Genomic DNA, 461,373 nt, shown 5'->3' with positions numbered 1-461,373 from the left:
CGGCCCTCGCGGGTGCGTTGCTTGTTGACTGTGGCGGCTGCAATCCGCTCGGCGGAGCGCTCGTCCTGTCCGCGATCGACTTCGCTGTCATGCACGTGCTGATACTGCTTCTGATCGTCCGGATCCCAATGATTGTTCCTGGCCATATACCCCTCCTCAAAAAGTGCCCGCCCATCAGCTCATCCCCATGTGGGACGGCTTCAGGGCCGTGCCGGTATGCCGATTATAGATGAGCGGAAGGTGGTGGGGCGGTATTGGAGCCTGGAGGAGGTCTTGTAACAAAAAAGCCGAGCGCTCGTGATATTCTGCTCTTGTCTCATCGCCAAATAAGACAATAAGGAATCGAATATGCATAAGCTATTTCGGCTTTCGGATAATAATACCACAGTCTCTACGGAAGTGGTAGCAGGCATTACCACCTTCTTCGCCATGGCCTACATCATCGTGGTGAATCCCTCGGTGCTTTCCACGGCGGGCATGCCTTGGGGTGCCGTCTTTCTCGCCACCCTGATCGCTGCTGTCATCGGCACTTTGATCATGGGTCTGGTGGCCAACGTGCCCTATGGCGTGGCGCCAGGTGTCGGGTTGGATGCCTTCTTCACCTTCACCGTGGTCAAGGGGCTGGGCTTCACTTGGCAACAGACCATGTGCATGGTCTTCCTGTGCGGCCTGATCAACATCCTGGTCACGGCCACCAAGCTGCGCAAGATGATCATCCAGGCCATTCCGCCCCTGCTTCAGCATGCCATCGGCGGAGGCATCGGCGTCTTCATCGCCTATGTGGGTCTGCTCAATGTGGGCATTATCAAGTTCGCGCCCGACAAGACTTCGGCAGCAGGCGCCAACCCTGGACTGACCACCTTCAACACCCCCGGGGTCATCCTCTTCGTCATCGGATTGTTGCTGACCGTCTTCCTCCTGATCTTCAAGTTCAAGGGTCACCTGGCCTTCGTCAACAAGGGCGCCTTCGTCATCTCTATCATCGCGGTCACGCTCCTGGGCATCCCCATGGGGGTCACCAGTATGGCCAAGTCGGTCGATCTGGGCCAGGCCTGGTCACAGCTGCCGCAGACCTTCCTGGCCATTTTCAGCCAGGAAGGGTTTCCGGCTCTCTTCTCCGACCCGGCCAAGCTGCCAGTGGTTCTGGTGACCATTTTCGCCTTCTCCCTGTCTGACACCTTCGACACCATTGGTACCTTTGTGGGCACCGGTCGGCGCTCAGGCATCTTCTCAGCCGAGGATGAACAGGCTCTGGAAAGCGGCCGAGGTTTCAGCTCCAAGATGGATAGGGCCCTGTTCGCCGATGCCACAGCCACCTCCATCGGCGCCCTCTTCGGCACCTCCAACACCACTACTTATGTGGAGTCCGCAGCGGGCATCGCAGCCGGTGGCCGGACCGGACTGACCTCGGTGGTCATCGCCGCCTGCTTCGCGCTCAGCGCCGTCTTTGCCCCCCTAATTTCGGCTGTGCCTTCGGCGGCCACTGCGCCCGTCCTGGTTATTGTGGGCTGCATGATGATGAGTTCCTTCGCCGAGATCGAGTGGGGCGAGCTGTCGGAGGCCATTCCGGCCTTCTTCACGGCCATCTTCATGGGCTTCGCCTACTCCATCTCCTACGGCGTGGCTGCCGGCTTCATCACCTACTGCCTGACCATGGTCTGCAAGCGCAGGGGCAAGGAGGTCCACCCCATCATCTGGGCGGTCTCAGCCCTCTTCATTCTGGACTTCGTGCTCCAGGCTGTCCTCTAGCGCACGGTTTCGGATTCCGGGTCCGAGTGTGCTGCGGAATGTGGTCCTAGCGGCCTGCAGACCAGGGGAGGCAGGGAGAGAAGGCTAACCAAGACACGCAGCAAGGCCCGCCGCTTGCAAGGTGGATGGGCCTTGTTTCGTCGCGGTCCGATGGAGTGCGGGGTCAAGCCCCATGGCTTCGGATCTGCTCCCTTGGCTCATTGTTGCGTCGGACCGTCGTCTCTCCGTTTCGGTTTCCACAGGCTTGCCATTCTCAGTCAGGGCGTCTTGATGGACCAAGGGGAGAAAATGGTCTGGTTCGGATGGGGCTTGGGGCCCCGTTCGTCCTCCCGGAGGTATTCATGAAGCGCTGGTCTATGGCTGCCACGGCTGGTGGGGGACTGTCCAGCGCTCTCCGGTCTTCTGCATCCTGGCGAAAGGGCAAACCATCTGCGTCGCATGGCTGCGCTGGCTCTGCGATGACCAACAATGGTGAATCATGTCCGCCCTGCATGAAAGAAAATCCCCGGCAGGCTGGGGAATGTCTGCCGGGGATTTTCAGGTTCGGGCATATGAAAAACGGATCAGTACCAGTTGGTCGCCTGGGATTGGGCCCATGCGCCGCAGGGGTTCCCGTAGCGACCCTGGATGTAGCCCAGTCCCCAAACGATCTGGGTGTGGGCATCGGTCTGCCAGTTAGGGCCGGCCGAGGCCATCTTGCTGCCAGGCAACGCCTGGGGTATGCCATAGGCGCCCGACGGGTTGGAGGCGTTGGTCCGCCAGCCGGACTCCTTATTCCATAGCTGTACCAGGCAGGTGAACTGGTCTTCGCCCCATCCGCGGGAGGTAACCAGACCATGGGCGATGCTTTGGGCATCGCCCACAGGGACAGTGGTCGTGGTCGAGCCTGACTGTGCCGGGGCGCCGCCGCCGGTGCCCACCAGGATCACCTTGTCGACGGGGACCGTCTTGACGAAGGATGCAAAAATATTGCTGGTCAGGTGCTTATTGCCGGCTGCGGTGACCAGGCTGGTGGTCTCCATGACGCCGTTCTGTCCCTCTGTCTTGACCTTGGTGGTGCCTGCCGGAAGGGAGTTGGTCTTCTCTTCAATGGTGTTGAAGGGGATGGGCGACTCTTCCGTCTTGACCTGGGCGTCGGCCCGGTCGATGCGGATGACGGTCTTCTCTGTGACGGGAGTGGTCAGAGAGGGGCTGATCTGGTCCCCAGGCTGCAGGGTGATGTCCCCGGCCTCCAGCACGGATTTGACATCGGTGAAGCCTGCGCCCAGGACCACCTTGTTCTTCCCATTAATCTGCACATTCACATAGGAGGTGTTCGCATTGGCGCCGCCCGCACCGTTGCGGATGGCCTGCCTGGTGCTGCCACGGGACACAGTGTCCACATCTTGGGTAGCAGAATAGGACGTTACGCCCGACTTGGCTGTGTTCTCAGTGGATGTGTAGAAGTCACGCGATACAAAGCCCGCGCCAACGACCATGCCGAGAATAGTGACACCGGCAGCCAACCGCAGCCACTGACGCCTAGTCAGAGCCTTGACCGCACTCATCCGTCCTCTACGGTGGTTCGCCATTACTCTCCTCTGTTGGACCGACGGATCCTCAGTGATCAGTCGACGTAACGCTTCCTGTCGACCGCATGCTTCCGGCAGCGCCGAAAGGGTCACTGGACAAACACAGCACTATTTTAGTGCAAATCTACCTTGGAGCCAACTCGACTGACTCAGGCCTGTGCCGGGGTTGACAAATCGGCCTTGCGGGCCTGGTCAATCAGGTCGTCCAGGTCCGAAGACCTGAGAGCACCAGCCTGCTTGAAGATGATCTGCCCCTGTTTGGTGATCATCAGCGTGGGCACCGCCTGGATGTCGGCGGCCGCGGCCAGATCCTGGTTCTGGTCGATGTCCACCTTGCCGAAGACGATGTCGGTGTTGGCCCGCGAAGCCTTCTCGAAAATGGGGCCAAAGGCCTTGCAAGGTCCGCACCAGGTGGCCCAGAAGTCAATCAGCACCAGGTCGTTGTCCTTGATGGTCTGCTCGAAGTTTTCCGAAGTAATAGTCGTGGTGGCCATAATAACGCTCCTTGAAGTCGTTTGACTGTCGCGCGGGAAGCTCCCGTGCTTAGCAACCGCTTTCAATCATCAGCATTCCATCAAGGCTGGAGAAAGCACCCGAATATGCTCTGGGTGGAGATGTCCGTCGGGGTCCCGTGGGCGGTCAAGCCTGGTACGGATAATGGAACCATGCCAGTGCTGAACGACGAGATTCCCGATGATGACGACTTCGATGCCGATCGCGACCGTGGCGCCTTCTCGCACATCACTCCAGAGGACTTCAACCGGGGTTTTTCGGGTTCGAATCCTCCCGGATGGCTGGACCGTGATGCCATCGACCGTGCGCGGCAATGCTTGCCCATGCCCTATGTGGAGGCAGTGCCGGTACGCGTGGATGAAATGGGCGCCGTCACTCAAGTGGGCACTCTTCTGCGCGTGGATGATCAGGGCAACATTGAACGCACCCTGGTCACCGGACGAATCCTATACCACGAGACCATCAGGGAGGCTCTGGCCAGAAACATCGCCAAGGATCTGGGCCAGCTGGCCCTGCCCATGCTGCCTGCCAGCCCACAGCCTTTCACCGTGGCTGAGTTCTTCCCCACGCCGGGGGTCTCGGAGTACTACGATCCGCGTCAGCATGCCATCGCTCTGTGCTACCTGGTGCCGGTGGCCGGGGACTGCAAGCCCCAGGATGAGACCCTGGATGTGGAGTGGATCGATCCCAAGGGGGATATGCTGGAGTCCTTCACGAGCCAGATGGCCGGCGGGCACGGCAAGATTCTGATGAGCGCCCTGACCTGGGCCGGTGCACTATGAGTATTATGAGCCGGGAATCCGTGGAGGCGGACATGAGCATTGCCAATACCGTATATCGCCAAGGACAGGGACTGCCCCTGGTGCTGGTCCATGCCTTTCCTGTGGACCACCGCATGTGGGATCGGTGCGCGGCCTCGCTGATCGCCCAGGCGGATCGTGCGGGTATGGACCCCTTCCCTGTCTATGCCCCGGATATGCCTGGAGCAGGAGATTGCCCCCTGCCTGGGCCGGCGTCATATGGTCCGGCAGACTCTGACGGCGCCCTGCCTGGTGCCTTGGATGCCATGGCTCGAGCTTTTGCGGACATGGTCGCCGCCACGGGTGCGCAGAAGGCCATCTGGGTCGGACTTTCCATGGGCGGCTACCTGGTCGAGGCCGTAGCCAGGCTTTACCCTCAGATGGTGGCCGGTCTGGCCCTGTGCGACACCACTATGATGGCTGATCGTCCGGCCTCCCGGGCCAATCGGCTGCACATCGCCCGAACCTGCGAGATGGAGGGGACACTTGATCCGGTCATGCACTTCGCCCGGCCCCAGGAGGGCGATTCCACGGTCAAATGTTCGCCCGCCTTCGTGCAGACCATGACCGAATGGATACAGTCCCAGGATCCCCGGGGCATCGCCTGGCGGGAGCGGATGGCTGCGGGCCGCCCGGACCAGAGCGATCTGGTCGGCCGCATCAGAGTTCCCGTGGCCCTGGTCAGCGGCCGCTGCGACCCCTCCAGCCCTCCACGCGCCATGGAGCCTCTGGCTCAGACCATGCGTCAGGCCGGAACGGACGTTGCTTTCACCGCCATTGATGACTGCGGCCACTTCAGCGCTGTTGAGCATCCGGATCAGGTGGCTGCTGCCCTGCTGGACCTGGTTCGTCGCGTGGGGAGGCTCTCATGAGTGATTCTGAAACGGTCTTCTCCCCGCTGGCCCTCACCGAGCCCCTGCCCTTCCTGCCCCTGGCACAGGGGGATGTGGACTACGACACGGCATCGCGGCCGCAGCCCGGTCTGCTTGACCATCTGCTGGACCAGGACGGCACGGGGGTCATCCTGGTGCGGGGCGAGAAGGTTGCTGTGCCCAGGGGCAAGGGGGCGCTGGCTGGCCGCACTGGAGCCAGCATCCGTCTGGCCACCCTGCCCGCTGCATACTTGCGGGGTCCTCTAGCAGGCTCGACAGACCAGTTCGAGCCGCCCTGCTACTACCTGGGGAAGGCCGACCAGCAGGCCTGGCTGGCCCTGGATCTGGATCTTGCCTGTGCCGGTCGGGCCGTCCAGGACCCTCTTCGCGACCTGGCCCAGGCCGCGGATCAGCGCTTGGACTGGCTTGGCCTGCGCGAGTATGCCCCTCATGGACGTCCGCGTCAGGTGGGCCTGGCAACCTGCGCAGTGGCCCTGTCCGTATGGCATGGACGCCAAGTCTTCTGTCCCCACTGCGGCGCACCGGTTCGTCCCTGTCAGGCTGGATGGGCTCAGATCTGCCAGGGGGATGCGTCAGGGGACCAACACACGCTCTTTCCCTGCATTGAGCCTGCAGTGATCATGGCCGTGGTGGATGGCCGCGATCGGCTTCTGCTCCAGCACAACCGGAAGTGGGCTCCCGGCTTTTGCTCGGTCACTGCTGGATTCGTCGAGGCTGGGGAGAATCTGGAGCACGCAGTCCGGCGGGAGACCCTGGAAGAGGTGGGCCTGAACCTGGGGGAGATGCGGTACCTGGGCTCCCAGCCTTGGCCCTTCCCAGCCTCCCTGATGGTGGCCTTCAGGGCCAGATCCCTGAATACGGACATCCGGGTGGACGGTCAGGAGACCGATGAGGCCGACTGGTTCACACGGGAGGAATTCAGCGCTGCTCTGGCCTCGGGCCGGTTGCGTATACCTCAGGCGGCCAGTGTGGCCAGGCACATGATTGAGCAGTGGTACGGCAGTGAGATCTGACTCATCCGAGCGACGTTGCGCCCCAGGACTTGGTCTCGTCGTAAGATACTCCAAGGAACTGTCAGCAGCGAAAGGTGTGTTATGGCCATGGAGAGGCAAGAAGAGCCTCGTATCTCGGATGTCAACCAGGCCGAAACTGTGACCATGCCGCTGGCGACCGGGGAGGGGTCCGACCCTGTAGACCTGTTCGCCGACGAAGAAGCAGATCGGGCTTTCGGCGCAGGTGCTGCCCACAGGTCTCCTTCGAGTGGCCATCGAGGACGCAACATCCTGGCCCTGCTTCTTCTGACTGTGCTGATTCTGGTGGGTTGCTGGTTCGGCGTCCGTGCCTTTTTCCGCGATCGGGTGGCCCCCGGCGTCACCCTGGGTGGACAGGTCATGATGGGTCGGACCAAGGACCAGGTCAGGCAGATCGTCGATCGGCAGGTTCGTGACTCCCAGGTGGAACTCAAGGGCGAAGGCACCTCAGCCCGGGCAGGGCTGAAGGACCTGGGCGTAAGCGTGGATTCGGATGCCACGGTCACCAAGATTATGAATGCCAAGGGCTCTGCAGGCCTCTCCCGGCTGAATCCCTTCCATGGCGAGGCGGTGCCGCTGGTGGCCGAGCGGGATCAGCTGGTCATGGACAGGTATCTGACCGAACGTTTCATTCCCCGCCAGGATCGCTCCATTCCCTCCACCATCGTCTTTGACCAAGGCGCCCACGCCTTCCGGCCCCAAGAGGGTCGCGGGGGTAAGGCGCCTGAGCTGGGCCGCGTGCAGGATGCCGTCTCATCTTTGATAGACAAGCCCGGCAGGCGTCTGGCCGTAGGCGTGGTCTATAAGGATGTGACCATGCCCATCAGTCTGGACACCGCCAATCAGGTGGCCTCCCAGGCCAACCAACGACTGGCCAAGGACCTGGTCATCAAGGGTGCTGATGATGACCTCATGACCGTCCCGGCCGCCACGGTGGCCACCTGGGTCAAGCCGGTCACCGATCTGGACAGGGGGACCATGGAGCTTGGCTTCGATCGGCAGGCCATCAAGCAGTATCTGGACCAGGAGCTGGCCCGGCAGCTCGACCGTGATATGGTCACCGCCGTCAACGTCAAGAACACCAAGGGCGATGTGGTCGCCGAGACCACCAAGGGAGTGGACGGTGTCCGGGTTACGGATGTGTCCGCCACGGCAGACTTGGTCGTCAAGGCCCTGGAAGAGGGCGACACGAACCCAGTGCAGGCGAGCGCCGAGATCACGCCTCACAAGGAGCAGACCCGGGTGGCCCGCTACGACGTACCCGACGGCGACATCTGGATTCAGGTCAACCTCAGCGACCAGACCGCTACTGCCTACCACGGCACCACCCAGGTCAAGACCTTCCCCATATGCTCAGGCAAGCCCCATGACGGGAAATGGTCCGACACCGGCACCTTCTTCATCAATGTGCGCTACGCGGTCCAGACCATGCGCGGGGAGGGTTACGTCACCCCCAATGTCAAATGGGTCTCCTACTACAACGGCAGCGAGGGCTTCCACACGGCTAGCTGGAACTCTGCCGGCATTGCCAAGGGCGACCCTGCCCAATATGGATCCCACGGCTGCATCAACATGTATGAGCAGGACGCCAAGTGGATCTTTGACAACGCCCCCATCGGGACCATGGTCAAGGTGGAGGGTCAGGTTCCGTCGGGTCCGGCCCGCTAGGAGCACCTGCCGCGGCAGGCGGCCGAGTAGGCTGGAACCATGAGCGATGAACACAGTGATGGAACTTCCCGTCTGGATGTGCCCGACCATCTGCGGTATTCCCAGGATCACGTCTGGATCGACCCCAGCCAGTCCCCGGCGCCCATGGGTGTGACCGAGTATGCGGCGGATCAGCTGGGAGACCTGGTTTTTCTGGACCTGCCCGAGACCGGCACCCACGTCGATGCCGGTGATGAAGTCATCGAGCTGGAGTCCTCCAAGGCTGTTGAGCCGGTGGTCTGCCCGGTGGCGGGCACCATCGCCTACGTCAACAGGGCAGCCTCGGACGATCCGGAGGTCATCAACTCCGACCCCTATGGGGAAGGCTGGATAGCCAAGATCGATCTGGAGGACGATGAGCCCGATCTGATGAGCGCCGAGGAGTACGGTCAGCTGCTGAAGAGCCTGAACTGACGGTCCGGTGATGACCAGGCGATCCGGCCGCAATGAAGGGCCTCTGCGGGTCCGATCGGTCAGCACTACCTTCGATTCGGCCGCGCCCGGTGAGGGCATCGAGAGCAGACCAGCCCCGGTGCGTCTGCTGCGTCGCCTGATTACTGGCGCTTTCGACCTCTGGGTGGGGCTGTCCATCAATATGACCGGCCGCCTGGGCTGGTCGCCCGACGTTCAGCCCTATGTGGGCTACGGCACCGAATCATATTCCCGGCTGATCTGCCGCACCATTCTGACTGACGGCCGCAGACGCGGGGATCCGGCCATTCGGGGCATCCGTGGCCTGCTGACCGTACCTGCGCCCAGGACCAGGGTCAGTCTGGCCATCGACAGCACTGCCATCGGGAGGGTCCAGGTGGGTGACTCCTCGGTCTACGATGCTGTCGATCCCGCCCGCAGCCTGAGCGCGGATGCGGTCTTCTCGGACCGATCGGGCTATCTGGATCTGGTGGCCGAGCATGGTCTGGTCCCAGGCGTGCACCGTGTCTCCTACCAGGTACGGGGCCGCCGGCCCATCGATGCGCCGCTCTACATCGTGCCCGGTCAGACTCCTGTCGGCGTCATATCTGACGTGGACGACACCATCATGATCAGCCAGGTGCCCAATCATTGGAAGGCTGCCTGGAACCTGCTCCTTTCGAATCCGCACCGCCGGTCCTCGGTGCCGGGCATGGCCGTGCTCTACAACCGCATCCGCGATCTGGACCCCCGGATGCCTTTTTTCTACCTGTCGGCCTCGCCCTGGAATGTGGAGGGATCCATACGCGGATTCATCCGCGATCATGGTTTTCCTGCCGGGCCTCTGCTGCTACGGGATCTGGATCCCAGGCCCAAGACCTTCGTGCCCTCCATCGTGCAGCACAAGATGGAGTTCATCCGCCAGCTCATGGCCGACTTTCCCAAGATGTGCTTCGTGCTCATGGGCGACGACGGCCAGAGCGATCCCTCCACCTTCGCTCAGGTGGTACGGCAGTATCCGGGCCGGGTCCTGGCCATCGGCATCCGTCAGTTGAGCCCCCAGGAGACCGGGCTGGGAACCTTGGTCAAGCGCACTGCCACACAGCCGGTGCCCGTGACGGAGGTGCCTGTCTTCTACGGGACCACGGGCGCCAATCTTATGCGGACCCTGCTGCCTTATCTGCGTCGCCGCGCCCGAATATAATCGCCCCATGAGTTTTTCGGCCGTCAACCCCGCCCCTCCTCGTGCGGAACGCCGTCCTGCTGATCGATGCTTTCATGGGGATCGCTTCGAGGATCCTTACGAGTGGATGCGCAACCGGGAGGATCCTGCCACCAAGGCCTACGTGCGCGACCAGAATCGCTACTGCCAGGAACGGCTTGCCGGCCAGGAGGGTTTGCGGGCCACCCTGCTTAAGGAGTTCACCGACCGGGTACAGCAGACCGACATGTCGGTACCCACTCGGATGCATGGTTATTGGTACTTCTCCCGGACGCTCAAGGGCCAGGAGTATGGGGTGCAGTGCCGCCTGCCGGTGCGCGACCAGCATGACTGGGACCCTCCTGCCGTCCAGGCCGATGCAGTACCTGGATCCATGCCTGGCGAGGAGGTCATCTTCGACGCCAATGCAGAGGCCAAGGGGCATGACTTTTTCTCTCTAGGATGTCTGGACCTGAGCGCCGACGGCCGTTGGATGCTCTATGGACTGGACACCAGGGGCAATGAGCGCTACGACCTGCGCATTCGTGATCTATGCCAAGGCCGAGACCTGCCTGATCGAATCGACCAGGTCTCCTCAGGGGCAGTGCTGACCCCCGACGGCCACTGGGTCTTCTACACCGGCCTGGACAAGGCCTGGCGTCCGGACACGGTTTGGCGGCATAAGGTGGGCACTTCGGCCGATCAGGATGTCATGGTCTATCAGGAGGATGATGAGCGCTTCTGGGTGGGGCTGGGCCTGAGTTACGACGAATCCGCCGTGCTGATTGCCACCGGGTCCAAGATCACCAGCGAGGTGCTCATGCTGGACCTGAAGGATCCGCAGGGCGAATTTGTGCCCCTGATCCCCCGCAAGGAGGGAATCGAGTACGACATCAGCCTGGCCCGGTTCGAAAATGCCGGTCCCGCGGGGGAGGACCTGCCGGTGGCTGTGGTCTATCACAATGTGAACAGCCCCAACTTTGAGGTGGATCTTATCGATCTGCGCAGCCATCGTCCGCCATTTCGGCTGGGAGAAGGGGTGCGGCTGGCCCAGGGCAGCCCCTATGGCTGCGAGCGCTCCGGAGACCTAGCCTCCCTGCCGCCAGAGAAGCCCTATCGGGATCCAGGCAATCCGGCCATCCTCCAAGGCGCTCGCGGGCTAGGCATCGAGGGGCTGGGCATCCACCGCAGCTTCGTGGTCCTGACCTACCGGGCCGACAGCATGCCCCACATTGCCGTTATCGCCAAGGACCAGGCGCTGGAGGATCTGCGGGCGGGCCGACCCTGGCGCTTCCGCGAGGTTCTGCCCGACCAGGCCAGGGACGGCATCGACCGTCTCTACAGCATAGGCCCCACGGACAATCCCTCCTACAAGGCTCCTGGGCTGCGCTACATCCGGGGCAGCTATGGGACCCCCGCCGAGCTGCGGGAGCTGGATCCGGTCCGGGGCGTGGATCGGTTGCTCAAGCGGGCCAGGGTGCTGGGCGACTTCCGGCCGGAGCGCTACGCCGAGCGTCGAATTCTGGTCCGTGTCAGGGATGGGGCCCTGGTGCCGGTCTCCTTGGTCTGGCGGCGAGGCATGCATCCGGCGCTGGATGCCTGCGGGAGGACTGGTCTTGATGACACGGTCATTCAGGCCCCCGACCATCCTGAACGCCGTCCCTGGCCGGACCAGGATCAGGACAAGCCTGCTCCCATGTTCATCACCGGGTATGGAGCCTACGAGATCAGCCAGGACCCTGGTTTCTCCACAGGCAGGCTCAGCCTGCTTGACAGAGGCGTGCTCTACGCCGTCCCCCATGTGCGTGGGGGCGGGGAGATGGGCCGCGCTTGGTACGAGCAAGGCCGTCGGCTGCACAAGGTCAATACCTTCCTGGACTTCATCGACGTGACCGCCGCACTGCAGGCTCAGGGCTGGGCGGATCCCCGTCATACCGTGGCCAACGGCGGTTCGGCTGGCGGGCTGTTGATGGGGGCCGTGGCCAATATGGCTCCCCAGCTCTATGCCGGCATCGAGGCGGATGTGCCCTTCGTGGACGCGCTGACCAGCATCCTGGACCCGAATCTGCCGCTGACCGTGACTGAATGGGACGAGTGGGGAGACCCTCTGCATGATCAGCAGGTCTACCGGTATATGCGCTCCTACTCGCCCTATGAGAACGTTCCTGACGCCGATAGCAGGCTCCGGCTCTTCAACAGCGACCACTTCCCTGCCATCCTGGCGACCACATCCATGAACGACACCCGTGTGCTCTACGTGGAGCCGCTCAAGTGGGTTGCCAGGTTGCAGGAGCCGCAGGTAGGTGCCGATGCTCTGATTAGGATCGAGGTCCAGGCAGGCCACGGGGGCATCAGCGGACGCTACCGGCAGTGGGAGGAACTGGCCTTCGAGAACGCCTGGTGCCTGTCCATCATGGTCCCCGAAAGCCGCTGATTCTAGTCTGTCCGGGATTCGGTCGGGGTCGTGAAAGGGGCTTGGCTGGCTCGTTATGCTCGCAGTATGACAAATAGCAAGCAGAAAACATATAACATTGCAGTCATTGCCGGTGACGGCATCGGCAAAGAGATCGTTCCCCAAGCTCAGGCCGTCTTGGAAAAGGTTACCCGGGGCAAGGTTGACATACGCTACGAGGACTTCGATCTGGGCGCTGAGCGATACCTGCGCGATGGAGCCATTCTGCCCGATGAGGATCTGGACCGGCTCAAGCGGCAGGATGCCATCCTCCTGGGGGCCATCGGCGACCCCCGCATCAAGGCCGGCATCCTGGAACGGGGGCTGCTGCTCAAAATGCGTTTCGAACTGGACCAGTATGTCAATCTTCGGCCTTCCAAGCTCTACAAGGGCGTGGTGTCGCCCCTGGCCAATCCGGGCAACATCGACTTCGTGGTCGTGCGGGAGGGCACCGAGGGGCTCTACGCCGGGGCCGGCGGCTCCATTCGCCGGGGCACTCCCCAGGAGGTGGCCACCGAGGTCTCCATCAACACTGCTTACGGGGCGGAACGGGTCATCCGCTACGCCTTTCAGCTGGCCATGAAGCGTCGCCGCCGCCTGACCCTGGTCCACAAGAAGAACGTACTGACCAATGCGGGAGGCATGTGGCAGCGGCTGGTCGACCAGGTGGGCCAGGAGTACCCCGATGTGGAGCGAGAATACCTGCACATCGATGCCTCCACCATATTCATGGTGACCGAGCCCAGTCGCTTCGACGTGATCGTGACCGACAACCTCTTCGGCGACATCCTTACAGACGAGGCGGGAGCTGTGGTAGGAGGCGTGGGTTACTCGGCCTCCGGCTGCATCAATGCCTCGGGCGCCTACCCATCCATGTTCGAGCCCATCCACGGGTCCGCTCCTGACATCGCCGGCAAGGGGATTGCCAACCCTACGGCGGCCATTCTTTCGGCGGGAATGCTCCTGAATCATCTGGGCTTCGAGGACGAGGCGGCCAGCATTGAGCGGGCCGTGGAGGACGACATCGAGCGCTCCGGCTCCGCCCAGAGGAGCACCGAGCAGATCGGTAGGGATATTCTGGCCCGTCTATGATCGGGCTGGTTGGCGGCTAGACTGGGGGGCATGACTATGGATGACGCCCCCCAGCCGGACAACCGGCAGTCCAGTGATACGCCGACAGGGAATCCTGGCTTCGGCCCCTCTCCATCCCCGCAGGTACCGCCCGAACACCGGGGGCCTGCCGGTGGGGATGCCCCTGTCGGAGCAGCGCAGCCGGACCAGTCCGGTTCAGACGCAGTCGAGGGGCAGCGACAGGCTCCGGGCTATACCGCCGGCCATAATGCTGGCAGCGGGAATCAGAATCCCTATCAGACCGGTCGGTATCCCTCCGGACAGAACCCCTATGGCGGGTATCCGACGGGGCAGAGAGACAGTGCCGGATACCCGTTTGCCCCTCAGAATTGCGGCCAATATCCTGGGGCCTACCAGGCAGGGCCCTACCGGCCTAATCAGTATCCGACCGCCGGTTATCCAGCTGGTCAGCAATATCCTGCTGGGCAGTATTCCGGTGGCTGGTATCCTGGCGGGCAGTATCTTGGCGGTCAGAATCCACAAAGGCCCTATCAGCCCGGACCGGGCTATCCCGGCCAGTACCCAGCTGGCCAATACCCCCAGGGTGGGCATCCGGGCAATCAGTATCTTGGCAGGCAGTATCCGCCGCAGACCTCCATGCCCTGGCCCTACCCGGGCATGCCCCAAAGCGGTTACCCCGGTGTTATGTCCAACGGCAGGGGCCCCTATCCCATATCGCCCACCCCGCACAGCAAGCTGGCAGCCGGTCTGCTCAGCATCTTCCTGGGCTGCTTCGGCGTGGGCAACTTTTACCTGGGCAGGACCGGCCGGGGCGTGGCCCAGCTCATGCTCACCCTGATCGGCTTCCTCTTCTTCTTCATTGGACCGACCATCGCCATAATCTGGGGACTTATCGAAGGCATCCTGATTCTGACATCCTCGGCCGGCTCCTTCTGGCATCGTGACGCTCGCGGATGGGAGCTGACGGATTGAATCCGGCTCGTCTGCGTGGTGTCGGCAAGCAGACGGGCGGCAAACTGGCGGCCGTAACCCTGACCTTGGGCCGGGGATCCGACTCTCGTCCGTTCATCGCCTCATGCAGGATTGACGGCGATTTCTTCACGGAGCCAGCCCCGGCAGCCTCTCAAGAATCCGAGAAGGATCATGGGCCGGTATCCATGCTGGAATCCACAATATGCGACCTCCCGTTGCCCTTGGACCATGGTCTGGCTCTGGAAAGGCTGGACAGGGTCATGGCAGAAGGGGATGGCCAACGAGTAGTCGGCGTGTCGCCATGGACCTTGGTGATTGCGTTGGAGCGCGCCCTGCCGGATGGATTAGTCATTCGGGGGCAAGGCGAGTCCGATCAACTGCCGTCACCGCCGGATCGGACCTCCTCCCTGCAGTCGCAGCCGGATGAGGCGGAATGCCGCCATCGTTGGTCTGGCTTGAAGCTGGACCTGATAAGGGACCGTCCACGTCAGCCGGCCATGCAGATGGCCATGGACCAGGCTCTCAATGATGCCGTGGCCCAGGGCCGGTTGCCGCCTACCCTGCGCATCTGGAATTGGTCTGCGTCGGCGGTCATCCTGGGGCGCTTCCAGTCCCTGAGCCGGGAGGTTCGCGTCGAGCGGGCGCATAGTTTGGGCTTTACCGTGGTCCGTCGCTGCACAGGCGGTGGCACCATGGTCATTCAGCCTGACCGGGCCATCACCTATTCGCTCTATCTGCCCTCGGACTTCGTCAAAGGGGTCGATCTGATCGACTCCTACCGGATCTGCGACTATTGGCTGGTTCGTGGTCTGCGCATGCAAGGGATCCAGGCCGGCTGGCAGGGTATGAACGACATCGCCTCCTCAAGGGGCAAGATGGGGGGCGCCGCCCAGCGCAGGCTGCCAGCAGGTTCCCGCGGACCGGGCGGGCTGCTCCACCACACCACGCTTTCTTATTCGGCGGATGCCGATCTGATGGCCCAGGTGCTCAAGGTGGACCCGGAAAAATTCCATGACAAGGCCGTGACTTCGGTCAGAAGCCGGGTGGACCCCATCGACAGGCAGACCAGTCTGTCCCGTCAATCCCTGATCAATGCCCTTCTGAACACCCTGCCCTACCTGGTGGCGGATCTGCGCATATCCAGTCCAGCGCCTGAGGTCGAGCAACGGGCCCGCACTCTGCTCCGGCAGCGCTATGGCCGTCAGGAGTGGACCGCCCAGATCGCGTGATCGGAGGGGGTTGATGTGTGAGTATAATCGTGCTCAGTCGCGTCGAATCCGGCGTGAGGTCATCAACCAGTCGGTGCAGACCCGCCAAATATGGCGAAAAGGAGTGCGGAGTATGGCGGTTCACAAGCCCAACGAGATTCCCGATGACGGGAACGCCCTCAGGCAGACCGCCCTATTCAAACAAGTTCCCAGGCAGGATGCCGACCAGCTTTTGGACACCATGCACGAGTCCACTTACGCCAAGGGGTCCACGATCTTTCGACAGGGCGACACAGACCACCGCATGTATCTGCTGGAGGAGGGCCGGGTCAAGCTGGTCCGGCAGTCGCCCGACCGCCGCATCCAGCTGCTCAGCATCCACGGGCGCGGGGAGATCCTGGGCGAGATTCCCGTCTTTGACCCTTCAGGCGGGCCTCGTACCGCATCGGCCGTGGTCATGGTCAACAAGACCAAGGTGGCTGCCCTGGACCATGACGCCCTCTTTGACTGGCTCAACCAGCATCCCAAGGTGGCTGTGGACATGCTTCAGGTGCTGGCCCACCGCCTGCGGACCGACAACGAGCGCATCTCCGACCTGGTCTTCCTGGACGTGCCGGCCCGCCTGGCCAAGACCCTGCTGGATCTGGCCACACGCTTCGGCGAACCCTTCGAGCAGGGGTTGATGGTTCCTTATGACCTGACTCAGGAGGAGCTGGCCCAGCTGGTAGGTGCCTCGCGCGAGACCGTCAACAAGGCCCTGATGGACTTCTCCAACCGGGGATGGATTTCTCGCAAGGGCCGCACCATCATCATTTTCCAGCCCGGGCCGCTGATTCGACGCTCACGCATGTGAACGCCACTGTTAGGTAGAGCCGACGGCCTAGGATGGAGACCATGCCCGAACAAAAGAAATCCATGTCGGTCAGGCGCTTCTTCACGCTACTGCTGGCTTACCTCATCTTCTGCGTCGCAGGTGGCGTGGTAGTCTCTGGTTTCCTGTTTCCCGCTGTCTTCGGCATCAACGCCGCCTCCAGGAATCTGATGCCTGCCCTGAAGACGGACAACATCGACTTCAACGTGAACGATTTGCCCCAGCAGTCCAGGCTCTACGCCTCCGACGGGCATACGGTCATCGCCACCTTCTATGCGCAGAACAGGATCGTGGTGCCCATCAAGGACGTCTCTGACTACATGCAGAAGGCCGTGGTGGCCCGCGAGGACCGTCGTTTCTTCGAGCATGCCGGCGTGGACACCCAGGGCGTGCTCAGGGCTTTCATCCAGACTTACATCAAACAGGGCGACACCCAGGGCGGATCCTCCCTAACCCAGCAGTATGTCAAGAATGTGCTCATGAGCCAGGCCGAGGAAAACAACGACCCCATCGCCGAGTACCACGCTCAGGAAGAGACCATAGCCCGCAAGATGCGGGAGATGCTGATTGCGGTCCAGATGGAGAAGAAATACTCCAAGGCCGAGATTCTTCAAGGATATTTGAATATAGCTCAGTTCGGCACCAACGTTTACGGGGTCGAGTCGGCGGCCAGGCGCTACTTCAGCAAGTCGGCCAAGGACCTGGATCCGGGTGAAGCCGCCACCATCGCCGCCGTGACCAAGAATCCCGCCCGCTTCGACCCTACCGTCAATGTCAAGGTCTCTCAGGAGCAGCGGGACATCGTCCTGGACCTGATGCGCCAGGAGAACTACATCACCCAGCGCCAGTATGACGAGAACAAGGCCAAGCCTCTGGACCAGATGCTTCACGTGCAGTCGGTCGATGCCGGCTGCCAGGCGGCTGGAGACGCAGCCTTCTTCTGCGATTACGTGACCAAGCAGATCCTCAACTCCAAGGAGTTCGGCAAGAGCCAGGATGAGCGCAACAAGCTCCTGAAGGAGGGCGGCCTGGACATCTACACCACCATGGACGTCAACGCCAACGCCGCAGCCATGAAGGCGGCCCGGGACACCATCCCCGTGGATGATCGAAGCGGCTTCGAGGTCACGATAGCCTCCATTCGTCCGGGCACCGGCGAGGTCCTGGGCTTCGGCATCAACCGGATTTATGATGCCACCCAGAACTCGGGCGGCGGCACACGCACGGCCATCAACTACGCCGTTGATCAGGTCGACGGCGGCGGCTGGGGTTTCCCTGTGGGATCCACCTGGAAGCCCATCAACCTGGTGTCCTGGATGAAGGCCGGCAAGTCCATCAACCAGTCCCTGCGCACCTCCACCAGCTATCCGCAGACCTCCTTCGCCTGCAAGATGGCGGACGGCACCCCCTACGGGTTCGGCACCGGCAGCTGGCATGTGGAGAACTCTGGCGGCGGCACCACATCGCCGGAGACACCCCTGCAGGGTCTGGTACGCTCGCACAACACCACCCAGGCCTCCATGGCCCAGCAGATCGGTCTGTGCACCATAGCCGACACGGCCAAGGACATGGGCTACCACAATTCGCCCAAAGATCAGATGGACATCCACTCGGACAACACCTTCCAGCCGCCTATGGTCATCGGTGCGGTCCAGGCCTCCCCGCTGACCATGGCCAACGTCTACGCCACCATCGCCGCCAAGGGAGTGGCCTGCAGCCCCATAGCCATGACCAAGGTGATCGACAAGAACGGTAAGTCCGTCAAGGTGCCCAAGGCAAACTGCCACCAGGCCATCGATCCGGGCATCGCCGAGACCGCCGCCTATGCACTCAACCAGGGCGTTGTCCAGCCCGGGGGCGAGGCGTCCACGACCCAGCTGGACGGGGGACGCAAGACTTTCGCCAAGACCGGCACCCACGAGGACAAGTACATGCTGACCGGCGGATTCGTGCCCCAGGTGGCCGCCTTCGTCACCGTGGGCAATGCGGAGGGCCAGGTCTCCTTCACCAACAGGACCATCAACGGGCGGTCCATGCACACCTGGTACGGCATGTATATCGCCACCCCGGCCTGGAAGGACTTCATGAACACCTACCTGGCCGCAGCCAATATCCAGCCGGACAACTCCTATGGCAATCCCGATCCTCGATTCACCGGCGGGGTCCAGCAGCCTCAACCATCTCAGCAGTCCCAGCAACGGTCCTCGGGCAGACAGCGGCAGACCTACCGTCACAGCCAAGGAGGACAGCAAGGCAACCAGGGGACCAGTCAGGACCAGTCGCAGACGGTGGATTCGCCGGAGGACTAGGGCCTGTGCCTACAATGGAGACCATGAGGGATTCGTCAACGGGCGGACCACGAGGAGTGTGGCCGCCCGCCGAGAGAGGCAGGAACTGATGGTCCAGGAATATCCAGAGCTGGATGACAAGGCCCCTCGGGCCGACAGCCGGGTCAAGGAGGATCAGGCGATGCCGGGGCCGGTGAGCGGCTCTGGCAGGCTGGATGTCTCCAAACCGATCCGGCCCTTTGAGCCGGGTGCCGCCGATGGAAAGAAAAAGGCAGGCAAGGCTGCCAAGCCAATCAAATCATCCAAGAAGGGCAAGAAAGACAAAAGAGTAAGAAAGGCCGGGAAATCAAAATCAGGCAGAAGGCAGGAGAAGGACCTGCCTGCGCTCTTCCGGCCCATGGAACTGCGCGACCAGCACATCCGCAACAGGATCTGGATGCCGCCAATGGACACCTATTCGGCCCTGCGGCACGACGGGGTTCCCACCAACTTCCACTACCAGCACTATGTGTCCCGGGCCCTGGGCGGCTTCGGAGCCGTCATTGGGGAGGCCACGGCCGTGGACCCCCAGGGGCGGATCTCGCCTTGCGATGTCGGACTGTGGAACGACGAGCAGACCAGGGCCTGGCAGGGCATTGTCCGGGATGTCAAGGCCGCTGGAGCAGTGCCCATCGTCCAGCTCAACCACTCGGGTCGCAAGGGTTCCTCCGGGTGCTCCTCCATGGGCTACATCAACGCCACCGTGCCGGTAGCCGAGGGTGGCTGGCAGCCTGTGGGCCCCAGCCCCATCGCCTTTGGGAGGATGGCGGTCCCGGTCCAGCTCTCGCGGGCTCAGATAGCCTCCATCGTGGCCGACTTCCGCTCCGCTGCTGTGCGAGCCGTTCAGGCCGGCTTCCTGGGAGTGGAGTTGCATGCCGCCCACGGCTACCTGCTCTCCCAATTCCTCGACCCCCTGATCAACCGACGCAGTGACGAGTACGGGGGCGACCTGTCCAACAGAATGCGCCTGCTGATCCAAGTGACCGATGCTGTGCGCGAGGTCATTCCCTCGGGCATGCCCCTGCTGGTGCGCATGTCCGCCACCGACTGGGCCACTGGGGGATGGGGTCTGGACGAGACCATACGCACTGCCAAAGTGCTCAAACTGCATGGGGTGGACCTGATTGACGTTTCCACCGGGGGTCTGGTGCCAGGCGTGAAGATTCCGGCCGCTCCCAACTACCAGGTGCCCTTCTCCTACCAGGTGCGCAGCCAGGTGCTGATTCCCACCACGGCGGTGGGGCTGATCACCAAGCCCCGGCAGGCTGATCGGATTGTGCGCAAGGGCCTGGCCGATGCGGTCGAGATCGGTCGAGCCAGCCTGCGCGACCCCTACTGGCCGCTCAGGGCTGCCTACAAGCTGGGGCTGTCTGCCGAGCAGACCCCCTACCCTGAGCCTTACCGGCGCGGGGCCTATGGCATCGCACGCTGAGAGCGGCCATGGGAGTTGTTCGTGGCGGAGCAGGGACCATTGTGGTCATGCCCACCTATCAGGAGGCTGACAACATTGGGGTTACCCTTCCTCAGCTCTTGGACTGCTGCCCCGAGGTCGATGTCCTGGTCGTCGACGACAACTCCCCGGACGGCACCGGCGCCTTGGCCGAGGATATGGCCAAGCGCAATCCTCGCGTGCACGTCATCCATCGGCATGCCCGCCGCGGGTTGGGCCCAGCCTACGTGCAGGGGTTCCGTTGGTCGTTGGATCAGGGCTATGACCTGATTTGCGAGATGGACATGGACGGTTCCCATCGGCCCCAGGATCTGTCGAGTATGTTGGCTGTGGCGCAAGGTCATGCACATCCGGGCCTGGTCATCGGCTCGCGCCGGGTGCGCGGAGGTCGCACTCGACATTGGCCCTGGTATCGGGATCTGATCTCGCGTGCGGGATCCTGGTATGCCCGCACCGCCCTGGGTTCCTCGGTAAGGGACATGACCGCCGGCCTGCGGGTCTACCGAGCGGACGTGTTGAAGCGGATCGATCTGGAAAGGGTTCGCTCCAGTGGATACGTCTTCCAGGTGGATATGCTGCGTCGAGTCCAGGCCGTGGGCGTTAGCGTCGTCGAAGTGCCTATAGTCTTCGTGGAGCGGGTTCGCGGCAGCTCGAAGATGGATGCCGGGATCGTGCTGGAGGCCATGGCCCAGGTGACCCTGTGGGGACTTGAACGGTTGACCCGCCGAAAATGACATTGGCTCGCATTTGTGTTCGTTTTCATAAGCGACCTTGCAGGGCTTGTTGAAGTCTTCGAGTATGAATTACGCCTTGAAGAAGGGATTCCTGCAAGAGCTCAGGCGGGCCTCAGATGTGTCTAAGAGTGGTCCAAGCGTCGAAGGAATGTCGATTTTACGACCCTGCTTTGTGGCGGCGACCATAGTCCGATAGCCGGCTTGCCAATTTGGGCGAATGTGTGCGATAATGTTCGAATGATATCGTCACAACGCCAACACTTGATATTGAACCGGTTGCGTACTCGTGGCGCAGTCCGTATCACCGCCCTCTCCAAGGAGCTGGGCGTCTCCGCCATGACCATCCGCCGTGACATTGCCGACCTGGCGGACAAGGGCCTGCTCAAGAGGGTCCACGGAGGGGCCGTCACCACCAGCTCGCTTCTGGCTGAGCCGCTCTTCTCGGTCAAGTCGCAGATGGACATGGGTCTCAAGGACACCATCGCCCGTCGCGCCATCGACTATGTCTCCCCGGGCGACGTCATCGCCATCGGGGGCGGAACCACGGCCTATGTCTTTGCCCAGCACCTGCTGGAGAGTCGTCAGTGCGCGGGCGTGACCCTGCTGACCAATTCCATCCCCGTGGCCGAACTGGTACAGGCCATGGAGAGCAAAGATGTGGAGGTCATAGTCACCGGTGGCGTCATCACCCGGTCCAACTCCCTGGTAGGTCCCATCGCGGACAAGGTCATCGCCTCTCTGCGGGTCAACACGGTCTTCCTCGGGACCCACTCGGTCTCCATACCACGCGGCTTCCTGATGCCCAACTCCCTGGAGGCGGCCACGGATATGGCCCTGATGGACATCGCCGACCGGACCATCATCCTGACCGACCACACCAAGTGGAGCTGCACCTCCCTGTCCCTGTTCGCCTCCTTCGACCAGGTGGACACCGTCATTACCGACGACCAGCTGGACCAGGAGTCGGCCGAGGCCACCCGGTCCCTGGTCAAGCGGCTGGTTCTGGTGCCGGTCAACCCTGAGGAAGGCCAGGCTCAAGACGGGCCCTCCGACGGGTCTGAAGCCCAGGTTCAATGAACGATCAGTCACTCAGGGTGCGCAGGTTGTCATAGCGGGTTGCCATGGATTGTCAATCATCACGGACGATGAAGGAGCAGCATGAAGTCAGAGCAGTATGTCCCCCAACGGTATGTTCCCGGCGACTATGCCAGGGAGCACATCCGCATCACCCCCACCAGGCTGGCCGACGGACGCCGGTTCTTCTACCTGGACGATGACCCCGAGTACGTCTCCGGCAGCAGGACCAGGCGTCTGGACGATCCTCGTCCGCTGACCGACCGGTTCGCCCCGCACCAGGATCAGGAGGGCAGGACGGTGCCCTTCCAGCCGCCGCAGATGCGCCGGGACCCTCTGACCGGAGACTGGATCCCCATGGCCACAGCCCGGATGAACCGGCCCATCACCGCTGGCCCCCAGGCCACCGCCAAGGGCAACCCCCTGGCTGCCAGAAAGCCGGGAGACCCCTACCAGGATGGGGAGATCCCCGATGTGGACTACAACGTGGCGGTCTTCGAGAACCGTTTCCCCTCCATGATGCAGGTGCCCAATACTCGGGCGGCCGACCAGGCCTCCCTGGTGGACGGCAACCCACTCTGGCCGGTGCGCGAGGCCAACGGACGCTGCGAGGTAGTTTGCTTCGACCCTGACGAACACGCGCTCCCTGCCGATCTGCCGGTCTCCCGTCTGCGGACGGTGGTGGAGGCCTGGGCCTTCCGCACTGCGGAAATCTCGACCATGGAGGGCATCGAACAGATCTTCCCATTCGAGAACCACGGCCAGGAGATCGGCGTCTCCCTAGCTCACCCCCACGGACAGATTTACTGCTATCCCTTCATTGCCCCACGGCTGGAGCAGGAGCTAAGGCAGTGCGCCGACTACAAGGAGCGCACCGGCGGCAACCTTCTGGCGGACATTCTCAAGGCTGAGCTGGACTCTGGCCGACGTGTCGTCTTCCGCAACGCCACTTGGGTGGCCTATGTGCCCGCCGCTGCCCGCTGGCCCTTGGAAGTCCACGTGGCCCCCGTCCGCGATGGAATCCTGAGTCTGGACCAGCTCAACGACCAGGAGCGCTGGGACCTGGCCGTCATGTATTCCACACTGCTCAAGCGGGGCAACGCCTTCTTCGACAAGGGCGACGGCAGGGGGATGGATCTGCCCTACATCGCCGCCTGGCACCAAGCCCCGCTGCACGATCCGCGGCGTGAGGACTACCGGCTCAACCTGCAGTTCTTCTCCTTCCGCCGTGCCGTGGACAAAATCAAGTATCTTGCCGGGTCCGAGTCAGGCATGGCTGCCTGGGTGTCGGACACCACCCCCGAGCGAATCGCCGACCGTTTCCGCCAGCTGGGGCCCCTGGATCTGGAGAATGGAGAGAATCAATGACGACGACAGTGGAATTCATACACGCCTGGACCCAGGGCGCTGACGGCCAAGGGGCCACCAAGGCCCGTGGGCTCTTCCAAAAGGTCTATGGCGAGAATCCCCAGGGCGTCTGGAGCGCCCCTGGCCGAGTCAATCTGATCGGCGAGCACACGGATTACAACGCCGGGCTCTGTCTGCCCATCGCCCTGCCCACCCGCACCTATGTGGCCGTCAGCCCCAGGACAGACAGCCGGGTCCGCCTGGCCTCCACCATGGATCCGGAGCATCCGGTCCAGGCTGACATGGATGGGCTTCAGGCCCGGGGAGTGAGCGGCTGGGCGGCCTATCCGGTAGGCGTGGCCTGGGCCCTGCAGCGGGATGGCTTCCCCCAGGTTCAAGGGTTCGATCTGGCCCTGGCATCCTGCGTGCCGGTGGGGTCCGGGTTGAGCTCTTCGGCGGCCATGACCTGTGCAGTAGCCCTGGCCTTGGATGACCTCTTCGGTCTGGGGCTGGGCGGCGACGAGGCTGGCCGGGTCAGGCTGGTCCAGGCCGCCATCACGGCTGAGAACGATATGGCCGGCGCTTCCACCGGGGGCATGGATCAGAGCGCCTCCATGCGGTGTCGATCCGGCTGCGCCCTGCGGCTGGACTGCCGGCCGGAGCTGGATGCCATGAGCAATGTGCGCCAGGTCCTCTTCGACCTGCAGGATGCGGGCCTGGAGCTGCTGGTCGTCGACACCAGGGCCCAGCACCAGCTCAACGATGGCCAATACGAACAGCGGCGGGCCAGCTGCGAACAGGCTGCGCGTCTGCTGGGGGTGCCCAACCTGCGCCAGGTGGCAGACCAGGTCAATGGGGCCGCTGATCCCCCATCCGCCCTGCATGCCCTGCTGGAGCAGCTGCCGGATGAGACCATGCGTCGGCGGGTCCGTCACGTGGTCAGCGAGATAGGACGGGTGGACCGCTTCATCGAGGCCTTCGGCAGGGGCGATCACGTCCTGGCCGGCCGCCTGCTCAACGCCTCCCATGACTCCCTTCGGGACGACTACGAGGTCACCTGCCCGGAGCTGGATGAGGCCGTGGACGCAGCACGCCAGGGCGGGGCCTACGGGGCTCGCATGACCGGCGGCGGATTCGGCGGATCCATCATCGCCCTGGCTGACGCCGGCAAGGGCTCCGATCTTGCCCGTGACATCGCCGAACGATTCGCCTCCAAAGGATTTAAGGCCCCCAGAGCCTTGATCGCCCTGCCCTCCTCGGCAGCTGCGCGCGAATCCTGAATCCGGACTGCAGGCCTCTACGACCCCCGCTTCTCCCGGCGCTCCTCTAAGCTGGGGGAGCGGGGTCCCGGTTTTCAAGGGGTCCGGTCAAGGGCGAGGTGGATGAGGAGGACGGTCATGGACAAGGCGATCATCACGGTGGTGGGCAAGGATGCCATCGGCATCATCGGCAAGGTCTGCACAGACCTCTCCCAGCAGGGGATCAATGTGCTGGATATTTCGCAGACCATTCTGGATGGCTTCTTCACCATGATGATGATCGTGGACTGCACTGCATGCCGGAATGATTTCGACGCGCTGAGCCAGCGGATGGAATCTCTCGGAGAGGAGATCGGAGTCTCCATCCGCTGTCAGCGCGAGGAGATCTTCACCAGGATGCACCGGGTCTGAGGAGGCAGCCATGATCACACGCGACGAGGTCCTGGAGACCAACGACATGATCGACCGGGAGCGTCTGGACGTGCGCACCATCACCATGGGCATCAGCCTGCTGGATTGTGTGAGCGGGGATGTGGACATGCTCTGCCGGAACATCCATCGCAAGATCGTCTCCCTGGCCGGAGATCTGGTGTCCACTGGGGACTCCATCGCCCGAGAATACGGCATTCCCATCGTCAATAAGCGCATCACCGTCACTCCCATATCTCTGGTGGCCGCCGGCGCCTGCCACTCCGTGGAGGACTATGTAGCCGTGGCTAAGACCCTGGACCGCTCGTCCCAGGAGGTCGGCGTCAACCTGATCGGCGGCTACTCGGCCCTGGTCGGCAAGGGCATGACTCCGGCCGAGCGGCTGCTGATCAAGTCCCTGCCCAGGGCCCTGAGCCAGACGGAACGGGTCTGTGCCAGCGTCAACGTGGGCTCCACCAGAACGGGCATCGACATGGATGCCGTAGCCCTGATGGGCCGGGTCATCAAGGCCACTGCCGAGAGCACCGCCGACTCGGACAGCTCCGGCTGCACCAAGCTGGTGGTCTTCTGCAACGCTCCGGACGACAACCCCTTCATGGCCGGAGGCTTCCACGGGGTCAGCCAGGGGTCGGCCGTCATCAACGTGGGGGTCTCCGGTCCCGGCGTGGTCAAGACCGCCCTGGAGTCAGCCAGGGGTGCGGACTTCGGGCAGCTCTGCGAAACCATCAAACGTACGGCTTTCAAGATCACCCGGGTGGGCCAGCTGGTGGCCCAGGAGGCCAGCCGCCGACTGGACGTGCCCTTCGGGATCATCGACCTGTCCCTGGCACCCACCCCTGCCGTCGGAGACTCAGTGGGAGAGGTTCTGCGGATCATGGGCCTGGAGCAGGTGGGCGTCCCGGGGACTACTGCTGCCCTGGCCATCCTCAATGATCAGGTCAAGAAGGGCGGCATCATGGCATCCAGCTCGGTGGGCGGGCTGTCAGGGGCCTTCATACCTGTGTCCGAGGATGCCGCCATGATCCAGGCCGCCGAAGAGGGGAGCCTGACCCTGGAGAAGCTTGAGGCCATGACCTGTGTCTGCTCTGTGGGGCTGGACATGATCCCCATCCCCGGGGATACATCTTCTGAGTCCATTGCCGGCCTTATCGCCGACGAGGCGGCCATCGGCATGATCAATCAGAAGACCACTGCCGTCAGGGTCATTCCTGTCGTCGGCAAGCAGGTGGGCGACCGGGCCGAATTCGGCGGGCTCATGGGCGGCGGCCCGGTCCTGCCCGTCAATACCGGCTCCTGTGCTGACTTCGTTAATCGGGGCGGACACATCCCGGCGCCTGTTCACAGTTTCAAGAATTGAGCGCGCTCGCGGGGTTCAGCGGCCGCCTTGGAATCCCAGCTGCCGCCAGGCCTCGTAGATGGCTATGGAGGCGCAGTTGGTCAGGTTCAGGCTGCGCAGGCTTGGCCGCATGGGCAGCCTGACCTGTTCGGCCACGTGAGGGCCGGTCATGATGTCCATGGGGTCGGGGATGTCGCCGGGTTCCGGGCCGAATAGGAGGATGTCGTCCGGCCGGTAGCTGACTTGGGTGTAGAGCTTGTCGGCGTGGGCGGTGAAGGCGATGATCCGGCTGTCGGGCATGGAGCGGACCAGGTCGTCGAAGTCCGGGTGCAGTACCACGTGGGCCATGTCATGGTAGTCCAGGCCGGCCCGGCGCAGCTTGGTGTCTTTGAGGTTGAAGCCGAGGGGCTCTATCAGGTGCAGGATGGTGCCGGTCACGGCGCACAGGCGGATGGCTGAGCCGGTGTTTCCGGGGATTCGCGGCGAATAGTAGCACAGGTGGGGCGTGGAGGTTTTCACCCGGTTGGCCTGATCGGCTTTCATCATGGCGTCCACCACTGAGATGGGGTTGCCGTGGGCGTCGGTGACCAGCTCATCGGGACCATAATTCGATTTGCGGTATCCGTACTCGTACATGCTTTCGATGGCCTTCGACGGGTTTCTGGACTGCTCCTGCCTGTTCATGAGGCCAACCTACCGTCGCCAACCGACAGGCCAGGCAGGGCTGGTCGGCACCGTCGGGCAGAATACGGCGGTTGAATGAGGCAGAATCGGATGGCGAAGGGCGGTGCAACCATGGAGAACGCGGAAACGACTTTGGCGGAGACTGAACCCATCCGCCTGCGGCTGTTCGACTGGTGGAGCCGATACGCCCGCGACCTGCCTTGGCGCTTTGGGCGGACCACGCCCTGGGGGGTCCTGGTCTCCGAGGTCATGAGCCAGCAGACCCAGATGAGCCGGGTGGTGCCCTACTGGACTGCTTGGATGAAAATCTGGCCGGATGCGGCCTCCCTGGCTGCTGCACCCAAGGCCGCGATCATCACAGCTTGGGGCCGGCTGGGCTACCCGCGCCGAGCCCTGCGCCTGCAGGAGTGCGCGCAGCAGGTGGCCGGCCAGTATGCAGACCGCCTGCCTCGTGATTACGACCAGCTGGTGGCCCTGCCGGGCATCGGCGACTACACAGCCAGCGCTGTCATGAGCTTTGCCTACGGCGAGAGGATCGCCGTCATCGACACCAACATCCGCAGGGTGCTCTCTAGGGTCTTTTTGGGGCGCGAATCCACTGGTGGCGCTGCCAGCCGAGAGGAGCGCCAGCTGGCCTGGCAGGTCCTGCCTGAGGATGTCGATGCCGGGGACAGCGGCGCCCAGGAAGATAGTGGTCGTTTGGGACTGGCTGATCCGAAGGTCAGGTCGGCAGCCTGGCGGGAGCCGTCCTCGGCCCGATGGAACCAGGCCGTCATGGAGCTGGGCGCCACAGTCTGCATTGCCCGCAAGCCTGCCTGTGGCATCTGCCCTTTGGCTGGTCACTGCCGCTTTCTCAAGGCCGGACTGCCCGGTCTGGGCGCAGGCAGAACCAGGCCCCGGCAGCGCTTCGCTGGTACCGACCGGCAGGTCCGCGGTGCGATCCTCCGGGCCCTACGGCAGGCTTCGGGCGCGCCCGTCTCAAGGAAGGACCTGGAACCCCTGTGCGAGGACGAAATCCGACTTGATCGGTGCATCGCCTCCCTGGACGAGGACGGTCTTCTGGAGATCGGCCAGGACGGCCGCCTGAGTCTGCCGCAGTGAAGGCCGCCCCGACGATTAGACTGGAGAAGTATGGCCAAGCGAAGCACGAGCGAGAAGAAGCGGCGGATGTACCGTCGCCGGAGGATTGCGGCCGCCCTGTTGGCGGTGCTCTTTCTATTGGTCTGCGCTGGCCTGGTTTGGGGTGTGGGGGCCGGTATCAGAGCCCTGCGGGGAGGTGATGGGGGCCAGGGAGCCTCGACCAGCGCTCAGCAGGGCGTAAAGACCAAATCCAAGGACAAGCAGGATAAGGATCAGAAGAAGGATGCCGGCAAGAAGCGTTTCTCCGGAGCTCCTGACTGCGACAGGGGTGATCTGGCTCTGGAGCTGGCTGCGCCCAATCCCAGCACTCGAGTTGGCGGATCTATCGACTTTGCAGTGACCATCCGTCACAAGGGAACAGGTTCATGCTTGGTTGACGGCTCCAACGGCGGCCGGGTGCTGGTCATCACCAGCGGCGAGGATACCGTTTGGCGTTCCGATGCCTGCCCGGTGGGGGCGCGCACCCTGCTTATGGCCACCGGCGACAAGGACGTGCAGACCATAACCTGGCATGCCGACAGGAGCCAGGACAGCTGCCAGCCCGACCAGAAGCTGCCCAGGGTCAAGGCCGGCTCCTACCAGGCCAAGCTGGTGCTCAAGGCTGATTCGCACGTGGTTTCCCAGCCAGTGCCGGTCATGGTCCAATAGCAGCTTTTCCAAGACGACACGCCGATTGCGTCTGGAGTCTTTGTCTGCTATAGTTTTGTCTTTGCATGAGGTGTGTCATATAGCGGGCATGCATCATCGAGGAGATGCCCGCGAATAGGCATATGGCGGCCATTCGGCATCTCCCTGGGGTAACAGGAATGATCGAGTACGGCGAGCGATAAGGAACGTCCATTTTGGCTGCCAATAAAGCTGTAAGTAGTACCACCGCCACGCAGGCACGCGCTGACGAACACGACATCAAACTGCACAAGGCCACCGATCGTGTCAATTTCGGATCCATCCGCGAACCCATCGAGGTGCCCTACCTCTTGGGCGTGCAGACCGATAGCTTCGATTGGCTGGTCGGCAATGACCGCTGGAAGAAGCGGGTCGAAGAGGATCAGGTCAACGGGACCCATACCGTGGCCCCTGTCTCCGGCCTGGATGAGGTCTTCCAGGAGATCTCTCCCATTGAGAACTTTGCCCAGACCATGAGCCTGACCTTCTCGGATCCCTACTTCGAGGAGCCCCGGCACACGGTCCAGGAGTGCAAGGAGAAGGACTACACCTACTCCGCTCCTCTGTACGTGAACGCCGAGTTCGAGAACGGGGACACTGGCGAGATCAAGTCGCAGACCGTCTTCATGGGCGACTTCCCGCTGCAGACACCACACGGCACCTTCATCATCGGCGGCTCGGAGCGCGTCATCGTCTCCCAGCTGGTCCGCTCTCCTGGCGTCTACTTCGACCGCACCCAGGACCGCAACTCCGACAAGGAGATCTTCGGGGCCAAGATCATCCCCAGCCGGGGCGCCTGGCTGGAGTTTGAGATCGACAAGCGCGATGTGCTGGGCGTGCGCGTGGACCGCAAGCGCAAGCAGTCCGCCATCGTCTTCCTTATGGCCATCGGCATGACCAAGCCGCAGATCCGCAAGGCCTTCAAGGGCTATCCGCTGGTCCTGGATGCCCTGGAGAAGGAGACCATCGAGACCCAGGACGAGGCCCTGACCGACCTCTACCGTAAGATCCGGCCCGCGGACACCGCCTCGCCCGAGGCCGGCCGCAACCTGCTGGACTCCTTCTACTTCAACACCAAGCGCTACGACTTGGCCCGGGTCGGCCGCTACAAGATCAACCGCAAGCTTGGGCTTGAGGCCGACTTCAACGACCGCAGCCTGCATCCTGAGGACATCATCGCCACCCTGAAGTACCTGGTGACCCTGCATGCCGGCGGACAGACCTTCCCTGGCCGCCGCGACGGCCAGGACATCGAGCTGCGGGTGGACGTGGACGATATCGACCACTTCGGCAACCGCCGCATCCGTCAGGTGGGCGAGCTGATCCAGAACCAGCTGCGTACCGGTCTGAGCCGTATGGAACGCGTGGTCCGTGAGAGGATGACCACCCAGGACGCGGAGGCCATCACCCCGCAGTCCCTGATCAACATCCGCCCGGTCAACGCCACCATCAAGGAGTTCTTCGGAACCTCCCAGCTCAGCCAGTTCATGGATCAGAACAACCCTCTGGCCGGCGTGACCAACAAGCGTCGTCTCTCGGCCCTGGGCCCCGGCGGCCTGTCCCGCGACCGCGCCTCCATGGAGGTGCGCGATGTGCACCCCTCCCACTACGGACGCATGTGCCCCATCGAGTCTCCTGAAGGCCCCAACATCGGCCTGATCGGCTCCCTGGCCACCTTCGCCCGGGTCAACCCCTTCGGCTTCATCGAGACCCCCTACCGCAAGGTCATTGATGGCCAGGTGACCGACGACGTGGTCTACATGACCGCCGACCAGGAGTCCGAGCACACCATCGCCCAGGCCAACCAGGAGATCGACGAGAACGGACACTTCGTCGAGGACGAGGCTCTGGTGCGTGACGCCGAGGCCGAGGCCAAGGATGTGCCCGTCTCCCAGGTGGACCTGATGGACGTCTCCCCCCGGCAGATGGTTTCGGTGGGCGCCTCCCTGATCCCCTTCCTGGAGCACGACGAGGGCCACAGGGCACTGATGGGCACCAACATGCAGCGTCAGGCCGTCCCCCTGGTCAAGTCCGAGCGTCCCCTGGTGGGCACCGGCTCCGAGTGGCGCTCCGCCATCGACTCGGGCGATGTCATCCTGGCCGAGAAGCCGGGCGTGGTCACCTACGTCTCCGCCGACATCATCCGTGTCATGAATGACGACGGCACCCAGTCCTCCTACAAGTTGGCCAAGTTCCAGCGGTCCAACCAGACCACCTGCTACAACCAGGTCCCCCTGATCAAGGACGGGGAGCGTGTCGAGGCCGGCACGGTCCTGGCTGACGGCCCCGCCACCGAGAAGGGCGAGATGGCTCTGGGCAAGAACGTCCTGGTGGCTTTCATGCCTTGGAACGGCTACAACTACGAGGACGCCGTCATCATCTCCCAGCGGCTGGTCCAGGATGACACTCTGAGCTCCATCCACATCGAGGAGTACGAGACCGACGCCCGCGAGACCAAGCTGGGCGCCGAGGAGATCACACGGGACCTGCCCAACGTGGGCGAGGATGCGGTGGCCAACCTGGACGAGCGCGGCATCATCCGCATCGGCGCCGAGGTCGAGGCCGGGGACATCCTGGTCGGCAAGGTCACTCCCAAGGGCGAGACCGAGCTCACTCCCGAGGAGCGGCTTCTGCGGGCCATCTTCGGCGAGAAGAGCCGCGAGGTGCGCGACACCAGCCTGCGGGTGCCCCACGGCGAGACCGGCACGGTCATCGAAGTCAAGGAGGTCACCCGCGAGGATGCCGAGGAGGACGGCGACGAGCTGCCCAACGGCGTCAACCGGATGATCCGGGTCTACATCGCCCAGCACCGCAAGATCACCCAAGGCGACAAGCTCTCGGGCCGTCACGGCAACAAGGGCGTCATCTCGAGGATTCTGCCCGAGGAGGATATGCCCTTCATGGCCGATGGCACCCCCATCGACATCATGCTCAACCCGCTGGGCGTCCCCTCCCGTATGAACCTGGGTCAGGTCCTGGAGCTCCACCTGGGGTGGATCGCGCACTCCGGCTGGGACATCAGCCTGGATCCCGACCTGGAGGCCGAGTGGAAGAAACACATTCCCGCAGGGGCCGAGAAGGCCGACCCTGGCACCACCGTGGCCACCCCGGTCTTCGACGGCGTGCGTCAGGATGCCCTGAACGGTCTGCTCAAGACCACCCTGCCCAACCGTGACGGCGAGCGCCTGGTGGGCGACGACGGCAAGGCCGTGCTCTACGACGGCCGCACCGGCGAGCCCTTCACCAAGCCGATCTCCGTGGGCTACATGTACATGCTCAAGCTCCACCACCTGGTGGACGACAAGATCCACGCCCGGTCCACAGGCCCCTACTCCATGATCACCCAGCAGCCCCTGGGCGGCAAGGCCCAGTTCGGCGGCCAGCGCTTCGGTGAGATGGAGGTCTGGGCCCTGGAGGCCTACGGCGCCGCCTACACCCTGCACGAGATGATGACCACCAAGTCCGACGACGTGGATGGCCGTGTCCGGGCCTACGGAGCCATCGTGCGCGGGGAGAACCTGCCGGCGGCCGGTATCCCCGAATCCTTCAAGGTGCTGCTCAAGGAGATGCAATCGCTCTCCTTGAACGTTGAGGTGCTCAACGCGGAAGGCAACGTGATCGAGATGAAGGACGAGGACGACGACCCCAGCGCCGCCTCCGACGACTTGGGCTTCAATATCGGAGCCCGTCCGGACGCCGCCGCCAAGGCCGACCAGTCCGCTCCCGAACCGGAGTACCGCTGAATCACCAGTCACAGGGATGCCCGCCTGACGGGCATCCCTCCAAGAGGCAAACTTCAGAGCAGTTACAAGATCAGAGACAGGACACAGAGTGCTGGACGTCAATGCATTTGACAAACTGAGAATCGGACTGGCCACCGCCGACGACATCCGCGGTTGGAGCTATGGCGAGGTCAAGAAGCCCGAGACCATCAATTACCGTACCTTGAAGCCCGAGAAGGACGGCCTGTTCGGCGAGCAGATCTTCGGACCCACCCGCGACTGGGAGTGCGCCTGCGGCAAGTACAAGCGCGTGCGTTTCAAGGGCATCGTCTGCGAGCGTTGCGGCGTGGAGGTCACCCGTTCCCGCGTCCGTCGTGAGCGTATGGGCCATATCGAGTTGGCTGCCCCCGTCACCCACATTTGGTTCTTCAAGGGCGTGCCCTCCCGGCTGGGCTACCTGTTGGACATCGCGCCCAAGGACCTGGAGAAGGTCATCTACTTCGCGGCCTACATGGTCACCAAGGTGGACGAGGAGCAGCGCCACAAGGACCTGCCCGACCTGCAGGACGAGTTCGACAACGAGATCAACCAGCTGGAGAAGAAGCGCGACCTGGAGATCGACAAGCGTGCTAAGAAGCTGGAGGAGGATCTGGCCGAGCTGGAGAAGTCCGACGAGGTCAAAGGCTCTATGAAGGCACGTCTGCGCAACGGTGCCGAGCGGGACATGACCGCCATCCGCAAGCGTTACGACGACCAGATTCAGAGGATCACCGCCGTCTTCGACCGTTTCAAGACCCTGAAGCCCGGCGATATGGAAGGCGACGTGGACCTGTGGCGGGAGATGCAGGACCGCTACGGTGACTACTTCGAGGGCTGCATGGGCGCCGAGGCCATCAAGAAGCGCCTGCAGGACTTCGACCTGGAGGGTGCTGCCAAGCAACTCCGCCATGAGATCGACACCGGCTCCGGCCAGCGCAAGGCTCGTGCCCTCAAGCGGCTCAAGGTGGTCTCTGCCTTCCTGAACACCGGCAACAAGCCCGAGGCCATGGTCCTGGACGTCGTCCCGGTCATTCCGCCCGACCTGCGCCCCATGGTGCAGCTGGACGGCGGCCGCTTCGCCACCTCCGACCTGAACGACCTCTACCGGCGCGTCATCAACCGCAACAACAGGCTCAAGCGCCTGATCGAGTTGGGCGCCCCCGAGATCATGCTCAACAACGAGAAGCGTATGCTTCAGGAGGCTGTCGACTCCCTCTTCGACAACGGCCGCCGTGGCCGTCCCGTCACCGGAGCTTCCAACCGTCCCCTGAAGTCCCTGGCAGACATGCTCAAGGGCAAGCAGGGCCGCTTCCGTCAGAACCTGCTGGGCAAGCGTGTGGACTACTCCGGCCGTTCCGTGATTGTGGTCGGCCCCTCTCTGCGCATGCACCAGTGCGGCCTGCCCAAGCCCATGGCCCTGGAGCTCTTCAAGCCTTTCGTCATCAAGCGGCTGGTGGACCTCAACTACGCGCAGAACATGAAGAGCGCCAAGCGTCTGGTGGACCGCGGAGACCCAGAGGTCTGGGGCGTGCTGGAAGAGGTCATCTCCGAGCATCCCGTCCTGCTCAACCGTGCGCCTACGCTGCACCGTCTGGGCATCCAGGCCTTCGAGCCCATCCTGGTCGAGGGCAAAGCCATCCACCTGCCCCCGCTGGCTTGCGCGGCCTTCAACGCCGACTTCGACGGCGACCAGATGGCAGTTCACCTGCCCCTGTCGGCCGAGGCCCAGGCGGAGGCCCGCTCTCTGATGCTGGCTTCTGACAACATCCTCAAGCCCGCCGACGGCCACACGGTCACCATGCCTTCCCAGGACATGATTCTGGGTCTGTACTACCTGACCACCGTCGTGGACGGCGCCAAGGGCCAGGGCCGGATCTTCTCCAGCCTGGCTGAGGCTCGGATGGCTCTGGACCTGGGCGAGATCGACATGCAGGCCAAGATCCTGCTGCGTGTGCCCGCCGACTTCGTCATGCCCAAGGACTGGGAACCCGGCGACCTCAAGGTCGTCGACCCCGAGCCCGGCAGCCCCGACGTGGTCAAGGAGGAGGTCTTCAAGGACGGCTCCAGGCTCTTCGCCACCAACTACGGGCGAGTTCTGTTCAACCGGACGTTGCCTGTGGACTACCCCTTCATCAACGAGCAGGTGCCCAAGGGCAAGCTGTCCGGCATCGTGGACGACATCGCCACCCGGTATTCGACCGCACAGGTTGCGGCGACCCTTGATGCCCTGAAGGATCTGGGCTTCACAAGGGCGCAGTGGTCCGGCGTGACCATGGCCTTCTCCGACATCGTGGTGCCGCCTGAGCGCAGCGAGATCGTCAACGAGTACCAGGGGCAGGCTGCCAAGGTCAACTCCCAGTACGATATGGGCCTGCTGACCGACGAGGAGCGCCGTCAGGAGCTGATCAACCTGTGGACCGAGTGCACCGACAAGGTGGCTGACGCCATGCAGGAGCACTTCACTCCGGACAACAACGTGAACATCATGGTTCAGTCCGGGGCGCGAGGCAACTGGATGCAGATCCGCCAGATCGCCGGCATGCGAGGCCTGGTGGCCAACCCCAAGGGCGAGATCATTCCTCGACCTGTCAAGTCCAACTACCACGACGGCCTGTCGGTGCTGGAGTACTTCATCTCCCAGCACGGCGCCCGCAAGGGGCTGGCCGACACCGCATTGCGCACCGCCGAATCGGGCTACCTGACCCGTCGTCTGGTCGATGTTTCGCAGGATGTGATCGTGCGCGAAGAGGACTGCGGCACCATGCGCGGTCTGACCATGAAAGTGGCCGAGCGCGACGAGCAGGGCAACCTGGTCCTGGTCAAGGCGGCCGACGGTGGTCCTTACTCCCGCCTCCTGGCGGCCGATGTCATCGACCCCAAGGACGGCAAGACCGTGCTTTACAAGCGCGGCGACGCCATGTCCATGGATGTCCTGCGCGACATGGTCGCCCACGGCGTTGAGGAGGTCAAGGCCCGCTCGGTCCTGACCTGCGAGTCCACCCGCGGGGTGTGCGCCAAGTGCTACGGCTGGTCCCTGGCCACCAACAAGCTGGTGGATGTGGGCGAGGCCGTGGGCATCGTGGCCGCCCAGTCCATCGGCGAGCCCGGCACCCAGCTGACGCTGCGTTCCTTCCACTCGGGCGGTGTGGCTTCGGCCTCCGACATCACCCAGGGTCTTCCCCGTGTCACCGAGCTCTTCGAGGCCCGTACCCCCAAGGGTGAGGCGCCCATCGCGGAGTTCCCTGGAACCGTCAAGGTGGAGGATACCGACCGCGGCCGTCAGGTGACACTGACCCCTGACGACACCTCTGTGGAGGCGCTGACCTATCCGGTCACCCGCCGCGCGCCCATGATGGTCAAGGACGGACAGCATGTCGAGGCCGGCACCCAGTTGATCGAGGGGTCCGTGGATCCCAAGAAGATCCTGCGCATCCTCGGCCCGCGCGCCGCCCAGGTGAACATCGTCAACGAAGTGCACACGGTCTATCGCTCCCAGGGCGTGGATATCCACGACAAGCACATCGAGGTCATCGTCCACCAGATGCTCCGTCGCGTCACGGTCATCGACTCGGGCGACACCGACCTGCTGCCTGGCGAGCTGGTCGACCAGGCCAAGTTCAAGGCCGCCAACATGAAGGCCGTCAAGGCCGGTGGCAAGCCGGCTGCGGGGCGCCCCGAGCTCATGGGCATCACCAAGGCCTCCCTGGCCACCGACTCCTGGCTGTCGGCTGCCTCCTTCCAGGAGACGACCCGCGTGCTTACTGAGGCGGCCCTGAATCAGAAGGTCGACGATCTGAAGGGTCTCAAGGAGAACGTGATCATCGGCAAGCTGATCCCTGCCGGCACTGGCCTGGCCAGGTACCGCAACGCCACCGTGGAGCCCGACAAGGCCATCCGCGACACCATCTACCCCAACTTCGGCCTGGGTGGCAGCGATGTGGATTTGAGCGACGCCGACCTGAACGATGTGGACTTCTCCAACATCGACTTCGGGGACCTGAAACTGGGCGACGACTTCAACCCGGACGATTTCCTCAACGACCAGGGCGGCCAGAGCCATCTGGACACCCCCAACGGCAACGTATCAGCCAAGGACAGCACAGACGAGTCCCTGAAGCAGTCCGGCGCTGATCAGACCGTCTCGCAGAAGGGCTCCGCCACGGGTGGCCAGGGAGCTGCGGCCACTTTCTCCTCCGCGGATCAGGATTCAGGCCAGTGATTCATTGAGCTGATCGATCCGGTCAAAACGCAGGATCGCATAAGGGCCTCGTCCGGCGACAAGTCGGCCGAGGCCCTTTTCTTCGTTATGGTCCCGCCTTGTCATGGCTCCGCTGCGGCGGCTTCTGTGACAAACAGGAAGGGCATGCTGCTTGCCATCTTGTCGAGGTTGGGCAGGGGGGACCAGCAGCAGTGGGGATTCAGAAGAGGTGGCGCAGGGACAGCCGCGTCCTCCAGCGCCTGAAACGGGGCAGGCCCTGCAGGATGGATCGGCGAACCTGATCTACGAGACGCCAGTATTCGGCTGCTTCCTGGTCAGATGCCGGAAGATTGCCGAAGCTGGTCCTGTCGGCCAGATTGCAGAGCCAGTTCAGCTTGTCCATGTTGGTATTCCGCTGTCCTGTGGTCTTCTGCCGGCCCGGCAGGCCCTGCTTGATGGCTCTGGTCTGTTCCCTTCTGGTCCCTTGCGGTCTGAGGCCTGACTGCCAAGCCAGGTTGCTGATCTGTTTCCACCCCTGCTCGATGCGCCTTTGGGGCGAGCCCTTCGTTCTTGCCCGGTTCAAAAGCCAGGCCTTGAACGCCAGGATGATCAGGATCAATAGGACGGTAACCCAGACTGGCGAGGAATAGGCTAGAGCCTTCCCGGCCAGGGGGCCGAATCGTGTCCAGAAAGAGGGGCCGGACATCTGGTCGGCATCCTGTCCTCCGATGCGGGTCCTGCCCTTGGCGCGCTGGTCGTCCCGGAGAGGATCGGCCAGTGGGGGCGGCGGCTGTCTGACCAGGGTCTTGGGGTTGGGAGGGGTCAAATTCAGGTTCTTGTCCGGTGTCTTCGTCTCCTGCGGTGTGGGGTAGAAGGACACCCAGCCCAGGCTCGCCAGGTTGATCTCGACCCAGGCCTCGGCGTCCTCCCCTTTGAAATCCACGGTTGTGCCGCCGCCGGGGTCCTGGTGGGTGCGGGTCTTGCTGATGCCTCCCTGTCTGTCCTTGGGGATGAAACCCAGGACAACCCGGGAGGGGAGACCCATCTGCCTGGCCAGAAGTGCCATGGTGGAGGCGTACTGTTCGCTGTCGCCTACCATGGCCTGCGCCTGAAGGAGCTGGTTGATCCGATAGTCGCCGTGGCCGGCGGGGGACGGATAGTCGCCCTCCAGGCCATGGGAGAACCAGCCGTCCTGATGGAGCCTGGTCTCGATGGCCAGGGCCCTGGCGCCTGGCTTGTCCTGGAAGGATGTCATCAGGGCCGCTGCCTTGGGCAGGGAATCCGGCGGGTCCGAGACTTGGGGGACCTGAGCCGCTCCTGCCTGGCTGTTCCTGATGGCTTCCTGTCTTGGTCTGACGCTCAGGTTCCCCTCGACCGTATAGGTGGTGTTGGCGCTTAGGGGTGTGGCCGAAAGGGCGGAATCGGTTCCCCTGTTGTAATAAAGGTCCTCCCGGCTCAGATTCCTTCCGGGGCTGATGGATGAGGCACGGCCGGCCGTGGGCAGCCAGGAGCGTCCGAACCCCTGGTGGATGGTGAAGGAGGCCTTAAAGGACGGGCCCTGGGCCAGTTTGTCGTCAGCTTCCCCACCATCCCGGCCGGGGGAAATGAGGTTGCCGATGCGCCGGTAATCGGAGGACTGTCCGGGCATGGCGCTGTCGGAAAGATTCCAGACCTTGCCATCGAACCGGTCCATGACGGCCATGCGGATCGGTGTGCCGGCCGGCAGATTGTGCACGGTCACCAGGGTGTCATCCTTGTGATCCTTGATGTAGGACCGGTAGTCGCTCAGGGGGCTGGTGAACTGGTAGGGGTCGATCGGAGGCTGGTAACGGTCACGGAGCACCAGACGGTCAAGCGGGACCAGGAGCGTCCCGCCCATGGCGATGCTCAAGGCCGGGACAAGGGTCAGGACCTTGGCCAGGAGTCTGCCGGACCGGATCAGTTGCAGGCGCCAGGAAGTCCAGAAAAGGAGCAGGGCCCACAGGCAGCATCCCATAAGCCCTGGATGCCATCCATGGCTGGTTCCCAGGAGTGCCGATACCGACAAGGTGACCAGTATCGGCAGGGCGGCAAGGATCGGGGTGGGGTCTACGGTGCCGTCAGGCCGCCTGGGCCGGTCATAGGGATGCGCTTGCGCCAGGAAGGCCGCCAGGAATGAGGTCCACAGGAGCAGGGTCCACAGGGCCATGAAGCCTCCTGCCTCCCAGCCCAGCGGAGGGTCGATGGCGACCAGGGTCTTGAAGGAGCCGAAGGTGTCCGTCCACCCTTGGACCAGGGTTCTGGGGGTGGGTATCAGATGGAGGAAGGTGGTTTCATTCAGGGTCACGACGGGTCCCAGGATGAATTGGGCTGCAATCAGCAATACGGCTTGAAGAATATAAGGGCGGAGGGCATGGCGGGAACGGATCATAGCGGTGAGGGCCCCGGCCAGGCCGGCCAGGAATCCCACCATGAGCCATCCCGCAAGGTCCCCGTACACAGGAAGCAGCTGGACGGCGGCAAGGAGGTTGACTGGGACCAATGACAGGGTGGAGAGAAATCCAAGGGTATGGCTCCTGGGATCTTCCCGTGGCATCGATCGGCTACCATGCAGCATGCGGACCGGCGAGGGGATTGGCCCGGCCTGCCAGGTTCCGGGGATCTTCATACGAGGGTCTCCGTAATCAGGGGGAGGTCCTCAAGGGTTCCCAGGCGGGCCAGGGTCATGGCCCCCTGCTCATGGATGGCGCGCGCTTCCTCTCTTGCGGCGATCAGGACCATGGTTCGAATGGATTCGGGCAACCCGACGGTCATGGTCTGGGTTGCCTGTCGGTCGGTCCGGGAGCCCGAGACCAGGAGGATCAGAGAGGTGTCGGGGACATGGGTCTCGATCATGCCGAGCCAGGGGGCCGAGGACTGACCTGGTTTTTCTCCCGCTGGTGCCTCTACTGGGAAAATGGAGCTGCAATCATCCAAGAAGGTGCGGGGGGAGTCGGTGCGGAGGAAGCTGGTTTCCCAAGCGGAATGATTCTGCCGGAGTCTGTTGGGCCGGAAGCCGGCAGGGGCATCAACCCGGTTTCGGGTTTGATCGGCAGGGACCATGGCCGCCAGGCGGCGGTTATCCAGCAGGCATCGTTCCCCCAGCGAAGCGAAGATGCTGACGGCTAGTTCGAATTCTTCAGCACTGGCGTATGAGGATGGATCGGTATCCATCCAGAGAGCGGTGGCTGTACGGAGGGTGGGCTCGTATTGGCGGACCATCAGGGAACCGGTCTTGGCTGTGGAGAGCCAGTGGACACGCTTGATGTCATCCCCGGGCTGGTAAGGGCGCAGGGCGTGGAATTCCAGGTCGTCATCCACGATTCCGGAGGCCGCGCGCCCATCGAGATCCCGTTGGAGCCCGGCTGTGATCGGTGCCAGGTCAATGGTTCGAGGGTGGACATACAGCTGGTTTCCATCAGTCAGGATCCGCTTCCTGAGGATGGCGCCATAGGGGTCGCCGGCCTCCATGGTCACCGGTCCCACATGGACGGCGCCGCGGTGCGATGCCTGAAGTCTCAGGTTCAGGTGTTCGGATTGGCCGGCTGCAAGGGCCGGAAAGGCCAGATACGCGGGCTCGCTCCCGATCATGATGCTGATTCTGCACCTGTGTGCAGTGCGCGGACCCGGGTTGGATAGTGTTACGGAAAGCTCCGACTCCTGACCCACGACAAGGCGGATCTGGTCCAGGTTGAGATCAGCCCGGCAGCCAAGGTTTCCCATGCTCATGATCAGGCCGGTGGATATCATGATCAGGCTGGCCAGAAGGAAGACCAGAAGCTCGGCCCAGCCGACCAAGGTCAGACCGACACCGGCGATCACCATGATCGTGATTATCCCCCAACCCAGCGGTGTCACCATGGAAAGGGCCTGGTGCAACGGGGTGTTGCTTGAAAGTGTCCGAAGTGTCTCCGAGGTGTGCATGGATGTCTTGGCTGATCTCCATGTGGTCATGGTCTCAGTGCTCCGCCGAGGGGATGGGGACTGTGGCCAGGGCTTCAGCCAGGGCCTGGTGCTCATCGACCCCGGAGAGCCTGGCCTCGGTTTCCAGAACCAGGCGATGGGCCAGGACCGGATCGACAAGCTCCTTGACATCGTCGGGAATGACGTAATCGCGGCTATGGGAGCAGGCCCAGATCCGGGCGCAGCGGATCAGGGCCAAGCCTCCACGGATGGAGGAGCCCACCTTGATGGCCTTGCTGTGTCGTGTGGCCTCGATGATTCGGATGATGTACTCCATGATTGAGGAATCACAGTAGACCTTGGATGCGCTTCGGGCCATGTCGGCAATCCCGTCCGCACCGATCACCGGGGTGACCAGGCCGGCCCTGTCCTTGATGTCGGCCTCCTGAAGGATGCGCATGCTGGCCTCATGACCAGGAGCGCCCATGGAGGTCCTGATCATGAAGCGATCCATCTGAGCCTCCGGCAGGCTGTAGGTGCCCAACTGCTCGATAGGGTTCTGGGTCGCCAGCACCATGAAGGGGTGGGGAACCTGGTAGGTGGCGCCGTCTACCGTGACCTTCTCTTCTTCCATGACCTCCAGGAGGGCGGACTGGGTCTTGGGCGATGCCCGGTTGACCTCGTCGGCCAGAACCATGGAGGCGAAGACCGGACCAGGTCTGAACGAGAAGCTTCCCTCGGCCTGGTCGTAGAAGGTGACACCCACGACATCCGAAGGAAGAAGGTCGGGGGTGAACTGGATCCGCTTGAACCCCACGTCGATGGATCTGGCCAGCGCTCGCGCCAGCTGGGTCTTGCCGGTGCCCGGATTGTCCTCAAGAAGGATATGGCCGCCCGCGATTAGGGCCGTGACGCACAGCTCCACCGTCTCGGCCTTGCCGACGACTGCCTTGCCGATGTTCTCGGTGATGGCGTGGAAGGCGCGGGCAAAGTCGTTGGAGTTCATTGCCGGGCTGCCTGTTGTGGAGGTCGGTCCGGTGTGGTGCCTGGTTCCACGGCCGATGGCAAGGGGCGGGTCCGTATGGGTCTCGTCGGATGCGGACGGTTCCGTCTTTCTTAAGGATTCGGCTGCCATGGTTGGTTCTGAGGTCATGCGCCTGGCGGGAACCGTTCCTGTTTGAGGATCGCTGTTGTCAGTGGGCTGTCGCCCACCAGCCTGGTCACGCTTGCGCCCAAGACCACCCAGCATGGCCTCGCGCTGCCGTTGCAGTATGCGTATGCGGCTGGATCTGCCAGACTCGTCTTCAAAAGTCATGTCATTTTCATTCAGAACCAGCGGCTTGTCGGCCGCCAGGGGTCTGGCACGGTAAGTGCCCAGTCTGGTCCTGTCTTCGAGGTCGGCGGCTTGGCCGGTCCTTCGGGCTCCAGCCGTCTGATCGGCGGGTGGATTCGGATCGGGTAGGGTTGGCGGCACTTGACCCGATTCGGATTGGTGGTTGCTCATGACGGTGGCATCATTCAGAGGCCTGCCTTTATCCTGGGTGGCATCATCTTGGAATTGGTCATTCATGTCTGTCAATCCTTGTTTCCATGGGGGCTGATTGGTTCCACCTGACTGGAATCCCGGGCTGTTCCGCAGTTTCCGGCGGTCTGTGCCCAGTTTTTCGAGTGGATGGCGTTCGGCGGTTCTCCAAGGTGCGCTTCGTGGATGACTGTCCTCCTGCAAGTGTCAGTTCCTTGGCGACTGTCGGTGAAAGTCCCTCGCTGCCTGCGCCGCTGATGCGGCTGACGGCTTTGAATCTCATGGTTGCTCCCGGTTGGGCAACCGAGGCAGGCAGGGTGACCTGCTTCCTTGCTGTCTGGGGGGTGCATCCCAGTGTCCATGAGGCGGTCGAGGGTTCGACTCCTTCAAGCGTGACCAGGATGTCCTTGCAGGGCCTGCCATGGCTGGCGCCCGGAGTCAATGCCAGATCGACCTTGGTGGGATCGTTGGCGGGGTCGTCTTGTTCGACCTTATCAAAGGAAGGCGGATCGGGGTGCGACCATGTGGATCCGGAGGCGGATTCGGCCGTTCCGGCTCCGGCCATGTTGGAGGGTACGACAGTGACGGAGCAGGCCAGCCCTGCGTCCTGGTGATCGACGGAGAAGATCGCGCTGGTGGAGGTTGGTGGGCGATTCCGCATGGATCCGCAACCGGGTCCGTTGGTTTGGACCGTGTAACGGTCGACGGGCGAGCCATGATTTTCGGGCTGGTCCCACTTTACCGTCAAGGTTTCCTTGACGCTGCCGTCCATCGACAGGTTGCGTACGCCTCCAGGTATCACATCCGGCCTGGCGGCGAGGGGGGAGGAGGCAGAGGACCATCCGGCCTCGTTGTGGGCCCGGACCGTGAAGCTATAGTCCCGACCATTGGTAAGACCCGTAACTGTGCAGGTGGTGGCCCTTGAACATGATTGCCGCCCTGCGTCAGCATTCGACTGGTAGGAGACCTGGTACTCGTCAATGGGACTCCCATTGGCGCTCCCCGGCTCCCAAGCCAGGGAGACCGTCCCGTCTCCTGCGCGTGGGGATCCGACCAGGACCCGAGGGGGCTGTGGCTTGTCGATGATGCTGACTGTTATGGTTGCGCTGACCCGCCGGTCCTTGTCTCTGGTGCCGTCTTCCACGGTTGCCAGGACAGTGTTGGTCGATGCGCCGATATCCTTGCCGACCTTGATGGTCACCTGGCCGTTCTCGCCGGGGGATGCGGACAGTTTCGATGCATCGTCGGTCACCACGCCAACCACCCGCAGAGGGCTGTCGGGGAAGGGATTCATGGCTCCCTCAAGGACATCGACATCAAGACTCTGACCCGCCTTGGCTCTGATGGCGCGCGAGGGCACCGACGCCAGGGGACGGGTGGTCCTGACGATCCTGAAGGTCAGGCCTGTCTTGACGTTGCCATCCGCATAGGCGATGGTGATGGGCAGGATGGCCCTGGCTCCTGGCGCGGCGGTCTTGTCGGCGCTGACAGAGAGCTGGCCCTTGCGGGTGAGTGCGGCCTTGACTGGCCCCTCGGCTCCGCTGGTCGCATAGACGTATGAGCTGACACGGCTTCCCGCCGGGACCTGGGTCAAGGCCCTCAGGGAGATGGTCTGTGCAGGCTCTCCGGCCACGAGATCGATCGGTGGGGCCGAAAGGCGTGGCGGTTCTTCATGCCCTCCCTCGACGGTGATGGGAAGGGTCAGGACGGCCGAATTGACAATGGTTTTCCCATCGGGGACCCCGTCCTGTGCGGTGAAAGTCAGGGAGGCAGGTCCTGAATAGTCCTTGTTGGCGGCGAACCTGAGCGTAGTCGGATTCACATAGGGCTCGGACCCATCGGATTTGGTCGCTGAAACCGAGTCTGCCGAGGCGATCCGGGCTGTTTTGCCGGCTCCTACACGTACCTGATCGGCGATGTCGATGGTGATGCTCTGCCCGGCCCGGACCCGAAGGGCGGGTGCCTTGGGTCGGAGAGTCGGAGGGAAGACGCCGTATGCCGGCACCTTGACGAAGGCAGTGGACGTGATCTTGTACCGGGTGTTGGTGACCGTGTAGGGGACCGCCCTGGCCTGGTCCGTCAGATCGATGCTGAGCGTGGTCGATCCCGGGCCGCCCTTGATCCGGGCGTGATTGCTGGCGCTGGGATGCACCGCCAGTTTCAGATCGTCCATGGTTCCCGAGGGGTTGGCCATGGAGTCGACAAGGTTGACATCGACCGAACGTTTGTCGATCGTATCGGCAGGGGCCACATCGTAGTCCTGGAGGGTCGGCGGCTGTATCGGCGCCTTGGGGTCCGTGGTGACGGTCAGGGTGGCCTGATCACTGATGCCGGCCTGGTTTTTGGCCCGATAGACCACGTATGAGGTACCGGCCTGGGTCGGAGCGGTCAGGCGGATCATGTCGCCGACGACCTTGGCGTCGTGGACCCCGGTGGTTTCAAGGTCGGGGTCCAGGGCCAGCGTGGTGTCATCCCCCGAGATGTCGTTGGACAGGACAGGTACGTCCACTGCCGTACCCGGCCTCAGATTCACCTGGTCGTCACGGCCGAAAACGCCCCCTGCGGCAGTGCTCTGGAAGACGCCGACGCGGATATGTCCCTGGGCCCGTTGTCCGACCCAGTCTTCGACAGCATAGGTGAAGTCGTCCGTGCCTTTTGAGTCGGCATAAGCCTCGTAGATCAGGTAGTCGGCTCCTACATGGGTGATCCTTCCCAATTTGGGCGCCTGGTTTCCCAATCCCGACAGGGTGTCGCAGTCGCCGTCCGGATCGATGCCGGTCAGGGATATGGGGATGCGGACCTTGGCTCCTGCAGCTGCCTGGGCCTCGATGTCATCTGGGGTGGGTGCCGGCTTGTCCCGCTGGTTGTCGGCATGGACCTTGAAGGTAATGGTCCCGGAGGCCGTGTTGCCCAAGTTGTCCCTGACCGTGTAGGTGACTGGGTAGGTGCCCGTCTCGTATCCGGCTTGGTAACGCACCGTGTCGCCGGAGACGAAGATCAATCCCCTGAAGGTCGCCTGGTCTCTGCCCAGGTCTGGCTCCAGGCCGACCGTAGTGCCATCGGGGTAGGTTACGTGGTCCATGACCCTGACAGTGACCAGACCCCCTTGCCGTACCTGAGCGCTGATGTTGCCCGCTTTTGGGGTGGAAGCGCTCCGGTCCAGTGGTGGCGGTTGCAGGGTGATGGTCCCACGGGCATCGCCGGCTGCGTTGGTGACGGTATAGAAAATCCTGACCGGTCTGGTGGGGATCTGACGCGCCGTCAGATAGACCCGCTTGTGGTTGACGATCCCAGCCTTGATTCCCATGGCTGGATCCGTCGACACCGAAGTCAGAGAGAGAACCCCGCCCATGGGGTCCAGGTCGTTGTCCATGGGTTCGACGATCGCGGTCTGCCCGGCCCCTAGCAGAGCTACGTCGTTGACGGCGACAGGCTTTGCCGCGTCAGCCCTGAACTGGGCCACCTCCAATCGGACCAGCCCCTGGGTGGCATGATCACCCTGGGCCACCGTGTAGGGAATGTAGTAGGTGTCCGGTGTCGGGGAGCTGAAAGCGAAAGACATGTCCTCTGTATTGGCCTCCACCTTGGTCCCCCCGGGCTGACCCACCTTGGTCAGTTGCAGCGGCTGGGCCGAGTTGCCATGTACGGCCTTCTTCAGGTCTATCCTGATCGTCCGTCCGGGCTGGGTCTGTCTGACGACCGGGTCGACCAGGGGGTTCAGCGTGTTGGCTGGCCGGATGGAGAAGTAGACCAGACCCTCCCCGCTGAGTCTGCCGTCCGAGACGGTCACCTTGACGCTGATTCGGCCGGATGTTGCGGATCCGGCGGCCAGGGTCAGCCTGCCATCGGTCCGGGTGGAGACCGAAACCTGATCCGAGTTGGCGGGGCTGGCCGATACCAGGGTCATGGGATCCCCATCAGGGTCCACAATACCGGCCAGGGCATTGACTTCGATGGTGGCTCCCTGCTCCACCTCGTACTCGGCCGGGGTGTCGACCTGCTGAGGGGGCTTGTCCCCGCCTTCCATGTCGCTCGGGGCGATCGTCAGGTCGATGCCCGCCGATGAGACCTGCCCGTGGCCGTCGGTGATGGAGTAGTTTATCCTGACGGTGCCTGGATGGGCCCGGGACGCGTCGACCTGGAGGAAGCGGCCATCGTACACAGGAGACAGGGTGATCTCACCGCTGGATGTTCTTGCGTCGCTGATCTGTAGGACCGAGCAGTCCGTCTGGTGGTCGTTGCGCAGAGGGTCAAGGATGGCCTGGGACCCAGCCCTGATGCCGAACTGGTCGTCTTCGGCGGTGATGGTCCCGGAACGGGCGTCGCAGGTTGGGGCGAACCGTTGCTGATTGTTGGCTGAGTCCTCTTTCTGGTCCGAGGGCCGGGTCTCCCTGACATCTATGGTCTGCCACTGGATTTTTATCATCTTCGTGGATTTGCGGGGATTCCAGACATTCCCGGCCTGGACGTCATTGAGGATGACCTGGCGGTGGTTGGCCCGGAAGACCAGGTCGTCGGTCGGTGAGATGGATTGGAGGGTTACCAGACGGTTGTCCAGGCCGGACCTTTGACCCCGGTTACGACCCGCCGGCATTTCACCCTTGGTGCCGCACAGCCGGATGAAGTTCCTGGCAGGCGAGGACCATGCAGCCCAGAGACAACCCCCCGACGAGACCGGCCGTGCGGGTTGTCCGCTTCCGCCGGTGGCGATCAGGGTGGGATCCGCGCCTGGTGCGTTCAGATTGACCAGATGCACGCCCTGGTCATCGCTGACCCCCACCCAGGTAGACTGCTGGCTCCGGTCGATCGGGGTCTCCTGCAGTCTTGGATCGCCTGAACAGTGCAGGCGGGCGGACCCCCTGGACCAGTACAGCGTCCTGTCCGAAAGGACCACCGGCTGGTCGCCGACCACGGTCATCCCATCGGCCCTGACCGGTCTGCCGCCGGTTATGGAATCCAGGGCATGGTGGGTTCTTCCATCGGGCTTGTCCACCACCAGAACCGCACCGTCGGACGGTCTGAAGGCATAGACGGATCCCTGTGGGGTGACGGCCACGGCCCCGCCCCGGCCCAGGGTCAGGATGGGTTGTCTATGGTCGGGATCGATGGACTTCAGAGCATCGGTGCTGCCCACCCACAGCTTGCCGGTGGACTTCTGAAAAAGCGCCACGGTTGTCCCGTTGACCATCTGCTCGACTTGGGCACCCAGCCTGGTCCGGTCGCCGATGCTGGCGGTCGAGGCCCTGATGGCCGACATGGCCCCATCCTGCCCCAGGATGGTGGCGTACCCGCTCTGGGCCAGATCGAACCTGTGCGTATTGGTTGACAGGGCCACATCGGCCTCGTCAATCCCCGGCTTGAACCGGGCCACCTTGCCCTGATCCTGGGAGGCGACCCAGACGCTGCCGTCATCAACCTGTACCTGTCGCCGGTTGACCGTGTTCAGCAGAACGGCCCCGACAGCAACAAGCATCAAGGCCAGAAGAACCATGATCGGCATGGTCCAGGGGGTGCATGCCCTGGATAGTAGGGAGCGGACGCGTCGCCTGGCCCGGCGCTGCCACGAGGGACCGCTCCCGTTACTCATCATTGCCCCCTGCCTTGTGGTGAAGTTTCCGATATGCATTCATGGTGCCATCCCGAGCTTTTCCGTCTTGGCGGAGCAGACTGGATTGTCGTCGCCGCCTATTCGGGCCTCTCGGTAATTCGAGTCTAACTTCCTGCCGTGTGAAAATAGGCCAAGAGAACAATGTGGTCAACTGTGCCCGTCCGAGAATCCAGCAGGGGTCCGGTCATCCCTGCTGCTGAGCGGCGCAAATAGTCGTAGGCTCCTGGGATATCCGTCTGTCGGCCCGTACCAGGCTGACAGAGATGCAGGTCTGGGGCCCTTGGGCAGGGTCAATCATGGCCCTTGGATCCTTGGTCTGGACGCTCGCCCCACGGTTGCCTCCTCCCTGCCCGTCCAGTAAATGCCAAGTATAAATGTCTCCTGGCCTGGGATCGGGATTGCTCCAAGTGAAGATGACCGCAGATTTCTGATAGGTGCCCTTGCCGTCGGTGACCGAAGGCACTGGCGCTTTTTCGTCATCGTGCTCCTCCGGATCGGTGCTCTCCTGGGTTGCAGCCGAGCCGTCCCGCCCAGGTGCAGATATCGCCGAACCTGTCTCGAGGCTGTCGTGGCCGGCAATGACGACCAGTCCCACTGCCAGGGCGATGACCGCCAGGACCAAGAGTGCGATACCCGTCAAAAGGCCTGTACGGAATCGTTTGCTCAAGGATGACCGGCTCGGCCTCGATTTGCCGGTACCGTTTCGGCCAGGCAGCGACAGTATCGATTCCTGTCCGGCTCGAAGGCCCCGTCCGCCCGTCTGGATCCCTTCGCTCCGCTGCTCGGGTCGCCGGCCGCTGCTCGGGTCGCCGGCCGAACCGGCATGGCCATTCTCCGGGAATGGTGCGATGCCCTTTCCGACAAAGGGGGTCATGTGGCCGTATGCATCCTGCTGAACGATTTGCATGGCCCGTCCGAAGTCCAGCGCCGAAAAGTAGCGGTCATCCCGGTCGTAAGCCATGGCCCTGTCTAAAATATGTTCGAATTCCGGTGCCGCTTCGCCATTGCGCAGGGTCGGCAGGTCCCTGTGCATGATGGCCTGTGCCAGCTGGTCCTCGTTTGCCACCGAGTAGCCGTATTCGAACGGTGACAGGCCGGTCAGCATTCCGAAAAGTGAGGCCCCGAGGGAATAAATGTCGCTGGCCTCAGACCCGCCTGAATGGCCGGCAAGGACCTCGGGCGCGGACCAAGGTATCGAGAGGCCTTCGGCCCGGTCGGTTCCATAGGTGGAAGCCGAGATGCCGAAGTCCGCAAGAACGGGCAGACCCTGGTCGGTGATCAGGAAATTGCCCGGCTTGACGTCGCGATGGACGATTCCCTTGGCATGGGCGCTGTAGAGTGCGCTTGCCATTCTCACACCGAGGTCAAGCGTCTGTTCCTCATCAAGTCCTCCTGAGCGCATGATGGTTCGGCAGTTGCCTCCGGGGGCATATTCAAGGATGAGGCACTCCCGTCCTTCTTGGCTGACCATAGCCTGGTGGATGGTGAGGATGTAGGGATGTGTAGAGAGCTTGGCCAGGTAGTCGGCCTCATTGAGAAAGCTGTCGTGAGCAGTGCGGCGGTACATGCTTTCTTTGACAGCCACAAGGCGGGCTGGGAATTCCTGCTCATATAGATAGACCGATGAGGTGCCGCCTTCACCCAAAAAGCTGACATACCGGTAACCCGTCAGATTCGGGATGCTGCTCGGTTGGACTTCGGCAGGCTGGTTCGTCATAGGACAACAATATAATAGCCGCACTTAACTAGGCCTGCTGGGGTCCCTGTTGGAATGCATACGTGTTGCGTGGTATTATCAAGCTGGCTGCAGAAAAGTTATCGCTTTTCGTAGCCCATGATCGTTGTTGTCCGCGATGGAGAGGATGTAGTTATGGCAAACGTATCAGTCAGTTATGGTGATCTTGACACTGCTGTCAGTGATTTGAGGAATGGCCACGATACGCTGGTGTCCGAATTGAACACATTGAAGAGCAAAATTGATGCCCTTGTCAGTGGCGGGTTCGTCACTGATCGTGCTTCTGGTGCTTTCCAGCAGTCTTACGAGGAGTTTACCAAAGGTGCGACTCAGACGGTTGACGGACTGAATGGCATGGAAGACTTCTTGAACAAGACCAAGCAGTCGATGACTGATTTGGACACTCAGTTGGCTAGCTCCTTGCAGTGAATGGAACGGCATCGGGAATGAGGATGCGCTTTGTTTTGAAGCACTTCGGTGATCGAGTGCAAAGGGTAGTTGTTATTGAGCTTGGTTTTGCAGAAGTGTTGTAACAGCGCGCTGACAGGTGCAGGTTTCGCGGATTAGCTGAGTGCAGTCTCCTGAGCTCGGCAGGGAGGATGCTTCTCTTCGCGGTTCCCGCATCTTGTCTATGTGTCGAGCATTGCCTATATGCAATCGGGGCATAACTGTCAGAGTTTGATTCGTTATGCCCTTCTCGGTATTTTCGATGCTGCATGTCTTCAGAGTTCTGGGCATATGTCGTGGCGGCCAGAAGGGTTTAGCTGTTTATGCTCCGTTATGGCGGTCCTTCCTGCGGTACCTGATGCCTTGCCCTGTCCAGCGGCTATAGGGCTTTGAGCATATTTGGATTGTGGATAATCAGACTGAGATATCTGGGGAGAGAAGTGGTTGCTGAGAATACGGTAGTCGGGGGACGATATCATATCCTGACGCAGATAGGCAAGGGCGGAATGTCCACCGTCTATCTCGCGCTCGATACTTCGCTGAATAAACAGTGGGCCGTCAAAGAGATCAAGCAAGTGACGGATCCCGTCAAACGCGACATGCTCATCAAGAGCATCACCGTTGAAGCTAACATGATCAAACGCTTTGACCATCCCTCCATTCCCCGGATTGTCGATTTGATTGACGACCATGGCACTCTTTACGTCGTCATGGATTACGTTGAAGGGCGTACGCTTGCCGATATTCTTAAGAACGAGGGTCCCCAGCCTGAGGATACGGTCGTAGATTGGGGGATACAGCTTTGCGATGCCCTTGATTATCTTCATCGTCGCCATCCTCCGGTCGTGTATAGGGATATGAAGCCCTCAAACGTGATGGTTACTCCGGATGGAGCTATCAAGCTGATAGACTTCGGCATCGCCATAGAGATGGGCGCAGACGAGAATCGTGGTTCGCTCATCGGCGACGACAGGCAGTTGGGCACTCCCGGCTATGGTGCTCCGGAGCAGTTCTCCGAAAAAGGACGTATCGATCAGAGGACCGATATCTATGCCTTGGGTGCCACGCTCTATAATCTCTTGACAGGCGAACATCCTCGTCCAGGGTCGTTCAAACCCATTCGTGAGCTTGTATCCACCCTGTCTCCGGGGTTGGAAAGCGTTGTGGCCACGGCGACACAGAGCAATCCTGACGACCGTTTCCAGAATTGCGCTGAAATGGCCTTTGCGCTTCGGCATTATAAGGAAGTCGACGAGGTTCATCGTCAGGCTTTGTCCAGGAAGTGGCGCGTTTTCCTCGGCACGGCAATTGCCTCAGTGGTTTGCCTCGCCCTGTCCGCCTGTTCCCTGGGAATGGCATATCGGACGCGCAACGGAGATTTTCGGTATTGGATGGAGCAGGCCACTCAGACCACGGTAGATGCCAGGGCTGAAAGCGATTATGTTCGGGCAGCTTCCATCAAGCCCGACTCAATAGAACCTTATCTGAGCCTCATCAGCATGTATACCGCCGATGGAAGTTTTGACAGCAAAGAGGAGCACGTCTACAACGCAACGATTACCGAACATGCCGACGCCCTTCGCAGGCATGCCGACGACTGGTCCCGTCTCTGCTTCGAAACCGGGAAGTTGTATTGGTACTACTACGACGCTCCTGAAAATGACAAGTCGGTGCCGACCACGGCCGCATCGAATCAGGAGTCGGCCAGAATGGACAGGATCCGGGCTGCGTCGCCGTGGATGCACGACGCTGCTGGAAACAAGAAATTCAAGAGCGCCGGTCTTGCGGATATATACGCTGGCATGGCGGATTTCAACACACAGATCGTTCCTCTTATCAATGAAGGGTCGGATGCAGGCAGATACAAGCCCTACGCAAAGCGGTTGCAGCAGCTGATGGATGCTTCTCATGGGGAAAGCAATGATGTCATTCGTCTCGAGGTGTCCAACATGACCTTGGATGCCCTGCGCATATTCCCCAGGAAATTCAGAGCGGATGGTGTGACCAAGGAAGCGATGGATTCCCTGGCCGACAAGGCCATTTCCTTGGCTGGTACGGTCACGCCCACAACCACTGTACTCGATGAGAAAAAGCAGGAGGCTAATGAGTCGGCACGGGTTGTCCACTCGGAGATCGACAACGCCTTTGTAGACATCAAAGGAGATAAACGGTGAGCGCCCAGACCTGGAGAATGCTGGCCCTTGTATTTCTGGCGATCGCCTTTGTCCTGGCCATTGTTGCGATCGTGCTGTTCAGGATACTGCACATACGTCAGGTGCGGGATGTGCTTACCGGCCGCAGTGAGGCTGAGGAGATTGAGCGGATGCGCTCAGCCAGAGCCGGAACATGGGGAATGGCCGACTTCCAGAAGTTCGGTGCTGCCGGCCGCAAGGAATCTGACGAATCCAACTGGCGAAAACCGGCATCTCCCTCAACTCAATCCGTTGAATTCAAGGTGCACTCCGTGGATACCCCGTCTGAACCGGTTTCGCAGGCGAGCGGCGCCAAGGACTGGGATGACGAGGGGGCGACTTCATTGATGGGCGACGGGCTTGTCCAATCCGGCGATGCTGATGATGAAGCCAAGACCACGCTTGCAGGAAGGTCCTAAACAATGGAAAAACACAGTGGACGGAGTGGACTGCTTTGCAGCATCATTTGCTTGATCGGCTTGCCGGCACTGGCTTTCTGCCTTTGTTTGCTGGCACAGATGTTCGTTCCCTTACAAGCCATGGCCGCCCCCGCTGAAGGTGGTGGGAGCCATGTAGATGTGTCCATGCACTATCAGCAGACAAAACCTGATGATGATATAACCGACGGTAAAACGTGGGTGGCATATGGCGCCAGAACCATCACCATGACCATTCGGCAGGTTCCTGCAGACCAGGGCGAACTCACTGTTACGGATGCCAGGATAACCAGCAGCTCAACCGATTCGGCATGTCCTGTCTTGAAAAAAGAAGCGGATGCCTACACGCTCACGTATCAAGACCCGGCTGGGGAGCAGAGTGGTCAAGAGTATGACTTGAGCAAATGCCAGTTAGCAGTCAACTACTCTCTGAAACCAACAGGCGACAACGGGAATGCTTCGGTCTCCAAGATGACCTTCAAAAAGTCGCTGGACGAAATAGAAATGACCACTCTCGACGCCCGAGGAGAATCCGTACCTTTCGCAAGTACTGTGCATTGGTTGATTGTGGATTCCACTCCGGACAGGAGTGTTCGGCTATGGGTGGAAGGGCAGCCTGAGGGTGACCCACTACGTGGCAACTTCAGAAAGGCTGATTCCGTATCGCTCTCATCAAAGGATCCCTGGATAGATCGTGTAGTCAATATCGCCTATGCCAACCATAAACGGGACCATCCTGATGCCCCCTTCAGCCTGATGACGCTGGATCAGGAACCCAGGCAGAACCAGGCCGATGATCCCAGGCATGAAGAGCCGTTTAAGCTCGCCTGCCCTACAGGCACTTATAGTGCGGATAGCCGACGGATAACGAAAGGCCCGAAGGATCATCAGGGATCATGGAATGTGCTCACTCCCTCGTGCAGGCTGGTCAATATTAAAGACTTGAGTTCATACAACTCGAATGCCAGATATACAGCAAAAGTGCAGGACGAGATAGCAAAGTATCTGCGTCCGGAGGATCCCGCGCAGAATGCTGAGTGCCTCTCATTCGTCTATGATACGCAAATTCCGATGCTGACTTCCGTATCATATATTCAGCCCGGTCATGACAGTAACTCTGATGATCGGGATTACGCGTTTCCCGGTGACGGGGTCATGGCCTTCAAGGATCGCACTGTCAGACTGAGGGTCAAGGATAAGCTTCCCCTTAGACCAGCGGTGGACAAAGAGGGCAACCCGCAGGACAGACAGCTGGACAGGACTGATCAAGCATCTGATTCCAATGCCTCCGGCGCGGATACTCTCATCCTGACTGGAAGTCGATATTCGGACACCAGCAAGCAGCATGGGGCTCAACTTGTGGAGTGTCCCTCGGGCGGCACAACCCCAACCAGCAAAGGCTGCGACTATACAGTGAGCACTGGGACTGACCCTACTTCCCCCAGCTCCCGGTTTTTTGACGTGAATTTCAGCTCAACCGGCTATTACGATTTGACTTCCATCACGGCAAAAGTGGTCGATAAGGCAGGGAATGAAGACCAGGCTTTTGCTTTGAAAGGAGCCACTGAAGACGGCAAAGCCCCAGACACGAGCCATATGATCGGCAAGCTACTGATAGACCTGAGCTATCAGGACTCCGGCGATCAACTGAGAATTGCAGTAACCAGCCATCATGACCATGCCTCCCAGGCGCCGGATGCGGTTCCCCCTGCCCCATCAGGCAGCGACCTGTATTATTACAACTCCGATGTGGATCTGACGCTACAAGTCAAAAGTGCGCTTCTGAAGGATTATCTGCTGCTGATTGCCAATCAGCCGGGACAGAGCCAACAAAAAATCAAGTTGCTGAAATACAATCTGGCGCCTCCTGCAGGCACCAACGACACAGAAACGACCTGTACCATTGACCCGACCAGTTTGAAGAGCAGCAGCGCCCAATGGAGGTGGAGCCTTCCATGTGGTGGAGGAATCGATCACCTATCGGACGGATCGAATCCCGCCAACGGTGCATATACCTTCAAGCTCAACGATAGTTTTCTGCCGAGCTTCCTAGGGGCTACCGTCAAGTTCGGCATCGATACGAACCCGCCTGTGGTCAGTGAATTCGAAGGACCTACCGGTGGCCATGATCTGAAGCTGGTCAAATTCAATGGCCAGACCATTGTTACCAGCCCCTCGGGGAACAGTGTGAGGGTTCGGGTCCAGGATCTTCTCCCCAAGGAGCAGCGGGGGAACGAGCGAATCGACACTGCTGCCCAGCAGGGTACGTCCGGGATCTCCGACGGAGGCGACAAAAATAACCGCTTCGGCAGTGTCGTGGTCGAAATGCCCGCTCCGAAGGATCTGAACCGCAAGCTCATAAACAACGGCACAGCCAACAAGCTGCAGACTCTGCCGATCAACAATGATGGTCGGTTTATCATACGCTTCGATGACGAGGGGCTGTACGATCTGTCTGAAGTCAAACTTACCGTCCGTGACCGGGCGGACTATCCCAAGGCCAGCAATGATGGGGCTGGAAGCGCGACGGGGAATGGTCTTACAACCAATCTTGCAGACCTGGTCAAACAGCATGAGCAAACCAACAGTTTTGGCGAGCCTTATGATGCCTTGGTGATCGATAATCCAAGGGGAAAGAGGGAAGCCCGGATATCCCTGAGTCAGGCGGAGGGGAACCCGCCCTCGACAAAGCCTGGATATTACTTCAGAGGGGATGCCATTGTCGATTTCTCAGTGACCGATAGATGGTTCCCCCTTTATCAGAAATTGGATGAAACCACGCACAAGCACTTCTTGAATCCAACAGTGGCGCCATCTTCACCGACTGATTTCCCAACGGTCCCGTTCGGGCAAAAAGCCTGGGAGCGTGTCAAGTCGGAGTCGGACACCTGGGTATATCGCGGATATCAAGTTCCCCGCTCGGTTGCCAACTCTGATCTCCCTCATGAGGGGACATACAAACTGGATGTCTCCTATGCGGGTCTGCAGTCCGACAGCCAATATTTCGCCTCTGCGCATTCTGAGTTCGTCATCGACTATACAGGGCCCAAGCTGGGTGGTCTGCATCTGTCGACGACCGCTCCTCAGCATTGGCAGTGGATCTTCCCCACTTCCCCCTTGCATGTCTCCCTGGACGGCGTCAATGATGCCGTGTCAGGGATTGATGCCCAGACATTGGCCTTCGCTGATTTCAGGGGCCCTGACCCCACACCGATGCTCGGTTATGACCCATGGCTGGCACCACAAGGCGCGGATACGCCTGAATCGACTTTGCGGTTCGAATCGGATGATGTGGTGGGCTTCGACATGAACGCCGACAGCCAGCGCCTGAGGTTCGACGGCACGTCGATTGCCGTCAAGGACAAGGCCGGGAATCCTTCATCGACGCATGCTCTGGACGCCTACGGCGATAAGCAGAGCGGCATCGTCAATGACGCCAGAGGACTTACCGGGGCGGCTTTGGATTTTGCTTCGCCCAAGCTATCCCTGAAGTATGACAACAACGATGTCAGGAACGGGAAATACTACAAGGCCAAGAGGGTGGCGACCGTGACCATCGACGAGTCGAATTTCGACTTCGTAGCCGGGCACGATGGCAAGCGCGTCATCGTCACCTCCGCGGTGGATGGTCGAAAGTCGCAACTCAGGGCCGAGGATTTCTCCAACCCCAGTGGTGACAAGCACACCTACGTGGCGAACCTCAGTTGTGAAACCGACGGCGACTGGGTGATGGATGCGGCCTTTACCGATCCGGGAGATCATCAGGGCAATCCGGTACATGACGAATTCGTCATCGATACGACCAGACCCGTCCTTTCCCTTGCCTTTGACAACAATGACAGCAAGAACGGCATGTATTACAAGGCTCCGAGGGTGGCGACCGTCAAACTGGTCGAGCGCAACATGAGCGACAAAGAATCGACGGTAACGACCACAGCCAAGAACGATGCCAACCAGGATGTTCCCGCGCCTTCGGGCGACGGTTGGTCGCAGATCGGTGATGCCGGCAAGTACACGTTTGTCCAGCATGTCCCCTTCTTAGGGGAGCAGCACTATACCCTGGAGGCTAGAGCGACCGATTTGGCAGGGAACGTCGCCGATGCGGCCAAGGAACCAGAGTTCGTCGTCGACATGACCAAGCCTGATCTCCATATCGACAAAGTGGAGGACAAGACTGCGTACGCCGGCACCGTTGCTCCTCGGATCATGGCCGTCGATGCCAACATGGATCAGGGGAAGACGACCTACGAGCTTGCAGGAGACCGACGGGGCAGGATCAAGTCGATCGACCTCGATGCCCAAGAGGGCGGGGACGATAATTCACTCACCGTCGATATCCCCGATTTCAAGCGCAAGGCTGAGAACGATGACGTGTACACCCTGACCGCCAAGAGCGAGGACATGGCGGGGAATTCGGCCACCGTCACCAAAACATTCTCAGTCAACAGATTCGGTTCCACATACCTGTTCTCTGCGGGGACGGCGTCGATCAGAGGCGCCTATCTGAAAAAGGCGGTGCCGGTCACTGTCACCGAGCTGAACGTCAGCGGCATTGACCAGAGGAATTCGAGAATCGACTTGGCAAAGGACGGGCGCATAGGCACTGTACCCGAATCCGGCTACCAGGTCATCAAGTCTACTGACAAGGGCTGGAGCAAGCAGACATATGAGATACCGGCAAATGTGTTTAAGGGTGACGGGTATTATCGCCTGATGTTCACATCGACCGACAAAGCAGGTAATTTGTCGGAGAACTCGATGCAGCACAAGGATGCCAAGCGGAAGGGCGATGCATCCGTGAACTTCGCCCTGGATTCGCAGGCTCCTACCGTCTCCGCGCTCGGCATCGACTCCAACCGTGTATATTACGGGCAACGACGTGACGTCGGAATCGATGCCAAGGACAACATGAAGATCCGCTTGGCGAAAGTCTATGTCGATGGCGTAAAGCGCGGCGAATGGCCTGAGAATGACCTCCTGAAGGGCATGCAGTACATCGACTTGCCGGCCGATGCGCATAACCATACGGTGATTGTCAGGACGGAGGATGCGGCCGGCAACGTGTCGACAGCCACATACCATGGTGTTATTGTGGCCTCGAACTTGTGGCAATACATACGCGAGAACGGTTTGCTTTTCGTCCTGGTCGTCTGTACGGGGATCCTTTTTGTCCTGATGATTCTGGTGGCTGCCGTCCTGATTGTTCGTCGGCGCTCGGAACTCGCCTACAGGCGCAATCCCTTCGGCAAATCAGGACGGTAGATCATGCAGGGATTGGTCAATATTCATGATTCCAAGTCGGATACCCGTTTTACGGCTTACCTGGACGTCCCCGGGGAGTCGACCTTGGCGGATGTCGTCCCCTCGCTGGCCGGCATCGCCAAAGAGACGGGCGGCAGCGTCACGGGTGTCAATGTCGACGGCCGCCAGGTGGATCCTCGTCAGACGCTCAACAGAATCGGTCTGCATGAAGGGTCATGGATCTCCCTCCTGTGTGAGGGCGCGCGGATCGTCAACCCTCTCGCATGTTCGATCGACGACCCTGCGGCGGTGCAGTTGCGTTTTCTGAGTGGAGTCAACGCCGGTGCCATATATGACGTTCTTCCAGGAATCCTGAAGATGAGTTCCCTAATGGATCCGGAACAGGTATCGGTCAGTGCGGATTTCCTTCTTGACGTGCATCCTGATGGCGGTCTGATGGTCATACCCAATGTGAGGGAAGGCGCTCGGACCAAGACAGGCCTCTTCTTCCATAGGACGAAGAGGGAGCTCCACTCCGATATATGGATGGAAGGCCATGAGCTGGTGGAACCGACCAAGCTCGAATATGGCCAGGAGCTGGTGCTCCCCGAGTTCATCGTCAGTGTGACCAAAGGTCATGACGATTCCGTCCCGGTCAATGTGGAGGACAGCCCCGGGCATTGGCTGTATACCCGCCCGCCGAAGATTCGGAACGAAGTAAAGACCAGGCGATTCACTTTGCCGGCTGCCCCCACCCGTCCGGAAAAGGCTCCGATTCCGATCATATCGACTCTCTTGCCTTTGGCCATGTCAGTGGGCATGGCCGTCATCCTGAAGAATTATTCCTACCTCGCCTTCGGCATCATGTCTCCGGTGATGATGGTGGCCTCGTACTTCTCCGGCAACAGCAGCATGAAGAAGAGGTACAAGGCACAGGTCAAGCGGTATGAGAAGAGCCGGGATCTGATAACGAAGAAGGCCAATCAAGCGCTGAGGCAGGAGATTCATGATGTCCGGACGGAGTATCCCGATCCCGCCGCTTTGCTCGATATAGGCACCAGGCATACTGCCCAGCTATGGAACAGAAGGGCCTCGGATGATTCCTGGCTTGGACTGCGCATAGGCACAGGAACCGTGAAATCGCACATATCCCTGGAGACGCCGGACAATCTCGAATTCGAACGAGTCAAGACCTGGGACCTTCATCAGTTCCCTGTCGTGGTGAGCCTGCCGGAAGCCGGATGTCTGGGTTGCACCGGCGAGCAATCGGTCATATTCCCAACGGTGCAGTGGATGGTCGCTCAGATGGCGGCCCTCCATTCGGCCCGTGACCTGTCGGTATACTTGCTTTCCCCCGGATCTCGGAAGCAGAGCGAAAAAAATCGGTCTTCCTACGTTCAGGCGCAGATTGATTGGAGCTTTGCTCAATGGCTTCCCCAGTTGGTTCCCCAAGAGGGGCAGAATACGGTTCGCACCCTGGCAACGGGTGCGGAAGACATAGCCATGAGGATTTCGGAACTTGTCGCCATGCTGGACGACCGCAAGGAAATGATGCATTCCCAGTCCATGCAGAAGTGGGCCGGTCCCTCCGTGGTTGTGGTCATGGAGCATGCCCATGTGCTCAGATCCATGCCAGGCACCATCAGACTGCTCAAGGAGGGCCCGCAGGTCGGCATGTACATGCTCTGCGTGGAGATCGACGAGCGGCTCCTGCCTGAGGAATGCCAGACTGTGGTGACCGGCGAGGCCGGCGAGCTGAAGGTCCGCAGCAATGTTGCCGATGACCTCAATGAGGTCATGCCGGACCTGGTCTCGAGGCAATGGCTGGACTCCCTGGCCTTGGCCCTGGCGCCTGTGGAGGACGGCAGCCCAGATGAGAGCCAGTCCGCCATTCCTTCACAAAGCAAACTCCTGGACCTGCTGAAGCTGACGCCGACCTCAGAAGAGATCGAAGCCCGGTGGGCTCTGCAACCCCGCTCGACCTACTGCGTGATCGGCGAATCGGTCGACGGCCCCTTCGGCCTTGACATCGCCAAAGACGGGCCCCATGGGTTGATTGCCGGCACAACCGGCTCGGGCAAGTCAGAGTTGCTCCAGTCACTAGTGGCTTCGCTGGCCGTGGCGAATAGGCCGGAATCGCTGAACTTCGTGCTTGTCGATTACAAGGGAGGCGCAGCGTTCAAGGATTGCGTCAAGCTTCCCCATACGGTCGGAATGGTCACGGACCTTGACAACCACCTGGTTACCAGGGCCTTGGTCTCGCTCGGCGCGGAACTGAACTACCGCGAGCATCTTCTGGCCCTCGCCGGTGCCAAGGACCTTGACGATTACATGGATTTGCGTGAGCTCCACCCTGATCTGACGGAGATTCCCCGTCTGCTGATCGTCATCGACGAGTTCGCCTCCCTGGCCAGGGAGCTTCCCGACTTTGTCACCGGACTCGTGAATATTGCGCAAAGGGGCAGGTCACTGGGCATCCACCTTCTCCTGGCGACTCAGCGGCCCGGAGGTGTGGTCTCTCCGGAGATCAGGGCGAACACCAACCTTCGTATAGCCCTGCGCATGACGGACGACAGCGAAAGCCAGGATGTGATCGACGCCAAGGATGCGTCGCTGATCAGCAAGTCCACACCGGGCAGGGCCGTTGTAAGGCTCGGGTCGAATTCCTTGGTCCCCTTCCAGTCCGCCAGGGTAGGAGGCAGGTATATCGACCCGAATGACAAGACTGAGAAAAAAACAGAGAAGCCTTTCGTCCGTGTGCTCTCCTTCCCTCAGATCGGCCGGCCTGCTCCTGCGCGTCCCAAGTCGAAAGAGGACAAGGGCGATGTAAGCGTGACCGACCTTATGAAGTTGGTCGGGAGCATCTGCGAGGTTGCCAAGGATGAGGGCATTCCCGAGCAGCGGCAGCCCTGGCTGCCTGCCTTGACCGATGAGATTGGTCTGGATGATCTGCCCGACAGCGAAGATGGCGATGCCCAGTCCAGCCTTCAAGTCCCCTTTGCCATGGGGGATTACCCCAAACTGCAGAAGCAGAACACGGTTTTCCTCGATATGTCGACTTTCGGCAACCTCTTTGTCATCGGCACGTCGCGCAGCGGCAAGACCACGGCCCTTCGGACCATAGCCTTCTCTGCCTGCGAAAGGTATGCACCCACGAAGGTCCAGGTCTATTGCATCGATGGCGGCAATGGCGGCCTCGCCCCTCTCACGGCCTTCCCCAATGTTGGGGTTGTGGCCCTGCGCAGCGAAACGCAGAAGATCGAACGGCTCCTGAACAAGATCGAAAGGGTGCTCAAGGCCAGGTCGGCCACGCTCTCCAAGGGCGGATACAGCAATATCGACGAGTTCAATCGGGGGCTTGACCAGGATCATGAGGACCAGACCCTGCCACATATGCTGGTCATGCTGGATTCCTGGGACGGGTACAGCTCCACCTTCGAATCCTATGACGGCGGTTCCCTGATCAGTCGCATGCAGAATCTGATGCGGGAGGGGCCGTCGGTCGGCGTGCATTTCATCCTTACCGGCGACCGCTCCCTCCTGTCAGGTCGAATGACCCTGCTGGCAGACAGCAAGATCATGCTGCGGCTGGTCGACAAGACCGACTATTCGGAAATCGGGATCCCCGCCAAGGAAGTACCTGACAAGATGGCGGACGGTCGAGGTTACCAATCCGTTGACGATGCTGAGATTCAGATTGCGCAGATTCGCCGGGGTGTGGTGGGCCAACAGGAATCCGAGGCCATCCGCGCCGCCGGTGTCGCTCTGGCTTCCGGCAGGGACGCCGGCCTCTCGCGGTCCCGTCTGCCCTTCAACGTCGAACAGCTGCCCGATGAGGTATCCTTCGACCAGCTATACGCCTTGGTCGAGGAATCCAAGCCTCTGGCCAGTGGCCTGCTGCCTCTGGGCATTGGCGGTGAGGACAACGATCTCATTGCCTACGATCCGGGCGCAACGCCGATCCTTCCGATTTTCGGCGGCATGCAGAGCGGCAAGACGACGTTGCTGGTCTGGCTGTCCAACATGGCGCTGTCTGCTGGATACCATCTGGTCATCGCGGCCCCCAAGGACAATGCCCTGAGGCGTTTCGACGGGGTGCCCGGGGTTGTGCGCTTGTTCACGACCCCTGCGGACCTGACGCAGGAGAATCTTGAACCATACGCCCGCAATGACGACGAGAAGGCCGTGGAAAGCAGAACCGAAACGGGGTTCAAAGGCAATCTCCTGGTGTTTGACGACTGTCAGCTGCTCAAGGAGATTCCCGCCAGCGGGTGGATGCAGAACCTGGTTGGATCATTATCGAACAGTGACGCCTCATGCATCTTTGCTGGAGATATCGTCGATTTCCCCCAGGGCTTCGGGAACTGGGGGGCTTCAATGAAGAAGATCAAACAGGGCGTGCTGATCAGGCCTGAAGAGATGCTGTATGCCGATTTGATTGGAGCCAGATTAAAGCGCTCGCAGTTCAGCTCTGACATGCCTCGAGGCAGGGGTTTCGCACGATTCGGAACAACCACAGTGTCTGTGCAGTTTCCCGAGCCCGGAAGTGAACTGACTTTCCCCTTCCAGCCCCATATGAAGGGCGATGATATATCGTGAGCCATAGAAAACAGGAAACAGGGCTGGCTAAAACCGCACAGCCTGCCAGAATTATACCGGAGATCCCTAATCTGCCGCCCATTATGCAACCAGAAGCTGTCGGCAAATGGGATTTACATGATGGATCCCTAACGCCAAGGCAGGTTCATGAAGGTCCTGCAGGTGCAGATGGCTCATCATATGACCTGGTATTCTCGGACGGCCGCCGTGTGCCCTGTGCCCGGCGCTGCGTGGTTGGCAGAATGCCGAAACAGCCTGGTGAGAATTATGATGCATATTTGGTGGTGGATGATCCGTCCCAGCAGACATCGAGAAGGCATTTCGAGTTTGGAGTGACCTCCATCGGTCAGGTATGGGCCATGGATTTGGGATCGGCCAACGGGACCTTCGTTCTGTCAAACGGCACCTATATTCAACTGCCTGAGAAGAAACGAACTGTTCTGGCTGACAATGATGTGATCAGGTTCGGAGGGCTGAGCGCCAAGGTGGAAAGGAGAACTGACCGTGGCTGACAGAGTTGTTGTTTCCTATGATGAGTTGAAAAAATTCAAGCAGGGTCTGGAAAAAGTCAAACAGATTCTTGACGATTTTTCGGGTGTGGAGATAGACGAAGTTGCCTTGGGCAGTATGGTGGTCGTCGACGCGTATGACTCGTATGTGCGCCGCCTTAAAAATGCCAGTGGCAAGTACTCCAAGAAAGCCGGAGACTTTGCTTCGATGCTTGGAAACCTTATTGATCAATTTCAAAAACTTGATAATCAATTGGGTCAGCAGATTGAGCAGGGTGACGGGCCCCAGTTCGGAGGAAGATAGTCATGGAAGAGGCCGGGATACAGTTCAGCATGGACATACCAGCCGATTGGAAGGTCATGGATCTCTCCCGCAGGGGAAGGCAGGATTACGCCAAGGAGCAGTCCATGAGAATCATCGAGCAAGTTCCTGCCTTGCATATTTACCGCAAAAAGCTTGAAGATGCCCTTTTCAAGGAGCTGACATCATCCTGGGCTATGGGTGTTCGGTATGGAGCCTCCTTGGCGGCGCCCACCACGGATGGTCTGCTGAGCGCCTCTGTTACGGTGTCCGTTCTGCCCCCGCCTCCCGACCAGGAAGACGTGTCAGTTTTTGATGCCATTGCCGCCACGGTCCGTCAGAATGACGAAGAGTCGTCAGGAGAGAGCGAATCCGACATTTCCCAGGTCTCGATTCCTAAGGCGGGTATGGCCTTGCGGGTGCTGGGGCATCGTGTTTTTCGTCCTCAGGAAGCTGCCCAGGGGGTCAAATACTCGATTTTCCAGACGTATGTGCCCTTTGGCGGCCGTATAGTGCTGGTGACGGGGCAGACTTTCTGCACGGATGTGGAAGCCCAGCTTTTTGAGTTGTTTGATCTGATTACCGGTACGTTGTCGTTATGGATTGATGGAGGTGGTCAGCGATGAGTTTGCATGTTGACTGGAGCGTGATCGGGTATGCGGCTGATCCTGTGCCGGGCGATCCCGATGGCGTTGGGGTTTGCGCGGCGAGGTTGAGAGACAAAAAGGAGTCGGTCGACTCCTTGGTTGCTGTCTTGAACAGGATTGTGCCCGACAAGGGCGGGTCGGTGTTTGTCGGGGATGCTGCAGACCAGTATGCAAAGAAGCTGTCTCACTTTCCTGAGGATATGAAAAACCTGTCCCAGGGATTAGCTAGTGCCTACGACACTCTCAATTCCTGGAAGTCGAGCATGGATCAATGCCAGTGGGAGGCTCATAGGGCGTATGACGATGCCAGGCAGGCGCTTGAGAATATGCATGCGGCTGAGGTTAAGCTCGATGACGCTTCTGCCAGTGCGCGCAGTGCGCAATCCGCTGAATTGCAGATGCGTCTTAGGCAGAAGGTGGGCCAGGATGTCTCCAAGGCGGATGAAAAGGAAACCGTAAGTCGTGTCCAGCGGGCTGAGAAGAGTGTGGCTGATTTTCGCACTCAGGTGAATTCTGCTCAGGATTCGTATCAGGCTGCCATGACGCGTCTGGATTCGATCAGCGATGTGTACAGTGAAAAAGCAAGGGTAACCGGGTCCTCGCTGCGGGGTTATCTGGAGGAGTTGCCTTCGGCCTCGTGGTGGGAGAGGGTGTATTACAGCAGCGCCTGGAGCGTCATAGGCAAGGTGGCCGAGATAGGCAGCATGATATTCGGCATTGCCTCTCTTATTCTGGGCGGTGAAGGCATTATCGGCATAATCATCTTTGCTTTCGCTGCGATCGGTTTCATCAACGATGTAATGGCTGCTTTGGAGGGCGACGAGTCATGGGGGGAGGCTATTCTTTCTTTTATTTCTCTTGGTTTGGCAAGGTTTGGCTTAAAAGGTGTGGGCAAGAGTCTTTCGACAGGACTGGAATTATTCCAAAGCGGAGGAAAGGACATGTCGGTTCTTTCAAAGCTGAGGCTTTTGGGTGACCCGACGCAGCAAGGCGGTTATCTGGTTTCCCACTTTTCAACGATGATGGGCCGGCCGAACGGCATCCTGCCGGTTTCGAAGTGGGTAGCGGGAGCCAAATCCTTGGCGGCGACTTCATCCAAGCGCATGAGCACGCCCCTGCTGTGGATGAAGGGATTCGGGCGCGGAGTGTGGTCATCTGCAAAAGCTGCCGCTACAAGGGCCTCTGACGCAATGCTGTATACGTATGTGAAGTTCGACATCGAGGGGCCGAAATTCGTAGCCCGCGATGCGGGGGAAGCGGCTGCCAAGGTCAAGGATTTTGTCATCAAGAATAATGGGGTGCAAGGCGCGCTTGCCGCCGTGCGAAAAAACCCTCTGTACGAGACCGTTACCCGCGGAATCCGTTCCGTGGTCCAAGACGATGTCGATGCCTTGAAGCGTCAGGTCCATAACTCTGAGCAGAAGAGTGGTGGCTGGGAGACGACTGTGTCTGAGGGGCTTGGTTATTTGAATCCTCTTTTGCCGGTAGCCGGTCCTTTGGGGACTGTGTTGTCGAGTCTGTAGAGCGAAGGATGGGTGGTGGTGATGTCTGAGTCGAGCGGCGGGCGTGCCGGTGCCAGCGGGGTGTCGGATGGTGCTGATGATCGGGTTGATGCGTTTGTCCTGTCGTCGGTCATGTCGCGTGTGGTCGGGAGCGTGCCGCATGCGCGGCCTGGGGCCCGTGAGTTCTCCCTGGGCGGGGTGCTGTGGAAGACGGTGCTGTACGGGATGGCCTATGTGGCCGGGGTCGCCTGCGGCTGGCTCGTCCTAACCGACGACAGCCAGGATTGGGTGCGCATGCGGATAGTTCAGTCTTGTTTGCTTGCTCTTTTTTCCATATTCGCTGTGTGTACCCTGTTGGGGCGGTATGAGGATGGGAAGGGGCGTCCGGGGCCTTGGTTCGTGGTCTTGTCTTTCCCGTGCGCTCCGGGGCTCGGCGTGGGTTTCGGTGCTGCCGGCCGTACTTCTGGTGGTGTGTTCCGGTGGGTGTTGGTGTCGGTGGCTGTGTTGGTGGCTGTCGGGGTGTTGGTGTTTCCGTTGCTGATGCGGCTGGTGCGCAATGGGTTCCTGTCGTGGGCGGCGATGGTGGTGTTGTGTGTGGTGCCGTCCTGGATGCTGGCCAGGGTGACGGGGTCGGCTGGCGCTTCCTTGTTCTGGTGCTGTGTGGTGGGCGTGGTCGGCGCCTTGTGGTTCGTGTTGGACATGTGGGCGATCGAGAAGTGCGCGGACACGCATCGTGACGCGGCTTTCGAATGGCTGGCGGCCTGGGCGCTGGTGTTCGATCTGATCGTGCTGATCGCCTCCCTCCTGGGAGCCTCCAATAATGACGATGACGCCAGCCGGTGACGCCGGGGCTGTGCTTCCTGGTGCCGCTGGCGTCGAGTCTGTAGAGCGAAGGATGGGTGGTGGTGATGTCTGAGTCAAGTGGCGGGCGTGCCGGTGCCGGGGGGGTGTCGGATGGCGCTGATGATCGGGTTGATGCGTTTGTTCTGTCGTCGGTCATGTCGTGTGTGGTCGGGAGCGTGCCGCATGCGCGTCCTGGGGCCCGTGAGTTCTCCCTGGGCGGGGTGCTGTGGAAGACGGCGCTGTACGGGATGGCCTATATGGCCGGGTTCGCCTGCGGCTGGTTCCTCCTGTTTGACCAGGACCAGGATTGGGTGCGTGCCTGGATAGCCGATTCTTGTTTGCTTGCTGTGCTTTCCGGACTTGCTGTGTGGATCCTGTTGGGGCGGTATGAGGATGGGAGGGGGCGTCCGGGGCCTTGGTTCGTGGTCTTGTCGCTTCCGTTCGCTCCGGGGTTTGGCGTCATATCGGGTTCTGGCGCCCGCTATTCTGGTGGTGTGTTCCGGTGGGTGTTGGTGTCGGTGGCTGTGTTGGTGGCTGTCGGGGTGTTGGTGTTTCCGTTGCTGATGCGGCTGGTGCGCAATGGGTTCCTGTCGTGGGCGGCGATGGTGGTGTTGTGTGTGGTGCCGTCCTGGATGCTGGCCAGGGTGACGGGGTCGGCTGGCGCTTCCTTGTTCTGGTGCTGTGTGGTGGGCGTGGTCGGCGCCTTGTGGTTCGTGTTGGACATGTGGGCGATCGAGAAGTGCGCGGACACGCATCGTGACGCGGCTTTCGAATGGCTGGCGGCCTGGGCGCTGGTGTGTGATCTGATCGTGCTGATCGCCTCCCTCCTGGGAGCCTCCAATAATGACGATGACGCCAGCCGGTGACGCCGGAAGGCGCCATGGGCGTGCTGCCGTTATTGCCGGTCCGATCATGTTGGATGCCCCAAGAGGTCTGGATCCGTCCGCTCCTTCGTGGTCGAAGACGATGTCGATGCCTTGAAGCGTCAGGTTTATAATCAGGATAAAGGTAGTGCCGGATGGAAGACGTCGGTGTCTGAGGGCCTTGGTTGTTTGAAGCCGGTATCGCCGATAGTTGGATTTTTGAGTCCCGTGTTTGCACAGGTGCAGGGCGAAGGTAGGTGATGAAGATGGCTGTGTCTAGCGTTGAGCGGACGGGTGCTGACATGGGGTCGGATGGTGCTGATGATCGGGTTGATGCGTTTGTCCTGTCGTCGGTCATGTCGCGTGTGGTCGGGAGCGTGCCGCATGCGCGGCCTGGGGCCCGTGAGTTGTCCTTGGGCGGGGTGCTGTGGAAGACGGTGCTGTACGGGATGGCCTATGTGGCCGGGGTCGCCTGCGGCTGGCTCGTCCTAACCGACGACAGCCAGGATTGGGTGCGTGCCTGGATAGCCGATTCTTGTTTGCTTGCTGTGCTTTCCGGACTTGCTGTGTGGATCCTGTTGGGGCGGTATGAGGATGGGAAGGGGCGTCCGGGGCCTTGGTTCGTGGTCTTGTCGCTTCCGTTCGCTCCGGGGTTCGGCGTCATATCCGGTGCTGCCGGCCGTACTTCTGGTGGTGTGTTCCGGTGGGTGTTGGTGTCGGTGGCTGTGTTGGTGGCTGTCGGGGTGTTGGTGTTTCCGTTGCTGATGCGGCTGGTGCGCAATGGGTTCCTGTCGTGGGCGGCGATGGTGGTGTTGTGTGTGGTGCCGTCCTGGATGCTGGCCAGGGTGACGGGGTCGGCTGGCGCTTCCTTGTTCTGGTGCTGTGTGGTGGGCGTGGTCGGCGCCTTGTGGTTCGTGTTGGACATGTGGGCGATCGAGAAGTGCGCGGACACGCATCGTGACGCGGCTTTCGAATGGCTGGCGGCCTGGGCGCTGGTGTGTGATCTGATCGTGCTGATCGCCTCCCTCCTGGGAGCCTCCAATAATGACGATGACGCCAGCCGGTGACGCCGGAAGGCGCCATGGGCATGCTGCCGTTGACATCAATATCGGATGTTCCGTTCTGACGGACCGTCGGGACGTGTTTATGAAGAAAGGAAAGGTGATGGTTATGACCAGTGCCTTGTTCTCGAAGAGGCCGCGTCGTGTGGATGTGATGAAAGGGTACGAGCCCATGTACGACGCGACCATGCAGGAGTGCCTGCAGCGGCCTTTCTACCTGTACGCGAGGGGAAAGGGGCGTTCCTGCCGCAAGGAGGTATGGATTTTCGCTGCGTTCATCTGGGTCATGTCCACCTGTCTGACCGGCCTGTTCTCCTCAGGCCCCTTGGCCGTCATACCGGGGCTGTTCTCCCTGGCGGTGTTGGCGCCCATGTATGCCCTGACGGTGCGGCGTCTGCATGACCTGGCCCTGTCGGGGTGGCTGGCGCTGGTCCCTTACGCGCTGACGGTGGTGGCCGTGGGTCTGATTGCCGGTCCGATGGTGTCGGATGCCCAAAAAGAGCTGGACCTGTCCGCCCCTTCGCCCCCGGTGATCATCATCCTCCTTCTGGCTGCGGTCGTCCAGCTGGCCATCATGTGCGTCCCCTCGCGTCGTCGCCATCCTCATGTCGATAACGGGAGCCTCAGCGCGAGTCAGACTGGCACGGCACAGTATCCAGAAGACCGGAACAGACAATGACTCCTCTTCGGCAACAAGGAAGCGCAAACCCCGACGATGCGGGAGGGAAGAAGGCCGATATGAACGGTGCTGATGCAGGGCAAGAATCGACGATGGGCGGCTCGCCGACGCTGAACGAGAAACCGCCGGCAGAGCTGCCTGCCCCTCTTGCCCGCCTGGCCGGTATGCTCGGCCAGAGGGGCGTGCCCGTTTTCATTGATGCCGACGGCGAGTCGGTTCTGGCCACCCTGCTCGAGGGCGAGGTGCTGTATACCCTGACGGCTGGTCTGGACTCCATCAGTTTCAGGAGTCTGTGGAGCCGCGGATTCAGCTCGGCCCGGTACCGCGATGCCGCCGATGTCTGCAATGAATGGAACAGCGTTGCGGCATGGACCAAGGCCTACGCCAGCGAACCCTCGGTGGAAGAAGACAGAGCCGTGCGGGTTTTCAGTGTCGGCCAGCTTATGTGGGATGAACGTGACGATGTCTTCGGGGCGAGGCTGAATGATTCGCTGAATACCGTGCAGACCTTCTATGCCTGGTTGGGCGAGCAATACCCGGATCCAATACGTATCCCCAGCGGGCCATATGGAAAGAGAGGCTGAATAGTGACGCAGCGTGATGCAGGACCGGCTACCGTCGTCGACGATGACCGGATCAAGCGGTGGATGGATCAGCAGAATTTCCATGTCGAGTATTATGAACATGCCTGGTTTGGAATGTGGGCCAATATCATGCTCACCTTCGCTATGGATGGCGAGCATCATGAGTATCTGGTGGTTCGCGGGACTGAACAGGGCAGTCATCCGAATGGCCAGCGCGAGTTGCTTGAGGATTGCTGCAATGCCTGGAACCGGGACTATGAGGGGCCGGCTGCCTATCTGCAGAGTTCCGAGGAAGGCCTGGTCTTCCGCACGGTGTTCGTGGTGAACTGCCAGGGCGGCATGGATGATGACCAGTTCGATCGCCTGATGAAGTATGCCATGGCGGGTTCGGACGGTTTCCTTGGTTTCGCCCAGGGGCAGCTGTCGAAGATAAGGATGAGCTAGGGTGAAGTGCAGGGTCAGGCGTGACCGTGCTTCCGGAGCTCGCACGCTGGCGGTAAAACCGACCCGGGGTGAAATACCTGACCTGGCGCTGGCCCAGGTTCTGCTTTCGGGAAGGTATGCGGATTACCTGCTCCCTTTCACCTATGAGGGGGATCTGCGAGATGCCAGGTTCTACTATGATTTGACCGGAGCCACATCCCTGGGTCGTGTTCTGCGGCATGGTATGACCGCGGACCGGTATGCCGGGGTCTTGCAGGCCATAGGGGATGTGGCCCGGGTGTGCGCGGAGGAGCGCGCGGTCCTGCAGACGGTGCTCTGGCATCAGGATTACCTCTACTTTGCCGGTGATGACACGGTTCCGCGAATGATGCAGGTTCCCATCGTCAATGGCCCTTGCTTCGATGCCAGTCCCCTTTCCCTGCTTTTCAGACTCAGCAAGGTCGACACTGGCGCTTTCGGGCACCCGGAGTGGTCGCGGTCGGTTGAGGCGTTCACGCGAACAAGCAAGGAGTTCAGCGCGGATGCCTACCATGCCATGCTGGCATCGATCCTTCCGGCAGGCAGGCCCCGGACCCTGCCGGGAGGCGATGGCGCCAGCGCCGCATCCTCGGGCTTTGAAGCCCGGAGCCAGAACGATGCCGGGACGGGCTCATCCGGCATGGATCCGACCGGGGATCATGCGGGTGAATCCCATGGCGAGGAAGATGAATACTACTCGGAAACGATTCTCAAGCTGCCGGAGGAGGGAGCTGCCGCGGGGGCTCCCTCTGGGGATCGGGTTCTGGAACCCGATGGCAATCCGGGAATTCGACTTTCGGATGAAGGCAATGACGGGGACACCGTTCTGGACATGTCCCCTCATCCCGACCAGGACATACGCAGGGCGGGCGAGGCCTCCGGCCTTTCCGGCGATGAGGGGCCGGCCAGCCCCAAAATGAGCAGGAGGCCCCGCTTCCGTGTCACCAGGATCCGGGATGGATACCAGGTGGATTGCAACCAGGATACGGCCACCATAGGGAGATCGGCCCGGGCTGACATCCATATGGGCGGCAATACGAACGTCAGCAGGATACATGCCCAAATCAGCCGTCTGCCTGGTGGCGGGTTCGAGATAACAGACCGGCATTCCTCCAATGGGACCAGGGTGTCCGGCCGTCTGCTCGCGCCTGGTGAAACTGCGCCTGTCGGCCCTTCGGGCGCCTTCTCTCTTGCTGATTCCGACTTCGTGATCGAAGAGCTTGACCACGACGGGGCGACGGGGCCGTGGAGCGGTTCTTCTTTCTCTGGCCTAGGAGATAATGATGTCTGAGTCGAGCGGCGGGCGCGTCATGCGGCTGCGGGGGAGCGTGCCTTTTCGCGTGCTGGCGTGGAATGTGGGCGTTTGTCCCCTGGTTGATTGACTCAGAGGCATGTTTATGACGGATGGGGCGGTGGCGACCGTCAACCTCACGGACCAGCCTAGGGCCTACCCTGAGGGCATGGACGAACACAGACCGGTGGATGCGGATCAGATCCCAGCAGCGGTTCAGGAATTGGCTGCAGACAGGCTCAAAGGGCCCGATGGGAAGAGCACGTCGGTCTTGGTCGTCGATGGTCCGCCCCGCAGTGGGAAGACCGCCGTGGCTACTCGGGCCCTCCTGGCAGGCATGGAGGTCTTCGGCGATCGGGACGCCTTTATGGCGGTCTCAGGTCGCGTTGCTGCGGACATGGTCAGCCGCAGGGTCATACTGGAACGGGGAAGTACGGGCAGGACGCGGCCCGTGGGCACCCTTCAGGCCCTGGCCTTCCAGGTGCTGAGCCAAGCCGTCTCTTTTTCCGACGCCCGAAGATCCCTGCTTCCCCGGCTCCTCAACGGGGCCGAACAGGATGCTCTTCTCCGCCAAGTCATGGCCGATCACATCGAACACGTCCGGGCGGGCGACGATTGCGCGGTATGCAGGCTGCTGGAGCGTTACTTCCAAAGCGAGTCTGGCTGGTCCTCGGTTCTGGTTACCCAGTCGGACGGCCAGGCTGAAGGGGTCAGCAACCGGTTCATCGCCCAGCTGCGCGATATGTTCGCCCGGATGACCGAGCTGGGAGTCACCTCCGGCGACAGGGGTCAGCTCCTTTCCGCCCTAAACGCCCAATCCATCGACCTTGACCGAAAAGAGCGTCTTGGCTTGCAATGGCGATTGGCCTTCGCTCTGAACGACGAATACCTGAAATGCATTGACAGGACATACCCCGACGAATTCCGTCTGGATCCGTCGCAGCTGATGGTCAGGGCAGCCGAGGAGGCTGGCAGGGTCGCCGGACTGGCCCTGCCACGGTTCCTGGTCGTGGACGATTGGCAGGATGTCACCCTGGCGGGGATGGGATTCCTCCAGACCCTGAACCGGTCCGGATGCCGTTTGCTCCTTGTCGGTAACTGCGACCAGTCGGTCCAGTCCTTCCGCGGCTCCTATCCGGAATTCCTCGCTGCCCGGCTGACCTGCCTCAGCGTGCAGACCCATGGGGATGCGGTCCCTATGCTGGCTGATGACTTCGCCTGTCTCAATGCGAGGCGGATGGTCCTGAAACCGCGTCGTATCGTGGCCCCCCGCATGGACGGCCGGAAGGACGGTCAAGCGGGTGGATCCGGCCCGGATCGGTCATTGGCAGCCTCCATCCGCCAGCCGGGCGACGATTCCGCAGTAGACGCGGATACGTATCAGAATCCATCCATGCATTCGTCCGATAAGGAGAAACATGACGGCCCTGGCTCCTATGCGGATCTGGTGGCTGCCCGTATCTCCCTAGGCATTGCCAGCCTAGAAGAGGACGACAGGGCCCTTCCTGACAGGCCGGGCAAATTGCCCGCCTGGCCAGGCGCCGGGCCTGTGGCGCCCTTGACGCACGCCAACCCCCTCCTTGGCGATGGTTCGGTAACAGCCAGGCTCTTCCACACCCCGGCCCAGGAAGAGGACGACCTGGTCTGGCAGATCAAGCATGAGTTCCTGACTCAGGGCAGGGACTGGAACGAGATGGCCGTCATTGCCCACGACAACGCGACGATTCGCGCCCTGGGCCGCAAACTCAGAGTCCAGGGGGTCCCGGTCCGATACTCGTCGGTCACCAGGCCGCTCAGCGAGGAGCCGACCATCCAGGGGCTCTTCGCTTTGGTCGAGCTGGCCCGGGTCGTGCAGGACCCGTCCACTCTGCCGGCAGAAGAGAACGGCCCCGCCGCAGTCGCCTCCTGGGTCAGGCGGCATCTGCGCACGCTGATGGTCAGCCCCCTGATCAGCGCCCAAGTGGGGGAGGGCCGACGTGAACGCCCCGTACGCATGGAGCACCTGGAATCACTGATGGATTCCCTGGCTGTCCTGTCGAGGATCCGAACCTCCGAAGAAGCCCCCTCCATCCCGGACTTGGCTGAGAATGCGGAAGCAACGGATGCCGCCGAACAAACCCTGTCGGTCCTGCCCGATCTGGTTGCGACCTGGAGGGATTGGTCCCGGGCCATCCAGGACCAGGAGGCCGATGTGGCCCATCAGAGAGGCATCAGGGTCGACGACTCGCTGATTTCCGGGGCCGGGACTGCGTCGGCCTCTACGGCCGGACTGAGTGTGGATGCCCTCCAGACCATGCTCCTGCTGAATCAGCAGGATTCCTCGCCGGTGATCCTGACCGCCATGGCTGCCATCGCGGGCGGCCGCCGGGAGGATCCGGATGTACACGCCCTCCGCCATGCCCTGAAGGTGGCCAGGGTCGCAGCCGGCAGGATCGCCGCCCTGCCTGATCCCCAACCTCAATACGTGCTCTGGGAGGCCTGGCGCAGTCTGGGTCTGGCCGATGACTGGCAGCGGCGCGCCCTGGTGGCCACCCAGGAGGGCGAGGAGATCAACGACCGTCTGGATGCCCTGATGCGTCTGTTCCAGTATGCGTCTGGTTCCCAGCGGTTCCGCACCGTGCAAACCTTTATGGACCAGGTGCGCAGCATGCAGATCGAGGCGGACTCCCTGGCTCATATCGGCCCCATCGAGCACGCGGTCACCCTGACCACCCCTGCCGGCGCCGCCGCCCTGGCCAGGGTCTGGCCCCTGGTTTGGCTCCCGGCCGTTCAGGATGGGGTCTGGCCCAACCTGACCCCCCGTGACACCATGTTCGGGGCCGAGGATCTGGCCGACCTGGTCCTCCACAACTGCATCGGGGACCCCGACCGGTCCTCTTTCAGCCATGATCCCAGGCTCCAGTCGATCCTCTACGCCGAGAAAAAGGGGTTCCTGGAAGCGGTGACCCGGGCAGGGGAACAAGTGCGGGTCAGCGCCGTCTGGAACGATGACATGGTACCCTCGGACTTTCTCTACGGGTATCTTCCCGAGTGCTATGAGCGGACCTCCGACATGGCCCAGGCGGATTTTACCCAGGTGGGGGCCGGCGCCGACGAGAGCCGTGAATACGGTGGATTGGAGGTCTCGCCCAGGGGCCTGACCGCCGCCGCCCGCTCCCTTCTGGCCAGGCAGGCCCTCCGGGAGGGTGGCGTCGACCAGGCCAGGGTCGATGACGCCGTCGATACCCTGCGCCTGCTCTCAAAGTCGGGTCTGCGGGAGGCCGACCCTAGAAACTGGCCCTTCCTGTATGCAGGTTTTGGAGCAGCGGAACATGCGGATCAGTCCGGACCAGACCAGTCCGAAACAGGGCCATCCCCTTCGAGGGAGGTCGGGATTCCGGGGCCGACCATAGGGAAGTCTCCTGACCAAAAGCCGGAGGCTTCGAATCGGGTCGGGCCCCAGGCGGTCTCACTCTCTCCATCCGCCGTAGACAGGATCTGGCAGTGCCCGCTGGAATGGGTCCTGAATTACCGATACTCCGGTCCCCAGCCAAGTAGGGTGGCCACTGATTTCGGTTCCCTGATACACCAGGTCGCCCAAGAGGGCACCAATCGCGGGCTGGACAAGCCGGACCAGGGAAGGCTGGGTCGGGATGCCCGATCCCTGGCGGACCGCCAGGCCAGGGCATCAGCCGAATTGCTGGATATATACCATGAGTTCGCCCGCAATCCTCCTGACGGCCGGGACCCCAAGAGGCTCTATGACATCCACAGCCGGGAGCGCCAGGTCGAGGGGATCATCGACAATCTGGCCTCCTACTTCGTCCACGGGTCGGCCGAAGGGTACGGGTGCGGCGGGAGCAAACCGATTCCTGCGGGGAGCCTGGAGGGCGTCCAGAGCGAGCGTTCCTTCAATGCGATCATCACCATGGACGGCCTCTGCCAGGTCTGGGGTGCCACCTTCCCCGATAGGCCATTGGGCCCGGAGCAGCTCTTCAACCTCCTCTCCGGTCTGGTCGGTGGATTCCCCGATGCGCTCACCCCGGGAACGGCCGTCAGACTGACCGGCAGGATAGACAGGCTGGAATCCCGGTGCATAGATGGTCGGCACTATCTGCGGCTGGTGGATTACAAGACCGGACGCATTCACAAAGGCATTCAGCTTTTCAACGACCTTCAGCTGGTCTGTTACCAGCTCGGACTGGCCTTCCAGAGCTCCGAGGAAGGGGGCCAGGCGAGTGCCGAGGCCGGCTGGTCCCTGCCCGGCGCCCCCGATCCCGGCCAGTTAGGCGGCCTTCCTGTCAGCCAGTCCATTCTCTTCGATGTGGCAAAGCCTCCCAAGGACCCCGACAAGGGAACCAGACCCGAAGAGGCCCGCTATCAGCCGCCCATCTTCCGCAACGGAGCTTTCACCCCCGACTATCAGGCCAGGACAGGAGTGCCGGATCCCTCCAGGTTGGCGGACCTGGATGACCTGCCCGCCGAACCCCCTCAGGGGGTTGACCGGGAGATCTGGGAGATGGTCCGCAACCATACCGGCGGGGCTCAGATCGTCTGGGACCTGACCATGGTGGCCAGGGTCTTCTTCGCCGCCGGGGTCAGGCTTTCGGCCAGCCTCCCCGATGCCCTCTTCGACCCCTCCCGCTGTCACAACCGTGGCAGGGACGGGGTCTGCCCGGCATGGGAGCGGCTGGCCCCCAACCTTCTGGAGGATCAGGAATGAGACAGACAGCAGAGCAGTCGGCCATTGTTAATGCCGGGGTTGGCGAGGACCTCCTGGTCGTGGCAGGGGCGGGATCGGGCAAGACCATGACCATGACCCGGCGCATCATCGCACTGATCGGGAAGGGGGTCCCCCCGGAACAGATCCTGGGGCTGACCTTCACCCGGAAGGCGGCCTCCGAGCTTCTCTCCAGGGTCTCCGCCGCCGTCATCAGGAGCCGTCCCGGCTCGCAATCCGGGCGGGTGGACCCTGAGAGGAACTTCCTCAAGCCTTCGGTCTTCACCTACGACGCCTTCTTCCAGTCCATCGTCCGTCAGTATGGACTCCTGGTCGGCATGGACCAGGACACCCAGCCCCTGAGCGCACCGGGGGCCTTCCAGCTGGCTGCCGGGGTCGTGGCCGACCACATCGACCTGGTCTTCCCCGACCGTCGGGAGGTCATGGATCAGGCCGAGAGCGGTCTGGACGTGGATGACCCCCTGTCCGGGTTTTCGGCGGCCACCATCGGCGGGCCGGACCAGGCGGCACGGTTGGCCCGGATCAGGGCGGGGGATCAGGATGACGTGGGGTCCGGCACCTTCGAGACCACAGTCAACCAGGTTCTGGGCATCACCCGTGCGCTGACCTCCTCCATGATCAGCAGGGACTGCCCGGACTTCGACCGGGCGCTGGCCCGGGTGCGGGCCTGGGATCGGGCTTTCATCGACCGGACGGAGGCTCTGATCGATGGCCGTCCCATACCGGATGCCGAGCCCTCTGACAAGTCCATGGAACGCCCTAAAAGGGCGAAGAAGGACAGCGATGCGGACTATGCCCTCAAGCTGGGGAAGATGAGGGAGAGGCGTCTTGACTTCCGGCTCTACCAGGCCAACCGTCTGCTCCGCACGGCCCGGACCCGGGAGAAGCTCCTGACCCTGGCCGACTACTACCAGAAGGCCAAGCGCCAGGCCAACATGGCCGAGTTCGGGGATTTCACCCTGGCCGCCTTCCAGCTGGTTGACCGCTTCCCCTCCATCGGCGCCCACTACCGACGCAGGTTCACCCACGTGTTCCTGGACGAATACCAGGACACCTCCACCACCCAGGCCCTCCTCCTGGCTGCCATCTTCCATCCTGAAGACCGGGCAGGGGAGCCGGACGAAGCACACCCGGTCAGCCAGGACCGTCCAGGCGGGTGGGATCAGCCCGGTGACCAGGCCCATCCCGATGATTATGCACCCATCGATGGTGGCGACGACCGAAATCAGGCTCGCTCGCATCCATCCAGGTCGGCCGTGACCGCCGTAGGGGATCCCTTCCAGTCCATATACGCTTGGCGCGGAGCCAGCCCCGGCGCCTTCCGGACCTTCCAGTCCCAGTTCGGGATGCTGTCCGAGAGGCCCTCGGTCCAGGGCGGCCGGATGGGCGGGCTGGCCACCTTCGGCAGACCCGAGGACCAGGAGCCTCTGACTCTCTCCCGCACCTTCAGGAATTCCAAGGTGGTCCTGCGGGCGGCCAACCTTCTGACGGCCCCGCTCAGGCAGGAGACGAATCGGTTCTCCAGTGCCCGGATGGCCGAGGTCGATGTGGCCCGCCTGAAGGCCAGGGAAGATGCCGACCAGGGGACCATCGGCCTGCTCGGGTACAGCACCATCGGCCAGGAGATCGATGCGGTGGTCAGGTTCGCCCTCCATGCCCGTTCCCGATACGGCAAGCCGGGCGCCGATGGCCGGGGCGAAGACCCTGATGCCCCCCACGTGGCCGTCCTCTTTCGTTCCAAGTCCAGAATGCCCCAGTACCGCCAGGCCTTGGAAGCGGCTGGGCTGACCTGTCAGATGGTGGGATATTCGGCCCTCTTCGATCTTCCCGAGATCATGGACCTCCTGGCCCTCCTGAGGGTGATCTGCGACCATACCGACAGCAGATCCCTGATGCGTCTCCTGGCTTCCGCTCGGTTCGGCATGAATTCGGCGGATCTGAGCGCCCTGGCCTCCTTGGCTGAGGCCATCAATGCGGACAGTCAGTACCGGGCCCTCCTCCAGGCAGGGTTGGTCCCCGAGACCGAAGAGGGGGAGGCCAGAAGCGATCTGGTCCGTGAGCACCGGGACCAGGTGCCCAACTCACTCTTCCTGATCGACCTCCTCCTGCGCGACGACCTGGCAGACCTCCTGCGGACCTCCAGGCTCAGTCCCCGTGGCCGCAATCTGGCAACCCATGCCGCCGAGGTCATACAGGAGGTACAGTCCCAGTCATCCGCCCCGCTCAGGCAGGTCGTCATCGCCGCCATCCATGCCCTGGACCTGGACATCGACCTGGTCCTTTCCAGGGCCATGGACCAGCCTGACCAGCCCCTGCAACCCAGCCAGGCCAAGACCGGCATCGAGTCCCTCCTGGACCAGGTGGACACCTATGTCTCCGAGCTTCCTGCCGGTCTGGGGCCCAGCCTGCCCGGGTTCGTGGCCTGGGTGGATGCCATGGTCCAGAGCCCCGACCTGCCTGATACCGGGATCGACAACCATGCCGATGTGGCCCTGATGACCATCCACCAGGCCAAAGGCCTGGAGTGGGATGCCGTGGCCGTAGTGGGGCTGGCCCAGAGGGCCTTCCCCAGCAATCAGGGAGACAACCTGAGGATCGAGAAGCGCAAGGGCGGGACATCGGATGTGGGGCGGGACGGTGTGCCGTTCAATTACCTGAACACGGCTCGCACCTGGCTGGAGAATCCCCAGGCAGTACCCGTTCCGGTCAGGGCGGATGCCATGATCCTGCCCAGGTTCCCCCATGACGCCCGGCTCGGGTCCGATCCTGGGGACGACCTTGGCGGTCTGGATCTGCCCGCCTTGGAGGACGAGGCAATAGGCGGGATAAGGGCCACCGGTGTGGACGAGGATGGGGAGCCCTGCGACTTCATGGGAAGCAGGGGATACTTGCCGCAGAAAGAGGAATACGGAAACCGCTACCACAACGACGAGCGAAGGCTGGCCTATGTGGCCGTGACCAGGGCCCGGCACGACCTCCTCATGACCTTCAGCGAGAAGGCCAACGACACCAATCCCGCCCTCAACACCCCCCAGGTCGATGCCGATGCCAAAGCCTCGAACTTCTGGCTGGAACTGGTCGATGGTCTGCGCGGCGATCCGGAAGCCATCAGGCTGGAGCCCATCGCCAGGGACCAGGAGTCCGACGAGGGGGCTGTCTGCCCGCCGACCCCTCCCGTGGGCCTTCTGCTCGGCCGCGATGCCGGTGCCTACCGGGATGTCCTGGTTCAGGCGCCCCTGGATCAAGTGGACCAACTGGCAGGCAGACAGGAGCAATCCGACCGGTCCTTCTGGCCGATCGGCCTGGGATCCCGGGTCGGCAGGGCCCTTCGCCGCAGCGCCGATTGGGTTGGCCCCGACGCCGATCCAACCGGGACCAGACATGGAGAGGACAGTCTTTACTCCGCTGCGGTCCGGGTGCTGCAGGTGGGCACCGGCCGCCTGGGGGTCGCCGGGGACCGTCTGGTTACAGACCTGGATGTCCTGCGCCGGGCGGGCCGGGGAATCATCAGCCATGGCGCCCAAAGCGTCACATCCATCCAGGCGAGGTCCGGAGTGATGGATGCCGCCAGGGAGCGGGACTATTGGGAGGGGCTGGTCAGGCCCGTTCCTCGTGTGGCCTCGCCCTTGGCTCAGGCCGGCACCCTCTTCCATGACTGGGCGCAGCGGTTCATTCTGCCGGACCTCCGGGACTCCTCGGGTCTTCTTGATGTGGCGGACCAGGCCGGGGGAGGATCTCCCGATGAATCGTCGGTCCCATCCAGTCCGGACGGCCGCCTTGTAGGGTCGGTCGGCCCCTTGGGCCCGGAGGCCCTGGCTGAACGTCGCCGGATGATAGCGGCCCTGGAGTCGGAAGGGAACGGGATGGACCAGGATGAAAAGACGGCCCATCGCCTCAGGACCTGGGAGCGCCGTCTGGCCGAATCCGATTGGGCCCAGCGGATCCCGGCCTGGGTGGAGCGTCCCATTGTGGCCGTCCTGGGCGGCACCATCGTCAAAGGCAAGCTTGATGCCGTCTTCCGCGGGGGATTGGACCAGAACGACGGTTCCAAGCTCTACACCATCGTGGACTGGAAGACCGGCGCCAGGCCCAGGACCGCAGAGGAGACCGGAGAGAAACTGGCCCAGCTCGACCTCTATCGGGTTCTCCTGTCGCGCTTGGAGGGAATCGGCCTGTCGACCATCGACGCCTGCCTTTACTATGTAAGTGAGGCCCAGCCATCCCGGCGGCTCATCAGGGCGAGGCCCAGGACACAGGAGGAGATCCTCCAGGGGCTGCGTCGGGGTGCTCCGCAGGAGTCGGATGACGACTGAACCGGCAGAGCGGGCCCAGCAGACGGAATGACAGGAACGGGACACAGACCGACATGCCATGCATGGGTCGGTATGGTCCCTGGCAGACCCCGCTCCCTTAGGTGGCGATGGGCGCCCTTGAACAGGTATACGGTGACCGGAGAAGCCGGGGCGGTCTGGTTCGCCCCTGCCTCGAGTCATCATTAGACGGAGCAACACGAGATGACACAGTTCGACCTGGTCGACAGAGGCCAGTCCAACCGGCAGATTCCCTCGATACGACCCATGATCTGGGGCGATATGCCCGATCTGGTCAAGGAGTTCGACAGGACATGGAAAGTGAAGGAGGACAAGGAGGGCAGGATCTCACAACTGAGTGCCGAGCACTTCGTCCTGGACTATCTGACCCAGACCACGCGGGCCCGCATCGCCTGCGTGGGCGGGCGGTTCATGGGAGTCACCCTGCTCCGGGAGGGACGTGGGCCGCTCAGCTTCCCCAAGGCCCAGGCCTGCCTGGATTCCGTCGATGCCACCCTGCATTCGACTCCTCTGGGCAGGAAGACCTTGGCCAGTGCGCGGCACTGGCAGGCCACCGAGGTGTGCCTGGAAGAGGAGACCGGACTGGCCACTCCGCCCCAGGCCGAGCTGAAGCTCTTCCTGGTCAGCGACAAGGCACGTGGTCATGGCATCGGGCGGTTGCTCTGGCAGGACACCCTGAACCATCTCGACCGGGAAGGGATCGCTGATTTCTACCTCCATACCGACTCATCCTGCGATGTGGGCTACTACGACCATCAGGGCATGACCCGCCTGGCCGAGCTCAGGGGCGAGGACTATGCGGCCTTTTCCCAGCAGGCCGGTGTCGATTCGCGGATTGGTTGCCAGGGGGGCGATGCGACTTTCTTCGAAGGGATCGACGACATTTTCGTCTACGGCGGCAGGGTTCGTGAACAGCTGGAGAGGAGCAGGCGGTCATGAAGGAATCCCGTTCGCCCTTCCTCCGGCTCTTCGCCTACCCTGATGCGGCGGGCTTCTGCCTGGCGGCGGTCCTGGCCCGCCTCCCCCTGGGGATGATGGGTCTGGGTATCGTACTGGCTCTGAACAACATCTATGACAACTGGACCTCTGCCGGCCTGATGAGCGCGGTCTACACCCTCAGCGCCGCCCTGGTCACTCCGGTCTATGCCCGACTCTTCGACCGGTTCGGCCAGCGCCGGGTCGGTCTGGTCGCCCTCCTGGTCCAGACTCTGGCCATCCTGGGATTCGCCTTCGCGGCCATGTGGAAGGTCCCTCTGGGCGTCCTCTTCGTTCTTGCGGCCCTGATGGGGCTGACCCAGTTCGCCTTCGGGGCCCTGGTCCGCACACGCTGGGCCTGGGTTCTGCGCGACGACAGGACCAATCTGCTCAACACGGCCTATGCCTTGGAGTCAGGCCTGGACGAATGCGTCTTCATTCTGGGGCCCATCCTCTCCGCCTATCTGGCCACCTCGGTCAGCCCTGTATCCCAGCTCTTTCTGCCTGCTGCAGCCCTGCTCGTCGGCGGATTGGCCTTCTTCTCCATGCGATCCACCGAGCCTCCCGCCATCGTCAAAGCGGTATCCGCCACCACCAGGGCCGCCGACCACTCACCGGTCGATGATGGCGGCAGCGTCCGACCCGAGGATTCGAACGGAAGGCGAGGGTCCCTGTCGGCTCTGGCATACCCCGGCATCCTCCTGCTCTTCGTGATCTTCATCGTCTTCAACATGAGCTTCTCAGCCGTGGACGTGTCGGTGACTGCCCTGACCAAGGCCATGGGCAGGGAAGGGGCTGTCGGCATCCAGCTGGCCCTCTTCGCCTTGGGATCCCTCTGTGGCGCTATGATCTTCGGATCGGTCAAGCTCAAAGGGTCGCGGTGGCGGTATCTGGCGGTTTTCCTGGCTCTTCTGACCGTCGGCTATGTGGTCTTCAGGCTGGTCATGGACAACCTGGTCCTTCTGGGTGTGGCCGAGGTCTTCTCGGGCCTGTGCGTCTCTCCCATCTTCGCCACAGGCAATCTGATCGTCCGGGAGAGCGTAGACCCCCATGCTCTGACCGAAGGCCTTTCCTGGCTCTCCACTGGCGGATCCGTCGGAACCTCCCTGGGCTCGACCCTGGCTGGCATTGCCCTGGACAGGTTCGGCCCCCATGGCGGCATGACCATCCCGGCCATCGTTACCTGTTGCGCCATACCCTTGGCGCTTCTGGGATGGGCCAAGAGCCGCAGGTCCGTGGATCCGGCGAACGGGCGTAGATGAATTAGGCCAGCTGGTTCCAGCCCCGTCCCTGACTCGAACATGGATGCCTTTCGCGAAGCTCCCCTTTCCGGCGGGTGGAAGGGGATGTGTCTGTCACCCTAGAATGAAGATGAAGACACAAGTCAGGATGAACCACGGAGGTGGGTATGATCAGGGTTGCAGTCATAGGGGCCGCGGGTCGCATGGGGTCCAGCGTTGTCCGGGCCCTGAGCGAGGCGGACGACATGACCCTCTCGGTTGCTGTCGATAATCATGATGGTCTGGAGGGGATCACCCCTGACAACACCGATGTGGCCGTTGAATTCACTGTGCCCCAGGCTTCTGTCGGCAACGTCGTGGCCTTGATCGGGCGTGGGATTGATCTGGTGGTAGGTACGACCGGCTGGACCGATGACCGGCTGGAGCTTGTTCGACAGTCTCTCAGAGAAGCCCCTCGGAAGGACCAGGCGGTCCTTATCGCACCCAACTTTGCCATTTCTGCGGTTCTGGCCGATTATTTCGCAGCCAAGGCTGCAAAATATTTCACCTCGGCAGAAGTGGTCGAACTTCACCATCCTGACAAGGTGGATGCCCCATCCGGGACCGCCATCCATACCGCCCAAGCCATCGGCCAGGCCAGACGACAGGCGGGAATGGAACCTATGCCGGACGGCACCAAGGGCGTGTCCGATTCCCGAGGCCAGGTCATCGACGGGGTGCACGTCCATGCGGTCCGTCTCCAGGGGTTGAACGCCCATGAAGAGGTCCTTCTCGGCAACACCGGTGAGCAGCTGACCATCCGCGCAGACAGTTTCGACCGTTCCTCCTTCATGCCTGGCGTGCTTCTGGCCGTCCGGGCCATCGCTGCCGGCGGCCAGCGAGGTCTTATCGTCGGGCTGGACCATTTTCTCGACCTCTGATGATCTCCATGACCAGTCTCAAGCCGTGGGCTGGGTTTTCAGCCGTCCCATTCCGTGGATACTTCGGAAAGCATGGTCCACGTCTGGGCGGATCCCAGCCCCGGGAGCCTGATTCTCACCGCATCGATGCCCTTGTGGGGGCCGCACTCAAGGCTCAGCCGTATCCCGTCGTCGCCCAATTCCGTCCTGGACATATGACCGGTAAGCGGCAGCCATGACCCGCCTATCCGCGCTTCGGCGGCGAAGCCGGCCGGGCTCCGTATTCCGGTTGAGGCATCGTCAAGGGTCCACAATGAAACCCTGGAGACATCAATAGACCTTGGCGTGTCGAAACGAAGGCTGACCGGTGTGTCCGACGGCCAGCCGGTCAGCAGCTTCGGCACGAAGGATCCGGTATGGATGCCATCGGTCAGCTTCAGACCGTCATCGGAATACCCATCCTCCGGTCCGGGATTCCTGACCGACCGGTATGCAAAGCCCAGCTGGCCGCCCTGCCGATTGAAAACCTCTATCTCCGATATCATGGTCCAGGCATTCGTGCCAAGGCGTATATCCAGGTACCTTGCCGTGGCAGGGAGGCCCGCAGCATCCAAATATCCATCCTGATTGGTGCACATGACTTCAAGACCTGACTGACAGGTGGCGCCGGCCTGGATGGGCAGGCCATCGTCATAGGCGGGCGCATGCCGTCCCGTGACCACGGGCGGGGAAAAAGCCCAGCCGCGGCTGATCGAAGCCGCATCTCCAGCGGCCTGATCCACCAGCACCGGACTGTCGGAGAACCCGACGTGACCATTCAACGGCCAGTTGACGGCGGCATCCGATCCGCCCTGCGTGTGCACGCGGACCTTGGCGACTTCCCTGGGTGCGCCCAGGTCCAGTATGATGCCCACCGTACCCGGGTCCGAGTTCCACCCCACGTTCAATCCTGAACTCCATCCTCCACGGGAGATGCGGCCGTCATGGAGCTCCTGTGCATTCTTGTCGGGGTATGGGCCGGTCTGCGGGGCAGGCGACTCGACGGTCGTGAAGGCGTTGGCCAAACCGTTGACTGTAGTGGCTTCCTGGGAGGCGTCCGCCAGGACGGCCTGGACCCTGGGCTTTGATACGGCGGAATCGGGGCTGGATTGCAGCACCAGGCGCATCTGTGCAGGAGCAGTTGGTGCCTTCGATTGGTCTAGCCGCATTATGAACCCCTGGTATCCGTCGGCCAGAGCATCGGGCGCCGTCCGATAGGCCCACCCGAGTTGATTCCATGGTCCGCCTGTGGTCCTGGTCTCCAGGGTGGCCTTGCCTGTCCAGTGGCGTTCCCCCTCCAGCATCTCGATGCGAATCGCGCCCAGAGTGCTTGGAATGATTTGCGAAGTTTGCAGAACAAGCCCTTGAGCTGTCTCCCCGACCTTGCCGGGCTCGGCCTGCATATGCAGGTTCCGGTCAGGTGAGGGGACATCACGTCCAGCGAGGTAGTCGGCAAGATGGTCATACACTGCGCGCTGGGGCGGGTTTCGGCTGGTGACTATTCCGCAGGAGCCGAATCCTTCCCCTAGGAAGGCGGCTGAGGCCCCTTCCCGGTATCCTGTAGAGATGCCGTAGGCCAGGTACTGATCAGCCATTGCCTGCTCGCTCCTTAGACGAGCACACCCCCTGAATTCCAGCTCGATGCCGAGTCCGTGCGTTCGTGCCGCCAAGGCTGCGGCTTCGAGTCGGGATGCGTTGACGTCGCCACCGTCAAGCGATGAGCGAAAGGCGTAGGAGGGTTGCATGATGGCCAGATCGAAACCATCCTCCTTCCAATGATTCCATCCCGCCGCTTTAAAATACGGAATGAACAGGCATCGCAGACCTGCATCGTGGATCCCGTCGGTGTCGCTGGTGATCAGATGGTTTTCGAAGGGGGTTATGTCCTCCCTCATTCTGTACAGTCCCCAGAGCTTCAGATGGTCGGCCTGCTTGCGTCTGAATCGATTGCTGACCTCCGTGGCGAACCAGCGGGTCACGGCACGGCGGTCATCGCCATTTGAGAGGTTTCGGTCTTGGCCTGCAACCATGCCGAACGATGTGATTGCAGGGTTCATCCAAGGCATCATGATGATGACCGAACGTTGTCGAACGGGGCTTCCCGGTTCCTGGGCCGCGGCCGAGGCATTCTCCAGCGCGTCGATCGGACCGCCGTCCATGAACCATTGATCCAATATGTTCACCCAGTCGTCCAGCTTGGTGCCTCCATAGTCCGTCTGTATGCCGTTGATGGAAAATCGAAGAAGGGCCACTGCGTCGAAGAGGGAATCGCCCGACACCGCCCTGCCCATGGTGTCCTGGCGGTTGAAGAGCGGCCGGACAGAGTCGGGATTCAAGCTGGACTCCGCATATACCAGGGCTGCATGGTGGAACCCGACCTGGGCGGGATCGGGATACCCGGGAAATGTCTGAGCCTGCCCCCTGGCAGGGGTGAGCCCCAATACGGCGAGGGCAGCCAGGATGGTCATCCATGCCAGAACCACTCTGATGATGTGATGCTCCGTCTGTTCCATCTTTCCTCCGGTTTTGGCTGATAGAGGTCGGTCGATCATCTGGGCATTCATGGTAGTGGCGTTTACGGCATTGCTAGGGTTACGCTTGGTCTGGCATCGGGGCTGCCCTGACGGGATGGAGGAGGGTGTCGTGAAGGCAATGCGTCCCTATCTGCAAGTAGCGTTGAAGTATGTCTGAGCTTCACACCCATCTGTTGCCTGATGCCCCTTTCGGACGGGTTGTTCCGGCCATGGTCACGCCTATGACCCAGGAGGGGTCCGTGGATTTCGAGACTGCCGGCAATCTGGCGCGCAGGCTGGTCGCCGATGGGGCGGATGGGATTCTGGTGAACGGCACCACCGGCGAGTCCCCTGTGACTCACATGCAGGAAAAAGTCGATCTGGTAAAAGAGATCAAGGAGTCGGTGGATGTCCCGGTCATCTCGGGTGCCGGTTCCAATGATACGGCCCATACGGTGCGTATGGTCGAGAAAATCCAAGAGGCCGGGGCGGATGCCCTGCTGGTGGTGATGCCCTACTATTCCAGGCCCTCTCAGGATGGTGTGGTGGCCCACTTCAGGTCGGTCAGCCAATCCGCCGAGCGCCCGCTCATCCTGTACGATGTGCCCGGCCGTACCGGTCTGCATGTGGAGTTGGAAACCTACCGTCGTCTGAGCGAGCTCAAACATGTGGCGGCCGTCAAGGATGCCACGGGTGATCTGGCCGCGGTGCCACGGAAGCGGCAGGAGACGGGGCTGACCTGGTATTCGGGCGACGATGGGCTTTACCTTCCGTTCCTGGCTCTGGGGGCAGCAGGAATCATATCGGTCATGGCCCACGTTGCCAGCGCCCCGATGCAGGCGCTGGCAACCAGGTTCGACTCGGGCGATCTGGAAGGCGCCCAGCATCTGGCCACCGCTTTGGCACCGCTGGTTCAGGCCCTGAACGGCGACGGCCAGCAGGCGGTCATGGCCAAGGCTGCGCTGAAGGTCGCCGGTGTCATTGACGAGACTACGATGAGGCTGCCCAACCTGGGGCCCGGCAATGCCCAACTGGCCAAGGCCAGGAAGGGCATGAAGGCTGCGGGGTTGATCTGAACGGAAGCGAAAACCAAAGCGTCGCCCCTGCACTGAGCAGGGGTACAGATAATGGAAACACAAGTGAAAATGGCAAGAAAAACACAAGAAGAGAAGTCGACGAGTAAGGGCGGGAAGAGGCAATCCGCCGTCAGGGGCCGCAATCGTGCATCCGGTTCCGGCAAGAAAGGGACCGGAAAGGCGCGTGGTGAATCACGCGGACGCCGCAACGGCTCCATCGCACGTGGAAAAGGCACCCAGACCGAACAGCATCTGGTTGCGCCTCCTAAATACCGCAAGGGCTCTATGCGCATCGTCCCTCTGGGTGGCCTGGGCGAGATCGGCCGCAACATGAATGTGATCGAGTACAACGGCCACATCCTGCTGATCGACTGCGGCGTGCTCTTCCCCGAGGAGGAGCAGCCGGGCGTGGATTTGATTCTGCCTGACTTCAGCTACATCAAGGACAAGCTGGACCAGGTGGATGCCCTGGTGCTGACCCATGGGCATGAGGACCATATTGGTGGTGTGCCCTACCTGCTCAAGTTGCGTCCGGACATCCCCCTGATTGGTTCCAAACTGACCCTGGGATTCGTCGACGCCAAGTGCGAGGAGCACCATCTCAAGCCCACCGAGGTTGAGGTCAAGGGCCGCGACAAGCTCAAGGTAGGCCCCTTCAACCTGGAGTTTGTGGCGGTCACCCACTCCATTCCCGATGCCCTGGCCGTCTCCGTGTGCACTCCGGCAGGCCATATCATCGACACCGGCGACATGAAGATCGACCCGCTGCCACTGGACCATCGCCTGACCGACCTACGCGAGTTCGCCAAGCTTGGCGAGTCCGGCGTGGACCTGCTCATGGTGGATTCCACCAATGCCGAAGTCCCCGGCTTCGTCAAGCCCGAAATCTCCATCGCCCCCGCCCTGGACAAGGCTTTCGCCGAGGCCCAGCGCAAGATCATCGTGGCCTCCTTCTCTAGCCATGTCCACCGGGTGCAGCAGGTGGTCGATGCCGCCCACAAGTTCGGCCGCAAGGTGGTCTTCGCCGGCCGGTCCATGGTCCGCAACATGTCCATTGCCTCCGACCTGGGCTACCTGCACCTGCCTGAGGACACCGTGGTCGATCTCAAGGATGCCCACAGCATCCCCGACGAGAAGATCGTCTACATGTGCACCGGATCCCAGGGCGAGCCCATGGCGGCTCTGGGCCGCATCGCCGACGGGACCCACCGCGATATCACCATCAACGAGTTCGACACGGTCATCCTGGCCAGCTCGCTGATCCCCGGCAATGAGCACGAGGTCTACAAGGTCATCAACAAACTGGTGCGCCTGGGCGCCAAGGTGGTCAACCGCGACAACGCAGCCATCCACGTTTCCGGCCACTCCGACGAGGGCGAGCTCTTGCACTTCTACAACATCGTGCAGCCCAAGTGCGCCATGCCCATCCACGGCGAGAACCGGCATTTGGTGGCCAATGGCCTGATTGCCGTAAAGACCGGCGTGGATCCGCAGAACGTGGTCCTGGCCGAGGACGGCGACGTGGTGGACCTCTACCATGGCCAGGCCGCCGTGGTTGGATCCGTGCCCTGCGGATACGTCTATGTGGACGGCGATTCAGTGGGCCAGCTGACCGACGACGAGCTGGAGCAACGCCGGATTCTGGGCACCGAGGGCTTCGTCTCCGCTTTTGCCGTGGTCGACACCGAGACCAGCAAGGTCGTCTCCGGCCCCAAGCTCTATCTGAACGCTGTGGCCGAGGACGAGAGCGAATTCAAGTCCATCAACGCCCAGATAGTCGATCAGCTTGAGGATGCTATGGCCAAGGGGACCACAGGCACCTACCAGCTGCAGCAGATGATGCGCCGCACTCTGGGCGGATGGATCTCCCGCAAGCTGCACCGCAGGCCCATGATCGTGCCCGTAGTGGCAGACATCGCCACCGACGTGCAACCGCAGGATTGATCGCCACTGCCTGCATGCTGATTCCAAAGGCTCCGGCCGCCCAGATGGACGGCCGGAGCCTTTGGCGTTATCAGTAGGCAGAAGTGCTTACATGCTCACGATGATCTTGACGTGGTTTTCCGCGTCCTCACGCAGCGGACGGAAGCCCTTGTCCACGATGTCTTCGACTCTGATCCGGTCGGTGATGAAGGTGGACAGGTCGATGTTCCGGTCATGGATCAGCTTGATGGCGTCGGCATGATCGTTGGCGTATCCCATGGATCCCGACATCAGCTTCTCGCCGAAGCCCATCTCCATGGTCACGTTCAAGTTGATGGGCTTGACGTGAATGGCCACGACGACCAGGCTGCCTTGGGCCTTGAGCGCCGACAGAAGCTGGTGGACCACCGGTTCCGCGCCGGCTGCGTCGAAGGCCACATCGGCGCCACGGCCGTCAGTCTCGGCATTGACCCGCTCCAGCAGATCCTCCTTGCTGGGGTCGATGACCAGGTCAGCGGCACCGGACTGCAGGGCCTTGTCCTTGCGGGCCTGGGAGAGCTCGGACATGATGACCTTGAGTCCCTTGGCTTTGAGCACGGTTCCAAGCAGCAGCCCGACTGGCCCCGCCCCGCCGACCAGGGCGGTCTGCCCGGGCTCGGTGTGGATCAGACGCACGGCGTGGTAGGCCACTGAGAAGGGTTCGATCAGGGCTGCCTGATCCAGGGGCAGATCGCCCACAGGGAAGACACGCTCGGCGGCCACCACCATGTGTTCGCTCATGCCGCCGCCCCAGCCGTTGATGCCGATGAAGCCCAGCTTGGAGCAGTCGTTGTAGTTGCCGGCCTTGCAGGCCGGGCATTCTCCGCAGGCCATTTCGGCCTCGACTACCACGGAGTCGCCCACCTTCATGTCGGTGTGCACGTCATCGGCGATTGCCTCGATTGTGCCCGAGATTTCATGGCCAAAGACCACCGGCAGGGTCTCCCCGGAAAGAGGGTGCGGGGTGTTTTTGGAGTTGCCGCCGTTTTGTTCGCCGTCGTAGTAGAGGTGAAGGTCGGAACCGCAGATGCCGGTGAAGGCGGGATGGATCTTGATGGTTCCCGGTTTGAGCTCAGGCTCGGGCACGTCCTCCAGACGTACATCTTCCTTGCCGTAGTACATAAGTGCTTTCATGGCGTAAACCCTTTCTGACGTGCATGCCGGTACGGTATGGACGGAGTTGACAACCCAGCTTCCCGTCCTCGCGAATGGGTGGCGCCCCTTCTTTGGGGACCATCCCATCTATATACTAACGCGTATATGCAGCTGGCATAAGAGGGCTTTCGGCCAGGACCTCACCGTCCTGGCCGAAGTCGAAGTCGCCCAGCCAGTGTCCGAACCTGCTGGGCCCCTTGCCGCACCAGACCACACAGGCGCTGCGGTCAGCCTGTCCGCTCAGCAGGCGGTTGGCGGTTCCGGTCACCCTGTCGTTGCCCAGGCGGTAATCCAGGAACTTGCCGTCCCCGTAGTGGCTGGTCACCCGCTGACGCTGCTCCTGGTTAAGCACCCGCCAGGGGTCGGCGGCGCAGAAGACCCTGGCGGGCAGGTCCTGCTCCGCCGCCTGGATCAGTGCCAGACCTCCGCCCAAGCTATGTCCGGTAAAGAGGACCCCGCGCAAGGCTCCCGCCTTGCGTCGGGCCAGGTCAAGTGCCTGCTGAGCCAGGATGCCTGCCTGCTGCGTCTGTCCTGGTTCCCCGTTCAGCGGCGGCAGGAAGCAGGTCAGCGCGGCATGGATGTCGTGCCGGGGGTCGTCGCGCAGATTGGTGCCTGCATAGACCACGGCCATATGGGCATAGTCCGGACCGCCATCCAGGTCCTGGGCGGCGATCATGCCCTCGAAGCCGTTCTCGGGGCAGTAGCGGGAGCGCAGCACCCAGTAGATGCCCAGAGCTGGATCCTCGAACCAGTGCAGGCCCGGCCGGGTCTTGATGTCCCCTCTGCCGATCCCATAAGAGTATTGGCAGAGCATGTTGAGCTGCTGCGTGGTGAATCCGGTCCGGACCTGCATGGCGCCCCCTCTCTGCCCGGCTGGTAAGCCATCGGCCTTGATCAACCGCCTGGATGCGCGGTTATTCCCGTCCGGACTGCGCCGTAAGGAAAGAGGTGAATCGTCCTTCTGGCCCGTCGGCGGGTGTCCGCATTAGACTTGGAATGCCATATCCGTACAGGACCTATGCTGATGCCGGTGGGGGCACCGGCATCCATGCGTGAAAGGAAATTATGCCCGGAGCCAATCTGACTCGTGTGGAAGCCGAAGAACGAGCCCTCGTCGTATCCAATGTCAGCTATAAGGTCAATCTGGACCTGACCAAGGGGCCTGCCACTTTCCCCTCCACGGCCTTGATCGATTTTGATGCCCGGCCTGGGGAGTCCACCTTTGTTGATCTGATAGCCGACCAGGTCAGCCTGATCGAGCTGAACGGCCGGCGTCTGGATCCGGCCCTGGCCTTCCGGGACGACCGGATAGAGCTCGACGACCTGCTGGGGCATAACCAGCTTCGGGTGGAGGCCCTATGCCGTTATTCGCGCACTGGGGAGGGGCTGCACCGCAGTGTGGACCCTTCGGATGGCAACGTCTACCTCTACTCCCAGTTCGAGGTGCCCGACGCGCGCAGAGTCTATGCCGTCTTCGACCAGCCGGACATCAAAGCCGTCTTCGACTTCACTGTGGATGCTCCGGCATCCTGGACGGTTCTTTCCAATATGCCTCCCGCCTCCCACCAGGACCTGGACAGCCGAACCGCCGAAGGGACCCTGGAGGGCGGCCGCGCCGAGGACGTGACCCGCTGGACCTTCCAGACGACCCCGGTTATGAGTTCCTACCTGACCGCCTTCGCCGCCGGGCCCTACGCACGATGGACCAGCGAGTATCGGAACGAGGACGGACGGACTATCCCCATGGGCCTGTACTGCCGGCAGGCGCTGAAGGACTCCCTGGCCGGTGATGCCGAATACCTCTTCGACATCACCAAGAAAGGCTTCGCCTTCTATGCCAAGACCTGGGACCTGCCCTTCCCCTGGGCCAAGTACGACCAGATCTTCGTGCCCGAATACAATGCGGGCGCCATGGAGAACATCGGCCTGGTCACTTTCCGCGACTCCTACGTCTTCGAGTCCAAGGCCACTGGGGCGCAGATCAACCGCCGCGTGGAGACTGTCCTGCACGAACTGGCCCACATGTGGTTCGGCGACCTGGTGACCATGAAGTGGTGGAATGATCTGTGGCTGAATGAATCCTTCGCGGAGTTCATGTCGACTCTGGCCACTGCCGAGGCCACCGAGTGGACCGACGACTGGGCCACCTTCTGCTCCGGCGAAAAGAGTTGGGCTCTGACCGAGGATCAGCTGCCCACCACCCATCCGGTGGTGGCCCCCATCCGCGACCTGCACGACACCGAGGTCAACTTCGACGGCATCACCTACGCCAAGGGCGGTTCCGTGTTGAAGCAGCTGGTCGCCTATGTGGGCCGTGAGCGCTTCTTCCAGGGCATTCACAACTATCTGACGGCTCATGCCCATGGCAACGCCACACTAAAGGATCTGCTGACCGAGCTGGAGAAGACCAGCGGCCGCGACCTGGGCAGCTGGTCCCGGCTCTGGCTCGAAGAGGCTGGCATCACCACCCTGACCAGCCAGGTGCAGACCGATGAGCAGGGGGCCATCACCGCCATGAGGATTGATCAGACTGCTCCCGAGGAGCATCCGGTCCTGCGTCCGCACCGACTGGCCCTGGGCTTCTACGACGAAGACAAGTCCGGCAAGGTGGTGCGCACGGACCAGTTCGAGCTGGACCTGGACGGCCAAGGAGCTGAGGTGCCCCAGGTCGTCGGCAGGAAGCGTCCGGCATTGGTCATGATCAACGACGACGATCTTACCTACGCCAAGCTGCGTCTGGACCGGGACTCCCTGGAGTATGCTGCGCAGAACCTGTACCGGATCGAGGACCGTCTGGCCCGGGCCGTTGTCTGGCTCAGCCTATGGGACATGACCCGGGACGCGCAATTCCCTGCCGAACGCTTCATCAGCCTGAGCCTGAAGGCCTTGGCCACTGAGCACCAATCCACCACCTTCCGCTACGCGCTGTCCCAGATCTCCACGGCCGCCCACCATTTCACCGCATCCCGTCGTCGCCAACCCATGCTGCAGCTGGTGGCAGGAACGCTCTGGGACCTTGCCGTGAAGGCCCAGCCCGGTTCGGACGAGCAGTTCCAATTGGTCCGCGCTTACCTGGGCTACGGGGACGATACTGACTTCGAGGAACACGCCCGTGGGCTGCTGAGCGGCGACCTGAAGCTGGAGGGGCTGACCGTCGACAACAACACCCGTTGGCTGATCATCCACGCCCTGTCCGCCCACGATCTGCTGGCTGACGGGGAGATCGACCGGGAGCTGGCCGCGCGAGACACTACTGAAAATCGTGAGTTCGCCATGGGCTCCCGGGCTGCCCGTCCGACGGTCGAGGCCAAGGCCTGGGCCTGGGATCAGGCCCTGCATAACGAGGATCTGACCAACTCACAGATTGAGGCCCTGGCAGACGGCTTCTCCGGCTCGGGGGACCAGGAGCTCTTTGCGCCTTACGTGGACCGCTTCTTCGCTGCCGTGGACCAGGTCTGGGCCCAGAAAACCTTCCATATCGCGGAGACCCTGCTCAACCCGCTGTCGGCAGGCGGGCTCTACCCGTCCAAGGCCGACCCGGCCGCCTTGGTTAAGGCGGGCGATGCCTGGCTGGCCGACCATGCCGAGGCTCCCAAGGCCCTGCGGGGAATGATCATCCAGAATACGGAGTCATCCAGGCGCATCCTCAAGGTTCGCGAATACAACGAGCGGCTGCGCTAGCACCCTACCCGCCCCGCCCCGAGTGGCGACGGGTCAGGGGCGGGTCCATAATGAACCTGTCGCCTGCATGCAGGATGGTACGTGAGGATCGGCGGGGCCTTCAGCGGCCTGGCAGCCGGGTTCGGAGGAGAGCAATGCCCAGATTATTCGGTACCGATGGTGTACGTGGTTTGGCCAATAAAGACCTAACTGCACAGCTGGCCCTGGATCTAGGCGATGCCGCGGTCCGGGTCCTGGGTCGTGGCGCGGATCGGTCCGCTGGCCGTCGACGTGCGCTGATCGGCCGCGACACACGGGTCTCCGGCGATTTTCTGGCCTCGGCCCTGGCCGCCGGCATGTCATCGGGCGGCTTCGACGTGATCGACGTGGGCATCATTCCCACTCCAGGCATCGCCTACCTGACCAGCGTGCTCAACGTAGAGATGGGGGCGGTCATCTCCGCCTCCCACAACCCCATGCCCGACAACGGTATCAAGTTCTTCGCCCGGGGCGGGTTCAAGCTCCAGGATTCCAAGGAGGACGACATTGAATCGGTCCTGGGCCAGGACTGGGAGCGTCCAGTGGGCGAGGGCGTGGGCCGCGTCTCCCATGACACGGTCACCGCCACCAACATGTACATCGACCACCTGGTGGAGGCTGTGGCCCCTGTCGCCCCCGACAAGACCCAGCCCAAGCCTTTGGACGGTCTGCGGATCGTGGCCGACTGCGCCAACGGGGCGACTTCGGTGGTAGCTCCCGAGGCTCTGCGCCGGGCTGGGGCGGATGTGGTGGTCATCAACGCCTCTCCCGATGGCTACAACATCAACAAGCATGCCGGGTCCACCCATCCCGAGCAGCTGCGGGCCATGGTCAAGGCCTCGGACGCGGTCATGGGCGTGGCTTTTGACGGGGATGCCGACCGTTGCCTGGCCGTGGACGAAGAGGGACACATGGTCAACGGTGACCAGATCATGGGCATTCTGGCCCGCGCTAAGCAGCGTGAGGGCAAGCTGGCCAACGACACCCTGGTGGTCACCGTCATGAGCAACCTGGGACTCAAGCTGGCACTGAAGCAGATGGGCATCGTCACCGTTCAGACGGCCGTGGGCGACCGTTACGTTCTTGAAGAGATGCTGCGCGGCGGCTACACCCTGGGCGGCGAGCAGTCCGGGCATGTCATCAACAGGGAGTTTGCTACCACAGGCGACGGGACCCTGACAGCCCTGACCTTGGCCAAGGAGGTTGTGCGTTCGGGCAAGAGTCTCAAGGAGCTGGCCGCCGACTTCCCACAGCTGCCCCAGCGGCTGATCAACGTGTCCGGGGTGGACAAGAACGCAGCCCGCACCAATGCCAAGGTCCAGGACGCGGTCGAGGCGGAGGAGCGGATGCTGGGGAGCGCTGGCCGGGTCCTGCTGCGGCCTTCGGGAACCGAGCCCCTGGTCAGGGTCATGGTAGAGGCGGCCACCCAGGAGCAGGCCGACCAGGTCTGCCAGCGGCTGGCGGGAGTCGTGGCCGACGAGCTGGCCATCTGATTCGACGACCCAGGAAAGGCGGAATCGTTCATGTTCGGCAGGAAAACGGCCTTCGATGCCGATCTCAATCACCGGGTGGAGTCCATGCTGGGCGAGGCTGGCAGGGAAGAGCTCCTGCCCATCGTGCAGATGGGCGAGCCAGTCCTGCGTCAGCAGGCCCGGCCCTACAAGGGTCAGCTGGCAGCCAAGACGCTGAACAGGCTGCTCAAGGCCATGCGTGCCACCATGCTTGAGGCTCCGGGCGTGGGTCTGGCAGCACCCCAGGTGGGCTTGGGCCTGGCCATCGCAGTCATCGAAGATCATGTCCATGACGATGAGGACGACCCCCGCCAGATTGACGAACTGCCCTTCAGGGTCATTGTCAACCCTTCCTATGAGCCTATCGGGCAGGAGACGGCCGCCTTCTACGAGGGATGCCTGTCCCTGGAAGGATTCCAGGCGGTTCGGCGGCGCTGGCTGGACATCACGGCCAGCTGGGAGGACCGTTCAGGGCGTAAGCACCGCCAGCGCATGCACGGCTGGCCGGCCCGCATCTTCCAGCACGAGACCGACCATCTGTCCGGCGAAGTCTATATCGACAAGGCTGAGATTCGCAGCCTGTCTTCCGATGAGAACCTGAGCGAGTACTGGGCCTACGACCCGGTTCCCACCGATGCGGCACGGGAGTTGGGATTCACCCTCTGAGCCGTTTTGACTCTCTGATCCAGGGCCATGCCCTCAGTCAGCTCCGGCCCGTCCCCTTTCAGGGGCGCCACTGGGTGCATGATCAGCGCCTCGGAGGCATGGCGGCCAGACTCTGCAGCCAGGGGCAGGATCGCTCTGCCATCTACGTTTGGGTCCAGCCAGGAGTCCAGAGTCGCATCAGTGATCAGCAGGGGCATCCGATCGTGCACCCGGGATGCCTCTGGCGTGGCTTGTGTCGTCAGGATGGTGGCCGTCAGCAGCCAGGGTTGGCCTGGCTGAGCCCTCCACCAAGAGTAAAGGCCGGCGATGCTCAGGGTATGGCCGTCGGGAGCCTGAAAGTAGTAGGGTCGGTGGTCGGATGTCCACTCGTAGTAGCCGCTGGCCGGAATGATGGCCCTGTGGCTCCTGGCAGAGTCCGAGTAGGTCCGTTTGGTCAGGGCGCTCTCCACCCGGGCATTGTGGGTAGGGTAGGCCATTTGGCTGCTGTCCGACCAGGAGGGGACTAGATTCCAGCGGGCCGGATGCAGGTGCCGCTGTCCACGCCGGTCCTGGGCCACCAGGGCGATGACCGACCCGGGGCTGATGTTCCAGGAGGGCCTGGGCAGCCCCGGAGCCTGCCGGGCACCATAGATTTCGGCCAGTTTGGAGTAGTCCAGGTCAGCTGCGAATCGTCCGCACATGGACCCCATTCTATGGATGTTCTGAGCCCCAGTCGAGGAAACGCCGCTGGCCTTTCCCCGGACTGGCTTGAATGGCCATTGCCGTCTCCTCCCTGCTATTATGAGAATGGTCTGTGGCAGCGGTGCATGCATTGAGGACCGCCGTAGCCGCAGCAGAGTATCCAACGATGTATTTTTGCCCTGCCTGGCATGAAACCGGCGGCGGCATTGTGATTAGGAGATGGTTTATGCCTCAGAAGATCAAAGCGTCGATTGCCTATGGAATCGGCAAGGGGTTTGCCCAGCCCGAAGAGATCATCATTGACGATCCCATCGGCGCGGAGGTCCTGGTGGATGTGCAGGCCTCCGGCCTATGCCATTCGGATCTGCATCTGGTAGAGGATGATGACAAGTTCTTCCCCTTCCCGGCTGTGATCGGCCACGAGATCGCCGGCATCGTCGAGGCCGTGGGCCCCGAAGTGTCCGGCATCAAGGTGGGTGATCATGTGGTGGCCTCCCTGGAGCAGGTCTGCGGCCATTGCGCCAACTGCCTCAAGGGTCAGCCCCAGTCCTGCACTCAGCAGCAGGAGTGCGTGCGCGGCGAAGGCGAGAAGCCCCGTCTGTCCTTCCCTGACGGCCGGCCCATCACCCAGGCCTTCGGCACCGGCGGTTTCGCCGAGAAGGCCCTGATTCACGAGAACCAGCTGGCTGTGGTCAACAACCAGGTCAAGTGGGATGAGGCCGCCTGCATCGGCTGCGCCACCATCACCGGAGCCGGCGCGGCCATCAACACCGCCCATGTGCGTCCCGGCGACACCGTGGCCGTCATCGGCACCGGCGGCATCGGCCTGAACATCATCTCAGGAGCCCGAATCTGCGGGGCCAAGCGGATCATCGCCATCGACCTGCTGGACAACAAGCTGGAATTCGCCCGCAAGTTCGGCGCGACCGATGTCATCAACTCCAAGAACGAGGATCCTGTGGCCAAGGTGCGCGAGCTGACTGACGGCGGCGTGGATCAGGCCTTTGAGGCCATCGGCCTGCCCGTCACCATGAAGCAGGCTTGGGACATGCTGGGCGTGGGCGGCACCGCTTATCCGATCGGCCTGACCAAGCCGGATGCCACGGTCTCCCTGGAGATCAACCCGGCCGACCTGCTGGTCCACCAGCGCGGTTTCAAGGGCGTGTGGATGGGATCCACCAACATCAAGCATGACATCCCCATGTATGCGGACTTTGCTGTGGATGGACGGCTGAACATGCATGACATCGTCAGCCAGGACATCAAGCTGAGCCAGATCAATGAGGCCTACAAGCAGCTGGTCAACGGCGAAGTCATCCGTTCGGTCATCACCGAATTCGACTGATCCCCTTGAAATGAACGGCATGACGGCTGAGGTTGTGCCGGATGGGGATTCTAACTACAGGGGGGGGCTCCAGATGCGCAAGGCATCCGGAGCCCCCCCCCCCTGTAGTTCTTGACTATCCGAGAACCGGCTCAGGACAGGAGCCTGCCGATGTTCTCGGCCACAGCGGCAAGGTTGTCGGCGGCCTTGCCTATGGCCTCCTCAAGGCTGACCGCCCCGGGGCTGATGCTGAAGATGGCATCGATGCCCACCTTGTACAGTTCTTCGGTTCCTGCGCCCACATTCCCCGCCAGGGCGATGACCTTGCAGCCGGGGGAGGACTCCTTGACGGCCTGGGCTGTGCCCATGGGAGTCTTGCCGAACCCAGTCTGAAAGTCAATGCCGCCCTCGCCGGTGAAGCAGAGGTCGGCGCCTCGGGCCAGCTCCTTAAGGTGCGTAGTCTCTACAACGATATTGACACCTGAGCCCATGACGGCCGGAGTGAAGGCCAAAAAGCCTGCGCCCAGGCCTCCGGCGGCGCCCGCGCCCGGCTTGGCCTCCACCTCCCGATGCAGGTCTTTGCGAATGACGGCTGCATAGTGGGCCAGGGCCGCATCCAAGACGGCCACCATGGTCGGGTCTGCGCCCTTTTGCGGTCCGAAGACGGCCGAGGCTCCTTCGGGGCCGGTCAGGGGGTTGGTCACATCCGAGGCCAGACGAATGCGGGTGCGGGTCAGACGGGGATCCAGTCCGGAGATGTCAATCCGGTCCAGCCGGGCCAGTGCTGCTCCTCCTTGGGGCAATTCATCTCCTTCAGCATCCAGCAGCCTGGCGCCCAGGGCCTGGGCCATGCCGGCGCCGCCGTCGTTGGTGGCCGAGCCGCCAAGGCCGACGATGATCTCCTGTGCGCCCTGGTCCAGGGCCTTGCCGATCAGCTCGCCCGTGCCATAGGTGGTGGTCACCAATGGGTTGCAGGTCTGTTGATTGACGAACTGGATGCCGCTGGCTGCAGCCATCTCGATGGCCGCTGTACGGCCATCGCCCAAAATGCCGTAGCTAGCGGTGACGGGCAGGCCCAGAGGCCCGGTGGCCCGGGTCTGGATCATGCGGCCTCCGGTGGCATCGACCAGGGACTGGACCGTGCCCTCGCCGCCATCGGCCATGGGCACAAGGACCATTTCGGCCTTCAGGGGGCTCTTTCGCAATCCGCGTTCTATAGCGTCTGCGGCCTCCTTGGCGGTCAGGCTGCCCTTGAAGGAGTCGGGTGCAATGATGATTTTCATGGTTGTGACCTTTCCTGACTCGCGGATTCAGAAGACCAGATAGACCAGCATGGCCACCAGGGTCATGGCCAGGCCGACCAGGAGCTCAAAAGGGACCACCTTCATCCGCTCGCCCAGGGTCATGTTGATGGACTTGGCGGTGACGTGGAAGTAGTTTCCATGAGGCAGCTGGTCGATGACGGTGGCGCCTGCCTGCATGGTGACGGCAGCGGCAACCCCCGAGGTGCCGAAGGCCAGGATGGACTTGCCGAAGGAGCTGCTGCCCAGGATGACGCCCGTCGAGGTGGATGCGGTGGCGGCTGCCATAAGGATGCCGGCGATGGGGGCCAGCATGGATCCGGGCACGCCCATGGCGTGGATGAGGTTGACGATCTGCTTGGGCAGGTCGGAGCTGGTGATCAGCCCGCCCAAGGCTCCGGCTCCGATCAGGATGAGGACCACATCCACCATGCGCTGCAGGCCAGCGCTGGTGTATTTGAGGATTTGGCCGCCCTGCCCCATGGCCAGCAGCCCCAGAATGGATGCCAGGGGGAGGATGTACATGGCATCCACTTGGAACCGCTCCAGCAGACCGATATGCAGGATAGAGCCCACGGGGTTGAGCAGGAGCAGGATCACTGCGGTGATCGGAGCCACCAGGGAGCATCCCAGAGAGGGCAGATCCTTGTCCTTGTTGGCTGCAGCCGTGTCCTCGCCAAGGTCGTCCATGGTGACGATCCGTCCACGATGCTGCATCATGGTGGCCAGCAGGACGGCCATGGCCAGTCCGCATAACGCCGGCACGAAGCTGCCGATCATGACTGCCGAGGGCTGCACGTGGAATCCCGAGGCCACTGCGATGGTGTTGGGATTGGGAGAGATGATGTTGCCGGCCTTGCCGCCGCCGGAAAGGGCGATCAACAGAGCCAACTTGGATATCCTGAGCCGGCTGCCCACTTCGATGGCGATGGGCGCCACGATCAGGACGGCCACGGGGATGAAGACTCCTACGGCGCAGATGATCATGGTGGCCAGTGCCAGTGAGAGGATGGCCATGCGCTCGCCCAGGCCATTCACGATGGCTCGCGCTATCCGGTCGGCAGCGCCGGACTCCATCATGACCCCTGCCAGCACTCCGGCTGCCAGGACCCGGATAATCGTGCCCATGACGCTCTGGGAGCCGGACACGACGATGTGGACGGTCTGTCCCAGGGAGGCGCCCCCGATCAGGCAGCCTATGATGGCCCCAAGCATGAGTGCATATGTGGTATTGAGCTTTTTGAGAATGAGGATGATGGCCAGGGCCAGGCCCGCCAGAGCGGCCCACCATGACAGGGTAATGTCCATATCAGCTCCTTTGTTCCGCGTCTTGTGCCAGGGACCATGTCCTGCATCATCGTAGATGCCGGACATGCAACGATCTCATGGTTTTACTCATTATCAGTGTGGCTCTGTCATGCTCCTTTTGCCATGGCACCCATACTCGAAAAGCGATGGATGGCCCTGGCAAAAATGGTTCATGTACCATGTTGCCGGGAGGAGAACAATGACTATAGACCCTGCGACGGCGCAGCAGATCGTCGACAAACTCAAGGATGTAATCGAGTACAACATCAATTTCTTCGACACTGGAGGTACCATGGTCGCCAGCACTGATGCCTCGCGCATCGGCAGCTTCCATGGCGCGGCCCGTCAGGCGGTCGTGGACCGTCAAACCGTCGCTGTGGATCGCAGGCATCCTTATCGGGGAGCTCGTGACGGGGTCAATGTTCCGGTAGTGCTCAACGACGTGGTGGTGGCGGTCATCGGCATTACCGGCCCTGTGGACAGGGTGGGTGCCCTGGGCGGGATCATCGAGCGCATGACCGAGCTCATGCTTTGCGTCAACATGGAGCAGATCGCGCGATTCAACCGGCGGATCATGACCAGCAACCTGGTCAACCTGCTCACCATGGAACACAAGGATGACGAATTAATGAACGCTTTGGCCTTGACTCTCGACCTGGACCTGTCCGGCCCCCGGCGGGCTCTGATCGGCCGGGCACCTGGTATCCGTCTGGAAAGGCTCAACCAGGATCGGCTCTACGAAAGGCTTTGCAAGACATGCCTGTCCTTTGACGTTCCCCTCTTTGCCGTCGGCCCCAGGGACTTTCGCATCTATGCTCCGCAGATGGAGGATGCCAAGCTTGATGATTTCGTGGCTGCTCTGCGGCAGGCCCTTGGACGGGCGGTCGGCTCCAGGGTGGTGCTGGGCGCGGGGACGGTCCAAGCGGATCCTGACCAATACTGGCATAGCTACCAGCAGGCCTGCATCGCCGCGCGCTGGGCCGGGTTCACCGGCGATGACCAGCTATATCGTTACGAGCAGATGGATGCAGGGATGCTGATCACCTCGCTGCCCGCTGAACAGTGTCAGGCCTTTGTGGATCAGGTCTTTGCGGGCCTGGCGCCGGATCGCCTCGACCGGTTCGACAAGGTCTTTAGCGCCTACGCCCGGCACAACGGCAGCATTACTCATGCCGCCCAGGAGCTTTTCATCCATAAGAACACCATGCAGAACCGGCTGGATGCCCTGGCGAGAGAGACTGGCTACAACCCGCGCCGCCTGAGTGACTATCCCATCCTGGCTGCAGCCTTCGAGCTCCGAAAATACCTGGCCTATCAGGATATCCCCAACGACAGCGCCGAACCGGTTCAACAGCCTGAGGGGACAGACTAGACCGAACTAGGCCTGGTCAGATTCAGCGTACTGCTCCTCTGCCGCCCTGTCATCGGAGGAAAGCTGCTTCAGCTCGGCACGGACCTTCTGGAGCTTGGCGAAGGCCGCATTACGGTCCTGGGTGTTTCGTGCCCGTCCATGGTCTCCGGCCAGTTTTGCCTCCTGGGCCTTGAGCAGGTTGATGCGCTCGCGGACGGCGAGTCGGCGATCCAGATCCATGCCCTCTGTCTGATCCAGAGCAACCTGTGCGCACAGGCTGTCCCAGACCTGGTCCATATCCTTGCCGACCAGGGTAAGAGTGGTCTGATCAGCAGGGCGAGGGCTGCCCAGGTAGAGCGTATGCCTGGTTTCATGACCTGCTCGGGCAGGGAGGGCCCGGCGGACGGCGGGTGTGCAGATGAGGCCCCGCTCATCATGGTGGATGGCGATGAAGACCATGCCCGAGGAGCGCATGGCGGCGATATGCTCCAGCACATCCTCCGGCACACCTGGTGTCTTCAAACCTACGGCCAAGACCAGCACCTCATGGCAGTGCGCGCCATCCGCTGCAGGAATGGAGTCTGGTCGCAGCAGGGCCAGCATGACGATCCTGTCGACGCTGGTGGAGAAGCGCTGGCGCAGCCTTGAGGAGACAGGAGGTCGTGTGGTGAAAGCACGCAGGGGGAGTTCGCCCTTGGCTGCTGGAATGGCACTGGTGGGCGGCAGGCCCAGGGAGAGCGCGGAGACGCCGTCATAAATTGCGATTGTCATCCTTGGCCTTTCTGTCGCTGTTTATGTCATTCTACCGGCAGAAGCGAGTCCTGGGGTGTGAGTGTCCGCTTGAAGGCAATGTGCAAACTTGGGAAACCGGACGCTAGGAACTCAACCCGAGCTTTTGCACCCTGTCGGCCCAGCGCGGCCGCGTGCCCGGTCCATCCGATCGCTGGCTATTATTGGAGAAGAAAGGTGGGCATCGATGGCGCAAGGCCCCCGGTGTCTGCACCGCCATTTACAGAGGAGTGATTCATGGACGAGAAGACCCTGGTAGAGAAGCTGAGCAACCTGGAGACCATCGACCAGCTGGTGGATCTGGCCAAGCAGATCGGCAAGCCCCTGACCTACAACGACGCGGACCAGCTCTTCGGCAGAATCAACCAGTGCAAGAATGATGTCGCGGAGCTGGACGGCGACACCATCGCCAAGCTGGCCAAGCAGGTCTTCGGCATCTGAGGCATCCGAGCCCATAGGGGGCGGGCCTGAATTCGGTCCGCCCCCTTTTCATGCCCGGTTTCGGGCTTCCTGCTCGATTTGGGCCAGACTCTTTCCCCTGGTTTCGGGCACCATTGCCCATGCGAATGCCAGGGCGCACACATTGATCAGGGCGAAAAGCAGGTAGGTGCCGGTACCGCCAAGCCGGGCCAGCAGCGTGGGGAAAACCAGAGAAAGTCCAAAGTTGGTCAGATTCATGGCTACGTTGGCGTAGCCCATGCCCCTGCTCTTCACTTGCTGGGGGAAGATTTCGGACAGGAGCAGCCAGGTGACCGGCGCCACCAGACCCTGGACGAAGACCACATAGATCATCATCATGCCGATCATGATCCAAGCGGCCGTTCGCGATCCGTTGCCGGGGGCATCGACGAATCGGTAGCAGATTCCTATGGCGGCCAGGAAGACGATGGTGCCTGCGAGTCCTGCAGCCAGAATGACGCGGCGGTCGAACCGGTCAATCAGCCCCAGCCCTCCGATGGTGGCCGCTATGGCGGAGACCAGGATGACGGGCACAGTGGCGACCATGGACAGGGAGGGGTCGAAGCCAAGGGTATCGGTGAAGATGGTCGGCGCGTAGTAGTTGACGATATTCAGCCCTGTCAGCTGGTTGATCATGGCCACGCCGATGCCCACGATCAGCACCCGCCGGAGCCAGGGGGCCTTGAAGCTGGCGGTCGTCGCACTCTTGGGCTGTGAAAGCTCCTGCATGGTCTCCCGGGCCTCTTTTTCGTCGCGTGTAGCCTCAAGGAAGGCCGCCGCCTGGTCCTCCTCTCCTCGGCGGATCAGATGGGCCGGGCTGTCATGAAGGAAGCATGCCAGCAAAGCCAGCAGGGCGGCCGGTGGCACTACTGCCCAGAGCATGGTCCGCCAGCCGGCGCCCATCTGGTTCATGATGGCGTTGACGCTGACCGCCAGCAGCTGCCAGACCACAATCATGACCGAGTTGACCGAAACCACTCGTCCGCGTTCAACCGTGCCGACCATATCGGCCAGGTAGATGGGCACAATGGTCGAGGTCATGCCGATGCCGGCCCCGATGACCAATCTCCCCAGCTCCAGCAGGGGCAGGCTGGGGGCCAAGGCGCTCAGCAGAGCTCCGGGGATGGCCAGCAGGGCACCGGCCAGGATGATGTGTCTGGGGCCGAAGCGGTCGTTGAGCCTGCCTGCCAGGTAGGATCCCAGCGCCGCCCCTATCAACAAAGCGGAGGTGACCATGCCTTGCTCGTCGGCCGTCAGGTGTCCGTCCGGCCCCGAGCCTAGGTTCATGCCGACCAGCGCCCCGGAGATGACGGTCAGGGTGTAGCCGTAGAGACCTCCGGCCAGCACGCCTAGCGAGGCCATCAGCTGCAGGTTGCGTCGGCGTCCTTGGAGCGTGGTTGCGGATGTCTTCGTTTCCCTCGGAGCCATGGGTACCCCTTTCGCCAGCTCAACCGGGCAGAATCAGAGTCATCATAGGCACCTGGGGGAGCGGCCCGTGCGTCTGGCCTGTCATTGTGGACAGTGCAATCATCCGGAAAACCAGATGCCGGACTCGCTGTCTAGGCCCTGGTTGCCGAAGACATGAACATCTGAGGATATTGTCCATGACTTGCTCCTGTCATGAGCGGCGAAACAGCCCGGTCCCACCTATGATAAACTCGTATGCGCGCCAAGAACGTCGTGGGTGCTTACGGCCATGGTTCTATACAGCCATGGCGATGAAAGGAAGCATTGTATGCGCAAGCTGATTCTCGATCTGGACACTGGTGTCGACGACACTCTAGCCATTTCCTACGCCCTGGGCAGCCCCGAAGTTGAGCTGATCGGCATAACGGGCACCTATGGCAACGTTCTGCTGGAGCAGGGCATCCGGAATGATCTGGCCATCACCGACCTGCTGGGACACCCCGAGGTCAAGGTCTATCCGGGTCTGCCCCACGCCTCCAAAGCCGACTCCTTCAAGGTGCTGCCTGTCTCCGTCTTCATTCACGGCGAGAACGGCATCGGCGACGCGGTCATCCCGGACTCGCACCGCAAGGCGGAGACGCAGTCGGCTGTAGACTTTATCATCGATTCAGTCAACACCTATGGCAAGGACCTGGTCTACGTGCCCACAGGCCCCATGACCAACATCGCCGCCGCCCTGGCGAAGGAGCCCGATATAGCCCAGCGCATCGGCTCCATTGTGCTTATGGGCGGTGCTCTGACCGTGCCGGGGAATGTGGATGCCTGGCAGGAGGCCAACATCTCCCAGGATCCGGACGCGGCAGATGCGCTCTTCCGCTCCGGCGCGCCCGTGACCATGGTCGGTCTGGACGTGACCCTGCAGACTCTGCTCACCTACAAGGAGACCGCCCGCTGGCGGCAACTGGGCACTGCGGCAGGCACCTTCCTGGCGGATATGACCGACTTCTATATCAAGGCCTATGAGACCACCTCGCCCCACCTGGGAGGCTGTGGCCTGCACGATCCGCTGGCCGTGGGCGTGGCCGTGGATCCGACCCTGGTCACCACCCTGCCTATGAATATGAAGGTCGAGACCGAAGGGGCCACGCGCGGGCGCACCATCGGGGACGAGCAGCGGCTCAATGATCCGCACAAGACCATGCGTGTGGCCGTCGGCGTAGATGTGCCCCGCTTCCTGAACGAGTTCATGACCCGCATCACCAGTCTGGCCTCCCAGACCGAGTGATGTCCGCCATCCCCGGCAAGTTCACGCAAGAGAAAGAGTATTGAAGACATCATGTCCGAAGAACAATCCACCGAGGATTCGACAGCCGTACGATCATTGATCCTGCTGCTGATCACCTTTGTCCTGGGCACCTTGTGCCTGCAGGGCTTCAACCTGGTATTCCAGCAAGTCGGCAAGGATGCGGGCGCACCTGATCAGGCCTCGCTGATCACGGCCCTGCCCAGCATCGTCCTGGGCATCGTCTGCTTCATCTACGGTTCCTTGGGCGACTTCGTCTCCCTGCGCAAGCTGGTCACCTTTGGCTTGTGCATATTGTTCGTGGGGTCCGTGTACGGGTATGTGGCCAACACGATTATGGCCCCCAACATCTGGAATGTGATTGCGGCCCGGCTGCTGCAGACCGCCGGGGAGCAGGTGGCTGGCTCGGCCTACCTGGTCGTGGCGACCAAATATCTCAAGCCCTCGCTGAAGGTGATCTTCTTTGGCATCTTCACGGCAGGCTACCAGGTGTCTGCAGCCATCGGCATCTTCGCTGCTGGTCTGCTCAGCTCACTGGCCTGGCAGTACCTGTTCCTTATTCCTGCGGTCACGATCTTCTTCCTGCCCGTTCTGCTCAAGAGCCTGCCCACCGGCGGTGGCAATGGCGAGAAGGTGGACTGGCTGGGCTTTGTCATTTTCGGCCTGGCAACGGCCTTGTTGACTCTTTTCTTCTCATATGCCGCCTGGTGGCTGCTGGTGGCCTCCGCGGTCTGCTACCTTATCTTCGGGCTGTATATCAGCCGGGCCCGCAGCCCTTTCATCACCCCGGCCTTCTTCCGCAACAAGCGCTGGTTGATGGGCATCGCCCTGATCCTGATCTTCTACTTCATGAACTACTGCATGTCGCCCATCTTCAACGCCATCGGGCGTGACATCTACCGGGTGCCGACCTCCACGGTCTCCTTGCACGTGGTCTGGGCATTCCTGGTAGCCGCCGTGCTCGGCACCACCTCGGGTGCCATCGTGGACAAAATCGGTCGCAAAACAGCGATCATCATCGCTGCCTGCTTGATGATGCTAGGCTTCGCCGGATCAGCGCTCGTGGTCAATTCCGGCCTTCTGGCCCTGACTCTGACTGCCTGCGTCTACTACGCCGGCGTCGGCCTCATGTATTCGCCTATTGTCTCCACCGTGCTTGACACCCTGCCACAGGAGCAGTCAGGCCGCGGCGTGGGCATGAACGACCTGGTCATGAATGTCACCGGCTCCATCGGCATCGCCATCATCGGCGGCCTGATGGGCAAGACCAGCCTGGAAGGCTTCAGCATCATGGGTGCCACCGGCCTGGCGGCCAACTACAGCAACCTGCTCCTGATCGGCGCTGCCGTAGCATTGCTTGGCCTGATCGTGTACTTGATCTGCAACAAGTTCATCTACGCCAAGCCTGACGACCAGCACTAGGTTCCCGAGAAAAGCATCGACCGCCTGACCGCGATAAGAGGAATCGCCTTTCGCCCGGTCAGGCGGTCGACCCATATATATAGTGGGTATGTGGTGGGCAGTGCGCAACGGGAATTGCCGATGCCACCCTCAGCCTTGCTTTGAAGCCCTGTCAGTTCTGCATGGGGAAGGGCCTGCGATTCAGCCGCGGATCAGGGCCAGGGTCAGCATGTCAGGGGTGGGGCACTCATTGCCAGCCTGAATCCTCACCCTGACAGACCGGTTGGGCAGGGCATTCAAGCCTTGCCCATTCAGGGGGTACCGGTCGAGGACCGTGCCATGCTCGTGGCTCCTGACTGGTTGCCCCAGCTCCAAGCCTTCCGCTCGCAGAGAATAACGAGCTGTGCTGTTCTGGCTGCGCATGGCCACCTCCAGCATCCTTGCTTTCCCAGTGGCATCATGGAGCCGGTAGGAGAAGCAGCCGCCAGTCAGTGCGCGACGGGTGTTCGCTCCTTCGATCAGCTCCTGCCGGTCATTCCGACCCTGATATTCATGGTCGATCTCGGACTGCTGGGATCCGCAGTTCACTTGATCGCAAATCTGACGCTCATGGGCCTGTTCCTGAACATCAATGTTTTTCAAGGTGCGATAAACGCGGTCTTTATCCCAATCCTGTGCCCAAGGCAGATAAACCGAGTACCTGGAGGCCTCTATAGAGGTGAAAGGGACCAGCAACAGGCGCGAGTCGGTCCACTCGGGGTCCCCTTCCGCCTCCCGGGCTGGTGCGTGCGGTCTGGCGACGGCCACCTCGATGGCGCCGTCGTCCTGGGGGTGGGGCAGAAGGAAGTCCTTGGGCTCTCCCAGGAGCAGGGGCAGGTCGCCAAGCGGGCGCAGAGGACCGGCGGCGATATGACCGGCTCGGGAGTCGTCTGCCTTCAGGCCCTCCAGATCAGCGTCATCGCTGCGGGCAGCCATGACCTTGACACCGCGCAGCAGGCTGATCCAGTCCGAACCGTCAGGCAGGGGCTCGGCAGTCACCCGGACCCGGTGGGCCACCTCCAAAGTTGCTTGTCCAGTCCAGGTCAGGCGCAAATGGTCGAAGCATGGGCTGTTGTTTGAAGCGGACCTCGTTGGCTCGACGGTCAGCTGGGCCTGCTGTCCTTGCATGACCCGGTACCTGGCATCCTCAAGCCACCAGGGATGACGTAGGTAAAGGTCCACGGTCTGTTGCTCCTCCGGCGGACCTTCCAGGTCCAGACGGCCCAGGTTGGCTGTTCCGGGGCCGGGAGCATAGGATAGTCCGACGCGCAGTCCGCGGGCGGACCAGTCCAGGACGGCAGGAATGAAGAGGTTGACCACCAGGGACTCGGATTTGCTGCCGGGCTCATTTCCTGGTTGGCGTTCGAAGATCATGCTGTTGTAGCGTGCGTGATTCTCCAGGCCTGTGCCAACGCAGCACCAGAAGGAGCGCTGGGCGCTGGAATAGACCCGGTAATGCCGTGGACGCATAGGGGTGAAATAGACGAAGCCGTGCTCGTGGATGCCTACTGTGGAGACCAGATGATTGACCAGCACCCGCTCGTAGAAATCCAGGTATCGGGCCTGCCCTGTGCACTTATAGAGGCTCAGGGCCAGCTTGGCCATGTTGCAGCTGTTGCAGGTCTCCAGGCCTTCCCGGGAGGTGACCATGGCGGAGAAGTCGTCCGGCGGGTTGAAATGCTCCGAGACGGAGTGGGCACCGATGGAGACCGTGCGCCGGTCCACCACCCCATGCCAGAAGGTGTCTACGGCCCTGCGATAGGTTTTCTCGCCGGTGATCTCAAACAGACGCTCGTAGCCCAGGACCTTGGGGATCTGCGTGTTGGCATGCAGGCCTGTAAGCCGATCCTTGCCGTCGGCCAGTGGTTCGAAGAAGGCCTGGTCGGTCAGGCGGCGGGCCTGGCGCAGATAGCGTTCTCTCCCGGTCAGCTGGTATAGACGGGCAAAGACATCGTTCAATCCTCCGTATTCACAAGACAGCATGGTTTGGAAATCCTGCTCGGCAATGGCGTCCGCCAGATTGCACCACCAGTCAGCCAGCTGCAGAACAATTTCGTGGGCCATGGCGGAGGCATCTGCTGCTTGGCTGTTGTTCTCAGGGATTTGGAAGGCCTGCCAGCAATCCAATAGACCCGCCATGAGCTTGTGGAGGTTGTAGAGGGGAACCCATGCGCCTTGCAGATCGAATGACTGTGCCTGGATATGGCCTTTTCGCAGGCTTCGGAAGAGCTCGGCGCTGTGGGGCATGCCGCCTAGGAAGCCGTCGCCGGAGGCTCGTTGGCATTCACGCAGGACAGTCAACATATAGGTTGCCCTTGCCAGGAAGCGGTGATCGAGCAGAGTCTGCCAGTATGCCGCCAGGCCGGACAGGTAGTGGCCGCCCATATGGCCATCCAGACCCATGGATTCCCAGTTAGGGTAAGGGCTGTCCTGGTGGGGCAGGCCGGCCTCGCGCCGGTATGGGGCCAGCAGACGGTCAGGATCCAGGCTGAGCAGGTAGTCCGCACCGGCCTGCTGGGCATCAGCGTAGGTACTGCCCGGGGCCAGGCAGATCTGGGACGGGGCAAAGGTGAAGCACTCATGCTCCTGCCCATGTTTCCGTCGGAGCTGGTTTGTGGGTGATGCGGATCGTACGTGTGTATCGGTCATGACCCCTCCTTGCGGCAAATATCTAGTGGCCGTGCACGACGACCAGCGAAGCAGGGGCCGACTATGCTGCTGGAGACAATTATAGCGCTTAGCGGGTTGCGGCAGCCATCAGATCCGACGACCAGAGCGGTTGTCTATCTTGCGTGGTTCTTCTTTCATCAATCCATTCAGGTTGAAGCATTGGTCGAGTTAGAGCAGTACACCCGAACCAGGGGATGTGTCTTGTTCGTCGCAGACCGATCTGCACGGATCAATCAGTCTAGAGGCTCCTGACCCGCGTTCGCTTTCTCCGTCATTCTCTGTCCCTGCAGATCGGTACTTGGAAGGCATCGCCCTCCGCGGCTGAATTGATGGGCTGATGGGCCATTCCTGGCCTGTCGCCGGTTTGTGCGTCTTTGGCGAGTGAGGCAAAGATTCGGACGAATGCAATGCATAAAACAGCAAATGCGAGTTGCTTGAATATCGAAAAAAACAGCCAGAGACAGACTCCGCCGTTGGCTTTGCCTGGTTGACCAGAGCCTGGACGCATCTATCGAGGTTGATGCAGACTCAGGGATCGATGCAGATGGGATAAGATGACACTCTTGCTTTAGGTTGTAATTGGTCGATGGCAGTCAGTGACTGCGCCTACTAGGAGTGCCTTTTGTTCGTGTTGGAGCTTTGTGTTTGGGTTTTGTGGTCTGTTTTTGCCGAAAGCGGGTTGCTGATATCTTTTGGCTTTTAGACTTGGCGATTGTGGATGCTTGCCGTGACAGCGACCGTCAAGGCCGATCGCGACTCCGCCCCCGGCTTTCTCCGCACTAGAGTCGGGCTGGGCTGGGGTTTTGTTGTGGTTTGTGGGGTTGTTGGGTGTGGTGGCGGCTCCGTCGTGTTGGGGGTGGCGGGGCCGCCTGTTGGCCTGGGTCCTGTTGGGGGTGTGGCCCGGGCTGCTTACTCGTGTGAAGTGTTTGTTTGGGTTTGTTGTCGTCGGTTTTTGGCGGCTGCGGCGGCTCCTGCGGCGAGCAGTCCTGTGGCGAGCAGGAGGAGCATGCCGTTTCCTCCGGTCAGGGGCAGGCTGGCGATGGACAGGTACCGGTAGGTGTTGCTTGTGTCGGTTTGCTGCTGTCTGCCGTCCTGGGTCCAGTCGATGGCTGTGGGGACGGGGCCTGGCGTGTAGGCGGGCGTGGTGGCGTTCCAGGTGCCGTCGGGGTTGGGCGTCAGGTTTTTGCCGGCGGCAAGGCAGGCGCCTTGCTGCCGGGTTTGGTCGAAGCAGATGCTGGTGGCTTGTGGTTTTCCGGGGAAGCCGACTGGTCCTGGCCGGCTGTCCGGCCAGGCGTTGGAGGGTTCGCGCCCCAGCAGGCTGGAGTTGTTGCTTCCCCAGGTGTAGAGGCTGCCGTCGGATCCGATGGCTGCGGAATAGGCATTGCCTAGGCTGGTTTGTTTCCAGGTGAACCCGTCTGGCGCGCCTTGGGGCTTGCCGACTTGGGTCGGCGTGTGCTTATCGACCTGGGTGCCGTCGCCCAGCTGGCCGTAGTTGTTGTATCCCCAGGTGTAGAGGTTGCCGTCGGATCCGATGGCTGCTGAATGCTGGTCGCCTAGGCTGGTTTGTTTCCAGGTGAACCCGTCTGGCGCGCCTTGGGGCTTGCCGACCAGGACTGGCGTGCTGCGGCTGTTGGTTGTGCCGTCGCCCAGCTGGCCGTAAGTATTGCTTCCCCAGGTGTAGAGGTTGCCGTCGGATCCGATGGCCGCAGAATGGCTGCTGCCCAGGTTGACTTGTTTCCAGGTGAACCCGTCGGGCGCGCCCGCGGGCTTGCCGACCAGGGTCGGTGTGTACCGGCTAGCGATAGTTTCCCGCCCCAGCTGGCCGCTGTTGTTCCTTCCCCATGTGTAGAGGTTGCCGTCCGAGCCGATGCCTGCGGAATGGCTGCTGCCGAGGCTGGTCTGGCTGAAGCGGATGCCGCGCGGCGTGGGCGGGGTCAGGGTTAGCTTGGTGCCGCCGGCCTCGGGTCCTTGGGCGGGGCTGATGGTCCAGTGCTGCGTGTCAGTCCTGGTCCACCGGGCGGTCAGGGTGATGCTGTGGGTGACGGGCTGGGTGAAGTCGTAGGCCACATTGTCTTGGAACCAGCCGTCGAACAGGCAGCCGTCGGCTTTCGGGTCCGGCTGGGGGCGTTCCGCCTGCCCGTCCTGGGTGACGGCCTGGCTGGGGGGCATGCCCGTGGGGGCGGGGCAGGCGCTGTCCTTGGAGGTGAAGCCGACCTGGTGTTCGGGGGCGATGAACGTGTATTGCAGGTGCGCGTCCGGCTGCGGCCCGTTCCTGTTCCAGACGACGGTCACGTCCACGGCTCCCGGGTCATGCTTGGGCGTGGACGCCTGCCAGGTGCCGTCAGGGTTGGCCGTGATCCCCGTGGTCCTGGCCTGGCCGAACCGGACATCAGTGGGCGTGGCGGCGCCAGGGAAGTCGAGTGTGACCGGCGTGTTCCGGTTGGTGGTGGTGCCGTCGCCCAGCTGACCAGTGTTATTGTGCCCCCAAGCATATAAGTTGCTGTCTGATCCCAAAGCTGCGGAATGAGTTTCGCCTAAGCTGATTTGTTTCCAAATGAATCCGTCGGGTGCGTCTGCGGGCTTCCGAATTAGGGTTGGCGTGTTTCGGTTGGTGGTTGTGCCGTCGCCCAGCTGGCCGTTGCTGTTGCCTCCCCAGGTGTAGAGCTGACCATCTGAGCCGATGGCCGCGGAATGAGCGCCGCCTAGGCTGATTTGTTTCCAGGTGAACCCTTCTGACGTGCCTTTGGGCTTGCTGACCAGGGTTGGCGTGTTTCGGTTGGTGGTGGTGCCGTCGCCTAGCTGACCAGTGCTGTTGCCTCCCCAGGTGTAGAGGCTGCCGTCCGAGCTGATTCCTGCGGAAAAATTGTTGTTTAGGCTGATTTGTTTCCAAGTGAATCCGTTGATTTTGGCTGGCTTGTTCCGATCGGTAGTGGTGCCGTCGCCCAGTTGCCCGGAGTCGTTTCTTCCCCAAGTGTAGAGGTTACCGTCGGATCCGATGGCCGCAGAGTGAAACCAGCCGAGGCTGGCTTGTTTCCAAGTGAATCCGGCTGGCGCGCCTTGGGGTTTACCGACTATGCCTGGCCGGTGGGCGGACACGACGTTCGTGCCCCTGCCCAGCTGGCCGTTGCTGTTTCTTCCCCAAGTGTAGAGGTTGCCGTCGGAACCGATAGCTGCCGAATGCCACGCGCCTAAGCTGACCTGTTTCCAGGTGAATCCGGCTGGCGCGCCCTGGGGTTTGCCGACCTTGATCGGCGTAGGTCGGTCGGTGGTGGTGCCATCTCCAAGCGTGCCATTGCTGTTATCTCCCCATGTGTAGAGGTTGCCGTCCGAGCCGAATGCTGCGGAATAATAGCTGCCTAGGATGATTTGTTTCCAAGTGAATCCATTCGGCGTTCCTGCAGGTTTGTCGACCAGGATTGGCCTTTTCTGGTTGTTGGTGGTGCCGTCGCCCAGCTGGCCGCTGCTGTTGTTTCCCCAAGCGTAGAGGCTGCCATCGGATCTGATGGCAGCGGAGTGAAAGTCGTTCAGGCTGATTTGGCTGAAGCGGATGCCTCTTGGCTTGGGTGGGGTGAGGGTGGTCTTGGCGCCTCCGGCTGCGGGTCCTTGGGTGGGGCTGATGGTCCACCGCTGGCTGTCTGTGCTGGTCCATCGGGCGGTGAGGGTGATGTTGCGGGTGACGGGCTGGCTGAAGTCGTAAGCGATGTCGCCTTGGAACCAGCCGTCGAACAGGTACCCGCCCCTGGACGGGTCGGGACTGGGCCGGCTGGCCTGGCCTCCCTCGAGGATGGTCTGCTGGCCGACGCTGCTGCCGCCGGCTGGGTCGAAGCTGACCGTCCAGGTTTGGGAGGATTGGGCCTGCGGCTGGCTGCCGGCTGTGCTGCCGGGAGCGTCGGCCAGGGGCGAGGATGACGGCAGGGGGGAGGAGGTGGCCAGCGGGGATGATGACGGGACCTGCGGGGCTGCAGTCAGCGTGCTGCTGGTCGGCTGGCCGCCCGCGCCGGGGGCTGTGGAGTCTTCCAGCCCGGCGTTTCCCAAGGTGGCGGGCGCGGCCAAGTCGACTTCGCTTCCGGCGGTGGCATCGGCTGCGGCCAGACCTCCGGCCAGGAAGCTGGCAGGCAGGATGACGGCAAGCAGGATGCCAATAGCTCTGGCCGACATGTTCGAATGCTGGCGCATGATATGCACAAACCCCTATCTATGCATACGCGGCCACGCTTCCCGGTGCCCCCGCTTTACGCAAAACCGCAAGCCGCACATGTATTTCCCTACAACCAGAAACAACACTATCACGCCTAGCCTCACCGCCTTCAAGCGAAGCATCCCGCTCCCAGCAGCAGGGGCTTCCGTCATACGGCTGTCCCCTCAACCTCGGAACGTCAACAGGGCAACTTTTAGGGATTCTCGCGCACTTGTCCGGTCGGAGGAATAGATAGTTCCTGAGTGTTTCTGGGTCTTTGATAATGCAGCCCACCTGGGTCGCGGGCTTGCATGTGCGATTTTTATATAGGCTGCCCAACTCGTGGGAGCAGGCAAAACGCACTACTGGCAAGTTGCGGCGCGTTGCTCGGTCGGATGAAACGGAAGCACCCGGATGATAAGAGTTTGGACGTTAACCATGGAGCCATCCGCCAGGTCATCCGCGTTAAGGCCAAGATTCGGCCGAGGCTTTGATTGCGGCACACCTTTCGGATAGGCCGACCAAATGTCGGCTCGGGACCAGTGCAGAGAAACGGTGCCGCGTGGAAGAACCGGTGCGGCTGGACATTCAGGCCTGCCGCCGCACCTGTGCATCCCCAGGGGTGACGGCTTCTCTATACGCAGGTGGGGCCTCCCGGACCGCGCCGCCTGGGGGGGGGGCAAACGATCAGCCAGGAAAAACACTAGACTGCACGAACCCCAGCAAGCATCCCCCGAACAACCTTACCGCCAATAACAGCGGCTTCATGGCGAACTTTCAGAGAATCGGTTTTAGTGTGGGGCTTCATTGCGGCTGAAAAGAGTTCGACGTAGATGCTCGGTTCCAGCGGCCTGCATTCCTCATGCCTATGCCGGTTCGTCGAACAGTGCATGCATGAGGTACCGAAGAGATTCCGCTTGTGCGAAAAATACCAGTCGTTAATTATTGCATCGGTCGGTTACAAGTGTGGCTGATGACATTGATCAGCATGTGATTCCCTCTTACCTTCAAGTGAGAAAGACTGGCCTTGGGCAGGATGACTGACTAAAGTTTTAGTGCCCTCAGGGCAACTGGTCCATATGCCCGCTGTAGTCGTGGTTGACTGCATTGGTATCCCAAGGGTAGGGCAGAGCGGTCTGCGGATATATGTCCGCAAGCAGGTCGTAGCCGATCGGGTCGTATTCGTGCAGCTCATTCCTGGCGTTGAGCGGGCCTCGGACCCCGTCCCAGGTGTCGTCGGCGCTCTCGGCCATGACGTTGAACCACATGGATGTAAAGGTGGCGAAGTACTCTTCGATGTTGCCGATGAGGTAGGTTCGCGGCCAGAGACCAGCCTCCATAGCATGGCTGTAGGCGGCTTGGATTCGATGGGCCAGACTCTGATCTTCCAGACGGTTGATGCCCAGCGGTGGATGGCGCGGCCGAATTCATGGGCCAGTATGGACTCGTCGGGGTAGCGGGTCTGATGCATGCCCACAGTGATGCGCTCGATATTGGCGGCGGAGATGGAGGTGACCGGGTCGCCGATCATACCTCCGTACCCTTTCACAGGGCGATCCATGATCCGGGCGCTGCCGTGATGTTCAGGTATATCATAGACATCCTCATGAGGTCCGTAGATGGCGACCCTGGCCCCAAGGGAGATCATGGTCCGGGCTATCCGCGGCGATTCGGACATCATGGTGTCGATCAGGTCGGCCGCCAACAGCCGGGTGTGGTGCCTGACGTCGTCAGATGACTCAATGGGGATTCCGCAGCGGCAGTTGGTGAACTGCGTGTACTGGCAGTGCCAGTTGCTGACCCTGTTGATTGACGATGGCCGCGTCCGCTCGTACGGACAGGCATCCCAGAACAGTGCGATCCAAGGGTTCTCTGGTAATCAACGTGGACCGTTTCCTGATGGGCTCATAGACATTGAGCAGATTCCACTCCACATCGGTCCTCTCCATCAGCGGCAGAGGATGGTCGTCCATGAGCAGACGGAAATGCCGGGGATCTGAGGCTTCCTCCACCTCCTGGTTCCAGTAGAGTTCGATGCGTCGAGGATCGATCATCTGGCTGAAAATCATCCGAGGCGGGTTGGTGCGAGGCATGGGGATCTCCCTTCGTTGCAAAATCACCTTGCTGTTTTCGTCCTATGAGCGCTGCCCGCGAAATCGGTCTGGCAAAGACCACTGCGTCAATAAAACCCACCTATTGTCCTTATGGTCGACCCGGCTGTAGCGCTCAATGGGAGTTGAAGTGCCTTTGATGAAAGGTTCTTCGATGGCGGGTGGGGCTGATGCCGCTGCTGCGCTTGAATACCTTCATGAAATATTTGTCGTCTTTGTACCCGACGATGGCCCCGATGCCTTACACTGTGTCGTCGGTCTCTACCAGCAGGGACTTGGCCGCCTCCATGCGGAAGCGTTCGGTCTCCTGGGAAATGGTGATGACGAACTTCTGCCGGTATTTGCACGATAGGTAGCTTTTGTTGTAGTTGAAATAGTCGGCGATTTGGCTCAGGCTGATGGGCCCCAGAGCGTGAATGCGGATCCTGTCGCGCACCGGCTGTAGTTCATGAATGTTCATGGACAGGGTGTGCAGAAGCTGCTTGGCCTGCATGGTCACCTCGTAAAGCACGCAGGCCAGGATAGCGTTCAGATAGTGTTGATCGCCGTGCATCTGGTAGACGTCCAGCAGCTGGTTGAAGATGACGGTGACCCGGTCCATGAGCAGGTTCTCGATGCAGGCAGGCAGAAGAATGCTCGAAGCCTCGTCCGTCTCGGGGTTCTCGACGGTGCCCCTGACTGGGGTCAAGCCGGGCAGATTGAAATGTATCCAATCGAATCCCAGGCTGTCGGTGATGGCGCGGAATCTCCGATGCTTCTGGTTAGGAGGCACGATCAGGAAGGTGCCCGGACCCAGAATGTAGCGCGTATCATCAATCTGCAAGGGCAAAATGCCCTGGATGTTGCAGATGCTTTCGAAGGTCCTGTTGACGCGTCTGCTATGTCGCCAGCCGGGGTCACTGATGAAGGTGCCGGCAGACGCCAGCTCGGGCTGCTGCTGGTTTTCCTAGTCATAGAACAATGTCATGAAAATCGACCTCTCGTCAGAAACAATAGGTAAAAATGCCCCACGTGTTATAAAGTCTAGGCCACCGGCTATGGGATTCGCTATCACTGCCATTGAAGGCATCATAGGCAGCGGAGCCTAGGCATATGAGAAAGAGACGGATAATCGTGGCAGACCGGACCATACCAGCGCAGGGGTCGGTGACCCAGGCGCCTGTAAAGAATCTATACCTCAAAATTATCCACCTTTTCTATAAACTCACCACCATTCCGGGAGTGATGCAACCATGTAGCATACGGAGAGCACCTTGGAAGAGGTCAGGGACGACAAGGACCTCTTCGGACACCCTCGTCCATCGGTACCCTGGCCCTGGGCAATTTCTGCAACTCAGCCGCCTGGGGCGCCTTCTACGCCCTGATGATCTACTACCTCTATGCCCCTTTTCCAAGGGGCTGGGGTTCTCCCAGGGTGATGCAGCTCTGATGATCGCTGCCACGGGGGCGGCAAAGGGATTGCTCAATATTGTGGCAGCTGGCTCTCCGACAGGGGTCTGGGGATGCGCAAGGCGCTGATGCTGGGTAACTTCCTTTAAGGCCACGGCCTTCTTCATCCTGGCCATGCCTCCGACCAGTCAGGTCTTTGGGCAGACCATGCCTGCATCGCCTTGGTGCTGCTGTCTATGCCCATCATGGGGATGTCCAACGCCTCCCTGACCGGGCAGCTCTACCGCAAAAAGGATGCCCGCAGGCGTGCGCAGCCTTCACCATCCACCAGTTCGCCAATACGGTGGCCGGAATCCTCACCCCGGTCGTGGTGGGTCAGATCGGTCTGAGCAGCTATCATATTGGTTTCGCAACGGCCATCTTCCTCACCCAGTACCGGTTCTTTGGACCCTTGGTAGAGGCGCCCATCAAGCCTCTGCCCGCTCGGGAGCGCCAGCGGATGTTCAAGGGCATGGCTGTCGGGCTGGCGGTGCTTGCCATGATCATTGACGTCCTGGTGCTGACCCGGCATTTCAGCCTGAATGCCATCATCAACGTCGTCACCGCCTTCGCCTTCGTGGTACCCCTGTGCTTCTTGGTCAACTTGTTCAGTAAAAAGGATCTGACCGCCCGTGACCATACCCATCTTCGGGCTTTCCTTTGGTTCTTCTTCGCCCAGATCGTCATGGCCCTGGGCGCCACCCTGCTGACCAGCGCCATTGCCATCTTCCTCGACAAGAAAGTCGACCGGGTGATCTTTGGCATAACCATTGCCCCAGGCTCACTCCAGGTCATCTATTTGGTCATGGATCTGATAACCAGTCCCATCCTTATCATCCTGTGCACCAAGACCAGCGCCGGAGCAATCCAGACCACCCATAGGTATGGTATGGGGCTGTTGTGACCATACCATCCCTGATTCCGGGCGGAAGCAGATCCTCCGGCTACTCCCTCTGGTGGGTGCTTGTCTGCTACGCCTTCATGGCGCTGTCCGCCCAGCTTGTCGGCCCGATCGGCAGTTCCCTGGTTTCCTGGCTCTGCCCGGACTCCTATGAGACCCAGCTGCAGACCGCTTGGAACCAGACCGCAGCCATCGGCAATGCCATCGCCATACTCTTTTTCAAATTGTTCCAGACGACCGACCAGCAGGTCTACCTTTTTCCCATCGTGGCAGTGGCCCTGGTGACCGTTGCGCTGGTCCTGATCATTTCATTTTCAGCCGTCGCATAGAGAGGCAGATGGCCGCATGAGCCGGGAATTCAAAATTCAATATGAGCGTGCCTATCGATATAAGTCAAGCCAGCGTTGACGACCCCTTCTGGTCTGCCGAGCAGGAGCTGGTCAGAACTGCAGTCCTGCCTTACCGATGGAGGGCTCTCAACGACCAGGTTCCGGGCGCTTCGCCTAGCTACTGCATGCACACCTTTCGCGCTGCTGCCTCCGTGAACAAGAGGCTGAAAGGGCAGCATGGGAGCCGAGCCATCCGGCGGCCTCGCCAACCAGGGGTCCCACTCTCTGCCGGAGGACCCGGATCATCCCGATCCGGATAAGTTCTATGGTTGCGTTTTCCAGGATACTGACTTCTCCAAATGGGTGGAAGCCGTGGGGTACCCCCTGGCGCATCATCCGGATGCGCCTGCTGCTCGCCCAACTTGGCCCGCCTGGTCGAATCGGTGCGGGATTACGCCTACACCCTTGCCGAGGATGGGTCCTCGCTCTTTGTGCACCTCTACATCGGTGGTAGTATCCAGGCGGACCTGGGGGAGGGGTCGATCGCTTTGCGGGTGCATTCGGCACTGCCTTGGAAGGGTCGAATCCGCCTAAAGGCTGAGGCTTCCGGTAATGGCCGGACCACCCTGGCTTTCCGTCTGCTTTCCTGGGCTGGCGGCGATGCAGCCACCGATGCGGTGACGGTCCACACAGGCCAAGGTTCCTCGGATGATATCAGCCGACGTGTGGAACAGGGGCACCTCTACCTTTCCGGTCCCTGGAAGAAGGGTGATCGGATCGACACTGACTTCGACATGCCAGTACGTGCTGTTGCCGCCTATCCTCTGGTCAGCCTGGATGCGGACAAGGTGGCGGTGACCAGGGGACCCATAATCGACAGACGGGGCTGATACTGCTCCGCTCTACCGTCAATGGCAACCGTTCCATTGCATGCTGACCGCGGCCACCCTGATTCCCTATTTCGCCTGGTCCAACCGTGGCGAAATAGGGAATGAGGGTTTTCTTTGACGTGGACTGAAGGCCGCTATCCTTCAAGCATGTTGCGGTTTCTGAGAGCGACGCAGAGCGGCCAGGATCAGCAGGACCTCCAGGGCGCCAACGATCAGCAGCAGGATCAAGGCATGCTGGGAGCCGTTGATGGTTCCCAGCCTTCGGTTTGCGACTGCGGCCTGGCCTGCTGCGACGATGGTGGCTGCCAGGCTACTGCCGATGGCTGCGGCGAACTGCTGGACGGTGCTGAAGATGGCGTTGCCGTCGGCCTGCTGCTCCCGACTCAGCCGGTGCAGGCCGTTGGTCATGATGTTGCCGAAGCTCAGCCCGATGCCCAGCATGAAGAGAATATAGAGTATCAGGATGGCCAGGGCTGTCAGCCGACGGGCCGTCAAGGCGAATCCGAGGAGGCCGATCAGGGCGACACAGCTGCCGCTGATGATGGGAATGCGCGGGCCTAGCTGATCGTAAAGCCTGCCGGAGAGCGGGGCCAGAACGGCTCCGATCGCCGCACCTGGCAGCACCACCAGTCCGGCCTGCAGCGAGGTGCATCCATCAACCAGCTGCAGGTAGTTGGGCAGGATGAATGAGAGAGCCAGGGCACTGATCTCGAAGAGGATGTAGGCGCCGACATGCAGGGAGAAGCGGCTGTCGGCGAACAGGCGCACGTCAATGATCGGTTGGGCCTGATGCCGAGCGCGGACGGTGAACCCTGCCAGGGCGATAAGCCCCAGGGCCAGCGCACCGCCGAACCTCCAGGAGAGCCATCCTGCCGAGGCGTTGCTGATGCCGAAGATCAAACCTGCAAAGCCCAGAACCATCAGGAATATGTCAAGCGGGCCCAGCCCGGCTGCTTCCCTGTCTGCCGACACGGGAACCGAGGGTATACAGGCCAGGCCGGTCACCAGCGAGATGACCAGTACGGGGATCAGGATGATGAAGGCGAAACGCCACCCGATGGTGGTCGCCACCAAACCGCCGAAGGTGGGGCCGACAGCTGGTCCGATAGCTGTAATCAGAGTGCCTACGCCCATCATAGTGCCGATGCGCTTTGTCGGGACTTCCTGGAGGATGATGTTGAACATCAGTGGCAGGGCGATACTGGTACCCAATCCTTGTATGGCCCTTCCCAGCAGCAGGAGCGGGAAGACTGGAGCCAGCGCGTCGATGACCAGTCCGGTCAGGAAGAGCAGATTAGCGCACAGAAAGAGGGTTCGGCTGCGGAATCGGCGCTTGAGAGCTGCTGAGAGCGGGGTGATGGAGGCGACGACCAGCAGGTAGAGGGTGGTCATCCATTGCACGCTGGAGGTTCCGATGCCGAAATGGCTCATGAGGGCAGGGAAGGTGATGTTCATGGCAGTTTCCACGATCACGCCGCAGAAGGACATGATGCCAGTGGCTATGATAGCGCCGATTACCTTGCGGGGGATTGCTGTACTTTGCTCTTGGCTTGTTTGGGTCGCGCTCATGAGCGAGATTCCTTCCTGGTCTGGGTGGAATCATCGGAATTCAAGGCGATGAAATAGGCCAGCACACGATCGAAGGCAGCCAGATCACACTGGTCGAACTGGCGCTCCATGGCCTTTTGCTGGTTGTCTATATATGCCCGCACAGCTTTCTGCAGGCCCCGAGCCTTTGCGGTCGGAACAATGATGCGTTGACGGCTGTCCCTGGGATCCCGTTTGGCGGCGACCAGTCCGCTGGCCTCCATGCGCTGCAGGATTTTTGTCGTTGTAGACGGGCGGATGTCGAATTCCATCTCGATGTCCCGTTGGGTGTGGTTCTGGGACTCGCCCAGGAAGTCGATGATGGACATCTGGGTGCCTGTGAGCCCGTATCGGGCCGCGTAGGCATCCATGGATCGTGACATGAGGTTGGCTGCCCGTTTGATTCGCTTGCCGTAGTCTTTGCTCAAAGACCCTCCCTCGGATAGATCGTTAGCTACCTAATGAATAATCTCCCAGGTATGGACAAGCGTTCATGCCAGGTTGCTAAAGGCAGCAATGAGGTCTTTGGATTCTTCTGCAGGCATTGCAGAAGACTGTCGCATCGTTGCAGCAAGCAGCGTGGCACCTGTGATCTGGTCTTTACTTGGACCAAGGCAATGATGCCGTGTCAGATGGTCCGGGGGGGGGGGCGTTAATGTTACCTGACTTGTTCCTGTCGCTGGCTGATGTCGATGACCGATCCGCGCTGGATCAACTTCGCTGGAATAAGCATCTTGGTTTTTGCGGGAACGTATTCTCCCCTCGCGCCCGATCGTTTCGAAGTCCATGCGCATGGTAGTCAGACTCAATCTGGGGACTGTTCCCACTTGAGAATCGTCGACACCGATCACGCTGACATCCTCAGGCACTCTTTTGCCGGAATCCTTGAGGCCTTCAATGGCTCCATAAGCCATCTGGTCGTTGGCTGCATAGATGGCTGTGCAATCGGTTTCATGCGCCAAGGCTCGCCTTGTTTCATATCCGCTGTCTGCTTCCCGGTCGCCTATGTAGGTTGGCGGTACCGGGATGCTACGAGCCTGAAGGACGTATCTCCAGCCCTTGGCCCGGCTTTCCGCAGCCCGTGAAGCCAAGAGGCCTGAGATGTGGTAAACGGTACGGTGGCCTTTCCTAAGCAAATATTCGACAGCCGAAGTAGAGCATCCAAATGTTTGCGACACCACATATAGTTGATATTGTCAATAATGGATTAATCCATAGTATTTGATGATATTGTTGGAGTAACTGGCCGGCGCGCCTATGGTGTGGCCATAAAGCGTGCATGAGCCGGGCCTGGAGTCGGAACAGCAGTGTGTATCAGCAAAACCGCGGCTCTCTTGAGAGGACCAGGAGCGAAAACACAACGCCGTTCCTGCGCCTGTGCCGGAACGGGTCCTGAGGGGCCGCGGTGCAGGGGCAGTGCCCGATTGAAGGAAGGCCTCAGCACCAAGGTGCGAGGCCGGAAACCTAAAAGGCCCTGGGGGGGTTGACTGCAATGCGATTCGAATCCGTGAAACATCCTGACCCAAGCGGTGGTGCCAGTGTGACTGGTGCCGTTCACGCGGCACGGAACAAGGCAATGTTCCCAATGCTGCGTGATGCCTTGGGGGTGACTCAGAAATGGGTCGCGGATCGTTGAGGTGTGCGGACTCTGGCTATGTCCCGCTGGAGGATGCCGACAGTTCACAGGCGCAACCGTATCCGGAGGCCTGGGAGATGCTTGAGTGCCTGTGGAACCAGGTGGATTGACGCCCACAGGCTCACGTTCGCGATCCCCTTTGTGGTGCTTGCATTGTGCACACAGCTTTCCCAGTGGCGGAGGAGCGGCCTGCGCGTGCCGCCTGTCAACCGATCATAGAGGATGCCCATCTTTTTCCAAGGTGGCGCATGAAGCGTCTTTGCTCCATCCACTTATAATGGATGCCAATTGATGGATAATAACAAGTGATAATCAGTGAAAAGTAAATGAATTAAATCCTGCGCGACTTTATCGCGGCACTATGGCTCGCTTTATGAAGATGTAAATGGCTTGAGGACAAGGGAGAGGGAGGAAGTATATGTTCCGCGCCGAAGAACAACAAAGCCGGAATCGTATCGACAGGATGCCAAGGAAGGAAGCTGCGAGTAATAGCGATCGGATGGCAGCCGGATATCTTTCGAGAATGTCCCACCTCCTCAAGGGCCTGCTGCTTGTCGTGCTCCGCCTGGCCGTGCTGTGCGCCTCGGTGATCGGCATCGGGACAACGGGGGTGCCAGCCGTGGCTGCTGGTGCGGAGACCCGGATCGACACCAAGCCAAAGGTCTTCCAATTCATGGCTTATAACGATAAGGTCGATTCGTACCAGGATGAGCTCCGCCTTGATCTGGTTCTACGGGTGCCCCACAAGGAGTTCGATCCGAACTGCGTGGCACTAGGCCAGACGACGCCGGCCGCATCCAGGGGTTGTTCCCTGTCCTTCCTGTACCAATACTCCGGATCGGACCAACCAAGGAGGTTCAGACGTTCCCGATACATCAATACCATGGGGCGGAAAGGTGCAAACAGCTACGATGGAGCCCTCGCATGGGCGAGGAACCAGGATGAGGCCTTTACCGTTCACGAAATAATCAATTCAGGTGTTTATGACTACTTGGCCATCTCCATTGAAGGCGACCTTGACTACACGGATACCAAATCCTCGATCGACGCCTACAAGACGGGTGGTTCGAAGCAGGAACTCGCCGTGTACGCCGTCATCGACCATGACCGTCAGGGGAGGAACATCCTATGCGGCGACGCTGTATGGAATTATGGAGATGATATGTGCGGCACCTTCAATCCGGATTCCTTGGACAGCGCACGATCGGTCAATATCATGGATGCCATTGGGGAGCGCGGTACCAGACTCTATATGCAGAATTGCAGAACGTCCGGAGGGGCCAAATACTGCAGTGGTCCGGCTTCTTTCGTCGGCTGGGATGGGCACCCGCTCCTGTGGAGCGGGCGTCAGGCGAACTGGGGGTTGGTGACCGATTTCGGGTTCCCCGCGGGCAATAACAATCCGGCCGTGCCGGAAGGGGTGGCACCGGCCAAATCGTTCTTCGTGTATTGGTATAACGTGGGGGGACCAGGGTCCTCCAAGAACCCTGGGTGCACGGAGAACACCTCCTTTAAGTATCAATGGGTGGGGTTGAAGAACAACACGTGGGTGCCGGTCAAGGCGCTCACGCCCAAAGCGGTGGAAGTCCAAGGGCAGCCGGCGGGCTACAGCTCACCCGGGTCCGCCTCCGGCTCCGAGCAAGGGGCCGCATATAATGACAAACCCAGGGCAGCCGGTTCGTCGCGGGCCAAGACCAACAACCTGTTCGCCGTCAATGATGCCGGTGAGCCCATGCCGGCGCAGCGCCCGGACGGGTCCATCGACTTCAAACTCGCCAAGTCCATGCAGGGATTGGATGGATACTTCAAGTTACTCACTTGGCCCATAACCAAGGATGCGAACGGCCAGATCTGCAAGACCACCACACAGGTGGAGAAGGACACCTACAATCCCGAGGCCGGCATCGAGAACCTGGATGCCAAGGAAGTTGAGCACCGGATGCAGACGGCCTGGACCATCGATACCGCCTTCTACCGGTACAGTGTCAACCCTCCACAGGCGCCTACCATCAATTCCATCGATGGAACCGGTCTGGGGTCCGGAGGAGCCGTCTGGGCCGATAGTCTCACCCCGACCATATCCGGCACCTGTCAGCCGGCCGTTGACCCCCAAACGCCGAACAGGGTGACCCTGTTCGGCGAGAATCCAGCGAAACCCATCAGCGCGAACAATCCAGACGAATCCGACAATCGCGGGTTCGCCATAGGCACCGTCGCTTGCGTTCCCAATGACGCCAGGAATCCAGACAAGGGCGGCACCTGGAGTATCCGCGATGACAATACGGCCTATCCAAGCAAGGGCGTCAACACCAACATGGGCCGTCGGCGGTATCATGCCTGGATAACCGAGCACTCGACCGGCTACAACCTCACCTCCGGCTTTTCCAACCTGGCAACAGCACGATTCGCCGCTCAGAACGAGGCGGCTCCGGTGGTGCAGGCCATAACGGTACCCCATACCCGCAAGGGCGTTCTGCCAGGGGGATCGGCGGTGAGGGTCGAGGGCACAGCCAGGCCGACCTATCTTGCGGGGAACGATACGAACCTGTCGGATTCGAGGCTGGAGGTCTTCATGGTCCAATCCTCATCCGGTGCCGAGACCTCCCTAGGAACCTCAGGCGAACATGATTTCAGCACGAGCACCCCTTCAGGGGGTTCATCCCCGGTAGGTCACATCGTCATTGAGCCCGTCACGGAAGGACATGTGTGGCACTGGAAAATCGACATCAATCCATTGGTGTTCCTAAATGCCTTTGACGGTAGCCCTGGCAGCGAGCAGTATACATTCGGTGCCCGTTTGGTCAATCCCGCAGGAAAGCCTTCGGACGATGCCCGCAAGGATCAGATGGTGGATATGACCCCGACCGATCCGGGGATCATCGGCGCCGACTGGCAAACGGTCAGTGGCAGGGCGGTGATGAAGGGAACCGAAACAGTCGACGCGAATGCCAAGGTGACCGTGACCTGGCCGTCCAACCAGGCCGGCAGGACCAGCGATACCGTCATGTCAGGAGCGGACGGTGCCTGGGCGGTACTGCTCCCCAGTGGGATCGAGCCTGGGGAGGTGAGCGTAACGGTTGTGGATTCGAATGGCAATCAATCTGAACCGTATAAACAGTACCTGGATGTTGCGCCTCCATTGGATGGCCTCCCTCTCGCGGGTGCTCCAAAACATACGACGCTGCTTCTGGTGTTCTCCCTTGTACTGCTCGTCGCCTTGACCTGTGCATGGCTGCGGCGCAGGCGCGAATTCACTCCGCCTGCATCCTGAATCGGTGGGGGTATCGGACCTTGTATGCGAGCGGGAACTGTCTGTTCAGGCAGGTTCGGATGCGGCATCAGCGTGTCCCTTTCCTTGGCTGGTTGTCGTAGAGTGGTTGACATGGACGAAGGCGACAATGTGACGGTGAAAACCCAAGAGGGACGTCGGCTTTCCGGCAGAGCCTATGGCCCCCGTGACGGCGACCCGGTACTTTTCATAGCCGGGGCCGGCATGGGCAAGTCCATGCTCTTCGGTGAGGAGGTACTTCCGCAGCATGGCATCCGCGTCTTGACGATGGACAGACCCGGCATGGGCGCTTCGGACCCGGAACCGAACCGCACGATGACAGGAACTGCCGAGGATTACCGAATATTCACCCAAGCCTTGCTCGGCACGGGGGCCGCATCCGTCCCGGTGGTGGCGAATTCACAGGGCGGTATGTTCGGTCTCGCGCTGGCGGCACTAGGTTTCGCCGCAGCATTGGTGCTGGTCTCTCCCGCTGATGAAGTGCAATACCCGGCCGTTCATGACAAGCTGTCTCCGCAGGCCACGCAGCTTTCCGACCTGGCCGTATCATCTCCCGACTCCGCACGAAAGATACTTCAGGATTTCTCCGCGAAGTCCATGGAGGATATGGTAATCGGCGGTTCCACGGCGAAGGATGCCGAATTGTACACCAGCGAACCATTCCTGACCCGGTACCGTAGGGCACTATCCGAAGGGTTTGCACACGAGGGTGTCGGCTATGTGCAGGACACCATGCTGGCCATGAGGCCTTGGAACATCGATATGACCCAGGTGCAATGCCCTGTGAGCATCCTGTTCGGTGAAGACGACAAGGTGCACTCGCCCGACCATGGCTTGGTGCTGCAGAGCAGAATCGAGACCGCCACGCGCAGTCTTTTCCCCGGCGAGGGTGGCTCGCTCCTTTGGACAAGGGCCGGGGATGTCCTGGATATCGTGCATGCGCTAGCGGAATGATAGTGAAGCTTCAGCAGGCGATCAGGTATCGCCCGGCTGTGCTGTTGACGGTAGCGGGACGAATGCGGAAGCGACGGGTTGAGGTTTATGAAAGTGGCAGGAGGCACGTCATGGTGCTGAGGAACCAGAGATGGGGACCCCGTTGCCTTGCCTGAAGTCAGGTTTCAGGATTGGCATGCCGTTCTGCACGTTTGGGTGTCAATAAGAGTGGTTTGCTCTCTGAAAGACCGATTTGAGAGGACCGGCAGCGAATACCCCGCCATGTGTCCAAGCATGGCAAGGCGGGATTCCGTATGATCTGGAAAGCGTCTGTAATTGAGACCAGGAACAAGCATTGAGACGGCTGCTTGGGGTCCTCCGACACTATGCCATGTTTCAGCAGTTATGTTGGGGATATTGTCTGCCGCCCTCTTTCACGACTGTTCCATCAGATGCTGCTTGGATCAATGTTGCCTCCTCAGCACCACTGCCTGTATGCACCTTTTCAAACTTTTGATGCTCTTCGATGCCGTCGCAGGTTACCTGGAAAATCCCTATTTTCGTCTTGCTTGCATGTACCCGATATGGCAAGATACCGCATGAATAGATGCTGATATATGCCTCTATGAAGCTGCTCATAAGAAGCCGTATTGGAAGCATGGGACCGCCGACCCACATGTTCTTATGTCTGAGTCGTCAGGTTGCCCCGGATGCTAGGAGGGGTTCATCGGCCTGTATTTATTCGGTTTTGTGATCGTGGCGGCCGGCAAGGAAACCGGCAGGCAGGGCGGTTGAGATTCCCTTCCGCATGAATAGGGGGTAAAGCACCGCCCCCGGTGCTCTGCTTCATCGAGAAGGGAGCAAAGGGGGCGGGCCGGTGACTGATGGGTCAGCGGTACTGCATGCCGCCATCGACGATCAGGGTCTGCCCGGTCACGTAGTTGGCCTTGTCGCTGGCCAGGAACGAAACGGCGCCGGCCACATCCGCAGGGGTCTCCAAACGGCCTAGGTCGATGCTGTCCTTCATGTCCTGAAGGTTCTGTCCCTTGGGTTTACCGTTGAGCTTGCCCATCTCCTCATCGATGTAGCCCCACATGGGGGTGTCCACCACGCCGGGGGCGTAGGCGTTCACGGTGATTCCCCTGGGCGAGAGCTCCTGGGCTGCCGTCTGGGTGAGGCCCCTGATGGCGAACTTCGTAGCCGAGTAGGCGGCCAGGATCGGGAAGCCTTCGAAACCTGCGATTGACGATGCGGAGATAATGTGGCCGTGCTCCTTGCCCAGCTCTTGGAACTTGGCCGCGGCGGCCTGGATGCCGTAGACCACGCTGAAGATGTTGACCTTCGAAATCTGCTCCAGCTGGTCGGGGGTGATGTCGGTGAAGGGGACTATCTGGCAGATGCCCGCGTTGTTGACAATCACATCGAAGGAACCCAACCTGGATGCGGCCTCATCGACCAGGTCGAACACCTGGTCCCTGTCTGACACATCGGTATGGTGGAAGAAGGACCGACGGCCGATCTTCTCCACTTCGGCCACGGTCTGTTCGGCCGATTCCCTCTGGCCCTCAAGATCGGCCACGACGATGTCGAAGCCGTCCTGGGCCAGCTGGAGGGCTATGCCCCTCCCGATTCCCCTGGCCGAACCGGTGACGACAGCTACCTTGTTATCGCTCATCTGTCTTTTCCTAACCTCGTTGGTTCCTATCTATAGGGCCGGTCGCAACTTCGGGCCAGGCCACCGTTGCCAGTCTATACGGCGGAGGTGGAGAAGCGGGGGACTGGGAGGAGCGGGCTGTGGTGTGGAGCCTTGTCGTTCTTGCGGAAACCGGCGACCAGTCCCAGCGCACCCGTCTTCAGAGCCAGGATCCCTGATCCACCGGACAAGGAAGGTTCTTCCGGCCATTGAGCAGGTTGATTTTCGCCTGTTCGATGTGGCCAGCATCGGCCTTGTCCCCCGACTTGTCGGGGGACATCCACCAAGTGGAAGCATAACCGTTCGTTGAAAGTTGTCAGGCTGTTAATAGAGTTCAGATCGTTCAGCTTCTGATCCTGTGTGATGGTCCTGGCCATCCAGTCACCTGCGTCGGTGGCCATCGTGTCCGCCCATTCGCGGGATGGCCTTCTTCGTCTGTCCTCGTCTTGCTCTTCATCGTGCGCCATGCTCTTGCAGTTGTGCGCCCCTGCCGCTTCTTCGCTTTGCCCCTGTCTAGTACAGGCCGGAGGCCATATCACACCTTCTGGCCTGAAATGAGCTTTTCTGCACGGGGGTTGACGGCGAAGCTCCTGTCGATGGTGTTGGAATCTCCGGCCCCGTGGATGATTTTCTCCAGACCCTTGACCTCGAAGGTGTTGATGGTCTTGCCGGTGTCAAGATCCTGGCGGGTGATTGTCACCCGGTCGGGTTCATTGATGTGGTGATACCAGACGTCCTGGTTTTGTCGGAGAAAGAGGCCCAGAAACACGACCTGGACCAATTGTCCTTTTGGTAATGGGTCCTGTTCAGTTTGACGGTCTTCCCTGAGTTGGCATCGGTCCTCAAAAGGCCGCCGTCCCCATACCACCAGTAGAATTGGTCGCCGTGCAGTGAGTGGGAATCATAATATGAGTATCCTATCTGGCTTTCATGGAACTGCACCGGTCTGGCCTCCTCGTCGACGAGGGGCAGGACACGACGATTTCCTGTTTTTGCATCCCACTCTTCTATGGTCGCATGGGAATAGTTCTCGCCTTCGGTATCTTCGGCAGTGAGGAAGCGGCGGAGATCATAATCCAGTTCATTGTGCTTCTGTCACTGATGCTCGGAACAGGGTGGTCCATCAGGAAGCGATGCTTTTCGGCCTTCTGACTGTCGGAAAAGGAATGCCCTCGTTGTATCTTTCGCCATTCTTGATGAAGCCCCATTATGGACTCCGATATGGGTTAAGTTGTCTTGCAACACACCAAGCATATCCTGTGTGCCGACTTTGGAGCTGGAAACGATTTTTGGTTTTACCTCTCCGGCAGTCAGTAGTCGTTGTCTTTGTCGGCGAAGAAAAAGCCTTTTTGGCGTTCAAGGCACCTTGCCGTATTCCATACCCTTGGTTTTGACCAGTCTGTAGGATCCGTCGGCATAGATGAAGGCCATGTAGGTGTTTTCCGGAATGGTGGCGCTGGCCCGTTGCGGGACCAGATAGGCAGCTGCGTACACCTTGGAGATGTCTATCTGGTCGAGTGCAACGGTTTTCCTCGAAGCAGCCAAGCGGGAACAACTCGCGCCGGAAGCGATCAGGACAAGCGATAGCAGAATGTGAACCGAAGCCGCTTTCCATGTTGAAAGATGGTGGTTCGGGTTATAAGGTGCCGGCTGGCGGCACTCAAGATGTGGCAAGACGGTAGGTTATCGGCCCCTCGAACGTGGGCCGTGTCCCCTCTTGCAAGGCGCTCCTGTCGGGAATCCTGTCTGGAGCCCGTGCGCCGCAATCGGTCGACCTGTAGGTTTCAACCCTATGGCCATGGCCCCGATGGGGATTTCCGGCTGGTTTCGGCCCGGATGTCGCGGGTCGGGCATCCGGGTCTGAGCCTTTAGACAGTTTCCAGCTTCTGCGCCACCAGCGAGAAGGTCAGGGGGATCCTGGGAAGGCCCTCAGGCATGACCCAACCCTGGCGCCCTTTGTCGTACTCCAGCATGGGGAGGGCCTTCCAGTCGCTGATGTCATGCTCTCCCAGGGCTCTGATGGTCAGGCCTGCGTCGATGAGGACCCCGGTCATCTCCTGGAAGTCATGTGCCCAGTTGTGGTTGGTCGTGTGTGTGATTCTGGGGCCCGGGGTGTCGGCTTTCCCAACGATGCCTCCTGTCCTTTCTTCCTCGCCGTCATCCTGTCTCATCGTGTAGGTCTGGTCGGTCTCGTAGGTGTTTTCGGTCCCGCTGAACCAACCCTGCACGATGGTCAGGCCGTCATCGTCCAGGGCGAAAAGGAGGGGGTGGGTGTCCCTGATCATGAAGATGCCTCCCGGTGCCAGGAGGGAGGCGATGGATTGCGCCCACTCCCGGAGGTCGGGCAGCCAGGTGATGGTGCCGACCGATGTGACGATCAGATCGAAGAAGCCCTTCTTGTCAGGCATGGCCTCGGAGGCGAAACGGGCATCACCTTCGACGTAGGTGATGGGGGCGTGGGCGCGGGCGGCCAGCTGACGGGCGTGGTTGAGGGCGGCGGGGGAGAAGTCCAGCCCGTGGACATCTCTGGCCCCCAACCTCCACCAGGTCAGGGTGTCATCGCCTAAGTGGCACTGGAGATGGAGGAGGCGGCGGCCCTGCATCGTGTGGTCGGGCAGGTGGTCCCTGAGCACGGCCATGTCCTTCATGACCACCGGGGTCAGGGCGGTAGGATCGTCGGCGAAGGCATCCAGGTCGCCGTACCCTCCATGCGCGTGGACCTCGGCCCGGTCGTTCCAGTTCTCCAGGTTGTCGCTGACATCGCTGGAAGAGGCATGTATTCTGTCGGTCATGTTTCGTTCTTTCCTATGATTCGGTGGATGGATGTTCCCTTGAAGATGGCATCGTTCTGATGACGATGCCGCAGCGGCACTTCTGCACACGGCTTGATGGAACATGTCGATGGCATAACAAGAAGGCCCCGTTCGGGCTCTGTCGCCCGCAATACGGAGCCGGGCCGAAGCCGGGTGCTCACTGCTTTATGAACATTATCAGTACAAAGCTTACGCTTCACAGGGGACGCCACACCAGTGGGGACGGCTGTTTTATGGTTGGCCCTAAGTAACGTCGGCGGGATGGGAGGCCTGCAAGCAACCGGTTCCGCAGGCACATTCTTTATATTCCATTAGCCAATACCACACGAACCATCTGGATTACAACCATGCCCGCCAGTTGTATTTCCTTTTAGTCTGTCTCTTCAGTTTGAGCCGCCGCCTTGCGGTGCTGCTAGCGCAGCAGGTGCAGGTGCAGGCGCGGGTGCTGCGGGAGCATGCGCGGAGCCGCCTCCTCTGCCGCCACGGCTGTATGAGGGCTGGCGGGAGGGCGAGTAGCCTTGCGCCCCCGACTAGTAGAGGGGGCCGGACGCTGCTGGGCGGGAGCCGGACGCCGGGCCGGCTGCCGGGCGGCCGGAGCCGCCTGGGCTGGCGGGGCGGCTTGGCTTTTCTGTTGGATGGACGTGTTCACCTGGTCCATGGCCGATTGCAGGGCTGCGGCCGCGTCCTGATAGTCCCTGGCCTTGTCGTCTTTGATGCTGCCGGCCTGGCTGATGGCCTGCTGCAGGCTGTCGCGGACGGCGTTGTCCGCCACCTTCCCGTCAGAGTCGCTTAAAAGCTTTGAAGCCTCGTCCTTCTTCGCGTTCAAGGCCGTCTTCGCGTCCTCCAGGCTTTTCGCATCCCGGGAGGCCAGCACCGCCTTGCCGGCCTTCGTATAGTCGCGGTCGATGCCCTTCAAGCGGTTGCTGGCCCGTCCGGCCTTGTCGGCGGCGCTGACCTTCGGATGTGTCTGGGCCTCTTGCTCGTAGGGCTCCAGACGCTTGGGCGAGATCGCTAGAGCCAGGACCGACTGTGTTGCAGCATTCATATGCTTATGCTGCTATATGAGCAATAAGTTCTTCGTCCCTATATCGTAAGATACGGGGACGTCGTATTTTCGGCATAGGATTTAGTTCCTATAGGCCCTTTTGCTAATTGGACTGATCGTCAGAGCAGCTTTCGATTGCTGCCGTCGAGAATCAGAATGTCATCCATTGTGCTGGCAACGTTACGGCCGATTACTTGGGCCGTCTGTCCGTTGGAGAGTGCATGTTGGATGTTGGGAATGTCTCCCCATATCCTGCGGAGCTCGTGAATGCCGTCGGACAACTCGGCAGTTGGCATTTCATGTTCGACGAGGACATCGCCGACCTGATGGTAGAAACCGCCGAGGTTGAACATTGGCCGCATCTCATTATGGAACTGTCTAGGGCTGAATGTTCCTCCGGTCAGGAAATTGTCCAGACAGTCAGGGAAATGCGGGTATTGGTTCGGATTCATGGTTCGCACTTCGTCTGGGAGCTGGTCCAACCGTTCAGCGAAATGGTCAAGTTCTTCAGCGCTGATCGATCAGGCCGCCCCAATAGAGAGGAAAGCCCATGAGTTCAACTGTTGCTCGATTGGTTCCTTGATGGGGTTCTGTGGCGCTAGCGGTTTGTCGACAAGGACATGGTCATTGTCGCGACCACAGCCACGGCGGTGGCACCTATCCTGCGTTCGATCCTGGTGAGAGTAAACATTATCAATCTCCTGTGGTTGATGTGTGCGCCTATGGCAATTCCATGGTAGCAAAAGAGCGGGGTCGGGGTCTTTTCTGATTTGTTTAGGGAACATGTGTCAATTTGCTGAGATTTGTAAATATTGTCCTTTTCGTGGGAATTTCCCCTGCAGATCGAAGTTTTTTGGTTTTACCCCTCATCAAAACTACATAGACCGTCACGCCGGAGTGAACAGGACGGTATTCCGGCTTTCATGTTATCGAGGAGACCCCTATGAGCGCCAGCAAACCGATTGACAACAAAGCCCATGCCGAAGAACTCGACCGCATGGCCGACCGGGGTGAACTGCACCCCGTGCCAGGAACGAAGGTCCATCGCGGCTACGACGGGAACCCCTGACCGAAGGCGATCTGCTCGACATCTTCCAAGGCCGGCCACGAGCGGTATTTAAGCAGCCCGCGGCCAAGACCTGGAAACCCATTTCCCGAATCTAAGAAGCCAAGCAGCCTGACAGACCTAATTAGAAAAGAACCCAATGAAGAGCCCGTTAAGGTGATTTCATTGGGTTCTTTCCTGATTGGGCTCATATGTACTGCAGGGGAGAGGTTGACTGCCCAGAGATGCCAATATTCATTCTAAACAAAGAAGTACAAGGCTACAGCAATCAAGGCACCCAGAAGAAACCCTAGTGACGGAAGGATCAGGGTCGATGACGTTACTTTTTTGTTTCCCCTGGTCATGGCCCCCAGGAGAACCCCGAATGATCCAAAACCCATCAGGAAGCCTGTGAGTATCGATAAGGCTGGATCATGCTTACCTAAAATAAGGTATAACACTTGGATGGCCGCACCTAAAATAAGCTGTCCAAAACAGACTCTTGCTAAACCTTGTGTATTCCAATGTCTTGCGTGTGCCTGGCTTGTCTGGTCTTGATACATAGGAAATCCTTTACCTAGAAAAGTGCCTACCGAGATAAACGTATATCCGGTAGGCACCCAGCATCATTTGTGTCGTGAATAACTTGTTAGCAGAATGCTCCGCCAATACCGATTACAGCTCCAGTGACACAGCCTCCGATGGTCGCTGCTATACCTGCAGGAGTTGGTGCTGTAACGCCTGCCACGCCCCAGATAATGCTATTGACAACTCCCAAACCTGCCATGGCTGCGGAACAGCCGCTGATACGGCGCGATTGCAATCCGGGATTTGCAGAAGATACACCCGGGTCGACCGCCTCCGCCTTCTCGCGTACTTCTTGCCCAGTGACGCTTCCCTTGTGCATGCCGTTGGTATAAACATCAATCACGTCAGTGGTTTTGTCGTAGGAGAAACGAACAGTTGTGCCGTCAGACAGCTTGTAAGTATCCCAGGCAACAGCATAGTTGTCCTTACCTTGATGGGAAGTGATGGTTGTTTCTTGTGTCGAGATCTCGGCGGCGTTAGCTGAGATTCCCGGCACTAGGCAAAATGCAATGGCAGCAAGCAGTGCCAGCATAGGAGCAAATGTCTTCTTAAGTAGGCTATTCAATTTCATAACTATCCCTCGTTTCTTAATCGGCAGCGATTAACATGAAACAGCGACTAGTTGCACATCCTTAAGGATATTGACATTATAGCTGTGCTTGACAAAGTCATGCAAGTCTGCCGGTGGGAAAATATTGCGAAGACTTCCACTAAGTGCCGTGATGCTGCGGTACTGGCCGGCGTCCATAAACGAGGCATGTCCGGGAGCTGCCGCCTCATTCCCCGCCGAGCTGGATCAGCTCGACCATGGTGCCTCCGGCGACTGCCGCGTGTTCTTTTGTCGCGAATGACTCGCGACAAAAGAACACTTGCCTCGCATTTAGGCGGTTACAAAAGGTGGATAATTGGTTATTGCCAAATGAGCAGTGACTGCCAGTTGTCGGGGAATCCCATTTCGTTGATGGGAATATTGGGGGTGTCGGTTCATGGGGTTTATGAAATCATTGCGCCACTGTGTGACCCCAAGTTGTTTGAGCAGGTAGTGCTCCATGGTCAGGAACGCTGCCGGTCCACTTGATTGGCGGAAAGGATCCCAGTCGTTGCCCCACCAAGAGGGATCCTTGGGGTGGGAAACGGGACGGGTGGGCATGAGCTTTTGGTTTTTGGAATTCCATAGTCGTTCATGATGCGCTGTCATATTGCGGGCTATGCGGATGGATTCAACCCAATCTCCCAGCAGTTTTTCGTTGCCGTGAGCAGTCTGGTGGGTGGTGATGCCCAAATGCGCTGCCAACTGAACTCTTACTGCAGGATCAGAGCCCTTGTAGAGGGTCTCCTTGAACGCTCCGTAAGTCATGCAATCCACCACATCCAGACTGGAGGTAATGGTTCGGAATACATCTCATTGAAGTGTCTGAGATGGGGGAGCGATGACCTCTGGAAGTCTTTCGTGAAGGAGGCTACTGCGGATTGATGCTCCGATGCCGATAAAGCCGGGAGTCCTGCGGGACAGGTGTGCCCGAAAGGTCCGGCACCCTTCGCCAGCTCCGAGGCTATGTAGCTTTTAATGAACACCTCGATGGTGACGATGCCATCAAAGACGATGTTCCTGAGCTGCTGATCGAAGGTGTAACGGTCCCAAATAACATTCCATGAGGTGTTGGCCTGGAAAGGCAGAGTTCTCTTGCCGGGAGTGTCCGTATCAGGGCGAGGAAGGGGTACCAATATCCCCTGGGGCGGCACTAGCCAACCAGGTTGATTTTTTTTTTGGCTAGATCATATGCGGCAATACCACAGAGGCCGTTCTGAACAAGCGTAGTGGCCAGATCGCTTGAACTCTGATAGGGATGCGCAGGATAGGAGGTGTTTGTAGATATACCGGTTGCCATGCGCCCTCCAGGACAACCTACTCGAAGTCATCATCAGCAAATGGGCGGACGGCGACCTCCACGCCTTCCACGCCATGCCGCTCACCAGCCGATGGTAGCACATCCAGTACATAGACATACAAAGACAACAAAAGACGGAGGAGACCCCTATGAGCGCCAGCAAACCGATTGACAACAAAGCCCATGCCGAAGAACTCGACCGCATGGCCGACCGGGGTGAACTGCACCCCGTGCCAGGAACGAAGGTCCATCGCGGCTACGACGGGAACCCCTGACCGAAGGCGATCTGCTCGACATCTTCCAAGGCCGGCCACGAGCGGAACTTAAGCAGCCCGCGGCCAAGACCTGGCAGGTTCGCATCACCAAAACTTTGGACAGCTGGGCCGCAGCCAAGGCCACGGGCAGTAACGTGTCCGCCCTGGTGCGGCAAGCCACGGCCGAATACCTGGAAACCCATTTCCCGAATCTAAGAAGCCAAGCGGCCTGAACAAGCTCACAGACAAAACCAAATGGGGGTCCCTTAACGGAGTCTCATTTCATATCGGTGCTCCTGCGATGCACCGCAATATGAGAGGATTGCCGTTTCCGGTGATATGCCGGAGGTGCTTGGATAGCTTCGTCCTATCCGTTACTTCACCGGCCACCTGCGCAAACGGGTGGCCGGCGCTTTTTACTTACTGCTGCAGGCCCATGGTTTCGGTCATCGTGGCTTCGCCTCGATGGCTGGCCGCCGCCGACCCCATCTCCGCAATAGAGGACATGAAACAGCTCGCCTTCCACCCCCCCACCGGCGGGCAAGCGTCGACCTCCTCTACAGCCGCTTGTAATGTCTCTTCAGCGGCACCCGCGCCATCGTCCACGACCGGGTCGCCCGCGCCATCGACCTCCTCGAAGCCATGGTCGACCGAGCGGGGGAGACCCCCAACATGCTCGCCGCCACCGCTTACATCCAATGGGTCGACGGCCACCACAGCAGAGCGAAGTAAACCGCCATATCGGCCCTGGACCTCGACGGACAATGCGCCCTCGCCGCCATCGTCGCGGCCGCCATCTGGCAAGGCATCCGTGCCGGCAGGGCATGACCGCCGGCCGCAGGACCCTCACACGGGCCTGTGGCACCGGCCACGGTGCGTTTCTCCCGCCCCTCACCGAGGATGGGCACTCGAAGCCGCTTGTCCTCGGGCGGACGGCACAAGGACGGCCTGCCGGCCGACCCGGCCACCCGCCCGCGCCAGGCCCGGTCGGCATCCCCTCCGGCCTTGACGGAGGCGGCCACAGGGCGGGAAACGGAGCGGGCCCAAGGGCCCGCACTCACATTTTCTTTTCTGGCCGGACGGCTATCGCCTCTGATCATGGCGGCACGTCCCAGGCCTCAACCCCGGAGCGTCGCACACCACGACGCACACGGGGTTGACCCCTGGGACTCTACGGCCGCCAACGCCTCCGCTTAACCATCCGGACAAAAAAGAAAAACGTGAAAGGACACACCATGGACACCACAATCGACGAGAAGCCAACCAGGCCACCAACCTCCTCCACGACCACTAGGCATGGGCTCCCAAGTGGGGCGACCCTCACCGACCAGCCGGAGGCGGACTTGCAGTGTGGCGGCACAAAACAAGCATCGAGGGCGGAAGGCAAGGCCGGACCCCATGCACCAAGTCACCATCCCCATGACATCGAGGCACAAAGAGACAAGAAAAACGTTGGAAACATGCCGTTTCCACTTGCTGAACTATTCTTATTATGGTACTTATAATATAAGTAGCTAAGGCAGGTTACCGGTCATCACCCCTACGGCGACTACACGGCACTGGGCCTGGCCGGCTTGGTCGGGGTGAGCCTCGTTGAAACGCGCCGTACAGTTGCTGTTGGCCTCGTTCAAGGCCTTCTGGCGCATGGCCGACGCCGCCGGGCAGCATGGTCTCGCCCATCTGCGCGAACGCGGCGTAGATGCTGTTCAGATCCCCGCTGGAGCCGAACGTGCCGTCATTATTGTCCCGGTAGCCCCAAGTCATCACATGCGTGGCGAGATGGCCGCCGCCGGCATCGGAACTGCCGCCCCGCCGCCGGCGAACGCCATAGGCGCCCCGGCCAACAACGTGGCATCAGCCACAGCCATGGCATCAGTTCGTCCGGCCCGTGCCCGACGCCAAACGCCGTAGCCGACCCGCCCAGGCCTTTGCTTCTCTCTGGCGGCTTCATTTATGTTTCTTCGGATATGTGAAAGGGACGGCTTTTATGGTTGGCTCCAAGTAACGCCGGCGGAATGGGAGGCCTTCTCCATGTATCCGGTTCCGCCGGTAAAGCCTCAGTCAATCAGCCAATGCCACAAGCTTGGCCTTTCTGGCACACAGGCTTACCGCCATTCGTGACAGTGCCATTGTTGAGTCTGTCCCTCCAGTTTGAGCCGCCGCCTTGCGGTGCTGCTGGCGCGGGTGCTGCGGGGGCTGCTGGCGCGGAGCTGCCGCCATGGTTGTATGAGGGCTGGCGTGAGGGCGAGTAGCCTTGCCGCCCCCGACTAGTAGAGGGGGCCGGACGCTGCTGGGCGGGCGCCGGACGCCGGGCCGGCTGCCGGGCGGCCGGAGCCTGCGGCGCCTGGACTGGCGGGGCGGCCTGGCCGGCTTGGCTTTTCTGTTGGATGGACGTGTTCACTTGGTCCATGGCCGACTGCAAGGCTGCGGCCGCGTCCTGGTAGGCTTCCGCCTTGTCGTCTTTGATGCTGCCGGCTTGGCTGATGGCCTGCTGCAGGCTGTCGCGGACGGCGTTGTCCGCCACTTTCCCGTCGGAGTCGCTTAAAAGCTTTGAAGCCTCGTCCTTCTTCGCATTCAAGGCCGTCTTCGCGTCCTCCAGGCTTTTCGCATCCCGGGAGGCCAGCACCGCCTTCGCGGCCTTGTCCAGGCTGCGGTAGACGTCCTCGGTCCTTTTCGCCTTGCCGGCCATGGCCTGCAGGTCGCCTGCGGACATGGACGCCTGGCATTGGACGGCTTGCGGTTCGATATCCTCTGCGCTGCTCAGGGACTGTTGCATGTCGTCCACCGTTTTCGGGTCCTTCACCTGGTCCTTCCGGATACCGGCCGTTTTACGATACCTGTTCAAGGTGGCCTGGGCCGACTTGACGCTGGACTGCATGGTCTCGACTGATTGCGCGCAGTCTGCCAAGGCGGATTCATGCTGATGGGACTCGTACACCTTCCAACCGACCAAACCGGCCGCGACCAGCACGGCCACCACGCCGGCTGACACCACAGGCGCCAACCACTTCGGGCGGGGTTTTTGTTTCCTGTCTGGCGGATTCTGGGACTCGAACATTGCAGGGTCATTCACTTCCTCGACACCGGATTCCTGATCCTGGTTAGTCTTGCTCATAAGTCCCTTTCTTCCGTAGCTCATTTGGAATGTCACACACTTGGCCCACAAGGCGGGAAGGGGCAAAGCTGTGGATTACTGTTCGTCGCTCTGGATCAGCAGGCCAAAAAGGTGGGATGGCTTCATTGTCCTGTGCAGCTCCTCGGTCGACTGATACGTGTACCCGTGCCTTTCATGCCCGGACTTGACATTCCGCACCGTAAACCCGAGCTCCCTGGTTTTCCGACCCGCATGGTCTCTATGCGTTCCTCCTTGACCAGAGGGAACTGATAGTATCCCTCCAACGTTTTCCAGTCTACGCATATCCCCGTCGATCCCCAGCCTGCGTCCATTTTCCTCTACCTGAACCTGTCGACGGTTGTAGAGAAGGTTTATGCTGATCAGCAAGCCGGCACTTCAATATAGTGGCGGCAGAACGAGATCTATTCGTTTGTCGAATCATGGTCAATATAACAGCGATTCGACGAAGGACGCATTATTCTTCCATTAGTCAGGCGAGAACTGACGGAATATCGAATACAACGATGTGAAAGCAGCGGAGGAATCGATCCGGGGGGGGTTGGTGCAGGGCGGGTCGGAAGCGTGTTCTGCTCAGCGTGCTGATCTGGCGAATTATCTCGTACTGCGATCTTTGATGTTTTCGTTGAGGGTGAAGGGCAAGTCGGAATGTGCTGTTCCTTGTCTTGTCCATGCAACCAACCATCTGGTCTCCACTTCGGCAGCATTGATAAACGATCTGGTGATGAGGACCATAAACAGCACGGGCGCGTTTTAAAGTCCACAGAATCCGCGCGGATCCAAGGAACCTCGCTCTTTCCTTATGCCTGAGCCACCAGAGTGCTCCGAATCGGGGTCGACGACTTCACCTTTCATTTGCCGTGTGTCATGCGTGCGCCTTGATCGAAGCAGCGCCCTGGGGAAGGTCTTAGACGGACTGGACCATACCTTCCATAAGATCGCCGTTAAACATTGTCGGCATATCGTGTCAAAACACCGGATCCAGTTAGTCGGGAATCTCTTATACGCCCACCTGCCCGTATCGAAGGCGTCGCTGACCGGCCAAATAGAACACCTCAAGAAAGAACGGGACAATCCGGATTGGACAATACCGAAGTTCGAACAGCTCCAAGATGCGTGAAGCTAGGTGGCGACCTGTCTCCGGGCCGCCCGGCCGCGTACGAACGTATGCTGCAGTACACCTTCAAGAGGCAATCCGCACCCTTGAAAATGCTTGCCAATATGCGTATGGGACTTGACCGAACAGCTCTTGTGCGCAGTTGATGCCTGCCGGAGCCAGGCTCAGCAGGCGTGGCAGGATGCATGCTCGGATAAGGTACCGTCCAGTGAGTTTGGGATGCATCATCTGAATTGCCAGATATGGATTATCCCAATGCGGCAGTTCATGCTGATGGCAAGTGATCTTCACAGGCGTGGCAGAATGGCATCATACTATGGGCAAGACTGCAGGCTAAGTTCTGTTGCTACTAGCAAACCCCCTCCCTAAGCTGCAGCTTAGGGAGGGGGCACAATCCGATAAGGAGATCATCATGGCAAACGCCGCCGCTCAGGAACCCGATGCCGCGCAGGATCAGAGATGCGACCCCTACATAGTTAAGGCGGCATGCTGGCTTGAAGACCACCATGCCGATAAGAATACGGAGATGTTAACGCTGGCCTGCTGGGCCAAGGACCACGCAGACGGCTCGCACTGGGCAGCCGTGGCCCAGGACGGAAGCATAGTGGGTGAAGCCGATCCGGTCAGAGACCACTCCGGCAATATCGTCGGCTACTGCACGACTCCAGAGACCTCAGAACGCTACCACCTGGGCCTTAATACGGCCGCCGACCTGGCCATTGGCGAGATACAGAGGGCTGTGGGCATGAATGTCGCCTGGGCGCACAGCGACGACCTGAGCGGCCCAGCCGGACCGATCGAGATGGATCGGTTCGAACGGTACATGGACAGGTGGAAGCAAAGCCTAGAACAACAACCGACCCCGCATGAGTGCGGTAGAGCCAGGCGCGAAATGCAGGGGCTCGCTGCGCCGGTAGAGCTTCCGCCCCACACCCTGTCAACCTGGTTCAGGTCGATCATCGGACTGCTGCGTAAGTTTAGGGGCAAACTGCGCCCCTGAAAACGCTTGTCTACATCTACTCTATATAGGTCGATTCTTGTTCTGTCCGGATCCCAACCATGATACGAGGATGGTGCCGTCACCAGCGAACGGTGACTGGTCGTCGACCTGCGCCATGCCCGGAGTAACAGGTCGGAGTTGACCGGCCCAGGCCTTTGCTTCTCCCGGCAGCTTCGTTTATGTTTCTTCGGATATGTGAAGGGGGCGGCCATTATGGTTGTCCACAAATAACGTCGGCAGGATCGGGGCCGTCCAAAGCAACCAGTCCCGCGGGCAAATTCTTAATCAATCAGCCAATACCACAAGCACCTCCTGCGTGACATTGACTGGGAGTATGGGTATTCATCCAAGCATTGACATCCGGAGGAATCCCTCCGCCTTGCGGCGCTGCTGGCGCAGCAGGTGCAGGCGCGGGCGCTGCGGGAGCAGGCGCGGAGCCGCCTCCTCTGCCGCCACGGCTGTATGAGGGCCGACGGGAAGGTGCGTAGTGCCGCACCCGGCTGTTGGAGGAGGACGAACGCTGCTGGGCGGGCGCCGAACGCCGGGCCGGCTGCCGGGCGGCCGAAGCCGGCGCCGCCTGGGCCTGCTGCTGGCCGGCTTGGTTTTTCTGCTGGATGGACGCGTTCACCTGGTCCATGGCCGACTGCAAGGCATCCGCCGCGTCCTGGTAGGTTTCCGCCTTGTCGCCTTTGATGCTGCCGGCCTGGCTGATGGCCTGCTGCAGGCTGTCGCGGACGGCGTTGTCCGCCACTTTCCCGTCGGAGTCGCTTAAAAGCTTTGAAGCCTCGTCCTTCTTCGCGTTCAAGGCCGTCTTCGCGTCCTCAAGGCTTTTCGCATCACGGGAGGCCAGCACGGCTTTCGCGGCCTTGTCCAGGCTGCGGTAGACGTCGTCGCTCCTTTTCGCCTTGCCGGCCATGGCCTGCAGGTCGCCTGTGGGCATGGACGCTTTGCATGTGAAGGCCTGGACTTGGGTGTGCTTGGCCTTCCCGACGGCCTTGGCCAGGTCCTTCACGGTCTTCGTGTCCTTGACCTGGTCCTCTTTCACGGCGAAGGCCTGAAGATAGCTGGAGGAGGCCGCCTCGGCCTGCTGCTCCGAACCCTTCACGGCGCGCACCTGCCGGGAGCACTGCGCCAGGGCCTGGTCGTGGCTCCTGTTCGAGGACGCCTTCCAAACGGCCAGGCCGGCCACGGCCAGCACGGCCACGACCACCAGGATGACCACCGGCACCAGCCATTTGGGGCGGGGCCTGCCTGCCGGGCCCGAACCGCCTCCAGGCTCCTGGCCGTCCACCGGCCCTATAACCGGAGGCAGGCCATCACCACCCGGCTGCGGATCTTCCTCCTGCGGAGGCCGGCCGCCGGATCCGCCGGCATCAGCCAGGGTCCTAGTCTCCCCGTCATCGGGTGCGTGCTCCTCGTCCATGATTCCTCTTTCTTCTGTTGTCTATTTTCGAGTATTGCACGCTTCTTGCCCAAAGTAGGGGGGGGGTTGGATTCATGGATGCTTTCTGGCATATTTCGTATTCCCCTTGCTTCTTGCGGAGTCGGTCTGCTTCAATCGGGGGAAAACAGGGGATGCGCCTAGAGCCTTGCATGCAGTTCGGCATGGAGGCGCGCCGCTCCGGTCCGTGCCTGTATTAGCACTTCTCCGGGGCTCCCTCGTTAAAGAGAGGATGATTTTGAGCATTGCCGGTTTGGCTGTCATGTGCGGCGGCCACGAAATCGGCTTTGGTTTGTGAACTGCCATTTCGGCAGGTCACAAACAGCAGAGGAATCAATCCGGGGGGGGGGGTTGATGCAGGGCGGGTCGGAAGCGTGTTCTGCTCAGCGTGCTGATCTGGCGAATTATCTCGTACTGCGGTCTTTGATGCTTCGTTGGCGGTGAAGGGCAAGTCGGAATGTGCTGTTCCTGGTATTGTCCATGTGGCCAACTACCCCGGCACCGCTTCGGCAGCTCTTCCGGATGACTCGATGATGAAGACCATAAGCAGAATGGGCGCACTCCAAGGTTCGCAGAATCAAGTCGGAACCACGGAACCCAAGTATTTCCTCATACCCGAACCGACACAGTGCCCCGGATGCGATTCGAACGTTTCCGTTTTGATGGTCAGTTTCGGGTTCTCCGTATCTTCCGGCGGTCTGTTGCGTATTGGCTTGTTGATTAGGAGTTTCGTAGAGTACTAAGCAATTTCCTGCGTCTATTCATGTTTCTGATTACCACTAGTGATGGTCCATCCGGGGGAGAGGGACTACGGAGTGCTCGTGTTCCTTGAGTTTTCCAGTAGGTGCACTCCCCGGATCGTTGACTCTTCGAAATCTCGCGGTTCTCTCGTTCATGTCTTATCGCGTAGCAGTGGTGAGCGAGAGGTGAGCAATGACTAGGACGCATAGTGCGTGAGGGGAGCGTCTTTCCGAAGAGGAACGGAGATGGCCTGGTTGTGGCCTGGCTGGCCAGGTATCCGAACCCGATTGACCATACGAATAGGGTCGGCAGGCAGTTTGGCCCGGAGTACCGTACGGAAGCGCATGCCTGGCTGGAACGTGAGCAGTACCTGGCCGTCCTGCACAATTAAGGGGATACGCGCTTGGCAGCATCTCAGGGAGAGGAACAGCAAACCAACGGAGGACAGGAGGATCCTGTTCGAGGATTACCTGCGGGAGTGGTTGCATCACCGGGAGCCGAGCGGGAATTCCGGTCTGCGTGGTTCGACGATGAGGAACCTGAGGGCGGACATCTCCCATTCCTGCCGTATTTCAAGGGCAGGCCGGTCGTGGGGAGCATGGCAGCCGACGTGCGCGCCTGGTATGAGGCCGACCTTCCGGAGGGTCCCTGGGCGTTCTACGGGGTGTGCCAGGTGTTGCATTCGGTCCTGCAGGAGGCCTTGGAACCGACCTACGGTTCCGCCCTGCTGGACGGTAATCCTATGCTGAAGCGATATCTGCTATCCTCCGCTGACGGGAGCCGGTTCCTGTGTGCCGATGGCCGAATGCAGGCAGGTATACGTGAATCAGTAGGCGTCGACGCGAGATTCGTTTGGATGCTTGAAACGGAGAATGGCAAGACGTTCAGTCTGGTTAATCAGGTAGACAAGGTTGCCTTGGATGTGGCTGGCCAGGAGACTGATGCGGGAGCAGCCATCACTGTGGCGGAGTCGACCGGGAACGGCAACCAGGCTTGGTATTTCCGTTCCACAACACCGGCCGGGGCACAGAACACGACTGTCCAGATACCCCTAGGAGGTCCTGTGACCCTACTGGACACAGTAGTCCCCTATTACCCTTGGGGGAGGGGAAACCCGTCTCGGTGGTCTGGCGGACCGCAACGGCGGATGTCAATAAAGAAGGAACCTACCAGGCCCAAGGGGTTGCGACTGATTTCTTCGGAAATGCTTTTCCTTGCAGTGCATCAGTTTTCGTCGGTGCACTGACAGTGACAGACCCTGCTTCGGCCACCGTGCTCTTCGGCTCAGATGCTGGTGCCGCCCGCAAAACAATGGAAGCCACCCCTGTTTATGCCCATGCCAAGGCGTCGCCGGCCATAAAGGTCGACCCTCAAACAGTGACTTGGGATTACTCGGATCTCAAAGGGAAGCTGGACCGGGCCAAAGAGGGGTCAGCAGTGGGCATTAATGGTACTCTCGCAACAGGGCAGGGCCATTTGCCCCTGTCTTTCACTCTATATCTGGAAACGGCCAGGCCTCAAAACATGGCTGATGTCAATTGCAACCTAACCGTTACCGACCAGGATGTCGAATACGGAAAAGAAGACCAGCGGAGGAAGCTCACAGACGGCAATACGAAGGAAGAGGCCTGGGCTACATGGGATTCTGCTGGTAATTACCGTCATAGTCCTAGAGCTAACTTTGACTTTGGGCAGGTCCGTCACTTGGATCGGGCGACAATCACCTACCAAGATCATCCGCCCGTGTCGGCCAAAGCCGAGTATACGGATAATGACATTACTTGGAAACCTCTTGGGCAGATTGCAACTGATCCCCAGCCTGGACAGACCGTGACTTTTCGAGCGGAGAACATGGTTGAGGCAAGCAAGGCCCGTATCGTTAATACTGTTGATAATGCTTGGATGGATGCTGCGGAAATCGAGGCCTGGGCCTGACCCTGGGTCGGCCAATCAGGAATCTGGCCTGGGGCGCTGGTACCCACTTCAACGTCAATGCTGAGGAAGGGGATACGGCTGGCAAGGCAGTTGACGGCCATGTCGCCAACGGCTGGTCCACTTGGTCGGCACCAACGAACATTGATACGACGGCCATATTCACCTTCGACCGAGTTCGCACCATCACTCATGTTGCTACGACCTTCTATCGCGATGGGCGCGTTTCGTGGTCCAAGGAGCAAACCCTGGAGTATCGGGATAAATCTGGTGTCTGGCACCGTCTAGGAACCAGGACGGGGTGGTACCTTCCACAATCCGGCAGTGACTCCTCAACTGATGCTGATACCTCCTACAGCGGATTTTGTCCTGACCAGTCCTGTTGAGGCCAAAGCGGTGCGTCTGGTTAACATTCTCCAGGACAGCCGGGCCTACATCAATGTAGCAGAGATAGAGGTGTATGGCACGGAAAGTGCATGGACATTCAATCCTGAACCCGGGAACGCTAATCACCTAGCTGATTTGCGTCTGGACGGTCAGACAATCGGCGTTTACTCTTCCGATCAAAGTGATTATGTGGTCGATTTGCCACTCGGTGTGCAACGCAACCCCGTTCTGCAGGCTTTCAGTCGAGACAACGCAGCAAGCGTGGTCCAACAATCCGATACTCAATTGCTGGCAGGTGGCCGGAGTCTGATCACCGTCACCCCCGCTGATGGATCCCGAGCCAGAACCTATTCCGTGCTATATCGTTCTTTTGATTTGCGAGAATTGAAGATTACTCGGCCGGTAAAACTGGACTATGACATCGGTGAGCGATTCGATCCGCGCGGATTGCAGGTTGGTGCTGTTTATGTCGCCCAGGATACAGGGAACAAGCAGGTCAAACCTCTCTTATTGAATGACCCTGAACTCTCTATAACCGGATTTGACTCTTCAATGGCTGGCAGGAAAATCGTTACAGTCGCTTATCGGGGGGTGAACGCCAACTTCGAGGTCTCTGTGAGGGATACCGGGAAGAAAGTGATCAATGAAGACAGCAGCGGCTCGAAGAAACAACATCTGCAGCCGGATGGATGCTTTTATTCTACTTTGGCGCATTCCCGAACCGCAGAAGTTTTGATATCCTTGTGGGTCCTGCTATTGACGGTGGCCGTAGTTGCCGTTTATATGGCCAGGCGATATTGGTCGGATCAAAGGTGACAAGAGGGTAATGGTGCTGCATCCGCACCTGTTCATTGAGGTGCGGATGCAGCACCATGCCTTTCGAGAAACGAGATGTCGAGTTTCTCATACCCTCGCTTGGTGCTCCCCCCCCCCCCCATTATCGATCATTGGCTTGTAATGAATAGAATATCGACCACAATCTTTTGAGATATATGTTGGAGTGCTCCACTTGCTATCGGGTCATCTGACCAGTAAAGAGACGGGGCGTCGATGTTGTCCATTTATTTAATGGAATAACACGTTATCGGGTTTCATTGGCTAGACAATTGATGAAGACGGTATTGATCAATCATAGGGGTTCGCAACCGCAATTTTTTTCTATTATCTAACAATTCTAATGCGTTCAAACCTTTTATTGTCTCCTAGCCTTGCAGTAGATGCATCATTCATCGGATCGTGCTGGTTGATGCACAATAACGACGACAAAGGAGAGAGCAATGAAGCCGGTGTCCGCTACGAATGTCCAGCTCACCATACCGACCTATGAAGCAGGTAAGCCGGATCCTAATCCGCAATTTATAGAAGGCCGTGTTTATCAGGGCTCGACGGGTAAGGTCTATCCTTATCCGGTGATTGAATCCATCAGCGACGATAAAAGGGACAAGGTCTATGATGCGGTAAATCTGGAAAATGAATTTCTCAAAGTCACCATATTGCCTGAATTGGGTGGACGCATCCAATATGCCACTGATAAGACCAACAACTATGACTTCGTCTACAGGAATGATGTGATCAAGCCCGCCTTGGTCGGACTTTTGGGTCCGTGGATTTCCGGTGGGATTGAATTCAACTGGCCTCAACACCATCGACCGACGACATTCATGCCAGTCGATTACCGACTGGTAAAGCTGGATCATGATGGCGGGGGAGTGCAATGCCATGATGTGGATAGAATCCATGGCACGGAAGTGGTTACCACCATTGCCCTGTACCCAGGGAAATCCTACATTGAGATATCCGCCGACTTGTACAATGGCACGCCCCTGCCCCAGAGTTTCCTGTGGTGGGCGAACCCTGCCGTGCCAGTGAATGAACACACCAAGACCGTGATGCCGCCTGATGTTGTCGCTGTAATGGATCACGGGAAGCGTGATGTCAGCCGTTACCCGATAGCCACCGGGACGTACTATAAGCACGACTATTCCCAGGGTGTGGATATCAGCCGTTACAAGAACATTCCTGTACCCACCAGTTATATGGCGGCACATTCCGATTTCGATTTTGTCGGCGGCTATGATTTCAAGGCGGAAGCAGGAATCCTTCATGTAGCTGATCACCATATCAGCCCTGGTAAGAAGCAATGGACTTGGGGCTCTGGCGATTTTGGTCATGCTTGGGACCGGAATCTTACTGATGCCAACGGTCCGTATGTGGAACTCATGACTGGTGTCTACACTGATAACCAGCCTGACTTCACTTGGCTCAAACCATATGAAACCAAGCGTTTCACCCAGTATTTCATGCCCTACCAGTCCCTGGGTCTGGTTAAGAACGCAACCATCGATGCGGCGGTGAATTTGGAGTTCGGACCCGCCGACCCGATTGAGGCCAAGCGGGAATCGGAAGGGGTCGATGGTGCCGGCCTTCAGGAGGGGCAAGGACGTTTTAAGGTTTCGGCCACGTCAAGACACGAAGGGGTCATCGTCAAAGTGATGTGTGATGACGGTCAAGTGTTGGCGGAAAGGACAGCTGAGATAGGCCCTGACCGTATATGTGAAGGCCAGTTCGATACCGGAGGTAAGAGGCCCTGGGAAATTACTATCACCGCTACGGATGAACAGGGCAGGGACTTGGTTGCTTACCGACCGCTCCGCCCGAAGATACCGGTCATCCCCTCACCGGCAAAAGCTCCGAGTGTGCCTTCTGCCGTGGCCACCAACGAGGAGCTTCTGCTTACGGGTCAGCATTTAGAACAGTACCGGCATGCGACCAGTCGACCGGATCCGTATTATCTTGAAGGACTTAAACGCGATCCGGATGATGCCAGAATCAATGTGGCGTATGGAGAACTCCTACTCAGAAGAGGAGCCTTTGAAGAGGCGCGTCAACACTTCAAGCGGGCGATCAAGCGACTTACGGAGCTTAATCCCAATCCCTATGATGGCCAAGCCTTCACGGATCTGGGCCTTGCCGAGTTCTTCCTGGGTAAAGAGCAGAAGGCTTACAATGCTTGGTACAAGGCGACTTGGGATGAGACCCAGGCCGGCCAAGGCTATTACTACCTGGCTATGGAGTGTGCAAGAACAGCACAGTGGGCGCAAGGTCTGGTCTTCGTTGATCGCAGTCTGGAATATAATGCCCTCAGTTCCAAGGCCCTGGCCCTGAAATCCTTCCTTCTGCGTCGTCAGGGGAGGAAACAGGATGCGCTCGAAAGTCTTGGCGAGAATCTGACGCACAACGCCTTTGATTTCGTGTCTGGTTTCGAACGGTATTTGCTGGGAGACAGCGATCAGGTGTTTTCCTTGATGGGGAATCGGACCCATAACTATTTGAATCTGGCTCGTACCTATATGTCGTTCGGGGCTTATGAGGAGGCCTGCGCGGTGTTGCTGAAAGCGGATGAGCGAGATGCCTTGGTGAATTACTATCTGTCATACTGTGAGCATCGTTTGGGCAGACTTGAGCAGTCTGCACGGCATATTCGAACAGCCGAAAAGGTGCAAGGACGTTATTGTTTCCCCAACGCGCTTGAAGACATACTTGTCTTGCGAGACGCTATTGGTCTGGGAGCCAGCTCGAAGGCACCTTATTATCTTGGCTGTCTCTACTATGACAAGTTGCAGACCAAGGATGCGGTCTCCATGTGGAAGCTGTCCTGTGCAGCTGATCCGTCTTTCCCCACGGTTCATAGGAATCTTGGTCTCGCCTATTACAACAAGCTTGGTCTGAGGCATGATGCCCTTGAACAGATGGAGGAGGCCTTCCATCTTGATGCGTCGGATGCACGGGTCTTTTTGGAGTTGGATCAGCTGCACCAAGCTATGGGCTGGACCTATCCACAGCGTCGTGAGCTGTTCGAAAGGCATATGCCCTTGGTTGAATCCCGTGATGATTTATACGTCGAATATATGAAGATTCTCAATCTGACGGGATCCTATGGACAAGCCTTCAAGCTTATGTCAAAGCGACATTTCCACCCTTGGGAGGGTGGCGAAGGAAAGGTCACCACTCAGTACCGTCTATCGCTGATTCTCATGGCCTTGCAGGCGATGAAGGCGAAAAATTGGCAGTTGGCACACGAGAAACTCATAATGGCGCAGCATTACCCGGAAAACCTGGGTGAGGGGAAGTTGGAAGGTCAGAAGGACAACGATATCCATTATTTACTGGGCCTGGTCAGTCAGCACCTAAGTCAAGCTGAAGAGGCGACCACTGAATTCAGAAAGGCATCCATAGGGCCTAATGAGGTCAAAGGGGCTCTGTACTACAATGACCAGCCATCTGAAATGATCCTGTTCCAAGGGCTTGCCCACCAGGCATTGGGCGAGACTGACCAAGCGAATGCGCGCTTCTACAGATTGTTGGATTATAGTGAACAACACCTGGATGAAAGCGACAATGTCGATTTCTTTGCCGTTTCCCTCCCTGATTTCCGTGTCTTCGGAAGGGACTACAACCTTATGAACCACGTGCATTGCCAGTACCTCATTGCTCTGGCTAATCTGGGTGTGGGAAACAAAAAAAAGTCCGCCCATTGGTTCAGACGGGTTCTCGCTGATGATCCTACTCATATGCAGGCCACTGTATTCATGCAAGCTATAACGAAGGACTAGTCGGCCGCACAGCCTGTAAGCAAATGAAGACAGTAAAGGCGAGAGCAATTTTCTAATATAATGCAGCAGTTTTCTTATACATCCCTCTGTGCTTGTTTATAGACTAGAAGTACGTTACTTAGTTGTATAAAAGAGTATTGAAAAGAGGACACAAGGATGTGTATACGTAAAAACTGCTGTATTTGTTTTTAGCAAAATATCAATATTCTATATCAGGATTACTTCTGTTGTCAGCAGTATTGAGCAGTTGAACGACAAGTAACCAGAAACCTGAGCTTTGTGCTCTCTGCAAACAGTTGAAAGTGATGCCTCTCAACCAAATGAGTGCAAGGGAAAAGGAAGATCGTCATCGTTGACGTCGGGTTGGCTGATTCTGCCAAATCATGCATTTCAAAGGAGAAGAATGACATATTCCATTTCGGCGGCGAGTTCGGTGAATTCTCCGAAAGAGCGACAACCCGTCTCAAGTAATAAACATCGGCGTGATTGGCGCGGATGGAAGTTCATGGGACCTTTTGCGCTGGCTTTCATGCTGGTTTTCGTCATCCCGATTATCTACGCCATCTATATTTCTTTTTTTGAAAGGCGGATGGTGGGAGGAACCGTCTTTATCGGACTGAGCAACTACAAGCGACTGTTCGCTGATGGCCATTTCTGGGGTTCGGTTGGACGTGTCAGTGCGTTCACCCTGATTCAGGCTCCACTCTGCCTGTTTTTGGCTGCGCTTCTGGCTCTGGCTATTGACTCTATGAGGTTGCATGGCACGAAGTTCTTCCGTATATCCACTTTCCTGCCATACGCGGTTCCGGCTGTGGTGTCCACGTTGATATGGGGATTCATGTATGGAGCGAAATACGGCCTGGTTGGTTCATTTAATGCATGGACAGGCTTGCACATGGACTTACTGGCTCCCAATATTCTACTTGTCTCGATCGGTAACATCGTGACATGGGAATATACGGGTTATAACATGCTGATTTTCTATTCCTCCTTATCCACCATCCCGCATTCCCTATATGAGGCTGCGGCAATCGACGGAGCAAGTGAGTGGCAGATCATACGGCGGATCAAGATGCCGGAATTGCGTGGAAGCCTGGCCATTACTGTGATTTTCAGTATTATTGGTTCTTTCCAGCTTTTCAATGAACCGTCAATCATGCAGAACATGGTGCCGGGAAACACCATTACCAGCTACTACACGCCGAACATGTACGCCTACAGCCTGAGTTTCGCGGGTAACCAGTCGAATTACGCCGCGGCCCTAGCCATAGTCATGGCGGTCATCACTATGACAATTGCCTACGTTGTGCAGCTGAACAGTCTGAAGGAGCAAATGAAATGACTGCTGATTTTTTGGATGAATCGCCTTCAGCAATTCGAGCTCGCGAACGGCAACGGGCGAGACGTTTGGCCAGGGATGAACGGGCGGAGCGTAAGCGGGCAGCGAAGGTTGGCTTCTCCAACCCGGCCAATCCTCGTCGTTCGCTGCCGTTGACACTGGCTACCGGTGTCTTTGCCGTTTATTGTCTTTTTCCTTTTGCGTACTTGATTATCAATGCAACCAAGACGCAATCTGATTTCACGTCAACCTTCGGGCTTTGGTTTGGCCGTACTTTTGCACTTTGGGACAACGTCACCACTGTCTTTACATACGAGGATGGCATTTTCGGGCGGTGGCTCCTGAATACTCTCCTCTATGTGGTGGTCGGTGCAGGTGGAGCAACCATCCTGGCCATTATGGGTGGGTATGCCTTGGCAAAGTTTGTTTTCCCTGGTCGCAAGGCTGTTTTTGCAGTAGTTCTTGGTTCCATCAGTGTTCCCGGTATCGCCTTGGCGGTCCCGCAGTTTCTTCTGTTCGCCAAAATGGGTTTGACCAATACGCCCTGGGCCATGATTCTGCCCAGCCTCATTAGTCCATTTGGCCTTTATCTTATGTGGATTTTCTCCGAACAAGCAGTTCCGACGGAGCTCCTGGAATCGGCTAGGGTAGATGGTGCGGGCGAGTTCAGGACATTTTTGACTATCAGTCTGCCGCTGTTGGCTCCCGGAATCGTGACCACAGCCTTGTTCGCCATCGTAGCGACCTGGAACAACTACTTTCTGCCATTGATCATGTTGAAGGATTCCGATTGGTATCCCCTGACCATTGGACTTAATCAGTGGAAAAACCAGGCCAATACAGCCGGTGGACATGCAATACAGAATCTGGTCATCACCGGATCTCTGGTTACCGTGATCCCCCTGATGATCGCTTTCCTGATTCTTCAACGGTACTGGCAATCTGGATTGGCTGCAGGGGCGGTCAAGGAATAGACAGACGCCGACAATGGCAATTCGGCAATGATGAAGCATATATATGAAATGGAGAAGAAAATGACCGAACAGCATCGACAGTTCAAATGGCCTCAACCAGTCAAAGGCGACAGACCCCGGATCTGGTTCGACGGTGAATATAACCCTGATCAATGGCCCGAGGATGTCTGGAAAGAAGATATGGCCTATATGGTCAAGGCCGACGTCAATATTGACCAAAAGTAACCAAGAAGAAAGAGTCACACAATGAAACATGCAATGGGGCTGAAGCGTTTGGTGGCCTGTGTTGGTGTGGTGTCCATGTTCCTCGGTATCTCTGCCTGCGGCGGCAAGCAGGGTGGCGCGAACGAGAACGTGGAACTGAGCGTATGGGCCTGGGAACCCACACTGAAGGCGGCTACCAAGGAATTCGAGAAGAAGTACCCGAACATCAAGATCAAACTGCAGAATGCCGGGACCGCAAAGGAACAGTACACAGCGCTTGACAATGCCTTCCAAGCTGGCAAGGGGGCTCCTGACGTGGCGCAAATCGAACTGTACGCCTTGAGCCAGTATGCTATCAATGATCGTCTGACCGAACTGAGTGACCGGACGCAGGGCTATTCCAAGTTCTATAATCCGGGCACTTGGGATTCGGTCCTGGTCAACAAGAAGCCTTATGGGTTGCCTTTCGGTTCCGGTGCCATGGCTTTCTTCTACAACAAGGATGTATTCGATAGGGCCGGTGTCGACGCGACTCGGATCAAGACCTGGGACCAGTACTACGAGGCCGCCAAGAAGATTCGGTCGGTCGGTTCCTACATAGCCGCCGATTCCGGCGATTCCGGTTTCTTCGATGCGATGATTTGGCAAGCGAATGGGCACCCCTATAAGCTCTCGGCCGATGGGAAGGATTTATCCATCGATTTGGACAACGATAAAGGTACTCAGGATTTCATCAAGTGGTGGCAGAAGATGATTGACGAGGACCTGGTCGACACCAAGACCGTCATCTGGACTGAGGATTGGAACAAAAGCCTGAACAACGGCAAGCTCGCCTCTGCTCTGATAGGGTGCTGGATCCCGACCACCTTGGTCAATGTGGCCCCCGACCAAGCAGGCAAGTGGCGAGTTACCACCATGCCCACCCAGGATGGTTCCCCGGTCAATTCCAATCATGGTGGTTCGTCCTTGGCTATCATGTCTTCCAGTAAGAAGACCGAAGCCGCGTACAAGTACATCGAGTTCATCTCCCGGAATCAGGCCAGCATTGATGCACGCGTGGCTGGGGGTTCCTTCCCTGACGATGTGAAAACCACTAAGTCGCAAAGGTTCAAAGATGCGACCACCGTCAAAAACGCCAAGGGGGAGGACATCGAGTACTTCGGCGGTCAGAAGTATAACGAAGTTCTGGCGAAGGCCGCCAGTGACGTAATTCCAGGTCACGATACACTGCCGTTTGAGGTCTATGCCCGAACCGTTTTCGCCGATGATGTCGGTTCTGCATACACCGATAAGAAAATCAACTTGAAGCAAGGTGTGGCTGCTTGGCAGAAGCACCTGAAAGAATACGGAAAGCAACAAGGCTTCAACGTCAAGTGATCAGTTGACATCGGCCAATGCCGTTGTCCTATATTGATAAGATACAGGGCAACGGCATTCTTGATGCTGTCTATGCTGATACATGTCGTGTCTATGTCTCGTTGCTTATTGTTCGGCTCAACTCAGAGACTTGGTGTCAGATAGTGATGACAGGGTGCGGTGCGGCTGATACTCAGAACTGTGTATCCGAGCAATCATCGCGTTATTGGCAATAAGGACTTCGGCGAAAAGAGAAGAGTAAATCGTGGCGAAACCCGCTGAGCATGGTATTGATGCAAGTGCTTCGGATTTTCTGATTCACACCCCATCGGCCATCGCCCGTGCGACATTTTTCTATCCTTTACGGATGGGCGATTTTTCCTATGAACCCGGCTACAGGCTGGAGCGGCGATCTTTCGACAGCTTTCTGATCATTTATGTTGATAGTGGCAGGTTGTCCTTTGACCTGCCCGAGGGTTCTTTTGTGGCTGAAGAGGACAGGTTTGTGCTGATTAATTGTTATGAGCGCCATGCCTATAGTACCGATGTCAGGACCAGAGCACGATGGCTTCACTTCGATGGTGTCATGGCCAGGCCCTACTACGATTACATCGTCAGGAAGTTGGGCAATGTTTTCATGCTCTCCTCTGAGACCTATGCCTTGGAGCGGATGAGGACCATCAACGCATTATTGACTGCTGAGAATGGATACTCTGAAGCGAGAATGTCCAAATACATCACCGATCTTCTCACCGAGTTTGCAGATGAACAGCCCCGATCGTTCAAGCGCAAACAGACAGAAGTGGTGGAGGACACGATTGCATATGTGTCCACTCATCTATATGAGCCGCTTACCGTTTCCGAATTGGCCGAACGAGTCTTCCTCAGCGAGTACCATTTCATCCGACTCTTCAAGCAGGAAACCGGTATCACGCCTCACGCCTACTTAGTGGATTCCAGGATTCATGCGGTGCAGTATCTGCTGGTGAACACTTTGCTGCCTATTCGCCAAATCTGTCAGCGGTGTGGGTTCACCTCCGAATCATCACTGTGTGCTGCATTCAAGAAAAGCACGGGTATGACTCCGATGAAATATCGCAGGCTGAAACAAGGATGACAAATGTTATCCGAGCAGAGAACAGGATATATACGCGTCCTGTACTTGTACATATGCAGGCGAGGGGCGGGGCAATAAAAGCAGAGGTCAATATAGTCTATTTATCGATGTCGTGGGCTCCGGAAACTGGCGTTTTAGTCTTTCCACTTATCAATTATTGGTTACGTATAAGGTAATAAACTTCATCGATCGAGTTTGTCTGAATGATGCCAGTGAACAGCGTATATATACCATGCGGCGTAATAGTCATCGTAGATGGAGGCATATTTTGCTTCATGTTGCCAGAGTTATCAAAGTGCCCCGGATGCGATCCGAACGTTACTTTTTGCAAGTCAGTATTACATTCTTCTCCTTTTCAGATAGTGTGCTGCGATACGGCTTTATTATTAGAAAATCGGTACATAACTGATATCTGTTGCCTTTTCTGTTCATGCCAGTTGCTTGCCTTTGATAAGGGTTTATCTAGAGGAGGGAAACCATGGGATGCGCGCGTTCCCAGGGTTTTCTCGATAGGTACGCTTTTAGGTACGCACCCATTTCATTGACTCTTTTGCAATCTCGCGGTTCTCTCTTTCATATCTTGTTCCGTTGAAGCGATGAGTTGAGCATGAGGGGTGAGAAGTGACGCGTACTCGTGGCGTGGGGGGGGGGGGGCATCCTCCCAAAGAAAAGCAGGAACGGGCAGGTGATCGCCTGGCTTGCCAGGTATCCGAATCCACTTGACCACGACAGGAGGGTCAGTAGGCAGTTTGGCCCGGAATACCGTACGGAGGCGTTTGCCTGGCTGGAACGTGAGCATTACTTGGTCGTCCTTCATAACAAGGGAATACGGTCCTGGCAGCATCCGGGTGACAGGAACGCCAAGTCGAAGGCAGAAGATAAAGAAGTCCTGTTCGAGGATTACCTGCAGGAGTGGATGAAGCACAGGAAGCGGAACGGTAATTCCGACCTGCGTGGGTCGACGATGAGGAACCTGAAGGCTGACATCTCCCATTTCCTGCCGTTCTTCAAGGGCAGGCCGGTCGCGGGGATCACTGCCGCTGATGTGCGCTCCTGGTATGAGGCCGACCATCCGGAGGGTCCCTGGGCGTTCTATGGGGCATGCCAGGTGCTGCACTCGGTCCTGCAGGAGGCCTCGAACCCGGCCTATGGTCCTCCGCTGCTGGACAGTAACCCGTTTGTCCTTCCGATCAGGGAACCCGCGCCGTCCAAACGACGTGAGCAGGAACCGGTCACCCGGGAACAGGCCGGCAGGCTGGCCCGGGCCATGCCTGCGCGCACCAGGTTGAGCATCTGGCTGGGGCTCCTGGTGGGCGGATTGAGGATAGGGGAGGTGTGCGCCCTGCAGATCCGGGACATCGACCTGGACCACAGGCTCCTGCACGTGCGGCATTCGGTCTGCAGGGGGCCGGACGACGTCGGCCCCTGCAGGCTTGGCCCGACGAAGACCCTCTCCAGCATGCGGACCGTGCCCATCCCCGCAGGACTCATCCAGACCATCCGCGACCACATCGACCGATACTGCGTCGACGAGCCGGAGGCCATGCTCTTCCCTGCTGTCAGGTCACCCGGCGGGGTCATGTCGCCGACCACGCTCAGCCAGCAGTTCCGGAAGGCCCGCCTTCACGCGGGCAGGCCGGACATCACCTTCCACTCGCTGCGCGCCACGCATGCGACCATGCTCATGATCGAGGGCGGCACCCTGCGGGAGGCCATGGACGAGCTTGGTCACACGTCCGAGAAGATCGCCGTCAGGCATTACCAGCGCATCGTTCCAAAACACAGAATCCAAGTGGTCGAGAATCTCTCATACGCTTATCTGCCCGTATCGGCCACATCCCTGACCAGTCAGATAGAACAACTCAGGGATCAGCGGGACAGGCTGGACCGGCGAATACTGGAGCTTGAACAGATCCAAATAAGGCAACGTGAGGAGGCAATCGAAACAAGGGGCCGCCTGCCCCGCACCCTGGCGACCTGAATCAGGTCGATCATGTGCTGCCGCACGTCTTCAGGGGCAAACCACGCCCCTGAAGACGCTTGCCTCAGTAATGGGACTAAATCTGCTATGGCTATGTGTTTGGGAGACGTCTGCCGGAGCCGGGGATAAAATGTACAGTCTGGTGTGTGTGCGGGAAGACTGCCGGAGTTTGAAAGATGAAACCTATATCCCCCCCCCCTAATATTAAAGGCAATGAAAACAACAGAAGCCTCAGGACTATTGGCGATTAGTGCCGGTCTGTAGGTTGGTGGACGAGTACTTCGTCTCCAGATCTCTCACCCTGCTTTCTTTGGCCCCGTTGCGGATGGCGGCCAGGTCCTCCCGGATCTGCTTGTCCAGGCTTGTGAGGCGTTTCCGATCCGGATCGTACAGGTCGGGGCGGGACTCCTGGTCGATGACCGCCTCGAGGCGCTTATGCAGGGCGACGCACAACCGCTCCCGGCGGTCCGATGGGGCTGGGATGTACCCAGAGTGGTTGTCGGGTATCTGGCTGACGTCATCGGGGATATAGGGCATATGGGCATGATGGTGCTTTTTACTGGCGCGCCGCATCCAATCCGGATCTTTCCATATGAGAGGCGCCCATCATGTGAAAGTTTGCACAAGATGAGCGCCCAATGGGGTTATGCGCGCATGAGTTTCAGGGCAATGCTGGTGCCCTGGTTCTGCATGTATGCCAGACGGATCAGCACCTCGGCCATGGGTTCGATATACCGGGAGCAGGTGATGTCTCCGACGTATTGGGCATCGAATCCGATGGAGCGGAGCAGGTCGACTACTGCGTTGGCGCTGGTTTCCTCGCCGGCGACGGGGACGAACATCTGACCCTTTTCGAAGGATCTCAGGTCATGGTTAGGGGCCAGTACAGCATTGAGCGCCTTGACGACCTTCGCCTTCGGCAGGGCCTTGGTAACCTGTTCGCCGGCGGAATCCTTGAAGCCGACGGTGAGGTTCGCGAAGTCGGGGGTGAGGGGGTTGGTCATGTCGATGACCGTCTTGCCGGTCAGGGCATCGACCCAGTTGTCCTGTAGGGACAGGGCAGCCTTCAGGGGGATGGCAAGGAAGACGAAGTCCGCTTGTCGAATGGCGGTGGCGCCGTTCTCCTTGCTGGTGGAGGTGTTAATTGACGTGACTGCGTGCCCTGCGTTACGGAGGGCCTTGCAGATACCGGTGCCGACGGCGCCAGATCCGAGAACTACCATGTTTGACATTATGTTTCCTATCTTTGTGGTTTTCGGTTTGCATTATTTATCATTTCTCGGTCTGATACCGGTGACAAGGGTCAAAGCACGAAGTGAACTATCGTAGATTACGATAGTTATTTGTCCGAGCAGAAGGAAGACAAGTGGAGTTTCGGCAGTTGGAGATTTTCCTTACGGCCGCCCGGGAAGAGAATTTCAGCAGGGCTGCCGAGGCGCTTTTCCTGCCGCAATCGGTGGTCAGCGAGCAGATCGGCAGGCTAGAACGCGAGTTGGGAGTGAAGCTTTTCGACAGGTCCCACCGGGCAGTGCGCCTTACTACCGAGGGAAGGACCACGGTCGATCTTGCCTCCACCGTCATGCGTGACGTGGGTAAGTTGCGCCGTGAGGTGGGTTCCGGGCGGGAAACCAAGGGCCTTGTCACCATATCGCTGGCCATCGGCAAGGGCATGACGGAACGTATCACCAAGGTCGCCAACGCCCTCCGTGCTGAAAAAGTGCAGCTGGAGATAATGGAAGCTAAGCCCGCTCAAAGGGTCTCCCTGGTGAAAAGCAGCCAAGTGAATGCGGCGATCCTGCGCGGTCGGAGGGCCGGGGCCATGGATGATTCCAAGCTAATCTGTGAGGATTACCTGGTGGCGGCCGTGAACAGGGCGCATGAGTCATTCGGCTCTTCCAGAATATCCCTAGAATCGCTGCGCCATACTCCCATGGCCCTGATTGCCCGCCAAAGGAACCCCATGTTGGTGGATTTGGTGGCGCAGGCATTCCAAGTTGATCCGAAACTCATCCCGCGTGCCTTCGCCTTCAGTACGGTCGAGGCCGCCTTTGCACAGATCTCCATCTGCGACAAGCCTGCCTGGGTGCCGATCTACGAGGACTATGAGTCACAGCATGAATATCAGGGTATCTGGTCGGCGCCGATCGACCCGCCCCTGACGGTTCCTGTCTACCTGATTCCAGGTTCATTCCCCAGCGCGGCTCAGACCAACGCTATTCGTCTCCTGCTGAAGTTCTGCCGGCATTTCATGAAGAGGGATGCTTAATCTTGAGTTTGGTACAGAAGTATCATTGATTACATATGGGAGTCTTCAGGTGCTCTTGATAAGTAAGCAGGCATGCGATCTCGTCACCGCTCTTGGGATGGATGACAAAAAGCGAGGGGCCGGACGGAGGCTTCACCTCCCGTTCTGGTCCCTCGCTTCGCATGGTTCAGAACTTGCTGATCGTATTCAGGGCTGGCCGTAGACGCTCCTGTATCGGTCGTTGAGCTTGGTGATGTCGTCGTGGTCGGTGAGATGGGCGTGCCGTTTGTGGACAGGAGGGCGATCCGGCCATGGCCTCACGGGCTCCCAAAGAGCTCGATAACATGGCGAAGCGTCTCGCCGACAAGAAGGTCTGCCCAAGTCGGCCAGGCGCACAGCGTGGCCACAGATACGATGTCCCTCCCCAAGTGGGGAGGGATTTTCATTTACCCTTCCCACCAGTCGAACACCAGATAACCAGACATCAACCCATCAACCTACCAGAGCAACAGTCACATCAGAGTATCCAATCCACCATCAGAAACACCACCAAACAACAGCTAATTACACGATGCGCTTCTTGGCATTGAATGGCATTAAGCTGGGGGCAGTGTGTTGAGAGATCATTCCGAAGGCTTTAGGTTTGATCAGGTGTGGGCGGCAAAAAGAAAATGTACGGTGAATGACCGTTGTTGGAAAAGGAGAAAAGCGTGGCTTTTGATTTCAAGAAGGAATACAAAGGACTGTATCGACCATCGTCGACTCCTTCGATTATAGAAGTCCCGACGATGAACTTCCTCGCTGTCAGGGGCAAGGGCGATCCCAATTAGAAGGACGGCGAATACGGTAAGGCGGTTGAGTTGCTCTATGGCGAGGCATACACCCTTAAGATGAGCTACAAAGGGCCGCATAGGATTGACGGTTTCTTTGAGTATGTCGTACCTCCTCTGGAGGGGCTTTGGTGGCAGGACGGTGCGCAGAGGGTCGATTACGCGCACAAGGAGGATTTCGGGTGGATCTCCCCTAACGGGCTGCCAGACTTCATTCAACGCTCCGATGTTGAGTGGGCCATCGGTGAGGCAACCCGAAAGAAGAAGCTGGATTACTCTCCAGTGGAGTTCCTCACCTATGACGAAGGCCTGTGCGTCCAGTGCATGCATGTCGGCGGTTATGACGATGAGCCCGCAACGATCCAAGCCATGGATGCCTTCGCACAGGAGCAGGGGTATGCGGACAGTATCACCGCGGATAGGTACCACCACGAGATCTACCTGTCCGATCCTTCCAAATGCGACCCGGCTAAGCTGAAAACCGTGATCAGACATCCTGTGATCAGGCAGTAGATTCGGTCTCGGTCGGGAGGAAGAGGAAGGCGTCGCCAACTGTGGATTGGCGTTGACCTTCCGGCGCCTCTCCAGCAACCTTCTGGTCCACCCATCCTACTCCTGGCTTACCCCCGCTTGGTGGCTTCCAGCCCGGGTTGATGCCGACAAGGTGCCCCCCGTCTCCTCTGGGCTCGATCAGCGCATGAAGATATTGGTTTCGTGGGGGCTTCGTCGATCAGGATTGCCAGGCCGAGTTCGGTAATCCGATTGGTCGCCTTTCAGGGTTGGGCTGGTGCCGGTAGGTGATGTCGGGGTTGTGGGACGATGCTGGCGCAGGGTAGGAGCTGCATTCGAACATTTGTGCTAATCTGATTCCTGCAGTGAAGAACATGTTGAGATCAATCGGAATGACAGGGGTTGCTTCAGTGAACAGGATCAATTTAATAGCTCTTGGGGTCAAGAGCATTTCTAAGTCGATGGAATTCTATAAGTCCATTGGGTTTACCTAATATGCCAATGAAAAGGAACCACCGGTTGTCTTTTTCGATAACCAGGGAACCAAGTTGGAACTGTACCCATTGGATGAGCTGGCGAAGGATGTAGACGAGAATACCCCCCGGCGACGGACAGGTCGGGGTTCCTGGGGTTCACGCTGGCCATCAATATGAAGTCTAAGGAAGAGGTTGACGACTTCCTTTCGTTGGCGGAAAAGAACAACGGGAAAATCGTGAAGAAGGCCCAGCCAGTTGCATGGGGAGGCTATAGCGGTTACTTCCAGGACCTGGATGGATATTACTGGGAGGTCGCTTACTCTGAGGCTTGGAAATTCGATGAGCAGAACATGTTGATCATCGAGTGAGATTAGGTTGATGGTCCTCCCAGTTACTAATGGCCGCATGCCTCATCCCGTCCCAGTGCCGTTCCTGGCCGGCCCGTCGTGGTTGAAAGGCCTTCCGGCTTGTCTCAATCGCGTCAGGCTGAGCCAGGAACCATTGCATGAAGTCCGGCATGAGGGTGCTGTGCTCCGATACAACTAAAGATGCTGCTTTCTGCTACTCCGGGATTAAGCAGACAACCCTGGCCTGGCTCTTCGACATTCCAGCTGCCGGAATGTCCTAAATGCTCACCCGGCGCGATTGTTCATCTTCGAAGACGAAATCTTCTTTGCCGATGTGTGGGCACCCCGGTATTGGTACAGCGGCCCATGGATGTCGGGTCGTTGGGAAACCGAAGACGCGGAATTTAGATGATGAAGGCACGGAATCGGACGGTAAACCCGGTATTTTCTTATGCCTGAGTCGTCAGAGTGCCCCGGATGCGATTCGAACGCACGACACCTTCTTTAGGAGAGAAGTGCTCTATCCCCTGAGCTACCGGGGCAACGGAAACTACTGTACCACGAAGTGCGACTCGGGCAGGTCGCTGCTGTGCAGGCTAGGACCGTGCGTCTCCTGGAGAAGTTAGCCTCCTATCCATGCCCGCCGTACTGTCATGGTTTACAATTGCTCAACGGTCGAGCTGGCTGTGTATTCCTTGGAAGGGAGCCGAGCTGGCGATGATTAGCTGGAGGAAACCATGGCGCAATTCAGACGGTCCTTCCTGGTGAAGCATGTCTTTGGGTGGACGGCTAGGCTGCTGGCGCTGGTCAGCTTGCTGGCCTTAGTGGCGCGTGCTTGCCCGGCATGGCTGTCATCGATCCCATATCTGCCGGATCTGGCAGCGCTGACGCCCTGGTTCGTTCTTTTGGGTCTGCTGGCCCTGGTCCTGGCTCTGATGGCTTCACGATGGTTCACGGCTTTGGTGCTTATAGCCGCCTTGGCCCTGAATGTCTATTGGCAGTACCCCTTCTATCAGGAAGGGTTCGAACTCAACGGGCAAGCTGATCGGCTCATAGCCCTTGAGCATCCCGACAGGTACGATGATGTGGCCCGGGTCATGACCCTGAACGTCTACAAGGGTCAGGCCGAAGCCGATCAGGTAGTCAAGACCGTCAGCGACAACCGGGTCGAAGTGCTGGCTTTGCAAGAGGTCAGCAAGGATTTTGTGTACCGGCTGCACAAGGCCGGCATCGACCGATATCTGCCGCACGAGCAGCTTTCCACATCTTCGAAGGAATATGCCAACGGTCTTTGGACGGCCGCGCCAATGCAGTCGCCATCAAAGGATGACGTGGGATCTCGTTCCTCCATGATGCCGGCGGCCAGCATCGACTTCGGCAGAGGCAAGACCAGCGTCAGGTTCGTCTCAGTCCATACCACCTCGCCGCAGCCGGGCAGCTGGAATGCCTGGCGACGCAGCGTATCCGACCTGGGAACTCTGCGAAAGCATGACCACACCCGGTATGTGCTGATGGGAGATTTCAATGCCACATATGACCATGCCGTTTTCCGAGACATGCTGGGGGAGCGGTTCAGCGATGGGGCACGTCAGGCCGGACATGGCATGAGCATGACCTGGCCGGCCGACAAGGCCCCCCTGCCCAGGTTGGCGGCCATCGATCATGTTGTAGTGGACCGTGACATCAGGGCCAGCCGGCTGCAGGCCATACCCATCGCAGGTTCGGATCACGCGGCTCTGCTGGCCACTCTGATGGTGGAGTAGCGGGCTTTTCAGCCTTCCATGTTGGACTGGGTGCCAGCCTGTGCCCCAGCGCTGGCCTGTTCCTGTTGGGCGGCATCGAGCCTGGCCCTCACCTGGCCCAGCAGTTCCTGGGCGCGCTTGGCCAGTGCCTCGCCGATCTCCCACTGACGCATGGAGGCATCCAGATCCAGGCCGCCGGCTTCCAGCGCTTGAACCGCCTGAATCAGCTGATCCCGGGCCTGCTCATAGGGCAATTTAGCGATGGTTTCGCGTTCCTTCTGGCTCAGGGCCGAGGCCAATACCGGCTGTTCCTTCGCTTTCCCCTGGGTCTGTTCTTCGTCGGTATCGCTCATGCCTGCTCCTCTTCTTGTCTGATTCTTATCCGATGCGTTATCCCAATTCCTGATGACGCAGATGCTTATCGCGGTTGATTATATGCGGCTGATTACGTCAAATCGGTCACTGCCCGTCGATGACCCTGGTCTCGATGCGTCCCTCTTTGACAGTCAGAGTCAGATCCTGATCGGCCTGAACCTGCTGGGGACTGATGACCACCTTCCCGTCCAGGGCCTGCACGACTGCATATCCGCGGTCCAGGGTGGACTGGGGAGAGAGGGCGGTCAGTGAAGATTGCAGCTTCTCGACGGTCAGGGAGGCATCATCAACGATCCGTCGCAGGGCTATGTCCAGTCGGACCAGAGACTCGTCGACCAGCCGTTGGGGCTTGTCCAGCATGGTCTGTGGCCTGGTCAGGCTGGGACGGTTGGCATATCCCTCAATCAAACGCGTCTCGCCTTCGACCATATTTTCGATACGTGCGTTTATGCGCATCCGGGCCTCCTGGATGATGCCCTCTTGCTCGACTAGGTCGGGCACCACCCGCTTGGCTGCGTCGGTTGGAGTAGAGGCGCGCAGATCTGCCGCCAGGTCGATCAGGGTCCAGTCATCCTCGTGGCCAATGGCCGAGACGATGGGGGTGGCGCAGGCTGCCGTGGCTCGGACCACGGACTCGTCCGAGAAGCCCAGCAGATCCTCGAAACTGCCGCCGCCTCTGGCTACAATAATCACATCCACAGCCGGATCAGCATCCAGCTTCTGGATGGCTTCGACCACCTCGGGGGGGCACTGAGGGCCCTGGACGTGGGCGTGCACCACTGAGAATTCGATAGTGGGCCAGCGCAGACGGGCGTTGGTGATCACATCCCCCTCGGCCCTGGCCTTGGGTGCGCAAATCAGGCCGATGCGCCGGGGGAATTCTGGCAGGGGAACCTTGTTCTCCGCATCGAAGAGGCCCTCGCCCTTGAGCTTGCGCCTGAGCTGGTCGATCTGCTCTTTCAGGTCGCCGGTGCCTACACGTTTGATCCGGTCGGCCATAAAGCTCAAACGGGTTTGTTTAATCCACAGGTCAGGCCGCCCGTGGACTACCACCCGGTCGCCTTGGCGGAATTCCCGGGCCTGGGCGGCGAAGGCGCGGAATCCCATGACGTTGATGGAAATGTCCTCGAAGTTGTCGCGCAGGGTCAGGTATGCCGAACCTGTCCGGCGGGTGTTGATCTCCACGATCTGACCCTCCACCCAGGCTCCGGGCCAGCGGGCCACCGCGTCGTGGTACTTCTGGCTGAGCACACTGACCGGCCACGGGTCTTCCTCGGTGGTATCGCGCGCCAGGCGGGGCAGCTGATCAAGAGGTTTGGGGGCCAGCCCTGACGAGGATGTGCCAGCCGCCGCACCCATTGACCCCTGCATGTTCGCATCCATGTATGCTCGCATCTGATGCCTCCTGACCATCGGTTTCGCCAGCCTGACCAACTCATCTGACATGCCTGTACAGGTGGTATTCGGGTTGGTCAGTGAAGGAAACGTTCTCTCAGGGTCTCTCAATACGGGGACAATTCCATATGCTCTGGAGGCTCTCTAGAGGCCCTCTGCCGGTTGCTCCTGAGCTGATTTCGCCGAGGGCACAGTGGCATTTCTTTCACTCGCTAGCAGGCTGGAACTGAGGCGAAAGCATGGAAGGCGAGGGTTGCAACCAATGCTTTGATGCACCTGCCCTAGTCTGCGGCTTACCTGCAGCAGAGGCGGTTTCCTGGCGGCTGTGTCAAAGGAGACAGCACTGATTCCTGATATCGCAGAAGTTATTTACGTTCTGGCGGTAGCATAAATAGAGTAAGCCGGATATGGTGCGGTTCCTGCTTCTTGAACCCATCATGCGGCGGTCTCACGGATTGAGGTTGTTTCATGTCTGATGGCGTCGACATAGCAGGTCGATATAAGGGCACAGGGCCGCGGGATCTCCTGCGTGTGGGCTTGGACATCGGCTCTACTACAGTCAAAGCCGTGGTTCTGGGCACAGGCGACGGGCTGGATCAGGCGCTTTTCAATGACTATCGCCGTCATCATGCCAATGTGCGGCAGTGCGTGGCAGAACTGGTCACCGACATCAAGCTTTCCCTGTCGCGGGTTGGTTTGGCCGGCAATCCCATCAGTCTGGTGATCACCGGCTCGGGCGGGTTGGAGCTGGCCAGCCAGCTTCAGGCTGAATTCGCCCAGGAGGTAATTGCCGAGACCGAGGCCATCAACGCCACCTATCCAGAAGGGGATGTGATCATCGAGCTGGGCGGCGAAGATGCCAAAATCACCTATCTAAAGCCTACTCCGGAACAACGAATGAACGGGTCCTGCGCAGGCGGGACCGGTGCTTTCATCGATCAGATGGCCACCCTGCTCAACACCGATGCTTCAGGGCTGAACGATATGGCCTCCAAATACAAGACTATTTATCCTATCGCCTCGCGCTGTGGGGTCTTCGCCAAGTCCGACCTCCAGCCCTTGATCAACGACGGAGCCGCTAAGGAGGATCTGGCTGCATCCATTTTCAACGCCGTTGCCACACAGACCATTTCCGGTCTGGCCTGTGGACGTCCCATCCGCGGCAACGTAATCTTTTTGGGCGGGCCCCTCTTCTTTATGAGCGAGCTCAGGGAAGCCTTTAAGCGGATTCTCCAGGACAGGGTCAGCCGCTATATCATTCCCGAGAATGCACACCTCTATGTGGCCTATGGCGCTGCCATCATGGCTGGTCGCCACGACCAGGATGACCAGGACAGCGCGGCGCAGGTCAAGACTGACTACTCGCCTGAGTCCGACGTGAACGACCCCTTCGGCCCGGCTTGGGGACTGGACCAGGCGGAGGTCGACAGGGCACGGTCCGGAAAGGCTTCGAGCCTGGACAAGATGGCTCTGCATGATGCCATGCAGGATGGCCGCACCACCACCGTGGTGGACGGTGAAAATAAGGTTCCGGCGACCGAAACCGCCAAGGATGCCAGCCAAAATCAAGACATGCACTTTGAACTGACTTCGCTGGATGGTGTCCTTTCGGCATTGAAGGGCTTGGAGAACATGCCCTCGACGGCCAGAACGATCCGGCCGCTCTTCCTGAATGAAGACGAGCGCATGGAGTTCAACGACCGGCATGGGTCCCAGGTCATCCCTACTGGAGATCTGTCTGGGGCCAAGGGGCCGCATTTCCTGGGCATCGACGCGGGCAGCACGACCATCAAGGCCGTGCTGATCAATGACGACAAGACTATCGTCTGGTCCACTTATGGGGTGCATAAGGACAGCCCGCTGATCGCTGCCGCCAACATCGTCAAGGAGGTCAGGAAGTCCCTGCCGGAGGACGCTTACATCGCCCGCGCCTGCGCTACTGGCTATGGTGAGGGTCTGGTCAAGGCCGGTCTGCATGTTGACGAGGGTGTGGTCGAAACAATGGCCCACTACCGGGCAGCCGAGGAGATCAGCCCCGGCGTTACCTCGGTCATCGACATCGGCGGACAGGATATGAAGTACATTGCCGTCAACGATGGGGTCATTGATTCGATTTGCGTCAATGAGGCCTGCTCGGCAGGCTGCGGATCCTTCCTGCAGACCTTCGCCCAATCCATGGGCATCAGCATCCAAGACTTCACCAAGCAGGCGCTGGCCTCCGAGGCCCCGACCGATCTGGGCTCCCGTTGCACGGTATTCATGAACTCCTCGGTCAAGCAGGCTCAGAAGGAGGGCGCATCCCCGGAGGATATCGCTGCCGGTCTTTGCTACTCGGTGGTCAGGAATGCCCTCTACAAGGTCATCAAGCTGCGTGACGCCAACGCTCTGGGGCCGGTGGTCGTTGTCCAGGGAGGGACCTTCCTCAATGATGCCGTTCTGCGGGCCTTTGAGCTCCTGACCGGCCGCAAGGTGACCAGGCCCAACATTGCTGGGCTCATGGGAGCCTATGGTGCTGCACTCACGGCCCGTATGCACTGCCCGCAGAATGAAGAGATCGAGGATCTGACTGTGGCCAGCTCCATCCTGGCAGGGGACGACTTGGATAACCTCTCCATGACCACCACCCACGATGTCTGCAAGCTCTGCCAGAACCACTGCAAGCTGACCATCACCGAATTCAAAGATGGCGGCCGCTATGTGACTGGGAACCGCTGCGAACGTGGCGGAGACAAGAACCGCAAGCGCTCCGACAGGCCTAACCTCTACGACTTCAAATACAAGCGGGCCTTCGCCTACCGCCGTCTGACCCCGGACAAGGCCACCAGGGGCGATATCGGCATTCCACGTGTGCTCAACATGTACGAGGACTACCCCTTCTGGTTCACCCTGCTGACCTCATTGGGCTTCCGGGTCATGATCTCGGGGCGTTCCAACCATGAGCTCTTCGAGAGCGGGATGGAGTCCATCGCTTCCGAGAACATCTGCTACCCGGCCAAGCTGGTCCACGGGCATGTCCACTCCCTGGTGGACAAGGGCATCAAGACCATCTTCTATCCCTGCGTCACCTACGAGCAGGAGCTGGTTCCCGATACGGACAACCATTACAACTGCCCCATCGTGGCCAACTACCCGGTGGTGATCGAGGCCAACATGGCCGAGCTCAAGGAGAACGGTGTCCGCTTCATGCGGCCCTATTTCAACCTGTCCAACAAGGAGAAGATGGTCGAGCGGATCGTCAAGGTCTTCGACTGGGCCAAGGTGAGCGAGGAGGAGGCCCGGACCGCCGTTCAGGAGGCTTACAGGGAGGATGCCCGGTTCAAGGAGGACATCCGCCAGGAGGGGCTTCGCGCTCTGGCTTACATGCAGGAGTACGGGGTCAAAGGCGTGGTGCTGTCCGGACGCCCCTATCATGTGGATCCCGAGGTCAACCACGGCATTCCCGAAACCATCTGCTCCTTGGGCATGGCCGTGCTTTCCGAGGACTCCATCTGCGAGCTGGACGTACATGACCTGCCTAAGCTGAGTGACTACATCATTCCAGCGGCAGGTGAGCGGGCGCTGGCCTCCAACAACCCCACGGCCGCCAAGTTCCGCAAGACCGTACCAAGCTTCGGTGACGATCATCAGAAGATGCCCTTGAGGGTGACCGACCAGTGGGCCTACCATTCCAGGCTTTACTCGGCAGCCAAGTTCGTCTCCGAGTATCCCGACCTGCAGCTGGTCCAGCTGGTCAGCTTTGGATGCGGTGTGGATGCCATCACCACCGACCAGGTCCAGGAGATTCTAGCCGACAAGGGCGATGTCTACACGCAGTTAAAGATCGACGAGGTCTCCAACCTGGGTGCAGCCAAGATCCGTCTGCGCTCGCTGAAGGCCGCCATGGACGAACGTCACCAGCGGGGTCTGGCCCAGGAGGACAGCGAAGACCAGGAGGAAGCCCCCGTTATGGAGCAGGCGCATGTGAAGGCCGGAGCCAAGGAAGTTGATTCGTTGCCTGACCTTGTTCAGGCGGAGGATCCATCTGATTCCCATGATTCTCAGGAATCTCAAGAGTCTGCCAGCCATATTGCAGTAATGGATGCAGGTGCGTCTGACAAGCAGAAATCCGATGGGTTCCGGTCCACCAACGCGCAGAAAATCAACCTATCTCAGCGCAAGGCCGACATTGTGGCTCTGGCCCGGTTCGTGGCCCTGCACGATAAGAGCGATCAGGGTCTGATAGGCCTTCATCCCATGGGCGTCAGGCCCATCCGGGAGGCCATGGCTTCGCAGCAGAAGAAGCAAGAAGCCGACAACCAAGGCAAGGATGTCCAGGCTAGCGGAGCCGCCGCCAAACCGACCCTGTCCAAGTACGCCACAGAGCATCGCTTCACCAAGGAGATGGGGCACAAATTCACAGTGGTGGCACCGCAGATGTCCCCTGTGCACTTCTCTCTCCTGGAGGCAGTCTTCTCCAGCGCCGACTACCACTTCGAGCTTCTGAAGCATGCCACGGCCGAAGACATCAACACCGGTGTCAAATACGTCAACAACGATGCCTGCTTCCCGGCCATCATCGTGGTGGGGCAGCTGGTCAACGCCTTCCTTTCCGGCAGGTTCGACCCGCACAAGTGCGCGGTCATCGTCACACAGACCGGCGGCATGTGCAGGGCCACCAACTACTATGGCCTTCTGCGCAAGGCCCTGGCTGATGCGGGCTACGGCTATGTGCCGATTATCACGCTGAGCGTGCAGGGCTTCAAGGCCAATCCCGGCCTTCAGGTAACCCCGGCGTTGCTGCATCGTGCTGTCAAGGCCTTCTATCTGGGCGATGCCATGATCGAGTGCCTGCTCAGGGTCCGTCCCTACGAGCAGGAGCCAGGATCAGCCAACAGGCTCTACAAGCTTTGGGACACGATCTGCAAAGAGACCATCGAAAACCACGGGTATTCCAAGACTGCCAAGAAAGTCTACGGTCATGGATATCTGCCTTACCGCACGCTGATGAAGAGGATGATCCGGGCTTTCGACAAACTGCCGCTGCGCGATATTCCCCGCAAGCCTCGTGTGGGGGTAGTAGGCGAAATCCTGGTCAAGTACCATCCAGATGCCAACAACCATGTGGTCGACCTGATTGAGAGCCAGGGCTGCGAGGCCGTGCTCCCCGGTGTCTGTGACTTCATGGTCAACGGCATTTCAAACGCCGAATGGAACGAGGAGATGCTGGGCACAGGCGGCCGGGTGGGTGTCAAGAAGATCGTCCTGAAGGCGGCGGATGCCTACCGCGCCCCCATGATCGCCGGGTTCAAGGCCTCCCATGGGAAGTTCGACATTCCCGCCCATATCAGTGAGCTGAGGGAAAAGGCCGCATCAGTCACCTCCCTGGGCGTTCAGGCTGGAGAGGGTTGGCTCCTGACCGGAGAGATCATTGAACTGATCCAGTCCGGCGCCCCCAACATCGTTTGTGCGCAACCCTTCGCCTGCCTGCCCAACCACGTGACAGGACGTGGCATGTTCGGCAAGATCCGTAGGACCTACCCTGAGGCCAACATCGTCTCGATCGACTACGATCCCGGCGCATCGGAGGCCAACCAGCTCAACAGGATCAAGCTGATGATCGCCGCTGCCAAGAAGCCGGGCGACCAGCAAACACTCAGCCGGGACCACAAGGATGCCGTGGAATCACAGCCTGCGGGATCGACCGGCCTGGATGCTGGGCAGGCAGCACCCGTCCAGGACGAAGAGAAGGTTCTGGAGAGTCTGTAGATGCCAGGTTGAGGCCGGCGTCTGGAGCTAACGCAGCGGCCTCGGAACTGCTGAACCACGAAGATCAAGGAAAGAGGGGCTTACCATGACCAGCCGCGAGGAGATCAAGGCTCTGCTGGACACCGACCAGATCTACATTGCCGATACGCCTGAAATGAAGCAGGTCCAGGACGCCCAGCAGGATTTGGTCTTCGAGTTCAATGCCTGCCGTCCCAGCCAGGCGGAGAAAAAACAGGACCTTTGCAAAAAGATGTTCGGCTCCTTTGGCCAAGGCAGCTGGATTGAGGGACCAGTGCGGGCCAACTGGGCCTGCAACACCTACTGGGGGAGCAGATGCTACGCCAACTTCAACCTGGTTCTGGTTGACGATGGACGCATTGACATAGGCGACCACACCATGTTCGGACCCAATGTCACCATCGTCACCACCGGGCACACCATTCGCCCCGATATACGTGCCTATGGAACGCCCCAGTTCTCGGCCCCGGTCAGCATAGGCAGGAATGTGTGGATCGGCGCAGGCGCCATCATCATGCCAGGAGTGTCCATCGGAGGCAACACGGTCATCGGGGCAGGGTCCCTGGTCACCAAGGACATCCCCGCCGACGTGGTTGCCTACGGCCACCCCTGCAAGGTCGTCCGTCCCATCAACGACCACGATTATGAATACTTCTGGAGGGATCGCCGATATCAGGCTCCTTATGATGCCAAACCCTTCAGGATGGAGGAAGAGGGCTGACTTCTCGGATGTCCCTTCCGGCTGTTCCGGCATTGTCCGGGAAGACTGCCGCCGCTGAGCAGCCTGCGCTGTTCAGCGGTACCCATCCCAGAGCGGCAAGGGGAAAAGCAAGTCTTTGAACAGGTTCCATTCCTGGACATAGTCGATTTTCGGCTCCCGCAGCAATCGTATTTGTATGCCGTCCATGACTTCCACGCTCATCCTGACGCTGTTTTGCATGTCTCTGGACCAATCCATGCCGTCGGGGAGCGCCCAGGGGAAACGGGAATAATGCTCCCACACTTCTTCTGGCCTGCGAAGAAAATAGTCATGCAAAGGATGGTTGGCGGAGATGGCCTCGGTTTCCAGGACCGTATATAGCTGAGTAAGTTCAGGCTGGCTCGCGTTGTGAGCAACCAGATAGTCAAAATAGGCCGGAAGATGTGGATGATCGGGGTCGGACCCGGGCAGGCCTGTCTGTACGAATTCCTCCGGGGTGCCATTGACGTCATAAAGGTCCGTGATCAGGAGAGATAGCAGGCCTTCCTTGCTGCCGACATAATGGAGAACGCCCGGCTGTGACATCCCCACCATGTCAGCGACATCTTTGAGCGATATGCCGTTGTATCCGTGTTGGCTGATGAGGTGGGCGGCGGCCTGTGTGATTTCCGCACGTCTCGCCTCAGGTGATTTTCTGGTTCGGCTCGCCATGTCCTGGTCTTATGGCTCCTTTCCGCAGTTCTTGAGTGTTCTGCTGCTGGTTGTTTGATACTTATGGTACATGGGGCTCGGATTCGTAACAGTGATCAGGGTATGGCGCTACCGGGTTACGGCTCAGACAGGTAAACGAAAAAGAAGTCAACAGGCACTCGAAGATGTGCATTCAGTCGCTGACTTGACATTTATATCGAGTAACTGTTAGATATATAATTATCTAATGCTTGGTAGATACGGTTGTCTGCCTGCATTGGACGTGTCAGAGAAGACTAACAATAGAGAGGTCGACACTATGAGCGACTCAGCAGCCCCGGGGTTGGGGGATTCTGAACTTCTGCAGGCGCATAAGGCAGCTTTGGCCGCTGCCGACAAGAACCCCATGCTCTCGCCCGAGACAGGTAAGCCGGTACCCAAAAAGACCCTGTTTCGGTTTGGGGCGAGCTTCCTGGCTTTCGGCATTCTGTGGATGTCAGGCCTGGGAATCGTCAGCATCGTCTTGCTTCCCGAGCATCTCAAGCAGGTTCCAGGCATCGCTCCCGAGGCGCTGATGGGCGTAGTCAATGCTTGTACTGCCGTGGCTTCGCTGGTATCCAACCTGCTCTTTGGGAACTTCTCTGATCGCAGCCGTTCCCGGTACGGGCGTCGAACACCGTGGGTCCTGGGCGGCGCAGTCCTGGGTGGTGTGACCCTGTTCCTGACGGGCATGACCACCAACCCGGTTCTGCTCACTATCGTGTATTGCCTTTGCATGTTCGGTCTGAACTGCATGATCGCCCCTATGGTGGCCATCCTGTCCGATCGTGTGCCATCCGGTGTGCGCGGAACCCTGTCCGCCTTCTATGGAGCAGGCTCTACCATCGGTTCGCCCATTGGCTCTCTGATCGGCGCGGCCTTGGTGACCCGTATGTTCACTGGCTTCGTTCTAGCCGGCGTGCTCATGTTCCTGGGTGGTGTCGTGGCGATTCTGATCATGCCCAGGGAAGGTTCGGCTGCTTATCTGCCCAAGGATGAGGGCACTCTCATGGACGTGCTCAAGTCTTTCCAGCCTCCGCGCTTCCATGGAGCCCACGACTTCTATAAGGCCTTCGTTGGAAGGCTCTGCATGCTGCTGAGCTATCAGATGATCTCCGCCTATCAGCTCTATATCGTCGAAAAGTATGTGGGTCAAACCGTAACCCAGGCAGCCGCAACCATTTCGGTTATGTCCGTCATCACCATGGTGGTATCTCTGCTGGGTTCTTTGGTCTCCGGCCCGATTTCGGATTTGATCGGACGGCGCAAGGTGCCGGTGGTCATCGCCTCCGTTCTCTTTGCTATTGGCATCGCTATGCCCTGGATCAGCCCCACGGTCATGGGCATGTACCTGTACGCCGGCATCGCCGGGTTCGGGTATGGAGTCTATTCCTCCGTCGACCAGGCGCTCAATGTCGACGTTCTGCCCAGCAAGGAGGAGGCCGGCAAGGATCTGGGCATCCTCAACCTGGCCACCACACTGGGGCAGATGGCCGGTCCTTTGGTCATGTCCTTCATCACGCTGAACTGGGGCTATGCGGCGGCCTTCCCAACGGCCATCGCCTTCGCCTTGCTGGGATGCGTCTTTATCCTGATGATCAGAAACGTCAAGTGACACCGGCCTGTGTGGACATACAGGAAAACCATACAAAGGAGCAGAAGATAAATGAACAGAAATGCAGAACCAATCTGGGTGGCAACCACTCGCGAGCAAGCCATGCAGGAACATCCCTTGGCGCTTTCTGCCTTGGAGTCATCGGCCGATCTGGAGTGGACCGGCGACAGGCTGCAGGCCCTCAGAGGGTTTGGCGGCTGCTTCAATGAGCTGGGGTGGCTGCCCTTGCAGGAGCTGGGGGAGGAGGAACGTGAGAGGATCATCCGTGAGCTCTTCAGCCCGGACGAGCTGAATCTGACCTTCAACAGGACACCGGTGGGTGCCAACGACTTCGCTGCGAATTGGTACAGCTACGACGAGACCGACGGCGACTATGACCTGAAGCATTTCAGTGTCGACCACGACGAGCAGACCCTGATTCCATACATCCGACAGGCGCAGAAGTATCAACCGAACATGGGCCTCTTCGCCAGTCCCTGGAGTCCGCCCACCTGGATGAAACGGCCCAAGGTCTACAATTTCGGGCGAATCGACATGAGCGAGCGCAATCTATCCGCATATGCCCGCTATCTTCTGCGATACGTGCGCGAGTATGATTCCCGTGGCATTCATGTCGACCAGCTGCATGTGCAGAACGAGGTCTTCGCGGATCAGAAGTTCCCCTCCTGCCTTTGGTCCAGCGAGGATATGCGCATCTTCATCCGCGACTATCTGGGCCCCCTCTTCGCCAAAGAGGCGCCGGACACGGCCATCTTCCTGGGGACCCTCAATGGTCCCGAGGATATGAAATTCGGCCCCCAAGGCATGATCCTGGAAAACTACAACCGTTACGTGGACAACATTCTCTTTGACGATGACTGCCGCAAGTACATTGCCGGCATCGGCTACCAGTGGGCTGGCCAGCATGTCATCGAGCGCACCCACAATTCATGGCCCGAGATCGAGCTGGAACAGACCGAGTCCGAATGCGGCATGGGCGGCAACTCCTGGGAGTACGCCGAATACGTCTTCTCGCTGGTCAATCGGTATCTTCGGGCTGGAGCCACCTGCTACACCTACTGGAACATGGTCCTGGGCCAGGGCATATCCACCTGGGGCTGGCGGCAGAATTCTCTCTTCTCCATCGACACCACCACCGGCCAGATCAGCCGGAATCCCGAGTACTACGTCATGCGTCATTACTCGCACTATGTGCGCCCAGGCGCTCGCCAGCTGGATACACGCGGCCATTTCAGTTCCATGGCCACAGCCTTCGAAAATCCTGATGGATCGGTCGTTGTCGTGGCTCAGAACGCCCTGGATCGCGCCATGCCCTTCTCCTTCTCCGGGCCGGGAGGGGATAGCGAAGGGAACCAGGGTTTCCAGGCGACCCTGGAGCCGCGGTCCTTTAACACCTTCGTTCTATGAATCGAGTCTCGTAGATTAAGATTGGAGTCCATCATGTCAGACAATGCGGTCCGCGCCAAGGACCACTCAGCTTCGCCAGGCAGCACGCGCCTTCCAGACAGGCTCATCTTCGGCTGCGCCTACTACGATGAATACATGCCATATGAGCGGGTGGACAAGGACATGTCCATGATGAAGTCCGCCGGCATTACCACCATCCGTATCGCTGAATCCACCTGGAGCACCTTGGAGCCCCAGCCTGGCGCATTCGACTTCAGCCATGTGGACCGGGTTCTGGATGCTGCGGAACGCTTCGGCATCCAGGTCATCGTGGGCACGCCCACCTATGCCGTCCCCGCCTGGCTGGTAGCCATGCACCCGGATGTTCTGGCGGACACCCCTGATGGTCCCAATCGGTATGGCGCTCGCCAGATCATGGACATCGTCAACCCTTCCTACCGGTACTATGGCGAGCGCGTCATACGCAGGCTTATAAGCCATGTGGCTGACAACCACCAGGTGATCGGCTACCAGGTCGACAACGAAACCAAGTACTACGATTGCGTATCGCCCGACATGCAGCGGCTCTTCGTCAAGGATTTGCGACAGCGTTTTGATGACGATCTGGACCGTCTCAATGCGGCCTTTGGACTGGACTACTGGTCCAACAGGATCGACTCCTGGGAGGACTTTCCCGATCTGACTGGGACCATCAACGCATCCCTTGGTTCCGCATTCGACCGCTTCCGTCGAAGCCAGGTCAGCCGCTACTTGGCCTGGCAGGCTGGCATTGTGCGCGAATACGCCCGCGAGGACCAGTTCGTCACCCACAACTTCGATTTCGATTGGGGTCCGGGCTGGTCATACGGCGTTCAGCCGGCTGTCGATCATTTCGAAGCGGCCGGATGCTTGGACATGGCCGGTGTGGACATCTACCATCCCACTGAGGATGACCTGACCGGCAAGGAGATCGCCTTCGGCGGGGACATGACCCGCAGCCTGAAGCGTGGCGCCAACTACCTGGTTCTGGAAACTGAAGCCCAGGGACAGAACGGCTGGCTGCCCTACCCGGGGCAGCTGCGACTGCAGGCATACAGCCATCTGGCCTCGGGTGCTGACGGGGTCATGTACTGGCACTGGCATTCCATCCACAACTCCTTCGAGACCTACTGGAAGGGTCTGCTTTCGCAGGATATGGAGCCCAACCCCACCTATGAGGAGGCTGGCCAATTCGGCAGGCAGATAGCGCAGAAGGGTGTGGGGGAGCGTCTGATCAACCTTCAAAAGCGCAACAAGGTCGCCATCATGGTGGGCAACGACTCCCTGACCGCTTTGGACTGGTTCTCCCTGGAGACTGGCTTCCCCCGTCAACAGGGGCAGATCTCCTACAATGATGTGGTCAGACGGGTCTACGACGCCCTCTTCGAGCTCAACATCGAGTGCGATTTCATCAGCGACAAGGCTGACCGGTCCCAGCTGGAGTCTTACGCCATGGTCCTGGTTCCTGCCCTCTACAGCAGCAATGAGGAAACGCTGAGGACCCTTGCCGATTACGTTTATCGGGGAGGTCATCTGGTGGCCACGCTGCGTTCCTTCGTGGCGGACGAGAACCTCAAGGTTTGGCACGACAAGGCTCCGCACCTGCTGACCGACGTGTTCGGCATCGACTACAACCAGTTCACCCGTCCCGGCAAGGGGCTGACCCTGGATCTGCGTGGGGCCGACCAGGACGGGCCGGCCTGCCAGGGGCTGATCGAACTGTTGAACCCGCGCCCCGGCACCCAGGTCCTGGCCTCCTATGACCACCCGGTCTGGAAGCGGTATGCGGCTGTGACCCGTCATGAATACGGCCACGGCAGCGCGGAGTGGCTCGGCACTTTGCCCTCGGCCCAGGGCATGCGGCTCCTGCTTTCGGATGCGGCAGATGCGGCTGGCCTGAACAGTCCTGCCCGGGACCTGGCTGGCCTGGTCACGGTGCGTGAGGGCACCAACGCCCTGGGAGAGCAGATCACCTACCTGCTCAATTATTCATCCAAGGAGATCGGACTGGACGCACCTTACGGAGGGCATCTGCTGGTGGCTGACGGGCAGGCAGATCCTCAGGCTCATATCGACCAGGGTCAGCCCATGACCATCGGACCCTGGGACCTGGCAATCATCGTTCGATAGGCCGGCTTCAGACTGACCGAACGCAAATACATGAGTGGATTAGTGTTCAGTAAGAAAGGAAGGTGCCCAGATGGCATCAAGGAAGTTGGCAGAGGGCCTGCCCTACCGCAATCCCGGCCTGGGCGTGGATGAGCGAGTGGCCGACCTGCTGGGCCGGATGACCCGGGAGGAGAAGGTGGGCCAGATGATGCAGCTGGATGCCCGCCAAGGGGTGGACGAGGAGGTGATGGATCAGCACGCCGGGTCTCTGCTGCATGTCTCTCCGAAGAACATGATCATGGCTGACAAGGCCGTCCATCGCACTCGTCTGGGCATCCCCCTGCTGATTGGCGACGACTGCATCCACGGCCACTCCTTCTTCCGTGGAGCAACCATCTTTCCCGAGCAGTTGGGCATGGCAGCCTCCTTTGACCCTGAACTGGTCCAGCGGATGGGGCGGGCCACAGCCCAGGAGGTCGCTACAACAGGCGTCCACTGGACCTTCTCTCCAGTGCTTTGCATTGCCAGGGACACCCGTTGGGGACGGGTGGATGAGACCTTCGGCGAGGACCCCTTCTTGATCGGCGAAATGGCCTCGGCCATGGTGCACGGCTACCAGGGCGGTTCAGCCATGACCGGGACCCTGCCCAAGGATGCCGTGCTGGCCACGGCCAAGCACTTCGCCGGTTACTCCGAGACCCAAGGCGGGCGCGACGCCTCCGAGGCCGACCTCTCGCACCGCAAGCTGCTCTCCTGGTTCCTGCCGCCCTTCGAGCGCTTGGCCAAGGAGGGTGTGGCCACCTTCATGCTGGGCTACGAGTCCATTGACGGGGTTCCGGTCACCATCAACAACTGGCTGCTCAACGACGTGCTGCGTGGGGAGTGGGGCTACCAGGGCACCCTGATCACGGACTGGGACAACGTGGGCCGGATGGTCTGGGAACAGAAGGTGCAGCCCGACTACACCAGCGCTGCCGCGGCTGCTGTCAAGGCTGGCAACGATCTGGTTATGACCACGCCCGGCTTCTACCAGGGAGCCTTGGATGCACTGGATGCCGGGCTGTTGCGCGAGGAGGACCTTGATCGGGCGGTCAAGCGCATCCTGGCCCTGAAATTCCGCATGGGGCTCTTCGAGGATCCGCGTCTGCCCAGCCCCGGGGCCCAGGAGGCGGTCATCAACTCACCGGAGCACCAGGAACTCAACCTCCAGGTGGCCCAGGAGTCGGCAGTTCTTTTGAAGAACGACGGCATCCTGCCCCTGTTCGGTGGGGTGGGTGCCGATGGCCGCCCTGGTGATGATTCAGCGCATAGCATCGCCTTGGTGGGTCCGTTGATCGACGACGCCCAGAACCAGCTTGGGGACTGGGCCGGCGGCTCGGGTCAGTGCGATTGGATCAAGGACCAGCCGCGGGAGATGATCTCGACCGTGGCCGACGGTCTGCGCAAGGAGCTGCCTGAAAACTGGCAGCTCAACTGTGAGCAGGGCGTCGACGTGCTCCGTCTGGTCGACGACCCGGCGGGCGAGCTTTTCCCCGACGGCCAGCCCAGGCCCAAGGTGGCTGCTCCGGCCAGGATCGATCAGGGCCGCTTCGACAGGGCCATTGAATTGGCTGGGCAAAGCGACTTGGTGGTGGCTGTGGTCGGCGACGTGGTCCAGCTGGTGGGCGAGGGCCGTTCGACTGCCACCCTGGAGCTCTACGGTCCTCAGCGCGATCTGCTGGATGCCCTGGCGCAGACGGGCAAGCCCATGGTCATCGTGCTCATGTCTTCCAAGCCGCTGATCCTGCCCCCGTCTGCACAGTCGGCCAGAGCTCTGATCTGGCAGCCCGACCCGGGCATGCAGGGCGGTCGTGCTTTGGCCAGGATTCTCACCGGCAAGGTTGAGCCCACAGGCAGACTGCCCATCACCTTTCCCAGACATGCCGGTCAGCTGCCGGTCTACTACAACCAGATCCGCGGCCAGCATGGTGACCGCTACGCCGACCTGACCCAGGAACCGGCCTTCGCTTTCGGCCAGGGGATGGGCTACACCACCTTCGCCTACGGAAAGCCCCAGGTTGATGGACCCGATGCCGTCGGCCCCAAGGACACGGTCAGGGTGAATGTAGACCTGACCAACACCGGTCAGCGATCAGGCACCGAGGTGGTCCAGGTCTACATCAGCGACCTGGTGACCTCCGTCAGCTGGGCTGACCGCGAGCTCAAAGCCTTCCAAAGGATTCAACTGGATCCAGGGCAGACCCGGAAGGTGGTTTTCGATCTACCGGTGTCCGAGTGGACCCTGGTCGATGCCGACTGCCGCCGCAGGGTCGAGCCTGGCAAGTTCGAGGTGTTGGTGGGATCCTCCTCGTGCAGGGAAGATCTGCAGGCCGTGACGGTGACCGTGGTGGGCTGAGCCTGCGATCGACTGGGTTGGAGGCAGTCGGATGGTCGACTGTCATCCGGTTGCGGCGGGACCCTTGGGGTGTTGGTTGCCCAGGGCCCTCGCCCGCCCTACCATTGCAGTATGAGCAAAAGCGTAGGCGCTGGGTATGCGCACCTGTTGACGGTCCCCAATCCGCGGCATGTGTCCAGCCTGGTCGACTACTTTACACGAGGTTCCAAACCGCAGGCCCAGTGGCGGTTCGGCATTGAGATCGAGCATTTGCCAGTGCGCAACGACGGGTCCGATGCCCCGGTTTCCTATGAGGGGGAGCGGGGCGTCGAAGCTTTGCTGTCGGCCTTGGAACCCCGCTACGACGGCCATAAGGAATACCGTGAGGATGGTCATCTGGTCGGCCTGAGCAGGCCGGGCTGCGTGGTCTCCCTGGAGCCCGGGAGCCAGGTGGAGTGCTCCTTGGGCGTAGTGCGGGACAGCCGAGAATTCGAGGACCTTTATCGACGTTTCCGTGCCGAGGTCGACCCTATTGCCGAGCGGCTGGGGTTTCGTCTGGTTGAGTACGGGTATCGTCCTGCTGGCTCCTACGCGGATGTGGGCGTCAATCCCAAGGAACGCTATGCGGTCATGAACACCTATCTGGGTCGCATCGGCCAGTGCGGGCCCATGATGATGCGCAGCACCGCCTCCACACAGATCAGCATCGACTATCAGGACGAGGACGACGCCATCGCCAAGATCCGTTTGGGCACGGCTATCGGCCCCGTTTTGGCCTACTTCTTCCGCAACACCCCTATCTTCGAGGGCGGGCCCAACCGCATGCCTCTGCGACGTCAGCGGATCTGGGACTGGCTTGACCCCCAGCGCACAGGTCTGATCCCGGGGCTGTTCGATGACGGCTTCGGCTGGGAGGACTATGCCGTAGACCTGCTGTCCACCCCGCTGATGGTGGCCGATGTCTCCCACACCCCGGAGGTGGAGGGGCCGCAAGGGCATCAGGTCTTCATCGCCTGGCATGAAAACGCCGGGGAGATCTATCCTGACCGTCTGCTCAACGACGCCGAGATAGCGCACATCCTGACCACCCACTTCAATGACGTTCGCCTAAAGAACTACATCGAGCTCAGGCACTGGGATTCCCTGCCCATGAAACGCGCCAGCCGACTTGTGGAAGTCGTCGGCGGCATTTTCTATGATCCGGCACGCTTTGCTCGGCTTGTCCGGTTCTTGGACGGGGTGGCCGAGGAGGATGTGCTTCAAGCCAAGGCCGAACTTCAGGTCCGTGACGGACAGGCCAGCCCCTATGGCCGCTCCCTGGATTTCTGGCGGCAGGCCCTGGGTGCCGAGGACACCCTGGAAGGCCTGCCGGGCGATCCCAGACATCCTGATCTCTTCCAGCTTTGACGGCTGTATCGTTATGCGAAAGGATGGGGCCGGTTTCCTGAGGATGGTATATTCTGGTCACCAATGGGCTTTGATCCGTCATCAGCGGGGAGTCCTCGGAAGAACGGGAACGCCCTGCGGCGTTCCTCAGTAGAACCGGCGGGTGGGCCCGCACAGCCCAGACAAGCGGTTCGGCAGGGGTCATTGGCCGGGCAAGCGAGGTGGTACCGCGGTGGGCCTACGGGCCCCTCGTCCTCGGTATGGCGACATGAACGACCAGCGAGGAGCGTGAACGGTGAAACAGGCCACTGATACCTCAGATAAGACAAGTCGGGACGGGGAAGTTTATCCCAAGGCGGTGGTGGACCCTGCTCTCGACAAGGTGAAGCCCAATCCCTCCTTCCCTCGGATGGAGGAGTCGGTCCTGGACTATTGGGACCATGACGATACTTTCAATAAGTCGGTGGAGCGTCGCCCTTCCGGCGATCATGCCGACAATGAGTTCGTCTTCTTCGACGGCCCGCCCTTCGCCAACGGCTTGCCTCACTATGGACACCTGCTGACCGGCTATGTCAAGGATGTCATTCCTCGCTACCAGACCATGAAAGGCCACAAGGTCAACCGTGTCTTCGGCTGGGACACCCATGGTCTGCCCGCCGAGTTGGAAGCCCAGCGCGAGCTTGGTATCGACAGCGTGGATCAGATTGAGCAGATGGGCATCGAGAAGTTCAATGACGCCTGCCGCGCATCGGTGCTCAAGTACACCAGCGAGTGGAAGGATTACGTCCATCGTCAGGCCCGCTGGGTGGACTTCGATCACGGATACAAGACCCTGGATGTTTCCTACATGGAGTCGGTCATGTGGGCCTTCAAGACCCTCTACGAGAAGGGCCTGGCTTATAAGGGGCACCGGGTGCTGCCATACTGCTGGAAGGATCAGACGCCGCTGTCCAACCACGAGCTGCGCATGGATGCCGATGTCTACCAGGACCGGCAGGACACCACCGTCTCCGTGGCCGTCAAGCTCAGGGACGAGGACGCCTATGCGGTCTTCTGGACTACTACTCCCTGGACCGTCCCTACCAACCTGGCCATCGTGGTCGGCGCTGGCATCGAGTACTCGGAAGTCAGCCCGGTGTCTGGGCCATTCGCCGGCAAGCGCTTCTACATCGCCACGGCCCGCTTGGGCGATTACGCCAAGCAGCTGGGGGAGGACTACCAGGTGGTCCGCACCCTCAAGGGGTCCCAGATGGAGGGCTGGCGGTACTGGCCGGTCTTTCCCTACTTTGCCGGAGAGCAGGCCGAATCAGAGGGTGGCACCCCCGGCCCCAATGCCTATACCATCTACATGGCTGACTACGTCGACACTGTGGAGGGCACCGGCCTGGTCCACCAGGCTCCCTATGGCGAGGATGATATGAACACCCTGAACGCCAAGGGCATCCGCAGCGTGGACGTCCTCGATGCCGGGGCCGTTTTCACCGAGCAGTGCCCCGACTACCAAGGCATGCAGGCCTTCGATGCCAACATGCCTATTATTCGCAACCTGCGCGCAGGGGACGGTCCCCTGGCCCGGATCCCCGCCGAGCACCGGGCCATCCTCTTCCAGGAGAAGAGCTACGTCCACTCCTACCCCCACTGCTGGCGTTGCGGCACTCCGCTGATCTACAAGCCGGTCTCCAGCTGGTTCGTCTCCGTAACCAAGATCAAGGACCGCCTTCTGGAACTCAACCAGCAGATCAACTGGATCCCCGAGAATGTCAAGGACGGCCAGTTCGGCAAGTGGCTGGCCAATGCCCGTGACTGGTCCATCTCCCGCAATAGGTTCTGGGGCTCGCCCATCCCGGTCTGGGTTTCTGACGATCCCAAGTACCCTCGGGTGGATGTTTACGGGTCACTGGAGGAGCTCAAGCAGGACTTCGGCCGCTACCCGACCGACGAAAAGGGGCAGATCAACATGCACCGGCCCTGGATCGATCAGCTGACCAGGCCCAACCCTGACGATCCGACCGGCAAGTCCACCATGCACAGGATCACTGATGTGCTGGACTGCTGGTTCGAGTCAGGCTCCATGCCCTTCGCCCAATTCCACTACCCCTTCGAAAACAAGCAGTATTTCGAGGACCGGGATCCCTGTGATTTTGTGGTCGAGTACATCGGTCAGACCCGCGGCTGGTTCTACACCATGCACATCATGTCCACGGCCCTCTTCGATAAGCCGGCCTTCAAGAACGTGATCTGCCATGGCATCGTCCTGGGCTCCGACGGCCAGAAGATGAGCAAGCACCTGCGCAACTATCCGGATGTGAATGAGGTTTTCGACAAGTACGGATCCGATGCCATGCGCTGGTTCCTGATGAGCTCGTCCATCCTGCGCGGCGGCAACCTGGTCGTCACCGCCGAGGGCATCCGTGACACGGTCCGTCAGGTTATGCTGCCGGTCTGGAGCTCCTACTACTTCTACACGCTCTATGCCAACGCGGCCAATATGGGAGCCGGCTACCAGGCCCAGGCGCTGACACCGGACCGGGTGGCGAGTCTGCCGGAGATGGACCGCTTCCTGCTGGCGCGGACCCGCCGGCTGATCCGGTCGGTGCAGAAGGCCCTGGACGACTTCGCCGTCTCGGATGCCTGCGATGCGGTGACCGACTTCATCGATGTACTGACCAACTGGTACATTCGCAACAATCGCGACCGTTTCTGGAGTGAGGACCACCAGGCCTTCGACACCCTTTATACGGTCTTGGAGGCCTTCGCCCGCGTTCTGGCCCCTCTGGCGCCCATGGAAGCCGAGCAGATCTGGCGTGGTCTGACCGGTGGGGAGTCGGTCCATCTGGCCGACTGGCCCTTCCTGGCCGATGAGTCCACCGGACAAGAGACCGAACTGGGGCAGGTCCTGCGTGATGATCCTGCCCTGGTAGCTGCCATGGAGAAGGTTCGCGAGGTGGTTTCGGCCACCCTGGCCCTGCGCAAGGCCGAGCAGATCCGCGTCCGCCAGCCGCTGTCCCGGTTGACCGTGGTGGTTCGCGACCCCGATGCGGCCCGTTCTTACGTGGACGTGCTCAAGTCGGAGCTGAACATCAAGAATGTGGAATTCTGCACCCTGGACCAGGCCGGCCAGCACGGCCTGCGAATCATCCACGATCTCAAGGTCAACGCCCGTGCGGCTGGGCCTCGGCTGGGCAAGCAGGTTCAGTTCGTCATCAAGGCTTCCAAGCAGGGCGACTGGTCCGAGCAGGACGGGCACGTGGTCGTCGCTACCCCCGACGGATCGGTGGCCCTGAAGCCAGGCGAATACGAGCTGGACAACCGGATCGAGCAGGAGGATGGCTCCCAGGCCGACAGATCGGCCTCTGCAGCCCTGCCCACCGGTGGCTTCGTCATTCTCGACACCCAGCTGGACGACGACCTCCTGGCCGAGGGCTATGCCCGAGATCTGATCCGCCAGGTTCAGGATGCCCGGAAGACTGCCGGTTTGGACATTGCTGATCGAATCCGGCTGACCCTGACCTTGCCCGGGGAGGATGCTCCCAAGGCCCAGCAGTTCAGCGACCTGATCGCTCGCGAGACCCTGGCCACCAATCTGACCGTCAATGTTGGCGATCTGGACCAGCCGCAGGTCGACCTGGTCAAGGCCTGATCCTAGTTGCACAAAGGGGTTCCATCCTGCATCAGATGGAAACCCTTTGTGATGCGTCCTGCCGGGCGTGATACCCGGCTGCCGATCAGCCCTTGACCTTGTCGCTGACCTGGTCCAGAGTCTGCATATCCTGGTCGCTCAGTTCCAGATGGGCGGCGGCCAGAAGGGCCGGCAACTGTTCCGGGGTGCGTGCAGAAGCGATGGGGGCTGCGATTCCAGGCCTGTGGTTGAGCCAGGCCAGGGCTACGGTGGCCAGTTCGACATCGTGGGCCTTGGCGATGCCGTCCATGGCGGCGACCACATCCAGCCCCTCCTGGGTGAAGAAGTCCTTGACCATGCCCTCGCGCTGCTTGCCCTTGAGGTCGTCCATGGTACGGTACTTGCCCGTCAAGAAGCCCGAAGCCAGCGAGAAGTAGGGGAAGACCGCCAGATTCTCGTCCCTGGCGACCTGCATGAGGCCATCCTCATAGGTCCTGCGGTAGACCAGATTGTACTGGGGCTCCAAGGCCACCGGCAGGGTCAGGCCCTCCTGGCGCGCTATCCTGAACCATTCGCGGATCCGGTCAGGTGTGTAGTTGGACAGGCCGATGGTCCGGACCTTGCCCTCCTTGACCAGCTTGTCGAAGGCTGCCGCGGTCTCCTCCAAGGGGGTGGAGCTGTCGTCGAAGTGGGCGTAGTAGAGGTCGATCACATCCAGGCCCAGCCTGAGCAGGGAGGCATCGGCAGCGGCCTCGATGTTCTTGGCTGAAAGACCAGAGTACTGGGGGTGTTGGCTGACCTTGGTGGCCACCAGGACCTTGTTGCGGTTGCCGTTCTTGGCCAGCCAGCGGCCCAGGACGATCTCGGATTCGCCGCCGGAGTGGCCGGTGGCCCAGGCCGAGTAGACGTCAGCTGTGTCGATCAGGTTGCCTCCGGCTTCTGTGTAGGCGTCCAGGACCTGATCAGACTCTGATTCGTCACTGGTCCATCCGAAGGTGTTGCCGCCCAGAACCAGGGGGAAGATTTCGGTGTCGATGCCGCGTAGTTTTGCCATATTCATCCTTTCGGGTTGAAGCCTTGTCAGGCCGAGTCTATTACCGTTCCAGGCGCCAGAACGGATTATTCAGATGTGTGCCTCATGTATAGTGATGGAGGGGAGGCCGGAATGGTGCGGTTTTCAGGTCCGGCATCCAAGGGTTTTAAGCTCGAAGGAGAACACTCATGCATTTAGACATTGCCATTGCGGTCGCCGTGTTGGTCCTGGCGCTGATCATCTTCCTCTCGGGAATCTTCGTGGTGCCCCAGCAGCAGGCGGACATCATTGAGCGCTTTGGCAAGTACCACCGGGTGGCGCAGGCGGGCATCCACGCCAAAATTCCCCTGGTGGACCGGATAGCCGCCAAGACCAACCTGCGCGTCAACCAGCTGAACGTCAAGCTGGAGACCAAGACCAAGGATAATGTCTTCGTCACCGTGGAAGTCTCCGCACAGTTCCGGGTGGAGGCGGCCAATGTGGTTACGGCCTACTATGAGCTGGTCGATCCGGCAGGCCAGCTGCGCTCCTACATGGAGGATGCCCTCAGGTCGGCCATTCCCTCCCTGAGCCTGGATGATGCCTTCGCGCGCAAGGACGACATCGCCTCCGATGTGCAGCAGACCGTGGGCCAGGAGATGCAGCGCTTCGGATTTTCGGTCATCAAGACCTTGGTCACCGCCATCGACCCCTCCGCCCAGGTCAAACAGGCCATGGACTCCATCAACGCGGCCCAGCGCGAAAAGGAGGCTACCCGTGAACGTGCCGAGGCCCGCCGTATCGAGATTGAGACGCAGGCCAAGGCGGATGCCGAGAAGACCAGGATGCAGGGCGAGGGCCAAGCCAACTACCGGCGGGAGATCGCCAATGGCATTGTGGATCAGATCAACAGTCTGCGGGCCGTGGGCATGGATATCGATGCCGTCAACAACGTGGTGCTCTTCAACCAGTATCTTGATGTGATGCGCTCGTTGGCCGAGTCTGACAATGCCAAGACCCTGGTCCTTCCGGCGGCGACCCCCGGCGGGTACAACGAGCTCTTCAACCAGATGACCGCAGCGCTGATGACCGCCCAGAGCAGCCAGGGGAGTGAGGATCCCCGCCACGGCCGCAAGAGCGCAGACACAGAGGGCGGGACTGAGACGCCGGTTCTGTAAGGTCTTGTCCCAAAGAAGCAATCCCCGCATGCCAAATCATGCGGGGTCGGGGTTCAGCTTTCCAGGAAGTCGGCTATGGCCTCGGCGGCTCGATAGCCCTTGTCGTACATGGCGTTTAGACCCTTGAGCGACTTGCTCAGCGTGGTCAGCCCACACAGGCTGTCCGGGGCCAGGATGAGCGCCTGGCCCTCCTTTTCGGCTTGCTTGGCCAGCGCCACCTCGTCGTTGTAGGTGCGGTAGCGCTCCATTAGGCGCTCGCCGGCCGCCGGATAGGTCCTCGACAGGATTCGGGCCGGCAGGACATCCTTCTTCTGCTCACGCAGAATGTCCCTCTGGCGTGTCAGGACAAGGACGATGCGTTCATAGCCCTCGTCCATAGCCTTGCGGATCGGGACCGGGTCAGCGATGCCGCCGTCCAGATAGGGCACGCCATCGATCATGTATGGCTTATTGGCCACCGGCACGCTGGATGAGGCCTTGAGTATGTCATAGTTGTCCTGGGCCAGGTCGGACTTGTCAAAGTAGGCCGTGGATCCGTCAGTGGCCTTGCAGGCCACTACGGTGAACAGGGCCGGGTTGGCCTTCAAAGCTTGGTAATCCAGCGGGTATTCTCCGTCATGGGCCGACAGTTTGCCATAGACGTAGTCCAAGTCGACAAAGGCGTGCCTGGTCAGGAAGTTGCTCACGCTTGCGTACTCCTTACGCGAGGAGTAGACGGTGTAGAAGCGGTAGCAGCGTCTGAGCTGGCCCGACAGGAAGGAGGCCAGATTGGCGCTGCCGGCCGAGATCCCATAGCAGTGGTCGAAGGCGATGCCCTGCTCCATGCAGCGGTCGAAGACGCCGGCGCCGAAGATGGACCGGTAACCACCGCCTACGTCAATGACGGCTGTTCTTTTGCGTGCCATGGGCACCTCGATTCCTGACAGGTATCCTCCCTTGATGACAGCTTATGCGTGAACGTTGGACAAGCCGTTCAGGGGCGGCAGGAGGCCAGTAGCCGCTTGGACAGATCCAGCATGGCTGGCGAGGGATCAGAGTTGGCGATCTCTACTCTGCCGGGGCCGGGGTCCGGGTTGAGGGCATCGGCTTGGGCCAGCAGATCCTTGAGGTGGCGGGCCGTTCCCGGGTTGCCGTCAATCAGTGCCAGGCCTGGCGGGCAGATGCGGGCGATGGACTTGCGGAAGAAGACGAAGTGGGTGCAGCCCAGGACCAGGGCATCCAGGTTCTGCAGATCGTAGGGGTCCAAGTAACGGTGCAGAGTGGCATCGACCAGGGTCTGGTCATTTAGCCTGTCAGACTCCACAATGGTCACCAGGTCTGGGCAGGGCTGGGTAAGGATGGTGTGCCTGCCGGAGAACCGTGCCATCAGGCGCGAGAACTTGGCCTCTTTCAAGGTCAGCGGGGTGGCAGTGACCAGAACCCGCTGAGGTCGGCCTCCACCGCGCGTACAAGCCAGTTTCAAGGCCGGCTCCATGCCGATGACAGGGACCGGATAGCGCTGGCGCATCTGATCAACGCAGACGCTGGTGGCGGTGTTGCAGGCGATGACCATGGCCTTGACGCTCTGGTCCATGAACCGGTCGCCGATGACCTGGCAGCGCTCGGCAATCCGGTCCGGCTCCTTGGTGCCGTAGGGGGCGTAGGCGGAATCTCCGAAGTAGAGCAGACTTTCTTGGGGCAGAAGGTTCTGAATGGCTGCGGTGACGCTCAGACCGCCGAGCCCGGAGTCGAAGATCCCGATCGGTGCATCTGATGCCATGTGATCTGCTCCTTTCGCAGCCGAAAAACCAGCCTAGCCTGTCGCCGAAGGGCCGTACCCTACAAGCATGAGTATTCCCCGGACTGTTTACAAAATGCAAGCCACCGGCAACGATTTCGTGGTCTACGCCGATCCCCGGGGGGATCTGGAACCTACGGCCGACCAGGTGCGATGGCTGTGTGACCGGCATTTCGGGGTCGGAGCCGACGGGGTGATTCGGCTGACCCACCCGGCCGATGTCAGCGACTTGGACCAGGCGCAGGTGGATGCTTGTGACAGTTTCGGCTGTCAGTGGTTCATGGACTACCGCAACGCGGACGGATCACTGGCGCAGATGTGCGGCAACGGGACGCGGGCTATCACCCTCTTCGCTCAGAAGCAGGGGCTGACGCCAACCATGGAGGGGTCCTCCTTCCTGCTGGGGACCCGAGCCGGGGTCAAGCGGATTGTCTCGTGCAGTCCGATGAAGTGCGATGGCGAGCATGTGTTCATGGTCAAGGTCGGGGCCTGGCGGATGGGGCCGGTGGGGCAACAGCTGATTGACGTCGGCGCCCTAGGAGGCTCGGCTCCTGGCACCATGGTGGATATGGGCAATCCCCACGCAGTCGTTCTGACGGCAGTCGCTGCCGAGTTGGAGGCCAGCGGGTTGCCGGGGACCGTGGCCGACCTGCTGGCCAGGACCGATCTGCCTGATCCGGGCGATCTGGACCTGTCGGCGCCGCCGCGAGTCAGGCCCGGGCTTGCCGAGGGGCAGAATGTGGAATTCCTGCGTCTGGATGCCCTGGATGCCGACAATGGCAGCGGTCGGGCCACCATGAGGGTTTATGAGCGAGGCGTGGGCGAGACCCTGTCCTGCGGGACGGGCCTATGCGCCAGCGGCGTGCTGCTGCGAGCCCTGACTGGAGTCGATCATTGGACCATCCATGTGGGCGGGGGCTGTCTGAAGGTGGATGTGGATCCGCAGGATGTGTGGCTGACCGGACCGGCCAGAATGGTCGCCCGTCTGACCCTGGAGCACGTGCCAGGCTGCTGATCAGCCGAAGAGGGCAGAGCCTTCCACAGCCAAGACGATGGTTGCCAAGGCAACCAGCCAGATCAGATCGACCATCAGATCGAAGTGCCGCTGGTAGTAGATCTGCAGCCATCCCGACCTCTTGCGCGGAAGACCCTGCTGGGTCACCGTGGCGTGGCTGAAAGCCATGAATTGCAGGCTGGTGGCGAAGGTCATGACCAGGCACCAAGGGCATAGGGCGTGGATGACGAAGAGCGACTGGGTGAACAGCCAGAGCGCATAGGCCAGAGCGGCGAGCGAGGCCAGCCAGGTCCCTGCTGCCAGCAGCGCGGGCATCTTGATCCGGCAAAGGCCCACAACGGCCAGCGTCAGAAAGACGGATTCAGCGATCAGTCCAAGGAAGGCATTGGGAACCGGCAGGGTGCCCAGACGAAACAGCTCGGCCTGGGGTGAGTGGGCCACGGCTGAGCAGGAGACCACTGAGTTGATGTCACAGCTGAGCTGGCCCTGGGGGTGACGTGCCAGCTGCAGGGTTTCCGCTGACAGAACCAGGCTGGCGTAGAGGGTTGCAAGTGAGGCCAGAGCGGCAATCAGATAGCTGGAAGGGGCTGAAGAGGTCGATTCACTCATGGGGTCCATCACCTCAATGGCTGGGGAGGTTCTCTGGGACAGGAACGCGTTCACGAGTTTAGGATGGAGGCATGACGCATGAGGATACTGCCACGGTTTCCGGGTGGGATCTGCACTGCCACACCGTGTTCTCGGACGGCACCGTGACGCCCAGGGGGATGGTCGAGCAGGCGCAGCAGCTGGGTCTGGAAGGTTTGGCCATCACCGACCATGACACCAATGCGGGCTGGGATCAGGCCCGTCAGGCTGCCCAAAACTTGGGGATGCCACTGTTGCCGGGCACTGAAATCACCGCGCAGGATGGTCGTGTCTCGGTTCACATGCTGGCCTACCTCTATGATCCGGAGGATCCGGTCATCGCCAGGCTCTTTGCCAAGACCAGGGAGGCCAGGCTGGCTAGAACCAGGACCATGGTCGAGCAGATTTCCCGAGATTATCCGATCACCTGGCAAAATGTCCTGGATCAGGTCAAGGAGGGATCGAAAACAACGGTGGGCCGTCCGCATATTGCCGACGCTCTGGTAAAGGCCGGTGTCTATGCCGACCGTAGCCAGGCTTTCGCCGGGGTCTGCTCCTCCAGAAGCGCCTACTACCTCCCCACGCCCTCGCCGACCACCCACCAGGTGCTGGCAGCCGTTAACCATGCGGGGGGCGTTTTGGTCATTGCTCACCCGGGTGCGGTCAGCCGCAATCCCGTCCTGCTTTCCGACCAGCAGATCGCCGCGCTGGCCAGAAAGGGCCTGGGAGGCTTGGAGGTCTGGCACCGGGACAATCCGCCCGAGCAGCGTCGACGGCTGTTGGCTCTGGCTCAGCGCTGGGGGTTGCTGGTGACCGGCGGATCGGACTGGCACGGCCAAGGCAAACCCAATCACATGGGGGAGAACAGCACCAGCGACGAGGTGGTGGCCCGAATCGTGGACAGGGCCCGGGGGAGCCATCCGGTGGCCTGGAAGGGTTAACGGATACGAATCGGGGGCGGTCGGACCACAAGGATCCTGCCGCCCCCGTCAGGCGATCACAGCCTCAGTCGGAGGAGCCTCCCAGAACGCCGAAGCCCACAGGATGGGTGGTGTCGGAACCAACCACTGCGTAGCCTAGCGACTCCTTGGGAACGATGATGTGCCGACCCTTGTCGTCCACCAAATCGATTGGTCCGCCCTCGTTCAGTGCCTGGGCGATGTGGGCAGCCACCTCGTCCGCCTTGGCGTTGGTGCTGAAGCTGACCGTGCGGGCCACATTTTTGATGCCGAATTCGATATCCATCGTTACCTCCAAGGTTTTTCTCCGTCGCCCAGACCTGCCGGTCCACGGATCTTCCGGTCTCATTATTCGCTGACCCTGGTGATTACGCTCTAAGCGTCCCCGTGGGGCTCCTCCTGGGGAGAGCTCGTCTCTGGCGGCGATGCCGATGCTTGTCCGTCTGTGGTGAGTGTGGGGATCTGCTCGGGCAGAGGTTTTCTGGGAAGGACGATGGTCTCTGTCTGATCGTTTGCAAGAGCCTGAGTTGACGAAGCATCATGCGGCTGGGAAACGGCGTCTCCTGAATCAGCGGCGTTCGAGGGCTGGTCATCTCCGCACGAGTGGCTTATTGCAGCCTGCGAATCCGCTTCGCCATCTGCATCCCCGTCGCTGGGGGCTGGGTTGCCGATGCCGCGGAAGTGATCGCTCAGGCCTGAGTCTTCGTCTTGGGCAGCAGGAGCAACAGCTGGCTGCTTGCGTTGATCGTCACTGCCAAGGTCTGTGCTCTGGTCCTGCCCAATGGGCTTATTCCTGGCATCGGAGTGCCCCATGGCGGTCTGGGCCACAGCCAGATCAGCCATTTCCGCCCTGTTGATGGCGATGGTGGCTGAGCTTTCATCGGACGCTTCTGTCGGGGCGGGGTCCGGTTCTGGTGTCGGATTCTCCTGCAGCTCGGCTACAGAGGGGGCTTCAGCATTATCGTCGCCCAGCAGGGTGCCTACGGTGATGGTGGAGGGTGCACCGGCAGGTGACGGACTTGGCGTCTGCTCCTGGCGACGGGTGCGCTGGACCTGCTCATGATCGCCCAGCTGCTGGGCCAGGCGCTCAACCTGGGCTTTGAATTGGATGATCCGTTCGTTGTCCGCATGATCCAGGGCGGTGATGAAGTCGCCCACCTGCTCCATCTGCAGCCAGAGGTTGGCTCGGAGCATGATCAGGTCGTCCAGCCGAGCCCCCATCATCCTGCCGTAGGCTGCAATGACTGCATTGCGGCGGGATCCGTCCAGCTTGGCGAAGATCCAGGCCAGATCACGGGCAGGATCGTTGACCTGCATATCCTGCCAGCCGTAGAGTCCGCTCAGCCCGGAGCCTGCATAGAGCAGGTCTCCATCGGAGAAGCCTCCGTGCACGGTGCAGGTTTCAAAGGACCAGAGTCCGTCGGTCGCCACGATGGAGGCCCAGGAATCGGTGATTTCCTTGGGCACGTGGCCATCCATGCGCAGCCGCTTGATCCATCCCCGCAGTTGGGCTGCGATTTGAGCGGTGGAGAAGACCGGATATCCGTGGGTTTTCAGAAAATCAGGACGCACCCGGTGGATGGCGCCGATGGCGGTGCCTGCGGCGGTGCATTCGTTCAAGGTCAGCAGATGAAGGGGACGGATTCGGCCTGGGCAGTGGGTCATGACGGCAACAGCGGTGGTGCCGGTCGGACTATCGGCCCTCTCCCCGGGCTGGTAGGCCAATATGCGCTCGACCCGGAAGCCCATGGCCGCTATCTCTTTGGCATCGGCCAGGGCCTGAGCCGCCTTGACCCGAGCGGCCAGCCGACGTTTGCCGGCCTCCGAGCTGGTGGCCCAGACGTCGTAGACGTTGCCGGTTGCATCTTGGACCACGGCGCAGTCCACGCCCTGTGTACGGTCCAGGCTGCTGAGCTGGTCGCAGTCCCGCGCACCGGTCATGGGCACCTCGGGCATGGTGGCCGATGCCAGGGCGGCCAGGGTCAGCTTCGTTCGTTCACTCACACCCTCAAGGATAATACAAGGACTGTTGTGGATACGGTTGCCCACTAGTCCACATGGGCACGCCGCCGCCGGTTCCGGTACCGGCCTTTGACACAATGGGGGTGTGCATGAGGATGAGGAACGATTGCTGGAGGGTCTGGATCCAGCCCAGCGGCAGGCGGCTAGCGTGCTTGACGGGCCTGTGAGGATTGTCGCGGGGGCCGGGGCTGGCAAGACCAGGACCATCACCCGGCGGATGGCATATGCCTGTGCCAGCGGCAGCTGGGAGCCCTCCAGAACCTTGGCAGTTACCTTTTCGGCCCGTGCCGCAGCCGAGATGCGTGATCGTCTGACCAAGCTTGGCGTGTCGGCCTCCCTGCAGGCGGCGACCTTCCATTCGGCGGCCCTGCAGCAGCTCAGACGGGTCTGGCCCCAGGTCAGCGGGACCTACCCTCCCGATCTGATTGAGGATGTGGGTCCTCTGGTGTCCTCCTCCTACCAGAGGGTCTGCGGGCAGGAGGCCGACCCGGGCCAGGTCAGGGACCTGACGGCGGAGATCAATTGGGCCAAGGTGGGGCTGATTGCCCCTCAGGACTACGTTCGTGTCTGCGCGGCCAGTCACCGTCTGCCGCCGGCCGGTCTGGAGGCCGATCGAATGGCCGACCTGTACACGGTCTTCGAGAGCTCCAAGGCCGCCCATAATCAGATGGACTTCAATGATATCCTCCTGCTGGTCTGCCACATATTGGAGGAAGACGGCCAGGCTGCTGCAGATATTCGAGACCGAATCGGCTGGCTGACCGTGGACGAATACCAGGATGTCTCGCCCCTGCAGCACCGGCTGCTCAAGCTCTGGCTCAACGGCAGGCAGAACCTCTGTGTGGTGGGGGACCCAGCCCAGACCATCTACTCCTTTGCTGGAGCCACTTCCTACTATCTGTTGAACTTCCCCCAGGAATTCCCCGGCATTAAGGCAGATTTGGATCTGTCCACCGATTACCGGTCCACGGGTAGGGTAGTCCATTACGCCAACGGCATTCTGGCGCGCTCGCCGGTGCGTGACGACTATCTGAAGCTGGCTTCGGCCCGTCAGGCGGGCAGCAGGGTCGCGATGACACGTTATGAGGACGATGGCGATGAGGCTGGAGCCGTGGCCTCCCGTATATCCTCCATGATCCGGAAGGGGGCGCGGCCCGGCCAGTTTGCAATCCTGACCCGGATCAATGCCCAGCAGACCCTGATCTGCCGTGCCCTGCACGAACGCGGAATCGGCTATCGGGTGCGTACCGAGTCGGGCTGGCAGAACCAGTCGGTCGATCTGAGCAGGCAGGAAGTACTGGAACAGCTTGAGGGCGGCATGGGCCAGGGGAGGGTCACGGTCTCCACTATTCACGCTGCCAAGGGATTGGAGTTCGCTCATGTCTTCATTGTTGGCTGCGCCGAGGGGCTGATTCCCTTTGGCTCACCGCCGGAAGGAGATGCCCTGGAGGAGGAGCGCCGCCTCATGTACGTAGGGGTGACCCGAGCAGAGGACACCCTGCATCTTTCCTACGCGGAGCACAAGGATGGCAGCGCCTTCGTCCGACGTACCCCCAGCCGGTTCATTCACCGCTGAGGACCAACGTCTCGTCCATCGGAACGTAGGGGGTGTTCAGTCCTGGCTGCTGTCAGGATCGCTCCTGTCTGAGTCATCCTGGTCCGGGTTGCTGTCGTGGGTGCTCTTCTGGTCGCCCGGAGCCTCGTGGCACGAATGTTCCTGGTCATTTGCAGCGTGGGAATCAGAAGCTCCGGAGTCTGCGGAGGCGGTCGAATCGGCAGAGGAATCCTTTTCCTCGGCATTCAATAGTTTGTCCAGCTCGGCATCCCAGTCCACCGAGGGAGCGGAAGTGGCGGCCTTCTGCTCGGATTGCCCGTCTGCGGATGTAGATGCTCCGCCCTGGCCGCCTTCGACCTTAACAGGCAGCGAAGGCAGCAGATCAGGATGGGACCAGCGACTGTCACGGCCTTGGATTCCCTCCTCTGCGGTGATGCGCTCCCAAAGGTCGGCGGCCTCACGTAGCTGCTTGGGATGAAGATGCAGGCCCAGCAGGGACTCAAAGGTCTGTTCTGCCGGCCCTCCCACGGCACGCTCGCGTCGTGTCATCTCCCGCAGCTGCTCCAGGTGGGGCAGGTGGGCCATGCCGGCGTTCCAGACCACGCAATCCACCCAGCCATCCACCAGGGCCAGCAGGTCGCCCAGGCTGTGCAGGGCCTCTTTCTGTTCAGGGGTATCCTCAATGCCGACATTGCTGAGGTTGATGGCGCCAGCGATCGATTCGGGGTTGATTTGCTCAGCGTCGCGCAGCTGATCCTCCACAGCGTCCAGGTCGATAGAGACTCCCCGGGCATACTTGCCGATCAGGGCCTCGAAGCGCGGCATCAGCCAAGGGACGGCAGCGTAGAGCCGGGCGTGGGCGGCTTCCTTGAGGGCCATGTAGCGGGTGACCTCGTCCAGATCCAGCTGCAGGGATTTGGCGTAGGCCTTGATGTTCTGAGGTATGAGGGCTCCGGCGGGGTTCTTTAGCAACGGTATGCCCTGGTCGAATCCTCCGCGTACCTCCTTGGCCAGCTCGCCGGCGGCCTGACCCAGCTGCATGGCGAATGAGGTGTTCCCCAGCAGCCTCATCAGCGTGGTCGGATCCTTGAGGTTGTCAGGCAAGGGGATGGGCACAGGTCCGGCGAACATCCCCGAAATCTCACCCTGGTCGAAACCTTGGAAGCGCTGGCTTATGACGGAGGTCAAGGCCTCGCTGACCGCCTGGGCCACTGGCGAGGCGAACTGAACCCAAGCGTCTATGCTGCCCTCGATCCATCCTGCACGGGTCAAGGCTTCGGTTTGGCCTGGGGCGGGGTCAAAGGCGCAGACGGTGTCCAGCCAGAGGTTGGCTTCGCTCATGACTCGGGCCACCCGGTCGCTGTCCTCGGCTGTGACAGCGGTGTCGGACTGGTCGGCCCTGGTGCGCCCCAGGGCGATGTTCTTGGCCAGCGCAACGTTGATGGGCCCCTGGTCAGCCTGGGCCTGCATGTCAGCCGGAGTGTTCAGTCCTCCAGCCGTGAAAGCCTGAATCAGGGCCTGGACTTCGGCGGGTTTGGGCAGCTGTTCGGCTCCCTGGGCAGCCATCTGGGAGCGGATGGACTCAGGCAGCTGAGAGAACTGACTCCAAGCCAGCTCGCCCTGCACCGGGCCGAAGCACTCAATGAGCCATTGGTGGATTGCATTCTCGTCCATTGCTTTGTTTCCAGTCCTCGCCAAGGCAGGTCGCCCGCCGCTTAGGTTGACGTCTGCCGGGATTATCGTCTTCATCAACCATAATATTGGAGCTATGACACTTCCGCACGGGAAATCGGATCACTGCGCCACAGGCGCACCCGAAAGGCAAATCGGGACACTTGGCGGACCCACCCGCAAAATGCTGGTCGGCGGTCTTTTGGTCATTCTGGCCCTCTTGGTGCTTTTCCTCCCTTCGCCCTACACCATCGAGACGCCCGGCCCCACCCAGGATGTGCTGGGAAGTTCAAAAGGATCACCAGTCATCAAGGTGAAGGGTGGTCAGGTCCATCGTGACAAGGGCAGGCTGCTGATGACCACGGTCAATGCCCGCGGAATCCCCGGCTACCCGGCCTCAAATCTGGATGCCCTGGTGGGCTGGGCCGACCCTCACGCCACGGTGCTTCCCCAAGAGGCCGTGGTGCCTCCCGGACAGAGCGTAGAGGAGTACAAGCGCCAGGAGCAGGGCGATATGCACGGCTCCCAGAAGGCTGCCTCGGCCCAGGCTCTGGCCTTCCTCAAGACTCGTGGATATGACGTATCAGGTCTGCAGTTCAGCATGAGGGTGGCCGACATAGGCGGCCCTTCGGCCGGACTCATGTATACCCTGGGGGCCATCGACAAGATCACCCCCGAGCAGGAGACCGGTGGCCTGACCATTGCCGGGACCGGCACCATGGATGAGAAAGGGCGAGTCGGGGCCATCGGCGGCATTCAGCTGAAGATGCTGGGGGCCAGACGGGACGGCGCCGCCTGGTTCCTGGCCCCAGCCGCCAACTGCTCACAGGTGGCAGGCCATGTGCCCGAAGGACTGCGCGACGTGCGGGTGTCCACCCTGGATGAGGCCTACAAGGCCCTGGTGGCCATCGGCCATGGCCAGGGGGAGGTGCTGCCCCGTTGCACGGCCGTCAAGGGCAGGTAAGACAAGGCCGGTCCAATTGGTGAATTCCGGCAGTCTTGTTATGCTGAAGCCGTGGCTGAGACTACAACCTATACAGCGGAAGAGTTCGGTTTTCATCCCGGCGATATCGTCCAGGAATGGATGTGGGACGACGATGTCGACGACGGGATCCGGACTAGGATCGAGGATCTGACCGGCGAAGAGCTGGTGGACGAGGACTATGACGCAGCCGTGGATGGGGTCATCATCTGGTGGCGGGACGGTGATGCCGAGGACGATCTGGCGGATACCATCATGGATGCCTCGGCCATGGTCAACAAGGGCGCACCTTTCTGGGTGCTGACTCCCAAACCCGGCAGACCTGGAGCTTCGGCGCCAGGGGTCGTCTCCAATGCGGCCAAGACTGCGGGCATGAACGCCCTGATGCCCACCACCGTCAGCAAGGATTGGAACGCCACCCAGCTGCGGGCTTTCGGCAAGGGCAAGTAAGACTCCTGGCTGTAACGGCGCCTGCGTCGGCTCGACATATCGCATAAGCGCCAATGAACGAGGTGGCGGGCATCAGGATCCAACATGCCCACCACCTCCTTGTCGTTCATGAGGAATTCCCGGAGGAATCCGTCTGGACAACGGCCCTTACTGCTCGCCATCCTCAGCAACGGCAGGAGCCACCGTCGTGGCCTTGTTCTGATATTCGGCCAGCAGCGTGCGCGAGCGGATATCGCAGAGGTTGGCCACCAAGGCGATTATCAGGATGACCAGGCCCACCAGGAAGATCCAATGCAGGCCGTCGAAGACGATGGTGCGGGCCGGTCCCAGCAGGCGAGAGGGGATGCTCCCTGCTGTGGCCGGGTTGATCATGCTGTTCATCATGTCTTCGGTCAGCCCCTTATGCTGGGGCACCTCGCGGGCGATGACCGTGTTCATGACGATGCCGAAGATAGAGACCATCAGGGTCTGCCCTAGGGAACGGGCCAGTGTGTTGAAGCTGGTCGAGGCGCCCACATCACCTGCTGGCACCACGCTCTGTGCGGTGATGGTCGAGGTGGTGATGGTCAGGCCGAAGCCGAAGCCGACCACGGCGGAAATGACCAGAAAGACCCAGTAGGCGGTGGCCTGTGGGACGGCTATGTAACAGACGCAGGCTGTCAGGATGAAGGCCAGGCCGATATTGGTGGCCCGGTGCGGCGGGTGGTGCATGGTCAGAGGTCCGGCCAGGTAGGCGCCCAGGAGCCAAAGAATGGAAGAGGGGGTGACCACAAAACCGCCCAGGGAGGGGTTCATTCCCAGAACAGACTGCATCCAGATGGGCATGTAGGTGTCGAAGCCCATGAGGAATCCGGCCACCAGGAGCATGCAGATGTTCTGGATGACGAAGGTCCTGATCCGAAAGAGTCGCAGGGGCAGGATGGGATCTTCCTGGCGGCCCTCGACATGAAGAAGCAGGGCAAAGGTGACCACGGTGGCCGCAATCAGAACCAAGGTGATCCGCGCATCGCCCGCCGATCCCAGGCTCTGCAGGCCGAGCATCAGGCAGATCAGGCAGATGCTGAGCAGCCCGATGCCGATGTAGTCGACGCGGGTTTTACGCGCCTGGATATGTTCGCTCAGGAAGAGCTGGATCATGATGATGACCAGCAGGCCGATGGGCACGTTGATGGCGAAGACCCAGTGCCAGCTTATCTGCTGGACGATGAAGCCTCCCAGCAGGGGGGCGATGATGGAGGCGATGCCCCAGGCCGAACCGTTCAGACCGATCATGCCCGCCCGCTTGTCCAGGGGATAGATGTCGGCCAGAACCGTGTATGTCAGCGGCTGGATGGCGCCTGCCCCCAAGCCCTGCAGAAAACGCGCGCTGATCAGCTGGGGCATGGATTGGGAAAGGGCGCACAGGGTGGACCCGATCACGAAGACCAGCAGGCCGATGGTCAGCAGCGGCTTGCGGCCGAAGCGGTCCGAAAGCTTGCCGTAGATGGGTGTGGTGACCGCCGTCATGAGCAGATAGATGGAGTAGACCCAGTTCATGATGGACAGCCCATGCAGGTCCCCGATGATGGTGGGCATGGCGGTGGAGACGATGGTCCCCTCGATGGCCGTCATGAAGGTGGCAATAAAGACCGCCACTGTCACCAAGGTGCGGTTGGTCTTTCTGCCACTGCCTGTATCGACTGTCTGTGACAATCCGAACCCCCTCTTATGCGGTATATACGGTGTGTTTCTCTTCTTTTGCGGGCAAGGCCCGAATTCCTAGAGGATTATAGCCGCACCTTGCGGCCTTGTCACCGTGTATTCTGCTAAGGTAGTGTGCTGGTCCCGTGGCTCAGTTGGTTAGAGCGCCACCTTTACACGGTGGATGTCCCCGGTTCGAGTCCGGGCGGGACCACAGGGGTTTAGGGGTGTGTGCCCGAAGTTGCGTCTTAGCGCTCACGTAGAATCGATGCACGAAGATCGTTGGCAAGAAAGGTCAGGAGGTCGATGCCTGATGTCAGCTAAGCCTGATGCCCGTGGAACCGAGGCGACCATCGCGCGCTCGGGCAAGCGCAAGTGGGGATATGACACCAAGCAGGTTGATGCTTTCTTGGAGCGGGCTCACTCACTCTATGAGAGCCAGGACCCCGATCTTACCCAGGAGGAGATAGCCAACGCCTCCTTTGACCTGTGCAAGAACGGTTATATCATCACCCAGGTGGATGCTGCCCTCTCACGGCTGGAAAGGGTGATTTCCGACAGGCAGACCAGTCTGGAGATAGCCCGGGTGGGCGTGGATGGCTGGACGACTAGAATGGTCAGTTTGCAATCAGAGCTGACCGCTCATGCCGGCAGACCCTCGGGCAGCGTCTTCAAGCGCGGGGATCCCGGCATGCCCTCATACGACTGCAAGCAGGTGGAGCGGCTGATCGAGCAGGTCCTCAACAAGACTTCTGATCAGCTCAACCTGCATGAGGGACGGAAGACCGACTCAGGCAAGTCGAAGAACACCGACATCACGGCTGACCGCGTCTCCAACGTCATCTTCACCCAGCGGCGGGGGCCCAAGGGCTATGACGAGCGCCAGGTGGACTTCTTCCTGGCCAAGGCCGTCGAGCTTCTGGAGCAGCTGGAGTCCTTTGCCAGGGTCAGCGAGAGGGCCAAGAGAGCAAGCGCTAATGCAACGGCTCCAGCTGCTGTTTCTGGGCACTCGCAGCTTGCCGGGCAGAACCCTTCAGTTTCGGGCGTTCAGCCGCTGATCGGACAGAGTCAGGCACCAGCCTGGAGCATTCCCGATGATTCCGCTGTCGCGAGCGACAAGGGCAGCCAGGATGATTTCGCTCAACTGCACCAGGCGGAGCGGGCTATCTTTGAGGCGCCGGCCGCCAGCACGCAGACAACGCCTACAGCACCGCCGGCGCAACCCAACAGTTCGCTGAGTGCTCTGGCTTCGACCGTCAACCAGCGACTGACTCAGGAAGGCGCTGGAGCAGCCTCAGCAGCATCGGCGGCAGCTGTTCCTGCCTCTTCCACAGCCAGGTCGGCCTCCTCAGCAGGAGTGAGTGGCGGAGCACCTGTTGGCTCTGCCAATCCCACCCCTGCCGATCCTTTTGTCTCCGGTCAACAGGAATCGGTCATGCCCGCCTCCGTGCCGCCTGCGGCTGCACAGCCGGCCTCTGCGCCAACCAGCCACACTCCTGCGGCTCCCACATCAGCGTCAGCAGCACCCGCGTCGGCTGCGCAATCCGCGCCATTCAACTCGGTGGCCGCTTCTTCGCCTTCCCCCGCACCACAGACTCCTGAGCCTGCGGTATTCCAGCCGACCTCTTCGGCACCCGCGGCCTCCACTCCGCATACTTCGGCAGGGAACGCTTTCGTCCCCTCCACAAGGCCGGAATCGCCAGTGTCTCCCTCAACGGCAGGTGCTGACACTGACGGCTCATCTATGCCGGGATCCGCCTCAATCATTTCCTCGCCCTTCGTCGATGGTCCTCTGGGCGCAGGCGGGCCCTTGGGCAGCTATGGGGAACCCTCGCCAGCAGCGCCTGAGGCCCATGAGCGGTCCTGGGCTGAAACAGCCGGAAGCAGCACGGATACGCCCGACTGGGCCAAGCCCCGGTATTCGCAAAACACGCAGGGCAATAAGCAGGACAAGGATCCGGATTCCTACCTGGCCTCCCTGCTCAACCAGGATCTGCCCAAGATGGATTTGGACATTCCTGATATTGCTTTCCCGGCCTTCGGTGACGAGGGGGAGCAGGATAAAGGCGGTCGATGAGTCATTTGGAAACAATGAATGCAGGCAGTGAAGGCAGGCAGGCTGGTTTGTCGGTCGAGCATGAGCGCATCTTGTCGGATTGGTCGCCCAGGGACGATGCCGGCCAGTCTCGCAGTCTGGTCATCCTGGGATCCACAGGATCCATTGGCACTCAGGCTTTGGATCTGATCAGTCGTCATAGGGACCGGTTCCAAGTGACCGGATTGGCCGCTGGCGGCGCGCATGTCGAACTGCTGGCCCGCCAAGCTCGCGATTTTGGCGTGACCCGTCTTGCTCTGGCCGACAAGGCCCAGGTTCCGGCTCTGCAGCAGGCTCTCGAGGCTCTGGAGTTGACTGGCATCCAGGTAGAGGCAGGCATGGATGCGGTTCAGGCTCTGGCCGGTTCCGGCAGTGACTTGGTCCTCAATGGCATTACCGGTTCAGTTGGTCTGCGTCCGTCTATTGCAGCCCTGCAGGCCGGATCCCAGCTGGCTCTGGCCAACAAGGAGTCCGTTGTGGCCGGAGGCCATCTGCTCTTTGACGCCGAGATAAGGCCGGGCCAGATCAACCCTGTCGACTCCGAGCATTCGGCCATCTGGCAGTCTCTGCGTTCGGGGCAGCATGGAGAGGTGGCCCGTCTGGTGGTCACTGCCTCAGGGGGTCCCTTCCGGGGTTGGAGCAGCCAAGCCATGCGCGAGGTCACCCCTGAACAGGCCCTGAACCATCCGACCTGGTCCATGGGTCCGGTGGTCACCATCAACTCCTCCACCATGGTCAACAAGGGTCTAGAGGTCATCGAAGCCAGTCGGCTCTTCCGGATCGAGCCCGAGCGGATCACCGTGGTGGTCCACCCCCAGTCTGTGGTCCACTCGATGGTCCAATTCCAGGACGGGGCCACCATAAGCCAGGCTTCGCCACCTGATATGCGTCTGCCAATCGCCCTAGGCCTGTCGGCGCCCGTCCGTCTTGACCATGTGGCTGTGGCCTGCGACTGGTCCAAGGCCAGCACTTGGACTTTCGAGCCCTTGGATGACCAGGCTTTCCCGGCGGTCAATCTGGCCAGGCGGGCTCTAGGGAGCTGCGAGCCCATGACTGCGGTCTTTAATGCCGCCAACGAGCAGGCGGTCCGGGCCTTCCTGGATCATCAGCTGCCTTACCTGGGCATCGTCGAAACCATCCGTTCAGTCATGGATGCCATGGAAACGCATCTTCCGGGAACATTCACATCCGTGGAGGTAATGGAGCAAGTCGAGCATGAGGCACGCCAAAGGGCCGATGCTTTGATAGACATGACAGCGTGAGTAGCATTCCCAAGACCGAACAGCCAGCACCCTCCCAAGGGTTCCGCAAGACAGGCGAGCAGGCCATCAGCCAGACTCCGCTCCACCCTCGTCGCCGCTCCCGTCGGATCATGGTGGGGCCTGTGCCGGTCGGCGGAGGCGCTCCCATTTCGGTGCAGTCCATGACCAACACGGTCACCGCTGACATCAATGCGACCTTGCAGCAGATCGCCGAGCTGGCCGCAGCTGGATGCGATATCGTACGGGTGGCTGTGCCCAGCCAGGATGATGCCGACGCGCTTCCCATCATTGCGAAGAAGTCACCTATACCGGTCATCGCCGACATTCACTTCCAGAGCAAGTATGTCTTTCAGGCCATCGATGCGGGTTGTGCAGCTGTCAGGGTCAACCCGGGCAATATCCGAAAGTTCGACCAGGTCGGCCCAGAAATCTGCAAGGCCGCCACGGATGCGGGCGTTTCCCTGCGTATCGGGGTAAACGCCGGCAGCCTGGACAAGGACATCTACGCCCGCTACGGCGGCCCCACCCCCGAGGCCTTGGTCGCTTCGGCCTTGAAAGAGGCCCACATGTTCGAGGATGTGGGCTTCCGCGACTTCAAGATCTCCGTCAAGCACCACGATCCTGTGACAACGGTCCAGACCTACCGGCTCCTGGCCTCCAAGGGCGACTGGCCCCTGCACCTGGGCGTGACCGAGGCCGGCCCCTCCTGGCAGGGGACCATCAAGTCCTGCCTGGCCTTTGGCGCGCTCCTGGCCGAGGGCATCGGCGACACCATCCGTGTCTCCCTGTCCGCACCGCCTGTGGAAGAGGTCAAGGTGGGCTGCAAGATTCTGGAATACCTGGGTCTACGCCAGCGCCACTTCGACATCATCTCCTGCCCCTCCTGCGGCAGGGCCCAGGTGGATGTGATCGAGCTGGCCAAGGAAGTCACCGAGGGTCTCAAGGACATCACCGCTCCCATCAGGGTGGCTGTCATGGGCTGCATCGTCAACGGGCCAGGCGAGGCCAGGGAGGCCGACCTTGGGGTGGCTTCAGGCAACGGCAAGGGCCAGATCATCATCAAGGGCAAGGTGGTTCAGACCGTCCCTGAGGACCAAATCGTCCCCACGCTGCTGGAGCGGGCCAAGGAAATCGCCGCCCGGATGGATGCAAAGGCGGCGGTCCAGGGTGAAACCCTGCCGGAGGCAAGGCCCATGGTGGTTCCGGTCACCGGCCGTGCCAGCTGAGCGCATAGGCACCATCCTCGCCACCGGTTACAATGGCCGTCGTGTCCCAAGAGGTTGAGCGTTCCCTCCCCGCAAGTCGGTGGAGCAGGGTCAGGCGGCTGATGACCAGCCTGCCTGTCTTCGTGATTCTCATGGGTCTGCTGGCTTCTGTCTCACACCTGACCGCCGTTCCCTGGAAATACGAACCAGTGGATCAGAATTTCCCCACACTGACTCCGGACACCGCGGTCACTTTTGACTGGCCTGCCGGGGTTGCAAGGGATACCGTGGGGCAGTACCAGGTCGAATCCCGTCACCAGGAACTGAGCATGGAAAGGCCCGCCACTGGTGAGCGCCAACGTATTCGGATTCTGATTCGTGCTCCTCAGGGGGCTTCCGGCCATCGGCCGGCTGTAGTCTTCATGCATGGCGCCGGTTATGGCACATGCGACAACTCCTTCGGGGACGTGGCCCGGTCCATGGCCTCTGCTGGCTTCGTCACTGCCGTGCTGGACAAGCCGGTCTGGTCAACCACGGATGCTGACCGGGACTATCCCGCTTCGGCCAGGGCCTACGAGCGGGTTGCCAATTTGCTGCGCGACCGGGATGATGTGGATGCATCCAAGGTGGGCATCTATGCCACCAGCGAGAGCACTTGGATCGCCGCCATGCTGCTGACCATGGACCACCGCATAGCCTTCCAGATCCTGCTGAGCCCAATGGTCTATTCCCCGCGGCACGCCATGGGTTTCTTCGTGGCCCAGGACTTCGCTATTGCCGGGGCCAACCAGGGCTACCAGTCGGTGGTCCGTCGGCTCTTCAGCACCGATGCCTCCCTCTTGGGACTGAACAATCTGGATATCGACCCTACTGACCGCTACACCTATGCCATTCCCACCCTGCTGGCCTATGGGGCCAAGGATGTCATGACCGCCCAGGTGGAGGGCGTGCAGCGCGTGCTCTCCAAAGCTCATGCCTCCGGCAATGAGAACGTCACTGTGCGTTCCTATCCGGTCTCCAACCATGTGCTGCGGCTGGGGGATGAGGCCCGGACCGGCACGCCCCTGGCCGACCACTACCAGCAGGACATGATCGACTGGGCGGTGGGCCAGGCCCATGGCCTGCATCAGACCAGCCCCAGCGTGGGCGGGGCCACCATCCATCAGTCCATCGCCGTGCCCACTGATCTGAGGGGGCGGCGCTCGCTGACTATTTATATGCTGGTCCTGCACCTGCTGACCCTGGTGCTATTGCTGGCGGCCCTGGCCATGGCCCTGGCGGCCGGTCTGATGAAACTGTTCCGTCTGCGCCGACGCAAGGACCCGGTCCTGGGCTTCAGCCATGGCTTCGGCGGCACCTTGGCAACCATCACCGGCACCACTATGGCCACCCTGGTCCTTTTCGGAGCCGGTCTGGGCCAGGTCATCATGGCGGTGGTACGTCTGGGCTGGGGCGGCGTGCCCGACCAGGCTGGGGTCAGCTACTGGAGCTGGCCGGTCATCCAGGTGGTCTGCGCCTTGGTCATCTGGGCCTGGTCACGCACCTTCGCCCGCATGGTCGAAGTAGCCTCCCTGAGGGGACTGGATCGGCTGCCCGACCAGGTCCGCACAAGCAAGGCCGGCGGCCCCAGTCTTCGCCAGCAGATGCGGAACATGGACCCCAGGCCTGTACTGGCCTCCACCCGCTTTGGCGTTGCCCTCTTCATCGTCACCACCCTGGCCATGTTCGGGGTCCTGCTGATCTTCGCCTTCTGGGGCCTGTTCATCTACCAATGAAAGGACGGGACCGTCGTGGCCATCTATCGTGACGAGGGCCTGGTCCTCAGAACGGTCAAATTGGGCGAGGCCGACCGAATTGTCACCATTCTGACCAGGGGACACGGCAAAGTCAGGGCCGTAGCCAAAGGGGTTCGACGGACGAAGTCCCGCTTCGGCGCCCGGCTGGAGCCATTCATGCGTGACGACCTGCTTATCTCCCGTGGTCGCAACTTGGACATCGTCTCCCAGGCGGCCTGCACAGCTCCCTATGCGGATGCCATATGCGCCGACTATGACCTCTACACCAACGGGGGCGTCATGCTTGAGACCGCCGACAAGCTGGTGGTGGGCGAGCATGAGCCGGCTCCGGAGCAATACCGTCTGCTGGTCTCCGCCCTGGCCAGTCTGGCAGGTCACCGGCATGGCCCCCGTGACATCGGCGCCTCATACCTGCTGCGCTCCCTGGCGCTGGCTGGCTGGCGGCCCCGGCTGGATTCCTGCATCGTCTGCGGGCGGACCGACCAGCTGACCCACTTTTCGGTGCCCGGAGGCGGGGTGGTCTGCAGTCGGGACAGGCCTACTGACGCTGTGGCGGTAGATCCAGCCACCCTGGCACGCTTCCGGGCGTTGAGCAGCGGGGACTGGCCCAAGCTGGACGGCAAGGGTTCTATCCCCCTCTGCGATGGTCTTGTCGAGAAATGGGGCGAATATTACCTGGAGCGGCCCATCAGATCTCTGCGGCTATTAGATTCGTGAAGCATGAGCTTTGACCCCGTCGACTACACCTCCCTGAATGTGCCTGCAGCCCCCTTCTCCGATCCCGCGCGTATCCCGCAGTTTCCCAAGGGTTCAGTCCCTCGTCATCTGGGTGTGATCATGGACGGCAATGGCCGCTGGGCCAAGCAGAGGGGCATGGAGCGCACCCAGGGTCACCGGGCTGCCGAGCCGGTGGTCTTCGACACCATAGCCGGGGCCATTGAGGCTGGGGTCCGCTACCTGAGCCTGTACACCTTCTCCACGGAGAACTGGAAACGCTCGCCGGCTGAGGTCCGTTTTCTGATGGGCTTCTCCAGGGATATCATCCATCGGCGAGTGGCCCAGATGGACGACTGGGGAGTGCGCGTGCGCTGGGCGGGTCGTAGGCCCCGGCTCTGGAAGTCGGTCATTGACGAGCTGGAGGCGGCCATGGAGCGCACCCGCCACAACACCAGGATTGATGTGATCTTCTGCATCAACTACGGGGGCAGGGCTGAGCTTGCCGATGCAGCCACTGACATCGCCCGGGAGGTGGCGGCCGGGCAAATCAAGGGCTCCAAGGTGACTGAAAAGATGATCGCCCAGCACCTCTACAACCCCGACATACCGGACTGCGACCTGGTTCTGCGCACCTCAGGGGAGCAACGCACCTCCAACTTCCTGCCCTGGCAGGCGGCATACGCGGAGCTGGAATTCGTGTCCGAGCTCTTCCCTGACTGCGGGCGCGAGGTGCTCTGGCGGGCCATCGACGATTACATCCATAGGGACAGGCGCTTCGGCGGCGTGGAAAATGGCTGAGGAAACAGCCACTCCCATTATGCGAAGGCAGCCATAGTCGTCCGAATTTACATGTCTGAGCACTCTCGCAATGCCCTTGAAAGGTAGTATGTGTCTTATCACAGCGGAGCAACCCATGGCCGCTGTGGAAATCAGGGCAGCAAACTGAGCAAAGGAGCGACAGGCGTGGACGACAAGCAACGCATCATGCAGATCATCGAAGACAAGTCACAGGAGTTCATCGAGGCTGCCGACCATATTTGGGGTACCCCCGAGACAAGGTTTGCCGTGAAAGAGTCGGTCCAGCAGCACTACAAGGTGCTGCAGCAGGAGGGCTTTGGCATCGAGAAGGGCGTTGGCCATATGGATTATGCCTACGTGGCGACCTGGGGCTCGGGCCGTCCTGTGATCGGCATCACTGGCGAATACGATGCCCTGGGAGGCCTCAGCCAGGTGGCTGATCTGGGTGAACACAAGCCCTTGGTCGAAGGCGGCAACGGGCAAGGCTGCGGCCACAACATTCTGGGTATGGCAGCCGTCGCGGCAGGCGTGGGCATCAAGACCTTCATGGAGGAAAAAGGCCTCAAGGGGACCATCAAGGTCTTCGGCTGCCCTGCTGAGGAGTCGGGCTATGGCAAGGCCTTCATGGCCAGGGACGGGGTTTTCGACGGGCTGGATCTGGCCCTGTCCTGGCATCCCTCGGACGTGACCCAGGCCTGGGGCTCCTCCAGCCTGGCAGTTCTGCAGGCCTACTTCGACTTCACCGGCGTGCCAGCGCACGCGGCTGCGGCCCCTGAGCTGGGCCGGAGCGCCTTGGATGCTGCGGAGCTGATGAACGTGGGGGTGCAATTCCTGCGTGAACACATGATCGATGAGGCCCGTGTGCACTACGCCTTTATCGACGCAGGCGGCGAGTCGGCCAATGTGGTGCAGTCCCACGCCCGTCTTTACTACTTCGTACGTGCCCCCAGGATGGATCAGGCTCAGGATCTGTTCAAGCGTGTGGTGAAGATCGCCCAGGGTGCGGCCCTGATGACCGAGACCCAGGTCAAGGAGGAGTTCGACGCGGCTTGCTACAACTTCATTCCCAACCATCCGCTGACCGAGGCCATAGACAGGAACTTGGACGTCGTCGGCCCCCTGCCCCTGGACCAGCAGGAGTTGGACTACGAACGCCGTTACACCGACACGGTTTCCGAGGCCGGCAAGCAGAGGGTGCTCAGCCGCACCAAGGCAGCCTTCCCGGATCTTCCGGAGGAGGAGGTCCGGAAGATGGCCGAGTCCACCATGGCCCTGAAGAAGTATCCGCTGGCCTTCACCGATACGGCATCGGGGTCCACCGACGTTGGCGATGTCAGTTGGCAGACGCCCACCGCCCAGTTCAGCGGCGGGTTCGAGCCCCAGGGAACCTCACCACACTCCTGGCAATGGGCGGCCAACGGCAAGTCCTCGGTGGCCCACAAGGGTCTGCTTGCGGCGGGCAAGACCCTGGCTTTGACCGCTTATGATGCGTTTACCAACCCGGCCCTGGTAAAGGCCGCCAAGGAGGACTTCAGCAAGACATTCGCCGGCCAGGAGTACAAGGTTGTCATCCCTGACGATGTGATGCCTCACTGACTTGCTATTCGGCTGCCGCCGGGCCCTGTGATCTTTGTGGATCGAATCGCCCAGCGGCGGTTGGCTTCGACTGAAGGATGACAGACCAATGGCAATCAAGCTATCTTCAAAAACGGCGAGCGGAACGCTGATCTTCTCTCTGATGGCCGGTTACTCGATCGTGTACATGGACAAGAACATGATCTCGACCGCCATCATCCCAATCTCTGAGCAGTTCCACCTTGACTCGGGGCAGACAGGCATCATCATGTCGGCCTTCTTCCTGGGCTATTCGCTCATGCAGATACCCAGCGGATGGCTGGCCGACCGGCTTGGGGCCAAGCGGGTGCTGATGGCCTCCATGATCATCATCGGTCTGTTCAGCTACCTATTTGGCCTGGCCAATGGTCTGGTCTTCTTCATCATCGTCCGGTTCTTCGCTGGCATGGGCCACGGCGGCTACCCGCCCTCCTGTTCCAAGTCGATTGCGGAGAACTTTCCCCAGGAACGGCGCACCTTCGTACAGTCGCTGATTCTGTCGACCTCGGGTATCGGCGGCATCATGGCTTTCATCTTGGGCGCCAACCTGGTCGCCATCAACTGGCATCTGGCATACGGCGTGCTGGGCACTCTCTATCTGATGGCCTTTGCCTGCATTCTGATCTTCGTGCCCTCCAAGCCCCGCCAGCCCGAGGTTGACCAGAAGTCCGGAGCCAAGGGGGCAGGGTTCCTCGAGATCCTGAAGAATCGGAACGTACTGGTCCTCTTCGCGGCCATGCTTCTGCTCAACATCCTCCTGTACGGCAATATCTCTTGGATGCCCACCTTCATAAGAAACACCTTCGGTCTCTCGATTGGTCAGGCGGGCATCCTGCTGGCGGTCAATGCGGTCTTCACGACCGTCGCCACCATCTATGCCGGTCGGTTGCTCTCGAAGCTCTTCCTAGGCAGGGAGAAGGTGGCCATCCTGGGCGCGGGGGTAATCAGTGCCGTCCTGGTCGTCTGCTTTGTCTTCTCGCGCAACATTTGGCTCTCCCTCCTGCTGCTGATTCTGGTCTCCTGCGTCTCCGTGGTCGCCTTCACCGGCATCTTCACCTGGCCGCACAAGATCATGGACCCGCACATTATCGGCTCCGCCATCGGCATCATCAATACCGGCGGCACCTTGGGCGGATTCCTGGCTCCCATGATCATCGGCTACCTGGTCAAGGCCGCCGGCGGCTCCTTCGTTGGAGCCTTCCTCTTCATGGGTGCGGCGGCCATCGCCTCCGGGCTGATGGCTCTGCTGGTCAAGGTCGGCGAGTAAAGCCCAGGCCGGATCGGTCTGATCAATGCCTTCCGGTTTCGAAGATCAGCCGTCTGTGACCATGGCAAGGAGTCACGGTCAAAGGACCGGCACTCCTTCAAGGATCTCCGATTTTTTGGTGCTGATTATGGATGCTTGAAAGTGTTGCCTGCAAGACGAAGGGCCCGCCTCCTGAGCGATTTCAGGCGGCGGGCCCTTCCCGTGACGACTAGGGGAGCAGGATCAGCGATCCGGCTGCTCCCAGATGGTGCCCAGTCTGGCGATCGAGAGGGAGTCGATCCGGGCCTTTCCCTCGCCGGATTCGGCGATCAGGCGGATGCCCCGCAGTCCTTCGGCGGGGAAGGAGTAGGATGACATGATCTCCAGCCCGTCGTTGACGACGACCTCGATCGAGCCCCTGTCCACGATGATGCGCAGCTTGAGCTTGCCCGAGGACTTGTCGACGGGAGCAGTGCGATAGCCCCGGTCCCCGTAGGTGTTGCAGTGGCGGTCGAGCACCACGCGGCTCAGCTGGTCGTCATAGCAGACAAGCGTATGATCGCCGGATTGTGTCCTGTGGATCTCCAGACCGATGCGTTCGGCTTGGGACTTGTTCAGATCGATCTCCATATTGATGTCAGCGGTCTGCGCGTCGTCCACCAGGTCCTGGCTGCCGTTGACCTCCAGCTCGATGGGACCGAAGTCCTGCTGGTCCCGGTCCAGGTTGGAGAACTCGCGTACTGGCAGGCAACGCAGATGATCACCGGCCAGGGTGACCTCGCGGGGTACGGTGAACTGGCCGCACCAGCCATCCTCCTGCATGGGGATGGGCTCGGTGAAGGGGCTCATCCAGCCGAAGACCAATCGGCGGCCGTCAGGGGCTTGGAAGGTCTGCGGCGCATAAAAGTTATGGCCGTCATCCCAAAGGTGGAATTCAGTCTCTTGATGGAAGTCGCCGCCGGGCTGCCAGCTGCCGATCACGTAGCCTGCGTTGTTGTGGTTGCGGGCTTCGAACCCATGGGGCTTCAGGCCCATGGCCGAGTAGCAGATCACCCACTTGTCCTTCAGGGGGAACATGTCGGGGCATTCCAGCATGAAGACCTCGGGGTCGGGGTGCTGATATATCACCTGGTCGAAGGTCCAGTGCTCCATGTCATTTGAGGTATACATCCAGATCTCGCCCCGATGGGCGGGGGTGCTGACTCCGAAAACCATGTACCAGAGCTCGCCCATCTTCCACACCTTGGGATCGCGGAAGTGCAGGATCTTGTCGTCGGGGCAGGGGATGACAAGCCCCTTCTTTTCGAAGTGGATGCCGTCGGAGGAGACAGCCATGCACTGCTCCTGGAGGTTGCCGTCATCATCGTTGACTCCATTGCGCCAGCGGTGACCGGTGTAGTAGACGGTCAGACGGCCGTCGTCGCCCACCACGGCCGATCCGGAGAAGACTCCGTCCTTCTCGACTTCGAGTGTGGGCGCCATTGCCAGGGGCTCGCGCCGCCAGGTGACCAGGTCGGCGCTGGACACATGCCCCCAGTGCATGTTTCCCCACACGCTCCCATAGGGGTTGAGCTGGAAGTAGGCATGATAGCGCCCCTTGTAGTAGCTCAGGCCGTTTGGGTCGTTGATCCATCCGGCCTTGGAGGCGATGTGGCACTGGGGATACCAGCGGTCGTTTCGGGTGGCGAAGAGCCGATCGATGCTCTTCTGGGCCTTGTCCAGCTGAGCGCTCATATCGGTGTTTTCCTTGGTTGCTGACTGGTTCATCCTTGAATCCTTTCGGGTTGGAGGGGTGCTGATTATGGTTGACGTGGGGATCAGCCTTGGGTCACGGCGGACTTCTGCGAATCCCTGATGAAGGGATCGCCGTCAACCTGCTGATCGTCGCGCTTGAGCACGAAGATGCCGTAAATCAGGGCGACCAGCACCACCAATGAAATGGTGTAGAAAGTGACCCGATCGCCGGCGCGATCGTGGAGCATGCCCAGCGGGATGGACAGGACTACCTGGCCGACCTGGGAGGCAATCTGGAAGCCCACCATGTAAAGGGTGGCGGACAGCTTGGGGTTGAAGTGCAGTGTGAAGTAGCGGAAGGCCGGCAGGCTGAAGAGCGGGACTTCGATGGAGTGGAAGAGCTTGACGATGGAGACCATGACCGGGTCGTGGAAGAAGCCGCACAGGCCAATTCTGGCGAACATGACCGTAGCGCCCAGCAGCAGGGAGTTGCGGACGCCGATCTTGCGCATGATGACGGGGACGACGCCCATCATGGCCGATTCCAGGAAGACCTGGAAGGAGTTGAGGATGCCGTAGACCTGGTTGCCCAACTGCGGCGTGGCAAAGAGGTTGGCGTAGTAAGTGGGAAACATCTGCTGGTCGAAGACTGTGTAGAAGGTGTTGGTGAAGATCATGAAGACGATCAGCAGCCAGAGGGCCGGCATGCCCAGTACGTGGAGCATGTCTCTCAGTGAAGGCTGGGATTTCTCGCCGTCAGGGGTCGATTCGCGGTGGATCTCTTCGCGCTGCTCGTCAGGGATCCAGAAGGCGTAGACCAGCAGCATGCACAGGCCGAAGACGGAACCCAGCCAGAAGTTGATCATGGGGTTGATATTGAAGACGAAGCCGGCGATCAGCGCCACGATGGCGTAGCCGAAGGAGCCCCAGGCACGGGACTGCCCGTATTCGAAGCCGAACTTGCGGGAGTAACGTTCGGTGATGGCTTCGATCAGTGAACAGCCGGACATGAAGCCAGCAGAGAGGACAATGGCGCCCAGCATGGCGCCCAGCATCATGTTGCTGCGCATAAGCGGCGCATAGATGAATTGGACGAAGGGCCCGACCAGGGCGGCAATGGCGGCGATGAATACGGCCAGACGGCGTTTGACGCCCAGCTCGTCCTGAATGACCCCGTAGACGAACATGATGATCAGGGTGGCCACGGAATTGATGGAGTATATGTTGCCAACCTGGGTGTTGGTCATGCCAAGTCCCGTCACCAGCCACCGCTGGTAGAAAGACCACCAGATGCCCCAGGCGCAGAAGAAGAAGAATATTCCGGTAGAGGATTCCAAATATGATGGATTCCTCCACGCCGATAATTTGGCGGCCATGCTGCCCCTCTTTCCTTGTCGTGCACCGCTTCCCCGCAGTGCCTCCCAGTCCGATGCACTTCCTGTGTGCAGAGCGGACCTGGTAGGTATAGTAAGCCGTCAATCGATTTACGTCAAACGATTGACTATTGTTGTGCCTTCCCATCGGACACGATGGGCAACTGGCAGGGGATGTTGACTGATTGGCGACTGGCGCCAAGCCAGCCAGAATCCGGCCTTGGCTCACCATCTTGCGACAGGGAAGGGGGAGGTGTGACTCTGGCTTTAGAGATTGGCCGGGACCGGGTCCGAGCCGGTGTCGAGGCGGGTGGAGCCCTTGCGAATAAGGGCGCAATGAATGCGCACTCCGCCAGCCTGATCAAGCGGCGGCAGGACGGCACGGGTTTTGGGCAGGGGCAGGGCAACGCGACGGGGATTGATTTGCACCAGCAGCCGTCGCACTGCCCAGAAGCCCATCTCGTAGTGAGGCAGTTCAACTGTAGTCAAGGGGGGTGCCGTGGTTTCAGCGACGACCTGGTGGTTGTCCACGCCCACCAGATTGAGGTCCCTGCCGATGACCAGATGGCGGGTTGCGGCGGCCTGGTAGAGGTAGAACGAACGTGAATCATTGAAGCAGAAGACCCCATCGGGGTGCTGTTCGTCCACCAGGTCGTCCGCCTGATCCATGGCATCCTGGTTGAATCCGACCAGTCGGATCAAGGTCTGGCTTGTAGGCAGGCCGGCTTCCTTGAGAGCTGTGTGATATCCGCGCATTCTGTCTTCTTGCGCCGGCAAATCCTGTGTGGTGCCCAGGTAGGCTACCCGATGGCAGCCTGATTCGATCAGGTGGCGGGTGGCATCGTAGCCAATCAGAAACTCGTCAGGGGCTATGCTCGGACAGCGGCTGGCCCGCTCCGTCGCGTTGACCACCACGGCGGGGCAGGAGCGCAGAGACTGTGGCAGGTCAACATCCTGGTCGTACATCTTGGCGAAGAGGAATCCGTCCACCCCATAGCGCTTCAGGGCCTGGATCTGCTCGGCTTCCCGGATGCCCCCATCGGTGGAGACAGTGAGAAGCACATAGCCACGCTCAGCGGCCGCATCCTGCGCACCCTGAATGATGGCGCCAGCGTAGGGCGTGGTGGCCACCTCTTCGCTGATGAAGCCCAGCATGCCGGTCTTGCTGGTGCGCAGCGACCGGGCCATGGGATTGGGCCGATAGCCTAAGGTCTTGGCTGTACTGCGCACCCTCCGTGCAGTCTCCGACTTGACTCTGCCCTCGTCATGGCCGTTGAGCACCAGAGAGACTGTGGAGACGGATACGCCTGTGCGTTCGGCGATCTGCTTCATCGTGATCATGGGCACACCTTAACTTGCTCAGGCGATTTCAGCCCGGCTGATCTTGAGTGGCAGGGTTTCAGCGGTTTTCCCCGCCTAGAATCCGGTTGACTCGCTCCACTTTCTCGTGAATCTGATCCCGCTTGCCGGGACGGATGTCCAGCCTGAGGCTGACGCCGGTCCGATACCCCTGTTCGGCCAGGACCCGTGCAGCTTCTTCTACGACCTCCATGACCCGATGCAGATCCCCCTCGACGACGGTGCTCATGGCATTGGTCTGGTTAGGCAGTCCCGAATCCCTGATGACCTTGATGACCTGGGCCACGTAGGTGGACAGCTCTTCACCCTGACCTGAGGGTGCGATCGTGACCTCGGCTACGGTATTCATGTAGGATGAATCGTTTATGTCGGGCATATCGGGAACCTTCCCACATCGATTGGTGTGTTCGTAGGCAGGATGCCCGGTGTCCCCTGCGGCCACCTGCGCGGCCTCCCGCACCTGTCTCGATGGTAGGCCTCTACGCTGACAGGTCACCAGCCGAAGGTATGCTGGAGGCCGGTCATCAGGTCGTATGCCCCCAGGAGGGGTTCCCAAGCAGAAGGTGTGATCAGTGGCAGTATCGAAACTGGATGAGGTCATCTCCCTGGCCAAGCGCCGGGGATTCGTCTTTCCCGCAGGGGAGATCTACGGCGGCACTCGCTCGGCCTGGGATTACGGACCCCTGGGCGTGGCCCTCAAGGACAACATCAAGCGTGAGTGGTGGCGGACCATGGTGGTCACCCGCGACGACGTGGTTGGCGTGGACACTTCGGTCATCCTGCCCACGGCGGTCTGGGAGGCCTCGGGCCACGTGTCCGTCTTCAATGACCCCCTGATCGAGTGCCTGAACTGCCACAAGCGGCACCGGGCCGACACCCTGGAGGAGGCCTACGTCGAGAAGCACGGCCACGATCCGGAAAATGGCCTCAAGGACATTCCCTGCCCGGACTGCGGCACCAAGGGACAGTGGACCGAGCCGCGCGATTTCAACATGATGCTGCAGACCCACCTGGGACCCGTCCAGGACGAGAAGAGCCTGCATTATCTGCGTCCCGAGACCGCCCAGGGCATTTTTGTGGACTTCAAGTCCGTCATGGCCTCCTCCCGCTCTAAGCCCCCCTTCGGCATCGCCAACATGGGCAAGAGCTTCCGCAACGAGATAACGCCCGGCAATTTCATCTTCCGTACCCGGGAGTTTGAGCAGATGGAGATGGAGTTCTTCGTTCACCCCGGCACCGACGAACAATGGCATCAGTACTGGATCGACGCCAGAACCCGCTGGTACGTGGATCTGGGCGTCAAGCCCGAGAACCTGCGCCACTACGAACACCCCAAAGAAAAGCTGGCCCACTATTCCAAGCGGACTGTGGATATTGAGTACCGGTTCGGCTTCCAGGGCTCCGAGTGGGGTGAGCTGGAGGGCGTGGCCAACCGCACCGACTACGACCTCAAGGCCCATGCCGAGCACTCGGGCGAGGATCTGAGCTACTACGACCAGGCCAGCGGGGAACGCTACATCCCCTACGTGATCGAGCCTGCGGCCGGTCTGACGCGCTCGCTGATGGCCTTCCTGGTGGATGCCTATGACGTGGACGAGGCTCCTAACACCAAGGGCGGGGTCGACCGGCGCACCGTGCTGCGTCTGGACCCGAGGCTGGCCCCGGTCAAGGCTGCCGTCCTGCCCCTGTCCAAGAAGCCCGATCTGCAGCGGATTGCCCATGACCTGGCCGCCGACCTGCGCCAGAACGAGTGGATGGTGGACTACGACGAGTCCGGCGCCATCGGACGCCGCTACCGTCGCCAAGACGAAATCGGCACCCCCCTGTGCATCACCGTGGACTTCGACACCCTGGACGACAAGGCGGTCACCATACGCAACCGCGACTCCATGCAGCAGGACCGCGTGGCCCTGGACCAAGTAGAGGACTATGTGCGCCGGGTCGTCGGCGAGCAGCGGGTGCGTTACCCCATGGGACCGTCCGGCTTGACCGGCGCGCGCGCCGCTGACGGCTACACGGACCTGTCCAGCGAGCCGGGAATGGATGAGAGCGAACCCATCAAGGTGGCCGAGGCCGGTGGCCGGTACTGAGGCTGATCGCCCGACCCCGAAGGTTGCTTCGGTGCAGCTGGGCCCGATAACCGTGCCTGTGCCGGTCATGCTTTCGCCCATGGCGGGCGTGACCAACTGGCCCTTCCGTCTGCTCTGCCGCGAGTACGGACCTGACGGACTGTATGTGGGGGAGATGGTGACGGCCCGGGCCTTGGTGGCGCGCAATCCCAAGGCATTCAGGCTCTGTCGCTTCGCCCCTCAGGAAAAGGTGCGCTCCCTGCAGCTGTACGGGGTAGACCCGCAGATTATGGAGCAGGCCACCCGGATGGTGGTCGATGCAGGGTGGGCCGATCATATCGACATGAACTTCGGCTGTCCGGTCCCCAAGGTCACCAGGCATGGCGGCGGGTCCGCCCTGCCCTGGAAGACTGACCTCTTTGCTGAACTGGTCCATCGTGTTGTCGCTGTCTGTTCGCCTGCCGGAATCCCCGTCACTGCAAAAATCCGGGTGGGCATCGATCACCAGCACGAGACCTTCATGGAGGCGGCCCACATCGCCCAGGAGGAAGGCTGCGCCGCCGTCACCCTGCACGCCAGAACTACAGCTGAATACTATGGCGGCCATGCCGACTGGGACCGGATCGCCGAGCTTGTCCAGGCCATAGACATCCCTGTCTTCGGCAACGGCGACATCTGGACCGCCGAGGATGCCCTGGACATGTTCGCTCAGACCGGCTGTGCAGGCGTGGCCATTGGCCGGGGCTGTCAGGGCCGTCCATGGCTCTTTGCCGACATAGCGGCAGCCTTGGCTGGCTCTCCGGAGCGGCAGGAGCCCACTTTGGGCCAGGTTGGGGCTATCGTGGCCCGCCATGCCCGACTCCTGGTCGAGTTCTACGACGGCGACGAGCGTATGGCGGTCCATGATATGCGCAAACACGTGGCTTGGTATTTGAAGGGCTTCGCCGTGGGCGGCCAGGTGCGCCGCGACTTCATGGCCTGCGAGAGCCTGGAGGATATGGACCGCTGCATCGCTGACCTGGACCAGGACATGCCCTATCCGCAGGCCGTGGCCGGCAAGCCTCGGGGTCGGGTTCGCTATGCCAAGAAGGTCCGCCTGCCCTATGGCTGGCTGGATTCTCGGACCACCACTCATCAGGAGCGCGAAACGCTCTTCGGCAACGACCCTATGGATGCCTCCTACTGAAGCTGGAAATATTCCCGTCACCAACCATGCGCATCCGGGTCTAGAATCAGGGTTTAGAATACGGACAGAACGGCGTGGAGGTTCTTTCGGAAGGCTGGGGCGGTTGGCTCTGACCTCCCGGACCCTAGGCCCACGGCCGTCAGGGAGGGTCGGAACGCCTGTGGGCAAATGCGTGTTGGCGTATATGACCTGCGCTAGAGTTGAGCGTAACGTGAGTGACGGGAGCATACTGTGAGCGAGATTGCCCAGAATGACAATTTCAATGACAAGACCAACATCAAGGTCGTTGGTGTTGGTGGAGCCGGTGGCAATGCTGTCAATCGCATGATTGCCGAAGGTCTGCAGAATGTCGAGTTTGTGGCCATCAATACCGATGCCAAGGATCTCCTGCGCTCAGAAGCCGATGTGAAGATCTCACTTTCTGATGCCAACAGCCGCGGCCTGGGAGCCGGAGCTGATCCGGAGAAGGGCGCCAAGGCTGCCCAGGACCATCAGTCCGACATTGAAGAGGTCCTCAAGGGCGCCGACATGGTCTTCGTCACTGCAGGGGAGGGCGGCGGCACAGGCACCGGTGCCAGCCCCCTGGTTGCGCGTGCAGCCCGTCAGCAAGGCGCGCTCACCATCGCCGTGGTCACCCGTCCCTTCACCTTTGAGGGGCCCAGGCGCTCTGCTTCCGCCGAATCGGGCATCGAGAACCTGCGCAAGGAGGTCGATGCCCTCATCGTTATCCCTAATGACCGGCTTCTGGACCTCTCGGATCGCACGGTCTCGGTCATGGATGCCTTCAAGACAGCCGACACGGCCCTGTTGGCCGGCGTTCAGGGCATCACCGACCTGATCACCATGAACTCCTACATTCACGTGGACTTCTCCGATGTCACCGCCATCTTGAAGGACGCCGGCACAGCCCTCTTCGGCATCGGCGCAGCCAGGGGCGAGGATCGAGCCACCCAGGCCGCCGAGATCGCCATCTCCTCTCCGCTCTTGGAGGAGAGCATCGAAGGTGCCCATGGGGCCCTGATCAACGTGGCCGGCCCCACCGACCTGAGCATGCAGGAGGCATCTGCAGCCGCCCAGCTGGTCCAGGATGCCATCCATCCCGAGGCGCAGATCATCTGGGGCCTGGCCCTGGACGACGCTTACGGGGACGAGGTGCGGGTCACGGTCATCGCAGCCGGATTCGATCCCACCCCAAAGAAAGATGAGACTCCGGCCCCTGCAGTGGACACGACCACCGCACCTGCGGCGGCCACTCCGGTCCAGGAGCCCCAGCAGCCACTGACGACCCCGTCTGTCCAGACGGAGTCCGATGAGACCTCCGAACACGATGTGGTGCCCCCTGCCTCCGGCGATGACGGCACCTCCGACCCGGGATATCTGGATATCCCTGACTTTCTGCGGTAATCAGGCGAAGGAGCAGGTATGGCAGGATTGATGAAGAACGCAATGTCCTTTTTCGGCATGTCGGATGTCGTGGATGACGATGACGACGATCTGGCCGACGATGACGAGGCCCGCGATGGCTTCGACACTGATCACTCTGTGACTCCTATGGCTCCGCAATCCACGTCCAGCAGCCAGGAAGCCGAATCCACGCCTTTCCAGAGCCGGATCAACCGCATCACCACCATCCATCCCAAGTCCTATGAGGATGCCCAGATGGTCGGCAGGGCCCTGCGGGATGGGGTGCCGGTGGTCCTCAACCTGACTGGCGTGTCCGAGTCGGTGGCCTACAGGATCGTCGATTTCTCAGCCGGCGTGGTCTTCGGGGTGCGTGGATCCATTGAGCGGGTCACCCCCAGGGTCTTCCTGCTCAGTCCTGCACAGGTCAACATCAAGGTGGAGGAGCCCGAATCAGGCTCTTCGGCCAAGGGGCTTTTCGCCCAGTGACCGACCCTCTGGCGGCCGTGTCCGCAGGAGCCTAAAGACGCATGCTTGTTCCTTTTATCCGATATCTGGTAGACATCTGCATTGAAACCTACCTGCTCATCCTATTCGTGCGGATGATTCTGGACTGGGTCATGGTTCTGTCGCCTCGCTGGTATCCCCGCGGCTTCCTGGCCTCGCTCATTCGGGTCATCTATGCCTTGACTGAGCCGCCCCTGCGCTGGCTGCGCCGGTACATTCCGCCCCTGCCCATGGGCAGGATCCAGCTCGACGTCTCCTTCATGGTGCTCTATGCCGCCCTGATTATCATCCAGGTGCTGCTGGGATAAAGGCAAGACCGCGGATACGGCAGACTCCGTGCTAGCATGCAGTAAGAGAACACAATCGGGCTGGTTGGCCTGAAGCGAGGTGGAGAAACATATGGCTCTATTGACGCCTAATGACATAAGGGAGCATACCTTCCAGACAGTGCGGTTCAAGGAAGGCTACGACGTCGACGAGGTTGACGACTTCCTGGATCAGGTCACCGACACGGTTGAAGCCTTGGGCAAGCAGGCCATGCAAGGCAACACCGCTTCCACCCAGTCCCTGGGTACCGACGTGGCCTCGCTGAACTCCAAGATCTCTGACCTGACGGCTCAGGTGGAATCCCTGCAGACAGAAAACCGGGATCTGAAGCAGGCCCAGGGTAATGCCGCCCAGCAGCCTGCCGTGGATGCCCAGACCAAGCGTCTCCTGGCCGAGTCCCAGAGTCAGGTCAAGACACTGGCCTCCCAGAACGACCAGCTCAAACGTCAGGTCGAGCAGCTCAACTCGCAGATCGACCAGCTGACTGCCCAGGCCGCCGCGGGCAACAACACCCAGGCGCTGACCAATCAGCTGACCGCCATGCAAAAGGAGCGCGACCAGGCCCGCCAGCAGGTCCAGGCTCTGACCAGCCAGCTCAATGCCTCCCAGCAGAGCATGGCCACGGTTCGCCAGCAGGTCGCCCAGGCCCAGAAGGCCTCTCAGGAACAGCAGCAACGCACCGAGCAGCTGAACAAGCAGCTGGAGGAGTCCCGCAAGCGCGAGGAGCAGCTGCGCCAGCAGGTCTCCAAGTCTGAGCCCCCCACCGAAACGGGCAGCTTGCAGCGGATTGCTGGTGCTGGCGCCGAGGCCAGCAGCGAGCCCGAGAGGGCCACTGCCATGCTCACCTTGGCCATGCAGCTGCACGACCAGTATGTAGACAAGGGCAAAGCCAACGCCTCTCAGCTGGTGGCTGAGGGCCATGCCCAGCATGACGACATCGTCAAGAAGGCGGAGGACTACTCCAAGAGGACCCGCGCCGAGGTGGACGAGTACTCCAAGCGAGTGCACTCCGAGGCTGATGGCTATTCGCAGCGTGTACGCTCCCAGGCTGACGAGTACTCGGTCAAGACCCGTTCCGATGCTGACGCTTATTCCAAGCGCCAGCACACCCAGGCCGACGAGTACGAAACCCAAGTGCAGACCCGGGCGCAGGAATATGACAAGAACACCCGCGACGGAGCGGACCGCTATGCAGCCGATGTCAAGAACAAGCTCATGGATCAGTCCAAGGTTCTTGAGGAGAACATCCAGGGGCTCAAGCAGTTCGAGGCGGGTTACCGCAGCAAGCTGACCGAGTTCCTCAACCAGCTGATCAACCAGATCTCGGACACCAGCAATTACCAGTCCATGGAGAAGAAGTCCGAATAGGCCCACTGATTCCATCCGGTAATGACCAAGAACACATACAAGAGACGGCTGCGCGGGCGCGTGGCCGTCTTCGTTGCTCTGGCGGCAGTGGCCATAGCCCTGGACCAGGTGACCAAGGCCCTGGCCGTGGCCCGGCTGGGCAACGGGATCAGAGTGGCTCTGCCTGGACCGTTGCGTGGGCTGCGTCTGGTGCGCAACCCCGGGGCTTCGCTTGGATTGGGGTCCGGGAGCACCTGGGTCATATCCCTTATTGCTCTGGCGGCCTGTCTGCTTATCATTGTTCTGGCTCTGCGCACCACCTCCATGGTCTGGACCCTGGTCCTCTCCCTGGCCTTTTCCGGGGCAGCAGGCAATTTGATCGACAGGGCGGCCTATGCTTCCGGTTTTCTTGACGGTGCCGTGGTCGACTTTCTGGACTACGGCTGGTCGGTGGGCAATGTGGCCGACGTGTATCTGACCCTGGCAGGCATGGCCGTAGTGGTGCTCATTATCTGCAATGTGCGGTTCAGCGACAGGGACAAGACGCCGGAACATGGGGGAGCGGCCAAGTGACCCGGCTTCTTCCCGCGCCTGATGCCTTGGTGGGTCGGCGCCTGGACATGGCCCTGTCCAAGATGCTGGGCCTGTCCAGAGCCAAGGCCAGCGATCTGGTGGCCCAGGGCCATGTGCGGATCATGGGCCGTCGGGTAAACAAGGCCACCACCCTCATGAGCGGTGATCTTATAGAGCTGGACGAGCCCGAGCCGGCCAAACAGGTTGAGCCGGTGGCCGAAGATATGCCCGTGGTCTACGAGGACGAGGACGTGGTCGTCGTCAACAAGCCGGTGGGGGTGGCAGCCCATCCCTCCATAGGCTGGACCGGCCCAACCGTTCTGGGCAGCCTCCTGCAGCGGGGCACCCACATCACCTCCATGGGGGCCCAGGGGCGTCAGGGCATCGTCTCCCGCCTGGACGCGGGCACCAGCGGCCTCATGCTGGTCTGCAAGTCCGACCTGGCCTACAAGGAGATGCGCCGGCAGTTCGCCCGGCATGAGGTGGTCAAGATCTACCACGCCCTGGTCCAGGGCAACCTGACCGAAAACAAGGCCACCATTGAGGCCCCCATCGGACGGGCACGCGTCTCGGACTTCCGATTCACGGTCACGCCTGCCGGCAAGGAGGCCATCACCCACTGGGATGTGTTGGAGCGCTTCGGCTCGGCCACCTTGGTCAGCGTCAATCTGGAGACTGGGCGCACCCATCAGATACGCGTGCACTTCTCCTCCATAGGCCACCCCCTGGTGGGCGACCACATGTATGGGGCCAACCCCGACCTGGCGGACAGGCTGGGCCTGAAGCGGCAGTGGCTGCATGCCGTGCGCCTGGAATTCCGCCATCCGCGCACCAAAATCTGGACCAAGGTGGTCTCCTCTTACCCGGCCGATCTGCGCCGCTCCCTGCAGATCGAGCGTCAGAGCGCCACTGGTATACGCAACTAGCGGACTCCGGCGATTCGGCCAGGATCCTGGGTAAGTTGGAGATATGTCCTCAACCCGGTCAGACTTTGTTCACCTTCACACCCACACCCACTATTCCACCTTGGACGGGGCCAGCAGGATCCCCGACCTGGTTGCCGAGGTGGGACGGCTGGGACAGCCGGCCGTAGCCATCACCGACCACGGCAATATGCACGGGGCCTACGAGCTCTGGCGGACGGCCGTGGATGCCGACATCAAGCCCATCATCGGCATCGAGGCCTACGTGACCCCTGAGACTGCCCGCCAGGACAAGAGCCGGGTCCACTGGGGAACCGACGAACAGCGTTCTGACGATGTCTCCGGCGGCGGCTTCATCACCCACATGACCCTCTGGGCCAGCGACGACATAGGCCTGGTCAACCTGATCAAGGCCTCCTCGGTGGCCAACCTGGAGGGCCTGGTGGGCAAGTGGCCCCGCATGGACAAGGATCTGCTGTCCACTTATCACCAGGGGGTCATCGCCACCACCGGCTGCCCATCCGGCATTGTCCAGACCAGACTGAGGCTGGGACAGTTCGACGAGGCCCTGAGGGCCGCTGGCGAGTTCCAGGACATCTTCGGCAAGGACAATTACTACGTGGAGCTGATGGACCACGGTCTGGAGATCGAACATCGGGTGACCAAGGATCTGCTGGAGATCGCGCGTCGTCTGGATGCACCCCTGGTGGCTACCAATGATTCGCACTATGTGCGCAAGGAGGATGCCTCGGCACAGGATGCCTTGCTCTGCATCAACTCGGGGTCCCGGCTGACCGACCCCGGCCGCTTCAAGTTCGATGGCAGCGGCTACTACATCCGCTCGGCCCAGGAGATGCGCGAGATCTTCAAGGAGTTCCCCGAAGCCTGCGACAACACCTTGGAGATTGCGGAACGCTGCAACGTCATGTTCGATGACCACGAGGACGGGGCCTTCATGCCCCGCTTCGACTGCCCGGAAGGCTGGGACGAGACCTCCCTCTTCCTGAAGAAGGTGGACGAGGGGCTGAAGAACCGCTACCCGGACGGGGTGCCCGAGGAGGTCTCCCACCAGGCTGACTACGAGTGCGGGGTCATCTGCCAGATGCAGTTCACAGGATACTTCCTGGTGGTGGCCGATTACATCAACTGGGCCAAGAACCACGGAATCATGGTGGGGCCGGGCCGTGGATCGGCGGCAGGATCCATGGTGGCCTATGCCATGGGCATCACCGAGCTGGACCCGCTCAAGCATGGGCTGATCTTTGAGCGCTTCCTCAACCCCGAGCGCGTCTCCCTGCCTGATATCGACGTGGACTTCGACCCCGAGGGGCGCATGAAGGTCCTAGACTATGTGGGCCGCAAGTACGGCTCCGACAAGGTGGCCCAGTGCGTGACCTACGGCACCATCAAGACCAAGCAGGCCTTGAAGGACTCAGCCAGGATCATGGACTACGAGTACTCCGTGGGCGACCAGGTCACCAAGGCCCTGCCGCCTACGGTCAACGGCAAGGACATGAGCCTCAAGGAGATCTTCGATCCCCAGTCCAAGCGCTACCCGGAGGCCAAGGAGTTCCGCGATTTGTACGAGTCCAACCCGGATGTCAAGCGGATCACCGAGGAGGCCAAGGGCATCGAGGGCATCATCCGCCAGACCGGCGTGCACGCCTGCGCCACCATCATGGCCTCCAATCCCATCACCAATACCTCACCGCTGATGGAGCGTACCGACGGCACGGTGACCACCACCTTCGAGTACCACACCTGCGAGACCCTGGGGCTGGTCAAGATGGACTTCCTGGGGCTGTCCAACCTGACGGTCATCAGGGATACGGTCACCAACATCGAGCGCAACGGCAAGGAGCCCATTAGCATCGAGAAGGTCCCCTTGGACGACAAGGAGACCTACCAACTGCTGTCCCGGGGGGATACCCTGGGCGTCTTCCAGCTCGATGGCGACGGCATGCGCTCCCTGCTGCGGATGCTTAAGCCCGACAACTTCAACGACATCTCCGCCCTGATCGCCCTCTATCGGCCGGGGCCCATGGATATGAACTCGCACATCAACTATGCCAAGCGCAAGAACGGGCTGCAGAAGATCGAGCCCATCCACCCCGAGGTGGCCAAGCCCCTGGCGGGCGTGCTGGACGAAACCTACGGCCTGATCGTCTACCAGGAGCAGGTCCAGTCCGCAGCCCGAATTCTGGCCGGCTACTCCCTGGGCCGAGCCGATGTGCTGCGAAGGGCCATGGGCAAGAAGAAGCCCGACGTCCTGGCCAAGGAGCAGGTGCCCTTCTTCGAGGGCATGAAGGCGCACGGCTACTCCCAGGAGGCCGCCCAGGCGGTCTGGGATGTCCTGGTGCCCTTCTCCGGCTACGCATTCAACAAGGCGCACTCGGCCGCCTACGCCCTGATCGCATACTGGACCGCCTACCTGAAGACCCACTATCCGGTGGAATTCATGGCCGCCCTGCTGCAGAACGAGCGGACCAACAAGGACAAGACCGCCCTCTACCTCGGCGAGGCCAGAAGGATGGGCATCCGCATTCTGCCGCCTGACATCAACGAGTCCGTGGCCGAGTATTCCGCTGTCGGCGACGTGGTTCGCTTCGGTCTGGGGGCCATCCGCAATGTGGGCGACAAGGCGGTTGCGGACATCGTCAAGGAGCGCCAGGGACCTCGGGGCAAGTATGTCAATTTCATGGACTTCGTCAAGCGGGTGCCCATGGAGGTGCTCAACAAGCGAACCGTGGAATCCCTGATCAAAGGCGGTGCCTTCGATGGCATCGACCCCAACCGAAGGGCTCTTTTCCAGATCCACGACGAGGCCGTCGACCAGGTCATGCCCATCAAACGCAAGCAGGCCGAGGGCCAGTTCGACCTCTTCGCCGATGCCGATGACGGCGCGCCCCAGCAGGACGCATTGGGCGACGCCCAGGTGACTGTGCCCGACATCGACGAGTGGGACAAGTCAACCAAGCTCAACTTCGAGCGGCAGATGCTGGGTCTGTATGTGTCTGACCACCCGCTGAGCGGCATGACCTCGATTCTGGCCGGCATGCGCGACATGTCCATCGCCCAGCTGCTCAACCGGTCCAAGGGCATGGACGGCAAGGCGGTGACCCTGGCTGGGCTGGTCACTGCCGTGGACCGCAGGGTCTCCAAGAAGGGCAACCCTTGGGCCATCGTAACCATCGAAGACCTGGAGAGCTCCATTCAGTGCATGTTCTTCGGCAAGGTCTATGACGCCCACTCCGACGACCTGGCCCTGGACTCGGTCATCCGGGTGAAAGGGGTGGTCGAGCTGCGTGACGAGGTCACCAACATCCGAGTCAACGATATGGAGGTGCCTGTCCTGGAGTCGGCGGACGAGCGGCCATTGACCATCACCCTGCCCAGGCAGGCCCTGGATCGGGGGCACATGGAGCGGTTGGCCCGGATACTCAAGTCCCACCCCGGCTACTGCCTGGTCCGCCTGGCCGTCACCGACGACCGGGGCAACGTCCGTCTGCTGACCTTTGGCGACGGATTCCGCACCAGGCACGACACCTCCATGATGGCCGAGATCAAGTCGGTGTTCGGACCCTCCTGCCTGCCGTCGGCCTAGGACGGGCCCGGAACCGTCTCACCATTCGGGACGGTAGTGATTCGCTGGCGTCGGCGACATAAAAGTTCACTACCATCAAAGTATGTCAAAGCTCATGATGAGAACCATGGATCTGCGCGGGAAAACCATGTCCCGCGCCCAACTCCTCGCCGCCATGCCCCGTGCCGATATGGGCACCCGGGAGGCCAGCGCCCAGGTGCAGCCCATACTGGACCAGGTGCGCGAGCATGGGGCCGCTGCCCTGCGCGACCTGGAGGAGAGGTTCGACCATGTGCGTCCTCATGATCTGAGGGTCCCGGCATGGGCCATGCAGGAGGCCTTGGAGGGGCTGGATCCTAAGGTCAGGGCGGCAATCGAGGAGTCCGTTACGCGCATCCGCAAGGTCTGCGCCACCCAGGTGCCCAAGCCCATGGCCACCGACCTGGCACCCGGCGCCCGAGTCAGCGAGCGGTGGATCCCGATCCAACGCGTAGGTCTTTACGTGCCGGGAGGCAAGGCCCTGTATCCTTCCTCGGTCATCATGAACGCAGTGCCCGCCCAGGTGGCTGGCGTCGAGTCCCTGGCCGTGGCCACTCCGCCCGCCTCTGACGACCCCCGTGGCCTGCCAGCGGCCATCATCCTGGCCACCTGCGCCATCCTGGGGGTGGATGAGGTCTATGCCGTGGGCGGTGCCCAGGCCATAGCCATGTTCGCTTACGGGGCCAAGGGGTCGGAACCTCAGGACGGGGAGATTCTCTGCGACCCGGTCGATAAGATCACCGGTCCGGGCAACATCTTTGTTGCGACGGCCAAGCAGATGGTCTCCGGCATGGTGGGAATCGACGCCGTGGCAGGACCCACGGAAATCGCTATTCTTGCCGACGAGCAGGCCAACCCCGACTGGGTGGCGGCAGACCTGATGGGCCAGGCCGAGCATGACGAGCTGGCCGGCTCGGTGCTGATCACCGACAGCCAGGACCTGGCCCAGGGCGTTCAGAAGGCCTTGGATCGAAGGGTGCCTAGGACCGAGCATGCCGACCGGGTGCGCACCTCCTTGGGCGGCAACCAGTCGGGAATCATCCTGACCGACGGAATCGACCAGTCCATCGACGTGGCCAATGCCTATGCCGCCGAGCATCTGGAGGTTCAGACGGCCGATCCTGATGCCGTCATCGACCGGATTCGGAATGCCGGCGCCATCTTCCGCGGCCCTTACGCTCCTGTGCCCCTGGGCGACTACATGTCCGGATCCAACCACGTCCTGCCCACAGGCGGAACCGCCAGGTTCGACGTGGCCCTGGGCGTCCACACCTTCATGAAGCCTGTAGAAGTCATCGAATATGACCAGGAAGGGCTTAAGCCCATCGCCGCCAAGATCAATGATTTCGCCGTATCCGAGGACCTTCCCGCCCATGGCGAGTGCGTCCTGAGCCGGTTCCTGGACGACCCCTACGACAAGGCCGACCTGGAAGCCAACGAAGAGAAGGCCGGTCTGCGGTGAGTGCCATACCTGCCGATCTTCCCCTGCGTAGGGACTTGGTGGGGGAGGAGCCCTACGGCGCCCCCCAGCTGGATGTCCCGGTCTGTCTGAACGTCAACGAGAACCCCTACCCCCTTGACCAGGAGGTGGTCAATGCCATCTGCCGGCGTGTGCGCCAGATGGCCTCCGGTCTCAACCGTTATCCGGACAGGGAGCATGAGGAACTGCGGCGGGCTCTGGCTGCCTACCTGAAGGAGGAGTCAGGGACCTCGCTCCGACCCGAGCAGATCTGGGCGGCCAACGGGTCCAATGAGATCATGCTCCAGCTCTTCCAGGCCTTCGGTGGACCGGGCAGGATCGCCTTGGGCTGCGATCCGACCTACTCCATGTATCCCGAGTACGCCAGAGACACCTTCACAGACTGGGAGCTGGCTCATCGGCAGCCTGATTTCAGCCTGGATATTGAAACGACCATCGAGCGCATCAAGACGCTAGGCCCCGCCATGGTCCTGGTCACCAGCCCCAACAATCCCACGGGGACGCCTCTGCCCATGGATCAGCTGACCAGGCTCCTGGAGGCTTGCTCCAAGGTCCCTGTAGCGGGCGCGGATCCGTCCGCCCGGCCTATCGTGATCGTGGATGAGGCTTACATCGAGTTCCGAGACCCGGGCACGCCTTCGGCCGTCAGTCTGATCGGGCAATACGACCACCTGGCAGTCAGCCGGACCATGTCCAAGGCCTTCGCCTTCGCCGGCGCCAGGGTGGGTTACCTGGCAGCATCCCAGGGAATAGTCGACGCGGTCCGCATCGTTCGTATGCCCTACCACTTGAGCGCCCTGACCCAAGCTGCGGCCCTGGCTGCCCTGGAGCACACCGATCTCCAGCTTGCTCGGGTGGATCGGCTCCGCCAGAACCGTCGGGAAGCCGCTGAGTGGCTGGCCGGACAGATTTTCCATGGCCGGCCCCTGACCGTTGTCCCCTCGGCCTCCAACTTTATCCTCTTCGGCACCTTCCCCGACCGCGATGCCGTCTTCGAAGCCATGAAGAATGAAGGCGTGCTGATCCGGGCCGTGGGTCCTCAGGGCTTCCTGAGGGTCTGCATGGGCACGGATGCAGAGATGGAGCGATTCCGCCAAACCCTGGTTCATGTCCTCAAGCGGTTCTAGGAGGATCAGACCAGCGGCACGGCTATGCTGGTGGTCTAGACGCTGTGCAGGGGCCATAGTACGGACTGGATGCGCGGCAAGAAAGCGGAGGAGCAGCAATGGCAGGCAGAACAGCCACCATCACCCGCCAGACCAGTGAATCCAAGGTGAGCCTGAGTCTGGACCTGGATGGCACCGGAGTGACCGACATCGACACCTCAGTTCCCTTCTATGACCATATGATGACGGCCCTGGGCAGGCATTCCCTGATCGACCTGACCATCAAGGCCAGCGGGGACACACGGATCGACGTCCACCACACCGTCGAGGACGTGGCCATCGTCTTTGGCGAAGCCCTGGCCCAGGCCTTGGGGGACAAGCGGGGCATCAGGCGCTTCGCCGACGCCACCGTTCCCCTGGACGAGGCCCTGGCCCGAGCCGTGGTCGATATTTCCGGCAGGCCCTATGCGGTCTGCACCGGAGAACCCGAAGGGTTCGAGTACGCCATGATCGGCGGGCACTTCACCGGCTCCCTTGTAAGGCACGTCATGGAGTCCATTGCCCTGCATGCCGGCATCTGCCTGCACCTGACCGTCTTGTCGGGCAGGGATCCGCACCACATTGCCGAGGCTGAGTTCAAGGCCCTGGCCAGGGCTCTGCGCTTTGCTGTGGAGCCTGATCCCAAAGTGAAGGGCATCCCCAGCACCAAGGGGTCGCTATGAGCGCCGATGAACACGACAACAAGGATCAGGATCTGCCGGATTCCGGCAATCATCTGAGCGAGGAGGAGGTCGAGCGGGCCCTGGCCAGCTTTGAGGCCGAATTCAATGAGGGTCAGAACCAAGCGGATCAGCCAGCTGAACACTTTGATTCGAGCGTGGATGACCAGGCTGGGCTGGATTCCAAGCCCGCTGACCAATCGTCGGTGAAACCCGACGGGGCTGATGGTGTTGCGGCTGACTTCGATCAGGAGCTTGAAGGCCTGATCGGCAACCGGGCCAAGGCCGCCGTCATGGTGACCCGTCTGGCTTCGGCAGAGCTTCTGGCGGCCTTCTGCCAGATTTCCGATATTTCGGCCTGGTGCATCCAGGCCCGTGAGGGTGCCGTGGCCGTCCTGAGAAACCTGGATGGGGACGGACCCGAGGCAGCCATCCGCGATTTGACCACGGTCGTATCCGGGCTCAGCGCCATCCTGGCGGTCAACCGTGCCGACAAGCTCGAAGTGACCCTCTGGATCAGCGGGCAGTCGGGGCAGACGCTTGCGCCGCCCATCCTCTTTGCCGCTACAGCCGACTTCGTGGAGGACCTGATGATCGGGACCACTACAGTGGACAGGCTGCGCCAGGATGGGGCCGCCGTCTTCGACTCGGGGGAGTACAACCGCGAGAAGGCCATGGGCATCATCGCCTCGCACACCAGATTCGGGGCGGGCGGATCGACTCGCCAGGGCCGCGTCGAATAATCAAGTCGGGTAGAGGTTCAGACAAGAGGCTTGGCTAGGAGGAACATGACCAGGATACAGGTGCTTGACTATGGGTTCGGCAATGTCAGATCCATGGTGCATGCCCTCTCCCAGCTTGGGGTCGATGCGCAGATCAGCGCCGACCCGGACCTGGCCATGAAGGCCGACGGTATGGTCATTCCCGGAGTGGGGGCCTATGGGGCCTGCATGGCGGGGTTGCGTGCCGTCGGCGGCGACCGGATCATCCTGGATCGCCTGGCCCAGGGGCTGCCGGTCCTGGGGGTCTGTATAGGCCTCCAGATCATGTTCCAGTTCGGGGACGAGGACGGCCACAGCGAGCCTGGTCTGGGCCTGATCCCCGGTCGGGTGACCAAGCTGGATGCCGATGTGGTGCCCCATATGGGCTGGGACCATGTCCAGGCGCCTCAGGGAACGCGGCTTTTGGCAGGGGTCCAGGACCAGCGCTTCTACTTTGTCCACTCCTATGCGGCCATGGCAGTGCAGGGCGGTGACCTGACCGGCTGGGCACAGCCCGATCTGTCCCTGCGGGCAGCAGCATTGAATGAGCATAACGACAGCCAGCCAGAGTCCGACAAGACCACACAGGGCGCATCTTTTGGCGAACCGCTGGTTACCTGGGCCACCTACGGACGCAGCAGGTTCGTGGCCGCCTATGAATGCGGCCCCTTGAGCGCCACCCAGTTTCATCCTGAAAAGTCTGGCCAGGCCGGGGCACGTTTGCTGACCAATTGGGTGCGGACCCTTCCCGGGGCTTCCGATCTCCCCTCCGAGAAAGGTGAGTGAGATGCTGACGCTTCTACCTGCTGTCGATGTCCGCGACGGAAAGGCGGTCCGCCTCAAGCAAGGGGTCTCCGGTTCCGAGAAGGTCTACGGGGAGCCTGCCGATGCAGCCAAGGCCTGGGTAGACCAGGGGGCCGAATGGCTCCATCTGGTCGATCTGGATGCGGCATTCGGCACGGGCGACAACCGCGACAAGCTGGCCGCCTTGGTCAACGAGCTGGGGGATTGCGTCAAAGTGGAGCTCAGCGGCGGCATCCGCGACGACGCCAGCTTGGAGGCCGCCCTGGATGCAGGCGCCACCCGGGTCAACATCGGCACGGCGGCCCTGGAGGACCCGGAGTGGACCAGCCAGGTTCTGGCTCGCTACGGACGGAGGGTCTGCGTGGGTCTGGACGTGCGCGGACACACCCTGGCCGCCCGGGGCTGGACCAGACAGGGCGGGGACCTTTTCAAAGCCATGGAACGATTGGACCGGGACGGGTGCACCCGGTACGTGGTCACCGACGTGACCCGCGACGGGATGATGACCGGCCCCAACCTGGATCTGCTGGGTCATGTGGCTGGTCGGACCCCGGCCAAGGTGACCGCTTCTGGGGGCATATCCAGTCTGGGTGACCTGAGCCATATCCTGGACTTGGCCGATCAGGGCGTGGACAGCGCCATCCTGGGCAAGTCCCTCTATGAGGGGGCTTTCACCCTGGAGCAGGCAGTGGATCTGGTCTCGGGGCATTGTTAACGCTATAAGCAAATCTGCGAAATATAGGAAAGGGAGCATAGGCGCTATGGATAAGCAAGAGGAGTTCGCGCTGCGCACTGTCGAGGAGCGCGATGTCCGGTTCATTCGTCTCTGGTTCACGGACGTTTTGGGAACGCTGAAGTCGGTGGCCATTGCGCCCACCGAGCTGGAGGTGGCCTTCGAGGAGGGGCTGGGCTTCGACGGCTCGGCCATCGAGGGCATGACCAGGGTCTCCGAGGACGATATGATCGTCAAGCCCGACCCGTCCACCTTCCAGATACTTCCCTGGAGGGGAGGGCCGCAGGGCACGGCGCGGATCTTCTGCGACGTGCTCACCCCGGACGGCGAGCCCAGCAGCGGGGATCCCCGGCATGTGCTCAAGCGGGCCCTGGCCAGGGCCAAGGAGAAGGGCTTCATCTTCTACACCCATCCGGAGATCGAATTCTACCTGTTTGAGAACCAGGACGACTGGTCCCAGACCCCGACACCTATCGACGAGGGTGGCTACTTCGACCATGTGCCCCGCAGCCCGGGGATGGACTTTCGCCGGGCCTGCGTCAACATGCTGGAGCAGATGGGCATCTCGGTGGAGTACTCCCACCATGAGGCCGGACCGGGGCAGAACGAGATCGACCTGCGCTATGCCGATGCCCTGACCACCTCCGACAACATCATGACCTTCCGGACCGTTGTCAAGGAGATTTCCTTGGAGCGGGGGATTTACGCCAGCTTCATGCCCAAGCCTTTCACTGACCAGCCGGGATCGGGCATGCATACCCATCTGAGCCTGTTCGAGGGGGACACCAACGCCTTCTACGAGGTGGGTCAGGAGTTCAACATGTCCCAGACGGCCCGGCAGTTCGCAGCCGGCATTCTGGCCCATGCGGCCGAGATCTGCGCGGTGACCGACCAGTACGTCAACTCCTACAAGCGGCTCTGGGGCGGGGCCGAGGCGCCCAGCTACGTCTGCTGGGGGCACAACAACCGGTCCGCCCTCCTGCGCATACCCCAGTACAAGCCCGGCAAGGGCAACTCGGCCAGGATGGAGTTCCGCGGGCTGGATCCGGGGGCCAACCCCTACCTGGCCTACTCGGTGCTGCTGGCTGCCGGCCTGGACGGGATCGAGCAGAAGATGACCCTTGGCGAGCCCACCAGCGATGACGTCTGGGAGCTGACCGACGCCGAGCGGCAGGCCATGGGCATCGAGCCCCTGCCTGACAGCCTGGACGCGGCGCTCAGGGTCATGGAGAAGTCGGACTTCGTGGCGCAGGTGCTGGGTGAGCAGACCTTCGAGTACTTCCTGCGCAACAAGCACCGGGAGTGGGCCGGATACAGCCGGCAGGTCACCCCCTATGAGCTGGCCTACTACCTGCCCAAGCTTTGAAACCGGGGCTTACTGGTCCGATCGGCCGAACCAGCTGTCGTAGATGATGACGAAGTTGCGATTGCCATAGCTTGAGCAGCTGTTGCCTTCGCTGTCACCTGCCCGAAGCGCTGCCTCGTTGGGCTGGTAAGGCGTATAGATGTAGAGCAGGGCAGTGGCATCGTTCTCGATGTAGACCTTGCCGCTGCCACAGGAGGCATCGGGGCTGAAGCGCACATCGTTCAGGGCCTTGGTCCGGTAAGTGTATTGGTCGCGGTGGGCCTGATAGTAGCGGAATCGGTGGGCGGCCCCGTAGACCTGGTTGAAAAATCCCGCATAGCGGGCGTCGCAGTCTGCATCGTCAGGGCAGGAAAGGCCCATGGCCGACTGGAGCTGGACCTGAGTGGGGGGCTGGTCGGCGGCCACCAGATGTTGCTCCTTTTGCAGCATGGTCAGGAGGACTTTCTGGCTGATGCCACAGGAACGGGCGGCCCCGTCGATGATTTGAGCCGCGCTCTGCCCCTTGCCGCCCTTGTAGGCGTCGCATAGACCGTCACTGGGGCGGTCGGGAGCGTCCATCTGCAGACTGCGCAGGCAGGTGGATCCGTTGCAGGATCCCCCCTTCTGGTCCAGGAAGGCCTGAACATCGTCGGCGTTCATGTCCACCGTGTCATGAAAGCGGTGATCGGTGATGATCCTGCCTGGATTGAAGACGTACTCCTGGGAGAGCTGCTCCTGGTGGCGGATGACGCGGCCGACCATCAGCCGGTAGGAGACGAAGCGGGCGGCCAGGATGCACAGGGCGGCCACCAGGACTATGGCCATCAGGGCTGCCCCCAGGGTCTGCGCGCGGCGGAGGGTCATCCGTCCGCGTTTGGTGCCGCCCCTGCGTCTTCGTCCCGATGGCCTTGTGCTCATGGTTTTCCTTCCAGCGCCTTCCTGATCCGTTGCAGGCTGACAGGGATGGCCGTCCCCAGCTCCTGGGCCCAGATGGAGACAAAGTACTCCTCCATCATCCAACGTCCCCTTCGCGCACGGTCCATGGCCTGGTCTCGTCCGGGACCGGCGGGCAGAGCCTTGGCCGCCTTGGCCGCCTGGTCCACCAGATCCTGGGCGGTCTGCGCCTGCCATGCCCATCGTACGTCACGATCCTTGTCCCTGCGGGCCTTGTCCAGCCGCATCAGGTCGGCCTTCAGATATGTGCGCAGACGAGGAAGGGCATAGGGCGGATCGGCCCCGATGAAGCCCTTGGCTACCAGTCCGCCGGCATGCTGGCGTATCCACTGCAGGACCGAGAGCAGGGGAAGATCGGCCGGACCAGACACGGCCTTCTCCACTTGGGCCGAAGTCTCCAGAATGGCGACAACATCCTTAGCCACCTGATAGACAGTGTCCTCGTAGACCTGGCTGACGCCGGCTACAGCCTCCTGTAGGGTTTGGTCGTCGGTGACGACTTCGGTGTGGGGGATCAGGCGCTTGACAGCGGCCATCTGCAGGTCCTCGGCCAGGGTGGAGGTGTTCGGGTAGGGGGCCGAGGCCAACATGAGGGCCTCCCGGCTCAGCCAGCGCGAGGAGATTCTCTGGGCAGGCAGGTGGAGCTTGTCCAGGGCGGCCTGCCATATCAGTTCCTCGCGCGGTTTAGTGGTGGCACCGGACTGGTGGAGCAGGTTGGCGCTTTTGACTACCTGGCCCTGTCGGGCGGCCTTGCTGGCCTGGGAGTCCACTCGGGACCGGGCCGACTGTCGGGCCTGTCCGGCCAGGTCGCGCTGCAGGTCGGTCAGGGACTTGGACCGGCCCAGGACCTTGGAATGGCCGTGGCGCCGATCCTCCTCCACCTGGAATGTGGGCCGCAGGTAGTCAGGCAGCCGTTCCAGCCTGGCTTGGGTGAAGACCTCCGGGTGCAGCTGGGCTCCGATTGTGTCTATGGCTGCGGCGGTGAAGGCCTGCTCGAAGTCCGGCCAGCCCCCGGCGGGAATGGCTCTAGTGACGTTTTCATTGTCGTTCGCAGACTGGTCCGCTGACCCGTAGGTGGCCTGCTCTGCCGTTGCAGGATCGGCGCCGGGCAGCAAGGGATAGTGGCCGTCGATCCAGGCACGGATGGTTCGGGCGGCGTCAGGGGCGGGGACGAACTGGACCCGCAGGGCCTTGGGCAGGGACTTGATGGTGGCTGTGATCAGGTCGTCCAGGAGGCCGAGCACGGTCCAGCTGAACTGCCCGGGCGTCAGCTGGTTCAGACAGTGTAAGGGAATGTGGACTGTGATGCCGTCGTCGGCTTCTCCCGGTTGGTAGCGGTAGGTCAGAGGCAGGTCCATGGGCCGGCCGTCGGTGCCCAGGGTGTGCCAGTGGTCGGGGTAGTCCCCGGGTCGGTAGGAGGCGGACTGATCGTTCAGGCGCTCCACCTTATCTGGGTCGAAGTCCAGGAGGTGGGGGTCCGCATCGTGGTGCTTCCGCCACCAGGCGCCCAGTGCGGCAAGGGAGGTGGCCTCCTGGGGAATGCGCTTCTGATAGAAGTCGTAGAGGTCCTCCTCGGTAACGGTGCCGGTCACCCGGCGAGTCCGACTGGTTCTTTCGCCGGCCTCGCTGAGCACCTGCCGGTTGGCCTTGATGAAGTCGTCATGAGAGAAGCGCTCGCGCACGTCGCCCTGGACCAGACCCTGGCTTATCAACATGTCCCGGGCCTGGCCGGGGTTGATACGGGCCCATTGGATGGTCCTATCGCGAATGATGGGCAGACCGTAGAGCAGGACCTTGGATGTTGCCACCGCAGCACCACGGGAGGCCGACCAATGGGGCTCGGCGTAGGTGGTCCTGGTCAGGGACTTGGCCAGGGGCTCTGCCCAGGCCGGATCAATGGCCGCGCAGCAGCGCGCCCAGAGCCGGGAGGTCTCCACCAGCTCGGCGGCCATGATCCAGGGCGGATTGTCCTTGGCCAGGGCGGAGCCAGGGAAGATAGCAAAATGCGTGCCGCGTGCTCCCTGATAGTCGTTCTTGGACTGCCGGCGCGCTCGCTTCATGGCCTTGGCCCGGGCCGCACCACGCAGACCGGCGAAATCGGAGGCCTTGGGTTCGTGAATCACCTGCATGCCCATGCTGGAGAGCAGGCCGGCCAGCATGGACCGGTGGATCCCTTGATCATCCCAGGAACAGACCAGGGCATGGGCCGCCTGCTGCCCAATAGGCAGGGCCAGCAGAGCCTGATCCGGTCCCTTGACGGGGACGGGGGAGCCTACCTTCATGTGCAGTCCCCGACACATCTGGGCCAGCTGCCGGTAAAGGTCATGCCACTGCCGCATGCGCAGGAAAGCCATGTACTCCTGCTTGCAGGCCTTGCGCAGGGCCCCGTTGGATGGTTCCTTGCCCTGCGGGAAGAAACGGTTCCAGATATTCAGGGCCGTCAGGAAGTCGCTGGAGGAGTCCTCATAGCGGGCATGGATCCGGTCGGCCTCCTCGCGCTTCTCTTCAGGGCGCTCGCGAGGGTCCTGCAGGGAAAGGAATGCTACGACGACCAGAACGGCGGCCAGGGTGTCCGGGGCGGCATCTTGGCCGGCCTGCAGGATCATTCTGCCCAGACGGATGTCAATGGGGATCCTGGCCAGCCGTCGTCCCAGATTGGTCAGCCGGATGAGGCCTTGCTGGCGGGAGATGGCCTGCAGCTCGGTCAGCTCCCGCAGACCGTCGCTGACCGCACGGGTGTCGGGTGGATCGATGAAACCGAAGTCGGTGACGTCCTCGGCCGTATGGGCCACGCCCACCGAGAGCATATGCAGGATGACCGAACCCAGGGAGGTGCGCAGGATCTCCGGGTCAGTGAACTTGGGACGGGTGTCATAGTCGTCCTTGGCATACAGGCGGATGGCGATGCCGTCGGCCACGCGTCCGCAACGGCCTGCACGTTGATCGGCTGAGGCCTGGGAGATGGGCTCGATGGGCAGCCGCTGGACCTTGGCCGACTTGGAATAGCGGCTGATTCTAGCCAATCCCGGGTCCACCACGTATCGGATGCCCGGCACTGTCAGGGAGGTTTCGGCCACGTTGGTGGCGATGACGATGCGCTGATGGCCGTGGCGTTCAAATACCCGGTGCTGCTCCTTGGCGGACAGGCGGGCGAAGAGGGGAATGATTTCCAAAGCGTCCGGGCGGCGCATGTCGGAGGTCCGCGGGCCGAAGTGCCGTCGCAGGGCGGTCTCATACTCGCGGATGTCACGTTCGCCGGCGGCGAAGACCAGGATGTCTCTGGGACCGTCCACGTGGGTGGAGTGGATGACTAGCTCGGCGCAGGCCCGGGCCACCGCCTTGGGGATGTCCGGCTCCTCCCTGTCCTGTCCCTCCCCATCGGAGTCGAACCCGGGTACATGCCGCATCAGGGACGGCGCCGATCCTGCAGGCTCGTAGAGGGTCTGGACCGGGTATGTGCGGCCGGAGACCTCCAGCACAGGCACCTGGGTGTGTAGGGCCTTGGCGAAGTGGTCCCGGAACTTGACCGAATCGATGGTGGCCGAGGTGATAATTAGCTTCAGATCAGGCCGTTTAGGCAGCAGGGCGGTCAGATACCCCAGCAGAAAGTCGATATTCAGGCTGCGCTCATGGGCCTCGTCGATGATGATGGTGTCGTAGGCCCGTAGCTGAGGATCCCCCTGGATCTGCGCCAGGAGTATGCCGTCGGTGACCACTCGCAGACGGGTGCTTCGGCTGGACTTATCGGTGAAGCGTACCTGGTAGCCGATCTGGTCGCCCAGGCTAGTGCCCGTCTCCGAGGCGATTCGCTCGGCCACGGTTCTGGCGGCGATCCTCCTGGGCTGGGTGTGCACAATCTGGCGGCCGTGGTCGCCGCGCCCCATCTCCAAGAGGATCTTAGGGATCTGAGTGGTCTTGCCTGAGCCGGTCTGGCCCGAGACGATGACCACCTGGGAGGACTGTACGGCATGGACGATGTCCTCCTTGGCTGCGCTGATGGGCAGCTCGGCGGGATACTCGAACCTCATGCCCGGTCCACCTTGATGATCCGGTAGCCCTTGGCCGAGGCGTACTTCTCCGCCCTCCAGCCGGGACCCAGGGCGTCAGCCAGCCAGGGGATCAGGGAGTCGGCTCCCAGGTTGCGCTGGACCACCAGGTAGGCCTGGCCTTGGGGCTTCAGCCTGGGCAGGTAGGTCATCAGCAGCTCGTGCAGGGCCGCCTTGCCCACTCGGATGGGCGGATTGGACCATATAAGGTCGAAGCGCAGATCGTCCAGCACCTGCTCCGGGGCCAGGGTGCGCACCCTGTCAAGGCCCTGGGATCGGGCGTTGCGGGCAGTCAGATCCAGGGCCCTCAGGTTGGTATCCACGGCGTAGACGTTGGCCTTGGGCGACTGGATGGCCATGCTCAAGGCGATGGGCCCCCAGCCGCAGCCCAGGTCCAGAAAGTCGCCCCCGGCAGGGGGCTGGGGGACGCGTTTGAGCAGGACTGAGGTGCCTAGGTCAAGTCTGCCCGATGAGAAGACCCCGTGGGAGACCTCCATCTGGCAGGTGCGGCCGGCCAGCTCCACCTGGATGGTTCGCCGCTGGTCGGGGGAGGCCGGACGGGCTACGAAGTACTGCTCGCTTCCTGCTGTCCCGGTCCTGGAGGATTGCCCCCGGCTGCTGCCATGGTCTCTCTGCGTCATGTCCATCCTGTCCGTCTTTGAAGTCTGCATGTCCCTCGGGCACCCGCTGATGTCTGCTAAGAAGATGATAATAAAGACTGTGCCATGATTCCGCCTATACCGGATTCGTTTACTCGTCAATAGATCAGTGCAGAGGTGCCTTTGACTCACGAAAAACCGACCCAAGAGCACGACTCAGCGGTCTTTGATGCCCACCAGGACCCGCTCTCACACAAGTCCGAGGTGCTTACCGGCAGCGAAAGGCAGGTCGGACAGTACCAGGATCAGGAGTGGGAGGAGCGAAGTCGGCGCAACGCCTTCCGCCATGTAGAGGGGCTGGGCGAGCTCCAGGACGTGACCGAGGTGGAATACCGCAAGGTCCGCTTGGAACGGGTGGTCCTGGTCGGCGTCTGGTCGGGTGCGCGGACCACAGTCGGTCAGGCCGAGGAGTCCCTGCGTGAGCTGGCCGCCCTGGCGCGGACTGCCGGGGCCGAGGTGCTGGACGGATTGCTCCAGCAGCGGTTCAAGCCGGATCCGGCCACCTACCTAGGTTCGGGCAAGGCGCGGGAGCTGGCAGACATCGTGGCCCGGCTGGGAGCCGACACCATCATCACCGATGACGACCTGCATCCCTCCCAGCGACGAGCGCTTGAGGATGTCACCAAGGTCAAGGTGGTCGACAGGACGGCCCTGATTCTGGACATCTTTGCCCAGCATGCCACCAGCCGAGAGGGCAAGGCCCAGGTGGAGCTGGCCCAATTGGAATACATGCTGCCTAGGCTGCGCGGCTGGGGTGGTTCTTTGTCCCGTCAGGCCGGAGGTCAAGCTGCCGGGCAGGCCGGCGGCATAGGCTCCCGCGGCCCTGGCGAAACCAAGATCGAGACCGACCGGAGAGTCATTAGGCGTCGGATTGCCCGGTTGAAGCGCCAGATTGCCCAGATGGCTCCTTCGCGCCAGGTCAAGCGTGGTTCCCGGCGGCGCTACCAGTTGCCGGCTGTGGCCGTGGTGGGGTATACCAACGCTGGCAAGTCTTCGTTGACCAACCGACTGACCGGGTCCGAGGAGCTGGTGGAGAACGCCCTCTTCGCCACCCTGGATACGGCCGTCAGGCGCACCAAGGCGGCAGATGGCCGGCTCTACGTCTATGTGGACACGGTCGGGTTCGTCCGCCGCCTGCCCACCCAGCTGGTCGAGGCCTTCAAATCCACCCTGGAGGAGGTAGGGCAGTCCGACCTGATTCTCCATGTGGTGGACGGCTCCCACCCCGACCCCTTTGCCCAAATCAGGGCTGTGGACGCCGTGCTGGCAGACATCCCCGGCGCCGAGTCCATTCCCCGACTGCTGGTCTTCAACAAAGTGGATCTGATAGATCAGGACGCCCGGCAGCGGCTTGCCAACCTCGAACCCAAGTCCTTTCTGGTCTCAGCCAAGCAGGGCCAGGGTCTTGAGTCTCTGCGCAAGCGGGTTGAGGAGCTGCTGCCTGCTCCCGCTGTGCATGTCCAGGCCGTCCTGCCCTACACCAGCGGCTCCCTGCTGGAACAGGTGCGGCAGTTGGGACGGGTGGATTCATTGGAATACCGGGCCGACGGGGTTGCGCTGAGCGTTGATGTGGACGACCGGCTGGCGGCCGCCGTGCTTGAACAAGCCATTGACCAGAAGCCCTCGCAAGTTCCGGCGGATGACACGCCATCGGCCGGGCTGAACTCTTAAGGGCAGATGCACGCCAGGTCACCTATGCTGGGTAGACTACGTATGTTGTCAGCGGCAAACCCGTTTCCCGGGTTCCGATAAGAGAGGTCCATAAAACAATGGCGGAATCATCAATCAAGCCAACCAAGCTAGCGATCGTAGGAGCCGGAGCCGTGGGGTCGACCTTGGCCTTCTCGGCAGCCCAGCGAGGCGTGGCTCGAGAGATCGTTCTCGAGGATATCAACGCCCAGCGGGTTGAGGCTGAGGTCCGCGACATGCAGCACGGATCCAGCTTCTATCCCACGGTCACCATTGACGGCTCGGACGATCCGCAGATCTGCGCCGACGCCGACATGGTGGTCATCACTGCCGGAGCCAGGCAGAAGCCTGGGCAGTCTCGGCTTGACCTGGCCGGTGCCACCATCAACATGATGAAGTCCATCATCCCTCAGATGGTCGAGGTGGCTCCTAACGCCATCTTCCTGCTGATCACCAACCCCGTCGACATCGTCACCAGGGTCTCCCTGGAGCTGTCCGGGCTGCCTGTCAACCAGATGTTCGGTTCGGGCACTAACCTGGACTCCGCCCGCCTGCGCTACCTGATCGGCCAGCAGACCGGGGTTAACGTAAAGAACGTCCATGCCTACATCGCTGGCGAGCATGGCGACTCCGAGGTTCCGCTCTGGAGCTCGGCCACCATCGGCGGGGTTCCCATGTGCGACTGGATGGAGTTGCCAGGCCATGAGCCTCTGGACGCGGCCAAGCGCGAGGAGATCCACCAGGAGGTGAAGAACGCCGCCTACCAGATTATCGAGGGCAAGGGGGCGACCAACTTCGCCATCGCCATGTCCGGCGTGGACATCATCGAGTCCATTCTGAACGGCACTGACCGGATCCTGCCGGTCAGCTCCCTGCTGGAGGATTTCCACGGGATCTCTGACGTGTGCATGTCGGTGCCCAGCGTGCTCAACCGAGACGGGGTCAACACCCACATCAACACCCCACTGAGCGACGGCGAGCTGGCCGCTCTGAAGCGTTCCGCCGAGACCCTCAAGGAGACGGCAAGCAAGTTCGGCTTCTGAGTATTTCACGGAAACTCTTGTCTTGTGACCCCTGGTGGCATACTTTGGTGTCTGATGAATCGGGGTATGCATGAGCGCTCATGAAGGTGTTGTCCAGGGCGGCGGGTCCGCCCATCGTCGAGAGTTGCTGACGACCTTGGCGCTGACGGGATCGGTCTTCGTGGCTGAAGTCGTCGGCGCCTTGGTCACCCGCAGCCTGGCCTTGCTGGTCGACGCCGGGCACATGATGACCGACATGGCCGTGCTGATCGCCTCCACCGTCACTGCAGTGTTGATGGAGCGCCGCCCCACAAACCGGCGGACCTGGGGATGGTCCCGTCTGGAGGTCATCACAGCGGCTGGCGGTGCTCTGGTCCTTTTGGCTGTGGGCATCTACGCCATTGTGGAGGCTGTCTTGCGGCTCTGGTCGCCTGGGCGGGACCAAGTCCATCAGCAGGGGCTGCTGCTCTTTTTCGGTATTTTGGGCCTGGCTGCCAATGTGGGGTCCATCCTGGTCCTGGCTTCCGGGCACAAGGACAACCTGAACATGCGTGCCGCCTTTCTCGAAGTGGTCAACGATGCATTGGGCTCGGTGGCGGTTCTGATATCAGCTGTGGTCATGATGGCCACCGGTTGGGCTGGATTCGATGCCGTAGCGGGAGGCCTAATCGCTCTGCTGATGATTCCCCGCGCAATCAAGCTCCTGGCCAGCAGCGTCTCTGTCCTTCTTGAGGAAACCCCGCCGGAGCTCGACATGGCCAAGGTCAGAAAGCACCTGGAGGACGTGCCTGGCGTGCTTGAGGTTCATGACCTGCATGCCAACAGCGTTTCCACCGGTCTGCCGCAGCTGACGGCGCATGTGATTGTGCGTCAGGGCACCTCGGCAGTCGAAAACGAACGTATTCTAACCAGCATGCAACGCTGCCTGCGCGACCATTTCCCGGTCTCGGTCGAGCATACGACCTTTCAGATAGAACCGCAGGGCCACCGGGACGACAGCGGCGAGCATTTGGACATGTAACCTTCAGACCTTGCGCAGAACGGTGACCACCTTGCCCATGATGACGGCGTGGGTGCCGTCAATGGGGGAGTAGCCCGGGTTGTGGGGAATCAGCCAAACGTGGCCCTCCTCGCGTCGGAAGGTCTTTACCGTGGCCCCATCGTCCAGCAGGGCCGCGACGATATCTCCGTTCTCGGCCTCCTGCTGGCGGCGGACGACCACGAAGTCCCCGTCGCAGATGGCGGCGTCAACCATGGAATCCCCATGGACCTCAAGCATGAAGAGCTCGCCGGATCCGGTCAGACGTTGGGGCAGACGCATGACATCGTCCACATGCTGCTCGGCCAGAATGGGCTGGCCGGCGGCGATTCTGCCGACCAGGGGCACGTCGCGCGACTGCATGATGGCCTCGTCGGTCTGTGTGTCGGGGAAAGGCACGATCCTGGCAGTTCCTGCTGTCGGCTCAGGGCGGTCCTGGACCAGCTCTATAGCGCGTCCCTTGTTGGCAGTCAGGCGAATGTAGCCCAGATCCTGCAGGACCTGAAGCTGGTGCTTGACGGAAGAAGTGCTACGCAATCCTGCGTCTTTGCCGATTTCCCTGTAGGAGGGCAGGAAACCACGCTCTGACAGGTGCCGCTTGATAGCTTCCAGCACCCTGGCCTGGCGATCGGTCAGCTTGGGCCGGGGTCCCTGGTTCGCGTTTTCGGTGCTGGCGGAAGTTTCAGCGGTTTCCTGAGAGCAGGCGCTGTTAGCAGCAGCGGACTGGTTGAGGGAGCTCGTAGCCGTGGACCCGGTAAAGGGGATTGTACTCACGATGGGCTCCTTTCCTTGGAAACTGAACTCAGTCTATCCTGCCTGAAGTGAAAAATCAAACAAATGTTCGAATCGGCCTTGCCAAAAAGCCGTCGCGGTGTCAGAATGAGAACATCTGTTCGATAGAACAAATGTTCGAAAGAGGTGTGCCGTGGTTGTTCGTGCCTGTGCCGGTTCCCGCATATCTATGCCGTTGAACCTGCCCTCGGCCTGCCGGACGTATGCCAGTCCCCTGTTCTCGTCCGTCATGCTTCGCCTTCGCCGAGCTGCCAAAGCCTGTGTGTCCGAGCAGGGTTTTGTGAGTGCCAACGTGCGAAGATTCGCGGTTTTTCTTGCAGTCGCGGCTCTGACCCTGGCTGGGTTTGGATGGACGGCTCGACCGGCCAGCTCCGCTCCAGGGCCGCAGGAGGTCATCACAAGAACAGTTCGTCCGGGAGATAGTGTCTGGTCCTATGCGGCCTCCATCACCCCGCAAGGTGAGGATGTCACTAAGAACGTTGACCGTATCATGCAGATCAACAAGATGTCCTCGCCCAACCTGCGCGTTGGTGACCGAATTCTGATTCCCAGCGACGATTGAGGCAGGCATTTCTGATCCAGAGAATTAACAACGAGGCTTCAATGACTTGCTGCATGGATGAAGGTAGTGGCTGAATTCAAGGAGTATGTCCAGGAATATAAGCTGATAGGCCTGGTACACGTGGGTCTTGAGGTTCTTTGGCGCTATGATATTACATATGCATTGTCCTTTCTGCCAGAATCCCGATACCAAGGTTGTGGATACGCGAATCAGCGACGACGGCCATGCCATCAGACGCCGTCGTGAGTGCCCGCAATGCTCGCGTCGGTTCACCACGGTGGAGACCTCGATTCTCCTGGTCATGAAACGCTCGGGCAATGCCGAGCCCTTTAACCGCGACAAGGTCATCTCTGGCGTGAGGAAGGCCTGCCAGGGCAGGCCCATCGATGAGAATGACCTGAAGCTCCTGGGCCAGCAGGTCGAAGAGGATCTACGCTCACGCGGCCTGGCTCAGGTGGATTCGGAAGAGGTCGGCAGAGCCATCCTGAAGCCTCTCAGGGAATTGGACGAGGTGGCCTATCTGCGCTTCGCCTCGGTCTATCGCAACTTCGGCAACCTGGAGGACTTCCAGCAGGCCATCGATACCCTGCGCGCCGAAGACCGGTCAGCTGCAGAGCAGTCTGGGAATGCACAGTCCTGAAATCAGCTATGCTGGCCCATTCCATTCTGACTGCAGGAAGCCATACTGCCACAGGCCTGCAGCATCCGTCACTGTGTGACGGGGCTGGCCTGTGACCGGAGGTGAACGGGGCGCCAGGCACGATATGGACATGGCACCACGGAACTCATCCCAGGTCCAGCAACCTCTGATCCTCGGATGTCTGGGCGATGACCAGCTCCTGGGTCGGGCGTGTCATAGCCACGTAAAGGTCGGCTGCCGCGCTCAGCCTGGAGGGGGCTTCATCCTGAATGGCTCCAGGCTCAACCAGAACCACGGCGTCGAATTCCAGACCCTTGGTGTGGCCGGTGGCCGTGACCGTGATCTGACGCTCCTGAGCCTCATCAATACGCAGCCGTGAGCTGACCTCGGCTTCCAGGGCGCTGGGAACGATGATGGCCAGGCGTCCGGTACCGTCTTTGCCCAGATGACGTTCCGCCAATTGGCCTACCAAGTCAGGCAGCTGGTCCAGCAGGCTGGCCTGATCGTCAGCCCGCAGACGGCTGACCGATCCTTCCACCTCGCGCACGGCTTTGAGCGTGGAAACCTCAAGACCTTCGGAGGCAGCGAAGGAGGAGGCCAGGTTGGATACCTGACGAGGGTTGCGATAGTCGATGGTCAGCTGCCGCAGGTCCCATCCGTCCGGGCCGAAGAGCGTGTCCATAGTTGAGGCCCAGGACCTGGTGCCGCCCAGTGCCGCCGTCTGGGCCACATCCCCAACGATGGTGAAGGACCGGGATGGGCAACGTCGGACCAGCATCCTCCAGTCCATGGCCGTCAGCTCTTGGGCCTCGTCGACCACAATGTGCCCGTAGACCCATTCACGGTCGGCGGCCGCCTGAGTGGCTGCCTGGTTTTCGTCCTCGCCATTGATGGAATCCAGCAGCATCTGCGAGGTCACGATGCCTGTGCCGATGCCGTTCTGGGCCAAGGTGTCGCTGGCAAACCGGTTTTCCTCGTCGCGGCGGGCCTTTTCAGCCTGGTCACGATCCGCCTGGCGGGGGTCGGGGCCCAGAAGCTCCATGGCCTCATCTAGGACGGGGATGTCGGATACGGTCAGTTCGGCGCCGTTTTGGCGGGTCAGCAGGTCAATCTGCTCTGGAGTCAACCATGGTGCGAACCGGCGGAGACGGTCCGGCCTGGACCAGAGATCGTTGACCAGCCAGCGGGGGTTCATAGGTAGCCAGGCCAGATTGAGGGTTCGCCGCACCTGGTCGTTCAGCCGGAGCAGGGAGGTGACCCGGGCAAGTTCCTCGGCTCCGGGCTGATAGTCCACTCCCTCGGCGTAACGGGCGGTCATGGCGTTCAGGGCCGAGCGCACGAAGGTGTTCCTGGCCTTGTTGTGGGGCTGGTGGCTGCGTCGGGCATCGACCAAAGCCCGTTCCAGGTCGACCGCCAGCATGGGGACTGCCACCCCATCCACCTTGACTGTGGGCAGGAAGGCAGGTACTCGCTCCCGGGATGCGACGGCGTTGGCTACGGCCTCGGCCATGCGGATGTCCCCCTTGAGCCGGGCCACGTGCGGGTCCTCCTGGCGTTCAGTGCTGATGCCGGGGATGAGGTCGCCCATGGTTCGGCTGAGTACTCCGGTCTCGCCCAGGGAGGGCAGGACCTGGTCGATGTAGCGCAGAAAGGCGTTGCTGGGCCCGATGATCAGCACGCCCGAACTCTCCAGTCTGCGCCGGTGGGTGTAGAGCAGGTAGGCCGCCCGGTGCAGGGCCACGGCGGTCTTGCCGGTGCCTGGTCCTCCCTGGACCACCAACGGGCGCGTCATGGGGGAGCGGATGATCCGGTCCTGTTCTGCCTGGATGGTGGCCACGATGTCGGTCATCTGCCCGGTGCGGCGGCTGGACAGGGATGCCATGAGCGCACCTTCGCCAGCAAGAGTGCCGCCTTGGGCCGCCTTGTCTACCTCGGGGGCTGACAGGTCCAGAACCTCATCCTCGATGCCGGTGACCTGGCGGAAGTTGAGGGTGATGTGCCGACGCATGACGATGTCGCCGTGATCCGCCGGGGTCGCTTCGTAGAAGGGGCGTGCGGCCTCTGCCCGCCAGTCGGTCAGGATGGGCTCGTGGTTGCCGTCCAGCAGGCCCAGCCGTCCAATGTATCGCCGGCCGCCCTGGACAGTATCCAATCGGCCGAAGACCAAGCGGTCCTCAACGGCCCGCAGTTGGGTGAGCCGATCCTCGTACATGTTGGCGAAGGAATCCCGCTCGGTTCGCTGGGTAGGGGATCCGTGGGAGCCGGCGGCCCGGACCGCGTCCAGTCTGGTTCTGGCCTGTGCCCGCAGCTCGTCCAGACGGCTGTAGGCCCTGTCCACCGCCGTCTGCTCTTCATGCAGCTGTGAGGAATAGCTCGACATGTGCGTCCATTCTGTCCAATGTTCAAAAATCGGATGATCCAATATACCGCTCGAACTCTACTTTCCCGGCCCGGCGGACCCTTGGCCGCGCCCTCTTTGCCAAGTGGCGAAACGCCGGGGCGGACCCTTCGGCGGGGCGAATGATTGGGTTTGGGCATGGATTGGTGTCAAGGTGGTGAGCAATGGGGGTAAGTGGGGTAAAGTGGGGAGCATTGCGTAGGGGACGCTACCCGATGGGGTCGTCCCACGGTTACCAGACTGGCATTGGAGGTGGGGCATGGCCAATATGCACGACGCTGATGCCGCTTCGCCTCCCCTGCCGCCCATGCTTTTGGGCACCTACACACCCAAGATGGATTCCAAGGGCCGCCTGGCTTTACCTGCCAAGTTCCGCGCCCAGCTGGGTCAGGGCCTGGTCATGGCCCGCGGCCAGGAACGCTGCGTCAGTCTGCTGCCCACTGAGGAATTTCGGAGGATGGCCGTGCGCATTCAGCACACCTCCATGGGCGACAAGTCGGCCAGGGACTACCTGCGCGTATTTCTGTCCGGCGCCGTCGACCAGGTTCCCGACAAGCAGGGCCGCATCCTGGTCCCGCCTATGCTGCGCTCTTATGCACGGTTGACCGGCCCGGTCGCGGTCATCGGCGTTGGTACCCGTGCCGAGATCTGGGACCAGGATTCCTGGACTGCCTACTTGGAGAGCAAGGAGCAGGGCTACGCCGACATTGCCGACGATGTTCTTCCGGCGGTGGATTGCTGATGGAGGCCCTCATGGAAGATCGCAATCCTCCCGACCAGGAGGCCGTGGACAGGGGCATGGTCCATCGTCCCGTCCTGCTGGAGCGCTGCCTTGAGCTGGCCCGACCCGCCTTGGAGCACAAAGGGGCCGTGGCTGTAGATTGCACGCTGGGTCTGGCAGGGCATGCCACCGCCTTCCTTAAGGCTTGTCCTGAGGCCCGTCTTATCGGCATCGACAGGGATCGTCAGGCCCTGGAACTGGCCACTGGCCGGATGCGAGACGCGGGTCTGGCCGACCGCTTCACGCCGGTGTATGCCCCCTTTGACCAGCTGGACCAGCAGCTGGATGCCCTGGGCCTGGGCCAGGTGGACCTGGTCTTTATGGATCTGGGGCTGTCCTCCCTGCAGATCGACCAGCGCGATAGGGGCTTCACCTACCGGCAGGACGCTCCGCTGGACATGCGCATGGACACCAGCCAGGAGCTTACTGCCGCACAGGTCCTGGCCGAATACGACCAGGAACACTTGGCAGCCATCTTCTCCGCGTACGGAGAGGAGCGCTATGCAGGACGCATCGCTCGGGCCATCGTCGAGGCCAGGCAGGAGCAGCCGCTGACCACCTCGGCCCAGCTGGACCGTCTGGTCGACAGGGCAGTGCCGCGCGGTCACCGCCCCCCGGGCAATCCGGCCAAGAGGGTCTTCCAAGCCCTGCGCATCGAGGTCAACGGGGAGCTGGATCGTCTGAGGCGCACCCTGCCCCAGGCCATTCTTCGCTTGGCCCAGGGGGGTCGTTTGGTCGTGGAGTCTTACCATTCCCTGGAGGACCGCATGGTCAAGCGCTTCATGGCGCCAGGGCTGCACGTGGACCTGCCGGCGGGCATGCCGGTGGTGCCTGATCAGGCCCGCCCATATCTGTCGGATCTGACTCATGGGGCCATCAAGGCTGACGCGGCCGAGCGGGAACGCAATCCCAGGTCTGCCTCAGTGCGCCTGCGTGCCGTGGAGATGATTGGAGCCATCCCCGAGGAGCGTCGTCGTCGACTTCAATCCGAGGCCCGCGGCGAGGGCTCGGATGGTCGCCATCGCTGCGTGGGTCACGGTTCGGAATCGAGGCGCCGGTCATGACCATGCCAGCACGTTCAGTCCGTTCCAAGGCCTCTCCGGACAAGGGCCATCCTCGTATCCAGGAGATGCCCACCAGGCCTGAGCTCAGTCTGATCAAGGGCTCAGGCAAGCCGGGCAAGGACCGCCATCCCGAACGAGGTCCAGTGGCTGAAGGGGCTAGGCGTCTGATTGGCTGGACGCGCACCCGCGGCAATCCCCTGCTGCGGATCATGACCTCCGTGGTTTTTCTGGCTGCCTGTATGTTCGGCTCCCTGATGCTGCGCACCCAGATGGTCCAGGACTCCTTCGAGGCTACCCGAATCCAGCGTGAGATCAGCAATCTCAACCAGGACGTCCAGGATGACCAGAACAAGCTGGACCAGCTCCAGGCCTCCCTGCCGGACAAAGCCCAGCAGTTGGGCATGCAGCCCCAGCAGGGTCTGAACTCCATCGATCTGCAGGGCTATAAGCCTCCTCAGGATGCCCAGGGCAAGGCGGGGCATCAATGAGCGGCAAGGGAACCAAGCGCTCCTGGCGCCTGTCTTTCTGCAAACGTTCCTTGTCTGTGGGCCTGATTCTGATTTTGGTGGCCGCTCTGGCCCTGGGCAAGCTGGCCTACATACAGCTCTTCGACGGAAGGTCCATGGCCCAGGCTGCTGCGGCGGGTCGCACCGTGCCGCACACTATCAAGGCCCAGCGTGGCCGCATCCTGGATGTCAATGGCCGGGTGCTGGCCCAGAGCCTGGAGCGGTACAACATCATCGGCGACCCCGAGGCGGCCGCCTCCTTCATACCCATCAACTGCACCAAGCGCACAGGCAACGACTGCCACAGCATCAAGGGCCACCCGGTGGGCGCCGACGGTGCTGCTGGCGTGGCACGCCTACTGGCACCGGCCCTGGGGATGAACGCCATGGAGCTGGGTGGCAAGCTCAGCGTCCCTGGACGGTACGTGTTGCTGGCCAAGCGTGTGACCCCCGAGGTCAAGCGTTCCATTGACAAGTTGGGGCTGCAGGGGATCATTACGGCCGAACTGAGCAGCGAACGCACCTACCCGCACGCGGATCTGATGGGCGCCCTGATCGGGGGCATCGATGACAGCGGCAAGGGCGTGGCCGGAATCGAGCAGATGGAGAATTGGCGGCTGACCGGCACCGATGGCTATACGGTCTATCAGCAGGGGATGCTGGGCCAGGAGATTCCCGGAACCGTGACCCGTCAGCGCAATCCTGTCAACGGCAAGGACGTGAGATTGACCATTGACCAGGATGTGCTCTGGTACGTCCGCCAGGCCCTTAAGTCAGGCTGCCAGAACTATCATGCGGACTGGGCCCTGGCAGTGGTTCAGGACACCCACACCAACGAGATCCTGGCACTGGCCGACACCGACGACTACCAGGCGGGCAGCGACCAGGCCAAGGTCAACTCCTCCAGGGCTGTGGCGGAGACCTTCGAGCCCGGATCGGTCGGCAAGACCATCTCGGCGGCGGGCATGCTCCAGGAGCAGGCGCACTCCATGACCGACCGCTTTACCGTGCCCGACCACATCACCATCGACAACCAGCAGTACAAGGATTCCTTCAATCATGGGGAAGAGCATTGGACGTTGGCCGGCATTCTGCAGAATTCCTCCAACGTGGGCATGGTCATGGCCGGCCAGAAGTACCCGGACCAGAAGCGCTACGACTATCTGACTCGCTTCGGCATCGGCCATGTATCAGCCCTGGGGCTGCCGGGTGAGTCCAAGGGACTGCTGACCACGCCTCAGACCTGGGACCGCCGCACCCGCAACACGGTCCTGTTCGGCCAGGGCTATGCCACCAACGCCGTCCAGCTGACCAATGCCATCGCCACCCTGGCCAACAAGGGGGTCCGTTCCGACCAGACCATCATCCGCGGTCAGGGGGGCGTCAAAGCCAATCAGGTCAGGGTCGTGGACGAGAAAGTGGCCGCTGAGGTCATGAACGCGATGGAGTCAGTGTCAGAGAAATACGATAAGACGGTCAAGGTGGAAGGCTACAGGATAGCCGCCAAGACCGGCACCGCCGAGGTGGCCGACAGCTCCGGCAGACTGAGCGGCATCGTCAGCGATTGGGTGGGCATACTGCCCGCTGACGATCCCCGCTTTGTGATCACCGTGGTGCTGAAGAACCCCCACAGCAGTGCCGGGATTTTCGGCGGCGTCACCGCAGGTCCCATCTTCGCCCAGATCGGTGAATTCCTTATGCAGAAATACCAGGTCCCCACGTCCCAGCCCAGAACCGATGCTATCCCGGTAACATGGTGATACCGGCAGGCATCATGGCGTTCCCGGACGAAGGAGAGATTGCAGCATGAGTGCGCTGAGTGAATCAATCTCCCGACGGTTGACCCTGGGTCAGCTCAAGGGGCGCTACGGGCTGACCCTGGTCCCCGACTTCGCTGAGCCAGTTACAGTGACCTCACTGGTGGACGACCTGCCCTCAGTGCGGCCCGGCAGTCTGTACGTGCCTGCAGATCAGCAGGTGGACCAGGGCATGATCGAGGAGGCCGAGCGCCGAGGGGCATACGCAGCCCTGCTGCCGACTTCGGCCCGCCAAGAGTTGGGACGAGCCCATATACCCCTGCTCTTCGGCACCATGCACCCCTGGCAGATGGGCCAGCTGCTGGCCAATGCCGCCGGTGATCCTTCGGGAGCCCTGGCTGTCTTCGCCCTTGTCGGTTCCCAGGTGCAGGACCAGGTGGATCTCCTGGCCGATTTTCTGCATGTGCTGGGCAATCCCGTGGGCATTCTCAGCGCCAAGGGCTCATACTCACTGGACCGACGACTGGATCTGGAATACCCCCTGAGCATGTTTGATGTGCAGCGCAGTCTGTCTATCGCCCTGGAGGATGGGGCGGCCGCCGTGGTCATCTCAGTGGAGGAGCAGACCCTGGCCAGGGATGCCTTGCAGGCGGTGGATCTGGATGTGGTGGCCCTGGGCGCCCAGGAGGGCTCCACCCGCGATATGCGGCATGTGCGGCTGATCTCCAGGGCCCGCCGATACGGGTTCAACCTGGGCGGGCACACCATCGTGGCCCGACGCAACGAGGAATCAGACGGGCTGGCCCGCCAGTCTCTGCCCGCCGATGCACAGAGTGACGACCTGTCCCTGTGCATCGCCATGACCATGGCCGCCGGCGTCAAACGCAACAACATCAGGAGCGCACTGCGCGTCTCCCGCGAAATGTCCTGAGAGGTGAGGATGAGTCAGTCTGTAGGGGCCGGGTCCATGCCCATGACCCTGGAAGAGGTCGTCGAATATGTGCACGGTCGGTTGGTCGAGGCCGGTCCTGGTCGCGAATCCGACCGGCGGTCCGTACGCATGCGGGTGGTGACCGACTCCCGGCAGGCGGGGGCCGATGGACTCTTCGTGGCCATTAAGGGTGAGCACGCGGACGGTCATGATTATGTTCCCGGTCTGGGGGCCAAGGGCTGCCGCGCGGCTCTGATCGATCACCTGGTTCCGGGCGCTGACCTGCCTCAGATTCTCGTGGACGATACAGTCGCTGCCTTGGGACTGCTGGCGCGGGCCAATACGGACCTTCGGCGCAAGGCCCCAGGCCCCTTCACGGTCATCGGCATCACCGGCTCTGTCGGCAAGACCACGACCAAGGATCTGCTGGCCTCCCTGCTGACCCAGCTGGGCCCTGTGGTGGCCCCGGTCGGATCCTTCAACAATGAGATCGGCCTGCCTCTTACCGCCTTGGAGGTCGGTCCGGACACCCGCTACCTGGTGGCGGAGATGGGCGCCAGCCACGTGGGCGAGATAGCGAATCTGACCCGGATGGTTCCCCCGGATGTGGCCCTGGTCCTCAAGGTGGGAGTGGCCCACCTGGGCGAATTCGGCTCCGTGGAGCGTATCGCCCAGGCCAAGAGCGAGATTGTGCAAGGCCTGGTGCCGGGTGGGACCGCCGTGCTCAATGCAGACGATTCCCGGGTGGCTGCCATGGCTGATCTGGCCCCTGGGCCTGTGCTGCGGTTTGGTATGGCCGATCAAGGCGGCGGCCGGGACCGCGACCTGGACGGCTCGGCTCGTTATCTGGACAGTGACGGCCTGGACAGGCCGGCCTTCGAGCTGTGTCTGCGTGGCCAGCAGCCGGTTCGCCTGCGCCTGGGCATACCGGGACGGCACAACGTCATGAACGCCCTGGCTGCTGCCACGGCAGCCCACGCCCTGGGTCTGGACGCAGGACGCATCGCCGATGAGCTGGGCCGACAGCGCCGGATCAGTCCGCATCGGATGGCTCTATCGTCGGTCCGGCTGCCGGATGCCTCCTTCACCCTGATCGATGATTCCTTCAACGCCAATCCCGACTCTGTGCGGGCCGGTCTGGACGCCCTGGCCGCCTGGAGGGGATCCGATGGCCCGATCTATCGGATAGCCGTCCTAGGGGTCATGCTTGAGCTGGGAGCTCAAGGTGAACAGCTGCACCAGGAGATCGGTGCCTACTGCCGTCGTCAGGGCATTGATGCATTGGTCGCGGTGGGTTGCCGTGACCGGCAGATGGACAGTCTGGCCCAGGCCCTGGTCCGTGGTGCCGGCGGCCCATCCGATCCGAGCGAGGATCAGCCTGAGTCCATGCGGGTGCTCTTTGCCCAGGACGCTGACCAGGCCGACCAGATGGTCCGCCGCCTTTGCGCTAAGCATTGGGGCCAGCAGAATCTGGTTCTGCTCAAGGGCTCGCACATGTCCGGCCTGTCCGATTTGGCCGACCGGTGGCAGGGCTGAGCCATGAGTTCGCTGGCTTCCCCGCAGCGGGGTCTAATATTCAAGGACAGAATCCAAGAGTTGGAGTACACACTGTGATTGCCCTCATCATCGGAATCCTGGTCGCTTTGGTGGTGACGCTGGCGGGGACCCCCCTGCTGATACGCCTGGTCCACCGTCTGCACTACGGCCAGTACATCCGCCAGGACGGGCCCAAGTCCCACCTGGTCAAGCGTGGCACCCCGACCATGGGCGGGTTGGTCATCAACCTGGCTATTCTGCTGGGCTGGGCGGCCTCGGCGCTCTACCGCTACCTGTCGCGGGGGGAATCAGTGTCCCTGTCGGCCATGCTGGTTCTGTTCGCCATGCTGTCCATGGGTTTCCTGGGCTTCATAGACGACTTCGCCAAGGTGCGTAAAAAGCAGAACCTGGGCCTGTCGGTCAGAGCCAAGTTCATCGGCCAGTTCATTCTGGCCACCATATATGCGGTGCTGGCCCTGAAGCTGCCCACCAAGAACGGCTATCCCAGCGCTCAGGCTGGCATATCCTTCGTGGAGCAGCCCATCATCGACTTCCGAATGGCAGGCAGCGTCCTGTCTGTGGTGCTGTTCATCATCTGGGTTAATCTGCTGATGACGGCCTGGAGCAATGCCGTCAACCTGACTGACGGCTTGGATGGGCTGGCTTCGGGCTCCTCCATGATCGCCTTCGTGGGCTATACGGTCATCGCCTTCTGGGAGAGCTACCACTTGAAGGGCGGCGGCCATCCCGGCCATGCCTACGCGGTCTCCGACCCCCTGGATCTGGCCATCATCGCCTGCTGCGCCGCTGTGGCCTGTTTCGGCTTCCTCTGGTACAACACCAATCCAGCCTCCATCTTCATGGGCGATACCGGATCCCTGGCTCTGGGCGGGCTCTTCGCAGCCCTGTCCATCGCCACACACACCGAGCTCCTGGCGGTCATCCTGGGCGGGCTCTTCGTAGGAGAGGCAGCCTCCGATGTCATCCAGGTGGGCTACTTCAAGCTCACACATAAGCGTGTCTTCAAGATGGCGCCCATCCATCACCACTTCGAGCTGATGGGTTGGCAGGAATCCAAGGTGGTTGTCCGATTCTGGATGGTGGACCTGATTTTCGTCCTGCTGGCCCTGGTCTGCTTCTATGCAGACTGGGTGGTCCGCTCTGGGCTGCCCATCTGAGTGTGTCCATTCACGGTACCGGACTTCGGCAGCCGGTATCATGTGCCAAGCAGATGCCGGAGCTAGCGGAATGAGGTGTTCATGGATATGGACTTGAGCCAGAAGCGCGTACTGGTCGCTGGGCTGGGCATTTCCGGACGGAGCGTGGCCGCAGCCCTGCGAGGCCGGACGGCCGGGGTGACCACTGTAGACCAGCGTGCCCCACAGGCCGATCTTCATGACTTCGACCAGGTGGACTGGAGCCAGGTTGACCTGGTCATGGCTTCGCCAGTCTTCAATCCGCGTACTCCATTTATCCTTGAGGCCCAGCGTCGGGGCATTCCCGTGGTCAGCGAGGTGGAGATGGCTTGGATGCTACGGGTGCCCTCAGCCCGGACCGGCCGGCCAGCTCCCTGGATCGGGATCACCGGGACCAACGGCAAGACCTCGACCACTAGGCTGGTCGCCTCCATGATGCAGGCCAGCGGGTTTACGGCCCCTGCGGTGGGCAACATCGGCAAGGCCGTCTCCACAGCCGTCCTGGATCCTGATAATGACATACTCTGCGTGGAGCTGAGCTCCTTCCAGCTGCACTTCACCTTCTCGCCAGCCCTGGAGTGCGCGGCCATCACCAATCTGGCCGACGACCATCTGGACTGGCACGGGGGCTTCGAGGCCTATGCGGCAGACAAGGCGCGCATCTACCGGGGCGTGCGTAAGGCCCTGGTCTACAACGCTGATGACTCCCGGGTCTCTGACCTGGCCAGACAGGCGCGGCCAGCCCCCGGCTGCAGGCGGGTGGGCTTCACCCTGGGTCAGCCCGAGTCTGGGCAGCTGGGCGTGGAGGGCGGCTGGGTCGTGGACCGCAGCGGGTTGACCGGCCAGGACCTTGAGGAGGGCGTCAGGCTGGTCCGGATGGCCGATCTGAGGGACCTGTGCGAGCCTGACGGCACGGTCTACCCCCATCTGCTTGCTGATGCCCTCTGCGCCCTGGCTCTGGGCCTGGGGGCTGGGGCCCGTGTTGACGCGGCCATTGAGGCCATGTGTGCTTTCACGCCCGGCGACCACAGGATCAGCACCGTGGCCACCCTGGGTCAGGGTGCGCAGGCCATCCGCTTTGTAGACGATTCCAAGGCCACCAACGCCCACGCTGCGCAGGCTTCCCTGGCCAGCTACCATGACGGCCAGGTGGTCTGGCTGGCCGGCGGACTGGCCAAAGGCGCTCGCTTCGACGATCTGGTCCGGTCCCGCAAATCCAAGCTGGCCGCAGCCGTGATCATCGGCCAGGATCAGCAGCCCATGGTCCAGGCCATCAAGGACCAGGCGCCTGATCTTCCGATTACCTTGATCGACCCAGGTGCAGGCGACCAGGTCATGGCCCGGGCCGTTCGTGCGGCCGGATCCTATGCACAGCCCGGCCAGGTGGTTCTGCTAGCCCCCGCCTGCGCCTCCATGGATCAATTCGCCTCTTATGCCGACAGGGGCGACCAGTTCGCCCAGCAGGCAACACAATGGGTCCACGAGCATGAAGCGCGGTACTGATCCGCGCATGACTCCCTCCCGGGAGTCTGGCGGCAAGGGGGACTACCGGGGCTGGCGGGCTATACTCAATCCGCTCTGGTGCTACTACGGCTTTCTGGCCACGGTCGTCGCTACCACGGTCTTTGGCCTGATGATGGTCTTCTCCTCCTCGGCCGTGGATCTGGTGGCCCAGGGGAGCTCACCCTGGAGCCAGGTCATTCGCCAGAGCATATACGCAGTGTTCGGGCTCTTGCTGGCCTTTCTGGCTGTGAGGATCAGCATCGACCACTACAGGAGCTGGAGCACTTGGTTCCTGATCGCCAGCCAGAGCGTTCAGCTACTGACTCGTACGCCGCTGGGGCGTTCTGCCAACGGCAATGAGGGGTGGATCTCGGTGGGGGGCGTCTCCATGCAGCCGGCCGAGCTGCTCAAGCTGGCCCTGTGTCTGTGGTTGCCTCAGGCGCTGATTGAAGCCCAGCGGCAGGTCGGCGAGGATTCTGACTTGAAGAGCCTGGCCAAGGCCTATGCCAAGCCGGCCGCCGGTTTTATCGTCAGTTTCCTGCTGATCATGCTGGGCAAGGACCTGGGAACGGCCATGATCATCGTGATCATCGGTTTTGTGGCCTTCCTGGTCTCGGGCTTCCCCCTGCGTTGGCTGCTCAGCATGGCAGTTCTGGGGATGGCTGCAGTCATCGGTTTTTCGGTCTACGGCAACAGCAATCGTACCCAGCGGATCATGGCCGCCTATGGCAAGTGTTCGGCCGATGACATTCAGGGTGTCTGCTACCAGTCCATTCACGGGCTCTATGCCATGGCCTCGGGGGGGTTGACTGGGGTTGGGCTGGGCAACTCCAGGGAAAAGTGGAACTATCTGCCCGAGGCGCACAATGACTTCATCTTCGCCGTTATCGGCGAAGAGCTGGGCTTTGTAGGGGCGGCCATGCTTATTCTGGTCTTTGTTGTCATGGGCTGGTGCATGCTGAGAATCGCCCTGACCACCAGGGACCGGTATGCGGGCATGGTGCTGATCTGCCTGGATGTGTGGCTGGTGGGCCAAGCCCTGGTCAACATCTGCGTGGTCCTGGGCCTGCTGCCGGTCATCGGGCTACCCCTGCCCTTCGTATCGGCTGGAGGGACTGCCTTGATCTCCTGCCTGGCCTCGGCCGGGGTGGCTCTGAAGATGATTCGGACCCAGCCGGATGTGATGGCAGCCACGGACGGGTCCTGAGATGCGGAATCGACATGGCGGAGAGGAAGCGGATGCGCGGATGACGACGGCGAAGAGGACTGAGAAAGGGATGCCTGGGTACGACCAGGGGCGTCCTGGGAAAGACGCTGGTCCCCATCTGGTGTTGGCCGGCGGGGGGACGGCAGGGCATGTCAACCCCCTGCTCAGTGTGGCTGCAGCCATTCGGGAGCGCTGTCCCCAGGCAGCTGTCAGCGTGATCGGCACTGCTGTCGGGCTGGAGCACGACTTGGTGCCGGCCGCTGGACTTCCCCTGGATCTGATTGAGAAGGTTCCCTTCCCTCGTCGTCCTGGCAAGGCTGTCCTGGACTTCCCCCTGCGTTGGCGACGTGAGGTGCATCGGGTCCGAGGGTATTTACAGGATCGGTCGGCCGACCTGGTAGTCGGCTTTGGCGGCTATGCCTCGGCGCCGGCCTATAGGGCCGCACGAAACCTGGGTCTGCCCATCGTCGTCCATGAGCAGAACGCCCGGGCGGGCATGGCCAACAAGCTGGGTGCCCGCTGGGCCGATTTCGTGGGTACGGCCTATGAGGATACAGGCATCCGGGCCCGGTCCGGTGTGCCAGTGCGACGCGTGGGTCTGCCCCTGCGGCCGGCCATCGCCCGACTGGCCAAGCAGATGGAGGCTGACCCCGCACGAGCCCGTCGCGAGTCTGCACAGTCCTTAGGATTGGATCCCGACAGGCCCATCCTGTTGGTCACCGGGGGATCCTTGGGCGCGCTCAGCCTGAACAAGGCGGTGGCTGACGCGGCTAGGCAGCTGCTGGATCGAACCCAGGTCATCCATCTGACGGGCCGTGGCAAGGCCGATCAGGTCAGGGAGCAGGTGGCGGCTGACCTGGGCGATGCGGCTATCAACGATCTGGACCCGGCTCATCAGGGCCAGGGGGACTACCATATGGCCGAATATCTGGAGCGGATCGATCTTGCCTTCGCCTGCGCTGACCTCGTGGTCTGCAGGGCTGGTGCCGGCTCTGTCAGCGAGCTGGCCGCCCTGGGTGTGCCCGCCGTCTACGTGCCCCTGCCCATCGGCAACGGTGAGCAGCGGTTCAACGCGCAGCCGGTCGTCCATGCCGGGGGAGGGCTCATGGTGGATGATGCGGCCCTGGATGCTAAATGGGTGGCTGACCACGTCCCTGCCCTTATGGCCGACGGGGATAGGCTGGCTGATATGCGCCGACGGGCCTGGGGGTACGGGATTCGCGATGCCGCCCAGGTTATGGCCGAGCAGGTCCTGACCATGGCCGACCAAGGCCTTGCCCGCAAGGACTCCGGGAAGGTCTAGTCGGGCATAATGGAGGCAGGCGACGGGCGACCGTCCTGAATGGTCCTGAACTGTTGGAGGAGATGCAACTACTGTGCCCAAGCATGAATTGAATACAGTGCCCGGTCGGCAGGATGGCGGTGACCGGTCCCTGCCGGTCCTGGACCCCTGCCTGCCTGCCCTGGTCCAGGCCGGAGTGCGCGACCCCAAGGATCTGGGGCACACGCACTTCATCGGCATCGGCGGGGCCGGGATGAGCGTGCTGGCTGAGATGCTTCACCAGGAGGGGGTGCAGGTCTCCGGCTCTGACCGTGCTGAGGGGGACAAGACCCGTCGTCTGCGTCAGCTGGGGATCCGGGTCGCTATCGGTCAGGACGCCTGTAATGTAGCCGGGGCTCGCACGGTGGTCTGGTCCAGTGCCATCAAGCCTGACAATCCCGAGATTCTGGCAGCACGGGATACAGGCGCTCGGCTGGTTCACCGCAGCGATATTCTGGCCCTGCTCATGGCCTCCAGGATTTCGGTCACTGTGGCCGGCGCGCACGGCAAGACCACCACCAGCGCTCTCTTGGCCCATCTGCTGACCAAGGGCGGCCAAGGGGCTCTGGCTGATCCCAGCTATGCCATAGGGGGTAGCCTCCAGAGCGACCAGGGGCCCATGGACGGCGGGCATGTGGGAGCCGGACGGGTCCTGGTGGCCGAGGCGGACGAGTCCGACGGCAGCTTTGGCAAGTACACTCCCGACATCGCCATCATCACCAATGTCGAGCCCGACCATCTGGACCACTATGGCACGGCTGATGCCTTCCGCCAGGCCTTTGTGGAACATGCCCGTCAGGCCCGACGATTCCTGGTGGTCTGCGGGGACGACCAGGGCGCTCTGGAGGTGCTGCGGAGGCTGCACGGGGACTGCCAGGCCAAGATCATCGTTTATGCTTCGGATTCCCAGCTGAGTGCGGAATCCCTGCCCGGGATCCTTGGCCTGGTCCGCATCGAGTCCGAGTCCGAGAGCAGCGGCAGCGGTCGTGAGCATTGCCGTCTGGCTCTTCCCGCGCAGGTGCTCCAGGCGGCAGGGTTGGAGGCCAGCAAACCCCTCGATTTGCAGGTGGACCTGGCCATCCCCGGCATCCACAACGCCCGCAATGCCGCCGCGGCCATCATCGCCGCCATCCTGCTGGGGATGGATCCTGATGCGGCCGCCGCTTCTGCCGCCGACTTCCGTGGGGCCGCTCGACGCTTCGAGGTTCGCGGATGCCGACATGGGGTCACTGTAGTGGACGATTACGCCCATCATCCCACGGAGATCGCCGCTCTGCTGACAGCTGCCAGACGACGCTATCCGGGCCGGACCATCAGGGTGCTCTTCCAGCCCCACCTTTATTCGCGCACTGCCATCTTCGCCGAACGTTTCGCGGCTGCTTTGTCCCTGGCGGACGATGTGACCGTCACCAACATCTTTCCCGCGCGTGAGCTGGCCAGCGATTTTCCGGGTGTGGATGCCGGAACCATCCCCGCCGCGGCCCGTAAGGCATCGGACCGGGAGTCTCAGGATTCCGCAAACAAGTCGGCTGGAGCTGTCTTCCGGACCTGCCCGGACATGCGTCAGGCGGCTCTGGATCTGGCCGAGCGGGCGGAGCCGGGTGACGTGATCCTGACTGTGGGCGCCGGCGATGTCACCGGCATGGGGCCGGTCATTCTCGACAGGCTGGCTGAACGGGATGAGCAGTGAAGACCGGCAAGGGTCGCCGCGCCGCCAGCGGAGCCTCGTCCAAGACCAGGGCCGTCCGGGCTGCCAAAGCTGCACGGACGGCCCGGTCTGGACATGCCAAGCCTTCGGGAGAGGAAGAGCGGACCGGCAGAACCGCTAGATCAGGCGAATCGAATGTTTCCGATAATGCAGCAATGGCAGGCCGCCGGTCCAAGACTGAAAAAACCGGCAGCGAGGGCAGGCGTTTCAAAAGGTCGAAACGACTCAAGAGTCGTCCGGATCGTGCCAAGAATCCAGGCGGATCCCGAACTCGTAGCGCCAGGTCGGCCTCCTCGTCCTCCCGTTCTCTGGTAAAAGGGAACAAGGCCTCAGCCTCCAAGTCTGTGGCATCCAAGTCTGTGTCGTCCAAATCTGTGTCCTCACGCTCGGCTAGTTCGGCCGGCGGATTCGTCGATGCCCGGGCCATACCGCCGGATCGGCCCGTTTCTGGCAGGATTGGCACCGATCAGGAGGAGCAGGGGCTGGGGATCTTCGTTCGGCCTAAGGTGCTGGACTTTCAGGCCCGTGTGCGAGAGAAGAAGAAGGTCAGCCGCAGGCTGGTCCTGATCCGGACAGGTGTCGTCCTCCTGGTCATGGCTCTGATCGCAGGACTGGCATGGCTGCTCTTTCTCTCGCCGGTCTTTCGCCTGCAGACCGACAGGATCGATGTCAGCGGCGGCAATGCCTGGGTGTCCAACGATCGAGTGGCCTCAATCGTGGCCCATCAGGGGGATCGCTCGCTGCTGCTGATTTCCACCAATGGCGTCGAGCAGGACATCAGCGGCATGGCCGGGGTGACCGATGCCAGGGTCCGCAAGAGTTTTCCACACGGTCTGCAGGTGACCTTCGATGCCCAGGAGCCGACTGCGGTCTTCAAGGATGCACAGGGCGAGCTGACGGCCGTTGACAGACAGGGGAGGGTGCTCAATACTGTGCCCAAGCCGGTGGAGGGGGTGCCGGTCATCCAGGTGTCCACCGTCAAGCGCGCACAGCAGGATCAGGCGGTCAGGCAGACCCTGCGGATTCTGTCGACCATGCCCGAGTCCATGCGTCATTCGGTGACTAAGGTGACTGCGGAAACCCAGGACTCTATCACCACCGAGCTGGACCAGGGCAAGCATGTCATCGTCTGGGGTGACGGCTCCGACCTGAAGCTCAAACAGGCCGTGGTCGACAAGATCATCAACGATCCGTCCAAAATCGGCGACAAACATCAGCTGGATGTGTCGGCGCCCCTGCGGCCCATCGTCAAATAGCCGCTGAAGAGGTCGCCGTCTTCATCAGTTTGTCGGTGTCCAGCAGGATGGTCACAGGGCCGTCGTTGACCGAATCCACTCGCATGTGGGCACCGAAGCGTCCGACGACAATAGGGACACCGGTCGCGGCCAGGGCCCGGTTCAGGTCCTGCCAGACGCTTTGGGCGTGTTGGGGCTCTCCGGCCGCCATGAAGCTGGGACGGTTGCCGCGATGCAGATCCGCATAGAGGGTGAACTGGGAGATGGAGAGGATGGAGCCGCCGCAGTCCAGGACCGACCTGTTCATTCGGCCCTCCTCGTCGGAGAAGATGCGCATCCGGGTCAGCTTGCGGACGGCATAGTCCACCTGGTCAATCCCGTCTTCATCCTGGATGGCCACCAGAAGCAAGAGGCCCGTGCCAATGCTCTGGGGTTTGAAATCGGGATCCGGCTGCCCCTGTTCGTCGACAACATCGACTCGGGCGCGGCTGACCCGCTGTATGACGATTCTCATGCTTCCAGTCTAAAGACTTTAGGCGTTGTTGTAGTGACGCAGGGAAAAGCTGGACCGGTACCTGGTTGGGGTCAGGCCGGAGAACCGTTTGAAGACCCGCATGAAGTACTTGGGGTCGTCATACCCGCAGGCCTCGGCTATCTGTCTGACGCCCATGGAGGTCGACAGGAGCAGCTCCTGCGCCCGTTCGATGCGCACCCGCCTGATCTGTCCAGTGATGCCCATGCCGAACCGTCGCTTGTATATGGTCGACAGGTAGGAGGGCGAGTAGTTGAAGTTCTCTGCCACGCTGGCCACACTGATCCGGTCGCAGGCGTTGATGCGGATCCAATCCTGGATCTTCTGGAGGGTGCTGTCCTCGTCGTCCGCTTTTTGAGGGTCCTTTGGTGCAGGCCTTCCCATGGAGATCTCAATGAGCAGACAGGTCATGAAATAGCTGCAGTAGGGGCTGGGATCCGGGTAGGTGCGCTGATAGATGTCGAGCAGCTGGTTGAACATGACGGTCACCCGGTTGTTGTCTGCCAGACGAAAATCCAGGGGCAGCACCACGCGTGCCGCGCCCTGGTCCTTTCCGTCACTCTGTTCGTCGGGCAGACCCTGGGCCCGTTGCCAGTCGGGCAAGGTGAAGTGGGCCCAGTAGAAGGTCAGCGGCTCCTGTCCCAGCCGTCGACTGCCCTCATGTGGGATGCTGGGAGGGATCAGCAGCAGGCCGCCTGCCTTCAGATCATGATGCCGCCCGGCTACGGTCAGCGGGAGGACGCCCTCTTCAACCAGAATCAGCTCAAAGCTGTCAACGGTGCGGCGCTCGTGGATCCATCCGGGGGTGCCGATGAAGCGTCCGGCGGATTTGAAGACCGCCGCATCGTTGGGGAAACTTGTGATGATTGCCTGATCCGTGCTGACCGTCCTTCCTGTCGCTGAAACCTTGGCCTTAGAACGCGGTCAGTGGCTGGCCACTTCGACGTAGGCATGATAGGGCTGGTTTTCGTCAATGATCCAGAGGGGGACAAATTCCAGGCCGCTGTCCCGGTGACGGAAGACCAGCTTCTCGCCCTGGCGCTCGAAGGCGGACCCGGGATCCTTCCGATTGATGTCCAGACTCTGCATATCGGTGCTGGGACTCAAGGCGGCAAGCACGTAAGGGCCCCAGGCCACGGCGGCCAGGGAGGGTCTGTCAGGGGTGCCGATCAGCCGGATAGTCGGGTCGAACGCCAGCGTAACGGTGGCCCCTGACCAGGAATCCAGCCCGCAAGCGCTCGCCTCCAAGATCGCTACAGCCGGGTCGGTGCCCATGAGAGCCTGGGATGCCGGGGCTCCGTCGATGTCGATGTGGACTCTGCCACGGGTCCAGGCTGGAACGCGCAGAGCCAGGCGCGGTCTGTCCAGGGCTTCTATGGTGATGGTCACCTTCTCGGGGTGGCGGTCGTCCACCTTCATGCTCAGCGCCATCTTCTGGTCGATGTCGTTCAGGCTGCAGGGCAGATACTGCTCGATCCACAGGGTCGTTTCATCCGTGTAGAAGGCTCCATCGGCGTAGTAGAAGTGCGATTCCAGGCCAGTGCCGTGACAGCAGCTGTTCTCCTCGTCGAACTCCTTGCGGCCGCCCGGCTGGGTGGGGAAGAAGTAGAGGCTGCCGCCTTGGGGCACATGGTCGGTGCCGGCAGCGATGTGGTTGAGTGTGGTCAGCTCAGTGTAGTCCGCATAGGTCTGGTCGGGATCGAAGGAGAACAGGAGCGCCGACAGTTTGAGCAGATTGTAGGAGGCACAGGATTCGGCTGTGTTGTCCTTGAGCAGGGCACCGATCACATCGGGCTGCTGGAACATCTCCCCCTGACCGGTGCCGCCCATGGCGTAGATGTGATGGCCCATGACCGACTTGAGAAAGAATTCGGCTTGATGCAGGTAGTAGGGCAGGCCGGTATGGCGGAAGAGCTCCACCGAGCCGATGACCTGGGGGATGTGTTGGTTGCCATGCAGTCCGCCTAAGGCATCCACTTTCTGACGCATGGGGACCATGAGGCGGTCGTTGTCGAAGAGGCGGGCGGCCTCCAGGTGCTCACGGCGTCCGGTGATGGCATACAGATGGGCCAGGGATTCGTTCATGCCGCCGAACTCACCGGCGATGTACATGCTCCACATGTTCTGCAACTGCTCATGGGGAAGCCGGTGGACGCGGTCATAGACCCAGTCGCCCAGATCCGAGGCCACTCGCAGAGCCGTTTCATTGCCCGCGAAGTGGTAGGCGTCGATCAGGCCCGCCAGAATCTTGTGCAAAGTGTAGTAGGGCGCCCAGATAGTGGGGTAGGGCGCGTACTGTTCCAGCTTGTCGAACTGGCTCTCGTCGTAGGCAGACAGGAAGCCCGGCTTGGTGGTCCCGCCCTTTGCGAAGGCGGCCTGGACCTCGGCCAGCCCGTCGACCAGATAGGTCAGCTTGGCCTGGATGTCCTTGTCGCCGGTAGCGGCATACCCCAAAGCGTATGCGGACAGGACATGCCCTGTGGTGTGGCCGCGCAGGTTGGAGTCCGGAGCGTCCCAGCCGATCATGGGCTTGGCTCCCTTGGTGTCCAGGTGGGAGGCTCGGCGGAACTCAACCAGGAGCTGATCGTCGTCCAGGGTCTTCAGAAAGGCTATCCGTCGGCGCTGGTTGTCTGCCAGCATTCCATCGCCGGTCAGCCGAACCCGGCTGATAGGCACGCGGCGGACCTTAGGGCTGGAATCCACTGGCTGTTCGGGGTCTTCGTCAATCACCTGAACCTTGCATTGCACACGGATGCCGCTGCCGTCGATGGATCCTTGGAAGTCGTGTTCACCGGTCTGCCCGTCCCGCTGCTGAACGCCTTCGTCCCAGTTGACCCGCTGGGAGACTTTCTGTCCGTCCTTGGTCAGTACGGCCGTGAACATGGGCAGATAGTAGGTAGCGCCCTTGCGAGCCTTGATCTCGATGGGGTAGACCTTGCGCACTTCGATCCTGTTGGGCATCTGCAGCACGGTCACATCAAAGCTGCGCTGGGCCTTGGCCTCGCCCTTGGTGACGGTCGCGGTCAGGGTCACGTTACGGTCGCCTCGACCGTATTCGGGCTGATTGACCTTGCCCTGAGGATTCACCCATCGATCGTCGCTGCTGGCCCATTCGATGGTGGCTTCCTCCACCCCTTTGGTCGGCAGCGTCAGGTCAAAGTCCACGGTGCCTGTGTTGCCGATATATATCCGACGGGCTGTCTCGTCGACGCAGTCCTGATCAGTGTGCATGGGTGATGTCATGATGAATTACCTACTCCCTCCGCTGACGGGCGGATTCTGGCCGGTCATGCTCTCCATCGGGTCGTCTCCGATCCGTCGGCGCCGCTCTGCCCTGATGCCTTTGCGCGCCTTACCTCATCAGTTTATGGACGGCTGCCCTATCGAGAAGGTGGGGGATATCGTCGAATGGGTGGACAATCTTGTGTCTTTGGTTTGGAGTCGTTCTGCTTAGCGTCTCTTTCTTCGTAATCCTTTGCCATGGCGCGGTTTCCGAGCAAGCTACAACTTGTCGGGGGGCCTTGTCGAGTAGCGTTCAGACAGCATTACCAAGAAATATCCACCTTTTTCCCTTCGGTTTGCACCTAGGCCAGAAAGGCTGAGGATTTACCGTTCCAAGTGGAACAGCTTGTGGTTCCACGCAGAGCAAAAGGGTGCCGGACAACGAGGGTCGGCACCATTGAGAAGCGAGGAGAAGCGTATGGCTACACCAGCGGAAAACGGTGACGAGCAACCGGATATTGTGGTCGATGAATCCGGTCTCAAGGTTGACCGACAACAGGAGGAGGAGCTGAACCGGCTGAGGGCGGACCGCTCCTTTTTCGGCTATCCCAAGGGCATCGGCGCCCTGGCAGCCGGCAATTTCTTCAATTCGATCTGTTGGGCCTCCTACGGGGCCGTGACGATCTACTACCTCTATAAGCCTTGGACCCAAGGTCTGGGATTCAGCCAGGGGGAGGCAGCCCAGCTTATCGCTATCGTGGCGGCCATCAATTCCATGTTCGGCATTGTGGGCAGCTGGCTGGCGGACCGGGTGTTCGGGGCGCGCAAGGCCCTGGTCATCGGCAACATCGTCAAGGGGCTGTCCTGCGGGCTCTTGGCTATTCCGGCTTTCTCCGTCAGCCAAGGTCGAGCTATGGCCATCGTGGGCATGATCCTCATGAACCTGCCCATTATGGGAGCTTCGAACGCCTCGCTGACCGGCATGCTGTTCCACCGCAAGGACAACCGTCGTGATGGTGCTTTTGCTATTCACGCCATCGCCAACAACATCGCTGGGTTCATTACCCCGATCATCTCCGCGCAGCTGGGACTGATCAACTACCATTATGGATTCGCGATAGGAGCGGTAGCTGCGCTGATCTACGCCGCCATCATCGGTGTGCCGGGCAATCGTTTCTTTGGATCCTTGGGTTCCAAGCCTACGCGTCCGCTCAACAGCCAGGAGCGTAAGCGCTATGGCTTTGGCGCCCTGGGTGTGCTAGTGGCGATCGGCCTGGTCATCGCCGTCCTGCTGATCACCCACAAGGTCAGCGTTAATGCGCTGGCCAGCACAGTAAGCTCCTGCACCTTTGTAGTGGCTATAGCTTTCTTTGCCGTCATCTGGCGGTCCAAGAGGATTGTCGGAGTGGAGCGTCGGCGGCTCAAGGCCTTCGTGCCCATCGTGATCATGCAGATTGTTGCCGGAGTGGATTACGCCATTCAGGGCACCACCCTGCTCATGTTCCTGGACCAGCGGATCAACAGAAAGTTCAGCGGCATTGAAATCGCTCCGGGATCCTTCAACACTCTCGTGGGCATCATCGCCATGCTGGCCGGCATCTTCTTCAGCTGGTTCTGGCTGACCGACACGGGCAAGCGGTGGAAGTCAACCAACCGTCTCTGGTTCGGATTCGCCTTCTTCGGCATTTCCAACCTGCTGCTGATCGTCCCCACTGTGGTGCTCAATCCTCATACGGCAAAGTATTCCGTGCTCTGGCTGCTGCTCTACTATGTGGTCTCCAACTTCGGCGGCTTCCCCTATGGCGTTGCGGCCAACTCGACCGTGGCGGCCATCGCGCCCAAGTCCTACGAGACTCAGATGCAGACCGCTTTCAGCTTGTCGGCTGCCATCGGCACAGCTATTATGCTGCTGATTTATGGGAAGCTGACCACCCTGGACCAGCAGCTGCCGCTGATGCTGATCATCGGCATCGCTGAACTTGTCGTGGCCGTGGCGGTCATGCTCTTCCGCGGCAAGATAGACGCTACCGTCATGTCGGATTGAGCAACTTGATCCCTGCCGGAGGATGGGTCTTCTGCCGGGGATCGTCCCAACAGGCTTCGACCCCCTAGCTATGGCGTACAGGACTGTCAAGGCAGCCCCAATGCCGGCCCAGACAGCGTAGGCCGTGCTGGAAGGGATGCTGAGAATCAATCCCACAATAAAAGCAATGTAAGGAACGATTTCGGTAAAGCCCTGAGATTTTCCCAGGGCGGTGGCCCAGACCGATTCACGGATGCCGGCGAGTATGAGTACGATCCACGAGGAGATGGTTCCCTTCGGCATGTCTTGTCGCTGTCCGGGTGTTTGACCATCGTCCGGGAACCTGAATCTAATCCTGAGTGATGGTGGCCCAAGCAGGGGAGTGGCCGATGGACTCATGTAAGAGGAATCAGGGTTGATTCAGGGTCGAATAAGGGGTTTGCCGGATACTGTCTTCCGCGTCGATCGACTATACATGTAATAGAGGGATTTGGCAGGTGAATGAATCATGACTTGGGCCTTGCGTGATCTGAAAGCCAATAATGGCATCTGGGCTGGTGTCTTTATCGTTCTTGTGGTCGCCCAAATCCTGCTCTGTGCCATGAGCGTGAGCATGGGCGTCAACAGCTATTACCAAGGCCTATCGGTCAAGACCAGGGATCCTGCCAAGAGTCTGGCTTCGGCCCTGAGTTTGGTCTTCTTCACGGTCATTGTGCTCGGCTGCCTGGTGATCAAGCACACCCTGCAAGCATCAATTCGCCAACGTCGCCAGGGGCTGGCCCTTCTCTCGCTGCTGGGAGCTACGCCTAAGCAGATCCTGGTGCTCACGCTACTGCAGGTAATGATTTTGGCCCTGCTGGCCTCTCTTGTTGCTGCGGCTCTTTCGCCTGTACTGGCTGGAAGGATCCTCGATTGGTATTCCGCCGGGATGCGAAGGCCAGTGCATTTCGCTTTTACCTGGCACGGTTTTCCCAGGTCTGCTTTGACCGGTCTTGCTGTGGGCTTTGCCACGGCCATATTGGCGACCAGCCTGACTTTGCGAGATTTGGCGAAGATGACACCCGTCCGGGTGGTGCGCCGTGCCGAGGAGAGCGAATCAGTCGAACGGCTCCGACATGGACGCGGTCTTGTGCCGCTTTTCCTTGGGTTGGCCTTGCTGCTATTGCCGTTGCCTGTTTTTGCCTATCTTTCGAGCAGCGGCCCTAGGTCATTGGATCCTAAGCAGGTCTCGGCGGTCCTTAATGCTGTTGGAAGTGGACCGCTGTTCGCCATTCTCTTGCTGCTGATCGCCCTGGCTCGCGCGGGCGAGCCGGTTATTGGCAGGGTCACTCAACTCTGGACCGCTCTGGTGCCGTCATCGTCTGCCGTCTGGCGAATAGCGCGTTCGCAGGCGGAGGCCAGAAGTCGAGACACGACATTTGGCTCTACGGTCATAGCGTTGACCGCCTGCATGTTTCTGGTCGGCGGTCTGTTGACTGCCGGAGGCACCAGTACCGTCGCTATGAACAAAGTACCGGGAATAGAGAACGTCACATCAGGCGGAACCCTGGAGTTGCTCTATGGCTTCTGGGCAGCGCTGCTGATCGCCCTAGTCGGCGTGATCGCGGGGTTCGCCATTGCTGCCCGAGATCGTGACCTGGATCTGGCGCTCCTGTCAATCGCTGGTGCAAACCCGCAGCAGCTGACTGCTATATCCATATTGGACGGCACCATCGTGACGACTACAGGCATTATCATCGCAGCTGTCGGTACCGGACTGGTCGGACTGAGTACGGCCCTGGTCTATTGCCCGCTTGTCCACAGTCTGTCCATAGTTTTTCCTTGGCGGTTCTTCCTTATATGCGGGTTGCCGATTATCGTCGTCGGCTCGCTGGCGACCATGCTGACGGCTCGGCCTGCATTGAGGCGCTCGCCCATAGCAATTCTGCAAGGCGCCATAGGCGAATGATCGACAGTGAGCTTTAATTGCTGAGCCCGATCTGTAATTGAGCGGTTTCGCCAAGCATTGATTCCGGCCATGGCTGTGTGTGACCAATTGATCAAGGGGACAGTTCCTTGTCGTATTGACAACTGGTCAATACGGCAAATACATGCTGGATGCTCAGAGACGGGTATCCCATTATGACAGGTCAATCTCTAGGTAATTTAGTGCACGATCATCTATGAAGTGGATAAAAGTGCAAGCAAACTAGCGCCTTGATCGCAGTGATCGAGTATATCGGAACCAGTCTCAATCGCCGAGATACTCGATTGCATCATAGTGTTCGGTCATGGCTGCCAGTGGTCATCAAGGTAAGAATCATTCAGTTCTTGACACGTTTGTACACCAGGGGCCAGTCTGCGACGACATGAAGCTCCTCGTATTTAGACCAGCGACCTTCCAACCGTTGGTTTCGATATTTGCGCTTAGGCAGTGCTGAATTGCAGCCAGCCAAGTCGTCGAGCTCTTGATCGAGCCTGCTTAAGTCGAAATGCTTCCTCTTGATTCTCTTGACATCGCGCAGGAATTTTTGCGTATATCCAAACTCATTCATGATGGATGATGTCTTTCATGTTCTTTGCATCACCCGCGTGAGTGATCGGTAAAGCCTCAGCTTCCTCCATTCTCTGTCAAATTTTGAAAGTCGAGAGCGAAACGGAAGTCCTTCTTCGCACAGCGACTGAGAGTGGAACACATTAATCGCCGTGTCGAGATCTAGGCCCGGATCTTCGAAAAGCTGCGATGCCCGACGCTTCATATCCTTACCAGTGCAAATTTGAATTCTTGCTGTCTCTTTTATTGCTTTCTTCTACTCTAATTGCTCTATTAGTCGTCTTTAGCTCTAAAGATATATCAATTGTGTTCCGACCGGAGTTGTTTTGGAGTCATTCTGAATCTGTGAGCAAAGAAACGAGAATGAGCTGATGTTCATGAATAAGGTTGTTGAAAATGTGATTCACTAAGCAATCAAGAAAGATGATTTTTTGAAGCGTAAAACGGTATAGAAAGGGCCAGCCAAGTTGCCTCGGCTGGCCCTTGTTTTGGTGGAGCTGCGGGGAATTGAACCCCGGTCCGGTGACCGCACCCTCAGTCTTCTACGTGCGTAGTCTGCTGGCCTTTGTGGCTATCTGTCTGCCCCCACCTATGTCGCAGACAACTGGTGGCGGGCATAGCCGCAGAAAAAGTCCCCGAACCGCCCTGTGGCGCAGCAGTTCAGGCAAGTCTTCTTAATGACGCTCAGCATCCCCCCGAAGGCGAAAGGGAGTGAACGGAGCAGCTGCTCACTGGTTAATCCTGGCGCGAAGCTCAGGCAGCGAGAGCGAACTCAGTGCGGTTAGATTTAGCACTTGTTGTTTGCGGGAGGACATTAACGAGCGGACCCCCGCGTTCTCGGCACGCTTCCCTGCGACGAACAGGTCACCGTCGAAACCGATCAGCCCCAATCTTGAATTATCAAGCCCCGCTGGTGCCATTACGGACCAGCCTCGTCAGTATACAACAGATGGACGTTGCGGATATTCCGCTTCTCTCTCGGCATTGACCGCGATCCTGGTCAAGCCACAGAGCCCAGTCGACTGGTGGCATAGTCGCTGAAGGCATGCACCTCATCCACATCTTCGTAGAAGGCCTCCCGCTTGGTGTCGTTGAAGAGGAAGATGTTGAAACGGGGCATGTCATCCCCGGCAAAGGGGATGAAGCGCAGGCCATCGCCAGGGTGCACGCCGGCCGAGGTGATCAGACTGCAGACCAGACCGGATGTGGTCACCATCTTCAGGGTTTCTACGTCTGAGACCTCAACCAGATGACTGACTGGTTCAGACAGGTGAATCAGCCGTTCGGCAGCCTGGGCATGGACGAAATCGCGGTTGAGGGTCGTGAAAGGAACGTCCCCGGGAAGCATGGACAGATCCTCGGGGTGCAGACTGGTCATTCCTGCCGTGCCCAGCCGTTCGACCATGGACTGGGTGCAGACCATGCCGAAGGGGAAGGATGTCAGCTTGGTCGTTTCAACGCCATCCACACTCAAAGACTCGTCGACACTGGCCACCGCCCCGTAGTCCACACGGTGGGCCTCTATCTGACTCAGCAACTTTTGAGACCCTATGGTTTCTACGGTCGCGTTCTTGTCTGGTTCGCATTGCTCTTGCCGCCCTTGCCCGGAGCTCAGCAGCGATGAGATGATGGGCGGCAGGCCGATGATGCGCCGTCGGATCCCATTCCTCGCAGCCAGGGCCTCGGGCAGGGTGTTGATCAGGTCCAGGGCCTGGCCGACGTGGTCCACCACTGTTCTTCCGGATTGGGTGAGCTGTGTGCCGTCGCCAGCACCGAAGCGCTTCCTCTGGACCAGCTTGGTTCCCAGACGCATTTCCAGCCTTCTGATGGCCTGCGAGACCGCAGGCTGTGAGATGCCTGCCTCCAATGCGACATCGGTGAAACTGCCGTACCGGGCCAGCATGGTAAGCAGCTCGAGGTCGCGGACATTATCCATATAGGTCATGAGCCGCTTCCCTTGATTGGTGCTCGGACTATTGCTTATCCGTCAACTTTGGCGAAAAACTATTCACAACCACACTATCATCGTCACTTGGACTTGAGAAGATCGACACTTGAAAATATAGCCAGGGCCCGACTCATGACTGGGGTCCGGCCGCCACAATATCGGTTATCAATCGTGCCGGCCGGACCCCAACCTCAATGTCGCAATATGCGAAGGAGCTGGTTTCGCTCAGGCATCGTAGTGCCACTGGGCCTTGGCCACGGCGGCGTCCACATCTTCAATCGGCTCCCGGTTCAGACCCTCTTGGACGGCCTGTGCAGCCACAGCAGCGGCGACCCGATGCGAGATCTCTTTGAGATCGGCCACCGGCGGCAACACGGCGGTGCCAGGCTCGTCCACGTCAATCATGTCGGAGATGGCGTAGGCTGCAGCCAACAGCATTCCCTTGCTGACCAGCCGAGCCTTGGCGACGATGGCTCCGAAACAGATGCCAGGATACATAAGTGCGTTGTTGCCTTGTCCGATGGAATAGGTGACCCCCTGGTAGTCAACCGGCTTTGAGGGAGTGCCGGTGATGACGAAGCCACGGCCGCGGGTCCAGGCAATCACATCCGCAGCCTTGGCCTCTGCCAGTTCCGTGGGGTTGGAGATGGGACAGATCAGCGGCCGCTCCACGTGCCTGGCCATGGCCTCAACAACATCCCGGTCGAAGGCTCCGGGCCTGGTTGAGGTGCCGATGAGCACCGTGGGTTGGAAGGCGTCGACAACCTGTGCCAGCGAGGTCTTGTCAGTGACTGATGCGAACTCATCCGGCTTGCGGGCATATCGTGTTTGCCCCTCAGTCAGATCATCCTGATCCTGCTCAATCAAACCCTGACGGTCGAAGAGCAGGACCCTGCTCCGCGCGGTCTCGGGATCCATGCCCTGGCGGATGGTCAGGTCATCCACGATCTGATCAGCTATGCCCACGCCGGCGGTCCCTGCACCGAAGACCATGATCCTGGTGTCCTTGGGGTCGGTTCCGGCGATTTTTCTGGCGGCAATCAGTGCGGCCAGGACGGTCACGCCAGTGCCCTGGATGTCGTCGTTCAGAGTCAGGATCCGGTCCTGATAGCGTTTGAGGACGGGCGCCGCCTCGGGCCTGCCGAAGTCCTCCCAGTGAATCAGGGCCTGCGGGTAGCGTTGCAGGACCTGCTGAACGAAGTCATCGATAAAGTCGTCGTAGCGCTGTCCTCTGACCCTGGCGAAGTGGTTGCCCACATAATCAGGATTGTCCAGGAGGGCCTGACGGTTGGTGCCGACATCCACCATGACCGGAAGAACCCGGGATGGGTCAATGTTGGCGGCGGCGGTGTAGACCGCCAGCTTGCCCGTCAGAATCTCAGCGCCCTGGGCGCCCCAGTCGCCTATGCCAAGAATGCCTTCCGCGTCGGTGCAGACCACCAGGTCGACAGGTCGGTCGCCTGCATATTGGTCCAGGGCGTCGCCGATCCCCTCGGGATGATCAATGGAAATGTAAGCCACGTCGCTGCCCGAATAGAACTCGTCATAGCGTTGGATGGATTGTGCCACGGTGGGGGCGTAGACGATGGGCATGTACTCAGTCAGGTGCTTATCCATGCTCCTGTAGAAGAGCCGGCGGTCGGTGCGGCAGACGCTCATCAGATAGAGCCGCTTGTCCAAGTCGGTGGGTTGGGCCAGGAAGCGGCCGTAAACGATGCGCTCGCGCTGTTCGTCATCTTGCACGGCAGCAGGCAGCAGGCCGTCCAGCTTTAGCTCGCGCCGTTGTTCATAGTCGAATCCTAGTCCCCGGTTGGCATAGGAATCGTTGATGGTGTCGAATCCTGTCATGGTCTCACTTGTCCTTCACGATTGGGGCCGGCCGCGTTGCCAGACCTCTGCAAACAGCCTAGAAAAACCTCTTGCCGACCGCCAAATAAGCATCGTCTATATGCTGTCAAGGGCCTATTTACCCTTGTTTGACGGGTCTGGGGGCCCTAGACAGCCGCCAGCTATGGCCCACCCTCATATATGCGGCGCTTATTTGTAGCCTCTGTCGCCTGCCGCATAGCATAAGTCCACATGAGCATGCCGACGAGGAGGCCGGCGGTTTCCGGACAGATATACGCCGGATCATGAGCGAAGGAGCAATGATGGGTGAAACAGTAAGAACGGGTGAGGGCAGGGGAGACCTCCAGGCAGGGGCTAGCCAGCCTTTCAATACGGGCCAACTGGTCAAGGCTCTCATCTGCGTGGCGGTAGGGCTGGTCATCTTCCTCATACCGCCTCCCGAGGGACTGACTCCCCAGGGCATGCATATGCTAGGAGTCTTTGTGGGCACCATCCTAGGGCTGATTCTGCAGCCTCTGCCCACATCAGCGGTGGCTATCATTGGCATGACCGTGGGGATGCTGACTGGGGCCCTGGACCCCAAGAAGGCAGCTTTCAACGGACTAGGCAGTGCCTCCATCTGGCTGATAGTGGCGGCCTTCTTCATTGCCCAGGGATTTGTCTCCACCGGACTGGGCCGGAGGATCGCTTTGGTCTTTCTTTCCCGATTGGGCAAGTCCAGTCTGGGCATAGCCTACGGGCTCTCGGCCGCCGACCTGGTCCTGGCTCCGGCCACTCCTTCAAACACGGCTCGTCTGGGCGGCATTCTTTTCCCGATCATCACCTCCATCAGCGACGTGCAGGATTCAAAACCGGACACGGACGAGTCCCGGCGACGCATCGGCGCTTACTTGGCGATCACGGCCAACAATGTCAACGCCATTACATCGGCCATGTTCCTGACGGCTATGGCGGCAGGCCCTGTCGTAGGACAGCTGGCCCAGAAATTCCATGTGGACATCGGGTGGGGCACCTGGGCCCTGGCCGGTATCGTGCCCGGCCTGATCTGCCTGATCATCATCCCCGCCTTGATCTATCGCATCTTTCCGCCCACCCTGCGGAACGTTCCTCAGGCTCAGGAGGATGCCAAGGATGAACTCAAGGGACTTGGCCCGCTGAGCATGCACGAGTGGATCATGGCTGTGACCTTCCTGGTCATGCTGGTCCTCTGGGCGACCGGCTCGGTGATCCATATCAATTCCACCACCGTGGCCTTCCTGGGCGTGGCCGTGCTGCTGTGCACCAAGATCATCACCTGGCAGGACATGGTCGCCAACAAGTCCGCCTGGTCCACGCTGATTTTCTTCGGTGTTCTGGTAGGCATGGCTGAACCCCTGAATACCCTGGGCGTCACCACCTGGGCAGGGGAGATCATCGCCGGGCTGGTCAAGGGCATGCCTTGGGTATTGGTCTTGGTTATTTTGACGGTCTTCTACTTCTTCATCCACTACATGTTCGCTTCTGAGCTGGCCCAGGTGGCGGCCATCTACACGCTCTTCGTCAGCGTGGCCGTGGCTGCCGGGGTACCCGCCATGCCTGCAGCGCTGATGCTGGGATGCGCCAGCGGTCTAATCGGTGCCATGACCCATTACGCCTCCGGACCGGCGGCCTTGATTTACGGTGCCGGATACGTCAAGACCTCTGAGTTCCTGCGTATTGGCCTGATCTGCGGATTGGTGACTGTGGCTATCTTCCTGACCGTGGGCCTGGGCTGGTGGCGGCTCATCGGCATCTGGTAAATCGTGATTCCGCAGATATAAATCTGGTCCCGTCCAGTCGACAGTTCGACAGGGCGGGACCAAATCATGCTCCGAGAGAGGGGTAGGGGATCATTGACCCTGCTGACCCAGATAGTCGGGGATATGTTCGGGATATTCGGGCCAGGCGCCCTGCTGGGTGCAGACAAAGGCTGCAGTGTTGACGGCAGCCCGGTGAGCCTGAGTCAGGGAGGCCCCCAACAGGCGGTTGATGGCGAAGGTGCCGGAGAAGGCGTCGCCGGCCCCGACCGTGTCAGCCACAGTGATTTCAGGCGTGGGCAGGTGGGAGGACTGGCCGTCCGCCAGATAGATCGTGCTGTAATCGCTGCCGGCGGTCAGCACGATGGTGTCCAGGTGCCACTGATCCATGAACCAGTGGCAGAGTTCATCATCGGTGGCTCCGGGCACGTGGAACATGTCACGCAGGGTGACCAGTTCTTCGTCGTTGAGTTTGAAGACAGTGGCCATGTCCAGCAGCTCCTGAATCAGATCCTTGCTGTAGAAGGTGCCGCGCAGGTTGATGTCGAAGAAGCGCATGGCATGGCTCTTGGTGTGGCGCAGCACCTGCAAACAGGTTTCGCGAGACTGTCTGCTGCGCATGCTCAGCGTGCCGTAGCAGACGGCGTCGGCCTTGCTGGCCAGACCGGCCAGGTCATCCGTGTATTCCAGATGGTCCCAGGCCACATCGGGCTTGAAGACGTACTGGGGGATGCCCTCAGTCAGCTGGACCTCAACAGTGCTGGTGGGATGGTCGTTGTGTTGCAAGACGGCATCGACGCCGGCCTTCTGGACCGCATCCTCGAGCTCCCGGCCCAGGTCGTCGCGTCCCACGGCGCTGATGGCGTAACCTTCCGCCCCGTTCTTTGCGGCGTGATAGCTGAAGTTGACCGGTGCGCCACCGGCCCGCTTGCCTGTTGGCAGGACGTCCCAAAGGATTTCGCCGATGCTGAGGACCACGGGTTTACTGGTCATGGTGTTCCCTTCCTGGTGACGGGTGATGCGCCCGCCTTGTGCTTGTTGATTTCACAGCTGTACGGCCCATACTGGCCGGGTGCTCCAAAAATTGGCTGGCAGCTACAGCCGCAGCGCCGGTCAGCGTAGCATCGGCTGGAAGGCGGGAGAGCAGGATCTGCGTGTGCTCTCGCAGGCCAGGCAGGGAGCGCTGGGACACTATGGATCGGACACGTTCCAACAGGCGTGTACCGGCTCCGGCCACCATGTCTCCAATGACGATCTGGGCGGGGTTGTAGGCGTTGACGATGGTTACGCAGCCATACCCAACATAGCCGGCTATCTGATCCACCAGGGTCTGGGCGGCCTGCTGGCCCGTGCGGGCTTTGTCGAACAGGCCAGCGCAGGCCTTGGCGTGGGTCATGGCCTCGACCCCAGGGAAGTGATCCCGCATATCCGGCTGGCACATGCGGCGGTGGATGGCTACCGCCGAGCAGTAGCATTCCAGGCAGCCGCGATTGCCGCACTCGCAGGGCAGTCCGTTCAGATCGATGCTGACGTGGCCGATCTCGGTGGCCGCTCCCTGGCTTCCGTCCACCAGGGCGCCCCTGTCGATGACTCCAAGCCCAACGCCTTCGCCCACCAGAAAGTAGGCCATGCTGGATGCGCTCACCCGTGGGTCGAACAGGCTCTGAGCCAGTGCGCCGGCGCGGGCGTCCTGCTCGATGAAGGTGGGTACACGGAAGGCTTGGCCGAATTCGTGGATAAAGTCCACGCAACGCCAGCCAGGCATGCTGGTGACCAAGGCGATGCGGCCGGTCTCGCGCAGATAGGGGCCCGGTATGGCCATGCCTACGGCGACGATGGCGGGGTTGGTCTCCAGTCGTCTTCCCACCCGGGTTCTGACCTCGGCTACGGCGCCGGGGATGTCATCGGGGTCGACGGGAGGCAGATCCTCCGAGTCCAGCAGACGGCCGCTGATGTCGAACAGTCCGATCGTGACCAGGCTGCGGGCGAACTTGACTCCGATGACCTGATAGCGGTCGGCGTTCAGGGTCAGGCCGATGGATCGACGGCCGCCCTCTGAGTCCATGCTGCCGGTCTCGCTGATCAGGCCCAGGTCAATCAGACGGCCTGCCAGCTTGCCCACGGCTGCCGGCGTCAGATTGAGGTCTCGGGCCATCTGGGCTCGCGAACTGGTACCGTGCTGGTGCAGATATTGGACTATGCGTGACTGGTTGAGCTCGGAGAGGGCCTGTGGCGTGCTGGCGTATGGGCTGCCGCGCATGTCAACCTCCTCCTTGAGCAGTACGGTCACGCGATCTTCGCGCACTTTATGAACGACGTTTATATATTAACACTGTTTATTATCCCTGTGCAAACTGTTCCGAACAGTTCACGCTATCCAGACAGGGGCAACTGCATGGTTGGCTGTGTCGTCATCAACCAGGAAGTTGGCCAGCCTCTGTCTCTGCACCAATGCGATGGATTGCAGATTCTTGCTTTTGCTGCTGTCATTGTGTGCTACCGATGGCCGCTCGCCCTGGGTGCCGGCATCATTCCCTGTCCCCGGCGTATGGGTAGATTGAGGAGGTGGCCATGATGGCCATAGCCGGGGCATGCCGGTGATGCAGTCGTCGGCGGCATCAGCCTATTTCGGGAAAGGCATGGAGCATGAGTCTTGATAATGGCATCGACACCGTTGCCGATCCTTCGCGAGAGCGTCCGTTGGCCCTGATTCCCCAGCCGCTCCATGTGCAAAGGGGCCGGGGCCAGTTGCTGTTGCCGGTGGCGGGCAGAATTGTATGCGGTTCAGCAGTTGACCAGGAGCTGGGTTCCGTCCTGAGCGACCAATTGACAGATACCATCAGGCGGGCTGCAGGAATGGTCTGGGACCATTCGCGGGGACAGGCTTGGACTGGGGCGATCAGTCTGGATCTGGACCAGAGGCTTGGCCCCCAGGAGTATCTTCTGCGCATCGCCGATCCTGGGGAGCGCCGTCCAATTGTGAATATCCGCGGCGGTGACTGTCAGGGGCTGCGCTGGGGGGTGCAGACCCTCCGGCAGATCATCATGCAATGCGGTCCTGTGCTTCCGGCCCTGCACATCCAGGACCGGCCCGCCTATCCAACGCGCATCTACAGCCTGGATGTGACCCGCGGTCGGGTGCCCACCATGGACTGGCTGCGGCACTGGGCGGATATATTGGCCTTGTATAAGTTCAATCAGCTGCAGCTCTACATCGAGCACACCATGGCTTTCCCGGGCATGAGCGAGGCCTGGAGGGGCACAAGCCCCCTGGAGCCCGGGCAGATCACCGATTTCGACGGTTACTGCGCCCGTCTGGGCATCGAGTTGGTGCCTTCGATCTCCACCTTCGGCCACCATTACGCTAACCTCCGCACTCGCGGATTCAGGGATCTAGGCGAGTTTCCTGAGCAGGCGGACCGGCCCTACTCTTTCATAGAGCGCCAGGAGCACCACACCATCAATGTCAACCACCCGCAGGCCCTGGCATTCTCGACCGGACTGATTGACGCCTACGCGCCGCTTATGCGCACACGTAATTTCAATATCGGCGGTGACGAGACCTTCGATCTGGGCAAGGGGCGTTCGCGGCAGGATGGTTCCAGCAAGGATCCTGCTGATATGTACGCCGATTATCTGATCAGCCTGTGCGATCACCTGCATGCACGGGGCCGCCATCCCATGTTCTGGGGCGATGTCGCTGTGTCCATGCCCAGAGTCTTGGACAGGCTGCCCAAGGACTGCACGTTGCTCAATTGGCTCTACGACCCGCAGGTAGGGCCGGAAAAGGTTGCCCTTGTGGCCTCTACAGGGGCCCGGCAGGTAGTCTGCTCGGCCGTTCACGCCTGGAATCTTCTCCTGCCGGGAATCGACGATGCATGGAACAACATCAGCCGTCTGAGCCGATACGGGATCCAGTACGGTGCCGTTGGGGCCATGGTTACCGACTGGGGCGATTACGGGCACATCAACGATCCGCGCATGAGCCTGCCTGGCATGGCCTACGCCGCCCAGTGCTTCTGGAACCCGAACGACGATGATAGAGTCCGGGTGGACAGGGATCTGGGCTTGCTGATCTATGGGGATGCGACAGGGGACTATCTGCCGGCACTGATCCAGGCAGGCTCCAGTGAGGTCTTCGGTTGGGAGGACATGGTTCGTTACTGGGAGCTGGATGACGGCCATGGCGGATTGAACCAGGATGTGGCCCACTTCCTTGCCGGTGCATTGCCCGTCTTGCCCGGACTTGATTCGTCCGCCGATGCCGACGAAGCTCGCCGGGGTCTGCTCATGGCTTTGCGCAGTCGTCTCGGGCAGGTGGATCAGCTTGACGATCGGCTGGTCGACGCGGCTGCGCGCATGGGCAGCGCCGCCGCCGGATGCGGGGCCGACGCGGGCAGGACCTTGCAGGCCCAGCTGATGGCTGTCCATGGCCAACGCCTCTTCAACGCACTGGGTCGCAGTCTGGCTGTCCGCCATGATGTTCTGCCTGGAGCTCCGGATGCCAGAGCCGACCGGGACCTGGCGGATGCTTTGGAGATCTGGTTCGAGTCTTACGCCACGCTCTGGCGTCAGGTAAGCCGTGAATCGGAGCTGGGGCGGATCGCCCATGTAGTCTGGGGCTTTGCCGATATTCTGCGACGGGGGACGAACCACTGATCGGATCGGTTGCGGAATCATATCGAAAGGCGGCAAGAAGACGAGATTACCATCAACGAGTACCGCACCGCTCTGCGGCATTTTAAGCTTTCCTGGCATGGAGTCTCAGGATTGCATAAATGCCGAGCCAGGCGAATTACCCAGCCCCGCTTGACTGTCATTGCCTCGGATGATTGCTTATGCCAACGCTTGAAGCCGACAGGACAAGCCATCATGCCAAAAGGAGTTCGGCTTTCGTTGTTGGGTGCTAGTCGGGCACTGGGCCCTATACAGTGAAAGAGCTTCTTGAAATCAACTGAGTGAGACTGAGGGTGGCGATAACGCCTCTATATAATTCAACGAATTGACAAAATCGATCCATCACTCTATGCTTGATGCTCAGGCGGCAGGGACTGGCTTCCTCCCCTGTGAACGCTGTCAAAGGCAAATGCAATACGCAAAGGAGCATTTCGGATGGGTCTGTGGGACGTTGACAAGATCGAATACGTGGGTCGCCAGGGCATCAAGGAAGGCCTAGGCTTCCGCTACTACGACAAGAACAAGGTGGTGGCCGGCAAGCCCATGAAGGACTGGCTGCGCTTCGCCGTGGCCTGGTGGCACACCTTCAACCAGGGCCTGGTGGATCCCTTCGGCGATCCCACCGCGCAGAGGCCCTACTACCGCTACACCGATCCTATGGATCAGGCGCTGGCCAAGGTGGACTACGCCTTTGAGCTTTTCACCAAGCTGGGGGTCGAATTCTTCTGCTTCCACGACCGTGACCTGGCTCCCGAAGGCGACACTCTGCGAGAAACCGACGCCAACCTGGACAAGGTGATCGACCGCATCGAGGCCGCCATGAAGGACACGGGCGTCAAGCTGCTCTGGAACACCTCGTCGCTCTTCACCAATCCCCGTTTCGAGGCCGGTGCCGGCACATCGCCCTTCGCTGACATCTACGCATACTCGGCGGGTCAGCTCAAGCACAGCCTGGAGATCGGCAAGCGTCTGGGCGCCGAGAACTACGTTTTCTGGGGTGGCCGTGAAGGGTATGAATCCCTCTGGAACACCGAAATGAAGCGTGAGCAGGACCACATGGCCAAACTCTTCCACATGTGCGTGGACTACGCCAAGGAGATCGGCTTCGATGCACAGTTCCTGATCGAACCCAAGCCCAAGGAGCCCACACTCCACCAGTATGACTACGATGCAGCCACCACCATCAACTTCCTGCGCACCTACGACCTTCAGGACAACTTCAAGCTCAACATTGAAGGCAACCACGCCAACCTGGCCATGCATACCTATCAGCATGAGGTCCGCGTGGCCCGCGAGGCCGGATTCCTGGGATCCCTGGATGCCAACCAGGGCGACAAGCTGATCGGCTGGGACATGGACGAGTTCCCCTCGGACCTCTACGATGCCACCGCCGTCATGTGGGAGGTGCTGGCCAACGGGAGCATCGGGCCCCACGGAGGCCTGAACTTCGACGCCAAGCCGCGCCGTTCCTCCTTCCTGCCCGAGGACCTCTTCAGGACCCACATCGTGGGCATGGACACCTATGCCGCCGGTCTGCTGGTCGCGGCAAAGATGCATGAGGACGGTTACATCGAGCAGCTGCAGCAGGAGCGCTACTCCTCCTTCGATTCCGGCATCGGCGCCACGGTTGAGGACGGCACGGCCACGCTGGCCTCCCTGGAGGAGTACAGCCTTGACAAGCCGCAGGCCGAACTGATCGCCGCCGACAAGTCCGACCATCTTGAAGTGGTCAAGGCCACCATCAACAACTACATTGTGGAGGCTCTGGCTCAGGCTTGAGCCTTAGCCAAGCATCACTCAACCCTGTACGACGGAATTCGCCCGTCGTGCAGGGTTTTCTTATGCGCTTTCGGCTATCCGGGATTGTTGTGTGTCATGGTGAGGAGACACTCGCATATGTCTGCGAAAAAATTAAGCGGGGATTTTCTGATCTGAGCAATGCCTGAGGCCTGAGGAATAGCCATTCCTGGAGTATTGGCATCTCTGTTCCTCTAAGCGACTTTTCTGTGTTTCCGAGGATTTTCGTGGCTCTTGTGTGGTAAGGGGCTATAATGGAACTAAATCGCTTTAGTAGATCATCGAAGAACTACTGCGAACAACATGGAGGTTGTCGATGTCGAATGAGGCAGAGGGCAGGCCGGAAAGTAATCGCGAAAGTGATGAACCGGGACCTATTTTGGCCGGTTATTACCGCGCCTGGCGCGATAACTGTGGAAGGCGGAAAGGGGACTCAGTTTCGCTTGGCGATGTGCCCGCAGACCTGGATCTTGTGTCCATCATCACCAATGGAGAAGTCGATGATGATTTCTGGGTTGCTCTGCCGTTCTACATTGAAAAACTCCACGCGCAGGGCACAAAGGTGGTTCGAACCTTGTTTTTGGACTGCCTTTATCGGGACGCCTATGAGGATTGCGGCAAAGTCCACGCTTTCACTCGGCTTAGCGAAGAAAGGAGCGGACCAGAACGCCGTGCCGACGAGATAATTGCCAACTACCTAAAGCCCTTTGACTACGACGGCCTGGTGATCGATGTTGATCATGAACCTGAGTCCGATCAAATGGCTGTCGCAGCCGCGGTGTTTCACGCTTTGGCGAGAAAGTGGGGACCGAGTTCGGCATCCTCGCGCCTCATGATTTTCGATCAGGATATTCTTCTGCCTCAGACCAGTCTGATTGCTCAGGTCTATCAAGATTGCTCCTATTATTTCGCTGACACCTATGGCATGGATGTTCGTCGTATTCAGGGTCTTTTCGAGCAGGTCCGCGACTTTGTACCTGCTTCAAAATTCGTCACTGGTTTTTCATTCTATGAAGAAGGAGGCCCTCGATGGGGTGATGTCACGTATCCGATTGAAGGAAGCAGGGTCAAAGACCTCCTATCCTGGCATCCGACTGGTTCGAACCGCACAGGAGGACTTTTCGCCTACGCAATAGATCGCGATGGGGTTGCTCAAGGTGACGATCGGTTGAGGCGAACCGATTATGAAATCATGCACTATGTAAAAGAAAAATTGGAGAACAAAGGAGTCTCTCATGAATAAGCTGGGAAAAATATCAGTCATGTTGCTGGCCGCGGCTACCAGCGTCGGGATTTTATCGTCGTGTGGCTCTTCCGAATCGGATAAGAAAACAGTCAAGTTTGCCTACCAGGCCACCGGAGACACCAGTGCTATAAGCAAGTGGATGAAAGACGTCAAAGCCCAGTTTGAGTCTGAGAACAAAGGCGCCACTTTGAAGCTGGAGCCTATCAAATCGAACGGGGATGACTATGGCAGCAAGCTGGCCTTGATGAGCAAATCCGAAAAAACCGCTCCAGACCTCATGATCCTTGACACGGAAATGATCCGTCCCTATGTAGCGGCTGGTTACCTTAAGCCCATTGATGACCAACTGAAAGGGTGGAAGGATTGGTCGCAGTATTTTGACAGTTCGAAGAACGCCGGCAAAGCCGATGATGGAAAAATCTATGCAGTTCCTCTGGGCACTGACACCAGGGGCATCTGGTATAACAAAGACATTCTCAAGAAGGCCGGCCTGAGCGACAACTGGCAGCCTAAGTCCTGGGATGATGTGATCGATGCAGCGACAAAGATCAAGAAAACGCAGCCTGATGTAATACCGATGAACCTCTATGCCGGCCGTCCTCTGGGAGAGGTCTCCGTCATGCAAGGCTTCGATATGCTTCTTTACGGCACCAAGGGTGGCACACTGTACAACACCAAGACTCAAAAGTGGGTCACTGGTTCCAAGCAATTCAAAGACTCCCTCCAGTTCATCAAGGATATTTACAGCAAGGGTCTGGCACCCTCGCCCCAGCAGGCTCTGGATCCTCAGCTTGGTGACAAGGTCGGGCAACAGTGGATGCCTCAGTCGAAACTTGGCATGTCAATCGAGGGCAACTGGCTGGCTTCATCGTGGATGCCAGGCGGCGACAGCGAATGGACTGACTGGCAGAAGCATATCGGCTGGTGTGGTTTCCCAACTCAGAACGGGCAGAAGCCTGGCCTGATTTCAATGTCTGGCGGCTGGGGCCTGGCGCTGTCCAGCCATACGCAGAATCCTGATCTTGCTTTCAAAGCGCTCAAAGTTTTCCAAAACGAGAAGCACGCTGCAGCGTACGACACAATCTCCGGATCAATCGCAGTGCGCAAGGATGTAGAGCAAGACAAGAAATACCTGGGATCCAATCCCACTATCAAGTTCTTCACGGATTTGGCCAAGTACAGTCAGTACAGGCCTGCAAATTCCCAGTACAAAGAGGTTTCCGACCAGGTCGCCATAGCCACGGAAAGCGTATTGACCGGCCAGAAGTCAGTCAAGGATGCAGCAGCTGAATACGATTCAGCGATAGCCAAAACTGTAGGTGCCGATCATACAGAAGCCGCGAAGTAACCGAATTCCATTCGCTGGTTTTCTTTCGTGACTGAGAGAAGAAAATGAATAGCAGCACAAGAAAGAAATTGATAAACGCTGAGCACTACACCCCAATTTTACCAGCAGCGGCGATGATGGTGCTTTTCCTGCTTGGCCCAATCATATGGTCCTTGTATGCCTCGCTGACCGACTATTCAATGGTTGGTTCAACGGCTGTCAACCCACACTTTGTCGGTCTGAAGAACTATGTGGCGCTCTTCACGGATCCTGTTTTTCCCAAGTCCCTCTGGCTGACCATTCTTTTGATCCTGGCCTCGGCGCTAATTGGGCAGAACATACTGGGCATGGTATTGGCTCTGCTCAGTCAAAAAGCGCCCAGAAGACTGACAAAGGTCGTGGACTCAATAGTGGTTCTGGCCTGGGTCATTCCGGACATTGTCGGATGCTACTGCGCCTACGCGCTCTTTGCTGGCGGAGGCACTCTTGACGCTCTGGGCAAGGCGGTGGGTGCCGATTGGTCGGCTCTCCTCTACTACCATCCAATGACCATCGTCATCATTGTGAACGTCTGGCGCGGCACTGCCTTTTCAATGCTCATCTATCAAGCCGCTCTGAACGACATCTCCAAGGATGTAATCGAAGCTGCCGAGATAGACGGCGCGAACGCCTGGCAGTCTTTCTTCAGAATCAAGCTGCCTATTATGAGGCACTCGATTCTTACCAATTTGATGTTGATCACCCTGCAGACACTCTCCGTCTTCAGCATCATCATTGTCTTGACTGGCGGGGGGCCTGGCACGAATTCGAGCACCCTTCCCGTTCTTGCCTACTTGGAGGCTTTCAACTTCTCGAAGTTGGGATATGGAACAGCCATCTCGGTGATATTGGTCGTCGTGGGTGCCCTCTTCTCGGTGCTCTATATCAAGCTGCTAAGGACAAATGATGAAGACTGAAGCTACTCTTGATCCACGGATGAACGCGCCGCACAGGTACGACTGGATGAAGCTGGTCGCTGCGATACTGACAGCCTTGATAGGCTTTCTTTTTGCTGCGCCCATGCTCTGGCTGCTGGTCGCCTCCTTCAACGCGCATGCAACCCTGTCTTCCTTCAACTTGGGTTTTTCCCTCCAGAACTTTGCGAAGGTATTCAACATGCAGACCTTCGGGTTGCCTATCGTCAACTCGCTGATCATCAGCATTGGCACATCGGTCCTAGTGGTGACTTTTTCGGTCCTGGCAGCCTATCCTCTCTCCAGATTCCGTTCAAAGACCACCAACCGGACCGTTAACGCCATCCTCTTCGCCAGTTGTTTGCCAATTACAGCCATGATGGTCCCTGTTTACGGGATATTCGTCCAGCTTCACTTGATCGATTCACTGACCGGGACTGTCCTTTTCATGACTGCCTGCGGATTGCCGCAGGGCATCTTCATGATGAAGAATTTCATGGATTCAGTGCCGGTTACCTTGGAGGAAGCCGCTTGGGTGGATGGAGCCACGAGGATGCAGGCCCTGTTCCATGTGGTCGTGCCTCTGATGGTTCCATCGCTTCTGGTCATCTTTATATCGGAATTCGCTGGGAACTGGGGGAACTTCTTCGTTCCCTTCATGCTTCTGATGTCTCCGGATAAAGAACCGGCAGCCGTCAGCATTTACACCTTCTTCGGGCAGCATGGTACGGTTGCCTACGGCCAGCTGGCAGCTTTCTCGCTGCTGTATTCAATACCCATTCTGATTATTTACGAAGTTACGAATAGATACATTGGCAACCAAACCCTGCTTGCCGGTGCAGTCAAGGAATAGAAGAAGCGTCGATGCCGCGGAGAGGAGGGAATCGACGTTTTATTTGCTTCAGTTAAAGAAAAACAAGTTTGAAAAGAGATCAACCATGAAAATCCGGAGAATGATAACGGCATCAATGGCCATTCTGGCCTTGGCAGGAACGTCCGCAATAGGAGCCACTGCCGCCTGGGCCGAATCTGATGCTCAAGGGAAGACCCATGAGATGACTGTTACCTATTTCAGGGCCTGGAGAGATACGCATTCGGATCCGACTGTCAACTTCAACTCGATGTCGGATCTGCCCAAGCAGGTGGACATAGCTATCGCCTTTCCCAACCCGGAGACCACTCAGGCCTTCTGGGACACTCTTCCTGGGCAGATTGAGTCACTGCACAAGCAGGGCACAAAAGTGATCAGGAGTCTGGATATCAGCCTCTTCTATAAGGATGATTTCAACGACCCTCATGACCATCAGTCTCTTTCGCCCATGGAAAGCAATGCAAAGGGGTACGCCAAACGCGCCAGGGAGCTCAAGAGGTCCTATCTTTACTTCCCTGGACTTGACGGCTTTGTTGTCAACGCAGAGGCGAGCATGACTCCCACCGACGTTCAACGAGCCAAGGGGGTTCTCAGGGCCATGTCGAGCTACTACGGGCCCAAGTCACCTGAGCCGAGTTCCATCTTTGCTTATAACACCAACAAGCCTGGGACCAACAGCCTCTATAGGGGAGTGTCCGACGTGGTCTCTTACGTATTCGCCGATGCCTACGGGCGTTCGGTCGGAGCCCTCCAGCGGGACTGGGAGACCTACAAGGGCACGATCAAGAGCAGGCAGTACATTCCGGGTTTCTCCTTCTATGAAGAGCGGGGCGGATGGTGGTATGACACCGAAGAGCCGATGTCAACCAGCAGGGCCATGCAGTACGCTCTTTGGGAGCCTGATGACGGGGCCGATGGCACACAAAAAGGCGGCGTTTTTGAGTATGCCGTCGATAGAGATGGAGTGCGTCGAGGCGACGACAAGCTTCAACCTACGACCTTCGAATGGACCAAGGCCCTTTCAGCGGCCATGAACAAGCAGTGACGGTCATCTGAAGATCGAGGGTCCTTCTGCCTTCCGACACCTGGACCCTCTTTTATTGCTGCTAATTCGCGAACAGTGAACAAGAGCCCATTTCCAGAAGCCGCGAAATAAGGCTGAAAGTGTCCTCGGAGGTTGCAAGTCTTCATGGGCCAGTGGGTTTGCTCAAAGCATGTGCTGGTCCCAAAACGTTGTGATACCGCCCTTCGTCAGGAATTCATCCTAATGGAATGCGGGCTTGTGCCGACTTTTCGAACTGGTGAACAGAAACACGCTATTTATTGGGGGCCAGATCTTTGGGCACTGGATAGGGTACAATCGAACTAAACCGCTTTAGTAGAGATGCGAAGCGGACCTGCGAGGAGGTTGTGAGGATGCAGCTGAAGATAGAACGCGTGCTTGACAAGTGCGATCGTGTCATGCGTCAACGCGTGCTACCGAAGATTGAGCGGCCTATGGGCCAGGTTCAAGTTCGTTCTTTCGTCATTTCCGGGGAACCGATAACGTCATCGGAGTTCTTTGAGAAAGTGCAAAGCAAGAGTGTAGACTTTCGGACTCTCTCCCTGGGGGATACCTGGGGCACGACCTGGGGGACCACATGGATGGAGGTGACCGGTCATGTCGATGCCGACTGGGCGGCCAGGGCCCCGATCGAGCTGGTGGTCGATCTGGGCTGGCATCCGGATGCGCCCGGCGGCCATTTTGAAGCCCTGGCCTATAGGAGTGATGGGTCGATTATCAAGGCCGTCAACCCCCGCAACCGCTGGATTCCGCTCGACGGCACTGATCTGGACGGGAATCCGACACGTGACGAGGCTTCGGTCATCAACCCGGATGGAACCTTTACCATTTATCTGGAAGCGGCCTGCAATCCGCTTCTGCTTGGCACCCCAGCATTCGTGGAGACGCAGCTGGGCGAGGGAACCACAGGTCGTGCCGATGAGCCTAATGCCCTCAAGCAGATGGATGTCTGTCATTTTGACCATGAGGCATGGAACTACTACATGGATCTTGAGGTCGCAGCCCAGCTGATTCGCGAGTGTGACCAGAGCCAGCCGCGGTACTGGCGTCTGGGCAAGGCCCTGCAGCGTTCGCTGAATATCTACGATGAACGTGACCTGGCCACGCTCGGGCCGGCTCGACAGGCCCTGGCCGGTGTGCTGGCAGTGCCGGCGACCTCCAGCGCCTTGGATCATGCGGCAGTGGGTCATTCTCATATTGACTCCGCCTGGCTCTGGCCCAAGCGGGAGACCAGGCGCAAGGTTGCGCGGACTGTTTCGAACATGCTTGCACTAATGGAGCGCGATCCTCAATTCATCTATGCCATGAGCTCGCCCCAGCAGTATGCATGGCTGGAGGAGGATCATCCCGATCTCTTCGCTCGCGTCAAGCAACGCATCCAAGAAGGCAGGTTCATCCCTGTTGGAGGGATGTGGGTGGAGTCTGACGGCATGCTGCCTTCAGGGGAGTCGTTGACCCGCCAGTTCACCTATGGCAAGCGGTACTACCGCGAGCATCTGGGGGTAGACACGACTGTGGTCTGGGAGCCGGATAGCTTCGGCTATACGGGCCAGTTCCCGCAGATTGCCCGCCGTGCAGGAATGACTTCCTTCCTTTCGCAGAAGATTTCCTGGAATGATACGACCAAATTCCCACACCACACCTTTGACTGGCAGGGCATCGATGGCACGGCCATCTTCACGCATTTCCCTCCCATGGATACCTATGCCTCCAGCATGACGGCCCGGGAGCTCAATCACTCCGAAGAGAATTACCAGGACAAGGACATCTCGACCAGGGCCCTGGTCCTGTTCGGCTATGGCGATGGCGGCGGCGGCACTACCAGGGAGATGCTGGGGCGTTATGACCGTCTGCATGACGTTGAGGGGTCGGCCAAGGTGCGGTATCAGGCTCCTGCAGACTTCTTCCGCCAGTCAGAGGAGGAGATCCGCAAGGAGGCTGGTTCCGAGATGCCTGTCTGGAAGGGCGAGCTCTACCTGGAGCTGCACCGCAAGACCTTGACCTCCCAGCAGGATATGAAGCGGGGCTGCCGGCAGGAGGAGGCCATGCTGCGCACGGTCGAATACCTGTGCGCCTACGCCGGCTTGGTCGATGACTCATACACCTACCCCCGTCAGGAGCTGGACGAAATCTGGCGCACGCTTCTGCTCAACCAGTTCCATGACATTCTTCCGGGTTCCGCCATCTCTTGGGTACACAGGCTGGCCAGGGAAGACTACCGCAGGGACATCGCCCGTCTGGAACAGATCGGTGATGAGGCAGCCCGCGTCATAGCCTCCGTGCAGCCGCAGGCTCCTATGGTGTCCGATGCCAAGCTGGTACCCATGGATGGCAATGGTCAGGCGGCTTGGGAGGCAGTCGGGCCAGTCCATGCTCAGGAGGGTTCCGAGAGCATCAGACCTGTCCAGGTCAGTCAAGAGAGCAATGAATTCGTTATCGACAATGGTCTTATCCGTGCCGTTGTCGCTTCAGACGGCGAAGTCCATTCCATTCTTGACAGGACCTCCGGCAGGGACCTGGTCCCGCAAGGCTCCTCGGTGGGCGGATACGAGCTCTTCAAGGACGAGCCCTACATGTGGGATGCCTGGGATCTGGAGCGCGATGCCCTGCTGACTGCTTCTCCAGTCGATGACCCAGTCACCATGGAGGCCTTGGATTCCGGTGTTCGGGTATCGCGTCGGCATGGCGAGACCACAATCGTGACCACGATCGGGCTGACCCCGGGCGGCAGGCAGCTGAACTTCACTGCTGACGTGGACTGGCGCCAGGATGAGCAGCTGCTCAAGGTGGACATTCCCGTCGCAGTTCAGGCCAGGTATGCGCAATTCGAGTGCCAGTATGGCTTCATCGACAGGCCCATTCAGAAGAACAACGCTGCTGAAGAGGCCCAGTTCGAGAGCTGCACGCACCGATTCGTCAGGATAAGCGATGACGACCTTGCCGTCGGTGTGGTCAACGCCTCGACATACGGCGGCGACACCACACCGATCCACTATGACGGGAAGGCCGGCAAGGAGGCGGGTACCCTGGTCAGACTGACCCTCCTGTCCGCTCCGGTCTTTCCCGATCCGCATACCGACAGGGGCAAGCACAGCTTTGCCTGGTCCATCGTCCCTGGGGACACTCAGGCTGACATCCTGCAAGCAGCCTATGCCCTCAACGCTCCGGTCTTCCATCATGGACTGCCTGGCGTTGAACCACTGGCTGGCGTTGAGGATATTCAGGGCACTACCGTCATCGACTGGGTCAAGACGGCTGATGACGACAGCGGCGATGTGATCGTCAGGGTCTACAATCCGGATTCTTCCCCCTCCAAGGCCAGGCTGCACACAGGGTCTGTCCTGCAAGGCGCGACCGTGAAGGAAACCAACTCCTTGGAGGACGGACCCGTGCCCGAGGGCGTGCGGCCAGGCCTGTGCTCCGAACAGGGTGCGCAAGCTGATGGGGCCTTGCTGGATCTGGTTCCCTTCCAGTTCACCACCTTGAGACTCTCCAGGCGCTGAATCGCCTGACCAAGGGTGTCTGTCCGGCTGGTTCGTTCGTTGATTTGGACCGGTCGGAAGCTCCACAAAGAAGTGAGTAATAAAAAGAAAGGAAGCTCCGATGAGAGCACTGAAGAAGGTAGCAGTATTGATCTGCGCGACTGCCATGGCGGGTTCTTTGGCGGCATGCGGAGGAAGCAACAGCAGTTCAGGCGGGTCGAAAGACGGCAAGCCGTCAGGCGAGATTTCCTTCCAGACCTGGAACCTGAAAAACGACAAGTACACTCCGTACTTCAAAAACCTGATTTCTGCCTACGAGAAGTCGCATCCCGGCACCACCATCAAATGGATCGATCAGCCCTCGGACAATTATGAGCAGAAGCTGTCCGCTGATGCAGCAGCCAACTCCCTGCCCGACATCATCGATGCAGGTCCCTCACTGATGTATGGCCTGGCCAAGGCCGGGGCCCTGATGAACATCAGCAAGGAAGCTCCCAAGGCTGAAAACAACTATTACAAGAATGCCTGGAATGCAGTGACCTTCAAGGGCAAGGACATCGAGGAGGGAGCCTACGGCTTCCCCTGGTATGTCAACGATGGACCGACCTATTACAACACTGATCTCATGCAGAAGTGCGGACTGGACCCCAGCAAGCTGCCCGTGACCTGGGACGACTACTTCTCCCAGGCGGACACCATGGTCAATAGCGGCTGCGGGGCCTACATGTCCACCATGCTGGGCGGCTCCGTCGATGACTATGCATCGGCCGGCATCCCCATCATGAACAAGGACCACACCAAGTACATCTTCAATTCCCCCGAGGCCGTCAAGCATCTGCAGCGCTTCGTCGACCTGTACAACAAGAAGGGAATCCCGCCGGAGGCTCTGAGCGCACAGTGGTCTCAGCAGGGCGAGTTCTTCCAGAAGGGTTCCATCGTGGCCATGGGCGGCAGCGCCTACTCGGCGGCGGATTTCAAGCAGAACTCTCCTGACCTGTACAAGCATCTGGCTGTGGGCACCAAGATCAGCGATCAGGGCAAGTCCGCCAGCCTGGCCTATGAGATGCTGGCCGTCAATGCCCAGACCAAGAACAAAACGCTCGCTCTGGACTTCGTACAGTATGTGACCAATGCCAAGAACCAGCTGGCATTCGCCAAGAAGTCCAACACCTTCCCCTCGAGCAAGGGCGGTCTTGACGATCCTTACTATGCCAACATCGATACCAGCGATGTTCAAGGCAAGGCCCTGAAGATCACTCTGAACTCCGTGAAGAACGGGTATTCAAGCCGTCCTGCCGAGTTCACCGATGCCAATGGCCACGACTACCTGCAACAGCAGGCCGCTCTGGCCCTGCAGGGCAAGCAGACCGCGAAAGAGTCCTTGGACAAGGCCGTTAAGTACGCCAACGAGAAGCTGCAGTAACTATGAGCCGCGCTGACTCTTCCGCCATCCGGCCGAAGGCTTCTGCCCTCGGCCGTCGCGGCGGACCCCAGGCCGGGGGCAAAGACGGTAAAGGGACTCACTGGACCACGACCTTGGCCCCTTACTTGTTTGTCTTCCCGGCCTTCGCCATCGTCTTCATCTTCGTCATCGTCGCTGCGCTGAATACCTGCCGACTGGCCTTCACCGATTCCACCCTGCTGCGACCGGGCAAGTTCGTAGGCATCCAGAACTTTGTAAAGATCGTGCATGACGACTATTTCTGGATCGCGCTGCTCAACTCCACCCTTTATGTGGTGTGCGTGGTCCCCTTTATGGTGATCCTTCCCCTGATACTGGCCAACCTGGTCAAGGGGAACTCCAGGATCATGGGGTTCTTCAGGACCTCCTTCTACACTCCCGTGGTCATGTCGGCTGTGGTGGTGGGAATGATCTGGACCAACCTGCTGGATCCCAAGGGGCTGGTCAACTCGGTTCTGGAGTCCTTGCACATCATTCGCAGCCCGATCCCATTCCTCAGTGATCGCTGGCTGATACTGTTCACATCCATGTTCGTTACCATCTGGCTGGGCCTGGGATACTACATGGTCATCTACCTGACCGCCCTGGCCAACATCGACGCCTCTCTCTACGAGGCCGCCTCGCTGGATGGGGCAGGACCGGTGAGGCAATTTCTCTATGTCACCATCCCAGGAGTGAGATCCACCATCGTGCTGATCATGATGCTGTCCACTATCGCGGCCTTCCGCGTGTTCAACGAGATTTACGTGCTCACCAACGGCACGGCTGGTCCCGGCGGCGAGGACATCACCATGTCCATGCTCATCCAGAAAGAGGGCACGGGCATTCAGGCCAGAACGGGCTATGCCAGCGCTCTGTCGCTGATTGTGCTGGTTGTGGTCGGAGCCATGCTGATTTTGCAGCAGATTATCCAGAAGCGGGGGGAGGACTCATGAAAAACGGCCACTCCAAAGTCACTGTTGGCAAGGTTATTCAGTACCTTGTGCTCATACTGGTCTTCATCCTGCTGGTGGGGCCTTTCGTCTGGGAGCTCTCGCTCTCCTTCAAGGGCAAGGGCGACAATGTCTATGCGGTTCCGCCCTATATCATTCCGAAGACGCCCACCTGGGATAATTACATATCCGTCTTCAGACAGGTCCCGGTCTTCCGGTACATGCTGAACACGGTAATCGTCGCCATCCTTTCTATCGGTGGCAACGTCGTCTTCTCGACCATGGCCGGATATGCGCTGGGCCGGCTCAAGTGGCGCGGGCGCAACCTGCTCTTCACGATTTTCATGGGCACCATGGTCATCCCCGTCGAGGGTGTGGTCATCTCCCAGTTCCTCATCGTCAGAAGCGTCGGTCTGCAGAACACCCTGTTGGCTGTCGCCCTGCCAGGCATGGTGGGCGCCGTCAACATTCTGCTTATGACCAATGCCTTCAAGGGCATCCCGGACGAGCTTGAGGAGGCGGCCGAGGTGGATGGCGCCAATCTTTGGCAGCGGTTCTACCGGATCTGCGTGCCTCAAGTCAAAGGCACCATGACCGTCGTCGGCATTTTCGCCTTCGTGGGCGCTTGGAATGATTTCCTCTGGCCCCTGATCGTCATCTCCGACGAGTCCAACTACACGCTCACACTGGGCATGAACCGGCTTAAGGGCATGTTCGTTTCGGATCCGAGATTGATAGCAGCGGGGGCCCTGGTCTCCCTGATACCGATCCTGGTCTTCTTCGCCTGCTTCCAACGCTACTTCTTCCGTGGTCTGGAACAGGGTGGCATCAAGGAATAGCATCATTATGAAATTTGGAGTCAATTACACCCCTTCCCACAACTGGTTCTATTTCTGGTTGCATCCGGATTGGGATACCGTCGCCAAAGACCTCGATGACATTGCTTCCATTGGGCTGGACCATATCCGCATCTTCCCGCTGTGGACGATCCTCCAGCCCAACAGAACCTGGATCAACGATGTCGCTTTGGACGACCTGAGGCATATGGCCGCCATGGCGGATGAGCGAGGACTGGATGTCTACTCGGATGTGATCCAAGGGCACATGTCCAGTTTTGACTTCGTGCCCTCCTGGCTGGTCTCATGGCATGAAACCAATATGTTCACGGATTCGGACGCAGTTCAGGCGCAGGCCCAGCTGGTCACTTCGGTCTATGAGGCTCTGGCGGACCTGCCGCATTTCCGTGGTCTGACCCTCGGAAACGAATGCAACCAGTTCACCGACCGTGTCCATCCGCGCCGAATGCCCTCTACTTTCAAGGAGGCTGAGGACTGGCTGCTGCAGCTGCTGACCCCACTGAAGGAGAGAGCAGCCCAGGAAGGCCGCGTGCTCCTGCATTCCGAAAACGATGCGACCTGGTATCAGGATGGTCACGCCTTTCTCCCTCGATATGCGTCCAACATCGGAGACATGACCTGTATTCATTCCTGGGTTTTCAACGGAGCCGCCCAGGAGCGCGGTCCCCTGGCCGAGGAGAGCACGCGTCATGCCGAGTACCTGGTGGAACTGTCGAAGGCCTTTGCCAATCAGCCCCATCGGCAAGTTTGGCTGCAGGAGATAGGTGCCCCGCTCAATGTAATGGGTGCAGAGCAGGCTGCTGACTTTTGCAGGTCTTCAGTGGAGCATGCTCTCGATTGCAGCGACATGTTCGGCATCACTTGGTGGTGCTCGCATGACGTCGATCAGCAATTCGGCGATTTTCCTCTCTTTGAGCATCATCTGGGTCTGTTCGATCAAGAGAAGCACCTCAAGCCCATAGGCCAGGCCTTCGCCCAGGCGGTGAAGGACTACTCCGGCAAGGAGGATTCTCGGCCCAGGTCCACGGCTCTGGTCGTAGATGTGGACGAACACGATGATCCCTTGCTCAGATCTGCTTGCGCGCCTGGCGGGTCCATCTTCGACAAGTGGATGGAACTCAGCCGTCAAGGAGCAAGGCCGGCGCTGGTCACCTCCCTGCATGCGGCTGATAACAGCTGGCTGGATGACAGGGGCATCAGTGAGTGCATCGCCGTCAAATCTGTCGGCGGAAGCTCCTACAGCGCCGTATCCGACTCCTCCCTCCTGCGGAAAAAGTCCTGACTGCTGCATACCCGGCTTCCGGATTCGGCTCCAGCTTTTGTCCGAGGCTAAAATGTGAGCGATAACAAGCTCTCCGGCCTCAGACGAGGTTGTCGGCCATGTTTTGTGCTGATGAGGGTCTAAGTTAGGGTTGGAGGCCGATATTCGTGTGCGCCTGAAGCGTGTGCAGGCAGTCTGGTTTGCTGAGTCGGCCGAGCCGGATCACGGGTGTCGACGAGGATGGTTGATATGAGGTGGCGCATGGACGGCGAGTCCGATGGCGGAGAAACAGAAGCCAGAACGGGCTCGCCCGTTCATAGGGAGATGGACGATGCCAGGGTCAACCTCAAGGACATAGCCAACGAACTAGGGATATCCCAGACCGCGGTCTCATTCGCCATCAACGACAAGCCCGGAGTCTCCATCCAGACCAAGCGCAGAGTTCGCGAAGCGGCTGCCAGAATGGGTTGGAAACCCGCATATGCCGCCCAGGCCCTGGGCAGTTCCAAGACCATGACAGTGGGCTTCGCTCCGGCCAGGTCCATGGATGCCTTCCAGACCGAAGGCTTCATGCTGCATTTCATGGCCGGTATCCATGCCTCCCTGAGCCGGTCGGGCTACGGCCTGCTCTTCCGCCCCTGCGCCACGCTGGATGAGGAGCTGGACACCTACAGGGACTGGGCCAGACGCAAGCGGGTCGATGGGGTGGTGCTGGTGGACCTTCTCTCTGATGATCCCAGGCCCCGGCTCCTGCATAATCTGGATTTGCCGGCTGTATTGGCCGGGGGGCCGGACTCGGACAACTACCTGCCTTCGCTGTCCATCGACGATTCCAGGACCATGACGACGATCATGGACCATCTGAGTTCGCGCGGGCATATCCGGATCGCTTACTTGTCGGGGGATGCAAACCTCGACTACAGCCGGGCCCGTGTCTCTTCTTTCCGGGAGTTTGTCCGTCGGAAGAACCTGGGGGAGCCGAAGGTGGAGTTCACGGACTTCACGCCTGATAGGGCAGCCGCCCTCACTCTTCGTCTCTCGTCAGGGGACAGTCCGTATACGGCTTTTATCTATGAGAACGAGATCATGGCTGCTGCCAGTCTGCGCGTAATGCTGGAAAACAGGATGATGTCCGCTACAGCGCCAGGGTCTGACAATAATATTGCGACTTCTGATTCGGCTTATACGAGTCTGCCAGCCATGGTCAGCTTCGAGGACAGCTTTATCTGTCAGAGCACTTATCCCTCCATCACGTCGGTCCATCGTGATGCCGGGCTCTATGGCACCAAGGTGGCCAACCTGCTTCTGAAGATCTTCCGGGGGGAGCAGGTGGGGGGCAACCGCCGAATTCTGACCCCCAAGCTGGTCATTCGCGAGAGCACGGCGCGTCGGATGCGATGAAACCCGCGACAACCGCCGGGAATTGCGTGCCATGGCACCGGTATCATGGTCGCATGTGAGCGTAAACAGTCATACCTGTGGAACGTCTGCTGCCAAGGCCACCAAGGAGGATGGAATCGTCATGTTCATACCACGCTATTACGAGGATCCAGCCACGCTGCATGTGGGGACCGAGCCGAATCGTGCCTATTGCATGCCAGCCGGCGCCCCCATGGACACGCGTGGTGACCTGCGCAGGCGCTCCGACCGCTACCTGGACCTGGATGGGGACTGGAATTTTCGCTATTATGCCAGCCTCGACCAGCTGGACGCCGAGGTGCAGTCCGCCACCGAGGCCAAGGATCCGGTCTTCTTCGAAGCCGACTACAGCCCTTCCAGGGATGCAGGCCGAGGGGTGTACAAGCCCATCCATGTGCCAGGAGTCTGGCAGACCCAGGGCTATGACAACCCCCAATACACCAACCTGCGTTATCCCTTCCCCTTCGATCCGCCCAGGGTGCCTGCCGACAATCCCTGTGGCATCTACTTGCGCGCCTTCGACTACGAGCCCGATCCCACAGCGCCCCGGGCCCTGCTCAATTTCGAAGGGGTGGATTCCTGCTTCTACCTCTGGGTCAATGGGGATCTGATCGGCTACAGCCAGGTCTCGCACGCCACCAGCGAGTTCGATGTGACCGACCACCTGCGGCAGGGCCGCAACCAGCTGGCCGTTCTGGTGCTCAAGTGGTGCGATGGCAGCTATCTGGAGGACCAGGACAAGTTCCGCATGAGCGGCATCTTCCGCGATGTCTACATCCTGCGTCGGCCCAAGGCACGTCTGCGCGACTGGTTCGTCCACACCGACCTGGACGAGGGGATGGGTCATGCCAGTGTGACCCTGGATCTTGATCCGACTGGCGTAACGGACCGGGACGATGCCGCCCTTGACGTCCAGGCTCTGCTGACCGACCCCGATGGGGTGGAGGTGGCCAGGGCCGAGCTGACAGGTTGCAAGGAGCCTGCGCAATTTGTCCTGAAAGTTAGCCATCCTCGCCTCTGGAATGCCGAGGACCCTGAACTTTACCGGCTTACCTTGTCGACCAGATCCAGTTCTACTGGGGAGCATCCCGACGAGGTCATCACCGAGTACATCGGCCTGCGAACCATCAGCGTGGACGGCCAGGTGGTCAAGGTCAACGGCAGGCCTGTCAAGATCCACGGAGTCAACCGGCATGACGGGGATCCGCGTACCGGCTTCGCCATCGACCAGCAGCAGATCATGCGTGACCTGACCCTGATGAAGGCGCACAACGTCAACGCCATTCGCACCTCCCATTACCCCAACAGTCCCCAGTATTACGCTCTCTACGACCAGCTGGGCTTCTATCTGATCGCCGAGGCCGACCTGGAGGCTCATGGCATCGAGGCCCTCTACCACGGTCCGGACTGGAAGGAGCCAGATTACTGGAATGGTCGTATAGCCGACGAGCCGCGTTTCACCAAGGCCATTGTCGACCGGGTCCAGCGCAGTCTGGAGCGGGACAAGAACCACCCCTCCATCCTGATTTGGTCCATGGGCAACGAAAGCGGATACGGCTGCGGCATCGAGGCGGCTCTGGCCTGGACCAAATCTCGGGATCCCTCCCGTCTGACCCACTACGAGTCGGCCATCCATGGCTCGCCCCGTAAGGACCTGGACTACAGCAATCTGGACATCACCTCGCGGATGTATCCCAGCATCAAGCAAATCGAGGATTACTTCACACCGGAGGGTCCTCACGGCATCAGCAGCCACGGGGATGACGGGGACGGGGGCCGTCGGCCTTACTTCCTCTGCGAATACTGTCATGCCATGGGGCTGGGCCCAGGGGATCTGGAGGACTACTTCCGAGTCTTCCAGGCTCATCCGGGACTTCTGGGCGGTTGCATCTGGGAGTGGGCCGACCACGCCATCGACCAGGGCAGGGACCGCAGGGGCCGTCGGATCTATGCCTACGGGGGAGACCACGGCGAGTACCCCCATGATGCCAACTTCTGCATGGACGGCCTGGTCTACCCCGACCGGCGGCCCCACACCGGCCTTAGGGAATTCAAGAACGTCTTCCGACCGGCCCGTCTGGTCGGCTACGATCCCCAGACCCGGCTACTCACCCTGCATAATTATTTGGACTTCACCTACCTGGACGAATACCTGAGCCTGAAGTGGATCCTCCTGTGTGATGGAGAGCCGGTGACTTCCGGGATGCCCGAACTGGATCGGGGGACCGGCCTGCATATCGCCCCCCATGCCGAGGGCACCGTGGGTCTGCCCGCCATGGATCCCCCTGAGAAGGGCCGTCTTACCCTGCTTGTGGAGTACACCCTGGCCAAGGCCGATCCAGTGCTTCCCCAAGGGCATCCGCTGGGCTTTGATCAGCTTGAAGCTGCGGACATGGGGTTGCCTGAACGCCCTAACGGCGTGGCCAGGCTCATCAGTGCCGACCCCGGCAGCGGATCCCGGGGCGCCCACCGGCCAGTGGTCAGGCGGACTGATGCCCGTTTCAATGTGGAGGGGGCCGACTGGCGCTACGTCTTCAACCGCCGTACCGGCATGGTGGAATCCATGAGCATCGACAACCGTTCCCTGTTGACCGCCCCTATTGAGGTCAACCTCTGGCGGGCGCCCACCGACAACGATGCCACCATCAAGGAGGAATGGCGCAAGGCCGAATACGACCGGGCTAGTACCCGAGCCCTATCCTGCCAGCTGCAGACCGACCAGGGCAGGGGATTGACCACGATCAGAGCCGAGCTGTCCCTGGTGGCGCCCTTCATTCAGTCCATGGGCAGCATTCTCGCCACCTGGACCCTGAGCGATCAGGGTGGGCTGGATCTGAAGATGGAGCTGCATCGGGATCCCGAGTTCCCCTATCTGCCCAGGTTCGGCCTGCGACTCTTCCTGCCCAAGAGCCTGCAGCGGGTCACCTACTGCGGCTATGGGCCCTACGAGAGCTACCGGGACATGCACCGTGCCAGCCACTATGGCGTTTTCCATGACACCGCGTCAGGCATGGTCGAGCACTACCTGCGTCCTCAGGAGAACGGCTCCCATTATGGCTGCGACTACGTCCTGGTGGAGGATGATCGCTCCCTGCTGCAGTCGGCGGGGGATGGGCCCATCAGTTTCAACTGCTCTCCTTACACGCAGGAGGAGCTGACTGTCAAGGGGCACGACCATGAGTTGGAGGAATGCGGCTCGACCGTGCTCTGCCTGGACTATGCCACAAGCGGCATAGGTTCCAACAGCTGCGGACCCGAGCTGGATCCCGCCTACCGCCTGGATGAAACCGATCTGGTCTTCGGACTGCATCTGCGGGTCCGTTCCAAGTGACCCAGGCTGGCGGGGCCTTTCATCCCCGCCTATGCAGGTACTGCTGGTAAACCTGCTCGCAGGGTGCGCCCGTCAGTGTGGTCTCGATGTCCACAGGCCAGGATGGAGGTTCCTCTTCTCCTGTCAGAGTCCAGGCTGCCTGGCGGGCCGCACCGATGGCCACGTACTCGTCCGGCCGGGGCAGCTGCACATCCATGCCTAGGATTCCCGGGGCATAGGCTCTGACCGCTGGGGACTTGGCACCGCCGCCGACCAAAAGGATCCTGGCGACCGTGGTGCCCAGCCGTTTCAGCAGCTCCAGGCAGTCACGCTGGGAGCAGAGCAGGCCCTCTACGAATGCTCTAGCTAGGTTGGTGCGGGTTGTGTTGGCCAGGGTCAGTCCCTCCAGCCTGGCGTGGGCATCAGGGCGGTTCGGGGTGCGTTCGCCGTCGAAGTAGGGGATCAGGGTGATGCCCTCGGCTCCCGGCAAGGACTTCTTCGCCAGCTCCGCCAGACCGTCATAATCAGTTCCCAAGGCGGCTGAGCCTGCATCCAGGATGCGTGATGCGTTGATGGTGCAGGCCAGGGGCAGCCAGTGGCCGGTGGCATCAGCGAATCCGGTTACCGAGGCGCTCATGTCGTAGGCGGGGACTGGGCTGACCGCAGCAGCGACCCCCGAGGTTCCCAGGGAGATGGATACGTCGCCCACCTGCATGGCCAGGCCCAGCGCAGTCATGGCGTTGTCTCCGCCGCCTGGCGCGATGATGCAGCCTCCGGGCACATCCCTGCCGGCGATGCGGGGGTCGGCCTTGGCTCCGACCTGGTGGGGGCCAAGAACCTTAGGTAGGATCACATGCTCGGCCATGCCGTCGGGTAGGGCCATGGCCAGCAGGTCACGCCGGTAGCGGTCGGCAGCGGGGTCATAGTAGCCGGTGCCGGAAGCATCAGAGCGATCAGTGAAGAGGTCCTCCAGCCCGGGTTCAGTCTCGGGGTCGGCAACAGGGCCGTGGCCGGCGATGACCCAGCTCAGCCAGTCGTGGGGGAGGCAGATAGCCGAGATAGCCTTTGCATTATCCGGCTCCACCCGGCTGATCCAGGCTACTTTGGTGATGGTCAACGAGGCTACGGGGGAGGAACCCACAGCCCGCACCCAGGCTTGTTTGCCCCGCATGACCAGGTCCTGGTCTGAATCCGGGTTCTTGTTTGGCCCATTGTTTTCCGCCCGAGCGCTTTCAGCCTCGCCGGTCTTGGATTTGGCTAGCCGGATGATGAGATCGTCGGCATCAGGAGCCGAACGCGTATCGTTCCAGAGCAGGGCATCCCTGATTACCTGCCCCTGGCGGTCCAGCAGCACCATGCCGTGCTGCTGGCCGCCCACGCTGATGGCCGAGACATCGTCCAGACCTCCCGCCTGGGCCGCAGCCTCCTGAAAGGCCTTCCACCAGGCCATGGGATCAACGCATGTGCCTGCCGGATGGGGAGCCTTGCCAAAGCGGACTAGCCGACCGGTCTGAGCCTCGGTGACCCTCACCTTGCAGGACTGGGTCGATGTGTCCACTCCTGCCACCAGGATCTCATTCATGTCAGCCTCCTCGCCTGATCAATATCATTAATTCATCATACTAATGCGTCTTCATGAAAAGCTAAATTCAGGATGATCAGCGGCTTGCGCCTCTTTGAATGCTTCAAATAGTCAAATCAATAAACTTTGTGCTAGTATGTGTGCCGGAAGAGATTCGGCTTGCCGAGGGGGACAAGTCGGAGGCACCCCTTCAACGAAGAAAGGAACCACAATGAACAATTGGAAACGAGCGGTTTGTGCGCTGGCCGGGATTGTCATGCTCGCGTCCGCAGGCGCCTGCGGAGGCTCCAGAGGCGCGACTGCGGGGGGGGGGGGGCATAAAAGCCAAAAACCCCTCGGATGTGACTGTCGGGATCTCGATGCCGGAACAACAGCTGGAACGCTGGCGTCTCGACGGCGATAACCTCAAAAAACAGCTTGAGAGCAAGGGCTACAAGGTCCTCCTGCAATTTGCTGACAATAAGACGGATCTGCAGGCTTCCCAGATTCAGAATATGGCCAATCAGGGAGCTGATTTCGTTGTCATCGCTTCCATTGACGGCACGGCGGTAGGGCCGGCCGCGGAGGCAGCCAAATCAAACGGCGCTACGGTGATTGCCTACGATCGACTGATCATGAACACCGATGCTTGTGACTACTACTCAACCTTCAACATCACTGAGGTGGGCAAACTCCAAGGACAGTACATTGTTAAGAAGCTCGGTCTGGACAGCGGCACAAAAAGGCCGTTCAATATCGAGCTGATGACGGGCTCGCCTACCGACAACAACGCCAAATACTACTTCCAGGGATCCTGGTCGGTCCTCGAGCCCTATTTTAAAAACAGGTCATTGGTGTCCCCGTCTGGTCGAGTTCCCAAGAATATGGAGGATTGGCAGAGCATCGGCATACAGAATTGGGATCGCCAAAACGCGCAGAGCGAGATGGAAAACCGTATCAATTCCTATTACAACAGCGGAAGACATCTTGATGCCGTTCTCGCCCCCAATGATGCAATTGCCATGGGCACTGTAAACGCTGTAGACGCAGCCGGCTGGAACTACTATCCGATCATTACCGGCCAGGATGCCGAAAAGGCCAATGTGGCCAATATCGTTGCCGGAAAACAGACAATGACAGTCTATAAGGACACCCGTGAGCTGGCTGATTCCACTGCTGCTCTGATCGAGAAACTGGTCAAGGGGCAGAAGCCCAAGACCAACGACACATTCAACAACAACAATAAGGATGTGCCTTCGGTTCTGCTGAAGCCGGTCTCTGTTGACAAGGACAACGTCAAGAAGGAACTGGTTGACAGTGGGTACATCTCTGCTGCCGACGCAGGACTGTGACGAAACGTTATAGGGCATTCGCCGAAGTTCAATGAGTGCGGATGCCCTTCAATTCAGAAGGCACCAATGACATCATCACAAAACATGATTTTGGAAATGCGGGACATTGTGAAGTCCTTCGGTCCGGTCACGGCATTGGACCATGTCAATATCAAGGTCCAACAGGGTCAGATCTTCTCCATCTGCGGTGAGAATGGGGCTGGTAAATCCACCCTCATGAACGTTCTGTCGGGAGTCTACCCGTATGGGTCATATTCGGGGAGCATAATCTACCAGGGCAAACCCTGCAGGTTCTCCAGCATACGAGATTCGGAGCGCGAGGGAATCGTCATCATCCACCAGGAGCTGGCACTCGAGCCCTACATGACGATTGCTCAGAATATCTTTCTGGGCAACCCCATCACCAAGGGAATCTTCATCCAGGATGATCAGCAACGCCGGAAGGCCAAGGATGTCATGTCCCTGGTCGGTTTGGACGAGGATCCAGATACCCTGGTCTCCAACCTGGGCGTTGGCAAGCAACAACTGGTGGAGATCGCCAAAGCGCTCAGCAAGAACGTTCATTTGCTTATTTTGGACGAACCCACAGCCGCGCTCAACGATGAGGATTCTTTCCATCTGCTGGATTTGATCGACCGGCTTCGCAGGGAACGTGGCATAACGGCCATCATCATCTCGCACAAACTCAACGAAATTGCGGCGTCAGCGGATGTCGTCCAGGTGATCAGGGACGGGAGAACCATCAGCGATTGCCGGGTTGATAAGAAGCACCCGCTGGACATGGATGCCTTGATCCGCGATATGGTCGGCAGACCAATGACCAATCGTTATCCGGTGCACGAACCGCAGATCGGCAAGGAGATGTTCCGTGTGGAGCATTGGAGAGTCCACCATCCACAAGATTCCAGCCGTTTGGTGGCCAAGGAAGTCAGCTTCAACCTGCGCGCAGGCGAAATAGTGGGCATGGCTGGGCTGATTGGGGCCGGAAGGACCGAAACCGCTATGAGCATCTTCGGTCACCAGTACGGTGTCGGGGCTAGCGGCGACATATACATGGAAGGTAAGAGAATTTCCCTGCCCGATGTGCGCTCGGCCATTGACGCGGGTCTGGCTTACGCCACCGAAGACAGGAAAGAGTATGGCCTGAACCTGATCGCGTCCATACGAGAGAACACCTCGATGGCTAACCTCGGACACCTGTCTCACCACGGTGTCTTGGATCTCGACCGTGAAAAACGGATTGCTGAGCAGTATCGGCGGGATTTCAGGACGAAGACTCCGAGCATAGAGATGCCGGCGAGCAGCCTGTCCGGAGGCAATCAGCAGAAGGTGGTGCTTTCCAAGTGGGTATCCACTGAGCCCAAAGTGCTCATGCTGGACGAGCCGACCCGCGGCATCGACGTGGGTGCCAAATACGAGATATACGAGATCATAGACCGGCTGGCAGATGCCGGTTCGGCCATTCTGGTCATATCCTCCGAGTTGCCTGAGCTCCTGGGTATTTGTGACCGAATCTACACGATGAGTCAAGGGATCATCACGGCATGTCTGGACGCCCATGCCACCGACCAGGAGGAGCTGATGCGGTACATGACGTCTGAGATCCCTTGCAGTGAGGAAGCGGTGTTCGCATGAGCATCAAGGAAGGGAAAACAACAATGAAGCAGTCGGTCGCTGATGCGCCCAATGACAGCGGGACTCCACAGGTGGCCACGCTTAAGGCCACCTTGCTGGGCAATGCACGACAATATGGAATCTATCTGGCTCTGGTAGTGGTCATCGTTATCTTCGAAGTGCTGACTGGGGGGCGTCTGCTCTTCCCCAACAATTTCGTTGCGCTTTTCCAGCAGAATGCCTATGTGCTCATTCTGGCCATCGGCATGCTTATGGTGATCATCGGTACGCATATCGATCTGTCTGTGGGCTCCGTGGTGGCTTTCATCGGCGGCATGGGCGCTTTCATGATGAAGAACTGGGGTTTGAACTGGTTTCTGGCTATTGCGCTCATGCTGGCGCTCGGGCTCATTGTGGGTATCTGGCAGGGCTTCTGGGTGGCCTACGTTGGCGTACCAGCCTTTGTCACGACCCTTGGTGGAATGCTGGTTTTCCGCGGTCTTGCAACTGTGATCGCCGGTGAGTCCATTCCCCTTCGCTCTCGTGAGTTCCGTGCCATCTCCAAGGATTTTCTGCCCAACATCTTCGGGTTCTGGTTTGGTTTGGATGTGCTGACCTTGGTCGTTGGGGCAGTGGTCATAGTCTTGGTCATCGTAATGCAGATTCGTCGCCGGTCACATGCAATCCGGGTCGGTCTGCAGGCTGAGCCAAAGAGCTGGGTGATCATCAAGTGTGTGCTGGCCACCGCAGTCATTGGGTTTGTAACCTATCTGCTGGCTTCATCCGGAAACCAGACTCAGGGCGGCATACCCATCGTGCTGGTCATCATCGCTGTGCTGGTGGGCATTTACTGGTTCGTTCTCAATCGAATGGTGCTGGGACGCGATATATATGCGGTCGGCGGCAATAGAAAGGCTGCCGTGCTTTCGGGCATCGATACACACAAGGTCGATTTCAAAATATTCCTCAACATGGGGCTGCTCGCCGCCATCGCCGCCATCATCACTCTGTCCCGACTGGCTTCGGCTACGGCCCAGACCGGTATGGAGTTTGAAATGGACGCCATCGCCGCCTGCTTCATAGGTGGTGCGGCTGTGGCTGGTGGCGTAGGTACCATCCCCGGTGCCATGGTAGGCGCACTGATCATGGGTGTGCTCAACCAGGGACTGTCGATCATGGGCGCGGATGCCGCCATTGTGAAGATCATCAAGGGTCTGGTTGTGATTATTGCCGTAGCATACGATTTGATCAGCAAACGCCATAAGAAGTAATTGCTGACCTGTTTGCGCCCCGCCTTCTGCAGAGGGCGGGGCCTTGCTTAAAGCTCGCCATTGATATTCCTCCCCGGCTTTTGCGTGCTCATCCGCGGGGGGGGTCCGGTTAACTTTGCGGATTTTGACAGGTTCATGTGTGATACTGAAAGGTGGTTTCTGACATGTAGGGCGGTTTTGCCGCCCGGATTTGGAAGGATGATTTCCGTGACTGCCCTGCGCTCCATCAATCAGGATGATCTGAGGAACCACAACCTCTCGGTCATCGTTGACACCATTCTGCGGTCGCCTACCTCGCTCAGCAGGGCGGATCTGGCCAAGGCCACGGGGCTGACCAAGGCCACCATGTCGCTCCTGGCTGGGCTGCTGCTCAGGAATCGGGTAGTACACGAGGAAGAACCTGAGACTTCGCAGAGCAGCCATGGCCGACCAAGCACCCCGCTGTCTATCGCACACGGACACTGGGCCGGCCTGGGCCTACAGATCAACACTGATGGCTACGGATGTCTGGCCATGGATCTGGATGGCACCCTGATCGATTCGGCCTGGGTCAAAGATGATATGCATGAGGCGGAACCCGATCGGGTCTTCTCTGACCTAGAGAAGCTGGCCAAGCCCATCGAACGCAAGCTGTCCCGTCGGCACTACCGTACAGTGGGTTCGGGTCTCGCCCTGCCTGGTCTGGTCGGCGGCGACACCACCCTGCTCATGGCCCGCAACCTGGGATGGGAACGTCTGGATCTGCAGGACTTTCCTCTGGTCCGTCGTCTGGCTCCCAGAGTGGGCAACGAGGCGCGTCTGGCAGCCCTTGCCCAGATTCCCGGCTACGCGGCCCAGCGTCCTGCGGGCGGACATGAGGGGCCGCTTTCGCCCACCGACTCCTTTATTTACATTTCCACTGACATCGGCATCGGCGGGGCTGTGGTGCGTCGCGGGGCCGTCGAGACCGGAGACCATGGGTTCGCCGGTGAATTGGGGCATGCCTCGGTGGATCTGAACGGCCCCACCTGCCGTTGCGGCCGCCGTGGGTGCTTGGAGACCTATGCCGGGCGCAGAGCTCTGGTCGAGGCGGCTGACATCGCCACGGGAGCTGATGCGGTCACGCCCCAGGCCATGGAGGAACTCTACCTGCGCTGGCAGCAGGGCGATGCCAAGGCCGTCGATGCCATCGACCGTGGGCTCGATGCCATGATCTCGGTCATCGCCTCAGCCATCAATATTGTCGACGTGGATACGGTCATCCTAGGGGGATTCTGGTCACACTTCGGAGGGAACTTGGCCCAGCGTTTGCAGGATCGGCTCAATCAGCTGACCCTGGGCCGGGATGCCGTGGACATTCGGGTGCTCATCCCCACCCAGGCGGACTATCCGGCCCTCAAGGGAGCAGCCTTGGTAGGCCTGCGCCGCTTCATCGACGATCCGCTGGATTTCTTCGAGGATTGATGCGTCAAGGACTGAGCTGTCCAAGGGTGCAATGGCCGGCCTGAGACTAGTCGGAATTTGCGGGCAGCTCCCTGCCGCCAACCCTGAAGAGGGTGCGGGCGTCTCCGCCCTGCAGGCGTTCCAGATAGGTTCGAGCTCGAGCCATGCGTTCGACAGTGGTCTGGGTCAGCGGGGCTGGGAGTCGATCGGGGTCGAACCAGCCGACCGACAGGCTCTCTTCGTCACCCACAAAGGGGTCGGTGTTGCCGCTGGGGTCAGGCTGACAGATGAACAGATGATCCATGTACATGGTCCGGTCGCCGTTGGCATAGGTGATCACCTCTTGGGAGGATGTGACTGCCGCCAGGTCGGTGACGATCACATCCACCCCGGTCTCCTCCTTGACTTCGCGGACCACGGTGTCAGCTGGCTCTTCGCCCGGTTCGTTGATTCCGTAGACCAGGGCCCACTGGCCGGTGTCAGAGCGTCGACCCAGAAGGAGCCGGCCATGGTCATCGCTGACGAAGGCCGTCACACCGTTCAGCCAGAGCAGGTCATGACCTATGGACCGGCGCAGTTTGAGCACGAAGTCAGGGGTGGGCATACATCAGTCCCGGTCCGGGCCGGCAAGAGCAGCCCGCTGCTTCATCCAGGCTTCCACCTCTTCGACGGTCTTGGGGATGCTTGCAGACAGCCACTGGGGTCCCTGCTCGGTCATGAGCACGTCGTCCTCCACACGCACCCCGATGCCCCGGAACTCCGGGGGCACCAGCAGGTCGTTCTCCTTGAAGTAGAGTCCGGGTTCGATGGTGAAGATCATCCCGGGGGTGATGGAGGCGCCCTGATATGACTCGTATCGGGCTTCGGCGCAGTCATGCACGTCCAGACCCAGGTGATGGGCACAGCCGCAGGCGTGCCAGCGGCGGTGCTGCTGGCCCTGAGGGGAGAGGGACTCTTCCACGCTGACTTTGAGAATGCCCCACTCGTGCAGGGTCTGGGCCAGGACCCGCATGACAGCATGGTGGATGTCCGAGTAGGTGGCTCCGGGCCTGGCGGCTTCAAAGCCGGCCTGCTGGGCCTTGAGCACGGTCTGGTATATACGTTTCTGCAGGGGGCTGAAGGTGCCGCCTACGGGGAAAGTGCGAGTGATGTCGGCTGTGTAGAGGCTGTTGACCTCCACGCCCGCATCGATCAGGAGCAGGTCGCCCTTCTGGACCGTCCCGTCGTTGCGCATCCAGTGCAGGATGGGGGCATGCCTGCCCGAGGCGATGATGGACCCGTAGCCCACGTCATTGCCTTTCTCGCGGGCGTTGGCGTTGAAGACGCCCTCCAGCATCCGTTCGGAGCGGGGACGGCCCACCACCTGGGGCAAGTGGGTAAGAATTCGGTCGAACCCATCCTTGGTGGCGGCGATGGCCTTGCGCATCTCGCCCACCTCATAGTCGTCCTTGATCATGCGGGCCTCGGAGGTGAACTCTTCGAGCTTGTCGTCGGCTTCCTCATTGCGGTCCGGGCCGCCGATGCCATTGGCCTTGCGGGCTGCCTCCACCTGGTTCAGGACCTCCTGGTCGGCGGTGCGGATCACACGCAGCCTGACCGCTCCCTGGTCCGGCCCCAGATCCTTGGCAATGGCATCAGGGAAAGCGGCGATGTCCCTGGTGGGGATGCCGGTCATGATGGCCAGCTCCCGCAGTCCGGCTCGAGGACCCACCCAGTACTCCCCGTACTGAGAGGAACGGTAGTAGTCGCGGGTGGACTGATCGGCCCGGGGATGGACGAAGAGCTCAGGGGTGTGGGTCAGGCCTTTGGCGGCCTCCGGACTGTCGGGGTCCACTGGGTCCAGGACCAGGATGGCTCCTGGCTCATAGTCCTCGCCCAGGCCCGTGTAGTAGGCGAAGGTGGTGTCTGGGCGGAAGGCGTAGTCGTTATCGTTGTTTCGAGTCTTGTAGGTTCCGGCAGGGATGACCAGTCGTTCGCCGGGGAAACGCCGGCCCAGCTCACGCAGGCGGCGTCCGGTGTATTTGCTGGATTCCAGCGGCTCTATCTGAGGCTCCTGGGCCTGCCAGCCAGTGGTCATGAACTCTTGGAAGGCGGGGGAGTTGGGGCGCAGGGTGCGGTTGTTCACTCGGTCTTCCATGTTCTGCTCATCCAGGTCCACATTCTTGGGATCGGTGTCTCCTTGTAGATGCTCCTGCGCGGATGCGGTCACGTCCAGCCTCCTTGAAATTCCGGTTCTGACTATGTTGGTTCCATGGTAGTGCGTTCGACCGATGTGACAGTCGGCTGTTCCGGCCCTCAATCGGGGTCGGTCGCGCATAGAATAGGCGGGAAGCATCCACAGCCAGCAGGAGGCGCAGGCAGAATATGTCATTCGAACACCCCAACAGCAAGGGTCAGAATATTCGGGATGTCGAGCGGGCCATCATGGCGCGTCCCGCCGAGCATGACAGCCCCAACCTGGACTTGGACAGGATGGGGATGATGCTGGACCTGCTGGGCCACCCGGAGCACAGCTTCCGGGTCATCCACGTCACCGGGACCAACGGCAAGGGGTCCACGGCGCGGATGGCCGAGGCTCTGGTGCGGGCTTACGGTCTGCGCACCGGGCTCTATACATCGCCGCACTTGGAGCGGATCAATGAACGAATCGCCATCGACGGCCAGGAGCTCTCAGATGAGGACTTCGTAGACCTCTACCAGCAGATCGAGGATTTCATCGCCATGGTGGACGACCGCTTTGCCCAGCAGGGTAGGGCTCCCATGAGCTTCTTCGAGGTCCTGACCGCCATGGCTGTCTGGGCCTTCGCCGACGCCCCTGTGGACGTGGCCATCGTCGAGGTGGGGATGGGCGGCCGCTGGGATGCCACCAACGTCCTCGATGGCGATGCCGCCATTATCGGGCCGGTGGACATGGACCATATGCAGTGGCTTGGGGATACGGTCGAGCAGATAGCAGGCGAGAAGGCCGGGATCATCAAGCCCAAGTCCACGGTCATCGTCGGCGCCCAGCCTCATGAGGAGGCCGTCATGCCCATTATCGAGCAGGCCGTGCGCGAGCAGGGCGCCCCTGCTCTGCTGAGGGACGGCAACGAGCTGGAGGTGGTATCCCGTATGCCCGCAGTGGGCGGCCAGGTGGCCACGCTGCGTACGCCGCAGGGACTCTACAAGGATGTGCCCATTGACAAGTTCGGTGAGCATCAGGCCCACAACGCGCTGGCAGCCCTGGCTGCGGCTGAGACGGTCGTCCCCGTCAACGGGGCCCTGGACCAGGATCTGGTGGCCGAGGCCTTGAGCCAGGTGCGCATCCCCGGACGGATCGAGCAGGTACGCACCTCGCCCACCATCATCATCGATGGTGGGCACAACTTGAACGCGGCCCAGTCCCTGCGCTCGGCCATCGAGGAGAACTACGACTTCAAGCAGCTGGTGGGTGTGATTTCCATGATGGCTGACAAGCAGGTGGAGGACTATCTGGGCCTGCTGGAGCCCGTGTTGGACAGCGTCGTGGTCACCGAGAACTCCTGGAAGGGCCGAGTCATGCCGGCCGAAGATTTGGAACGAATCGCTGTGCGGGTCTTCGGCCCCGACAGGGTGGTCCGGCGCGACCGGATGCCTGATGCCATCCAGGCGGCTGTCGACATGGTTGACAGCGAGGATCAGACCGGGGTGGGCTATGGCCGCGGTGTACTGATTTGCGGCAGCTTCGTCACCGCCGGCGATGCCCGCACCCTGCTGGCCGAGCGTCCCAATCCCGATCTGGCCAAACCTAAGGCGGAGCGCGCCTGATGTATCTCAAGGAGCTGACCCTCAAGGGCTTCAAGTCCTTCGCCTCGGCCACCACCCTGCGCTTCGAGCCGGGCATCACCGCTGTGGTGGGCCCCAACGGATCAGGCAAATCCAACATCGTCGACGCCCTGGCCTGGGTCATGGGCGAGCAGGGGGCCAAGAGCCTCCGCGGCGGATCCATGGAGGATGTCATCTTCGCCGGCACCTCCTCCAGGCCGCCACTGGGCCGGGCTCAGGTCACCCTAACCATCGATAACACTGATCGGACCTTGGACATCGACTACACCGAGGTGACCATCAGCCGAACCATCTACCGCAATGGCGGGTCCGAATACGCCATCAACGGATCCGACTGCCGCCTGCTGGACATCCAGGAACTGCTCAGCGACACCGGGCTGGGCCAGCAGATGCATGTGATTGTCGGCCAGGGGCGGCTGGATGCCATTCTGCGAGCTGATCCGGCAGGTCACCGTGCCTTCATCGAGGAGGCGGCCGGCATCCTCAAACACCGCAAGCGCAAGGAACGGGCCCTGCACAAACTGGCCAACACCGAAGCCAACCTGTCCCGTCTGGATGACCTGATCGGCGAGATTCATCGGCAGCTGGGGCCGCTTGGCCGCCAGGCCAAGGTCTCCCGCCGGGCCGACATGATCCAGGTCAGCCTGCGGGACGCCCAGGCGCGCATCCATGCCGACGACGCCTTGACCTCGCAAAAAAAGCTGGAGGATCTGCGCTCGCAGATGGCCCGGACCAGGGAACGGCTGGCTCGCGGGCAGGATGATCTGACCAGGGTCAAGCTCCGCATTGAACAGCTGGAGGGGCTGGACCGACGGTCCAGTCCGGCCTTGGAGGCAGTCAACCAGCAATGGAACGACCTGACCAAGCTGGGTGAGCGAGCCGGTTCCTTGGCATCATTGGCCAGGGAGCGCAGCCGTTCATTGGAGGCCAGTATGGTGGCCGATCAGGGGCAGGACCCCGGGTTGCTCAGGCGGAGGGCCGACGAGCTCAAGGGCCAGGCCGATCAGACGGAGGGCCAGGTTGGAGCCGACCGGATCGCCCTGGATGGCTGTGTCCAAGCCCGTGCGGATCTGGAGCGGCGGCTGGCCGCTCACCGGCAGACCATGACCGAGCTACGGCAGGCGGCCAGAAAGCAGCAGGCTCGGCTGGGCGACCTGGCGCAGCTGGTGGCCAAGGAGGACTCGGCCCTCGAACTATCCAGACAGCGCGAGCATGATCTGACCCGTCAGCAGGATCAGGCCAGAGAGGGCCTGGAGCGGGCCAGGAACAGGGTGCGGGACCTGGATAACCAGGAGGAAAGTCCCGACCAGGACGGCAGACAAGCCTTGGACCAGGCAGGTAAGGTCAGGGACCAGGCCCGCAGCAGGCTCAACGACCTTCAGGAGCACGAGCGACGAATCCAGTCCGATGCCATATCGGCCCAGGCCAAGGCCGATGCCCTGGCGGACACACTGGACCATCGCGGCGCTGGCGAGGCCCTGTCCCAGGCGGGGGATACGGCCCTGCTGGGTGTGCTGACCGACTTCGTCCGAGTGGAGGAGGGCTGGGAGGAGCCCCTGGCCCAGGCCTTGCACGACTACGCCTCGGCCTTGGTGGCCAAGGATGGTCAGACGGTCGACCAGACCCTGGAACGAGCCCGCCGAGACCGTCTTGGACGCGCAGCGCTGATCTCAGCATCAGGCCCGCTCAAGGGGGCAGACATGAAGCCCGGAGACGGCCCCTGGAGGTCGGCTGCCGACCTGGTGGCCCTGCGGAAGCATCCTGCCGATCCTGAATGGGCCCAAGGGGTGCTGGCTGCCGTCCGCAGCCTGCTGGCCTCTACAGCTGCCGTCAATGACGCTGATCAGGCCCGCCGCGCCTTGGAAGACGGATGGCAGCAGGCGTTGACCCGCCTGGGCGACCTCTATGACCGGGCAGGTGCTGTAGGCGGATCCGCTCCGGCAACTAGTGACTTGGCGCTGACTGCGCGCAGGGATAAGGCCCTGGCACAGATAGAGGCCCTCCAGGAGGAATCCCAGGCACTGCAGCCGCAGATGGAAGCGGCCCGTGCCGCCCTTGAGCAGGCTGAGCAGAAGCTGCAGGAGGCGCGCAACAAGTGCACCGAGGCCCGGGTCAAGGCTGAGCAGGCAACCCGGGAGCTGGCGGCAGCTCGCAAGGAGTCGGATCGAGCCCAGGCCGGGGTCAAGGATCTGGATGACCGGCTGGCTCAGGTGCGCGAACAGGTGCGCACGCACGAACTCAAACTGGCGGACCTCAAGGCAGGCCTGGCCCGTGCCCAGGAGGACAAAGAATCTGATTCTGATGACCCGGAGGGCATGGAAGACCGACAGCATGAATTGGAGACGGCTCTGGACCAGGCCCGCACTGCCGAGATGGAGGCCAAGCTGTCCTGGACCGAGAGCGACCGGCGGCATGCCTCCCTATTGCGGCAGATCGATCTGCTGCAAGATCAGGCCGATCAGGCTGAACGCCGCCGTCAGCGAATAGGAGAGGAGAACCGTCGTCGCAAGGCCGGCATGGCCTCCCTGGGGCTGATCGCGCTCAGGGCCGACCTGCTGGCCCAGCTGATCAAGGGGAGGATGGAGCGCGCGGCCCGCCGTCGGGATCAGCTCAAGGCCAAGGCTTCGGCTCACGACAAGGAGCTGACCGATCTGCGGGCCGACAGGGACGCTCTGGAACCCAAGGTGGCCAGTCTTCGGCAGGATGAGCACGGTCTGGATCTGGAGCGGGAGCGCCTGGCCGGCGAGGACGGCCGCCTACGTCAGCGCATTCAGGATGATCTGGGCATGGAGCCGGGGGAGTTGATCCGCGAATACGGCCCTGACCGTCTGGTTCCCGTCCTGGATGACGAGGGCAATCCGGTGCCTCTGGACCAGGATGCGGCGGAGAAAGAAGGTGATTCACCAGCCTTCAAAACAGTGCCCTACCAACGCGGGGAGCAGGAGAAGCGGCTGGCCAAGGCCAAGCGGGACCTGGCTGCCCTGGGGAAAGTCAACCCGCTGGCCACCGAGGAATACGAGGCTTTGGAGTCCCGTAACCGCTACCTGCACGAGCAGCGTCAGGATGTGATAGGCTCCCGGGATGATCTGATGGCCCTGGTCAAGGATCTGGATTCGACCATGGTCACGGTCTTCAAGGAGGCCTTCGACGACACTGCCAAGGCCTTTGAACGCATCTTCGCCACCCTCTTTCCAGGCGGGCGCGGGCGGTTGCGGCTGGAGGATCCGGATGACCTGCTGACCACAGGCGTTCTGGTCGAGGCCAGCCCGGCCGGCAAGAAGGTCCGTCGGCTCTCTCTGCTCTCGGGCGGGGAGCGGTCGCTGACAGCCTTGGCCCTGCTCCTGGCCATCTTCACAGCCCGGCCAAGCCCCTTCTATGTCATGGACGAGGTCGAGGCCGCCCTGGATGACGTGAACCTGACCAGGTTGCTCAAGGCCTTCGAACAGTTGCGTGAGCATGCCCAGCTGATCATCATCACCCACCAGCAGCGGACCATGGGCATCGCCGATGCCCTCTACGGGGTCACCATGCGGGGGGACGGGGTGACGGCCGTCATCTCCCAGCGGCTGAAGGATCCGAATCGTTCCGGTCGTGAAGAGCCCGAGCCCGATAAAGGGTGACCTGCGCCAAAACTGCCTGGGAGTCCACGATGGGCAGCTGCGGCATGGGGTAGGCCTCGTTGAGCACCGAGAGCTCGGTGCAGCCCAGCAGAACCGTGTCGCAGTGGTAGTCGTTCAGGAAGGTATCGAGGACGCCCAGATAGCGGTCCCGGTCCAGACGGCCTTCCTTGACGTCGTTGTAGATAAGCGCGCTCACCCGGTTCTGCAGGGCCTGGTCTGGGTCCACCAGCTTGTAGCCAGCGCTGTCGGCCGGGCCCTGGTAGATGGCGGCATGGCGGGACCCCTCGGTGCCCATGTACCCCATGCGAGGATGAGATTTCGCGGGATAGTGCCGATCGGCCCAGTCGATGGTGGCCTGGGGCATGCTCAAAATGGGCACCGGGGTCAGGGCCTGGAGCCGGGGCAGAATCTGATGGGCGGTGTTGCAGGCCATGACCATGAAGGAGGCGCCCATGGCTGTGGCCTGGCGCACGTCCTCGGCCAGATAGGGGAAGGGATCATCCTTGCTGCGGCCCAGGATGAACTCGGTGCGGTCGGGCACGGTGGCGTGGTTGAAGACCACGTAGTCCAGAAAATCCTGGTCCCGGTGCGCACCGGTCATCCGGTCCAGCACCCGTACGAAGCTCTCGGTGGCCAGCGTGCCCATGCCGCCTAGGACGACGAAGAAGTTCCTCATGCCAGTGTCCTCTTGTCACGGAAGTAGCGCCGGTAACGACGCCGATAGATGGAAAACATGTGTCGAATCAGCAGCCAGCGCTTGAAATTGCGGTCTTTGCTGTACTCCAAGGTGGTGCCCCAATCCCCGCGGCGAATCATGGTCATGGCCTGTCGCTTGTCCTCAGAATCGGTGCAGTATTTGCGGAAGATATCCTTGGGGATCTCCATCCAGAGGCGATGCCCCCGGCCAAAGACGGTGCGTCCGTCGAATGGGGTGTCCAGAACCAGGTCGTCCACAAAGTAGCGGGCCAGGTTGAATCCGTTCAGGGTGACCACGTAGCTGCTGCGGCCTTGGCGCAGATTGATCTCGAAGAGCTTGTAGACGCCGTCGCGCGGGTCGTACTTCATGTCGAAGTTGGCCACCCCGCTGTACTTGATGTCCTCAAGGAAGGCCTTGATGCGGTCGAAGATGTCCTGATTGTAGTCGGGGATGATGGCCGCGTAGTTGCCTATGGCCTCAGGCGCGGGATCCTCCAGCAGGGGATGGCCCAGGAACATCATGCGCACCCGGTGGTGGCGGTCCACGTAGGCATTAAGCACCCTCATGTTGTCATCGCCCCCCGGCACGAAGTCCTGGATGACCATCCGCGAGGTGTACCCGGCCTGGTAGGACCTGCGGATCATGGTGTCCAGCTCCTCAGGATTGCTGAAGATGAAGGCCTTCTTCCTGCCGGGGAAGTCGATGCCCAGCCACTCGTCGCTGTCCGCGGGCTTCATGGCCACCGGGTAGTCGAAGGGCAGGTTGCGGTGGCGGCCGGCCTTCACATCATCGGCATCCACTGAAACAGTCTTCGGGTGGGGCAGGTCATAGCGGTCGCAGAGTTCGTAGAAGGAGGATTTGAGCGAGAGGGACCGGTTCAGTTCCTTGTCGATGGCGTTGAAGACGAACCGTGCGCGCAGGGGATCGCCGAACTTGTCCAACAGGTTGGCGTAGGTGTCCCCGCAGGGCAACAGGAGCAGGGTGGCCCCTGGGTGGTCCCGGTGATAAGCGTCGGCCCACTCGTTCAAGGTGGACACGAAGACCTCGGGATTGGTGAAGTCGTGTACCAGATGCAGGTCCAGGATCCTGCTGTACTTGGTGGGGGAGAGCTGGTAGTGGCCGAATGCGGTGGAGACCAAGCCGTAGGCCTCGTGGAAGGCTCGCGCCATACCGTAGGTGTTGATGTCGGTGCCCAGTATGACCGGTTGGAATTCTTTCATGTTTCTGAAACCACCTACCATGTGCTCGTGCGCCCCACCCTGCCGCGGGGCATTCGGCTTTCCATCTTAGGAACCTGTCGGGATCGTCAGACCTTGGCTGCGCCGGTGGCTCCTAGGTCGTAGCTTTTTGTGCCCAGAAGACGTGCCACCACGTGGTCGTCACCCTCGTAGGGCACGTGGCGGCCCTTGCTCTTGAACCAGCGTTCCTCGCCCTTGCCGGTGACCAGAATGATCCGCAGACCATCTCCGGGCAGGCCCGGCTGACCAAGACCCTGTTCGATGGCCTGGGTCCTGTCCAGCACCATGCTGGTCTCCAGATTGGCGTTGGTGACGAAACTCAGCATCTCCTGGTCCACGTGTTCCGAGCTTTCTTCGTTTTCGTCGTCAGAGGTCAGGATGAGCCGATCGACACGGTCCTGGGCTGCCTGGACGATGCCCTTTCGGCGGTCGATCCCCCTGCCGCCTGTCGCTCCGCAGACCAGAGTGATCTGAGGGTCACGCTCGCCATAGCGCTCATCCACAAAGTCCAGAAGGGCCTTCATGGAGGCGTAGTTATGGGCGTAATCGACATAGACGATCCGGTTGTCGGCTTGGAAGCATTCCATTCTGCCGGCGATGCGGACCTTCTCCATGGCCTGGACGGCATCGGCATCGGGTTCCAGCCCCAGCCGGTTCAGCATGGCAAAAGCAGCTATGGCGTTCAAGGCGTTGAAATCACCGGCTATGGACAGGCTGATCGGGATCATGGAACCACTGGAGGGGCCGATCAGATAGTCGTTGCCCTTACCCGGGGCCTTGCGAGCAACGAAGTCGGCCTCTTGTCTGCCGAAACCGAAGGTGGTCACTGGAATGCCGGCGGTGTTCGCATCCTGGCGGATCAGGTCGGCTCTCTGGATGTCGGCTCCCATGACCAGCTGCCTGCTGTTGTAGGCTATGCGGCGCTTGCAGTAGAGATAGTCCTCGAACGTGGGGTGCTCCATGGGGCTGATGTGGTCGGGAGAGATGTTCAGGAAAGCCCCCAGGTCGAAGGTCAGCCCATAGACACGATGCACCTTGTAGGCCTGGGAGGAGACCTCCATGACCAGGTAGCGCATGCCGTCATCCACCGCCTGGCGCATCATGCGGAAGAGGTCCAGCGACTCGGGCGTGGTCAGCTGGGATTCTGCATAATGGCGGCCGTCCAGGCAGTTGTCAACTGAAGAGAACAGGGCCGCCCTGCCCCCGGAGAGTTCGCTCAGCATGGCGTGCAGGTAGTAGGCGGTGGTGGTTTTGCCCTTGGTGCCGGTGATCCCCACCAGGGTCAACTGGTTCTGAGGGTAGCCGTAGAAAGCGGCCGAGAGCAGGCTCATGGACTTGCGCACGTCATTGACGATGATTCCCGGGGCGTTGGTGTGGGCGGACAGGTCCTGCTGGGCCACATAGGCTGCCGGGCCTTCGGGGCCGCAGGAATCCATGTATTCGGGCAGGAAATGCCCCTTGCAGAAGAGCAGGCTGCCGGGCCCGGCCTGGCGGGTGTCGTAGGTGACGTCGGTGAAGGGCTTGAGCAAATGGTGATCCGCTGGCTGATCCAAGGCCCATCGGTCACCCTGAATCACCTCGCGCAGCTGATCGCGTTTGCGCAGCAGTTCCAGGGCCGAAGCCATAGTCAGCGCCATGCCGTCTTCCTCCTCGTCTGATTGGTTCTTTGAGCCCGACTGCAATCCGGTCGAGGCCAAGTCTAAGTCTATAGTCTCAGCCAGGCAGCGGTAGGTGGGTCCTGCGACCCCTTGACCGAAAATATACATATGCTTCAGGTTCCATACCGGAACTGACTGGGCCAACCATTCCCCAGTGATGAAAGGTCAGAGCCAGGTGTCTGCGACCGGGCGGCGGCCCTGGGAGATCAGGTGCTGGTTGAACCGTTCCCGCCACTTGGCCTGCGCCTGCCGCTGCCAGTCCATAAGGGAGTCCATGGTGATTCGGGCCACCTGGGGGAAAAGGGCGGTCATGGGTTTGATCAGGTCCACGGCCGCCACCGTATCCGCCATGGCATTGTGGAAGTTTCCTTGGGGGATGACGCCGTAGTACTCGCTGGTCAGCCCCAGAGTGCGGCGGCCCGGCCGATGGGAGATCTCCCTGTCCAGGACCAGAGGGTCCACCACCAGCAGATCGCCCTCGCTTATGGGCTTGACCGAACCCGCGCACCAGCGGGCGATGTCCCCGTCCAGCATCTGCACGTCGAAGGGGGCGTTGTAGGCCAGCAGAGGGATGCGTTTGTCCTGGGCGCGGGCAATGAATCCCGCCATCTGCTCGGTGGCCAGCTCAGGCTCCATGCCCTCGGCGGCCAGCTGCTGATCAGTGAACCCGTTGACCCGACTGGCCCCCTTGCTGATATGCCGGTGCGGATTGACTATCCAAGTGGCTACTGCATCCCCTGAGTAGCCCTTGGTTGGGTCGCGCAGAACCAGGCTGGCCGAAACAATGCCATCCTTGCCCGGTCTGGTGCCCGTGGTCTCGGTGTCGAACCCCAGAAGCCAGGAGTCCCCCAGGCGAGTCGACCCCTCTTGCTGCGGGGCGGACTGAAGCGCCTGCTCCATGCTTGGGTACTCGGTGTTTTCCATAAGCGTGATTTCTCCTCAGTCATTATGGTAACCGAGGACCGACCGGGTCGGAACCGCAACGGGCGAGGGGGGATGGCACAATAGGGGGTGTGGCAGATACCAGCGAGCTCGAAAGCAGAAAACGTCAATTCGAGGCTCTGGCCATGCCTGCGGTGGATGTGCTTTACCGACAGGCCATGCGCCTGACCAACAACCCCGACGACGCCCAGGATCTGGTCCAGGACACTTTCGAGCGCGGCTTCAAGGCCTTTGACCGCTTCCAGCCCGGCAGCAACTTCGAAGCCTGGATGACCACCATCGAGCGTAACGCCTACTTCAACCAGTATCACAAGGCCAAGCGGCGCCCCCAGAGGGCCAACGACTCTACCGGCGAGTACAACGACTGGGACATCTATTCGGCCTCGGAGCATGGGTCCGAGGGGCTCAAATCCGCCGAGCAGGAATACATGGAGACCTTCGCCCCTGAGGAGATCATGGCCGCCTTGGACCGGCTCAGTCCGGAACGCCGGCGGGTCTTCATCGACGCTGCCATCGACGGCAAGAGCTACCAGCAGGTGGCCGACGAGGAGGGCATCAAGATCGGCACGGTCATGAGCCGGCTGAACCGGGCGCGCTCGCAGCTGCGTCAGGAGCTGGAGCGGTATGCCCAGGAGCGTGGTTACCAGCAGGGGCGTGGGGCTGCGGGCAAGCCCTCAGCGGAACAACATGGCGCTGGTGCTGCCAGGCCTAGTATAAAAAAAGAGATCAGCAGCAAGGGGCACTGAGGGCCCCCGAAGATCGGATACCAGGAAGCGGGCAGGAGCATGGACGGACGCGTGGAGATGAGTCACTACGCCTACGATGACGGCGGCACCGTCAGAGTGTCCCACGCCAGCCTGCGCATCTACCAGGATGCCTCCTGCGTGGATCCCAGCGACAGCTTCGACCCGGAATCATGCTGCGACGATCGGGAGCGCATGGTCATCGAGGAGTTGCGCCGGTATCTGCGCCCCGAATGCGCACCGGACTGTCTGCTGGATCGGCTCAAGCAGATGTTCGATCAGATGGATGAACTGGAGCAGGGGACACCGGATCGCAATATAGACAAGTAGATCCAGCCGGCTTCTTGGCAGAACTCGGTTCTGCCGGCCATTCAGGCTATTGCAGAAATCATGGTCATGTGTATGCAGCCATGGTTTTTACGTATATATGCAAAACCCCGGCACCGTTGGTGCCGGGGCAGACGATCAGGTGTTCGGCCTCTTGCCGTGGTTGGCGGCCTTCTTGCGGCGATCCCTGCGCTTGCGTCCGCGCATGCCCATGATTGGACTCCTTTGCTACTGATGAACCTATAAGCCTTGCCGATTATCGCACACCGGGCTGACCTTTGTCGACCGGCCCGACAGCTCAGACCTCTTGTGCCCGGTATCCCACCTGGGTGGTGTAGACGGCGGCAGGCTGAAGAATCACCAGATTCCGGCCTGTCCGAAAAGCGTTGGCGTAGGCGGTCATGGGCTCCACGGCAACGCCGGCCGGACGCATGCCAGCGTCGAAGCCGGTCCCGGTGCATACCTGCCATGAGGTGATGGTCTCATCGCCCCAGAGCTGAATGCGGATGCCGTCCGGCCGGGTGAACCAAGCCGAGCAGGTGCCGTCATCGTCCCGCTCCACATCGGTCCAGGCATCGTCGAAGTCCGCATCCTCGCCCAGCACAGAACCCTGGCGCAGATCGGTTCGTCCCTGGACGGGTTCGGTGCCGGTGGGCAGCAGCCTGTCCGGATCGACCACCACGTGAGTGCGGCAGGGGATGGACAGGGTGCAGGGGGCGTTGTCCTTCTGGACCTGGTCCCCGACGCCCCGCTTGCCATTGGCCAGCCAGGGGTGGATGCCGAAGGCCCAGGGTGCAGCCTCGTCGCCTAGGTTCAGGGCCCGGGTGGTCATGGTCAGCCCCTGGTCGTCCAAGGCGTAGGTGACGCTGACCACCACGTCGAAGGGGTATCCGGCCATGTCGGGCACCCGCCAGGAGAGGCTGACGGAGTCCTCGGACAGAACCTGCAGGTGCCAGTAGGCCCGGTAGCCGTATCCGTGAATAGCGGTGTTCCGGTCATGCTCGTCAATGGGCAAGGTGTAGGTGTGGCCTTGGAATTCGTAGGTGCCGTCCTCAATCCGGTTAGGGAAGGGGACCAGCACGTTCCCGTTGCTGCAGGGTACGGTTCCATCCGAGTCAAAGGAGGCCAGCAGGTCCTTTCCCCGGTATTTCAGAACCCGCAGTATGGCACCCAGCTCCGTCACCACCGCTTCGTAGTCCCCGTGACGGATGCTGTACTGCTGTCCTGTCCGGGGCAGGGCCCCGCCCATCATTTCGTTCGTATGCATGCTCCCACTTCCATAGTGCCGTTGATGCTTGGTACGCCACCATCCTAGCGCCTCAGTGGTCTTGGCTTCTTGGTGAAAGAGTGGCGTATGGACTACCGGGGGCTGTCCAGGCTTTCTACCATGGACCTGCAGCGTCCGGAACCGTCCGGATTGACATCGATAAGGAGCGGCAGTGGCAGGATTTCGGACCACCGTGTGCGGACAGCCGACCCTGCAGGGGCATGGGCGGGTCATCCTTGCTAATCCGCGCGGATTCTGCGCGGGGGTGGACCGAGCCATCCAGACTGTGCAGACCATCCTGGATGCAGACAACCCCCGCCAGGATCAGGGTTTGCCTCCGGTATACGTGCGCCGGCAGATAGTCCATAACCGGCATGTGGTCGAAGACCTGTCACGGCGGGGGGCCGTGTTTGTGGATGAGCTGGACCAGATTCCCGACCAGGCCGTTCGTGCCGGAGTGCCCGTGGTCTTCTCGGCCCATGGAATCGCCCCCTCGGTCGTCAAGGAGGCCCGGCGGCGGGGGATGCGCGTGGTCGATGCCTCATGCCCTCTGGTCAGCAAGGTCCACCGGGAGGTCCAGCGCTTCGTTCGCGACGGCTACTCGATCATCTACATAGGCCACCGTGGGCACGACGAGGCTGTGGGAGTCATGGGGGAGGCCCCGGACCGGGTTCACCTGGTCGAGCATGAGGCTGATATTAAGGCCTTGGATTTTAGGCCCGACACCCCGCTGGTCATGCTGACCCAGACCACCCTGAGCCTTGATGAGACCGCCGACCTGGCTGCAGCCCTGCGTCGACGCTTCCCCTGGATGGAGGAGCCGCCGGGTTCCGACATCTGCTATGCCACTCAGAACAGGCAGCAGGCTGTCAAGCTGGTGGCCGGTCAGGCGGACTGCATGGTTGTGGTGGGCTCGGCCAATTCCTCCAATTCGGTGCGTCTGGTCGAGGTGGCCCGTCAGGCTCTGGAGACGCGGTTTCCTGGTCAAGGTGGGCAGAGGGCCCACCGGGTCGACGATGCCGACGAACTGGACCCGACTTGGCTGCAGGACATGGATTCGGTCGGGCTCACTTCGGGTGCTTCGGTTCCCGAAGACCTGGTCCAGGGGGTGCTGGAGACTCTGGCTTCCCGAGGGTTTTCCCAGGTGACCCGAGCCCGGGCGGTCGACGAGCATATGCGCTTCGTCCTGCCTGCCGCCTTGCGCTCCGCCCGGGCAACCAGGAAAGTTCCACAGCCGCAGGGCCAGGCCCAGCGCTCAAAACTCTCAGTCGGCGGCTAGAGGTGCGGTTTTGGCTTTGAGGACACGTATCAGATCCCTCGGGTCCAGCCCCAGGCTGATGCCGCGCTTGCCGCCGGAGACCATGATGGTGTCAAACTCTAGAGCGCCCTGGTCCAGCACTGTCAGGTGCTGGGTGCGTTGCCCGAAGGGCGAAATGCCGCCCAGGACATATCCGCTCTCTCGCTCGGCCTGGGCTTTGTCGGCCATGCGGGCCTTCTTGGCGCCCACGGCTGCTGCCAGGTGTTTGAGGTTCAGATGGCCAGTAACTGGAACAATGCCGATAACCCGTTCCTTGCCCGTGTCGGCCATCAGGGTCTTGTAAACTGTGCGCGGGTCCAGGCCCAGCTTTTTGGCGGCCTCGATGCCGTACCCCTGGTCCATGTGGTCGGCGCTGTGATGGTACTCATGGATGGTGAAGGGGACTCCCAGACGCTCCAGCTGGGCCATGGCCGGGGTCGCGGCATCCGAGTCCGGCCGCTTCTTCTTGCTCATGACTCCATGTTAAGGTACTGACCGTTTAGGTAGGCTGAGGGGGTGTTTTTGGCGCCCTTGCGCGGAAAGGATAGTCCATGACCGCTGTCAATGCCTGGCTGCTTGATGCGGTGACTGGTGGCTGGGGGCTGGCTGTGCTGTTCCTGGCCGCCTTCCTGGATGCGCTGATCATTCCCATACCCACGGAACTCATGGTTCTGGCTACGGCTTCAGCCTTTCGAGCCTCGGGACGACCCCTGCCCGTCCTTGTCTTTCTGGTATGCGCCCTGGCCTTTGCGGGCGGCGATGCTTGCGCTTATGAGCTGGGGCGGCTGGTCCCGCTGAACCGTCTGGCCGTCTTCCGCGGTGCCGCAGGCAAGGCTGTGGCTTCATGGGCACACCGGGCCCTGCTCCAGGGAGGAGGCTTCTTCACTCTGGCCTCGCGGTTCGTGCCCTCGGGCAGGACCGTGGTCAATCTGACTGCCGGGGCGGCGCGATATCCGCTCAGCCGTTACCTGCCTCTGGCTGCTCTAGCCGGTCTGCTCTGGTCCGTCTACATGTGGACCTTGGGGTACATGGCATCCTCCTGGCTGAAGAACAACCCTTTGGCCGTCATGGCCATCGGTTTTCTGGTGGGCATGGTCATCGGCCTGGTCTGCGACTTGGCCATGCGTGCGCTTACCTGGAGGCGCTGACTACGACAAGGGGCCCGCCCCCGCATGGGAACGGACCCGAAATCGCTATGGCCGGAGAAACCGGTCTGATGCTCAGTCGCCCAGTTTGGCGAAGTAGAGCAGGGTGCGGATCATGTTGCTGGTGAACCCGTACTCGTTGTCGTAGAAGGCGACGGTGCGGACCAATTGATCATCGCCGTGGGTGTTGACGTCAGTCTGGGTGGCGTCAAAGACACCGCCGTGAGTGTCGCCGATCACATCCGAGGAGACGATGCCTTCGTCGTTGTAGCCGTAATAATCGGTGCCCTCGAAGGCCTTCTTGGCCGCAGTGTTGATCTCGTCGACGGTGACCTTCTTGTCCAGGACGGTGGTCAGCTCGGTGACGGAGCCGGAGGGGACAGCCACACGCTGGGCATGTCCCTGCAGCTTGCCGTCCACAGAGGGGACGACCTTGCCGATGGCCTTGGCAGCGCCGGTGGAATGCTCGATGGTATTGATCGCTGCAGCGCGTGTGTTGCGGGGCTTGTTGCCCTTGGGGCCGTCCAGCAGCATCTGTGAGCCGGTATAGGCATGGATGGTGGTCATGTAGCCGATGCGGATGCCGAAATTGTCATCCAGCATCTTGACCATGGCAGCCATGGAGCCTGTCGTGCAGGAGCCTGCCGAGATGATCTTGTCAGAGGCCTTCAGGGTCTCCTGGTTGACTCCGTATACGACGGTGGGGGTGGTATCGTCCTTGGCGGGGGCGGAGATCAGGACCTTCTTGGCGCCTGCGTTCAGATGGGCCTGGGACTTCTCGGCCGAGGTGTAGAAGCCGGTGCACTCCAGAACGTAGTCCACGCCGTCGTTCTTGACCCAGGGGATGTTGTTGGCATCCTTCTCGGCGTAGACCGGGTACGCCTTGCCGTCCACCACAATGGCGGTGTCGGTGGAGGTGACCGAAACCGGTGTGCCGTCGTCGTGGCGGAAGTTGCCCTGGGTGCTGTCATACTTGAGCAAATAGGCCAGAATGGCCGGGGTGGTCAGATCGTTGATGGCGGCCACCTCGATGTTGGAGGCGTCGCCGCCGCGGGCCTGGAGCTCAAAGATGCGCCGGAAGGCCAGACGACCGATACGTCCGAATCCGTTGATGCCAATCTTTACTGTCATTCAATTCTCCCTTGGAGATTGGCCGTATACAGCACAAAAATTACCGGACCGTATATGGCCGATTACTGATAACATCTCATAGTTTATAGAACCCTGTGTACTTATAGCAAGCGATTACACTGGTTATGCAAAGGAAAAAACGAACAAACAAAATGGTAGGTTTTGTTGTTTGTTTGCACAATAAAACGATCAGGAATTGTGAGGATTTTCGTTCGTATCAGCCAGCCAATCCTCCCACTGCTGCTGACGGAATCCAACCAAAACATGCCGGCCATCCAGCAGGATGGGACGCTTGACCAGCATGCCGTCGGTCGACAGCAGCTGCAGAGTTTGTTCCGTGTCCATCTGCGGCAGGCGTTTGCTCAGTCCCTGGCTGCGATAAGCCTGGCCTGAGGTGTTGAAGAATCGCCGGACGGGCAGGCCGCTCATGTCCAGCCAGGCGGTGAGTTCCTCCTGGGTGGGGCGGTCCTCCTTGATGTCTCTCTCGGTGAAGTCCACATTGTGGTCACGCAGCCAGGTGCGGGCCTTGGCGCAGGTGGAGCAGCGGCTGTAGCAGATGAAGAGCGGGTGCCGGGCTGTCGGGGTCGCTGACTGCGTGGTTGAAGCAGCTGTCATGTATTTTCCTTTCCAAATGGAGTTCCAGGTCAAAAGAGGCTCAGGCCAGTCGCCGGGAGGGCCGGGTCTCCAGGGAGCCCAGGTCAGCCTTGGCTTCCAGGCTGGTGATCCAGACCGGCTCGGGCGCCGAGATGGGGTAGGTGACGAACATGGTTCCCTGCTTCAGGGCTATGTGGGCCGGTCTGCCGGGCAGGAACTCGTTGCTGACACCAGTCACTTGCTGGTTGGTCATGGTTATGCCGTCCGTCTGGTATTTGAGGCCCTGCTCGACCACGCCCAGAGCCTGGTCATCGGCAGCCAGGACGGAGACCATGGACCTGGGCGGGCAGTCCCAGGCGGGGAAGTCCAGGCTGCCAGGGCCAAGGGCCGTGACCAGCATTCCCTGGCCCCAGAGTTCGGCCCGGCCCCCGCTGGCGGCGATCAGATGGATCAGGTTCAGGTTGGCCAGCGTGTGGTCCATGCGCCCGCCCAGGCCACCATATATAAGGAACCGTCGGCAGCCCCGCTGCCAGCCCACCTTGGCTGCAGCCATCAGGTCGGTGTCGTCCTTCTCGGCAGGAAGGACCCGGCGGGGGATGTCTGTACGCAGTTTTCGGCTCCCGGCGGGCAGGGAGTCGAAGTCGCCCACGACCAGTTCGGGTTCGTCCCCGTGCTCCAGGGCCGGCTCCAGTCCGCCATCCGCCGCGATGACCAGAGCCTGTCCGCCGCGTGCCTTCTCTTTGCCGAAGTACTGTCCTGCGCCCCAGATTCGGCAGAGAGGCACCTGGGCTGATTGACCGTCATTCTGCATAAGAGTCTTCTTCCTGCCTTCGTCCCTTTGAGGCGCCCCCATCATCCCAGACCAGCCAGACCGACCAGGAAGGTCAGCCAACCCTGCACCAGGGCCATGTAAGTCAGGGTGCCGCAGGCGATGCTGACCATCATGTTCCTCCATCGCAGGTGAGCCAAGGCCGTGACTAGCAGGGCCAGGGCCTCGTAGAGCCCGTGATCGCCACTCACCAGGTTGGTGTGCCTCAACGAATAGACCACCAGCAGTCCCATGACGGCGCCGGGCAGCAGACGCCCCAGCCTGGTCACCAGGGCCGGTGGCCAACGCCCCTCCGGCCAGATTATGAAGGGCAGGAATCTGGTGGCCATGGTTGCCAGGACCACAATGCCTATGGTGATCAGTTGCAGCGCGGTTGTCATGAGGCCTCCTTTTGTCTGCGGAAGTCCAAGAGGATGAAGATGTCCAGGATGGCCACCATGGACGGGATGATGAACCGGTCGGGTCCGAAGACCAGCAGACAGGCCAGAGAGGCCAGCAGACCGATCAGGGCAGGCAGGCGGGCCTCGGCCTGCCGCCACTGCTCCAGAAAGAGGACCAGGAACATGGCGGTCAGTACGAAATCCAGCCCCCTGGTGTCGAAGCTCGCCAGGTTGCCTAGCACAGCGCCCAGGGTGGCGCCGCCCACCCAGTAGATTTGGTTGAGCAAGGTGACAAAGAACAGGTACCAGCCCTTGTCGGTCCCGGCTGGGTGAGGATCGGCGGACTCCAGGGCAAAGGTCTCGTCGCACATGCCGAAGATCAGGTAGGGCTTTTTTCGGCCTGTCCCACGAAAGACCGGCAGCATGGCCAGGCCGTAGAAGAGGTGCCGTGCGTTGACCATCAGGGTCAGCATCAGCGCGCCCCAGGGATTGAAAGTGGACATAAGCAGGTCCACGGTCACGAACTCCATGGACCCGGCGTAGATCAGGGCGCTCATGGCCAGTGGGTAGACCACCGGGAATCCTCGGCTGGTCATCAAAAAACCGTAGGAGATCCCCAGCACCAGGAATCCGGTCATGATGGGCAGAGTCCGTGGGAAGGCCGCGGCTAGGGAGCCCAGGATGGTCCCGGAAGGCTTCGCGACTTCGCCTGCCTCTTCCTGCGTCGTCTGCATGACCCTCCTCCTGACGTCGTTTCAAAGATGGTCAACAATGATAATCGCCCTTTGCTCCGCAGATGCAGGCTGGTCGACAATGTGAGAAGGCTGTCAAGAGGCGAGAGAAACGGAATAGGCGCTCTCCCGCTCCTGTTGAATGCGGAGACATGCACCGGCATGTGAGGAGGAATCATGGATAAGAACAAGATTTCGGCCAACAACCCGGCCACGGTCGTTCTGGCTGGGGGATGCTTCTGGGGCATTGAGCGGTTCTTCCAGGAGGTGGATGGGATCATTGACACCCAGGTGGGATACGCTCAGTCCATTGAGCCCGATCCCAGCTATGAACAGGTATGCAGCGGCGCCACCGACGCTGTGGAGAGCGTGCGATTGACCTATGACCCCCAAGTTGTCAATCTGCGGACCCTGACTCTGCTCCTGCTCGACCTGATCGACCCCTTCTCCGTGGATCGGCAGGGCAACGACCGAGGCAGGCAGTACCGCAGCGGCCTTTACTGGGATCCCGAGCATCGCGAACAGGAGGAGCCCGTCTTCCGGCGTGCCCTGGATGAGCTGGAGCGCAGGACAGGCCGTCATCCCGCTGTGCAGGTGGAGGCCCTGATCAACTTTTATCCCGCCGAGCAGGCCCACCAGGACTATCTGCTCAAGAACCCCGGCGGATACTGCCACATCCCTCTGGAGGCTATCGCCAGCGCCGCCTCCCGCCAGCGCTATATCGAGCGCATCTGGTCCCTGGATCCCGAAAGCTACGAGGTGACCCAGCACTCCGCCACCGAGCGGCCCTTCGCCAACGCCTACGACGGGGAGTTCCGCCCCGGCATTTACGTGGACGTGGTCAGCGGGCAGCCGCTCTTCTCCTCGGCGGACAAGTACGACTCGGGCTGCGGATGGCCGGCATTCACCAAGCCCATCGATCCCGACTTGCTGATCAATCGCAAGGACTACAAGCTGCTGGGCCGGCCCCGGATCGAGGTGCGGACGGCCCAGACCGGCATCCATCTCGGGCATGTCTTCGATGACGGGCCGGCCGACCGTGGCGGGCAGCGCTACTGCATGAACTCCGCCGCCCTGCGGTTCGTGCCCCGGGATCGGATGGAAGAGGAGGGTTACGGGGACTATTTGCCCCTGGTGGACGGGGCGACCCGCTGATGATTCCTCTTCCAATGGCGTGCCAGAGCCTCAGCAGAGGCTCCGGCACGAGCCAAGTGCAGAGCCATCGTCTTTTGGGTCTATTGTGGACTTGCTGATGGCTTGATAGGGGGTCATATCAATGTGCGGAATAGCCGGGTTCGTCAGCGATGCCACCGCCGAGGAAAAGACGGATGTGCTTAAGCGGATGACGGATATCATAGCTCACCGCGGCCCTGACAATGAAGGCCATTTCGTCGATGAGCGGGTGGCCATGGGATTCCGTCGCCTGAGCATCATCGATCTGCAAGGGGGCGACCAGCCCATCTTCAATGAAGATTCCTCCATGGCCATCACCATGAACGGGGAGATCTACAACTACCGCGAACTGCGCCGCCAGCTGATCGACCTTGGCCACACCTTTTCCACCGAGTCGGACACCGAGGTCATCCTGCACGGCTACGAGCAGTGGGGCCACCAGGTGGTCAACCACCTGCGGGGCATGTTCGCCTTCGTCATCTGGGACCGTGGCCTCGGCGAGCTTTTCGGGGCCCGGGACCATTTCGGCATCAAGCCCTTCTACTACGCCCAGATGGGCGGCACTTTCATGTATGCCTCGGAGATCAAGAGCCTGTTGCAGCATCCGGACTTTCGCAAGGAACTCAACGCTCAGGCTCTGCGCCCCTACATGACCTTCCAATATTCGGCCCTGCCCGAAACCTTCTTCAAGGGGGTCTTCAAGCTTCCGGAGGGTCATTGGTTCACCTTTCGTGACGGTCAGATGAGCATCCGCCAGTACTACGACCCGGCCTTCGGCGAGAGCAGACAGAGCCTGAGGGATCTGGTCGACTCCATCGATCGAACTGTCCAGGATTCAGTCAAAGTCCACCAGGTGGCTGACGTGGAGGTGGGCTCCTTTCTCTCCTCAGGGGTGGACTCCAGCTATGTGGCCGCCTTGGCGCGCCCCCGGCGCACCTATTCGATCGGCTTCGGCAAGGGCACCTACAACGAGTGTGACCAGGCCGGCGAGCTGGCCTCCATGCTTAAGCTCAACAACACCGCCGAGTCCCTGGACGGTGATCAGGCCTTTCGCTACTTCCCCCAGATCCAGTGGTACATGGATGAGCCGGATTCAAACCCCTCCTGCGTGCCGCTCTTCTTCCTTTCCGAGCTGGCCAGCCGCGATCTGCGCGTGGTTCTGAGCGGGGAGGGCGCCGACGAGCTTTTCGCCGGGTACGTCGACTACGGCGTGCACACACGATCGCGCATCATCAAGGATGCCACCCGTCTTCTGGGCAGGCTGCCTCGCAAGGCCAGGTATGCCATCGGCCATTGGGCCAAAGGCAAACACTTCCACGGAGCCTGGCACCTGTATGCCAATCTGGTCCCTGCCGAGGAGAGCTTCATCGGCCAGGCCAGGGTCTTCGACGAAGACGAGGCCGGCAGACTGCTCAGGCCGCCCTACCGCGAGGCTCCCCGGGTCTCTGAGATCACTGGGAGGATCTACGCCCGGATCAAGGGGAGCGGCCTGTCCGAGATCAAAAAGAAGCAGTATCTGGACATGCATCTGTGGATGCCCGGAGACATCCTTCTTAAGGCTGACAAGATGACCATGGCCCACTCCCTTGAGCTGCGGGTGCCCCTGCTGGACCGCAAGCTGATGGATGTGGCCGAGAAGGCGCCCACCAAATACCTGATCACTGATCAGAACACCAAGTTTGCCTTCCGCAAGGCCGCCAACCGCCATATTCCCCGCGAGTGGTCCGCCAGGGAGAAGCTGGGCTTCCCTGTGCCCATCCGGGATTGGCTGCATCAGGAGCGTTACTATCGTCTGGTCCGCAGTATGTTCGAGCAGGAGTGGGTGGCTGAACTCTTCGACCAGGAGGGCCTGCTGCGCATGCTGGACGACAATTATGCCAAACGCAACGACGCCCGCCGCAAGATCTGGACCGTGTACTCCTTTCTCACCTGGTATGACGTCTACTTCATCCACGATGGGACCAAGCCAGAGCTTCAGGATCCAGGAAAATAACGCGGTACCCTTGAATACAGCTTAAAGAGCTGGATAGGGGGTACCCTCCATGGCTTTACGCCCTGATGTCGCCAGAGGCAGGATGGCGGATGCCGCTGAACTCTATTGGGTGCACGGCATGAAAGTTGCTGCCGTTGCAAGAGAGCTTGATGTGTCCGCATCAACGGTCTCACGTCTGCTGTCTGAGGCGAAACGCCGCCACATCATCGAATTCACCATCAATCGCCAGGAGGATTCGGCGCTCGAGCTGAGACATCACCTTGAGGAGAAGTTCCATATCCACGCAGTTGTCGTGGGTACTGGTGAGATATTGGATGCCACCAGGCGAAGGGTTGCCGTAGGGGATGCCGCTCAATCGCAGATCTGGAAGATGGCCAATTCCGATATGGTCATCGGGGTGGCGTGGGGTCGTACTACAGAATCCCTTTCCCTTCAGCTGATACCGAAGCACCTATCGGGTGTTGAGATTCTGCAGCTTCATGGTTTCGGGAATACGCTTTCCTTCGGGGAAAATTATTTTACTCAGATTCTCACTCGCTTCGGCACTGCATATGACGCTCAAGTTCATTTGTTCCCTGCTCCTGCCATCTTCGATTCCAGTGAAACCCGTGAGATGATGTGGAAAGAGACCAGCATTCGTCAGATGCTGGAATTGCGGCGTTCCCTGGATCTGATCATAACCTCTGTTGGCACCCCGTACGGGGCCACGCCCAGTCCTTTGTTCGGTTCGGGAGTGCTGTCCCGTCATGATCGCGAAGAGCTCAACCGTGAGCATGTAGTAGGGGACGTGACTTCCACCTTCTACCGCAGCGACGGCAGCATGCGTGATTTGGCTATCAACAAGAGGTCGACTGGACTGAGCCGAGAGGAGTTGCTCAGGGTGCCGACCCGTCTGTTCATCGTAGCCGATGAAAATAAGGTTCAAGCCTTGACTACGGCTCTTAATGCCGGCTTGGTTACTCACCTGGTCGTTGACCAGACGACGGCAGCACATCTGGTCCGGCAGTAGGCGGGATTGCTCCACCAGCAAATACAGGCGTGCATTGTGGCATGGGCTGATCGACCTGTTCGATGCAAACTATATCCAAACGCTTGGCAGTTCATGCAGCATGTCGTTTTCATTGATTCACATTCCAATAAATACCTAATAAGTGAAAATATTTGCAAAAATATCTGGTATTCGATGCGCGATATCACCATTTATGCGTAAAATATTCGCTTCTAGTGGGCGTTTTTGCTATTACTGAAAGTGCCGTGAGGGATGGCGATGTCCTGAAGCGGATCTGAAAAACAGAAGAGCCCAGTGTCATGCTCCTGGGCTCACCACCTTTCCGAGTGAAGATCTCGGGGACAGAGAGGAATGCGCACGATGGCGTGTCGGATTGATGATGTCGGTGAATTCGCAACGGAATCGATCAGAGGATTCGTCCAGGCCAATCCTGGATATGTCAAGGCATGCCCAGGCGGCGTGATTCGTCCAACACGTTCCAGGGATAATCAGGTTGCGCTGGTAATTGGCGGAGGCATGGGACACTATCCGGCATTCGCGGGACTCGTGGGGCCAGGCATGGCTCAGGCGGCCGTGCAAGGCAATATATTCGCATCTCCGTCCGCCAGGCAGGTTGTTGACGTTTGCCGTCGAGCCGATCAAGGGCGAGGCATAATCCTCATCTTCGGCAACTACGAAGGAGATCGGCTGAATTTCAACCAGGCTGCACGCATGCTTCGTGCTGAAGGCCATGATGTACGGGTTCTGCCGGTTACCGATGATCTGTATTCCGCCCCTCCAGATCGAATCCAGGAACGCCGGGGCATAGCGGGCGATATGGCGGTTTTCAAAATCGCTGGAGCTGCCTGTGCGGCGGGAATGGACCTGGATTCTGTGGAGGCCTTGGCCATGCGTGCCAATGCCTGCACACGAAGCTTGGGTGTGGCATTTTCCGGGTGCACGCTGCCCGGGTCGGACAAACCACTGTTCAGCGTCCCTGAAGGCCGTATGTCGCTAGGGCTCGGAATCCATGGAGAGCCTGGAATCGGCCAAACAGATCGGCCTACTATCGACGGTTTGGCGGATCTGCTGGTCCGACGTCTCATGGATGAAAGACCCGTGGATCGTCAAATGCATGAGGCGCATGTGGCTCCCATTCTTAACGGCTTGGGCGCCCTTAAGTCCGATGAGCTCTTTGCGGTATACGATGCTGTCCAGCGACGTCTGTCACAGCTGGGTCTGCGACTGATCCAACCTCTGGTGGGGGAGTTTTGCACCAGTTTTGACATGAACGGATTGTCGCTGTCCTTGTGCTGGCTGGATGAGGAATTGGAGCCTCTTTGGTGTGCTTGCGCGGAGACGCCGGCTTTGCACCTGGGCGATCGTACAGATGCAAATCAGACGGATATAGATGCTGAAATGTCTGTGCAGGAGGATGGTCCGACTGAAAAAGAACAGCAGGCCACTCCGGAGTCAAAACAGGCTGCTCAAAGCATGGCCAGAATCATGCAGACTGTGATGCAATGCGTTGACGACAATGTGGATTATCTGGGACGGATAGATGCAGTGGCGGGTGACGGGGATCACGGACTCGGCATGCAGCGCGGTGCTGAAGCAGCCTCAAAAGCTGCAGATGAAGCAATTGCAACTGGGTCCGGCTGCCGAACTGCATTGAAGGAAGCCGCTGAAGCTTGGGCCGATAAGGCAGGCGGCACGTCAGGAGCGCTCTGGGGCGAATTGCTGGCATCCCTAGCAGGTCATCTCTCTGATTCATCGAGACCTGGCAAGGAGGAGATTGCAGAGGGCTGGCGCGACGCTGACAAGCAGCTTATGGAGTTTGGCGGGGCGAAACCGGGAGACAAGACCATGGTCGATGCCGTGCATCCTTTTGTGCAAGCTTTTGCGAGTTGCGGGGACTCGCTGGCAAATACGTGGAGTCACGCTGCAGAAGCCGCTCGCCATGGGGCTGAGGAGACAGCCGATATGCTTCCCAAGAAGGGTCGCGCGAAAGCCCATGGCAGCAAGGATCTGGGTACTCCAGACCCAGGAGCGGTCTCATTTGCCATGATTGTCCAAGCCGTAAGCCCCTTACTTAAGGATTTGGCCAGCGAAGAACAGTGCAATGCCGACAAGGCGGTGCTCTCATGAGCATGGCCGTGATCAATAAGCCAGTGATTGCCACTTGCCTGAATGGAGCGCCTCTGCAAGGAGCCGACGGTAGATCCATGTCCGAGGCCGACCCAAGCGATTGGGCCAAGGTTTTCACAGCGATAGCAGCTGCCGGTTTCCATTACGCCGAACTGTCGGATGCCTGGATCAGGCCGGCGGACATGACCCCTGCAAGGAGGCATGAACTGGTGGAGACTGCACGAAGCTGCGGGGTTGAATTGCCTTCCTTGCATGTGCAGCGCGCCAGCGTCATACAGCCGGGAATCGGGCAGAGCAATTTGGCTTATGCGCACGCCAGCATTGACGCTGCAGCAGAGATGGGCATGAAAGTCTTTTCAACCGGACTGCATCAGCCCTTGAGCCCCTCGCAACGCAAGGCCTTTTGGTTCTGGCTGGGACAAGGTCCGGTAGATCCGCCTGACGACCCTGAACGCTGGCAGACTGCGGTGCGCAGAATCAGAGAGCTGGGCCGGCATGCCAATGGCGCAGGAATGGTCATGTCTTTGGAGATGTACGAGGACACCTATCTGGGCCGCGCTGACTCCGCCGTTCATTTCGTATCCGAAGTAGGCCTGCACAACGTGGGTCTCAATCCTGACGTAGGCAACCTGGTACGTCTGCACCGGCGGATCGATGATTGGCGCGAAACCTATCGGAAAACACTTCCATATGCGGTTTACTGGCATCTGAAGAACTATCAGCGCGACGAAGCCCCTGACGGTTCCTGGCACGTTGCTATACCCACAACCTTGCGTGACGGCATCATCGATTACCGTTGGGCGGTCCATTATGCCCAAAGCTGCGGATACCAGGGCATGTTCATCTGTGAGCACTACGGGGGCGATGTCCTGTCTGTCTGCGCTCACAACGCTGGATACCTGCAGAAACTACTTTCCCGGCCGTGACCTTCGAAACGATGAACCTATCGGTCAATGATTTGGGGAAATAAACCAACACCATATCCAACAAAGGAGTACATATGAGTGCAAATGCATCAACAAAACCGCGTATTGCCATGACGTTCGGCGATCCGGCCGGCATTGGCCCTGAACTTGGCGTCAGACTGCTCGCTGATCCCAAAAACCGTAAGTCCGCCGACATCTATGTTTTGGCTGACAGGGTTGAGGTGGAGTCCGCGGCCGAGAAGGCCGGCCTCGAAGTCCCCATTGCTGGTCAACCTAATGATGATGCGGTAGCCGTTCTCGACGATCATTCGCTACCTGAAACCGCTATCCCCGTCAAGCAGACGTCCAAGGTAGCCGGCGAGCGCGCACTGCATCAGCTCAGTCGTGGACTTGATCTAGCGCGCGATGGCAAAATTGAAGCCATGGTTTTCATGCCGCTGAACAAGACCAGCCTGCACCTGGGCGGCATGAACGAGCTCGACGAACTCCGTTGGTTCGCCAAGAAACTGGGATTCAATGGGTTTACGAGTGAAATCAATATCATTCCAGGATTGTGGACTTCAAGGGTGACCAGTCATATGGGACTCAAGGACGTGCCGGGCCGTATCACCAAGGATGGTGTGGTCAGCGCAATCACTCTGCTGCACAACCTGCTGCATGACTCGGGCATAGCAGAACCCCGCCTTGGTGTTTGCGCTTTGAACCCCCATAATGGCGAGAACGGCATTTTTGGCCGTGAGGAGATCGATATCATTCGTCCCGGTATCGAGCAGGCTCGGCAGGCCGGTGTCAACGTGGATGGGACCTATCCGGCTGACACCATATTTATTGGCGCCAAGGACAGGTATGACGGTGTCGTTACGATGTACCACGATCAGGGCCAGATCGCTATAAAGCTGATGGGCTTTGACGGTGGAGTCACTGTCCAAGGCGGTCTTCCTGTCTTCATAGATACGCCTGCGCATGGAACGGCATTCGATCTGGTTGGTCAGAACAAGGCCAACATCACCTCAAGCCAGAATGCCTTCAACATTGCCTGCGCCATCGGATCAAGCAGGGTCAATCGCTGATTGTCAAGATCCTGCCGGCGGTCAGGCGAAAGAGGTCGACAACGGATGTCATCCGCTTCCCTGACTGTTCGACGTGCCCCGGCATCCTTATGGTTCCGGGGCCATCTTTTGGTCATACATTCAAGGAAAGAGTGTCATGCTTCCAGTTCTCAGCGGCATTGCCGCCATCATTGTTTTAATAGTTTTGATTGTGTACTGCAAACTACATCCCTTTGTGGCGCTCATCATCTCATCTTTGTGCCTTGGTTTGGTCAATGGCCTGGGCACGGAGAAGACCGTCAAATCCTTTACTACGGGATTCGGTTCTCAGCTGTCCACCACCGGTATCGTGATAGGTTTGGGAGCCATTATCGGTGGGATGCTCGTCAGCAGCGGCGGTGCCGAACGAATAGCCAGCGTGATCGTGGGCAAGAGCAAGAAGGCTCTAATCCCCCTTGCCGTAGGTCTGGTGGCTTTGATCATCGAATTGCCCAATTTGTTCGAGGTCACTTTCGTGCTCCTTATCCCAATTGTGTTCTCTGTGGCTAAGAGGACTCATACCAGTGCGCTTTACGTAGCCATACCTATGGCAGCCGGTATGATGACCGCCCATGGTCTGCTTCCTCCCGGCCCTGCTACCGTCATCGGTGCGGGCGCAATCGGGGTGGATCTCGGGTTGGTTTCCATGATCGGCATCGTAATCTGCATTCCTGTGTTCGCGGCCGGTGTCTGGCTGTTCCCCAAGCTCATGCAACGGTATTACCTTCGCTATCAGGTAAGCGACGGCTCTGAGTATGCCACCAAGGACGACGCCCTGGCACAGGCCCCCAGCATGCTCAAATCGCTGCCTTCGGTTCTGCTGGCCCCAATTCTGCTGATCATCGGCACCATCGGCAAGGCGGTCTTCTCCAAGGGCTCCGTCGGTTATGTGATTACGCAATTCTTTGGAAATACTGTAGTCGCCTTGCTGCTGTCGGCCCTGTACGCGCTGATCTTCTTGGGGCTCGGTTCGGGCATGACCGCCAAGAAAACATTGAGTCAGAGCAAGACCAGCCTAAAAGGTGTGGTCAATGTTCTGCTGATCATTGGCGCAGGCGGTGGCCTTAAGGAAATGCTGCAGAGCACTGGTCTGAGCGATCAAATAGCGACAACCACGGCCAAGTGGGCCATTCCCACCGTTCTGCTGGCTTGGCTGATCGCCGCGCTCTTCCGAGTTGCTCTTGGGTCTGGCACGGTCGCTGTGGCGGCTGCAGCGGGCATCGTTGCTCCGATGGTTGCGCAAGCTGATGATTTGCATAAGGCGCTGGCTGTTCTAGCCATCGCCGTAGGAGCCATGATCTTCTCTCATGTAAATGATGGCGCCTTCTGGCTCTTTCAGGAGTATCTGGACATGACAGTTCCTCAGACCTTGAAGACATGGAGCTTCTTGGTGACTGTCCAATCGGTGGCAGGTCTGATTGCTCTGCTGCTGGTGGATGCCGTCCTAGGCATTGTGGTATAGGCCGCTAGCCCGATAAGTCGATATTCGAGATTCAAGGAAAGGTGAAAGATAATGAGACTGGCGTTCGGAGCCGATCCTAATGCTGCAGGGTTGAAGAATGTGCTTATGGAGGAGGCAAGACGCCTGGGTCACGAGGTGATCGATTTTCCTACTGATGATCCAATCTACGCCAACGTGGCCATTGTCCTTGCGCAGTCTGTGGTTCGGGGTGAAGCGGATCGAGGCGTCCTGCTTTGCGGGACGGGTTTAGGCGTTTCGATCTCGGCCAATAAGGTGCCGGGAGCCTATTGCGCCTGCGTATCGGACATATATCAAGCCGAGCGTGCACGCCGCAGCAATGATGCGAACATCATCGCCATGGGTGCTCAGGTTCTGGGACCCGAAACAGCCAAATGCCTGTTAAGGGCTTATCTGGCCAGTGAGTTCGATCCTGATTCCAGAAGTGGCCCAAAGGTGGCGCGCATCCGTCAATTTGAGCTTCATCAGCAATGATGAATCCGTGGGCAGCAGACAGTCAATTTTCATTGCGCTAAGTGGGGAAGATGAACAAGCCGATTGTGGCCATAAGCCTGAAGATGTATTTTACAAGGAAACAGACACTGGCATATTGTCGACGATTAGCCGATCTTCTCAATGCCGTAGCCCTCCCGCTGGACAAGGTGACCATGGCGGTTCTGCCGGATTACCTTACGGTGGAGCAGGCTGGACAGGCCCTGCTGTCCGCGGATGTTCATCTCGGCATTCAGGATGTATGCGATCAAGACCGTGGCCCGTTTACTGGGGAGGTCTCGCCCCTGGATGCTTGTGACCTGGGTGTGACCGTGGCTGAAGTGGGTCATGAGGAACGCCGTCGCATGTATGGGGAAGATGATGAACTCATCGGGCGAAAGGTTCGTGCATGCTGGCGCAATGGGTTGACACCCCTGCTGTGCGTGGGCGAGCTCATCAACCAAGGGCCTGACGCGGCCGCTGATTATTGCTTAAAGCAGATTGAAATGGGACTTGGTGAGAAGCCTGACCTTCCAGCCTGGATTGCATATGAACCGGTCTGGGCCGTCGGGGCTTCCAGCCCCGCTCCAGTTGAATACGTTCGAAAGGTATGTTCGATTATCAAAAATGAGCTTGGTCCCAAATGCCGCAATCTGTCGCTCATATATGGAGGGGCCGCTGCTCCGGGATTGTTGACTGAGCTTTGGCCGACGGTCGATGGGGTGTTTCTAGGTCGTTTCGCGCATGATCCTGCTGCTTTTCTGGAAGTGGTGAAAGAGGCCTGGCGCTTGGTCAGCCAGGACTCGGAGGATCAGGTCGGTCGGAGTTGACCGCTCATCGGCGTTGTGCTAGTATATCCCTCGGCTTGAGGAATCAAGAAAGCGGGTGACCCACCTGGAAGTCTCTCATGACTTCGGGTTCGAGAAGTGGCGGTGCTCTGTTGTGTTTTACAGAATCGCTCATGAATGCGAAAGCGCGTCGTTTGCAGCGATGGTCTTTTCGCCTGGACTCATGTGGATTGGCTGCAGGCAGTGGATGTTGTGGTATTTGAGAAGGAGTCATCATTAGCGACGAACCAAGGATTAACGACGATATACGAGTGTCTCAGGTACGCCTGATCGGGCCCAACGGCGAGCAGGTGGGAATCATTGCGACCTCCGTCGCCCTCAACCTGGCCAAGGAGGCCAACCTTGACCTGGTCGAGGTTGCACCTAAGGCCAAGCCTCCGGTCGCCAAGCTCATTGATTACGGCAAGTTCAAATACAACGAGAAGATCAAGGCTCGTGAGGCGCGCCGCAACCAGAGCATGTCGGAGATCAAAGAGATCCGCTTCAGATTGAAGATCGACGACCACGACTTCGAGGTCAAGGAGGGGCACGTGCGCCGCTTCCTGTCCGCCGGAGACAAGGTCAAGGTCACTATCATGCTGCGTGGGCGCGAGCAGTCCCGGCCCATCGGCGGCGTGGAGCTCCTGCGCAAGCTGGCTGACGACGTCGCGGATCTGGGCTCCATCGAGTTCGCCCCCAAGCAGGAGGGGCGCAACATCATCATGACCCTGTCGCCTAAGGGTAAGAAGGTCCACACCCAGTCTGAGCAGCGTCGGCGGGGTGGCCAGGCCCGTGCCGAGCGCAAGGCCCGCCAGGCGGCCCATCTGGCTGCCAAGGCCGACGAAAAGGAGACTGCGGGCTCCAACAATACTTCTCCCAAGCAGATGAAATCCAAGGAGGGCAGCAATGCCGAAGATGAAAAGTAACTCCGCCGCATCCAAGCGCGTTCGGACCACGGGTTCGGGCAAGCTCATGCACGCCGGGACCGGTATGCGCCACAATCTGGAGCACAAGTCGGCCAAGAAGCGTCGTCACCTGTCCACTGACGAGGTGCTCGCTCCGACCCAGTCCAAGAACATGAAGAGGATGCTGGCCCGCTGAGCGGGTGCCGTCGCGTCGAGTGAGATTTTAGAAAGCTGAGGAATATCTATGGCACGAGTCAAGCGGGCAGTCAACGCGCATAAGAAGCGTCGGGTCGTTCTGGAGCGGGCGTCAGGCTACCGTGGCCAGCGCTCCCGTCTCTACCGCAAGGCCAAGGAGCAGCTGCTTCATTCATATACATACAACTTCCGGGACCGCAAGGCCCGCAAGGGCGACTTCCGCAAGCTGTGGATCCAGCGCATCAACGCCGGATGCCGCGCCCAGGGAATCACCTACAACCGCTTCATCCAGGGTCTGCGTCTGGCCGGTATCGAGTTGGATCGCCGCGCCCTGGCCGATCTGGTCGTCAACGACATCGACACTTTCAACGCCATCGTGGCTGAGGCCAAGAAGGCCTTGCCTGCCGATGTGAACGCTCCGGTCGCTGCCTGATCGGACCTGGCCGCCACGTTTCAAGAACCTCGCCTTTCGCGGGGTTCTTTGCATATTCGGCCATTCCTCAGGGGGACGGTAAGTTGATTGGCGACAATGATGCCGGGAGCCGCCATGAACGATAACCACAGCCTAGACGCATCGGCCGTCTCGGCAGAATCTCCAGAATCAGCAGGCGCCGCGATCAATCAGTCACGGCCCGTCCCTCGGCTGCGGGTCTTTCTCTAGGCGGTGGAGTTCTTCTCTGACATGGCTGCCAGGCCGCCCAACCGGGGGCCTCCCGCCTGCTGGCTCCTTACTCCCCGTCCTCCCAGATCGTATGGACCATCATGATCACTTGGCTCTGGGCGCCTTGGGGGGGGCACTGGGCCGACAGGAATCCTGATCCGGACAGGCCCTACCTGTGCATTATGGCCGCGGCCATCTGGACTGCCCTGATCATCCTGATTTCGGGACTGCTGATCGTGACCGTCTCCACCAACCTCCTTGTCCCGGCGGTCACCCGTCAGCGCTACGACCTCATCATGGTCGATGCCTATCAGGACATCGCCATACCCTTCCAGATGAGCTCCACCGAGTTCTTCACCATGGTCAGTAACCACCTGAATCCGGGCCGGGTCATGCCGGGTCATGATGGTCAAAATGAACTTGACCGATACCATCACCAGGGAGGCCGGCCCCTACCGACGGTTCCTTTGGCAAGAGGGATCCAGAGGCTGGTTCGGGGGTCCCTTGAACGGTCCGATTGGGTCTTGAGCGCGTTGGGAGCATGGAAAAAGGAAACGGGGCATTAGAATATGGCCAAAGAACAGCGCTGATGAAGAGAACCGGAGGGTAAGCGGGAGTGGACGGTGATCATCAGGAGGGGCTGACAGCCCTGTTGGATCAGTTCCTGGCCTACACCGGTCTGGAACGGGGTCTTGCCCCGGCCACGGTCAAGGCCTATCGGTCCGATCTGAACATGTACATCCGCTGGTTGTCTGGTAGGGGCATCACCAGCCTGGGGCAGATCCAAACCGCCGATGTGGAGGGCTTTCTGGCCCATCTGGCCGACGAGAGTCCAGCCAGCCGCTCACGCAGGATGGCTGCCGTCCATGAGTGGCACCGGTTCGCCCTCAAACAGGGTGTGACCGACCAGGATGTCTCCCGCACCGTCAAGGCTCCCAAGGGCACCTCGGCCCTGCCGGACGTGCTGGATGTGGATCAGGTGACCCGGCTGCTTGATGTGGCCGCCATGGGCGGGTCCAAGGATCCGGTGGTCCTGCGGGACAAGGCCCTGCTGGAATTCATGTACGCCACCGGTTGCCGGGTCTCGGAGGCCGTCGGCACCGACCTGGAGGACATGGACTTGGGCGAGCGGGTGGTTCGTCTGACCGGCAAGGGCGACAAGCAGCGTCTGGTGCCCATGGGTTCCTACGCCTGCCAGGCCATGCAGGCCTATCTGAATCTGGGTCGGGCCACCCTGTGCAGTCGGGCCACCAAGGGCAGGGAGCTGCGGGCCGTCTTCCTCAACAAGCGGGGCAAGCGGCTGACCAGGCAGACGGTCTGGCAGGTGGTCAGGGATGCCGGCCGCCGGGCGGGTCTGAGCAGGCCCCTGCATCCCCACACGCTGAGGCACTCCTTCGCCACCCATCTGCTGGAGGGAGGCGCTGATGTGCGTTCAGTCCAGGAGCTGCTGGGCCATGCCTCGGTGACCACGACGCAGATATACACACACGTCAGCCCCCAGGCCTTGATGGAGACCTACCAGACGGCCCATCCTCGCGCCCGCTGACCCGCCAACCCGCGAATGCGGTCGGAACTTGATAGGGTAGAGGCATGCCTACGGATTTGTTAGGGCGCGAGTATGAGACGTTCGCTGCCCCGGAGCCTTTGAAACAGCACGGCCCGGCCCGTGTCCTCGCCATGTGCAACCAGAAGGGCGGCGTGGGCAAGACGACCTCATCGATCAACATCGCCGGGGCCATGTGCCAGTATGGGCGACGGGTGCTGATCGTGGACTTCGACCCCCAGGGCGCGGCCACCGTGGGTCTGGGTATCAATGCCAACAGCGTGGACAACACCATTTACACCGCCATGTTCGACACCTCCCTGGATGTTCACGAGGTGGTCCGGCACACCCGTTTTGACGGTCTGGACATCATTCCGGCCAACATCGATCTGTCGGCCGCTGAGATTCAGCTGGTCACCGAGGTCGGCCGGGAACAGGCCCTGGCGGCCACCATCCGTCCCCTGCGGCAGGAGTATGACGCCATCATCATCGACTGCCAGCCCTCGCTCGGTCTGTTGACTGTCAACGCGTTGACCGCTGCGGACGGTGTCATCATTCCCGTGGCGGCCGAGTTCTTCGCCCTGCGCGGCGTGGCTCTGCTCATGCAGTCCATTGAGAAGGTCCGCAGCCGCATCAACCCTGACCTGCAAATCTACGGGGTGCTGGTCACCATGTACACCAAGACCCTGCATTCTGATGAGGTGCTTCAGCGCATTTACGAGGCCTTCAAGGGCAAGGTGCTGCACTCCATCATCAGCCGGTCCATCAAGCTGCCCGACGCTACGGTGGCCGGCGAGCCCATCACCATGTTTGCCCCCGAGCACAAGACCGCCAAGGAGTATCGGGAGGTCGCCCGGGAACTGATCGCCCGTGGCATCGTGGCGTGAGCGGATCAGCGGACGGCTTCGCCGTCGACCTGGATGTCTACCAGGGACCCTTCGACCTGCTGCTGGGTATGCTGGCCAACCGAAAGCTCACCCTGACGGAGGTCTCCCTGGCCTCCATCACCGGGGAGTTTCTGGACTATGTGCGCACCCTGGACTTCAGTCAGGGACTAGACCAGGCGAGCGCCTTCCTGGATGTGGCCTCGGTGTTAGTGGAGGCCAAGAGCGCTGCCCTCTTGCCTGTGGAGGACGAGTCCATGCGCGACCAGGCCTCGATGGATGCACTTCGGGAGCGTGATCTGCTCTTCGCCAGGCTGCTGCAGTACCGGGCCTTCAAACAGGCGGGGCAGGACTTTCGAGCCAGGCTGGCCGCCAACTCGGGCCGCTACCCGCATCCTGGCCATCTGGAGCCTCAGCTGGCCCATCTGCTGCCTGATCTCGTCTGGACCCTGAAACCAGAGGATCTGGCGCTGCTCTGCGCCAATGCCCTGGTCAACGCTCCGGCCCCAGAGGTTCGTCTGGACCAGCTGCACGTGCCCCTGGTCGACCTGAACAAGGAGGCCGACCAGGTTCGCCAGGCCCTGCTGGAACAGCCTGGTCAGCCGGTGGCCTTCGCCGATCTGGTCGCCTCCTCCAAGGGTCGGGCGCAGGTGGTGGCACGATTCCTGGCCGTGCTGATCTTCTTCAGGCAGGAGCTGATCCAGTATCGCCAGGATGGCCCCTACCAGCCGCTCTACCTGCGCTGGATAGGACAGACCCAGGAGCCGGAAACGGCCTTGATCAGTGAGGGGGACTTCGCATGAGCCAAACCTCGGCTCCCGATACCCGTCCCGAATATGTGGACTTCGACGTGCAGGACTTTCCCGGCGGACTGGCCGCCTGTCTGGAGGCCATCTTGGTGGCCACGGACCGACCGCTGACTGCAGAGGACTTCTCCCGGGTGCTGGCCGTGGATCCTGACCCGGTCAATGCCGCCCTGGAATCGTTGGCTGAATCCTATAGCGACCGAGGATTTGAACTGCGTCGGACCGCCCGGGGCTGGCAGCTGACCAGCCGGGCCGCCTACCAGCCCGTGGTGGCGGCCTTCGTCAAGGACGGCCAGACGGCACGCCTCTCCCAGGCGTCCTTGGAGGCCCTGGCCATCGTGGCCTACCGCCAGCCCATGACCCGTGCTCAGGTGGGCCAGATCCGCGGGGTCAACTCCGACGGGGTCATCCGGGCCCTGCTGGTGCGCGGCCTGGTTCGTGAGGAGGGTCTGGACGAGCAGACCCATGCCGCCCTGCTGGTCACCACCGACCTCTTTCTTGAGCGGATGGGCCTGCAATCCTTGGAGGATCTGCCCTCCCTGGCTCCATTCCTGCCCGACGAGGACTCGGCCCTGGCCCAGGCTCGCCAGGAGCTGTCCGGCCAGCTCCAGTCCCCGGATCCGGCACATGGCTCGACCCAGGGCGAGGAGCAGTGAACGCCTGTCACACAAGGCGGTTACACTTGTCTCTGTTTGTCCAGTTCCGGGACCACGCCAGCCGGCAGACAGGCCGGCAGGGCATGGATAGCATTCACGAGAATGAGGTTTTGATGGCGGTACGCGGCGATATACGAAATGTGGCGATTGTGGCACACGTTGACCACGGCAAGACCACCCTGGTCAACGCCATGCTGCAGCAGTCGCACGTCTTCTCCGAGCGGGAGGAGGTGCCCGACCGGGTCATGGACTCCAACGATCTGGAGAGGGAGAAGGGCATCACCATCCTGGCCAAGAACACCGCCGTCAAGTACACAGGCCCCCTGGCAGCCAAGCTGGGCCAGCCCGACGGCATCACCATCAACGTGGTGGACACCCCCGGCCACGCCGACTTCGGCGGCGAGGTGGAGCGCGGCATCTCCATGGTCGACGGGGTGGTCCTGCTGGTGGATGCTTCCGAGGGGCCCCTGCCCCAGACCCGCTTCGTCCTGCGCAAGGCCTTGGAGGCCAAGCTGCCCGTCATTCTGGTCATCAACAAGACCGACCGGCCCGATGCCCGCATCTCCGAGGTGGTCTCCGAGTCCACCGACCTGCTCTTGGGCCTGGCCCAGGACGTGAGCGAAGAGGGAGTGGATCTGGACCTGGATTCCCTCCTGGACCTGCCGGTCATCTACTGTGCAGCCAAGGCCGGCAAGGCCTCTTTGAACCAGCCTGCCGACGGTGCTGTGCCCGACAACGACGATCTGGAGCCACTCTTTGAGGCCATCCTGAACAACATCCCAGCCCCGGAGTATGAGAAGGGCGCGCCCCTGCAGGCCCATGTGACCAACATCGACGCCTCCGACTACCTGGGACGTCTGGGCCTGGTGCGCATCTACAACGGCACCCTGACCAAGGGCCGCCAGTACGGCCTGTCGCGCGTGGACGGGTCCATCGAGAACTTCAAGCTGACCGAAATCCTGCGCACCAAGGGCCTGCAGCGCTTCCCGGTGGAGGAGGCCGGCCCCGGAGACATCGTGGCTGTGGCCGGCGTGGAGGACATCATGATCGGTGAGACCATCGTCGATCAGGACGACCCCCGCCCCCTGCCTCTGATCCACGTGGACGACCCGGCCGTCTCCATGACCTTCGGCACCAACGATTCGCCCTTGGCCGGCACCGAGGGCAAGGACCATAAGCTGACCGCCCGCATGCTCAAGGACCGCTTGGACCGCGAGCTGATCGGCAACGTCTCCATCAAGGTGCTGCCCACTGACCGGCCCGACGCCTGGGAGGTCCAGGGCCGTGGCGAGCTGGCCCTGGCCATCCTGGCCGAGCAGATGCGCCGCGAGGGCTACGAGTTGACCGTGGGACGTCCCCAAGTGGTCACCAAGACCGTGGACGGCAAGCTTCAGGAGCCTATGGAATCCGACACCATCGACGTGCCCGAGGAGTACATGGGCGCGGTCACCCAGCTTATGGCCGATCGCAAGGGCCGCATGGAGACCATGACCAACCATGGCTCCGGCTGGGTCAGGATGCAGTTCACTGTGCCCTCCCGTGGCCTGCTGGGCTTCCGCACCGCCCTGCTTACCGCCACTCGCGGCACCGGCATCTCCTCGTCCATCTCCGCCGGCTACGCCCCCTGGGCGGGTGACATCAAGACCCGTCAGAACGGATCCATGGTCTCTGACCGCTCCGGTAAGGCCAGCCCCTACGCCATGCAGAAGCTCCAGGCCCGCGGCGAGTTCTTCGTCAAGCCCCAGTCGCCTGTCTACGAGGGACAGATCGTGGGCATCAACAACAAGCCCGGCGACCTGGACATCAACATCACCCTGGAGAAGCACATGACCAACATGCGTTCCTCCACCGCCGACGTGTTGGAGACCCTGACACCGCCCATCGACATGAGCCTGGAGGAGTCCCTGGACTTTGCCAACGATGATGAGTGCGTGGAGGTGACTCCCGAGTCCATCCGTGTGCGCAAGATCATCCTGGACAGGGATGCCTGGTACAAGTGGAACGCCCGCCAGCGCAGGGCCAACAAGAAGTAAGCCTTCTCTCACTATCAGATCAGTGCGACCCGGCCGACCCACGGTGACCGGGTCGGACTAGTCTTGAACCCATGAACTCTCAGGTTTCCAAATCCAAGGAACAGGCCGCCTCCCATTCGGCGGGGGAGTCCGGCAAGGCAAATCCCTTCCGTTGCCTGCTGGGCCTGCCCATCGGCTTGGCGGTGGGCGTGCTGGGGACCCTGGTCCAGCGTTCCGGGGCCGCCCAGGGTCTGCCCTGGGGTATGGTCCTGGCCTATCTGCTGGTGGCCCTGGCTGCCTGGTGGGTTCGATGCGACAGCGGCACCATGGGTCTGGCCCTGCATCTGGTGGCCTCGACGGTCGCGGTCTGGCTGCTTTCCATGCGGGGACCGGGCGGTGATGTGCTCATGCCCTATGCCAGCTTTCCCGCCTTCTTTGCAAAGTATGCGGTCTTCCTTTGGATGGGCGGGCTGGTCCTGATTCAGACCCTGGCCATCTGCCTGCCTGCCTCTTGGTTCGCTGACGGCCCCCTGCGCTGTAAGTGGCGATCGACATGAGCCAGATTCTGCCAGAATCACCGGCGACCCTGCCCGATTGCATTCCTCTGCACTTCCTGGGTCCCGAGGGGACCTTCACCCATCAGGCCGCCCTTGAGGCCGCCAGCCTCATGGAGACAAGGCTGGGCTGCCAAGCAGATCTGAGGCCCTGCACGGATGCGGCTGCCATCGTGGCCGCCGTGGAGGGGAGCCGAGGTTGGGGAGTACTGGCCTGGGAGAACAACGTGGAGGGCCATGTGGTGCCCAATATGGACGCCCTGATTGATGCTCAAGCGGTGGCAGGATTCGGCATGGTTCGCCTGCCCATCGTTTTCGATGCCTTCGTTCGGTCCGACCACGGCCATCTGCGCCAGGTCGGCGCCCACCCCCACGGACTGGCCCAGTGCAAGGGCTTCGTCAAAGAGACCGGCCTGAATCCGGTGACAGCCAACTCCAATGCTGCGGCCTGCCGTGATCTGGGCCCCGATCAGGTGGCTCTGGGGCCGCGCATCTGCGGGAGCCTCTACGGGCTGGAGACCTACCGGCGAGAGGTTCAGGACTATCAGGGGGCCCGCACCGACTTTCTTATGCTGGCACCCCGGGATCAGGCCGCAGGGTTGGCACGACGCCTGGCATCAGGCGGGGATTTCGAGTCCATCGTCACCTTTATTCCCCTGAATACCGGGCCGGGCGTGCTGGCCAACCTGCTGGACCGTCTGCGGGATGCAGGCCTGAACATGACATCATTCATGTCCCGGCCCATCAAGGGGCACGACGGGACCTACAGCTTCGTAGCCAGCATCGACGCCGCACCATGGCAGAAGGGTCTGCATCAGGTGCTGGCCGACCTGCTGGAAAGGGGGGACTGGCTCAAGACCCTGGCGGTCCATCCGAGCACCCCGCATCCGGCGCCCCCCATCCGTGAATGGATGCTGCCCAGGGCGGGGGCCTTCCGGGGTGAGGGCCCCGGTTCCGAGACGATCAGCAAGGAGTTGTTATGGTAGATGAATCCGCGCCCTTCCAACATATGCACCCAATAGCGGGCATGGCCGCTTCGCCGGTGCTGACCTCGGCCCACAAGATTGCCGTGGCGGGATTGGGCCTGATCGGTGGATCACTGGCCCGCCGCCTGGCTGCCCGGGGTCGGTTCGTGATCGCATGGAACCATAACGACCGTCCCTATGAGCAGGCCCGCAGCCAGGGGATCCATTGCATGGATACCCTGGAGGAGCTGGCCAAGGGCAAGCCCGACGTCCTGGTCCTAGCCACTCCCTTGCGGGCCATGCCAGACGTGCTTCAGGCACTGGCTCCGGTGCTGACCCGTGGCACCACCCTGACCGACGTGGGCAGCGTCAAGGGTCCGGTCCGCAGGCAGGTCGAACAGGCCGGTCTGGCCGATCGTTATGTAGGCGCCCATCCCATGGCGGGCAGCGAGGGCTCCGGCTATGAGGATTCGGACCCGGCCCTCTTGGAAGATGCTCTCTGGGCCCTCTGCGTCGATGAACAGACGGATTACAGCCGCTTCCTGACTGTGGCCGACATGGTCACCCAGGGGCTGGGCAACCGACTGATCGCCCTGGACGATGCCACCCATGACCGGGCTGCGGCACTGATCTCGCACATGCCCCATGTGGTGGCCACTGCCCTGGCCGACATGCTCGCGCAATCGTCTGACCGCCGTGTGGCCTCGGCCCTGGCGGCCGGATCCTGGCGGGACATGACCCGTGTGGCCCTGACCGACCCGGAACGGACCCGGGCCATGGTGGAAGAGAACGCCGACCAGGTGGCGGACCTTCTGGATGCCCTTGTCGAGAATCTGCAGGGCATGGCCTCTCTCTTGCGCGATCAGGAGCCGGAGGCCGATGAAAAGCGTAGGGAATTCTTCCTCCGGGCCGATCCCTTCCGGCGCTACAAGACTGCCTTGGGCGACCAGGAGCAGATGCCCACGACTGATTTGGAACTGGATCCGCAGGAGGGCGACTGGCGGCAGGATCTGCTGGATTCGGCCCTGCGTGGCGAGCAGGTCTCGGCCTTCCTGACCACCAGCAGGGCCCGGGTGCTGCACCCGCCGGTCATCGACTGAGATCCGGAGGGTCCGGGCGGGGTGAGCGGCGTTCCGGAACCGGCTTCAGCGCCACCATGTCTGCTGCCTGAAGGGTCACGCGCTCCCCGGGACGCGACCCATTGGCCGCCGGATCCCTGTCCAGGATCAGCCGATGCCCGTCCCAGTCGACCACGTGGCCCACGTAGTCACGGAACTTGAGCCTTCCGTCTTCCGGGTCCGACCCCAAGGAAATCCTGACCACCAGCCGTGCTCCGGCCGGTATGGCTGCTGGCAAACGCATGGCCTTCCACCTCCTTCATCAGTATCGCTTGCGGCTGCGACGAGGGTGAGAGCGCCTAGACTGTATTGCAGATACCGCACAGCCGAGCAAAGGGAGCGCCCATAGTGGAACAGGATCTGCAGGACTTCGCCGACTATCTTTCCCGGGTGGCAGGCAAGAGTCCCAATACGGTCCGCTCCTACCGGGCTGACTTGGCGGGCTTTCTGCACCTGATGCATCTGCGCGGCATCGATGACCCCTCGCAGATTGATCTGGCCGCCATCAGGTCCTGGCTGGCCCACGAGGCATCGACCCACGCCCGTTCGACCATGGCCCGGAAAACGGCCGCACTGAGGTCCTTCTTCGGCTGGCTGAGTCGGCACGGCCGCATCAAGACCGACCCCACCCTGGCCCTGAGCAGTCCCAAGCAGTCCGAGCATCTTCCTCGGATCCTGACGCATGACCAGGCCCGCACCCTGATGGATACGGTCGACCAGGATCCGGTCGAGCCCCGGGTGGACGAGACAGTTCAGGCGGCCCTGCATGTGCGGGATGCGGCCATGCTGGAGCTGTTGTACGCCACGGGCATGCGCGTTGCCGAGCTCTGCGGATTGGACCTGGGTGACGTGAACCGGCACAGCCGCACTGTAAAGGTCCTGGGCAAGGGTTCCAAGGAGCGGGTCCTGCCCTACGGCCTGCCCGCCGATCGTGCCCTGGACCGCTGGCTGGGGGAGGGGCGGCCGATCCTGGCGTGTGCAACGGCCAAATCGGCCCGCAAGGCAGGTCAGGCCCTCTTCCTGGGTCAGTTTGGCGGCAGGGTTGGTCAGCGGCAGGTCCGCAAGGTGGTCCACCAAGCGGCTGGCCAAGCCGGAGTGCCCGACATCGCCCCCCATGCTCTGCGGCACTCGGCCGCCACGCATATGCTGGATGGGGGAGCCGACCTGCGTGAGGTTCAGGAGATGCTGGGCCACTCCTCCCTGCGAACCACCCAGCGCTACACTCACGTATCCATCGAGCAGCTGCGCGCACGGTACAGGCAGGCTTTTCCACGGGCCTGAGATTCGGCAAATGAGATGGGACTTGCTCTACGAAACATCCGCGTACCAGAATATGGCGTATTGTGGCTTTAACGTCGGTCAGGGATCTTTGAGGTTCGGTCATCCTGGTGTCCTTGGTTGCAGACGTGACGCTAACGATCAACAAATATATAAACAAGGGGAGCAGCAATGAAGAAGGGTTCACAGCTTACGCTCGTGTCCGCAGCCATCTGTGCCTTGGCGCTTTTGGCCAGCGGCTGCGGCGGTGGCGGCGGCACCAGCACTGAGGGTGCCGAGCAGTCGTCCAGCAGCCAGTCAGGCAACAATACCGTCGTTTCGATCCATGGGTGTGAGCCGGCTAAGCCGCTCATTCCCAGCAATACTGTGGAGAGCTGCGGCGGGCAGGTGGTGGATGCCATCAACGCCAAGCTGGTCCGTTTCGACAACCACGGCAAGGCCCACAATGATCTGGCCTCGGAGATCAAGGGCAACGACGACATGGATCAGTACAAGGTCACTCTGGTCGATGGGCGCAAGTTCTCGGACGGCACCCCCATTACAGCCAAGTCCTTCACCAAGGCATGGTCCTGGGCAGCCAATGTGAACAATGGCCAGCTGGGATCTAGCTTCTTCGCCAACATCAAGGGCTATGACGATCTGCAGAAAGAGGGCGCGCCTGCTGACGCCCAGCTGTCAGGTCTGAAAGTCGTGGATGACAAGACCTTCACCGTGGATTTGAGCTCACCCTCCTCCACCTTCCCCATCCAGGTGGGATACACCTCCTTCGCGCCGCTGCCTGAGTCCTTCTACAAGGACACCAAGGCCTACGGGGAGAACCCGGTAAGCTCGGGTCCTTACAAGTTCGATTCCTGGCAGCACAACACAATGGTCAAGCTTCGCAAGAACGCCTCCTACACGGGTGATGTCAAGATTCAGAACGGCGGTATCGACTATAAGGTCTATACGGATGTCGCCTCGGCCTACGCCGATGTGCAAGCTGGCAACCTGGACGCGATTGATACCATCCCCACCTCGGCCCAGAAGACCTTCATGAAAGACAGTCTGGTCAAGGGCTACAACGAGCCCGGCTCCGTCCTGCAGATGTTCACCATTCCTACCACCATGGAGCACTTCGGCCAGGATCAGGAGGGCCACCTGCGTCGCCAGGCCATCTCCATGGCTCTGGATCGTAAGATGCTGATCGACAAGGTTCTGGGCGGCCTGGGCGTGCAGCCTACCGACTTCACGGCACCCACCATCCCTGGCTATGCCAAGAACCTCAAGGGTTCCGATAACTTGAAGTACGATGCCAGGAAGGCCAAGGATGCTTGGGCCAAGGCCGACGCCATCAGCCAGTGGCCGGCCGACAAGAGCTTCCAGCTGGTCTACAACGCCGACGGCGGTGCCAAGGACTTCTATGACGGCATGGCCAACTCCATCAAGAACACACTGGGGATCAAGGCCGAGGCCACCCCTGTGCCCACCTTCAGCGAGTTCCGAGGCAACGTCAACAAGCGCGCCTACAAGGATGCGGCCTTCCGGTCGGCTTGGTCGCCCGACTATCCCTCTCCTGAAAGCTACCTGATGAGCAACTTCGCCAGCTCGGCAGCGGACGGCAACGGGTCCAACGACGGCGATTACAAGAACCCCAAGTTCGACGATCTGCTGAAGCAGGCTGCCAAGGCCAAGAACACCGACGAAGCCAACAAGCTTTTCCAACAGGCAGAGGAGATTCTTCTGCAGGACATGCCCGCGGTGCCGCTCTACTATGCCAACAACAAGGGCGCGTCAGCCAAGAATGTGCAAGGATTGACACTGTGCTGGAACAGCTACCCGAACCTTGCGGAGTTGTCAAAGAAACAGTGATGATCGTGCCGGAAACGGCATAATCCGTTGTCGCTGGCCCGGCCGGATCCGCACCAAAGCGGACCCGCGCCCGGGTCTTATGTACTGGCGGCGGATTTGGGAAACCAACCAAAGGAAAGAGCAGTATATATGAAGAAGCAATCGGCCCTGACCATTGCTGGCGCCGGACTGTGCGTCATGGCGCTCACGCTGGGTGCCTGCGGCGGATCCGGCGGATCCGGCTCCTCTGCCGAGGGGACCAATGGCGGCAGCTCGGATGCCGTCATCTCGGTCTTCAACCCGGAGCCGGCCAATCCACTCATTCCCAGCATGACCAACGAGGTGGGCGGCGGCAACCCCATCGACGTCATGTTCTCCAAACTGGTCCGCTTCGATGACAAGGGCAAGCCAGCCAACGAGATCGCCAAGCAGATCAAGGCCAACGAGGACAACACCCAGTACACCGTGACCATCAACGACGGTTGGAAGTTCTCGGATGGCACCCCGGTCACCGCACAGTCCTTCACCAAGGCCTGGTCCTGGGCGTCCAGCATCGCCAACAAGCAGCTGGGCTCCAGCTTTTTCGCCAACATCAAGGGGTATGACGACCTGCAGAAGGAGGGCACCCCAAGCGATGCCCAGCTGTCAGGCCTCAAGGTCATCGATGACAAAACCTTCACCGTGGATCTGACCTCGCCCTCCTCCACCTTCCCCATCCAAGTGGGCTACACCGCCTTCGCCCCGCTGCCTGAGTCCTTCTACAAGGACACCAAGGCCTCCGGAGAGAAGCCAGTGACCGTGGGACCTTACAAGTTCCAGTCCTGGGAGCATAACAAGTCCATAAAGCTGGTCAAGGATCCTTCCTACAAGGGCGGCATCAAGGTCAAGAACGGCGGCGTTGAGTTCCGCGCCTACACTGATGCCACGGCAGCCTACCGCGACGTGCAGGCTGGCAATCTGGACGTGCTGGACACTCTGCCTGCCTCGGCTCGCAAGACCTTCCAGACCGACAACACGGTCCAGGCCATCAACGACCCAGGTTCGGTCATCCAGATGTTCACCATCCCCACCTACATGAAGCACTTCGGCCAGGATGAGGAGGGCCACCTGCGTCGTCAGGCCATCTCCATGTCCATCGACCGGCCAACCATCATCAAGAAGGTGCTGTCCGGAACCGCCAAGGAGGTCCACGACTTCACTGCCCCCGTTATCCCCGGTTATTCAACCAGCATCAAGGGATCCGACGTGCTCAAGTACAACCCCTCCAAGGCCAAGGAGCTCTGGGCCGAGGCCAACAAGATCTCTCCCTGGGGCGAGGGCGACACCTTCAAGATCGCCTACAACGCCGACGGTGCCCACAAGGAGATCTACGACGCCGTCACCAACTCCATCAAGAACGCCCTGGGCATCCAGGCTGCGGGCAACCCTCTGCCCACCTTCAGCGAGTTCCGCTCCAACGTGCAGAACCGCAAGTTCACCGACTCGGCCTTCCGCTCCGGCTGGCAGCCTGATTACCCCTCTCCCGAGAGCTATCTGTCCAGCAACTTCGCCAGCTCGGCAGCCAACGGCAACGGGTCCAACGACGGCGATTACAAGAACCCCGAGTTCGACGAACTGATGGACAAGGCGGCCTCCGCCAAGAACATCGACGAGGCCAACAAGATCTACCAGCAGTCCGAGGAGCTGCTCTTCCACGACCTGCCCGCAGTCCCGCTCTACTACCAGAACTCCAACGGCGTGGCCGCCAAGAACATCAAGGGATTCTCCTTCAATTGGAAGGGCGTCCCCGCATACTACAACATCAGCAAGTGAGGTGAGGGGAGCCTGAATCCCACACCCCAAAACTGACACCGCCCGGGCCGGCGCGGGAGGATCCACTCCCCGTCGGCCTTGGTGTTCTTGCGCCCCTGTTGAGGTGTGCTGGTAGACTCAAACAAGAATTTTTGCGGCGACCCCGATCCCCATGCCGATCCCGGTCGCGGATGACAAAGGAGAATAGCCGATGGGAAAATATCTTCTGCGACGTATTCTGCAGATGATCCCCGTCGTTCTCGGCACGACACTGCTGATATACGCGCTGGTCTTCGCGCTTCCTGGCGACCCTGTGGCCGCCATGTTCGGGGACAAGCCGGTCAACCAGGCCGTTGCCGCACAGATACGTTCGGAATACAATCTCGACAAGCCCTTCATCGTGCAGTACGTGCTCTTCCTGAAGAACGCACTGACCCTGAACTTCGGTAACACTTTCGCCGGCCAGCCCGTGATCAGCGTGATCGGCAGGGCCTTCCCCGTGACCATCAAGCTGGCCCTGATGGCCTTCGTCTTCGAGGGCGTCTTCGGTGTGATCTTCGGCATCATCGGCGGCCTGACCAAGGGCAAGTGGTCGGACAACATCATCCTGGTCTTTTCCCTGCTGCTGATCTCGGTGCCTACTTTCGTCACGGGCTTCATCCTGCAGTACCTGTTCGGCGTCAAATGGCATCTGTTGCCGGCCACCGCCGGGGCCAATCCGGGCTTCATTGATCTGCTCATGCCGGCCATCGTGCTGGGATCGGTGTCCATGGCTTCCATCATCCGTCTGACCAGGACGGAGATCACCTCCAACATTTCCGAGGACTACGTGCGCACGGCCCGGGCCAAGGGCATGAGCAACCGGTCCGTTATCGTGCGGCATGTGCTGCGCAATTCGCTGATTCCCGTGATCACCTACCTGGGCGCCGATATCGGCGGACTGATGGGCGGGGCCATGATCACCGAGCGCATCTTCAACATTCAGGGTGTGGGCAACACCCTTTACCAGGCCATCCTGAGGGGCGAAGGCACCCTGGTGGTCTCCATCGTGACCATTCTGGTCCTGATCTTCGTCATCACCAGCCTCCTGGTCGACCTGCTCTACGCAGTGCTCGATCCGCGAATCCGGTATGCGTGAGGGAGAGGGACCGACTATGAGTGAAACAGCTATGAACGAGTCAAGCGAACAGAACGAAAGCCAGGCCCGCGTATACTTCCCCGACCCCTTGCCGGGGCAGGAGCGGTTCGTGGCCCCCATCGACGAGACGCCCCTGCGCGAAGTGGACTCGGTGGATGAGGACGTGCCGCCTACCAGCATGTGGGCCGACGCTTGGAAGACCCTGAGGCGCAACCCGCTCTTCATCATCTCTGCAATCCTGGCGATCGTGGTCATCCTGGTGGCCCTCTTCCCCAACCTCTTCGCCAAGCAGGACCCCATGGCCTGCAACCTGTCCAATTCCGTGGAGCCAGGCCGGCCGGGACACCCCTTCGGCTTCGACCTGCAGGGCTGTGACGTATACAGCCGCGTCATCCACGGGGCCCGGACTTCGGTGGCCATCGGCATCATGACCACCATCCTGGTCACCGTCTTCGGCGGACTCATCGGGGCAATCGCCGGATTCTTCGGGGGTTGGGTTGACGCAGTGCTCAGCCGCATCACCGACATCTTCTTCGCCATTCCCATGATTCTGGGCGCCATCGTGCTCCTGCAGATGTTCCGTACCTCCACCTCACTGTGGAAGATCATCCTGACCCTGACCCTCTTCGGCTGGGTCAACATGGCACGTATCACCCGAAGCGCCGTCCTGGAAGCCAAGAACCTGGAGTTCAACACCGCATCCACGGCCCTGGGCTCCACGCCTCTGCGCAACCTCTTCCGGCATATCCTGCCCAACTCACTGGCTCCGGTCATCGTCATGGCCACCATGTCGCTGGGCACCTACATCGTCTCTGAGGCCACTCTGAGCTTCCTGGGCATCGGCCTGCCCTCCACAGTGGTCTCCTGGGGCGGAGACATCTCGACGGCCCAGAGTCTTCTGACCACCAATCCCTCGGTCCTCTTCTATCCCTCCGCAGCCCTGGCCATCACCGTGCTGGCCTTCATCATGATGGGTGACGCGGTCAAGGATGCGTTGGATCCCAAGAGCAGAACGGCCTGAGTGAGGAAGCATGACTGAAGCAGACAAGAATACGACCGCCAATCAGGAGAATCAGCCCCTGCTCGATGTGCGGGACCTGCAGGTGGACTTCACCGCTGATGGGCGCACCGTCCACGCAGTTCGCAACGCCTCCTTCAACGTATACCCCGGCCAGTGGGTAGCCATCGTGGGGGAGTCCGGCTCGGGCAAGTCCACCTCGGCCATGGCTGTGCTGGGCCTTCTGCCCGGCACCGGCAAGGTGGCCGGCGGCAGCATCCGGCTCAATGGCCGCGAGCTGGTGGGCCTGGACCGCAAGGACTACGAGGCGCTGCGCGGCTCCCAGATGGGCCTGGTCCCGCAGGACCCCATGAGCAATCTGAACCCGGTCTGGCGCATCGGCTCCCAGGTCAAGGAGGCGCTGACCGCCAACCACATGGACGTCTCCCGGGAGAAGCGCTCCCGGCTGGCAAAGGCCCTGGCTGGCGACGAGGCGGTGAAGGTAAAGAAGTCTGACGACGAGCTCTTCATCTCATCCAAGGACCTGCCCAGTCTGCTCGATGCTGCCCGTCAGGCCCTGAGCGATGCCGGGGTTGCCGACGTAGACAAGACCATGGAGGCCATGAAGACCGAGTGGGATGTGGGCTCAGAGACCCGCTGGGGCGTGGCCAAGTCCCTGATCGATGCCGGTGTGGATGACGACAAGGCCTGGACGCTGGCCAAGGAGCACGTGACCGGCTCGGACATGAACGACCGCATCGCCGGTCTGCTGTCGGAGGCCGGACTGCCCGATGCCGCCACCAGGGCCCGGCAGTATCCGCATGAGTTCTCAGGCGGCATGCGCCAGCGCGCCCTGATCGCCATCGGCCTGGCCTCCCGTCCCGACCTGCTGATTGCGGACGAACCCACGAGCGCCCTGGATGTGACCGTCCAGAAGCGAATTCTGGACCACCTGCGCAGCCTGACCGAATCCTTGGGCACTGCCGTGCTCTTCATCACCCACGACCTGGGTCTGGCGGCCGAACGCGCCCAGCACATCGTGGTCATGTACCGGGGCCAGGTGGTGGAGTCTGGTCCCAGCCTGGAGGTCCTGCAGCACCCCCAGCACCCCTACACCAAGCGCCTGGTTCAGGCCGCGCCCTCGCTGGCTTCCCAGCGCATCATCTCCGCCAAGCAGCGCGGCCAGGATGCCGAGGGCCTGCTGGAGCACCATGTCAAGGGTGAGAGCACCCTGGAGCGCAGCGAGCACGTCATCACCGTGGAACACCTGACCCGCGAGTTCAGGCTGCCCCGGCGCAAAGAAATGTTCAAGGCTGTAGACGACGTCTCCTTCTCGGTCAAGCGAGGGACCACCCTGGCCATTGTGGGGGAGTCCGGCTCCGGCAAGTCCACAGTGGCCAACATGGTTCTGCACCTGCTCAGGCCCACCTCGGGCCGGGTGACCTACGAGGGACAGGACATCGCCGACTTCGGCGGCCGTCAGCTCATGGAATTCCGGCGGCACGTGCAGCCGGTCTTCCAGAACCCATACGGCTCCCTGGACCCGATGTACTCCATTTACCGTTCCATTGAGGAGCCCCTGCGCATCCACAAGATCGGCAACGCCAAGTCCCGGCAGAGACGGGTCAAGGAGCTGTTGGACATGGTGGAGATGCCCGAGTCGGTCATGGGTCGCTACCCCAACGAGCTTTCCGGCGGTCAGCGTCAACGCATCGCCATCGCCCGGGCCATGGCCTTGAATCCGGATGTGATCATCTGCGACGAGGCCGTTTCCGCCCTGGACGTGCTGGTTCAGGATCAGGTGTTGCGGCTGCTCAACGACCTGCAGGCTGAGCAAGGTCTGAGTTACCTGTTCATCACCCACGATCTGGCAGTGGTCAGGCAGATCGCCGACGAGGTGGTGGTCATGCAGCACGGCCGGCTGGTGGAGCACGCCACCACCGACGAGGTGTTCGACCACCCGCAGCGCCAGTACACCAAGGATCTGCTGGACGCCATCCCCGGCGGCAAGCTGCGCCTGGGGCTTGACTAGTTATCCTTTGCACAGACTCACGAGGAAATGAGGCATCATGGGATTGTTCGGTTTCGGAAAGAAACACGCCAAGCGGCAGGCCGAGGAGGACGTCGAGGATCAGAAGGACCAGTCCAAGGAGCTCGACGAGTCCGAGGATGCTGAGGAATCCGACCAGATGTCTGCGGCGGAGACGGTTGCGGAGCGGGACGAAGCCGAGCAGAGCGGGAAGGGTCCTTGGGACAGCATGGATCCCGAGGCCCCCGACACCGATGAGTACTTGGACATCGGCGCCCTGCTGCTGCCCTTCCTGCAGGGCAGCGAGCTGAGGCTCAAGGCCAACTCGCAGACCGGCGACGTGCTGGGAGCCACCATCACCTACAAGTCCTCCAGTCTGGAGCTGGAGCCCTTTGCGGCCCCCAAGTCCCTGGGCCTGTGGGACGAGGTCCGGTCCGACCTGCTCCAGGCCAATCCCTCCTGCAAGGAGGTGGACGGCGTTTTCGGCAAGGAGCTGACCCTGCCCGTCAAGGTCAAGGGCAAGAACCTGCTGACCCGGGTGGTGGGCATCGACGGACCCCGCTGGATGCTGCGAGGCATTTTCTCAGGCCCGGCGGCCAAAGGTGGCAGGGAGAAGGATGTCCTTGACGGCTACCTGGCCGACCTGGTGGTGGTCCGTGGCGACGAGCCCCTGGCCCCACGTGACCTGGTTCCCATGCATGCGCCCATCACGCCCAATCAGCGCCGAGGAGAAGCCGAAGACCCTGAGTCCAAGGACAATGAGGGTGCGCAGATCCCCGACAAGCCGAAGGGCCCCTTCGACTCGGACCAGCAGACCGAGGTGAAGACCACACTGTCGCGCGGACCCATGTTCTCGGAGGTCCGGTAAGGCTGTGAAGCAGAAGCATTCCGGGCTGGCAGCGCTGGTCGACGACGATTTCTCCGTCATGGAGGCCATCGGCGGATGGCGGGGGATCGTCGAGTCCCTGCTGCCGGGGCTGGTATTTCTGGTTTTCTTCCTGGTGACCGGCCGTCTGGGGCTGACCGTGGCGCTTTCGGCGGCCCTGGCTTTGGTGCAGCTCCTGATTCGTCTGTTCCAGCGGCAGTCCTTTCTGGGTGCGCTGACCGGTCTGCTCTCGGTGGGCATCTGCCTGGTGGCCGCATGGCTGACCCGGGATGCCCGCAACTATTACCTGCCAGGATTCCTGACCAACGGATTCTGGATCATCGTTCTTGGGGCCTCGCTGCTGGCAGGGATGCCCGGGATTGGCCTGGTGGTGGAGTACGTGCGCCGACCCGTCGTCTCAGGCTGGAGACAATGGCTGGCATCCTGGCGAAGTGAACCGGAACTGGTACGGGCCTATAATCAGGCCACTCTGGTCTGGATCGCCGTCTTCGCCCTACGCCTGCTGGTCCAGGTGCCGCTCTACCTGGCCGGCTCCGTCGGGTTGCTGGGCGCCGCACGGCTGATTCTGGGCCTGCCTTTGTTTGCCCTGGGCATCTGGATCAGCTGGCTGCTGATTGGCGGCCCCTACCATCGTCGCCATGCCGATCAGGAGGCCCATGCCGATCATGACTGAGACCAGGGTTCGTCTGCGCATCGAACGCTATGCCGACCAGGGCCGTTGCGTGAGCCACCTGGAGGACGGCCGGGTGGTCTTCGTCCGCTTTGCCCTGCCTGGGGAGCTGGTGGATGTCCTCTTGGACGAGCCTCATGGCCGGGCCGGCAGGTTCGCCACAGGCGAGGTCACTCAGGTGCTGGAAGCCAGCCCCGACCGCCGTGATCCCGTCTGGCCCCTGGCTGGGCCCTTGGCCTGGGGAGGAGGCCTGGGCGGGGCCGATCTGATTCACGTCAGCCTGCCCGGTCAGTTGACCTGGAAGTCTGATCTGATTGGCCAGCAGATGGCCCGCTTGGGCGGTGTGGACGCCCAGGTGTCAGTGGTCCGGGTTCCGGGCGATAAAGAGCTCGGCGGTCTGCACTGGAGGACCCGGATCGAGCTGGTGGCCGACGACCAGGGCCGACCCTCCATGCGTCGGCGGGGATCGCATGACCGTCTGCCGATTCAGACCATGCCCCTGGCCACCCAGGAACTGCTGGATGTGGCTGACGAACTGGGCATCTGGGAAGGCGACCTGCCGGCGGGAGCCCGCATACGCCTGGCTGTGCCCCAGCCGCGCGACGGGGGACCGGTCGGCGACAACTACGCCCTGCTGGTGGATGGCCGCCTGAACGAGGGGAGCCGCCTGCTGACAGAGCGGCTGGAGGCCGGAGCAGGACCTGAGTACCAGGTCCGGGCTGACGGATTCTGGCAAGTCCACCGCCAGGCACCGGTCGTGCTGACCAAGGCGGTCATGGGCCAGGCCAGGCAGGCCCTGGATGGGGTAGCCGAACCGGTCATCTGGGATCTTTACTGCGGATCAGGGCTCTTCACCCTGCCCCTGGCCGCTCTGGCCGACGGACGGGCCCGGCTTCTGGCCGTGGAAGGTTCCGCCGGAGCTATTGCCTGTGCGAAAAACAACGTAAAGCGGACCGGATTGAACCGAGTGGTCCTGCGTCGTGGGGACGTGGCCAGGGTCCTGGCTGGCGGTCCGCCCAAGGGGCTGGGGCATCCCGACCTGATCCTGCTGGATCCGCCCAGGGCCGGCGCCAAGGCTCAAGTCTGCCAGCTGCTGGCTGCCAGCGGGGCTGGGACCATTATCTATGTGGCCTGCGATCCGACCAGCCTGGCCAGGGATACGGCCACCCTGATCTCCCTGGGTTACAGCCCAGAGCATCTTGAGGCCTTTGACATCTACCCGATGACCCACCATGTGGAGACCATGGCGATCTTCACCCGCACGGCGGGAAGGCGGCGCTGACATGAGCCGCGCCGGGCATGTCTCGACAGTGTTCAAGCGGCTGGCGGGTCTGCTGCTGGCGGTCGCTCTGCTGGCAGGCTTGCCAATGCTGACCGGCTGCGCCCCCAAGGACAGGGCCGTGGGCGACTCCTGGCACGAGGGCACCGTGCCTCATGACGGCGTGGATCGCTCCGACACGCTAGTGGCTTTGATTGGCTGCCCCCAGACGGGCGACAAGGACTCGGATGCCGGTCTTGACGGCCGCATCCTGGCATCGTTGAAGGCGGAACGGATGAAGGGCTATTTCTCCTCGGCGCAGTCCACCGGCGATCAGCAGGATGGGGTGCAAGATGCCGTCAACCGTGGTGTCAGTCTGATTCTGATCCGCCAGCCTGGAGCCGGCGACTGGACTCCTGCCCTAAAGGCGGCCCGGAAGGCCGGCATCCCTGTGATAGAGTTCGCTCAAAGCGCCAAGGCTTGGAATCCTGACCCAGGTAGGCTCTACTATGCGGCTACGGTCCACCCGGTGGATCCTGCCGGGCATCCGCACGCGCCTCTGCTTGCCGACGCCCTGCAGACCATTGTGGACGACGGACCGCATGCGAGGATCATGGCCGTGCGCCTGAGCGCCGACCGAGAGGGGGCCGAGGATGAGCACAGGCAGTGAGCAAGTGCCGACAGCGGGCACAGGCTTTCCGGACACCGACCGGCCGGGGCTGAGCTCCCAGGAGGTGGAGCAGCTGAAGGCCCAGGGCCTGGTCAACGTCTCCCAGAACCAAACCTCCCGCAGCCTGGGCCAGATCATCCGAGACAACGTCTTCACCCTCTTCAACGGGATCATCTTGACCGCCATGGTGGTGGTTTTGCTGACAGGCCAGTGGAGGGATGCGGTCTTCGGCCTGATCATCATCATCAACACCGGTATCGGCGTGGCCACCGAACTCAAGGCCAAGCACACCCTGGACGGGCTGTCCATCCTGGTGGCTTCCGACTATACGGTACGCAGGGATGGGTGCAACCTGACCGTGCCCCACGATGCCATCGTCAAGGGGGACCTGCTTTGGATCCGCTCCGGGGATCAGGTGCCAGCCGACGCGCAAATCATCGACACCTACGGCCTGGAGCTGGACGAGTCCATGCTGACCGGCGAATCGCGCACGGTCAAGCACACGCCAGGCGACCAGGTCTACTCGGGCTCCACGGCCGTCTCAGGCATGGCCCTGGCCCAGGTCACCGCTGTGGGCGCCGACTCCTACGCAGCCACGCTGACAGCCAAGGCCAAGGTCTACAAGAAGGTCCGCTCCGACCTGAACGAGGGCATCAACACCATCCTCAAGGTCATGACCGTGGTGGTCATTCCCCTCTGCCTGCTGCTTATCTTTACCCAGATGCGGACCGTCGGCGGCTTCCAGACGGCCCTGGCCACCGGAGCCTGGCGGCAGGCCGTGGTGTCTGCTGTGGCCGGGGTCGTAGGCATGATCCCTGAAGGTCTGGTTCTGCTGACCTCTCTGAACTTCGCCCTGGCTGCCATCCGCCTGGCCCGCCACCAGACCCTGGTCCAGCAGATGGAGTCCGTGGAGACCCTGGCCCGGGTGGACGCCCTGAACTTGGACAAGACCGGCACTATCACCGACGGGGGCATCGTCTATGACGACCTGCATCCGCTGGTCGAGGACTTGCCGGCCCAGCAACTGCGGCAGGCCCTGGTGGACGTCTGCGCGGAGGAGAGCCCCAATGCCACCGGCCGTGCCATCCTCAAGGGGATGGATGACCTGCGCCCCGGCAGGGCCGTCAGCCGCCTGCCTTTCTCCTCGGCCCGCAAGTGGAGCGCCGTGGCCGACCAGTCCGGCAAAATCTGGTACTTCGGCGCTCCGGAGGTGCTCCTGGCATCCCAGGCGGGCAGGTGGCCCCAGGTGGACCAGCAGGTGGCCGATTTGGCCGACCGCGGCTATCGGGTGCTGATGCTGTCCGCCCCCGATGGGTACCCGAGCACTGACCAGCCTGACCACTTCACCAGCAGCCCCGACCTGCCTAGGAACCTGAAGCCCCTAGCCCTGATCACCTGCTCGGAGCACATCCGCGAAGACGCTGCCGAGACCCTGGCCTGGTTCCGCCAACAGGGTGTGCGCTGTCGGGTCATTTCGGGCGACAACCCAGCCACTGTGGCAGCTATCGCCAACAAGGTGGGCCTGACCGGCGACCGTGCCCCCAGGGCCATGGATGCCCGTCAGTTGCCCGAGGACACGGCAGCCTTGGCCGAGGTCCTGGAGGGCGTAGACGTGCTGGGCCGAGTCCTGCCCGACCAGAAGAAGGCCATTGTCCAGGCCCTGCACCTGAAGGGTCACACGGTGGCCATGACCGGCGACGGGGTCAACGACTCCCTGGCTCTGAAGGAGGCGGACCTGGGCATCGCCATGGGCAATGCGGCGGCCGCCACCAAGGCTGTGGCCCAGCTGGTCCTGGTGGATTCGCGTTTCTCCCACCTGCCCGACGTGGTGGCCCGGGGCCGGCAGGTCATGGCCAACATGGAGCGTGTGGCCGGCCTCTTCCTGGTCAAGACCGTCTACTCGGCCCTGATCTCCCTGGGAGTGGTCCTGACCGGCATCCCCTTCCCTTACCTGCCCCGGCACATCACCTACATCGGCGCCCTGACCATCGGCACGCCGGCCTTCTTCCTGGCGCTGGCCCCCAACACCAGGCGCTACCGGCCAGGCTTCCTCAAGCGCGTGGTTACCTTCGCCCTGCCCTCGGGCATCGCCACTGCTTTGATTGTGCTGGCGGCGGCCTGGAGCCTGCCCGGCTTGCTGGGCCTGGACCTGGCCCGGCCCGGTGACCTGGGGCGCTGGCGGTCGGTCTGCGCCATCGTCCTCTTCTGTATGGGCGTGCTGGTCCTGGCCCAGGTGGCCCGGCCCCTGCGCTCTTGGAGGGGCCTGCTGGTCCTTTTCTTCGCTGCAGCCGGGGTGATCGGGGCCCTGATCCCCATGGTGGCGCAGTTCTTTGCCATCAGCCTGCCCACTGGTCCGGCCCTGGTCGCAACCGTGGCCTTTGCCCTGGTGGGAGCCCTGCTCATGGTCCTGGCCGTCTTGGGCTATCCGGCATGTGCACGTTACATACGCCAAGTAACACATGGGCGCTAAGAATGGAACCTAAAAAGCGCAGATAGCGTCACTGACGGCCTGGAGTCCTCCCGCCGCCGGTCCACGTGGGCGCAAGGGCCGGCGCCTGAGCGTTCAGGGAAGGGGTGGTGCATGTCAGAATCCGTACAAGATGCCGTTCGTTCCAAGCTCAAGGTAGGTTCCGAGAAGTTCGAATACTACCGGATCAGTGACCTGCCGGGAATCGACCACCTGCCCTACAGTCTGCGTATCCTGGCCGAAAATCTGCTGCGGCACCAGAACGGAACCACGGTGACCCGGGACCAGCTGGATCAACTGCTGGACTGGGACCCCAAGGCCCAGTCCAGCAGGGAGATCCAGTTCACCCCCGCCCGGGTGCTCATGCAGGACTTCACCGGCGTACCCTGCATGGTCGACCTGGCCACCATGCGCGATGCCGTCAAGGCCCTGGGCGCCGACCCCTCCCTGGTCAACCCGCTCATCCCCGCGCAGATGGTCATCGACCACTCCGTTCAGGTGGACAGCTCGGGCGTGCCCGGTGCCCTGGAACACAACATGGACCTGGAATACCAGCGCAACAGTGAGCGCTACCGCTTCCTGCGCTGGAGCCAGCAGGCCTTCCAAAACTTCCGCGTGGTGCCCCCGGGGACCGGCATCATCCACCAGGTCAACCTGGAATACCTGGCCCAGGTGGTCATGCGCAGGGACAGGACCCAGGGGGAGGGGCCGGCCCTGGTCTACCCGGACTCCTGCGTGGGCACCGACTCCCACACCACCATGGTCAACGGCTTGGGTGTGCTGGGCTGGGGCGTAGGCGGCATCGAGGCCGAGGCGGCCATGCTGGGCCAGCCCATCTCCATGCTGGTGCCCCAGGTCGTGGGCTTCAAGCTGACCGGATCCATTGCCGAAGGGGTCACCGCCACCGACGTGGTGCTGACCGTGACCCAGATGCTGCGCGAGGCGGGCGTGGTGGGCCGGTTCGTGGAGTTCCACGGCAAGGGCCTGGCCCAAGTCCCCCTGGCCAACCGGGCCACACTGGGCAACATGAGCCCTGAATTCGGTTCCACCTGCGCCATCTTCCCCATCGACCAAATCACCCTGGACTACCTGCGTCTGACCGGCCGCAGTGACGACCATGTGCGTCTGGTGGAGGCCTATGCCAAGGCCAACGGCCTGTGGATGGACCCGGAGGATGCCGACTGCCCGGAGCCCGAGTATTCGCAGGTGCTGGAGCTTGATTTGTCTACGGTGCGTCCGTCCATTGCAGGTCCCCGGCGCCCTCAGGACCGCATCCCGCTGGACCAGGCCCAGAAGACCTTCCAACGGGACCTTAAGGATTACAGCGATCAGGGCAGGGGCAACGGCGAGGCTGTGCCGGTCAAGGAGGCCGACGGCAGCGAGTTCAGCCTGCGCGACGGGGATGTGGTCATCGCGGCCATCACCTCATGCACCAACACCTCCAACCCTTCGGTCATGGTGGCCGCCGGTCTGCTGGCCCGTCAAGCGCGCGCCCGGGGCCTCAAGCCCAAGCCCTGGGTCAAGACCTCGCTGGCTCCCGGCTCCCAGGTAGTGACGGACTATCTGAACCGGACCGGCCTGAGCAAGGACCTGGACGCCCTGGGCTTCGAGCTGGTCGGCTACGGCTGCACCACATGCATCGGCAACTCCGGCCCCCTGGACCCGGCAATCCACCAGGCCATCGCTGATCATGACCTGACGGTGACGGCCGTGCTCTCGGGCAACAGGAACTTCGAGGGCCGCATCAGCCCGGATGTGAAGATGAACTACCTGGCCTCGCCGCCCCTGGTCGTGGCGTACGCCCTGGCCGGCATCATGGACTTCGACCCCTGGCGCGACCCCCTGGGTCAGGACAGCAAGGGCAACCCGGTCATGCTGGCGGACATCTGGCCCTCCCAGAAGGCTATCGAGTCTGTGGTGGGTACCGCCCTGGACCGGGACATGTACCTGCGCGACTATGCGGATGTCTTCGGCGGGGATGAGCGCTGGCGGAAGCTGGAGGTGCCGGAGGGCGAGCTCTTCCACTGGAGCCAGGATTCCACCTACATCCGTCGTCAGACCTTCTTCGACGGCATGAAGGCTCAGCCCGACCCCCTGGAGGACATCCACGGGGCCCGGGTGCTGGCCCTGCTGGGGGATTCGGTCACTACCGACCACATCTCGCCCGCAGGGGCCATCAAGGCCGATGCACCGGCCGGCCGTTACCTGCAGGAGCATGGCATAGCCCCCAGGGATTTCAACTCCTACGGATCCCGGCGTGGCAACCATGAGGTCATGGTCCGGGGCACCTTCGGCAACATCCGCCTGCGCAATCAGCTGCTGGCCTCGGTGGGGCTGAATGTGCGCCCGGGAGGATTCACCTACGACTTCCTGAACGGCCAGGAGACGACCATCTTCGATGCTGCGCAGGGCTATGCCAGGCAGGGCACGCCCCTGGTGGTGCTGGCCGGCAGCGAGTACGGCACGGGCTCCTCAAGGGACTGGGCGGCCAAGGGCACCCGAATGCTGGGCGTGCGGGCCGTCATCGCCAGGTCCTTCGAGCGCATCCACCGCAGCAACCTGATCGGCATGGGCGTGCTGCCGCTGGAGTTCCCTGCAGGTCAGTCGGCCCAGAGCCTGGGGCTGGATGGTCAGGAGACCTATGACCTGATTGGCGTCGATGCGCTGAACAGCTCCCTGCCTGAGCAGGTCCAGGTGTGTGCCCAGCGGCCCGACGGCAGCAGGGTGGAGTTTGCGGCCAAGGTGCGCATCGACACCCCTGGCGAGGCCGAGTACTACCGCAACGGCGGCATCCTTCAGTACGTGCTGCGTGGTCTGCTGGCCAGGGTCGACCAGGATGCCTGAAGAAGATATAAAAAATCCCGCCCCCGATGCCAGGGGCGGGATTTCTTCGTCAGTTCCGGTCGCCGACCAGATTCAGGATGTAGAGGAAGAGGTTGACGAAGTCCAGGTAGAGGTTGAGGGCGCAGAGGATGGAGACCCGCTTGATGGCCTCCGGCCCCTGGCTGCGGTAGGTGGCGAAGATGATTCTGGTCTGCTGGGCGTCGTACATGGTCAGCCCGGCGAAGAGGATGATGCCGATGGCCGAGACCACGCGCAGGGCCGTGTTCGAAGGGGCCACGAAGAGCATGACCAGCTGGACCAGGATCAGCATGAGCAGGCCGGCCATGAAGATGGACCCCATGCCCAGCATGTTCCGCCGGGTGGTCAGCCCCAGCATGCTGAGAACGAAGAAGAAGCCTGCGCTGATCACCAGGGTCAGCATGATGGACGGCAGTGAGTAGGTTATGAAGATGGTGCTCAAAGTGAAGCCCATCAGGGCCGCATAGAGGTAAAACATGACCCGGGCGGTGGAGGTGCGCATACGCATGATCCGGGCGCTCAGAATCATGGCGAAGGCCACCTGGACCACGGCCATGCCAATCCAGCCCAGGGTGCCCGTGGCCTGCATGAAAGCCAGGAGCAGTCCGGTCCGGGCGGTCAGATAGGCCGTCAGGGCGGTGACCAGCAGGCCGACGGCCATCTCCGCATAAGCGCGGGACATTGAGACCCGCTCCGCCTTCTCAAAGCTGTATGCCGCGTTGGCGTCGATGGGCGAGCCCATGCTGTAGGGCTCACCGCCCTGCATGGTCGGCATCGGCTGCTGCGCGTACTGACTATATGGGGCCTGCGGCCGCGGATTCCCGTTGAAAGCCATCTGCTCCTCCTTGTCGTTCCCGCCTGTGGCGGATAGTTATCTTATCCAAGTCTACATGGCGGGCTGGCTGTATAAAGGGTGTTTGCTCTGGCCGCAATGGCGGGGTGGTTCCTTGCCTACACCCCGCCGTTGCGGTTGCCTCTTTCTGACTGTGTGTTGCACGATTTAAGGGGTATGAGCCTCTGCGGCGCTCAGCCCCGTCGGGCTGGCCCGGCAGGAGGCCGGATGCATGAACCGGCAGCAGGCGGGCCGGTGCCGTCTGCCATGTCGGCCTCCTGCCTGCCGGAAAGCCGCCCAGCCGGAGGACAGGACGCATGAAGAACATGCCCAAGCACGGTTTCGTGCATCGACATCTGTCAAAAAGCCGTTATCGCTGGTTCGGTCCATCTTGCCTGGCGGATAGAATGAACAGGCAACACGTCACGGCCTCTGATCGGCCGGCAAGGAGTATGCCTATATGACCGGAAACGTCACCGACACCGTCATCACCCTCAACAATGGGGTCAGCATTCCCCAGCTGGGGCTCGGGGTCTTCCAAACACCTGATGGCGAGGCCACCAGCCAGGCCGTCACCTGGGCCCTGCAGGCGGGCTACCGCCACATCGACACCGCCATGATCTACGGCAACGAACAGTCCGTGGGGGAGGGCCTGCGCCGCTCCGGGGTTGACCGGCGGGATGTCTTCCTGACCACCAAGCTCTGGAATGAGGACATCCGCGCTGGGCGGGCCAAGGAAGCCTTCAAGGAGAGCCTGGACCGGCTGGGCGTGGACTACCTGGACCTCTACCTGATCCACTGGCCCGCCCAGGGCTGGCAGCAGGCCTGGGAGGACATGGAGGAGCTCTACACCCAGCGGCGCGTGCGGGCCATTGGGGTCTGCAACTTCCAGAAGCACCACCTGGACGAGCTGCACACTATCAGTGGCACCAAGCCGGCGGTCGACCAGATTGAGTCCTCGCCCCAGTTCGTCAACGGCGACCTGATCGACTACTGCCACGGCACCCTGCGTGTGGATGTGGAGGCCTACAGCCCCCTGGGCGGCACCGGCGGCAACCTGCTGGCCGACCCCAGGCTCAAGGCCATGGCCGAACGCTACGACCGCTCACCGGCACAGATCGTGCTGCGCTGGCATCTGCAGCGCGGGGTCATCGTCATCCCCAAGTCCACCCACAAGGACAGGATTGAGCAGAACGCGCAGGTCTTCGACTTCGAGCTGAGCGACGAGGACATGCAGGCCATCGCCGCCATGAACAGGGATGAACGCACTGGCGCGGATCCCGACAATTTTGACTTCTGAGGGATGGTGGTACAGGAGGAGACCCGACCTTGAAGGCAGGGCCACCTCCTGGGACCTGGCGGAAGCCCCAACCCTTCCACCTGGCCTGGTTCCTATGGTAAAGGATCTGTGAGGATTCAGTTAATCGGTATTGCCGCTGATGGCTTCGTCGTCGGAATCCTGCTCCTGGGGCGAACCTGAGATGTCGCGGTGGATGGACTGCATCTGCACCTCGATGTTCTGCAGGGAGCGGGCGCAGTCCAGCAGGGTCTGCGAATGCTCGGCCAGGCGGGCGTCGGGTAGGTCGGACTTGTAGCGCAACTGGTGCTCCAGGGAGGCCCAGTAGTCCATGGCGATGGTGCGGAACTGAACCTCGACCGGCGTGTAGTGGGGGCCCGAGGTCAGGAAGACAGGCACGGCATAGATGACGTGCAGGCTGCGGTAGCCGTTCATCTTGGGATTGCGGATGTAGTCCTTGACCCTCAGCACCTGGATGTCCGACTGGTCGGAGAGATAGCGGGAGACCGAGTAGACGTCGTCCCGGTAGTTGCAGATGACACGCACGCCGGCCACATCGAAGATGTGATCGCGCACCGAGGCGATGGTGACGGGCAGGTTCTTGCGGTGCAGCTTGCCGATCAGCGAGTCCACGCTCTTGAGCCGGCGCTCCATGTGATGGATGGGGTTGTGGCTGAACCTGACCTGGAACTCGGTGTCCAGCACGTCCAGCTTGGTCGAAATCTCGTACATGGCCCCCTCGTAGGTCTGCATAAGATTGACGAATTCCGTTATCTCGTCGATATTCAGCTTGGGGCGGTCCCTTTCGTCCAAGTCTGACAGCCGTTGCTTCATTTCGGATGCGCTCATGGCACTGTTACGGTCGAGTATCACATGAACCTCCCATGCCGCCGTTCGTAACCATGACTCATGGTACGCACAGGCCCCGATGGCCGCGGGACCCGACCTGCGCATACAATCATGGCTTATGGAAGCAGGCGAGGGCATGAGCGTGACCGCTCAGCGTAAGGGCAGCAGGGGCGTCTACTATGTGCGGACCCTGGGCTGTCAGATGAACGAGCACGATTCCGAGCGAATTGCCGGGGTGCTGCAAGACCACGGCTACCAGCAGGCCACGCCCGAGCAGGTTCGCGCACACGAGGTGGACGTGATGGTGCTCAACACCTGCGCCGTGCGCGACAACGCCACCGAGCGCATGTACGGGACCATCGGGCGCTGGCACAGGTTCAAGCAGCACAAGCCCGACACGCGCATCGCCGTGGGCGGCTGCATGGCCCAGAAGGATCGGGAGCGGATTGTGAGGGCGGCGCCCTGGGTGGATGCGGTCTTCGGCACCAGGGACATCGGCTCGTTGCCCGGCCTGCTGGATAAGGCCCGCGAGGACGGGCGGCCCCAGGTGGGGGTCTCGGAGGAGCTGCGGAATCTGCCCGGGCGACTGCCGGAGGTCAGGGCCTCGCGCTCGCAGGCCTGGGTGTCCATATCGGTCGGCTGCAACAACACCTGCACTTTTTGCATCGTGCCCTCGGTGCGCGGTCGGGAGCGGGACCGGTCCATGGACGACATCCTGCACGAGGTCCGGGACTGTGTGGGCTCCGGAGCCCGCCAGGTGACCCTGCTGGGGCAGAACGTCAACTCCTACGGCTGGTCGACGGGGGACCGCTACGCCTTCGCCCGACTCCTGCGCGCCTGCGGCCGGGTGCCCGGGCTGGAGAGGATCCGCTTCACCTCGCCCCATCCAGCTGCCTTTACCGACGATGTGATTGCGGCCATGGCCGAGACTCCCACGGTCATGCACCAGCTGCACATGCCCCTGCAGTCGGGCTCCGACCGGATCCTGAGGGCCATGCGGCGCTCCTACCGGTCCCAACGCTTTCTGAAGATACTCGACAAGGTGCGGGCCGCCATGCCCGATGCCCAGATCACCACCGACATCATCGTGGGATTCCCAGGGGAAACCGAGGAGGATTTCCAGGCCACCATGGATACGATGCGCCGGGCGCGCTTCTCGTCGGCCTACATCTTCGAGTATTCGCCTAGGCCCGGCACACCTGCCGCGCGCATGACCCAGCTTCCCAAGGCCGTGGTCCAAGACCGGTTCGAGCGTCTGCATACCCTGCAGGAGTCCATCACCATGGAGCAGATGAAGGCCTTCACGGGCAAAGACGTGGAGGTGCTCATCGGCGACGGGCACGGCCGGCATGACGGCAGCACCCACCGGGTGACCGGGCATGAGCGCACCGGGGTGCTGGTCCACGTCGGCGTGCCTAAGGGAATGCCTGCGCCAAAGCCCGGCGACCTGGTCACCTGCACCGTCACCCAGGCAGGGCCCCACTATTTGATCGCTGACCCGGATCCGCAGGCAGGGCAGGTTTATGACATCCGCTGAACCAGAGCAGCCCGCCGGGGAGGGACCCCGCATCGTCTCCATCGTGGGTCCCACAGCCTCGGGCAAGACTGCTCTGGGAGTGGCCCTGGCACAGGCTTTTGAGGCGCGCGGGCAGACGGCTCATATCGTCAATGCCGATGCCTACCAGATGTACCGGGGGATGGATGTGGGCACGGCCAAGCCTTCGGTAGGGGAGCGGCAGGCGGTGATCCACCACCTGATCGACATCATCGAGCCGGAGGAGGCCATGAGCGTGGCCCGCTTCCAGGCCATGGCCCGGTCCCTGATAGCCGACCTCCGGACGCGAGGAATCAGGCCAATCCTTGTGGGCGGCTCCGGGCTCTATACCCGGGCTGTCATTGATGGCCTGTCCTTCCCTGGCACTGACCCGTCGGTCAGGGCCAGGCTGGAGGAGTTGGCCCAAGAGGAGGGCCCCGGGCTGCTCTTCCGCGAGCTGCAGGAGCGGGACCCGGAGGCTGCGGCCCGGATGGATCCTCGGAATGTGCGCAGGACCGTGCGGGCCCTGGAGGTCATGGACATCACTGGACGGCCCTACTCGGCCAGTCTGCCCCGATATCGCTACCTGATGCCCGCCCTGCAGTTGGGACTGGACCTGTCCCGGGAGGAGCTGGACCGCAGGATCGACCAGCGCACCCAGGCCATGCGCGACCGGGGGCTTGTTGACGAGGTGAGCGGGCTGCGAAACCGCCTGGGGCCCACAGCTTCCCGTGCCCTGGGCTATCAGCAGATTCTGGACTACCTGGACGGCCGCACCGACCTGGATGCCGCCTTCGAGCTGATAGCGCAGAAGACCAAGCGCCTGGCCCGCAAGCAGATGGGCTGGTTCGGCCGGGATCCGCGTATCCACTGGCTGAATGCCCTGGCCCCGGACTTGGCTCAGCAGGCCCTGGACTTGGTGGACCAGGCCGACCAAGGCTGCTTCGACCAGGCGGATGCCCAGGCCGACCTTTCAGACCAGGGAAGGGTGACCAGACACCATCTGGGAGCGCTTTGACTTCAAGTACTTGAAGTTCCTAGGCTGGATGGGTATGACCACCATCATGCAGCCCCAGGCTGAAACCCAGACCGCCCAAACCCAGGCCGACCAGGAATCCGGGCCCTGGTACACCATTCGCCAGGCCTCGCTTATGTCAGGGATGCCGGAGACTACCCTGCGCTACTACGAGACCATCGGCATCATTCCGCCCATCGCCAGGGATCCCTCAAGCGGCCACCGCTGCTACAACCAGGAGGATCTGGACCTGCTGGAGACCATCTCCTGCTTGAGCGCCACGGGCATGTCCCTGGAGCACATGCGGGAGTATCTGGGCAACCGCGCGGCGGGATCCGAGGCCGCCGGACGGCAGATCGAACTCCTGGACGAGCAGGAACAGCGGCTGGACCAGCGGATGGCCGACCTGCGCGCACGGAAACGGTATGTGCAGCTCAAAATACAATACTGGGGGCGCATCCGCGACCACGACCAGGCTGGTGCAACACAACTAATCAGTCAGAGTGCCCAGATTATCGAGGCCGCCAAGCGTAGCGGCAACGAGCGGCTGCCGGGCTGAAGCTGCCGACTCAGTGGGCTGGGCCCTGGTCCCATCCGGCGATCAGGAATATTCGAGTTGGGTTGACCGGGCGGACTATGCCCGCAATTAGGACCTGCAGATCATCGGTCTTGCCTCGGAGCGCTCGCTGGATGGCCCGGCGGTGGGCGGCCGGATCAGCCCGTCCCCAATCCAGGTCCCAGCCTGCATCGTGGGACAAGCGTGAGAGGAAGATGCGCAGAGTCATGCCGTTGCAGTCGGCGAAGGGGTGCAGATAGGAGAGCTCGTCATAGTAGTGGGCCAGGCGGTCCGCGAAGACCGGACGGTCCAGGTTGGCCAGATTGCGTTCGGCCGCCAGCTCCTGGCCGATGGCTGCCGCACCCTGCTCCAGCATGGCCGCCGGATACAGGCTGGCATCGTCGTCTGGTTGGGGTCGGCGCAGCACTCGCCCTTCCGGCAGACTGGGCAGCAGCCGACGGTGGATGGCCCGCAGCTCTTCAAGATCTCCCTCGGTCGCCCAAGGCCGCTGACAGATCAGGATGCTCCGCAGAAAGAGGGCATCCGCCGGGGTATCTGCCTTGGCCTTCTTATGACTGCTCTGTGCCTCCAAGCGTCGGGCCTGGTCGGCCAGTGACTCGGCCTGCCTTCTGCCCGCCATAAAGTCGCTGGCCGCCTGAAGAGCCAAAGGACTGGGCCGACGGTCATCCAGAAGCAGGTTGCGCATGGCGAAGGCCACGGCGCTCTGACGTTCGGCTGGTGTCATGCCAACGATGCTAGCCCTGGCGGCCCCCGTCTGAAAGAGTTGTGCACACTGACCCGGAGAACCCGATGCGGACCGGGGTTCTGGGTAGGCTGAAAGGGTTATGACACGTAAGCAGCAAGCAGACGCACGCGGTCGCGGCCGGACCGCATCCAAGGACAGCCAAGACCCGGAACCCTTCTGGCATAAGGTCTTGCTGGCCCTGCCCCGGGGCATGGGATCCTTGGTTCGCGCCGTGGCCGGCAAAAACGGCGACAACTCCGCCTATCGCAAGGACGGACTCTGCTTCGTACTGGTCATCCTGGCCGTGCTTTTCTGCGCCAGCGAATGGTTCCGCGTGAACGGCTTTCTGGGGCGGGGGCTGCATGCCTTGGCTGCGGGCGTTCTGGGACTCTGCAGCATCATCCTGCCGGTGGTTCTGCTCTTTGCGGCCTTCCGGCTGGTCTGCTACACCGGGCGCGAGGCCGGCAACCTGCCTGTGGTGGGCGGACTCATGGTGGTGCTCTGGTCGGTCTGCTCCATTCTGGACGTGCTCATGGCCTCGGATTATCGCGGCTTTGACATGAAGGCCATCAGTGACTCAGGCGGCCTTCTGGGGTTCTTTCTGGGGTCGCCTCTGGCCTGGGGGCTGTCCAAGGTCTTCGCCGTCGTCATCTTTGTTCTTGTGGCCATTTTCGGTCTCTTCATCACCTTTAGATTCCATATGAGTGACCTCATGGCCTGGCTGCGCGGCAAGAGGACCCATGCCTCCAGCTCGGCTTCGCCGCAGACCGCCCCCAACGAGGTCAGACTGGGCGATGACACCCTGCCCCTGGCGCCCGGCGTGCCCACCCACCAGGAGCCGGACCAGGAGGATGCCCAGGACTCCGGCAGGAACGGGGTGGCTGGCTGGCTTAGTCGCTTGCTGCATGGCCGCATCGGCAAGGACACGGACACCCACCTTGAGCGTTACGAGGCTGACGAGCCCTTCTCCCAGGCGGCCTCGCTGGAGGGTGCTGACCAGAGTGATCAGTCGGCGCAGGGTGCCGAGTCTGATCAGGTGTCCACGCAGAACATGCCCGCGGTGGAGGCCCCGGCCACGGCTGCTCTGCTGGATGCCAGGGAGCAGGGGCACCCCAAGGTGGATCCGGCCGCGCTGTCCGGCGTGGGGGCCTCGGACCCCTGGGCCGCCGCCGCAGCAGCAGCCGACACCGTGCAGATGGATGGCCAGCCCGCTCCGGGAGCAGGGAGCCAGACAGCCGGAGCCCAGGGTGCGGGAGCACAGGGTACCGACGCGTCAAGCTCCTCCGATGACCGCCAGGTGGACGAGAGCCGGCCCTATGTGCTGCCCAGCACGGACCTGCTGGTCAAGGGGAAGCCTCACGCGGTCAGGACCTCAGCCAACGACGCAGTCATCAAGGCCTTGCAGTCAACCTTCCAGCAGTTCGATGTGGACGCCAAGGTGGTGGGCTTCCTGCGTGGCCCCTCGGTCACCCAGTACGAGGTGGAGTTGGGGCCGGGCGTCAAAGTGGAGAAGGTCACCAATCTTCAGCGCAACATCGCCTACGCAGTGGCCAGTTCGGACGTTCGCATCCTGTCTCCTATCCCCGGCAAGTCGGCCATCGGCATCGAGATTCCCAATGTGGACCGCGAGATCGTCCACCTGGGCGACGTGCTGCGCTCCGACAAGGCCAAGCAGGACGACAACCCCATGATGACCGCCGTGGGCAAGGATGTGGAAGGCCACTATGTGACCGCCGACCTGACCAAGATGCCCCACCTGCTGGTGGCCGGCGCTACGGGTTCGGGCAAGTCCAGTTTCATCAACTCCATGCTGGTTTCGCTGATTATGCGGGCCACGCCAGAACAGGTCCGCCTGATCATGGTGGATCCCAAGCGCGTGGAGCTGAGTGCCTATGCTGGCATTCCTCACCTGCTCACGCCCATCATCACCGAGCCCAAGAAGGCCGCCCAGGCCCTGGAGTGGGTGGTCAAGGAGATGGATGCCCGCTACGACGACCTGCAGTTCTTCGGATTCCGGCACATCAAGGACTTCAACAAGGCCGTGCGCGAGGGCAAGGTCCACGCACCGGCCGGCTCCAACCGTAAGGTGGCGCCTTATCCATACCTGGTCGTGGTGGTCGACGAGATGGCCGACCTGATGATGGTGGCCAAGAACGACGTGGAGAGCTCCATCCAGCGGATCACCCAGCTGGCACGTGCGGCCGGCGTGCACTTGGTCCTGGCTACCCAGCGGCCCTCGGTGGACGTGGTCACCGGTCTGATCAAAGCCAACATCCCCTCCAGACTGGCCTTTGCCACATCCTCCTCGACGGATTCCCGAGTCATTCTGGATGCCACTGGCGCCGAGACCCTGATCGGCCAGGGCGATGCCCTCTTCCTGCCCATGGGGCAGGCCAAGCCCACCCGCGTCCAGGGAGCCTGGGTCTCCGAGTCCGAGATCCGCAAGGCGGTGGATTATGTGCGCACCCAGCGCAAACCCCATTACCGCGAAGACATCGAGCAGATGGCCGACAAGGCCGACCACAAGAACGAGATTCAGGAGGAGATCGGCGACGACATGGACGAGCTGCTCCAGGCGGCCGAGCTGGTGGTGACCACCCAGTTCGGATCCACCTCCATGCTCCAGCGCAAACTGCGTGTGGGTTTCGCCAGGGCAGGGAGGCTGATGGACCTGCTGGAGTCGAGGGGAATCGTAGGGCCGTCGGAGGGCTCCAAGGCCCGCGAGGTGCTCATTCAGCCGCCGCAGCTGCAGCAGGCCCTGGCCTTCATCCGAGGCGACGCCACCTCCATGGATCCTGCCCCCGATGAGCAAGCGCAGGGCTGAACATCGGCCCGATGAGCCGGGTCTGGTCTACCGTTATGATGAAACTGCCGCCCGGCATGTATTGTTGGACGGCCCGAGCGCACGAGTTTCGCGTATAAGGAGTGGCAATGCAGGAGCATGCCGAGTCAGAGACCGGTCGTGAGAGGCGTAGGCTTCTCGAAGGATGGAATTCTCCCCCAAATCTGGTCACCTACACCCGTATCCTCCTGGTCCTGATCTTCATCGCCCTGGATCTGATGGCCGGTCCTTGGGGCGAGCGCAGACCTGGCATGCGGTGGACCGCCGCAGTGCTCTTCATCCTCGCCGCCTCGACCGACAAGCTTGACGGGTGGCTGGCCCGCCGATACAACCAGGTGACCGAACTGGGCAAGCTCATGGATCCCATTGCCGACAAGCTGCTGATCTGCTCAGCGCTGATTGTGGCATCCGTCTTCGGCGAGCTCTGGTGGTGGATCACCCTGCTCTTCCTAGTGCGGGAACTGGGCATCACCCTGCTGCGGGTCCTGGTCATCAACAAGCAGGGCCGGGTCATCGCCGCCTCCCGGGCTGGCAAGTACAAGACCCTGTTTGAGTGCATCGGTCTGGGTATGCTCATGGTGCCCTTGTCGCCTGTTTGGCCCTGGTACCTGGTGACAACCCGTGTGGTCATCCTGGTGGCCCTGGCCCTCTGCCTCTACTCGGGGGCAGAGTACCTGATAGGGATGCGGCGATGATCGGCAAGAGTGTGCAGGCCCGCTGCGACGACCTGGCTGGACGGATCATCGACACCTGCCGTGATTCTGGCCTGTTGCTGGCTGCAGCCGAATCACTGACCGGGGGACTGCTGGCCGATGCTTTCGTCAGGATTCCCGGGGCGTCAGACGTCTTTCTGGGCTCGGCCGTCACCTATGACATCGCCGCCAAGGCAGCCATCCTCAAAGTGGATCAGGATCTGCTGGCCACCCAGGGCGCAGTCCATCCCCGGGTTGCCCAGGAGATGGCCGAGGGCACGGCCAGGCTTTACACCAGGCCGGGGCACGAAGATACTGTTATAGGCATGGCCACTACAGGTGTGGCTGGGCCTGGTCCTGATGGGGGTGATCCTGCTGGGCTGGTCTACATCGGTCTGGCTCTGCCCGCCCGGGTGATGGGTCGACGTATAGAGACTGGCCTTCAGTCCCATGTCTACCGGACTTATGCCTATGAGCTGCATCTGGATGGCGATCGGGAACAGGTGCGCCGGGGGACGGTCATGCGGATTCTGGAACAGCTGGATCGGGTCTTGCGCTCGCGGGGCTGAGCCTGATGCAGCCAGTCGTTTTTACGGTTTTTACGGCTTCCGCAAGTCGATGTCGAACCTTCTGCCTGCGGAATGCTGTAGTCGGCAGGCCAAAGCAAGAGGGTGCCTGTATTGAGCCATCCCTCATGTTCCCTGATTTCTTTCTTGCGCATACGTGACCTTGGTCACAAAGCAAGCATTTCGGGTTCCTCCCCTGGAATAATCTACCGGCTCGTCTGTTGGTCAATGTGTAAGAAGTTGAACACGATAATGGCGAAAGGGGCTGCTATGGCCAGCACCGAGACCGTGATGACTCGAACCAACGATACCTATGATGTCAAGCCGGCTGCACCCGGAGTGGAGCGCAATGCACGGGTTCGTGATCTGACACCTGCCCAGCGTCGTGCCGTCGTCTTCGCCCAGCAACAGGTTATCCGCGCCAAGGCCGCCAAGAAGGCCAAGGAGGAGCGCCAGGCCAATCTGAACAAGATGTGGATGGAGGAGGACGGCATGGAGGCCAGCCGTCAGCGGGCAGCCTCCGCCAGCGATGGCCGGGCCGTCCCCCACACCGTCTCCCTGCGCGAGGCCCTGGGCCACGTGCTGCGCGAGCTGAGGACCAATGATCACAAGACCCTGCGTGAGGTCAGCGAGAAGGCCGGCGTGTCCCTGGGCTACCTGTCCGAGGTGGAACGCGGCCAGAAGGAGGCCAGTTCTGAACTGCTGAGCTCCATCGCCGACGCGCTGGGCCTGGGTGTGCCGCAGACCCTGCGTATGGTGGCGGACTATCTGGAGTCCACTCAGGAGTAAACATGTCTGGTCCGGTTGGAGGATCCGGCGGATCGTTCTTGAGGGCGTCCGGTTCTGAGGAACCAGGCGCCCTCTTCTGCCAACTGTCGGTTGCAGCCGTAGAAGGTGTGTGACAGGGTGGGTCTTGGACGAAAGGTGATGTCTGGTGCGTGAGCGGGAATTCTGGCAGCTGCTGGAGGAGGTCTTCGGCCGGGTCTACGGACGCAGTCTGGCCCGTGACCAGAGGCTGACCGCCCTGGATGCCATGACCGTAATAGAGGCCCTGGATGCGGGCGTGGAGCCGCGCGTGGTTTGGAATGTCCTCTGCGATCAGATGGAGATCCCCGACTCCCGCCGCTGGGGGAAGGACCACAATGCACCGCCCTTGCCGGCAGCCTGATCAGCGGGTTTTATCCTCCGCGAATTCATGACGCATTCCGGGTGATTTTCGAACATTTGTTCGCATTGTCAGGTATACTGATGCTTATGGTCCGGTGACCATCGGCACGTTCGACCACATCGGGCGCCGGGACCGCAGACGGGCACCGACGGCGGATAGGCTGTCAATCGTGAGGTCGTCAATCAGGGTGTCGTCACCGTAAGGTCGGTTACGAAGAAGGAGAGCCATATGGCACGTCAGAGCAACAGTGGCAAGGCGAAGAAGGAAGAGGAGGGCGGGGTCGACCCCCGTCGCCAGGCAGCCTTGAACACGGCCCTCGCGCAGGTGGAGAAGAGCTTCGGCAAGGGTTCGGCCATGCGTCTGGGCGACAAGCCTACCCAGGATGTGGAGGTCATTCCCACCGGGTCCCTGGCCTTGGACATGGCCCTGGGCATTGGTGGACTGCCCCGTGGCCGCATCGTTGAGATCTACGGTCCAGAATCCTCGGGCAAGACCACCTTGGCGCTGCATGCGGTAGCCAATGCACAGGCCGGTGGTGGAGTGGCTGCCTTCATCGATGCCGAGCACGCTCTGGATCCTGAGTACGCCAAGAAGCTGGGCGTAGACACGGACTCCCTGATCGTCTCCCAGCCGGACAACGGCGAGCAGGCGCTGGAGATCGCCGACATGCTGATCCGGTCGGGCGCCTTGGATGTAATCGTCATCGATTCGGTGGCCGCCTTGGTCCCCAAGGCCGAGATCGAGGGCGACATGGGCGACAGCCACGTGGGTCTGCAGGCCCGGCTGATGAGCCAGGCCCTGCGCAAGATGACCGGCGCCCTGTCACAGGCCAACACCACGGCCATCTTCATCAACCAGCTCAGGGAGAAGATCGGCGTCTTCTTCGGCAGCCCGGAGACCACCACCGGCGGCAAGGCACTGAAGTTCTACGCCTCGGTCCGCCTGGACATCCGCCGTATCCAGACCCTGAAGAACGGCGACGAGGCGGTGGGCAACCGCACCAAGGTCAAAGTGGTCAAGAACAAGATGGCTCCGCCCTTCAAGGTTGCTGAATTCGACATTCTCTACGGGGAGGGCATCTCCAAGGAGGGTTCGGTTCTGGATATGGCCCTGCAGACCAACATCGTCAAGAAGTCGGGATCCTGGTTCACCTACGAGGGCGATCAGCTGGGTCAGGGCAGGGAGAACGTTCGTCAGTTCCTCAAGGATAACCCCGGCCTGACCAAGGAGATTGAGGATAAGGTCAAGGTTGCTTTCGGCCTTATTCCCGCCCCCTCCGAGGACAACAAGGTTGATCAAGCTGATGCTGCTCAAGGCAGCAAGAAAGACGACTCAGCTCCTGTCGACATCAACAGCACTGTGCCCACTGCCCAGGCCGCATGACGCGATGATCTCGGCCGAGGACTTCCTCAAGGAAAATCCTGTCCGTCTGGCGCAGGCCGAGGATTCCACCGACTCCAGCACAGAGTCGAAGTATTCTCGGTCGGACCGGTTGCAGGCAGACACTGTGGGTTTGTCTGGTCCGGCAGGTATCGGAGCAGCTCTTGATTCTGCCCAGAAGGATGACAGCTACAAGGAAGACGGCCGCCCAGTGCAGGCCGCTGCCCTGGGTCTGGGGCATGGAGCCCAGTTTGGAGGCAGTCTGGAAGATATAGACAATGCTGCCAATGCTGATGTGGGTGATGGATCCCTGCCAGGTCGTCATTCCCTTGGCCGCCGTTCTGCCCGGGGTTCCGACAGAAGAACCCGCCGTCGTGGCCGTCGCCCGCGTGCTGGCGGCTTTGGCGGAAGTTCCGCGCCTGCAGCCCCACGAGCAGATGCAGAGGATGCAGATGCCTGCCAGGAGGCTGCCCTGACCCTGCTGGATGCGGCGGCTCGTTCCAGCGGAGCTTTGGCCAGTCGCCTGGTCAATAAGGGGTTTGACACGAACGTGGTCGATCAGGTGATTGACCGGCTGATCAGGCTGCGCCTGGTGGATGACCAGGCCTATGCCCAGGATCTGTTGCATTCCTGCTTGCATCGCACCATGGGGGAGCGGGGAGTGCTTTCGGAGATGACACGTAAGGGTTTGGATCCGGGACTGGCTGCACAGGTAGTGGCCCAAGCATCTCGTGAGGGACTCTTCGTCGACTCCGCCTACGAACTTGGCCGCAAGGTGGCCCGCAAGACAGCTGGACTGGATCTCAAGGTCCGCAAACGGCGATTCTGGAGTGCTGGATCCCGCAAGGGCCACAGTCCCGGCCTTCTCACCCAAGTGGCAGCGGACCTTTTCGTCTCTGATGATCCTCTCGATGGAGCTGATTGCTGCCAAGGCACCATAAGGTAAGAGGGAAGATGAGACCTCTCATATACCCCGGGTTCTGTCATCGTCCGGATAAAATCCGGACGACGGATGGCCATCCATCTCGACCTGACGTTGCCGCCAGGCTCTAGCGGCCTACCCGAAGGCGGGACGAGCAACCCCTGAATGCCTTCTGCTTGGCCTTGCTCCCGATGAGGCTTGCCATGCGATCGGCGTTACCGTCGACCCGGTGGTCTCTTACACCGCCGTTTCACCCTTGCCCGCCTTGAGCAGGCGAGCGGTCTGTTCTCTGTTGCGCTATCTCTCAGGTCGCCCTGGGCGGACGTTATCCGCCATCGTGCTCTGTGGAGCCCGGAAGTTCCTCAGCCCTTCCCAGGAGGAGGGGCCGCGGCCATCCGAGAGGTCTCGGGGATATAGCATAGCGGAACTGAAGGACCGGACCAGGGTCGGGATCCCGCTCTGGCCTCAAGCTCAATCAGTGAGTCAGCCCTGATCTTCGGATACAATCGGAAGCACAGTCGATGGTGACCAAGTCCGCCATCGCACCAGCGGTTCGTCCGCTCACAAGTGCAAGGAGATTCCCATGGAGATCGTCATTACCGGTCGACATACCCAGATCAAGCAGCGGTTCCGCGATGTTGTGGACAGCAAGATGAACAGGGTGACGGCCATCGCCCCCGATGCACAGCGCACCCAGGTCGTTCTGACGCATGAAGGCAATCCCCGCCAGGCTGACAGCGCCAAGAGGGTGGAGCTCACGGTCCAGGCCGGCAAGACCGTGATCCGCGCCGAGGCTTCCAGCGCCGACGAGTTCAGCGCACTGGACATGGCCCTAGACAAGCTGACCCAGCGTCTGCGCCGGGTCCGCGACCGCCGCAAGGACCACCGACGCGGACTGGAGCATCCGCCTCTGCCCGCCGAGCTGCCCGTGGATGATCAGGCAGGCGATCAGAGCGATCAGGGCCAGGAGTCCAACTCCGACAACAGCGCCCAGAGCGCCGTGGCATCGGACCTGGCACCGGGCCAGTCGGTCGAAGTGCAGGTGGGCGACACCCCGATCGTCATCCGCCGCAAGCTGCACATCGCCGAGCCAATGAGCATTGACGAGGCCCTGTACGAGATGGAGCTGATCGGCCATGACTTCTTCCTCTTCGTCAATAAGGAGACCCGGCGGCCGTCGGTGGTCTACCGTCGGCACGGATGGAGCTACGGCGTCTTCGAGATTGATACGCCTGAGCACGTAGGCCGGAAGAAGTAAGAGCAAAAAGGGTTATTGGACTGTGGGGCGATTTTCCGGCGGCAGGATGGCCTGGCCTCCGGAGAATCGCCCTTCTTCAATGCCAGGTCCGGCTGCCAAGGCCACAGCCGGGTTTGCAGAACTATCGGTTTCGAGAAAATCGGTGCATTCGCGTAAGATGATCAGGGTCTGGGCCTACGTCAGCTGAGGGTGTGCGAAGGCCATAAAAGAACGGTAGGGAGCGCAACGTGGTAGCAGTCTTGGACAAGGTCCTCCGTATGGGCGAGGGTCGTCAGATTCGCAAGCTTCAGGGGGTGGCCAAGGCGACCAACGCCTTCGAGGATCAGATCTCGGCCATGAGCGACGAGGAGCTCAAGGGCCAGACGCCCAAGTTCAAGCAGCGGCTGGAGAACGGCGAATCCCTCGATTCCCTGATGCCAGAAGCCTTTGCCACAGTTCGCGAGGTTTCCAAGCGCACCTTGGGCCAGCGGCATTTCGATGTCCAGCTGATGGGCGGAGCGGCCCTGCACTGGGGCAATATCGCCGAGATGAAGACCGGCGAGGGCAAGACCCTGGTGGCCACCCTGCCCAGCTATCTGAACGCCCTGGAGGGCAAGGGCGTGCACGTGGTCACGGTCAACGACTACCTGGCCTCCTACCAGAGTGAACTCATGGGGCGCATCTTCCGCTTCCTGGGCATGAGCGTGGGCTGCATCATCACCGACCAGCGTCCTGCCGAGCGCCGCAGACAGTACCAGGCGGACATCACCTACGGCACTAACAACGAATTCGGCTTCGACTACCTGCGTGACAACATGGCCTGGGACAAGGACGAGCTGGTTCAGCGTGGCCACCACTTTGCCATCGTGGACGAGGTGGACTCCATCCTGATCGATGAGGCGCGAACTCCTCTGATCATCTCCGGCCCTGCCGAGGGCGACGTGACCCGATGGTACCGGCAGTTCGCCAAGCTGGTCCCCAAGCTCACCAGGGATGAGGACTACGAGGTCGACGAGAAGAAGAAGGTCGTCGGCATCCTGGACCCCGGCATCACCAAGGTGGAGGATTACCTGGGCATCGACAACCTCTACGAGCCCGCCAATACCGCCCTGATCGGGTACCTGAACAACGCTATCAAGGCCAAGGAGCTCTTCCTGCGCGACCGCGACTACGTAGTCCAGAACGGCGAGGTCCTGATTGTGGACGAGCACACGGGCCGCCTGCTCAAGGGCCGTCGCTACAACGAGGGCCTCCACCAGGCCATCGAGGCCAAGGAGGGCGTTGAGGTCAAGGCAGAGAACCAGACCTTTGCCACCATCACCCTGCAGAACTATTTCCGCATGTATGACAAGCTGGCGGGCATGACCGGAACGGCCGAGACCGAGGCCGCCGAGTTCATGAACACCTACAAGCTGGGCGTGCTGCCCATCCCCACCAACAAGCCCATGATCCGCAAGGATCAGCCGGACCTGATCTACCGCACCAAGAAGGAGAAGCTGACCGCCATCGTCCGCGATGTGGCCAAGCGGCATACCAAGGGCCAGCCCATCCTGCTGGGCACCGCCTCGGTGGAGTCCTCCGAAGTGGTCTCCTCCCTGCTGGACGTGGCCGGCATCGACCACCAGGTCCTCAACGCCAAGCAACATGCGCGCGAGGCTGCGGTCGTGGCCGTGGCAGGGCGCAAGGGGGCTGTGACCGTGGCCACCAACATGGCAGGACGTGGCACCGATATCATGCTGGGCGGGAATGTGGAGTTCCTTGCCGATCAGAAGCTCAAGGAGCAGGGTTACTCCTCCGAAGACACCCCTGAAGAGTATGAAAAGCGCTGGCCCGAGATGCTGGACTCCGTCAAGGAGCAGGTCAAGGACGAGCATGAGGAGGTCGTCAAGCTGGGAGGTCTGTACGTACTGGGCACCGAGCGGCACGAGTCCCGCCGTATCGACAACCAGCTGCGCGGCCGTTCAGGCCGCCAGGGCGATCCCGGCGAGTCCAGGTTCTACTTGAGCCTGGAAGACGACTTGATGCGCCTGTTCAACTCTCAGCTGGTGGCTCGAATGATGTCCTCCAAGAGCATGCCGGAGGGGGAGCCTATCGAGTCCAAGACCGTCACCAAAGGCGTGCGCAATGCACAGAAGTCCGTCGAATCCCGCAACTATGAGATCCGCAAGAATGTGTTGAAGTACGACGACGTGATGAACAAACAGCGTCAGGTCATCTACGGCGAGCGTCAGGCGGTGCTCAAGGGCGAGGACATCCACAAGGACATTCTCCGCTTCATCAGCGAGACCATCGCCTCATACATCCGGGGCGCGCAGAAGGGCTCGGACAAGCCTGAGGACTGGAATGCTGATGAGCTCTGGAAGGCACTGGCCTCCGTCTACCCAGTCAGTCTTGACCAGGATGAGACCATGGACTCTCTGGAGGGCCTGAAGGGCGACAAGGCCGTCAAGGCTCTGGCGGACAAGCTGGTGGAGGATGCCGATTCCATTTACCAGGAGCGTGAGGATGAGCTGGGCGAGAAGGGCTCCAGACAGCTGGAGCGTCAGGTGGTCCTCTCAGTCCTGGACAGCAAGTGGCGTGAGCACCTCTACGAGATGGACTACCTGAAGGACGGCATCGGCCTGCGCGGCATGGGCCAGCGCGACCCCCTGGTCGAGTACCAGCGCGAGGGCTATCAGATGTACAACTCCATGATCGACGCCATCAAGGAGCAGACCGTACAGCTGCTCTTCAACGTGGACCTCAAGCAGATCGCGGCCAGCCAGGAGAACGAGCGGCGTGCCCGCGAGGAGCATAAGGAGAACGAGGAGGGCCAGTCCGGGCCGGTCAACTATCAGGCGCCTGAAGAGCCTGACACCGAGGACGAGACCACCGACATCGACGAGACTGTCGAGGAGCACGACGAGGGTGCTCCGGCTGGCAGCATCCAGGAGGATTCCGAGGAGGATGCCGCTGACGATGGCGCTCCGACCCCTGTCGGGCCTGCCCCCATCAGCCATGCCGAGGGCAAAGTTCCTGCCAACAAGAGACCCAAGGCTGTAGAGGATCGCTCGCCTTGGTCTGATGGCCGCACATTCCCGGGCACGCCCCGCAACGCCCCCTGCCCCTGCGGCTCTGGACGCAAGTACAAGATGTGCCATGGCCAGAACGAGAAGAAATGACAGGCACGCATAATCATTAGCCGCTTCTGCAGATAGGGTTGCCGATTCATTTAGGGTGCTGATCTGACGACGGCCATCGCTCACAAGGGCGGTGGCCGTTTCCATATGTTGGTAGCAAAGTGACCAGAATACGGGACGGCCTTGTGCAGGGGAGGGGCAGGGCAGTAAACCTAGGGCAAACAGCGGGGCATCCAGCCCTGCTTCTTCAAAGGAAAAGAGTCACCATGCGGCCACTCAGCTGGAAATCCATCCTGAACTCCTTGGTGTCCGGTCGACACCTGAGCGCGGATGAGGCCGAGTGGTGCATGAACGACCTGATGGACGGGAATGCCGACCCGGTGCAGGTGGGCGCTGTCCTGTCCATGCAGTCCGCGCTGGGGTTGACCAGCCCGGAGGTCGAAGGGGCTGCCAAAGCCATGGTGGGCCATGCGGTGCCGCTGAAGGTCAGGGGTGATGTGACCGACATCGTCGGTACCGGCGGCGACGGGGCAGCGACGGTGAACCTGTCAACCATGGGTGCCATCGTGGCTGCCGCAGCAGGGGTCAGAATCGTCAAGCACGGCAACCGGGCCGCATCCAGCAAGAGCGGCACCGCCGACTGTCTGGAGCAGCTGGGCCTTCCTCTGGACCTGCCGCCCCGGGAGGTGGCTGCCATGGCTGACCGCTACGGCATAACCTTCGTCTTCGCCAAGACCTTCCACCCTGCCATGCGTTTTGCCGGGCCTGTCCGCTCGTCGCTGGGCATCCTGACCGTCTTCAACCTGCTGGGACCCCTGACCAACCCGGTCAACCCGCGCTATGTGGCCATCGGATGCGCCCAGCGCCAGCTGAGCTCCATGATGGCCCAGGTTTTCGCTTCACGCGGTCAAGAGGGCATGGTCTACACCTCAGTCGAGGGCCTTGACGAGATGGCCCCGACCGGTCCGGTCTCCATTTGGGAGATCCACCAGGGCAAGGTGGAGGAGCGGTCCTTCGACCCGACCCGTGAACTGGGCCTTGACCCGGTGGATTTGGATGACCTGCGCGGTGGTGATCCCGCCTTCAACGCCAGCGTGGTCAGGGACTTCCTGGCTGGAAAGCCGGTGCCCTCCCGTTCCACTGCCCTGCTCAATGCGGCGTCGGCCATCGTGGCCGACGGCACGCAGATCGATGCCGGTCCCGAGGCCGATTTGAGCGTCCGGTTTGCCCAGGCCTACCAACTGGCCACCGAGGTTGTGGACCAGGGCCGGGCTGCCGACCTGCTGACGGCCTGGATTCACGGAGCCCAAGAAGCGCAGTCCCGCTGCCAGCAAGAGGAACGGACGCACCGTCCGGTCTTGGTTTAAGTTCGGTTGCTTATGTATGGCTGTTCACAGCATCATCGCTGGTAGTGTCGTTCGTCGTCATCGAAGAGTCCGCTTGAGGAATCGCGGAAATTCTTCCGGTCGATGATCAGTCCCGCGATGCCTATCAACAGGAGCAGGCCCGCCAGCAGGCCGGTCAAGCCGGACCAGCGGGGGATGAAGATGGCCAGAAAGAAGCAGACCAGGCCCAGCACCGTCATGATCATGAAGGACGCACGCCTTCTGCCCAGGTCGCTCAGGTCAGGGTTGGGAGGCACAAAGTTCGACGACTGGTCCATGACCTCGTCGGTGTCCAGCCAGCTCCTGCCTTGAAAATCGCGCGGTCCGGAGCCGCCGACGAAGGAGTCGCGTTTTAAGTCCTCGGCCTTCAGCGCCGCCTTCTTCTCGGATTTTTGTGCCTTCTTTTCGAATTCCTTGGCCGTCCTGGACGATTCCAGGGAACCCAGCTGGTCAGCGTGCGAATTCAGGAAGTCCGCCCATTCCTCGTCCACCTGCGAGGACCCGGTTCCCGCCTCGCTGTTATACTGTTTTCCGGCGTCGTTATCCTTGTGCTCGGTCATAGAACCATCGTAACCTCGGCCGAATGCATTCGCTACCAAGGAGTCTCTGTGCTGTACTGGTTCTTCGTCAAACTGCTCGGTCCGTTGGCGCGTACCTGGTTCAAACCGACCGTTGAAGGCACGGGGAACATTCCCAAGCAGGGGGCTGCCATCATCGCCTCCAACCATCTGGCCGTCATTGACGATGCCCTCCTGCCCATCACCTGCCCGCGGATGATCCACTTCATGGGCAAGGCCGAGTACTTCAGCGGCAAGGGGATAAAGGGCAAGTTCAAGAAGTGGTGGTTCAGCTCAGTCGGAGTCTTCCCCGTGGACAGGTCGGGCGGCTCCAAGTCGCTGGGAGCCATGGAAACGGCGCGCTCTATCCTTGAACATGGGCACATCTTCGGCATCCATCCGGAGGGCACTCGCAGCCCTGACGGCAGGCTCTACCGGGGGCACACCGGGGCTGCGCGGCTGGCTTTCGAGACCGGAACGACAGTGGTTCCCACCGCCATCATTGGTACCCGGCAGCTTCAGGAGCCCGGCCATGTGCTTCCGCATAAGGGCAGGACCAAGGTTATCTTCGGCAAGCCCATCACCGTGCCCTACGTGCCGGTCAACAGCCTCACTCACGAGGAGATCCGCAACCTGACCGACAGGATCATGCAGGAGATTCAGGAGATGAGCGGGCAGCGCTACGTGGACGTGTACGCCCAGGTCATCAAGGCGCATGAGAGCAAGGAAGAACTGGGCTGACGACTGACTGCAGAGATTAGGCAGTCAGACCACGGTCAAGGTCACGACTGACGGCGAGCCGTCATCATTGACCACCTTGATCTGGGTGCCGGGGTTGGGGTCCTGGATCCGCACCGTGTGGGTCAGATTGCCCAGCGGCGCGGAGATGTTGACCTTGAGTCCGTATCCCTGCAGGATTTGGGTGGCCTCGTCCTGACTCTTGCCTTTCACGTCGGGCATACTGATGAATTGTGGCCCCTTGGAAATCACCACGTTGACCGCATCGCCCCAGTGAAGCTGCTCCTGGGCCTGATGAGAGGCGGAGATCACCTGGTTGCGGGGCACCGTGTCTGACCAGTCCTCGCTGTAATTGACCTTGAGCCGGAGGGCTTCCAGGGCCGCCTTGGCATCGTCCCTGGCCTTGCCGATGATGTCGGGCATAGCCACGGGCATCCGACCCTTGGACAGGACCAGGCTGACCTTGGTGTCGTGCCGGGTCTTGGTCCCCGGGGCTGGCTGCACTGAAATCGCGCCTCCCTCGGGTATATCCATGGAGTACTGGTCCTTGGAGGAGTCATGGTCGATCTTGTCGAACCCAGCCGCCTTCAGGGCTTGAATGGGGTCCTTGCCGTCGGAGGTGTCCGGCATGAGGATGTCCTTGGGCACTGTGGCCTGGCGAATCCCCTTGGAGACGGTCAGGTTGAGGCTGCCGCCCCGCTTGCTGATATGGGTTCCGACGGTATCGGGTTCCGCAGCCATGATGGCCCCTTTGGGCACTTGGTCGCTGAAGTCGTAGTCGGTGTAGACATTGATTCCTGAGACCTTGAGCGTGCGGGCATACTTGGCGTAGTCGGCGCCGACGACCTTGCACTCCTGATTTTCGGTGCAGGGGATGTCATCCGGCTTGGGCAGGGCGACATAGCTGCCTGGGCCCAGGTAGTACCACCAGGCGCCGCCGCTGGCTCCTGCCAGGGCCAGCACCAGCAGAATCACCAGCAGGATGATCAATCCGCGATGCTGATGCTTGGGCTTGGCCGTTTCGGGACCTTGCTGCATGGTCTGGACAGAAGCCGGGACGACGTTTGCGCCAGCGGGGGATGTTGCCGGGTCTTGAGGCTGCAGGACGGTTGTGGTTTCGGCCCGGGAGGGGGTGTCCACGTCGTTGAGTCGATAGCGTCTTGTCTCTGTGCCCGCATCGGTTTCTGGCGGGGCGGGCACAGCCAGGACCGTGTCCGAATTCTCCGGGCCGGTTGCTGCAGCCTCAGAACCGTCGTTGGGTGCTGTCGCCGTCTGCATTGACGATCCGTCCATCTCAGTGTCGTGCCCGGCGGTTTCGTCGATGGCGGATTCGGGCTGTCCGCTGGCTGCTGCAGGCAGTACATAATCCATGGTCTGCCGGTCCAGCCCCCTGACCACCTTCCTCAGGCTCTCCAAGGCCTTGCCTGCGTCATCCGGGCGATTTTCGGGGGAGCGGTCGGTCAGTCCGGAGACCAGGGCGGCTACGGACGGGTCGATTCCGGGGCAGACCCTGGCCAGGGAGGGGACGTCCTCGTGGACGTGCTTGAAAACTATAGTCACCGGGTTGTCGCTGGCGAAGGGGACCGTGCCAGTCAGCATCTCGTAGGCGATGATGCCCACGGCATAGAGGTCGCTCTGGGGGGAGGCCTCATTGTTCTCGATGGTTTCGGGGGCCAGGTAGGCGGCTGTGCCCATGAGCATGCCCGTCGAAGACAGGGTAGCCTGGGCGGCGGCGCGGGCCAGGCCGAAGTCGGTGATCTCCACGTGGCCGCGGTCGTTGATGAGGATGTTTTCCGGCTTGATGTCGCGGTGGATGACGCCGGCTCGGTGGGCGGAGGCCAGGCCGTCCAATATTTCACCCACAATGCGCAGGGTTTCTTTCAGGGGATAGACGCCCTGACGGGCCATATCCCGCCGCAGGCTTATTCCGTGGACATACTCCATGACCAGGTAGTCCAGCCCTTCATCGACGCCGGTATCGTAGACCTGGACGATGTGGGGGTTGGCGATGGCTGCTGCCGATCTGGCCTCGCGGCGGAAGCGCTCCTCGAACTGGGCCCTGTGCGGCCCCTGGGCCAGCATGGTGTGCATGATCTTGACCGCCACATGTCTGGACAGCCGTTGATCCAGGGCCTCGTAGACCGTGGCCATGCCACCTTGCGCAATCTCGCGCAGAATGCGGTAGCGCCCGTCGATGATCCGGTCGCTGGTCCTCTCGTCCGCTTCACTCATGCTCGTCTTGTCCGGCCCTCTGCACCTCGGAGGCCTGACCGGCCTCGGCATCGATGGAAGATACACGTTCATGATACCCGGCGGTGGCGGCAAGCGGCAGAAAGCGTCGGCAGGCATTCAGGAAGATGGTTCGGCCCTCTGCCGACAGATGCAGATCATCGGCCAGGGTCTGGGCTCGGGTCTGGGCTCGGGCGGACAGATCAGCCATACGACGCCGGCTGGCCTCTATGGCACCGCAGGACTGCATCAGGTCGCGGACCATATTCACCTGGGCATCCTTGCGGCGTTCGGTTGGGGAATCGTAGAGTCGGCGAACCTCCTTGGCCTGATCGGAATCGGCCATGGCCAAGGTGTCGGCCACGAGGACGGTCCGCTTGCCCTCACGGATATCGCCACCCACAGGTTTGCCGGTGTGGCGGTCGTCGCCTGTCACATCCAGCAGATCGTCCGTTAGTTGGAAGGCCAGCCCCAGATCAAGGCCCAGGGCGCGCACCGATTCTTTATGCCCCTCGAGGTCCGCCCCGGCAGCTAGCAGCCCCAGAGCCAGCGGAGCCAAGGTGGTGTAGGAGGCGGTCTTCCACGCCATGGTGCGCAGGGCCTGGCAGCGCAGGCGGACCGGATCGTCAAGGCGGGCCTCTTCCATGCCCATGTCTAGGACCTGGCCGGTGACCACAGCCGTCTGCATGGTTTGAAAGGCTCTGCCTATGGCCGGTCCCTGAGGCAGGTCGGCGGCCGCCTGGAGGGCCATATTCGTGCTCAGCGATGCCAACAGGTCGCCAAGAAGGATGCCCAGGCCGGTGCCGCGGGCATCGGGGCCTGCAGGGGGCCGGTCGCTCGAATCGTATCCGGCGGCCGACCGGCTCAGGGTCAGATGGGCGGCAGGGTGGCCCCGACGACGAGGGGAGCCGTCGATGATATCGTCGTGGACCAGAGCGCTGGTCTGGTAGACCTCCAAGGCGCAGGCAAGATCAACTACGGCCTGTGCGCGGTCCGGATTCGGCACGGACTCCAGAGCTTGCCAGACGTCGCAGAGCAGCAGGGCGCGCAGTCGTTTGCCTCCGCGGCCCGCCTCTATTGCCTGGAGGATGACCTCATGCAAGGCCTCCTGAGAGGGGTCCTGGTCCAGGGGATGGTCCGATCCGGACTTTGGAGCAATCAGGTGGTCGCAATGGCTCTGGAGCAGTTCCTCCATGCGCTGTTCGATCCGTGCTGCAGTCACGCTCTTCATGCCTTAGAGCCTATCCGCATATCTGCCCAGCGGGCAGGCTGCAAGGACCATGGTGGATGGATGACCTCACTCGACCACATGCCTGGTTGCGGCCCTCCTGACGGTTCCAACTGGTTCAGGATGGTGCCAAGGCTCCCCGGACTACAGACCGGGAGCGGATGGGAGGCGATGACGGCATGAAGGATTCGCGCGAAGACGACATGACAAAACTAGCGGAGAACTATCGAGAGCGTCGACGACGATGGGGTGTGGAGGAGGCTGACAGGCGATGGCTCCAGCAACCTTTGGCCGACTGGACTGCAGGCTTGAAGGGGCAGCAGGCGCGCCCGCCTTTGGAGTCCGACTCTACGGCACGTCTGGCCGTGGCCATCAAGGAGACACTGGCCATACGCGACGGGCTTATCCTGTCCATTTTGGCGCCTGAGCCTGGTCTGGACGCTGATCGGCTGCTGGACCTGTGCGTGCGTCCCAACGATGCGTCCAACGTGACAGTGCTCTGCAGCATTCTGGATGCAGTCTTCAAGGATCCTGCGACACGGCCGGACAGCCGCCGTTGCCATGCTGGGCTGGCCATGCTTGAAGCCATGGCAGACAAGGTTCCGGCGGGGTTCCGTGCCCAGCCCCTGGCGGTTGCGGCCTATGTCGACTGGTGGAATGGGGGATCCCGGACATCCGGGCTTGCCGAAGGAGCCTTGGACGACGACCGTTCCTGTAGTCTGGCAGCCATCGTCCTGGCACTGATCGGCCGTGGCATCGACCCTGCTTGGAGGCAATCCGGCTGAATCGGGAATAATCGTCCCCCTGGGGTGGTTCACTTAGTGAGTCTACGATTTGACCTTGCCATAGCTGTGCCTTAAAAGCAGTGTCGGCGGGTGGGATGATCCAGGAGGAGAATTTGGCCACGAAGGACACCAAGTCAGCCAAGACAGCCGCAGTGGATACCGGAAAGGGCCGGACCAGTTCAACCGCCGGCAAGACCAAGACCGCCACCAGATCCAAGACCAGCAGCAAGGCGTCCCGCAAGACCGCCGCTGCCAGCACTTCGACGGTCAAGACGAACCGCCGTCCGGCCTCCAAGAACACGAAGAAGGTCGAAGAGGAGCCGACCCTGCAGCCGGAGAAGCAGGAGACCGACGAGGACCTGCTCGAGGATCAGGAGGACGACGATCGGCTGGACAAGAGCGAGGATCAGCTGGAGGACGAGCCCGACGAGGACGATCAGGAGGAGGACGAGATCTCCCAGATCGAGGATGAGGCCGAGGAGGACCGCAAGGCCGCCCATGCCCTCGCCGCCAAGGTCAAGGGCGCTTTCGTCGTCGACGATTCCGATGACGATGAGAATGTCACCCCCTCAGGCAATCCCAAGCGTCGTGTTGTCACTGCCGGCGCCACTGCCGATCCTGTCAAGGACTACCTCAAGCAGATCGGCCGCGTCAGCCTGCTGAACGCTGAGCAGGAGGTTGATCTCTCCGAGCGTATCGAGGCCGGCCTCTATGCCCAGCATCTGTTGGACACCGAGGGCGAGGGCTTGGACTTCAAGCGTCGCCGCGAGCTCAAGTGGGCCGCCAACGACGGGAAGAAGGCCAAGGACCATCTGCTGGAGGCCAACCTGCGACTGGTGGTCTCATTGGCCAAGCGCTACACGGGCAGAGGCATGCTCTTTCTGGATCTGATTCAGGAAGGCAACCTGGGTCTGATCCGCGCTGTGGAGAAGTTCGACTACACCAAGGGCTACAAGTTCTCCACCTACGCCACCTGGTGGATCCGCCAGGCCATCACCCGCGCCATGGCCGACCAGGCTCGCACCATCCGTGTGCCCGTCCACATGGTTGAGGTCATCAACAAGCTTTCACGCGTCCAGCGGCAAATGCTGCAGGACCTGGGCCGCGAGCCCACCCCCGACGAGCTTGCTCGGGAGCTGGATATGCCCGTCGAGAAGGTCCAGGAGGTCCAGAAGTACGGGCGCGAGCCCATCTCCCTGCACACCCCTCTGGGCGAGGACGGCGACTCGGAGTTCGGCGATCTGATCGAGGACACCGATGCCATCGCCCCCTCGGATGCCGTGGCCTTCTCCCTGCTGCAGGAGCAGTTCCAGCAGGTGCTTGAGACCCTGAGTCCCCGCGAGGCCGGCGTCATCAAGATGCGCTATGGCCTGGAGGATGGGCAGCCTAAGACCCTGGACGACATCGGCCGCGTATACGGGGTGACCCGTGAGCGCATCCGCCAGATCGAGTCCAAGACCATGTCCAAGCTGCGGCACCCTTCGCGCTCGCAGACCCTGCGGGACTTCCTGGATCAGTGACCTCTGCGCCCGGCGGGGAGGTCCTAATGCTGTCGAGGCCTTCTTGCTAGAAATGGTCATCGGTGCGTAAGCGACCGCCCATGTGAGGATCTGTGTCTTCCCTGGGCGCTACGAGGTGAACGGCGAGGTAAATGGTGGCTAAAAAGCCTGATAAGGGAAAGTCCTATGGTGCCGGCAGTCTGACAGTCCTGGATGGCTTGGACGCAGTGCGTAAGCGTCCAGGCATGTACATCGGGACCACGGACAGCCAGGGGCTTATGCACTGCCTTTGGGAGATCATCGACAACGCCGTGGACGAGGCTCTGGCCGGTCAGTGCGACCACATCAAGGTCATCCTGCACAAGGACGGCTCCATCGAGGTGGACGACAACGGCCGAGGCATCCCTGTCGACATTGAACCTCGAACCGGTCTGACTGGCGTGGAGGTGGTCCTGACCAAGCTTCACGCCGGCGCCAAGTTCGGCAACTCCTCCTATACGGCTGTGGGTGGCCTGCACGGCGTGGGCTCTTCGGTGGTCAATGCTCTGAGCTCCCGACTGGACGTGGAGGTGGACAGGGACGGCAAGACCCACCGGATGCGCTTCCACCAGGGCCATCCCGGCGCCTACCAGGACCCGGATCCGGAGCATCCCTCGCCTGACTCGCCCTTCAAGCGCACCAGGAAGAACAGGCCTACGCCCCTGGAGGTGGTGGGCAGCGTGCCCAAGTCGCGGACCGGCACCAGGGTGCGCTACTGGGCCGACCCGGAAATCTTCAACCCAACGGCCCGGTTCAGCTACGCCCAGCTGATTGACCGGGTGCGCCAGACCAGCTTCCTGGTGCCCGGCCTCAAGATCACTGTGATCGACGACCGAATCCCTGCCACAGGGAGCGCCGATCAGGACCTGCGCCTGGAGGTTGACGGCGAGCCTGCTGCGAAGCCGGGAGATCAGGACGTTCAGGAGGATCAGGGAAACCTTCGTGGATCGTCCAATAGCGGCCAACCCCCTGAAAGCAATGCTGAAGACGAACGTGCCGAGCACCAGCGAGCGGATGATGCCGACCTTTCGGCCACTGAGCGGGCTGACCGGGCCATGCTGCAGCCGGAGGACGAGACCGGCCATCAGCGTGTGGAGGAGTTCCTGCACACTGGCGGGGTGACCGACTTCGTCGACTTCCTGTCCAAGGGTGAACCTGTCAGCGACATCTGGCGGATCAGCGGCCAGGACACCTACCAGGAGGAGACCCAGCGGGTGGGCTCGGACGGCGAGCTGCACGCTGAGCAGGTGGAACGTGTCTGCGGGGTGGATATCGCCCTGCGCTGGGTCAATGACTATGATTCAGTTGTCCGCAGCTTCGTCAATGTGGTGGAGACGCCCGGCGGAGGCATGCATGTGGATGGGTTCATGAACGCCATGACCCGCCAGGTGCGTAAGGCTGTGGAGGCCAACGCACGCCGCCTCAAGGTCAACCTCAAGGACTCCCACACCAAGGTGGAGCGCGACGACGTCCTTGCCGGGCTGGTGGCTGTAGTCACCGTGCGCATCGCCGAGCCGCAGTTCCAGGGCCAGACCAAGGACGTGCTGGGCACGGCCCAGGTCAAACCCATCGTCACCCGGATGACCGACGACCAGTTCGGCCAGATGATCAGCGGTTCCAAGCGCGGCTTCAAGGAGCAGTCCGGCCAGGTTCTGGAGAAGATCGTCGGCGAGATGCACGCACGCGTCCAGGCCCGGAAGACCAAGGAGGTCACCAGGCGCAAGAATGCCCTGGAATCGGCCTCCATGCCCTCCAAGCTCTCGGATTCCATGCCCGGCAACGACGACATCGCCGAGCTGTTCATCGTCGAGGGCGACTCCGCCTTAGGCACGGCCAAGGCCGCACGAAACTCCATGTTCCAGGCCCTGTTGCCCATCCGCGGCAAGATTCTCAACGTGCAGAAGGCCTCCCTGTCCCAGATGCTGACCAACAAGGAGTGCGCCTCCATCATCCAGGTGGTCGGAGCCGGCTCGGGAGCCAGCTTCGACATCGATCAGGCCCGCTACAACAAGGTCATCATGATGACCGACGCCGACGTGGACGGCGCCCACATCCGCATCCTGCTGCTAACCCTCTTCTACCGATACATGCGTCCCCTGATCGAGAGCGGGCGGGTTTACGCCGCCGTGCCGCCCCTGCATCGAATCGCCTTGGCGGGCAAGAACAAGGGCAAGTTCATCTACACCTATTCGGACGATGAGCTGGAGGGCAAGCTGGTCGACCTGCAGGCCAAGCACATCGACTACAATCCCGATGTGCAGCGATACAAGGGTCTGGGCGAGATGGATGCCGACCAGCTGGCCGATACCACCATGGATCCCAGGACCCGCATGCTGCGTCGCATCCGTATGGAGGATGCCGCTCAGGCCGCGGGCATCTTCCCCCTGCTCATGGGCGACGACGTGCCGCCCCGCAAGCAGTTCATCGTGGACAATGCCGACGACTTCGACCGGAGCAAGATCGACACCTGATCGGCTTTCAGCAAGACCCGAAAGAGCGGGGAGAGGAGTGGACGCATATGGGCGATCCCTTGGACAATTTCTCCCCACAGACGGCTGACTGGTTTCGCCAGACCTTTCCCGAGGGGCCCACGCCGACCCAGGTGCAGGCCTGGCCGACCATCCGCTCAGGCGGCGATGCGTTGATTATTTCGCCCACCGGCTCGGGCAAGACCCTGGCCGCCTTTCTTTGGGCCATTGACGAGCTCATGACCAGGCCTCGACGCTTCCGAGAACCTGGGGTCGCAGTGCTTTACATCTCGCCCATGAAGGCCTTGGGGACGGATGTGGCCCGCAACCTGCAGGCTCCGTTGGACGGCATCGCCGAGCGATTCCAACAGCAGGGACGAAAAGCGCCCAAGGTCCAGACAGGTATCCGCACTGGAGACACCGACGCCCGCGGCCGAAGGGCCCTGGCCGCTCATCCTCCGGATATTCTGGTCACCACCCCCGAGTCCCTCTATCTGATGCTGACTTCCAAGACGGCCAACACGCTGAAGAATATCCGGACCGTTATCGTGGACGAAATCCACGTTTTGGCGGGCAATAAGCGCGGGGCTCATCTGGCCCTGAGCCTAGAGCGCCTGGACGACCTGGTCGGAGGGCCCGTGCAGCGGATCGGCCTGTCGGCTACGGTCCGGCCGCCCGAACAGGTGGCACGTTTTCTGGGCGGCAGCCGTCCGGTCAGCCTGATCCAGCCCAAGTCGTCCACAGCCATGGACCTGCGGCTGATCGAGCCTTTGGAGGACATGGGCGATCTGGCGGCGCCACCCGGCGAATCTGGCCAGGAGGGTCAGGAGAGGGACCAAAGAAGCGGATCCATCTGGCCAGCTATCGAGCGGGCCATCCTGGACCAGGTCCTGTCCCACCACACCACCCTGGTCTTCGTCAACTCCCGAGGACTAGCCGAGCGTCTGACTGCCAGGCTGAACGACCTGCACCAGTCCGATTTGCGGGCCCCGGTTCACGACCGACCAGGTTCATCCCGTGAAACAGTCCAGCCCACGGGCAGGGCTGCGCAGGCCTGGGAGCCCGCCCACTACAGTTCGGCCACCGGGTCGACCTCCGAGAGAACATCCGGCCAGCCTGTTGACCAACCTATTGCCATGGCCCACCATGGTTCGGTGTCCAAGGAACGTCGCCGCCAGGTGGAGGACGACCTCAAGGCCGGCAGACTGCGGTGCGTGGTAGCCACCTCCAGCCTGGAGCTGGGCATCGATATGGGCTCGGTCGATCTGGTCATCCAGGTCAACGCCCCTGTGTCGACCGCTTCGGGGCTGCAGCGCGTGGGCCGGGCCGACCACCAAGTGGGACGGGTATCGCAGGCCAGGCTTTTCCCCTTGACCCGCGAGCAGATCCTGGAGTGCACCGCCAGCATGGAAAGCATGGTCCAGGGCGACATCGAACCCACCATCATGCCCAACAGTCCCTTGGATGTTCTGGCTCAGCAGACGGTGGCTGCAGCTGCCATGGGACCGCTTAAGGAGCAGGATTGGCTGGCCACGGTCAGACGGGCTGCGCCCTTCGCCCACTTGGACCAGAAGGTCTACCGGGCGGTGCTGGGCATGCTCAGCGGTGCCTACACCTCCCAAGACTTCACCGCCTTCCGCCCCATTCTGGTCTGGGACCAGCAGACAGGCACGCTGACAGCTCGCCCCGGCGCGCAACGCCTGGCAGTAACCTCCGGAGGCACCATTCCCGACCGTGGCTCCTACAGCGTGGTCATGCCCTCCGAGGCCGCCGGCGGCAAGCCCCGCCGAGTGGGGGAGCTGGACGAGGAGATGGTTTACGAGTCCCGGAAGGGGGACGTAATTACCCTGGGCACCACCTCTTGGAGGATCCAGCAGATCACCCGCGACCGTGTGGTAGTGGTACCCGCCCCGGGACGCTCCGCCAGGCTGCCCTTCTGGCACGGCGAGGGCGCCGGCCGCGACCCCGCCTTCGGCCGTCGCCTGGGCAGGCTCGCCAGGGAGCTGTCCCGAAGCCTGGTGCCGGCAGTCCAGGCTGCCTCCGGTCGGCCGGGCTTCACCCAAGCCGTCTCCTCTCGCCTGCTTGAGGACGGCCTGGACCGTCCTTCTATCAACAATCTGGCGGCCTTTCTGGCCGAGCAGCAGGCCTCCACCGGCCAGGTGCCCGACGACCGGCACCTGGTGGTCGAGCGTTGCCCCAACGAGGAGGGCGACCTGCGGCTGGTCCTCCATTCGCCGTACGGTCGCAGGGTCAACGAGCCTTGGGCCCTGGCCATTACCGCCCGGCTCTCCCGTGAGCGCGGTTACGACGGGTCCGTGTGGGCGGGGGAGAATGGCATCGTCGTGCAGATTCCGGGCACTGATGCCTTCCTGGAGGATCGGCGAATATTCGGTTTCACCCCCGATCAGGTGGAGCGCGAGGTTCGACGGCATTTGGTCGGCTCGGCGCTCTTCCAGGCCCGCTTCCGCCAGTGCGCTGCCCGCTCGCTCTACATGCCCAGGATGGAGCCCGGCCGGAGGGTTCCGCTCTGGCAGCAGCGTCTGCGGGCCTCTCGGCTCCTGGATGCGGCGCTGAAGGAGGATGACTTCCCCCTTGTTCTGGAGACCATGCGTGAGTGCCTTCAGGATGTCTACGACATGCCTGCCCTGCACGAGCTCATGGCCGGCCTGGAGCAGGGAAGCGTCCGTCTGGTCCCGGCTTCCACCCAGACACCCTCCCCAATGGCTTCAGGGCTGCTCTTCGGTTACCTGGGCACCTTCATGTACCAGTACGACATGCCCAAGGCCGAGCGTGACGCCGCTATGCTGGCCATCGACTCCGACCTGCTGGAGCAGATGGTCGGCCAAGTGGACATGGCTGACCTTCTGGACCAGGAGACTGTCGACCAGGTGACCGCCGACCTGCAGCGGCTTTCGCCTAGGACCCGGGCCAAGGGGGCCGAAGGACTGGCCGACCTGTTGCGAACCCTGGGCCCCATGGATCTAGCAGGTATTCGTCGGCGCATGTGCGGGCAGGAGGACGAACCGGTGACGGAGGGGCAGGTCCGGACCATGCTGGAGCAGCTGCAGGCCCAGTCCAGGGTGGTCCAGGTCAGACTAGGTGCTCGCGACTGCTGGGTATGGGACGGTCAGGCGGGACGGCTGACGGCGGTCCTGGGACCAAGCATCATCCAGCTGTCTGCCCAGCCAACAAAGGGATCGGCAACAAAGGGATCGGAATCGGACAGCGAGGCCTTCGACCAGCTGGTCAGGCAATACGCCGCAGTCCACGGGCCATTCACCGTCGAGGACTTGGCTGGCCACCTGGGCCTGGGCAAAGCTCTTTTGGATGACAGACTGCGCTCCCTGGCAGCGCGTGAGCTGCTCATGACCGGGGTCTTTCCTAGGCCAGACCTAAGTGCCTATGGCGAGCCTGGATGGGAGGGAGGCGAACCCCGCCGAGGATGGCTGGATCCCGAGGTCTTCCGTCGGCTGCGCTCGCGGTCCCTGGCCAAGGCCAGCAAGGCCGCCAGTCCCGTCCCCGGCCATGTCTACAGCGACTTTCTTCTTCACCGGCAGGGTCTGGCACTCCTGGGCCAGGAGCCTTTGATGGGCACTGAGGGACTGCTGGAGGTGGTTGCGCAGCTGGAGGGGCTGGTTTTGCCGCCCGAAGTCTGGGAGTCGGCGATCTTCCCGGCCAGGGTGCGTGATTACGGTCCCGCATTGATGGACGATCTGCTGGCCTCGGGCCAGGTGGTCTGGGTAGGGTCCGAGCAGGGAGAGGGCCCGCTGGGCGCTATGACCTTTTATCTGGCCGAGGACCTTGATGTGGAGTTTCCAGCACAATCCGCCGGTTCTCCGTCAGTCACGAATGGGGCGGGCAAGTCGAGCAACCCGGGCAACGCGGGCGATCTGGAAAAGGCCCTGCTGGATGTTCTGGCCGATGGGGGAGCCTACCGCTTCGATCGGCTTCTGCGCGTCTGCACTGGCCGAGGCGGCAATGATTCTGAGGCCTCCGACCAGGAGGTCCTGGCTCGGTCCCTCTGGCACCTGGTCAGGCGTGGACAGGTCACCAACGCTTCCTTGGCTCCGGTCCGGCGGCTGGTCCGGGGATCGGGATCGCAGCCCTTGGGGAGGGCCCGCCGTTTGCCTTATGGTCTGCGTGGACGCGGCAGACCTTTGGATCGTGCGGCCTTGACGCGGGCGGCAAGCTCGTCAGAGCTGTCAGCGGCGACGGAAGGATTCTGGACTCTGCTTGCGGATGAGCGCGGAGCGGCGGGTGGTGCAGCGGGGACTGGCATGGCTGATTCAAGCGACGAGCTCAGAGGCGGCCAGGACGATGACCGGCAGCGGACCGTCCGCCTGGTCCATGAAGAGCAAGCCATGCTGGACCGTTATGGGCTCCTGGCCCCGGTCCTGCCTGAAGTGCGGTACCTCCATGGCGGATTTTCGGCCCTCTATCAGGTCTGCAGACGCATGGAGGAGGCCGGACAGCTGACGCGTGGGGTCATCGTGGAGGGTTTCGGCGGCGCCCAGTTCGCCCCCCGGGAGGTGATCGATCAGCTCAGAGGCTTCCAAGAGGATGAGCGCCATAATGATGATTCCGACCGGCGGCCGCCCGAGCCCGTGGTCATGGATGTGACCGATCCAGCCAACCTCTATGGCACGGCCCTTGCCTGGCCGACCACATCAGGGGATGGCGGCGGTCGGCCCGTTCGGCGGATGGGCAACCTCTTGGTGCAGAATCGAGGCTGTGCCCTGGTCTATGCGGCGCCCAAGGGGCATCATCTTCTGGTCTTCGGCGAGCCCGAGCGTGGATTGCTGGAGGCCGCCTTCGCCCAGCTGGCCTCATGGCTGAGGCGGGGAGGACTGGGACGCATCCTCTTCAGCCATGCCAATGGCCGACCCCTGACCATGCGCGAACCAGTAGGCATGGCCATGGCCGCCGCCGGTTTCACAGCGGGGCCGGGCGGTATGGCCCTCTACTGAGCCTTTATTGAACGCGTCCTCAGGCCACGAAGGTGATAGGCGCTGCCAGCTCCTGGCCGGAGGCATCCCGGCGCATGTCCACGTCGGGCAGTTCGACCGGTGATCCAGCAGCGGTGCTGGCATGCAGGGGCCAAGCGCCCACCCGGGCCAGCAACAGGGTGTCCTGGCCCTTGAGGAAGCGCTGTGAGCGCACGCCGCCCGTTCCACGGCCCTTGACCGGATACATCTCCAGCGGGGTCAGCTTGGCCGACCCGTTCTCGGTGCCGGGCAGGGCCTCGGAGTCGCCGGCTACAGTCAGGACCACAGCTCCGGCCTGTGTGCTCATACCATCCTCTCCGGTCTCCTGATAGGTCCAGCCGATCTCTCCGGCCGGCACGACCGCGAAGGTGGCGACCTGGCAGCCCTGGGCCAGACGGATGCCTGCCATGCCGGCTGCATTGCGGCCCTGGGGGCGAACCTTGTCCCCGGTGAAGGTAAGCAGGCTGGCGTCCGAGGAGATGAGCACCATGCGGTCCCCGTCCTGGCAGGGGGCTGCGAAGACCACTTGGTCGTCTTCCTTCAAGTCGATGACTGACCAGGAGTCCATGGTGGTCGGGGATTCTCGGTTCCAGCGCTTGACCGTGCCTAGCCGGGTGCCCAGGGCCAGGGGCCGGGAGTCGGCCATGCCGATGACAGTGACGGCGTGCTCGTCGGTCTGAGGCTCGGTGCTGGCTGTTCCGCCCAGGAGCTCGTCTGCAACGATGCCTCCGGTCAGGTTCGGGTTGGCGGTGGCTGGGATCAGCGGCAGGTCGGCCACGGGGGCGGTGATAAGCCGTCCAGCTGTGGTGACCAGGCCGTAGGTGGCCAGGGTGGTGGTGGCGAATATGGCGATTATCTGGTCGTCATGACCGCGGTCCTGGTTGCGCGGCCGGGAGCGCCAGGCATCCAAGGCGCTCGGGGTGCTGCGTGCCAGCAGGCCGGTGGCGCTCATCATGACCGTGCAGGGCTTGTCCTCCATGTGCAGGTCGCCGCCGTCGCCGCCGCGGTTGGCTCCTCCGCTGGCCAGCAGTGCAGCCTGGGAGCCAGCAGCGACTTTACCTGAGGTCTGCTGAGCGGTCTGCTGATCGCTGGCTGCCGACTGCACGGGGGCCAGGTCGCCGGAGGGCTCCTGGTCCAGGATGACCGTGCGCCTGGGCGTGCCCCACTGGGCCACCGCCTGATCCATCTCCTGGATGGCCACCCGGTCCAGCTCGGCAGAGGAGTCCAGAATCCGCTCCAGTCCCTCCAGCTGGTTGTTGAGGTCGTCGCGCTCGCCCTCCAGCTCGATCCGGCTCATCTTGGTCAGCCGCCGCAGCCGCAGGTCAAGAATGTACTGGGCCTGGGTCTGATCCAGGTCGAAGACCGCCATGAGCTTGTTCCTGGCCGCGTCCGCGTCATCCGAGCTGCGGATGACCTGGATGACTTCGTCGATGTCGACCAGGGCCAGCAGGAGCCCCTCGACCAGGTGCAGGCGCTCCAGGGCCTTCTTGCGGCGGAACTCGCTGCGCCGGTGGATGACCGTGCGCCGGTGCTCCACCCAGACCTCCAGCAGTTCCTTGAGCCCCATGGTCCTGGGCCGTCCGTGGACCAAGGCCACGTTGTTGATGGTGAAGGAGTCCTCCAGGGGCGTGTACTTGAAGAGCTTGCCCAAAACCTTGCCCGGGTCGAATCCCGTCTTGATTTCAATGACCAGGCGGGTCCCGTTGTGCCGATCGGTCAGGTCGATGGCACTGGAGATGCCCTCCAGCTTGTGGTTGCGCACCCCGTCCGAGATGCGCTCCAGAACCCGCTCGGGGCCCACCATGAAGGGCAGCTCGGTAACCACGATGGCTTTCTTGCGGGCAGTCACGTTCTCCAAGTGGGTGACGGACCTGGTCACGAAGGCCCCCCGACCGTGCTCGTAGGCCTTGCGGATGCCGTCCCGCCCCACGATGATTCCGCCGCCGGGCAGATCCGGGCCGGGCACGTAGCGCATCAGTTCGTCCAGGCTTGCGTCCGGGTGGGCCATCAGATGCTTTGCGGCGGCCACCACCTCGCCCAGGTTGTGGGTGATCATGTTGGTGGCCATGCCCACGGCGATGCCCGAGGCCCCGTTGACCAGCAGGTTGGGGATGGCCGATGGCAGGACCTGGGGCTCCCTGAGCTTGTTGTCGTAGTTGGGGGAGAAGTCCACCGTGTCCTGGTCGATGTCGGCGTTCATGCCCAGAGCCGCCGGGGCCAGCCTGGCCTCGGTGTAGCGTGATGCCGCCGGTCCGTCGTCCAGGGATCCGAAGTTGCCGTGGCCGTCGACCAGGGGCAGGCGCATGGCGAAGGGCTGGGCCAGCCGGACCATGGCCTCGTAGATGGATGAGTCGCCATGGGGGTGCAGCTTGCCCATGACCTCGCCCACGGCCCTAGCGGACTTCATGTAGGGGCGGTCAGGGTTGAGGTTCATCTGGCCCATCTGGTAGATGATCCGCCGCTGCACAGGCTTGAGTCCGTCGCGGGCGTCGGGCAGGGCCCTGGCGTAGATGACCGAGTAGGCGTATTCCAGGAAGGACTTACTCATCTCCTCGTTCAGAGGGGTTTCGACGATGTGCTCCTTGACCTGCCGGGGGTCGTACCCCGCCGCCTTGCTCCTGCGATGAGTTGCCATGCTCAAGCTCCTGCTCCTTCACGTTCCGCCTTATGATAACCGGACGGTCTGCCAAAGCATTGATAGCCGGGATGCAGTGTCGGCCTGGGGCCTGACCGTGCTTGAATGGGAAGCATGGGTCTGGATACACCTGACATGAAGGAACTGCTGCAGCCGAGTTCGCCTATCCAATACGGGGACCGGGCGGGAGACAACCATGTTGGCGGACCCCGGCATCTGTCCGCTGTCCTGCCGGCCCTGAGCGCCTGTCTGGGAGCGCCCGTGGCCACTGACGTCCATCCGTCTGCCAGGGCCCTCCAGGAGGCCCTGGGACTGCCTGACGCCCAGTCGGTGGTCGTCGTCCTGGTGGACGGTCTGGGATTCTGGAACCTGGTCAGCCGCCAGGGTCACGTGCCCTATCTGCGCTCGTTGCTGTCCGAACCCATCAATCAGCGTCCCCTCTATACCAGCCTACCGTCGACGACCGTCGCGGCCATGGGGGTCTTCGGCACCGGAACCAGCCCTGGACTGACCGGCATGACCGGCTATACCCAGCTGAATCCGGACACCGGCCAGCTGAGCCAGATGATCCAGTTCAGGGGTGCTCAGGATCCCGAGCGCCTGCAGCGCCGTCCAACGGTCTTCGAGACTCTCCAGGCGCAGGGGGTCCGTGTGACCTCGTCAGGTCTGCCGCGTTTTCGCAACTCCGCCCTGACCCGTGCGGCTCTGCGCGGCGGGGAATATCTGGGCCACAACCACTCCCGTCAACGTCTTCTAGCAGCCTGCGAGGCTGCCAGCCAGCCAGGATTGACCTACCTCTATATCCGCGATGTGGACAAGGTGGGCCACCACAGCGGTTGGGAGGGCGAAGAATGGGTGGCCGCTCTCGAAGCGACCGATGCACAGCTGGCCGAGCTTCATCGCCGTCTGCCCGCCGGGACGCTGACGGTTATCGTAGCCGATCACGGCATGGTCGAGGCTGATCCGGACCAGCGCATTGACATCGCCCAGGATCCGGAGCTGAACCAGGATGTGCAACTGGTGGGCGGCGAGCCCAGGGCGGTCATGCTCTACTTGGATCAGGGGGCGGATCCCCAGGTTGTGGCTGCACGCTGGCGTGAACGTCTGGGGGAGCTGGCCTGGGTACAGACCCGGGACCAAGCCATCGAACGGGGCATCTTCGGCCCTGTAGATGCCCGGATTCGACCTATGATCGGCGATCTTCTGGTTCTAGCCGGTGACCGGGTCACCCTGGTGAATTCTGCAGATCAGACTGATGCAGCGACCAGACTGCCTGGCGTCCACGGCTCATGGACCCGTATGGAGACACAGGTTCCCTGTCTGATCGATCTGGTCTGACTGCTTGGGATAACGAACTCAGCTACTTGCCGAAGAGGATCTCATCCCAGCTGGGTACGGCCGACCGCCCGGAATGCTTTTTGGCCCGCTTGCCGCGGCGACCCTCCTTGGGCTCGTCGTCCTGCTCGTCCTGACCGGCGTCATTGCCCTGATTCTGCTGCTGGGGCTGCTCCTGATCGGCCCGGCTCTGCCCATGGCTCTGCACGGGCAGGACCATGGTCGATTCGTTGTCTCTGATGGGAGGATGTTCGGCCGTGTCGGGGTCCTCGGTCAGTTCAGCACGCGGGTGGCTGGGCTCTCGGTCGGCTATCCGCTCCTGGCCTTCCTTGGGCTTGCCATAGAGCCAGGCCGTGAGCGCCGCCTGACGCTCGCCGTCCTCCTGGTCTTCCGATCCAGAATCCTCTTGCTCGATTTGGGCAAGGGCATTCTCCTGATTTGGAGGCCGTCTGTCGGTCTGGTCATCGATCTCTTCGGCGGGGCTCTGGTCCCAAGCGGGCCGCTCCTGTTCATGGTCGTCTGCAGAATCGGCCAGCAACATCCTTGCCGCCCCGTTCAGGCAGGTCACGGTGTTGTCATGCATGTTCCAGGCCCAGCGGGCGTTGAAGATCCGCTTGTCCAGCGTGAACACGCCGTTGATGTTCCAGGGTTCGTACCCTCGTCTGGTGGCCTGCCAGGAAACCTGTGCCAGACTGACCCCAGCACGGGCCAGCACCTTGCCGATCAGTTCCTGGTAGTTACGCCCGCCCGACCCCTTGGGCGCCGGCATGGTCAGGAATTGCTCGATGGCGTACTTCTTTTCGGTCTCCACCGGGGCCGCGAAACGCCGTACCAGCGCTTCGTTGACAGCGTATTGCTGAGCCACCTGCTCGGGGCGGGCGCCGGCGCGCACAGCCGCCTGGATGGCAGAGACAGGCAGAGGCTTGGACTTGCCCGTCTGGGGGTCCACGTCCTCCTCCTCTTTGACCTGCTTGGCCTCAAGAATGGCGCGATCAAGCGCATCGTCGACCCTTACCGCGAAGTGCCGATGGTCACAGACGAAGACCAGATCGCCCCTGTCGTCGACATGGTCAAAGCTGGCCACCCTGGTCCCATTCTCAGACATGCACGCCCCTATCCTCTTACGGTTCCTTTACACGGCCTTAGGTATTTCCATTGTGCCCTACGGTTGGTATTTTACGTGCTTTTGAAATCGTGTATCCTATGCGCAGTACATATCGTGTGAATGACCGGCGTACGAGGTGGCTGGTCGAACAAGGAAAGGGTACACGATGGCACAGGATTACGATACCCCGCGCGACAAGGACGAAGACGAGGAATCCCTGCAGGAGCTTGGCAAAAGCGGCCAGGATGCCGGGGCTGACCTTGACGACGACGAGAACGCCATCGCCGAAGACTACGAGCTGCCTGGTGCAGACCTGAGCAATGAGGACTCTTCGGTGACCGTCATTCCCATGCAGGGTGATGAATTCATCTGCTCCAACTGCTTCCTGGTCAAGCACCGGAGCCAGCTGGCCTACACCACCCCCGACGGCAAGCCCGTCTGCAAGGAGTGCGCCGCCTGATGGCCTATGACGAGTCCTACAACGAGCCTGAAGCGGTCGAGGTCCTGTTCAAGTCCTTGAACGGGTCCGACGTGCCGGAATACGCAATGCCCGGCGATGCAGGGGCTGATCTGCGTGCCAGGGTGGATGTAGATCTGGCCCCTTTCCAGCGGGCGTTGGTGCCCACTGGAGTGGCCTTGGCCTTGCCCAACGGCTACGTCGGCTTGGTTCATCCGCGCTCGGGACTGGCAGTCAAAATGGGGGTGACCGTGCTCAACGCGCCCGGGACCATCGATGCCGGGTACCGTGGTGAAATCAAGGTTCCGTTGATCAACCTGGATCCGCATGAGTCGGTCCACTTCGACCCAGGGGAACGCATCGCCCAGCTGGTCATTCAGCGTTACGTGCAGGCCCGTTTCGTGCCCGCCGAACGCCTGCCTGGTTCTGTGCGTTCGGATGGCGGGTTCGGCTCAACCGGCCGCTGAGGCACCCTTCGGACACGGGCAGCCTGAATGGGCTAGGCGCAAGTGTAGGATTGGTGCATCATATCGCTACATTGGAGGCTTGAATGGTCACTCAGGAGGGCAGCGTCTGCAGCAACGATGTCGGCGATCAGACCCCTTCTGGCCTGTCCTCCAGAGCCTTGGGATGTGAGGTCAGCGACGATCCGCTCAACCCCCTAATGCCCATCTGGGAGATTTGCGCCGCCCATCATCCGGGCGAGGATCTGTCCATGCTCCAGCGCGCCTACGATCGCGCTGTGGTCCAGCATGCCGACCAGAGGCGCAAGTCCGGCGAGCCCTACATCATCCATCCGCTGGCTGTGGCACAGATTCTGGCAGACCTGGGCATGGGGCCCACGGTGGTTTCGGCTGGTCTGCTGCACGACACTGTGGAGGACACCGACTACACCCTGGAGCAGTGCAGGGACGAGTTCGGCGACACGGTGGCCGGCCTGGTGGACGGGGTCACCAAAATATCCAAGATGGACTATGGCGATTCGGCCCAGGCCGAGACCATCCGCAAGATGATCGTGGCCATGAGCCGAGATGTGCGCGTCTTGGTAGTCAAGTTGGCCGATCGGGTCCACAACGCCCGCACCTGGCGCTACGTCAAGGCTTCATCAGCCCAGCGCAAGGCGCGCGAGACCCTGGATGTCTATGCGCCCCTTGCCAACCGGCTGGGCATGAACGCCATCAAAACCGAATTGGAAGAACTCAGCTTCAAGACCCTCTATCCCAAGATCTACCACGAAATCGTGGTGCTGGTCTCCCGCAGGGCGGGCCAGCGGGAGGTCTATCTGAAGCAGATCCTGGACGAGATCCACGAGGATCTGGACGCCCAAGGCATCAAGGCCCAGGTGACCGGACGGCCCAAGGACTATTTCAGCATCTACCAGAAGATGATTGTGCGCGGGCACGATTTCGCTAACATCTACGACCTGGTCGGGGTGCGGATCATTGTGGACACCATCCGCGATTGTTATGCGGCCCTAGGCGCCGTCCATGCCCGCTGGAGTCCGGTGCCTGGGCGGTTCAAGGACTACATCGCCATGCCCAAGACCAACCGCTACCAGTCCCTGCACACCACGGTGGTAGGCCCGGGCGGCAAGCCGGTGGAGATTCAGATCCGCACCTGGCAGATGCACCGTCGTGCCGAGTTCGGCATCGCCGCCCACTGGAAGTACAAGGAGAACGGGTCTGCCGGCCGCGAGCTTTCCCAGCCTGACAAGTCCGATGTCAAGCGTGAGCGCCAGGAGGGGGAGCTGAGCCAGGAGGACAACCTTACCTGGATCCAGCAGCTGGCCGACTGGACCAGCGAGACTCCTGACTCCAATGAATTCCTGGGCTCCTTGAAGGATGATCTGGGCTCGGCCGAGGTCTATGTGTTCACTCCCAAGGGCAAGATCATCTCCCTGCCGGCCGATTCCACGCCGGTGGACTTCGCCTATGCCGTCCATACCGAGGTGGGCCACAGAACCATGGGCGCGCGCGTCAACGGCCGTCTGGTCCCCCTGGATACCAAGCTGCGCAACGGGGATACGGTGGAGATCCTGACCAGCAAGTCGGACACCGATGGGCCTTCGCGCGACTGGCTCAGCTTCGCCAAGAGCCCCCGCGCCCGCAGTAAGATCCGTCAGTGGTTCAGCAAGGAGCGCCGTTCGGAGACCATCGGAGAGGGCAAGGACGAGCTGATCCGCGCCATGCGCAAGCGGAATCTGCCCGTGGCCACTCTGCTTACCCCCGAAGCCATGGTGGGGGCTGCCGACGAGCTTAACTATCCCAATGAGAATGCGGTCTACGCCGCCATAGGCGACGGACAGGTCTCCACTCAGAATGTGATTTCCCGGCTGGTCAATGATGCCGGCCGGTCAGCCCTTGAGGACGAGGTGGAGCAGGAGGCCATTCCCCTGCAGCGGGTCACCAAGTCCAGCCGGCCGGAGACCTCCCAGGGGATCTCGGTCAAGGGTGTGGACGATGTCTGGGTCAAGCTGGCCCGTTGCTGCACCCCAGTGCCGGGAGACCCCATCACCGGGTTCATCACCCGCAACCAGGGCGTCTCGGTCCACCGGTCCGACTGCCAGAATCTTCTGGACCTGCGCAAGAAGCAGCCCGAACGGATCATCGAGGTCTCATGGACGGGCAAACAGGGCACCTTTATGGTCCAGATCCAGGTGGAGGCCCTGGATCGGCCCCACCTGCTCTCGGACATCACCCAGGTGCTGTCTGACCACGGTGTCAACATCCTGTCGGGCAGCCAGTCCACAGGCCGGGACAGGGTGGCGATCAGCCAGTTCGTCTTCGAGATGGGCGACCCCCAGCACCTGAACACCCTCCTGTCGGCTGTCAGGAAGATCGACGGTGTCTTCGACGCCTACCGGCTGACCGGAGCCAAGGGTTCGACCAGTCCGCATATGCGGGCCATCTGACCGTCCCTGCAACCACCTCTATGTCCGCTTCTCTCTACCCTCTTGCGAGGGCATCCTTCCCGCGGTTCTTTCGAATTGATCACTTGTTTTAAGCCTTGGGGATTCACCGGTCCAGAGTCTCAACGACGGTTATAAACGATGGCTACAAAAAGACCCCCAGTGGTCAATGACCAGCCCGGGGGTCCTAGCGGCAACTGCTGCGATCAGCGCACGGCGTTCATCCACTGCTCCTTGGTGGCCTTCTCGGCCTCCAGCTTTTGCTTCTTGGCCGGATCCTGCTCAGCGGCGATTCGACGGTCCAGGTCCTCAAGCTGGGCGGCCAGCTGCTGCTCGAAGCTGGAGACGCGGGCATCTGCCTCGGGGTCAGACTGGTTCCAAGCCGCATCCTCCACAGCCTTGATCTGCCGATCCACGGCATCCATCCTGCCCTCGATCCGGCGCACGTCGTCACGGGGGACGAAGCCGATGGCGTCCCATTCCTCCTGGATCTTGGCCAGTTCCTGCCGGGCCTGCTTGGCAGCCTTGGTGTCTTTAACGGGCAGCAGGGCCTCGGCCTTGGCCACCAGGGCCTCCTTCTTAGTCAGGTTTTCGCGCTCGTTGACAGAGGTCTTGTCCCGGTCGGCCTGACGGGCGTTGAAGAAGACATCCGCGGCCTGACGGAACCGAGCCCAGAGGGCATCGTCATCCTGGCGCCCTGCCCGTCCAGCCTGTTTCCAGCGGTCCATGAGCTCGTTGAACTGGTGGGAGGTGGGTCCCCAGTCGGTCGAGTCCTTGATCTGGTCGGCCTCAGCGATGATCTCCTCCTTGATTCGCTTGGTCTCGGACCGCTGGGCATCACGCTGCTGGGCCCACTTGCGGCGGGCCTGGTTGAAGGTGGTGCGTGCGGAGGAGAAGCGCTTCCAAAGCGCGTCCGCGTCGGCCTTGTCGATGCGGATGGTGGTGCGCTGGTGGTGCTGCCACTGCTCGAAGAGGGAACGGAACTTGTCCGCTGTGGAACGCCAGTTGGTGGAGTCACCCAGGGAGGCGGTCAGCTCTTCGGCCTTCTCCACGATGGCGGTCCGCTCCTTGATGGCCTTGGCCATGGCGTCCTTGCGGGCCTGCGCCAACTCAGCCTTGCGGGCCTGACTCTGTTCAGCCAGCTGGTCCAGCTGCGTGCGGAGGGCGGCCAGATCGCCGATGGCCTCGGGTTTGCTGGTCTCCTCCTTGAGCGAGGCCATGGACTCGTCGATTTCGTGGGCCTTGATCTTGGGGCTGCGCAGCCTTGAGGCGAAGAGGTTCAGCTTCTCCTTGAGGTCTAGGTATCGGCGGGCGTAGAGGTTCAGGGCCTCCTTGGCATCGGCATTGGGGAATTGGCCTACCTGGCGCTCCTGATCGCCCTCGCGGACGAAGACGTTGCCTTGCTCATCCACCCGGCCGAAGGCTTCAGCCTTGTCGATCTCCTCCTGGCTGTAGGTAGGGGCGGCTGGAGCGGCCTTGACGTGAGGAGCCTTGTGTGCCAGAGCCGCAGGGGAGGGAACCGCCTTGGGCTTTACCGGCTTGGGCTCAGCCGGTACCGGTGCGCTCTGGGTCGGCGCATCCTCAGCAGAAGCAGTCTGTCCGGCTTCGGGCGTCGTCGCAGCGGCGACCTGGCCCTCCGCGTCCGCGGTGTGCTCCTCCTGCGGTGTCGAGGTGTTCTCGGGTGTGATGGCGGTGTTGTCGGCCATGGCCAGCTCCTTAGGCTTGTGTGTTGGGGAGATCGCAAAATATGGCAAAACCATTTTCCTTGACCTCCTATAGTATAGGTTCTTATGGCAAAAGGCACATCTCTATCCGGTTTCCCTGAATGGCTTCCTTCACAAAGAGTGGTGGAGCAGCGCATCATCGACACGCTCCGCAAAGTCTTCGAATTGAACGGCTATATCGGCATCGAGACCAGGGCTGTAGAAGAGGGCTCCAGCCTGCTTAAGAAGGGGGAGACCAGCAAGGAGATCTACCTGCTCTCACGACTGCAGGACCTGGGCCAGGAGAAGGATGTGCCGGTGGAGCGTCGGCTGGGTCTGCATTTTGACCTGACTGTGCCGCTGAGCCGCTATGTGGTGGAGCACAGCAACGACTTGACCTTCCCCTTCAAACGCTGGCAGATTCAGAAGGTCTGGCGAGGGGAGCGCCCCCAGGAGGGACGGTTCAGGGAGTTCGTTCAGGCTGATATCGATGTGATTGGCAACGGGGTGTTGCCCGACCACTATGAGGTCGAGGTGCCCCTGGTCATGCTGAGCGCCCTGGAGGGGCTGCGGGCCTTCGGACTGCCCAAGCCCACCGTGCACGCCAACAACCGTAAGCTCTCCGAGGGATTCTACCGGGGCCTGGGTCTGGGGGACGTCGAGGGCGTTCTGCGCGAGATCGACAAGCTGGACAAGATCGGCCCTGACGAGGTAGCCAACTTGCTGGTCAGTGAGTGCGGTGCAGATCAGGATCAAGCCAGGGCTTGCCTGGATCTGGCCGAGCTGACTGCCGACGACGGCAAGCAGCTGCGCCAGCGGTTCGATGCCTTGGTCAACAAGGTTGGCATCGATAAGGAGTCTTCTTCATATGCCCTGGCCATCGAGGGGCTGGAGACGCTGGCCATGATCATCGACGAGGCCGCCCGCATCCGGCCGGGCTCGGTCATCGCCGACCTGAAGATTGCCCGCGGTCTGGACTACTACACCGGCTCGGTCTACGAGACCTTCCTGGAGGGGGCGCAGTCCCTGGGCTCCATTTGCTCCGGCGGCCGTTATGACAACCTGGCCAGCCAGGGCAACCGCACCTACCCGGGTGTGGGGCTGTCCATCGGGCTTTCACGGCTGCTCTCCTTCCTGCTGGCCCATGGCGTCCAGGCCTCCCGGGTCTCTCCGGCGGCGGTCATGGTCGCCGTCTGGGACGAGGAGGATCGCACCGCCAGCAACCACATCGCCCAGGACCTGAGGGCCAGGGGGATAGCTGCCGACGTGGCTCCCACCGCAGCCAAGATTGGCAAGCAGATCCGCTATGCCGACCACCTGGGCATCCCCTATGTCTGGTTCCCAGCTAAGGAGGGCCAACAGAAGGGCGACCAAGTCAAGAACATCATTACCGGCGATCAGACTCCGGCCGACCTGGTGTCGTGGACGCCGGATAGCCTGTATGCCCGGCAGAGTGTGGAATACCAGGCCTGACGCAGGGGCAGGCCGAGCATTATGGAGGTACAGGAAAGCATGGGCCAGTCGGCTTACAGAACGAGCTACGCCACAGATGTCACGCAGGATATGGTCGGTCGTCAGGTGACGGTGGCCGGATGGGTGGATCGCCGACGTGATCACGGAGGCGTGGCCTTCATCGACCTGCGTGACCGCTCCGGCCTGGTGCAGATCGTCATCTATGACGAGGAAGAAGCCCGCCCCCTGCGCAGCGAGTACGTGATCCAGGTCACCGGCAAGGTCCGCGAACGTCCTGAGGGCAATGACAACGAGCATCTGTCCACCGGGCACATCGAGATTGTGGCCGATAAGATCGAGGTTCTTGCCAAGTCGGCCGCCCTGCCCTTCCAGGTGTCCACTGCCCTGGAGAACGAGGCCGAGAACAAGCTGCCTGGCGAGGATGTGCGGCTGCGCTACCGTTATCTGGACCTGCGCCGCCCCTCCATGCAGCGCAACATCCGCTTGAGAGCCGCCATGAACCGGGCCGCCCGTGCCGCCCTGGACAAGATGGACTTCTGCGAGATCGAGACACCGACCCTGATCAAGTCCACCCCCGAGGGTGCCCGCGACTTTCTGGTGCCGGCCCGTCTGGTGCCCGGATCCTGGTACGCCCTGCCGCAGTCCCCCCAGCTGCTCAAGCAGCTGCTGATGGTGGGTGGCTTCGAACGTTACTACCAGATTGCCCGCTGCTACCGCGACGAGGACTTCCGTGCTGACAGGCAGCCTGAGTTCACTCAGCTGGACATCGAGATGAGCTTTGCTTCCCAGGAGGATGTCATGGCCATGGCCGAGCAGGTCATTGCCGAGGTCTGGAAGGCTGCAGGATACGAGGTCACCCTGCCCATCCCGAGGATCAGCTGGCAGGAGGCCATGGACAAGTACGGCTCCGACAAGCCCGACCTACGCTTCGGCAACCCCATCGTCGAGCTGACCGACTACTTCAAGGACACCCCCTTCCGGGTCTTCCAGGCCCCCTACGTAGGTGCCGTGGTCTACCAGGGCGCGGCCAACCTGCCTCGCAGACAGTTCGATGCCTGGCAGGAATGGGCCCGACAGCGGGGCGCCAAAGGCCTGGCATACGTCCAGTTCACCGGCGATGGCACCCTCAAGGGTCCCGTGGCCAAGAACCTGTCTGATGCTGAGCGTCAGGGCCTCAAGGAGGCCGTGGGTGCCTCGGATGGCGATGCCGTCTTCTTCGCAGCCGGTCCCCGTGAGGCCTCGCAGACCCTGCTGGGTGCGGCTCGTGTGGAGATCGCACGCCGCCAGGGGCTGCTCAAGCCCGACGAATTCGCCCTGACCTGGGTGGTGGACTTCCCGCTCTTCAAGCCCACCGACGACCCGGATGACGACGATGTGGCCGTGGGCCATTCCAAGTGGACTTCTATGCACCACCCCTTCACCATGCCCTCGGCTGAATGGATCGACCGATTCGACAAGGATCCCGAGCATGCCATGAGCGACTCCTACGACATCGTCTGCAACGGCGAGGAGATGGGCGGCGGTTCGGTGCGTATCCACCGCGACGACATCCAGGACCGGGTCTTCAAGGTGCTGGGCATCGGCCCCGAGGAGGCCCAGGAGAAGTTCGGCTTCCTGCTGGAAGCCTTCAAGTATGGCGCTCCGCCTCACGCGGGAATCGCCTTCGGCTGGGACAGGACCGCTCAGATTCTGACAGGAGCGGACTCCATCCGCGATGTCATCGCCTTCCCCAAGTCCGGCGGTGGTCAGGATCCCATGACTGGGGCTCCGGCGCCCATCTCCGACCAGCAACGCGCCGAGACCGGCGTGGACTGGGAACCGGATCAGGAGGATGCCGACTGAGCGCACTTCGTCACTGATTGACCGACCAGAGTTTACAAGGGCTGGAATCCTGTAGGATACCGGCCCTTACTGTTTATGCGCGTTTATGCGCCAGGGAGTTAATCAGTCGCGCTTGGCCAAAGGCTCCGCTTTCCAGCAGAACCGTTTCTATGGCCGTTCTGCAACAAAGGATGAGTAAACTGCCCAATATGAGAGAAACAACCAAACATCCGTCGGAGCGGATTCTGCCGGAGAAACCGGCCTCGGAACGCCCCGTCAAGTACAAGTCCGGGCCGCTGGTCGAGCTGGCCCACGTCGAAAAGCATTTTGGCCGCCTGCACGTCCTCAAGGACATCAACTTGCAGGTCGACACCGGCGAGGTGCTGGTGGTTGTCGGACCCTCGGGCTCCGGCAAGTCCACCATGTGCCGGACCATCAATCGTCTGGAGTCCATCGACTCCGGTGTCATCAGGATCGAGGGCGAACCCCTGCCCCAGGAGGGACGCGACCTGGCTCGGCTCAGAGCCGAGGTGGGCATGGTCTTCCAGTCCTTCAACCTCTTCGCCAACAAGACCATTCTGGAGAATATGACTTTGGCGCCCATCAAGGTGCGCCACATGCCCAAGAAGGATGCCGAGGACCTGGCCATGGACCTCTTGGCCCGGGTGGGCGTGCAATCCCAAGCCTCCAAGATGCCCTCACAGCTCTCCGGCGGCCAGCAACAGCGTGTGGCCATCGCCCGCGCGCTGGCCATGCAGCCCAAGGTCATGCTCTTCGACGAGCCCACATCAGCGCTGGACCCGGAGATGGTCAACGAGGTGCTGGACGTCATGATCCAACTGGCCCAGGAGGGCATGACTATGATCTGTGTGACCCACGAGATGGGCTTTGCGCGGCAGGCCGCCGACCATATCGTCTTCATGGCCGATGGGCGCATCCTGGAAAAGGACGACCCCGACGACTTCTTCGATCACCCCAAGACCCAGCGGGCCGCCGACTTCCTGTCCAAGATTCTGGCCCACTGAAGCAGGAGGGAAGCATATCCGCATGAATGCAAGTATGCATGGCATGGGCCGGCCGCTGAAACGGCTGGCCAGGAATCTGACCGCGATCCTGTGCGCTCTGGGTTGTCTGGTCTCACTGGCGGCCTGCGGCTCTGACAAGGAGGCAGGCAAGATCCGGGTGGGCATCAAGTTCGACCAGCCTGGTCTGGGCTTCAAGAAGGCCGGGACCTATGTTGGCTTCGACGTGGACGTGGCCACCTACATCGCCGGCAAGATGGGTTACAGCGCCGACGACATCGTCTGGAAGGAGGCCCCCTCCAAGCAGCGGGAGGCCATGCTCCAGAACGGCGACGTGGATATGATCCTGGCCTCCTACTCCATAACGGACGAGCGCAAGCGGGCGGTCTCCTTCGCCGGACCATACATCGTGGCTGGCCAGGACCTGCTGGTGCGCAAGGAGGACCATCAGATCCGCGGCCCCGAGGACCTCAATGGCAAGCGCCTGTGCTCGGTGACCGGATCCACCTCGGCCGTCACCGTCAAGAAAAAGTTTGCCAAGGAGGTCCAGCTGATGGAGCAGCCCGGCTATGCCGAATGCGCCACCGCCCTCTTCTCCGGCATCGTCGATGCGGTCACCACTGACGACATCATCCTGGCCGGGTTGGCCTCCGCCTCCCGGGGAAGACTGCGGCTAGTGGGCAAGCCCTTCACCCAGGAACACTACGGCGTGGGCATCAAGAAGGGCAATACCAAGCTGGCCCACAAGATCAACATTGCCTTGGCTGAGATGGAGGCCAACGGTTCCTGGCAGCGGGCGCTGGAGAACAACACCCGGGGCACCCACTACAAACCCGACCCCCGATACAACCCGCCTAGGCCCATGGAGGGGGAGTGAGATGTCAACCATCATCGAACTGTTTTCCGACTACGACATTCCAGCAGCCTTCTGGGTCAATATCCAGCTGACCCTCTGGTCGGCCCTCTTCTCGCTGATCCTGGGCATCATCCTGGTGATCATGCGTATCTCGCCCATCTCATCCCTGCGGGCCGTCGGCCGAGGATATGTGGAGTTCTTCCAGAACATGCCTTTGACCATCATCATGGTCTTCATGGTCCTGGGGGCCTTCGCCCAGCTCAAGATCAGTTTCTCGCCGGTATTCTCCGTCAACTTCTTCTGGCTGGCGGTGACGGGCCTTTCCCTTTATACGGCGGCCTTCGTCTGCGAGTCTCTGCGCTCGGGCATCAACACGGTGCCTCTGGGCCAGGCCGAGGCGGCCCGCGCTCTGGGGCTGAGCTTCTTCCAGTCGGCCTCGCAGATCATTCTGCCCCAGGCCTTCCGTGGGTCGGTGGCGCCCTTGGGCAACACTTTCATTGCCCTGCTGAAGAACTCCACCGTGGCTGCAGCTGCCTCCGTGGCCTCCGAGAGCTCCTCCCTGATGAGCGAGATGATCGAGTTCCACGCCAATGCCATCGTGGCCATCTTCCTCATCTTCGCCCTGGGCTATGTGATTCTGGTTCTGCCCATTGGGGCTTTGACCACGTATCTTTCCAACAAGCTGGCAGTGAGGAGGTGAGCGGCCATGTCACAGGACAATGAGAGTTCGTTGCTCTTTGATCAGCCCGGTCCCAAGGGCCGGCGCACCATACGAATAGTCAACTGGATAGCTGCCGTCATTTTCGCCATAGTGGTCATCCTGGTGCTGATGAGGCTCCACAACCCACCGGAGGGTGAGAACCAGCTGAGCTGGGAGCTCTGGCGCCCGGCCCTGGACTACGAAGCCTGGTCGGACTTCTACCTGCCCGGGCTCTGGCTGACCATCAAGGCCTCAGTGGTTGCAGTGATCGGCTCGGTCATCTTTGGGTTCATTTTCGGCATCGGCCGTTTGCTGCCCAACGGGTTGGTAAGGGCAGTCTCAGGCATCATCGTGGAGTTTTGCAGGGCAGTCCCGGTGCTGATGATGATGATCTTCTTCTGGCGTTGGTTCGCCTTTGCCGGAATCAGTCAGGCCTCTTACTGGGCCGTCGTTCTGGGCCTGATCCTCTACAACGGCTCCGTGGTGGCCGAGTTGATCCGCTCGGGAGTGGGCAACCTGCCCAATGGCCAGCGCGAGGCCTCTTTGGCCTTGGGGTTGACCAGGACCCAGTCCCTGATGCAGATCGAGGTTCCCCAGGCCGTCTATGCCATGTTGCCGGCGGCTGTGACCCAGCTGGTCGTGGTTCTCAAGGACACGGCTCTGGGCTCCATCATCATGTACACGGATCTGCTGCAGGAGTCCCGTCGTCTGGGCTCCATGTACTTCAACATCCTGCAGACCCTGGTGGTGGCCTCTGTGGTCTACTTCTTCGTCTGCTTCCTGCTGTCCCACTTCGCCCGCTGGTTGCCCGAGAAGATGCAGGAGCGCACCGCCGCCCCCGCCGACTTCGTGGAGCCGGTCGCGCCCGTGGCCATCATGGATCCCTCCAATGTCAACCAGATAGCCGTGGCCAAGGAGGTGGACGAGGACCGGTACGGCGGTGCGCCGTTGCAGTACCATGCACATCACCGTGGATCTAACGCCTCCATTCAGCACTGGAGGAAGACCCGCTACATCCAGGGCTATGACAGGACCCAGCCCGACACGCTGGTGGATCCGCACAAGGGAAGCCTGGAGATTCCGGATTTCCTCAAGCCTGGACGCGGCGGCCGCTCCGATGGCGAGAAGAAGGACGAGGGCAGGAATCAAGAGGGCAGGGACAAGGACTGACAGTCCTCAGCTCCTATGATCCGAAGCCAGTCTCCGGCCGGACTTGTGTGCCTGGCCGGATAGACTGGTGGGCATGGTCCAAGAACATGCTGTTTCCTCAACCGCCTCAACTGACCAGCCCGCCTCCCTGGGCGACCTGGTACCCGAAGCGGGAGGCCCCCGCAATCTGACCGAGGATCAGATCTACGACCGCTTCTTCTCCTGGGTGGCTTCCCAGGGCATCACTCCCTGGCCACATCAGGAGGAGGCTGTTCTCTCCCTGGTTTCAGGAGACCATGTGGTTCTGTCGACCCCGACTGGCTCGGGCAAGTCCATGGTGGCCCTGGGCATGCACTTCATCGCCCTGTGCACCGGACGCCGCTCCTATTACACGGCCCCCATCAAGGCTCTGGTTTCTGAGAAGTTCTTCGACCTGGTTTCAATTCTCGGCCGCGATCGTGTGGGTATGATCACCGGCGACACCCACATCAACACGGATGCCCCGGTCATCTGCTGCACTGCCGAGATACTGGCCAACCAGGCGCTCCGGGAGGGCAAGCATGCCGATATTGGCTGCGTGGCCATGGATGAGTTCCACTATTACGGGGATCCAGACCGTGGCTGGGCCTGGCAGGTGCCCCTGCTGACCCTTCCCGATGTGCAGTTCCTGCTCATGTCGGCCACCCTGGGCGACGTGGATCAGATTGCCCGGGACCTGGAGCGCAAAACTGGGGTGAATGTGGACATCGTGGCCGATGCCCCCCGGCCGGTGCCGCTGGATTACCGTTATGTGGACACCCCGCTGCCTGTCACTGTGGAGTCATTGATGTCCGATGGTGATTCGCCGGTCTATATCGTTCATTTCTCCCAGGACGCCGCCCTGGAGACGGCCCAAGCCCTATCCAGCACGGGGGTTTCCGACCGGGGGCAGCGAGACCGGATCAAGGAAGCCATGGCCTGCACTCGTTTCACCACGGCTTTTGGCAGGATTCTGCAGCGCTTGTTGCGCACCGGCGTCGGGGTCCACCATGCGGGCATGCTGCCTAGGTATAGGCGCCTGGTGGAGCAGTTGGCCCAGGATGGCCTTCTGCCGGTCATCTGCGGCACGGACACTCTGGGGGTTGGCATCAACGTGCCCATCCACACCGTCCTGCTGACCGGGCTGACCAAGTTCGACGGCTACAAGATGCGCCGTCTGCGAGCCAGGGAATTCCACCAGATCGCAGGCAGAGCCGGACGCATGGGCTTCGATACCAGTGGCCTGGTTGTGGCCGAGGCGCCCGAATACGAGATAGAGAACGCCAAAGCCGTGGCCAAGGCTGGCAACGACCCAAAAAAGCTCAAGCGGATCAAACGCAAGAAGCCCCAGGAGGGGTTCGTCACCTGGGGCAAGGGGACCTTCGACAAGCTGATCGAGGCCCGTCCCGAGACCTTGACGCCGCACCTGAAGATCACCCATGCCATGGTCCTCAACGAAGTCGACCAGGGCGGGGATGCCAGAAGGCGGGTGGAGGATTTGATCGAGGATTCCCGTCAGACCCCGCAGCAGAAGGAGCATCTGCAGGACCGGGCCGACGAGATTTTCCAAACCCTAACCGACACCGGAGTCATCGAGACCGAGCGGAACCCGGACGGCGGCCTGGACTACTTCACGACCGTGGATCTGCCCGAGGACTTTGCCCTGGACCAGCCCCTCTCGCCTTTCCTGCTGGCCGCCCTGGAACTGCTGGATCCCGAGGACCCTGATTACGACCTGGATCTGCTCTCCATGGTCGAGGCCACCTTGGAGGATCCTCGGCAGATACTCAAGGCCCAGCAGCGGCAGGCCCGCGATGCGGCCATCCAGCAGATGAAGGAGGATGGCCTGGAGTATGAGGAACGGATGGAGCGCCTGCAGGAGGTGACCTGGCCCAAGCCCTTGGAGAACCTGCTGGGGGAGGCCTTCGACCGCTACCGTCGGGACGTTCCCTGGGCCAACGACTATGAGATCCGTCCTAAGTCCGTTCTGCGGGACATGATCGAGACGGCCTCGGACTTCAACGGCTACATCGCCCGCTACGGAATATCCCGGTCGGAGGGGACCCTGCTGCGCTATCTGTCCGATGCTTACCGGGCTCTGAGCAGGACGGTTCCCGAAGAGTTCATGGATGAGCGGCTGGAGGACATCCTGGCCTGGCTGGGACTGATCGTGCGCTCGGTGGACTCCAGCCTGGTGGATGAGTGGGAGGCTGCAGGCAGGGCCGCAAATGGCGAAGTCACAAGCGGCTTGGATACCGCCCCGCCCAAGGTGGAAAACCGGGTGGTGGCGGACCGGCGGGGACTGGCCCTGCTGGTCCGCAATGCCATGTTCCAGCGGGTGGAGCTGGTGGCCGCCGACCGGCCGGAGGCCCTGGCCGACCTGGATGCAGACTGGGGATACGGCATACGAGCCTGGGGCGACGTGCTGGACGACCTCTACCAGGATCATGAGCAGATCCTGACCGATACTCAGGCCCGGTCTTCGGACTTCTTCAGCCTGGATGACCGGGACGAGCGTCAGGGGCACACCTGGCGGGTCCAGCAGATCTTCGACGATGTGGAAGGCGAACGTGACTGGGGCATTGCCGGCATCGTGGACCTGGATGCCACTCAGGAGAACGGTCAGGTGGTCTTCAGGGAATACCGGGTGGGTCCCATCGAGGAGCTGATGGACATCTAGACCCAGATCCTTAGAGGACCTTGGAAAGGAAGGACTGCAGCCGGGGGCTCTGCGGATGGCTGAAGATCTGCTCGGGCGTGCCCTCCTCCTCGATGATCCCGGCATCGGTGAAGATCACCCTGGAGGAGACCTCCCGGGCGAAAGCCATCTCGTGAGTGACCAGAATCATGGTCATGCCGCCCTCGGCCAGGGAGCGGATGACTTCAAGAACATCGCCCACCATCTCCGGATCCAGGGCCGAGGTGGCCTCGTCAAAGAGCATGATGTCCGGGTGCATGGCCAGTGCGCGGGCGATGGCCACACGCTGCTGCTGCCCGCCTGACAGGTCCGTGGGCCGAGCGTCCGCCCTCTCTTCCAAGCCGACGATTTCCAGCAGGTCCAGGGCCTGCTGCCGGGCATCCTCCTTGGGGGTCTTGTGCAGCATACGGGGGGCCAGCATGATGTTGTCGGCCACGCTCATGTTGGGGAAGAGGTTGAAGTGCTGGAAGACCATGCCCACGTGCTCGCGTAGCTTGTCAATGTTGGTCTTTGGATCGGAAATGTCAATTCCATAGACGCTGATCGTGCCCGAGGTCGGCATCTCAAGGGCGTTGATGCAGCGCAGCAGGGTGGACTTGCCCGCGCCCGAGGGGCCAATGATGGAAATGACCTCGCCCGGCTTGACCTCCATGTCGATCCCCTTGAGGACCTCAGTGTCGCCGTAGCGCTTGTGCAGGTCGCGGATGGATACGGCCATCTGGGACTTTCCCTGGCTGAGGCGACTTTGGTTCTGACGGATGCGACGTGTCAGTCGTCCGGTGTCCATGTCCGGGTCCTCGAAGTTCATCGGTGCAGCCTCCTATCGAGCATATTGGCCATCCAGGTCAAGGCGCTGATGGCGACGAAGTAGATGACTCCTACCATGAACAGGGTTTCGGTCACGCGGAAGTTGGCCGCGTAGATCTGCTGGGCCTGATAGAGCAGTTCGCCGAAGCCGATGGCCAGCAGCAGGGAGGAATCCTTGAGCATGATGACTAGCTGGTTGATGATGGAGGGCGTGGCGATTCTGACGGCTTGGGGCAGGATGACCCGGCGCAGGGCCATACGACGTGTCAGGCCCAGGCTGCGGGCACCCTCCATCTGCCCGACGTCAACCGAGTCGATGGCCCCACGCACGATCTCGACCAGGTAGGCTCCGGAATTCAGGGACAGTGTCAACGCGCCTGCCAGCCAGATGCTGATGCGGTGGCCGATCAGCTGGGGGACGCCCAGGTAGAAGAAGAAGGCCCAGACCAGGACGGGTGTACCTCTGAAGACCGCTACGTAGATTCGGGCAATCCAAGACAGGATACGGTTGGGGCTGATTCGCCATAGTCCCAGGATGATGCCGATGGCCAGAGCGATGACGAAGGCTATGGCCGTGATGGCCAGGGTGTTGCGCAGACCCAGCATCAGGGAAGGGAAGGCCTGGCGGACCAGCCCAAAGAATCCTGGCCGGGAGGCGGAGGCACTATTGCTGGAATGGCCGCTGCCCACATAGGAATCGACCAGTTTTTTGTAGCTGCCGTTGGCCTTCATCCTGGCCAGACCCTCGTTGAAAGCTGCCACGAACTCCTGGTTCTCGCCCTTGCGGACGGCCGCTCCGTAGGAGGCGCCGGGCTCCTTCTTGGTCACAGTCTTCAGCCCGTTGCCTTGGGCGATGCCGTAGGCCAGGACCGGATAGTCGTCGATAACCGCCTGGGCATTTCCGGACTTGACCATCTCATACATGGTGGAGGACTGGTCCACCGCCTTGACTGTGAAACCGTACTGGGCTGCCCGCTGCTTGGCGAAAGCCTCGCCCTCGCTGCCCGTCTTGACGGCCACCACGGTGCCGCGCAGATCCTGGTAGCTGTGGATCTGGTCGTTGTCCTTGGCGATGGCCATCTGTACGCCGGAGTCGAAATAGGGGTCAGTGAAGTCGTAGACCTGCTTGCGCTGGTCGGTGATGGTCATGCCGGCTATGACCACATCGGCCTGTTGGGAGTTCAGGGCTTGAAGGGCGGCGTTGAATCCCAGGGACTGGACCTGCACCGAGAACCCCTCGATATCGGCGATTTTGCGGATCAGGTCCATATCGATGCCGACCAGGTTCCCGGACGAGTCACGGAACTCAAAGGGGGCGAAGGTGGTGTCGGTGGCGACACGGAAGGTGCGTCCATGGACCGCCTGCGAGGCGGGGGAGCTCTGGGCCGCCTGCGCCGGCGTGGCCAAGGGGGCGACGATCAGGGCTGAGAGCCCCAGGACCAGGGCGAGCAGGCCCATGGTCCACCTGCCTGGACCCGAGGTCCATCCCTGGCGAACATGCTTGGCGATCACTGGCGATTCTCCTTATTGTTCCGACCTGTGCCGGTCCCGGTTTTTCCCAGGCGGACGGCTTTGCTGCTGCCTATGGCCTTCCTGAAGATATTCAGGTTGATGACCAGTAAACTGTACACATACCGTGTTTCCGGAACCCAACTACGCGCTGGGCGATACGGCCATATGAGTTCCCAGTCTAGCGCGTTCGTCCTTCTGATTGCGGCAGATGCAGGCTTATGCTGGTGAGGGCGGGGAGCCATAGGGGCCCCGAGGAACGAGGTATTGCATATGGTTGATGATCTCTTCCAGGCGGCGGATCCCCCCGAGGAACATACCCTGCCTCTGGCGGTCAGGATGCGGCCTAGGAGCCTGGACGAGGTGGTCGGCCAGGATAAGGTCACGGCTCTTGGAACACCGCTGGAGCGGCTGGCCCGGTCGGATCCGAACAACCGTCTGACGGCTCCCAGCTCGGTCGTTCTTTTCGGCCCTCCAGGGGTGGGCAAGACCACCCTGGCCTACATCGTCGCCCGACAGTCCGGGCGGCATTTCGAGGAGCTTTCGGCTGTCACTTCGGGGGTGAAGGAGGTGCGGCAGGTCCTCGCCCAGGCTCGGGAGCGGCTGGTCAGCCAGGGTCAGGAGACGGTCCTCTTTATTGATGAAGTCCACCGTTTTTCCAAGTCCCAGCAGGATGCCCTGTTGCCCAGCGTGGAGAACCGGGATGTGACTTTCATCGCAGCCACCACCGAGAATCCCAGCTTTTCGGTCATTGCCCCCCTGCTTTCCCGCTCGGTGGTGGTCAAGCTGGAGGCCTTGGACGACCAGGACCTGGCCAAGCTGGTCCGCAGGGCCGTAAAGGACCAGCGGGGGCTTAAAGACCAGGTACGGCTGGATCCAGGGGCTTTGGACCAAATTGTGCGTTTTGCCGGAGGCGATGCCCGCCGGGCCCTAACCATTCTGGAGGCTGCGGCTGGAGCGGTCACTGAGGACGGGCCTCGTGCTAAGGGTGCGCGTCGGCCTCTGATCAATGCCAAGGTGGTCTCCTCGGTCATGGACGTGGCCGCCGTCCGCTATGACAAGAAGGGCGATGATCACTATGACGTGGCTTCGGCCTTCATCAAGTCCATGCGGGGGTCCGACGTGGATGCGGCCCTGCACTACCTGGCTCGGATGATTCGGGCAGGCGAGGACCCGCGCTTCATCGCACGACGGATCATGATCGCCTCCGCCGAGGAGGTGGGCATGGCCTCTCCTGAGGTGCTGGAGATTACGGTCGCGGCTGCCCAGGCTGTGGCCATGGTGGGCATGCCAGAGGCCCGGCTGATCCTGGCCGAGGCGGTCATCGCTGTGGCCACGGCACCCAAGTCCAACGCCTCCTACCTGGCCATCAACCAGGCCCTGGAGGACGTGGACGCCGGGCATATCGGCCAAGTCCCCCTGCACCTGCGCAACGCTCCCACCAAGCTGATGAAGGCCTGGGGCAACCACGAGGGCTATCAGTATGCCCACGATGCGCCGGATGCAGTGGCGGCTCAGCAGTACATGCCGGACGAACTGGTCGGACGACGCTACTACCACCCCAATGATCGGGGTTATGAGCGTCAACTGGGCCCCCGTCTGGAAGCCATCAGGGCCATCCTGGACAGGGCCGCCGGGCCGGAGGGAAACGCCGGGTCTGGGCAATGACCGTCCAGACTCCTATACTGGGCACTCAATAGACGTTGAATAGTCACACAATGACCGAAACGCCGCAGGGTCCAGGCCTTCCGTATTGACGGTCGCCAAGCTCCCACGAGGAGTCTGTCGCCGTCGGCAGGTCTGGCATGAACGCATGAGGCTTGGCTGCCTTATGCACGGGCGCGAGGGTGACGATGTCGACAGCGGTCATTGACAAAGCAGACATATCCGAACAATCCAAGAATTTCGGCCTCGCTGAGGACGACTTGGCGGTCCGCGAGATTACCCGGCGAGTAGACAATGCTCGTGAATCGGCTACTTTTTACAAGATTGTGGCCCTGGTGGCCGCGGGCATGCTGATGGACAGCATCGATGTCTATGTGGGCAGCGCCGTAGCCAGTTCGGCCTTGAGCACCGGGTGGTCCACGGTCGCCCAGAATTCCCTCTTCCTGTCGGCTGGTTTCCTGGGGCTCCTGGTGGGCTCGCTGCTGGCCGGGTTCATTGGAGACCTGCGGGGTCGCAAGACCGCCTACCAGATCAACCTGTTGCTCTTCGGCGGCTTTACTCTGCTGGGCGCTCTGGCTCCGAACATGGCCGTCCTCTCGGCTTGCCGTCTGGGGGCCGGGCTGGGTCTTGGCGCCGAGATCGTCACCGGATTCTCCATGGTCAACGAATTCGCTCCCATCCGGCACCGCGGCCGTTGGAGTGCCATCGTCTCGCTGGTGGCCAACACCGGAGTGCCCCTAGCCATGCTCCTGTGTGCCTGGATTATTCCGCGCTGGTCCTGGCGGCCGCTCTTCGTGGGCATTGGCCTGGCGGCTGCGCTGATCTGGTATCTGCGGCGCGACATTCCCGAGTCTCCCCGCTGGCTGGCCCTGCACGGGCGGATGGGCGAGGCCATCCAGGTGGTCGAGCTTCTGGAGGCTGGCAATGGCCGGGAAGGGTCAAGCTCCGATTCAGTCGGGGGTTCCGCCCACGCTGGGAAGAATGATGGCGTTGAGGCACCTGCCAAGGCATCGGGCAGTATTGTCCGCGGTCTGATTGTGGCCACCGTGGCAGTTTCGGCTACCAACGTCTGCTCCTATGCTTTCACATCCTGGGTGCCCACCATCCTGCTCAAGCGGGGCATAGATCTGAGCGGATCCCTGTGGATCAGCACCCTGATGATGCTGGGTGCCCCCATGGGCTGCCTGATCGGATCCCTGCTTCTGGACCGGATCGGCCGCAAGCGGATCATCGTCACGGCCTTCCTGCTGACAGCGGTCTTCGGTCTGCTCTACGCCGTGCAGACCAGCCAGGTCACTGCCATTCTGGTGGGCATTCTGCTCATGGGCAGTCTTTACGTCCTCATGTCGTCGGTGGTGGCCGTCTATGCGCCTGAGCTCTTCCCGACCACAGTCCGATTCCGCTGCGTGGGCATCGCCAATGCCATTGCCAAGCTCTGCAATGTGCTCATGCCCGTGCTCATCGGTGCCATGCTCAGCCAATGGGGGAGCACCTCAATCTTCGTCACCATCAGCCTGGTGGCTCTGGCTTCCATGCTGGTTGTGGGTCTGGTGGGCTGGGAGACTTCCGGCCGTTCGGTGGGCTGACAGCGGCCGGCGCAAGGGTGTGAAAAGTCTGAAAAGCAAGGGGCCTGGCATGAGCTTGGTGCCGTCGTGGGGCGGCCAAGGAATCGGCCAGGTCCTTTTTTTTCAGTAAGGATCCTTTGCCGGTAAGAGGAATCAGAGCTGGTCGGCCAGCAACCGGTTGTAGACGCAGCGCAGCTCGGTCTGGAAGGTCTCGGGGTCAATATCCGGATTCTGCTTGAACAGGTCGATCCACCAGTTGTTGACCGATCTGATCCGTTTACGAGCTATATCTGCGCCCGACCTGGTCAGAGCAATGATATTGACCCGATGATCGGCAGGGTTCTGTTCGCGGCTGACCAGGCCCAGGGCTTTTAAAGCTTTCAGGTCCCGGGCCAGCAGGCTGGGGTCTACGCACAGGTCCCGGGCTATCTGGCGCTGGCTGAGGCCTGGATGATCGTAGAGATATACAATCAGATCACCTTGGGTGCCCCGTAAGGTGGAGTCGCCTGTGTACCGGCTGGCATCGTTGCGTGCATGCCGGTAGATTCCGGCTATGCAACTGCTCAGGTTGTGGTAGTGACTCTTCTTCAACATCGTTGCTGCCCCCTAGCTGGTAAGGATGATCACAGAGTTCGGCGGGCATGATTGACCCATGGACCCCTTCGGCGCCGTTCCCCCTCCAAGTCTCTTTCCGACAACTCCCAAGCTTCTGCCCGGCACGGACGACGCATTTTTCATCATATCAATACCGTCGACACCATGGGGATGGTCCACGATTCAGACACCGGCCAACCAAGCCATGATTTCCCTGGTGTCGATCCTGCTCGAAGTCTTTCAGCGTCGATTATCCGGGGATTTGCCGCCTGCTCCAGGCTTGTGGGCTAAAAAAGTGTCGCTTTGTCCATCCAAACAGGTAAGCATCTAACAGGGCGGGGTTGGCCGTGGTCGGGGACTATCACCGTCATTGCTCAACGGTGTGCTAGAATATTCCTTTTCGCCACGGGATCTGGAAAGGATCGGCATGCGGGTATTGGACTTCGACGGCACCATCTACGATGGCGAAAGCCTGCTTGACTTCTACCTGTTCACTGCTCGCAAAGATCCACGCGTGCTGCACTACCTGCCGATTGCCCTCTTCTATGCCGTCCGATACCGCCTGGGCCGGGTCACCCTGGAGCAGCTGGACTCGGCCATGCGTCGGGTGGGCTCGCGCTACCTGCGTCTGCTGACCTCGCGTCCTGGCTTTGACATGGACCTGCTGGTCAGCCAATTCTGGGATGCCAACATGCACAAGATCATGGATTGGTACACCCCCCAGGCCGACGACGTGGTGGTGACCGCCTCCTTCGATCTTGTGGCGGGGGAGGCCTGTCGTCGACTGGGCATCACCCGCTGCATCGGCTCCACCCTGGATTTGGAGTCCCTGACCGTGGGCTATCTCAACTTTGGACCCGATAAGCCTCTGCACTTTCAGCGGATCCTGGGTCAGGAGACGGCCGTCGACGCCTTCTATACCGATTCAGCCTTTGATTTGCCCATGATTGATCTTGCCAGACGGGCCTACCTGGTCGAGCATGGCCGTGTTCGCCGCATCAAATAGGCAGGCTGGTCGCCATGGCTTTTATCAGTTGGTTCATGATTCGAAGGGAAAGGCCAATCCCCACTGGCGGCGCAGTGAGTCCATGAGCCCCATGATGCGCAGGGTGTCCTTGTGGGGCATCTGGGCGCACTCGGTCTTGCTATCCAGGATGGCCTGTGCGGCGCTGGCCACCTCGTACTCATAACCGGTAAGCTGGTCAGGGATGGGGTAGTGCTTCTTCAGCTTGTGATCAGCGTCGTACAGGTCGATGGACTCCACATTGTTGATATTGATGCACTCCAGGTAGCCTCGGTCTCCCCAAATGTCGCCGGTCCGGTCGCTGGCTGAGACCATGGAGCTGGTCGCTGCGCCCATGGATCCGTCCTGGTAGAAAATGGTCGTCGAGTTCTGGCTGTCGACGCCTTCCGGGCTGCGGACCCAATCCGTGCAGATCCGTTCGATGGGCTTGGGTCCCATGACCATGTCGATGAAGTTGAGGGGGTAGACGCCTACGTCGAGCAGGGCGCCTCCGGCCAGGGCCGGGTCGGTCATTCTGGCCTTGTCCACGGTCACATATCCCAGGTTGGCGGTGACCGTTCTGACGGTGCCGATGCCGCCTGAGGAGACGATGTCGTCGATGATGGAGCGCGAGGGCATGTATCTGGTCCAGATGGCCTCGGTGCAGAGCAGACCGGTGCTCTCGGATGTCTCGATGACCTGCCTGGCCTGAATGGCGTTGGCAGCGAAGGACTTCTCGACCAGCACGTTCTTTCCCGCCTTCATGCAGGCGATGGCCTGCTCGGCATGGAGGCTGTGAGGCGTGGCGATGTAGACCAGATCCACATTAGGATCGTCCAGGAGCTCCTGGTAGGAGCCATAGGAATGTGGGAATCCATATTTTTTGGCGAATGCAGCTGCGCGATCCCCATCCCTGGAGGCCACGGCGTAGGGGGCGACCAGATGGCTGTATTGCCGGTTTTTGGACATCAAGACCACTGTCTTGGCCAAGGCATTGGCTATCCGTCCGGCACCGAGAATGGCGAAGTTGACCCGCATGCCCTTCTGCTCAGCTTCTCGCCGCTTGCCGTTCAATCTGCTCATCCTTGGCTCCTTCGTTTGGATTGCCGTTTTTTGTGATGGCCTCATACAATTTCCGCAGCGTTTCCCGGGCATGGTGTGCATCCAGCTGGCACTCCCAGACCGTGAAAACCCGCCAACCCATGGCTTTCAGCTTTTTGCCCTGCTCCTGATCCCGCAATCGGTTCCTCGTCAGCTTTGTGGTCCAGTACTCTACATTGGATTTGGGAATGGAAAATCTGTCGCAGTCCTGATGCATGTGCCAGAAACAGCCATTGACGAAGACCATGGCGCGCCACTTAGGCAGAACCACATCAGGATGGCCCGGATACCTCTTGTCGTTCTTGCGAAACCGCAGACCGCGCGAGAAGAGGTAGGACCGGACCTGGCGCTCTATTGATGTCTCCGTGCCCCTGATGCGGGACATGGTATAGCTGCGTGTGCCGGGCTGGAATCTGCTGGGTGTCTTTTTTGAAACCATCCCCGGCATGGCTCAGAGGATTTCGACGCTGTTGATGAAGACCGGTTCAAGGGGACGGTCGCCTGAGTCGGTGGTCACGGCATCCAGCTTGTCGACCACCTTCCGGGAATCCTCATCGGCAACCTGGCCGAAGATGGTGTGATGTCCGTTCAACCAGGGGGTGGGCACAGTGGTGATGAAGAACTGTGATCCGTTGGTGCCGTGAGTCTTTCCTGTGACGGGGTCGCGGCGTAGCCCTGCATTGGCCATGGCGAGCTTGTAGGGTTCCTCAAAGGTCAGGGATGGGTCGATCTCATCGTCAAACTCGTAGCCGGGGCCGCCTGTGCCGGTGCCGAGCGGGCAGCCGCCCTGGATCATGAAGTCCTTGATGATCCGGTGGAAGGTCAGACCGTCGTAGAAAGGGTCCTGCCGCTTCTGGCCCGTCTCGGGATCGGTCCACTCTTTGCGGCCTGAGGCCAGATCCAAGAAGTTGGCTACGGTTTCAGGTGCCTGATCGCCAAAGAGATCCAGGCGAATATCGCCCTCTGAGGTATGCATGATGACTGTGCTCATACCTATAATTCTTTCATAAGACGGCGACGCGAACCGAGGATCCGAAGGGCATCAGGGCCAGGCGGGCCATCTTGAAAGCTTGCAGACCGAAGGGTATGCCCACCACGGTCAGCATGGTGACCAGTCCGGCCACTAGATAGGCCAGGGCCAGCCACCAGCCGCCCAGGATAATCCAGAGCAGGTTGGCCAGCCATGATCCCAGTCCGCCTCCGTAGATGACCTGTCGGCCAAATGGGGTCAAGGTCAGACGCGCCATCTTGAAGGCCTGGAAGCCCAGGGGGATGCCTACCACGGTCAGGCAGAGCGCGATGCCTACCAGGGTCCAGGCCAGTGCGATGGCCAGTCCTCCCAGCAGCAGCCAGCAGATGTTGCCAATCAGGCGCATGTAGGTCCTTCCGCCAGGGTGGCGGTGACGGCCTTGGCGCAGGCGGTCACCTTCTCGATGATGATGGTCAGTCGTGTCTGCCGTTGCTCGGGAGCAAGCTTTTGGTCCAGGGCATCAATCAGTCGCATACCGGATTGGACGATGCCTCGCGTCACCTCCACACCCATGGCCGGATCTGCTGGCCGCAGGGCTGTCCATGCCTGGATCAGCGGCTGGTTGACCTGCCGGTGGAAGTCCAGCAGGGCTTGGATTTGCCGGTCTGTGGACTGATCGTTCCTTGGGGCGGGCTCATGGGAATTCGAGGGGTTGCCGTAGATCAGGGCCTGGCGTAACTGCTCGTCGTGTTGTTCGGCGTAGAGGTTCATCAGCCAGCCGTGTCCGTGCAGTCCGGCCTGTTCCAGATTGGTGCGGGTCCAGACCTCGACTGTTCGGCGCGGGTCGTCTGTCGTACCCAAGGCCTGGTCCAGGGCCTGGCCCCAGTCGGGCAGGTGCCGCTCCATGACCATGTCGCAGAGCTGGTCGGCATCCCGGGCGTAGCGGTAGAGGGAGTTCCGGGCCAGATTGGTGCGTCGAGCCACCTCGGCCATGGTCAGCTGGCCGCGTCCGCCGGTGCGCAGGATGGCTTCGGCGGCGGTGATGATCTGGTCCAGGGTTTTGGCGCGGTGCTCCTGGAGCGTGGATTCGCGGATCCTGGGCATGGTCCTCCTTGCTCCGACCTACTGGGTGCAGTGATGATGAGTCGAGCTCAGCCGGTTATGGGGCATATGATATGGCCTCTTTGAAGCTGTGCCAAACTGCAAAGGCCTCTTTAGCCTGCGGCTTGTCCGCGCTGAGTGAACTTGCCAGACGGGTTTTTGCGACGTATAGTCGCAAAAAAATTTGCAGACCAGGGTGAGGGGAAGATCTGATGACCGGATCGGCAAGCATAGACGTGAAGAAGGGCAGTATGAAAGGCAGCCAAGAGTCCCAGGAGGCGGCGCCGCCATGGCGCGCCCTCTGGGTGTTGGCCCTGGGGCTGGCCATGATTGTGCTGGATTCGTCCATCGTTAACGTCTCCATACCCTCCATCATCGCCGCCATCCATATCAACCTGGCTCAAGCCCAGTGGGTTACAGCCCTCTACAGCATCGTGCTGGCAGCCCTGCTCCTCCCTTCCGGTCGTCTGGGGGACATGATCGGACGCAAACGAATCCTGCAGGTGGGCACGGTCATCTTTGTGCTGGGTTCCGTCTTCGCCGCATCGGCTTCCTCTGGCGCACTGCTGCTTCTGGCTCGGCTCGTTCAGGGAATCGGCGGCTCCTTGGTCATGCCATCCACCCTGTCTACCGTGTCTGCCACCTTCCGGGGCCGGCACCGGGCCACTGCATTCGGCATCTGGGGGGCCGTCATGTCTTCGGCTGCGGCGGTCGGCCCCTTCCTGGGCGGGGCCTTCACCAGCACTATCGGTTGGCGGTGGATCTTCCTGGTCAATTTGCCCCTGGGACTGATCGTTTTCCTGGCCAGTGCAGTCTTTGTGCCTGAGACCAAGTCTGCTCCCCGGCAGACTGGTGACCGGTGGGGGATGCTTGCCGACTGGAAGGGCATACTCCTTTCGGCTCTTGGGTCGGCCCTGGTGGTCTTTGCGCTGATCGAGGGGCAGACCTATGGCTGGTGGCGTCCCCGCGCCGCACTTGAACTTGGCCCACTGTACTTATCCACATCGGCGCCCCTGTCGCCGGTTCCGGTCGGTTTGCTTCTGGGATTGGCCCTGCTGGCTGCCTTTGCGCTGACCGAGCTGACCAGGGCGCGCAAGGGCAAGATAGTCATCCTGGACGTGTCCATGTTCGCCATCGGTACCTTCGGCTGGGGCAACCTTACGGCCGCCATCGTCAACGCTGGTCAGTTCGCGGTCATGTTCATCCTGCCCCTCTACCTGATCAACGCCAGAGGCCTGAGCCCCCTGGGGGCCGGATCCATCCTGGGCGTCATGGCCCTGGGATCAGTTGTGTCCGGCGGTCTGGCCCGAGTGGTCTCAGCCCGTCTGGGAGCCGGCGGCACGGTGCAGACGGGTCTGCTGATGGAGATTGTCGGCGTGGCCCTGTCCATTCTGCTCATGCGTGGGTCGATGCCGGTCTGGCCCATGACTCTGACACTGATTATTTACGGTGCTGGTCTGGGCTTCGCCTCGGCGCAGCTGACCAGCCTGGTGTTGTCCGGTGTCCCGGTGGCCCAATCCGGCCAGGCTTCGGCCACCCAATCCACCATCCGTCAGTGGGGGACTGCCCTGGGCGCCGCAGTCTCCGGTTCCGTCCTCTCACTTGCTCTGAGCCTGGTACTGCCAAGACATCTGACGGCCCTCAACGGAATCTCAGCGCAGGTGGCCGATGGCCTGGTCAAATCGGTTCAGACCTCTGCAGGAAATGCCATCGTCGGTCTGCGAGCTCAGGGTACCCGGGGCCGGTTGGGAGCACTGGGTCCTCAGGTGACTCATGCCCTGACCGAAGGATTCACCCAAGGCGCCCAGTGGGCTATGGGCTTCGCAGTTCTTTTGCTGCTCCTGGGGCTAATCGCTTCAGTGCTGGTACGCCGGGCCGCCCGCAAGGCTGGTGCCGATAAGGTCTGAAGGATCCGCAAGCCCGTCTTTTCTGTATCGGTCCCCACTTGGGACTGTCTGCCCGTGGGCCGGCCCTGACACGGTTTAGAATCATGGGTATGGGCATACAAGAGGAACAGCCGCGGCAGGATGGCGATCTGCTGGTGGCTCTGGCTCAGATCGACACCTGTGTGGGCGATCTTGACGGCAACGCCGATATTATTCTGGATTACTCCAGAAAGGCAGCGGAGCAGGGGGCGACCCTGGTGGTCTTTCCCGAGATGAGCCTGACCGGTTATCCAATCGAGGACTTGGCATTTCGGGCCAGCTTCCGTCGGGCCGCCTGGTCTCGTGCCGACCGTCTAGCCAGGGAGCTGGAGGAACAGGGTCTGGGCTATCTCTATGTGATCGTCGGGACCGTTGGCACCGATACGGATCAGGACAGGCCTCGCAATCGGCTGGTAGTCCTGCACCAGGGTAGGGTCGAGGCTGGCTACGACAAGCACTTCCTGCCCAACTACGGGGTCTTTGACGAGTACAGGATTTTCACCCCGGGGGATAGGACCGTCGTCCTGGAGGTGCGGGGGCACCGGATTGGACTGGCTATCTGCGAGGACATATGGCAGGAGGGCGATCCCATCAGCGACTTGGCTGGCCGGGACATCGACCTCCTGGTGACCATCAATGGCTCCCCCTTCGAGGAGGGCAAGGGGCATGTCCGTTACGAGCTGGCGGCTCGTCGGGCCAAGCAGGTTGGCGCGCCTCTGCTCTACCTGAACCAGGTAGGCGGGCAGGACGACCTGGTCTTTGATGGCGGCAGTTTCGTGGTGGACCGGGATGGCAACCTGCTGGAGCGCTCGCCCAGATTCGTCCAGAATCTGTCCACTTGGACCCTGCCTGCACGTGGGGAGCACCCTTTGCCCAGCGAGTCCTGCATGGCCGAAGAGATGCCTGGGGACGAGGAGGTCTATCGGGCCTGCGTTCTGGGTCTGAAGGACTATATGGTCAAGAATCACTTCACCAGCGTCTGCCTGGGGTTGTCGGGCGGGATCGACTCGGCCCTGGTGGCGACCATGGCCGCCGATGCCTGCGGAGGGGAGCATGTGCGCGGCATCTCCATGCCCAGCCGCTACTCTTCGGAGGGCTCCCGGGATGATGCTGCCGATCTGGCCCAGCGCCTGGGCTTGCGTTACGTGGTCCAGCCAATAGGCCCTGAGTTCGACGCCTTCCAAGGGCAGCTATATCTGGAGGGGGTTGCTGAAGAGAATCTGCAGGCCCGGATCCGCGGTGTCATCGTCATGGCCTACGCCAATGCCGAGGGGCTTCTGGCGCTGGCCACTGGCAACAAGTCCGAGCTGGCCTGCGGCTACTCAACTATTTATGGTGATGCGGTCGGCGGCTACGCGCCCATCAAGGATCTGCTCAAGACTCGGGTCTGGCAGCTGGCGCGATGGCGCAACGCCCAGGCTCGGGCACTGGGCGAACGTGAGCCCATTCCTATCAATTCCATCGTCAAGCCACCCTCGGCCGAGCTACGCCAAGGGCAGAAGGACTCTGATTCTCTGCCAGACTACAGCCTGCTTGACAAGGTTCTGGAGGCATACATCGAGCATGCGCATGGTCGGGCCGATCTTCTGGCCGACGGATTCGATCCTGACACAGTCGACACGGTTATGCGCCTGGTGGATCGGGCCGAGTGGAAGCGGCGTCAGTACCCGCTGGGACCCAAGGTCACATCTCTTGCCTTCGGTCGGGACCGTCGGCTGCCCGTCACCAACGCTTTCAAGGAGTGATCGCCATGGGGTCCGAACAGGTGCAGACGGCCTGGTATTTCAATACCGTCACAGGCGAACCTGAACAGGGCAAGCTGTCTCCGCAGGACAGGCGGATGGGCCCCTACCACAGCAGGCAGGAGGCCCTTGATGCCTGGAAGATCGCCAAGCACCGGAACAAGGAATGGGATGAAGAAGACCGCCGCTGGCGACAGGCCTGGGATGGAGACCCGAGGGAACAGTCATCAGCTGACGGATGAAGCCTGCACTGGGTTGTGTCTTGGATTGGCGACCAGTGGACTGAGCAGCCAGGCAGGACCGGCACTCAGATGGTGTGCCGGGTGATCCTGGCAGCACTGGGTTCCGAGTGTGATATAACTCACGTCACTATCTGGTTTTCCTTGGTATGCCGCACCCTATACTTGAGAACGACAGTGGTGTGAGGAAGCGCCATTGACCATATCAACAAGGAGTTGAGTATGACAGCAGTTGAGACTAATACCGTCTCTCCCGCAGAGCTGCAAGCCAAGGCTTGGAAGGGCTTCAAGGGCGAGGACTGGAAGAAAGACATCGACGTTCGCGACTTCATCCAAAAGAACTACACCCCGTACACCGGTGATGAATCCTTCCTGGCGCCGGCCACCGACAAGACCAAGTATCTGTGGAAGTATCTGGATGACAATTTCCTTGCCGTAGAGCGCAAGCAGCGCGTCTACGACGTGGACACCCATACTCCGGCGGGCATTGACGCTTTCCCTGCCGGATACATTGACGGCAAGCCTGCCGGCGAGACTCAAGACGATGTGATCGTCGGCCTGCAGACCGACGTGCCCTGCAAGCGTGCGATGATGCCCTTCGGCGGCTGGCGCATGGTTGAGCAGGCCATCAAAGAGGCAGGCAAGGAGCCTGACCCTGATGTCAAGAAGATCTTTACCCGGTATCGCAAGACCCATAACGATGGCGTCTTCGACGTTTATACCAAGAGGATCAAGCTGGCCCGCCACAACAAGATTCTGACCGGTCTGCCCGACGCTTACGGCCGCGGCCGCATCATTGGCGACTACCGTCGTGTGGCCCTGTACGGCGTCGACGAGCTGATTGCCCGCAAGAAGGCTGACAAGGATTCGATTCCTTACCGCAACGACTTCACCGAGGAGGAGATCGAGCATTGGATCCGCTTCCGTGAGGAGCACGCGGAGCAGATCAAGGCTCTGAAGCAGCTGCTGAACCTGGGCAAGGAGTACGGGCTGGATCTGAGCCGTCCTGCCACGAATGCCAGGGAAGCCGTCCAGTGGACCTATATGGCCTACCTGGCCTCGGTCAAGAGCCAGGACGGCGCAGCCATGTCCATCGGCCGCCTGTCCGCTTTCTTCGACGTCTACTTCGAGCGCGATCTGGCCGCTGGCCTGATCGACGAGACCGATGCCCAGGAGATCATCGACAACATCGTGATGAAGCTGCGCATCGTGCGTTTCCTGCGGACCAAGGACTACGACAACATCTTCTCGGGCGACCCCTACTGGGCCACCTGGTCCGATGCCGGCTTCGGCGACGACGGCAGGCCTATGGTCACCAAGACTTCCTTCCGCCTGCTGGCCACCCTGACTTTGGAACACCTTGGACCTGGCCCCGAGCCCAACATCACCATCTTCTGGGATCCGAAGCTGCCCGAGGGCTACAAGCGCTTCTGCGCCCGTATCTCCATCGACACATCCGCCATACAGTACGAGTCCGACAAGGATATTCGCGCCCATTGGGGCGATGACGCGGCCATTGCCTGCTGCGTGTCCCCCATGAGGGTCGGCAAGCAGATGCAGTTCTTCGGCGCCCGCGTCAACTCCGCCAAGGCCCTGCTCTATGCCATGAACGGCGGCCGTGACGAGATGACCGGCATGCAGGTCATCGACAAGGACGTGATCAAGCCTGTCACCCCCAAGGAAGACGGCTCCCTGGACTTCCAAGAGGTCAAGGACAACTACGAGAAGGCCTTGGAGTGGCTGAGCGAGACCTATGTCGAGGCTCTGAACATCATCCACTACATGCATGACAAGTACGACTACGAGTCCATTGAGATGGCCTTGCACGACAAGGAGATCTACCGCACCCTGGGTTGCGGAATGTCGGGCTTGTCAATCGCCGCTGACTCCTTGTCGGCCATCAAGTACGCCAAGGTCTACCCGATCTACAACAAGGATGCCAAGGGCACTCCGGAGTATGTCGAGGGCGCTGACGACGACCTGATCGTCAACTACAAGACCGTAGGCGAGTTCCCGATCTACGGAAACGACGACGATCGCGCCGACGACCTGGCCAAGTGGACCGTGTCCACCGTCATGGGGCAGATCAAGCGTCTGCCCGTCTATCGCGGCGCTGTGCCGACCCAGTCCATCCTGACCATCACTTCCAACGTGGAGTATGGCAAGAACACCGGGTCCTTCCCCTCCGGCCACAAGAAGGGCACCCCGTACGCTCCCGGCGCCAACCCCGAGAACGGCATGGATTCGCACGGCATGCTGCCCTCCATGTTCTCCGTCGGCAAGATCGACTATGACGACGCCCTGGACGGCATCTCGCTGACCAACACGATCACCCCTGACGGCCTGGGCCGCGACGAGGATGAGCGCATCAACAATCTGGTAGGCATCCTGGACGCCGGCAACGGCCATGGGCTCTACCACGCCAACATCAACGTCCTGCGCAAGGAGCAGCTGGAGGATGCCGTCGAGCACCCCGAGAAGTACCCGCACCTGACCGTGCGCGTCTCGGGCTACGCCGTCAATTTCGTCAAGCTGACCCGCGAGCAGCAGCTCGACGTGATCTCCCGCACCTTCCACCAGGGTGCGGTGACCGACTGATCGCCCTTGTGCGATAGTCAACCGTTGATGAGACGGTGAATCATGGGGCGGGGCGCACCAAGGCCCCGCCCCCTTTTTCGTCTTTTTCAGGAGGATCCGATGACGGAGACCACCATCTTCCATACCACACAGCCGCACATGCTCAAAGAATCCAAGGTCTACCAGAGCCAGACCCTGATGGGCGGCCTTTCGGGGTTCGAATCGCCCATTGGACTGGACCGGCACGACCGCATGAATGCCCTGCGCACGGGCGACATCGGATTTGTTCACTCCTGGGACATCAACACTTCAGTGGACGGGCCTGGCACGAGGATGACCGTCTTCATGAGCGGATGCCCCCTGCGCTGTCAGTACTGCCAGAACCCTGACACTTGGAAGATGCGCGATGGCCAGCCCGTATACCTGCAGGCCATGATCGACAAGGTGGCCCGCTACCAGGACCTCTTCAAGAGCACGGGCGGGGGAATCACCTTCAGCGGTGGCGAGTCCATGATGCAGGCAGCCTTTGTCTCACGCGTTTTTCGAGCCGCCAAGGAGATGGGCGTCCACACCTGCCTGGACACCTCAGGATTCCTCAATCGCAACTACACCGATGCTATGATTGACGATATCGATCTGTGCCTGCTGGATGTCAAATCCGGCGACGAGGCTACCTACAAGAAGGTCACCGGGGGAACGCTGGCCCCCACAATCGAATTTGGCAAGCGTCTGGCTGCCCGTGGCAGCAAGATCTGGGTCCGCTTCGTGCTGGTGCCCGGGCTGACCGACTCCGAGGAGAACGTCGAGAATGTCGCTCGGGTGTGCGAACAGTTCAAGGATGCCATTGAGCATATTGACGTGCTTCCCTTCCATCAGCTTGGACGGCCCAAGTGGCATGAGTTGCGCATTCCCTACCAGCTGGAGGATACCAAAGGTCCCTCTGCGGCTCTGAAAGATCGGGCCAAGAAGCAGCTGGAGGCCCACGGCTTCGTGGTTTACTGAGCCTCAAAACCCAATTTGGTACCAGAGTGGGCCTAGGAGAAATACGAATAATCGTCTTGTGACTCCCCACGGCAGATGTCGTGGGGAGTTCTGTTTGCTCGAGTCAAGTCAAGCCGGCCAATCAGCGAATGACAGACTCGCTAAATGTCAGGCTCACTGGATGACCGGCGCGCTGAATGACCGTCTTGGTAAATGGTCGACCCTGCAAATCGATAAATTGTCGACGAAGTCTACTTAGCAAAGGGTCATCGGTGGGTTGAGGCCATGGACTATGCTTTCAGGCGTGTGTTTTCCGGGCCGATCGGTCCGGTGGCGTGATGGAAGACAAACTAAAAAAGAGGTTGAGCGCAGGTGACCACGGAACCTAAGACGCAGCTGCTTTCAGAGCCCGCCCAGGGTGTGCCGTCGGTCATCGACGATCTGGCCGGATATCGCCGGGCCTGTCGAATGCTGTCCCAGGGGAGCGGTGCCCTGGCAGCGGATGCTGAACGGGCCTCGGGCTTCCGCTATGGCCACGACGACTACCTGGTCCAGTTCAAGCGTCAGGGGGCTGGGATATTCCTGCTGGATCCACCGGCTCTGATGCAGGCGGGCTGTGACTGGTCGGAATTCAATAAGGCTGTTGATGGGGCTCAATGGGTCATTCATGACTCCCCTCAGGATCTGCCTGGCTTCTATGCATTGGGCATGAGGCCCTCATCGCTTTTCGACACCGAGCTGGCGGCCAGGATGCTCAACCTGGGTCATTACGGCCTGTCTGCAGTGACTGCGCACTATCTGGGGCTGACGCTGGCCAAGGAGCACTCAGCCGCAGACTGGTCCTACCGCCCGCTGCCGCGTGATTGGCGCAATTACGCCGCCTTGGACGTGGAGTTGCTGGATCAGGTGCGAACGCGCGAGCTGGAGGACCTGCGCCATCACGGTAAGGATGAGTGGGCTAGGCAGGAATTCGCCTGGCTGCTGGAGCAGGGCAAAATCCCAAAGCCGGAGCCTGAGCAGCCCTGGCGGCATATTTCGCATATCAACGCCCTGCACAACGACCGTCGCGGCCTGGCTGTGGCCCGCTCGCTGTGGACCACTCGAGACCGGCTAGCCCGGCGCGCTGACATCGCTCCGACGCTGCTTCTGCCCGACAAGGCCATCATCGAGGCCGGCAGGCTCAAGCCGCACAACAACGCACAATTTCGGTCCATCCGGTCCCTGAACGAACGGGTCAGGATTCACACCGGCGGCGAGCAGGACCGCATGTTCGAGCGCTATGCGCCCATCCAGCGCCGGATCAAGCCTTCGGTCTGGAAGCAGGCCATTCTGGAGGCGCTGAGTCTGCCTACCGAGGAGCTTCCGGTGCCTCCCAAGCCGCGGCGTGAGGAGACCAACGCCCCAAAGTCGATGCAGGTCTGGCGGCACCGTCACCCGGACCGGTTCGCTAGGCTGGAGGCGGCGCGCAAGGCGGTGACTGGAGTTGGACGCCGGACCAACACCCCCGACGAGATTCTGATCAAGCCCCGCTACCTGCGCAACCTCTGCTGGACTGATCAACCGGAGAAGCGGGATGTGGCCGACTTCCTGCGTCAGGAGGGTGCCCGCCCTTGGCAGGTTTCGCTCCTGTCAGAGTCTCTGACTCGCGCTATTATGTAACGGTTGCCTTACTGGCAGATCAAACGGTTTGGATGAATTGGAGCGCAGCGTGAAAATCAGCGTCAGAAACCTCGAGCCCACCAAGGTCAGGCTCACCATCACCGTCGATCCCGATGAGCTGAACCCCTACCTGGATCAGGCCCGTAAGGAGATCGGCAAGCAGGTGACCATTCCCGGCTTCCGCAAGGGCCATGTGCCCGGACCCATCATCGATCAGCGCGTGGGCTTTGCCAGTGTGGCGGGCGAGGCCGTCAACGCCGGCGTGCCTGAGCTTTACTCCAAGGCTCTGGAGGAGAAGCAGCTGCACGCCATGGCACAGCCGCAGATCGACGTCAAGGACATTCCTTCCTCGGCCGGGGATGACACCAAGCTCAAGTTCACTGCTGAGGTGGAGATCCGTCCCAAGTTTGAACTGCCCGACATTGAGGGCATGGAGATTGAGGTCCCCAAGCCTGCTATCACCGACGAGGACGTGGACAAGCGTCTGGACAACCTGCGTCAGCGCTTCGGCACCTTGGTCAGCGTGGATCGTCCCGCCACCAAGGGTGACTATGCCAACATCGATCTGGATGCCGTCATTGACGGCGAGTCCGTGGACTCCCAGCAGGGGGTCAGCTACGAGCTGGGCTCCAACACCATGCTGGATGGTCTGGATGAGGCCTTGGACGGGCTGTCCGCCGGGGAAGAGACCACCTTCGAGGGCACTCTGGAGGCCGGCGAGCATCAGGGCGAGAAAGCCCAGATCAAGGTCAAGGTCAACTCGGTCAAGGCCGAGGAGCTGCCCGACCTGGACGACGATTTCGCCAAGGAGGCCTCGGAGTTCGAGACCCTGAAGGAGCTGCGCGAGGATGTGCGCAAGCAGTGCCAGGTGGATGCCGAGGGTCGGCAGGCCACTGACGCCCGCGATGCCTTCATTGCCAAGCTCCAGGAGGGCCTGGACATCCCGGTGCCCAAGGGCATCAAGAAGTCCATGGTGACGGATCAGCTCAAGAACACCGGCAAGGATCCCGACAAGGCCAGCAAGGACGAGAAGGCCGAGGCCGAGCAGACCGTGGAGAAGGAACTGCGCGACCAGATGACCTTGGACGCCCTGGCTGAAAAGCTGGGCATCACGGTCAGCCAGGCCGACGTGACCAACTTCCTGGCCTCCATCGCCCAGCAGTACGGCATGGACCCCAGCGCCTTCATCAACGGCATCGTCCGCAACGGCCAGCTGGGTTCGGCTGTGCAGGAGGTCGGCCGCTCCAAGGGCATGCTGGCTGGCATGCGGGCCGTCACCTTCAAGGATCCAGATGGCCAGGAGGTGGACCTGAGCCGCTTCTTGGGCGAGGATGAGCCCGAGACCCAGGAGGAGCAGGACGAGAGCGTCCAGGCTGCCTCCGCTGCGGCTGAAGTGGCCGACCAGCTCTCCCAGGATCAGGAGTAGCTCACAAATCGCAACGAACAGGGCCGCACCCAGTGGCGAAACAGCCTGGGTGCGGCCCTGTCGTAGCGGTTGCGCAAAGAGCAGAAAGACCGTGGCCGCGTCGATTGCGGGGGCTACTCTCAATACAGATACGTTTATCGAAGGAGACAGGGTGAACAACTCATTGGCAACCAGTCCCGTGATGGAGGAAGGGGAGGCCCCTACGCCGACCGATCCCATCTTCAACCGACTGCTCAAGGACAGGATCATCTGGCTGGGGGACGAGGTCAAGGACGCCAATGCCAACGTCATCTGTGCACAGATGCTGATGCTGGCGGCCGAGGATCCCAAGAGGGATATCTGGCTCTACATCAATTCGCCTGGCGGCTCCATTACAGCCGGCATGGCCATCTACGACACTATGCAGCTGATCGAGCCTGACGTGGCTACGGTCGCGGTCGGCATGGCGGCCTCCATGGGTCAGTTCCTGCTCTCCAGCGGTGCCAAAGGCAAGCGTTTCGTCACCTCCCATGCGAGGGTGCTCATGCATCAGCCCTCGGGCGGCGTCGGAGGCACGGCTACTGATGTCAGAATCAACGCCGAGCTGATCATGGATATGAAGCGCACGCTCTCCCAGCTGACGGCCGAACAGACCGGACACACCCTGGAAGAGATCTACCGCGACAATGAATACGATCACTGGTTCACGGCCCAGCAGGCCTTGGAATATGGCTTCGTCGACCGGATCGTGACCACCCACGGCACTATGACCGCAGATCAAGGGAAGTGAGCACTCCACATGGCATCTGAAGAAGCGCAATTCGTAGCACGGGCCCGTCGACTGGCTGGCCCTCGCGGCCTGGCCGCCATGCCCGCCGACCGCTATGTGCTGCCGCAGTTCGAGGAGCGCACCCCTTACGGCTACAAGCGCCAGGACCCCTACACCAGGCTTTTTGATGACAGGATCATCTTCATGGGCGTCCAGGTGGATGACACCTCATCGGACGACATCATGGCCCAGCTGTTGGTTCTGGAGAGCCAGGATCCCAACCGCGATGTGATCATCTACATCAACTCGCCGGGGGGATCCATGACGGCCATGACCGCCATCTATGACACCATGCAGTACATCAAGCCCGATGTGCAGACTGTCTGCCTGGGCCAGGCTGCCTCGGCTGCTGCTGTTCTTCTGGCGGCCGGCACCAAGGGCAAGCGTCTGATTCTGCCCAACGCCCGTGTGCTCATTCACCAGCCGGCCATGGAGCAGGACTTCGGCAAGGCCACCGAGATTGAGATCCAGGCCAAGGAAATGCTGCGTATGCGCACCTGGCTGGAGGAGACCCTGGCCAAGCACACCGGTCAGGATGTGGAAAAGATCCGAAAGGACATCGAGGTGGACACCATTCTGACCGCCCAGCAGGCCAAGGATTACGGAATGGTGGACGAGGTCCTGGAGCACCGCAATTAGCTCTGGTGACTGCGCGCATGGTTGATCGTCCGGATGGCGGCGGGACCTTGGGGCCCACGGCCTCCGGACGTTTTCGGCATCATGGATGATGCCGGTCAAATATGATTTCGGCGATCCTTGCGGATCCTCCAGGAAGGGAGAGCCATGGGCCGTGTGGTCAGCTACAATGACGGACTGAATCGCTGCGAGTTCTGCGGCAAGGACGAGCACCAGGTGCGCCGTCTGGTCAAGGGGCCTTCCTGCGCCATCTGCGACGAATGCATACGCCTATGCGCCCAGATCATCCAGGAGGATATGGCCAAGGATGCCGCCGATCAGCGGGTGTCTCTGCCTGCGCCCTCAAAGATATTCGGCTATCTGAACCGGTACGTCATCGGCCAGGAGGCTGCCAAGCGCACCCTTTCGGTGGCTGTCTACAACCACTACAAGCGCGTCAATATGGACTTGGGCGACCGTGGCCGTGTTGCTGACGCTGCATTTGAGCGAAAGGATGCAGCTCCACGCGTCCAGGTGGACAAGTCCAACATCCTGCTCATGGGCCCCACCGGCGTGGGCAAGACCTATCTGGCACGAACCTTGGCCACCATCATGAACGTTCCCTTCGTCATTGTGGATGCCACCAGCCTGACCGAGGCGGGGTATGTGGGAGAGGACGTGGAGTCCGTCCTGCAGGGGTTGCTTCAGGCTGCCGGCGGCAACATGGATCTGGCCCAGCGGGGGATTATCTACATCGACGAGATCGACAAGATCGCCAGGAAGTCTGGCGAGAACACTTCCATTACACGTGATGTATCCGGCGAAGGGGTCCAGCAGGCCCTGCTCAAAATTATCGAGGGCACCCGGGCCCGTGTGCCGGCACAGGGTTCGCGGCGGCATGGGGATGTCCGTACTGTCGTCATGGACACGGCCAACATCCTCTTCATTTGCGGCGGCGCCTTCGTCGGCCTTGAGGAGATCGTCCGCCGGCGGCTGGGTCTGCGGGAGAGCGGCTTCTCGGCTACTCAGGGAAGCGATAGAGTGCCCGACGACGGGGTCATGAGCCAGGTCAGGGCTGAGGACTTGGAACGGTTTGGCCTCCTTCCCGAGTTCGTGGGGCGGTTGCCGGTCATTTCCACCTTGGAGCCGCTGAGCGCCGATGAGTTGCGGCGGGTGCTGACCGAACCGGATAATGCCCTGGTCAATCAGTACCGGCGCATGTTCCTGGATGACGGGGCCGATCTGGTCTTCACCGATGCCGCTCTGGACCGTGTTGCTGCCATCGCTCTGGAGCGCAAGGTGGGTGCTCGCGGGCTGCGGGGAATCATCGAGCGCACCCTTGAGGCGACCATGTTCGAGTTGCCCGACAGGACGGATGTCTCCCGTGTTGTGGTGGATGCCGATGCTGTGGATGGGACGGGATCGCCCCAATATGAGACCGGGCAAGGCTTGGCCGCAGTCTCTGGTCGTCGTTTGGCCTAACTCGACCACGATGAGCACCGCTGTTGGCCGGGCCCGATAGGATGATCATTGATGCCGGAAGGGAGGCCCCATGGGTGCTCGTAGCGCTGTCGTGGTCACGCACAGCCGGGTCCGGGCAAGCGGCCATCTGGTTGACGAGGTCGAGGAACAGCTGCGCCGGGACGGATTTCGTGTCTCGATTTTCGACAACATCGCCGTCCCGGAATTCGGCAGCCCCAGCCAAAAGGTGGCCGACGACACCGAGATCGTTATCGTTCTGGGCGGCGACGGGACCATTCTGAGGGCTGCAGAGCTGGTCAAGGGTACCGAGGTGCCCATCCTGGGGGTCAATCTGGGTCACGTGGGGTTCCTGGCGGAGTTCGAGAGCTTCCAGATAGGGGAAGCCATTCGGCGGGTGGCCGATCATGACTATTCCATTGACGAGCGCATGGTGGCCCATGTGGACCTGTGGATACCCGGAGCCGATCGGCCACTGAGCGACTGGGCCCTTAACGACATGACCCTGGAACGGTATGATCGGGGCAAGATGATCGAGGTATCGGTCAGAGTAGACGATGTGGAGATGAGCTCCTTCGGCTGCGACGGCATGATTGTGGCTACACCGACCGGATCGACGGCCTACGCTTTTTCGGTGGGCGGGCCTATCGTTTGGCCTGATGCGCAGTCGCTGCAGATGGTGCCCATAGCTGCCCACGCCCTTTTTGCCCGGTCCCTGATCATCGGCCCAAATTCGCAGTTCACCCTGGATATTCTGGGTGATTCCCAGTCGGCTGGCTGGATCTGCAATGACGGGCGCCGTCAGCGGCCCGTGCCCAGGCGGTCCCGCATTGTGGTGCGGCAGTCCCACGACATCCTGAGGCTGGCCAGGCTGTCCGGGGTGCCCTTCACCAGACGGCTGGTCTCCAAGTTTGACCTGCCGGTGGTCGGCTGGAGGGAGCAGCATCGCCCCTCGACGGCTGAGAAGGGGCAGGACCAGGGGGACCCGCAGGAGTCAAACAAGGAGCACTGATGCTGGAAGAGCTGGAAGTCCGGGACCTTGGTCCCATCCATCATGCCCTGCTACGGCCTGCCGCTGGCATGACGGCCATCACCGGGGAGACCGGGGCTGGCAAGTCCATGCTGCTCAACGCCATCAGGCTGATCTCGGGGTCCGCCGCCCGTCCTCAACTGGTGTCGCCTGGAGCACGCGAGTCCTGGGTCCAGGGGATTTTCGATGCTGTAGCGGCAGGAGCCGAGGATCCAGTGACCGCTGCCATAACCGATGCGGGCCTGCCCTTGGAAGATGAGGGGCAGATCTTCTTGGCGAGGACCATGCCTGTCAAGGGGCGTTCCCGTGCCGCCCTGAACGGCAGGAAGGCTCCTCGAGGCCTGCTGGAGGAGGTGGCTGGAATGCTGGTTACCGTTCATGGCCAGGCGGATCAGATGCGTATGGCCAGTCCTGCCCGGCAGCGCGATTTTTTGGATGCCTATGCCGGTGACGGTCCGCAGCTGGAGGCTTTTTCCAAGGCCTGGAGGCAGTATCGACAGGCCCAGGGCCATATGGAGGAGCTGCGCAACCAACAGTCCGGCGCTATGGCCCAGGCTGATTATCTCCGTGAATCCATCGCCCGGATCGACCGGGTAGACCCCCATTCCGGCGAGGATCGCGAACTCAAGGCTCAGCGGGACAGAATCGAGCACGCTGCTCAGATCAGCCAGGGTGTCATGTCCGCACTGTCCGCTTTGGACTCTGGCCAGATCGACCCTGACGCCGACGCTCCATCGGCCACGGCCCTGGTAGAACGAGCCATTGCCGCCCTGGAGGACATAGGTGTGGAGGGGGTCTTTCAGGAGTCGGCCCAGCGGCTGCGCTCATTGAATGCCGATCTGTCTGACCTGGTCTTCACCCTGAGCAGCCAGCTGGATGACGAAGGCCAGGAGGGCGATCTGGACAAGATCAACGCTCGCATTCACGATCTGGATGAACTCACCCGACGCTGGGGACCGGACATCGACGACGTTCTGGCCTGGCGCAAGAAGGCTGCATTTGAACTTGAGGACATGGATGCCTCACCCGAGAAGCTGGAGGAGCTTCAAAGCCAGGTTGAGCAGTTTCGCGGAAGCGCTTTGAAGGCTGCCCGGGCTCTGTCTGTCTCACGGGCCAAGGCTGCACGAAGGCTGAGCGAACTTGTCGACGGTGAATTGCACTCCCTGGCCATGGCGGGCGCTGGGTTGGAGATCCGTGTCAGACCACGCCAGGACCAGGACATGGACGCGCATGGTCTGGACCAGATCGACTTTCTCTTCAGGCCATATCCTGGGTCGGATCTTCTGCCCATGGGCAAGAGCGCCTCGGGCGGCGAACTCAGCCGGCTCATGCTGGCCTTGGAGCTGGTGGCCGCCGAAGGCCATGACTCATCAGGACCTGACGAGCCTGGTGATGGACATACTAGCCTTGATCCCCAGGTCGGCGGACCGACGATGACCTTCATCTTCGACGAAGTGGATGCGGGCGTCGGCGGTCGAGCTGCCGTGGAGCTGGGTCGTCGTCTGGCCAGATTGGCTGTCACCGCCCAGGTGATTGTGGTCACCCATCTGCCGCAGGTGGCTTCCTGGGCCGATCGACAGTTCGTCGTGGCCAAAGGCCGGGAGGGCGGCGATGCCGTAGAAACTCTGGTCCACCAGGTAGAGGGCGAGGACAGAGAGCGGGAAATCGCCCGGATGCTGGCTGGCAGCGAGTCCACGACCTCCCTGAGGCACGCCCGGGAGCTCCTGTCCTCCAGCAGGTTCCAGGCCCGATAGGTCTGGTTGCTGCCTGTACTTTGTCGCGCCAATGTCCGTCAATTCAGTGACTTTGACAAGTTTTAGCGACATTGCTGCCTTTTGTGGCCTTGCCGCTGCTGCTCGACATCCGTCATTCTGATGCTTTGAAAGTGGGTAATTGACTGTAGATGACCGTGTGGTAACACCCATGCTGGATCTTCATCGATGACACCGTATCCGCCCTCGGCATGAGCAATGCGGCGATGACCTGGTCCAAATGAATTTTGCCCGAAGTTGTGATCGGCTGGGTCTCAGCACTACAGAACCGTATCCATTAATTCCCGAACCCCGTCCTTGGAAGATCAGCAGCGAGTTTCTCTTTGTGATTGAACTGTTATAGTGTATACATGAACACTGGTACAGCCCAGCCAAGGTCGTGCCGACGATCAATGAAAGGGGCTTGGATGAAGCTGATCATCTCATCCCTGTCCGGACAGCCGATATATCGGCAGATTGAGGACCAGATACGTTCGGCCATCCTGACCGGAGACCTGAGAGCGGGAGAGGGACTGCCTTCCCTGCGACGTCTCTCACAGGAGCTCAGGGTGTCCGTGCTGACCGTGACCCGCGCCTATACCGAACTTGCTCAAGAGGGCTTGGTGGAGAACATTCAAGGCAAGGGTACCTTCGTGGCCGACAGCGGCGACCAGGTCATGCGGCAGCATCTGGAGAACCGCGTGCAGTCCCTGCTGGGGGAGGCGGTCGATACGGCTCGTCGGGCCGGCATGAAGCCGGACCAAATTCGCGGCCTGCTCGACGGCCTGCTTGGCAACAGGGGTCCTGGACCCGCGTCCGGAGAAGGAAAGGAATAGCAGCATGTATGCGTCACCGTTGATGAGGACTTCTGGCGAAGGGGCCGACTATGCCCTGCGCGTCAGTGACCTGGGTAAAAGCTATGTCAAGGCTGACGGCACAGGTTTCCGCCTGCACCAGGTCACTATGGACCTGCCCTTGGGCTACATCATGGGATTGATAGGCCCCAATGGCGCAGGCAAATCCACCCTTATCAGGCTCTTGCTGAATATGACCCGCCGAGACAGCGGAGAGATCAGCATTCTGGGCCGTGATCCTTTGAGCCAGGAGGAGGATGTCAAAGCGGATCTCGGAGTGGTTTTCGATTCAATTTATTTCTTAGAGGCATGGAAGGTCAAGGCTGTCGAGCCAGTGATGGCACCCATGTATCCATCTTGGAACAGTGATCGCTATCAGTACTATCTGCGTCGGTTTGGTCTACAAGAGAACCGCAAAATCGGCAAGCTCTCCCGTGGAATGCAGATGAAACTGATGCTGGCTGTCGCCCTTAGCCACGATGCAAGGCTCTTGATTCTGGATGAGCCCACCAGCGGCCTGGATATCCTGGCCAGGGACGAGCTCATGGATATTCTGCTGGACTACATCGGTGACGGTCGGCACTCGGTGCTTTTCTCCACCCACATCACCGCGGATCTCGAACGGGTGGCCGACTTCGTTACCTATATCAATCGAGGGTCGGTCTTCTACACCGGCCCCAAGGACGAGCTGATGGAGGCCTTTCAGGTCGTGAGAGGGGGGCCGGACGATCTGACTAGAGCGCAAATGCCTTATTTGATGGGCTTGCAGCGTTCCGCCACAGGTTTCGAGGCTCTGGTGCCCACTGAACACTTGGATGATTTTCTGGCATCGGCTTGCCCTGCCGCAGTGGAGCCTTCAGAGGACCGCTATCTGGTGGAGTGTGCCGACTTTGACAACCTTATCAGACTGACCGCGGGCTCACCTGCTACGGCCGACAAGAATAAGGAGATTGAGGTATGAAGGCGACAGTCAAGCAGATCAGGTTGGACCTGCAGCGTTTCTCAGGAGCAGGGAGGGCGTGGGTTGCTGTGCTGATTTTCATGTCCGTGCCTGTCATCGGCATCCTGCTAAACACAGTCATGGCTCTGACAGGCAATGATGGGGATGATGCACGGGGTGTATTGACGACAATGGTAGTCGGCATGGAGGTCGGTATGATTTTCGGCTTGGCACTCAGTTTGTTCGCCGAGTTCAGCAATACGGCAATTCGTTTGAACGGCCTGCTGCCCATCACACGTGATCACCAGGTATTCGGACGCTATGCTGCTGTAAGTCTGCTGAGCCTGGTTTATTCCTGCGGCTGTTCAATATTCTTTTTCTGCGTTACTGATTCGTATTTGCAGGGTCAGGACCATTGGCGCGACACCGTTTTGTTTACCTTGGGGATGTTCCTGTTGGGGTCCTTGCTTTTTGCAGTAGTTGCGCCCTTGTTTTACTGGATGGAACCAGCTAAAGCTATGATAGTTCTTGTGGCGCTTCTTGGTTTGATGACGGTAATAGCCTTTATCGGTTGTTGGCTGCCCTTTGACTGGGGGGCCTTCTGGAATTCAATCATGCGATTTCTGACATTCGGCCTGTGGCGGCCAGTGCTCCTCGGGCTGGCGTTGATTCTGGCGGTTGACATGGTTTCGATAGTAATATCTCGTAAGGTCTATGCCAGGAAGGAGCTCTGAGCCAATTCGGTTAACTTTCAGAACTGCATGACCGCGTGGCGGACGTAGTCAGCCATGTCTCCGGTATTGATGCAGTCCTGGAAGCGCACAGGTGCGTTTTCCAAGGCGCGCAGAGCCTTGGGGGGCCTGGTGTTGGTGGACTCGGCCAGGATGTCCATGCATGCGAAGTCGCTGTCCGGGGTCTTCAGGCCCAGGGATTGGCAGACCACCCGGGGGAATTTGTAGGGGCTTGCTGTAGACAGCAGTACCCGAGGAACTGCAGGATCCCTGTCGGTCTGCCTGGTCATGACCTGGTAACCGCAGGCCGTGTGCGGATCGATCAGGTATCCTCGGTCCTCCCAGCAGCTGCTGATGGCTGATGCCACCTGGTTTTCGTCGGCCCAACCACAGGAGAAGAGCCCGCGGATTCTGGCCATGACGGCTTCGGGCACCTGGTAGCGTCCCGTGGACTCCAGGTCGGCCATAAGCGAGGCGATCAGTTTGGTGTCGCCGTCGGCCATGTAGTAGAGCATCCGCTCCAGATTGGAGGAGATTAGGATGTCCATGCTGGGGGAGGTGGTGGTGTAGAAGGGGCGGTTGCGGTCATAGACGCCTGTGGTCAGGAAGTCGCTGAGGACCCGGTTGCGGTCCGAAGCCACGGTCAGGCGGGCCACCGGCAGGCCCATCATCTTGGCGTAGTATCCGGCCAGCACATCGCCGAAGTTGCCGGTGGGCACACAGAATTCGACCGGATCTCCAGGTCTGATCACTCCTCGTTCCATCAGGGACCCATAGGCCCGGAAGTAGTAGACGACCTGCGGGGCCAGGCGGCCCACATTGATGGAGTTGGCCGACGAGAGGACGGTCGAGGCTTTCTTCTCCAGTTCGCGGGCCAGGTCGGCGTCGGCGAAGATGGACTTGACTGCAGACTGGGCATCGTCGAAATTGCCTCGAACCGCACAGACCCGCAGGTTGCCGCCCTGTTGTGTGACCATCTGCAGGCGTTGGATCTGACTGACCTTGCCCTCAGGATAGAAGACGGTGATGCCTGTGCCCGGCGCGTCTGCGAATCCGGCCAGCGCCGCCTTGCCCGTGTCTCCGGAGGTGGCTGTGAGCACCATGATCCGTTCGCCATCGTCCCCGGCCAGGGCCATCAGTCCCGGCAGAAGCTGCAGGGCCACGTCCTTGAAGGCCGAGGTGGGTCCGCGGAAGAGCTCCAGTACGAAGTCGTTGCCGCCCAGGTCCACCAGAGGGGTGATTGCCGGATCGGACCACTGTTCCCCGTATGCTGCGTCCAGGCAGGAATCCAGTTGAGCGGAAGAGTAGTCGCTCAGCAGTCCCGAAAGGACCAGTTTGGCCGTACCCTTGTAGTCCAGGCCGGCAACCGAGGCAGGGTCAATGGTCAGAGCGTCAAGTTCATCGCTAATGTAGAGTCCGCCGTCAGGGGCCAGGCCTCGTCTGATGGTCTGCTTGGACTGCAGCTGCTCCTGGCCGCCTCGGGTGCTGTGGTATGTGCTCATGGTTGCCTGCCCCTCCGCCATGTCGCCGAACAGATCGTTACCAGGGCATTCTACCCCGCGCAGGGGTCCGAGCCATTGCTCTGCTCGGCTCGCGGAGGAAACCGTCTATGGACGTCAGGGCCTGCCAGGGGCCGGCATGGCGTACAGTGTTGCCCACCAGCCCTGTATCCGAGGCTGTAAGTCAAAGGCAAAGGAATGGCCCATGGTCGAAGAGAAGCCGGTACAGCAATCCTACGATGTCCTGAACTCTTCGATCTCGCAGGTGGATCCGGAGATCGCTGCACTGCTGGATGGGGAGTTGGAGCGTCAACGCGGCGGTCTGGAGATGATCGCCTCTGAGAACTTTGTGCCCAAGGCCGTCTTACAGGCCCAGGGATCCGTGCTGACCAACAAGTATGCCGAGGGCTATCCAGGCAGACGCTACTACGGCGGATGCGAGTGGGTGGACCAGATCGAGAACCTGGCCCGGGACCGCGCCAAGGCCCTGTTCGGCGCCGAGTATGCCAACGTCCAGCCTCATTCGGGCGCCCAGGCCAACGCCGCTGTCTACCAGGCCCTGATCAAGCCCGGCGACACTGTGCTGGGACTGGCCCTGGACCATGGTGGTCACTTGACCCACGGAATGAAGATCAACTTCTCCGGACGTTTTTACCATGCTGAATCCTACGGGGTCGATCCGGATACCTTCCTCATCGAGCCCGAGATCATCCGCCAGCGGGCCCTGGAGACCCATCCGGCCCTGATTATCGGCGGTTGGAGCGCCTATCCGCGTATTGAGGACTTTGCAGCCATGAAGGAGATCGCCGACGAGGTCGGAGCCAAGTTCTGGGTGGATATGGCCCACTTTGCCGGCATGGTTGCGGCCGGTCTGCATCCCAGCCCGGTGCCCTATGCCGATGTGGTCTCCTCCACGGCCCACAAGACCCTGGGCGGACCCCGTTCCGGGTTCATTCTGGCCCGTCAGGAGTATGCCAAGAAGCTCAACTCCTCGGTCTTTCCCGGCAACCAGGGCGGCCCGCTCATGCATGTGATCGCCGCTAAGGCTGTGGCTTTCAAGCTGGCCGGCACGCCTGAATTCAAGGAGCGGATGGAGCGCACACTGGAGGGAGCCCGGATTCTGGCTGAGCGGCTGATGGCCAAGGATGTGGCCGACAACGGCATCACCGTGCTCACAGGTGGGACAGATGTCCACCTGGTCATGGTGGATCTGCGCAACAGCGAGATGGACGGCCGTCAGGGGGAGGACCTGCTGGCCAAGATCGGCATCACCGTCAATCGCAATACGGTGCCCTTTGATCCGCGCCCGGCCTCTGTGGCCTCTGGTCTGCGAATCGGAACCTCGGCGCTGGCTACTCGCGGTTTCGGCCCGGCCCAGTACGAGGAGGTGGCCGACGTGATCGGCACTGCACTGGCTCAGGGCCCCCAGGCGGATCTGGATGCTCTCAAGACCCGGGTGGACCGGCTGGTCGAGGCCTTCCCGCTTTATCCTGAGCTGGACCAGACCCACTGACAGGCGGTTGGGGGTGGCAGGTGAACAATGCCCTCCGTCTTCCTGTCATTATTGCCCTCAGTGAGGATTACAATCGGTACAGAATATGGGTCTGGCGGACCCGCGAGGGCGAAAGGATCTGACGAACATGAGTGAAAGCGGGAACTCCCATCGTCAGGATGTGCTCGATCGGGTCTGCGCCATGGCCGATGTGGCGGCTGCTGCACAGGCAGGTCTGGCAGGCATGACTGGCCAGGCCAGGAATGCACTCTTGCTGGCCTTGGCTGATGCGCTGATCGATCAGGCCGATCAGATTGCCGCAGTCAATGAGCAGGACTGCGCCCAGGCTTTTGAAGAAGGAATGAGTGCCGGTCTGATTGACCGTCTGCGCTTGGACAAGGTTCGTATCGCGGATGCCGCCCGGGGCGTGCGCATGGTGGCCGGGCTGCCTGATCCCCTGGGCGAGGTGGTTCGCGGCCATGACATGCCCAATGGCATGCGGCTCAATCAGGTGCGGGTTCCCTTGGGCGTGGTGGCCATGATTTATGAGGCTCGGCCCAATGTCACCATCGATGTGGTGGCCCTCTGCCTCAAGTCCGGCAATGCGGCCCTCCTGCGAGGAGGCCACGCAGCCGAGCGGACCAATCGCGCCCTGGTGGAGCTGATAGGCGGGGTGCTTCGTGAGCAAGGGTTGGATCCAGCTCTGGTGGCTTCCGTGGACCGATACGGTCGCGAAGGGGCCCAAGCTCTGATGAAGGCACGCGGCCATATCGATCTGCTGGTGCCCAGGGGTGGCCGAGGGCTGATCCGCAGCGTAATTGAGCAGGCCACTGTGCCCACCATCGAGACTGGGGCTGGCAATGTCCATATTTACGTGGACCGCTCGGTGGACATGGATCAGGCCATTCCCATCATCGTCAACGCCAAGACCCAGCGGGTGGGCGTCTGTAACGCTGCCGAAAAACTGATCGTCCACCGGGATGCGGCCGCTGAATTCCTGCCACGTGTGGCCCAAGCGCTGACCCAGGCCCAGGTCGAGTTGCACCTAGACGCGGTCTCCATGGACATTTTGGCCGGGCATGATCTGCCTGAAGAACTGCTGGTTTGTGCAGAAGCGGAAGACTGGGACCGTGAGTATCTGGACTTGAAGATGGGGGTGCGCGTGGTGGACTCCATGGACCAGGCCATCGAGCACATCAACCGTCACTCCACCGGCCATACCGAGGCCATCCTGGCCCGGGACTACGAGGCCGTGGAGGAGTTCTCCCGCCGGGTGGATTCGGCCGTGATCATGGTCAATGCCTCAACGCGATTCACTGATGGCGGCATGTTCGGCATGGGCGCTGAGCTGGGTATCTCCACCCAGAAGCTTCATGCTCGCGGACCCATGGGTCTGCAGGAGCTGACCACCACCAAATGGATCGGCTACGGCAGGGGGCAGGTGAGGCCGTGAACGAAAAGATTGAAGAGCTTTTCCAGCGCGAGCACGACAATCCGCGCATCTGGCTGAGGGTGGCTTCAGAGCGGCTGAGCCTGTTGCGGTACGTCTTTCTGGTCCAAATCGAGGACGGCATCCCGGATGCAGACCAGCGCTCCTGCCTGGAGTACGCCGATGCGGTCCTGATTGGATGGCCTGACGAACACGCCGATGATGTGTACGACCTGGACCAGGACCAGCTTAATCAGGTCAGGCACGAGATCACCGTCATGGAGGAGCGGGTGCCGTTCTTCCGAAAACAGGAACAGGAGGGTCGCATCGCTGACCTGTCTGATTCATTGGTAGCTATCACCGGTTGTGTGGCCCAGGTCCGCCGGGCTTATCAGCCGGGCTTCCCCCTGCCCACCTACTCCGAGATTCGTCGCGTGGTCCAGGAGGAGTGGAATGCCGACATGGAGCGGATCGATCCTGACCGGGTCAACCCCAGCGCCGAGCAGATGCGTCAAGAGGTCGAGTCGGAGAACCAGGAGAACGCCTCGGAAGCCAGACGGGAGGGCGAGCAGGGGTGAACCGGATGATGTCTGAGCTGTCCAAGAAGGGAGAATCTGGGCAGGAGCCATCTGATATTGACGAGGCCTGTAGGCCTGCCTACCATAACCGTCGGCCCCGGGTGGGGATCATGGGCGGCACCTTCGACCCCATTCACAATGGCCACTTGGTGGCTGCCTCGGAGGTGGCCTGGGTCTACGACCTGGATGAGGTCATCTTTGTGCCCACCGGCCGCCCGGCCTTCAAACTGAACAAGATGGTGACCAATGCCGAGGACCGCTATCTGATGACCGTGATTGCCACGGCCTCAAACCCCAAGTTCACGGTCTCCCGGGTGGATATCGAGCGTCCTGGCATCACCTATACCGTGGACACCTTACGCGACATCAAGCGGATGCGCCCCGACAGCGACCTCTTCTTCATCACCGGGGCGGATGCCGTGGCCGAAATCATGCGCTGGAAGGATGCCAACCGGATGTGGGATCTGGCCAGGTTCGTGGCCGTCTCCCGACCAGGTTATTCCTCTAGCCTGGACGACCTCCAGGTGCCCGCCCAGCGGGTGGATACCCTGGAGATACCGGCCCTGTCCATCTCGTCCACGGACGTGCGCCGTCGTTCGGCCCGGGGCATGCCGGTCTGGTACCTGGTCCCGGACGGGGTGGTGCAGTACATCAAGAAGCATGGGCTCTACGGTTCGGCTTCCTGAGCCTCGCATACCGTCGGACTCGCCAACACGGACTGCCCTGCTGTGTCAGCGCGCGCCATTATTATGGAGGCTGTCCGCTTCAGCGAAACAACGTTTGGAGATATGGTGAGCGCGATACTCAAAGGCAGACCAGGGAAAAATCTCATACTTGTCACAGGCCGGACCCATCCCAGACTCGCGGCGGACGTGGCCGATCAACTCGGCATTGACGTCCTGGAGACGACAGCATACGATTTTGCCAACGGCGAGATGTATGTGCGTTATACGGAGTCGGTGCGTGGAGCAGATGTCTTTGTTTTGCAGACCCACTCTGACCCGGTCAACAAGTCCATCATGGAACAGCTGATCATGATCGACGCCCTCAAGAGGGCCTCGGCGCGATCCATCACGGCAGTTTGCCCGCTTCTGGGCTACTCCCGTCAGGACAAGAAGCATCTGGGTCGCGAGCCCATCTCCTGTCGGCTCATGTTCGACCTGCTCAAGGCGGCCGGCGCGGACCGGATCATGTCGGTAGATCTGCACGCCGCCCAGTCCCAGGGCTTCTTCGACGGGCCTGTGGACCATCTGATCGCCATGCCTGTGCTGGTGGATTATGTGCGTGACAGGATGGACCTGTCCAAGGTGGCCGTGGTCTCGCCTGATGCCGGCCGCATCCGGGTGGCCGAGCAGTGGGCCCAGCGCCTGGGAGGCGTGCCCCTGGCCTTCATTCATAAGACTCGTGACATCACCCAGCCCAACAAGGCAGTGGCCCACCGGGTGGTCGGCGACGTGCGTGGCCTGGACTGTGTGCTGGTGGACGACCTGATCGACACCGGCGGCACCATCGCCGAGGCTTGCAACGTGCTGGATGAGGCTGGCGCCAACTCCATTACCATCGTGGCCACCCATGGCGTCATGTCCGGTCCTGCTGTGAAACGGCTCAAGTCCTGCAAGGCCAAGGAGGTCATTCTGACCGACACGGTTCCCATTCCCCAAGAGAAGCGTTGGGATGGCCTGACCGTCCTGTCCATCGCGCCCCTGCTGGCCTCGGCCATCAAAGCGGTCTTCGAGGACGGCTCGGTGGCCCGGCTCTTCGACACCTACCCGGCCCATCATGGCCAGGGCTTCCTCTTCGCTTAAAGCCCTGGCCGCGCGGCATGGCGTGGCGTAATCGTCCGGCTGTGGCATAATGAACCTGGCGGTGCCTGAAGGGTTCCGCCTTTCCCCCATGGTGTAAAGGCAGCACACGGGTCTTTGGAACCCTTAGTCTTGGTTCGAATCCAGGTGGGGGAGCTTACGCTCGCCGATTCCGGTCGGAGACGGCCTCCCTGGGGTCGGTGACCAACCGAAAGGAACTGTCTTGGCAGTCAAGAAGATCGAAACCTGGCTCACCGACATGGACGGCGTGCTGGTGCACGAGAACACGGCCCTGCCCGGCGCTGCCGAATTCATCGACACCCTCAAGCGGAACAACCGCCAGTATTTGGTGCTGACCAACAATCCTATCTATACCCCTCGTGACCTTTCGGCCCGGCTTGGTCGTTCGGGCATCGACGTGCCTGAGGATCGGATCTGGACCTCGGCCCTGGCCACCGCCGACTTCGTATCCCGGACCATGCCGCGGGGATCGGCCTATGTGATCGGCGAGGCCGGGCTGACAACGGCCCTGCACGAGGCCGGGTTCATCCTTTCCGACATCAACCCGGACTATGTGATCCTGGGCGAGACTCGGACCTACTCCTTTGAGTCCATCACCACAGCCATCCGCTTGATTCTGGGCGGCGCCCGCTTCATCTGCACCAACCCGGATGCCACCGGCCCCAGCGAGAACGGCGTCTTGCCGGCAGCCGGCGCTGTGGCGGCCCTGGTGACCAAGGCCACCAATCGGGAACCCTACTTTGTGGGCAAGCCCAATCCCATCATGTTCCGCACTGCCCTGAACAGGGTGGGCGGCCACTCCGAGACAACGGCCATGATCGGCGACCGGATGGACACCGACGTGGTTGCCGGAGTCGAGGCCGGCCTGAACACCTTTCTGGTGCTGACCGGCATCACCACACGACCCGAGGTGGAAACCTTCCCCTACCGCCCTGACCAGGTGGTGGACTCCATTAAGGACCTGATCGACATCGCTGAGAGCGGGGTGGTGGAGTTTTGAGCGGCGGGCAGACGCTGACCGCTGGCATCATTCTGGCCGCGGGCGAGGGCACTCGCATGCGCTCCGCCCACCCCAAGGTCCTGCATACCTTGGCTGGCAAGACCTTCCTGCAGAGGGTCATGACTTCGGTGACTGCCCTGAATCCAGGGTTGACGGCCGTGGTGGTTCATCATCAGGCCGACCTGGTGGCGCAGGCCGCACGGTCCTACGATCCCCAGGTGCGCATCGTACATCAGGACAGCCGACCGGGCACGGGACGTGCGGTCCAGTGCGCCGTAGACCAGCTGGATGGGGAGCTCCGGCACGACGGCCAGGTGCTGATCGTCGCCTCAGACATGCCCCTGCTTGATGCGGACACACTGCACAGCCTGCTCGACTACCATGTCAGCTCCGGCGACGGGGCTACGGTGCTGACGGTCAACCTGGATGACCCCGCTGGATACGGCCGCATCATCCGTGACCAGGATGGACGGGTCCTGCGCATCGTCGAACAGCGGGACGCCACTGGTACAGAGCTGGCCGTCACGGAGGTCAACACCTCCGTTTACGTCTTCGAGGCGGACCTGCTGCGACAGGCGGTCCGCGGCCTGGATGACAGCAACGCCCAGGGGGAGTTCTATCTGACCGATGCCCTGGAGACGGCACGCCGCCTGGGCAGGGTCGGGGCTTTCGCTGCGCCTGATCCGCTCAAGGTCGAAGGCGTCAACGACAGGATCCAGTTGGCTGTTCTGGCCAAGGCTCACAACCTGCGGGTCTGCCAAGAGTTCATGCGCCAGGGGGTGACCATACTGGATCCGTCCACCACCTGGATCGAGGACGATGTGGTTATCCAGCAGGATGCCGTCATCATGCCCGGCTGCTTCCTGCAGGGTCATACCGAGGTCGCCTCGGATGCGGTCATCGGGCCCTATACCACCCTGATTGACGCCATTGTCGAGCCGCAGGCCAAGGTGGAACGTTCCCGTGTGCAGGAAACCCGGATCGGAGCTCGGGCGAATATTGGTCCATGGACCTATCTGCGGGCTGGCAACGTCCTTGCTGAGGACACTAAGGCCGGGGCTTTCGTGGAGATGAAGAAGGCCACCATCGACCACGGGACCAAGGTGCCTCACCTTTCCTATGTGGGGGATGCTCATATAGGTCACGACAGCAACGTAGGAGGCGGATCCATCACGGCCAACTACGACGGCGTGCACAAGAACCGCAC

345 protein-coding genes, 3 tRNA genes, 2 other RNA genes and 10 pseudogenes (2 of these 360 only partly in view) are annotated in these 461,373 nt (G+C 61.1%); 254 read left to right on the top strand and 106 right to left on the bottom strand.

The window, feature by feature from the left end; all coding sequences use genetic code 11:
• A protein-coding gene (locus J3T95_RS04500) for a hypothetical protein (RefSeq protein WP_220236903.1) crosses the window boundary here: on the bottom strand, positions 1–146 show its 5' portion. It extends 58 nt beyond the left edge of the window; only the first 146 of its 204 coding nucleotides appear in the window; it begins with the start codon at positions 144–146; the stop codon falls past the left edge of the window.
• Positions 147–348: 202 nt separating this feature from the next.
• Here J3T95_RS04500 and J3T95_RS04495 point away from each other — a divergent pair, with 202 nt between their 5' ends.
• Entirely contained in the window at positions 349–1,749 is a 1,401-nt protein-coding gene (locus J3T95_RS04495; RefSeq protein ID WP_267450530.1) for an NCS2 family permease, read from the top strand.
• Between the two features lie 563 nt (positions 1,750–2,312).
• Here the strand turns inward: J3T95_RS04495 and J3T95_RS04490 are convergent.
• On the bottom strand, positions 2,313–3,320 hold the full coding sequence (locus J3T95_RS04490) for a G5 domain-containing protein (RefSeq protein ID WP_267450529.1): 1,008 nt from the start codon (positions 3,318–3,320) through the stop codon (positions 2,313–2,315).
• A 149-nt stretch (positions 3,321–3,469) separates the two neighbouring features.
• Complete coding sequence (gene trxA / locus J3T95_RS04485; protein ID WP_220236906.1) at positions 3,470–3,814, bottom strand: thioredoxin; 345 nt, start codon at positions 3,812–3,814, stop codon at positions 3,470–3,472.
• A gap of 171 nt (positions 3,815–3,985) precedes the next feature.
• Between trxA and J3T95_RS04480 the strand changes: the two genes are divergently transcribed.
• The 19 genes from J3T95_RS04480 (at position 3,986) to J3T95_RS04390 (ending at position 26,448) form a co-directional block, all read left to right on the top strand.
• Positions 3,986–4,615, top strand: coding sequence for an NUDIX hydrolase family protein (locus J3T95_RS04480; RefSeq protein ID WP_267450598.1), 630 nt, complete (start codon positions 3,986–3,988; stop codon positions 4,613–4,615).
• A 32-nt stretch (positions 4,616–4,647) separates the two neighbouring features.
• Positions 4,648–5,505 carry an alpha/beta fold hydrolase gene (locus tag J3T95_RS04475; protein WP_267450528.1) on the top strand — a complete coding sequence of 286 codons (858 nt, stop codon included), beginning with the start codon at positions 4,648–4,650 and terminating at the stop codon, positions 5,503–5,505.
• Positions 5,502–6,539, top strand: coding sequence for an NAD(+) diphosphatase (gene nudC / locus J3T95_RS04470; protein WP_267450527.1), 1,038 nt, complete (start codon positions 5,502–5,504; stop codon positions 6,537–6,539). Before J3T95_RS04475 ends, nudC begins: the two co-directional genes overlap by 4 nt.
• 87 nt (positions 6,540–6,626) lie before the next feature.
• Positions 6,627–8,225, top strand: a complete 1,599-nt coding sequence (locus tag J3T95_RS04465; protein WP_267450526.1) for a L,D-transpeptidase family protein — start codon at positions 6,627–6,629, stop codon at positions 8,223–8,225.
• 39 nt (positions 8,226–8,264) lie between these two features.
• Positions 8,265–8,678, top strand: a complete 414-nt coding sequence (gcvH, locus tag J3T95_RS04460) for a glycine cleavage system protein GcvH (RefSeq protein WP_024627451.1) — start codon at positions 8,265–8,267, stop codon at positions 8,676–8,678.
• A gap of 10 nt (positions 8,679–8,688) precedes the next feature.
• Positions 8,689–9,879, top strand: a complete 1,191-nt coding sequence (locus J3T95_RS04455) for an App1 family protein (protein WP_267450525.1) — start codon at positions 8,689–8,691, stop codon at positions 9,877–9,879.
• Between the two features lie 7 nt (positions 9,880–9,886).
• Positions 9,887–12,310 (top strand): S9 family peptidase, encoded by a 2,424-nt coding sequence (locus tag J3T95_RS04450; RefSeq protein ID WP_267450524.1) that lies wholly within the window; start codon positions 9,887–9,889, stop codon positions 12,308–12,310.
• A gap of 66 nt (positions 12,311–12,376) precedes the next feature.
• Positions 12,377–13,420, top strand: coding sequence for a 3-isopropylmalate dehydrogenase (locus J3T95_RS04445; protein WP_267450523.1), 1,044 nt, complete (start codon positions 12,377–12,379; stop codon positions 13,418–13,420).
• 30 nt (positions 13,421–13,450) lie between these two features.
• A complete protein-coding gene (locus J3T95_RS04440; RefSeq protein WP_267450522.1) occupies positions 13,451–14,392 on the top strand; it encodes a TM2 domain-containing protein in 942 nt (313 codons plus the stop codon).
• Positions 14,374–15,621 (top strand): lipoate--protein ligase family protein, encoded by a 1,248-nt coding sequence (locus J3T95_RS04435; protein WP_267450521.1) that lies wholly within the window; start codon positions 14,374–14,376, stop codon positions 15,619–15,621. The genes J3T95_RS04440 and J3T95_RS04435 overlap by 19 nt, the downstream gene beginning before the upstream one ends.
• A gap of 112 nt (positions 15,622–15,733) precedes the next feature.
• On the top strand, positions 15,734–16,453 hold the full coding sequence (locus J3T95_RS04430) for a Crp/Fnr family transcriptional regulator (RefSeq protein WP_220236916.1): 720 nt from the start codon (positions 15,734–15,736) through the stop codon (positions 16,451–16,453).
• Between the two features lie 41 nt (positions 16,454–16,494).
• Complete coding sequence (locus J3T95_RS04425; protein ID WP_258561552.1) at positions 16,495–18,780, top strand: transglycosylase domain-containing protein; 2,286 nt, start codon at positions 16,495–16,497, stop codon at positions 18,778–18,780.
• A gap of 88 nt (positions 18,781–18,868) precedes the next feature.
• Complete coding sequence (locus tag J3T95_RS04420) at positions 18,869–20,230, top strand: NADH:flavin oxidoreductase/NADH oxidase (RefSeq protein WP_267450520.1); 1,362 nt, start codon at positions 18,869–18,871, stop codon at positions 20,228–20,230.
• A gap of 8 nt (positions 20,231–20,238) precedes the next feature.
• Positions 20,239–20,982, top strand: a complete 744-nt coding sequence (locus J3T95_RS04415) for a polyprenol monophosphomannose synthase (RefSeq protein ID WP_267450519.1) — start codon at positions 20,239–20,241, stop codon at positions 20,980–20,982.
• A 219-nt stretch (positions 20,983–21,201) separates the two neighbouring features.
• Positions 21,202–22,059 (top strand): DeoR/GlpR family DNA-binding transcription regulator, encoded by an 858-nt coding sequence (locus J3T95_RS04410; protein WP_267450518.1) that lies wholly within the window; start codon positions 21,202–21,204, stop codon positions 22,057–22,059.
• An 81-nt stretch (positions 22,060–22,140) separates the two neighbouring features.
• Complete coding sequence (gene galT / locus J3T95_RS04405) at positions 22,141–23,424, top strand: galactose-1-phosphate uridylyltransferase (RefSeq protein WP_220236920.1); 1,284 nt, start codon at positions 22,141–22,143, stop codon at positions 23,422–23,424.
• On the top strand, positions 23,421–24,683 hold the full coding sequence (gene galK, locus J3T95_RS04400; protein WP_267450517.1) for a galactokinase: 1,263 nt from the start codon (positions 23,421–23,423) through the stop codon (positions 24,681–24,683). The genes galT and galK overlap by 4 nt, the downstream gene beginning before the upstream one ends.
• 117 nt (positions 24,684–24,800) lie before the next feature.
• Entirely contained in the window at positions 24,801–25,073 is a 273-nt protein-coding gene (locus J3T95_RS04395; RefSeq protein ID WP_220236922.1) for an ACT domain-containing protein, read from the top strand.
• A 10-nt stretch (positions 25,074–25,083) separates the two neighbouring features.
• Positions 25,084–26,448 carry a PFL family protein gene (locus J3T95_RS04390; protein WP_267450516.1) on the top strand — a complete coding sequence of 455 codons (1,365 nt, stop codon included), beginning with the start codon at positions 25,084–25,086 and terminating at the stop codon, positions 26,446–26,448.
• Between the two features lie 15 nt (positions 26,449–26,463).
• On the opposite strand, the gene J3T95_RS04385 is transcribed toward J3T95_RS04390, so the two are convergent.
• On the bottom strand, positions 26,464–27,111 hold the full coding sequence (locus tag J3T95_RS04385) for a tRNA (cytidine(34)-2'-O)-methyltransferase (protein ID WP_267450515.1): 648 nt from the start codon (positions 27,109–27,111) through the stop codon (positions 26,464–26,466).
• A gap of 90 nt (positions 27,112–27,201) precedes the next feature.
• On the opposite strand from J3T95_RS04385, the gene J3T95_RS04380 reads away from it, so the two are divergent.
• From J3T95_RS04380 to J3T95_RS04365, 4 genes are all read left to right on the top strand, one after another.
• The gene (locus J3T95_RS04380) at positions 27,202–28,212 is read left to right on the top strand and encodes an A/G-specific adenine glycosylase (RefSeq protein WP_267450514.1); all 1,011 of its coding nucleotides are present in this window, start codon (positions 27,202–27,204) and stop codon (positions 28,210–28,212) included.
• Between the two features lie 30 nt (positions 28,213–28,242).
• The gene (locus tag J3T95_RS04375) at positions 28,243–28,899 is read left to right on the top strand and encodes a hypothetical protein (protein WP_267450513.1); all 657 of its coding nucleotides are present in this window, start codon (positions 28,243–28,245) and stop codon (positions 28,897–28,899) included.
• 194 nt (positions 28,900–29,093) lie between these two features.
• Positions 29,094–32,660 (top strand): DNA-directed RNA polymerase subunit beta, encoded by a 3,567-nt coding sequence (rpoB, locus tag J3T95_RS04370; protein WP_267450512.1) that lies wholly within the window; start codon positions 29,094–29,096, stop codon positions 32,658–32,660.
• Positions 32,661–32,748: 88 nt separating this feature from the next.
• Positions 32,749–36,897: a DNA-directed RNA polymerase subunit beta' gene (locus J3T95_RS04365; protein WP_220236927.1), complete on the top strand. Its 4,149-nt coding sequence runs from the start codon at positions 32,749–32,751 to the stop codon at positions 36,895–36,897.
• A gap of 199 nt (positions 36,898–37,096) precedes the next feature.
• On the opposite strand, the gene J3T95_RS04360 is transcribed toward J3T95_RS04365, so the two are convergent.
• The 5 genes from J3T95_RS04360 to J3T95_RS04340 all read right to left on the bottom strand — a co-directional run bounded on the left by J3T95_RS04360 (position 37,097) and on the right by J3T95_RS04340 (position 49,644).
• Positions 37,097–39,451 (bottom strand): DUF3488 and transglutaminase-like domain-containing protein, encoded by a 2,355-nt coding sequence (locus tag J3T95_RS04360; protein ID WP_267450511.1) that lies wholly within the window; start codon positions 39,449–39,451, stop codon positions 37,097–37,099.
• Positions 39,452–39,519: 68 nt separating this feature from the next.
• The gene (locus tag J3T95_RS04355) at positions 39,520–40,848 is read right to left on the bottom strand and encodes a DUF58 domain-containing protein (RefSeq protein ID WP_267450510.1); all 1,329 of its coding nucleotides are present in this window, start codon (positions 40,846–40,848) and stop codon (positions 39,520–39,522) included.
• Between the two features lie 4 nt (positions 40,849–40,852).
• Entirely contained in the window at positions 40,853–42,367 is a 1,515-nt protein-coding gene (locus J3T95_RS04350) for an AAA family ATPase (RefSeq protein ID WP_267450509.1), read from the bottom strand.
• Complete coding sequence (locus tag J3T95_RS04345; RefSeq protein ID WP_267450508.1) at positions 42,360–47,819, bottom strand: Ig-like domain-containing protein; 5,460 nt, start codon at positions 47,817–47,819, stop codon at positions 42,360–42,362. The genes J3T95_RS04350 and J3T95_RS04345 overlap by 8 nt, the downstream gene beginning before the upstream one ends.
• Positions 47,820–48,111: 292 nt before the next feature.
• Positions 48,112–49,644, bottom strand: coding sequence for a serine/threonine-protein kinase (locus tag J3T95_RS04340; protein ID WP_267450507.1), 1,533 nt, complete (start codon positions 49,642–49,644; stop codon positions 48,112–48,114).
• A 153-nt stretch (positions 49,645–49,797) separates the two neighbouring features.
• Here J3T95_RS04340 and J3T95_RS04335 point away from each other — a divergent pair, with 153 nt between their 5' ends.
• From J3T95_RS04335 to dapB, 21 genes are all read left to right on the top strand, one after another.
• Positions 49,798–50,091 carry a WXG100 family type VII secretion target gene (locus J3T95_RS04335; RefSeq protein ID WP_258561556.1) on the top strand — a complete coding sequence of 98 codons (294 nt, stop codon included), beginning with the start codon at positions 49,798–49,800 and terminating at the stop codon, positions 50,089–50,091.
• 458 nt (positions 50,092–50,549) lie between these two features.
• Positions 50,550–52,283 (top strand): serine/threonine protein kinase, encoded by a 1,734-nt coding sequence (locus tag J3T95_RS04330; RefSeq protein ID WP_267450506.1) that lies wholly within the window; start codon positions 50,550–50,552, stop codon positions 52,281–52,283.
• Complete coding sequence (locus tag J3T95_RS04325; protein ID WP_267450505.1) at positions 52,280–52,720, top strand: hypothetical protein; 441 nt, start codon at positions 52,280–52,282, stop codon at positions 52,718–52,720. Before J3T95_RS04330 ends, J3T95_RS04325 begins: the two co-directional genes overlap by 4 nt.
• 1,431 nt (positions 52,721–54,151) lie before the next feature.
• Positions 54,152–58,000 carry an Ig-like domain-containing protein gene (locus J3T95_RS04320; RefSeq protein ID WP_267450504.1) on the top strand — a complete coding sequence of 1,283 codons (3,849 nt, stop codon included), beginning with the start codon at positions 54,152–54,154 and terminating at the stop codon, positions 57,998–58,000.
• A 3-nt stretch (positions 58,001–58,003) separates the two neighbouring features.
• A complete protein-coding gene (locus J3T95_RS04315) occupies positions 58,004–62,578 on the top strand; it encodes an FtsK/SpoIIIE domain-containing protein (protein ID WP_267450503.1) in 4,575 nt (1,524 codons plus the stop codon).
• Positions 62,579–62,820: 242 nt separating this feature from the next.
• Complete coding sequence (locus J3T95_RS04310; protein ID WP_267450502.1) at positions 62,821–63,090, top strand: FHA domain-containing protein; 270 nt, start codon at positions 62,821–62,823, stop codon at positions 63,088–63,090.
• Positions 63,083–63,391, top strand: a complete 309-nt coding sequence (locus J3T95_RS04305) for a hypothetical protein (RefSeq protein ID WP_267450501.1) — start codon at positions 63,083–63,085, stop codon at positions 63,389–63,391. Before J3T95_RS04310 ends, J3T95_RS04305 begins: the two co-directional genes overlap by 8 nt.
• 2 nt (positions 63,392–63,393) lie before the next feature.
• Positions 63,394–64,014: a hypothetical protein gene (locus tag J3T95_RS04300; RefSeq protein ID WP_267450500.1), complete on the top strand. Its 621-nt coding sequence runs from the start codon at positions 63,394–63,396 to the stop codon at positions 64,012–64,014.
• Complete coding sequence (locus J3T95_RS04295) at positions 64,011–65,558, top strand: WXG100 family type VII secretion target (RefSeq protein ID WP_267450499.1); 1,548 nt, start codon at positions 64,011–64,013, stop codon at positions 65,556–65,558. Before J3T95_RS04300 ends, J3T95_RS04295 begins: the two co-directional genes overlap by 4 nt.
• Before the next feature lie 21 nt (positions 65,559–65,579).
• Positions 65,580–66,380, top strand: a complete 801-nt coding sequence (locus J3T95_RS04290) for a hypothetical protein (protein ID WP_267450498.1) — start codon at positions 65,580–65,582, stop codon at positions 66,378–66,380.
• A gap of 65 nt (positions 66,381–66,445) precedes the next feature.
• Entirely contained in the window at positions 66,446–67,246 is an 801-nt protein-coding gene (locus J3T95_RS04285) for a hypothetical protein (protein WP_267450497.1), read from the top strand.
• A 257-nt stretch (positions 67,247–67,503) separates the two neighbouring features.
• A complete protein-coding gene (locus J3T95_RS04280; protein ID WP_267450496.1) occupies positions 67,504–68,310 on the top strand; it encodes a hypothetical protein in 807 nt (268 codons plus the stop codon).
• 97 nt (positions 68,311–68,407) lie between these two features.
• Positions 68,408–68,983, top strand: a complete 576-nt coding sequence (locus J3T95_RS04275) for a DUF805 domain-containing protein (RefSeq protein WP_267450495.1) — start codon at positions 68,408–68,410, stop codon at positions 68,981–68,983.
• Between the two features lie 59 nt (positions 68,984–69,042).
• Positions 69,043–69,567 carry a hypothetical protein gene (locus J3T95_RS04270; RefSeq protein ID WP_267450494.1) on the top strand — a complete coding sequence of 175 codons (525 nt, stop codon included), beginning with the start codon at positions 69,043–69,045 and terminating at the stop codon, positions 69,565–69,567.
• A 3-nt stretch (positions 69,568–69,570) separates the two neighbouring features.
• Positions 69,571–70,011 (top strand): YbjN domain-containing protein, encoded by a 441-nt coding sequence (locus J3T95_RS04265; protein WP_267450493.1) that lies wholly within the window; start codon positions 69,571–69,573, stop codon positions 70,009–70,011.
• 1 nt (position 70,012) lies between these two features.
• Positions 70,013–71,320 (top strand): FHA domain-containing protein, encoded by a 1,308-nt coding sequence (locus J3T95_RS04260; protein WP_267450492.1) that lies wholly within the window; start codon positions 70,013–70,015, stop codon positions 71,318–71,320.
• A 106-nt stretch (positions 71,321–71,426) separates the two neighbouring features.
• Positions 71,427–76,022 (top strand): PD-(D/E)XK nuclease family protein, encoded by a 4,596-nt coding sequence (locus J3T95_RS04255; protein ID WP_267450491.1) that lies wholly within the window; start codon positions 71,427–71,429, stop codon positions 76,020–76,022.
• Positions 76,019–80,353, top strand: coding sequence for a UvrD-helicase domain-containing protein (locus tag J3T95_RS04250; RefSeq protein WP_267450490.1), 4,335 nt, complete (start codon positions 76,019–76,021; stop codon positions 80,351–80,353). Before J3T95_RS04255 ends, J3T95_RS04250 begins: the two co-directional genes overlap by 4 nt.
• A gap of 201 nt (positions 80,354–80,554) precedes the next feature.
• A complete protein-coding gene (locus J3T95_RS04245) occupies positions 80,555–81,310 on the top strand; it encodes a GNAT family N-acetyltransferase (protein WP_220236948.1) in 756 nt (251 codons plus the stop codon).
• Positions 81,307–82,608, top strand: a complete 1,302-nt coding sequence (locus J3T95_RS04240) for an MFS transporter (RefSeq protein WP_267450489.1) — start codon at positions 81,307–81,309, stop codon at positions 82,606–82,608. Before J3T95_RS04245 ends, J3T95_RS04240 begins: the two co-directional genes overlap by 4 nt.
• A 146-nt stretch (positions 82,609–82,754) precedes the next feature.
• The gene (dapB, locus tag J3T95_RS04235; RefSeq protein ID WP_220236950.1) at positions 82,755–83,507 is read left to right on the top strand and encodes a 4-hydroxy-tetrahydrodipicolinate reductase; all 753 of its coding nucleotides are present in this window, start codon (positions 82,755–82,757) and stop codon (positions 83,505–83,507) included.
• 38 nt (positions 83,508–83,545) lie between these two features.
• On the opposite strand, the gene J3T95_RS04230 is transcribed toward dapB, so the two are convergent.
• A complete protein-coding gene (locus J3T95_RS04230) occupies positions 83,546–86,038 on the bottom strand; it encodes a DUF4855 domain-containing protein (protein WP_267450488.1) in 2,493 nt (830 codons plus the stop codon).
• 170 nt (positions 86,039–86,208) lie between these two features.
• Between J3T95_RS04230 and dapA the strand changes: the two genes are divergently transcribed.
• Positions 86,209–87,114 carry a 4-hydroxy-tetrahydrodipicolinate synthase gene (dapA, locus tag J3T95_RS04225; protein WP_220236952.1) on the top strand — a complete coding sequence of 302 codons (906 nt, stop codon included), beginning with the start codon at positions 86,209–86,211 and terminating at the stop codon, positions 87,112–87,114.
• Between the two features lie 69 nt (positions 87,115–87,183).
• A complete protein-coding gene (locus J3T95_RS04220; protein ID WP_267450487.1) occupies positions 87,184–89,058 on the top strand; it encodes a ribonuclease J in 1,875 nt (624 codons plus the stop codon).
• An 87-nt stretch (positions 89,059–89,145) separates the two neighbouring features.
• On the opposite strand, the gene J3T95_RS04215 is transcribed toward J3T95_RS04220, so the two are convergent.
• Together J3T95_RS04215 and J3T95_RS04210 are read right to left on the bottom strand one after the other, a co-directional pair.
• Positions 89,146–90,210, bottom strand: a complete 1,065-nt coding sequence (locus J3T95_RS04215; protein WP_220236953.1) for a 2,3-butanediol dehydrogenase — start codon at positions 90,208–90,210, stop codon at positions 89,146–89,148.
• 115 nt (positions 90,211–90,325) lie between these two features.
• On the bottom strand, positions 90,326–91,084 hold the full coding sequence (locus tag J3T95_RS04210; RefSeq protein ID WP_267450486.1) for a hypothetical protein: 759 nt from the start codon (positions 91,082–91,084) through the stop codon (positions 90,326–90,328).
• 212 nt (positions 91,085–91,296) lie between these two features.
• Between J3T95_RS04210 and pepN the strand changes: the two genes are divergently transcribed.
• The 3 genes from pepN to J3T95_RS04195 all read left to right on the top strand — a co-directional run bounded on the left by pepN (position 91,297) and on the right by J3T95_RS04195 (position 96,107).
• The gene (gene pepN / locus J3T95_RS04205; protein WP_267450485.1) at positions 91,297–93,912 is read left to right on the top strand and encodes an aminopeptidase N; all 2,616 of its coding nucleotides are present in this window, start codon (positions 91,297–91,299) and stop codon (positions 93,910–93,912) included.
• A 134-nt stretch (positions 93,913–94,046) separates the two neighbouring features.
• On the top strand, positions 94,047–95,423 hold the full coding sequence (glmM, locus tag J3T95_RS04200; protein ID WP_220236956.1) for a phosphoglucosamine mutase: 1,377 nt from the start codon (positions 94,047–94,049) through the stop codon (positions 95,421–95,423).
• A 30-nt stretch (positions 95,424–95,453) separates the two neighbouring features.
• The gene (locus J3T95_RS04195) at positions 95,454–96,107 is read left to right on the top strand and encodes a peptide deformylase (RefSeq protein WP_220236957.1); all 654 of its coding nucleotides are present in this window, start codon (positions 95,454–95,456) and stop codon (positions 96,105–96,107) included.
• Here J3T95_RS04195 and J3T95_RS04190 read toward each other — a convergent pair.
• A complete protein-coding gene (locus J3T95_RS04190) occupies positions 96,056–96,787 on the bottom strand; it encodes an SOS response-associated peptidase (protein ID WP_220236958.1) in 732 nt (243 codons plus the stop codon). The genes J3T95_RS04195 and J3T95_RS04190 overlap by 52 nt on opposite strands.
• Positions 96,788–97,014: 227 nt before the next feature.
• Here J3T95_RS04190 and J3T95_RS04185 point away from each other — a divergent pair, with 227 nt between their 5' ends.
• Positions 97,015–98,133: a zinc-binding dehydrogenase gene (locus J3T95_RS04185; RefSeq protein WP_220236959.1), complete on the top strand. Its 1,119-nt coding sequence runs from the start codon at positions 97,015–97,017 to the stop codon at positions 98,131–98,133.
• A gap of 131 nt (positions 98,134–98,264) precedes the next feature.
• Here the strand turns inward: J3T95_RS04185 and J3T95_RS04180 are convergent, their stop codons facing one another.
• Both J3T95_RS04180 and J3T95_RS04175 read right to left on the bottom strand, forming a co-directional pair.
• A complete protein-coding gene (locus J3T95_RS04180; protein ID WP_220236960.1) occupies positions 98,265–99,395 on the bottom strand; it encodes a glycerate kinase in 1,131 nt (376 codons plus the stop codon).
• A 27-nt stretch (positions 99,396–99,422) separates the two neighbouring features.
• Positions 99,423–100,721: a GntP family permease gene (locus tag J3T95_RS04175; protein WP_220236961.1), complete on the bottom strand. Its 1,299-nt coding sequence runs from the start codon at positions 100,719–100,721 to the stop codon at positions 99,423–99,425.
• Between the two features lie 199 nt (positions 100,722–100,920).
• On the opposite strand from J3T95_RS04175, the gene J3T95_RS04170 reads away from it, so the two are divergent.
• Entirely contained in the window at positions 100,921–102,093 is a 1,173-nt protein-coding gene (locus J3T95_RS04170) for a sugar diacid recognition domain-containing protein (RefSeq protein ID WP_220236962.1), read from the top strand.
• A gap of 6 nt (positions 102,094–102,099) precedes the next feature.
• Here J3T95_RS04170 and J3T95_RS04165 read toward each other — a convergent pair whose 3' ends face one another.
• Positions 102,100–102,843, bottom strand: a complete 744-nt coding sequence (locus J3T95_RS04165; RefSeq protein ID WP_220236963.1) for a DUF4391 domain-containing protein — start codon at positions 102,841–102,843, stop codon at positions 102,100–102,102.
• A gap of 255 nt (positions 102,844–103,098) precedes the next feature.
• Here J3T95_RS04165 and J3T95_RS04160 point away from each other — a divergent pair, with 255 nt between their 5' ends.
• Positions 103,099–103,302, top strand: coding sequence for a hypothetical protein (locus J3T95_RS04160; RefSeq protein ID WP_220236964.1), 204 nt, complete (start codon positions 103,099–103,101; stop codon positions 103,300–103,302).
• A gap of 48 nt (positions 103,303–103,350) precedes the next feature.
• On the opposite strand, the gene J3T95_RS04155 is transcribed toward J3T95_RS04160, so the two are convergent.
• Positions 103,351–104,748, bottom strand: a complete 1,398-nt coding sequence (locus J3T95_RS04155) for a sugar porter family MFS transporter (protein ID WP_267450484.1) — start codon at positions 104,746–104,748, stop codon at positions 103,351–103,353.
• A gap of 307 nt (positions 104,749–105,055) precedes the next feature.
• On the opposite strand from J3T95_RS04155, the gene J3T95_RS04150 reads away from it, so the two are divergent.
• Positions 105,056–106,012 (top strand): nucleoside hydrolase, encoded by a 957-nt coding sequence (locus tag J3T95_RS04150; protein WP_220236966.1) that lies wholly within the window; start codon positions 105,056–105,058, stop codon positions 106,010–106,012.
• A gap of 51 nt (positions 106,013–106,063) precedes the next feature.
• Positions 106,064–107,452 carry an MFS transporter gene (locus J3T95_RS04145; protein WP_267450483.1) on the top strand — a complete coding sequence of 463 codons (1,389 nt, stop codon included), beginning with the start codon at positions 106,064–106,066 and terminating at the stop codon, positions 107,450–107,452.
• A gap of 180 nt (positions 107,453–107,632) precedes the next feature.
• Here J3T95_RS04145 and J3T95_RS04140 read toward each other — a convergent pair whose 3' ends face one another.
• The 5 genes from J3T95_RS04140 to J3T95_RS04120 all read right to left on the bottom strand — a co-directional run bounded on the left by J3T95_RS04140 (position 107,633) and on the right by J3T95_RS04120 (position 117,353).
• The gene (locus tag J3T95_RS04140; protein WP_267450482.1) at positions 107,633–110,119 is read right to left on the bottom strand and encodes a beta-L-arabinofuranosidase domain-containing protein; all 2,487 of its coding nucleotides are present in this window, start codon (positions 110,117–110,119) and stop codon (positions 107,633–107,635) included.
• A gap of 930 nt (positions 110,120–111,049) precedes the next feature.
• The gene (locus tag J3T95_RS04135; RefSeq protein WP_267450481.1) at positions 111,050–114,316 is read right to left on the bottom strand and encodes an RCC1 domain-containing protein; all 3,267 of its coding nucleotides are present in this window, start codon (positions 114,314–114,316) and stop codon (positions 111,050–111,052) included.
• Positions 114,317–115,378: 1,062 nt separating this feature from the next.
• On the bottom strand, positions 115,379–115,657 hold the full coding sequence (locus tag J3T95_RS04130; protein ID WP_267450480.1) for a hypothetical protein: 279 nt from the start codon (positions 115,655–115,657) through the stop codon (positions 115,379–115,381).
• 399 nt (positions 115,658–116,056) lie between these two features.
• Positions 116,057–116,410, bottom strand: a complete 354-nt coding sequence (locus J3T95_RS04125) for a hypothetical protein (RefSeq protein WP_267450479.1) — start codon at positions 116,408–116,410, stop codon at positions 116,057–116,059.
• 259 nt (positions 116,411–116,669) lie between these two features.
• Entirely contained in the window at positions 116,670–117,353 is a 684-nt protein-coding gene (locus J3T95_RS04120) for an AraC family ligand binding domain-containing protein (protein WP_267450597.1), read from the bottom strand.
• A 660-nt stretch (positions 117,354–118,013) separates the two neighbouring features.
• Here J3T95_RS04120 and J3T95_RS04115 point away from each other — a divergent pair.
• The 4 genes and pseudogenes from J3T95_RS04115 (at position 118,014) to J3T95_RS04105 (ending at position 119,976) form a co-directional block, all read left to right on the top strand.
• Complete coding sequence (locus J3T95_RS04115; RefSeq protein WP_267450478.1) at positions 118,014–118,760, top strand: hypothetical protein; 747 nt, start codon at positions 118,014–118,016, stop codon at positions 118,758–118,760.
• The gene (locus J3T95_RS04110; protein WP_267450477.1) at positions 118,757–119,086 is read left to right on the top strand and encodes a hypothetical protein; all 330 of its coding nucleotides are present in this window, start codon (positions 118,757–118,759) and stop codon (positions 119,084–119,086) included. The genes J3T95_RS04115 and J3T95_RS04110 overlap by 4 nt, the downstream gene beginning before the upstream one ends.
• Positions 119,087–119,127: 41 nt before the next feature.
• Positions 119,128–119,509, top strand: a pseudogene (locus J3T95_RS09225) (glycoside hydrolase family 127 protein); the annotation flags it as partial.
• Positions 119,446–119,976 (top strand): beta-L-arabinofuranosidase domain-containing protein, encoded by a 531-nt coding sequence (locus tag J3T95_RS04105; RefSeq protein ID WP_267450476.1) that lies wholly within the window; start codon positions 119,446–119,448, stop codon positions 119,974–119,976. The pseudogene J3T95_RS09225 and the gene J3T95_RS04105, both read left to right, overlap by 64 nt.
• A gap of 141 nt (positions 119,977–120,117) precedes the next feature.
• On the opposite strand, the gene J3T95_RS04100 is transcribed toward J3T95_RS04105, so the two are convergent.
• The 3 genes and pseudogenes from J3T95_RS04100 to J3T95_RS04090 all read right to left on the bottom strand — a co-directional run.
• Positions 120,118–121,545: an MFS transporter gene (locus tag J3T95_RS04100; RefSeq protein WP_267450475.1), complete on the bottom strand. Its 1,428-nt coding sequence runs from the start codon at positions 121,543–121,545 to the stop codon at positions 120,118–120,120.
• Complete coding sequence (locus J3T95_RS04095; RefSeq protein WP_267450474.1) at positions 121,542–121,991, bottom strand: MarR family winged helix-turn-helix transcriptional regulator; 450 nt, start codon at positions 121,989–121,991, stop codon at positions 121,542–121,544. Before J3T95_RS04095 ends, J3T95_RS04100 begins: the two co-directional genes overlap by 4 nt.
• Positions 121,992–122,221: 230 nt before the next feature.
• Positions 122,222–122,744: pseudogene (locus tag J3T95_RS04090) on the bottom strand (substrate-binding domain-containing protein); the annotation flags it as partial.
• Between the two features lie 954 nt (positions 122,745–123,698).
• On the opposite strand from J3T95_RS04090, the gene J3T95_RS04085 reads away from it, so the two are divergent.
• Positions 123,699–126,470 (top strand): hypothetical protein, encoded by a 2,772-nt coding sequence (locus J3T95_RS04085; RefSeq protein ID WP_267450473.1) that lies wholly within the window; start codon positions 123,699–123,701, stop codon positions 126,468–126,470.
• Positions 126,471–126,581: 111 nt separating this feature from the next.
• Positions 126,582–127,442, top strand: a complete 861-nt coding sequence (locus tag J3T95_RS04080; RefSeq protein ID WP_267450472.1) for an alpha/beta fold hydrolase — start codon at positions 126,582–126,584, stop codon at positions 127,440–127,442.
• A 375-nt stretch (positions 127,443–127,817) separates the two neighbouring features.
• On the opposite strand, the gene J3T95_RS04075 is transcribed toward J3T95_RS04080, so the two are convergent.
• The 7 genes from J3T95_RS04075 to J3T95_RS04045 form a co-directional block, all read right to left on the bottom strand.
• Positions 127,818–128,060 (bottom strand): hypothetical protein, encoded by a 243-nt coding sequence (locus tag J3T95_RS04075; protein ID WP_267450471.1) that lies wholly within the window; start codon positions 128,058–128,060, stop codon positions 127,818–127,820.
• Positions 128,061–128,310: 250 nt separating this feature from the next.
• The gene (locus J3T95_RS04070; RefSeq protein ID WP_267450470.1) at positions 128,311–129,096 is read right to left on the bottom strand and encodes an acetoin reductase; all 786 of its coding nucleotides are present in this window, start codon (positions 129,094–129,096) and stop codon (positions 128,311–128,313) included.
• A gap of 553 nt (positions 129,097–129,649) precedes the next feature.
• Complete coding sequence (locus J3T95_RS04065; RefSeq protein WP_267450469.1) at positions 129,650–129,895, bottom strand: hypothetical protein; 246 nt, start codon at positions 129,893–129,895, stop codon at positions 129,650–129,652.
• A 575-nt stretch (positions 129,896–130,470) separates the two neighbouring features.
• Positions 130,471–130,659 (bottom strand): hypothetical protein, encoded by a 189-nt coding sequence (locus J3T95_RS04060; RefSeq protein ID WP_267450468.1) that lies wholly within the window; start codon positions 130,657–130,659, stop codon positions 130,471–130,473.
• Between the two features lie 323 nt (positions 130,660–130,982).
• Positions 130,983–131,906, bottom strand: a complete 924-nt coding sequence (locus J3T95_RS04055; protein WP_267450467.1) for a class I SAM-dependent methyltransferase — start codon at positions 131,904–131,906, stop codon at positions 130,983–130,985.
• 433 nt (positions 131,907–132,339) lie between these two features.
• Positions 132,340–132,972 carry a hypothetical protein gene (locus J3T95_RS04050; RefSeq protein WP_267450466.1) on the bottom strand — a complete coding sequence of 211 codons (633 nt, stop codon included), beginning with the start codon at positions 132,970–132,972 and terminating at the stop codon, positions 132,340–132,342.
• A gap of 119 nt (positions 132,973–133,091) precedes the next feature.
• Positions 133,092–133,424, bottom strand: coding sequence for a hypothetical protein (locus J3T95_RS04045; protein ID WP_267450465.1), 333 nt, complete (start codon positions 133,422–133,424; stop codon positions 133,092–133,094).
• A gap of 491 nt (positions 133,425–133,915) precedes the next feature.
• On the opposite strand from J3T95_RS04045, the gene J3T95_RS04040 reads away from it, so the two are divergent.
• Positions 133,916–134,041 carry a hypothetical protein gene (locus tag J3T95_RS04040; protein WP_267450462.1) on the top strand — a complete coding sequence of 42 codons (126 nt, stop codon included), beginning with the start codon at positions 133,916–133,918 and terminating at the stop codon, positions 134,039–134,041.
• A 236-nt stretch (positions 134,042–134,277) separates the two neighbouring features.
• Here the strand turns inward: J3T95_RS04040 and J3T95_RS04035 are convergent, their stop codons facing one another.
• The 3 genes and pseudogenes from J3T95_RS04035 to J3T95_RS04025 form a co-directional block, all read right to left on the bottom strand.
• Positions 134,278–134,580, bottom strand: a complete 303-nt coding sequence (locus tag J3T95_RS04035; protein WP_267450464.1) for a hypothetical protein — start codon at positions 134,578–134,580, stop codon at positions 134,278–134,280.
• Between the two features lie 86 nt (positions 134,581–134,666).
• Entirely contained in the window at positions 134,667–135,176 is a 510-nt protein-coding gene (locus J3T95_RS04030; RefSeq protein WP_267450463.1) for a hypothetical protein, read from the bottom strand.
• 309 nt (positions 135,177–135,485) lie between these two features.
• Positions 135,486–136,348 (bottom strand): annotated as a pseudogene (locus J3T95_RS04025) (Abi family protein).
• A gap of 295 nt (positions 136,349–136,643) precedes the next feature.
• Between J3T95_RS04025 and J3T95_RS04020 the strand changes: the two are divergent.
• Positions 136,644–136,769 carry a hypothetical protein gene (locus J3T95_RS04020; protein ID WP_267450462.1) on the top strand — a complete coding sequence of 42 codons (126 nt, stop codon included), beginning with the start codon at positions 136,644–136,646 and terminating at the stop codon, positions 136,767–136,769.
• 399 nt (positions 136,770–137,168) lie between these two features.
• On the opposite strand, the gene J3T95_RS04015 is transcribed toward J3T95_RS04020, so the two are convergent.
• A complete protein-coding gene (locus J3T95_RS04015) occupies positions 137,169–137,552 on the bottom strand; it encodes a hypothetical protein (protein WP_267450461.1) in 384 nt (127 codons plus the stop codon).
• Between the two features lie 789 nt (positions 137,553–138,341).
• On the opposite strand from J3T95_RS04015, the gene J3T95_RS04010 reads away from it, so the two are divergent.
• On the top strand, positions 138,342–138,659 hold the full coding sequence (locus J3T95_RS04010; protein WP_267450460.1) for a hypothetical protein: 318 nt from the start codon (positions 138,342–138,344) through the stop codon (positions 138,657–138,659).
• Between the two features lie 154 nt (positions 138,660–138,813).
• On the opposite strand, the gene J3T95_RS04005 is transcribed toward J3T95_RS04010, so the two are convergent.
• Positions 138,814–139,863 (bottom strand): hypothetical protein, encoded by a 1,050-nt coding sequence (locus J3T95_RS04005; protein WP_267450459.1) that lies wholly within the window; start codon positions 139,861–139,863, stop codon positions 138,814–138,816.
• Positions 139,864–141,410: 1,547 nt separating this feature from the next.
• Here J3T95_RS04005 and J3T95_RS04000 point away from each other — a divergent pair.
• Positions 141,411–141,998 carry a hypothetical protein gene (locus tag J3T95_RS04000; protein WP_267450458.1) on the top strand — a complete coding sequence of 196 codons (588 nt, stop codon included), beginning with the start codon at positions 141,411–141,413 and terminating at the stop codon, positions 141,996–141,998.
• A gap of 289 nt (positions 141,999–142,287) precedes the next feature.
• On the opposite strand, the gene J3T95_RS03995 is transcribed toward J3T95_RS04000, so the two are convergent.
• Entirely contained in the window at positions 142,288–143,421 is a 1,134-nt protein-coding gene (locus tag J3T95_RS03995) for a hypothetical protein (protein WP_267450457.1), read from the bottom strand.
• Positions 143,422–144,388: 967 nt separating this feature from the next.
• On the opposite strand from J3T95_RS03995, the gene J3T95_RS03990 reads away from it, so the two are divergent.
• From J3T95_RS03990 to J3T95_RS03945, 11 genes are all read left to right on the top strand, one after another.
• Positions 144,389–144,571 (top strand): hypothetical protein, encoded by a 183-nt coding sequence (locus tag J3T95_RS03990; protein WP_267450456.1) that lies wholly within the window; start codon positions 144,389–144,391, stop codon positions 144,569–144,571.
• Between the two features lie 731 nt (positions 144,572–145,302).
• A complete protein-coding gene (locus J3T95_RS03985; protein ID WP_267450455.1) occupies positions 145,303–146,115 on the top strand; it encodes a galactose-binding domain-containing protein in 813 nt (270 codons plus the stop codon).
• Positions 146,079–146,498, top strand: coding sequence for a discoidin domain-containing protein (locus J3T95_RS09220; protein WP_416378737.1), 420 nt, complete (start codon positions 146,079–146,081; stop codon positions 146,496–146,498). Before J3T95_RS03985 ends, J3T95_RS09220 begins: the two co-directional genes overlap by 37 nt.
• Positions 146,452–147,315, top strand: coding sequence for a bacterial Ig-like domain-containing protein (locus J3T95_RS03980; RefSeq protein WP_267450454.1), 864 nt, complete (start codon positions 146,452–146,454; stop codon positions 147,313–147,315). Before J3T95_RS09220 ends, J3T95_RS03980 begins: the two co-directional genes overlap by 47 nt.
• Positions 147,316–147,776: 461 nt before the next feature.
• Complete coding sequence (locus J3T95_RS03975) at positions 147,777–151,112, top strand: DUF5107 domain-containing protein (RefSeq protein ID WP_267450453.1); 3,336 nt, start codon at positions 147,777–147,779, stop codon at positions 151,110–151,112.
• 505 nt (positions 151,113–151,617) lie between these two features.
• Positions 151,618–152,454 (top strand): carbohydrate ABC transporter permease, encoded by an 837-nt coding sequence (locus J3T95_RS03970; protein WP_267450596.1) that lies wholly within the window; start codon positions 151,618–151,620, stop codon positions 152,452–152,454.
• Positions 152,451–153,425, top strand: coding sequence for a carbohydrate ABC transporter permease (locus tag J3T95_RS03965; protein WP_267450452.1), 975 nt, complete (start codon positions 152,451–152,453; stop codon positions 153,423–153,425). Before J3T95_RS03970 ends, J3T95_RS03965 begins: the two co-directional genes overlap by 4 nt.
• 60 nt (positions 153,426–153,485) lie before the next feature.
• A complete protein-coding gene (locus J3T95_RS03960; protein ID WP_267450451.1) occupies positions 153,486–153,650 on the top strand; it encodes a beta-galactosidase in 165 nt (54 codons plus the stop codon).
• Positions 153,651–153,671: 21 nt separating this feature from the next.
• A complete protein-coding gene (locus tag J3T95_RS03955; RefSeq protein ID WP_267450450.1) occupies positions 153,672–155,006 on the top strand; it encodes an ABC transporter substrate-binding protein in 1,335 nt (444 codons plus the stop codon).
• Positions 155,007–155,250: 244 nt separating this feature from the next.
• Entirely contained in the window at positions 155,251–156,102 is an 852-nt protein-coding gene (locus J3T95_RS03950) for an AraC family transcriptional regulator (RefSeq protein ID WP_267450449.1), read from the top strand.
• Between the two features lie 802 nt (positions 156,103–156,904).
• Positions 156,905–158,083 carry a tyrosine-type recombinase/integrase gene (locus J3T95_RS03945; protein ID WP_416378743.1) on the top strand — a complete coding sequence of 393 codons (1,179 nt, stop codon included), beginning with the start codon at positions 156,905–156,907 and terminating at the stop codon, positions 158,081–158,083.
• Between the two features lie 237 nt (positions 158,084–158,320).
• Here the strand turns inward: J3T95_RS03945 and J3T95_RS03940 are convergent, their stop codons facing one another.
• Together J3T95_RS03940 and J3T95_RS03935 are read right to left on the bottom strand one after the other, a co-directional pair.
• Complete coding sequence (locus tag J3T95_RS03940) at positions 158,321–158,656, bottom strand: hypothetical protein (RefSeq protein ID WP_267450447.1); 336 nt, start codon at positions 158,654–158,656, stop codon at positions 158,321–158,323.
• A gap of 71 nt (positions 158,657–158,727) precedes the next feature.
• Positions 158,728–159,315, bottom strand: coding sequence for an NADPH-dependent F420 reductase (locus J3T95_RS03935; protein ID WP_267450446.1), 588 nt, complete (start codon positions 159,313–159,315; stop codon positions 158,728–158,730).
• Between the two features lie 134 nt (positions 159,316–159,449).
• Here J3T95_RS03935 and J3T95_RS03930 point away from each other — a divergent pair, with 134 nt between their 5' ends.
• The 3 genes and pseudogenes from J3T95_RS03930 to J3T95_RS03920 form a co-directional block, all read left to right on the top strand.
• Complete coding sequence (locus J3T95_RS03930; RefSeq protein ID WP_267450445.1) at positions 159,450–160,349, top strand: LysR family transcriptional regulator; 900 nt, start codon at positions 159,450–159,452, stop codon at positions 160,347–160,349.
• Positions 160,350–161,038: 689 nt separating this feature from the next.
• A pseudogene (locus J3T95_RS03925) lies at positions 161,039–161,671 on the top strand (GyrI-like domain-containing protein).
• 607 nt (positions 161,672–162,278) lie between these two features.
• A pseudogene (locus J3T95_RS03920) lies at positions 162,279–162,512 on the top strand (VOC family protein); the annotation flags it as partial.
• 448 nt (positions 162,513–162,960) lie between these two features.
• Here J3T95_RS03920 and J3T95_RS03915 read toward each other — a convergent pair.
• Positions 162,961–163,033: transfer RNA gene (locus J3T95_RS03915), tRNA-Arg, on the bottom strand.
• 195 nt (positions 163,034–163,228) lie between these two features.
• On the opposite strand from J3T95_RS03915, the gene J3T95_RS03910 reads away from it, so the two are divergent.
• Positions 163,229–164,254 (top strand): endonuclease/exonuclease/phosphatase family protein, encoded by a 1,026-nt coding sequence (locus J3T95_RS03910; protein WP_267400748.1) that lies wholly within the window; start codon positions 163,229–163,231, stop codon positions 164,252–164,254.
• A gap of 8 nt (positions 164,255–164,262) precedes the next feature.
• Here the strand turns inward: J3T95_RS03910 and J3T95_RS03905 are convergent, their stop codons facing one another.
• Together J3T95_RS03905 and xseA are read right to left on the bottom strand one after the other, a co-directional pair.
• Positions 164,263–164,586: an exodeoxyribonuclease VII small subunit gene (locus J3T95_RS03905; protein ID WP_267450443.1), complete on the bottom strand. Its 324-nt coding sequence runs from the start codon at positions 164,584–164,586 to the stop codon at positions 164,263–164,265.
• A 106-nt stretch (positions 164,587–164,692) separates the two neighbouring features.
• The gene (xseA, locus tag J3T95_RS03900; RefSeq protein ID WP_220237367.1) at positions 164,693–165,967 is read right to left on the bottom strand and encodes an exodeoxyribonuclease VII large subunit; all 1,275 of its coding nucleotides are present in this window, start codon (positions 165,965–165,967) and stop codon (positions 164,693–164,695) included.
• Positions 165,968–166,471: 504 nt separating this feature from the next.
• Between xseA and J3T95_RS03895 the strand changes: the two genes are divergently transcribed.
• Positions 166,472–171,748: an acyl-CoA dehydratase activase-related protein gene (locus J3T95_RS03895; RefSeq protein WP_267450441.1), complete on the top strand. Its 5,277-nt coding sequence runs from the start codon at positions 166,472–166,474 to the stop codon at positions 171,746–171,748.
• Between the two features lie 85 nt (positions 171,749–171,833).
• Entirely contained in the window at positions 171,834–172,487 is a 654-nt protein-coding gene (locus J3T95_RS03890) for a sugar O-acetyltransferase (RefSeq protein WP_267450440.1), read from the top strand.
• Between the two features lie 72 nt (positions 172,488–172,559).
• Here J3T95_RS03890 and J3T95_RS03885 read toward each other — a convergent pair whose 3' ends face one another.
• The gene (locus tag J3T95_RS03885) at positions 172,560–173,177 is read right to left on the bottom strand and encodes a TetR/AcrR family transcriptional regulator (protein WP_220237007.1); all 618 of its coding nucleotides are present in this window, start codon (positions 173,175–173,177) and stop codon (positions 172,560–172,562) included.
• 298 nt (positions 173,178–173,475) lie between these two features.
• Between J3T95_RS03885 and J3T95_RS03880 the strand changes: the two genes are divergently transcribed.
• The 6 genes from J3T95_RS03880 to ileS all read left to right on the top strand — a co-directional run bounded on the left by J3T95_RS03880 (position 173,476) and on the right by ileS (position 185,744).
• Complete coding sequence (locus tag J3T95_RS03880; RefSeq protein ID WP_267450439.1) at positions 173,476–174,810, top strand: MFS transporter; 1,335 nt, start codon at positions 173,476–173,478, stop codon at positions 174,808–174,810.
• A gap of 51 nt (positions 174,811–174,861) precedes the next feature.
• Positions 174,862–176,217 carry a glycoside hydrolase family 30 protein gene (locus J3T95_RS03875; protein WP_267450438.1) on the top strand — a complete coding sequence of 452 codons (1,356 nt, stop codon included), beginning with the start codon at positions 174,862–174,864 and terminating at the stop codon, positions 176,215–176,217.
• 33 nt (positions 176,218–176,250) lie between these two features.
• Positions 176,251–178,365: a beta-galactosidase gene (locus J3T95_RS03870; protein ID WP_267450437.1), complete on the top strand. Its 2,115-nt coding sequence runs from the start codon at positions 176,251–176,253 to the stop codon at positions 178,363–178,365.
• Between the two features lie 70 nt (positions 178,366–178,435).
• Positions 178,436–180,739 (top strand): glycoside hydrolase family 3 N-terminal domain-containing protein, encoded by a 2,304-nt coding sequence (locus tag J3T95_RS03865; RefSeq protein ID WP_267450436.1) that lies wholly within the window; start codon positions 178,436–178,438, stop codon positions 180,737–180,739.
• 111 nt (positions 180,740–180,850) lie between these two features.
• Positions 180,851–182,125, top strand: a complete 1,275-nt coding sequence (locus tag J3T95_RS03860) for a glutamate-cysteine ligase family protein (protein WP_267450435.1) — start codon at positions 180,851–180,853, stop codon at positions 182,123–182,125.
• 274 nt (positions 182,126–182,399) lie between these two features.
• Positions 182,400–185,744 carry a mupirocin-resistant isoleucine--tRNA ligase gene (gene ileS, locus J3T95_RS03855; RefSeq protein WP_267450434.1) on the top strand — a complete coding sequence of 1,115 codons (3,345 nt, stop codon included), beginning with the start codon at positions 182,400–182,402 and terminating at the stop codon, positions 185,742–185,744.
• Between the two features lie 85 nt (positions 185,745–185,829).
• Here the strand turns inward: ileS and J3T95_RS03850 are convergent, their stop codons facing one another.
• Positions 185,830–186,777, bottom strand: a complete 948-nt coding sequence (locus tag J3T95_RS03850; RefSeq protein ID WP_267450433.1) for an aldo/keto reductase — start codon at positions 186,775–186,777, stop codon at positions 185,830–185,832.
• 167 nt (positions 186,778–186,944) lie between these two features.
• Between J3T95_RS03850 and J3T95_RS03845 the strand changes: the two genes are divergently transcribed.
• A complete protein-coding gene (locus tag J3T95_RS03845; protein ID WP_267450432.1) occupies positions 186,945–187,913 on the top strand; it encodes an SPFH domain-containing protein in 969 nt (322 codons plus the stop codon).
• Positions 187,914–187,966: 53 nt separating this feature from the next.
• On the opposite strand, the gene J3T95_RS03840 is transcribed toward J3T95_RS03845, so the two are convergent.
• Complete coding sequence (locus J3T95_RS03840) at positions 187,967–188,818, bottom strand: patatin-like phospholipase family protein (protein ID WP_267450431.1); 852 nt, start codon at positions 188,816–188,818, stop codon at positions 187,967–187,969.
• 68 nt (positions 188,819–188,886) lie between these two features.
• A complete protein-coding gene (gene murI / locus J3T95_RS03835; RefSeq protein ID WP_267450430.1) occupies positions 188,887–189,672 on the bottom strand; it encodes a glutamate racemase in 786 nt (261 codons plus the stop codon).
• A gap of 67 nt (positions 189,673–189,739) precedes the next feature.
• On the opposite strand from murI, the gene dapF reads away from it, so the two are divergent.
• A complete protein-coding gene (gene dapF / locus J3T95_RS03830) occupies positions 189,740–190,705 on the top strand; it encodes a diaminopimelate epimerase (RefSeq protein ID WP_267450429.1) in 966 nt (321 codons plus the stop codon).
• Here dapF and J3T95_RS03825 read toward each other — a convergent pair whose 3' ends face one another.
• Complete coding sequence (locus J3T95_RS03825) at positions 190,706–191,314, bottom strand: vitamin K epoxide reductase family protein (RefSeq protein ID WP_267444487.1); 609 nt, start codon at positions 191,312–191,314, stop codon at positions 190,706–190,708. It abuts the gene before it with no gap.
• A 71-nt stretch (positions 191,315–191,385) separates the two neighbouring features.
• Here J3T95_RS03825 and J3T95_RS03820 point away from each other — a divergent pair, with 71 nt between their 5' ends.
• Positions 191,386–192,273, top strand: a complete 888-nt coding sequence (locus J3T95_RS03820; RefSeq protein ID WP_267450428.1) for a PHP domain-containing protein — start codon at positions 191,386–191,388, stop codon at positions 192,271–192,273.
• A gap of 64 nt (positions 192,274–192,337) precedes the next feature.
• Here J3T95_RS03820 and J3T95_RS03815 read toward each other — a convergent pair whose 3' ends face one another.
• Together J3T95_RS03815 and J3T95_RS03810 are read right to left on the bottom strand one after the other, a co-directional pair.
• Positions 192,338–192,577, bottom strand: a complete 240-nt coding sequence (locus J3T95_RS03815) for a DUF3107 domain-containing protein (RefSeq protein ID WP_220237019.1) — start codon at positions 192,575–192,577, stop codon at positions 192,338–192,340.
• Between the two features lie 89 nt (positions 192,578–192,666).
• The gene (locus J3T95_RS03810; RefSeq protein ID WP_416378736.1) at positions 192,667–194,295 is read right to left on the bottom strand and encodes a phosphotransferase; all 1,629 of its coding nucleotides are present in this window, start codon (positions 194,293–194,295) and stop codon (positions 192,667–192,669) included.
• Positions 194,296–194,398: 103 nt separating this feature from the next.
• On the opposite strand from J3T95_RS03810, the gene J3T95_RS03805 reads away from it, so the two are divergent.
• On the top strand, positions 194,399–195,889 hold the full coding sequence (locus tag J3T95_RS03805) for an ATP-dependent helicase (protein WP_220237021.1): 1,491 nt from the start codon (positions 194,399–194,401) through the stop codon (positions 195,887–195,889).
• Between the two features lie 36 nt (positions 195,890–195,925).
• Here J3T95_RS03805 and J3T95_RS03800 read toward each other — a convergent pair whose 3' ends face one another.
• The gene (locus tag J3T95_RS03800) at positions 195,926–197,542 is read right to left on the bottom strand and encodes a zinc-dependent metalloprotease (protein ID WP_267450427.1); all 1,617 of its coding nucleotides are present in this window, start codon (positions 197,540–197,542) and stop codon (positions 195,926–195,928) included.
• A 94-nt stretch (positions 197,543–197,636) separates the two neighbouring features.
• Here J3T95_RS03800 and J3T95_RS03795 point away from each other — a divergent pair, with 94 nt between their 5' ends.
• The gene (locus J3T95_RS03795) at positions 197,637–198,503 is read left to right on the top strand and encodes a S16 family serine protease (RefSeq protein ID WP_267450426.1); all 867 of its coding nucleotides are present in this window, start codon (positions 197,637–197,639) and stop codon (positions 198,501–198,503) included.
• A 51-nt stretch (positions 198,504–198,554) separates the two neighbouring features.
• Entirely contained in the window at positions 198,555–198,971 is a 417-nt protein-coding gene (locus J3T95_RS03790) for a DUF3052 domain-containing protein (RefSeq protein WP_024627263.1), read from the top strand.
• Between the two features lie 147 nt (positions 198,972–199,118).
• Here J3T95_RS03790 and J3T95_RS03785 read toward each other — a convergent pair whose 3' ends face one another.
• Entirely contained in the window at positions 199,119–200,663 is a 1,545-nt protein-coding gene (locus tag J3T95_RS03785) for an MDR family MFS transporter (protein ID WP_220237024.1), read from the bottom strand.
• Positions 200,664–200,791: 128 nt separating this feature from the next.
• Between J3T95_RS03785 and J3T95_RS03780 the strand changes: the two genes are divergently transcribed.
• The 9 genes from J3T95_RS03780 to J3T95_RS03740 all read left to right on the top strand — a co-directional run bounded on the left by J3T95_RS03780 (position 200,792) and on the right by J3T95_RS03740 (position 211,405).
• Positions 200,792–200,865: transfer RNA gene (locus J3T95_RS03780), tRNA-Val, on the top strand.
• A 99-nt stretch (positions 200,866–200,964) separates the two neighbouring features.
• The gene (locus tag J3T95_RS03775) at positions 200,965–202,728 is read left to right on the top strand and encodes a DivIVA domain-containing protein (protein WP_267450425.1); all 1,764 of its coding nucleotides are present in this window, start codon (positions 200,965–200,967) and stop codon (positions 202,726–202,728) included.
• Positions 202,725–204,008, top strand: a complete 1,284-nt coding sequence (dxr, locus tag J3T95_RS03770; protein WP_267450424.1) for a 1-deoxy-D-xylulose-5-phosphate reductoisomerase — start codon at positions 202,725–202,727, stop codon at positions 204,006–204,008. The genes J3T95_RS03775 and dxr overlap by 4 nt, the downstream gene beginning before the upstream one ends.
• Positions 204,005–205,234, top strand: coding sequence for a flavodoxin-dependent (E)-4-hydroxy-3-methylbut-2-enyl-diphosphate synthase (gene ispG / locus J3T95_RS03765; protein ID WP_416378735.1), 1,230 nt, complete (start codon positions 204,005–204,007; stop codon positions 205,232–205,234). The genes dxr and ispG overlap by 4 nt, the downstream gene beginning before the upstream one ends.
• A 101-nt stretch (positions 205,235–205,335) precedes the next feature.
• A complete protein-coding gene (locus J3T95_RS03760) occupies positions 205,336–206,988 on the top strand; it encodes an alpha/beta hydrolase family protein (protein WP_220237372.1) in 1,653 nt (550 codons plus the stop codon).
• 15 nt (positions 206,989–207,003) lie between these two features.
• Positions 207,004–207,726 (top strand): DNA repair protein RecO, encoded by a 723-nt coding sequence (gene recO, locus J3T95_RS03755; protein WP_267450423.1) that lies wholly within the window; start codon positions 207,004–207,006, stop codon positions 207,724–207,726.
• Between the two features lie 3 nt (positions 207,727–207,729).
• A complete protein-coding gene (locus J3T95_RS03750; protein WP_220237027.1) occupies positions 207,730–208,524 on the top strand; it encodes an isoprenyl transferase in 795 nt (264 codons plus the stop codon).
• A gap of 165 nt (positions 208,525–208,689) precedes the next feature.
• Positions 208,690–210,120: an amidohydrolase gene (locus J3T95_RS03745; protein WP_267450422.1), complete on the top strand. Its 1,431-nt coding sequence runs from the start codon at positions 208,690–208,692 to the stop codon at positions 210,118–210,120.
• Between the two features lie 88 nt (positions 210,121–210,208).
• Positions 210,209–211,405: an MFS transporter gene (locus tag J3T95_RS03740; protein ID WP_267450421.1), complete on the top strand. Its 1,197-nt coding sequence runs from the start codon at positions 210,209–210,211 to the stop codon at positions 211,403–211,405.
• 222 nt (positions 211,406–211,627) lie between these two features.
• Here J3T95_RS03740 and J3T95_RS03735 read toward each other — a convergent pair whose 3' ends face one another.
• The 4 genes from J3T95_RS03735 to J3T95_RS03720 all read right to left on the bottom strand — a co-directional run bounded on the left by J3T95_RS03735 (position 211,628) and on the right by J3T95_RS03720 (position 216,226).
• The gene (locus J3T95_RS03735; RefSeq protein ID WP_267450420.1) at positions 211,628–213,151 is read right to left on the bottom strand and encodes a glycoside hydrolase family 32 protein; all 1,524 of its coding nucleotides are present in this window, start codon (positions 213,149–213,151) and stop codon (positions 211,628–211,630) included.
• 50 nt (positions 213,152–213,201) lie between these two features.
• Positions 213,202–214,494, bottom strand: coding sequence for an MFS transporter (locus J3T95_RS03730; RefSeq protein WP_220237031.1), 1,293 nt, complete (start codon positions 214,492–214,494; stop codon positions 213,202–213,204).
• 264 nt (positions 214,495–214,758) lie between these two features.
• Complete coding sequence (locus J3T95_RS03725; RefSeq protein ID WP_267450419.1) at positions 214,759–215,832, bottom strand: LacI family DNA-binding transcriptional regulator; 1,074 nt, start codon at positions 215,830–215,832, stop codon at positions 214,759–214,761.
• Positions 215,833–215,890: 58 nt separating this feature from the next.
• Positions 215,891–216,226, bottom strand: a complete 336-nt coding sequence (locus J3T95_RS03720; protein WP_267400713.1) for an MTH1187 family thiamine-binding protein — start codon at positions 216,224–216,226, stop codon at positions 215,891–215,893.
• Between the two features lie 196 nt (positions 216,227–216,422).
• Here J3T95_RS03720 and J3T95_RS03715 point away from each other — a divergent pair, with 196 nt between their 5' ends.
• The 16 genes from J3T95_RS03715 (at position 216,423) to glnA (ending at position 234,774) form a co-directional block, all read left to right on the top strand.
• Positions 216,423–217,940, top strand: coding sequence for a glycine--tRNA ligase (locus J3T95_RS03715; protein WP_220237034.1), 1,518 nt, complete (start codon positions 216,423–216,425; stop codon positions 217,938–217,940).
• On the top strand, positions 217,927–219,105 hold the full coding sequence (dusB, locus tag J3T95_RS03710) for a tRNA dihydrouridine synthase DusB (RefSeq protein WP_396019995.1): 1,179 nt from the start codon (positions 217,927–217,929) through the stop codon (positions 219,103–219,105). The genes J3T95_RS03715 and dusB overlap by 14 nt, the downstream gene beginning before the upstream one ends.
• A 231-nt stretch (positions 219,106–219,336) precedes the next feature.
• Positions 219,337–220,509 (top strand): cell division protein FtsZ, encoded by a 1,173-nt coding sequence (gene ftsZ, locus J3T95_RS03705; protein WP_220237036.1) that lies wholly within the window; start codon positions 219,337–219,339, stop codon positions 220,507–220,509.
• A gap of 18 nt (positions 220,510–220,527) precedes the next feature.
• Positions 220,528–220,995, top strand: a complete 468-nt coding sequence (locus J3T95_RS03700) for a cell division protein SepF (protein ID WP_029677902.1) — start codon at positions 220,528–220,530, stop codon at positions 220,993–220,995.
• A 41-nt stretch (positions 220,996–221,036) separates the two neighbouring features.
• Positions 221,037–221,321 carry a YggT family protein gene (locus J3T95_RS03695; protein ID WP_220237037.1) on the top strand — a complete coding sequence of 95 codons (285 nt, stop codon included), beginning with the start codon at positions 221,037–221,039 and terminating at the stop codon, positions 221,319–221,321.
• 91 nt (positions 221,322–221,412) lie between these two features.
• Positions 221,413–222,708, top strand: a complete 1,296-nt coding sequence (locus tag J3T95_RS03690) for a DivIVA domain-containing protein (protein ID WP_267450418.1) — start codon at positions 221,413–221,415, stop codon at positions 222,706–222,708.
• Between the two features lie 21 nt (positions 222,709–222,729).
• On the top strand, positions 222,730–223,260 hold the full coding sequence (locus tag J3T95_RS03685) for a signal peptidase II (protein WP_267450417.1): 531 nt from the start codon (positions 222,730–222,732) through the stop codon (positions 223,258–223,260).
• Positions 223,257–224,186: an RluA family pseudouridine synthase gene (locus tag J3T95_RS03680; protein ID WP_267450416.1), complete on the top strand. Its 930-nt coding sequence runs from the start codon at positions 223,257–223,259 to the stop codon at positions 224,184–224,186. Before J3T95_RS03685 ends, J3T95_RS03680 begins: the two co-directional genes overlap by 4 nt.
• A gap of 43 nt (positions 224,187–224,229) precedes the next feature.
• A complete protein-coding gene (gene dnaE / locus J3T95_RS03675; protein WP_267450415.1) occupies positions 224,230–227,787 on the top strand; it encodes a DNA polymerase III subunit alpha in 3,558 nt (1,185 codons plus the stop codon).
• Between the two features lie 82 nt (positions 227,788–227,869).
• Positions 227,870–229,267 carry a histidinol dehydrogenase gene (gene hisD, locus J3T95_RS03670; RefSeq protein WP_267450414.1) on the top strand — a complete coding sequence of 466 codons (1,398 nt, stop codon included), beginning with the start codon at positions 227,870–227,872 and terminating at the stop codon, positions 229,265–229,267.
• Positions 229,264–230,412, top strand: a complete 1,149-nt coding sequence (locus J3T95_RS03665) for a histidinol-phosphate transaminase (RefSeq protein WP_267450413.1) — start codon at positions 229,264–229,266, stop codon at positions 230,410–230,412. The genes hisD and J3T95_RS03665 overlap by 4 nt, the downstream gene beginning before the upstream one ends.
• Positions 230,413–230,510: 98 nt before the next feature.
• Positions 230,511–231,113 carry an imidazoleglycerol-phosphate dehydratase HisB gene (gene hisB, locus J3T95_RS03660; RefSeq protein ID WP_267450412.1) on the top strand — a complete coding sequence of 201 codons (603 nt, stop codon included), beginning with the start codon at positions 230,511–230,513 and terminating at the stop codon, positions 231,111–231,113.
• A complete protein-coding gene (locus J3T95_RS03655) occupies positions 231,110–231,853 on the top strand; it encodes a hypothetical protein (RefSeq protein ID WP_220237045.1) in 744 nt (247 codons plus the stop codon). Before hisB ends, J3T95_RS03655 begins: the two co-directional genes overlap by 4 nt.
• A 45-nt stretch (positions 231,854–231,898) precedes the next feature.
• Positions 231,899–232,657 (top strand): imidazole glycerol phosphate synthase subunit HisH, encoded by a 759-nt coding sequence (gene hisH / locus J3T95_RS03650; protein ID WP_267450411.1) that lies wholly within the window; start codon positions 231,899–231,901, stop codon positions 232,655–232,657.
• 1 nt (position 232,658) lies between these two features.
• The gene (gene priA, locus J3T95_RS03645) at positions 232,659–233,390 is read left to right on the top strand and encodes a bifunctional 1-(5-phosphoribosyl)-5-((5-phosphoribosylamino)methylideneamino)imidazole-4-carboxamide isomerase/phosphoribosylanthranilate isomerase PriA (RefSeq protein WP_267450410.1); all 732 of its coding nucleotides are present in this window, start codon (positions 232,659–232,661) and stop codon (positions 233,388–233,390) included.
• 46 nt (positions 233,391–233,436) lie between these two features.
• A complete protein-coding gene (gene glnA, locus J3T95_RS03640) occupies positions 233,437–234,774 on the top strand; it encodes a type I glutamate--ammonia ligase (protein WP_220237048.1) in 1,338 nt (445 codons plus the stop codon).
• A 9-nt stretch (positions 234,775–234,783) separates the two neighbouring features.
• Here glnA and J3T95_RS03635 read toward each other — a convergent pair whose 3' ends face one another.
• From J3T95_RS03635 to J3T95_RS03625, 3 genes are read right to left on the bottom strand one after another with little or no spacing between them, the layout of a single operon-like run.
• Positions 234,784–235,671: a hemagglutinin gene (locus J3T95_RS03635; protein WP_267450409.1), complete on the bottom strand. Its 888-nt coding sequence runs from the start codon at positions 235,669–235,671 to the stop codon at positions 234,784–234,786.
• On the bottom strand, positions 235,668–239,735 hold the full coding sequence (gene hrpA / locus J3T95_RS03630; RefSeq protein ID WP_267450408.1) for an ATP-dependent RNA helicase HrpA: 4,068 nt from the start codon (positions 239,733–239,735) through the stop codon (positions 235,668–235,670). The genes J3T95_RS03635 and hrpA overlap by 4 nt, the downstream gene beginning before the upstream one ends.
• The gene (locus tag J3T95_RS03625) at positions 239,732–240,394 is read right to left on the bottom strand and encodes a class I SAM-dependent methyltransferase (RefSeq protein WP_267450407.1); all 663 of its coding nucleotides are present in this window, start codon (positions 240,392–240,394) and stop codon (positions 239,732–239,734) included. Before J3T95_RS03625 ends, hrpA begins: the two co-directional genes overlap by 4 nt.
• 222 nt (positions 240,395–240,616) lie before the next feature.
• On the opposite strand from J3T95_RS03625, the gene hflX reads away from it, so the two are divergent.
• The 3 genes from hflX (at position 240,617) to J3T95_RS03610 (ending at position 244,144) form a co-directional block, all read left to right on the top strand.
• Positions 240,617–242,083 carry a GTPase HflX gene (gene hflX, locus J3T95_RS03620; protein ID WP_267450592.1) on the top strand — a complete coding sequence of 489 codons (1,467 nt, stop codon included), beginning with the start codon at positions 240,617–240,619 and terminating at the stop codon, positions 242,081–242,083.
• A 98-nt stretch (positions 242,084–242,181) separates the two neighbouring features.
• Positions 242,182–243,144, top strand: coding sequence for an L-lactate dehydrogenase (locus J3T95_RS03615; RefSeq protein WP_220237052.1), 963 nt, complete (start codon positions 242,182–242,184; stop codon positions 243,142–243,144).
• A gap of 70 nt (positions 243,145–243,214) precedes the next feature.
• Positions 243,215–244,144, top strand: a complete 930-nt coding sequence (locus J3T95_RS03610) for a cation diffusion facilitator family transporter (protein WP_267450406.1) — start codon at positions 243,215–243,217, stop codon at positions 244,142–244,144.
• A gap of 3 nt (positions 244,145–244,147) precedes the next feature.
• Here the strand turns inward: J3T95_RS03610 and lexA are convergent, their stop codons facing one another.
• Positions 244,148–244,798, bottom strand: a complete 651-nt coding sequence (gene lexA / locus J3T95_RS03605) for a transcriptional repressor LexA (RefSeq protein ID WP_220237374.1) — start codon at positions 244,796–244,798, stop codon at positions 244,148–244,150.
• A 436-nt stretch (positions 244,799–245,234) separates the two neighbouring features.
• Here lexA and J3T95_RS03600 point away from each other — a divergent pair, with 436 nt between their 5' ends.
• Both J3T95_RS03600 and nrdR read left to right on the top strand, forming a co-directional pair.
• Positions 245,235–245,516, top strand: coding sequence for a LysM peptidoglycan-binding domain-containing protein (locus tag J3T95_RS03600; protein WP_267450405.1), 282 nt, complete (start codon positions 245,235–245,237; stop codon positions 245,514–245,516).
• A 157-nt stretch (positions 245,517–245,673) separates the two neighbouring features.
• Positions 245,674–246,156, top strand: a complete 483-nt coding sequence (gene nrdR / locus J3T95_RS03595; RefSeq protein ID WP_267450404.1) for a transcriptional regulator NrdR — start codon at positions 245,674–245,676, stop codon at positions 246,154–246,156.
• 145 nt (positions 246,157–246,301) lie between these two features.
• Here nrdR and J3T95_RS03590 read toward each other — a convergent pair whose 3' ends face one another.
• A complete protein-coding gene (locus J3T95_RS03590; RefSeq protein WP_267450403.1) occupies positions 246,302–248,536 on the bottom strand; it encodes a HelD family protein in 2,235 nt (744 codons plus the stop codon).
• Positions 248,537–248,813: 277 nt separating this feature from the next.
• Between J3T95_RS03590 and mraZ the strand changes: the two genes are divergently transcribed.
• From mraZ to J3T95_RS03530, 12 genes are all read left to right on the top strand, one after another.
• Positions 248,814–249,296 carry a division/cell wall cluster transcriptional repressor MraZ gene (gene mraZ, locus J3T95_RS03585; protein WP_220237057.1) on the top strand — a complete coding sequence of 161 codons (483 nt, stop codon included), beginning with the start codon at positions 248,814–248,816 and terminating at the stop codon, positions 249,294–249,296.
• An 11-nt stretch (positions 249,297–249,307) separates the two neighbouring features.
• The gene (gene rsmH / locus J3T95_RS03580) at positions 249,308–250,399 is read left to right on the top strand and encodes a 16S rRNA (cytosine(1402)-N(4))-methyltransferase RsmH (RefSeq protein WP_396019996.1); all 1,092 of its coding nucleotides are present in this window, start codon (positions 249,308–249,310) and stop codon (positions 250,397–250,399) included.
• Positions 250,396–250,887 carry a hypothetical protein gene (locus J3T95_RS03575; protein WP_220237058.1) on the top strand — a complete coding sequence of 164 codons (492 nt, stop codon included), beginning with the start codon at positions 250,396–250,398 and terminating at the stop codon, positions 250,885–250,887. The genes rsmH and J3T95_RS03575 overlap by 4 nt, the downstream gene beginning before the upstream one ends.
• Positions 250,884–252,665 carry a peptidoglycan D,D-transpeptidase FtsI family protein gene (locus tag J3T95_RS03570; RefSeq protein ID WP_220237059.1) on the top strand — a complete coding sequence of 594 codons (1,782 nt, stop codon included), beginning with the start codon at positions 250,884–250,886 and terminating at the stop codon, positions 252,663–252,665. Before J3T95_RS03575 ends, J3T95_RS03570 begins: the two co-directional genes overlap by 4 nt.
• A gap of 46 nt (positions 252,666–252,711) precedes the next feature.
• A complete protein-coding gene (locus tag J3T95_RS03565; RefSeq protein WP_220237060.1) occupies positions 252,712–253,593 on the top strand; it encodes a UDP-N-acetylmuramyl peptide synthase in 882 nt (293 codons plus the stop codon).
• A 9-nt stretch (positions 253,594–253,602) separates the two neighbouring features.
• Positions 253,603–255,129, top strand: a complete 1,527-nt coding sequence (locus J3T95_RS03560; RefSeq protein ID WP_267450402.1) for a UDP-N-acetylmuramoyl-tripeptide--D-alanyl-D-alanine ligase — start codon at positions 253,603–253,605, stop codon at positions 255,127–255,129.
• A gap of 74 nt (positions 255,130–255,203) precedes the next feature.
• On the top strand, positions 255,204–256,307 hold the full coding sequence (gene mraY / locus J3T95_RS03555; protein ID WP_029677929.1) for a phospho-N-acetylmuramoyl-pentapeptide-transferase: 1,104 nt from the start codon (positions 255,204–255,206) through the stop codon (positions 256,305–256,307).
• Between the two features lie 81 nt (positions 256,308–256,388).
• The gene (gene murD / locus J3T95_RS03550) at positions 256,389–257,828 is read left to right on the top strand and encodes a UDP-N-acetylmuramoyl-L-alanine--D-glutamate ligase (protein ID WP_267450401.1); all 1,440 of its coding nucleotides are present in this window, start codon (positions 256,389–256,391) and stop codon (positions 257,826–257,828) included.
• Complete coding sequence (locus J3T95_RS03545; RefSeq protein WP_220237064.1) at positions 257,812–259,035, top strand: peptidoglycan glycosyltransferase FtsW; 1,224 nt, start codon at positions 257,812–257,814, stop codon at positions 259,033–259,035. Before murD ends, J3T95_RS03545 begins: the two co-directional genes overlap by 17 nt.
• A 70-nt stretch (positions 259,036–259,105) precedes the next feature.
• Complete coding sequence (locus tag J3T95_RS03540) at positions 259,106–260,338, top strand: UDP-N-acetylglucosamine--N-acetylmuramyl-(pentapeptide) pyrophosphoryl-undecaprenol N-acetylglucosamine transferase (RefSeq protein WP_267450591.1); 1,233 nt, start codon at positions 259,106–259,108, stop codon at positions 260,336–260,338.
• Positions 260,339–260,477: 139 nt separating this feature from the next.
• Positions 260,478–262,046: a UDP-N-acetylmuramate--L-alanine ligase gene (gene murC / locus J3T95_RS03535; RefSeq protein ID WP_267450590.1), complete on the top strand. Its 1,569-nt coding sequence runs from the start codon at positions 260,478–260,480 to the stop codon at positions 262,044–262,046.
• 377 nt (positions 262,047–262,423) lie between these two features.
• The gene (locus tag J3T95_RS03530) at positions 262,424–263,320 is read left to right on the top strand and encodes a cell division protein FtsQ/DivIB (protein ID WP_267450400.1); all 897 of its coding nucleotides are present in this window, start codon (positions 262,424–262,426) and stop codon (positions 263,318–263,320) included.
• Here J3T95_RS03530 and dtd read toward each other — a convergent pair.
• The 3 genes from dtd to J3T95_RS03515 all read right to left on the bottom strand — a co-directional run bounded on the left by dtd (position 263,313) and on the right by J3T95_RS03515 (position 267,074).
• Positions 263,313–263,813 (bottom strand): D-aminoacyl-tRNA deacylase, encoded by a 501-nt coding sequence (gene dtd, locus J3T95_RS03525; protein ID WP_267450399.1) that lies wholly within the window; start codon positions 263,811–263,813, stop codon positions 263,313–263,315. The two genes, J3T95_RS03530 and dtd, sit on opposite strands and share 8 nt — an antisense overlap.
• An 18-nt stretch (positions 263,814–263,831) precedes the next feature.
• Entirely contained in the window at positions 263,832–264,644 is an 813-nt protein-coding gene (locus J3T95_RS03520) for a helix-turn-helix transcriptional regulator (RefSeq protein ID WP_267450589.1), read from the bottom strand.
• Between the two features lie 111 nt (positions 264,645–264,755).
• Positions 264,756–267,074, bottom strand: coding sequence for a beta-L-arabinofuranosidase domain-containing protein (locus J3T95_RS03515; RefSeq protein WP_267450398.1), 2,319 nt, complete (start codon positions 267,072–267,074; stop codon positions 264,756–264,758).
• A 457-nt stretch (positions 267,075–267,531) separates the two neighbouring features.
• Between J3T95_RS03515 and J3T95_RS03510 the strand changes: the two genes are divergently transcribed.
• Positions 267,532–269,097, top strand: coding sequence for an oligopeptide:H+ symporter (locus tag J3T95_RS03510; protein ID WP_267450397.1), 1,566 nt, complete (start codon positions 267,532–267,534; stop codon positions 269,095–269,097).
• Between the two features lie 81 nt (positions 269,098–269,178).
• On the opposite strand, the pseudogene J3T95_RS03505 reads toward J3T95_RS03510, so the two are convergent.
• Positions 269,179–269,379, bottom strand: a pseudogene (locus J3T95_RS03505) (DMT family transporter); the annotation flags it as partial.
• Positions 269,380–269,584: 205 nt separating this feature from the next.
• Between J3T95_RS03505 and J3T95_RS03500 the strand changes: the two are divergent.
• A complete protein-coding gene (locus J3T95_RS03500) occupies positions 269,585–271,024 on the top strand; it encodes an FtsX-like permease family protein (protein WP_267450396.1) in 1,440 nt (479 codons plus the stop codon).
• A gap of 355 nt (positions 271,025–271,379) precedes the next feature.
• Here J3T95_RS03500 and J3T95_RS03495 read toward each other — a convergent pair whose 3' ends face one another.
• The 4 genes from J3T95_RS03495 to J3T95_RS03480 form a co-directional block, all read right to left on the bottom strand.
• Positions 271,380–271,610 carry a type II toxin-antitoxin system RelE/ParE family toxin gene (locus tag J3T95_RS03495; protein ID WP_267450395.1) on the bottom strand — a complete coding sequence of 77 codons (231 nt, stop codon included), beginning with the start codon at positions 271,608–271,610 and terminating at the stop codon, positions 271,380–271,382.
• Positions 271,611–272,098: 488 nt separating this feature from the next.
• Positions 272,099–272,497: a transfer-messenger RNA gene (gene ssrA / locus J3T95_RS03490) on the bottom strand.
• A 112-nt stretch (positions 272,498–272,609) separates the two neighbouring features.
• Positions 272,610–273,554 carry a LysR family transcriptional regulator gene (locus tag J3T95_RS03485; protein WP_220237073.1) on the bottom strand — a complete coding sequence of 315 codons (945 nt, stop codon included), beginning with the start codon at positions 273,552–273,554 and terminating at the stop codon, positions 272,610–272,612.
• 228 nt (positions 273,555–273,782) lie between these two features.
• Positions 273,783–275,405: an NAD-dependent malic enzyme gene (locus J3T95_RS03480; RefSeq protein WP_267450394.1), complete on the bottom strand. Its 1,623-nt coding sequence runs from the start codon at positions 275,403–275,405 to the stop codon at positions 273,783–273,785.
• Between the two features lie 299 nt (positions 275,406–275,704).
• On the opposite strand from J3T95_RS03480, the gene J3T95_RS03475 reads away from it, so the two are divergent.
• Positions 275,705–277,183, top strand: coding sequence for a DASS family sodium-coupled anion symporter (locus tag J3T95_RS03475; protein WP_267450393.1), 1,479 nt, complete (start codon positions 275,705–275,707; stop codon positions 277,181–277,183).
• Between the two features lie 90 nt (positions 277,184–277,273).
• On the opposite strand, the gene J3T95_RS03470 is transcribed toward J3T95_RS03475, so the two are convergent.
• Both J3T95_RS03470 and J3T95_RS03465 read right to left on the bottom strand, forming a co-directional pair.
• Positions 277,274–278,173, bottom strand: a complete 900-nt coding sequence (locus tag J3T95_RS03470) for a carbohydrate kinase family protein (RefSeq protein ID WP_220237075.1) — start codon at positions 278,171–278,173, stop codon at positions 277,274–277,276.
• Complete coding sequence (locus J3T95_RS03465; RefSeq protein WP_267450392.1) at positions 278,163–279,440, bottom strand: ROK family transcriptional regulator; 1,278 nt, start codon at positions 279,438–279,440, stop codon at positions 278,163–278,165. Before J3T95_RS03465 ends, J3T95_RS03470 begins: the two co-directional genes overlap by 11 nt.
• A gap of 386 nt (positions 279,441–279,826) precedes the next feature.
• Between J3T95_RS03465 and J3T95_RS03460 the strand changes: the two genes are divergently transcribed.
• The 14 genes from J3T95_RS03460 (at position 279,827) to J3T95_RS03395 (ending at position 301,858) form a co-directional block, all read left to right on the top strand.
• Positions 279,827–281,839 carry a glycoside hydrolase family 20 zincin-like fold domain-containing protein gene (locus J3T95_RS03460; RefSeq protein WP_267450391.1) on the top strand — a complete coding sequence of 671 codons (2,013 nt, stop codon included), beginning with the start codon at positions 279,827–279,829 and terminating at the stop codon, positions 281,837–281,839.
• 453 nt (positions 281,840–282,292) lie between these two features.
• Positions 282,293–283,636, top strand: a complete 1,344-nt coding sequence (xylA, locus tag J3T95_RS03455) for a xylose isomerase (protein ID WP_220237077.1) — start codon at positions 282,293–282,295, stop codon at positions 283,634–283,636.
• A 334-nt stretch (positions 283,637–283,970) separates the two neighbouring features.
• Positions 283,971–284,897, top strand: coding sequence for an EndoS/ChiA family endoglycosidase (locus J3T95_RS03450; protein WP_267450390.1), 927 nt, complete (start codon positions 283,971–283,973; stop codon positions 284,895–284,897).
• Complete coding sequence (locus J3T95_RS03445) at positions 284,890–286,248, top strand: extracellular solute-binding protein (protein ID WP_267450389.1); 1,359 nt, start codon at positions 284,890–284,892, stop codon at positions 286,246–286,248. Before J3T95_RS03450 ends, J3T95_RS03445 begins: the two co-directional genes overlap by 8 nt.
• 113 nt (positions 286,249–286,361) lie before the next feature.
• Positions 286,362–287,183 carry a carbohydrate ABC transporter permease gene (locus tag J3T95_RS03440; protein ID WP_220237080.1) on the top strand — a complete coding sequence of 274 codons (822 nt, stop codon included), beginning with the start codon at positions 286,362–286,364 and terminating at the stop codon, positions 287,181–287,183.
• Positions 287,170–288,033, top strand: coding sequence for a carbohydrate ABC transporter permease (locus J3T95_RS03435; protein ID WP_267450388.1), 864 nt, complete (start codon positions 287,170–287,172; stop codon positions 288,031–288,033). Before J3T95_RS03440 ends, J3T95_RS03435 begins: the two co-directional genes overlap by 14 nt.
• A gap of 85 nt (positions 288,034–288,118) precedes the next feature.
• Entirely contained in the window at positions 288,119–289,096 is a 978-nt protein-coding gene (locus J3T95_RS03430; protein WP_267450387.1) for an EndoS/ChiA family endoglycosidase, read from the top strand.
• Between the two features lie 371 nt (positions 289,097–289,467).
• Entirely contained in the window at positions 289,468–292,617 is a 3,150-nt protein-coding gene (locus J3T95_RS03425) for an alpha-mannosidase (RefSeq protein ID WP_267450386.1), read from the top strand.
• A gap of 100 nt (positions 292,618–292,717) precedes the next feature.
• Entirely contained in the window at positions 292,718–294,019 is a 1,302-nt protein-coding gene (locus tag J3T95_RS03420) for an ABC transporter substrate-binding protein (protein WP_220237084.1), read from the top strand.
• A gap of 2 nt (positions 294,020–294,021) precedes the next feature.
• The gene (locus J3T95_RS03415) at positions 294,022–294,993 is read left to right on the top strand and encodes a carbohydrate ABC transporter permease (RefSeq protein WP_267450385.1); all 972 of its coding nucleotides are present in this window, start codon (positions 294,022–294,024) and stop codon (positions 294,991–294,993) included.
• The gene (locus tag J3T95_RS03410) at positions 294,990–295,829 is read left to right on the top strand and encodes a carbohydrate ABC transporter permease (RefSeq protein WP_267450384.1); all 840 of its coding nucleotides are present in this window, start codon (positions 294,990–294,992) and stop codon (positions 295,827–295,829) included. The genes J3T95_RS03415 and J3T95_RS03410 overlap by 4 nt, the downstream gene beginning before the upstream one ends.
• 7 nt (positions 295,830–295,836) lie before the next feature.
• Positions 295,837–297,129, top strand: coding sequence for a glycoside hydrolase 5 family protein (locus J3T95_RS03405; RefSeq protein WP_267450383.1), 1,293 nt, complete (start codon positions 295,837–295,839; stop codon positions 297,127–297,129).
• A 303-nt stretch (positions 297,130–297,432) separates the two neighbouring features.
• Complete coding sequence (locus J3T95_RS03400; protein ID WP_267450588.1) at positions 297,433–298,509, top strand: LacI family DNA-binding transcriptional regulator; 1,077 nt, start codon at positions 297,433–297,435, stop codon at positions 298,507–298,509.
• A 55-nt stretch (positions 298,510–298,564) separates the two neighbouring features.
• Positions 298,565–301,858, top strand: coding sequence for a glycoside hydrolase family 2 TIM barrel-domain containing protein (locus J3T95_RS03395; RefSeq protein WP_416378734.1), 3,294 nt, complete (start codon positions 298,565–298,567; stop codon positions 301,856–301,858).
• 19 nt (positions 301,859–301,877) lie between these two features.
• On the opposite strand, the gene J3T95_RS03390 is transcribed toward J3T95_RS03395, so the two are convergent.
• On the bottom strand, positions 301,878–303,419 hold the full coding sequence (locus J3T95_RS03390; RefSeq protein WP_267450382.1) for a xylulokinase: 1,542 nt from the start codon (positions 303,417–303,419) through the stop codon (positions 301,878–301,880).
• A gap of 236 nt (positions 303,420–303,655) precedes the next feature.
• Here J3T95_RS03390 and J3T95_RS03385 point away from each other — a divergent pair, with 236 nt between their 5' ends.
• The 4 genes from J3T95_RS03385 (at position 303,656) to J3T95_RS03370 (ending at position 309,078) form a co-directional block, all read left to right on the top strand.
• Positions 303,656–304,750 carry a substrate-binding domain-containing protein gene (locus tag J3T95_RS03385; protein WP_267450381.1) on the top strand — a complete coding sequence of 365 codons (1,095 nt, stop codon included), beginning with the start codon at positions 303,656–303,658 and terminating at the stop codon, positions 304,748–304,750.
• 66 nt (positions 304,751–304,816) lie between these two features.
• Positions 304,817–306,385, top strand: a complete 1,569-nt coding sequence (locus J3T95_RS03380; RefSeq protein ID WP_267450380.1) for a sugar ABC transporter ATP-binding protein — start codon at positions 304,817–304,819, stop codon at positions 306,383–306,385.
• A 23-nt stretch (positions 306,386–306,408) separates the two neighbouring features.
• Positions 306,409–307,635 (top strand): multiple monosaccharide ABC transporter permease, encoded by a 1,227-nt coding sequence (gene mmsB / locus J3T95_RS03375; RefSeq protein ID WP_267450586.1) that lies wholly within the window; start codon positions 306,409–306,411, stop codon positions 307,633–307,635.
• 207 nt (positions 307,636–307,842) lie between these two features.
• Positions 307,843–309,078 carry an ROK family protein gene (locus J3T95_RS03370; protein ID WP_267450585.1) on the top strand — a complete coding sequence of 412 codons (1,236 nt, stop codon included), beginning with the start codon at positions 307,843–307,845 and terminating at the stop codon, positions 309,076–309,078.
• A 46-nt stretch (positions 309,079–309,124) separates the two neighbouring features.
• Here J3T95_RS03370 and J3T95_RS03365 read toward each other — a convergent pair whose 3' ends face one another.
• Together J3T95_RS03365 and J3T95_RS03360 are read right to left on the bottom strand one after the other, a co-directional pair.
• Positions 309,125–309,661 carry an NUDIX hydrolase gene (locus J3T95_RS03365; protein WP_267450379.1) on the bottom strand — a complete coding sequence of 179 codons (537 nt, stop codon included), beginning with the start codon at positions 309,659–309,661 and terminating at the stop codon, positions 309,125–309,127.
• Between the two features lie 3 nt (positions 309,662–309,664).
• Complete coding sequence (locus tag J3T95_RS03360) at positions 309,665–311,215, bottom strand: aminopeptidase P family protein (RefSeq protein WP_267450584.1); 1,551 nt, start codon at positions 311,213–311,215, stop codon at positions 309,665–309,667.
• Positions 311,216–311,421: 206 nt separating this feature from the next.
• On the opposite strand from J3T95_RS03360, the gene J3T95_RS03355 reads away from it, so the two are divergent.
• A complete protein-coding gene (locus J3T95_RS03355; protein WP_267450378.1) occupies positions 311,422–312,843 on the top strand; it encodes a bifunctional folylpolyglutamate synthase/dihydrofolate synthase in 1,422 nt (473 codons plus the stop codon).
• A complete protein-coding gene (gene smc, locus J3T95_RS03350; RefSeq protein ID WP_267450377.1) occupies positions 312,843–316,481 on the top strand; it encodes a chromosome segregation protein SMC in 3,639 nt (1,212 codons plus the stop codon). The genes J3T95_RS03355 and smc overlap by 1 nt, the downstream gene beginning before the upstream one ends.
• On the opposite strand, the gene J3T95_RS03345 is transcribed toward smc, so the two are convergent.
• The 4 genes from J3T95_RS03345 to J3T95_RS03330 form a co-directional block, all read right to left on the bottom strand.
• Positions 316,414–317,157, bottom strand: a complete 744-nt coding sequence (locus J3T95_RS03345) for an aspartate/glutamate racemase family protein (protein WP_267450376.1) — start codon at positions 317,155–317,157, stop codon at positions 316,414–316,416. The genes smc and J3T95_RS03345 overlap by 68 nt on opposite strands.
• Positions 317,154–318,398 carry a carboxylate--amine ligase gene (locus J3T95_RS03340; protein WP_220237096.1) on the bottom strand — a complete coding sequence of 415 codons (1,245 nt, stop codon included), beginning with the start codon at positions 318,396–318,398 and terminating at the stop codon, positions 317,154–317,156. The genes J3T95_RS03345 and J3T95_RS03340 overlap by 4 nt, the downstream gene beginning before the upstream one ends.
• Positions 318,399–318,484: 86 nt before the next feature.
• The gene (locus tag J3T95_RS03335; protein ID WP_267450375.1) at positions 318,485–320,053 is read right to left on the bottom strand and encodes a Mur ligase family protein; all 1,569 of its coding nucleotides are present in this window, start codon (positions 320,051–320,053) and stop codon (positions 318,485–318,487) included.
• Between the two features lie 186 nt (positions 320,054–320,239).
• Positions 320,240–320,998 (bottom strand): exonuclease domain-containing protein, encoded by a 759-nt coding sequence (locus tag J3T95_RS03330; RefSeq protein WP_267450374.1) that lies wholly within the window; start codon positions 320,996–320,998, stop codon positions 320,240–320,242.
• A gap of 143 nt (positions 320,999–321,141) precedes the next feature.
• On the opposite strand from J3T95_RS03330, the gene J3T95_RS03325 reads away from it, so the two are divergent.
• Both J3T95_RS03325 and J3T95_RS03320 read left to right on the top strand, forming a co-directional pair.
• Entirely contained in the window at positions 321,142–321,762 is a 621-nt protein-coding gene (locus J3T95_RS03325; protein WP_220237384.1) for a sigma-70 family RNA polymerase sigma factor, read from the top strand.
• A 39-nt stretch (positions 321,763–321,801) separates the two neighbouring features.
• Positions 321,802–322,089, top strand: a complete 288-nt coding sequence (locus J3T95_RS03320) for a hypothetical protein (RefSeq protein WP_220237099.1) — start codon at positions 321,802–321,804, stop codon at positions 322,087–322,089.
• 135 nt (positions 322,090–322,224) lie between these two features.
• On the opposite strand, the gene J3T95_RS09215 is transcribed toward J3T95_RS03320, so the two are convergent.
• Both J3T95_RS09215 and J3T95_RS03315 read right to left on the bottom strand, forming a co-directional pair.
• Entirely contained in the window at positions 322,225–322,299 is a 75-nt protein-coding gene (locus J3T95_RS09215; protein WP_099327425.1) for a 50S ribosomal protein bL37, read from the bottom strand.
• An 85-nt stretch (positions 322,300–322,384) separates the two neighbouring features.
• Positions 322,385–323,353 (bottom strand): aldose 1-epimerase family protein, encoded by a 969-nt coding sequence (locus J3T95_RS03315; protein ID WP_267444551.1) that lies wholly within the window; start codon positions 323,351–323,353, stop codon positions 322,385–322,387.
• A 172-nt stretch (positions 323,354–323,525) separates the two neighbouring features.
• On the opposite strand from J3T95_RS03315, the gene J3T95_RS03310 reads away from it, so the two are divergent.
• A complete protein-coding gene (locus J3T95_RS03310) occupies positions 323,526–324,632 on the top strand; it encodes a 4-hydroxy-3-methylbut-2-enyl diphosphate reductase (RefSeq protein ID WP_267450373.1) in 1,107 nt (368 codons plus the stop codon).
• Here J3T95_RS03310 and ybaK read toward each other — a convergent pair.
• Positions 324,618–325,124: a Cys-tRNA(Pro) deacylase gene (gene ybaK / locus J3T95_RS03305; RefSeq protein WP_267401215.1), complete on the bottom strand. Its 507-nt coding sequence runs from the start codon at positions 325,122–325,124 to the stop codon at positions 324,618–324,620. The two genes, J3T95_RS03310 and ybaK, sit on opposite strands and share 15 nt — an antisense overlap.
• 77 nt (positions 325,125–325,201) lie before the next feature.
• Here ybaK and J3T95_RS03300 point away from each other — a divergent pair, with 77 nt between their 5' ends.
• A complete protein-coding gene (locus J3T95_RS03300) occupies positions 325,202–325,798 on the top strand; it encodes a DedA family protein (RefSeq protein ID WP_267450372.1) in 597 nt (198 codons plus the stop codon).
• A gap of 72 nt (positions 325,799–325,870) precedes the next feature.
• Here J3T95_RS03300 and gap read toward each other — a convergent pair whose 3' ends face one another.
• The 5 genes from gap to J3T95_RS03275 all read right to left on the bottom strand — a co-directional run bounded on the left by gap (position 325,871) and on the right by J3T95_RS03275 (position 329,463).
• Positions 325,871–326,926, bottom strand: a complete 1,056-nt coding sequence (gene gap, locus J3T95_RS03295) for a type I glyceraldehyde-3-phosphate dehydrogenase (RefSeq protein WP_267450371.1) — start codon at positions 326,924–326,926, stop codon at positions 325,871–325,873.
• Positions 326,927–327,115: 189 nt separating this feature from the next.
• Positions 327,116–327,541, bottom strand: a complete 426-nt coding sequence (locus J3T95_RS03290; RefSeq protein WP_267450370.1) for an arsenate reductase family protein — start codon at positions 327,539–327,541, stop codon at positions 327,116–327,118.
• Between the two features lie 40 nt (positions 327,542–327,581).
• Positions 327,582–328,331, bottom strand: coding sequence for a thiamine diphosphokinase (locus J3T95_RS03285; RefSeq protein WP_267450369.1), 750 nt, complete (start codon positions 328,329–328,331; stop codon positions 327,582–327,584).
• A gap of 41 nt (positions 328,332–328,372) precedes the next feature.
• Positions 328,373–328,729 (bottom strand): branched-chain amino acid transporter permease, encoded by a 357-nt coding sequence (locus tag J3T95_RS03280; protein WP_267450368.1) that lies wholly within the window; start codon positions 328,727–328,729, stop codon positions 328,373–328,375.
• Entirely contained in the window at positions 328,726–329,463 is a 738-nt protein-coding gene (locus J3T95_RS03275) for an AzlC family ABC transporter permease (protein ID WP_267450367.1), read from the bottom strand. The genes J3T95_RS03280 and J3T95_RS03275 overlap by 4 nt, the downstream gene beginning before the upstream one ends.
• Positions 329,464–329,637: 174 nt before the next feature.
• Between J3T95_RS03275 and msrB the strand changes: the two genes are divergently transcribed.
• From msrB to J3T95_RS03170, 21 genes are all read left to right on the top strand, one after another.
• Positions 329,638–330,615, top strand: coding sequence for a peptide-methionine (R)-S-oxide reductase MsrB (gene msrB / locus J3T95_RS03270; RefSeq protein WP_267450366.1), 978 nt, complete (start codon positions 329,638–329,640; stop codon positions 330,613–330,615).
• A gap of 121 nt (positions 330,616–330,736) precedes the next feature.
• Positions 330,737–332,626 carry an asparagine synthase (glutamine-hydrolyzing) gene (asnB, locus tag J3T95_RS03265; protein WP_267450365.1) on the top strand — a complete coding sequence of 630 codons (1,890 nt, stop codon included), beginning with the start codon at positions 330,737–330,739 and terminating at the stop codon, positions 332,624–332,626.
• Positions 332,627–332,708: 82 nt separating this feature from the next.
• Positions 332,709–333,635, top strand: coding sequence for a sugar-binding transcriptional regulator (locus tag J3T95_RS03260; protein WP_220237111.1), 927 nt, complete (start codon positions 332,709–332,711; stop codon positions 333,633–333,635).
• Between the two features lie 351 nt (positions 333,636–333,986).
• Complete coding sequence (locus J3T95_RS03255) at positions 333,987–335,762, top strand: dihydroxyacetone kinase family protein (protein ID WP_324123849.1); 1,776 nt, start codon at positions 333,987–333,989, stop codon at positions 335,760–335,762.
• Positions 335,759–336,688: a sugar phosphate isomerase/epimerase family protein gene (locus J3T95_RS03250; protein ID WP_267450363.1), complete on the top strand. Its 930-nt coding sequence runs from the start codon at positions 335,759–335,761 to the stop codon at positions 336,686–336,688. The genes J3T95_RS03255 and J3T95_RS03250 overlap by 4 nt, the downstream gene beginning before the upstream one ends.
• A 74-nt stretch (positions 336,689–336,762) precedes the next feature.
• A complete protein-coding gene (locus J3T95_RS03245; RefSeq protein WP_220237114.1) occupies positions 336,763–337,758 on the top strand; it encodes a 4-hydroxythreonine-4-phosphate dehydrogenase PdxA in 996 nt (331 codons plus the stop codon).
• Positions 337,759–337,894: 136 nt separating this feature from the next.
• A complete protein-coding gene (locus J3T95_RS03240; protein ID WP_267450362.1) occupies positions 337,895–339,238 on the top strand; it encodes a GntT/GntP/DsdX family permease in 1,344 nt (447 codons plus the stop codon).
• Between the two features lie 51 nt (positions 339,239–339,289).
• On the top strand, positions 339,290–339,730 hold the full coding sequence (locus J3T95_RS03235; protein ID WP_220237116.1) for an RpiB/LacA/LacB family sugar-phosphate isomerase: 441 nt from the start codon (positions 339,290–339,292) through the stop codon (positions 339,728–339,730).
• Between the two features lie 50 nt (positions 339,731–339,780).
• Positions 339,781–340,557, top strand: coding sequence for a triose-phosphate isomerase family protein (locus tag J3T95_RS03230; protein ID WP_267450361.1), 777 nt, complete (start codon positions 339,781–339,783; stop codon positions 340,555–340,557).
• Between the two features lie 230 nt (positions 340,558–340,787).
• Positions 340,788–341,480 (top strand): translation initiation factor IF-3, encoded by a 693-nt coding sequence (gene infC, locus J3T95_RS03225; protein ID WP_110417009.1) that lies wholly within the window; start codon positions 340,788–340,790, stop codon positions 341,478–341,480.
• Positions 341,461–341,655 (top strand): 50S ribosomal protein L35, encoded by a 195-nt coding sequence (gene rpmI, locus J3T95_RS03220; RefSeq protein ID WP_015021617.1) that lies wholly within the window; start codon positions 341,461–341,463, stop codon positions 341,653–341,655. The genes infC and rpmI overlap by 20 nt, the downstream gene beginning before the upstream one ends.
• A 48-nt stretch (positions 341,656–341,703) precedes the next feature.
• Positions 341,704–342,087 carry a 50S ribosomal protein L20 gene (gene rplT, locus J3T95_RS03215; RefSeq protein ID WP_015021618.1) on the top strand — a complete coding sequence of 128 codons (384 nt, stop codon included), beginning with the start codon at positions 341,704–341,706 and terminating at the stop codon, positions 342,085–342,087.
• A gap of 329 nt (positions 342,088–342,416) precedes the next feature.
• Positions 342,417–342,881, top strand: coding sequence for a hypothetical protein (locus tag J3T95_RS03210; protein WP_267450360.1), 465 nt, complete (start codon positions 342,417–342,419; stop codon positions 342,879–342,881).
• Between the two features lie 50 nt (positions 342,882–342,931).
• Positions 342,932–343,861 (top strand): site-specific tyrosine recombinase XerD, encoded by a 930-nt coding sequence (gene xerD / locus J3T95_RS03205; RefSeq protein WP_267450359.1) that lies wholly within the window; start codon positions 342,932–342,934, stop codon positions 343,859–343,861.
• Positions 343,862–343,905: 44 nt separating this feature from the next.
• Positions 343,906–344,745 (top strand): ParA family protein, encoded by an 840-nt coding sequence (locus J3T95_RS03200; protein ID WP_015021621.1) that lies wholly within the window; start codon positions 343,906–343,908, stop codon positions 344,743–344,745.
• Entirely contained in the window at positions 344,742–345,545 is an 804-nt protein-coding gene (locus tag J3T95_RS03195; protein WP_220237119.1) for a segregation and condensation protein A, read from the top strand. Before J3T95_RS03200 ends, J3T95_RS03195 begins: the two co-directional genes overlap by 4 nt.
• Complete coding sequence (scpB, locus tag J3T95_RS03190; RefSeq protein WP_267400184.1) at positions 345,542–346,204, top strand: SMC-Scp complex subunit ScpB; 663 nt, start codon at positions 345,542–345,544, stop codon at positions 346,202–346,204. The genes J3T95_RS03195 and scpB overlap by 4 nt, the downstream gene beginning before the upstream one ends.
• Positions 346,205–346,317: 113 nt before the next feature.
• Positions 346,318–348,237 (top strand): translational GTPase TypA, encoded by a 1,920-nt coding sequence (typA, locus tag J3T95_RS03185; protein WP_220237385.1) that lies wholly within the window; start codon positions 346,318–346,320, stop codon positions 348,235–348,237.
• Between the two features lie 71 nt (positions 348,238–348,308).
• Positions 348,309–348,773 carry an alcohol dehydrogenase gene (locus J3T95_RS03180; protein WP_267450358.1) on the top strand — a complete coding sequence of 155 codons (465 nt, stop codon included), beginning with the start codon at positions 348,309–348,311 and terminating at the stop codon, positions 348,771–348,773.
• Positions 348,770–349,756 (top strand): prephenate dehydratase domain-containing protein, encoded by a 987-nt coding sequence (locus tag J3T95_RS03175; protein WP_267450357.1) that lies wholly within the window; start codon positions 348,770–348,772, stop codon positions 349,754–349,756. The genes J3T95_RS03180 and J3T95_RS03175 overlap by 4 nt, the downstream gene beginning before the upstream one ends.
• Positions 349,757–349,797: 41 nt before the next feature.
• Positions 349,798–350,835 (top strand): prephenate dehydrogenase, encoded by a 1,038-nt coding sequence (locus J3T95_RS03170; protein WP_267450583.1) that lies wholly within the window; start codon positions 349,798–349,800, stop codon positions 350,833–350,835.
• Here the strand turns inward: J3T95_RS03170 and J3T95_RS03165 are convergent.
• The gene (locus J3T95_RS03165) at positions 350,825–351,097 is read right to left on the bottom strand and encodes a DUF6725 family protein (protein ID WP_220237123.1); all 273 of its coding nucleotides are present in this window, start codon (positions 351,095–351,097) and stop codon (positions 350,825–350,827) included. The genes J3T95_RS03170 and J3T95_RS03165 overlap by 11 nt on opposite strands.
• A gap of 104 nt (positions 351,098–351,201) precedes the next feature.
• Between J3T95_RS03165 and J3T95_RS03160 the strand changes: the two genes are divergently transcribed.
• From J3T95_RS03160 to acnA, 12 genes are all read left to right on the top strand, one after another.
• The gene (locus J3T95_RS03160; protein WP_220237124.1) at positions 351,202–352,134 is read left to right on the top strand and encodes a tyrosine recombinase XerC; all 933 of its coding nucleotides are present in this window, start codon (positions 351,202–351,204) and stop codon (positions 352,132–352,134) included.
• Positions 352,135–352,302: 168 nt separating this feature from the next.
• Positions 352,303–353,979: a peptide ABC transporter substrate-binding protein gene (locus J3T95_RS03155; RefSeq protein ID WP_220237125.1), complete on the top strand. Its 1,677-nt coding sequence runs from the start codon at positions 352,303–352,305 to the stop codon at positions 353,977–353,979.
• 129 nt (positions 353,980–354,108) lie between these two features.
• Positions 354,109–355,770 (top strand): peptide ABC transporter substrate-binding protein, encoded by a 1,662-nt coding sequence (locus J3T95_RS03150; RefSeq protein ID WP_267450356.1) that lies wholly within the window; start codon positions 354,109–354,111, stop codon positions 355,768–355,770.
• A gap of 190 nt (positions 355,771–355,960) precedes the next feature.
• On the top strand, positions 355,961–356,887 hold the full coding sequence (locus J3T95_RS03145) for an ABC transporter permease (protein WP_220237127.1): 927 nt from the start codon (positions 355,961–355,963) through the stop codon (positions 356,885–356,887).
• A 31-nt stretch (positions 356,888–356,918) separates the two neighbouring features.
• Entirely contained in the window at positions 356,919–357,908 is a 990-nt protein-coding gene (locus tag J3T95_RS03140) for an ABC transporter permease (protein WP_220237387.1), read from the top strand.
• Positions 357,909–357,918: 10 nt separating this feature from the next.
• Positions 357,919–359,916 carry a dipeptide ABC transporter ATP-binding protein gene (locus tag J3T95_RS03135; protein WP_267450355.1) on the top strand — a complete coding sequence of 666 codons (1,998 nt, stop codon included), beginning with the start codon at positions 357,919–357,921 and terminating at the stop codon, positions 359,914–359,916.
• Between the two features lie 37 nt (positions 359,917–359,953).
• Entirely contained in the window at positions 359,954–360,781 is an 828-nt protein-coding gene (locus J3T95_RS03130) for a DUF3710 domain-containing protein (RefSeq protein WP_220237129.1), read from the top strand.
• Between the two features lie 4 nt (positions 360,782–360,785).
• On the top strand, positions 360,786–361,472 hold the full coding sequence (locus J3T95_RS03125) for a DUF3159 domain-containing protein (protein ID WP_220237130.1): 687 nt from the start codon (positions 360,786–360,788) through the stop codon (positions 361,470–361,472).
• Positions 361,465–362,751 carry a class I SAM-dependent RNA methyltransferase gene (locus J3T95_RS03120; RefSeq protein ID WP_267450582.1) on the top strand — a complete coding sequence of 429 codons (1,287 nt, stop codon included), beginning with the start codon at positions 361,465–361,467 and terminating at the stop codon, positions 362,749–362,751. The genes J3T95_RS03125 and J3T95_RS03120 overlap by 8 nt, the downstream gene beginning before the upstream one ends.
• Before the next feature lies 1 nt (position 362,752).
• A complete protein-coding gene (locus tag J3T95_RS03115; protein WP_267450354.1) occupies positions 362,753–363,397 on the top strand; it encodes a hypothetical protein in 645 nt (214 codons plus the stop codon).
• Positions 363,381–365,867: an HAD-IC family P-type ATPase gene (locus J3T95_RS03110; RefSeq protein WP_267450353.1), complete on the top strand. Its 2,487-nt coding sequence runs from the start codon at positions 363,381–363,383 to the stop codon at positions 365,865–365,867. Before J3T95_RS03115 ends, J3T95_RS03110 begins: the two co-directional genes overlap by 17 nt.
• Positions 365,868–365,978: 111 nt before the next feature.
• Complete coding sequence (gene acnA, locus J3T95_RS03105; RefSeq protein ID WP_267450352.1) at positions 365,979–368,708, top strand: aconitate hydratase AcnA; 2,730 nt, start codon at positions 365,979–365,981, stop codon at positions 368,706–368,708.
• Between the two features lie 49 nt (positions 368,709–368,757).
• Here the strand turns inward: acnA and J3T95_RS03100 are convergent, their stop codons facing one another.
• Positions 368,758–369,561 carry a Bax inhibitor-1/YccA family protein gene (locus tag J3T95_RS03100; protein WP_267450351.1) on the bottom strand — a complete coding sequence of 268 codons (804 nt, stop codon included), beginning with the start codon at positions 369,559–369,561 and terminating at the stop codon, positions 368,758–368,760.
• 457 nt (positions 369,562–370,018) lie between these two features.
• Between J3T95_RS03100 and J3T95_RS03095 the strand changes: the two genes are divergently transcribed.
• Positions 370,019–370,858: an aldo/keto reductase gene (locus J3T95_RS03095; protein ID WP_220237135.1), complete on the top strand. Its 840-nt coding sequence runs from the start codon at positions 370,019–370,021 to the stop codon at positions 370,856–370,858.
• Between the two features lie 120 nt (positions 370,859–370,978).
• On the opposite strand, the gene J3T95_RS03090 is transcribed toward J3T95_RS03095, so the two are convergent.
• A complete protein-coding gene (locus J3T95_RS03090; RefSeq protein WP_396020002.1) occupies positions 370,979–371,689 on the bottom strand; it encodes a GTP pyrophosphokinase in 711 nt (236 codons plus the stop codon).
• Positions 371,690–371,840: 151 nt separating this feature from the next.
• Here J3T95_RS03090 and miaB point away from each other — a divergent pair, with 151 nt between their 5' ends.
• The 3 genes from miaB to J3T95_RS03075 are packed head-to-tail and all read left to right on the top strand — an operon-like array spanning position 371,841 to position 374,812.
• Positions 371,841–373,241, top strand: a complete 1,401-nt coding sequence (gene miaB / locus J3T95_RS03085; RefSeq protein ID WP_267450350.1) for a tRNA (N6-isopentenyl adenosine(37)-C2)-methylthiotransferase MiaB — start codon at positions 371,841–371,843, stop codon at positions 373,239–373,241.
• Positions 373,228–374,256 (top strand): tRNA (adenosine(37)-N6)-dimethylallyltransferase MiaA, encoded by a 1,029-nt coding sequence (gene miaA / locus J3T95_RS03080; protein ID WP_267450349.1) that lies wholly within the window; start codon positions 373,228–373,230, stop codon positions 374,254–374,256. Before miaB ends, miaA begins: the two co-directional genes overlap by 14 nt.
• A 34-nt stretch (positions 374,257–374,290) precedes the next feature.
• Positions 374,291–374,812 carry a MerR family transcriptional regulator gene (locus J3T95_RS03075; protein ID WP_267431138.1) on the top strand — a complete coding sequence of 174 codons (522 nt, stop codon included), beginning with the start codon at positions 374,291–374,293 and terminating at the stop codon, positions 374,810–374,812.
• Positions 374,813–374,822: 10 nt separating this feature from the next.
• On the opposite strand, the gene J3T95_RS03070 is transcribed toward J3T95_RS03075, so the two are convergent.
• Complete coding sequence (locus tag J3T95_RS03070; protein WP_267450348.1) at positions 374,823–375,554, bottom strand: Fic family protein; 732 nt, start codon at positions 375,552–375,554, stop codon at positions 374,823–374,825.
• A gap of 100 nt (positions 375,555–375,654) precedes the next feature.
• Between J3T95_RS03070 and J3T95_RS03065 the strand changes: the two genes are divergently transcribed.
• From J3T95_RS03065 to J3T95_RS03035, 7 genes are all read left to right on the top strand, one after another.
• A complete protein-coding gene (locus J3T95_RS03065) occupies positions 375,655–378,378 on the top strand; it encodes an FtsK/SpoIIIE family DNA translocase (protein ID WP_267450347.1) in 2,724 nt (907 codons plus the stop codon).
• Between the two features lie 107 nt (positions 378,379–378,485).
• Complete coding sequence (pgsA, locus tag J3T95_RS03060) at positions 378,486–379,091, top strand: CDP-diacylglycerol--glycerol-3-phosphate 3-phosphatidyltransferase (protein WP_267450346.1); 606 nt, start codon at positions 378,486–378,488, stop codon at positions 379,089–379,091.
• Positions 379,088–379,657 (top strand): CinA family protein, encoded by a 570-nt coding sequence (locus J3T95_RS03055; protein ID WP_267450345.1) that lies wholly within the window; start codon positions 379,088–379,090, stop codon positions 379,655–379,657. The genes pgsA and J3T95_RS03055 overlap by 4 nt, the downstream gene beginning before the upstream one ends.
• A gap of 288 nt (positions 379,658–379,945) precedes the next feature.
• Positions 379,946–380,443, top strand: a complete 498-nt coding sequence (locus J3T95_RS03050) for a helix-turn-helix domain-containing protein (protein WP_220237390.1) — start codon at positions 379,946–379,948, stop codon at positions 380,441–380,443.
• 145 nt (positions 380,444–380,588) lie between these two features.
• The gene (locus tag J3T95_RS03045; RefSeq protein ID WP_024627845.1) at positions 380,589–380,822 is read left to right on the top strand and encodes a DUF3046 domain-containing protein; all 234 of its coding nucleotides are present in this window, start codon (positions 380,589–380,591) and stop codon (positions 380,820–380,822) included.
• A 228-nt stretch (positions 380,823–381,050) separates the two neighbouring features.
• Complete coding sequence (gene recA, locus J3T95_RS03040; RefSeq protein ID WP_267450344.1) at positions 381,051–382,205, top strand: recombinase RecA; 1,155 nt, start codon at positions 381,051–381,053, stop codon at positions 382,203–382,205.
• Positions 382,206–382,209: 4 nt separating this feature from the next.
• The gene (locus J3T95_RS03035) at positions 382,210–383,148 is read left to right on the top strand and encodes a regulatory protein RecX (protein ID WP_267450343.1); all 939 of its coding nucleotides are present in this window, start codon (positions 382,210–382,212) and stop codon (positions 383,146–383,148) included.
• A gap of 6 nt (positions 383,149–383,154) precedes the next feature.
• Here J3T95_RS03035 and rnpB read toward each other — a convergent pair.
• An RNA gene (rnpB, locus tag J3T95_RS03030) (RNase P RNA component class A) lies at positions 383,155–383,531 on the bottom strand.
• A gap of 176 nt (positions 383,532–383,707) precedes the next feature.
• Here rnpB and hpf point away from each other — a divergent pair.
• The 5 genes and pseudogenes from hpf to trpD all read left to right on the top strand — a co-directional run.
• Positions 383,708–384,026 (top strand): annotated as a pseudogene (hpf, locus tag J3T95_RS09210) (ribosome hibernation-promoting factor, HPF/YfiA family); the annotation flags it as partial.
• A gap of 80 nt (positions 384,027–384,106) precedes the next feature.
• Positions 384,107–384,382 (top strand): annotated as a pseudogene (locus tag J3T95_RS09205) (sigma 54 modulation/S30EA ribosomal C-terminal domain-containing protein); the annotation flags it as partial.
• Between the two features lie 227 nt (positions 384,383–384,609).
• Positions 384,610–387,118, top strand: a pseudogene (secA, locus tag J3T95_RS03020) (preprotein translocase subunit SecA); the annotation flags it as partial.
• Positions 387,119–387,336: 218 nt separating this feature from the next.
• Positions 387,337–387,522: pseudogene (locus tag J3T95_RS09200) on the top strand (SEC-C metal-binding domain-containing protein); the annotation flags it as partial.
• 224 nt (positions 387,523–387,746) lie between these two features.
• Complete coding sequence (gene trpD, locus J3T95_RS03015) at positions 387,747–388,847, top strand: anthranilate phosphoribosyltransferase (RefSeq protein WP_267450341.1); 1,101 nt, start codon at positions 387,747–387,749, stop codon at positions 388,845–388,847.
• Between the two features lie 32 nt (positions 388,848–388,879).
• Here the strand turns inward: trpD and J3T95_RS03010 are convergent, their stop codons facing one another.
• A complete protein-coding gene (locus tag J3T95_RS03010) occupies positions 388,880–389,425 on the bottom strand; it encodes a hypothetical protein (RefSeq protein ID WP_267450340.1) in 546 nt (181 codons plus the stop codon).
• 48 nt (positions 389,426–389,473) lie between these two features.
• On the opposite strand from J3T95_RS03010, the gene J3T95_RS03005 reads away from it, so the two are divergent.
• Positions 389,474–390,163, top strand: coding sequence for a lysophospholipid acyltransferase family protein (locus tag J3T95_RS03005; RefSeq protein ID WP_220237149.1), 690 nt, complete (start codon positions 389,474–389,476; stop codon positions 390,161–390,163).
• Positions 390,164–390,187: 24 nt separating this feature from the next.
• On the opposite strand, the gene J3T95_RS03000 is transcribed toward J3T95_RS03005, so the two are convergent.
• Together J3T95_RS03000 and J3T95_RS02995 are read right to left on the bottom strand one after the other, a co-directional pair.
• On the bottom strand, positions 390,188–392,392 hold the full coding sequence (locus tag J3T95_RS03000) for a Stk1 family PASTA domain-containing Ser/Thr kinase (protein ID WP_267450339.1): 2,205 nt from the start codon (positions 392,390–392,392) through the stop codon (positions 390,188–390,190).
• Positions 392,385–393,611 carry a polyprenyl synthetase family protein gene (locus J3T95_RS02995; RefSeq protein ID WP_267450338.1) on the bottom strand — a complete coding sequence of 409 codons (1,227 nt, stop codon included), beginning with the start codon at positions 393,609–393,611 and terminating at the stop codon, positions 392,385–392,387. The genes J3T95_RS03000 and J3T95_RS02995 overlap by 8 nt, the downstream gene beginning before the upstream one ends.
• Positions 393,612–393,796: 185 nt before the next feature.
• Between J3T95_RS02995 and J3T95_RS02990 the strand changes: the two genes are divergently transcribed.
• The 4 genes from J3T95_RS02990 to J3T95_RS02975 all read left to right on the top strand — a co-directional run bounded on the left by J3T95_RS02990 (position 393,797) and on the right by J3T95_RS02975 (position 403,375).
• On the top strand, positions 393,797–394,402 hold the full coding sequence (locus J3T95_RS02990) for a hypothetical protein (RefSeq protein WP_267450337.1): 606 nt from the start codon (positions 393,797–393,799) through the stop codon (positions 394,400–394,402).
• A 113-nt stretch (positions 394,403–394,515) separates the two neighbouring features.
• Positions 394,516–395,922 (top strand): RNA polymerase sigma factor, encoded by a 1,407-nt coding sequence (locus J3T95_RS02985; protein WP_267450336.1) that lies wholly within the window; start codon positions 394,516–394,518, stop codon positions 395,920–395,922.
• Positions 395,923–396,053: 131 nt separating this feature from the next.
• Positions 396,054–398,411, top strand: a complete 2,358-nt coding sequence (locus J3T95_RS02980; RefSeq protein WP_267450335.1) for a DNA gyrase/topoisomerase IV subunit B — start codon at positions 396,054–396,056, stop codon at positions 398,409–398,411.
• A 47-nt stretch (positions 398,412–398,458) separates the two neighbouring features.
• On the top strand, positions 398,459–403,375 hold the full coding sequence (locus J3T95_RS02975; protein WP_267450334.1) for an ATP-dependent helicase: 4,917 nt from the start codon (positions 398,459–398,461) through the stop codon (positions 403,373–403,375).
• Positions 403,376–403,394: 19 nt separating this feature from the next.
• On the opposite strand, the gene J3T95_RS02970 is transcribed toward J3T95_RS02975, so the two are convergent.
• Positions 403,395–406,028: a DNA gyrase/topoisomerase IV subunit A gene (locus J3T95_RS02970; protein WP_267450581.1), complete on the bottom strand. Its 2,634-nt coding sequence runs from the start codon at positions 406,026–406,028 to the stop codon at positions 403,395–403,397.
• 114 nt (positions 406,029–406,142) lie between these two features.
• Here J3T95_RS02970 and J3T95_RS02965 point away from each other — a divergent pair, with 114 nt between their 5' ends.
• On the top strand, positions 406,143–407,366 hold the full coding sequence (locus tag J3T95_RS02965) for an alkaline phosphatase family protein (RefSeq protein WP_267450333.1): 1,224 nt from the start codon (positions 406,143–406,145) through the stop codon (positions 407,364–407,366).
• Positions 407,367–407,388: 22 nt separating this feature from the next.
• Here the strand turns inward: J3T95_RS02965 and sepH are convergent, their stop codons facing one another.
• On the bottom strand, positions 407,389–408,468 hold the full coding sequence (sepH, locus tag J3T95_RS02960) for a septation protein SepH (RefSeq protein WP_267450332.1): 1,080 nt from the start codon (positions 408,466–408,468) through the stop codon (positions 407,389–407,391).
• Positions 408,469–408,634: 166 nt separating this feature from the next.
• Between sepH and J3T95_RS02955 the strand changes: the two genes are divergently transcribed.
• The 3 genes from J3T95_RS02955 to J3T95_RS02945 all read left to right on the top strand — a co-directional run bounded on the left by J3T95_RS02955 (position 408,635) and on the right by J3T95_RS02945 (position 411,836).
• Positions 408,635–408,928, top strand: coding sequence for a DUF4193 domain-containing protein (locus J3T95_RS02955; RefSeq protein WP_024627827.1), 294 nt, complete (start codon positions 408,635–408,637; stop codon positions 408,926–408,928).
• Positions 408,928–409,392, top strand: coding sequence for a dUTP diphosphatase (gene dut / locus J3T95_RS02950; RefSeq protein ID WP_220237159.1), 465 nt, complete (start codon positions 408,928–408,930; stop codon positions 409,390–409,392). Before J3T95_RS02955 ends, dut begins: the two co-directional genes overlap by 1 nt.
• A gap of 83 nt (positions 409,393–409,475) precedes the next feature.
• The gene (locus J3T95_RS02945; RefSeq protein ID WP_267450331.1) at positions 409,476–411,836 is read left to right on the top strand and encodes a RelA/SpoT family protein; all 2,361 of its coding nucleotides are present in this window, start codon (positions 409,476–409,478) and stop codon (positions 411,834–411,836) included.
• 203 nt (positions 411,837–412,039) lie between these two features.
• Here J3T95_RS02945 and J3T95_RS02940 read toward each other — a convergent pair whose 3' ends face one another.
• Complete coding sequence (locus J3T95_RS02940) at positions 412,040–413,539, bottom strand: DUF349 domain-containing protein (RefSeq protein ID WP_267450330.1); 1,500 nt, start codon at positions 413,537–413,539, stop codon at positions 412,040–412,042.
• 84 nt (positions 413,540–413,623) lie between these two features.
• Between J3T95_RS02940 and hisS the strand changes: the two genes are divergently transcribed.
• From hisS to J3T95_RS02905, 7 genes are all read left to right on the top strand, one after another.
• Complete coding sequence (gene hisS / locus J3T95_RS02935) at positions 413,624–415,009, top strand: histidine--tRNA ligase (protein ID WP_267450329.1); 1,386 nt, start codon at positions 413,624–413,626, stop codon at positions 415,007–415,009.
• A gap of 39 nt (positions 415,010–415,048) precedes the next feature.
• Positions 415,049–416,851 (top strand): aspartate--tRNA ligase, encoded by a 1,803-nt coding sequence (gene aspS, locus J3T95_RS02930; protein ID WP_267450580.1) that lies wholly within the window; start codon positions 415,049–415,051, stop codon positions 416,849–416,851.
• A 188-nt stretch (positions 416,852–417,039) separates the two neighbouring features.
• Positions 417,040–417,855 carry an amino acid ABC transporter ATP-binding protein gene (locus J3T95_RS02925; RefSeq protein ID WP_324123848.1) on the top strand — a complete coding sequence of 272 codons (816 nt, stop codon included), beginning with the start codon at positions 417,040–417,042 and terminating at the stop codon, positions 417,853–417,855.
• A 43-nt stretch (positions 417,856–417,898) separates the two neighbouring features.
• On the top strand, positions 417,899–418,729 hold the full coding sequence (locus J3T95_RS02920; protein WP_220237394.1) for a glutamate ABC transporter substrate-binding protein: 831 nt from the start codon (positions 417,899–417,901) through the stop codon (positions 418,727–418,729).
• A gap of 1 nt (position 418,730) precedes the next feature.
• The gene (locus tag J3T95_RS02915) at positions 418,731–419,408 is read left to right on the top strand and encodes an amino acid ABC transporter permease (protein ID WP_220237162.1); all 678 of its coding nucleotides are present in this window, start codon (positions 418,731–418,733) and stop codon (positions 419,406–419,408) included.
• Between the two features lie 6 nt (positions 419,409–419,414).
• Positions 419,415–420,578 carry an amino acid ABC transporter permease gene (locus J3T95_RS02910; RefSeq protein WP_220237163.1) on the top strand — a complete coding sequence of 388 codons (1,164 nt, stop codon included), beginning with the start codon at positions 419,415–419,417 and terminating at the stop codon, positions 420,576–420,578.
• Positions 420,579–420,651: 73 nt separating this feature from the next.
• Positions 420,652–423,255: a DEAD/DEAH box helicase gene (locus tag J3T95_RS02905; RefSeq protein ID WP_267450328.1), complete on the top strand. Its 2,604-nt coding sequence runs from the start codon at positions 420,652–420,654 to the stop codon at positions 423,253–423,255.
• A 10-nt stretch (positions 423,256–423,265) separates the two neighbouring features.
• Here the strand turns inward: J3T95_RS02905 and J3T95_RS02900 are convergent, their stop codons facing one another.
• Complete coding sequence (locus J3T95_RS02900; protein WP_267450578.1) at positions 423,266–423,991, bottom strand: amino acid ABC transporter ATP-binding protein; 726 nt, start codon at positions 423,989–423,991, stop codon at positions 423,266–423,268.
• A gap of 86 nt (positions 423,992–424,077) precedes the next feature.
• Entirely contained in the window at positions 424,078–425,592 is a 1,515-nt protein-coding gene (locus J3T95_RS02895) for an amino acid ABC transporter substrate-binding protein/permease (RefSeq protein WP_267450327.1), read from the bottom strand.
• Positions 425,593–425,862: 270 nt separating this feature from the next.
• Between J3T95_RS02895 and J3T95_RS02890 the strand changes: the two genes are divergently transcribed.
• Together J3T95_RS02890 and J3T95_RS02885 are read left to right on the top strand one after the other, a co-directional pair.
• Entirely contained in the window at positions 425,863–427,257 is a 1,395-nt protein-coding gene (locus tag J3T95_RS02890; RefSeq protein ID WP_267450326.1) for a replication-associated recombination protein A, read from the top strand.
• A gap of 185 nt (positions 427,258–427,442) precedes the next feature.
• The gene (locus tag J3T95_RS02885; RefSeq protein ID WP_267450577.1) at positions 427,443–428,840 is read left to right on the top strand and encodes an MFS transporter; all 1,398 of its coding nucleotides are present in this window, start codon (positions 427,443–427,445) and stop codon (positions 428,838–428,840) included.
• A gap of 132 nt (positions 428,841–428,972) precedes the next feature.
• On the opposite strand, the gene J3T95_RS02880 is transcribed toward J3T95_RS02885, so the two are convergent.
• Positions 428,973–429,413 carry a MarR family winged helix-turn-helix transcriptional regulator gene (locus J3T95_RS02880; protein ID WP_220237165.1) on the bottom strand — a complete coding sequence of 147 codons (441 nt, stop codon included), beginning with the start codon at positions 429,411–429,413 and terminating at the stop codon, positions 428,973–428,975.
• A 427-nt stretch (positions 429,414–429,840) separates the two neighbouring features.
• On the opposite strand from J3T95_RS02880, the gene J3T95_RS02875 reads away from it, so the two are divergent.
• Positions 429,841–430,419: a haloacid dehalogenase-like hydrolase gene (locus J3T95_RS02875; protein ID WP_220237166.1), complete on the top strand. Its 579-nt coding sequence runs from the start codon at positions 429,841–429,843 to the stop codon at positions 430,417–430,419.
• Between the two features lie 33 nt (positions 430,420–430,452).
• Here J3T95_RS02875 and J3T95_RS02870 read toward each other — a convergent pair whose 3' ends face one another.
• Genes J3T95_RS02870 through J3T95_RS02850 form a run of 5 tightly spaced genes read right to left on the bottom strand, consistent with a single transcriptional unit; the run spans position 430,453 to position 433,591 of the window.
• Positions 430,453–431,499 carry a Gfo/Idh/MocA family protein gene (locus J3T95_RS02870; protein WP_267450325.1) on the bottom strand — a complete coding sequence of 349 codons (1,047 nt, stop codon included), beginning with the start codon at positions 431,497–431,499 and terminating at the stop codon, positions 430,453–430,455.
• Complete coding sequence (locus J3T95_RS02865; protein ID WP_267450324.1) at positions 431,465–431,956, bottom strand: very short patch repair endonuclease; 492 nt, start codon at positions 431,954–431,956, stop codon at positions 431,465–431,467. Before J3T95_RS02865 ends, J3T95_RS02870 begins: the two co-directional genes overlap by 35 nt.
• 12 nt (positions 431,957–431,968) lie before the next feature.
• Positions 431,969–432,508: a peptidylprolyl isomerase gene (locus J3T95_RS02860; RefSeq protein ID WP_267450323.1), complete on the bottom strand. Its 540-nt coding sequence runs from the start codon at positions 432,506–432,508 to the stop codon at positions 431,969–431,971.
• Between the two features lie 13 nt (positions 432,509–432,521).
• On the bottom strand, positions 432,522–432,893 hold the full coding sequence (locus tag J3T95_RS02855) for a YccF domain-containing protein (RefSeq protein ID WP_220237169.1): 372 nt from the start codon (positions 432,891–432,893) through the stop codon (positions 432,522–432,524).
• The gene (locus J3T95_RS02850) at positions 432,884–433,591 is read right to left on the bottom strand and encodes a TetR/AcrR family transcriptional regulator (RefSeq protein WP_267450322.1); all 708 of its coding nucleotides are present in this window, start codon (positions 433,589–433,591) and stop codon (positions 432,884–432,886) included. The genes J3T95_RS02855 and J3T95_RS02850 overlap by 10 nt, the downstream gene beginning before the upstream one ends.
• A gap of 209 nt (positions 433,592–433,800) precedes the next feature.
• Between J3T95_RS02850 and J3T95_RS02845 the strand changes: the two genes are divergently transcribed.
• The 15 genes from J3T95_RS02845 (at position 433,801) to J3T95_RS02775 (ending at position 452,348) form a co-directional block, all read left to right on the top strand.
• A complete protein-coding gene (locus J3T95_RS02845) occupies positions 433,801–435,495 on the top strand; it encodes an MFS transporter (RefSeq protein WP_267450321.1) in 1,695 nt (564 codons plus the stop codon).
• An 89-nt stretch (positions 435,496–435,584) separates the two neighbouring features.
• A complete protein-coding gene (locus tag J3T95_RS02840; RefSeq protein ID WP_267450576.1) occupies positions 435,585–437,258 on the top strand; it encodes an NAD+ synthase in 1,674 nt (557 codons plus the stop codon).
• Positions 437,259–437,263: 5 nt separating this feature from the next.
• On the top strand, positions 437,264–437,497 hold the full coding sequence (locus tag J3T95_RS02835) for a hypothetical protein (RefSeq protein ID WP_220237173.1): 234 nt from the start codon (positions 437,264–437,266) through the stop codon (positions 437,495–437,497).
• Positions 437,498–437,716: 219 nt separating this feature from the next.
• Complete coding sequence (gene pflB / locus J3T95_RS02830; protein ID WP_220237174.1) at positions 437,717–440,092, top strand: formate C-acetyltransferase; 2,376 nt, start codon at positions 437,717–437,719, stop codon at positions 440,090–440,092.
• Positions 440,093–440,191: 99 nt separating this feature from the next.
• Positions 440,192–441,073 (top strand): pyruvate formate-lyase-activating protein, encoded by an 882-nt coding sequence (gene pflA, locus J3T95_RS02825; RefSeq protein WP_220237175.1) that lies wholly within the window; start codon positions 440,192–440,194, stop codon positions 441,071–441,073.
• A 351-nt stretch (positions 441,074–441,424) separates the two neighbouring features.
• Positions 441,425–442,711, top strand: coding sequence for an HRDC domain-containing protein (locus J3T95_RS02820; protein WP_267450320.1), 1,287 nt, complete (start codon positions 441,425–441,427; stop codon positions 442,709–442,711).
• A 49-nt stretch (positions 442,712–442,760) separates the two neighbouring features.
• A complete protein-coding gene (gene tig / locus J3T95_RS02815) occupies positions 442,761–444,137 on the top strand; it encodes a trigger factor (protein ID WP_267450319.1) in 1,377 nt (458 codons plus the stop codon).
• 181 nt (positions 444,138–444,318) lie between these two features.
• Positions 444,319–444,906 carry an ATP-dependent Clp protease proteolytic subunit gene (locus J3T95_RS02810; protein WP_220237400.1) on the top strand — a complete coding sequence of 196 codons (588 nt, stop codon included), beginning with the start codon at positions 444,319–444,321 and terminating at the stop codon, positions 444,904–444,906.
• Between the two features lie 9 nt (positions 444,907–444,915).
• Complete coding sequence (locus tag J3T95_RS02805) at positions 444,916–445,584, top strand: ATP-dependent Clp protease proteolytic subunit (RefSeq protein ID WP_029678946.1); 669 nt, start codon at positions 444,916–444,918, stop codon at positions 445,582–445,584.
• A gap of 144 nt (positions 445,585–445,728) precedes the next feature.
• Entirely contained in the window at positions 445,729–447,042 is a 1,314-nt protein-coding gene (gene clpX, locus J3T95_RS02800; protein ID WP_267450318.1) for an ATP-dependent Clp protease ATP-binding subunit ClpX, read from the top strand.
• Between the two features lie 70 nt (positions 447,043–447,112).
• Positions 447,113–448,051, top strand: coding sequence for an NAD kinase (locus tag J3T95_RS02795; RefSeq protein ID WP_220237179.1), 939 nt, complete (start codon positions 447,113–447,115; stop codon positions 448,049–448,051).
• The gene (locus J3T95_RS02790; protein WP_267450317.1) at positions 448,051–449,823 is read left to right on the top strand and encodes a DNA repair protein RecN; all 1,773 of its coding nucleotides are present in this window, start codon (positions 448,051–448,053) and stop codon (positions 449,821–449,823) included. Before J3T95_RS02795 ends, J3T95_RS02790 begins: the two co-directional genes overlap by 1 nt.
• 425 nt (positions 449,824–450,248) lie before the next feature.
• A complete protein-coding gene (locus tag J3T95_RS02785; RefSeq protein ID WP_267450316.1) occupies positions 450,249–450,656 on the top strand; it encodes a GntR family transcriptional regulator in 408 nt (135 codons plus the stop codon).
• A 22-nt stretch (positions 450,657–450,678) separates the two neighbouring features.
• Positions 450,679–451,635 carry an ABC transporter ATP-binding protein gene (locus J3T95_RS02780; RefSeq protein WP_416378742.1) on the top strand — a complete coding sequence of 319 codons (957 nt, stop codon included), beginning with the start codon at positions 450,679–450,681 and terminating at the stop codon, positions 451,633–451,635.
• The gene (locus J3T95_RS02775; protein WP_267450314.1) at positions 451,632–452,348 is read left to right on the top strand and encodes an ABC-2 transporter permease; all 717 of its coding nucleotides are present in this window, start codon (positions 451,632–451,634) and stop codon (positions 452,346–452,348) included. The genes J3T95_RS02780 and J3T95_RS02775 overlap by 4 nt, the downstream gene beginning before the upstream one ends.
• A 17-nt stretch (positions 452,349–452,365) precedes the next feature.
• Here the strand turns inward: J3T95_RS02775 and thrC are convergent, their stop codons facing one another.
• Positions 452,366–453,847 carry a threonine synthase gene (thrC, locus tag J3T95_RS02770; RefSeq protein WP_267450313.1) on the bottom strand — a complete coding sequence of 494 codons (1,482 nt, stop codon included), beginning with the start codon at positions 453,845–453,847 and terminating at the stop codon, positions 452,366–452,368.
• Positions 453,848–454,049: 202 nt separating this feature from the next.
• On the opposite strand from thrC, the gene glyA reads away from it, so the two are divergent.
• The 8 genes from glyA to glmU all read left to right on the top strand — a co-directional run.
• On the top strand, positions 454,050–455,357 hold the full coding sequence (gene glyA, locus J3T95_RS02765; protein ID WP_267450312.1) for a serine hydroxymethyltransferase: 1,308 nt from the start codon (positions 454,050–454,052) through the stop codon (positions 455,355–455,357).
• 118 nt (positions 455,358–455,475) lie between these two features.
• A complete protein-coding gene (locus tag J3T95_RS02760; RefSeq protein WP_396020004.1) occupies positions 455,476–456,789 on the top strand; it encodes a glutamate-5-semialdehyde dehydrogenase in 1,314 nt (437 codons plus the stop codon).
• Positions 456,786–457,343: a phosphoribosylglycinamide synthetase gene (locus tag J3T95_RS02755; RefSeq protein WP_267450311.1), complete on the top strand. Its 558-nt coding sequence runs from the start codon at positions 456,786–456,788 to the stop codon at positions 457,341–457,343. Before J3T95_RS02760 ends, J3T95_RS02755 begins: the two co-directional genes overlap by 4 nt.
• A 5-nt stretch (positions 457,344–457,348) precedes the next feature.
• Entirely contained in the window at positions 457,349–458,029 is a 681-nt protein-coding gene (gene nadD, locus J3T95_RS02750; RefSeq protein ID WP_220237188.1) for a nicotinate-nucleotide adenylyltransferase, read from the top strand.
• Between the two features lie 102 nt (positions 458,030–458,131).
• Positions 458,132–459,148, top strand: a complete 1,017-nt coding sequence (locus J3T95_RS02745) for a ribose-phosphate diphosphokinase (protein WP_220237189.1) — start codon at positions 458,132–458,134, stop codon at positions 459,146–459,148.
• An 82-nt stretch (positions 459,149–459,230) separates the two neighbouring features.
• A tRNA-Gln gene (locus J3T95_RS02740) sits at positions 459,231–459,301 on the top strand.
• A gap of 67 nt (positions 459,302–459,368) precedes the next feature.
• Positions 459,369–460,166: an HAD-IIA family hydrolase gene (locus tag J3T95_RS02735; RefSeq protein WP_220237190.1), complete on the top strand. Its 798-nt coding sequence runs from the start codon at positions 459,369–459,371 to the stop codon at positions 460,164–460,166.
• Between the two features lie 14 nt (positions 460,167–460,180).
• A protein-coding gene (glmU, locus tag J3T95_RS02730; protein WP_267450575.1) for a bifunctional UDP-N-acetylglucosamine diphosphorylase/glucosamine-1-phosphate N-acetyltransferase GlmU crosses the window boundary here: on the top strand, positions 460,181–461,373 show its 5' portion. It continues 184 nt past the right edge of the window; 1,193 of the gene's 1,377 nt are visible here — the first part of the coding sequence; the start codon lies at positions 460,181–460,183; its stop codon lies beyond the right edge, outside the window.

Source organism: Bifidobacterium sp. B4079 (assembly GCF_026537385.1).
Taxonomy (GTDB): Bacteria; Actinomycetota; Actinomycetes; order Actinomycetales; family Bifidobacteriaceae; genus Bombiscardovia; species Bombiscardovia asteroides_I.
Note: the sequence above shows the minus strand (reverse complement) of the source record. Positions and strands in the feature narration are given on the sequence as shown.

Bases quoted from the DNA above. Each gene is read 5' to 3' on its own strand.
- J3T95_RS04495 (WP_267450530.1), top strand. From the start codon at position 349: ATGCATAAGCTATTTCGGCTTTCGGATAATAATACCACAGTCTCTACG.
- J3T95_RS04490 (WP_267450529.1), bottom strand. From the start codon at position 3,320: ATGGCGAACCACCGTAGAGGACGGATGAGTGCGGTCAAGGCTCTGACT.
- trxA (WP_220236906.1), bottom strand. From the start codon at position 3,814: ATGGCCACCACGACTATTACTTCGGAAAACTTCGAGCAGACCATCAAG.
- J3T95_RS04480 (WP_267450598.1), top strand. From the start codon at position 3,986: ATGCCAGTGCTGAACGACGAGATTCCCGATGATGACGACTTCGATGCC.
- J3T95_RS04475 (WP_267450528.1), top strand. From the start codon at position 4,648: ATGAGCATTGCCAATACCGTATATCGCCAAGGACAGGGACTGCCCCTG.
- nudC (WP_267450527.1), top strand. From the start codon at position 5,502: ATGAGTGATTCTGAAACGGTCTTCTCCCCGCTGGCCCTCACCGAGCCC.
- J3T95_RS04465 (WP_267450526.1), top strand. From the start codon at position 6,627: ATGGAGAGGCAAGAAGAGCCTCGTATCTCGGATGTCAACCAGGCCGAA.
- gcvH (WP_024627451.1), top strand. From the start codon at position 8,265: ATGAGCGATGAACACAGTGATGGAACTTCCCGTCTGGATGTGCCCGAC.
- J3T95_RS04455 (WP_267450525.1), top strand. From the start codon at position 8,689: ATGACCAGGCGATCCGGCCGCAATGAAGGGCCTCTGCGGGTCCGATCG.
- J3T95_RS04450 (WP_267450524.1), top strand. From the start codon at position 9,887: ATGAGTTTTTCGGCCGTCAACCCCGCCCCTCCTCGTGCGGAACGCCGT.
- J3T95_RS04445 (WP_267450523.1), top strand. From the start codon at position 12,377: ATGACAAATAGCAAGCAGAAAACATATAACATTGCAGTCATTGCCGGT.
- J3T95_RS04440 (WP_267450522.1), top strand. From the start codon at position 13,451: ATGACTATGGATGACGCCCCCCAGCCGGACAACCGGCAGTCCAGTGAT.
- J3T95_RS04435 (WP_267450521.1), top strand. From the start codon at position 14,374: ATGGGAGCTGACGGATTGAATCCGGCTCGTCTGCGTGGTGTCGGCAAG.
- J3T95_RS04430 (WP_220236916.1), top strand. From the start codon at position 15,734: ATGGCGGTTCACAAGCCCAACGAGATTCCCGATGACGGGAACGCCCTC.
- J3T95_RS04425 (WP_258561552.1), top strand. From the start codon at position 16,495: ATGCCCGAACAAAAGAAATCCATGTCGGTCAGGCGCTTCTTCACGCTA.
- J3T95_RS04420 (WP_267450520.1), top strand. From the start codon at position 18,869: ATGGTCCAGGAATATCCAGAGCTGGATGACAAGGCCCCTCGGGCCGAC.
- J3T95_RS04415 (WP_267450519.1), top strand. From the start codon at position 20,239: ATGGGAGTTGTTCGTGGCGGAGCAGGGACCATTGTGGTCATGCCCACC.
- galT (WP_220236920.1), top strand. From the start codon at position 22,141: ATGAAGTCAGAGCAGTATGTCCCCCAACGGTATGTTCCCGGCGACTAT.
- galK (WP_267450517.1), top strand. From the start codon at position 23,421: ATGACGACGACAGTGGAATTCATACACGCCTGGACCCAGGGCGCTGAC.
- J3T95_RS04395 (WP_220236922.1), top strand. From the start codon at position 24,801: ATGGACAAGGCGATCATCACGGTGGTGGGCAAGGATGCCATCGGCATC.
- J3T95_RS04390 (WP_267450516.1), top strand. From the start codon at position 25,084: ATGATCACACGCGACGAGGTCCTGGAGACCAACGACATGATCGACCGG.
- J3T95_RS04385 (WP_267450515.1), bottom strand. From the start codon at position 27,111: ATGAACAGGCAGGAGCAGTCCAGAAACCCGTCGAAGGCCATCGAAAGC.
- J3T95_RS04380 (WP_267450514.1), top strand. From the start codon at position 27,202: ATGGCGAAGGGCGGTGCAACCATGGAGAACGCGGAAACGACTTTGGCG.
- J3T95_RS04375 (WP_267450513.1), top strand. From the start codon at position 28,243: ATGGCCAAGCGAAGCACGAGCGAGAAGAAGCGGCGGATGTACCGTCGC.
- J3T95_RS04360 (WP_267450511.1), bottom strand. From the start codon at position 39,451: ATGCCACGGGAAGATCCCAGGAGCCATACCCTTGGATTTCTCTCCACC.
- J3T95_RS04355 (WP_267450510.1), bottom strand. From the start codon at position 40,848: ATGACCACATGGAGATCAGCCAAGACATCCATGCACACCTCGGAGACA.
- J3T95_RS04350 (WP_267450509.1), bottom strand. From the start codon at position 42,367: ATGAATGACCAATTCCAAGATGATGCCACCCAGGATAAAGGCAGGCCT.
- J3T95_RS04345 (WP_267450508.1), bottom strand. From the start codon at position 47,819: ATGCCGATCATGGTTCTTCTGGCCTTGATGCTTGTTGCTGTCGGGGCC.
- J3T95_RS04340 (WP_267450507.1), bottom strand. From the start codon at position 49,644: ATGACGAACCAGCCTGCCGAAGTCCAACCGAGCAGCATCCCGAATCTG.
- J3T95_RS04335 (WP_258561556.1), top strand. From the start codon at position 49,798: ATGGCAAACGTATCAGTCAGTTATGGTGATCTTGACACTGCTGTCAGT.
- J3T95_RS04315 (WP_267450503.1), top strand. From the start codon at position 58,004: ATGCAGGGATTGGTCAATATTCATGATTCCAAGTCGGATACCCGTTTT.
- J3T95_RS04310 (WP_267450502.1), top strand. From the start codon at position 62,821: ATGCCGAAACAGCCTGGTGAGAATTATGATGCATATTTGGTGGTGGAT.
- J3T95_RS04300 (WP_267450500.1), top strand. From the start codon at position 63,394: ATGGAAGAGGCCGGGATACAGTTCAGCATGGACATACCAGCCGATTGG.
- J3T95_RS04295 (WP_267450499.1), top strand. From the start codon at position 64,011: ATGAGTTTGCATGTTGACTGGAGCGTGATCGGGTATGCGGCTGATCCT.
- J3T95_RS04290 (WP_267450498.1), top strand. From the start codon at position 65,580: ATGTCTGAGTCGAGCGGCGGGCGTGCCGGTGCCAGCGGGGTGTCGGAT.
- J3T95_RS04285 (WP_267450497.1), top strand. From the start codon at position 66,446: ATGTCTGAGTCAAGTGGCGGGCGTGCCGGTGCCGGGGGGGTGTCGGAT.
- J3T95_RS04280 (WP_267450496.1), top strand. From the start codon at position 67,504: ATGAAGATGGCTGTGTCTAGCGTTGAGCGGACGGGTGCTGACATGGGG.
- J3T95_RS04275 (WP_267450495.1), top strand. From the start codon at position 68,408: ATGGTTATGACCAGTGCCTTGTTCTCGAAGAGGCCGCGTCGTGTGGAT.
- J3T95_RS04270 (WP_267450494.1), top strand. From the start codon at position 69,043: ATGAACGGTGCTGATGCAGGGCAAGAATCGACGATGGGCGGCTCGCCG.
- J3T95_RS04255 (WP_267450491.1), top strand. From the start codon at position 71,427: ATGACGGATGGGGCGGTGGCGACCGTCAACCTCACGGACCAGCCTAGG.
- J3T95_RS04250 (WP_267450490.1), top strand. From the start codon at position 76,019: ATGAGACAGACAGCAGAGCAGTCGGCCATTGTTAATGCCGGGGTTGGC.
- J3T95_RS04245 (WP_220236948.1), top strand. From the start codon at position 80,555: ATGACACAGTTCGACCTGGTCGACAGAGGCCAGTCCAACCGGCAGATT.
- J3T95_RS04240 (WP_267450489.1), top strand. From the start codon at position 81,307: ATGAAGGAATCCCGTTCGCCCTTCCTCCGGCTCTTCGCCTACCCTGAT.
- dapB (WP_220236950.1), top strand. From the start codon at position 82,755: ATGATCAGGGTTGCAGTCATAGGGGCCGCGGGTCGCATGGGGTCCAGC.
- J3T95_RS04230 (WP_267450488.1), bottom strand. From the start codon at position 86,038: ATGGAACAGACGGAGCATCACATCATCAGAGTGGTTCTGGCATGGATG.
- dapA (WP_220236952.1), top strand. From the start codon at position 86,209: ATGTCTGAGCTTCACACCCATCTGTTGCCTGATGCCCCTTTCGGACGG.
- J3T95_RS04220 (WP_267450487.1), top strand. From the start codon at position 87,184: ATGGCAAGAAAAACACAAGAAGAGAAGTCGACGAGTAAGGGCGGGAAG.
- J3T95_RS04215 (WP_220236953.1), bottom strand. From the start codon at position 90,210: ATGAAAGCACTTATGTACTACGGCAAGGAAGATGTACGTCTGGAGGAC.
- J3T95_RS04210 (WP_267450486.1), bottom strand. From the start codon at position 91,084: ATGCAGGTCCGGACCGGATTCACCACGCAGCAGCTCAACATGCTCTGC.
- pepN (WP_267450485.1), top strand. From the start codon at position 91,297: ATGCCCGGAGCCAATCTGACTCGTGTGGAAGCCGAAGAACGAGCCCTC.
- glmM (WP_220236956.1), top strand. From the start codon at position 94,047: ATGCCCAGATTATTCGGTACCGATGGTGTACGTGGTTTGGCCAATAAA.
- J3T95_RS04195 (WP_220236957.1), top strand. From the start codon at position 95,454: ATGTTCGGCAGGAAAACGGCCTTCGATGCCGATCTCAATCACCGGGTG.
- J3T95_RS04190 (WP_220236958.1), bottom strand. From the start codon at position 96,787: ATGTGCGGACGATTCGCAGCTGACCTGGACTACTCCAAACTGGCCGAA.
- J3T95_RS04185 (WP_220236959.1), top strand. From the start codon at position 97,015: ATGCCTCAGAAGATCAAAGCGTCGATTGCCTATGGAATCGGCAAGGGG.
- J3T95_RS04180 (WP_220236960.1), bottom strand. From the start codon at position 99,395: ATGAAAATCATCATTGCACCCGACTCCTTCAAGGGCAGCCTGACCGCC.
- J3T95_RS04175 (WP_220236961.1), bottom strand. From the start codon at position 100,721: ATGGACATTACCCTGTCATGGTGGGCCGCTCTGGCGGGCCTGGCCCTG.
- J3T95_RS04170 (WP_220236962.1), top strand. From the start codon at position 100,921: ATGACTATAGACCCTGCGACGGCGCAGCAGATCGTCGACAAACTCAAG.
- J3T95_RS04165 (WP_220236963.1), bottom strand. From the start codon at position 102,843: ATGACAATCGCAATTTATGACGGCGTCTCCGCGCTCTCCCTGGGCCTG.
- J3T95_RS04160 (WP_220236964.1), top strand. From the start codon at position 103,099: ATGGACGAGAAGACCCTGGTAGAGAAGCTGAGCAACCTGGAGACCATC.
- J3T95_RS04155 (WP_267450484.1), bottom strand. From the start codon at position 104,748: ATGGCTCCGAGGGAAACGAAGACATCCGCAACCACGCTCCAAGGACGC.
- J3T95_RS04150 (WP_220236966.1), top strand. From the start codon at position 105,056: ATGCGCAAGCTGATTCTCGATCTGGACACTGGTGTCGACGACACTCTA.
- J3T95_RS04145 (WP_267450483.1), top strand. From the start codon at position 106,064: ATGTCCGAAGAACAATCCACCGAGGATTCGACAGCCGTACGATCATTG.
- J3T95_RS04140 (WP_267450482.1), bottom strand. From the start codon at position 110,119: ATGACCGATACACACGTACGATCCGCATCACCCACAAACCAGCTCCGA.
- J3T95_RS04135 (WP_267450481.1), bottom strand. From the start codon at position 114,316: ATGCGCCAGCATTCGAACATGTCGGCCAGAGCTATTGGCATCCTGCTT.
- J3T95_RS04130 (WP_267450480.1), bottom strand. From the start codon at position 115,657: ATGGAGGCTGGTCTCTGGCCGCGAACCTACCTCATCGGCAACATCGAA.
- J3T95_RS04125 (WP_267450479.1), bottom strand. From the start codon at position 116,410: ATGCCTCGCACCAACCCGCCTCGGATGATTTTCAGCCAGATGATCGAT.
- J3T95_RS04105 (WP_267450476.1), top strand. From the start codon at position 119,446: ATGGGTGGAAGCCGTGGGGTACCCCCTGGCGCATCATCCGGATGCGCC.
- J3T95_RS04100 (WP_267450475.1), bottom strand. From the start codon at position 121,545: ATGAGCGCGACCCAAACAAGCCAAGAGCAAAGTACAGCAATCCCCCGC.
- J3T95_RS04085 (WP_267450473.1), top strand. From the start codon at position 123,699: ATGGCAGCCGGATATCTTTCGAGAATGTCCCACCTCCTCAAGGGCCTG.
- J3T95_RS04080 (WP_267450472.1), top strand. From the start codon at position 126,582: ATGGACGAAGGCGACAATGTGACGGTGAAAACCCAAGAGGGACGTCGG.
- J3T95_RS04075 (WP_267450471.1), bottom strand. From the start codon at position 128,060: ATGAGCAGCTTCATAGAGGCATATATCAGCATCTATTCATGCGGTATC.
- J3T95_RS04070 (WP_267450470.1), bottom strand. From the start codon at position 129,096: ATGAGCGATAACAAGGTAGCTGTCGTCACCGGTTCGGCCAGGGGAATC.
- J3T95_RS04055 (WP_267450467.1), bottom strand. From the start codon at position 131,906: ATGACCGACAGAATACATGCCTCTTCCAGCGATGTCAGCGACAACCTG.
- J3T95_RS04050 (WP_267450466.1), bottom strand. From the start codon at position 132,972: ATGAATGCTGCAACACAGTCGGTCCTGGCTCTAGCGATCTCGCCCAAG.
- J3T95_RS04045 (WP_267450465.1), bottom strand. From the start codon at position 133,424: ATGAATCCGAACCAATACCCGCATTTCCCTGACTGTCTGGACAATTTC.
- J3T95_RS04040 (WP_267450462.1), top strand. From the start codon at position 133,916: ATGAGCGCCAGCAAACCGATTGACAACAAAGCCCATGCCGAAGAACTC.
- J3T95_RS04035 (WP_267450464.1), bottom strand. From the start codon at position 134,580: ATGTATCAAGACCAGACAAGCCAGGCACACGCAAGACATTGGAATACA.
- J3T95_RS04030 (WP_267450463.1), bottom strand. From the start codon at position 135,176: ATGAAATTGAATAGCCTACTTAAGAAGACATTTGCTCCTATGCTGGCA.
- J3T95_RS04020 (WP_267450462.1), top strand. From the start codon at position 136,644: ATGAGCGCCAGCAAACCGATTGACAACAAAGCCCATGCCGAAGAACTC.
- J3T95_RS04005 (WP_267450459.1), bottom strand. From the start codon at position 139,863: ATGAGCAAGACTAACCAGGATCAGGAATCCGGTGTCGAGGAAGTGAAT.
- J3T95_RS04000 (WP_267450458.1), top strand. From the start codon at position 141,411: ATGGCAAACGCCGCCGCTCAGGAACCCGATGCCGCGCAGGATCAGAGA.
- J3T95_RS03995 (WP_267450457.1), bottom strand. From the start codon at position 143,421: ATGGACGAGGAGCACGCACCCGATGACGGGGAGACTAGGACCCTGGCT.
- J3T95_RS03980 (WP_267450454.1), top strand. From the start codon at position 146,452: ATGCTGATACCTCCTACAGCGGATTTTGTCCTGACCAGTCCTGTTGAG.
- J3T95_RS03975 (WP_267450453.1), top strand. From the start codon at position 147,777: ATGAAGCCGGTGTCCGCTACGAATGTCCAGCTCACCATACCGACCTAT.
- J3T95_RS03970 (WP_267450596.1), top strand. From the start codon at position 151,618: ATGGGACCTTTTGCGCTGGCTTTCATGCTGGTTTTCGTCATCCCGATT.
- J3T95_RS03965 (WP_267450452.1), top strand. From the start codon at position 152,451: ATGACTGCTGATTTTTTGGATGAATCGCCTTCAGCAATTCGAGCTCGC.
- J3T95_RS03960 (WP_267450451.1), top strand. From the start codon at position 153,486: ATGACCGAACAGCATCGACAGTTCAAATGGCCTCAACCAGTCAAAGGC.
- J3T95_RS03955 (WP_267450450.1), top strand. From the start codon at position 153,672: ATGAAACATGCAATGGGGCTGAAGCGTTTGGTGGCCTGTGTTGGTGTG.
- J3T95_RS03940 (WP_267450447.1), bottom strand. From the start codon at position 158,656: ATGCGGCGCGCCAGTAAAAAGCACCATCATGCCCATATGCCCTATATC.
- J3T95_RS03935 (WP_267450446.1), bottom strand. From the start codon at position 159,315: ATGTCAAACATGGTAGTTCTCGGATCTGGCGCCGTCGGCACCGGTATC.
- J3T95_RS03910 (WP_267400748.1), top strand. From the start codon at position 163,229: ATGGCGCAATTCAGACGGTCCTTCCTGGTGAAGCATGTCTTTGGGTGG.
- J3T95_RS03905 (WP_267450443.1), bottom strand. From the start codon at position 164,586: ATGAGCGATACCGACGAAGAACAGACCCAGGGGAAAGCGAAGGAACAG.
- xseA (WP_220237367.1), bottom strand. From the start codon at position 165,967: ATGGGTGCGGCGGCTGGCACATCCTCGTCAGGGCTGGCCCCCAAACCT.
- J3T95_RS03895 (WP_267450441.1), top strand. From the start codon at position 166,472: ATGTCTGATGGCGTCGACATAGCAGGTCGATATAAGGGCACAGGGCCG.
- J3T95_RS03890 (WP_267450440.1), top strand. From the start codon at position 171,834: ATGACCAGCCGCGAGGAGATCAAGGCTCTGCTGGACACCGACCAGATC.
- J3T95_RS03885 (WP_220237007.1), bottom strand. From the start codon at position 173,177: ATGGCGAGCCGAACCAGAAAATCACCTGAGGCGAGACGTGCGGAAATC.
- J3T95_RS03880 (WP_267450439.1), top strand. From the start codon at position 173,476: ATGAGCGACTCAGCAGCCCCGGGGTTGGGGGATTCTGAACTTCTGCAG.
- J3T95_RS03875 (WP_267450438.1), top strand. From the start codon at position 174,862: ATGAACAGAAATGCAGAACCAATCTGGGTGGCAACCACTCGCGAGCAA.
- J3T95_RS03870 (WP_267450437.1), top strand. From the start codon at position 176,251: ATGTCAGACAATGCGGTCCGCGCCAAGGACCACTCAGCTTCGCCAGGC.
- J3T95_RS03865 (WP_267450436.1), top strand. From the start codon at position 178,436: ATGGCATCAAGGAAGTTGGCAGAGGGCCTGCCCTACCGCAATCCCGGC.
- J3T95_RS03860 (WP_267450435.1), top strand. From the start codon at position 180,851: ATGAGCAAAAGCGTAGGCGCTGGGTATGCGCACCTGTTGACGGTCCCC.
- J3T95_RS03850 (WP_267450433.1), bottom strand. From the start codon at position 186,777: ATGGCAAAACTACGCGGCATCGACACCGAAATCTTCCCCCTGGTTCTG.
- J3T95_RS03845 (WP_267450432.1), top strand. From the start codon at position 186,945: ATGCATTTAGACATTGCCATTGCGGTCGCCGTGTTGGTCCTGGCGCTG.
- J3T95_RS03840 (WP_267450431.1), bottom strand. From the start codon at position 188,818: ATGGCACGCAAAAGAACAGCCGTCATTGACGTAGGCGGTGGTTACCGG.
- murI (WP_267450430.1), bottom strand. From the start codon at position 189,672: ATGGCATCAGATGCACCGATCGGGATCTTCGACTCCGGGCTCGGCGGT.
- dapF (WP_267450429.1), top strand. From the start codon at position 189,740: ATGAGTATTCCCCGGACTGTTTACAAAATGCAAGCCACCGGCAACGAT.
- J3T95_RS03825 (WP_267444487.1), bottom strand. From the start codon at position 191,314: ATGAGTGAATCGACCTCTTCAGCCCCTTCCAGCTATCTGATTGCCGCT.
- J3T95_RS03820 (WP_267450428.1), top strand. From the start codon at position 191,386: ATGACGCATGAGGATACTGCCACGGTTTCCGGGTGGGATCTGCACTGC.
- J3T95_RS03815 (WP_220237019.1), bottom strand. From the start codon at position 192,577: ATGGATATCGAATTCGGCATCAAAAATGTGGCCCGCACGGTCAGCTTC.
- J3T95_RS03800 (WP_267450427.1), bottom strand. From the start codon at position 197,542: ATGGACGAGAATGCAATCCACCAATGGCTCATTGAGTGCTTCGGCCCG.
- J3T95_RS03795 (WP_267450426.1), top strand. From the start codon at position 197,637: ATGACACTTCCGCACGGGAAATCGGATCACTGCGCCACAGGCGCACCC.
- J3T95_RS03775 (WP_267450425.1), top strand. From the start codon at position 200,965: ATGTCAGCTAAGCCTGATGCCCGTGGAACCGAGGCGACCATCGCGCGC.
- dxr (WP_267450424.1), top strand. From the start codon at position 202,725: ATGAGTCATTTGGAAACAATGAATGCAGGCAGTGAAGGCAGGCAGGCT.
- J3T95_RS03760 (WP_220237372.1), top strand. From the start codon at position 205,336: ATGACCAGCCTGCCTGTCTTCGTGATTCTCATGGGTCTGCTGGCTTCT.
- J3T95_RS03750 (WP_220237027.1), top strand. From the start codon at position 207,730: ATGAGCTTTGACCCCGTCGACTACACCTCCCTGAATGTGCCTGCAGCC.
- J3T95_RS03740 (WP_267450421.1), top strand. From the start codon at position 210,209: ATGGCAATCAAGCTATCTTCAAAAACGGCGAGCGGAACGCTGATCTTC.
- J3T95_RS03735 (WP_267450420.1), bottom strand. From the start codon at position 213,151: ATGAACCAGTCAGCAACCAAGGAAAACACCGATATGAGCGCTCAGCTG.
- J3T95_RS03730 (WP_220237031.1), bottom strand. From the start codon at position 214,494: ATGGCCGCCAAATTATCGGCGTGGAGGAATCCATCATATTTGGAATCC.
- J3T95_RS03725 (WP_267450419.1), bottom strand. From the start codon at position 215,832: ATGATCACGATGAAGCAGATCGCCGAACGCACAGGCGTATCCGTCTCC.
- J3T95_RS03720 (WP_267400713.1), bottom strand. From the start codon at position 216,226: ATGCCCGACATAAACGATTCATCCTACATGAATACCGTAGCCGAGGTC.
- J3T95_RS03700 (WP_029677902.1), top strand. From the start codon at position 220,528: ATGGCAGGATTGATGAAGAACGCAATGTCCTTTTTCGGCATGTCGGAT.
- J3T95_RS03695 (WP_220237037.1), top strand. From the start codon at position 221,037: ATGCTTGTTCCTTTTATCCGATATCTGGTAGACATCTGCATTGAAACC.
- J3T95_RS03690 (WP_267450418.1), top strand. From the start codon at position 221,413: ATGGCTCTATTGACGCCTAATGACATAAGGGAGCATACCTTCCAGACA.
- J3T95_RS03685 (WP_267450417.1), top strand. From the start codon at position 222,730: ATGACCAAGAACACATACAAGAGACGGCTGCGCGGGCGCGTGGCCGTC.
- dnaE (WP_267450415.1), top strand. From the start codon at position 224,230: ATGTCCTCAACCCGGTCAGACTTTGTTCACCTTCACACCCACACCCAC.
- hisD (WP_267450414.1), top strand. From the start codon at position 227,870: ATGTCAAAGCTCATGATGAGAACCATGGATCTGCGCGGGAAAACCATG.
- hisB (WP_267450412.1), top strand. From the start codon at position 230,511: ATGGCAGGCAGAACAGCCACCATCACCCGCCAGACCAGTGAATCCAAG.
- J3T95_RS03655 (WP_220237045.1), top strand. From the start codon at position 231,110: ATGAGCGCCGATGAACACGACAACAAGGATCAGGATCTGCCGGATTCC.
- hisH (WP_267450411.1), top strand. From the start codon at position 231,899: ATGACCAGGATACAGGTGCTTGACTATGGGTTCGGCAATGTCAGATCC.
- priA (WP_267450410.1), top strand. From the start codon at position 232,659: ATGCTGACGCTTCTACCTGCTGTCGATGTCCGCGACGGAAAGGCGGTC.
- glnA (WP_220237048.1), top strand. From the start codon at position 233,437: ATGGATAAGCAAGAGGAGTTCGCGCTGCGCACTGTCGAGGAGCGCGAT.
- J3T95_RS03635 (WP_267450409.1), bottom strand. From the start codon at position 235,671: ATGAGCACAAGGCCATCGGGACGAAGACGCAGGGGCGGCACCAAACGC.
- hrpA (WP_267450408.1), bottom strand. From the start codon at position 239,735: ATGAGGTTCGAGTATCCCGCCGAGCTGCCCATCAGCGCAGCCAAGGAG.
- J3T95_RS03625 (WP_267450407.1), bottom strand. From the start codon at position 240,394: ATGACGCAGAGAGACCATGGCAGCAGCCGGGGGCAATCCTCCAGGACC.
- J3T95_RS03615 (WP_220237052.1), top strand. From the start codon at position 242,182: ATGGCGGAATCATCAATCAAGCCAACCAAGCTAGCGATCGTAGGAGCC.
- J3T95_RS03610 (WP_267450406.1), top strand. From the start codon at position 243,215: ATGAGCGCTCATGAAGGTGTTGTCCAGGGCGGCGGGTCCGCCCATCGT.
- nrdR (WP_267450404.1), top strand. From the start codon at position 245,674: ATGCATTGTCCTTTCTGCCAGAATCCCGATACCAAGGTTGTGGATACG.
- J3T95_RS03590 (WP_267450403.1), bottom strand. From the start codon at position 248,536: ATGTCGAGCTATTCCTCACAGCTGCATGAAGAGCAGACGGCGGTGGAC.
- mraZ (WP_220237057.1), top strand. From the start codon at position 248,814: ATGGCCAATATGCACGACGCTGATGCCGCTTCGCCTCCCCTGCCGCCC.
- rsmH (WP_396019996.1), top strand. From the start codon at position 249,308: ATGGAAGATCGCAATCCTCCCGACCAGGAGGCCGTGGACAGGGGCATG.
- J3T95_RS03575 (WP_220237058.1), top strand. From the start codon at position 250,396: ATGACCATGCCAGCACGTTCAGTCCGTTCCAAGGCCTCTCCGGACAAG.
- J3T95_RS03570 (WP_220237059.1), top strand. From the start codon at position 250,884: ATGAGCGGCAAGGGAACCAAGCGCTCCTGGCGCCTGTCTTTCTGCAAA.
- J3T95_RS03565 (WP_220237060.1), top strand. From the start codon at position 252,712: ATGAGTGCGCTGAGTGAATCAATCTCCCGACGGTTGACCCTGGGTCAG.
- J3T95_RS03560 (WP_267450402.1), top strand. From the start codon at position 253,603: ATGAGTCAGTCTGTAGGGGCCGGGTCCATGCCCATGACCCTGGAAGAG.
- murD (WP_267450401.1), top strand. From the start codon at position 256,389: ATGGATATGGACTTGAGCCAGAAGCGCGTACTGGTCGCTGGGCTGGGC.
- J3T95_RS03545 (WP_220237064.1), top strand. From the start codon at position 257,812: ATGAAGCGCGGTACTGATCCGCGCATGACTCCCTCCCGGGAGTCTGGC.
- J3T95_RS03540 (WP_267450591.1), top strand. From the start codon at position 259,106: ATGCCTGGGTACGACCAGGGGCGTCCTGGGAAAGACGCTGGTCCCCAT.
- dtd (WP_267450399.1), bottom strand. From the start codon at position 263,813: ATGAGAATCGTCATACAGCGGGTCAGCCGCGCCCGAGTCGATGTTGTC.
- J3T95_RS03515 (WP_267450398.1), bottom strand. From the start codon at position 267,074: ATGACATCACCCATGCACACTGATCAGGACTGCGTCGACGAGACAGCC.
- J3T95_RS03510 (WP_267450397.1), top strand. From the start codon at position 267,532: ATGGCTACACCAGCGGAAAACGGTGACGAGCAACCGGATATTGTGGTC.
- J3T95_RS03500 (WP_267450396.1), top strand. From the start codon at position 269,585: ATGACTTGGGCCTTGCGTGATCTGAAAGCCAATAATGGCATCTGGGCT.
- J3T95_RS03495 (WP_267450395.1), bottom strand. From the start codon at position 271,610: ATGAATGAGTTTGGATATACGCAAAAATTCCTGCGCGATGTCAAGAGA.
- J3T95_RS03485 (WP_220237073.1), bottom strand. From the start codon at position 273,554: ATGACCTATATGGATAATGTCCGCGACCTCGAGCTGCTTACCATGCTG.
- J3T95_RS03480 (WP_267450394.1), bottom strand. From the start codon at position 275,405: ATGACAGGATTCGACACCATCAACGATTCCTATGCCAACCGGGGACTA.
- J3T95_RS03475 (WP_267450393.1), top strand. From the start codon at position 275,705: ATGATGGGTGAAACAGTAAGAACGGGTGAGGGCAGGGGAGACCTCCAG.
- J3T95_RS03470 (WP_220237075.1), bottom strand. From the start codon at position 278,173: ATGACCAGTAAACCCGTGGTCCTCAGCATCGGCGAAATCCTTTGGGAC.
- J3T95_RS03465 (WP_267450392.1), bottom strand. From the start codon at position 279,440: ATGCGCGGCAGCCCATACGCCAGCACGCCACAGGCCCTCTCCGAGCTC.
- J3T95_RS03460 (WP_267450391.1), top strand. From the start codon at position 279,827: ATGAGTCTTGATAATGGCATCGACACCGTTGCCGATCCTTCGCGAGAG.
- xylA (WP_220237077.1), top strand. From the start codon at position 282,293: ATGGGTCTGTGGGACGTTGACAAGATCGAATACGTGGGTCGCCAGGGC.
- J3T95_RS03450 (WP_267450390.1), top strand. From the start codon at position 283,971: ATGTCGAATGAGGCAGAGGGCAGGCCGGAAAGTAATCGCGAAAGTGAT.
- J3T95_RS03445 (WP_267450389.1), top strand. From the start codon at position 284,890: ATGAATAAGCTGGGAAAAATATCAGTCATGTTGCTGGCCGCGGCTACC.
- J3T95_RS03440 (WP_220237080.1), top strand. From the start codon at position 286,362: ATGATGGTGCTTTTCCTGCTTGGCCCAATCATATGGTCCTTGTATGCC.
- J3T95_RS03435 (WP_267450388.1), top strand. From the start codon at position 287,170: ATGATGAAGACTGAAGCTACTCTTGATCCACGGATGAACGCGCCGCAC.
- J3T95_RS03430 (WP_267450387.1), top strand. From the start codon at position 288,119: ATGAAAATCCGGAGAATGATAACGGCATCAATGGCCATTCTGGCCTTG.
- J3T95_RS03425 (WP_267450386.1), top strand. From the start codon at position 289,468: ATGCAGCTGAAGATAGAACGCGTGCTTGACAAGTGCGATCGTGTCATG.
- J3T95_RS03420 (WP_220237084.1), top strand. From the start codon at position 292,718: ATGAGAGCACTGAAGAAGGTAGCAGTATTGATCTGCGCGACTGCCATG.
- J3T95_RS03415 (WP_267450385.1), top strand. From the start codon at position 294,022: ATGAGCCGCGCTGACTCTTCCGCCATCCGGCCGAAGGCTTCTGCCCTC.
- J3T95_RS03410 (WP_267450384.1), top strand. From the start codon at position 294,990: ATGAAAAACGGCCACTCCAAAGTCACTGTTGGCAAGGTTATTCAGTAC.
- J3T95_RS03405 (WP_267450383.1), top strand. From the start codon at position 295,837: ATGAAATTTGGAGTCAATTACACCCCTTCCCACAACTGGTTCTATTTC.
- J3T95_RS03400 (WP_267450588.1), top strand. From the start codon at position 297,433: ATGGACGATGCCAGGGTCAACCTCAAGGACATAGCCAACGAACTAGGG.
- J3T95_RS03390 (WP_267450382.1), bottom strand. From the start codon at position 303,419: ATGAATGAGATCCTGGTGGCAGGAGTGGACACATCGACCCAGTCCTGC.
- J3T95_RS03380 (WP_267450380.1), top strand. From the start codon at position 304,817: ATGACATCATCACAAAACATGATTTTGGAAATGCGGGACATTGTGAAG.
- mmsB (WP_267450586.1), top strand. From the start codon at position 306,409: ATGAAGCAGTCGGTCGCTGATGCGCCCAATGACAGCGGGACTCCACAG.
- J3T95_RS03365 (WP_267450379.1), bottom strand. From the start codon at position 309,661: ATGCCCACCCCTGACTTCGTGCTCAAACTGCGCCGGTCCATAGGTCAT.
- J3T95_RS03355 (WP_267450378.1), top strand. From the start codon at position 311,422: ATGTCATTCGAACACCCCAACAGCAAGGGTCAGAATATTCGGGATGTC.
- smc (WP_267450377.1), top strand. From the start codon at position 312,843: ATGTATCTCAAGGAGCTGACCCTCAAGGGCTTCAAGTCCTTCGCCTCG.
- J3T95_RS03345 (WP_267450376.1), bottom strand. From the start codon at position 317,157: ATGAGGAACTTCTTCGTCGTCCTAGGCGGCATGGGCACGCTGGCCACC.
- J3T95_RS03340 (WP_220237096.1), bottom strand. From the start codon at position 318,398: ATGAAAGAATTCCAACCGGTCATACTGGGCACCGACATCAACACCTAC.
- J3T95_RS03335 (WP_267450375.1), bottom strand. From the start codon at position 320,053: ATGGCGCTGACTATGGCTTCGGCCCTGGAACTGCTGCGCAAACGCGAT.
- J3T95_RS03330 (WP_267450374.1), bottom strand. From the start codon at position 320,998: ATGGAAAACACCGAGTACCCAAGCATGGAGCAGGCGCTTCAGTCCGCC.
- J3T95_RS03325 (WP_220237384.1), top strand. From the start codon at position 321,142: ATGCCTGCGGTGGATGTGCTTTACCGACAGGCCATGCGCCTGACCAAC.
- J3T95_RS03320 (WP_220237099.1), top strand. From the start codon at position 321,802: ATGGACGGACGCGTGGAGATGAGTCACTACGCCTACGATGACGGCGGC.
- J3T95_RS03315 (WP_267444551.1), bottom strand. From the start codon at position 323,353: ATGCATACGAACGAAATGATGGGCGGGGCCCTGCCCCGGACAGGACAG.
- ybaK (WP_267401215.1), bottom strand. From the start codon at position 325,124: ATGAGCAAGAAGAAGCGGCCGGACTCGGATGCCGCGACCCCGGCCATG.
- J3T95_RS03300 (WP_267450372.1), top strand. From the start codon at position 325,202: ATGACCGCTGTCAATGCCTGGCTGCTTGATGCGGTGACTGGTGGCTGG.
- gap (WP_267450371.1), bottom strand. From the start codon at position 326,926: ATGACAGTAAAGATTGGCATCAACGGATTCGGACGTATCGGTCGTCTG.
- J3T95_RS03290 (WP_267450370.1), bottom strand. From the start codon at position 327,541: ATGACAGCTGCTTCAACCACGCAGTCAGCGACCCCGACAGCCCGGCAC.
- J3T95_RS03285 (WP_267450369.1), bottom strand. From the start codon at position 328,331: ATGCAGAATGACGGTCAATCAGCCCAGGTGCCTCTCTGCCGAATCTGG.
- J3T95_RS03280 (WP_267450368.1), bottom strand. From the start codon at position 328,729: ATGACAACCGCGCTGCAACTGATCACCATAGGCATTGTGGTCCTGGCA.
- J3T95_RS03275 (WP_267450367.1), bottom strand. From the start codon at position 329,463: ATGCAGACGACGCAGGAAGAGGCAGGCGAAGTCGCGAAGCCTTCCGGG.
- msrB (WP_267450366.1), top strand. From the start codon at position 329,638: ATGGATAAGAACAAGATTTCGGCCAACAACCCGGCCACGGTCGTTCTG.
- asnB (WP_267450365.1), top strand. From the start codon at position 330,737: ATGTGCGGAATAGCCGGGTTCGTCAGCGATGCCACCGCCGAGGAAAAG.
- J3T95_RS03260 (WP_220237111.1), top strand. From the start codon at position 332,709: ATGGCGGATGCCGCTGAACTCTATTGGGTGCACGGCATGAAAGTTGCT.
- J3T95_RS03255 (WP_324123849.1), top strand. From the start codon at position 333,987: ATGCGCACGATGGCGTGTCGGATTGATGATGTCGGTGAATTCGCAACG.
- J3T95_RS03250 (WP_267450363.1), top strand. From the start codon at position 335,759: ATGAGCATGGCCGTGATCAATAAGCCAGTGATTGCCACTTGCCTGAAT.
- J3T95_RS03245 (WP_220237114.1), top strand. From the start codon at position 336,763: ATGAGTGCAAATGCATCAACAAAACCGCGTATTGCCATGACGTTCGGC.
- J3T95_RS03240 (WP_267450362.1), top strand. From the start codon at position 337,895: ATGCTTCCAGTTCTCAGCGGCATTGCCGCCATCATTGTTTTAATAGTT.
- J3T95_RS03235 (WP_220237116.1), top strand. From the start codon at position 339,290: ATGAGACTGGCGTTCGGAGCCGATCCTAATGCTGCAGGGTTGAAGAAT.
- J3T95_RS03230 (WP_267450361.1), top strand. From the start codon at position 339,781: ATGAACAAGCCGATTGTGGCCATAAGCCTGAAGATGTATTTTACAAGG.
- rpmI (WP_015021617.1), top strand. From the start codon at position 341,461: ATGCCGAAGATGAAAAGTAACTCCGCCGCATCCAAGCGCGTTCGGACC.
- rplT (WP_015021618.1), top strand. From the start codon at position 341,704: ATGGCACGAGTCAAGCGGGCAGTCAACGCGCATAAGAAGCGTCGGGTC.
- J3T95_RS03210 (WP_267450360.1), top strand. From the start codon at position 342,417: ATGATCACTTGGCTCTGGGCGCCTTGGGGGGGGCACTGGGCCGACAGG.
- J3T95_RS03200 (WP_015021621.1), top strand. From the start codon at position 343,906: ATGCCTACGGATTTGTTAGGGCGCGAGTATGAGACGTTCGCTGCCCCG.
- scpB (WP_267400184.1), top strand. From the start codon at position 345,542: ATGAGCCAAACCTCGGCTCCCGATACCCGTCCCGAATATGTGGACTTC.
- typA (WP_220237385.1), top strand. From the start codon at position 346,318: ATGGCGGTACGCGGCGATATACGAAATGTGGCGATTGTGGCACACGTT.
- J3T95_RS03180 (WP_267450358.1), top strand. From the start codon at position 348,309: ATGAACTCTCAGGTTTCCAAATCCAAGGAACAGGCCGCCTCCCATTCG.
- J3T95_RS03175 (WP_267450357.1), top strand. From the start codon at position 348,770: ATGAGCCAGATTCTGCCAGAATCACCGGCGACCCTGCCCGATTGCATT.
- J3T95_RS03170 (WP_267450583.1), top strand. From the start codon at position 349,798: ATGGCCGCTTCGCCGGTGCTGACCTCGGCCCACAAGATTGCCGTGGCG.
- J3T95_RS03165 (WP_220237123.1), bottom strand. From the start codon at position 351,097: ATGCGTTTGCCAGCAGCCATACCGGCCGGAGCACGGCTGGTGGTCAGG.
- J3T95_RS03155 (WP_220237125.1), top strand. From the start codon at position 352,303: ATGAAGAAGGGTTCACAGCTTACGCTCGTGTCCGCAGCCATCTGTGCC.
- J3T95_RS03150 (WP_267450356.1), top strand. From the start codon at position 354,109: ATGAAGAAGCAATCGGCCCTGACCATTGCTGGCGCCGGACTGTGCGTC.
- J3T95_RS03145 (WP_220237127.1), top strand. From the start codon at position 355,961: ATGGGAAAATATCTTCTGCGACGTATTCTGCAGATGATCCCCGTCGTT.
- J3T95_RS03140 (WP_220237387.1), top strand. From the start codon at position 356,919: ATGAACGAGTCAAGCGAACAGAACGAAAGCCAGGCCCGCGTATACTTC.
- J3T95_RS03135 (WP_267450355.1), top strand. From the start codon at position 357,919: ATGACTGAAGCAGACAAGAATACGACCGCCAATCAGGAGAATCAGCCC.
- J3T95_RS03130 (WP_220237129.1), top strand. From the start codon at position 359,954: ATGGGATTGTTCGGTTTCGGAAAGAAACACGCCAAGCGGCAGGCCGAG.
- J3T95_RS03120 (WP_267450582.1), top strand. From the start codon at position 361,465: ATGACTGAGACCAGGGTTCGTCTGCGCATCGAACGCTATGCCGACCAG.
- J3T95_RS03115 (WP_267450354.1), top strand. From the start codon at position 362,753: ATGAGCCGCGCCGGGCATGTCTCGACAGTGTTCAAGCGGCTGGCGGGT.
- J3T95_RS03110 (WP_267450353.1), top strand. From the start codon at position 363,381: ATGAGCACAGGCAGTGAGCAAGTGCCGACAGCGGGCACAGGCTTTCCG.
- acnA (WP_267450352.1), top strand. From the start codon at position 365,979: ATGTCAGAATCCGTACAAGATGCCGTTCGTTCCAAGCTCAAGGTAGGT.
- J3T95_RS03100 (WP_267450351.1), bottom strand. From the start codon at position 369,561: ATGGCTTTCAACGGGAATCCGCGGCCGCAGGCCCCATATAGTCAGTAC.
- J3T95_RS03095 (WP_220237135.1), top strand. From the start codon at position 370,019: ATGACCGGAAACGTCACCGACACCGTCATCACCCTCAACAATGGGGTC.
- J3T95_RS03090 (WP_396020002.1), bottom strand. From the start codon at position 371,689: ATGAAGCAACGGCTGTCAGACTTGGACGAAAGGGACCGCCCCAAGCTG.
- miaB (WP_267450350.1), top strand. From the start codon at position 371,841: ATGAGCGTGACCGCTCAGCGTAAGGGCAGCAGGGGCGTCTACTATGTG.
- miaA (WP_267450349.1), top strand. From the start codon at position 373,228: ATGACATCCGCTGAACCAGAGCAGCCCGCCGGGGAGGGACCCCGCATC.
- J3T95_RS03075 (WP_267431138.1), top strand. From the start codon at position 374,291: ATGACCACCATCATGCAGCCCCAGGCTGAAACCCAGACCGCCCAAACC.
- J3T95_RS03070 (WP_267450348.1), bottom strand. From the start codon at position 375,554: ATGACACCAGCCGAACGTCAGAGCGCCGTGGCCTTCGCCATGCGCAAC.
- J3T95_RS03065 (WP_267450347.1), top strand. From the start codon at position 375,655: ATGACACGTAAGCAGCAAGCAGACGCACGCGGTCGCGGCCGGACCGCA.
- pgsA (WP_267450346.1), top strand. From the start codon at position 378,486: ATGCAGGAGCATGCCGAGTCAGAGACCGGTCGTGAGAGGCGTAGGCTT.
- J3T95_RS03055 (WP_267450345.1), top strand. From the start codon at position 379,088: ATGATCGGCAAGAGTGTGCAGGCCCGCTGCGACGACCTGGCTGGACGG.
- J3T95_RS03050 (WP_220237390.1), top strand. From the start codon at position 379,946: ATGACTCGAACCAACGATACCTATGATGTCAAGCCGGCTGCACCCGGA.
- recA (WP_267450344.1), top strand. From the start codon at position 381,051: ATGGCACGTCAGAGCAACAGTGGCAAGGCGAAGAAGGAAGAGGAGGGC.
- J3T95_RS03035 (WP_267450343.1), top strand. From the start codon at position 382,210: ATGATCTCGGCCGAGGACTTCCTCAAGGAAAATCCTGTCCGTCTGGCG.
- trpD (WP_267450341.1), top strand. From the start codon at position 387,747: ATGCGGCCACTCAGCTGGAAATCCATCCTGAACTCCTTGGTGTCCGGT.
- J3T95_RS03010 (WP_267450340.1), bottom strand. From the start codon at position 389,425: ATGACCGAGCACAAGGATAACGACGCCGGAAAACAGTATAACAGCGAG.
- J3T95_RS03000 (WP_267450339.1), bottom strand. From the start codon at position 392,392: ATGAGTGAAGCGGACGAGAGGACCAGCGACCGGATCATCGACGGGCGC.
- J3T95_RS02990 (WP_267450337.1), top strand. From the start codon at position 393,797: ATGAAGGATTCGCGCGAAGACGACATGACAAAACTAGCGGAGAACTAT.
- J3T95_RS02980 (WP_267450335.1), top strand. From the start codon at position 396,054: ATGGTGGCTAAAAAGCCTGATAAGGGAAAGTCCTATGGTGCCGGCAGT.
- J3T95_RS02975 (WP_267450334.1), top strand. From the start codon at position 398,459: ATGGGCGATCCCTTGGACAATTTCTCCCCACAGACGGCTGACTGGTTT.
- J3T95_RS02970 (WP_267450581.1), bottom strand. From the start codon at position 406,028: ATGGCAACTCATCGCAGGAGCAAGGCGGCGGGGTACGACCCCCGGCAG.
- J3T95_RS02965 (WP_267450333.1), top strand. From the start codon at position 406,143: ATGGGTCTGGATACACCTGACATGAAGGAACTGCTGCAGCCGAGTTCG.
- sepH (WP_267450332.1), bottom strand. From the start codon at position 408,468: ATGTCTGAGAATGGGACCAGGGTGGCCAGCTTTGACCATGTCGACGAC.
- J3T95_RS02955 (WP_024627827.1), top strand. From the start codon at position 408,635: ATGGCACAGGATTACGATACCCCGCGCGACAAGGACGAAGACGAGGAA.
- dut (WP_220237159.1), top strand. From the start codon at position 408,928: ATGGCCTATGACGAGTCCTACAACGAGCCTGAAGCGGTCGAGGTCCTG.
- J3T95_RS02945 (WP_267450331.1), top strand. From the start codon at position 409,476: ATGGTCACTCAGGAGGGCAGCGTCTGCAGCAACGATGTCGGCGATCAG.
- J3T95_RS02940 (WP_267450330.1), bottom strand. From the start codon at position 413,539: ATGGCCGACAACACCGCCATCACACCCGAGAACACCTCGACACCGCAG.
- hisS (WP_267450329.1), top strand. From the start codon at position 413,624: ATGGCAAAAGGCACATCTCTATCCGGTTTCCCTGAATGGCTTCCTTCA.
- aspS (WP_267450580.1), top strand. From the start codon at position 415,049: ATGGGCCAGTCGGCTTACAGAACGAGCTACGCCACAGATGTCACGCAG.
- J3T95_RS02925 (WP_324123848.1), top strand. From the start codon at position 417,040: ATGAGAGAAACAACCAAACATCCGTCGGAGCGGATTCTGCCGGAGAAA.
- J3T95_RS02920 (WP_220237394.1), top strand. From the start codon at position 417,899: ATGGGCCGGCCGCTGAAACGGCTGGCCAGGAATCTGACCGCGATCCTG.
- J3T95_RS02915 (WP_220237162.1), top strand. From the start codon at position 418,731: ATGTCAACCATCATCGAACTGTTTTCCGACTACGACATTCCAGCAGCC.
- J3T95_RS02910 (WP_220237163.1), top strand. From the start codon at position 419,415: ATGTCACAGGACAATGAGAGTTCGTTGCTCTTTGATCAGCCCGGTCCC.
- J3T95_RS02905 (WP_267450328.1), top strand. From the start codon at position 420,652: ATGGTCCAAGAACATGCTGTTTCCTCAACCGCCTCAACTGACCAGCCC.
- J3T95_RS02900 (WP_267450578.1), bottom strand. From the start codon at position 423,991: ATGGCCGTATCCATCCGCGACCTGCACAAGCGCTACGGCGACACTGAG.
- J3T95_RS02890 (WP_267450326.1), top strand. From the start codon at position 425,863: ATGGTTGATGATCTCTTCCAGGCGGCGGATCCCCCCGAGGAACATACC.
- J3T95_RS02885 (WP_267450577.1), top strand. From the start codon at position 427,443: ATGTCGACAGCGGTCATTGACAAAGCAGACATATCCGAACAATCCAAG.
- J3T95_RS02880 (WP_220237165.1), bottom strand. From the start codon at position 429,413: ATGTTGAAGAAGAGTCACTACCACAACCTGAGCAGTTGCATAGCCGGA.
- J3T95_RS02875 (WP_220237166.1), top strand. From the start codon at position 429,841: ATGCGGGTATTGGACTTCGACGGCACCATCTACGATGGCGAAAGCCTG.
- J3T95_RS02870 (WP_267450325.1), bottom strand. From the start codon at position 431,499: ATGAGCAGATTGAACGGCAAGCGGCGAGAAGCTGAGCAGAAGGGCATG.
- J3T95_RS02865 (WP_267450324.1), bottom strand. From the start codon at position 431,956: ATGGTTTCAAAAAAGACACCCAGCAGATTCCAGCCCGGCACACGCAGC.
- J3T95_RS02860 (WP_267450323.1), bottom strand. From the start codon at position 432,508: ATGAGCACAGTCATCATGCATACCTCAGAGGGCGATATTCGCCTGGAT.
- J3T95_RS02855 (WP_220237169.1), bottom strand. From the start codon at position 432,893: ATGCGCCTGATTGGCAACATCTGCTGGCTGCTGCTGGGAGGACTGGCC.
- J3T95_RS02850 (WP_267450322.1), bottom strand. From the start codon at position 433,591: ATGCCCAGGATCCGCGAATCCACGCTCCAGGAGCACCGCGCCAAAACC.
- J3T95_RS02845 (WP_267450321.1), top strand. From the start codon at position 433,801: ATGACCGGATCGGCAAGCATAGACGTGAAGAAGGGCAGTATGAAAGGC.
- J3T95_RS02840 (WP_267450576.1), top strand. From the start codon at position 435,585: ATGGGCATACAAGAGGAACAGCCGCGGCAGGATGGCGATCTGCTGGTG.
- J3T95_RS02835 (WP_220237173.1), top strand. From the start codon at position 437,264: ATGGGGTCCGAACAGGTGCAGACGGCCTGGTATTTCAATACCGTCACA.
- pflB (WP_220237174.1), top strand. From the start codon at position 437,717: ATGACAGCAGTTGAGACTAATACCGTCTCTCCCGCAGAGCTGCAAGCC.
- pflA (WP_220237175.1), top strand. From the start codon at position 440,192: ATGACGGAGACCACCATCTTCCATACCACACAGCCGCACATGCTCAAA.
- J3T95_RS02810 (WP_220237400.1), top strand. From the start codon at position 444,319: ATGGAGGAAGGGGAGGCCCCTACGCCGACCGATCCCATCTTCAACCGA.
- J3T95_RS02805 (WP_029678946.1), top strand. From the start codon at position 444,916: ATGGCATCTGAAGAAGCGCAATTCGTAGCACGGGCCCGTCGACTGGCT.
- clpX (WP_267450318.1), top strand. From the start codon at position 445,729: ATGGGCCGTGTGGTCAGCTACAATGACGGACTGAATCGCTGCGAGTTC.
- J3T95_RS02795 (WP_220237179.1), top strand. From the start codon at position 447,113: ATGGGTGCTCGTAGCGCTGTCGTGGTCACGCACAGCCGGGTCCGGGCA.
- J3T95_RS02790 (WP_267450317.1), top strand. From the start codon at position 448,051: ATGCTGGAAGAGCTGGAAGTCCGGGACCTTGGTCCCATCCATCATGCC.
- J3T95_RS02785 (WP_267450316.1), top strand. From the start codon at position 450,249: ATGAAGCTGATCATCTCATCCCTGTCCGGACAGCCGATATATCGGCAG.
- J3T95_RS02780 (WP_416378742.1), top strand. From the start codon at position 450,679: ATGAGGACTTCTGGCGAAGGGGCCGACTATGCCCTGCGCGTCAGTGAC.
- J3T95_RS02775 (WP_267450314.1), top strand. From the start codon at position 451,632: ATGAAGGCGACAGTCAAGCAGATCAGGTTGGACCTGCAGCGTTTCTCA.
- thrC (WP_267450313.1), bottom strand. From the start codon at position 453,847: ATGAGCACATACCACAGCACCCGAGGCGGCCAGGAGCAGCTGCAGTCC.
- glyA (WP_267450312.1), top strand. From the start codon at position 454,050: ATGGTCGAAGAGAAGCCGGTACAGCAATCCTACGATGTCCTGAACTCT.
- nadD (WP_220237188.1), top strand. From the start codon at position 457,349: ATGATGTCTGAGCTGTCCAAGAAGGGAGAATCTGGGCAGGAGCCATCT.
- J3T95_RS02745 (WP_220237189.1), top strand. From the start codon at position 458,132: ATGGTGAGCGCGATACTCAAAGGCAGACCAGGGAAAAATCTCATACTT.